The following is a 461,373-nucleotide window of genomic DNA, read 5'->3' as shown; positions in this document are numbered from 1 at the left end:
GAGCCCTATGCCGCGGTACGGTACGGAATAATTACTACGGAAGGAAAGATACTGACGCCTGCTGTATATGACGAGATTTGGGACTTTACAGATGGCCTGGCTAAAGTCATGGTCTACAAATCGACAGCAGATTTAAGAGAGGCATATCCGGCGTATGGCTATATCAATACCCTAGGGAAGGAAGTCATCAAGCCGCAGTTTGCTACCGCAGAACAGTTCCGCTATGGCATGGCGGTCGTATCAGAAATTGATGATACGGATGACGGCTGGTCGCGCTATGGGCTGATCAACACCAAAGGAACTTTTGTATTGGATTTCAATTGGAAGTACTTGAGGCTGATTGACGGCAGCCAGCTTTGGGCAGTCCCCTTAGACAATTCCCAGATGAGAAGAATCACGACTAAAGGAAAAACGCTGGGATCTTTTACGGATGCCCATCTTTTGGATTTAGGCAACGGCTTGTTTGTTGAGACGAATGGATACGGAGAGCCTGTAGCTTTTGCGGGCTCGACGGCCAAAATAACAATCGACCTTGCCAAGCTTCAGGATACCAAGTTTTTGGCGTACCAATTCGGATTGGTCCGATTTGGCGAGCCGTGCAGCAGTTGCGAAGGCTATGACGCGCAGCAGCAGGGGCTGATGGATTTGAAAGGCAATGTGGTTACCAAGACCAAGTATTCTGAAATCTCCGACTTTGAGCCTACCGATACTAAATGATCGCTTGATACAGCATAGAAACGTGCTACACATCTACAGTATATGAATCGATACCAACTAACACTAACGCCTTCCCAGCTCAGCATAAAGCCTTATTTTGGCTATAGGGGCAAGATACGGCTGTTCGGCCTTTTGGCTTTGCTGCTGTTTGGCAGCCTGCCTTTTCTAAGAGAGCTAATCGGCTATGACTTGCAATGCGTAGGCTATTTGCTTGGCGGTTGCATGGTGGTGTATGCCTTATATGATTTTCTGTTCCACCTAAACGTAACGTTCTTGTTTGATAAGGAGACGGCCAGCATCTATAAGATCAATGCGCCATTTTATAAGAAACGGCTGATGGGATTTGAGGAAATGCTTATCATCAATTCTTGGGAATGTGGTGCCATGCACTATGTCATCGGCAGGAAAGGGAAACAGTTCTTAAAGAACTATAGCATCAGCGATACTTTTACCGACAGCAAAAAGAGCCGCGAGAGGGAAGTAGCTTATATAGAGGAGGTATTGGGACCTATCTTGGATTTTGTCAGAAATGCATAATTCGGTACTACTGATGACGCAAAACAACTACTAAAACGCAATAGAAATGAGACGAGGTTTTGGATTATTTTGGATGCTGTTCATGCTGTTCTACGCTATTCCTTTCCCGATGCTCTTGTATTACAACATCAAGAGTGAAGACCCGCCTGAGCTGGGCAGTACAAGTCCGTGGCTGGCATTGGGCCTTTTGACCGTATCTGCCGTGTTGTGGGCATTGCTGCTGGCCGGCTATTTTAAGAAATGGGTGCTGTCTAATTTTATTGCAAAACGGAATATCGAACGCTTGAAAGCGCATGGAATACGGCGGCTGGCAGAAATCAGGTCGGCCGTAAAGATTTCTAAAGACGGCAGCCGGTACGATACCTACGAGCTTCGTCTGGCATTCAAGAACCTGGCAGATTCTGAAATCATACAAAAGACGGTTGTAAACGATGCAAGGCCATCGGAGCGCCGTTTTGAAGCAGGCAAAAAGGTAGAGGTGCTCATTGATAGGGAGATAAAGCACGTTCCGTATTTTACATTTGCCAGTTCAGAGGCCACGATACGTCCGCTGGGCATTCTGCTTGTGTTTTTGGGCTGGATCGCAGTAGTCGTCTTGGTGGTTGGGTATTACGTCTATTCGTATCAGACAGAAAATATAGGGATGGGCTGGCGCTTTATGGCGTTCTGGCATCCCCTGATTATCTGTCCGGCCGTGCTTTTGTTTTACAGGGGCTTGCTTCGGCTGATTTTTAACCGCATCGGCGGCAAAAGGCTAGACGAGGCGGTGCTGATCAAGTACAAGGGCATACGCACTACCGCAAGGCTTATCAGTGCAAGCCAGACCGGAACGTACATCAACGAACAGCCGATGGTACGCTTCCAGCTAGAATTTACCGACCATCTGAAACGGACCCGGAGGGCAGAAATCAAAAAAATAGTCGACCTGCTCGACCTAAACAGTGTCAAGCAGGAAACGGCAGTCATTTTTTATCTCAAGGAGCATCCAGACCGTATTGTGTTTGAGGCGGATCTGGAAGAAATAAGCTAGACAGTATGAAAAAAGCATTAACCTTACTCTTGTGCGGCTCCTTTTGTATGGGCTGCCAACAGTTTTCAAAAAGCATCGAAGATACTTTCCATCCTGCTGTAAAAGAAACGGTTGTGGTGCCAGCTGCTGTGCCGCCAAATCCAAGTCCGTATGAGGTGGCTGTTGAAGAGCAGATAAAGCAGATCGAGCAGCAGGTCACTACTATGGTAGAAACGCATACGACGACTCATACAGTGCATCATAAAGAGGGCAGGGATATTAATTTCCTGACGGATGAAGGCAAGTTAAATGAGGCGGAAGCGGCATTAAAGAAGCTGCCGCAGTATGCAGGAAAAGATATCTTTATTTATGCCACGATTCATTTTTATAACGACGGCAGCATCCATGTGATGCTCCAGCATCCTGAAAACCCGAAGTATGTAGACAACTATGAATATAAAAAAGGGCAATGGTCTGAGCCAAGTCCGAAGCTGTTATCGGTAAGGGACAATATACAGAGCAGGATGGTCCCGCTAAGCAGCGTGCGCTTTGCTACTGTGGCCGCTATTGCCAAGACGTATAATGAAAAGGCGGCGCAGGTGGAAGGGGCAAAGCCGACGACAAGCGTGTATGTTTCGGTTTGGGACAACCGCATGCGCTGGTTTCCGTCGAGCATCAACGGCAGCCGCGAGCGTTATGCTATTGAGTTTGGCACCGATGGGACGTTGAAAAAGTTTGAGCAGGAATAAGACAATGCTAGTGTATTGCCTTATTCCTGCTCAAAAGTTCTTGATTCTATTTCGGGCTCTATTGCTTGAAAATCCGCCTTATATTTTTTCGAGCACGATAGCCGATGCGCCGCCGCCGCCGTTGCAGATGGCTGCTACGCCAAATTTTCCGTTTTCTTGGTGCAGTACAGAAATAAGGGTAGCAATAATTCTCGCACCAGAGGCTCCGATAGGATGCCCCATGGCAACGCCGCCGCCATATACATTGACTTTTTCAGGGGCAATGCCTAAGATTTTCTGGTTGGCTAAAATAACTGCTGAATAAGCTTCGTTGATCTCAAAATAATCAATAGCTTCCAGCGCAAGACCTGCTTGTTTCAGGGCTTTTGGGATGGCAATAGAAGGGGAGGTGGTAAACCATTCTGGAGCCTGTGCCGCATCTGCATAGCCGATAATCTTGGCCAGCGGAGTAAGGCCGTATTTTTCTAAAGCTTCTTCAGAAACAAGCAGCAGCGCTGTAGCGCCATCATTCAGGTTGCTGGCATTAGCCGCAGTGATGGTGCCGCCTTCTTCAAACGACGGTTTTAGGGTTGGTACTTTTTCGGGGATGATCTTAAAAATATCCTCGTCTTCAGAAATTAGGGTCGTGCCGCTCTTTTGGGCTATGGAAATCGGAATGATCTCGTTTTTGAACTTGCCGTTTTTGGTCGCCTTTGCGGCCTTTTCATAAGAAGCTACTGCAAAGGCATCTTGCGCTTCGCGGGTCAGGCCGTATTCGCGGGCACAGATTTCTGCCGCATTTCCCATATGGAAATTATTATAGACATCGGTCAGGCCGTCTTTCAGCAGTCCGTCAACCAACAGTCCGTGTCCCATCTTGTTGCCTTTGCGCTGTTGTATGTAATGGGGCGTATTGCTCATGCTTTCCATGCCGCCCGCAACTACGACAGTATCGATGCCAAGCTGTATCTGCTGGGCTCCGAGCATGACGGCTTTCATGCCAGAGGCGCATACTTTATTAATGGTGGTAGCATCGGTTTCATCCGCAATTCCGGCAAATTTAGAGGCCTGTCGGGCTGGAGATTGTCCGAGATTGGCGCTCAATACATTGCCCATATAGACAGAGTCGACCGCATCGGCTGGGATGTTGGATTCTTGCAGTACGTTTTCAATGGCAAGCGTTCCCAATTCTATGGCAGACAGATGGGAAAGCGTGCCGAGAAAGCCTCCGATGGGCGTTCTCTTAGCTAGTGCGATATATACATTTTTCATATTCTTGAAACTATAAATGAGCCGCAAAAATATACCAATCGGTATAATTAAGCAACTCATTTAACTTTTATTTTTAGGAAAGCCTTTTGCTTGAAAGGCTGAGGTTCTGAGGCTTAGTTCTTTTGGATCCAGTTAAGCGCGTAGTCTGCTTCTTCTTTCCAGGTAGGGAGTCCGAGCACAAAGTGGTTCTTCCCTTCAAATTCCTTATAGTTCGTAACCGAGCCGTTGTTCTTGTATTTCTTATAGTTCTTGTAGTTTAGCGATGCGGGCATGATGTGGTCTTTGTTGCCAGAAATAAAAAGAAGCGGGGCATGAGGCTTGCTGAAATCGATTCTGGAAACGCTGGTCAGGGTATCTCTCAATACGGTTCTGGATTCTGGAATCGTATTCTTTTCGTAGGCATCTTTCTGTACGGCATAGGATAGTCCGTTCGTAAAGGCATATTGCCATTCCTTAAAGCTCATCAGGTGTGTTTTTTTGGTAGAGCTGAACGGCCCTAGCGGTTTCCACAATGATTTTAAGAAAGAGAATTCAAAAGAGAGTACGCCTTGCGGTGGTGCGGAGTGGATGGCTACTGCAGCCGCTGCGATACCACGCTGCAATAATAACTGGGCTGTCAATCCGCCTAGCGAATGTCCGATCAGTATAGGCTTTTCTGGCAGTTCTTGGATGATCTTGGCATAATGGTCAAGCACTTCGGAATACCTTAGGTTGGCCAATCCGGTATCGTTAGGCTGCCTGTCTCTCAAGGTTGAGGCTGGGGCATCTTTTTGCGGCCAGGCTGGTGCTAGGGTGGTATAGCCTTTGCTTTCAAAATAGGCTCTCCATTGGTCCCATCCGGTATGGCTAACGAAGGCACCGGTAATAAATACGACTGTTTTTGATTTGATATTTTCCATTGTAATATGATTTTAATTTAATATTTCTTGTTTTGGATAAGCATGGCATCGGGGTTCGATGCCATGCCATTGTTTGGATTATTTTAGGTGTTTTTGGAGTTCGGCTCCGGCATGAACGAATAGTGATTTTGTGGTTGGGAGTTCTGCCAAGGCATTTAGGAGTCCGAAGTCGTGAATCATGCCGTCATAGCGTACGGTGGTTACTTGCACTCCGGCTTCGTCTAGTTTTCTTCCGTAGGCTTCTCCTTCGTCACGCAGGATATCGTTTTCTGCTACTTGGATCAGTGTTGGAGGAAGTCCCTTAAAGTGTTTCGCGTCTGCACTTGCCGGAGAGATATAGATGCTCTTGCGGGCTTCGGCATCTGTAGTGTATTGGTCAAACATCCATTGCATTACAGAAGAGGTTAGGAAGCGGTCTTTCCCAAATTTTTTATACGATGTTGTCTCAAAATTAGTGTCTGCCACGGGCCAGAAGAGTACTTGCGATTTGATTTCAGGTCCGTTTTTCTCTTTTGCCATCAGGGTCACGGCTGCTGCCATGTTGCCGCCAGCACTGTTTCCGACCATGGCAAGTCTTTTTCCGTCTACGTTGATTTCATCTCCGTGCTCGGCTACCCATTTGGTAGCGGCATATATTTCATTGATGGCGGTAGGGTATTTAGCTTCTGGCGATGGGGTGTAGTTTACAAAAACGGCCGTATATCCTGAAGCTACTACTAGATCTCTTACGAATCGTTTGTGCGTTGGGTAATCTCCGAGTATCCATCCGCCGCCGTGGATGAACATAAAGGCAGGTAGCTTTCCGGTCTTACCTTGCGGACGGACGATGTTTAGTTTTACGGTAAGGCCGTCGCTCGTAATCGTTTTTTCTGATTCTTCAATTCCCGAAAGGTCTACCTTGACGCCTGCTTGGGCATTTACTAAAACGTTTCTGGCGTCTTCTTTAGATAGTTTTTCTAGGGGTGTTCCGCCAGAGTTCAATACTTTTAAGAATTCTTTGGTGCCCCTGTCGATGTTCGGGTCGGTGGCATAGTCTTGGATTTCTACGTCTTCTGAAGCTGTTTCTTGTGCTTCGTCTCCTGTTCTTACGCTAATTTTTGGGTTGTCTGAGCAGGATGCTGTAAGGATAGTCAAGAATAACAATCCGGTAGCTGGTCTTAAAAAAGTTGTTGTTTTCATAATAAAGGTGGTTTTAAATTGATTAATTATTATTTATTGAGTGTTATAAAATTGTGTATGTAGTTTGCGGTGAGTTCTGGGTATTGGTGCTGTGGTGCGTGTCCGGTGTGCGGGAAGACAATCATTTGCGTAGTCGGCAATTCCCTGAGCAATGCGAACCAGTTTTCTACGGCAAAGCTGATATCGTGGTCGCCTGAGATGACCAGAATTGGGGTCTGCGTGGTTTGCAATTGCTCCCTAAAGTTTTGCTTGTCTTCTCTAAATCCGGCGCCTCCTTTGAAATAGCGTTCGAAGACCTCTTGTGTGGCTGGAATTTTAGAAACGTCGATTCTTTTATAGATCCTGTCGTGCGACAGCTGGGCGGCTTTTTTGCTGCTTTCGGATTTGGGCTCGAAGAACAGGACGATTTCGTCATCAAAGCTGTTGATCGGTTTAAGTGCCCGGTCAAAGAAGACTTGTTCTAGGGGGATTTCGTTTTTTCCGGGAGGGTTTGTGCCGACTAAGATAGAATGCGTAACCAGTTCGGGATATTGGAACGTGGCTGCCTGAGCTACCAATCCGCCATACGACCAGCCTAGGACTATGATTTTTTTAAGCTTCAAGGCATCGGACAGGTCTTTGATGTCTTTTGCTACGGTCGGGATATCCGTAGGAAGCGTTCCTGTTGAAGAACCGATTCCGGTATAGTCAAACGTAATGACGTTGTAATTTTCTGCCAGCTTGTCTAAGAATAAAGGATCCCAAGTGTCTAATGTTCCTCTGAAACGGTTTACGAGAATGATCGGTGTTCCTTTCCCGATAGAGCGGTAGGCAATTTTTCTGTCGCCAGTGGCAGCATACTGTGTTTTTGAGTTGGCTGCGTTTTGGGCTTCGGCTTGTCCTCCTGTGGCAAGGAGCAGTACTAAGCTGATGAGTGTAGTCTTGATTTTCATGTTGTAGTATTTTATGGTTATTGTTTATTTAATATCCTTTTGTCTGTACCTTTTTGGCTGCTGTAACAAATTGATAGTACAAATGTATAGCGCATCTGAACGTCAAAGAGTTATCTGGTGTTGCATACTGTTATTTAGTGTTAAGTGGAAACGATATCTTTATTATTTATCTATTTTTGTTTTATGAGAAAACCAAGAGTTAACATAAGCAATAGGGTCATACGGCTGTATGCGGGCATTGCGATTGCCTTGATAGCGACCTTTCAGGTGTATTGGCTGTACTCTGTGTATGCAGAACAAAAAATCTTAGTTGTCAAGGAAGCCGAAAATATCCTTCAGGCTCGGGTATTAAAGAAAGACCTGAATGCGCTTGCAGGTACTGGAGCAGCTTCTGGCTTGTCGGATAATGTCAGCAGTAAATTGGCAGATGTCTTGAAATCATTAAAAGGAGAAGATATAAAAGTGAAGATTTCGTATGAAGGAGATGAGCTTCTTGACAACCAGGCTACCGATGCCTTGAACCAAATGATGGAAAAGAACGATGCGGCTCAGATGGATATCAAGCCGTATTATCTGGATATCAAAAAAGAGATGAATGCTTCTTATCCCGGATTGGAGTTTTCATTGTTGGTTGAAAAAGGAAAAAACAAGCTGGTCTTTCCGCAGCATAAATGGAAAAACACGAACAATAATTCTCAAAAGATAGTCTCTCAAATTGATTCGGGGAGAACCTACCAGCTGTATTTTAGGAACCTTATGGAGGTTATCTTGTACAAGATGTTTGGGTCGATACTGCTGTCGCTCCTCTATCTTTTGATTTGCGTGAGCGCCGTAATTTCCTTGCTGAAGAATATCGACAAGCGAAGAAGGCTTATGGAGATGAAGGATAATTTCACGCACAATATGACGCACGAGTTCAAGACTCCGCTGGCCACGCTGTATGCGGCTACCGAGGCGCTGACTACGTATAATATTCTGGATGACAAGGAAACGGCAAGGGAATACATTGGCTTGATGCGGAATGACCTGAAAAGGCTTTCTGCTATGACCGAATCGATCTTGAACGATGCAAAATTGAGCAAGGGCAAGATGGTGATGGATTTCCAGATGGTAAAGCTTCGTGATTTTGTTGAGGGTATCGTATCGGACTTAAAACCGCAATTGGCCATAAAAAAAGCAGTGGTGGCGTATGAAACCATCCCTGATACTATTTTTGTTACGGTAGACAAGGAGCATTTTACGAATGTCTTTACGAACCTGATCGACAATTCGCTGAAATATTCTGCTGAGGATGCCCGAATCTTGATTGAGGCGGCAGAAGATGGCAAGTTTACAACAATTCGTTTTTCGGATAATGGAATCGGAATTGACCTGAAGTACAAGAATCAGATATTTTCTTCTTATTTTCGAGTTCCGAATGGCGACCAGTATAAAGTAAAAGGCTATGGGCTTGGCTTGAGCTATGTGAAGGATGTGGTTGCGCTTCATGGCGGTACGATCGAATTGGTCGATTCAAAAGACAATCTGGGAACTACATTTGAAATCATCTTACCTGTATAATATGGACACTATAAAAGTACTTTATCTAGAAGATGAGGAGTCATTAGGCAAAATAACGAATGACATGCTGGTCAAGAATGGCTTTTCGGTTCAATGGATTTTGGACGGAAGAAAAGGTTTGGAAGTGTTTAAAGCTAAGATCTTTGATATTTGTATTGTGGATATCATGATGCCCGGACTGGACGGCTACTCGTTTGTGAAAGAGATCCGAAAGACCGACCCGAACATTCCGGTGATTTTTCTAACGGCCCGTTCCTTGACAGAAGATGTGGTAAAAGGGTTTGAGATAGGGGGCAATGATTATCTAAAAAAGCCTTTTAGCATTGAAGAATTGATCATACGGATGAAGGCGCTGCTGAATCGGGTGACGGTTTCAAAGAGCGAGCCTCAGGCTCAGACTACGTTCCAGATCGGCAAGTATGTTTTTGACCATTCGAGCATGGAACTGAGCAGCGGCGAAAAAAAAACGGTGCTGACTCATCTGGAAAACGAATTGATCCTGCAATTGACCTTAAATAAGAACAATGTGCTGCAAAGGCAGCGCGTGCTTCAAGACTTGTGGGGCGACGATACTTTCTTTAATGCGAGGAGCATGGATGTCTTTATTACGAAGATACGAAAACATTTTGCGGACGATGATGCTATTTCTATCGTGAACATTAGGGGAATAGGGTATAAGATGATTGTCAAAGAAGGCTTGTAAGATAAGATTGTGCATAAAGCGCTTATAAGTAATTTTCTTACTCTTTGCCTTTCAACGAAATAATTGTATTTTTGACAGGTAAACTGACCGATCCCCATGGTAACCGAATTGAAAAAAATACTACTAGCTGACGACCACAGCGTTGTCAGGCATGGAATTTCCTTGATACTGAAGGAATCCTTTCAAGGGATTTCAGTAGACCATGCAGAAAGCTTTCCTTCTGTATTGTCACAGCTGAAAGAAAATGCCCCTGACTTATTGTTTTTAGATATCAACCTTCCGGGTGGCAACAGCACCAAGATGATTGAAAAGATCAGGGAATCGCACCCTGACCTGACCATCTTGATGTTTTCGGCTTATGACGAAGAGCAGTATGCGCTGCGTTATATCCATGCCGGAGCCAACGGCTTCTTGAACAAGCACAGTTCAGAAAGCGAGATCGTGAACGCCGTGCAGGTGGTCATGGAAACCGGAAAATACATCAGCGCTGCCGTCAAAGAGAAGATCTTGGAGAATGTCTTACACAAGACTCCTATCAATCCTCTAGAAAGCCTGTCGGATCGAGAAATCGAGGTAGCCGGACTTTTGGCTCGCGGGGAAGGGAACTTGGAAATAGCCAACCTGCTGAACATCCAGATGACAACGGTAAGCACCTATAAGAATAGGATTTTCGAAAAGCTGCGCATCAATAATGTAGTCAGCCTGGTCGAGATGCTGAAGATTTACGATAACTAGCTGCTTTTTTCTTCTTGCAGCCAGATAGTGATTTCGGTTCCTTTGCCGAGCGTGCTTTCAATATCGATACTGCCGTTTAGGATAATCAGCAGTTCGGTAATCATGGGCAGTCCCATTCCTGTTTTTCTGGCATTTTCTGATGCTTTGGTACTTTTGGTATTCGCATAGAATGCTACTACATCGGGAGGTATTCCCTTTCCGGTATCTTTGATTTTTATAAAGATGTTTTCTCCTTTTCTTCCCGAAGTAAAGCTAATCTTCCCATTTAAGGTATTCTTGACAGCATTATCCAGCAGGTTGTGGATGATAATAGAAAGCAAGAGCTTGTTGGTCGTCAGTATGCTGCTGCGGTCAATCCTGTTGGTTATTTCTGTTTTTTGGGACGCCGCAATGTTTAAGAATATTTTTATCTTTTCTTCTACAAGGCCGTATAGGTTGTAGGGATCCGACGAGTTTTCTTGTTTGCTCACCTTTGTGTATTCCAGAAGATTGTCTACAAAATTAAAGAGATGGAACGATGAGGTGTAGATCGATTTCAGGTCTTCGGCTATCGCAGCAGTGTCGTTAATGTTTTGGTAGGCATGCTTTCCGGTCAGTGCCAAGAAACGGAGCGGGCTTTTGATGTCGTGCGTTATGGTTCCGATAAGCTTTTTGTGGTTGATGATCTCTTCGCTGAGGTTTTCCTTGGTCTTTCTGAGCGTGCTGATGGTGTTCCTGAGCTGGGAAGTCTGCTCCGCAATTTTTTTCTCCAGAAGGATATTCTTTCTTCTGATGTATCGGATTCTCATCTTTATGGTATAGAATACCAGCAGCAGTCCGATGATTACAAGGAGGATGTTAAACCAGATTGTTTCATAGAAGGCTGGCGGCACGAGTATGGTGAGCGTCTTGTATTTGTAGCCGGAGTTAAACCCGGTAAGCTTTCGGGCCGTAAGGTAATAGGTACCGTGCGGCAGCGACGTATAGGAAATCTCGTTGTCTTTAAGCGGAATCCAATTTTGGGAGATCGGCCCCTGCAGCCTGATTTCGATATTCTGGTTGTTCGGATTTCCGTAATACGGGCTGTTGATAAACAGCCTGAGCCTTCCGAAATCATTTTTTAGCTGCAGCGTATCGTTGCCAATTTCTTGGTAGCGGCTGTCGACTTCGGCTTCCTGGAAATAGATATCATTATCCGGCAGCAGTAGTTTTATCTTTTCGGGAGAAAAGAGGACAATACCCCGCATGGAAGGAAACGAAATGGAATTATTTTCCAGCCGCAGGCCACAAGGCTGGCAGCCGCCGTTAAATTCGTTGGTATAAAATCCGTCCGACTTGTCATAATACTGGTAGTAGACGTGTTTTGTCTTTTGCTCTGAATATTCAAAAAGGTTCTTTTTGGATACCTGAAAGAGCCCCTTGTTGGTCGTTATCCACAAGTAGCCGTTCTGGTCTTCGATCATGCAGTGCGATGAGAGCAGGTAGCGGTTCTTGTCGATAGGGAAGTGGGTGGTCTTTTTGGTAAACTGGTTGTAAAGAAAGAATCCCTTTTCGTAAGTAGCTACCCATATTTCGTCGGGCTTGCCGATATAGATGCTTCGGACATAGGTATTCGAAATCTCTTTGATGTTCTCTATCTTTTTCTCCTTTAGAAAAATCCGGTGGAATCCCAGATGCGATCCTGTCCAGATAATATTGCTTTCGATTTCTGCCATATAGGTAGGGTTGAAAGGCAGGTCCATATAGAGCCTAAAGCTGGGCTTTTTTTTCGGGTCGGATGTGTCTAGCATAAAGAGCTTGCCATCAGGCGAGCCCACAATGGCGGTTCCGGCCAGCATTTCTCCTTTTTTGGTTTCAAATAGCTGGATGACGCGGTCTTCGAAAAACCATTTGTCGATAGTCGAAAAATGAGTCTTCTTATTTAGCCGGTAGACCGTATTATTGTCTTTGGTCCATATATTGCCCTGCTTGTCGGTGAGAAGCGTATAATTATCGGTCTCTATGTTGAATACGAGTTTTTTCTGGGCTCCCTGCTCGCTGAATATTTCTCCTGACGCAGTCAGGAAGCTGTTCTTGCCATAGTGAATCTGGGCATAGTAAACGCCATTCTTGTTGTTGCCCAAGATGCTCTTGAATTTTTTCTTCTTGACGATAAGCAATCCGTTGGTACTGCTCCCGAGATAAAGAGTCTCATTTTGGAAGTCGTAATAATAGGAAATGATATTGTTCTTGGCGATGTCAAAATGGGTAAGCAGTGGCTTCAGCTGCAGCTTTCCTTGATGGCTCTCGAGCAGGTAGACTGTATTGTTGAAAGTAAAGAAAGTCTGCTGCGCGACCTGGTTGGGAATCAGCTCAAAGCCTGAGGACGGGAGTCCTTCTATAGTAGTAAAATAGGCCCGCCCGTTTTCAAAACGCACGAAATTTTTAGCCGTATAAGAGTAGAGTACGTTGTCGCAAATAAAGAACGTGGCATCGAGATCGTGCGCGATTTCCCAAAGGCGCTTGCTGTCTCTGGTAAAAGCGGTAATGGTTCCATCAGCAAGCTTAAAGTAGCTGTTGTCGGTTTTGTAGATTTTGTGGATAAAATATCTTTTTCCCTTCAGCAGTTGGTTTTGGATGCGAAAAGACTCTGGGATTTTGCTATCGGGAATTATAGCTGGCTTGTTCTTTCGGATGAGGATCAAGTCGGCAAAATCGCTGAGCACATAAATACTGTCGGTAGCTACGGTGCCTCTGAAATAGCTGATCCGGTTTGTGGTCAGTCCCTTGAGGTTCTCGATGTTAAAGACCTTGAATTTGTTTCCGTCATACCGCACGAGTCCGTTTTCGGTCGAAAGCCACAAGAACCCATAACGGTCTTTGATAATCGATTTTACGCTGTTTTGAGGCAGGCTGTTGTCGTCGGCAGAATGCCATATAAGGTCGTAATCTCTATTTTCTTGCTGTGAAAATAAAGGAGAAGAGCTAAGGAGCGAGATAAGATATATGTATAAAAAGTGCTTGGGAAAACGCATCGTTACCAGATATTAATCTGTGGCATAATAATATCTTAATCTGAACGGGGCAGTTCAGTGTCCAATATTACGAAGATAAGGATGAGAAACGCCGGCTTTCTTTGTAGAATTAATTCTACAAAGAATAGTGATATGAGCCACAATTTTTTCGACAGCCAATGTGGAATTTAGTAAAAGATTTGGCCCTATTAATTTTATTGGTTTTGATTACTTCATGCAAGGGAGAGGGTTTCTTTCCCTTGCATATTATTTTTAGAGTATATGCGTTTGACTGCTTTTGCCGATAGGCATAAAAATACGATCCATACGATACAGCTCAGGAGCCTTTTGGCAGAATTTACAGGAACTTTTCTGCTGACATTTTTTGCTGTTGCGGCTTCGGCTGTAGTAGGGTTTCAGGATGCTTTTTTGAACCAGATTCTGGCCTGCCTTTCTATCGGAGGCATTACCTTTTTGACTACTTTTTTTCTGTATTCCGTGTCGGGATCACATTTTAATCCTGCCGTTTCGGTCGGGTTTTTTATTGCGAATCGAATCGGTTTTAGCAAGCTGGTTGCCTATATATGCACCCATATCATAAGCGGTCTCTTGGCTACGCTGCTTGTTTTTTTCTTGTTTTCGGATAATAGGAATGATTCTATCTTGTTGTTTTCTAAACCTGTTGTCCCGTATCATCCCGAAAGCCTGATGCTTTCGTCGGTATGCCAGAGCGTAATGATGTTTATTGTATTGCTGTTTTTTTTAGGCCTGACGTATTTGCAGAAAGGCAGGCTCTATATGGCAACTTTCATGGCAATAGCCATAGGTATTGCCACCTTTGTCAACCTGTCGATTACCAGCTATCCATTGAATCCGGCCATGACGGCAGGAGAGCTGCTGCTTTTTAGAAAGCACGAAATACTGGATGCAGTAATCGTCTGGCTCTCTCCATTTGCAGGTGCCTGCATGGCAGGGATTATTTACTTCATCACTTTTATCAGGCCTGTCCATTAGAGACTAGCCTAAAACGATATCAAGGCTTGTAGAATTTATTCTACAAATGCTGTATTTATTATCTACAACGCCTACGGTTCATACTAAGGAAATTTGCACGGTCATGGTTGCTCTAGCAATCTGGCTTGCCTTTGAACCTATTTATTAACCAAATCCATTCGTGTATGCGTAAAAATTATGCTCTTCTAAGCTGATTGCTTATAAAACGATACCACCATTAAACCGTTTTCCCCTCATTTTCAAATAAATAATTAAAATTATAACGATGAACAAAAACTACAGTTGTCAAGGCAGATTCTTGCCCTACCGACAGGTGAGCGTCATATTTAGGGATACTGCCGTAAGAATCAAAAAAGTTTTTTTACTGAGTTTCCTTCTGACTATTGCCGGCTTTTCGTCCCTATATGCAGACGGGAGTAAAGATCTTTATCCTTCGGGAGTTACTGGGAACCGTGCTTTTCTGTACAGCAATAGCTATACGGCAGGAGGAACTACAATCAACTCTTGGCCGTTCAAGACCTTGGGGACGCACTATGTGTATGCCAATGTTGGAGAGACTATTGCTGCTGCATCGAGTGCCCAGAATATAGGGAATGGCCGAATCAGGCTGATTGCTCCGAATGGATCAGAGTATCTTACTACCGCAACCGCAACAGGACAGATACCGAACCGTAATGGCGAGCTGGCCGGACCTCAATATCCGGGACAGGGAGCAGGAGGTAACCGATACCTTCCGTATACTGTTACCGTAGGTGCGGGACAGGCCGGAATCTGGAAAGTAGAATTTTTGCCTTCGGGCTCTGAAACCAGCAGCTCTACGCCTGGGGTTACCGATACGGCTGCAGATGCTGCCTGGACGCAAGGAAACAATACGGAACTGATAGCGGCTTGGGACGTATCGGTAAGGAATGCGGCTAACTCGGCTTGGATTTCCGGAAGAGTATATTCTAATGTTTTCAACTTGCATATACAAGGAACAACGTTTACATCAGCAAAAGCCTTTTATGGCAAATTTGTCGTTTTAACACGAGATGGGGTTGCCTACAGGGTAACCAATAATGGCTCTAACGGAGTAGGTTTTACTTTTTTTGTAAACAACAAAGGATTTTTAGATACCACAGGAGGACCATCTTATAAGAGTTTGAATATTTCAAGCCCTTCAAGCGCTGATTTTAGGGTTCACGATCCTAGAAGCCAAGATGATGCCAATAATGTGACCCATAAGATATTTTATACAGATCCTGCAGCGGACTTGCCTGCTAACGCGATACAAGCAGTAAGTACGTCTTCAAGTACTACAACATGGCTTAAGAATGCGGTGATAACGCCTACAGCCACTAACCTGACCTATACAGGTGTAGAAGGAACACCTAACCTTTCGGGGAACAAAGGAGCCTATATCGGTTTTGATTCCAACCTGGCAGGAACGTTCAGGATTGAAATAATCGGAAATTTCCCGACCAGAACTATTACAGGGAACTGTTCTCCGGGAACAAATACTATTTTATGGGATGGAAAAGACGGAGCAGGCAATGTACTGGCGCCGAATACCAATATCGGAGAGATCAGGGTACAGCTTTTTGGTGCCGAGGTGCATTTCCCTTTTATCGACATGGAAATCAATCCGGGAGGTATCATAATCGAGCAGCTGAATGAAAGCTATGCTTTATTTACTCCGAACAGAGACTTGGTGTATTGGGACGATTCGAATGTTACTGGAGGAAATGTAAATACGGTATCAAACCCGACAGCTTCAGGAAATGCTGGTATTTCAAGTAACAGCAACGGACACAGATGGGGAAGAAATAGCTCAGGAAGTTCAGGCTCTGGAAATACAGGAGATGGAGGTTCGAGCTTTGGAAACGAAAAATCATTGGATACATGGAGTTTTGTTCCCGGCGAAGTCATCATAAAGACATTAGATATCATTGTTGCTTCTGCCGACTTGGAAGTAGAAAGCATCACGCCATCAACGACAACTATCAGCATCGGACAAACGATGAACTATCAAGTTGTCGTAAAAAATAACGGACCTAGCGACGTAACTGGAGCCGGCTTTGCATTTATTGTTCCAGCCGGATTCACGATAACGGGCGTTACTTACGTAAACAGCCAAGGAACTGTAGTAGTTGTTACCGGAACAGTTGATCCGGTTACGGGCAATTATATTGCAGACCTTAATATGACAAACGGTTCTGAAATCGTATTCACGATTACAGGAACAGTAGGATCCTCTTTGGCAGGATTGCCTTTAAATGTAGAAGCTTCGATTATCCGTCCGGCTGACGTGACTGATATCGATGCGACGAATCCAGGTACTACGCCTCCGACAGACCCCCATTTAGAGTGTCTAAACGGAACAGCTGTTGAGAATTGTAATAACATCGCTTATAATAATTTGAATGTTGCAGCTATAGCGGATCTTAGGGTTGTGAAGACAGCAAACGCTACGGTTCCGGCAGTAGGGCAGCAAGTAACCTTTACGGTAGCTGTTACGAATAACGGACCGAATGCTGCCACTGGAGTTACAGTAGCAGATTTGATGCCGACTGGTTTTGCATTTGTTTCTGCAACAGTTACGGCAGGTGCTTACAATTCCAGTACGGGAATCTGGAATGTGGGTACTATTGCTAATGGTACCACCCAGACTATGACTGTTACAGCAACTGTAAATGCTACAGGAAATTATACGAACGTAGCAACAGCAACGGGAACAGAAACAGATCCGGTGCCAGGAGACAATACAGACGAGATAACTGTAGCACCAGATCCTGATGCTAACTTGCAGATCAGCAAGACTGTAAATGATAGCACGCCAAGTGTAGGAGATCAAGTAGAGTTCACCTTGCTTGTTACAAATAACGGAACAGCGAACGCGACAAATGTTATTGTAACAGACCAGCTTCCTACAGGATATACCTATGTTTCTCATACGGCAGGAGCTAACTATGTTCCGGCTACAGGAATCTGGACAATTGGCAGCTTGACCAACGGTGCCAACCAGACATTGGTGATCATGGCAACGGTAAACGCAACAGGAAACTATACGAATACAGCTTCGGTTGACGGAGACGAAAACGATCCTGATACGACTGATAATACAGATTCTGTAACGACAACACCTAATAATGTAATCGTAGCAGACAATGATACTACTGTAACACCAGTCAACGGACTTGCAGGAGGCACCGCTATAGCAAATGTGCTTGGCAATGACACGCTGAACGGTGCAGCAATCGCTGCAGGCGCAGTAAACATTTCAGTACTTCCGGGAGCAGTTCCGGCAGGGCTTGCCTTTAATACGGCAACGGGTGCGGTTACGGTCAATGCAGGAACTCCTGCAGGAACCTATACTTTCGATTATACGATCTGCGAGACCATCAACCCGACCAACTGCGATACGGCAACGGTTACGGTAAACGTGGCAGCGGCTCCTATTGTAGCCAATAATGACACTACTGCAACGCCAGTCAATGGATTTGCAGGAGGAACGGCTATACCAAACGTACTTACAAATGATACGCTGAACGGCGTGGCAGTTGTTCCAGGTGCGGTAAACATTTCGGTACTTCCGGGAGCAGTTCCGGCAGGGCTTGCCTTTAATACGGCAACGGGTGCGGTTACGGTCAATGGAGGAACTCCGTCAGGAACCTACACTTTCGACTATACGATTTGTGAGGTTATCAACCCAACGAACTGCGATACGGCAACGGTTACGGTAAACGTGGCAGCGGCTCCTATTGTAGCGAATAACGATACTACGGCAACGCCAGTCAACGGACTTGCAGGAGGAACAGCTATACCAAACGTGCTTACTAATGATACGCTGAACGGCGTGGCAGTTGTTCCAGGTGCGGTAAACATTTCGGTACTTCCGGGAGCAGTTCCGGCAGGGCTTGCCTTTAATACGGCAACGGGTGCGGTTACGGTCAATGGAGGAACTCCGTCAGGAACCTACACTTTCGACTATACGATTTGTGAGGTTATCAACCCAACGAACTGCGATACGGCAACGGTTACGGTAAACGTGGCAGCGGCTCCTATTGTAGCGAATAACGATACTACGGCAACGCCAGTCAACGGACTTGCAGGAGGAACAGCTATACCAAACGTGCTTACTAATGATACGCTGAACGGCGTGGCAGTTGTTCCAGGTGCGGTAAACATTTCAGTACTTCCGGGAGCAGTTCCGGCAGGGCTTGCTTTCAATACGGCAACAGGCGCGGTTACGGTCAATGCAGGAACTCCGGCAGGAACCTACACATTCGATTATACTATCTGTGAAATATTAAACCCTACGAATTGCGACACGGCAACGGTTACAGTAAACGTGGCAGCAGCGCCAATTGTAGCTAATAATGACACGACCGCAACGCCAGTAAACGGTTATGCAGGAGGAACAGCAATACCAAACGTACTTACAAATGATACGCTTAACGGCGTGGCAGTTGTTCCAGGTGCGGTAACTATTTCAGTGCTTCCGGGAGCAGTTCCGGCAGGGCTTGCCTTTAATACGGCAACAGGCGCGGTTACGGTAGATGCAGAAACTCCGGCAGGAACCTACACATTTGATTATACTATTTGTGAAATATTAAATCCTACAAACTGCGATACGGCAACGGTTACGGTAAACGTAGCTGCAGCACCAATCAATGCAGTAAATGACAATCCTACTCCTGTAAACGGCTACACAGGCGATACAGATGTAGTAAACGTACTGACTAATGACACGTTGAATGGAGTTCCGGTAATTCCGTCTGAAGTAGCGGTTACGGTAACGACACCAGCTTCAAACCCAGGCGTTGAATTGGACCCAGCAACGGGAACAGTAAGCGTAGACCCTCAGACACCTGCGGGCACTTATACGATCATCTATCAGTTATGCGAGGTACTGAACCCTACGAACTGTGATACGGCAACGGTTACGGTTGTAGTAGAAGGGGCGCCGATTAATGCGGTGAACGATACTCCAGCTCCAGTAAACGGCTACACGGGCGATGCAGATGTAGTCAACGTGTTAGACAACGATACGTTGAACGGCGTTCCGGTAATTCCGTCTGAAGTAGTAGTTACGGTAACAACACCAGCTTCGAATCCAGGTGTTGAATTAGACCCAGCAACGGGAACGGTAAGCGTAGACCCACAGACTCCTGCGGGCAGTTATACGATTATCTACCAACTATGTGAGGTGCTGAACCCGACAAATTGTGATTCGGCAACGGTTACAGTTGTAGTGGAAGCAGCAGAAATAGAAGCTTTTAATGATACCAATGCAACTCCAGTAAATGGTTATGCAGGAGGTAATGCCATTCCAAATGTACTGACAAATGACCTGTTGAATGGAGTAGCAGTACTACCTAGCCAAGTAACTATTAGCGTAGTACCTGGAAGTGTTCCGGCAGGAATAACATTCAATACGACTACGGGAGCAGTAAATGTGCTGGCTGGCACAGCAGCAGGAAGTTATACTTTTGATTATACGATCTGTGAAATACTAAACCCGACCAATTGTGATACAGCAACCATAACTGTTGTAGTGGGAGCAGCTCCGATTGATGCGGTAAATGATACTCCAGCAACACCAGTGAATGGGTATGCTGGCGATACGGATGTAGTCAATGTATTAGACAACGATACCTTGAATGGCGTTCCGGTAATTCCTTCTGAAGTAGTGGTTACGGTAACGACACCAGCTTCTAACCCAGGCGTTGAATTGGACCCAGCAACAGGAACGGTAAGCGTAGACCCACAGACACCTGCGGGAACCTACACTATCGTATACCAATTGTGCGAAATATTGAACCCTACGAACTGCGACTCGGCAACCGTAACGGTTGTAGTAGGAGCGGCTCCGATTGATGCAGTGAATGATACTCCTGCTCCGGTAAACGGCTACACAGGCGATACAGACGTAGTCAACGTGTTAGACAACGATACCTTGAACGGCGTTCCGGTTATTCCGTCTGAAGTAGTGGTTACGGTAACGACACCAGCTTCTAACCCAGGCGTTGAATTGGACCCAGTAACGGGAACGGTGAGCGTAGACCCACAGACACCTGCGGGAACCTACACTATCGTCTACCAATTGTGCGAGATATTGAACCCGACGAACTGCGACTCGGCAACCGTAACAGTTGTGGTTGGAGCAGCGCCAATCGATGCGGTGAACGATACTACAGCTCCGGTAAACGGCTACACGGGCGATACAGACGTAGTCAATGTGTTAGACAACGATACGTTGAATGGCGTTCCGGTAATCCCTTCTGAAGTAGTGGTTACGGTAACGACACCTGCTTCGAACCCAGGCGTTGAATTGGACCCAGCAACAGGAACGGTAAGCGTAGACCCACAGACTCCTGCGGGAACTTACACTATCGTCTACCAATTGTGCGAGATATTGAATCCTACGAACTGCGACTCGGCAACCGTAACGGTTGTGGTGGAAGCAGCTCCGATTGATGCGGTAAATGACAACCCAGCTCCTGTAAACGGATATACGGGCGACCCAGACGTTGTAAATGTATTGGACAACGATACGTTGAACGGCGTTCCGGTAATCCCTTCTGATGTAGTGATTACGGTAACGACACCGTCTTCTAACCCAGGCGTAGAATTAGACCCTGCAACAGGAACGGTAAGTGTAGATCCTCAGACTCCTGCAGGTACTTACACTATCGTGTACCAATTGTGCGAGATATTGAACCCTACCAACTGCGAGACTGCAACGGTAACTATAGTGGTTAACCCAGCACCAATCGATGCAGTGAACGATAACCCAACTCCGGTAAACGGCTACACGGGTGACCCAGATGTAGTGAATGTCTTAGACAACGATACGTTGAACGGCGTTCCAGTAATCCCGTCTGAAGTAGTGATTACGGTAACGACACCGTCTTCGAACCCAGGAGTAGAACTAGATCCTGCGACAGGAACCGTAAGCGTAGATCCACAGACACCTGCGGGCACCTACACTATCGTGTACCAATTGTGCGAAATATTAAACCCAACAAATTGTGAGACTGCAACGGTAACTATAGTTGTTGAAGAAGCACCAATTGATGCAGTAAACGACACACCTGATCCGGTAAATGGATACACTGGCGACCCAGACGTTGTAAACGTATTGGACAACGATACCTTGAACGGAGTTCCAGTAATCCCGTCTGAAGTGGTGGTTACGGTAACGACACCGTCTTCAAACCCAGGTGTTGAGCTAGACCCTGCAACAGGAACGGTAAGCGTAGACCCACAGACACCTGCGGGAACTTACACTATCATATACCAGTTGTGCGAAATATTAAACCCAACAAATTGTGAGACTGCAACAGTAACCATAGTAGTTAATCCGGCTCCGATTGATGCCGTAAACGACGACTTAAGTGCTGCAGTTGTAAATGGTACCGAAGGACAAGTAAACGCTGGAAATGTCTTTTCAAATGACACTTTAAACGGGGTTGCAGTGATTCCTTCGGAAGTAACTTTGACTACTATAACTGCAGATGCGCCATTGACATTGAATGCTGATGGAACAATCTCTGTAGCAGCAGGAACACCGGCAGGAACTTACACTTTGCAATATAGCATCTGTGAAGTCTTAAATCCGACGAATTGCGATACGGCTACAGTAACAATTGTGGTGCAAGTGCCATCGATTGAAATTACCAAGACTGGAACTTTCAATGATGCCAACGGCGATGGTTTTGCGCAAGTAGGAGAGACAATCACCTATAATTTCTCTGTCGTAAATACAGGAAGCATGCAATTGACGAACATTACGGTAACGGATCCATTAGTTACAGTAACCGGCGGTCCTCTTGCAGTGCTAAATGCAGGAGCAACAGACAACACTACATTTACTGCTATCTATACCTTTACGCAAGCCGATGTAGATGCTGGATTTGTAAACAACCAGGCTTTGGTTAGCGCTACTCCGATTGTCGGACAGCCAATTACTGATTTGTCTGACAGCAACGATCCTACATTGCCAGGCAATGATGATCCAACGGTAACGACCTTGCCTCAGAATCCAAGTTTCCAATTGTGGAAAGAAGGAACGTATCAAGATGCTAATAATGACGGTATCGTGAATGCGGGAGATGTTATCGAATACGACTTTACAGTAACCAATACAGGAAACGTTACCATCACCAATATTATGGTAACCGACCCAATCGTTACAGTTTCAGGCGGACCATTGGTTTCTTTAGCGCCACAAGCTTCGGATAGTACTACCTTCACAGCAACGTACACGATAACTCAGGCGGATATTGAATTAGGGGCTGTGTATAATTTAGCTTTGGCTGAAGGAACAGATCCGAACGGAAACCCGATAGACGATGAATCGCAAGATCCTTCGCCAGTAGGTACGGATGATCCATTGTATGAGCCGACTTGTCCAGATTGTACTGTTACGATTCTAGAACAGAATCCAGGTATTGCCTTGATCAAGACTGCGATATTTAATGATGAGAACAATAACGGAATTGCAGAAGCTGGAGAAACGATCACGTATAACTTCACAGTGACCAATACAGGAAATGTGAGCTTGAGCGATGTGACTATCAACGATCCGCTTCCTGGAGTTGTGGTAAGCGGAGGCCCTATTACTTTAGCAGTAGGACAAAGCGACAGCACTACATTTACGGCAACGTATGCTATTACGCAGGCGGATATCAATGCAGGAAGTGTTTCGAATCAAGCTATTGCAACCGGTAGAAGTTCTCTTGGAGAAGAAGCTACCGATGCTTCAGATAACACCGACAATACAGGAAATAACCCGACGGTTATCGAAATTGACGGCTGTACGATCAATGTATTTAATGCGGTTTCGCCAAACAATGACGGAGACAACGAGATTTTATACATCGGTGGCTTAGAATGCTATCCAGATAACAAAGTAGAGATTTTCAACCGCTGGGGAGTTCTAGTCTATGAAGCAAACGGCTATAACAACAACGACAAGGCTTTCAGAGGTTATTCTGAAGGAAGAGTTACAGTGAACAAATCTGAAGGATTGCCAGACGGTACGTATTTCTATTTCTTGAAATATAAAAAACCAGACGGTTCTGTTAGTGAGAAAAGCGGCTATTTATATTTAAGCAGATAAAGTTAAATTTCTGGGAACCTCAATGGTTCCCAGAATAAACAAAATAAATCAATGAAAAAAATAATCATACTTTTCGTCTGGATTCTTGCAACCGCAACCACCTTTGCTCAGCAGGATGCGCAATACACGCAATACATGTACAATACCATCAATATTAACCCGGCCTATGCAGGTTCAAGAGGCGTTTTTAGCATCTTTGGACTTCACAGAACGCAATGGGTTGGTTTGGATGGAGCACCCGTGACTAACGCTGTTTCGATCAACTCGCCGATTAACGGTACCAATATAGGAATGGGACTTTCTTTTGTCAACGACAGGATAGGACCGACAGATGAGAATGCAATTTCTGCAGACATCTCCTATACGGTAAAGACATCAGAAACATTCAAGCTGTCTTTTGGAATCAAGGCTACTGCGAATCTTTTTAATCTGGATATCAATAAATTGAATCCTGCCGACCAAGGAGATCCTCGCTTTCAGGACCTGAATAATAACTTCACGCCAAACATAGGGGCGGGAGCGTATCTTCATTCCGATAAGATGTATTTGGGACTTTCGGTACCGAACTTTTTCGAAACGCACCGATACGATGATAATTCTGTTTCCGTAAACCAAGAAAGAATGAACTTCTACTTGATTGGAGGTTATGTTTTTGACTTGAGCGCAAGCATCAAATTCAAGCCTGCCTTTTTGGTGAAAGCCGTAAACGGAGCGCCGCTTCAGACCGATCTTTCAGGAAATTTCCTTTTCAACGACAAGCTGACGCTTGGCGTGGCTTGGAGATGGGATGCCGCCGTAAGTGCGATGGCTGGTTTTCAAGTAACCGACGGACTTTTTATCGGCTATGGATATGATTTGGAAACGACTAAGCTTTCCAACTACAATTCAGGCTCGCATGAGGTATTCCTACGTTTCGAGCTGTTCAACAAATTCAATAAAGTAACATCTCCAAGATTCTTCTAAAAGCAGTAATTATGAAAAAACATTTATATACAGCCTTGGCGGTTTTTGCTTTAATGACGGCCCAGGCACAAGAAGCCAAACTTGCATCTGCAGATAAAAAATACGAAGAATTTGCCTATGTAGATGCGATCAAGACCTATGAGCGAGTTGCTGAAAAAGGATACAAGTCGGTTGATTTGTTCCAGAAGCTTGGAAATGCGTACTATTTCAACGCCGAATTAGACAAGGCCAATAAATGGTATGCCGAGCTTTTTGCAATGAACCAGCCTGTCGATGCAGAATACTATTACCGTTATTCGCAGACTTTGAAATCGGTTGGCGATTATACGAAAGCCAATGAGATGCTGTCGCAGTTCAACCAAAAGAACGCTGACGATTTAAGAGCGCAATTGTATACGAAGCATAAGGATTATCTCGAAGATATCAAGGCGAATTCTGGACGATATAAGGTAGAAAACATCGGAATCAATTCAGAATATTCCGATTACGGAACTGCTTTTTACGACAACAAATTGGTTTTTGCTTCGGCAAGAGACACGGGAGGCATCTTTAACAGAAAGCACCAATGGACCAATCAGTCGTTTACAAAGCTGTATGCCGCTGAGATCAGTTCGGATGGAAATATGCTGGAACCTGAAAAATTCAATACGTCCCTAAATTCGAAATTCAACGAAGCGACGCCGGTTTTTACAAAAGATGGAAAGACCGTTTATTTTACCAGAAACAATTACAACAAAGGTAAAAGAGGCAAGAACAGCGACAAGGCAACGCTTTTGAAAATCTACAAAGGCGTTCTTGAAAACGGAAAATGGACCAATATTACCGAACTTCCGTTTACAAGCGACAATTACAGCACGGCGCATCCTGCTTTAAGTATTGATGAAAAGACGTTGTATTTTGCGTCAGATATGCCAGGAACATTAGGCCAGTCGGATTTGTTTAAGGTAGCGATTAATGCTGATGGAACTTTTGGCACGCCAGAAAACCTAGGAAACAAGATCAATACCGAAGGCCGGGAAACCTTCCCATACATTACAGAAGAAGGCGAATTGTATTTTGCTTCGGACGGACAATTGGGATTAGGCGGATTGGATGTTTTTGTTACTCAAATCAACAAAGACGGAAGTTATGGCGAAATCAAAAACGTAGGTGCCCCGGTTAACGGACCGAAAGACGACTTTGCCTTTATCATTGATACCAAGACCCGTTTCGGATTTTTCTCTTCCAACAGAGATGGCGGAAAAGGCTATGATGATATCTATAAATTCCAAGAAACAAGACAGCTGAAATGCGAGCAATTGCTTTCGGGAGTAATTACAGACAAAGAATCTGGACTTCCGATTGCCAATGCCCGTGTGACATTGTCTGATGCTTCTTTCAAGGTCATCAAGACGGTTTATGCCGACCACGAAGGAAAGTATAGTTTTGATGTAGAATGCGGCAATGCGTATTACGTAAAAGCAGAAAGCAAAGATTATACGCCAACGGAATTGAAAGCAATTATCCCGAAAGAATCTGGAGAAACCGATCTTTCTATCGAATTGGACAAGCCGGTAAAACAAATTACGGTTGGAACCGATTTGGCAAAGACGTTCGGAATCAAGATTATCTATTTCGACTTGGATAAATCAGACATCCGTCCAGACGCAGCCATCGATTTGGCTAAAATCGTTGATGTCATGAAGCAATATCCAAACATGAAAGTAGATGTCCGTTCACATACTGACAGCCGCCAGACGCACAAATACAACGAAAAGCTTTCTGATAGAAGAGCAAAATCTACTATCGCTTGGATGATTCAAGACGGCATTGCCAAAGAAAGAGTAACTGGAAAAGGCTATGGCGAAACGCAATTGGTTAACAAATGCGCCGACGGCGTGGAATGTTCTGAACAAGAACACCAGCTAAACCGCAGAAGTGAGTTCATTATTACAGCCATGTAATGTTCTAAAATAGTTTTAAAATTAAAAAACCGTGCTGTTAAGGCACGGTTTTTTTGTTTAGAAAAATAACTTTTTGATTATGCCAGCGTAGCTGTCAAGGTGATTTCGGCATTTAATACTTTTGATACCGGACAGATTTGTTTGGCTTTTAAGGCTGTGTTTTGGAATTCTTCGTTGGTGATTCCAGGAACATCACCTTTTAGCTCCAAATGGATTTTGGTAATTGTTCCGTCTTCAAAAGTAAGTACGGCTTCTGTGCTTAAGTCAGTCGGTACATAGTTTAGTTCGCTTAACAAGAAGCTCAATTGCATAGTGAAGCAACCAGAATGTGCTGCTGCGATTAATTCTTCAGGGTTGGTTCCAACACCTTCTGCGAATCGCGTTTTAAAAGATAATTGTGCCTTGTCTAAAGTGGTGCTTTGTGTACTGATAGTTCCTTTTCCTTCCATTCCTGTACCTTGCCATTGTGCGTTTGCTTTTCTTGTAAATTTCATAATGTTTGATTTTAAATTGTTTATTTATTAGTTGTTGATTTTTGATAGGACAAATTTATTGCGGGTTTAGTTATAAATCAAATTGATAATTTTTTACCTTTATAAAATAAAATTATAATGTATGACAATTCAGCAATTAAAATACATCGTAGCCTTAGACGAGGAGCGCCATTTTGCTAGGGCAGCAGAAGTCTGTATGGTAACCCAGCCAGGACTTACAATACAATTAAAAAATCTGGAAGAAGAAATAGGAATCAAGATTTTTGACCGTACAAAAGTTCCGTTGACGCCGACCGTTTTAGGCGCCAAGATTATTTCGAGAGCGAAAAAAATACTTAGAGAAGTAAATGAAATCAGAGATTTTGTTGTCAATGAAAAAAACATACTTGAAGGAGAAATCAAATTAGGAGTCATTTCTACGCTTTCGCCTTATCTAATTCCGCTATTCATAAAGTCCATGAAAGAAGCGGCGCCAAAGATGCAATTTGTCATCAAGGAAGCCTCTACAGGCCATCTCATGCACGATATCGAAACAGGCGCTCTAGATGTTGCATTAATGGCCAGTCCGACTGGAAATCCAAATTTAAAAGAACACCATGTCTTCAACGAACCGTTTGTAGCTTATCTGAATGAAAACCATCCTATGGCTAATGAGGATTTTTACGAACTGCAAGCCAGCGACAAGCCAGAATTGTTGTTGTTGCAAAATGAATACTGCTATAATGCACAGCTTCTCGATATCTGTGGTCTTAAAGAAGACAGGAAGATCAGCGAACAATTTTCGTATGATATTAGTTCTATTGAAACGCTAAAAAACCTAGTAAGGGCACAGTTAGGCTTTGCCATCATACCCGAACTTTCCATATTGAATGAAAAAGAAAAGCAACTATTCAAGCCATTCAAAGAACCAAAGCCCATACGCGAAATCAGCTTGGTCGTTTCGGATACCTTTTCTAAAAAACTGCTGCTCGAAAAAATGAGTAAGAGCATTTGGGACTGCCTTCCAGAAACCTTGAAGAAAGACTTCAGCTATCGTAAGATCCAATGGAACGATTCGCCTTATTTCATTAACGCGACAAAAGGTTTTCTCTAAAATAAAAATAGCTTACAAGATTTCTCCTGTAAGCTATCTTTTGCGAAATAAAAATAACTAAACTAAATCAACTAATTAAAAACTATCGGTTCTAAAAGGGGGCGTTGCCAGTCCTTCTTTATTATAAAGCATGATTTTTCCAGGAGCGTCTTCCCACAAATAGCGGATATCTTTTGGAGACGAAACCTTATCGCTGCTAAGCTTTATGGTTTTCATGTCGCTTTGTAAATAAGCATTTGCAGGATAGAATTTTTTGTCGCTTCCCGCAACCATAAAGCCATTGATGCTGGCCTTTGCCGTTTCAGGCGCAAAAGTTCCGTTTTTGAAAGTGACGGTAACTGAATTTCCGTCAATCTTAAAACTGTCAAAAACAGGAGCCGATGCCGGAACATCCTTCTCGCCATACGCTACGTTTGAAGCAATCAGCGCCATGCGTTTGCCAACAACCTGCTTGTGGATAGGGTGGATGTTATCATCTTCGCCTACATCAATCAATACGGCCATTCCGGTATTCTTCAATTCCAGCGCCTTGCTTTGTGATTCACGCAATGTAATCCAGCGGTTGTTTTGGTTGGCATAATTAGGAAGCTGTGCATATATAAAAGGATAGTCTGCATTCCATTTCTTTCTCCAGTCCGTAATCATATCCTTAAACATTCCGGCGTATTCTTTCGCGTTCTTAGAATTCGCTTCAGCTTGATACCAGATGATTCCCTTGATTTTTAGGCCAAAAAAAGGAGCGACCATTCCATTATACAAAGACGTCGGATATTTTGTCGGATGCTGTCTTACGGGAACTTCTTCGATATCTTTTGTGCCAGCCTCATATTTCCATTCCCCAGCCAAAGAAAGTCGCTGTGATGCCGTTTCAAGGTATAACGATTGTGCATCGCCACGGAAACCGCCAATATCGCCTGTGTTTTTTACGCGGATAGTAATCACGTTTTTCCCTGCAACCAGCACGCTTTTCGGAACTTTATAAAAACGATCCAAATCCTTCTGTGTGCTTTCGCCCACTTTTATGCCGTTGATATACGTAATGTCTTCATTATCGACGCGTCCGATAGCTAAGGTCAGCTCGTCTTTGGCCAAGTCTTTTGCCGTCAGCTCGAAATTTCGTGTTACCCAGATGATGCCATCGTTAGGCGTAACTTTCGCTTTGCTCCAATACACAGGCAAGGTTATCGTTTTCCAGGACGACGTATTGTAATCTTTATTTTGCCATTTTTCTTTTGTGCCCAAATCCAGTTCGTCTGCTTTTTTCTCCCAAGCCGTGAATTCCTTTTTATAACTCTTCATGACCTCTTGAAAGTTGATGCCTTTCATCTCGGCAATTACTTTTTGGGCAGCCGTATGCTTTCCCATCAAGTCTTCGCTCATCCAAGCCTCAATATTGGTACCGCCCCAAGACGAATTGATCAGGCCGATCGGCACATTGTATTTTTGGAACAATTCCCTTCCGAAAAAATAAGCCACGGCAGAAAAACCTTCGGCACTTTCTGGAGAGCTCGTTTCCCATTGTCCCTTTTCAATATCTTTTTGCGGTATTCCGGCCATCGTTCTCGACACTTGTAGCAATTTAATCTTTTCATGCGATGCATTAGAAAGCTCTTCTTTCCCGTTTAGGGCATCTTCCAGTTTCCAACCCATGTTAGACTGTCCGGAGCAGAACCACACATCACCTATATATACATCCTTAAAAGTTAATTTATTGTCTTCAGAAACTACCATTTCAAAAGGTCCGCCTGCGGCTTGCGCCGGAAAAGTAAGACTCCATTCACCATTAGCATTGGTTTTGCTTTCAAGATTTTGGTTCTTGAAACTGACCTTTACAGTTTTACCAGGAGCTGCCCAGCCATAAATCGTTATAGGAGCATCCCGCTGCAGCACCATATGGTCAGAAAAGAATTTCGGCAGTGTAGCTTTAGCAGAAAGAGTAGTACTGATAGCTATAAATAGGAGGGAAAGTATGCGTTTCATATACGAAAGGAATAAATAAGTGTGGCTAAAGTATAGAATTAAAATTGGTTGACCAAAAAATAATTTGCGATTTGTTTAAATTTAACGAATAATAATTGCCATCTCTATAATTAAATAAGTAAATAATTGTAGATAGTTCTTCTTAAATTTAAATGAAGAATAATTAAAGAAAGGCAAGGCAAATAAAAAAGGAGCACTATCAGACGACAGACTCCTTGTTTTTGGTATATTTTACATCCATTGCGTAAAGTTGCATCGCTTGTGGGAAGTGAAAAATGGTTTTACTCTTCTGAATGCAGTATAAATAGTACCTTTATGACTACAAAAATAATCATTTTAATGATTTGTAGTGTGAACGTCTCGTTAATAATTCGTCAGCGTCTCGAAATTTATGAGGTAAAATACGCTAGTGTTTTGTCGAAAACGTTTTAGTTTGCAGTGTTAAAAGCTGATAGAATTCAAATTTAAACGATTTGTTTTAACTTTTTCATTGAATTATTATTATTAAAATAAACTTAAAATTTTATTATACATAAAAAATACCTGCTTATTTGGTAATTTAAAAAAATGCGTATATTTGGTCAACCAATTTATTATTCTAAAATGCAAGAGTTTGGTTTAAATGGATTTAAATCTTCCGAAGAAGAAGAAATCATTAAAAAATTAAAGGATTTGATTACCTCACAGAAGCTAAAGCCCGGCGACAGGCTGCCGTCAGAGAGAAAACTATCCGAAGAATTTGGCGTTAGCAGAGGAAACGTTAGAGAGGTTATCCAAAAGCTAGAGTTTTACGGATTGCTCAAGACCCTTCCACAAAGCGGAACCTTTGTAGCAAACCTTGGCGTTCCTGCCCTAAGCGGCATGATAACCGATATCCTGCAGCTCAAAAAGCCCGATTTCAAATCGCTTGTAGAAAGCAGGATCATGCTCGAAATGCAGGTAGTAGCCCTTGCAGCAGAAAGAAGGACAGAACAACATCTCGAAAATATAGAAGAAGCATTGTTGGCCTACAAAGCAAAAGTAGAAAGCAATGAAGATGCCGTAGAAGAAGACCTGATGTTCCACCTTAAAATTTCCGAAGCCAGCGGCAACCCAGTACTAAATACCCTGATGCTGATCATCACGCCAGAAATCATTGCCAACTTTGAAAAATACCATGTCTGTACCAAATCCATGACGGGAGACAATATTATCGAACACCAGCAAATATATGAAGCCATAAAAGAAAAAAATCCTGAAAAGGCCAAACGCGAACTGCAGTTTCATTTCAAGACGTTGTATGAATACTGCAACAAGACAGATACTTTGATGAATTTGAACGAAAGTATCTTTTAAATTTCCGGTAAGGAAAAAAAGACGGTTATGACATTGTGTAAAGTTGCATCGCTTGGGGAAGTGGATTATTACTGCACATTTAAGTCAAGATTCAGCATCTGATTTTCAGATTTTACGAACTAAAAAGCATTATCGGCAAATAGCCGGTCAGGATGCGCTATATCTTAATGTTACAGAATTGTAAGCTATAAATTTTTATGAAATTAAAAACATTTTTCTTATTCTCGGCCTTGATGCTGACAGGCCTGATTACGGCACAGGAAACCTATATGTTGACTGGACAAGTCGTTGCGGCCAAAGATAATACCACGCTACCGGGTGCTTCTATCACCATTTTAGGCACAAAAAACACCGTAATTGCCGACAACGAAGGCGAGTTTTCAATCGAAGTAAAAGAAAACAGCTCGCTACAAATTTCCTTTATCGGAATGACCACAAGAGTGGTGCTCGTAAACGGCCAGAAAGACATTACTGTTTCGCTAGAAGATGAAAGCAAAAGCCTAGACGAAGTAGTCGTAGTCGGTTACGGTACCCAGAAAAAATCTTCAATCACCGGTTCCGTATCAAAATTAGAAAACACAAATCTAGACGAAAATACAGTTTCCAGAGTCGATAAGGCATTGCAAGGACGAATCGCAGGTCTTCAGATTCAGAACATCACCTCCGAAGTCGGTGAAGCGCCGCAAATCAGGATTCGCGGTATGGGCTCTATCAGCGCCAGCAGCGACCCATTAGTAGTTGTTGACGGATTTCCAGTACAAAACGGACTAGAGTTCATCAATCCAAGTACCATCGAATCCATTGAAGTCTTGAAAGATGCCAGTTCTACAGCCATCTACGGTTCCCGTGGAGCCAACGGTGTTATCATCGTTACCACCAAATCAGGCTCAGAATCCAAAACACTATACGAATTCAAGTCCTTTTTCGGCGTAAAATCAGTATACGACAAAATCGACATGTACGATACCTATAGCTATACCGACATGCTGCGTAACGAGCGCCAGCTTCACGAAAACTACCTGGCCGGAATCGAAAACAGAGTACCAAGCACCATTGCCTATACAGCCCGCGAAAAAGGAATGCGCCAAGTCGCAAACAACTCCAACGGCGGAACCGATTGGCAAGACGAAGGAACCCGAAATTTTGCCACAATCAAGAATTACCAATTGAACGTTTCGGGCGGCGGAAAGACCGCAAACTATTATGTTTCCGGACAATATATAGAAGACGAAGGCTTGATGAAAGACAACTTCCTAAAACGTATCAATTTCCAAAGCCGTGTAAGAACAAAACTAAGCGACAAGCTTTCTTTAGATTTCAACCTTCGACCATCCTACAGCAAAAGAAGAAGATCAACAATTTCATATTCAGACTTGACACGTTCGCTTGGCTTTATGCCCGTGCGTCACAACGATTATACCTCCGCTCTTACTGGCTATCCAGTTGGCGATTACGCACAAGGAAGACATTTCAACAATGTAAATTTCGATTATATAGACGAAAACGGACAGCCTCAAAACTTCACCACGTCACTTTGGGGAACCAACAACAATAGCCCGATTTCAAGGATGGAAAACGAAACAAGATTCATCCACGATTACAGAATGCTGGCCAATTTTGCCTTAGAATATAAAATCACAAAACGCTTGACATTTAAGACTTCTGGCGGTGTTAATACAGAATATTCCAACTACGAGCGCTTCCGAAACTCATTGGCAGACCAAACCGGACAAGCCATAGGCGAAGACGACAGTACCCTAAAAACAGACATCCTTACAGAAAATACGCTGAACTACAAATGGAAAGGCGACAACCACAGCGTTGACGCGCTAGGAGGGATGACCTACCAAAAAACAAACATCAAAGGAACCGGAATCTACGGAACCCAATTCCCTTCCGACTATATCGAAACCCTAAACGGAGCAAACATTATCGATGCCAACGAAACCTTTACCAGAAAAGAACAAATTGGATTGCTGTCGTTCCTAGCCAGAGTAAATTACGCCTACAAAGACAAATACCTGATCTCGCTTGCTGCGCGTGCCGACGGTTCCTCATTATTCGGACCAGAAAACAAATACGGAATTTTCCCTTCTGCCTCAATCGGGTGGAACGTAAGCGAAGAAAACTTCTGGAAAGAAAACATCCAGTTCATCAACAAATTTAAGCTGCGTACCAGCGTTGGTGTGACCGGAAACAACAACATCGCAAACTACTCGTTCACCAACCTGCTATACCCGTCCAACTATTCCTTAGGCGAAGGCGGAGGAAGCGTTACCTCTGGATTAGGAGAAACGGGCGACGTATTAGGAAACCCTGGAATCGGCTGGGAGCAGACCTTAGAATACGATTCAGGAACCGATATCAGCTTTTTCGATAACCGATTAAACCTGTCATTAGATTACTATTACTCTATTACAGACAAACTACTATTGCAGCAAAATGTCTCTTACATCACCGGACATTCCCAATATTTCAACAACATCGGAAAAATCCAGAACAAAGGAATCGAACTCGAAGTTTCCGGAAACATCCGAGGCAAAGACTTTAGCTGGAAACCAGCTTTCAATATTGCGGCCAATCAAAACAAACTCATTTCCCTAGGTGGCGAAGCACAATTCATCAGCCAAGGCGAAAGAAACGAAGAATACATTGCCAAAGTAGGACAAGAAGCCGTACAATTTTACGGATACAAAATGATTGGCGTTTGGCAAAATGCCGAAGAATTAGCGAACAATCCACACTCGGCCGATGACGCTGTTGGAGGAATCAGAGTAGCCGATATCAACGGCGACGGAATCATCAACGCCAGCGACAGGACTACGCTCGGAAGCCCTTTCCCAGATTTCACTTGGGGCTTTTACAACGCCTTTACCTATAAAAATTTCGACCTGAATTTCTTAGTACAAGGCTCTGTTGGAGGCGAAGTGTTCTTCGGCGACGGATACTATAACGAAATGCGCTACCTCTACAAAGATTTCGTAGAAGGCAGATGGTTTAGCGAAGGCGTTCCAGCCACAAAACCACGCGAAAACAACGGTAGAGCTTGGCAAAATACAGACTACCTGATCCAAGACGCTTCCTATATGTCATTAAGAACCGTGACCATAGGCTTTTCGGCTCCCGATGCCTTCATCAGCAAACTAGGATTGAAAAAAGCAAGATTCTACCTCTCAGGAGAAAACCTGCTGTACATAAGAGCATCCGATTTCTGGGGATTAAACCCAGAAGGAATCACGACCAGCGGCATCTACAGCTCGCCGTTGATTTCAGGCTATCAGCGAGGCGCTTTCCCTGTACAAAGAACAATCTCTTTTGGTATCGACATTAATTTCTAAAAAATAACAGCTATGAAACTATATAAATTTTCACTCAAAAATTTAAAAATCGCGCTCCTCGGCACGGCTTTTATCTTCGCAAGCTGTGACGAAACACTTGACCTGCAGCCCATTTCAGAAATAGGAGTAGACGAGTTTTACAGCACGCCGCAAGAAGTGAATCTGGCAGTAATCTCCATCTACAACAGCCTATACGGCATGCAGAACAGAGAATGGCTGCTGACAGAAATCCGTTCCGACAATACCTACATGAATCCGAACTCTACCGAAACCAAAGACTTGGCCATTCGAGAAGTAGACCGTTTCGTGCAAGGCTCGCAGAACATTTACGTACAAGAATACTGGAAAGCCTGCTACAGGACCATCAACTTGGCCAATATCGTGATGCAGAATCTTGACGTAGTAACAAACCCTGTAACACGTGACCAATACGAAGGCGAAGCCAGATTCCTAAGAGCACACGCCTATTTTAATCTTGTCCGTCTTTGGGGAGGCGTCTTTATTATCGAAAAACCAGTTTCAGGCAGCGAAGCCAAAAAAATGGACAGAAGTCCGCAAAGCGAAGTCTACCAATTCATCCTAAACGACCTTCGCCTTGCTTCCGAAAAACTCCCAGTTTCCCAAGGAGGAGCCAATCTAGGCAGAGTAGCAGCAGATGCCGCTAAAACACTTTTAGGAAAAGCATTGATTACAGCCGGAGGCGATGCCAACCTTACCGAAGCCAGGATCGTACTAGCCGAAGTAATTGCAGGCAATTTCAACCTGCAGCCTACCTATGCATCCGTGTTCGATATCGCTAACGAATACAACAGCGAAATCCTTTTTGCCGTACGTTACCAATCCGGAAGTGTCGGATTAGGCTCGCCGCACCCTAACTTTTTCGCACCCCTGCAAAGCGACAACTACGTAGTATTCGGAAACGGAGACGGATTAAACGTCCCTACAGAAAACATGTCAACCTCCTATGCCGTAGGAGATCCCAGAAAAGCAGCATCTATGGCTGATACCTGGATTGGCTTCAACAACTCAGTAAGAAGCGACAGGCACGTCACCAAATACAATTCCACCTTTACAAGAGTTGACGATGGCGGAAGCGACTGGGTCATCTTGCGCTATGCCGATGCCCTATTGCTGATGGCCGAAGCCATTAACGAACAAAGCGGCCCGAATGCCGAAGCCCTTGGATACCTAAACGAAGTAAGAACACGCTCATTAGGAAGCAGCGCTGCCCTTTCGCTAGCCAATGTTTCCACCTATTTCAATTTCAAATTAGCCCTAGAAAACGAAAGAAGATTCGAATTCGCTTTCGAAAACCACCGCTGGTTTGACTTAGTAAGAACCGGAAGAGCAGAAATCGTAATGTCGCAGCACTTCGCTACAGAATTCCAATACAACGATCCAGCACACCCATCCCTGAATACAGGCCCGCTGCAGCACTATCAGATCCTATTGCCGATTCCACAATACGAAATCGACCTGAATCCGACGATCGCACAAAACACAGGCTACTAATTCGTTAAGACAATGAAGAACATAAAATATTCCATAACAGCACTCTGTACCTTTCTGCTAGCCGCAGCAAGCGCAAACGCTGTCGAAATAAAAGTAGGCACCATTGCCGAGCTGAACGAAGCCATTTCCAAAGTAAAGCCAGGCGACCGTATCATCATGTCGAACGGAACCTGGAAAGATACCGCTATCGATTTCAACGCAAAAGGAGCCTCAAAAGACTCCATCTTTTTAGAAGCCGAAACAGCAGGAAAAGTAATCCTTTCCGGCAATTCCTCCCTAAAAGTTTCCGGAGACTATCTAGTAGCAAAAGGACTCTGGTTCAAAGACGGCTATAGCAAATTCGTAATCTCTTTTATGAGCAAAGACAAAGTCGCGACCAATTCAAGAGTGACCAATTGCGCCATTACCGATTACAACCCAGAAACCAAAGCCGAATCCAACCACTGGGTCGAATTATGGGGCAAAAACAACCGCTTTGACAACAACTACGTAGCCGGAAAAAACAACGACGGCTGTACGCTCGTAGTCTGGCTCAAAGGCGAAGAAAACCACCAGAACCAACACAGGATCGACCATAACTATTTTGGAGAGCGCCCGCCATTAGGAGCCAACGGAGGAGAAACCATCCGAATCGGAACCAGCCACAACTCCATGTTTCAATCCAATACAATCGTTGAATGGAACAAGTTTGAAAAATGCAATGGAGAAGTAGAAATCATATCCAACAAATCCTGCAACAATACCTTTAGGAACAACCTGTTTTTAGAATCCCAAGGCTCGATGGTCTTCCGTCACGGAAACAACTGCCTCGTAGAAAACAATGTCTTTTTAGGCAACAACCAACCCTATACAGGCGGCGTTCGCGTCATCAATGAAGGACATACCGTAAAAAACAACTATTTCTACGGATTGACAGGACAAGATTTCAGAGGCTCCCTAGTCATCATGAACGGCGTGCCGAACAGTCCGCTCAACCGCTACAACCAAGTAAAAAATGCTACCGTTACCAACAACATCTTTTACAACTGCAGTCCGTTCCAGCTAGGAGCAGGGAAAGACGAAGAACGTTCCCTAGCACCCATAACCTCCGTGATTTCAGACAATATCATCTACAACGACACCGACGCAGAAACCGTTGCTTTCTTTGACGATATGAAAGGCATCACCTTCAAAAACAATACGCTCGATAGCAAAAACACCAAAAAGCTAGAAGGCTTCACGCCAAAAAAACTAACGTGGAAAAAAGAAGGAGCCATTTTTGTACCAAGCGAAAAAAACAATATCGATTGCTCCATTTTCCAAAAAGTAATCGCCAACAAGACCGGAACCTCTTGGAACCCGAAAGCACCTAAAGTAGCCATACAAGAAGAAACCATCAACGTAGAGCCCGGAATAGGCACGCTCGAAAAAGCAGTAAAAAAAGCCAAAGGAAAAACCAAATTCATCTTGGCCGCCGGAACCTACCTCTTAGACCGCTCGATCATCATCACAGACAATATCACCATCCAGGGCGAAGACGCTGCCAAGACCACCATCAGCTTTAACCCCAATGCCGAAAAAATGTCCAACTACCTGTTCAGGGTAGAATCAGGAGCCAGATTATCCATCGAAAAAGCAACCCTTACCGCCAAAGAAACACAAGCCGTAAAATACGCCATTGTTTCGCCAAAAGACGACACGCCGGGTTCGTACAGCGTTTTCATCAATAAATCTGTGATATCAGATTTCACCAATGCCGAAGGCGGTTCCGTTTTTAAAGCCTCAAAAGGAACCTTTGCCGATACAATCAAAATCAGCAACTCGATACTCAGAAACAATTTCCGCGGCATCAACCTTTCCTCAGAAAAAGACGATACCGGAAAATACAATGCCGAAAACGTAATCCTTGAAAATACAGTCTTCTCCGACTTCTCCCAATGGACATTGCACTACTACAGAGGCGGCAACGACGAATCCACGATTGGAGGCAACCTAGTCATCGACCATTGCGTATTCTCAAGAATCGGTACCACAGAAAAAGACCTAGTAGTCCAAAACAAAGGAATCGTAAACGTAAAAATCCAAAACAGCGTGTTCTACGACAATTCAAAAATAACCAACTCGCTGCGCCTTAACGGAAAAAACAACACCATCAAGAACTCCCTAATCTACAATTCAGGAGAAATCAAGCTCTCCGGAAATGCAGTATCAGAAAACATAATCAGCAAAAATCCAGGCTATCAAGACATGAAGCAATTCCTGCCAAAAGACAAATCGCCCCTAAAAGCAGCCGGAACAGACAAAAAAGACATAGGAATTCTAGTAGTCAACTAACTTAAAAAGAAACACATGAAAAGCATACTACAAGAAAAAATATACAGATTCGCCTGCATGATGCTTGCAGTCGTGATCCTATCCTGCGATGCAGACACCGAAGTAGACAAGACATTCGAAGAAATCCTTGCGGCACAGCCAACAGTCGAATCATTTTCCCCAGCCTCGGCACCCATCCAAAGCCTGGTGACCATTACCGGAACCAACCTGAACTTCGTCACAAAAGCCTACATCGGCGATGTCGAAGCCCAGATCTATTCCCGTGAAAACTCAAGAATACTGATCATCAAAGTGCCCGCTTCAGCCGTAGACGGAATCATCCGCCTAACGACCGATTCCGATAAAGTAGCCTCATCAGCAGAAAGCCTGACGATTACCTATCCCGTTCCAACAATTACCTCAGAACTCCCAACAATGTCTGTCGTAAACGAAAACATTACCATCAGCGGAAACAACCTCCAAGTAGTCACAAAAGTCACTTTCGGTACTGTTAACGGAACAATCGAATTCCAAGACGACAGAACCATTATCGTCAAGACCCCAAACACAGGGCCAAGCCCGCTAGCACTGACCTATAGCTACAATACCGTTTCCGGAGAAGTAGCCGTACCACTAGTCGAAAACTATACCATCGACGTGCCGACGCCTGCCGTAACCGGTTTCCCAAAAGCCATCATCAAAAACAATCCCGTGCAGATTGGCGGAACAGACATGAACCTAGTAACAGGCATTATTTTGGGAACCACGCCTATCACCACCTTCGAAGTAACGCCGACAAGCATCACCTTTAACGCTCCGACCGAATTGCCGACCGGCTTCTACGCCATCAAGCTAGTATACGGCGACGGGATGGAAGTAACCAGCGACCCGATTGCCTACATCAACCGAAACGTTGAAACCTATTTCAATTTCGAAGCACAAGGCATGGAAGTAATCACCGCCGGACAAGCCGCACAGATTACCGCAAACCAATTAAACGGAACCGTAGCACAGCCGCCATTCCCAAGCAGCACTAACTACCACCACCTAAAAATGCTTTCCCCAACAGACAACGGAAGCAGTATCGCCTACATGAGATTCTCATTCGCCACCAATGCCACCTGGAAAACCGCTTTCGATGCCGGAGCCTTCAACAACAACCCCGTGCTGCATTTCTGGCTCAACACCAACAATACAACGCCTACGCTAAGACTATACGCCACCTCCGCCATCAGCAAAAAACTAGTCCATTACAACACAGGAGGCGAGTGGAAGCTAGTCGCTGTCCGCCTGAGAGACCTGTTCCCGACCGTTACAGCTTCCGACTTTGTAAGCGGAAACTACCTAAGAATGAACTACCTCACAGACAACCAAGCCAACGTGCCATTAGAAGTAAACGCAGACTGGTTTATCATTACCGACGAAGTCCTGACAGGAGTAGGAGCAGTCGATTTGACCAGCACATTTAATTAATACAACACAAGAATGAAATACAAAACCATAAAAGCAATCAGTCTGACAGTACTCTTTACAGTACTGTCGGGCAATGCTTTTGCCCAAGACTACGCGCCCCTTTTGCTTCTTTCAAAAGCCGAAGCAAAGAATATCAGCCAGCATTTAGGCGATTACAAAGCCCTAGAAAAATCCTTTTCCAAAGTAAAAAAAGGTGCCGACAAAGCCCTAGAAAAACCAATCGAAGTACCAATCCCTGTCGATAATGGAGGCGGCTATTCACACGAAAAGCACAAGAAAAACTACAGAGAAATGTACTATTCCGGACTCGCTTTCCAAGTCACCGGCGACAAAAAATATGCAAAATTCGTAGAAGACATGCTGCTCGAATACGCCAAAATATACCCAGGCCTGCCGCTGCATCCCAAAAGAAAAGCCGAACAAAACTCCGGCAAGCTCTTCTGGCAAGGACTCAACGACTGCGTATGGCTCGTACACGGAATCCAAGCCTATGACCTCGTAAAAGAAAACATCAGCGCCCAAAACAGAGAAACCATCGAAAGAGACGTCTTCAAGAGCATGGCAGCATTCCTGAGCGAAAGCGAAAGCGGCAAAGACACCTTCAACAAAATCCACAACCACGGTACCTGGGCCGTAGCCGCAGTCGGAATGACAGGCTATGTCCTAAACGACAAAGACATGGTCGAAAGAGCCCTATACGGTTCCGCCAAAGACAAAAAAACAGGCTTTATCAAACAAATCGACCTGCTCTTTTCGCCAGACGGCTACTATTCTGAAGGACCCTATTACCAAAGATACGCCCTGCAGCCCTTCATGGTCTTTGCAGAAGCCATCAACAGAAACCAGCCAGAGCTCAAGATTTTCGACTACAGAAACCAGATCCTAAGAAAAGCAACCAATACCGTACTGCAGCTCACAGACGCCAACGGCTATTTCTTTCCGATAAACGATGCCCTCAAAGAAAAAAACTTCATGACAGAAGAACTCGTCTTTGCCACCAACATCGTTTACGAAAACTATAACGAAACCGCCATCCTGCCAGTAATCCAGCAACAAGGCGAAATCTCCATCTCTGGAGCCGGACTCAAATCAGCCGAAGCCATCCAGAACATGAAAAAACAAGAATTCGTCAAGAACCCGATGATTATTGCCGACGGACCCGAAGGCAAATCCGGAGGACTCGCGCTGTTCCGCATGCACACCAAGAAAAAAGACGAACAGCTCACCGCCGTATTCAAATTCGCCTCACAAGGCATGGGACACGGACACTTTGACCGCCTGGGCATCCTGCTCTACAACAACGACAAAGAAATCCTGCAAGACTACGGTGCCGCACGTTTCCTCAATGTCGAATCAAAAAGCGGCGGACGCTACCTAGAAGAAAACAAGACATGGGCACAAGCCTCTGTCGCACACAATACCGTAATCGTTGATGAAAAATCACATTACGATGGCGATTGGAAAGAAGCCGAAAAGCAGGCTCCTCACACCATCTTTTCGGATATCTCCAATCCCGCCATCCAAATTGCCAGCGCAGTAGAAAGCAATGCCTATGCCGGAGTCGAAATGCAGCGCACGGTCGCCCTTATCGAAGCAGAGACCCCGTTCATGCTAGACATCCTTTCCCTAAAATCAAAAGAAAGCCACCAATACGACCTGAACTTTATGTACAGCGGGCAGATTATGGAAACCGATTTCAAATACGAACCAGCAGTAACCGCCCTTTCCCCGTTAGGAAAAGCAAACGGCTACCAGCACCTATGGAAACTAGCCGAAGCAAAAGCAAACCCAAGCCTCTCAAAATTCACATGGCTTAATGACAGCAGGTTCTATACCATCTCAACGCTCACAGACGACACCAATAAGATCGTAATGACCCGCCTCGGAGCCAACGACCCAAATTTCAACCTAAGAAACGAATCCGGCTATATGGTAAGAGCCAGCGACAAGAAAAATTACACCTTCGTAAGCATCATCGAGCCGCACGGAAGCTTCGACCCAAAACTAGAATCCGTACAAGACCCACATTCCAAAGTAGAAGCCATCCAAATCCTAAAACAAGACGACAACTACACCGCAGTCCTCGTCACGTTCAAGAACAAAAAATCATACACGCTACTATTCGCAAACAAAAAAACAACGCCAGCCACAAAACACAAGATGACCATCAACGGAAAAAACACAGAGTGGAAAGGCAGCTATACACTAATCACAAACTAAGAACCATGAATATCAAGACAGAAGCATTCTATGTAGAAAACGAAAACCCTTGGGAAACCGTTTCCGAAGGCGTAAAAAGACAAATCACAGGCTATGACGTCAGCATCATGATGGTCAAGGTCGCCTTCGAGACCGGAGGAATAGGCCCGATCCACCAACACTACCACTCGCAGACCTCCTACGTCGTATCCGGAAAATTTGAAGTAACCATCAATAACGAAAAGAAAATCCTCCAAGCCGGAGACGCCTTCTATATCGAGCCCAACATCCTGCACGGAGCCATCTGCCTCGAAGCCGGAATGCTCATCGACGTGTTTAGCCCAATCAGAGAAGACTTTTTAAAATAACCCCCGCCTGCTGCAAGACGTTGGAGTAGGTCATAAATCAATACTTAATCAACAAGACACTTAATTCTTAAACTTATTATTTATGAAAAAAATTACCCTATTCGCTGCATTTTTAGTAGCATTCGCATTCCAAGGAAATGCGCAGACAACAATGACCCTCGTAAGCCCGACAGGAGACGGAGGCTTTGAAACAGCAGACACCTTTGAAGGAAACGGCTGGACGCTCCTAAACCACACCTACGGCTCAAGAAAATGGCAGATAGGCACCGGGCAAGCAGGATTCTCAGGAATAAGAGGAGCCTTCATAGGAAGCAGCGCCACAACCGTAGGAACCACGGCAGGAAGCAGAACCGTACACATCTACCGTCCCGTGACCATTCCCGCAGGAGCAACAAACGTTCAAGTAAAATTCAAATACAAACAAGAAGTAGTCGTAATTGACCCAGCAACCGGACCAAACGACTACGTATACCTGTCACTAATGACCGAAGCGCCAACAAACGGAACAGCAGCAGTACGATTTTCAGACAAATTTCCATCGACCGCTGCCGCCTATCCAACCTACACGCAGATAACAGCACCAGTGCCAGAATCAGCAATTGTAGCAGGAACAACCCAATACCTAGTAGTAACATTCAGGTCAACCAACCTAAACGACCCTGCTACTATAGGCTGGGGAGCTATCGACGACATAGAAATGACCTATGAAGCAGCCCTTGGGACAGAAGAATTCAATACCAATAAAATAGCAGCCTATCCAAACCCAGTAAAAGACAAGCTTACCATTACAGCAGCAGAAAACATCGACTCCGTAAGCATCTTTAACCTGTTCGGACAAAAACTGCTAAACCAAGAAATCAATGCCACAGAAGCAGCCATAGACATGTCGGCCCTAGCAACAGGTACCTATATCGTAAATGTACAATCAGACAAGAACACAAAGACTATCAAGATAGTCAAATAATAACCGGCTTGCACGAGCCCCTTAAAGTAAATTATGAAAATTAAAGGATTACGATGGTGGATCATTACCCTGATCGGTTTTGCAACCATCATCAATTACATCGACCGCTCCGCCTTATCGCTGATGTGGCCGGCCATGGGAAAAGACTTAGGAATGAGCGATGCCGATTACGCATTGATACTCAACCTCTTCATGATTTCCTATGCCATCGGACAGTCCGTCTCCGGAAAACTATTTGACAAAATAGGAACCCGGCTCGGCTTTGTCATTGCCATATTCGTCTGGTCGCTATCCTCACTATTTCATTTTGCCGTAAAAGGGCTCCTGTCGCTAGCCTTCGTCAGGATCACGCTCGGAATCTCCGAAGCAGGAAACTGGCCCGGAGCCGTAAAAAGCAATTCCGAATGGTTCCCCCTACAAGAAAGAGCCATCGCGCAAGGAATTTTCAACGCCGGAGCCTCCATCGGTTCCATAATTGCCCCCCTTTTCATATCCGCCATGTTCGTAGCCTACGGATGGAAGACCACCTTCATCATCATAGGAGCAATGGGACTCCTCTGGATTATTCCGTGGCTTATCGTCTTTAAAAAACTCCCAAAAGACCACCCCTGGATTACCGAAGAAGAAAAAAGACACATACTCGACGGAAAAGCCGAAGCCACGCCAGAAGAAGAAGCCAAAAAAGGAATGTCTATCACCCAGATCCTTTCCCACAAAGAAAGCTGGGGCGTCATCATCTGCCGTTTCTTCATGGAACCCATCTGGTGGCTATTCGTAGGCTGGATGCCCCTGTACCTCCAAAAAACCTACGGCTTTGATGTCAAGCAAATCGGGCTCTTCGCCTGGGTTCCCTATGTAGGAGCCGCGCTCGGAAGCCTTGCCGGAGGCTGGTACTCCGGAATGATTATCGCCAAGACCAAATCCGTAGACAAAGGAAGAAAACAAGCCATCGTCATTGCAGGAATCATCATGTTCCTAGGACTCATGGCCACCATCTTCTTCGGAGACACCCCGACCAAGTTCGTCATCATCGTCTCCTTCGTCCTGTTCGGTTTTCAGTTCGCCATCGGCAACATCCAGACGCTGCCGAGCGACCTTATGGACAAAAAATCAGTAGGCACGCTCGCAGGATTAGGAGGCTCTATCGGAGTCATCTCGGTCATCACCATGAACTTCCTCATCCCCGTCATCACCAAAACATCCTATACGCCAGCCTTTATCATCATAGCCGCCTTCGTGCCGCTGGGCGTACTCTCGATATTCGCACTGATAAAAAAAATAAGACCAGTAAACACATAGAATTAAAACCAAATATTAAATAGAATTACAATGAAATTAAAAGGAAAAACAGCCGTAGTAACAGGAGGAGCAAGAGACATTGGAAGAGAAGTAGCTATTAAGTTGGCAAAAGAAGGAGCCAATGTAGTGGTGAACTATTATATGAGCCAAGAAGACGGCGATACCACCTTAAAGCTGATTGAAGAAGTAGGAGGCAAGGCCATCATCGTACAAGGCGATATGACCCAGCAAGCCGATATCGATCTGCTCGTAAGCGAGACAAAAAAAGCATTCGGAGAAGAAGTTCACGTATTGGTGAACGTAGCCGGAGGACTTATTGCCCGCAAGACCATTGAAGAAATGGATGTCGATTTCTTTGACACCATGATCAACGTAAATTTCAAATCAGTTTTCCTAGTTACAAAAGCCTTCAAGCCTTTGATGAAAGCAGGAGCATCCATCATTAACTTCGCCTCTCAAGCCGGACGCGATGGAGGAGGGCCAGGAGCATCCCTTTACGCCTCAGCAAAAGGAGCCGTGATGACCTATACCAGAGGACTCGCAAAAGAATTCGGACCACAAGGCATCCGCGTTAACGCACTCTGCCCAGGAATGATCGCCACGGCCTTCCACGACACCTTTACAAAACCAGAAGTACGCGTTAACGTAGCCAACGGAACCCCGTTGAGAAGAGAAGGAAAAGCCTCAGAAGTAGCCGATTTAGTAGCCTACCTCGCATCAGACGAATCCTCATTCCTGACAGGAAACAATATTGATATTAACGGAGGCCTCGCATTCAGCTAATACACGACAATGAAAAAAGTAGTCACATTTGGTGAAATACTCGCAAGGCTGACGCCGCCAGGATTCAAGAAAATGGCACAAACCAATCAGCTGGAAATCTACTATGGAGGAACCGAAACCAACGTTTCGGTCTCCCTCTCCATACTAGGCTGCCAGACGATGCACGTTAGCCGTGTCTCCGACGATTTCCTCGGAAACGCCGCCCTTTCCAACCTAAAAAGCAACGGTGTCGACACCTCCTATGTACAAAAAGGAGAAGAACCACTCGGGCTCTATTTTGTAGAACCCGGAGCAGTCGTGCGTTCAGGAGTCATCTCCTACAACCGAAACCATTCCGCCTTTCGCGCCCTAGAACCCAATTCCATTCCATGGGCCGCTATTTTCAAAAATGCCGACTGGTTTCACTGGACAGGAATCACGCCAGCACACTCCGAAAACAATTTCCTGGCCCTAAAAGAAGCCCTGATGATTGCCAAAGAAATGAAGGTTACCGTTTCCTGCGACCCAGCCTATAGAACCGGACTCTGGAAATACGGAAGAAAAGCAGAAGATGCCCTCAAAGGACTCGTAGCCCTTTCCGACGTTTTTATCGGAGGAGCCGAACAATTCAACGAGCTCTTAGGAACCGATCTCTCCCTTTCCGACGAAGATTTCAAAAAAGGAAGCATTGCCCTCAAAGCAGAATTTCCAAAAATAAAGACCATTTACGACAAGACCCGAACCGGAAAAAACGCCTCATGGCACCAAATCGAAGCCCGTATGTGGAACGGAAAAAACCTGTTCTCCTGCGAGCCCATCGAAATTACCCACATCGTAGACCGTATCGGGACAGGCGATGCCTTTGCAGCAGGAGTCATTTTTGGAGAGCTGAACAACTATTCCGAAAAAGAAACCCTCGCCTTTGCCAATGCCGCCTGCGCTATAAAACACACCATCGAAGGCGATGCCAACCTGGCCGACTTCAATGAGATTAACCAAATTGCCCGAGGCAACACCTCAGGAAGACTAATACGATAAACCATGGCAAGATTTTCAAAACTGCAAGTGCTCAACACCATCAGCCAAAACGGCATCGTGCCCGTCTTTTACCACCAAGACGCCGCCACCTGCAAAAAAATCCTAAAAGCCGTATACGACGGCGGCGTCCGCATTTTCGAATTCACCAACCGAGGCGACGGAGCCCACAAAGTCTTCGAAGAATTGCTCGCCTATGCCCAAGCCAGCCTGCCCGAAATGATCCTCGGCATCGGCTCCGTAGTCGACGCCGGCACCACCTCGCTATACATCCAGCTCGGCGCCAATTTCGTAGTATCGCCAATCGTCAATGCAGAAATGGCAGCCACCTGCAACCGCAGAAAAATACCATGGATGCCCGGATGCGGGTCGCTCACCGAAATCAGCTATTCCGAAACCCTCGGCGCCGATATCGTAAAGATTTTTCCAGCACAGCAAGTAGGAGGTCCCGAATTCATAAAAGCCGTAAAAGCACCCTGCCCATGGTCAAGCATCATGCCCACAGGAGGCGTACAGCCCACAGCAGAAAACCTCAAGCAATGGTTGGATGCCGGAGCCCATTGCGTCGGACTCGGCTCGCAGCTCTTCGTAAAAAACAACGACGGCAGCTTCGATTACGATGCCATCCAAAAAGCCGCACAGCTATCCGTAGAAACCTTTAAGAATCATAAAAAATAAAAAAGAGGCTAACAGCCTTTAGAAGTTCTTTTCATAGGTTTAGAAACTCTTTTCACGTCTTTAGAAACTATTTTCACGCCTTTAGAAATTCATTTCATGCTTTTAGAAGCTCTTTTCAGGTCTTTAGAAACTATTTTCACGCCTTTAGAAATTCATTTCACGCCTTTAGAAACTAGTTTCACGTCTTTAGAAATTCATTTCATGCCTTTAGAAACTATTTTTACAGTTTAAGAAGTTCTTTTTATAGCTTTAGAAATTCATTTTATACTTTCAGAAGAAGCTTTTACAGTTTTAGAAACTGATTTTACACCTTTAGAGATGAAATAAGTAATAAAACATATTTTCCCCTAAAAAACAAAAAACAAAAAACCGAATACGTAATTTGCATCCAGTATGAAACTAATAAAATACACACTGCTGCTGCTAAGTCAGGTTTCCTTGGCACAAGTCACGCTGTCTGCAGACGGTCCCGGCAACACCTATGAGCTCATCAATAGCGTATTGGCACCCGGCTACGACGTAGTAGAAGCCCCAGACTGTGCCCATTCCAGCTTTGGCCGGCACATAGAAGAAGTCTGGGATGCCCAGCTCAACAAATACGTCTTTAAGTTCCACATCCACGTCTCGCACGACAACGACCGCTGCATTAAGTTCGACAGGCAGCGCAACGAAATCAAGACCTACAACCAATCGCCAGACAACCTTATCGGCACTTTGGGCGAGACAGTCGTTTACAAATGGAAATTCAAGCTCGATGCCGCCTTTCAAGCCTCCAATAAATTCACGCACATCCACCAGATAAAAGCCTATGGCGGTCCGCACGAAGATATCCCTGTAGTTTCACTCATTACCCGCGGCGGAAGCTCCCCAAAGCTCCAAGTCATGCATTCCGACAGCATTACCTCCGTACAGATGGCGTCTGCCAATCTCTCGCTGTTCAAAGGAGTGTGGGTAGAAGCCACAGAAACCATTACCTATGCCGAAAACGGCAAATACGCCATCACGCTAAAAAAAATAAGCGATAACTCCGTATTGCTCAACTATTCCAACAACAACATCAGGATGTGGAGAGACAATGCCAACGGCATCCGTCCCAAATGGGGCATCTACCGAAGCCTTCTCAGTCCCGAACAATTAAGAGATGAAGAAGTCCTCTTTGCCGATTTTTCCATTCAAGAACTCAGTACCACCTTGTCCAGCAAGACAGCCGCAAAAGAAGAAGCTCCTTTTCCCAATCCCGTAAAAGATACGCTCCACCTAAAAGAAGCCAAGTTCTGGAGCCACATTATCATTCTAGACGAACAAGGAAAAAAAGTCTACGAAAAGAAAAACACTACCACTGGAGAAATCGACGTATCCCAGCTCGAAAAAGGAACCTACATTCTAAGGCTTAAAGGAGAAAAAGAAAATACCTCGGCAAAATTTATAAAACAATAATACACCGCAACAAAAACAAAAAAGCTCCCTTTAGGAGCTTTTTTTATAATAAGAAATAATACCTACAACTATCGAGAAATAAAATCCTCCATGTCCGTAAACTGCGACTTAAAAGCCGTGACCCTATCCCTGATGACATCAGGATTGCAGTTCAGCTTGAAAGCATAAAAACTAATCTGTCCCTGATTAGGAAACTCTTTTTCCAATTCCGCTTCCACATTAAGGATATAATTTAAAGCCTGTTTTTTCACGAATCCCCAAAGCTCTTTGATCTTTGCTTTCGTAAATGATTCGTTATGGTTCGCGCCAAAAGCATCGCTGATGCACTTTTCCGCAATTTCTTTAAAAAAAGGTTCTTCAGGAAAGGGGTATTTATAATAGCGCTCTGCATAAACCTTAAATTTACGCATGATTTTCTTTACCACTGAGACTTCATCGCTCAGGGTATTTGTTTTATTGTATTCCATAACGTTCACCCTCGTGGTAGAAGGGATTTTTTGTAATTTTAAGTAATAGATTAGGGCTATACAAACTTACTTTAAAATTTGCTCTTTTTCAAATTACCGAGCTAAAAATCGTTACAAAATAGCAGTATTTAGACTGATTTTGTACAAGTTGAGGAAACTTACTTCGAACTTTCAGAAGTTTTTTTAGATTCTGTAAGATTTTTCTTTTTATATTTTGTATCGAATAATTTCTTGATTTTATTGCTCACTAACGACGACTTCACGCTCACAACCCTTCCGTTATTAAAATGAAACTCATACTCGTCAATAAGCTTCTCGATTTTATACACGTGGTCTAAATTGTAAACTACATCCTCGTACCTTTTAGGTTTGATGAAATTCATGATTGTGGTATTTTGTTGAAATAATAAGCAAACACTATCGCTTCAAGGCAAAATGCGCCTTGAACTCCTTAGCTACACCATCTCTGCTTTTGTACAATAGCTTAAACCAATAATCCGTAGCAGGTAGCGCATGGCCGTTATACGTTCCGTCCCATCCCGCCGATGAAGGGAAAATCTGCTTGATGAGTTTTCCGTAGCGGTCAAAAATATAAATCATAGCCTCTGGCTGGTTGGCGAGGCCATCAACATTCCAAGTATCATTATAACCATCCGCGTTAGGCGTAAAATAATACGGATAATTCAAAGCATAGACCGTTAATGTAATTTCACCACATCCCTGCGTATCTTTTACCGTAATTTCATATTCCCCCTCATAGATATTCGTAAACTGGTTGCTTTGTTGCGGAGTGCCGCCATTCAACTGGAATTCATACTGGCCAGAGCCTCCTGTAACATTTACCGTAATGATTTGGTTTTTGTCAAAATCCCTGCCTACGGTAGCAGTAGCTATCGCAAGAGAAGAAGTACCCACGGTAGCCGAAGCCGAAGCCGTACAGCCCGTATTTAAATTAGTAACAACCACCTGATAATTTCCAGGCTCGGTAGCAATATGCGTATTCGTTGTCGTTGGCAATACCACATTATTTCGTGTCCACACAAACGTATGATTACCATTAGGAATGTGGCTGTACAACGTTACCGTTGAAAGAACAGCTCCCGTTTGGTTATCCAAACAAATAAAATCATCCTTAAGTACCGGACTAGGTGGCAGATACACAATAATCGTTTTTCTGACGATAGAAGTACAATTGCCGTTGCCTACAGAATAGGTTATTACCGCTGTTCCGGCATTCACTCCCGTAACATTTCCGGCAGCATCTACCGTAGCCGCATTCGTATTGTTGCTTGACCAAGTGCCGCCCGGAGTCGTATGTGTCAGTTGTATCGTATTCGTAATACATACCGAAATAGGACCATTTATAGCTGGCAAAGCCACGCTATTATTAATCGTAACATTCAATGTAGTACTCGTGGCACACTGTCCCGCATTCGGCGTAAATACGTAGCTTCCGCTAGCCGTATTGCTGATTGTGGCAGGACTCCAAGTACCGCTTATTCCGTTAGGAGAAGTCGCCTGAAGTGCCGGTACCGTTTCACCACTGCAAAAAGCCAATGCCGTTGCAAAATCAGGAACGATAGTAGGATTGATAGTCACATTCAATGTTGCGTTTGTAGCACACTGGCCTGTATTTGGCGTAAAGACATACGTTCCGTTAGCCGTATTGCTTATCGTGGCAGGAGTCCAAGTTCCTGTGATTCCGTTAGGCGAAGTCGTATTTAAGGCAGGTACTGTACCTCCGTTACAAAAAGTCATTACCGTTGCAAAATTAGGAACAACTCTACTGTTAATAGTTACCCTTAAAGTAATGCTTGTAGCACACTGTCCCGCATTTGGCGTAAAGACATAATTGCCGCTTGCCGTATTGCTTATCGTAGCAGGACTCCAAGTTCCCGTAATTCCGTTTGGCGAAGTTGCCAAAAGTGCTGGCACCGTTTCGCCATTACAGAAAGCAAGAGAAGTAGGGAAGTCAGGCACCGTGTTTCCGTTAATGGTGACATTCAAAGTAGCATTTACAGCACACTGTCCTGCGTTTGGCGTGAAGACATAATTTCCGTTTACAGTATTGCTGATTGTAGCAGGGCTCCAAGTTCCCGTGATTCCGTTTGGAGAAGTTGTGCTCAATACAGGTGCTATCGCTCCAGAACATAAGTTTAAGGCCGTTGCAAAATTCGGCGTGATGCTGTTCGTTACAGTTACGTTTAAGGTCGCACCTGTAGCACACTGTCCCGCATTTGGCGTAAATACATAGCTTCCGCTTGCAGTGTTGCTGATCACAGCAGGACTCCAAGTTCCTGTAATTCCGTTTGGAGAAGTTGCAACCAAAGCAGGTGCCATACTTCCGTTACAAAGTGTCATTGTTGTAGCAAAGTCAGGTACGGTTTGGTTGTTTATAGTTACATTCAATGTAATAGCTGTAGCACATTGCCCGGCGCTTGGCGTAAAGACATAACTTCCGCTGGCCGTATTGCTGATTGTGGCAGGATTCCACGAACCCGTGATTCCATTCGGAGAAGTCGTATTTAATATCGGAATTCCGTCTCCACTGCAAAAAGTCATTGCCGTAGCAAAATCGGGTACTATGTTGTTATTTATGGTCACATTTAGCGTCATAGCTGTAGCACATTGTCCTGCATTTGGCGTAAATACGTAGCTTCCGCTAGCCGTGTTGCTTATCGTAGCAGGACTCCAAGTTCCCGTAATTCCGTTTGGAGAAGTGGCTTGAAGCGCAGGGACTGTTCCGCCGTTACAGAAAGCCAATATTGTAGGGAAATCCGGAGTGATGTTATTGTTGATCGTGACGTTCAATGTCATTGCTGTAGCGCATTGTCCCGTATTCGGAGTAAATACATAGCTTCCGCTGGCTGCGTTGCTGATCGTGGCAGGGCTCCAAGTTCCCGTAATTCCATTTGGAGAAGTAGCTTGAAGTGTCGGTACCGTTGCTCCGTTACAGAAAGATAATACTGTAGGGAAATCCGGCGTGATGTTATTGCTTATCGTCACGTTCAGCGTGATGGCTGTAGCACATTGTCCTGCAGTTGGCGTAAATACGTAGCTTCCGCTAGCCGTGTTGCTTATCGAAGCAGGACTCCAAGTTCCCGTGATTCCGTTTGGAGAAGTAGCTTGGAGTGTCGGTACCGTTCCACCATTACAGAAAGCCAACGTTGTAGGGAAGTCCGGCGTGATATTATTGTTAATCGTGACGTTCAGCGTCATGGCTGTAGCACATTGTCCCGTATTCGGCGTAAATAGGTAGCTTCCGCTTGCGGTGTTGCTGATCGTGGCAGGACTCCAAGTTCCTGTGATTCCGTTTGGAGAAGTAGCCTGAAGTGTCGGTACTGTAGCTCCGTTGCAGAAGGATAATGTTGTAGGGAAGTCCGGCGTGATATTATTGTTTATCGTTACGTTCAATGTCATTGGTGTGGCACACTGTCCAGCATTCGGCGTAAATACATAGCTTCCGCTTCCTGTGTTGCTGATCGTGGCAGGACTCCAAGTTCCCGTGATTCCGTTTGGAGAAGTTGCTTGAAGGGAAGGAACTGTTCCACCATTACAAAAAGCCAATGCTGTAGGGAAGTCCGGCGTGATATTGTTATTTATGGTTACGTTTAACGTCATGGCTGTAGCACATTGTCCCGTATTCGGCGTAAATACGTAGCTTCCGCTTGCGGTATTGCTGATCGTGGCTGGACTCCAAGTTCCCGTAATTCCGTTTGGAGAGGTAGCCTGTAGTGTCGGTACGGTTGCTCCGTTGCAGAAAGCCAGTGTTATAGGGAAATCTGGCGTGATATTGTTGTTTATAGTCACGTTCAGCGTCATGGCTGTAGCACACTGTCCCGTATTCGGCGTAAAGATGTAGCTTCCGCTAGCCGTGTTGCTGATCGTGGCAGGACTCCAAATTCCGGTAATTCCGTTTGGAGAAGTGGCTTGGAGTGTCGGTACTGTTGCTCCGTTGCAGAAGGATAATGCTGTAGGGAAGTCTGGCGTGATGTTATTGGTAATCGTGACGTTCAATGTCATTAGCGTGGCGCATTGTCCGGTATTCGGCGTAAATACGTAGCTTCCGCTGGCTGTGTTGCTGATCGCGGCTGGACTCCAAGTTCCAGTGATTCCGTTTGGAGAAGTAGCTTGGAGTGTCGGTACGGTTGCTCCATTACAGAAAACCAATGTTGTAGGGAAATCTGGCGTAATAGGGCTGTTAATCGTTACATTCAGCGTCATATTTGTAGCACATTGTCCAGCGTTTGGCGTAAAGACATAGCTTCCGCTAGCGGTATTATTTATAGCTGCTGGTGCCCATGTTCCTGTGATTCCATTAGGAGAAGTCGTGTTTAGTGTAGGAACCGTACCTCCGTTGCATAACGCTAGTGTCGTTGGAAAATCAGGTAGGATATTGTTGTTTATCGTTACGTTCAGCGTCATAGGTGTGGCGCATTGTCCCGCATTTGGCGTGAATACGTAGCTTCCGCTGGCCGTGTTGCTGATCGTGGCAGGGCTCCATGTTCCAGTGATTCCGTTTGGAGAAGTGGTTTGGAGTGCAGGCACTGTTTCTCCATTACAGAAGGTCAGCGTTGTCGCGAAATCGGGCACGATGCTGTTGCTTATTGTTACGTTTAATGTGACGCTTGGGGAACATAATCCTGCAGTTGGCGTAAAGACGTAGCTTCCGCTTGCAGTATTGCTTATCGTAGCAGGACTCCAGGTTCCTGTAACACCATTAGGAGAGGTAGTACTTAATGCAGGAACGGTTCCTCCATTACAGAAAGAAAGTGCTGTGGCAAAGTCAGGAACTGTGGATGGATTTACTTCCAATTGTGCTGCATGACTGATCAAGGTATGTTGCGTAGAGGTAACCTGGCAATAATACTGATTGTCGTCAAAAGTTAAAGGTGTCGGATTGATGGTAAGCGTGTTCGTAGTAGCTCCCGAATAAGGCGCTCCATTGGTAATATTGACCCAGTTTCCTGATGCGTCAAGCCTTTTCCATTGAAAAGTAAAGCCTGTACTGTTGGCAAGAGTAGCGGTATAAGTAACAGAATTATTTTCGCAAATAACCCTGCTTGTCGGATTTGTCAATGTTGGCGGCGTAGGGTTGCTTACATTGTGGATTCCGATATTAGCACAGCTTTCAGAAGTTTGAGTATTCCAATCGCTACCATTAAAAACAACTTTGGGAGCGACAGCATTTGGATTTCTAATAACGGAATAGCCCACATTATTTGGAGCATGTACGTTGTCGATAACCACACCGTTTTTAATCAATTCGAATTCATCATTTGCATTAAATCCTGTTGGATAAGTCTGGTTGGAAGTAATGCTACACGGAATTACGCCTGTTCCAATTCCGATTAAAAAAATTCCTCCTGGAGGAATAGAACCACTAAGTACAATTGTATAAAAAGTCGCACCGCCAATATCGCCATACCTTCGTATGGTATACCCAGTTAGATTGACCGTGGATGCGGTTCCATTATATATTTCTATGACACCGCCATCTCCAGCTTGTGCATCATGCAGTTCGGAGATATAGATATCGCTTGAATAATTCCCGATACTGCTCGTTTCCAGCTTAGTAAAACCGGTCGATGAAAACCCTTCGCACCCGTTGGTCGTAATGCTGATGTTACCTGTAGCATTTCCTGCAGGAACATAGGCCTTGATGACCGTATTGGAAACAACAGTAAAACTTGTCGCGTCAATACCGTTAAATTTTACCGCGGAAGTTCCTGTACCTGCTAAAAATCCATTTCCGTTTATCGTAACTATGGTATTCTGCGGACCTGATGTAGGCGAAAAAGAAGTTATCGTAGGAGCGGCGCAATTGGAAGTCACGCTTCCGTTTAAGGTAAAATCATCCAAACGGAACGTACCGTTTCCGGTAGCTCCGCTAAGCGAAATAACTACAGTCACGGTTCCTGTCAGTCCCGAAATTGTATTGGCAACATTGGTAGTTCCGAGTGCAGCGCCTGTAGTTCCGATGGTACCGTTTCCGGCATTGATTCCATTGATGGTCATCGACCAGTTTTGCGGACCGAAATTACTTCTCACCCTCCAAAAATCAAAAGAAGTGATTTCTGCCTGAAAGTTGGCGGCCACATTAAACGTAAGCGTAATTGTTGCGGCAGTAGCGGTAGTAAGGCGGATTGCTTCTCCTGTAGCTCCAGTTGTACTTGTCCATGTATTTAAGCTGTTGCTCCACGAAGAACCCGATAAACGCGTATTTAAAGTCGTTGGAGCTACCGTATAAGGATGTGCCGTGATAGCGGTCGTGCCAAAATTATGGTAATAGATTTGAGCCGAGGCTTTCGATCCGGCCATCAAAAAAAATAGAGTAAGGAACAAAAATGTATTTTTTTTGACAGAAGTACTAAGGTTTTTTGACATAGTTGTGGGAGATTAGCATTATTTCAAAACCTACGAAAAGTAATGTTTATTCTACTTTGAAGGGATTAGGTTTTCTTTATTAAATGTTTAATAAACAGTTACTTATGTTTTTATCTATTGATGTAAACCCATCCGGTTAAGGTTTGTCCGTCGCTCTTGCTGATTACATAGTAATACGTAGCATCTGGCAATTCATTTCCTTGGTCAGATTGTCCTTTCCATTGGTTGGTATAATTCTTATAGCCGTATACTTTCACGCCGTATCGGTTAAAAATGGTAAGTTCTTTGACTCCCAATCCGCTAAGGTCGAATTCGTCATTTCTAGAATCATTATTAGGGGATATGCCTTTCGGAATCGAACAGAAAGTGCCGTACACGATTCTTTCTTGTGTTAACGTGCAGCCTTGTGGTGTAGTGACGCGTACGTAATAGGTTATCGGAAATTCTTCTTCAACTGGAGTAGCATTCAACAGATCGGTAATATTTAAATACGAATCGGTTCCTACTATACCGCCTTGGCTGTTAGTCCATTGGTAATCTGCTTCGTTGCTATCGAATGAACCTGCGACAGTAACTACCGTGATGACATAATCTCCATCTTGGCATTCGTTGTTGATTTCAAAATTTACATTGCCAACGGTTACGCTTAAAGTGATGCTCGGAGCACATTGTCCAGCGTTCGGCGTAAAGACATAACTTCCGCTGGTCGTATTGCTAATCACGGCTGGATTCCAAGTACCAGTAACTCCATTTGGAGAAGTTGTATTCAGGGTCGGTGCCGCATCTCCATTGCACAAAGCCAATGCAGTTGCAAAATCAGGAATGATGCTATTTGTGATTGTTACATTCAATGTCATGCTTATTGCGCATTGTCCCGCATTCGGCGTAAATACATAGCTTCCGCCAGCAGTAGTACTTATTACGGCAGGATTCCATGTTCCTGTGATTCCGTTTGGAGATGTAGCATTCAAAATAGGAGCAGTACTGCCTGAACACAAAGAAAGTGTCGTTGCAAAATTTGGAGTAATACTATTGGTAACTGTTACATTGAGTGTCAAGCTTGTTGCGCATTGTCCTGCATTTGGTGTAAAGACGTAGCTTCCGCTTGCGGTATTGCTTACTACGGCTGGATTCCAAGTTCCTGTGATTCCGTTCGGAGAAGTAGTATTCAATATCGGAGCGGTACTTCCCGTACAAACCGTCAAGCTTGTTGGGAAATTTGGCGTAATGCTGCTGGCTACAGTTACGATTAATGTTACGCTTGCGGCGCACTGCCCTGCATTCGGCGTAAATACATAGCTTCCGCTGGTCGTATTGTTAATTACGGCCGGATTCCACATTCCTGTTATTCCGTTCGGAGAAGTCGTATTTAAAGTCGGTGCTGTATTTCCCGTACATAAAGAAAGCGTCGTCGGAAAGTTTGGCGTAATGCTGTTACTTACCGTTACGTTTAGCGTCACGCTTGTGGCACACTGTCCTGCATTCGGCGTAAAGACATAACTTCCGTTAGCCGTATTGCTGATTACGGCCGGACTCCATGTTCCTGTAATTCCGTTTGGAGAAGTCGTGTTTAATGTCGGAACAGTTCCTCCTGAACATAGTGAAAGCGTAGTCGGAAAGTTGGGCGTGATGCTGTTGCTTACCGTCACGTTTAGCGTTACGCTTGTGGCGCACTGTCCTGCATTTGGCGTAAAGACATAGCTTCCGTTAGCCGTATTGCTGATTACGGTCGGACTCCAAGTTCCTGTGATTCCGTTCGGGGAAGTCGTGTTTAATAAAGGTGCGGTGCTTCCGTTACATAAAGATAGGGTAGTCGGAAAGTTGGGCGTGATGCTGTTGCTTACCGTCACGTTTAATGTTATGCTTGTAGCGCACTGTCCTGCATTTGGTGTAAAGACATAGCTTCCGTTAGCGGTATTGCTGATTACGGTCGGATTCCATGTTCCTGTAATTCCGTTGGGAGACGTTGTGTTTAATAGTGGTGCCGTACTTCCTGAACATAAAGAAAGCGTTGTCGGAAAGTTGGGCGTGATGCTGTTAGATACCGTGACATTTAATGTTACGTTGGTAGCACATTGTCCCGGATTTGGCGTAAAGACATAGCTTCCATTGGCTGTATTGTTGATTACGGCTGGATTCCATGTTCCTGTAATTCCATTAGGAGAAGTTGTATTTAAAGTCGGTGCTGTATTTCCCGTACATAAAGAAAGTGTCGTAGGGAAGTTGGGCGTGATGCTGTTGGTTACCGTCACATTTAAAGTTACGCCAGCTGCGCACTGTCCGTTGTTTGGCGTAAAGACATAGCTTCCGTTGGCTGTATTGTTGATTACGGCCGGATTCCATGTTCCCGTGATTCCATTAGGAGAAGTAGTATTCAAGACAGGGGCCGTATTTCCTCTGCAAAGAGAAAGCGTGGTAGGAAAGTTCGGCGTGACACTGTTCGTCAATGTTAAGTTGATGGTATCGGTTATTTCTAATCCGCAACTGTTTATGGCTGTCAGGGTAATTGTGACAACGTTTCCGGCTTGTGAAGCGCTTGAAGTATAGGTTGTGGCCAGATTGTTCGGTGTCGAAAAATTACCGCTTGGCGCAGACCATCTTACAGATTGGTGTCCTTGTGCAATTCCATTTAAGGAGATAGTAGTCCCGGCACAAGCAGTTAGGGTAGCGGGTCCGGCATTGACAGTAAAGGGCTGGACAGGAGCAGAACACCCATTGTTGATGTATGTAGGCGTTCCTGCCGGATTGTATTGCACGATAGCTCCGTCTGCTGCAACAGTGGCTCCATTGGTATCAATAAGCAGTGCACGATCGTAAGATACGGTATCAGAACAAGATCCAAACGAGATAGTCAAGGTTCGTATTCCAGTTCCTGAATTGGCAAAATGCCCAGAGGCTGTCGACGGATTGTTCTGAAAGATGATATAAATATTGTCGGTCAAAGCCCCAAAAGAGTTGAGATCGGTATCGAAAGTATGGCTTGTAACCAAAATGACGTTCGCATTAGCAGGTAATACGCCTCCAGTCGGTTCGATTAATTGGCCGCAACCTCCAGCATCTAGGATATCGGCATTAAGGGTTGCTACTTTTGAAGCTGTCGTTGCATTTCTAATAAGACCTTGCCAGGGATTGTTTGGCCAAGACACGGTTAGGTTGCTAGTGTTTATGTCGGCGTTGCCTACTTTAAATCGTACCATTTCATTCAGTCCTTCCTGCACGCCGCAAGCATCTACCAAGATACTCTCGATTTGAAAACATTGGGAAAAGGCATCTTGATAAGATAAAAGGGCCAATGTAGCTATGGCAAGAAAGCGTTTGAACTTTTTTAATTTCATTGTAGTCAATTTAAAACCGGCGCAATGTAGGCTCGTTAGATTAATTAGAGCCTTTGTTAGATTTATCAAAATGTTATCTTACGTCGTGCTGTTGCCGGCCAATGTTAGGATTTTGTTACTTTTCTGTTATTCCGCACCAAAAGCCTGCTAGGTATTTTAGCAGGCTTTTGACGGAATTATGAGGTCTTATTTCTTGAGGACTCTAATGGTTTTTGATGCTTGTCCAGAGGATAATTTTACGAGATAAGCTCCGGCTTCAAGGCTTGACATGTCAAGCTTGATGTTGCTGTCGTTTGCTTTCTTGTCGATTACTTTTTGTCCTAGCAAGTTGAAAACAGTAACAGATTCGATAGTTTTAGAATAAGAAATGTTCAGTACGTCAGTAGTAGGATTAGGGTAGGCTTTTAGATTTTCCATATCAAAACTTGGAGTCCCTAAGACCTCAGAAACGGTAACTGCTAATGGGCTGCTGCTGCATTCGTTAAGGGTCTGCACCGCATAATAAGTCGTGCCATCTACAAGCAATTCGGTCGGACTTAGAGGTGATGTTCCTGCTTCGGCAGCTTCGGCAGAAGAAAACCATTCTAAATTAGTTCCTGTTACTTCTAAAGCGGCTAAAGTTTCGCCTTCTGTAAATTCTTGGCTTGTTGCACCACTAGGAATAGCAGTAGTGTTTACAGTAACAGAAGTCACGGTTCTTGTGCTTTCGCATCCGTCTACTGTCATAGTTGCATAATAATTTCCTGTTGCTAAAGCTTCTGTCGGCAATAGCGGTGTTGTCGCATCTGCATCAGCATACCATTTGATGCCAGCTGTATTTGGCAATAAGTCAGCAACGGTTGCTTCTGCTAGGCTGCAGAACGTCTGTGCTGTTGTGGTAGGAGCCGTGATGGTAGTCAGGGTAACAGAAGTCAGCGCTCTTGTACTTTCGCACCCGTCTACTGTCATAGTCGCATAATAATTTCCTGTTGCCAAAGCTTCCGTCGGCAATAATGGTGTTGTGGCATCTGCATCAGCATACCATTTGATTCCAGCCGTATTCGGTAATAAGTCGGCTACGGTTGCTTCAGCTAGGCTGCAGAACGTCTGTGCTGTTGTGGTAGGAGCCGTAACTGTAGTTAAGATAACAGAAGTCAGGGTTCTTGTACTTTCGCACCCGTCTACCGTTATAGCCGCATAATAATTTCCTGTTGCCAAAGCTTCTGTCGGCAATAATGGTGTTGTCGCATCTGCATCAGCATACCATTTGATGCCAGCTGTATTCGGCAATAAATCGGCTACGGTTGCTTCGGCTAGGCTGCAGAACGTCTGTGCTGTTGTGGTAGGAGCGGTGATGGTAGTCAGGGTAACAGAAGTCAATGTTCTTGTACTTTCGCACCCGTCTACTGTCATAGTCGCATAATAGTTTCCTGTTGCTAAAGCTTCTGTCGGCAATAGTGGTGTTGTCGCATCTGCATCAGCATACCATTTGATGCCAGCCGTATTCGGTAATAAGTCGGCTACGGCTGCTTCGGCTAGGCTGCAGAAAGTCTGTGCGGCTGTTGTAGGTGCTGGAGTTTGTGTGACTGTAATTGTTGCGATAGCTGAATTTACTTCTGGGCAAGGTATGTTAGATACTACGGCACGATAATAAGTCGTTTCTAAAAGATTCGTATATTCTAGGGTTGAAGAAGTATTGGCAATATCTGAAATCGTACCGCTAAAGTCAGCAGTAGTCGAAGACTGCCATTTGATAATACTTCCTACATGGTTTTCTAATGTAAGCGTCCCGTTATTTGCACCTGAACATACTGTAGTGCTTCCAGTTAGGTTTCCTCCATTGCTCACGGCAACGACAGTAACAGTAGCGCTTCCGCTTAAGTCAGAAGCTTGAGCCGTACAGCTTGCATCTTCTACGGCAGTTATCGTATAGGTTTTCGTTTCTGGAATGGTAACGGTAAAAATATAAGGCGATGCTGTAATATTGGTTACTGGAAAAGTCGTAGTTCCATCCGTATAGGTTATCGACCAAGGTGCTGTTCCTGTCAAGGCAATGCTCAAGTCGGAAGAAACCGAACCTAAGCAGATCGATTGGTCGCCGCTCAATACCGCAGTCGGTCTTGGGTTAATCACCAACGGCGTACTAATGCCTGTAAGCGTACTGTTGCAATTTGGAAGAACATCAGTGCGAGTAATAGAAGTAATTTCTAATGTCTGTTCGTTATTTGCAGCTGTCAAAGGCAAGTCAAAACGGGCTTCTCCCGAAGCATCTGCAGTAATGCCTGTTAGTGTTACGGCTGTTCCGCCAGCTATAGCATAAACAAGGTCAGAAGTACTGCTTGGTATCAAGCCGGTCAGGGTAATTGTGGCGCTTCCGCTTTCTCCGCATACAGAAGTAGCGCTTATGGCAGTAACTGTTGGCGTAGGATGTACTGTCAAGACAATAGAATTAGCTGTCGTCAATGTGTTAGGGCAGGAAGGAATGTCTGTTCTTTCGATGGTGCCAATAACCAAAGACTGGCCATTGTTGCTGGCAGTTAAGGTGATATTGAAACTAGCATTACCGCTAGAGTCTGCTATAATTCCGGTGCTGTTTTGAGCAGTGCCACCATTAATAGCAAAGCTGATTGTTGAAGTTGAGCTTGGGATCAAGCCGGTCAGATTAATTGTAGCTGTTCCTCCATCGCAAACTACGGTTGATTGTGTAATTCCTGAAAGCGTTGCCGCTTCGGTAACTACAATATTATGTCCGTTATCATTATTACTGAAAGTCAGAGGGTCATCATTATAAACTCGGACTCTATAAAGAGAGCTAGGCGCAATATCAGCAGGAATGGTCACGCTGACAGGGCTAACTGCCGATACACCGACTATATTGGTTGGTGTCGTTGGGAAAGTTCCATCAGGATTAGAAAGCTGTGCATAAAAATTAGTACTGTTGAAGCTTCCCGCTGGCGTAAAGTCTAAATCAAAAGTATTGGCAATTCCGTTGCAATAAGCTCCATAAGGCTCATCGTCTACGACAATATAACTTACTGCAGGAATACCGTTTCCAGTAACCGAAACGAATTTGTTTGTCGCTCCTGCAGAGGACAAAACGATATCTCCAGAAGCATTTCCAACCGCGGTAGGGCTAAAACGCACCCAGATTTGTTCATCGTTTAATGTTCCTGCATTCGGAGTGATGTCTGTTCCAGGATACCAGTTGCTATTGTCTGTACTGATTTCAAATCCTGCTGGAGCAGCGATGCTTACATCTTCTGTCATGCCAACGGCGTCAAAAGTAAAACTAGTCGATGCCGAACTGCTGCCTACCATAACATCTCCAAAAGAAGCCAAGGAAGTCGTAGAAGGAGTGATCAATGGATTGACAGCAGCAACAACGCTTCCGTCAATTTTTAATGAATTTGTACCGCCAGTTAGGTAGTAGTTACCTGTCGAGCCTTGCGGAATGATTCTGAATTTCACGACAACTCCAGGACCGATATTCTGCAAAGCGCTGATTCCTGCTAAGGATACAGAGTTAGCAGTACCGGTGGTTCCGCTTGTCGAAGAGGTAGTCCAGCTGGCAACGCTGGCAAAAGGAGCGCCTCCTACAGAATAATATACAATACAGCCTGTCGGACCAGAATTTGATCTTCGGGTTGCTGTCGAGATAGAGCTTAAGCTTACTTTATAGCCAGCCGTTGCCTGAAAAGTAAAATAGAAGCTGTTGGCATCGGATTGGCCAGTTGACCAGCCTCCAGAGCCTCCCCAGCAATTTCCTGCCGGAGTTCCGCTTGTGGCAATGCTTGATCCTCTTATAAGTCCAGAGGTCTGTAGGTTAGTGTTTAACGTTGAGGGTGTCCACGGACTGGTACCGAATCCGCCACCGGTGCTGTTAGCGTTCCAGCCAATAATTTGGGCAAAATTAGCTGTAGGGGAAAGTAAAATAAGTGCAAAAACAAAAAATGAACCGAAAAGTTTTTTGTGTAAAGTTGAATCCATAAGTCTGTAATTTTTGAGTGTATCTGAATTTTATTCATTCATTTACAGATACATACAAAGATTAGGAATATATTTTCCTTGTAGTTTATGTAGATATTTTATTACTGTAAAATCAAAATTATGATTGTGTTACGTACATTAAATAAACAAAAAAACGGCTGTACATCGTACAGCCGTTCTCTATAGCAAATAAAGCAGTTTAGGCTTCTTTAGTCTTGCTTCTCATCAATTTATAGCCTAAGAATACTCCAGCCAAAAGCATCGGAATGATATAATCATTGATCGGTGCTGATGGGACATCTTGCGTATCATCGTCGAAATCTTCTTGCGCGCTGGCATTTTGAAAGCCGGCTGTCAGCATAAGGATTAAGAATAGTGTCTTGATTTTTATTTTCATCTTGATAGGATTTATTTTACTGCAATTTTTTGTTTTACCGACGTTTTGCCATTGGATATTTCTACTATGTAGATTCCTTTGCTTAATTGCAATGATGGGTTTACGGTTATGATGCTTGAGCTTTCGCTGCTGGTTTTGTAGATTTCTTGTCCTACAAGGTTGTACAGCTTGATATCCACTTTCCCGCTTGTACTGCTTGGCAAAGCAATATTGAATTGGTTGTTATGGATCGGATTTGGATAAATCTTTACAGAATTAGTATTCCATTCTTCATTTCCTAAAGCCGCAGCACGGAAAACAATACTGAAACGATCGATTCCATACGAAGCAGCATCAGAAGTAGTTGCGAAATTGACCAAACCAGTTCCCGATAAGCTGATTGCAGTTTCTGTAGTCAAATAATGATCAAGAAGATACGCTTCTACATTTTCAGGGAAATTAGCCGTATTGATTTTGAAAGTATACGATTTGCCTGCTGAAAACTGAAGTGTTTTTACGTGCAATTCATCTTCTGTTGTAACAGGAGCCAATGCTTCGATAGCTAAGATTTTATTGCTTCTTCCTAAGCCTAAATGCTCACCTGAACCGTAAAGTTTTTCTACATCGCCAAGTCCAATTGCATTGTCGAAAGCAGTCCCAAAAACAGCAAGAGTTCCATCAATTGGATAACCAGCTGCTGCTTGGTTGGCATCGTATACTGAGATATTAAATACTGCTTTTTCTGCAGTATTGTTTCTGAAAACATCTGTAAACTGTGATGCTTTGTTGCTTTCCTCAAAAGTTAGAGTTCCAGCTGTACCCAAGACCGTGTTTTTTACGAAGAATGCCTGTCCTGGCTGAATGTATTGGCTTACTTCTGAACCCGCTAGGTTATTGCTTCCGATAGTCTGGCTATAGGCTACATAACGGCCTCTTTGCGCTTCTGTACCCATATTTGGATCCCAAGCATAATATACATCTTCGATTCCTGCTTTGGTTACCGAATGCCAGTCTACTGGACTTACATATGGATTTCCAATTAAGCTGAATCCGTTGGTTGAAGCATTTTCTGTTGCATTGATCGCAGGAGTACTTGAAGCGTCAAAAATAACCTGTCCTGTTTTTAGTGTTCCTTTTACAGTCAATGTTACGGCTGCATTCATATCGGCTGCAGAAGACTGGTTTAAGTCAACGTTTCTGTCTCCTCTGACCAAGATTCTATATCCGTTTCCAGCTGTTAGGGTAGTAGCATCTGTATTTGCAATAGCGCTCCATCCTGAACCCGAAGCGATGCTGTTGTTGTATACATACATCGATGGATTTCCTGTCAATGTCGTGTCAAATCCATTTTCGCCTGCTGTAGAACCTGTAATATGTGTTCCAGCCTGCCAGTTGTTGCTTATGAAATTTGTAGTCGTAACAGCAGGAGTCAGGAAACGGAAAGCACGTTTTCCTTGCGGAATATAGCGCTCAACAGTTGCCTCTCCGGAAATAGAACCCGTAACAGCAGCAATTCTAGCAGAACCTGTTGCACTTGATTTTAATACTAGGTTTCCGTTTGTCGTTAAAGTCCCGGCTGTTACGTCAAGGACTCCTGTTACATTCGTAATACCGTTTAAGGTAAGTCCAGCCGTATTGCTCAAAGTCAGCTTTGAGATTGTATTGTTTGTGAAGAAATTAGCAGGGATTGCCTGTGCGGTAGTTCCTGAAAAAGTAACATCGCCAGCAGAAGCATCGACAGTTCCGCCACTTTTTGCAAGTGTCTGTTTTACGTCTAATCCGCCTACGCCAATGATTACGGCTCCTGAAGTAACCGATACGCTTTTGGCTGTTATCGGTCCTTGTGGTGCGGCCGCATTTGTATCATAATTTCCACTGATGATAGCATCGAGCGTTGCTGTCGGATTTCCGTTGCTCCAAGCAGAACCATTCCATGTAGTAGAAGTAATGACTCCGGTTCCTGAAACTGCAATATTTTGTGTGGTAGCTCCAGAAGTAGCAATAGCAACATTCCCTGTCTTAAGTCCGGCTGTCTGTGGCGAAAAGCGGATGTATAGCGGTCGGCTGGTTACTGTACCTCCTGATTGTGCAAAGCTTACTGAATTGGACCAAGTGGAGTTGTTCGTGCTTACCTGAAAATTAGTTGATGGCGCGGTTGCTGTGATATTCCCAGAAAGATTAGTGCCCGCAATCGTCACAGAAGTACTGGTTGAAAAAGCACCTACACTGATGTTCCCGAATCCTGAGATAGAAGTAGGGTTAACAGTGAACTCAGCTGCTGCCGGCGCTGCAGTAACAATAACGTCGTCCATGTCGCAATTTCCGCTAGCTTTTGTATAGGTCCATCGGATATAACGTGTCGTAGAAAGTAGCGGTATGTCAAAATCGACACATTGTGCATTGGTAATTGCTGTTGCGCCTGTCGCTGTTCCATACTTTCCAATTTCCGTATAGTCAGTTCCGTTTGCAGACTGTTCTACCAATAGAGACGATTGCCCGCTCATGGATTGGTTTTTTAAAGTCATCGACAAAGTTCCAGGTGCGGCATTAAAAACAAGTAGCCTGCTGTCGCCGTTCGTGTCAAAACTTGTCGCGCTGCTATTCGTACAGGCGGAACTTGTAGTTCGTTGCGAACACCCTGAATTGGTCCAGCCTGTCGGTTCAGTTCCCCATGATGTTCTGTTTACTGGCAATGTAGCCTGCCCCCAAGCAGTACTGAAAAATAACCCAAATACTACTAGTCCTAGTACGTTGGCGTAATTTGTTCGTAAGATTGTTTTCATTAATAAAAGTTAAAAGTTTGAGGTTCAAAGTTATAGGTTTGACCCCCAAGCCTCTTGAGGTTTAGATTACCATTTCGTTAAAGAACTTTTACTTTTACCGACACTGTTTTAAGAAAGCATAACCTAAAAGTTATGAAGTTTATTTAATGTTTAAGTTTTATAAATGCATTTGAAAGCTTAAGCCCTACCTTTTCAAGAGGAACAATGACATAAGACACATATTTGTATGAAATGTCTTAAAAAAAAGCAAAGTTATTTTATGAGATTACGGATTTCCGTAAGGCTATTCCCGAATTCAATAGTAGTATTGTACCGAAATCTGTTCTGTATGTTTTTTTATGGCGTCCATAGCATTTTTACAATCAAAATTAACCCACAATCCCCTAAACTATGAGAAAAGTAATACCACTTATTTTTTTCCTGATGTGTTTGGCAGCAAATGGCCAGGTTCCTAAAATTCATTTTGAATATGATGTAGCCGGCAACCAAATCGTCAGGGAATTATGTCCCTTTTGTGCTTCAAGGACGAGCAGCCAGCCCCCAAAAGAAATTTCTGATTTAAAAGAAGAAGACTACCAAAAGTTTTTTCCCGAAGACGTGATTTCGTATTATCCGAATCCGGTACGAGAAGAATTGTACCTAAAATGGGAACTGGTCGATGAAGTCAAAGTCTCTTCTATAGAAGTGTATTCTATGAGTGGACAGTTGATCAAATCCTATAAAAATATGGAAAAGGAGCAAACCTATGCGGTACCATTCCAAAACTGCCCTACAGGCGTTTATTCCGTAAATTTATTCTATAACAATGGCGATCGCAAATCGATAACAATAATCAAAAAATAAGCATGAGAAAAGTAATTTATACCCTAGCGCTTATTTTTTGTTGCCTATTCTCTTTTGCTCAAGAACAAATGGGTACCCCGATTCCTGGAGTAGTCCCTATCAAAAGGACCAGCTCAAGTACTGCTTCTGAAACTAATAGAAGAGTTGAAGACGATGCTTTGGTAAGAACTATGACCTCGGCAACAGGCGCATCGACAGAAGTCGGTATTACCGAAGGACAACTTTCTGTTTCATTAACGGGAGCAGCAACATATAATGTTCCTATTGCTGTACCGCCGGGAATCAATGGCGTGATTCCGCAATTGAGTCTTGCTTATAATAGCCAGTCTGGTAACGGATTGGCAGGTTATGGATGGAATGTTTCGGGGATCTCGGCAATTACAAGAATCCCTTCTACAAAATACCATGACAATATTATCGACGGTGTCGATCTTGATGTTTACGATCGATTTGCGCTCGACGGGCAAAGACTTGTCGTAAAGACCACTAGTGCCAACCAGACGTATGGAGGGCATACAACAGTTTATGAAACGGAAAATTTCTCGAACCTCAAGATAACGGCCTACAATCAGACTGCCAGTCCGGTTAGTACGGCTACTTTCAAGATTGAGTATCCCGATGGCTCTATTGCAGTTTATGGAAATGATAACAATTCACGTTCCATCTCTACTTGGGCTATTTCTTATTGGCAGAATCCTCAAGGCGTTAGAATCAATTATGTCTATACCAATACGAACAATTATTTGAGAATTAGCGAAATAAATTATGTAGGTGTAGGCAGTCCTAATCAATTTCCCACCAATTGGATAAGCTTTGCTTATAAAAACAGACAAAGACCAGAACAAGGCTACATAGGCGGCGTAAATATTATTGATGACAAAATATTAAGCACAATCTATGTTCATGGATTCGGTACTGGCTTTAGAAGATATGAACTCGCACATAGCATTTCTACCTTAGGTTATGAAAGATTGACAAGCATAATCGAAAAAACAGGTGACGGTACGAAAAGCTATAATCCTACAGTTTTTAGCTATGATACAACGGCCGAAACAATTTCCTATTCCCCTACAACGGCGAGCTTAAGTGTTGGTAATATTTCCGTGCAAAATGCGGCGACCGTGTCGGGAGATTTTGATGGCGACAGCAAGCTGGATTTTTTACTGTATCCTACGTATGGGCCAGACTATAAAAGAAAATTTTGGCTGTTCAACGACATCCAAGGCCAATCCCTTAACTTCGGTTGGGAAGTGCCTATAGGCTTTTTTGAAGAACTTTTACCGACTACGTGGCTCAATCACAATGACAAGTTAATGCCGATGCAAGGAGTCACCGTAGTCCAGCATGTGCTTAATAATCCTAATCCCTATTTGAATACGAATAACTCAGACGTCAATTTTAAAGTCTTGAGCCAGACTTCCTACGGCGTTTTCCTTCAATATCAAAAAAATGTACTGTTTCCTACTAACGGATTGAAGAAATACCTTAGCGGAGACTTCAATGGCGATGGATTAACTGATATCATGGCATTGGAATGGAACAGTGTTGGTGCTACTAATCTTTCGAAAAAGACCTATTTCGTTGATCTTGATAGGAGAAAGACAGAAGGTTTTATGAATTATGCCGGAGACTTGGTCGATCCGATTGCTCTGGGTAATGATTTTGATAACACGATCCGATCCAAGACAGAGACAGCAGATGTTAATGGCGATGGAAAGACTGATATCTTGCAGTTTACCAACGGAAAAGTGCATGTATATACTTTGAATAATTCCAATCAGTTGGTTTTGTTATGGACTTATACAGATCCAAATATTATTGTTGATGAAACAAAAACACTTTTGCTCGGTGACTATAATGGGGATGGCAAGACTGACTTTATCATCCCGAAAGGATCCGGATATTTTGATTGGTATAAATATACTTCTACAGGAACTGGATTCGTAAAGCAGATGCAGACTTATAATGGCTTCAATTATTCTGATGGAAGTTTAGGGCTGACAATTTCGCACTGGATACCAACCGATTTTAATAATGATGGCAAGACGGATATTATCCGCGTGGGCTGTAACCGAAACCAAGATAATACTTGGGGATTTGTATCAGTTACTTGTGTCGTCAATAAAAACGGAACCTTTGCGCAAACGTCAGGGAATTATTATTATGCTACTTCAGGAAATCAGGCTGATATTACCAAATATGCTCTCCCGATTTTTTATACTTCGAGTCAGCCTAACAGGAAGATGGAAATGGCTTTTATCAACGGTAACAAGATCCATTATTTCCAGTCGCAGAAAGATTTTAATAAAGATAGGCTCGTAAGGTCGATAACTACAGGAAACGGTGTCAAAGAGACCATAACGTATAAGACGCTCGAAAGAGAAAGCTGCCCTTATAATTGCAATTCAGCTTATACGCCTTCCAGCTATACCGAAAATTACCCAAATCTGGATATCGAGATAGCGCCTACTTTCCAAGTAGTTTCTAAAATCGAAAAACAGAGTGCATCGGTTTATAAAAGACAGCTGTTTTCGTATTATGGTGCAGTCAGCAATATGGAGGGCTTAGGGTTTTTAGGATTCCGGGCTACATTAAAGACCAACTGGCATGATGATACCACTCAAGTCATTTCGACCATCACAAAGAATGATGTCAGCAAGAGAGGTGTAAGCGTAGAAAGTTTTAATGTATTGGGATTGAGTTATCCTAGCTATACGGTACCTGCCTCGGGACCATTCATCAGCAGGAGCCTTAATACGTATAATACTTACGATAATGTGACATTTGAGCCTATAGTGCAGTCGAATAAAGTCTTTAAGCTTAAAAATACGATAAACCAGAATTTTAATGGATTAGAAGGAACGAGTACAGAGACGACCATTCAGTACGATACTTATAACAATCCGACTCAGTCCACTACTGTATTGAAAAATGGTACCGCTATAGAGCAACGATCTGTCAACGTAATGACATATCAAAACCAGCCTACGGCAACGCCTTATATTATAGGAAGGCCGCAGAGCAAGACCCAAACTATCACGATTTATCCGGGACAGCCAAATCAAGATGTTACCACTACCGAAGAATTGTTTGCTTATAATAACAATTTAGTCTCTCAAATCAAGAAGAAAGGCAATGGAACAGTGTATATTACTGAAGATAACATTTATGATACGTACGGAAACATAACTAAAAAAACAATCTCAGCTCCCGGACTTTCGCCAAGGATTCAGGAATTTGAGTACGATGATTCAAAAAGATTCCTGAAAAAAATTACCAGCCAAGGATTGTCTACCCAGTTTGCGTATGACGATTTCACAGGCTTACTGATTAAAGAAACGAATCCTTTTGGTTTGGTCACTACCAATGCTTATGATGCGTGGGGTAAAAAAATCAAGGTTACAGACTATTTAGGAAAAAATGTTACTTACGCTTATACTCCCGTTTCAGGAAACACTCAGGTTCTTGTAACTGGAGACGACGGAAGTAGCAACGATGAATTATTTGATGACCTAGGACGAAAAATAAGAACCGGGATCAAAGATCTTACAGGGAATTGGTCATACACTTCGTATGAATACGATATCTATGACCGAAATATAAAAACAAGCGAACCGTATTTTGGAACCAGTCCGCTACAATGGAGCCAGACCAAATATGATAACTACGGAAGGATAAGTCAGAAACTATCTTTTACGGGCAAGACCATTAACACGGGTTACAATGGCCTTACTACGACCGTAAATGATGGCGTAAAAACGAAAACTTCTGTCAAGAATGCAATCGGAAATGTCATTACGCTGACAGATTCGCCAGGCGGGACGATTAATTACCAGTATTATGCCAATGGAAACGTAAAGCAGACAAATTATGGCGGAGTAGTTATTAGCATGGAGCAAGATGGCTGGGGAAGAAAGACAAAGCTGGTCGATCCTTCGGCAGGAACCTACCTCTATGAATACAATCATTTTGGGGAAATGACGAAAGAAACAACCCCAAAAAGCGAGACTCTATTTAATATTGGCGACTATGGTGTGGTTAATTATAAGACAATAACTGGACTAAATGGTGATGCGACCAATTCAAAAACAACATTTACCTATGATCCGACGACAAAATTATTGACCAATACAAGGTTCGATGATTTTACGGCAGGATATTATACGCTATACAATTACCAATACGATGATTTCAAGAGATTGTCTTTCTATGATGAAAGCGGTTTCAAAGCTTATTTCCAAAGAGCGACATTCTATGATGCTTTCGGAAGACCCGAAAAAGAACTCTATACCGCTGTCAATACGGCAACAAACAAGCGTTCTGACAAGTGGATAAGAAACACGTATAAAAACGGATTTCCATACCAAGTAATTGACGATGGCACAAATAAAGTACTGTGGCAGATCAATACGACTAACGCTAGAGGACAGGTTACTGGTGCTCGATTTGGAAACCTTAGGAATGCTGTAAGCGTCAACAAAACCTATGACGAGTACGGATTTATTAGCAGTATCAAGCATACTAAAAGCGAATTGGTGATTATCGGTGAACCCGTTCCTCCGCCAACAGATTATATGACGGTAGGATATACTTTTAATCCGCAGACAGGCAATCTCGAGAATCGTACCAACAGTACCTTCAACTGGAACGAGACATTCCAATACGACAGCCTTGACCGTTTGAAAGAATATACAAATGCAAGAGGACAGCAAGAAACCCAAGTCTATGACGACAGAGGAAGAATTACTCAAAATAATCTAGGGCAGTACAGTTATACCAACACGGCAAAAGCATACCAAAATACGTCGGTACAGTTAACGCCAGAAGGAGAGGCCTACTATAAATTGAGAGAAGGTATCTTCTTTGATACGATGGAAAGCAAAAAAGGTTGGACTATCTACGAACCGTCGATAATTACCTATGATGATACCTTTGCGACAAATAGTGCAGGAACAGTTTCCCTAAAAATAAACAATCCTGACACTACAGAAAAAGTGGTCCATTCTGATGTTTGGGTACCGATAAATAATGCCACGGCTACGCAGTATACCTATTCCGCATGGGTGTATAGCAATGGTCCTCAGGCAGAACTCTTCCTCTTTATGAAAGAAGAAGGAGAAACCGAGTACTTCACGGCTGTTGATCAAGTAGTAACAAACGTAACAGGACAATGGGTTTTCGTCCAAAAGACTTTTTCGGTACCGGCAAATATCAAGAGGCTCAATATCCGACTAGATAATAATGGGCAAGGAATCGTTTGGTTTGATGATGTGAAAATCAGAAAGACAAGCAATCCGGTTATCACATCAGATACCCAGAGAAAATTAGATATTACCTATAACGCTTTCAAGAGTCCTGTTGAAATTATTGAAATGGGAAGCGACAGGATCAGTTTTGAATACAACATGAACAACAGTCGCTCGACGATGTACTATGGAGGCGTGCAGGTTGATAAAAATCAGCGTCCGCTTCGTAAATCCTATTCAGCCGATGGCAGTATGGAAATAAAACACAATATCCAGACAGGAGAAGTAGAGTTTATTACCTATGTTGGCGGCGACGGATATACTGCTCCAGTAGTATTCAGAAGTCAGGTTGATGCAAGTGGCACACAGACGGAAGCCTTCCTTAATCTGCATAGAGACTATCAAGGAACTATACTAGGCGTTTCTACTTCGGGAGGAACCATACTTGAAAAGCGCCTCTTTGATGCTTGGGGTAATCTCATAAAAGTAGTCGACGGACAAGGAAATGTCCTCAACCAAATGGTGATTTTAGACAGAGGTTATACAGGGCATGAACATCTACAGAGTGTTGGACTAATTAATATGAACGGCAGGCTTTATGATGCCAAACTGCACCGTTTCTTACAGCCCGATAATTTTATACAGTCGCCATTTAGCACCCAGAGTTATAACCGATATGGTTATGTCGCCAATAATCCTTTTAAATATACTGACCCTTCGGGAGAATGGTTTGGGTTGGACGACTTAATCGTAGCCGGGGCAAGTTTTATTATCGGCTATGTATCTAGCGGATTGACAACCGGAGAATGGGGCTGGAAATCAGTACAAGCGGGATTGATATCCGCAGCTATGGGCTGGATCGGCTACAATACCATGGGGGCATCGACCTTTACGGATAGTTGCGTCGCAGGAAATACCGGAATGTGGAATTATATAGCCACCTCCGCCGTCAGCGCTGCTATCAACTTTGCGATACCGCCAATGGGCGTGCAGCTTACCAATAATTTTGGATTTAGTATTTCACCTAGTATTGCCTTTGGAAATACGATGGCAATAGGAATGAACCTTTCGGTAACCTATACTAATGGAGAGTTTAGCTTCTCTGCAGGTGTCGGCATCATGTCGAATAGCAATTATCAAGGACTGGGAAGAAGTGGAATGGAAACCCGCGTATCTTTTCTAGCAGCTTATGATAATGGAAGCACAGGATTCAGCCTGGGTACCAATTTCTGGGGCGGTTATGATGACATGGCCGAATTCAAGCAGCAGACCGGTGTACTCGGAATAAGGAGCGGCGATTTTAAATTCTCTTATGAAAATGACGGATTGCCATTTTCGGGCTTTGCAGGCGATGGGAACGACAGTTACAGGACTGCCGCAGCATCAGTAGCCATTGGTGAGTTTTCTGCTGGATTCAACCTGTTTACTGGAAGAAGAACTGATTATACAGGAGATGAAGCCAAGGTTGGAACAGGAAAAGGAAATCCAGGAAAATTCGATGAAAGAATGCCTAACAGTTATGTTATTGAAGATACAAATTATCCAAGATATAGATTTGGAGGATTGTCTTTACGATACGGAAATTACAGAATTGGAATCAACTCTGACAGGCATGTAAGGCATCCAATTCAAGATCATTTTGCACACAATACATTGATTAAGATTTTTGGAATCAAGATATTTAGTACACAACAGCCAGGATTTGAAACATTAAGCAATTCAATTCAGCCTTATCTGCAGTATCAGACGACAAATCCTTTTACATCGTGGTAAAAATAACAGTATCCATTTTTTTAATGTTAGGATTGTTTTCCTGTAATGTAAAGACAAGATACTTGGATAATAATAAGACAAGGGTGCCGACAGACAATCAAGTCTTCGGCAACCGAGGTCTTTTTAATTCCGACATATTAAAAGGAATCGAAACCGATGTTATTTATGAAGAAATCTATGGTTATCTGTCTCAGAAAGACAATTTCATTCCTTTAGGAAAGCAGAAAAACTACAATACTCAGATGCAAGTAGGCTACTATAGATTTTATGAAAATGGTTGCGTGAATTTTTTTATACTGGAAAAAGATTTCAATGCTGCTCAGCAGGAAAGAAATATCAATCCAGAATACGATGGGAGTAGGGGAGTTTTGTATCAAAAAGAAGGTACGCGTAAAGTAGACTTGTTTGCGATCAAAAGCTATGGACTAAAACCAAATTACGACATCATTACTCGTATTATTGAAATAAAAGGCGATAGTCTGTTTGAAAAATCGATGAAAGATCCTAATTCGGTCAGAGTCTATGCAAAAAGAAAACTATCTCCAATGGCCTCAGCTTATACGGCTGATTGGTAATAATATCTAGTTTTTATAAAAAAAAGCCTCTATCTATTTAGAGGCTTTTTTGCTTTTAAGTATCAGGATCTAAATTAATCCGCTTTCAAAAATTTTCCTTCTTTAGTAAATTCCAAGTCAATACCATTCGTCAGATCCACATCCAAATCCTTATGGCCGTAATCGATATGCGTAATCTTTTCGTTTGGATAGTTTTTCGACACATAGTCTTTTATTGAATCTGGAATAAATGCAGTAGGAATCGGATTTTTCCCTCCATCGACTTCGCGATACGAACCGTCTTTCCAGAATTCTACTTCTGTACCGTCTTTAAGCTTGACTTCATAGCCCTTTTCACCGTGTTCTGCATCTTTCTTGGCGACTTCAATCGATGTATGGCTGAAATGTTTTTGCAAGAATTCCTGTGCTGCTTTTGGCAGTTCTGTCGTTTCTATTTTTTTCTGGGCATTAGCCGATACTGCCAAACCTAGCAATAATGCGGCAAAAGCAATTTTCGTTTTCATGGTTGTGTGTTTTAAGGTTATGTCCTCACTAATTTAGCACAACAAAAACGACAATCCAATCACTTTAGCAAATCTTTAATCTTTTGTATTTTAGTTGTATAGCGGATTATTTTTATAAAATACTGCTACTTTAACGTTGCCATCAGCTCTTTGCATCGTTCTTCAAAATAATGCTGTCCCGAAGGAACTACAATCGATTGGAACAATTCCATCAGCTTTTCAGAATGCTTCATCGAAGACTGCGTACGGATATCTACGTGGATAAACTTAGACCAAGACACTGCTTTTAATTTGGCCGCAGATTCATCCCACATCGTCATTTCGACCAAAAGCGATTTCTCCGAAAACTGAATCAGCTGCGATTTGATAGTTACTGTTTCCATCGTAAAAGCAGGCTGCAGATACGCAATCTGGTTGGTCGCCACAACCCAGCCGATCTTTTCGGTCTTGATCATCTCAAATATGTCAAGATTATAGTTTTCCTTGACTTGGTCTTCGCGGGCATTGATAAAATAGTCAAGGTATTTTGAATTGTTCAGGTGGTTGAACGGATCGCAGTCCTGAAAGCGTATTTTTGCCTTTGAGGCTAGTATTTTTTCCATATAATTGAAGGGTTGAGATTGTAGGATTTATAATCCCGAAATAAAGAATTGCTGGCTTATGATTTTACTGTTTTCTACTTTGTAGACGCACAATTCTGAAATCGTCTTGTCTTGTCCCGCAACGCTGAAATTCATCGAGAGGGAAACGCTGAAATAATTCCCAGCAAGTATAGGTTCAGACAGACGGATCTTTTTAATTTCGGCTCTTGACAAAAATAGCTTTTCTCTTTCGATCAAACCAGAAAGCCCTTTCAGGTCCAGCTGGTACATAGGGTCGATGCTTACGGCATTCTCGTCAAATAGTTCTTCGTAAGCTTCCACAAATTGTTGCTGTTGCAGGAGTGCGGTCAATCGTGCCGCTAGGGTTGCAGTTGTTTTTTCCATACTCTATAGCCTGATGCTTTTTATACCAAGCGATTACAAATCTAGCCATCGCAAGAACCAAAAAAAATGACCTATGTCAGTTTCGCAGCTACCTGTTTTCGGATGCGGCTCAAGCTTTCGGGATGGATACCCAGATACGACGACAAGTGCTTGACAGATATGGCGCTTACGAGCGCAGGATTTTGTTTCAAAAGCAAAGCATAACGCTCTTCGGCGGTCATCGACAGGATCTCGATTTCCCTTTCAAGTCGTTTCATATATTGGATTTCGGCCATCAGTCGGCCGAGCTTTTCTCCGTTCTTGTGCTTTTTGTAGAATAAGTATAAGGAACTGTGCGGAATGCAGCAGGCTTCAATATCAGTTATGGCCTCAATCCGAATAGGCGAAGGTTTTCGGGAAAGAAAGGAATAATAAGCGGCGACAAATGTTCCTTCCAGTCTAAAATCGACGGTCAGTTCTTTTCCGTCCTTGATAAAAAAATTGCGTGTTGCGCCGGAGTTAAGAAAATAGATATAATTCTCCACCTGTCCCACGTCGCACAATACGTCGCCTTTTTTGAAATGTTTTATCTCGATCCTGTGCGTATAGGCTTCCCATTCTTCAGCTGTAAACCGCAGTACGGAATCTACAGCTTCTTTTAATTTTTCTAGCATAGTATGCTTATTTCTGATAAAAATAGGCAATTTATCAAGAAAAAAAGAATAGTGATTCACTACACCTTCGAAGGCGATACCCCATACTTTTTCTTAAACGCAAACGAAAAATGCGACAAGTCTTCAAAGCCGACATCAATATAAACTTCCGACGGCGTCTTGGCTTTATTACTGATCAAATAATATGCTTCCTGCAATCGTCGCTGTTGTAGCCAATGGCTCGGCGTATCTTGGAATATTTTCTGGAAATCCCTTTTGAATGTGGCCAAGCTGCGTCCCGTGAGGTAAGCAAACCGTTTGAGATGCACGTTAAAGTGAAAGTTCTTGTTCATAAAAGCCTCCAAGTCGATCTTTCCAGGCTCGCTGAAATCAAACAAGATGTCTTTCAGTTCTGGATTGATCTTGATAAGCAGATAAACCGCCTCTTTTATTTTCAGCCTTAAGAGTTCCTGATTGTTTTCCTGCGGCAATTGCAAGTAGGCGAGGAGCGATTCCATAAAACTTAAATACAGCGGATTCGAAGCAATAGGAATTGCCGTTATATCTAGGGTCGTCTTTTTTGCCGTATAGTTGATTTCTCGGCTGATTTCCTGTAACGTCTCTTGATCCAGAAACAAGGAAATAACCTTAAACTCTCCGTTTTCTGGCGGCTGTTTCGCGAATTTGGCCAATCGGTTGCGTACGCTCAAACGGAAATCGCCTTCTTTAGAATGATACGTATTCTTCGCATCCCATGCCGTCATCGTTCCCGATATCTGGTAGCTGAAAACGTGCTCGGGAATAAAATGTTCTCCTTCTCTTGTACGCTGGTAGTAACAAGAATACAATACCTGCGGAGTTTTATCGTCTTTTGATGCTGTCATGATGGTAAAGTTAAAAAAATAGCTTCAGAAATACCGCTGTTTTTTAACCGTATTTCCGAAGCTGTTGTTGTGCAGTTTATCCGATCAAGGCTTTTGGTTCCAGATAGGCTTCCAGTCCGTAGATGCCGAATTCTCGTCCGATACCCGATTGCTTGAAGCCTCCAAAGGGCGCTTCAGGATCATGGTTCAAGCCGTTGACCAATACACGTCCGGCATTGATCTGTGAGGCAACGCCTCGCGCTCTTTCTGTATCGACAGAACTCACATACGCCTGCAATCCGTAGATGGTGTCATTAGCAATCTCGACAGCTTCCGCTTCGTCTTTGTAGGTGATGATAGAAAGTACCGGACCGAAGATTTCTTCCTGAGCAATACGCATCTTGTTGTCTACATTATAAAAAACCGTTGGCTTTACAAAGTTTCCGTTTTCAAGGCCTTCCGGATGTCCGAGCCCGCCGGTAAGGACAGAAGCACCTTCTTCAATCCCTAATTTGATATAGCCCTGCACTCTCTCGTACTGCTTTTGGCTAACCATCGGCCCTATAGCTGTTGTTTCTTCTTTCGGATCGCCTACAGGAAACAGCGGAAGCATCGTTTGTATCAATTCTTTGGCCTCTTCGAGTCGGCTTTCCGGAACCAAAAGGCGCGTTGCGGCAACACAAGCCTGTCCGCTGTTCATAAAGGCAGCTGCGATGGCGGTTGGAATCGCTTTAGAAAAATCAGCATCCTCTAGAAGAATGTTTGGCGACTTGCCTCCGAGTTCCAAAGTATAGCGTTTCAGGGTAGCCGAAGCCTCGCGGGCAATAATCTTTCCTACGGTGCTCGATCCGGTAAACGAGATTTTGGCAACGTCAGGATGCGTGCTGATTTCGGCACCTACGGTTTCACCCAGTCCGTTTACGATATTAAAGACGCCCGCAGGCAATCCGGCTTCGTGCAGGCATTCGGCCATAATCTGCGTCTGCATGGCGCTCATTTCGCTAGGTTTGATGACAGCGGTACAGCCTGCTGCCACAGCAGTAGCCAGCTTTCCGGCAATAAAGCCATTGCTGGCATTCCACGGAATGATGATGCCAACGACGCCTAGCGGTGTCAATTGTACTTCCGAAAAGCCCATCTTCTTTGTAAAGTCGAATTTTTCTAAAGTAGCTATAGCAGCAGTAAATCCGCTGAGCGTAAATTCCATGCTCATCCTGCAGAACTGCAAAGTCCCGCCATATTCTTCTACCATCACGTCAACAAGCTCGTCTTTTCGTCTGGATACCGCTTTGTGCATTCGTTTCAAGTATTCGATACGTTCTGCCTTTGTTGTTTGAGAAAAAGTCTTGAAGGCTTCCTTGGCTGCAGCAATGGCAGTTCGGGCATCGTGCTCGTTTCCTAAAACGACCTGTCCGATCTGTTTATTCGTTGTCGGACTGATAAGGTCAAAGACTTGGTTTCCTTGCGGTTTCACAAACTCGCCGTTGATGTAGATGCTGTCAATTGTTTTCATAGTATTAAAATTATGTGTCTGATTATTGATACCGCAAAGTTCAGCTATAGCCATACGCCCTGTTTTGCTGTACGGCTCAATATCGCTTTGCTGTACGGCTCACCGTTAGCTCTATGACAAAATGTATATGCTTTACCGCTTTTTGTATAAATCCTCCCAGTATTGCTGTCCTAACTTTGTCCTGTTATTAATCTAATACATTTACTGATGTCAAAAGTCATATTTATTACAGGTGCTTCCCGCGGATTTGGGAAGATATGGGCAGAAGCCTTTCTAAAACGCGGCGACAAAGTTGCTGCAACAGCGAGAAACACAGACTCGCTCAACGATTTAAAAGCACAATACGGCGAAGCGATCCTGCCGATACAATTGGACGTAACCAATCGCGAGCAGAGCTTTGCCGCAATCAACCAAGCCAAAGAATATTTCGGAAAGCTGGATGTCATTATCAACAATGCGGGTTACGGGCTGTTCGGAACCATTGAAGAAAACTCTGAAAAAGAAGTCAGAGACCAAATCGAAACGAACGTATTTGGATTGTTATGGATTACCCAAGCGGCGCTTCCAATCTTGAGAGCACAAGGCCACGGGCATATCATCCAACTGTCTAGCGTATTGGGCGTTGCTACCCTGCCGACTTTAGGCATCTACAATGCTTCCAAATTTGCCGTTGAGGCGATAAGCGAAACGCTTGCTACAGAGGTGAAAGAGTTCGGCATTAAAGTTACTTTAGTAGAGCCAAACGGATTCTCTACCGACTGGGCTGGGCCTTCTGCTATCCAATCAGAAACCATAACGGCTTATGACAATGTGAGGGCTGCCTTCCATGCAGGACTGGCCGATACGGATTCCTTCGGTAATCCAGAAGCCACTGCCGAAGCCATCCTAAAACTGGTCGATGCCGCCAATCCGCCATTGCGCTTGTTCCTTGGTAAGGTAGCCTTGCCTTGGGTAAAAGAAGTATATGCACAGCGCCTTTCAGAATGGGAAGAATGGAAAGACGTGTCTGCAAAAGCACATGGAAAATAAACTGCTTTTTTAGTATATTTACGTACCTAATTTTTAAAAAGAACTGCGCCTTCAAAAGCGTGGTTCTTCTCCTTTTTTATGAAACATTACAAAACCATAAGCGAACTGCACCGCGCCGTTGGCTATCCGCCTCCAGAAAATCCTCTGGTGAGCTTGGTCGTGTGCGAAAAACTAGCGGAATGCTCGATAGGGCAGAGCGAATTTACTACCGATTTTTACATGATTGCCTTCAAGAAGATCAAGTCGGGTTATGTGCTCTATGGCAGGACGAAATACGACCATGACGACGGCTCGATGATGTTCGTAAAGCCGCGACAGGTAATAGAAATCAACAATGTAGAACTCGAAGAAAAAGGCTTTATCATCTGGATCCACGAAGATTACCTGAACGGCTTCCATCTTCATTCCGAAATAAAGAAATACGGCTATTTTGATTACGAGGCCAACGAGGCGTTGCATCTTTCGGCCCGCGAAGAGCAGATTATCTGGGATCTTTACAGCAAGATCGATCAGGAATACTATAACAACCAAGACGAATACAGCCGCGAGATTATCATTGCGCATATCGATTCTATCCTAAAATACTCGCAGCGTTTCTACAAAAGACAGTTCATTAACAGGACAGAGCTGTCTGGCAAGACCGTATCTAAGTTTAATGACTTCCTGTCTTCGTATCTGGAAAACGGAAAGCTTCTTGAAAAAGGACTGCCGACCGTAAAGTCGCTCGCTGCCTTATTTAACCTTTCGCCGCGCTACCTCAGCGATTTGCTGAAACAGGAAACCGGCAAGACAGCCATGGAACTGATTCATATCTTCCTGATTTCCGAAGCCAAGAACCTGCTGCAAGGCTCTGAAAACTCGGTTTCTGAAACGGCCTATGCGCTTGGTTTTGACAACCCACCGTATTTTTCGAGGCTTTTCAAGAAAGAAGTCGGCATGAGTCCGAATGAATACCGGAAGAACTTTCTGAATTAAGATATCCAATTCAGAACCATGCTGTTAAAATTAACGAACATGACAATTATCATTCTTTAAAAATGGTAAGGGAAGTAGCTTTGGCATAAAATTACCGATCATGCCAAGCCATTCCCTTGTCCAAAAATACAATGTTCCTGGTCCTAGGTACACAAGCTATCCGACCGTGCCCTATTGGGACAGTAGCAATTTCAGTTATGAATCGTGGATGCAATCCTTTAAGAAATCCTTTCGCGAAAGCAATGCTTCCGAAGGCATCAGCATCTATATCCACTTGCCGTTCTGCGAGAGCCTCTGCACATTCTGCGGCTGTACCAAACGCATTACCAAGAACCATACTGTCGAACAGCCGTATCTCGAAGCCGTCCTAAAAGAATGGCAGCTCTATTGCCATGAAATGGAGGAGAAGCCTGTGATCAAAGAGATACACCTCGGCGGCGGCACGCCTACCTTTTTTGCCGTAAAGCATCTGGAAGACCTCATCAATGGCATACTCAAGACCGCCACTAAGGCGAAGGATTTCGAATTCAGCTTTGAAGGACATCCCAACAATACCACCAAAGAGCACCTCCAGAAGCTCTACGACCTCGGATTCCGCAGGGTAAGCTTTGGCGTTCAGGATTATTCCGAAACCGTGCAGAAAGCCATCCACCGCATCCAGCCGTTCCAGAATGTAGCCAAGGTAACGCTTTGGGCGAAAGAAATAGGCTATACCTCTGTAGGACATGACTTGGTCTTCGGATTGCCGTTCCAGACGATTGAAGATGTGGTCGATACTATCGAAAAGACCCGTTCCCTCAAGCCCGACCGATTGGCCTTTTACAGCTATGCTCATACGCCTTGGATCAAAGGCAACGGACAGCGCGGCTATAAAGACGAAGACATTCCGAAAGACGACGAAAAACGCAAGCTCTACGAAATCGGCAAGGCGCTACTGCATTCCAACGGCTACCACGAAATTGGCATGGACCATTTCGCTCTTGCGACCGATTCGCTGTATAAAGCTTCTGCAGCAGGAAAGCTCCACCGCAATTTTATGGGCTACAGCCATTCCAAGACGCAGCTCATGATCGGATTGGGCGTATCATCCATCAGCGACAGCTGGTACGGCTTTGCCCAGAACGTAAAAGACCTGGATGATTATTACCAGTTGCTGGAATGGAACCAGGTACCCGTCAACCGCGGGCATATCCTTACCAAAGAAGACTTGATTATCCGACAGCACATACTGAATTTGATGTGCCGTTTTGAAACAACGTGGAGCCGTCCGGAAGAATCTTTTCCAGAACTGCCAGCAGTACTTGAAAAACTATCCGAAATGCAAGACGATGGCCTGCTCCTGATTGAAGAAGGCAAACTTACCATTACCGAAATTGGCAAGCCTTTCCTAAGAAACACCTGCATGGCATTTGATGTTCGATTGCAGCGCAGCGTACCAGAAACGCAGTTGTTTTCGATGGTTATTTGAGAAAAGGGCTAAGAGGCTAAGGTACTGAGGTTCTAAGGTTTTGGCAGTTGTAGGCGATTAGCATTTGTGGAAATAAGAAATAAACAAAACTAACTATAGTAGTCTCTCATTATTGCAAGAACAAAACAAACCTCAGCGCCTTAGTGCCTTAGAACCTCAGTACCTTCCTAAAAACCTTAGTACCTCAGCACCTTAGCACCTCAGTACCTCTACCCACAATCCGGCATCCCCTTCACAAACAAACTCATATTTCCCGGAGACACATACATAATATCCAAACCCATACCGCGGAGGATAAACAACGTTCCGATAAGGATTGTGGTGATCGGAATGACCTTCTGTAGTTTTGTCCTGAAGCTGGTGCTTAAAAAACGGCCGGCATACGCCGCCGCGCTCAGCATAGGAATGGTTCCCAAGCCATACAAAGCCATATAGGCAATGCCCAAAGGAGCATGCTGCATGGCCAGCGCGCCGAACAAGGCCGCATAGACCAGTCCGCAGGGCAGGAACCCATTAAGCAGGCCGATCAAAAACAAGGCGCTGCTGCTTTTTTTCTTGAACTGCCTTCCCAGTCGCGATTTTACTTTAGAAATGACGCTATAGACGGGCCGTGAAAAGTTATACCGCATAAAAACCTTTTCTGGAATGACAGCAATCAGTATCATAAAAACACCAACAATTACCGACAGCTGCTGCTGCATTCCAGCCAAGTAAAAGCCTTTTCCCAGCAGCCCAAAAACCAACCCGAGGCTGCTGTAGGCCGTGAGCCTTCCCGAATGATAGAGCAGGAGCTGGGCCGTCTTTTTAGCCTGGCTGCTGCGGTCAAGCGGCAGCATCATGGCAATAGGACCGCACATTCCCACGCAGTGGAGGCTGGAAATAAGCCCGAAGAAAAAAGCAGAGTATATCATTTGAGTCTAGTCTAGCGTAAGCTGTTCTTTGTTGAGGTAGCCGGTGCCCTCATACTTCCAGTCGATAATAATGTCCCAGCGGCCGCCAGCCAAATCACTTTTAGGTATGAGCAAATTAGAAGAAGACAGTGCGATCGGAATGGCAAAGTCTAATTTCTGGCTGGACGGCCTGTAGAGGGACACTTTTCCTGTAATATTTTTATAATCGAAGCCTTGAGGGAAACGTATGGTAATGCCATTTTCTCCCGCTTCCAAGGCTACCTTGTGCTGTAATCTTGCGGCATTGTCTTCTTTGTCGAGCTGTGCCTGCAGTCCGGTTTCGTATTTGTAATAGTCTTCGATGACCAGCTCGTTGTCGTATTTGTGGTCTGACTGTACGAGAAAGACAAAGAACAGTATGAACGACATAAACAGTGCAAAAGCGATAAAGATTCCGGTTCCCCAGTTTAATTTCTTCATGATTCCTATTTTTATGCGCCGGCCTGCTTTAGGACAGGCGGCAGCGGTTGTATTAATTAAAGCTTCTTGGGCCTAGAAAATTAGTTCGTTCGGTCTCGATCAGCTGGTTTCCTTTATACACGCCAATCTCGATAGGCGTCTTGTCGCCTTCCAGAAAAGCCGGACTGATTTCTACAAACAGCGTTCCCTGAGCCATGCCTTCCTTGGCAATCCTAAACCGCGGCTTGCCTACGGTGGTAATGGTTCCTTTCGGACGCAGCAGCTCAAAATGGATATCGTCAAAATCGTTTACGGTCTTGTTCACGACCTTGTAGGTATAGACATTGCTGATGTTTTCGCCTTTATGCTCGAACAATTGCCCGGGCAGCCGCAATATGGTGGCCTCGACGTCATTTCTCAAGAACAGCAGTCCGATAAAGATGCCTGTTAAGATGAACAGTACCGCCGTATAGCCTTTCATGCGTGCCGTAAACTCAAACGTTTTGTTTTTGGTAATCTCGTCTTCCGAGGCATAGCGGATGAGTCCTTTCGGAAGGCTGACCTTTTCCATAATGGCATCGCATTCGTCGATACAGGCCGTGCAGTTGATGCATTCCAGCTGCGTTCCGTTGCGGATGTCGATACCCGTAGGGCAGACGTTTACGCACTGCCTGCAATCGATACAGTCGCCCTTGCCGCTAAGCGTTCGGTCTTCTCTTTTGTCCATCTTGGCCCTGCCTTTTTCCTTTTCGCCTCGCACGTGGTCATAGGCCACGATAATCGACTTGTTGTCCAACAGCACGCCCTGCAGCCTCCCATAAGGACAGGCGATAATGCAGACCTGCTCGCGGAACCAGGCATAGACAAAATAAAAGACGCCTGTAAAAATCAATAAGGCAATAAAAGTGCTGAGGTGGTTGGCCAAGGGCTCTTTTACCAGCCTGAACAGCTCGTCGCTGCCGATAAGGTAGGCGAGGAACACGTTGGCGATGCCGAAAGAAATGACGAAAAAGACCGTCCATTTCAAAACCCGCTTGCGGATTTTTTCGCTATCCCAGCGCTGCTTGTCCAATCGCAGCTGCGCCCCGCGGTCGCCGTCAATCCAGAACTCGATCCTGCGGAAGACCATTTCCATAAAGATGGTCTGCGGGCAGATCCAGCCACAGAATATCCTTCCGAAGGCCACTGTAAACAGTGCCACGAATACGACGCCCACCAGCATCGAAATCACGAACAGGTAGAAATCCTGCGGCCAGAACGGAAACCCGAAGATGTTGAACTTGCGTTCTGTCACGTTGAACAGCAGGAACTGGTTGCCGTTTACCTTCACGAAAGGAGCCGCAAACAAGAACAGCAATAGAAAATAGCTGACGATCTTGCGCCTGTCGTACAGTTTTCCTGAAGGAATTTTTGGAAATACCCAGATTCTCTTTCCTTTGTCATCTACGGTTCCTATCGCATCGCGAAAGGACTCATCCGGCATTTTTGGCATAACTTTTTATTTTTTCGGCACCCTAGTTTTGGGCTACCGTTTTAGCTTCTTCCGTTTTAGCGCCTGCTTCTTTAGGTGTCTTTTCGTCTACCCATACCTCGCCCTCGGCAGGCTTAGGGTCTTTGGGATTAGAGCCTTGCAACGACAATACATAGCTTGCTACCTGCTGTATTTCAGACGGTTTTAGCGTGCCTTTCCAAGCCACCATTCCTTTGCCGTCGCGACCTCCTTCAGTAATCGTATGGAAGACGTTCTTGATGCCGCCGCCTAGAATCCAATGGTCGTCTGTCAGGTTAGGGCCTATGGCACCTCCGGCATCCGGTCGGTGGCAGGCAATGCAGTTGGTTTGGAATACTGTCTTGCCTGCGGCAATATCGCCCGCATCCGTCAGCAGCGTTACCGTTTCGGCATCGATGAGGTCTTTGGCGGTCTTTTTATATTCTTCTACGGCCAGCTTGGCTTCGGCCATTTCGGTCTCGAATTCTTTGGTCTGGTCGTCGTGCCCGAAGATGTGGTACTTGGCCAGATAGATAAACGCAAAGACGATACAGGCATAGAACAATTTGGTCCACCATGGTGGCAAGTCGTTGTCAAGCTCCTTGATGCCGTCATAATCATGGCTCAGCAGCAGCTCGCCCTCTTCTTCAATCGGCCTGTCTTTTACCAGCCATTTTTTTATTTTTTTATACAGCTTGCTATCCGTAATCTTTACTTCTTTGGCGTCTTCGAGCTGCCTGCGCTGTTCTTCGGTGAGCAGGTGGTAGGTCACGTTGTCTACCGCGGCCACGACCATTTCGATGGCAATCAGCAGGAACAGGAAGACGGCCAGAAATACAGAAATCATCGGATATTTTAAGAAAGCAGGCTGGTCGCCAGAGTCAATAAAATATTCCATCGCCAAGAATACGGCAAAGAAGATGATCGGCACCCTCAGGTATACCGGAAATATTTTTTTCATGGCGTGTCGTTTTTGAGGTTATCGATTTCGTTCTCGCTCTCGAAAGGAATATGGCTTAATTCTGCAATCTTTTCTTTCTTGTAGGTGTAGGTCCAAGCATATAGGACAACGAAGAACAAGAAGAAGATGAGCAGCGAAATGATCGGATAGATCTCGATGCCCGAGATCGTTTCCATATTGTGCTTGATAAACTTTAGCATGGCGTTAGTTTTTGGTTGTTGCTTCTTTGACTTTGATATCGGTTCCCATGCGCTGCAGGTAGGCAATCATTGGCACGATTTCTCTCTGGTACATCGGGATAAACGGATCGCCCTTGGCAGCAGCAGCCTTGCGGCTTTCCTCGTAGCTCTTCCTGAAATCGGGATCGGTATACAAGTTCTTTTCGATAGCCTGCGCCTGCTTGTTGATGGCGGCCTGCGCGTTGGCAATTTCTTCTTTGGTATACGGAACGCCCAATTGCACCATCACTTCCATCTTTTTCTGGATGTCAGAATAGTCCATCGGCTTGTTGTCGAACAGCCATTTGTACGACGGCATGATCGATCCGGCCGAAGTGCTCCTTGGGTCCCACATGTGGTTAAAGTGCCAGTTGTCGGAATATTTGCCTCCGATACGCATCAGGTCGGGTCCCGTTCTCTTAGAGCCCCACAGGAACGGATGGTCGTAGACGTATTCGCCCGACTTAGAGTACTCGCCATAACGCTCGACTTCGGAACGGAACGGACGGATCATCTGCGAGTGGCAGCCCACGCAGCCTTCGCGAATGTAAAGGTCGCGGCCTTCCAATTCTAAAGGCGTGTACGGCTTGACCGCAGCAATGGTCGGGATGTTCGACTTGACCATGAGGGTCGGCACGATCTGTATGATACCGCCTATCAAGATAGCAATGGTCGCCAAGATGGTCAGCTGTATCGGCCTTCTTTCGAGCCATGGGTGGAACTTTTCGCCTTTCATCCTTTTGCTCGTAATTTTCTGCAAGGCTGGCGCTTCGGCCAATTCGTCTTCAATCGCTTTTCCTTGTCTTACGGTCTTTACGATGTTGTAGATCATCACAAAGAGTCCGATGATAAATAGCGTACCGCCTATGGCTCTCATCCAGTACATCGGCATGATCTGTTTTACGGTTTCCAAGAAGTTGCCGTAGACCAAAGAACCGTCTGGATTGAACTGTTTCCACATCGAAGCCTGTACAAAGCCTGCCACATACATCGGCAGGGTATAGAGGATGATGCCCAGCGTACCGATCCAGAAGTGGACGTTGGCCAGTTTTTTAGAATATAAGGACGTTTTTGCCATGCGCGGAATCAGCCAGTAGATCATCCCGAAAGTCAGGAATCCGTTCCAAGCCAAGGCGCCAACGTGTACGTGGGCCACGATCCAGTCCGTAAAATGCGCAATAGCGTTGACATTTTTAAGCGACAGCATCGGTCCTTCAAACGTGGCCATACCATAACCTGTGATGGCTACGACAAAGAATTTTAGTACCGGTTCTGTACGCACCTTGTCCCATACGCCTCTCAAGGTCAGCAGTCCGTTGATCATACCGCCCCATGACGGAGCAATCAGCATGATAGAGAATACGACGCCCAGGTTCTGTGCCCAGTCGGGTAGGGCAGAATAGAGCAGGTGATGGGGACCCGCCCAGATATAGATAAAGATCAATGACCAGAAGTGGATGATAGAGAGCCTATACGAATAGACCGGACGGTTGGCGGCCTTGGGCACAAAATAATACATGAGTCCCAAGAACGGCGTGGTCAGGAAGAAAGCTACGGCATTGTGGCCGTACCACCACTGTACGAGCGCATCCTGTACTCCGGCATAGACCGAGTAGCTTTTTAGCGCGCCTACGGGCAGGGCAAGGCTGTTAAAGATGTGCAGCACGGCTACGGTCACAAAAGTGGCCAGATAGAACCAGATGGCTACATAGAGATGGCGTTCTCTTCTCTTGATAATTGTCCCGATCATGTTGATCCCGAATACCACCCATACTACGGCAATAGCAATATCTATCGGCCATTCCAGTTCGGCGTATTCTTTAGAAGAGGTATAGCCCAACGGCAGCGTAATAGCGGCGGCTACAATGATAAACTGCCAGGCCCAAAAGTTGATGCTGCTCAGCAGGTCGCTGAACATCCTAGCCTTGAGCAGGCGCTGCAGCGAATAGTAGATACCCGCAAACGTGGCGTTCCCTACAAAAGCAAAGATAACGGCATTGGTATGCAGCGGTCGGAGCCTTCCGTAGCTCAGCCACGAAACGCCTTCTGTCAGGTTCGGGAAGAGGTACATGGAGGCAATCAAAAGCCCCACGAGCATCCCTACCGCACCCCAGATGATGGTCGCGTAAAGAAACTTCTTTACGATCTTGTTGTCATAATAAAACTGTTGTACTTCCATGCGTGATTTAAGATGTATTAGAGTATTAGAGGGTTAGTTATTTGTTGTGCTGCTATTTTGTGTTGTAGGGTATAGGCGTGTCGGTGAGGGGATTTTCCGTGTCCTTTTTCTTTTCTTTTTCTTCCTGCTTTTTCTTGACAATCTCATCGTCAAAAAGCATCCGGACTGACGGCGTATAGTCGTCGTCATACTGCCCGTTCCGTACCGCTTTTACAAAGGCGATAAAGAAGCACACGGCTACGACGATGCTGATGGAGATTAATAAATAGATGACGCTCATACCTTGAGTTTATAGTGACAAAATTACTTTGGCGGGTGTTCTAAAAACATGATATTTATCATGCCCGTCCTTTTTTAGGGTTTAATTTTCGGGCGTAATAATTGCTTGCCAGCGTGACAAAGCTGATGATGGTCACGGTGCTCAGCGGCATGATGATGGCCGCTACCAGAGGCGACAGCCTGCCGCTCACCGCAAAGCCCAGTCCTACGACGTTATAGAGCAGCGACAGCACAAAGCTCATCTTGATGGTCGCCAAGGCTTTTTTAGAGAGTTTCAGGAAATAGGCGAGCTGCGTGAACTCGGTCGCATCAAGTATGCCGTCGCAGGCTGGAGAGAACACATTGACGTTTTCGGAGATGGAAATCCCTACGCTGCTCTGTGCCAAGGCACCTGCATCATTAAGCCCGTCGCCCACCATCATTACGTTATGGCCCTGTTCCTGCCAGTTCTTGATGGCTTCCAGCTTCTGTTCGGGCTTCTGGTTAAAGAGCAGTTCGGTGCCTGGCGGCAGCATCTTTTCGAGCTGTGCCCGTTCGCCGTCGTTATCGCCCGATAGGATTTTTAGGTCGTAGCGCTGGCTCAGGCTGTCGAACAGCTGTTCGAGGCCCTTGCGGTATTGGTTGTCGAAAGTATAGCTTCCCTTGTAATCGTTGTTGATGGCAATGTGCACTGCCGTCTGTGCCGTGTTTGCAGCTTCGGTACATCCTACATACGAAGCCGCTCCCAGCTTGATGCAGTTTCCGTCAATAATACCCTCGATACCCTTTCCTGTACTTTCCTCAAAACCGTGCACGGTACGCAATGCTGCGGCTGGCAGAAACTCATACAGCCTGCGGCTTAGCGGATGGTTGGAACCTCTGAGAAGGTTTTTTATATACGACAGTTCGGTCGCCGACGGCAACGTTCCCATAAAGGCAATATCCGATGCCTTGCTGGTCGTTATCGTTCCCGTCTTGTCAAAGACAATCATGTCGGTCTTGGCGAGCTGCTCGATGACGCCCGCGTTTTTCAAGTAGAGCTTCTGCCTTCCCATGATACGCAGGATATTGCCCATCGTAAAAGGGGCCGTCAGTGCCAAGGCACACGGACAGGCGACAATCAGCACCGCAGTGAATACATTAAAGGCCGTGTTGGCATCCCTAAAAATCCAGTAGCCAAATCCCGCAACGGCAATAAACAGCAGGGCAGGCGTGAAGTAGCGGCTGATGGCATCGGTGATGCTCCTGCGGTGTAGGGTATTTTTCTTTTCAAAGACAGCGTTGCTCCACAGCTGGGTCAGGTAGCTTTGAGAGACGGAACTGAGCACTTCCATTTCTATAGGCTGCCCGAGCAGTCGGCCTCCTGCATAGATCTTGTCGCCTGATTCCTTGCGGATCGGGTCGGCCTCTCCGGTCACAAAACTATAGTCGATCTGGCAGCCGCTGCTGATCAATATGCCGTCTACGGGAATGAGCTCCTGATTGCGAATCAGCAGTCGGTCGCCTTTCTGGATGTCGTAGACAGGAACGGAAACTTCTTGCTGCTGCGCATTCACCTGCGTGACGGCTATCGGGAAATACGACTTAAAATCCCTTTCAAAGGAAAGGAAGCTATAGGTCTTCTGCTGGAACAGCCTGCCCACGAGCATAAAAAATACCAAGGCAGTAAGGCTGTCGAAAAAACCCTGCCCATAGCCGAAGACGATGTCTACGGTACTCCTTACGAACATGACGATGATGCCCAGCGCAATCGGAATGTCGATATTGAACATGCCGTTGCGGATGCTCTTATAGGCCGAGACGTAATAGCCGCTGGCCGAATAGAGAAAAGAAGGCAGCGCGAGCGCAAAGATGAGCCAGCGGAAAAAACCACGGTACTGGTCGAGCCAGAACTCTTCGGTCTCAAAGTATTCGGGAAACGAAAGCAGCATGATGTTGCCGAAGCAGAAAAAGGCGACGCCCAGCTTGTAGATAAGACTGCGGTCGGTACCCTGCTTGCCGCTTTCGTAATTTTCGAGCGATATGTAAGGCTCGTAGCCGATGGAGCAGAGCATCAGCACGATGTCCTTGAGATTCGTTTCCTGCGGATTGAAAATAATGCGTACTTTTTTCTCTGAAAAATTGACCTGCGAAGTACCGATGCCTTTGTGGAGGCGATGCAAGTTCTCGAGAATCCAGATGCAGGAACTGCAGTGGATGTGGGGGATATAGAGGGAGACGATGCTCGTTCCTTCTTCTTGAAATTCCAGCAGCCTTTCGGCTATCTTTTCATTGTCTAAAAAATCATACCTTCCGTTTACGGTCTGCGGCGTAGCGCCGGGCGTCCTTTCAAAGTCATAGTACGAAGAAAGTCCGTTGTCGGCGAAAATCTCATAGACCGTCTTGCAGCCCCTGCAGCAGAACGACTTGCCGTCAAAAACGATTTCTTCTTTTTGTATGACCTCCAGACCGCAGTGGAAACAACTTTGCGTGTCCATAATTTGCTCATTTACCTGATGCAAAGGTTGCAAATGCCTGAGGCGCAAACTATGATAATTATCATGCTTTTGCCTATCTTTGCAAAACTAATTTCCATTCCGCCATGAGCAAGTGTGAGCAATGCATCGTTCGAGAATTCAGTTCGCTGAAAGCCCTCAACAAAGAGGAGCTGCTAAAGATAGCGGACTGCAAATCGTCGTATATCATCAAAAAAGGGGAGCCTATTTTTGAGGAAGGCGAGAACGTAAACGGCATCTTCTGCATCAAGGACGGAGTGTGCAAGCTGTCTAAGCTGAGCGCGAACGGAAAGGACCAGATCATCAAGCTGGTGTCTAAAGGAGAATTGCTCGGACAGCGTTCTATGATCAGCGACGAGCCGGCCAACCTAAGCGCCGTGGCGCTAGAAGACATGGAAGTCTGCTTTATACCCAAAAGCGATATCATGCCGCTCTTTAACCAGAACAATGCTTTTTCGATGAACGTGATGCGCGCTATCTGCGGCGACCTCAAAGAGGCCGACGATCATGTGGTAGACATGGCGCAGAAGACGGTACGCGAACGCCTGGCCGAAACGCTACTGCACCTGCAAGATACGTTTGGTACGCAGGAAGACGGCAGCCTCAAGACCCAGCTGACGCGTGAAGAAATCGGCAGCCTTATCGGCACCGCTACGGAAAGCTGTATCCGCCTGCTGTCTGACTTTAACAAGAGCGGGCTTATCGAGCTCAAAGGCAAGAAGATCTTTTTAAGAGATATCAAAGGCTTAAAGCGGGAAGCAGAATAATACCTATCTATACGCTACATCACCTACGCTACTGTTTCGCAGCGATTGCATTTTTATTTTGGGCTTCTGACCTTTGTAACAAAAACCAGAAACCACCAACTAATAGCCCAATATCAGGCGCTGCCTGAAATGTATCGTATGGAAACTCAAGAAAAAACAAGCCTTATCAAAAAGAGCAGACTCAAGAGCCTGCTGCTGATCGCTTTTACGTTTGTTGTTTCGTATGTGACCGTCTTTATCATCTTTCCCACTTCGTATTGGAATCGTTTGTTCGCCATGCCCACTTCCAAGCTGGTCGAAGACGTGCTGGTCAACCTGCTGTTTTGCGTGGGTATCGTGGAACTGAGCCTCTTTATAGACCGAAAGCTAAACAAAAGAATGTCGTGGATGGCGCATCCGTTTAGGCGCCTGCTGGTGCAGATGCTGTTCCAGATTCTTGGGGCCCTGTTTGCGATCGTCTGCCTGTCGTCTCTGTATCTGATATTTGGCAATGTTGCTAATCCGCAGCCTTCGCCCGTCGGCTTGCGTGAAGGACTCTATGTCGTTATCTCTATTATACTGTGGGCCCTGATGGTAAGCACCCTCAATACGGGCTACTTTTTATTGTACAATTGGAAGACCGCTACCCTAAAGGCCGCAGAATATGAGATCAAGGCGGCACAGCACAAGCAGCTGGCCTCTGAAATCGAACTGCAGGCACTGAAGCTGCAGCTCGATCCGCACTTTGTCTTTAACAACCTGAGCGTGCTTTCGGAACTGTTGCTGAAAGACCCGCAATTGGGCTATGAGTATACGGAGAACTTTACGAAAGTCTACCGCTACCTGCTTGTCAACTCCAAAAAGAAGCTGATTTCTTTGGCTGACGAGCTGAAATTTCTGGATGCCTACCTGTTCCTGATCCGCCATAGGATGGGAGGCGGGTGTGTCTTTACGATTGCTATCGATGACTCCAAGCTCGGCATGATGCTGCCGCCTGTAACGCTGCAGCTGTTTATCGAAAATGCCGTGAAATACAACCGTACGGAAGAAGAAAATCCGCTAGAAATTCATATCTATTCTACGGACGACGATGAGCTGGTCGTGTCGAACACCCTGCTGCCGCTGGTCAAAAAGATGGAGTCTACAGGCATCGGCCTGCAGAACATTATCGACCGCTATGCGTTGCTGGGCGACCGAAAGCCTTCTGTAGTGCAGACGGATGACACCTTTACCGTAAAAGTACCTCTTATCACATGAAGCTAGTACAAAAAATACTGATCCTGGAAGATGAAAAGCTCAATGCGGAGCGTATCAAAAGGCTGCTGCTCGAAATCAGGCCCGATGTCGAGATCGTTGGCGTACTCGGCAGCGTGACCAAGGCGGCGGACTGGCTTTCTGCAAACGAATGTCCCGACCTGATCTTGATGGACGTGCAGCTGGCCGACGGCCTGAGCTTTGAAGTCTTTAATCTAGTTGATGTCCAATGTCCGGTGCTCTTTACGACGGCCTATGATGAATATGCGGTCAAGGCTTTCAAATACAACAGCGTAGACTACCTGCTCAAGCCGATAGACCAAGACGAGCTGGAAGCGGCACTGGTCAAATTTGAAAACTCCCTACAACCGCCATCGTCGTTGTCTCCTTCTATCGAAGATCTGCTGGCCATGATGCAGCCGAAGGAATACCGCACGCGCTTCTTGCTGCCGTACCGCGATGCCTACCGCAAGATCAATGTAGAAGATATTGCCTTTTTTTATTCGCACCTCAATATCAGCTATGCCATCTTCTTTAATGGCGAAAAAGCCGTAGTGCCGCAGACGTTGGAAACGCTGGAACAAGAACTGGAGCCCAAGAACTTCTTTAGGGTGAACCGCCAGTATATCGTGCAGGTCAATGCCGTGGAGCAGGTGCATAATTTTTTTAATGGCAAGCTGAAACTCAAGATCAAGAATGCTGGCGAGGATGTGATCGTAAGCCGCACAAAGGCGCCTTTGTTTAAGCTCTGGATGGATTATTAAGTGCTTCTTTTAAAGATAGATATACAAGCAGGCCAATGCCTGCTTTTTTGTTTCGGTAAGCTGGGCAAGTTTATGCCAATCTTGTTGCAGGCCAAAAAAGCGATCCTTGAAACCCAAGGACAAAAAGAATTACTGCCTATTGTGCTGCCTATTGTGTTCTTAATGAAAACCTTAGTATCTTTAGCATTAAATTCAACCCTATGCTAAACGAGACGCATTACATAAATCGGAGCGGCTGGCTCAGAGCAGCCGTACTGGGAGCCAACGACGGAATTCTTTCTACCACCAGCCTCGCCATCGGTATAGCCGCTGCATCCGATACGAGATCTCCTATAGTGCTGGCCGCCTTGGCCGGATTAGTTGCAGGGGCGCTTTCTATGGCCGCCGGAGAATATGTATCCGTAAGTTCCCAAAGCGATATTGAAAAATCAGATCTTCAGCGGGAAATAGAAGAATTGAAAGAAATGCCCGAATCGGAACTTGAAGAACTGACACAGATTTATATCCTAAGAGGGCTTTCTCCAGAACTCGCCAGAGAAGTGGCTTTGCAGCTAACAGCACACAATGCGCTCGAAAGCCATGCAAGGGATGAATTGGGAATCAATGAAATGACGCAGGCCAAGCCTATGCAGGCTGCCCTTGCTTCTGCCTTGGCATTTCTCTGCGGAGGCATCCTGCCGCTACTGGTGGCTCTCTTCGGCGCCATGCGCTATATGGTACCGCTGCAGTATGGTTTTGCGATTCTCTTTCTTGCCATTTCTGGCACATTGGCCGCAAAGGCTGGCGGGTCAAATAAGATCAAATCGGTAGTCCGTATCTGCATTTGGGGCACCGTTGCCATGGCTGCCTCAGCCTTGGTAGGATATGTTTTCGGCGTGCAGGCTCCATGACCCTGTCAATCTTAAGCAAATCTTAAGAATGCGATAATACTTTTCTTCTTCGGCACTGCGTTACTTAGCTATAACAATAAACGTACTGTGATGAAGCTCTTGACCTGCTGCCTGCTATTGGCACTTATCCCCCTGAAATGGGGCACTGATTTTGAATCTGCTAAAAAAGACGCTAAGGAAAAAAAACAGATGATTCTGCTCAACTTCTCAGGATCGGACTGGTGCGCTCCCTGTGTGGCGACTAAAAGAGATTTCTTTGAAAACGACTCCTTTATCGCCATGGCCAAAGACAACCTCGTGCTTGTTAATGCTGACTTTCCGAGAAAAAAGAAGAACCAGCTTTCTCCAGAGCAGACCCAGAAAAATGAGGCACTTGCCGAAAAATACAACAAGGAGGGCAATTTTCCGCTTACGCTGCTGCTGGACTCCAACGGGAAAGTCATAAAGTCATGGGCAGGAAGACCTGAAGTTCCTGTCGATAAATGGGTAAAAGAAATCAAGTCCCTCTGCGAATCTCATAAATAAGCAAATCCCAATGCTAGAATTTTCACAAACGCTCAGGCTGATGGGAAATAGTTTTACCATTACGGTGGCAAGCGACTCAAAGGCAGCGGCAGCAATCCATATCGATACCGCTATAGAAGAAATACGGCGTATCGAAAGGCTGCTTACCACCTTCGACGAGAGCAGCCAGACCTGCCTTATTAATAGCAATGCCGGCATAGCACCCGTAAAAGTCGATGCAGAAGTATTTGATCTGGTACAGCGAAGCTTAAGTATTTCACAGATTACCCAAGGCGCCTTTGACATAAGCTACGGGAGCATCGACAAGACGCTATGGAATTTTGACAGGAGCATGACCCGGCTGCCTTCTCGGGAGCAGGCCCTAAAGATGGTACACCTCATAGATTACAGAAATATCATCCTCGATACGGAGAACGGTACCGTATTTCTTAAGAACGAGGGCATGCGGATAGGGTTTGGGGGTATCGGGAAAGGGTATGCCGCAGAAATGGCAAAGAGGCTGCTCATGAGCAAAGGCGTGCTGAGCGGCATCATAAATGCCAGCGGAGATCTTACGGCGTGGGGGCAGCAGCCCTCGGGCAAGCCCTGGAGGATAGGAATATCAAATCCTGACCGCCCCGAAGATATCTTCTCTTATCTGGACATCAGCGGAAAAGCGGTTGCGACGTCTGGCAACTATGAAAAATACGTAATGATAGGCGGAAAGAAATACTCGCATACCATAGACCCAAAGACTGGGCTGCCCGTATCCGGCATCAAAAGCGTAACGGTAATCAGCGGCAATGCCGAATTTGCAGATGCCATGGCGACACCGATAGCAGTAATGGGAATAAAGGCAGGACTGTATCTTGTCGACCAGATACCCGACCTACACTGCATCATAATCGATGATAATAACAAGCTGTACACTTCAAAAAACATAAATCTCACATCAACATGAAACATCTTCCCCTATGGATAGCGGCAGGCTTTATGGCCATGGCTTCTGGGTGCTCGCCTGTAAAGGAGTATCAAAAAAACAAGATCAACGATTCTGATATGGTATTGTCTAACCGAAAGGTAGAGAAGACAGAACTGAGCTTTCAGTCCTATAGAGAAGGCTCGTCGGGTGCCAATGCAGGAAAAAGCGGCGGCGGATGCGGATGCAATTAACCCCTAACCTTAGGATAAAATGAAAAGAATATTTATAACGGGCTTTGCCCTATTGGGGTTATTCAAGGCCTATGCCCAAAATGACCCTGCAGATTCAACTTCTTATAAGCCTAAAAAGCTTAAGATCGAGGAAATCAATCTTGTATCCAGCTATTATAGGCAGGACGGAAATAATTCGGCTGTGACAGGCGGAGAAGGGACAGAGAAGCTGACCGATATTTCTAACGCTATAGACCTGAGGGTGGTAAAATATGGCGAAAACAATATCAAGCATACCTTTGACTTCGAGGTAGGCGTAGACCATTATTCGTCTGCTTCTTCCGACAAGATAGACCTTAGTGCCAATTCTTCTGCATCGTCTTCTGATATGAGGGTCTATCCTTCTCTAAACTATATCAGGGAAAACGAAGAGAAAGGACGCGCTATGGGCATCGGCATTTCGTCTTCTTCGGAATACGACTACCAGTCTTTTGGAGGAAACATAAGCTTTTCACAAAAGACTAAAGATCGAAACGGAGAATTTGGGGCAAAATTCCAGGCTTATCTTGATCAGGTCAAGATGCTTGCCCCGATAGAGCTGAGAGGCCTGCCCAATGTTGATGATTCCGGCAATGCCTCCAGAAATACGTTTGTGGGATCCCTGACGTATTCGCAGATAGTAAGCAAAAACTTCCAAGTAATGTTCCAAGCCGATCTGGTATCGCAGCAGGGCTATCTTTCCCTGCCCTTCCATAGGGTCTATTTTACGGACGGATCCGTACACCAAGAAAAGCTTCCGGACAGCCGACTCAAGATACCTCTGGCAGCAAGGGCAAGCTACTTTTTAGGAGATAATATTGTCCTACGCGGCTATTACCGTTTCTATACAGATGACTGGGGCATCCAGTCGCATACGGCAGATATCGAGATTCCTGTAAAAATCTCGTCATTTGTTTCGGTATCTCCCTTCTACAGGTATTATACCCAGACGGCAGCAAAGTATTTCAAAGGCTATGAGATGCATGGTCCGCAAAGCGATTTTTACACCAGCAATTACGATCTTTCAAAATTTGACAGCAGTTTCTTCGGCCTTGGACTGCGGCTGACGCCTGTCAATGGAGTTTTTGGCATCAAACGCCTAAACATGGTCGAAATACGCTATGGACATTATGTCCGATCTAACAATCTCGATTCTGATATTATCAGCATCAATCTGAGGTTTAAGTAACAGGATTTACTTACGACAAAGGAGGCAGTATTGCCTCCTTTTTTGTTTTACGCAAAAAGTAGCCACTCCTGCCGAGGCGAAAGCACTACGCTATACGGAATGGCTTTGTCCTTTGCGAGTACTGCCTTTGCAGCGAAACCTTACTGGAAAAAAACATCTGTATCGCTTCACTCTCCCTGATTGACAGTTCACTCGGCAGTTTTGCCGTTTCGCTCAATAAAGCGCCCAAAGGCCCGACTGCTGCCTGTAATTTTGCCCCATCGAAATACTAAACAATAGAAGAATTATGAAAAAAAGAAATGTGATGGCAGGGGGAGCTGCTGCTCAAGGAAAAGCAATAGTAAGAGTACAAGAGAATAGAATGAAGCTGCTACTGGTGGTGCTTCTGCTGGCCCTATCTACGGTGACGGCGTTCGCCCAAAAATCGGCAGTGCTGGATGCTTTTTCCAGACATGGAATTGATGCTGCACTATTGAATCCCGAGAGCCTGCAGATGCCCAAAGACCATTCGTATGAGCTGACGCAGACGACCATAACGGCAGGCAGCGAAAAGGTTACCGTGGCACAGTTTGACCCGTCTAAGCCAAAAGAAGAGCAGTGGACGGTGGTTTCTATAGACGGCAAGTCGCCGTATAAATCGGATATCAATTCGTTCCGAAAAAACCAGAACAAGCAGGCGGGCACGGCCCAGACCGACGATGCTACGTATAAGATCGAAAAGGAGACGCCGGCCCAATTGGTTATCAGCTACAAGCAGAATCCTGCTGCCGGCGACAAAGACGGGGCTTTTATGAAAGACTGCCGCATGTATATGACAATAAATCTCAAGACGAAAAGACTAGAGCAGGTACAAGTGCTCAATGAAAAGCCGTTGAAGATCAAGATCGTCAATGCCGAAAAGTTTGATATGGTGATACGATACGCTTGGAACGAGCAGGCAAAACGCTACTTCTCTGTACGCGAAAACCTGAACATGCTCGTGAAATTCCTAGGACAGGGAACGGAGGTGCAGACCATTTCGGAATACTCGAATTATAGCAGGAGATAACCGCCATTTAGGATCAGATCGTAAGTTTAATAGTTGATTTTTACCGCCCGCCGGGCTCCTGACTGGGAGCCTGGCGGGCCCTTTTTTGTTTGGGAGTGCTGTGATGGCCCTTATCTTCCAGTTTTGTTCGGGTTTCGTTCGGGTTTTGCTTGTTTTTTGAGGTATAGGGGCGATTAAAAGTGAAGGGTTTCCGCAAGGGGATTGGGAGGAGACTGGGAGATAACTGGGAGAACATACGGTATGGGTTACCGTATAGGCCCGGTATGGCTTGCTGTAAAAAAGCTTGTTTTTTGGATTTTTCTTGTGCTTTTAGGACAAAAGCAGCGGTGTTGTATATTTGATGCTAATATACTAATTTTAGGGTACTTATCGTTTATATCGTAACTAAAATTCGACACCATGGCAAAAAATATAGGCCCTATCCAGTTTACGGGAAAATTGGGCGGCATCTCTGGCCGCAGTACTTCATTTGGCAATATCCTCCAGACGCCCGGAGGCTTTAAGGGGGAACGCATCAAGACCGAAGACCGCTACATCAAGACACGCCAGCTGAACAGCGAGTTCAGCCGCTGCGCGAAGATTTCGTCGGTGCTGTATAAGAGCCTGAGCTGGCATTTAAAGACGATTCCGGATACGTATGTGTATGGGCTATCCAAGGGCGTATCTGTGCCATCAAAGAATGCGACGAGCAGTCGCCTAAAGGCGAAAAGACGGTAGCCCGAGGGCTGGCGACGCAAAAAGGGCAGTTGCTGTTAAGGGATTTTTCGTTTAACCCTAAAAGGGATATGACTCCTGCCTTGATGATTTCTGCTCGGTTTTCTCTTGACGAAGGCAGGCTGTCTCTGCCACAGTTTGACGTGTCGCGGGCGGTTTCGCCAAGAGGGGCAAAACATCTTGGATTGCAATTAGTGCTCTTGCGCTTGGATACGGAAACGCCTGCCGTGGCGGTAGCGTTGAGTGAGATGGTTTTTATGCCGTTGGATTCGGAACGTAAGGATATTGTATTGCAGTCGGCTTTGCCGGAAGGTGAAGGTATCTTGATTGGGTTATTGTATGCGGGGTTTTGTGGTGAAGACCATGGGGAGTTGTTTTGGAGAAGGGATTGGAGGAATAGTTTGGGGGTTGTGGGAATGGAAGTTTGATTTTTTTTTGGCGGAATGAGGAAAACCGTAAAGATGTTGTTTTAGGAGGTTGTAGGTTTGGAGAATAGTATGTATTTATTATGAACCTTTAGTTTCATTGTAGGATAATTTTTAAGATTTTGTAATAGCGCTAATTTAAACGTAATGGCTAATTAATATTTAATTAAAATTGTTTTTACATTATTAAATATGATACGATGTTTAGGTAGATTTTCTCAAATGAACTTATTAAATTTTTTAAATGAATGATTTTTTAAATGAGAATATTTTTGATGTCGATTGTGATTTATTAATTATCCCTATTTCAATAGATGGAACTGTTTCGAATTCTTTTCGAAAAGGTTTAGATAAACTAAATGTTACAGAAGACTTTTGGGCATATAAAAAATATAAATTAGGAGACATTTTAATTCTTCCAAAGCGAAAAGGAAATAAATATATATATATAGTTTTTGCTTGTACAGTAGATCAATATAATAGCGCTTATTATGCAATTAGATTAATAGGTAAAAGATTAGCTGATAAGGTAATAGAATTAAAATTAAATGGCATCAGAGAAATAGCAACTCCAATATTAGGAACAGGAGCTGGAAAACTTTCCTCACATCTGAGCCTTAACATTATGCGAACGGCATTTTACGAAAACAAGGAGGTAAAAAATATTCGATTAACTTTTTGCACCCCAGACTTAAGCGTTTATTATTCGGTTAGCAACCAAATTCTAGACATAGATACTCCAAGTGGGCAATTGGTAATTGAAGCTGAATTATTTAGAATTCGCGGTCATGAACTTATTCAGAAAATTATATATAATAAAGAGTTTTATTTTGAACTGGCTACGGAAAAATTTTATAAATATATTGAATATGAAGGATCTGACCAGTTCTATGAACAATTATTTAATAAGTTTAAATTATATAGATTAACATTTAAAGAATTTATTAATATTGAGTTATCCAAAAAAGAGTTTGAATTCACAACTCTTTGTGGCGAATTAATAGCCTATATGGATTATAATGCTTATCATAAAAATATATGGAATAAATATCCTGACAAACGGGTATTGGCCAGGGCATCTGTTCGTCAAAATGATTGGTTTTTAAACCTAATTAAATTCAAACAAACTCTTGATCTTAATTCTGTAAGTTTTAGTATTAAGAATGCTCTTAAATATTTAGAATTTCCTGATTATAATTTTACAATGCTTTCTGAAAGCCATAGAAGAAAAGTGTTTGAAAATATTTTTCCTAATACTCCTTATAATAAAAATTATTTTGAAGAGGTTCTTTTTAAATTTTTCGGAACATTGGGAATACATCCTTCTAATCCAAAAAATTTAGGATTACTCTATAGTCGAATTCTTTACTTACCTTTTATAAAATCCATTTGGGACGAAGCTATTTCAAAAGACAACTCGTTTGAAGAAGATATAGAAGATGCAGATTTGTCAACAGCGGTTTTACTTATAGAAGATTGTTTAAAAACTAAGTCAAAGAGGTTAGATCTAGGAAATTGTGGATTAAGAAGTTTAGAAACAATGCCTGAAATCTTCGAGTGTATTCATATTGAAGAATTAATTTTAAGTAATGAGTGGAGTGAATATAAGGATGGTAAATGGAGAAAACTTACAAGTAAAAATAAAGGAAAGAAAAATAATATTCAATTTTTACCATCTTTAATTAGCGAATTATCTGATCTGAAAATTTTAATTTGTGGTGGTGATTGGAATGAATATGATAACGAGGAATGGAATAGATGGGGTATTATTTCTTTAGCGTCAGTTACTAAACTTAAAAAGCTTGAATATTTAAATTTAAGTAACAATATGCTAACAAGTATAGTAGGATTGAACAAATTAACTAATTTAAAAATAGCTCATTTAAATAATAATAAAATATCAAAGGTAGAAAATTTAAATAATTTGAATAACCTTAAAGAACTATACCTTAGTAATAATAAGATTAAAACAGTTGACTTTGTTAATAGTTTAGATAGTATTGAAACATTAGACTTACATAATAATCTTATTAGAGACCTTAGACCAATCAAAACAATTATTGGTAATATTGGAATCAGTAATGATAAGTGGGGAATAAATACATTGAATATAGCAAAGAATCCTTTAGAGCAACCACCGATAGAGATTGTAAATCTTGGTAAAGAAGCTGTATTAGGGGTATTTGATGATATAGAAAAAAGTGGACGGTATGTCAATAAAGACATTAAAGTTATTCTGGTAGGTAATAGTGAAGTAGGAAAATCTACTTTAGTAAAATATTTGGATAAGGAATATAATCTTGAAAATGAGCATCTTCCTACTCTTTGGATGGAAGAGAAAATAATAAAAAGTAAGTACTCAATTAATACTATTGGAGAGGAATGTTTTTTACATGTATTTGATTTTGGAGGGCATGATTATTATCATGATACACACCATTTATTTTACAGTACAAATACTATTTACCTTCTATTATGGGATAAAGAAACTAATAATTTAAAATCAAGAAAAACTCTTCAAAGGACAAAAGAAGATTTCGAGATAGAAATTGAAACACAAGATTATCCAATAAGATATTGGCTTGATTCTATAAAATATTATACAAAAGATGTAGAAGCGGATAATTTCGAGTTTGAAATAAAAAGGGAAATTGTATATGATAGTTCACTTCTTTTGATACAAAATAAGGTTGATGATTCTTCCAAAATTGTATTTCAGGATAATAAGAACCTTAAGAATGATTATTCCTTTATCTATGACATTATTAATATTTCTATAAAGCCTAAGAGAAATATAGACCATTTTGATAGTTTATTTTTAGAATTGCTCAATAATATGAATATTATCGGAGCTGTTCTTCCAAAGTTCTACGAACCGATAAAAAGAAGTTTAAATTCTTATGTGGGAAAACCAGTGTTAACTTTTGTTGAGTTTGTGAGTTATTGCAACGAAATATTAAGAGATTCTATTGATGTTCCTCAAGCAAAAAGACTACTCAAATATTTAGAACAAGTGGGACTTGTTTTATGTACTAATAAAGATTCTGAAGAAAGAATATATGTAGACAAAAAATGGATAATTGAGAATATCCATAAAGTTCTTGAAAAACTCATAGATAAAAAAGGAGAATTTGAAATAGACTATGTTATAAAAATTCTTGATAATGATAATAGTAAAGTTGATGATCTATTATTAATGATGGAGGAATTCAAAATTATTTTCAAGCATCCTTATTCAGATATATACATTGCACCGCTTTATTTACCTAAAATTCCTGATGGAAAAGTAAAACTGTTTCTTAACGAAAATCAGAAACCTTATAGAAGATTTGAGTTTACTGGATTTATACATAAAAATGTTATTTTAAGCATATTCCAAAAATTCGGAACCCTTTTCTCATTAGATAAGAATAGAGATATATTCTATTATTGGAAGGATGGACTTATTATAAAGGATCCTAATACAAGTGAAATTATAATGATAAAATTTCATCTTGGCAATCAGGACGGGAATGCATGTATTGATATTTATGATTTAACTCAAAAAAAAGTACCTGTATTTAGAGAAGAAGTACTTAAATTTATCCGAGAGGTTAATCAAGGTTATGAGCTGGAAGAAATGGTTACATTAAATGGTGTAGATTATATCTCAAAAGGACTGCTTGAAGAAAATGCAAAATTAGGTAAACATATCTTTTCAGAGAAGAAATTGTCAGAACCACAGAAATCAAGAAAACAACAAACACTTTTTAAATTAAAAGATTATATGGAATTTATAGACACCCCTATTAAAAGAAAAAAAGTAGTAATATCATATTCTAAAAAAGATCTTGCTCATATTCATAATCTTAGAAGATATTTACAACCATTGATAGATGCAGAACTTATAGAACAACCGTGGTACTGTACTAGTTTAAACCCAGGTGATGATTGGGATACAAAGATTAAGAATAAATTTCAGGAGGCTGATATTGTGTTTTTCATGATTAGTGAATATTTTTATAGTACCAAATATATTATTGAGCATGAAATAAAAACCGCAATAGATAGGTATGACAATGGAGAAAATATAAAAATTATACCAGTAATTTTAGAATTCTATGATTGGGGTAGAAAAGAACCATATAATCTTCAACGTTTCTCGGCTTTACCGTATCAGGCTAAACCAATTAGTGACTTTGGTAATCCTAAAATAGCTTGGAATACAATCACCGCATCAGTAAGAATGATGATTGAAAAAGACTTAGACCCTGGAAAAATAGATATTATAGGAAGGGATCTTGAAGAAATATATGAAAGGCAGGTCAAAGGAAAATTGGATAACAACTCATAGAGTAAATTAATGTAAGAGAGATTTAATAAATACAATAAGTAAATTTCAATTAATTATATGAATTCTCTCGAAATTATGGAGCTATAAATTATCTGAAAAAAGATAATGCGTATTGATTACGGCTTCAAAAATAGGAAATCAGTTAAAATTTAAAACTTTTTTTTATGTTTTATGGAAACCCGTAAGAAAACACAATTCATTATCAATAAGTTTGACTTTTCAGACCAACCAGTTCTAAAAAGATTAGCCTCTAACGGCTCCTAACCAACCAATCAACCAAAGAAAAGCAGGGAACTCCCTGCTTTTTTTATTTGGAAAAGCCCTTCTATAAAGCCCTTCTTATTTTTAATAAAAAGCATCGTACAAAACATGTAACAAAAAATAAGTGTGCATGACAAATGTGTAGTTGCAATAGTCTCTTAAGTAGGCTGTTGCTAATCTAGTAAGCTTAAAACTAAAACCAAATGACAAACAAATTATTTAAAATCATTGCCGCTGTCGGGTTCTATGGGGCGGTCTGCCTGATGGCTTCGGAAAGCGCCACGGCGCAGAACCTAAGCGAGAAGCTGACCACCGATCCAAAAACGACTACAGGCGTATTAAAGAACGGAATGAAGTATTATATCCGTCCGAACAGCAAGCCAGAGAATAAGGTAGAACTCCGCTTGGTCATCAATACCGGGTCGCTTATGGAGGACGATGACCAGCAGGGACTTGCCCACTTTACGGAGCATATGCTGTTTAACGGAACGAAGAATTTTCCAAAGAATAAACTGGTCGACAACCTGCAGTCTATGGGCGTGCAGTTTGGGGCCGACCTGAATGCGCAGACCGGGTTTGACGAGACGGTTTATATGCTGCCTATTCCTACCGATAATCCTAAAAATCTAGAGACCGGTTTCCAGATCCTGCAAGACTGGGCACAAGGCGCTTTGATGACCGATAAGGACATTAACGAGGAACGAAACGTGGTGCTGGAAGAAGCAAGAGCCGATTTGGGTGCTAGCGACAGGCTCCAAAAAAAGTTTCTGCCTCGACTGTTGAATTCGAGATATAGCGAAAGGCTTCCGATAGGGAAAGATGACCTGCTGCGAAGCTTTAAGCCCGATGTGTTACGACGATTCTATAAAGACTGGTACCGTCCGGATCTAATGGCCGTGGTGGTGGTTGGCGATATTACGGCTGAAAAGGGAGAAGCCTTGGTGAAAAAATACTTCAGCACGCTTGTCAATCCGACTCAATCGAGAGCACGTATTGCGTATGGCGCGAATCCATATACCAAACAAGAAGTGATGTTCCTGACGGATCCTGAGCAGCCGTCGACACGATTGTCAATCAACTTCTCGCCGCGAAAAACAGAAGCCGACAAAACGGTTGGCGATTACAGGAATACCTTGGTAGAGCAGTTAGCCTTTAGCGCTATCAACCGCCGTTATCGCGACCTTGCGTCTGCGGCCGTACCGCCATTTACAGCGGCACAGACCAGCAATTCGAGCTACATCAGAAACTACCAAGCGCTTAGCGTTACGGTACTGCCCGTAAGCGACTTGACTACGGCTTTGAATGCTGCCGTTGGAGAATTGGTCAGCATCCAAGAGTATGGATTTGGCAAAGAAGAACTGGAATTGGTGAAAAAGAACGTCCTTAGCTATATTGAAAAACAATATAACGAACGTACTACGACCAATTCAGCCGCGTATCTCGAAGAATACGAGCAAAACTTTTTAGTCGGAGAGGCTTTTCCTGGTATCGAAAAAGAAGTAGAATTATACAGAACATTGCTGCCAGGCATTACGGCAGAAGAAGTGACGGCCGCTTTTAACAAGCTGTTTTCAAAAGAAGACAAGGAGAAATTCTTTGCTTTTGTGCTGAGCCCAGAAACAAAAGACGCTGCCATACATAATGAGGCTACCTTGCTGGCTGCGATACAAAAATCATTCGCGCAAAAAGTAGAGAAAAAAGCAGAAGTTGTGGTAAGCACGACGCTTTTAGATAAGATGCCTGCAAAAGGCACTATTGCTAAAGTAGAAAAGAATGCCAAGCTGCAGACCACTACGTATACGTTGGGCAACGGTATCAAAGTCACCGTAAAGCCAACGACATTCAAGAGCGATGAAATTCTTTTCAAAGGAGTCAAAAAAGGAGGGACGAATAGCTATGGCGTGGCAGACAAAATCACGGCATCGATGCTGGGCAGCCTAATCGAAACGATGGGATATGGCAAATTTACGCCTACCGATCTAAGCAAAGCACTAGCCGGAAAGAATATCGCCCTGCAGCATGCCATGGACGAGACTACGAATGAAGTGGAAGGCCGCTCTGATATCAAAAATATCGAGAGCCTTTTACAGTTGAACTATCTGGAACTGACAGCGCCTCGTCTTGACCAGAACTTATTCAACGGTTTTGTCAGCAAGATGCAGATGCAGCTTAAGTTTATCAAATCGAATCCTCAAGCAGCCTTTGTAGATAGCTTGGTAACCGTAATGTACAACAACAGCCCGCTACGACCTGTAGTAATTCCTTCGGAAGCAGAAATGAAATCGTTAAACGCACAGCGTGCTATCGACATTTACAAAAAAGAGTTTGCATCGGCAGACGGCTATCATTTCTTTTTGGTCGGCAATGTAGACGAAGCTACGCTGAAACCGCTATTGGAGCAGTATCTGGCTTCGCTGCCTGCCACTGGCACAGCACCTAAGTTTGTAGACAACGGACTGCGACTAAAATCAGGAAACAACAAGTTTGTATTCAAAAAAGGAACAGAGCCTCAAAGTCTTGTCGTAGCGCAATACTTTGGAGAAGTGCCTTATAGCGAAGACATGGCATTAAAAGCCAATATGATAGGCGACATCCTAACGATACGTGTTATCGAAAAACTGCGCGAGGAGATGGGATCGATTTACAGCGGCGGCTTTAGCGGCTCGCTAGAAAAAGAGCCGTATTCGCATTACAGTATTGAGACACAACTTCCGACAGGTCCGGAGAACGTGGATCCGATCCTGAAGCAGACCGAGGCTGAAATCGCCAAGCTTAAAAAAGATGGTCCAGAGCAGAAAGACCTTGACAAAGTACGAATTGCCATTATCGAAAAAAGAAAAGAAGAGATAAAGACAAACCAATATTGGCTTTCTAAATTACAGCAATTGGAATTTTCAGGATATAGCACCGACAGGTTCCTGGCTTTTGAGAACGAAATTAACAAGATTTCGGTTCAAGACATTAAGAAAGCAGCCAATACGTTTTTTGACGGAAAAAATAGCTTTATCGGAGTTCTTAATCCAGAAAAATAAGCCTATCGTTTTGATAGATAGAAAGGCCGCACATTGTGCGGCCTTTTTTCTTTTAAGCAAGCTTGTGCCTAAACAAAAAAGCGCAGGATTAAATCCTGCGCTCTCCAATATAAACAAAAATCTAACTTTCTATTGTTCTAGCTTTTTGGACAGGGTAAAGCCGATATACAAGCTTAATCCGGCCATGATAAAGATAATAGCCGTATTTGCCGCATCGCTGTCAAGCGCGGTATACGCCTGCAATATCGAGATAATCAGCAGGCCGATACCGATGCCCATCAGCAGGAGCGACAGGTTGAGCAACAGCAGCTTCCAGACAGGAATATTGCTGGGCGCGCTTTTAAACAGGCTGGCGTCGACACCCTTTTCGATCAGGGCGAGGCGCTCGCGGTTGCGGGTGGATAAGTGCAGGTAGACGATTCCGAAGATCATTGCAAACAAGCTTACCGGGATTATGATTTTTTCCATGATTGATGATTTTAAAGTTTTACTAATTTGTATCTGCACCTTATGACGACAACTTTTGGTGGCAGGTTACACCTTTTGCAAAAAAAATATTTTTTACTTTAGCTGTAACCCATCGTCCACTAACATCGTCTTATGTTGATATGGCACAACCCGACGACCGACATTTTATTGACCGAGCTCTTGCAGGCGACACCCAGGCTTTTGCCTTGCTGGTGGACCGCTACAAGAACCTTGTCTATACGCTGGCCTTGCGACTGATCAAAAATACGGAAGAAGCAGAAGAAGCCGCGCAAGATACTTTTATAAAAGTATTCCGGTCATTGGACAAGTTTAAGGGCGAGTCTAAGTTTTCGACCTGGATGTATAAGATTACGTATAATACCTGCCTGGACCGGCTGAAAAAACAAAAGGCAGCGCCCTATGCGGTACCTATAGACGATTATGGTACGCGACAACTGGCGGTGACCGAAAATATACTGGATAGGCTCGACGAACAGCAGCGGCACCGTGCCATACAGGAATGCCTGAAACTGCTGCCCGGCGACGAGGCTTTTTTGCTGACCTTGTATTATTTTGAAGAACAGTCGCTGGAAGAAATCGCTCAAGTGCTTGGCATCAAGGCGAACAACGTAAAGGTAAAACTCTTCCGCTGCCGCAAAAGGCTGGGAGACATAATAAGAATGAAGCTCGAACCCGAAATGATTAGCGTTTATGAAAGAGAACGAAAATAACGAATTGGAAAGGCTGGCGGACAAGGCCATGCAAGGCCTGCCGCTGGAAACGCCTTCTTTTGATTTTACGGCCCGCGTAATGGCCCAGACTGCCGCGATTCCGAAAAAGGCAGCGCCTGTGTATGTTCCGCTGCTGCCAGGCTATTTTTGGCTGCTGCTGGCCGTGGCGTTAGCAGGACTGCTAGGGTATGCTTATTTTGCAGAAGGCGCCGCAACACCCGTATCTGAAGGTACCGGCTTGAAAGCGCTGTATGGCTCTGCCTTGGATGATATGGCTTCGACCTTGCAATTCTCCAAAACGACCATGTATGCAGCCGTGGCCCTATTGCTGTCTGTATTGGCACAGATTCCTATCGTGAGGAGCCGTTTCAACGCTGCTGCACGCTAGGGGAGAATACGAATACGGCAGGCGATAAACACTATTGTTTATGCCTGCCGTATACTGCTGCCCTTGCTGATCGTGCGATGAGCAGAAAGGAAATACTTATTCTATAATCTTGATGAGGAGTTTGTTGTTGGGGTCTAGCTGCGCTTGCTTGGCGCCTCCGAACTTGGCACCCGACAGCTTGAAGCGGTGCTGCTTGTCTTTGATTGGGAAGGAACCGAGCGTCTTGGTACCGTCGCCCAGCGTAAATTCTACTTCGAGCAGGAATGGCAATACGTCGCCTTCTTGGCTGATGATCAGCGCTCCGTCTTTTAGGGCATATTTTACATGGGGAACTTGCTTGCTCTTCAGCCAAGGTTCTAGAAAAGGCTGTACTTTTTTGCCAGTCGTCTTGGTCAGCTTGTCCATAAAATGCTGTATGGTCATGGGCTCGTCGGATTGCATGAAAGATTTCAGTCCTTTTTCAAAATCTTCTTTACCAATCAGCTGCTCGAGCATATAGAATACCCAGGTACCCTTGCAATAAGAGACGCCGCTGTTGGCAGTATCTTCCCAAAGCGAGGACTTGGTATCATAGTCGCCAGAAAAATACTGGTTTTTATAGCTTGTTAAGTAGGCAGCAAAGATGGCATCGCCGTATTGTTTTTCAAGGAAATAGCGTTCGGCATAGGATGCCCAGCCTTCGGAAAGGAAATTAGTGGCAGGGCCTATGGGCGTCGTCCAGGCATGGGCTACTTCATGAGCAAAAGGAGCGCGCGGAGAAGGCTTGTCTTTGATAAGGTCGCTGCCTTGCTTGGCGGCCACGATCATGTCGTTGCTTCGGTTGAGCCAGCCATTGGAAGCGTTGGAACGGTCTTGTACTATAGACAGGTAGCGGCCTCTCGGACTTCCGAATTTTTCAGACAGCAGGTCGTAGACTTCTAGGAAATTCTTGTGCAGGTTGTCCGGCAATGGCTTGAAATCGGCATCGCAGAAGATCTCCATCTGGTAGTCGTTCTTTTTGTAGCGGTAGGCTTTCCATTTCTTGTCGTAATAAAGCGACAGCGCAAATGTAGGGCTGGCCGTCTTGGCCGTAATGATTTTGTGGTCGCCTGTTATGGTTTCCTGCTGTGGCAGGCTAGAACCCAGCTGATAGGCCGATGGAATCTGCAGGCGTATTGAGAAACTGGCTTGGTCGTTCGGGCTAGAGAAGCTAAAGAAAGGATGCCAGTAGAATTGGTTCCTCACATGGCCATAAGTGTCGTCGAAATAGCCAGATTCCTTGTCTTTTTCAAGCTTGTCTACGGTAAGAGAATAAGTGAGCGTAAGCCGCTGTTCGGCACTGCTTTTAGTGTTGATCCACAGAATACCGCCGCCAAACAGATAGTCGGCGTCTTTGCCATCAAGCTGTAGTGCCGTTATCTTGGCTTTATGGTTTAGGGCCACCAGAAAACCGAAGGATTCTTGGGTAAGGATACGCAGCGTATCGCTTACGGTAAGGTTGCTGGATGCTGGATCGATGGAAGCGCCCAGTACATGAGAATACAGCCGATTCTTGCGGTCTATCGGCAGCTTTTCGGCTATTGTCCATTTGCCTTCGCTGTATTTGAAGCGGTAGACGCCGGAGTAGAGTCCGGAGTAATAGGTATCGTCTCCAGAATTACCCATGATCAGGGTACCGGTCATCAATACGAGCGCACTTTTTTTGTCGCTTTCAATAATCTTTGTGGGGCCGGACTTACGGATTACCTTCGTCTTGCTCTTGCTTATATCTAAAAGGAGTTCTTGCTGTTCGGACAGCGGGAAACAGGCCTTGATTTCGTCTTCGGTTCCGGCTTCAAAAGCCTTGGTACAGCGGAGTATGGCAAAATCGAGATCGGTTACGGGAACTTGTGCGAGCACGCGGCTGCTGGAAATAACCAATAATAAAAGGGCCAATCGGAATGCTTTCATGGATCGTATCTGTTATGTGTTTGGACGTGCTATTGGCAACGCCTTGGTTTTTATCGGGCAAGGGGGGACAGCGCTTCTGCGCCGCATGCATAAGACAAAAATGCAAATTTTATCTCAAATCTCTTACAGAAAGAGGTTAAAAATTAGCAGTTTTTTTGATGCTCCTAGGATTATTTTTGTTTTGTCGGTAATTTGTATATTCGGCAAATAATAAATTCATTCATGGATGCAGATTCAATCCTAACTCTTTTTTCCCTATTTTTTGGTTTTTCATATGTGTTCTTTATGCTTTATGGGAGAAATCGAAATCCGCTGACATACAGGTATAATGAATTGCTTACGAAAGACAAAAGGAATAAGCACTTTATTATCGCTGTACTATTTTCAGTTTTAGGAGCTTTTCGTTTAGATAGCTTAACTTTGGAAACCTATTATTTTTCGCCGATTCTTTTTATACTATCATTCTATTTTTTCAATACTATTATTTTTAGTCTTTATAAGCGCCCTATTCTGATTGAAGTTGGAGGCACTTCTCCATTAGTAAATAAAAAAGCAAGATTCTTGGATAGGTTTTTCGGGTTTTTGATTTTATGCATTTCCCTTGTCACTCCATTAGCAATGAAATACACTAAATTTGACGAAATAAACAGCCATAGAAAAAGAATAAAAATGACAGCTACAATTCTCGAAAAACAAGAGAAGATGCGTTTTTGTTGAATATTATCAAAAATCATTTGTCCTGATATCTAAAATAAAAAGAGCGGCTATAACCAATAGCCGCTCTTTCCGTCATGAACCTAAACAAAAAGCAAATTTATTTTTTCACGAGTCTTTCGATAGTGATTTCATTGTTAGATGTCTCGATTTCCACAAAATACAGTCCAGACTGCAATGAGGAAATGTCAAGCATTTCTTTGCGGTTTGAGAAACGTGCCGCTAGTTTTCCGGTAGCATCATAAATCACGACCGACTTGATATCGTCTTCTGTTCGGATGGAGAACTGGCTTGAGGAAGGATTCGGATAGATCGCTATTTTTTTAGCAGCTTCTACTTCACCGACACCCAAAGCAGGGCTCAACGGCACATCTGTCTGGTAGCCTCTGTTGCCTGCGCCATGGTAGGCCAGCGAAAAGCTAGCAGTTCCCATTTTGGCAAAAGCAAAGTCGATAGACGAATTGGCATATACAAAAGCATAGTCGCTTGAACTTGCCGTGTCGAAAGCTCTTGTAGCTACGATCGTGCGTGTTCCGGTAGCAACCGTGTTAGACGTTACCGTCCAGTTGTTTGTGTCTGCCGATGGAGCAGTACCTACGCCATTGTGGACAGCATCTACAAGCGTTGTTCCGTTGTAATACACTACATCCTGTCCGGATTCCATTCCTTGTCCTTCAGCAAAAGAACCGAATTGCAATGCAAACCAGCGATCCGATGGGCCAGTCAGCGTTAAGGTTGCTGTAGAGTTCGTGCTGTTCAGGTCGAGCTTGGCCGTCATTCCCGAAAGCAGGTTGACCGTTCCCGTTGTTTTTGTCTGGGCCTGCGCGGCGAAGGCGAAAAGTCCCAGCGATAATAAGAGTAATCTTTTTTTCATAGTTTCTTAGTTTTTGAAAAGGTTAATAATGTCTTGGTTCCTTGTGTCTACGGCATATTCGAAGGGTGCCTTTCCCTGTTTGTCTTTCTGGTTTTTGTCGGCCTTATGGCGCAGCAGCAGCTCGATGAGTTCCTTGTTTTTGAATTGTATCGCATAGAGCAGGGGCGTCATTCCGCCTGCATCGGCAATGTTCGGGTCGGCGTTCTTTTTTAACAGCGCTTCGGCCAGCTTGATGTTTCCTTTTACGGCTACCGCCGCTAAGGCCGTACCGCTGGAGCTGCTGTAGTTGATGTTCTTGGCATTTTCGACCAAGTATTCAGCTACGGGCAAATTGCCTCTGTAGCAGGCCAATATCAGCGGCGTAAAGCCCATAGTATTGTTTTTGTTGATGGTGTCTGGGTTTTTGGATACCAGGGCTTTCATTTCTTCAACGGTGCCGTAACGGGCCGTATCAAAAACGTCTTTCGGGCCTTTGTTCTGTGCGATAGCTGCTGTGGCTACGAACAGCAAGAGTAGGAGTGTCTTTTTCATGTCTTATTGCTTGTTGAGTACGAAATTATAGTCTACGGCAATGTCATTTGCCACTTTCTTGCTGACGATTTTGGGTATCTCGATCGCAAAATCTTCGGGTTTTACCATGAAGCTGCCTGTAATCTTGTAACCAGCTCCAGATTTCGAAATCTTGGCCGTGCTCGATACTTTTTTGGTCTTGCCATGTAATGTGAGCTCTCCTGTGATGGTGAAAGCTTTTTCTGCTGTCGTAACCTTGGAAGTGTCAAAGCCTTCTATTTTTCCTTTAAACGAAGCTTTCGGGTATTTATCGGACTCGACATAGTTTTCATTAAAATGCTCTTCCATCAAGGCCAGCTTGAAGCGGAAGCCTTTCATGAGCGTAAGCGCGGCAAAGTCTCCTGTGGCCGTTTCTAATACGGCCGAGGTACTTTTGTTTTCTGCGGCTACTTCTTCAAATGAAGGAACTGAAGCTTCGAATTTTACGCTTCCGGTCTTGGTAATGTATTTCTGCGCGTTTGCAGACAGGGCTCCTAAAAGAAGCGGTATCCATAACAGCAGTCTTGTTTTTTGCAGTATCATAATTTTCTTTTTTATCGATTAGTTTTCTAACAGTCCGTCGGCTCTCCATTGCAGGAGCAGGTTGATGTTGTCTTGCGGCATCCTTCCGGTCTGCGGCATCTGGCCAGATTCTCCGTTCTGCCGCTGTATCCTGTCGAGCAGGTTGGTGTTCTGTACGGCATCCTTGACTTCCAAATAGGTCGTAAGCGGTCGGAAAGAGGCCGCTCCTCCAGCGGAATGGCAGCGGATGCAGTTGGCGTCGACGATGGCTTTTGCAGTGTTGGCATAGGTGACAGGCCCGTCGATTACGGTCGGTTCTTCCAGTTCTTCATAGGTGCCGGAGTCACAGCTGCTGCATATCAGGGCAAAAAAGGATAGTGCTAGTATTTTTTTCATGAGTGGCATATTAAAAAACGCGGTATAAGTTAAATCCGAAGAAAAAATCGCCCTTTCCCCAATCGCCAGCGGCACCTGTTAGATAGCCGCTTTCGGTCATCGACTGCGAGTTCGTGAACAGCAGTTGGAAGATATGGCCGCCTGTTTCAACATCGAGCCCTACCGACAGCGGATTGTTGTAAAAGCTCGGCTTGTCGAAATTATAGGCATATTCGAGATTGACAGAAAGTCTTTTGGTGAGCTTCATCCTGCCGCCGTAGCCCATCGCAAACTGGTTGTCGTTTTCTATGGCAGGATTGTAGAGGTTCTTGTGGATGAAAGAAGGCACGAGTTCCAGCGAAAGCCTTTCAGACAGCTTTCGGGAAACAATCAGCTGGGAAACATAGGTCAGCCTGTCTGAAAACTCAATCTTAGGATAGTCGTCTTTTTTGAGCTGGCTGTTGATGTCGAGCGTATTGTAGCCTACGATTTCAAACGGAAACGCATCGCTCTGCCTGGCCAGCCTGTATTTTACCGAAGCTTCGTATATTTTGGAAAGCGTATGTCTTGAGCCGCTGACGGAAAGCCAGTCGGTCAAGCCGTAAATACCGCCAATTTTAGTGGTGGCATCGTCAAATCCGAAAAACTCAGAAATACCGCCTTTTACGGTACCAAATCGGTGCGATACGACAAAGTAGAATTCTTTCTTGGCGGGCATCTTGGTAGACTGCATGGTAATGACCTGCAATCCTTTAAAGGCGGCCGTTGCATAGGTATCTTGCACTTGTGTGGAATCGAGTTGAGACAGCAGGTCTTCTTGTGCGCTTGCAGAAGCGGCAAATAGGAAGAAACAGGCCAACTGCAATAGGATCTTTTTCATGGGTGGTATTATTGTATTAGAGTGCATTGGTCTAGTTTTACTTCTTCCATCAGCTCGTCAAAGCCGATGCATCTTCCTTTAAGGGTCACTTTTGCGCCTACGATATTTTCGCTCAGCATCTTGCCGAAAGTGCAGGTTATGCCAGAGTCGAGGGTGAGGAGCGAGTCGGAAACCTGCGTGACTTTGCCGCTGACCTCGATGGTCTTGTTCAGATAGCTTTGGTCGGAAGCCGAAAGGTCACGTTTGTAGGCATCAAGAAGCTGTGAGGCGGCAAGGCGGTGCGCCGCTTCTTCTTTTTCGATGTTTCGGGCTTCCTTATATAGGACGCCGTTGTAGAGATAGGCAGCTCCGCAGAAAAGCAATAAAGCTATTGCGGCTGTCCATTGTACTTTTTTTCTGTTCATGATTTTATGTGCGCTTTTGGGTAATTCCGGAATTTATCTGGAAGTCCAAAATTTCATACTCAAAATTAGCAGATACGAGCATAAGCCCCGAAAAAAGCAGGTAGACAAAAGGTAGACAAGCAGTGATAATGCAGTAGATAGATGGTAGACAAGCGCCTTGTTTTATACTGAAAGTATAAAGCTGGTCAGGTTTTCGTCGGCCGCAAGCTGTAATTTTTTACGCAGTCGGTAGCGAGCGGTCTTGACACTGTCGGGTGAAATGTTGAGTATGGAAGCCATCTCTTTGATGGACAGATTGAGCTTGATAAGCGCACATACTTTTAGGTCGTTGGCACTGATTTCTGGATACAGCTGCTTGAGCCTCGTATAGAAATTTTTGTTGATGCTTTCGAAATAGAGATTGAAGTCATCCCAGCTGTTGTTCTGCTCAAAATGGCGGTTGACCATCTTGACAAGCTGCTGTTCCGACAGTGGCTGCTGTTTTTCTATGGCAGTCTTGATGTCGCTGAGGAGCTCGTTTTTCTGCAGCATCTGCAGGGTGACGGCGCTGAGCTGGCTTTCTTTATGGTCGATGTCGTTCTGAAAGCGTATTTCTTCGAGTTCTCTTTGTTTTTCGAGGGCTTCCAGCAGTGCTTCTTTGGTCTTGAGCAGGTTCCTGTCGCGCTTGTTTCTGTTCTTGAGGTAGAAGTATCCGGTCACCAGTGCCGTGAGGAGCACAATGATGCATACGGCCAGCAGGTAGTTGGTGAGTCGGGCGACTTCCTTTTCTTTGGAGACGAGGGCCAGCTTTCTGTTTTTCTCGGCTACTTCAAATTGTACTTCTAGGCTCTTGACAATCTTTTCTCTTTCGAGCGAATGCAATTGGTCTTTAAGGAAAATCAGTCGGGTCTGCAGGCGGGACGTCTCAAAGTAGTTTTTTTCTTTTTCATAATAGCTGATAAGCGTCTCGACAGTCATGATTTCAAACAGCTTGTCCGACAGCGCGGCGGCTATCTGGTTGGCCTTTTGGAACTGCTGGAGGGCTTGATTCTTGCTCTTGTGGGCGAGGTGCCATTTTCCTATAGCGAGCAGGGCTGAGACTTGCGCTTGCTTGTTTTCGGTTGTGTTGGCAATGGCGAGTGCCTTCTGGAAGTAATCGAATCCGTTTTGGTCGTTGTGTCTTTCGAGCTCGCTCCTGCCGATGTTGATATAGGCGTTAGGCAAATAGGCTTGGTTGCCTGATTTCTCAAAGTCTTTTAGCGCCAGCGCATAAAAATAGGTAGCGGAATCCTGTAGCTGCTGCTGTTCATATAAGGAGCCGAGGCTGGAATAGGCAAGGCCGAGGGTTCCGCTCTTGTCTTCGTGGCTTTCTAGTATGCTGATTACTTCGCGGCTGATAGGCTTGGCTTGTGCGTATTTTTTCTGCCGGCTGTAGATGGTACTGATGAGCTGCAGGCATTTGCTGCGTCCGATCTGGCCCAAGTCGGGATTGCTTTTTTCTAAGCGGGTATAAACCTTAAGCGACTGAAAGGCATAGTCGAGTCCTTTTTCATAGCTGGAACCGAAAGAGCAGATGCCGAGATAGAGCAGCGATTCGGCCGTATCAATCTCGTTTTTGTCTTTTTTGGCTTTTTCGTAAGAAAGGAAGAAATACCGAAAAGCTTCGTCGTCATGGTCTTTTACGAGCGCTTCCCAGCCCTTCTGCATCAGAGTGTTCTGCGAAGAGGGCTGTGCCCTGCTGCCTATCGAAAGGAGCAGTAAAAGCAGGACCAAGAACTGCCGACTGTACTTCATGGGTGTTTTTTAGGTATTGAAATGGAATCCAAAGATATAAATATTTTGATGCGGTAAAAAGGGCAGGGCGAATAAGGGCTTTTGCGGTATGCTTTGGGGCTAATTGTTGCTGTTTCTCCTGCGGTATTCTGAGGGAGAAAGTCCCGTATTTTTCTTAAAGGACTTCCCGAATGCGGACTGGTCGCTGAACTGCAGTTCTTCGGCAATCTGGGCAATCGTCAGGGCAGGGTCGGCGAGCAGCACACGGGCTTCTATGATGACGGATTCTTCGATAAGCTCGCCTGCAGTCTTGCCCGATACTTCTTTTAATATCTTGGTCAGGTGGCCGCTGGTTACGCAGAGCGACTCGGCATAAAACTGTACGCTGCGCTGCTGCTTAAAATGGACATCGAGCAGTTTCAGGAAGTTGAGCGTGAGTTCTTGCTGTCTTGAGATATCGGGATTCAATCCTGTGTTTTCTTTTTTATAGCGCACGGCTACTAGGTACATGAGCAGGCTGAAGGTATGCTGTATGATTTCGCTGGTGAAGGGCTCTCGTCCTCTTTCCTTGTTTTTTTGCTGCAGCAGTCGGGACAGAAAGACAAAATTGTCGCGCTCTTCGGCATCCAGCGAAAGCTTGGGAATGGCTTTGGAAGCAAAAAACTCAAAGGCTTCGATCTCGTTTTTGCTGCGGTTGGACTGGAGGGCAAAGTCTAGTGTAAAGCTTATGGCGATAAGCTCGACGTTGCCGTCGATTTCGAGGGTATGGTTAATGGTTCTTGGCGAGATGATAAGCAGGTCGCCAGAAACTGCTACATACGGAATCAGGTCGAGCTGCATTTTCACCGTTCCCGAAAGGATGAGCAGTATCGAATAGTTGTCGGACCGATAAGGATAGGGAAAGGGAATTTCTGTTATCGCGCTGCCCATATAGACATGCAGTCCTTCGGATTGGGGCACGTCGCCCAATATTTCAAGGATATCGCTGATCGAGAGCTTTCTGATGCCTGTCTTTTCCAACCGGATTGTTTTTAGATTCGTAAAGTTAGCTATTTTCTGCCAATCAACGATAGGGCAGGCAAATCAAAAAGGCGGGTTTCAGACCAATTTTGGACGGAATGGCACGAAGGGCTATCGTTGGTTAAGGCGTACATTTAATACAGCTTAAAACTCAAGTATCATGAAATATATACCCTTAATCGGCAGGTTTCTTTTTAGCATCATCTTTATGTATTCTTCTATTGCCAAATTTTCTGACACCTTTGTCTATGAGGCGGCGGCCAAGGGCATTCCGCTGTCTTATATACTGATTCCGCTGGTCGGTATTTTTGAAATGGCGGCAGGGCTCAGCATCTTGTTTGGCTTTATGGCGAAATGGGGCGCTTGGCTTATTATCATCTTCCTGCTTCCGGTCACGTTTATCATGCATGATTTTTGGACTGTGGAAGACCCGATGCTCCACGAGCTGGTACTGCTCACGTTTATGAAAAATATCTCTATTATAGGCGCTGCGCTGATGCTGGCGTATTTTGGAGCAGGCCCGTATAGTGTTGATTCGATGCGGGATGAGAGTAAAAAAGGGGCATGAATACGCTAGCGTAGTACTATTTATCAGGACTTTCTTATATTAGCTTCCTAAAAAAATCATTAGGAATGAAAAAATATGTCCTTATTCTTTTAGTGCTTTCGTATGCTACTATGAACAGCCAAACCATACAACAAGTAGATTCTTTGGCTTCAAAAATGTGCGAGTCATTTAAAGAACTAAAGGAGGTCAAAGATGAAACCAAGATCATGATGGTGTTCGAGAAACATCTGCCCACTTTTTATGAAAAGGCAAAAGTAACTTCTCAGGCGCAAGCGGATTCTTTAGTAAATCGGGTTTATTTCAGGCTTCAGCGGAATTGCCAAGCTTTCCTTGATATCTTGGCTGGCATGGAGGAGAATAAAAGCGACTGGGGCAAGCTGGCGGAAAAACCGAAGTCTAAACTTTCAAAAAAAGAAAGTGATGCTTTCTTTTCGGGGAAAAGCTTTTACTATAAAGAATACGATGGAAGCATCGTGAACGTAGCACTGTCTTCTAGCCATTGGATTGAAACTTTTGAGGATGGTACGACTTCAAACTTATTGATTCGTCCCAAAGGTAGCGGTGAATTCGAATTGGAATTTCTGGAGAGCAATAATAACAAGCGGAAAAACTTTAGCGTCAAAGGCGACGTATATCGTTATGGGATTTATTCTGTAGCAGAAGGAATTTATAGCGCGTGGGTAGCTACAAAAGACAACGAGTATCATTCTTTCCGTATTTATACTCGAAAATAACTAAACTGTCAGTAACGTAATTAATTCGGATGCCCGTTCGAGGTCTGTCGTGCCGTCTTCCTTAATTTCCAAGAAATAAAGCACTTGCCATTGCTGTGTCTTCTCGGCCTGTCTGCTCGTGGGTTTGTCCCACGGCGGATAGACACGGATGCCGCGTTTTCCTTCTCTAGTGGCGGAAGAGACAATCCCTTTTTCTAAGAGTATTGATTTTGGAAAGATAAACTGTCCGAAATTGCTGCCGCTTCTCGCTGATATGATAATGAAATCAAAAGGGTCTGAACTGCTAAAGGGCTCGGTTATTCCTTTTGGATTTCTTTTCCATAGCGTAACAAACTGCCCGATTTTCTTGGGCGTAATCTTGGAGCTTCTGTACAGGACAGGCTTTCCGCCTAACGTAAAAGTACAGGCTGCATATTCGGCACTTTCAGCATCGGCTTTTAGGGCAGCGAGGGCTAATCCGATGTTGTCATACACGAGTTCGCTAGCTACAGCCAGGTCTTTAAAAGTATTGTCTAAAGAGGGTGAAGTGACTTTCGCCATAGCGTTCTGTCTTATTGTTTTTGCACCGCCAATTTTTCGATAAGCTTTTCCGTCGGCGTGTTTATCTGATTGATAATAAAGAGCTGTGTCTTGTCGTCTAACAGGATGTTGTAGGTAAACTCTTTGTCTTTTTTGTACTTCCAGTTTTTGAGTTCCGGAAATTTGCGCTTTATGAGTTCCAGCTTGGCGGCGTGGTCTTTTGAGACGATGATTATTTTGGTCATCGGCACGGCTTTCATCTTTTCGATGCTGTTTTCTGTCACCTGATCTTCTTCTTCGGTCATAGAGCGGCGCTTGTATTGCTGTCGGATGGTCCTAAAGTCTTCCTTGTTATCGGAAATCATATACCTAAAGCACATGATGTTGTCCATCTCATTGCTCCAGTTCGGGAAATTATCGTCATAGAGCTGGATATAGGCATCTACAAACTCCTTATCCATTGCCTTTTTCTCGGTTATATACTTTAAGACCAGCGGATAGCTCTTTTTGGCCATTTCGTTGATATATTTCCAGTTGTACCATTTTTCTTCGTCCAGCGTACCGTTTAGTTTTTCCATTACATAGCCATTGCCTAAAGCTGTTGCCAGTACCTCATTCAACAGCATATAAGCATAGGCGCTGTTTTTGGAAGGGTTCTGCTTGAAAGAGGCATACAGTTGTTTTTTAAGCGCTAGCGGCTGCTCGTCATAAACGATATGGTAGATTTCGTGCAGCATCACGCTGAATAGCGACACATGGTCGGTGAGGTCGGTCTGCACGGCACTGACAAAATTGTTATAAAAAGCCTGCGCGGTAAAGCCTTCTGAATTCGGCAGCGGATAAAAAGCCACCTCAAAAGGAATAGAACTGTCCCAGCTCGAACCGTAAAAGGCAAGTCCCGTCTCAAAATAACCGCTGATGTTGTGGGCACGGCTGTATTCTTGTATGTCGGCCAGCTGCTTCTCGAATTCCTTCTTATTGGGTTCGTAGATCAGCTCTCGATAGATAGGCGTAAATTCTGAAATGATGTCTGCCAGCCGAATCAACGGCTTGTTGGTGACGAGTCCGGCAGAGCGATTTTTGAATTCTTTTAGATTGTCTGTCGCAATCAGGTTCTTTTTCAGGAATTCCGTTGTCATGCCTGGTATTTTTGAACCGTATGGATATTCCGAAAAATGGTAGGTATAATCGATGGCTAGCGTGTCCATCTCAGCAATCAGCTTTTGGTATTTTTCGGTATTGTACTTGGATTTCGAGAATTCGGTCTTAAACGGGTTGTCGCGACGGTCGGGATTAATCTCCTGTACAAACACAAAAACAGCCAATTGTTCTGAGAATCGGATGTTGAACACAGGCTTTTGAGCAAATGCTGCGGCTGTAAAAAAACAAAGCCATAAAAAGAGGAATCGATATGCCATATTTTGTAGTTTATTTCTATCATAAAACGATGCCAAGATACGTATTTCGTAATAGAAAATGTAGCGAAAAGAGGTTGTTTTGTGTTTATGGAACTTTTCAAGAATCACTTATTTCAGCAAATTAGGTTTAAAAAGAATTTTATTGCTGAAAGAATCTACTTCTTAATTAAATTTGGAGTAGTTAAAGATAAAGAATGAAAAAAATAGGGTTTATTGTGACGGTTTTATTTTGCCTGTTTATGATTAGCTGCATGGATTATACAGACAAAGAAGGATTAATTGTTTATAATGGTACTGATAGCGAAATTTATAGCATCCTATCTAATTCTGATAATATATCAGATTCTGATTATTTTGCTAGTTATAGATATGATAAAACAGTTTCGGCTTTTAATATAATGGAAATAGCACCAGATAAAGAGCAAGAAAATAAAGACAGGCCTGTGTATTGGGACAGTTTCTTTGCTTCTTCCAAGGATAAAAAGGCAAGGTTATTTATTATTTCAAAAGATAGCGTAGATAAGTATGGGTGGGCAAGAATAGTAAAACTAAAGAATAGGGTTTATGATAAAAAATATCTTTTGACTAAACAAGATTTGGAAAAAGCTGAGTGGAAGATTGTATACAAAAAATGATATTCTAAGATGACAATAAAGAAACTACTACGATTTTATCCTGTGATAGTAATATTTGGGATATTTATTTACTTCCATTTGGTTGGTAAAAAGAATAATGAGAAATTTTATAAGTCAAAAGTCAATTCCTTAATAGTAGAACGAAATAATTGGCAAGTGAGGGCTACAGCATTTTATTTGTCAAATGGTTTAAAAATTGATTCTAGCAGTTTAGCAGAATTTGATTTGAAACTAGGCGATTCTATTGTAAAACAAAAAAACACGCATTTATTTAAGGTATATAGAAGAGAAAACTCTAGAGAAGGATATTATTTTTTATCGGAATATGATAATAATAGATATTGATTTAAAAAAGATTGATTCATAACTTACTATTGCTGCTTAAAGTTTCCTTCAAACACTCACAAATGACGTTCTATCATCCGCCGATGGCGTTCCGAACCCCGTCCGTGACGTTCGCAACGCCATGAACGGGGTCCCGAATGCCAAATTTGGCGTTCCAAACGTGAAAAATGGCGTCTACCAACGTGAAAATTGGCGTTCCGAACGCCAATTTTGACGTCCAGAATGCCATCGGCGGGTGATAGAACGTCACGCGCGCCTGTTGGACACCCGTTAATTTGTGAATCAGCCTCGCCAATGGTGTCTTGATAGGAAATAATGGGGCCTATGCTCGCAATGCCGCAGTCTAATGCGCCGATGTCTTAGAAAAAACATTGATGACAACCACGCCGGCTATGATGAGCAGCAGTCCGATTATAGCAGGTAGGTCCGGAACCTGCTTGAACATAACAATACCCACCAGTGTTACGAGAACAATACCAATGCCCGACCAGATCGCATAAGCAATGCCTACCGGAATCGACCTCAGCGTAAGGCTCAAGAGATAAAATGCGGCAATATAGCCGATAATCGTGATAAGGCTCGGAACCAGTTTTGTGAATTGTTCCGAAGCTTTGAGGGAAGAAGTGGCTATCGTTTCAAAGACAATAGCGAGCAACAAAAAAAGATAGTTTTTCATGTGATACGATAAGTAATAAGGCTGTTCTGCTAAAATACGACTTCAAATAGCAGGTTTGTTTTTTGAGAAGTTAAATCTGACCAAATAAATAGCAACTTTTTTGATTCTTCATTTGCTCTTCATTTTCAGATTGTAACTTCGTTCTGTATTTATTAAAAAGCAAAACCATGAAAAAAATAATCCTGTCAGCGCTATTGCTTGCCTCAATCAGCTTTTATGGGCAAGCCGATACCAAAAGCCAAAAATATGTTCCTCCAATCGAGGCGAGGATTGCTTTTGAAAAAGAATTTCCCAAAAGCATTCCAGAATGGAGAAACGAATATGGAGACGGAGACGATGATGAAGAACTTTTTGTAGCCGAGTTTACGATGCAGGGCGCTAAAGTATCGGCCTATTATAACTTAAGAGGAGAAATGCAGGTGCTCAAGCATGGTATAGCGCCCAACCAATTGCCGCTTGCTACTATAAGCTACCTGAAAAAGAATTATCCAGCTTATAAGATTGCTGAAGCCGTGAAAGTGCGAAACGATAAAAACGAATATACTTATGAAGTGGGACTTGAAAACAGTTCCCGATTTTATGATGCTGTTTTTGATGGCGCTGGCGACTTCCTGCAGCTGGTGGAAAAAGATCGTTGATTGGCTATGTTTTTTTTGATTGCAGCTTCTCCTAAACACAAAACACTATAGTTTAGGAGAAGTTTTTCTTTTTTGATAGCCTCAGAAACACTATTTTTAAACTGTCAAACACTTTCCTATGAATATCCTGATTGTTGAAGATACGAAAGAACTAGCCGTTGAGCTGATCGATTATCTTTCCAAGAGCGGCTATATCTGTAAATGGGCCGCTACCTGCGAAAGCGCTCTGGAAGAAGCAGAAGTCAACCAATACGATGCCATGCTGCTGGACTTGGGCTTGCCCGACGGAAGCGGATTCGACGTATTGAAAAGCGTGCGGAAAGCAAAATCTAAGATGGCCGTGATTGTCATTACGGCACGGGGCGAACTCGACGATAAAATCAACGGGTTGGAACTGGGTGCCGATGACTATCTTACCAAGCCTTTTGCGCTGACCGAGCTGGGCGCGCGTTTGTATGCCGTTATCCGTCGTATTCATGGGTTTGCCGTGAATGAGTTGGACGTGCACGGATTCAAGATTCAATTGCAGGATTACAAGGTAAGCTTTAAGGAAAATCCGATTGCACTGACCAAAAAAGAGTTTGACATCTTTCAATACTTAGTTCTCAACAAAAACAGGGTCATTACGCGCTTGCAGCTTACGGAACATGTCTGGGGCGATGTGCTGGAAGTCAGTTCCGATTCTAATTTTATAGACGTGCATGTGCGCAACCTCCGCAAGAAGCTCGACAAGCATGCTTCGATAGAGTGGTTTGAAACGGTGCGGAATGTGGGCTATCGAATTATAAGCTAGAACATGAAGCTAAAACATAAAATATCAATCTTTAGCGCTGTCATCCGCCTGCTCTTGCTGGCGATCATGTGGTTCACCTTGTCTTTTGTGATCAAGAAAGTAGCCTACAAGAACATCGAAAGCTCGATGATCGAAAAACGTGACAAGTTTGTCAAGAACCTGAATACTTCCGAAATCAATGCTTTTATAGAACGCAACGACAGTACGGAGCTGTATGTAAGCTTTTCGAACCTGCACAGCGAGTTTCTGCAATTGTACCGTTCTAAAGCTAAAGCCGCCAGCCAAAAAGACTATTTTGTGGATGAGCCTCGAGTCGTAGAAAAAGAACAGAATGAGTATCGCGTACTGTACCATCATTTTACGTATAAGAATACCGATTATGTCCTTGAAATAGGAGAGCGGCTGAGCGAGGTCAACGAACTGCTAGAAAAGTTCCATCTGGTAATCTTGCTACTGCTTACGGTAACGCTTATCCTGTCGCATTTTGCCCAGTCGTTCTTTATCGATTACCTGTTGCGTCCTTTCCAGAAGATTATCGACAAGAAGATCAATCTGATTAATGAGCCCGAATTGTTCGACCATTCTAAAGTGCATACGACTACTTCGGATTTTATATTGCTGGATAGCGGACTGAATGAAATGATGAACCGCATCCAGGAACAGTTTAAAAAAGAAAAACAGTTTATAGCAAACGTTTCCCACGAACTGCTCACGCCGATCTCGATCCTCCAGAACCGATTGGAAAACCTGCTCAATAACGAATCCATCAATGACGAAGGCATTGACAAGATTGCTGTCTCGCTTCGCAACCTTGATACCCTAAAACGCATCATCAATAACCTCTTGCTTATTTCGCGCATAGAAAACAACCAGTACTCTAATTTTGAAGCGATAGATTTCCCTGTACTGATTTCAGACCTGCTTAGGGATCTAGAAGATCGGATTGAAATAAAACAGCTTCAGGTGTCTAGCACTATCCAGCACCATTTTCTGTTTGAAGGCAACAAGACCTTGCTGCACATCTTGTTTTATAACATCCTATTCAATGCCATCAAGTTTACGCCAGACGGCGGAAGCGTATCCATTTCAGATTCTTTCCAGAATGACCGCTATGCCATAGCTATTTCGGATACTGGAAAAGGAATGACGGAAGTACAGCTGTCTCAGATTTTTAACCGATTCATGAAAATTAATCTGGAAGATGAGGGACAAGGATTAGGACTCGCCATCGTGTCAAGCATTGCCACCCTCCACAAAATAGAAATCAAGGTAGCTTCCGAGGTTGGTATCGGAACAACTTTTACGCTTTATTTCCCGAAAAGTTAATTAAAAGTTAAACAAATTAACAGCAGCCTATCTTCATTTGTTCTTCATCTAGCGGTCCTAACTTTGACCTATAATTAAGAAACAAACAATCTTGTTTAATTTAAAAAAATAGAAATCATGAAAAAATTAATGATGTTAGCCGTTTTTGTTTTAGGAACTAGTGCTATGATGAATGCACAACAAAAAGAATCAAAAGCAGAAGTCAAAAAAGAAGTAAAACATGCTAAAAAAGCAGAAAACAAGGAAATGAAAAAAACCGAAGCAAAGGCTAAAAAAGAAGAAGCGGCTAAAACGAAAGCTTAATCGAGGACTGTCCGTCCATTCATTGCAACTGATTTCATAAGTAGAAAGCTCCTAAATCTAGGAGCTTTTTTTATGCGTTTTAGTTTGGGTCTGAAAGTCTCTTAACGATGTAACTATCTGGTTAACACAATCGTAATTTTTATTTGTTCATTTTGAAATCTTAGGGTAATACAAGAGGTATATGTTTGTTGCCGTTTGAAACAAGCGTAGACAAGAATAAACAAACCTTAAAATAACAATGTATTTATGAACAAAAAATTACAAGAAAAAGTAAGGCATTTTGCCGTGCTTTTGGTACTGCTAGTTGCAGCAGACTCAGTATGGGCGCAAGCCGTTCCAGATGCCAATGGTATACTCTATGTTAAAAAAGGAGCGACAGGAAACGGCAGCAGCTGGACCAATGCCTTGGGCGAAGCCGCCGATGCCGTAAAGGCCGCAAGAGAACTGACAGCAGGAGCCGTAACCCAGATTTGGGTAGCGGGCGGGACGTACTATCCATTATACCGTGTTGATAACCTTAGCGGGATCAATCCGACCGATAGAAACAATGCTTTCGTTTTGGTCAATAATGTCAAGATGTATGGCGGCTTTGCGGGCACAGAAACACAATTGACGCAAAGAGACTTGGCTTTGACAGCAAATGCTTCTATTTTGAGCGGAGATTACAGCAATAATGATATAATATTGGGTATCGGAAGTACGCTTACGATAACAAACAATGACGAAAATGCCTACCACGTAGTTATGGGGGTTGGAGTAAGTGCCGCCAACGCAATAACAAATACAACTGTCTTAGACGGATTTACAATCCGTGGAGGCAACGCTAATATGGCAGGAACAATAAAAATTATTGGATCGAACAAATTTGTACCCAATAATGTTGCTGGAGGAATGTATAATTACTTTTCGTCGCCTATCGTTTCTAATATTGTGATTGTTGGAAATGTAGCCGGCATAAGAGGCGGTGGAATGTATAACGACACATCTTCCCCAACGATTACCAATTTTACTATAAGCAAGAATATTTCAGAACAAGGAGCTGGAATGCAAAATGACAAGAGCCAATCCAAGCCCTATCTGTCTAACGGAATCGTCAATGGGAACTCGGCTAGAGGAGGAACATCTGAAGGCGGTGGTGGTATTAATAATTTTGCAGCAACGCCAACGCTTATTGATGTAGAAATCAGCGACAACCATACGACGAAATTAGGAGGAGGAATAAAGAACAATACCGGCACGACTATACTGACTAACGTGGTTATCAAAGGCAATTTTGCTAAAGATGGCGGCGGGTTTTATAGCACCGATACCGATGATGTTGTTACCAATTGCGTTATCAGCGATAATACGGCAGAAGGCCTAGGCGGCGGATTTTATATAGAACGTTATGGCATTGCTAAGTCACCCATCTTGACAAATGTTACTGTCGCAAGAAATAGTGCCGTTGTGAATGGAGGTGCTATATACAACACAAGTTCCTCTCTAAAAATTCGCAATAGTATTGTTTATGATAACCTTACTGGAGTTTATTATACAAATGCGCAAGCATTACCACAATATACACATAGCCTTGTCCAAGAGGCTACTACAAATGATGCCAACGGAAATATAGACGGTACTACTGATCCGTTGTTTACTGATGCTGCGAATGGCAATTATAAACTCCAACAAGGGAGTCCTGCCGTAGATGCAGGAAGCAACAACTATTATGCACCAGGAAGTACGCCTAATATAGCTGCTATTGTTACTGATATCCTCGGAAACGATCGATTTTATGATGGTACTCCAGACATGGGAGCGTATGAGCTGAACTGTGCCGTACCGAATCCTCCAACAGCCTTGCCGCAGACTTTTTGTGCCTCGGCAACTGTTGCAGAACTAACGGCTACTACAATTGCCGAAGCTACTGCACATTGGTATGCTACCACCGATGCTACTGAAGCTTTGGCGGATACCGCTGCACTGCAAACACAGATCTATTATGTATCACAAGCTATTGGCATCTGCGAAAGTACAAGGATACCTGTAGTTGTAACCATTACCGAATTGCCAGCGGCTCCTACAGCGGCTGCACAGACGTTTTGCGGTACTACGACTGCAGCTTCTCTGGTTCCAGCACCGTCGGCATCAATTATCTGGTATGCAAGCGCCACAGCAACAGAAGCATTAGAAAGCACTTCAAGCCTAGCGACTCAGTCTTATTTTGTATCTCAGAAAAATGGCGACTGCGAAGGACCAAGAACCGAAGTTGCCGTAGTCATCAATACGCCAGATCCAGTAGTTACTCCGCAGACTTTTTGCGAAGGAGCTACGGTAGAAGATTTGCGTGCCACGACAATCCAAGACGCCTTGATACAATGGTATGCCGGAGGTACTTTTGGAGAAGTTTTAGCCAATACCTATCCGCTGACAACAGGCTCTTATTATGTATCGCAAACCGTTGACGGCTGCGAGAGCAGGAGAGTACAAGTTTTAGTAACGATAACGCCGCAAGCGATTCCAAATTTTGAAACCCTGGCACCGATCTGCAAAGATGCTACTGCTCCAACTTTGGCACTGGTAGCTCCAAACGGAATCGCAGGAACCTGGAGTCCGGCTGAAATTTCGACAGCACAGACAGGTACGTTTGACTATGTATTTACGCCAACAGAAGTAACGGGAGTGCTTTGCTTGGTACCGCAGACACTATCGGTTGTCATAATTCCAAAAGCCACGCCTGATTTTGCACCTGTTGCCGATGTATGCCAAGGAACGACGGCTCCTGCTTTGGCCTTGGTTTCTCCAAACGGCGTTGCAGGAACGTGGTCGCCAGCAACAATCGATACGGCACAGCCGGGTACAGCGGATTATGTGTTTACTCCAGAAGTAGGAGCCTGTGCGATAGCGCAGACTTTATCGATAACCGTAAAAAACCAGACTCCGGCTCCAACGGGGCAAGAAACGCAAGATTTTGTTACAGGCGAAACGCTGGCTGATTTCGACGTAACGGGCGAAAATATACTATGGTATGATGCACTGACAGGAGGAAATTTGCTGTCTCCAATAGACCTCATTGTTGCCGGAGGGATCTATTATGCTTCGCAGACCGTAGCTTCTAGCTGTGGAGAGAGCATCGTACGATTGAAGGTTATTGCCGGAACGGAATTAGGAACTCCTATTTTTGAAAGTGATAACTTTAAGTATTATCCAAATCCGGTTCAAGATCTGCTGACTATCGAGTATACAGAAACTATTGATGCTGCTACAGTATTTAACATGCTAGGACAACAGGTAATCGCAAAAAAAACCAATGGAACTAGCTGCCAGTTGAATTTTTCTGACCTGCCTTCCGGAACGTATATCGTGAAGGTTGTTGCTGGAGAATTCTCTAAAGTGTTTAGGGCTGTTAAGAAATAAGCACACATTATATCAATTGCTAAAATCGCCTGAAGTAATCTTCAGGCGATTTTTTTATAGTCTTTACAGAAGTATGATTTGGAAGCGAATACCTTACGGTTTCTTAGAATAAGCCTTGACCATTTCTTCCAGCGGTATTTTTTCGTATTCGCCATCTTCGCCAGGATAACGCAGCGTTGCCGCAATAGCTTCTATTCTTTTGGCGCACTGCCAGATAATGCTTTCGCCGCAAGGCACAATTTGAGGTGCTTCCTCAAAAACAGAATCTTTGAAAGCAGTTTTGGCATCAATTAATTTCCAGCCGCTTTTTTTAAGGGCAATCAGGAGATCGTCGAGGAACAAGGAATTCAGCAAAGAATGATGTATCAGCAACGTATGCTTGACGGGCCTGTGGAATACCGAAACAGCCAGCGAATCGTAATAGGAAGCTCGGTCTAAGATATGCTGGATGTAATAGTTTTTATAGGGCGTAAGGTCGGTATTGATATCCTGCTTTAAGGCTTTTGCTATTTCAGCATCAATGTACCAGTCGGAAGCGTCTATCGTAACCGCGCCATTTTTATAGCCGTTCTGGGATAAAAATACGCGCATCGAATCTCTTTTTTCGGCGGTGTTGCCTTCTTTCAAATACGGAAATCTAAAATACTTTGTATAATGCTTGTAAGTAGTGATGATGCTGTCGCCTTTCAGAAAATCATTGCTGAATTTTTTAAAGGTGGTCGATTTACCATTAAAGTACAGATGCGAGTACGAATGATTGCAGATCAGATGGCCTTGGTCGTCCCATTGTTTCAACAGTGTCTTTCCGTTTGAATCGGCTACTCTCATGCCGCAGACAAACAAAGCCGCTTTGATGCGGTGCTTTTTGAGTGTTTTTAAGAGGGCATCGTTTCTTTCCTGCCATTCGAGTTTTGGAGTCAGAATTGTATTGGGATCGTCAATCGTAATCGAGATTTCTTTTTGGGCATAGGCGCTTGCATTTAGAAGCAGCAGGAGTAGAAGGAAGGCGTATTTTTTAGAACTTGTCATTGTTTAGTTTTGAGGATAGGAGCAGTGCCCATAATTGTTTTAGATTCTTTATAGAGGATGTGAAAATTTATACTTTATCACAAGATTATTCAAATACTGTTTGAAAGAGTCACTCATACCATCTAAGAGATAATAGGCTTCATCACCATTGCCAGTTTTTCCTTGTTTTTGCGCGGGAATAGCAATGTTGGCTATATACTGCTGTTGATAGTAAGAATAATAAAATAATTTGAAGCTTTTTCATGCAATGATAAACTGGTTTTCTCTTTATAATTAATCAAATATATAACAAATCTTCTTGTTTAAGGACTAGATTGTTTACTGTATTTTACAGGATATCTCAATCATTCTAGTAATGGCATCTGCTTCAAAGTTCTTTGTTTGCAAAGATGAATTTACGCTATACGATTCCTATAAAATTTTCAAGCTTACGAATGTCCGTTTCACTCTTCACTTCGTCCGTTTAGGCTATTTCTTGATTGTGTAGCGCTTGCTATCGAAATACTTTTGACCAAGAAATTAAAACAATAATCACATAATTTAATAATCAAAAGCAAAATGAAAACAATCAAAACAAACAACCGTAGTCTTGCCAGCAGATTTTTGGCAGGGACTCTTATCCTGATCGGGACAGCTGGTTTCGCACAGAAAGATCCAGCAAAAAGCACAAAAGATTCAGAAGCGGTTCGCCCGTATCACATCAGCGTTTCACAAGAAGCACTGACCGAGCTTCGCCAACGCATCAATGCGACCAGATGGCCAGACAAAGAAACGGTAGGCGACCAATCACAAGGCGTAAAATTGGAGCAGATCCAAAAACTTGCTGCCTATTGGGGAACTGATTACGACTGGCGCAAAGCAGAATCAAAACTAAATTCGCTGCCTCAATTTGTTACCAACATCGATGGGCTGGATATCCAATTCATACACATCCGTTCAAAGCATAAAAATGCCATGCCGCTAATTATCACTCACGGCTGGCCAGGATCTGTCTTTGAACTTTTGAAAGTAGTTGGCCCGCTTACCGATCCAACGGCTTATGGAGGTCGTGCTGAAGATGCTTTCGATCTTGTATTGCCTTCGATGCCGGGTTATGGGTTTTCTGAAAAACCTAAAGGCACAGGCTGGGGACCAGACCGTATCGGAAAGGCTTGGGATGTGCTGATGAAACGTTTGGGCTACAAAAAATATGTATCGCAAGGTGGCGATTGGGGTTCGGTAATTGCAGATGCAATGGCACGCCAAGCACCACAAGGATTGTTAGGTATTCACGTAAATATGCCAGCAACAGTTCCAGCAGAAATCGCACAAGCATTAAAAAATGGAGAACCAGCGCCAGCAGGATTAACAGCCAAAGAAAAAGCGGCGTATGCATCACTTAATAAATTATATACAAAAGGCGGCGGTTATGCAGGAATGATGGTTACCCGTCCGCAGACTCTAGGGTATGGACTTACCGACTCGCCTGTAGCGCTTGCTTCTTTTTTCTTGGACAAGTTTAATGAATGGACCTATAGCGGCGGCAATGCAGAAAAGTCGCTTACAAAAGACGAGATGCTTGACGATATTTCATTGTACTGGCTGACCAATACGGCGGCTTCATCGGCACAATTGTACTGGGAAAACAATACAAACAATTTTAATGCTGGCGAACAAAGGACAGCAGAAATCAAGATTCCAGTGGCCGTGACCGTATTCCCTGGAGAAATCTACCAAGCGCCTAAAAGCTGGACAGAGCGCAGCTATAAAAACCTGATTTATTTCAACGAAGTAAAAAAAGGCGGACACTTTGCTTCTTGGGAAGAACCGCAACTTTTTGCTGAAGAACTTCGCGCAGCATTCAGATCGCTTCGCTAATTAGTAAAAGAAGCCATAAACCTTAACAACTGAAATCATGTTTGAGATACTAAAATATAAGTTTAGCAATGCGATAGCCGTATTTGCCTTGGTCATTTTCAGCAGTATATCCGCCAATGCCCAAACGAAAAAGACAAGTGCCCAAAATGCCAATTCTGTCAAAACAGCAAATTCGCTGGGGACTTTAAAACAAATCAATGCGGGCGTATTGAATATCGGTTACACAGAAGCAGGTCCTGCAAACGGCACTCCAGTAATCCTGCTTCATGGCTGGCCTTATGACATCCACAGTTTTGAAGAGGTGGTTCCGATGCTGGTTTCTAAAGGCTACAGAGTTATTGCTCCTTATCTAAGAGGCTCTGGGACTACTTATTTTCTTTCAGAAGCTACTCCTAGAAACGGACAGCAATCGGCCATCGCATCAGATATCATTGCTTTTATGGATGCGCTAAAAATAGATAAGGCTATCGTTGGAGGCTTTGACTGGGGCGCAAGAACAGCCGTTATCATGGCGGCGCTTTGGCCAGAACGCGTAAAAGGACTTGTTTCTGTGAGCGGCTACCTGATTGTGAATCTCGAAACAAACAAACAGCCTCTGCCGCCTGCAGCCGAATTGGGATGGTGGTACCAATACTATTTTTCGACAGAACGCGGCGAGCTAGGCTATGCTAAAAATACCTATGATTTCAACAAACAGATTTGGAAGCTGGCTTCTCCAAAATGGGACTTCGACACGGCTACTTTCGACAGGACAGCGCAGTCTTTCAACAATCCAGACCATGTTGCGATCGTCATCCACAATTACCGCTGGAGATTGTCTCTTGCCAAAGGCGAATCAAAATATGATGATTTAGAAAAACGCTTAGCAGCACGTCCGTCAATTACAGTACCGGCCATAACTATCGGCAGTGATTTTGACGGGGCAGCGGCAGACGGGAAATCCTATGCGAACAAATTCACAGGAAAGCATTCGCATAAGATGTTAAACGGGATCGGACATAATGTACCGCAGGAAGATCCACGAGCTTTTGCCGATGCTATCATTGAAGTTGATGGCTATACAAAATAATCAGGCTCAGCAATGTCCGATTCACAATCTACTTTGTCCACTTGAGCCATTTAGCCATTGGATGAGGTACTAGACCGGCCTACTTTTGGCCTATAATTCAAACAAAATAAAAACAACATTTTAAAAATTTACGACAATGGAAAACAACATCCTTCAACCAGAAAAAGTATTGTATACAGGAAAAACGCACACGACCGGAGGCCGCGAAGGTGCATCACAAAGTTCTGACAACCGTCTTGATATCAAGCTTTCGTCTCCAGGTTCTGCTGGCAGCGGAACGAATCCAGAGCAACTTTTCGCAGCAGGCTGGTCGGCTTGCTTTATCGGAGCCATGGGAATTGCGGCAGCGCAGATGAAAATCAAGCTTCCGGCAGAAACAGCTGTCGATGCAGAAGTAGATTTAGGCATGACCGACGGAGCTTATTTTTTACAAGCCCGCCTGAATGTAAGCCTTCCTGGCTTGGATACGGAAACAGCCCGTGCGATTACCGATGCCGCACACCAGACTTGTCCGTATTCTAAAGCGACGAGAGGCAATATCGGAGTGACGATTAATCTAATATAAGCAAAGCCTAAAATAGAATAGCCCGCAAATAGGGCTTTTCTATTTAAGTCAGAAACCCAAATCAAAAATCCTAAATCAAAAATCCTAATTACTATCAAACTATGAAAAAAATAAAACTATTGCCTGTTTTGATTCTTGCACTTGTAGCAGGAACGAATGTTTTTGGACAGAACAAGGCCACTAAAAAAGGTTTTGCTGTATTGGAATTGTTTACTTCCGAAGGCTGTTCCAGCTGTCCGCCGGCAGATGAGCTTATGGGCAAAATCCAAAAAGAATATATGGACAGTGAAGTCTATGTACTTTCCTACCATGTGGATTATTGGGACAAACAGGGCTGGAAGGATGTCTTTAGCGATGCAGACTATACCAAAAGGCAGTATGAGTATTCAAAATGGCTTGGCAGTTCGGTTTATACGCCGCAGCTTATCATCAATGGAAAGGTCGGGCTTATAGGTTCTGAGGAAACCGCAGTGAGAAATGCTACTAAGAAAGCCCTGTCGATGGCCGCTACCGCTGACGTGACTTTGAAAGCAGTACAGTCTGGCAACAAGATTACGGTAAGTCATTCTGTAAATGACGCTTCTAAAAACAGCCGACTGCTTTTGGCCATCGTGAAAAAGACGGCCCAGAGCAGCGTAAAGCGAGGCGAGAATGCAAACCGCATCCTATCGCATTTCCAGATTGTGCATCATTTGCATAGTACAGCTTTGGCTGGAAACGAAAAAGGAACTACAACCTTGACGCTGCCTAAAGGTTTTACTACAAAGGGTTTTGAAATCATCGGTTTTGTGCAAGACAGCAGCAGCGGTGCCATTCTAGGAGCCACAAAAGCGACTTTTTAAAATAGCAATACTCACTTATATAATGATTTAAGCTGGAAGTTTCTTCCGGCTTTTTCAATATTTAAAAATCCTATCTTTGACAGGCAGGGATTCAATTACTACTACAGCATATGGAAAAAGAAAAAAAACGGTTTCAGGTTTCCCGAAAGGTGATATGGGGAAGTTCCATAGCACTGGCCATCCTTGCATCAATCCCTAAATTATTTGACCACGATTCGATGCTGGGCGATATCATTATCAACTTATCGATTACGTTTTTGTTTTCGCTTTTTATCTGGTATTATAATATCTACAGCCTTCCAAAATTTACGTCACGTCGCACTGCCAAGAGCCTGATAAATGGGAAGCTGCTGTTGAGCGTTGTCATGGGTATCGTGATGATGGTGGTTTTGGTTATCGCACATCAGGAGCTTTTTCAGGTCACGAAGATGGATGCGCCCATCATGTTTGAGCTACGAGGCGTCTTGATCAACCTGATTGTTTATATGTTCCTGCACTTGCTTTTCCAAAATTACCAGACACAGCAGATAGGACTGGAACTGGAAAAGACGAAATCGGGACATCTTGGAGCGCAATATGAATTGTTAAAGCAGCAGGTGAATCCACACTTTTTGTTCAACAGCTTGAATACGCTCAAATCTATGGTGGACATGCAGGATCCGCAAAGTTCTGATTTTATCCTGAAGCTTTCGGACTTCTATCGTTTTACGCTCGAAAGCAGGAAGCTAGACTTGATTCCGCTGCGGGAAGAACTCCAGATCCTAGAGGCGTATACGTATTTGTTGAAAGCTCGTTTTGAAGATGGATTTGTCTTGGTAGACGACATCGATGCCAGGCATTATGATTCGTCAATTCCGCCGTTTACCTTGCAGCTGCTGATCGAGAATTGTATCAAGCACAACGTGGTATCGCTAGACAGGCCTCTGCAAATTCGATTATATGTTGAAAATGATTTTCTGGTAATCGAAAATCCGATACAGCTAAAAAAAGGTGCCTTGTCAACAGGTGTAGGACTCGACAATATTAACCAGCGCTTTATGCATCTTATCCATAAAGAGATCGTAATTGACAAAGATGAAACTACGTTTAAAGTAAAAATACCCCTGATTTATGACCATCATAGTAATTGAAGACGAAGTTAAAACAGCCAAAGCTCTAGGACAGCTTATCATGAGCATCAGGCCTGATGTACAGATACTCTCGTATATCCAAAGTGTAGATGGTGCGGTGAGCTACCTTACAGAAAATGACCAGCCGGATCTTATTTTTATGGACATACAGCTGGCAGACGGACTGTGCTTTGAAATTTTCAAGAGCGTTGAAGTAGTGTCTCCCGTGATTTTCTGTACTGCTTTTGACAATTATGCCATTGAGGCTTTCAAGGCAAATGGTATCGATTATGTATTGAAGCCTTTTTCGAGAGAAAGTATTGCTGCCGCTATCAAAAAGGCCGCTGAGCTTAAAAACTTTTTCCAGAGGAATAAAAAGAACCTTCCTGATTTTGAGTATTTGCTGACTAGAAGCGGAGAGAATGCCGGGAAGAGCAGTTTTTTGGTGTTTAAAAATAATAAATACCTCACCGTCCAGACGGAAAACATCGCTTATTTTTTTATAAAGAATGAAACACCTACGATTATGACGTTTGACAAAGGCGAATATCCGATAACGCAGTCTTTGGATGAGGTGCATAAGTTATTATCTCCGAGCCAGTTTTTTAGGGTCAACAGGCAATATCTGGTGAATTTTTCTGCAATCAGAGAGGCAGAGCACTATTTTTCGCGCAAGCTGCTCCTCAAGCTGACGGTTCCTACAGAAGAAAAGCTGTTGGTAGGAAAGGAAAAAGCGACCGCCTTTTTAGGCTGGCTGGAAAACAGATAATAAGAAAGCCTTGCTATAGTTAACAAGGCTTTTTTATTACGGCAAGATCTCAAAACTAGGATCGGCAAGCCAAAAATATGCACTAGCTTGAGATCGTATTTTGGAAGTGTCTTGCTTGTTAGCAGTGCTATTAACTTTAAGTCTGGGCCTTGTTTTTTCTAAAGTACAAGTAAGGACTATGACCGCAGCCATGAATGTAAGGAGCATGTTTTTCATAAAAAAAGTTTTAGATTAATTAAAAGTTGCTTTTGTGGCCGCATTGATGGCACCAGTGGTATCGTCTTGCAGGAACCCGATGATTTCCCAGTCCGTAGTGTTGAAGTTTTCAGGCTTGGGCACCACCAGTCTGCCTTGTTTTTCTTCAAGAGATAGCGTATGGGTCTGTCTTACGATCTGTACATGATGCAAGAGACGGCCTTCATTTTCGCCGCGTTTCACCTCGGTAGTTGCTTGCTTTTGCACTAAGGCAACAAATAGGCTGGTATTTTTCTCAATAATATTAGTCTCATAATTCAGTTCGAGCTGTTGCTTATTGGCATGTGCTTCGAGGATTAGGGCTGCGGCAGGTTTGGTTTCTAAAGCATCGGCCACCAGACTGTATAATTTTCGCGCATCGTCGCCACCGAATTCGGAAATGCCATTCACGATAAATTGCGGGGTATAGATGAGAGTTCGGTTCATCCAACTAGAATACTGCTGCTGTCTGCTGGTTGATTGTTCAGAACTGAAGCTGTCTTTCCAGTTAAGATGGTCCCAGTAATCGACATGGAAAGCGAGAAAATAGATTTTCTTTCCATTCGATTCCTTCTGGATTTTTTCCAAAAGCTTGTCAGCAGGAGGACAGCTAGAGCATCCTTCGGAAGTAAAGAGTTCTACTACGGCAAATCCGTCATTTTGTGCGGTTTCCAGATAAGGTTTTCCGAGCCAATTTCTGTTCGGGATAAGGAAGTAATATAAAATTAGGGTAATCAGGAAACTGACTACTACAGCGGCTATTTTATCATTTCTTGTCATAATAGTTGTATTTATCACGGTTAATTTCTTTCAAAAGTAGCGTGATAAACAGGGCATCGGAAGTGAAAAATAGCCAAGCGGACACAATGGCTGCCGAAGGAGGCATTTTAAGTGATTAAAAGAAAAGCTTGCTTATTCTAATAGCGACAAGATTTCTTTAATAGAAAAATGAGCACCGCAGACAAACTCATCGGCAGCGCCATAATAGATGGTAAGCTGGTCGCCATCAACAACATGTCCGTTCGTAAAAACGACACCGCCAAAGAAACCGCTGGTTTCATAAGATTCTGTGGGTATCATAATGGGTTTTACGGTACGCGAAATTACTTTAGTAGGATGATCCAAGTCCATCAAAAAAGCACCGAGGCAATAGAAGTTTTCGGCATTGGCGCCGTGATAGATTTCGAGCCATCCGAATTCGGTTTTGATAGGAGCGGCTCCGGCACCGACTCTGGCGCTGTCCCAATGATGTTCTCTGGTCTTGATGATGCATTGGTGGTTTCCCCAATGCAGGCCGTCGGGCGATTCGGCAATCCAGATATAGTTGCCGCCGATCTCTTTGCTGCTGGGACGGTGCAAGGCGTAATACTTGCCGTTTATGCGCTCTTCAAAGATGGCACAGTCTTTATTGTGCGGCGGAAAAATCATTCCTTTCTGCTCAAAGGTTTTCCAGTCTGTAGTGGTTCTCAAGCCGACGCCCACGCCGCTGTTGGAAACGGCCGTATAGGTCAGATAATAGGTGTTGTCAATTTTGCTGACACGACAGTCTTCAATGCCGAATTGTTCCAGATATCCGATTCCTGACAATAACGGATAATCATTCGGTTCATAAAAACGAACGCCGTCGTCACTGCACAACAGGCGAAGGTGCGAAAGCGTGGTCAGGTAATCCTGTCCTTTATAAGTAATGACACGGGCATCATCGGCAATAAGGTCAGGGTCGTCTAGAGAGATTTCGATAATCTCTATCTGGCCCAACGCATTGGCGATAGGGAAGAAGATGACGCCTTCTTTCTGAGGAATGTTTTCAGCGACTCTTACCAACAGCCAGGTTTTATCTTCAAATACAAAGGCACCCGGATTGAGCAGGCAGATGACTTGTAGTCCTATGCTGCTGGGCAGCAAGTCGCTGGGCTTGAGCAACGGATTTTCGGGAAAACGGCGGGCAATGTCTTTCATGGTCGCTTTTTCATAAGTTAGTTGAATGTACAAAAAAGTTTTTTTGGATACGCCTAAGAGAATCTTAAAAGAGGTGAGTGTCTTAAAAATAAAAAAGCCTCCCATTGCAGGAGGCTTTCTAGCTATTAGATGCGGTCTACTTAATTTACGACTACCTTGACAGTGTAAACTTTATTAGAGTGGATTTTAAGAATATAAGTGCCGGTTGGCAAGCTTTGGTTGATAATCGAAAAGTTGTAATCGTCGATGTTTTTTGAAGAGTAGAATAAGTTTCCGGTCATGTCAAACATATCGATCTGGTCAATAGGGTATTTGGACTTGATATACGTTCTTTCGCCTGCTTTTATCGGGTTCGGATACACTTTTACGCCGTTTTGAGACGAAAACTCGCCTGTTCCTAAAGCTTCTTCTACAACAAAAGAGATTCGGTTCGATACTTCGTTATACGAATCGTTCGTAAACATCACGATAAAATAATCACCTGCTTCGGTCGGAAGCTTGTCGTCTTGGATCACTTTCGTGCCTTCCGGAAGTCCGTCAAAATACGTAAAGCTTACTAATTCGTCTACGTTCGGATCGTCGCCAGCATGGTAGATTCCAAGCCAGTCTTTCACGATGCCCGGAGCGTTAGTCCAAGTAGCGATGATGTTTTCGTTCAGGTTATAAATCGTCTTGTTGATATTCAACTGCGTAATCTGGTTTCCAACTTGGAAAAATACCTTATTCCCGATGCTGTTGTAGCCGTCTTGAAGAAAATATTCAGCAAAATAGTAGCCGTCGGCTAGGTTATTAAATGTAAAGCTTCCCGAAGCCGTAGTCACATAGCGCCATTGCGTTGAAGCAGGTCCGCCTGGAGTCTGTCCGACTTTGTAAATTCCAATCCAGTCGTTTGCCAATTGCGGTCCGTTGGCAAAAGTCAAGGTAACAGGGCTTCCCGAAGTATACGTCTGCGCGTTAGCCGCAAGAGTAACCAATGGTCCTACATAAAATTCTTTTCGGTCGGCTAATTCTGTATAGCCGTCGTTTTCCATAAATGTAGCATAATACCTTCCTGGCTGGGTCAAGCCGCTAAACGTTGCCGTTCCGCTTCTTTGTCCGTTTACATACGCCCAAGCTTGCGATGGACTGCTGGCACCCGGAGTCTGGCTAATTTTATACAAAGCAATCCAGTCTCTTTGGTTCCCCGGTCCGTCTGTATACGAAACGTTTATCGGCGTGTTTGGTCGGTACGCAATAGTATCCAATTGAATCTGCGTATTGGCAAAGCCGCTATTCGTCACGTTAAACGATTTCACGGCGCTCCATGGCGACCAGTTTAAGTTTCTGTCTCTGTGGCGTACTTTTACAAAGTATTCGCCATTCGGAATTTCGTTGGCTGCAATGGTTACCTTCGTGATATCCACTCCGGCATTTACGTCTCTCGATACATCGACCTGTCCGTTTAAGGCTCCGTATAAATCTTCATAGTCTCTGTAGATGTCTTTTTCAATGATTTCGAAATCAGCCGTTTTTCCGATCAAGAATTCCGTAGAATTCAGCAATTGGTTGGAAGTAGTAGCATAGTCCGAGCTTGAAATAAGAAGAGGAAGCTCAACGTCTCCGTCATTCGCTGTAAAGTCATTAAGAATCGTTGGCTGTGTAGGCACGTCTAATCCTTTATAATGGTGGAAAGTGTCCATCAGCTCATTGTCTTTCCAAGTGTAAGCGCTTCCGATAGAGTACGACTCTACTTCAAAAGTATCGTTGTTGACGTCTACATCAATAATCTGGTACATCCAGTTAGAAATGGTCTTTTGCACGTCGTCAAAATCTTGTTCGGCCGCCATTCCCCAATACTGGTCCCAAGCTACGCCTCCAGAAATAATCTGGTACGTTGGCGTATTCTTTAATTGTCCCCTGTGGTATAAATGGTGGTGGGCACCGATGTGCAAGATGTGTTTTTGAGAAGTCACCAGAATCGGCATGGCAGAGTTGCGAATCCAAGTAGAAATATCGCCTACATATTGCTCCGCTTGATACGGCCTGTGGCCTAAAGAAACAATCCAGTCTACTGTAGGATCAGCATCAGCAGCTTGCACTACTTGTGTCAGCCAGTTCAACTGTGGTATGCCGGTATGTTCTGTATCCATGGCAATAAAAAGCACGTTTCCGACTTGGTTGGCATAATAGTTTTCAGTTCCAGAAGAGATGCCTCTGTACGACATTTCGTCAAGCACATAATGGTCATAATACGCCTGCATGGCTAACGTTCCGTAAGTTTCGTGGTTACCGACCAACGTCTGTATCGGCAGGTAGCCAGAAAGCGCTTTGTTCTTTTTGAAATGCACGTTTTCGTAGTGGTCTAGGGTTCCGACATCTACTTGGTCACCCACCATTACGGTCAGCGCAATATTGTCTGCCGGATCAGCAGCGATGCCCCATTTTTGAGCAATCTTTCTCTTAGCTTGGGCAACTAAGGTGTCGAAACGCGGCACATTGCGCATCTGGTTGTCTCCTAAAACCAAAAAGCGAAGATGTCCGTCGGCCGTTGCAGCCTGTCCTGGCAATGGAAGCGTCTTGAAAGACATTACCTGCGACGTGTTGGTTCCGGTCTTAACGCGGTAGTAGTACTTGGTGTTTGGAGTCAGTCCCGTGAGTTTCACGTTGTGGTAAAAATAGTTGCTAGGATATCCGGTATCGGTAAAAATCCTGTTGGTACCCGTAATCGAGTTGGTCAGCGCATCAGGAGTGCTGCCGTATTCCACGATAGACTCAGGGTTGCTGTCTGTTTTCCAGTTGACATAGATAGAACTGGCGGTAGGCGCCTGCAAATAGGGCGATAGAGTCTGGCTTTTCGCCATCCAGCCCGCGAGCAGGAATAATACGATGTAAAACTTTTTCATAATTGTGTTGGTATTTGTTTTTAGACACCGTAAAATTAGGACGGCCATGCTTTTAAAAAATTAGATAAAGATTAAGTTAGGGTTAAAGAATGATGGCTTTTTACCGGCAGAGTTTAAGCTAAGTTTAATGAGAAGTGCCGATATGTTAACGAGGAGCACGTATAAGTTAAAAGGGAGTGCCAATATGTTAATGAGGAGAGCCTATAAGTTAAAAAGGAATGCCGATATGTTAATGAGGAATGCGTATAAGTTAATGAGGAGAGCCTATAAGTTAAAAAGGAATGCCGATATGTTAATGAGGAATGCGTATAAGTTAATGAGGAGAGCGTATAAGTTAAAAAGGGATGCAGATATGTTAATGAGGAGTGCCTATAAGTTAAAAATTACAAATATTTCTGCCTCATTTTGAGACCAAAAAAAACAGTTACACCCAATTTCTTACCACTTACGCCCGTATATGACCAGTTATTACTTTTCGCTTTTAGAATTGTGATAAAAACCTTACTTTTCAATCAATTTAAAAACTATTCTATTTGAGATAGTTGGCCTAAGAAATTACTATCAGAGTATCGGTGGTGATGGACAATGAGTTTTGGTGTAAATAGCAATGAATGCATCTCAATCTCATAAATAAAGTATCAATTTGATACGCAGTGATTTTTAAACATTTAACTTAATCCATATATTATGAATGCAAAAATCAGTTTAGCAGCGCTGTTGTTATTTTCAGGCGCATTTTGTGCACAGGCACAAAACACAGTAGTAGGAACAGGAGTTTCTGGAACCGGAAATGTGAATCCCCCTTCTACACAGAACACCGTAGTCGGGTCTCTTATTGGAGGGGCAGCAAACACGGGAGGCTCCAATTCTTTTTTTGGCTATCAGGCCGGAATGTCCAATGCAGGTGGTGGAAAGAACACTTTCTTGGGCGCGCTAGGGGGAGCAAGTAATATTTCAGGTGGTGAAAATGTCTTTACAGGCTATTCGTCGGGGAATAAAAATTCGTCAGGAAACTATAATGTATTTACAGGTGCCTACACAGGTTTTAATTCTTCCAAAGCAAGCAATAATGTTTTTACGGGCTGGTCTGCTGGATATTCTAATGTCAAGGGAGAGCATAATGTGTTTAGTGGCTATAGGTCGGGTTATTTTAACCTAGCCGACGGAAATACTTTTTATGGAGCCTATTCCGGATTGAATAATACGACAGGTACTGGAAATGTTTTTTCTGGAATGAATGCGGGATATAGTAATACTACAGGAGTGTTTAACACTTTTACGGGGAGTAACTCGGGATATAGTAATACTGCTTCAAATAATACCTTTTACGGATATGAGTCAGGTCGTTCAAACACAACGGGAGACCTTAATACCTTTACCGGAACAAATTCAGGATATTCAAATAGAGATGGTTATGCAAATAGCTATTATGGATATGATTCAGGCCGATTAACCACAACCGGATGGCAAAATAGTTTCCTAGGCTATAATGCTGGCTATAGTAATACTACGGGTAATCAAAATGTATCTGTCGGTGCCAGTTCCGGGTATAAGAATACTATAGGAATTAACAACGTTTTTGTCGGTTTTGTAGCAGGGTTTTATACAACTGCCTCATCCAATGCTTTTGTTGGTTCTGGAACTGGATTTTGGAATTCTACAGGTGAAGGAAATGCTTATTTCGGCTCAAATGCAGGATTTAATAACAAGACTGGTTCTCGTAATGTGTTTCTCGGTGATTCTGCTGGATATAATGAATTAGGAAGCAATAAGCTCTATATCGCAAATAATTCTGCGACAACCCTTATCTATGGCGACTTTTCAACCGGCAAAGTAGGTATTGGAGGTATCAATACCTATGCGACAGCAGATACATTTCCTACAACGGCAGGAGCTGTAAGCTTGGCTAATTACAAGCTTTTTGTTAAAGGAGGCATCCTGACAGAAGAAGTACGTGTCAACCTTATGTCGGCTTGGGCAGATTATGTCTTTGCGCCAGACTATCAATTAAAGCCATTGGCTGAGGTGGAAACTTTTATTAAAGAAAACGGCCATTTACCAAATGTTCCTTCTGCAGCAAAAGTAGCAGAAGAAGGTCTTGAATTAGGCGAAATAGCTAAAGTACAACAAGAAAAAATCGAAGAGCTGACGCTGTATTTGATCGAACAGAACAAAAAAATAGAAGAGCTTACGAAACAGGTGAAAATTTTATCGGAGAGAAATTAACTATACGTTTAACATCAAAAATAGACAATATGAAAAACGTATATTTAACTTACTTGTGCTTGCTGCTGTTTGCCTTTAAAGGCTATTCGCAAGGAAGCGACGTGATATTCTGGGTAGACAATAGTGGTTCTATCGATCCCGATGAATACAATCAGATGGCTGGATCTATCCAAGCCATAATGGAAAAAGTAATAGCCTGTAATCCTGACAACAGAATTGCCGTAGTGCAATACGGATCAACCGGAGGAGCTGCAGGTGCCAAAATCTGGATTGAGACTCCTTTTACCAATGTGGCTACTGCTTTTGCAAATAGGGGAGGTACTGGTGGTGTTCTCGGAAATAGTGATTTTGCTCATGAATCGCTTGGATTGATTGGAAATGCGCTTGACGGTATACCGAACGCAGGCATAATAAGCCCTACAACCGTGTTGAACCGAACGCCAGGTAACTCTCTAGTAATTTATTTTTTTACGGATGCTGCTAGAGATGCTCCAGGGTCGTATTTGGTTAATGCTGCTGCTTCAGGTGTTGGAACAAATGCCGCTTTCCAGAATTACACTACTTTTAAGACGACAAGAAATGCCACTTTTATCTTGACGATGGTCGCTACAGGTTCAGGTACTTGGGATCTAGCAGCAAAATATGCTGGCGCAGCGATAGCGAGCGGAGGAGGCTCTTATACAGGAATAGTAGAATCATATCCTGCTGACCCCGATGGACCAGGCATAACCCCGAGATTCTTGCTTTATAAGACAACTTTTAGCTTGACAGCAGCTGAAATTGATAACACAACAGAAGATATCTGCTCTGTTGCAGTTGAAAATTGCGTGCCCAATCTCGTTCTTGTGTCTCCGACCCATGACGTAAATATCGGGATTCAAGATAATCGCCAGGCATCGAACTCAATAACTGCATCAAATATCATTTTTGGCACCGTTAGTAGTCCGGGTGTCGGGGTCTATCATGCTGGGAATACGATTGTGCTCGAACCAGGATTCCATAGTATGAATGGTTCCCGATTCAGAGCCTATATACAAGAATGCCCGAGTGATTTTGTGGGCAGGGAAGCTAATTCTGTGCTGACTAAAGATATCAATGAAGAAGAGAAAATCAGCCTGTTTCCAAATCCTTCCAGTACTAACGTAACCATTGCATTAGCGCAGTCATTGATACAGCGCATTTCTATTGTCTCTATGGACGGAAGGACGATGCTTGACAAGGAAGTCAGAGGAACTGAAAGTTATGAGGTTGTCGTTAACGATTATAAAGAAGGCATCTATCTTGTTACGGTTATAGCTATGGATGGAAAGATTTTTAAATCAAAACTGGTTAAAAAATAATCCATAAGCAGACAGCTAAAACCAAGAATACTACAACATTTTTTAATTGCGACGGCGGGCTATGATATATACCCGCCGTTTTGCATTGTAAGTTTTATTAGTTGCCGGCTTGAAGCTATCTTCATTAAAAATGCATTTGGTATATTTGCGATACCCGTAACCAAAGCTGTTGCCTAATTGAGAGCCTTTCTTTTTATACTTGTGTTTTGTATCGCCCAGCATGCGGCTTTTGGTGCTGCGAAAGACTCCCTGTTTGCACAGCTCAGCCATGCCGTAAAGAACAAGCGAGCCTATACACAAGAAAAAGACAAGCGCATTTCGGTCTATAAGAAATTGCTGGCTGGCGAAAATTCTCCAGAAGAACAGTATAAGATAAACGAAAGCCTGTATAAGGAATACCGAAAGTTTAAGATTGATTCGGCTATTTACTATGTCAGCCAAAATACAGAACTGGCAGCACAGCTACAGAATAACGATTTAAAGATAGCTTCGCAAATCCAATTGGCAAACCTTTATTCGTCGTCGGGAAAATACAGAGAATCCGAAGCGATACTCAAAAGCATCGACAGCAAGAAACTGGCAAAGCCGATTCAGGTACTGTATTATGAATTCTACAGCCAGTTTTTCGAACATTATGCGACCAACAATTACAGCAAGTTCTATATCGAACAAATTGAGGTGTATCGCGATTCGCTGTTGCATGTTCTAGATCCGAACTCGATCAAATATAAGATCAACCTGGCGCAGCAGAACATCTATAAAAACAGACTGGACGTTGCCAAAAAAGACCTGCTGTATTTGATGCGCACGTCAAAAGCAAAGGACGAGAATTACGCCATGTTTGTCTATTTATTAGGAGATATTTCTGGACTCCAGAAACAGTGGGACGACCAGCGCATGTACTACAGCAGCGCCGCGATAACCGATATCGAAAACGCCATTAAAGACAATGCGGCCATACAAAACTTGGCGGTTATTTATTATGATTTGGGCAATATCGATAGGGCGTATAGCTGTGCCCAATCCGCTATCGAAGATGCCATATTCTGCAATGTGAAATTCCGCACCCTGCGCATGTCCGAGCTGTATTCGATTATCAATACGGCCTATCTCGACAAGGAAGCGAAAAACAAAAGCGAGCTTAAAAACTACCTGATTCTTATCAGCGTGCTGACCGTATTCCTGGTGCTGGCCATCGTGTATGTCTACCGACAGATGAAAAAAGTGTCGCGCGTCAAGGAAGAACTTTCAAAAACCAGCCAGAAACTGGCCGAACTGAACAAAGAAATACTGTCGGCCAACGAAAACCTAAAAGATACCAACGGGCAGCTGTACGAATCCAACCGTATCAAGGAAGAATATATCGCCTATTTTTTCGATATCTGTTCTGCCTATATCAACAAGATGGAGGACTATCGGAAAATGCTGAACCGCAAAGCCCTTAACAAACAGCACGATGAATTGTTCAAGTTGCTGAAATCAACCGATATTGTCGATAACGAGCTGGAAGAACTGTACAAAAGCTTCGATACGATATTTATCAGCCTCTATCCTTCGTTTGTCAAAGAATTCAATGCCCTGCTGTTGCCAGAAGAACAGGTCACGCCAAAAGCCAACGAAATACTGAATACCGAATTAAGAATTTTCGCCCTGATACGCTTGGGCATTACCGACAGTGTCAAGATAGCTGCCTTCTTGCGCTATTCCTTAAGCACGATTTATAATTACCGCACGAAAGCCAGAAACAAGGCCGCCGTTTCCCGTGAAGAGTTTGAAGTCATGGTCTCTAAAATAGGCGTCATTCAAGCAAAACAATAATCTGCTGCCTCGCAGGAAATTCAATACTGCTGCACAGTAGAAAAGCAATAGTTGTACAACTGTATAGCTAATGTAGGGGTGTCAAAATCCATTTTAAACTTTCTATTAATACTACTTTTTGAAGACCTCTTTTTGATGTAATTCCCTGTGTTATCAAGGTGTTACCTTTTTGAATCACTACTTTTTTACTCGCGTCTTCCCAAACGCAACTATAACGTTATAGTTTTACATTCGAATCTGGATTTTAAGCCAAGATTCAGATGTAAAACCTCCATAAAACCACACTTAGTTTTATTTGTTATGAAAAAAAGTATAATCACATTTTTGACCTGCTGCTTGGGAATCGTATCACAGGCACAGCAATCAAAAGACCCTAAAATGAATGCCTTCATCAACGACCTGATGAAAAAAATGACGGTAGAAGAAAAGCTGGGACAGCTAAACCTTCCGAGCCAAGGCGACATCATTACCGGACTGGGCACTAACGACAACATTGGCGCCAAGATCAGAAAAGGCCAAGTAGGAGGCCTGTTTAATATAAAAGGCGTTGACAAGATTAGAGAAATCCAGCGCATTGCAGTAGAAGAAAGCCGCTTGAAAATCCCGATGCTTTTTGGGATGGATGTAGTGCACGGTTATGAAACTGTATTTCCGATTCCGTTAGGATTGGCGTGTTCTTGGGACATGAATGCTATCGAAGAATCAGCCCGAATTGGCGCAACCGAAGCCAGTGCCGACGGTATCAACTGGACCTTTGCGCCTATGGTGGATATTGCTCGCGACCCGCGTTGGGGACGTGCCTCTGAAGGAAGCGGTGAAGACCCTTTTCTGGGCGGACAGATTGCCAAAGCGATGGTACGAGGATTTCAAGGAAAAGACAACAGCTTTTCGTCGAAAACCAACATCATGGCCTGCGTGAAGCACTTTGCCCTGTACGGAGCAGGCGAAGCGGGAAGAGACTACAATACCGTAGACATGAGCCATGTTCGAATGTACAACGACTATTTCTATCCGTATAAAGCAGCAGTAGAACAAGGTGTCGGCAGCGTGATGGCTTCCTTCAATGTTGTTGACGCCGTGCCTGCGCATGCCAACAAATGGCTGCTGACCGATGTATTGCGCAAGCAGTGGAACTTTGACGGCTTTACGGTTGCCGATTATGGCGGCGTGAGCGAAGTTGTTGCTCATGGATTGGGCGATTTGCAGACCGCATCTTCGTTAGCGCTTGCCGCTGGCTTGGATATGGATATGGTAAGCGAAGGCTTTCTTACAACACTTAAAAAATCATTAGACGAAGGTAAAATCACCGAAGCACAGATCGATACTGCCTGCCGTCGCATATTGGAAGCCAAGTACAAGCTAGGATTATTTAAAGACCCGTATAAATTCTGCGATGCCTCTCGTGCCAAAAAACAGATTTTTACTAAAGAACATAGAAGCATAGCCCGCAGGATTGCTTCAGAAAGCTTCGTATTGCTCAAGAACGATAAAAATATCCTTCCGCTGGCGAAAAACAAGACAATAGCGGTAATCGGTCCGTTGGCCGACAGCCGATCAAATATGGTCGGAACCTGGAGCGTTGCCGCCAAGCTAGACAAGCCGTCTTCATTAATCGAAGGATTAAAAGAAGTAGGAGGCAGCCGTACGACCATCCTCTATGCTAAAGGCTCGAACCTGCTTAGCGACCCTAAGATGCAGCAAGATGCCACGATGTTCGGACGCGACATACCGCGCGATAACCGAACAGAAGAAGAACTGACGAAAGAAGCGTTGGCCATTGCCGCAAAAGCAGATGTTATTATTGCGGCTATGGGAGAAGCTTCTGAAATGAGCGGCGAATCCAGCAGCCGTACCGACATCGGTATTCCTGATGTACAGAAAAGATTGCTCGCCAAATTATTGGAAACAGGCAAGCCGGTTGTATTGGTACTTTTTGCCGGACGTCCGATGACTTTGGTCTGGGAACAGGAAAACGTTCCTGCCATCCTCAACGTATGGTTTGGCGGAACGGAAGCAGCACAAGCTATTGGCGATGTTGTATTTGGAAATACCAATCCGAGCGGCAAATTGGTTTCTACTTTCCCAAGAAGCGTGGCGCAGATTCCATTGTACTACAACCATCTGAATACAGGAAGGCCGGCCTCTGACAAAGGTTTTGAGAAGTTCCGAAGCAATTATATGGACGAGAAAAATGGGCCGCTGTATCCGTTCGGATTCGGATTAAGCTATACGCAATTTGAATACGGCGACATCAAGCTCAACAAAACAGACCTAGACGCGAATGGGGCAATAACTGCAACCGTTACGGTAAAGAATACAGGAAAGACAGAAGGTGCCGAAGTCGTGCAGCTGTATATAAGAGATCTGGTCGGCAGTATTTCAAGACCCCTAAAAGAATTAAAAGGATTTGAAAAGATCAAGCTGAAAGCAGGCGAGTCAAAAACTGTCAGCTTTACCATAAACGCCGAATTATTAAAATTCTACAATTCCAATATCGAATATGTAGCAGAGCCGGGAGAATTTGAAGTCATGATTGGCACCAACAGCCAAGACGTCAAAACGGCCCGATTCAATCTAAAATAACCGTTTTCATTATAGTTATTTTTTTGTGATGGAAATAGCCTGTAAGCAATTACAGGCTATTTTGTTGTATGCTATAAGCACGGCCTAGCTAAAGTGCGTGGGTACTCGGGCAGGTGATACGCCATATTTCTTTTTAAAAGCGAAAGAAAAATGCGATAAGTCTTCAAAACCGACTTCGAGATAGACTTCGGTCGGTTTTTTCTTTTTCTCGACCAGCTGATAATAGGCCAGCTCGAGCCTTTTTTCCGTCAGCCACTTTTGAGGCGTTGCCTTGAAATGCTTTTTAAAATCCCTGTTGAAAGTAGACAAGCTCCGTCCGGTCAGGTAGCCTAGTTTCTCCATAGGCATGTTGAACATGAAATGGCGCTGCATAAAATCGACCAAGTCAATTTTGCCAGGCTCGTCAAAATTAGCGAGTACGCTGTCTACGTCGCTATCAATCGCTCTTAAGATACTGATGGCTTCCGTAATTTTTAGGGATGCAATGTTTTCAGGAAACGCTCCTTCCATATCAAAATAAGGAATCACAGAAGCAAGACAACTTTCCAGCAGCGGATGGTTCTTAAAACTATATATTTTCTGCGAAGGTTTTATCTTGCTGTCGATCTCGATCTTTTCATAGAACTTCTTTAATCGTTCTGTCGAAAGGTGCATGACCACTGTCTTGTGCGGCTGTCCGTTTTTTGGATAATTGATGACCGTAGCCAATACGTTTCTCGGAATCAGGAAAATGTCGCCTTCCTTAAAGTGGAAAACCGCATCCGCCTGTATGATTTTAGTTTCTCCCGAAATAAACCAGATGAGCATGTGGTCCTCAAAAATCAGGTCCGATTTAAAAAGCTTGTCCTCATAGCTGGAGAGCTTGATATCGCGCGTCAGGTATTTAGATATAGGATCCATAAATAAGCAAGTTCAGGAATTTCGCCAATCCAAAGATACTAAACCCAAAAAATAATCCGATGGATTGGCGATAAGAATACATTCCTGTATTAGTCAATTTTAAAAGATACTCCCGTCATTTCCTCACTTGCTTCCCACAATCTTGCAGCGTTGCTTTTATCGAGCGAATACAAACGTACGCCATTTGAAGCTCCTGCAGTGGCACTGTCGTCAAGCAATTCGGCAACTTCCACATCTTCGCAATAAACGCCTCCGATAGACTCAAGTAACGGACTTGTCGCGCACCAGACAGTCGTAGCCGCGCCCTGCGGAATAGTTTTCAGGCTTGCCGCTACTTCTGGAAAAATATTGCCGTCGGCATCGCAGAAGCCCATCTTTTGGAATAGCTCTAAAGGCGCTTCTCTTCCTAATTCCGTTCCACCTATGGAGCCGGGGTGTAATGAATAGGCTCGTATGCCGAATTTTTGCACTCGGCTGTCTAATTCAAGAGAAAACAAGTTGGTCGCTGTTTTTGACTGTCCGTACGCCTGCAATGTTTCGTATTCCCTATGAAGGAAATTAGGGTCGTCAAAATCAAAAGGCGCTATGTGATGTCCCAAAGACGATACATTGACTACTCTTGCTCCGTTTGCTTTTTTTAGGGCTGGGAACAGTCTTGCCGTAAGGTGGAAGGTACCTAGATAATTAGTAGCCAATTGCGACTCGAAGCCGCGGCTGTCCCTGCGAAGCGGCACCCACATGATGCCCGCATTGTTGATCAGCAGATGCAAGGGCCTGCCCGACGCCAAGAATTTTGCAGCAAAGGCATCGATAGAAGTAGGGTCTATGACATCGAGCGCTTCGACTTCTATATTATCAATACCTAGCAAGTTTCTTTTGGCTTTTTCGATATCTCTTGCCGCAACGATTACCGTGGCTCCGGCAGCAGCCAGCGTTTTTGTGGTTTCCAGGCCAATGCCTGTGTTTCCTCCTGTCACAATTGCGATTTTTCCTGTAAGGTCGATGCCTTTAATAACATCGGTTGTCGTCGATGCTGCATTGTAGCCGGAACCAGTCGGCTGCTGCAATGCTCCTTGATAATTGTCGTGTCCCATTTTTAATTGTATTACTGTTATGAGGCAAAATTAGATACACGACAGCCTCATGACTTTGTTTTAAAAGTCAATTTAGTTTGTTTACAATGTCATCTGGATGGAGGATTATGGTGTTATATCTACTTGTCTTGGGAAATTTTTGATTTTAGATTTTTGATTTTGGGGTGTTTGCGTAAAGTTTTTAAATTTTAAACCAAATACATTGTATAGCAATGTATTTGGTTGTATGTTTGTCTCATGGAAGAAAACTTTACAACCAAATGGATATCGCAGCTCAAGAAAGGCACTCTGTCCTTCTTGGTGCTTAGTATTTTGAAAGACGAGAAGGAATACTACGGATACGACCTCATCAATGAGATAAAGAAGAAAACGAGCATCGACATTGCCGAAGGCACGCTTTATCCCTTGATGAACCGACTAAAAAAGGAAGATCTGGTAGCCTCGCAATGGGTCGAGCAGGAATCTGGCATTCCCCGGAAATATTATAAGATTACTCCGCTGGGACTGGCTACCGTTACCGAAATGAAAAATTATTGGGACAACCTCAATGCAACAATCAATCTGATATGAAATTCAAAGAAATAGAATTTAAGGACCAAAGCGCAAAAAGAATCTACCTCGATTATGTGTCAAGAGTCCAGCACGCCACAAAAGTGCTGAACAAAGAAAACCAGCAGGAAGTACTGTTGGAAATCAACAGCCATATTTATGAAAGCCTTAGCGATTATCCTGAAAACGGAAAAGGGGAGGTCGAAAGATTGCTGGACAGTCTTGACAAGCTTGGGCAGCCAGAGGTTTTCCTAAAGCCTTTGGTGGCAGAGAAGAAATTAGATGAAGCCACAAAAACCTTTAATCCCGTCAAGATTGTCAAAGCGCTGGCGTTGAATATCGGAAATGGTATTTCGTATGCCGTCTTTGCGGTGCTCTATCTGTTACTGTTTGGCTTTCTTTTCCTGATTATAGCTAAGATTGCCGATCCGCAAAACGTAGGACTGTTTTACCGTCCGAACCAAGTTTTTATTCTCGGCTATTATAGCAAAAACGGAATCAGCTATACTGCCTACGAACAGCTGGGCAATTGGTTTATACCCTTGATGCTAGCGCTCGCTGTCTTCTTTTACCTGCTTATCACGCTACTACTACGATTAAAAAGAACCTTGAAATAATATACAATGACTAAAAAAAACATAGCAGGACTATTGTGCTGCTTTATCTCATGCCTTGCATCTGCGCAAAAGATAGACACGCAGCAACTCGACCGTTATTTTAACGCGTTGGAAGAAAACAACAAATTTATGGGCAGCGTTGCCGTTTCGCAAGATGGCAAGATCATCTATGCCAAGGCCATCGGTTTTTCTGATTTTGAAAACAATACGAAAGCCAATACGGCTACCAAATACAGGATCGGTTCTATCTCGAAGACCTTTACGTCGGTTTTGGTCTTGAAGGCCTTTGAAGATAAAAAGCTGGACTTGGATACCACGATAGAAACGTTTTTTCCGACCATCAAAAACGCCAACAAGATTACGATACGGCAGCTGCTTAGGCACCGAAGCGGTATCTATAATTTTACGGATGACGAAGAATTTAAGGCATGGAAAACCCAAGCCAAGACCGAAAAGGAAATGGTAGCGATTATCGCAAAAGGAGGAAGCGATTTTGAGCCCGATACCCAAGCGGCCTACAGCAATTCGAATTATGTATTGCTGACGTATCTTTTGGAGAAGACCTACAAAAAGCCGTATTCTGAATTGCTGAAAACCTATATTGCAAAGCCAGCCGGACTGAAAAATACCTATTTTGGCGGGAAGATCAATACGAAGAACAATGAAGCTGCATCGTATGCGTTTGCCGATGGCTGGAAGCTGGAATCGGAAACGGATAGCTCGATACCTTTAGGTTCTGGAGGAATCGTTTCTACACCCAGCGATCTTGTACACTTCAGCGATGCGCTTTTTACTGGGAAATTGCTAAAAAAGGAAACCTTGGAACTGATGAAGACCATCAAGGATACTTACGGCATGGGACTTTTGCAGCTTCCGTTTTATGAAGACATTGCCTATGGACATCGTGGAGGGATTGATAAATTTACTTCTGTCTTTTCATATTCTTCCGATAAAAAGCTCTCCTTTGCCCTGATCTCGAACGGATCCAACTACAACGGTAATGAAATTCCTGTTGTCGTGCTGAGCGCAGTCTATGGAAAGCCTTTTGATATTCCGGAATTCAAGACCTTCCAAAACAATCCGGAAGACCTTGGAAAGTATGTAGGAACCTATGCGTCGAGTCAGCTCCCGTTCAAATTAACTGTATCAAAAGAAGGCAAGACGCTTGTAGCACAGGCTACTGGACAAGCTCCGTTACAGCTAGAAGGCATTGAAAAGGACAAGTTTGCTTTTGAAAAAGCAGGAATCATTTTGGAATTCAAACCAGGAGAAAAGGCCATGGTGCTAAAACAAGGCGGCGGAGAATTTGCATTTGTGAGGGAATAAAGGCATTCGCATCGAGCTGTTTTTTTTCGTATTTTTAAGAGGAATAAGCCTTAATTATTAATAATTTTTATAACTGTAAAATATTATTAATTTGACTTATGAGCAGATAGCAGGTAATTTTGCCCTGTATTTCAAATACAAACAAATAAATGTATCTATCTTAAATCTTTAAAAAAATGAAAACAAGACTTTCCTTCCAAAAAATCAAAGCTGTATTTTTTACGGCTGTCATGATGAGCTTGTTCGGCTATGCTCCAAAAGCAATGGCACAGACAGGACAAACGGTTAAAAATGTCGTATTGGTCCATGGGGCTTTTGCAGACGGTTCAGGCTATAATGCGCTGTATGATATTCTTACGAAAAGAGGATATAACGTTACGATCGTGCAAAATCCGCTAAGCTCGCTGGCTGCCGATGTTGAGGCTACGCTTGCCGCAATAGACAGACAAGACGGACCAACGATCTTGGCAGGGCACTCTTATGGTGGCTCGGTCATCACGCAAGCGGGTTCTCATAAAAATGTAGCCGCATTGGTTTATATCGCCGCCTTTCAGCCGGATAATGGAGAGTCTGCGTTAGATTGGGCACAAAAACTGCCGCCTGCGCCAGAAAACGGAATCTTGCCTCCAGATGAAAAAGGCGTGCTTTATTATGACAAGGCAAAATACCATGCTGGCTTTTGTGCCGACATTCCTAAAGAGAAAGCCGATTTTATGTATGCTTCACAAGGAAGGTTCTTTGCCCAAGCGATTGCTGCCAAGATAACCGACGCCGCATGGAAAACAAAACCTTCTTACGGAATAGTAGCTACTCAAGATAAAAGCATATTGCCAGAAATACAGCGCACTATGTATAAAAGATCGAATGCCAAAATCACCGAAATAAAAGGAAGCCACGTGGTGTTTATGTCGCAGCCGCAGGCCGTTGCTGATGTCATCATCAAGGCATCAAAAGAAGTAAAAAAATAAGAAAGCTAACGCAAGGCTTCGGGAGTCTTGCCTTATAAATCCAAAAAAGAAGAACGGGTCTATACAGGCCCGTTCTTCTTTTTTTAGGCAGCCCATAAGACCGCCATTGAAAGCCATATTTGCTCATTAAATAGGCGGAAGGTTCTTGCCCAGATACGACTCGACAAAATCCTTTTTGTAGACTTCGCCAATCGGTATTTCGATAGTATTGATATAGATGGTATGCGTATCAAAAGAAGTGATGTGCTCGGTATTGACCACAAACGATTTGCTGACCCTCATAAAATGGTCGGAAGCAATCAGCTCGTGCACGGTCTTGAGGTTCATTCCGGCAATAATCTTGTTGTTTTCGAGATGGATCACGGCAAAATCTTTGAGTCCCTCGAGGTACAGTATATTCTTATAGGTAATCTTATGGTAGCGCCGGTCTGCCTTGATAATCATAAATTCTTTTTCCATCTTTTCGGGGGCCGGCTGGCTGCCGTTGAGAAATTGATGGTAGGCGGTCGCTTTCTGCAACGCTTTTTCCAGGCGTTCTTGAGATATCGGCTTCAGCAGGTAATCGATGGCATCTACAGAATAGCTGTCGAAAGCATACTGCGGAAAGGCCGTCGTGAAAATAATCAATGTCTCTTTTGGAACTTTTGCGGCAAACTCCAAGCCCGTCAGTCCCGGCATTTCGATGTCAAGGAAAATAAGATCAGTGTGGTTGCCTGTCAAGTATTCCAAAGCCTTGTCGGCGCTATTGAATACTTCGCTTATCTCGATGCCTCCAATGGCTTGCAAGTGGAGCAGGAGGCCCCGGCGTGCCAAAGGCTCATCATCTACTATAATGCATTTCATAACGGTATGGTTAAAGTGACTTTATACAATTCTTCAGTTTCATATAATTCCAGATCATGCCTGCCTTCGTACAAAAGATCGAGCCTTCTTCGGATGTTGGCTAATCCCAGCCCGCCTGCTTCCGGCCGAGGCGAGATGACTTTGGATTTGGTATTCTGGCACGTAAAGACCAGCTTGTCCTTGCTCGATTTAAACGATAGGCTGACATTCGAAGGGGCATTCGCTGTCTTGCTGTGCTTGGCCGCATTTTCTACAAAAATAAGGAAGAGGTTAGGCGGAATCGACAGCAAGGCGGTTTCTTCGGGAGAATGGTTTTCAATCCAAAAGCTGAAATCGTCTCTTCGGATGTTTTCCAGTTCCAAGAAATTCGTAAGGAACTTGATCTCCGATTGCAAGGATACCGTGTTCTTATTGTTGTCATAGAGCAGATAACGCAGGAATCCGGATAGCTTCATGATGATTACCGAAGCAATTTTAGGCTCCGTAAAAACAAGCGTATTTACGTTATTGAGCATGTTGAATAGGAAGTGCGGATTGAGCTGGTTTTTTAGCTCGCCCAGTTCTGCCTCTAGCGAGCTTTTTTTCAAGTCGCTCATGCGCACGGCATCCCTGCGGCCACGCTGGAACAGCTTTATGCTGGTGGAAGCTAGCATGACAATAATCCACAGGTTTGTATGGTCTATGATAGCCATAAACAGGCTTGAATTTTCCTGTTCTTTGAAACTTCTGTATCCTTCGAACTTGTACTGCAAGGTGCCTTCGATGCCTACATAAAACAGTATAATCATAAAAATGAGTACCAGCAGGTACTGCAGGTATTTTTCTTTAAAGAGGAGCCTGGGTACCAGTACGTACATGTTCAGGTAGACCAGCAGTGCAAACGACAATGTATTTGCTACCCTGAGATAAAAGGCATAATTGCCCGTAAGCTCTATAGGTCCCATGGGCTGGCTGAATTCGGTCAGGATAAGATACAGCCATATCACCAGGTGTCTGTAGATGCGGTAGCGCTTTTCTATTAAAAAATTAACCATCGGGCTCGGCTGGGAGGATAGTTCTTTTGCCATCAGTCTATTTTTTTGTAAAGGAACTAAAAAAGCAGGCTTGTTTGTAGTTTCTATACCAACCTTATAATTTTCTCTACCAACCCGCCCTGTTTTTGGGATGAAAGCCGAGTAGTATATGTCCTAGCGTTTTAGTAAGTAGTAGCTATGTAGCAGTTTCGTTGCACTCTTGTTCGGGTTTTGCCCTGTTTTTGGCATACAAACCAAAAGAGGATCGGAAGGAGACTGGGAGAAAACTGGGAGAAAACTGCCAGAACATACGGTATGGATACGGTATAGCTACGGTATGGCTACGGTATGGCTACGCTTTAGCTACGGAATAGCCGAGGTATATGACGGGGTAATACAGGAGCTGGAATTGGCCTCAAGTAGGAAGGCAATTGTATAGGAAAGAAGCATAAAGATAGGTATTTTTGTTGTTTTGAAGCTAACTTGTTGATATTATTTTGTATAGCGTTTTTTGATGATGTTGTTTTAACATAATTAAGTAAGATTTTTATGTAAAAAATGTTACATTTGGTATACCAAATCTAAACAACATACACTATGGGCATTATTATATCGAAACTGGCCTTGAGCCAAACGAATACGGTTCCTTTTGAAATTGACCTTAGAGATTCTGACTATCCTATCGCGCCGTTGGTATTTGCCGAAAATACGGCAGAGCAAGACACTTTCCGATTGCGGATTATTGCTTGTATTCCTTCTGATATCACGTTGCCCCCTACTTTTTTGGTAGAGGAAGACGGCAATCCGGTCAAGGTGAGCATTGCCGGAGGGCAGACGGTCTCGGCTCGCAGCTTTATTATAGAGTATGATGATTCTACGAGCACGCCCGAACAGCAATTTACATTGTGGAGTATTGTTGTAGAATACAGCCTGAGGGGTATGGCTTCTGTAGATTATATCCTTACCCGTCTTAGAAACATTGACCCAAAAACATCAAGGGGTACTGTGACGACCGTGCAGGAAGCCTAAGGTTTTTGAAAAAAACAACCTACCCATGCTAAAACCTACTATTTTTTACTGCTTCTTTTTTATGCTGTTCTGTTCTTCTATGCTGTCCCAAGAAGAATCGGAAATGAAGACGTTTGTCGGAGAGATGAAAAAGAAATCGCAAGCCTATAAGGACGCGATTAATTTTAGAAAAGCGCAATCTTTTTTTCTTACGAAAGAATGGGACTCGACCTTGTTTTATTCTATGAAACAGCTGGATGCTGCACCTGTGGCCGAATTGGATGATTATTGCCATTTCTTCAGGGGCGTGAGTTTTAAAAAAAAAAGCTTTTTGACGGAGCCAAGAAAGAGTTCTATCTGATTTCGAAATCTTTTCCGTTTTACTACAAAGTCAAGACGCATCTGGGAGAAATATTTCTGGAACAGGAAAACTATTCTAAGGCGATTGACTATTTCAAGGAAGTAGAGGAATTGCCTAACAAGGAGCGTTATGATTTCAAAGCAAGCGCGCTGTATCATAACTTGGGAATTTCTTATTTCCATATCGAGCAGTATGCCGAAGCAGAGAAATACCTCTTCCGCAGCTTGGAACAGCAGGAAAAGGATAAGGACACTGTTAGGATGGTCAGTTCGTATATGGACATTGCGAATTTGTATTATGCGCAGTATAAGGACAATGAGGCAATACCGTATTTTGAGAAGGCCTACCAGCTGTCTAAAAAAACCAAAGACTTTGAGCTAAAACAGAACTCGGCCCTGAATATGGCAGTGATGGAGGAGAACCGGAAGCAGTTTTCTAGGTCATTGGAATATCGCAAGGAGTATGAGAGCTGGAGGGATTCGCTAAACAACCAGAACAAAATATGGGCGCTGGCGGAACTGGAAAAGGAGTATGCGGTAACCGAAAAGGAAAAGGAAATCAAGGTGCTGAGAACGGAGAACAAACTGAAGATTGCCGAGCGCAATGCCTTGCTGCTTTCGTCTGTTTTCTTGATGGTGCTGTTTGGTGCGGGAACTTATTTCTTTAGGCAAAAGATAAAAAGCAACCGAATCATACTATCGCAAAAGAAGGATCTCGACCAGCTGAATCTGACGAAGGATAAGTTATTTTCGATCGTGAGCCACGACTTGAGGTCGTCTGTAAATGCCCTGAAAACGAGCAATAAGCAGTTGTTTGAGCAATTGGAAGCAAAGAGCTGGGCCCAACTGGATAAACTGCTGCAAAGCAACAGCTCGATTACCAATAGCATCTATAATTTGCTGGATAACTTGCTGAACTGGTCGATGCTGCAGACCAAGCAGCTGTATTTTAATATAGAGGCTATACACCTGCCATCGGTCGTACAGCAGGTAGCTTATAATTATAAGCCGTTGATGGCCTATAAAAACATTGCGTTTGAATATGCTATTCCGAAGGGTATGTATGTGCAGGCTGATCTGGATTCGGTCAAGATTATCTTGAGGAATTTGTTAGACAATGCTATCAAGTTTTCTAAAGAAAAGGGCATAATAAAAGTATATTGCGAGGCTGGGGCAGCAGATTCTTGTCATCTGGTCGTAGAAGATTTGGGAGTAGGCATGCCGGAAGAAACCCGAGAAGAACTGCTACGGGAGTCAATACTGCTCAACAAGAAAAAAGGGCAAAACGAGATTGTAGGCACGGGATTAGGGCTGCAGCTGTGCAAGGAAATGGTGAAGAAAAATAACGGGCTGTTGTTGATAGAAAGCCAAGAGAATATAGGAACCAAAATTATAATTCAATTACCCAAAACAGCAAAATGATGGAAGGCATCTATTGAAAGTATTTTGGCAGAAGACAATCATTTTGTAAAAGCGCCTGCTATTCATGCTGTGTTTGGCAGGCCTTATAGCAAGGAATAGGCATTTTGTTACATTCTATTCTTCTTGCTTTATTTTTGAGAGTAGTATTGCGTTACAGAATAGGATCCAGCATGCCCAAATATCTTTTCTTCAAAACAGAAAAATTGAAAACGGAACAGAACAAACAATCATACAACTATTTTTTAATCCGTAAAATATAATCACATGGACAGAATTAGATTAAACTTTATCAACAGATCAAATGATACCAATAATAGCAGTGTCGTGATTTTTCAAAAAAATGTGGCAGAAGATTTCGGAGAACTTGCCATAGCGTGGAAAGTAATCGAAAATTGCGGACGGCTTGACAACCATCCTTTTGTCTTCCCGTTACTTTTCAGCGTATCGGCAAGCGATTCTTATGGAAATTATACGCCGCTGCTTACGGCTTATGATGGACAGGCTTTTGATATGATAAAAAGCACTTCAGGAGATATCCTCCAACTGTCTTCGACTCCTGCGACAAGTCCGACAGAAGTTGAAGTAAGAAACCAGTTGATACAAGGCGCTATTAATGCCAACTGCTACAAAGACGGCAAATTGCTGGCTACCAAAACAAGTTTGGCGCCAGGACAAAAAGCAGTGTTTGAATTCCAACCTAGGATTTATATAGGAGTTGTTTCTCAGATTCGAGAAGGTGAGGTGATGAATTCGGCTATTATTTCCCAAATCAATTCGGAAATCAACTTGTTCGGCATCACGAGTGCGGATATCGTAATGACAGGAGGCGGTCCTGGCAAATCGTCTCCGGCATTTAGCTTTACATTGGAAAATATCAACAAATAATTTCGATACAATCATAACCGATACACAATTACTAAGGAACTTAAAAATACATACAATGGAAAATATAGAAGAAAGCACTTGGTATACGGGCGACTGGCGACCTGATGGCAACAATCCCCAAGCCCCTTATAATGGACTGAAAATTGTGGCAACAGCAAATTATAGCGAAAAGACGAATCCGCCGACTGCAAGAAAATTAGTTTCTGTAGACTTGGAGGTAGTAGACTATACTTATAATCCAAATGGGGTATCAAGTCCCTTGCAACTGACCCAATCGGCTGTATGGTATCCTATTCCGATACCAACAGATACTACAGTATCACCGCCAGAACCCAATATGCAGTTTACGGTGGTCGGTATAGGCGGCAATCCGCTAGGCCATATAAGGTTAGACGTCACGCCAGGAGGTAGTTTCGTCAACATCCAATTTAGTTATGGGCCAACGAGTAGGAAAAGAGAAGAAATCGGATATATCATGAGGTTTCCGAATCAGGACGACACTATTCAAATAGAAGGATAACCTTTCTGTTTTCCGCAAGCCAAAAAGCCCATTATAGATGGGCTTTTTTAGTATAAGGGTTTGTATAAAGCTAAGAGTACAGCGCTTGTTTAAAGAACTTTGTTCGGCTTGCTCACATATTTATTGCCTATCACAAAAAACCGCCAAGGCAAAAGCGCGTGCTCTTGTGCATAGGCAACGCCTACACGAGGTACTGCTGCAATTTTATCGGCCGTATAGCGAATACCATGGTCTTCAATCCAGATTTCTTCTCCAGTTAATTCTTTTTTATTAAAGGAATGATCAATACCCAAAGCTTTAGCGGCAGAGCCCGGGCCGGAGGAAATAGCGGCTTTTGTCGCGGGCATCGTCCGTCTGAGTTCCATGGTTTCTATGCCGATGAGTGGTTCTATAGCTCTTATCAGTACCGCATGGGGCTCTCCCAGACCAGAACTCACGACATTGAAGAGATGGTGTATGCCGTAACACAGATAGACAGAAACGCCGCCTTCGCTATAGAGTGTCTCTGTTCGATTGGTACGCCGGCCACCATAGGCATGCGATGCCTTGTCCTGTACGCCAAAATAGGCTTCGGTTTCTACGATTATCCCTGCCGTTACCTTTCCATCAATTTGGGTAAAAAGCACTTTTCCCAAAAGGTCTTTGGCTAAAAAGATTACATCTTGATTGAGATAATAGGAGAGCTGTAGTTTCATTAGGTAAGGTTTCTTGTTATGATAAGAGGAAGCCTATAATATATTAAAATTATGACATGGTATAAATAAGACATTATTGTTCGATTTGTGCAATGTTCAGTTTTTCGTTTCACAAAAAAAAATATCTTTAATATAAAATATTCGTTTCTGAAATCGCAATTACACAAAGTTGCGAAACGTTAGCGACAATAATCACGAAAATCATTATAAATGACAACAAAACCAAAAGTTTTTATCGTCGAAAGCCTAACTTTCAAAGATGAAAAAGATGACCTTTTTGAAGGACAAGTACTTTCTAAAATCTTAAAGTTTGCGATGATTGAAAGTCAATATTATTATGTGAGGACTAAAAGAGAATTTGAGCATGTTATTGATTTATTCAAAAAATCAAACTACAGATATCTACATATTTCATGCCATGGAAATCGAAATGGAATTAGTACAACATTAGATAGAATAAGTTTCGAGGAATTGGGATGGATTTTAGAAAATGTTATCGATAATAAACGACTATTCATTTCAGCTTGTTCAGTCATGAACAAAAATCTTGCAAATCAAATTTTAGCAAACACCGATTGCTATTCAATTGTTGGTCCTTCAAAAGACATTTATATGGACGATGCTGTAATTTTTTGGGCTGCTTTCTATCAACTTATGTTTAAAAAAAATCCAAGTAAGATGAATAGGATTAGTTTGGAAAACACAATAAAAAAATTAGTTGAAACATTTGAAATTCCAATCAAATATTATGCGGCCTCAGATGATTCAACAGGTTGGAACGAAATCAATTTAAGGTAAGAGAGACTAGTGTGGCTAAGAGACTGTAACCGCAATCGCGGAGATTTCTGTAGGCAGAAATTGTTGTTTCAGGTAAAAATTTTATCTTGGCAGAGAGAACATGGTTTGCTTTGATTCGCGACTGACAATTATAACACGTTAATTCTAATTTTTATTACTACTAATATTTATGACGACATATTTAAAATTAAGGAAATTTAAAAAAATTACCGAAGAAATTGTTTTGACCGATTTTGCGCCAATCAATTATATAGTAGGAGAAAATGGTAGTGGAAAAACAAGTATTCTAAACGCATTATCATTTTTAAATGATGGTAGTAATTCTAGGCATTTTTTTGGACCGCATAGTATTGTTGAGTTTTCCGTTGATGAAAAATCCGCGCAATTAAAATGGAATAAAGAAAATCCAAACAAAACGGAAAATCATAGCACTTTACTTATAAATATTTATATATTACTTTCAAATTTAGAGCAAGAAAAAGGAGCAAATAATTTAAAAGGTAAAGCAAAAATTGATTCTTTAATTGGTATAGGTGATTCAGCAGGTTTATCGAAATTAAACGAGTTTTTTATCGAAACAGGAAATCATCCTTTAGTTGCTAAGAAATATGTTGATCAAGATGACCCATTTAATCAAGATAATGGTCGATTAATATTCGAAAGTGAAGTTGGAGAAGTAAATCCAATTTTTATTGCAGATGGTTTACGAGCTAAGCATAATTTTACAAAAAATATTAAAGATTGGGTAGAAGCAATTAATGAAACTCATTCTACAAACATTTTTATTATTGAAGAGCCTGAAAATAATTTACACCCAAATTTTCAAAAAGAAATTCCATCAATCCTTGAATCTATACTTAAAAAAATAAACCCTGAAATTGTTGAAAAAATATTTTTCTTTATTTCGACACATAGTCCATTCATAATAAGTGCTTGTGCAAAATATCCTAATCAGAAAGTCTATCCAATTCAAAATGGAATGCCTTTATTTATTGATTCTAAACATCAATCGTGGAACATCACTAATGAAAGTAGTGGATATAATGGCTCAGATTGTGCTTACATTGTTAGCAAAATGCTTGGAGCAGAAATAACGGACATAGGTTATCCTGAAAATTTTGGAGTTCTAGAAGAATATTCTTTACAATTAATATTAGACAATGCTAGAGATAAGGGTATTATCAAAAATATTCAATTTGTTTCGGCTTCAGGAATTAGTAAAGCAGTTGATCTATCTACAACCATTTATGAACTAGAAAAATTGAATACTTTAGTAAAATGCAATCCTTACTATTTTGATAAGTATTTCATGGTGGTAGACAACATATCAAATATAAAAGATGATAAACTAAAAGAGCGAATCAGCAAAATTGAGAAAAGATTAAATGAAAGATTTATTCAGCTTATGCTTGATTCTCTTGAAAATTACTATCAAAATATTGACAAGGAAATATCGGAGAAAGCACTACATGAACTATCAGAAAGTGATAATAAAAGCAAAGGTGAAATTAAGTTTCGATATGCTAAACAAATTTCAGATATAATAGTTAGTCGTGAGGATTTTTCTAAATTATTCAATTCAGAACTTGATTTTTTACTTGTATAAAAACCACAGTAAAAGCGGTTACACCCACAATGGCTGGGTTGGTTAGTTACTTTGACGTTTTTCTTTACGAAAAATCTTAATTAATCTTACTTGGCACTATCACTGTGCAAATTCGTAGCAGTTTTTAGGCGAAACGTTATCAGACATTATAAAACCCCGCATATATGAAAATAAATGAGTTAAAGGAATATTTAGTTTCGAAAAATTTAGTCGTAGAACAATGGGAGTTGACTATCATTTCTTTAATTAAAGAACAAGAAAAATTATTTGAGACATCTTCTGAAAAAATTAATGGAAATGCTAAATCCAGAAAAATATTTGAGAAACGATTGTCTAAAAAAGCGAAAGCATTTGGGAATTCTGTGGAGGAATTAACGCAATATACCAATGATATTCGAGACATGGAAAATATGTCTATGGAGGAACTCGAAAGACGAGGAGAACAATTAATTGCAAGTTTCGAGAACTCAAAAAACTTTTGGACGTTAAAAGATAAAAACAATTTTAATACTATTTATTCCGAATTCATAGAAATCAAAAAAAATATTACTATTACAAATAGAATTTCAAACTTTTTCTTAAAGTATGAATTCACCAAGACATTAGTGCAGTTACTGATATTTACCGTCTCATTTATCTTTTCTTATTTCGGTGGTCAAGCTCTAGAACCATATTTTACACATTTTAATGATATTACAATACAGTTTTTCATTGCTCTCATATTGTTTTTGACTTTAGAAAAAGTGCTGGACAAGTTTGAAGACTACCTTGTTTATTGGAGAGTAAATCGATTATTTAAATATTTTAGAATAATTATGCCGCTTACCCAGAGATTGAAAAATAATAATAACTAATAATAGCCTGTAACTGCAATCGCTGAGATTTTGGTAGCATGGTGTTAATTAATTAGAAGATGATAAGAGTCATTAATAAATTCGCACACTAATCAAGCAATTGAATTCCCAATACTGATGCTAGTTGAAATATGAAGAAGACAAACAACTAAAAATTTTTAAATCTCACTTTTTTTAATTAAGATAAAATTTAAAAAAGCCACTCTTTTGAGTGGCTTTTTCAACTATAGTAAGCAAACAGTCCTAAAACGGATTATACGAAAAACCAATATTGAAATAGCCGTTCATATCTTGCTTTACCTCAAGATTGTCTTTGTCGCGCCTTTCGCCTCGTTCAGATAACTGACCTCCAAAGATGTTGGCAACGCCGCCTCTAAAGGTTGCGATCAGGCTCTTGTTGAGGTGGTATTCATAGATAAAGCCTGTCTTGACTTCGTTTCGGCTAAAGCTGTTTACGTTGGCAAAACCGGATTGGCTGGTGTAGGTGTAAAAACCTTCGCTTTCGAAAGCACTTCCTAACGACAGCCTGCCGTTTTCAAGCAGCGACCTTCTCATGTAGATATATCGTGGAACGATGAGGTCAAGCGTCCAAGCGGATCCTGCAAACTTGTGTTCGTAGGTGAAAACAGGCAGGGCCGGAAATTGAGAAGCGGGATCGACAAAGGCGACAAAACCTGCCCCGATGGTAGTTCTTTCGTTTTTCTTTAGGATGAGAGTGGTGAGAATCATACCTGTAATTCGTTCATAGCCTTCGTCTGATCCGTCTGCAGTGACCGTGGCATTGAACATCACGGGCTTCTTAAAAAGCATCGAGAACTTGGTATAGCTGAGCGAGGTAGAGAAAAAGTGGTAGTCTTCACTTTTGGTCAGCGGAAAGTCTTGGAAGTCTTCTGATACATTCCTTACTTTTTCTATGTCGAATGATTCCAGCTTGTATCTTGCCGATGCGGTTATCGACCAGGTTGGTTTTTTAATCAGCTGTACGTTCATTGCGGCCTTGAATCTTCTTTGGCTTTTGATGGTGCCTTCTTCGAGGTCTTTTCTTTTGTATTCAGAATCATAGTCGGTTTCTGAAAACTGCTCGTACTGGAGGTCGAGGAACCGCGTGGTCGGAAACTTGTTGGTAATTGCCTTGCCGGCTCTTTTCTTGATAGAATCGGATTGGGTTTGCGCCGAAACAGTCATGACGGGCAAGAGGAGAAGCACAAAAACATTTTTCATAGTTTATAATTTTAGGGGTTAATAATACGCGTTGTTTATTTTGCAGGAGGGTGGTTTGTGACCGGCACTGTTTCTTCTGATGATTTTACGGCAATGCTTGGCGCTATCAGCTTGTAGACTACAGGGGTCACCAGCCTTGTCAAGACGGTGGAACTTATGAGTCCGCCAATGATTACCCATGCCAATGGTGAATAGAATGGGGAGTTTTCGAGCACTAACGGCACCAATCCCAGAATTGCGGTCATCGAAGTGAGGATGATGGGCAAGAAACGGGTTTCTCCGGCCACTTCAATGGCTTGGTCAATATCCATTCCTTCTTCGCGGAGCTGATTGGTGAAATCGACCAGAAGGATGGAATTCTTGACTTCTATTCCTGCCAGGGCAATGATACCGATGCTTGCCATAAAGGATAGCGTGTTTCCTGTCAAAAATAGGATGACCACGGCACCCACAATTCCCAATGGAATAACCGACAGGACAATCAGCGAGCTCTTGAATGTCCTGAACTCTAACAACAGGATGGCCATAAATCCGAAAACGGTGATGAGGATAATGGTTCCGAGCCCGCCGAAGCTTTCCTGGCTGCTTTCGAGTTCTCCAGCGGCTACATAGGAATAGCCTTCTGGGAACTGAATCTTATTTATTTTTTCTAGAATCTTCTGGGTGGTTTCTTGGGTATTGTATCCGTTTTTTACATCGCTTGTAATCAGAGCGTATCTGTTTTTGTCATAGTGCTTGATGAGCGGTACCGAGGTTTCATATTTCAGGTCGGCGACTTGCTGTATCGGAATTAGATTGCCGTTTTGCGACGTGATGTATAGCTTTTGGAATATTTCGGGCTTTGGGTGCTTGTCTCGACTAACGGATACGTTTATTTTATAATTGTCTCCCTTTTCGTCTTTATAATCGGCAACATTCAGGCCGCTGATGCCCATGCGGATGGTCTGGTCGATAGTGCTTGAGGGCAATCCGATTAATGCAGCCCTGTCTTTGTTGATATTTACTTTTATGTCTGTTTTGTAAGTCTGCAACAGGTTGTTAGGATAGATAACGCCCTCGGTGTTTTTAATTTCGGTTTCTACTTTTGCGGCCAAAGAGCGCAGGGTATCGAGGTTGTCTCCAAAGACTCTTATAGCGATGGGTGCTTCGATAGGCGGTCCTTGCTCGAACTGTTTTACTTCGATTTTTGCTCCGGAATAGTTCTCAAACTTGGCACGGAATTTTTCTATGATCCCTTCTAATTCTTCGATATCCATTTCATGCAGCCTTATGAAGATCTGTGCGTAATTCGCGGCATCTTTGTGCGGATTGACATTGTAGTAGATACGTGGATTTCCTTGTCCGACATTCGTATAGACAGCTTTGGCTCTTTTGTCTTGCATGATTGTCTTTTCGACATATCGGGCAATTTCGTTGGTCTTGTAAAGGTTGGTTCCTAAAGGGGTTTCGATATTGACTAAAAACATCGGCTTTTCGGACCTAGGGAAAAGGCTGAAACCTACGACGTTTGTCAGGGCAATACTGCCAATGAACAGGGCAACGGCAATTCCGATCGTAAGATAGGGTCTTGCCAAGGCTTGGTGCAATACGGGTTTGTAGACTTTGTTGATTCCTTTTTGTAATTTTCGCAGTACGATATTTCCTTCTTCGTGGCTGTGTCTTTTTAGGATAAGGCTCGCTAAAAACGGAACAACGGTCAGAGAAACCAATAAGGAAGCCAATACAGTCGTGATTACGGCCATCGGCATGCTTCGGATAAAATCTCCTGACACTTCGGGCAGAAATACTATCGGCAGGAAGGACACAATCAGGATGGCGGTACAGCCGATAATAGCGACACCTATCTGGTGCGTGGCATCGATGGCGGCTCGATAGGGAGAATGTCCGTTTCGGAGGTAACGCTCAATGTTTTCGATGACTACGATACTGTCATCTACTAAAAGCCCTAATGCTACTACGAGTCCGACAATGGTAAGCTGGTTGATGGTATAGCCCATAGAATCTAAGAGGAACAATCCTATGGCGATGGAAAGCGGAATGGAAATCATCACGACGGTTGCCGCACGAAGTCCGAGCGGGGTGAGGGTGAAGATAACGAGCAGTATGGCGATGCCGAAATCCCTGAAGAAATGGTTAAGCCTATGGCCGACGTCTTCTGCTTGGATAAAAGTGTTTTCTAGTTTAATGTTGGCAGGAAGCTTGTGCGAGAATTTTTCAATTATTGGGGCGATGTTTTCATTGTTCTTGATAATGTTGGTTTCTTTTTTCTCGCTCACGGCTATGAAAATAGCACGTTTTCCGTTGTAGCGGGCTATGTAGGTTTCGTCTTCGTAGCTCATGGTAACATCGGCAACATCTTTGAGGTAAACGATACTTTCTCCTGAGGTCTTGATGACTGTATTTTTTATTTCTTCGAGGTCTTTGTAATCGCCGCTGGTTTTGACATTGTATTTTTTGTCGCCTGCATCTACGCTTCCGGCCGGAATGTTTTCGGCTTCTCCCTGGATGGTGTTCATTATAGCATCGAGAGCGATGTGGTTGTTGGCGATTTTTTCGAGGTCTACATTGACCTTAATCTGCTGTGCAGGATAGGCGAGGATTTCTACTTTTTTGACAGCGCCTACTTTTTCGATTTGTTTTTTTAGTTCGTCGGCACTATCATAAAGTTGTTTGTACGTTGCAGTGTTGCTCAACAGGGCAATCTGGTAGGTGTTTACGTCGGAAGGATCGATCTGCTCGACTTCAAGGCTTTGGAGGTTGCTGGGCAATATGCCTCTCAGGCTGTTGATTTCGCGTACGACCTCATTGTGTTTGTCGTCTACGTTGACGCCATAGTCAAATTCTACGGTAGTGACAGAAACGCCGTCGTTGATTTCGGTTTTTATTCTTTTGACATCATTGAGTTCGTTGATCTTGTCTTCTATCGGCTTAACGATAAGTTTTTCCATGTCTTCAGGGCTGGTTCCGGGATAGACGGCCACAATCGGGAAATTCGGCGCATGAACGACCGGGTCTTCGCCCCTCGGCATGTTCAAAAAGGAATTGAGCCCAAGCGCAAGCGCGAGCAGAAACACCACTATTGTAAATTGGTAATTCTTGACTGAAAAGTTTACTATTTTCATTGTATCGGGTTTAGGGGTGTCGTATTATTTGGTTCCTGAGAGCTTGATTTTGGAGTCGGGTAGGAGATAGGCAGAACCGTCGGTAATGACAGTGGTTGTGTTTTCTAATCCGGAGCTTACGGCTACGCGGTCGTTTTCTGTGAAGGCAATTTTTATCTTGTGCTGTTTTATGGTCTTGCCGTCGGGCTCAAGGGAGTAGACCGTTCCTGAATTTTCGTTCGCTTCAACTATGGCCGCACTTGGAATGAATTGCAGGAGTTCTTTATTTGAGGGATGAATCTTGACCTTAGCCGCTAATCCGTTAGCGAATTTGGCATCTTGAGGATTAATTTTCAGCTTGACAGAGAAGGTTCCGGTTTCTGGATTGGCACCTACGCCTATTTCTGAAACTACGGCTTCAAATTCCTTTTCGCCATAAGCATCGGCAGTGATTGTGGCTTTATCTCCTTTTTTTAGCTTTACCCAGTCTTTGTCAGACAATCCTAGTCGGATTACCCAATCGTTGTTGTTGGTGGAATTGATAGTATAGACAGCTGTTCCTGCGTTGGCAATTTCGTCTTCGTTCATCAGTTTTTTGATGACGCTTCCGGATTGGTTGGCATAGATGGCGGCATGCTGCTTGTTGAATTTTGCTATCTGGTACGCTTGCAGGGCGGTGCTAAGCGCGGTACTGCTGTTTTCGAATTCTTCGGTAGTGGCGGCATTGTCTTTGTAGAGATTCTCCATTCTTTTGTAGTTTCGCTGTGCTTTTTCGTAGTCGTTTTTGGACTGCTGCAGCTGTGCGGCAATTTCGGTCGTGTTGAGGATGGCGATTAATTGTCCTTTTGCGACTCTGTCTCCTTCTTGCACATATAGCTTTTCTATAATGCCGCCTACTTTGAAGGAAAGGTTGGCTTCGACATCGGACGTGATGATGCCGCTTGAAATAATGGGACGTGCGTATTCTTCTGTAATGATTTTTGCCGTCTTGATTGTGATGGCATCGTCTTGAACGACTGCTGTTTCTTTTTTGCCACAGGCAACAATTAGGGCGAATGCCATGAACGGGATAAGTTTGTATCGTTTCATATTTTTATTTTTTGAGTTTTAAAATTGATAAGAGGCAGCGGTGCGTTCTACTTCTGCCAGTTTGATGAGTACGTTGGTGTTGGACTGCTCAAAGGCCAGTTGTCCGTTGATGAGCTGCGTGAAGGCATCGTTCAGTTCGACCAACAGTACAAGTCCTTGGTCGTATCTTGCCTTGGTTTCGCGGTAGTATTCTTCGAGGGATTGTAGGTTTTCTTTCGCGCTTTTGAATTGTACTTCGGCGGTATCGAGTTCGTTTGTGGCGGTAGTGAGCTGGAGCTGGAATTGTTTCTCGGTTTCATCGAGCTGGGTGTTTAGCGATGTGGCTTCTGTTTTGGCAATTTTCACTCTGTTACGGGTCTGGAAGCCTGTGAAAAGGTCCCATTTGAGCGAAACAATTCCCGTCAGGTAGCGGTCGTCTGGGTCGAACTTGAGGTAGTTGTTTTGATATCCTAGATTTAGGGACGTATTTATAGTTGGGAAATAAGAGGCTTTTTCTAGACTGATGTTGTATTCTGCTTGCGTAAGGGCGCTTTTTAAGGCAGTTATTTCTTCCCTGCCTGATGTTTCAAAAGATGGCGTTTTCATTTGTGTTTTAGAGAAATGGAAGCCTGTAGTGTCTATGGCTACTTTGTCGCTAAGGGCGGTATTTGTCAAAAAATTAAGATAGGCATTGGCTGTCTTCAGGTTGTTTTCAGCTTCGGCTAATTTTGCCTGATTGTCGTTGATATCGGAAAGAATTCTCAACGCATTGCCTTTTAAAGCTTTTCCGTTTTTGACTCTTGATTCGGTCAGCTTATAGTTTTCCTGCAACAGCTTTGCCGCGTTTTTAAATATTTCGATCTGGTTGGTTGCCATAATGCTGTTGTAATAGGCAGTCTTGATGTCTTTTACAAGACTTCTTTTATAAACCATGACTTCAGCTTGTTTTTGGTTGATGGCTTCTTTCCTGATTTTGTTGCTGATGTAGATTTCGGCATTGACCAAAGGAAGAGTTACCGATAACCTATGGTCATAAAAATCATTCGCATTGAGGTTGAATTTTTGGTTGGCAATGTTTTGGAAATTGTTGGTTCCGGTCAGCTGATTTAAAGTGCTGTAAACAGGATTCATTAAATCTCCAAGAGGCAAGTCAACGGTACGCCCTCCGCTGGAATAGAAGTAGTCGCTCCTGAAAGAGAGCGTAGGATAGAAGAGTCCGCGGGCTTCTTTTAGCGCATAGGAGGCTTTTTGCAGGTCGAAATTTTGCTGCTTGAGGGCGAGGTTTTCTTTCAGCCCTTTTTGGATGTAGCTGTCAACGGTATTGTTTTGGGCATAGGTAGGGCTTATGGCCAAAATTGCTACTGCTAGGATGGTGGTAGTTGCTTTCATTGAAATGGTTTTATTTTATGAGCGTTGTTTAGTTTGTGTCTAAATTTTTTTAGACAACGAGCGACTATGATAACTATTAGTATACTCATGTCATTAAATGAACAGTGTTTATTGATGATGTCAAAAAAATACCGTTGGTACGGCATGATTTTAACGCAGAAAATTATTGCATATTGTGGCTGTTTAAAAATTATGTTGCAATACTGTCTACGAAGGTGTCGAAAGATCGTATAAAAAAGTCTTTCATGTTGACTTCTTCAAACATTTTGCAACGGTCTCTAATATGCAAGGCTATTATTCCGTGCAGGTAGCCCCATATAGCGAGTGAAGCGAGTTCTGGGTCTTCGTATCGTATTCTTTTTTGTTCGACGCATCTTTTCATTACAGATAGCAGGAAATCATAAGCAATCAATCCGCTTCCCCATTGTTCTTTTTTTCTGTTGATAAGCTCTAATGGCTTCTTGATAATGAACATCAGGTCATAATACTCTTGATTGTCAAAAGCAAATTCGATGTAGATGTGTCCAAGCCTTTTTAGATAGACGATAATATCGTCATTGGTATCCAGCTTTTCAAAATCCTTGTTCATCTGGGCAAAACCTTGCTGCATGATATAGTGCAGTATCTCGGTCTTGTCTTGAAAATAAAGGTATATGGTTCCTACGCTGTATTCTATTTTGCTGGCAATGGCTCGGATGGATGTCTTTTCATAGCCTTGCGTCAGAAACATTTCAGTGGCGGCTTTCAAGATAATCTCCTTCATTTCAAGCTTTTCTCTTTCTTTTCTCTCTTTGATTCCCATGATCTGTTTTTATGATTGCAAATATAATGAACGGTGTTCAATAAAAAAACTTTTTTGAAGATAATTTGTATTTATAAGGGTTTCTTGCCGTAAAGAAGGATTCGCTTGAAGGCATAAAGAGCCGGCAGTTTTTGAAAATGCGATGCAATCTTCTTTTTAAAGGTTTCGATAAAAAGTTCTTGGTCGGCGCCTTCGAGACGTTCTAGGTACGGAACCAGAGCGGAACCTGAAATAAAATCATAGAGCGTATCATGATCTTCTGTAATGATCGGATATACTTTTTGCATAATGTTGATATTTGTCAGGCCGCCTTTAAAGAATAGTTGTGCGTAATCGTCTATGCTTACTAGAGGCGATATCCTTTTCCATCCGCCGAGTGCTGTCCTAAAAGGTTCTTGGTCGACGAGATCAAGCAGTATCTGATTGAGTACGTTTTCTTTTTGTACGGGCATTTGGATTGCAATCTGCCCGCCTGGATTGAGCATTGCAATTAGTTTCGGGAATAGCTGGTGATGGTTGTCTGACCATTGCAGGGCAGCATTGCTGAAGAGCAGGTCCCATCTTTTATCTAGCTCTGCGGTTTCTTCTATGGTAGCAAGGCAGAAATGAAGCCGATCAGTCTTATATTGACTTGATTTTGAAAGCATTTCGGCTGATGAATCTACTCCAAGAAAATTAGAATTTTTAAATCGTTCTGCGAGCAAAGAAGTCTGTTCGCCTGTGCCGCAGCCGATATCAATCGCGTTCATTGCTTCAAGGGGTTCTATGAGGTCAGCAAGGTCAAAGAAAGGTCGGTAGCGTATGTCTTTGAATTTATTGTATGTTTCCGGATTCCAAGGCATGATAGTGTATTTTGATAGGCCTGAGGGAGGCAGACGAAAGATACAAAATTTTGCAATGCGGAGGTACAATCACTTGACTAAGCAACTTGCTATTGGTTGGCTTTTTCTACAATTTCGCGTATGCTTTTGTCGAGCTGGTTGCCGCAGGTTATGAAATGCTCGAGCAGCTGCGTCCCTTCTGGAGACTTCATGTCGATATCTTTGGCGAGATGCAGTATGCCCATCATATTGGCAAGCGGCGCCCTGACAATATGCGACTGGGTGAAGGCAATGTCTTGCAGCTTTTTGTTTTTTTCTTCGATGTCTTGGATATAGCGGACGCGCTCTGTAATATCATTAGCGGCTACAAGCACATGTTTTTCATGGCTTATATAGATGATGTTGCTGACTAATTCGACGTAGATGATTTCTCCATCTTTTTTCTGATGGCGGTAGAGGCCGCTTGAAAATAGCTTGTCGTGGTTTCTTAAAAAATCGATGGCTTCATCGAGTTTTTGTACGTCTTCTGCCGGCCGAATGTCTTTTAACGTCATCTCTTCGAATTCTTCTTTAGAATAGCCATATTTCCGTATTGCTGCATTATTGACGGTACGAAATTTTAGTGTCTCTACATTATAAATCCACATGGGCATAGGACTGAGCTGAAAGAGGTCGGTATATCGTTTCCGCGATTCTTTTAAGGTGAGGAGTATTTTGTTTTTTTCTATGGCATGCACGATACTTTTGTAGACGAGCCATGAATTCATCTCTCCTTTTATGATGTAGTCGGAGATATTCAGCGACAAGAGTTCATGGGCATAATCTCTATATTTTTCATCTAAAAGGACGATGACTTTGCAGAGGTCGATAACCTTTCCTATTTCTGAGATTAGGTCTTGCTCTTTGTTTTCTTGTAGGTCTAAGTCGAGAAATGTGATATCGAAAGAGGAATGGGCTAATTCGTTTTTGGCCTGCTCAAAATCTGTTGCATGGACAATTATCGGGGAAGAGATTCGCTTATGCAGCATTTTTTGCATGATTTGAAAATCTTCGGCGTTATCCTGAATGAGTAGGATCTTATAGGGGGATTGATCTTTTGCCATACATTAGTATTTAAAAGTTGAAACGGTAGCCTGGGGAGACTGGCGGGTAGCCTTGTTACTAATTTACGTCAGAAGTACAGGGCGTATGTTATAGAATAAAAGTGTTTTATTATATATTCATGGACAAAATGCGAATATTTAGCTATTTATAGTATGTTTCTTAGAATTGCCTTCATAATTGTATACTATTTCTCTTTTTTAAGAGAAAGGCAAATCCACAATAAAGGTAGTACCGCGGGCTTCGTTATTTTCAAACCAAATTCTACCTTTGTGGGCTTCAACGATCTGCTTTGAAATCGCGAGTCCCATACCAAAAGGCTGCTCGCCTGCAGTGCCGGGTCTTTTGGCTTCGGTAAAAAGATCAAATATCTTTTCGCTCATCTCGGGCGGTATGCCAATGCCTTCGTCTTTTACTACTATGCGGATGTCGTGTTCTTTCTGCATCATTTTGACGTTGATTCTGGTGCCGCTAGGGCTAAACTTGATGGCATTTGCAATGAGATTGCTGATCACCCGCCAGAGCTTTTCGCGGCTTGCCGCAACTACTGCGGGAATAACTTCTAAACTAAGCTGCTGTTCTTTGGCCGCTGCCTTGCTATTTAAGAGCGACACGCAGTATCGTAGCATTTCGGCTATATCTACCGGTTCTTTGTTTAATTCTTCGCTGCTAAACTGCAATTGCAGAAGATTATCCACCAGCTCAAGCGAGTGCTGGCTCGATGTCTTGATCAAGTCGAGCATGATTTGGTCTTCCTCGGGCCTGTCGGTTTCTTCTAGCATCATAGAAGTGACCGAATAGATGCCTCCCATGGGATTGCGGAGGTCGTGTGCTACAATGCGCAACATGCGCGTATTGTCGGCCTGGCTTTGCTCGAGTGCAGATAACGCTTCCTTCATCTGGTTGTTTTGCTGTTTGCTGCGGCGTAAATGCTTGCGGATGGAAATAATCATAAAAACAGCCAGCAAAAAAGCAATGCAGGATAATATAGTCAACGCTACTTGATACATATAGCGGCCTTCTAAAGCCTTCACCTGTTCGTCTTTGAGCGCATAGTCGATATAATCGATACCCGATTGGTTGTTTAGTTTTGCCTCTTTGTCGTGGATGTCGATGAGCTTTTTGCTGTAGTTTCCTGCCATGGCATGATCTCCGCGGGTGTCGTAGAACTCAAACAGCTTGCGGGTCAAGATCTCGCTATAGAATAAGTAATCGTTGTGCTCGGCAATGGCTAAGGCTTGACTGTAATAGGCTACGCTTTTTTCTGGATCGGTCTTTTCTAACTGCTGTGCTATATCTATGTGCATGTCCATAGACACATAGTATAACTTTTGATCGATGGCTGTCGCAATGGTTTGCTCTAGCAACGCCAAGCCTTCGGCGCGCTTGCCATGGCTGATAAGGTCATCGGCTATGAGCTGATCTATAGCTACCAACGTTCGCTTGTCTTTGTACTTTGCAGCAATTTGTTTGGCAACATTGATATAATATCGGGTCGAATCTCTACTGAAACGGGCAGGATACGACAGCAAATAGTTATAAATAACCAAAGATCGGATGGAGTCTGTACGGAGCTGTCTTGCCTGCCTAAACGCCTGATCGTAGCGTTGGATCGCCTTATCGTCTTTGCCCATTTCTTGATAGACCATGGCAATGTTCATTAAGGCTTGAACCGAATTGACGGAATCTACCATTTTCTTATAGCCCGTATATCCTTCGTTATAATACTTTAAAGCCAGCTGAAAGTTACCCTTGATATCAAAAAAGATACCCAGGTTGTTCATCGCATCGGCCTTACCGCGTTCGTAATGGTGGCGCTCGGCAATGTCGCGAGCCATTCGGGTATAATAAAAAGTACTGTCTGCATTCTTTTCATACAGCAGCGTGGCCATTCGGTTGAGCGCATCTACATAACGCAGGCTGTCCTTGATTTTAGGAAGAGAGGCCTGGATGTTTTTTAGCTCAGAGGATTGTCCCCAGCCTAAATAGCACGATAGTAGCAACAGACAGAAAAACAGTAGTCTTTTTTCCATAGCCTAAAAGTTTATTCTAGATTGATGTTTGGTAGATGGGAATGCCCGAAGCACCTGCTAATTTAAGCATTTATATGATATGTAGTTTATAGTGGATAGTTTATAGTTTATAGTTGAAAGTCATAAAGTTGTAAAGTTGTAAAGTCGTAAAGTTGAAAGTAGGGGTAGTAGGGCTGCAACCTACAAGCAAAGGCAAGCATTCCTATAAAACCAAAAACATTTCCAAACCCAACTATCCACTATCCACTATAAACTATCCACTACCAACTGTCAACTATAAACTATCCACTATCCTAAATATTTCTTCTTGAATCCCTCATAATCAATTTTCGATTCCTATTTTTGTGTAAACTCACTTTTAAGATGATGAAACGATTAGCATTATTTCTGTTTACCACAATTGCTTTTGCCCAATCCAAGCAAGAAATTAAAGAAGGAAAGATAAGACGCGACAAATACCTTTTTACAGTCGAAGCCAATCCGAAAAAATTCAATGCTACTGTCAAGTTTGATTACGTGTATGACGAATTGTTGATTCCAGTTACGATAAACGGAAAGACGTACAACTTTCTTTTCGATACCGGTGCCGTAACCATTCTGTCTCCCGAGCTTGTCGCAGAGTTGGGATTAAAGCCGGTCACCTCAAATAAGTTAATTGATGCTGCTGGAGTGCAAACAGAAGCACCGATTTTTATGCTTGACAATCTAAGCGTATCGGGCGTTACGTTTTCAAAGGTGGGGTGTGCCTCAATGAGCCTTGATTCCTTTTCTACCGTATTTTGCAGCAAGATACATGGCGTTTTTGGCACCAACATGATGAGGCTTGGCAACTGGAAGATTAACTACGACAGCCATACCATCGATTTTTCTACCGATAAGATAAAGCCAGGCTTTGAGTATAATACAGTAGACTTCGAGCCCAATTTTTCCGGCAGCCCTATAGTACATCTTATTACAGGAGGCATCCGGTTTCCTGCCTTGATTGACACCGGAAATAATAAGTATATCGATCTTCCAGATACCGTATACAAGCAGTCAAGATTGCCAAAAACCGCTATTTCAAGAAAGAGCCATGGCAGAGCCTCTTTTTCACTGAGTGGCAATAACAACCAAGAAGAAATAGCTGTCTTGGCAGATTCGCTTTACTTTGGGGAAATAGCGCTGACAAACCAGCGGCTAGGTGTCAGCCCAAGTTCCCAGATTCTTATAGGAAACAAATTCCTGAAGCAATTTAAAGAAATCATCATTTCTTGGGACAAATCGAAAATCTACGTTCCAAAACAGACGCTGCCGCTTGAAAAAGAATTTGCGTTTGGATTTACGCCATTCATAGAAGACGGCAAATTGGTTGTGGTAGAAATTTGGGAAGGTTCTGAAGCTAAAAATAAAGGAATGGCAATAAACGACGTCATTCTAAAAGTCAATGAGGTAAACATGACGGCAATGACCCCAGAACTTTGGTGCGAATTTCTAGGCATGACCAAAGACAAAGAGTCTGTAACCGTAGAATTCCAGAAAGCAGATGGCAGCACAAACTCCTTGCAGCTCAACCGTTTTGAACTGCTGAAACTTTAGCCCTATTTATCATCTACTTTTAAAGCCTTGTGAATACCCTTTATTTTTTTGTCTGAAATCCAAGACAGGAAGAGGATAATCATGCTTAGCAGAGATGATATGGCATTGGCAATAATCAATGGCCAGTCCGATTGCAGTATTCCATAAATCACCCATAAAGAAGTACCTGTCAGCAATACGAGATACGTATTTGCCGACACGCCCTTGCTTGTTTTCTCCTTAATAATTTTATAAGCTTGCGGGAAATTCGCGATTGTGGTAAAGAAGGCCGCCAATATCCCGATGATTGATGTTGTTTCCATAGTGTTGTGCATTAGGCGCAAGCTAATTTCTGCCTAAAAAAACGATTGGGCTTATACTTATCCTTCAAAATGTTTCATGATTGCCGTTTCTTGTCCACCTCATACAACATACAAACAAATGATATAATCATATAAGAGTATATTGTGGGAAGGGGCTTACTTTTAAGTAGCGTACGTCATTAAAGCAATACCGAAGAAATAATGCCAGAAGGTCCAAGCATAGTCATACTAAAAGAAGAAGTCCAGCAGTTTGAGGGGAAAGAGATCATTGCTGTTTTTGGAAACAGCAAAATCGACCAATCCCGGCTGCTGCACCAAAAAGTAATCTCTTTTCGGAGCTGGGGAAAACATTTTCTGGTCTGCTTCGAAGACTTTACGCTCCGCATCCATTTCCTGCTATTCGGAACCTACCGAATCAACGAAGCCAAAGAGTCGCCCGTACGATTGAATCTTACCTTCCCGAACGGCGAGATCAATTTGTATTCTTGTTCGATAAAGTTTCTGGAGGGCGACATCAATTCACATTACGATTGGAGCGCCGATGTGATGAATGAAAGCTGGAATCCGAAAAAAGCGAAAGAAAAACTGAAAGAAATTCCCAATAAGCTAATCTGCGATGCCCTGCTGGAACAAGACATTTTTGCGGGCGTGGGAAACATAATCAAGAATGAGGTCTTATATAGAGTCCGCATCCATCCCGAATCGCTGGTGGGAAAGATTCCCAAGAAAAAAATCAATGAGATTGTTGAGGAAGCCCGCAACTATAGCTTTCAATTCCTAGACTGGAAAAAAAACTATGAGCTCAAGAAGCACTGGCTGGCACATACCAAAAGCCAATGCCTCCGGTGCGACCTTCCGATACTGAAGAAACATACAGGAGTCAAAAAGCGCAGGAGCTTTTTCTGCGAGAACTGTCAGATACTGCACCAATGAAAAAAGAAACGATACTGATCGGCTGTTCAAGCTATAACACGGCAGAATGGAAAGGCATTTTCTATCCCGAAGACCTGCCCAAAAGCAAATGGTTTCAATTCTACTGCCAGCATTTCGCTACCTATGAGCTCAATGCTACATTTTATAGGTTTCCGACCGTCAAGAGCCTTCAATCGTGGTACGAAAAGAGTCCAGAAGAATTCACATTCTCCGTAAAGGCTCCCAAACAGATTACCCACATCCAAAAGTTTGCCGACTGCGAAGCGCTCATTGAAGATTTCTATGCCGTCTGCAGTGCTGGATTAAAAGACAAATTGGGATGCGTGTTGTTCCAACTGCCGCCAAGTTTCACCTATACCCAAGAAAGACTAGAACTGATTTTAGGATACCTAAAGCCCGAATTCAGGAACGTAATAGAGTTTCGCAACGAAAGCTGGTGGAACAGCCAAGTCTTTGATGCCTTTTCAAAAAGCAAGGCCGTCTTTTGCAACGTACGCTATCCGAAACTGCCAGAAGGCATTATTGAGACTTCGAGTGTCGGATACCTGCGATTCCACGGTAGCCAGAAATTGTTTTATTCCAGCTACAGCCCAAAAGAACTCGAGAAAGTGCTTGATGAAATCAAGAAGACCGATGTCGAGACCTTCTTTGTTTATTTTAATAATACGGCGAGTTCGGCCGGAATACTAAATGCATTAGAAATGAAGCGATTGCAATAGCTACCAAATCCTGCAATTTTTGTCGAGAATGCTATAAAGAAAGAGACAGTTAAAAACCCCAACTTTATAGTAAGAGCAAACAAAACTAAATAAACCAGGATTATGAAAAAAAATGACGCCAATTCGGACGGTGCCGAAAATAAGAAACAGCACGATTTAGCCAGAAATAAATCAGATGGCACCGATCAATTCATGACCACAGATCAGGGAGTCAAGATCAACGATGACAACAACAGCCTTAAAGCAGGGGAGCGCGGACCTTCGCTCTTGGAAGACTTTATCCTTAGGGAAAAAATCACGCATTTTGACCATGAGCGCATACCAGAACGTATCGTTCACGCCAGGGGTTCTGCCGCACACGGCTACTTTCAGCCCAATGCAGATGCCAGTACCTATTCTAAAGCAGGATTCCTGCAAGACCCCAATGCCATCACGCCTGTTTTTGTGCGCTTTTCGACAGTAGCCGGCTTTCGCGGCTCTACAGATTTGGCAAGAGACGTAAGAGGCTTTGCCGTCAAGTTTTATACCGAAGAAGGCAATTTCGATTTGGTCGGAAACAACATACCCGTCTTTTTTATTCAAGACGCCTCGAAGTTTCCAGACCTTATCCATGCCGTAAAGCCAGAACCTCATAACGAAATTCCGCAGGCCGCCTCTGCACACGACACCTTTTGGGATTTTATATCGCTTATGCCAGAGTCAATGCACATGGTCATGTGGGCGATGTCAGACAGGGCGATTCCGAGAAGCTATCGAATGATGGAAGGCTTCGGCGTCCATACCTTCCGATTGATTGATAAGAACAACAAATCGAATTTCGTCAAGTTCCATTGGAAGCCGAAATTAGGGACGCATGCCGTTGTTTGGGACGAGGCCGTAAAGATTTCAGGTAATGATCCTGACTTTCACCGCCGCGACCTATGGGAAGCTATCGAAAACGGAAGCTTTCCGGAATGGGAGCTGGGAGTGCAGGTAATACCTGAAGCCGACGAGCACAAGTATGATTTTGATCTGTTAGACCCTACCAAGCTAGTTCCAGAAGAACTGGTTCCGGTTACTATTATCGGAAAAATGGTGCTCAATAGGAACCCTGATAATTTCTTTGCAGAAACCGAACAGGTGGCTTTCCATCCAGGACACGTCGTTCCCGGAATCGATTTCACTAACGATCCTTTGCTTCAAGGCAGGCTGTTTTCGTATACCGATACGCAGCTGTCCAGACTAGGAAGCCCTAACTTCCACGAGATCCCTATCAACAGGACGATCGCTCCGATGCACAACAACCAGCGCGACGGACACATGCGACAAGAAATCAACACAGGCAGGGTAAGTTATTTTCCAAACTCGCTAGGAGGAGGCTGTCCCTATCAAGCCAAGATTGCCGAAGGCGGCTTTGCAAGCTTTAACGAAAGGATCGATGCCCGCAAGGTAAGAGAGAGGAGCGAGAGCTTTTCGGACCATTTCAGCCAGGCGAAGCTGTTTTTTGAGAGCCAGACCGAGGTAGAGCAGCAGCATATCATCAATGCCTTCCGCTTTGAACTGAGCAAGGTAGAAACCCCAGAAATTCGTACCCGAATGCTCGGGCTGCTTTCGCAGGTAGATAAGGGGCTGGCGCAAAAAGTGGCGGCAAACCTAGGGATTGCCGTTCCGGACAAGCCAGAGAAACCAATGAACAAAGGTATCGGCGCCGATGCCGACCAAAACAAGCACGAGCCTAAAGCCGTAAAGGCAGCTGTCCAAAAGTCTGATGCCCTGAGCATGATTAACAACAAGACCAACTCAAAAACAATCGAGTCGCGCGTGGTAGCCTTTTTATGTTCCGACGGTGTCGATTCGCAATCGGTAAACGCCATGAAAGCCGCTTTAGAAAAAGAAAAAGCAGTCGTTAAAATCATAGGCACCAATGCCACGGCCATTACAGGCAGCGATACTAAAAAGATAAAAGTAGACCATAACCTGCTCACCGTCTCATCCGTATTGTTTGATGCCGTATTCATTCCGGCCGGAAAAGCAAGCGCAGAGGCATTGGGCAAAGAAGAAAAAGCCATCGAATTCTTAAACGACGCCTACAAGCACTGCAAGGCCATAGCTGCCGATAAGGAAGGGATAACGCTTCTAAACCATACCAATTTTATACTAAAGCTGTCCGACGAAAACAGCAAAGAAAATGGCGTATTCACGAACGAAGTGCCAAAAAGCAACCTGCCGCAGGATTTTATTGAAGCGATGGGTAATCATCGTGTTTGGAAGAGGGAAAATAGTTTATAGGGGATAGTTTTTAGTTGATAGTTTTTAGTTGATAGTTTTTAGTGGAAAATGGATAGTTGTATTTGGGATTTTTGATTTTAGATTTTTGTTTGGTGGTTGAAAGTTAGGAAGTGGAAAAGTGTAAAGCTATGAAGAATAAACAAATTTATTTATTAAGCAATCGCACAAGCCCTAAATCTAAAATCAAAAATCCTAAATATCAAATCCCAAATCCAACTATCCACTAAAAACCATCCACTATCAACTAAAAACTATCCACTATCAACTAATTACAGTACATAGCTGCTTATCACATCACTATAAACCCGCTGCATTGCAGCGCCTATAGCGGCTATCCTAAATTCGTACTGCTGGCCGCTTTCGAGGTTTGTAAGGAGGAGCGTGGTTTTGGTATGTACCCAGATTTGCCAGATTGTTTCTCCTTTTTTGCGGTATTCGTATTGGTAGCTTTTGGCACCGCGAATGGTCTTGATGCTCAGTTTTATAGAACCGGCGTTTTCGGCACGCACCATAAAGTTTTGCGGCTTCGATAAGATGCCTATCGCTTCGGGTATCTTGCTAAGCGTAAAGCCCGAGCTTGCCAAAGCCGAGTTGTCTCCGTCGGCTTTCATGTGCACATACAGCGCCAGCTTGTCGAGCAGAACGATCAATTCTTTTCGTTTGTCGTCTCGCCTGAGCTGTTCTCTCTTTCCGCCTTCTTTTGCCTTGATAATGGCTTCATCAAAAGCAATAGTCGCTTCCTTAAGGTCGGCAATAGCCGGCACCGGATCTTCAAAATGAGGATTGTTGGTCATGCTGTCTGCAATAAGCTCTGCTTTTTGCTCCAGGTTGGCATCATTATACCTGCCGAACGAGGTAATAATCTTGATTCTTGACATAAAGATTAAATTTAAAATTAGACATTATTGAGATAGGCATAAAAAGCCTGAAACTCCATAAAAAATCCACAGAAATGCTTTATTGCAGCCGCCCCGAGTGCTATAGCACCCCTAAAGATGCTGTCTGCATTTGCCAGAAACCTATCCTGCATCTGCTCGGTGCGCTATCCTATCTGCCCGGTGCTGTACAGCCTTCTGGCAGATGCTGTCTGATAGTAGCTCGATGCGGTATGAAACCGGTTCGATGCTGTACAGCATTCCGTCAGATACCGTTTGGAACGGGCGGGATATAGTATAGCACCTGACCGATGTTGTACCACAAGCGCCTGATGCGTTCCTGCATCCGACCGATGCAGCGCTAAACCGACGGGCTATAGGGCCGAACCTCCTGCTCATTATACCGAACCCTTTCTATACGGTCTTTCGACAGCAAAGCAGCAGCTAGAAGCTTCTGTTTTCTGGATACAATACTAAAAGTTCGATGGTAAAAACGCAACCGAAAAGTAATAAGTGGTCAAATACGGGCGTAACTGGTCAGTTTTACGGTGTAACTGTTTTTTTGCCTTGGCTCAAAAGGGCAAAAAAAGGATGGAAAAGGGAATATAAAGACGTATTTTTTTGATTTTTAGGCAGGATTGCTACGACACCAATAAAAAAAGGATAGCAAGACGCTATCCTTTTTTAACTTTAAAACAATTCTCCCTCATCCCCGGACCCCCATCCGGTGAAACAAAATTAGGGGATTCGGTACGGGTTGTCTTTATATTTTAGGCAATATAGTTTACATCATTTCTACATCACCATGAAGCAAAGCCGTTTTTGCAATCGATAGGGCAGTGCTTTTTGGGTCTGGCAGAAGATTATTTTTTCAACGGCCCCAGATGCTTGTAGGTATTGATAAGCAAGCCCGTAGGGGTCGCTTTTGAGTCTACAAAAGCAAGTTCTTGGGCATTAATGCTGTCGGACAGCAAGCGTTTGCCGTTGCCAAGCAAGACAGGGTAGGTAATAAGCACCACCTCGTCTGCCAGTCCGTTGTCAAGCAGCATCGACGTAAGCGTCGAGCTTCCTACGACAATAAAGTCGGGACCGCTCGTTGCCTTGAGGTCGCGAATCGCTCCTACAAGGTTTTCGCCTAGACTCTTTACAGGGCCCCATTCTAAACCGTCGGGCCTATGCGTGGCGACGTACTTGGTTGCCGCGTTTATGGCATTTGCCATAGGAAAATCTCCAGCATTTGGCCAAAAGCCGCTAAATATATCGTAAGTATGGCGTCCAAGCAGCAGGTCAAAATTTGGGCCGTAGGCTTCAAAGAGCATTGCCGCTCCGGCAGGACTCCGATACGGCGTCGTCCAGGCACCATACGCATAATCTCCATCATGTTCTATGACCCCATCTAGCGAGATGTGTTCAAAAATTCGGATCTTTCTCATCGTTGTCTGTATTAGTTGATTACAATCCAAAGGTAGCGAGATAGTTACTCCTGCGGGAGGTGCAATCGGGACATTATTAGGGTGCTTTTAGACCAACTGCTGTGGCATACGATGAAGTTCTTTCGCAATCTACGAACCAGCGATGCTATACCGTTTTGGGCGAAGTATCTTTTAGGTACTGAAGCGTCGCTTCTTTGTTGGATAAGTCAATCGCCCGTTTCTCATACCAATCTACCAAAACAAGCGCGTACTTTTCGCCCAGATGATGCAATAGCCCAGCCATAGCCAACCTGTTGCTTTCTACGGAATGCCCTTCATCATAATCAAACCAGATGCGTTTTACTATGTTGTTTTCTGAACTAAAGAAAATAGCATAGGATGCATTGCTGAAACAGCTGGCCTCTTGAATCTGGTGCCGGTAGTTATCCATCTGCTGGTCTTTTACAAATACAATTTCTCCTTCAGGAGCTAGGTCATGGCTTGACAGGATGGCTTGCAAGTCGGTAGCTAAAAGAGTGGCATCCAAAATAGGAAAAGGCCTGTCGCCGCCGATTGGGCGCTGCTGAAAATAGTAGTCGCTTGTTTCAGCGTGTTTCCATGTATTGACCTCATTCTCTTCGAGATATTCTAAATGTTCAAAAACCGCTGTAATAAATTCAAGGTTTTTATTTGACGTTAGTTCCCAAGTCAGGTAAGAAGATTCATAATAGTTATTCATAGTTAGACAGTATTAAGAGAGTGCCGTTTACCAGGCAGTGTTATACTTCTTTATTTCAAAGATAAGAAAATGTCTTTTAGGTCATTAAAAAAAAATTTGGGGAAAAGAGCGGTTCGTAGCGGCATAAAAAAACCTGCCACTAGTAACAGTTGCAGGTTTTTGCGGAGCTAGAAGAACTCATTATAGGGCAGGCAAGCCTTATGATGCTTCTGTATACGTAGTTCCAGAACGTGTTTTAGGCAAATCAGCATTAATTGCATTTACGATGTTGGCCTTTGAAGAGCCGTCAATCTTAACCTTGATAGGACCTACTTGCTGCACATTTTCGGCATCATAGCCTAAGTCATCAATACAAAAATTATAGGTTTTAGATGCCGTAGGAGCATTGCCCGTATAATCAAATTCAATTGTATAAAAAGCCATATTGTTTTATTTTAAGTTGTTAGTCCCTACTATTGAGGCATTTCGGGTTGTACCTCGCATTATTTCCTGAATGCGAACAGATTCGCTGTGTCGACAACAACTTTGCGCTATATAAAGCTACGTTTTGATTGAATGGAAAATAAAAAAGATGTTTTCAATAGGGGATTTAGTGCTATAGGCGCGTATTTTTCTGTCGGGAAGGAGAAAAGGGGCTTCCATGCGATAGGAAATCACTAATTTTGTAAAAGACTTGTTTATAAGCATTACGATACTAAGCACAGCACTATGGTTACCGCCAAGCAAGAAGAAAAAATAAGAAAGAGAAAGAAAGAACGCATCGCCACGCATCTGCTGCCTTGGGTAACGGCTGTGGCTATGTTTATACAGTCGCTCGACGGTACCATCTTAAACACGTCGCTGCCTGTCATAGCGCGCGACATGCAGTACTCTCCGACACAAATGCATTCGGTTATCGTAACCTATGCCTTGACGCTGGCGTTGTTTATTCCGCTTTCGGGCTGGCTGGCCGATAAGTTTGGCACGAGAACCATGTTCAGGATCGCCGTCGGGTTGTTTGTTGCCGGATCGTTGTGCTGCGCACTCTCGGTTAACCTGCTTACGTTTAACCTTTCCAGGGTGCTTCAGGCTATCGGTGCCTCGATGATGGTGCCTGTAGCGCGTCTTGCCATACTCTACCAATATCCCAAGAGCAGGCTTCTAAAAACCATGAACTTTATTACCGTATTCGGCCTTTTAGGCATGGTAGTTGGTCCGAGCCTTGGGGGATTCATTTCGGATAACTTCAGCTGGCATTGGATTTTCCTTGTCAATGTCCCGATAGGGATTCTTGGTATTTTTATGGCCAAACGTACGATGCCGAATTTTAAAAAGGCGGTAGGACGATTTGACTTCAGGGGGCTGATGTATTTTAGCCTGGCGCTTATCGCAATCACGATGGTACTGGAAATCATAAGTACGGGACTGACCCACTGGATGTATATCTTGGGCGGCTTGCTGCTATTCAACCTGCTGGCGGTGTTCTACTACATTCATTACAAAAGGACCGAAAAGCCGATTATCGACCTCCGGCTTTTAAATATAAAGACGTTACGGGTAGGGCTTATGGGAAGCTTGATAACCCGACTCGGCATCGGCGGACTTCCGCTGCTCTTGCCGCTCATGCTCCAGACAGGCTTTGGCTATTCTGCTTCAACGGCGGGACTGCTTTTGCTGCCTTCGGCATTGGCCAACGTAGCCATAAAGCCTTTTATGGTGCGTATCATCAAGGCGCTGGGGTATCGAACCGTGCTTATAAGCAATACGATCTTATTGGGGGTAGTGCTGGTGATTTTGGGGTTTGTAGAACGAGACACTCCGTTAGGGTATTACATACTGCTGATGGTGTTTTACGGCTTCTTTACCTCGATACAGATGTCGGCCATGAATACCATCACGCTTGTCGATCTAGATGAGAATACCAAAAGCGGAGGCAATACCATGCTGGTCATCATGCAGCAGCTGTCGGTAAGCTTCGGAGTCTCGGTAGCGAGTCTGGTACTTTCCTTTTTCCAGTCGGATGCTTTTGATATGAACCGTACGCAGCCTTTCCATTATACATTTATAGTGCTTTCTATATTTACGATCCTTTCCAGCCTTACCTTTTCAAGACTGAGCAAGACGGATGGGAGCGGGTATGTATGATGCAATCAAATAGTATGGAAGAGGTACGAATTGTCTCAATTTGCCCTCTAGTCTGTCTTATATACACGCATGTTTGGTAGATTACCTTGCTATCTTTGTGTTTGCAACTAAAAAACAATCATGAAAATGGAAAAGATAGAACACATCAATTATATCAAGGCACCAATCGCAAAGGTATACGAAGTATTAACTACCCAAGAAGGTCTTGCTGCTGTTTGGACAGAAGAGCTGATCGTTAAGCCAGAAGTGGGCTTTGTCAACGAATTTGGTTTTGGAGACAACTACGGTACAAAAATGAAAATAACGGAATTGTCTGCGGATAAACGCATAGTATGGGAATGCATTGCTTCTGACCCAGAATGGGTCGGCACGGGCGTTTCTTTTGAACTGACAGAGAAAGATGGTGTTACGGCAGTTGTCCTTAAGCATTATGATTGGCGCAAGCTTACCGAATTTTACCAATGGTGCAATTATAACTGGGCCATGCTTCTCTTAAGCCTCAAAAGCTATTGTGAAGAGGGGCAAGGAACGCCTTATCAGAAGCGGAAATTTTAATCACTAGGTAGTACGATTAATGAGGATTGGAGTTGTAAAAGCTCCGATCCTAACGCAATAAAAAAACAGGAAGTGCTTTTGGAACGAAATAGCTACGATTAGCAGAAGAACCTAGAGGCTACTTAAATCTTTAAGCCTCATCTTTTGTGTTTTTTACCAAGCTTATGCCAGAAAAGAAAAAGATCAGTCCGATAACGCCTATAACAATCATAGTGGTATAGGCTGTACTTTTATTGATTAGCTGATATCCTGTATAAATTAAACTCACGATACCTAGTATTGTGAGTACTGCGCCGAATACACGTTTGACATTCATAGTCTTTATTTTTATAAATTATAGCAATGCAATGTCCTGGATTTTATACGATCTTAAGAATAAAAGATGACGGGATATTGAAAGGAATAGGCTAAAATTTTGTGCGACCACGCACTAGCCTGTAACAAAAAGGAAACATCATAATACACGATTATTGTATTCCCTTTTGTTTCCTTTACTAAAGTAGCGATAAAATTCGACCCACACGGCAAAAAAACGATAAAGTTGGCTATCGCTTGAATAGAAGCACTACCGATAATGTATCGTTGCTACTTCTGATGCATTATCCTGCCTGCTTTTTTACTCATTTGCCCAACTAGAATTAAAAACGTAATGCTTTTTTTGCTTAAGTAGCTTCGTAAAGCAGTGCGAATATTTAAAGCCCGATTCAAAGGCCACTTCACTGATTGACTACCTTTTGTAAAAAAATGTTCCTTGGCTATACTAATTACCTTTAGTGACTAGTTTTAGAATAATCTGCAGTTCAAATAGAGTTTTTAGTACTATTTTTGTTATCTGCTAATTTTAGTTTTTCACGATTATGTTGCAACGAATTTTTTTGATAAGCTGTTTACCGAATAGAATTAGCTTCAGGCCGAACATCTTTTTTACTATTGTGACAACCTTATTCTTGCTATTTTTCGCCGTATGCTGCAGAGGGCAGTCGGCCAATGATTTCAGCTATCAAAACATCGGTAAAGAACTTCATTATCTGGAGGATAAAACTGCGACGATGTCGCTGGACGATGTGAAAAATCTTTCTGATGCCTCATTTACACGAGGCAGCCATGATATCCTGAATTTCGGCAATACTGCTTCAGCTTGGTGGATAAAGATAAGCTATACTGCCCAACAGGACCTGCCCCTATATCTCATCATTGATGCGCCCAATATCGAATACATTGACGCATATGCAACCGACAACAAAGGTCGTGCGGTCGTTTTCAAAACGGGATGCCTCAGGACTACGCAGCCCGATGTATTTGTCCGAAACAACTTTATGATAGATCTTCCGGTCGACTCAAAAATTGAGAAGAAAACTATCTATTTAAGGTTAAAGACCAACAATATCTTGCTGGCACCGATAAAGCTTGCCACCGCAGAAAGCGTTATAAACGGCCAGGAGTTCAAGCACGGCATCGAATATATCTATATCGGCCTGCTGATAGGGCTCCTGCTATTCAACCTTTTCCTTTTTGTCAGCGTTAGGGACATCACCTATCTTTATTACGTATTATATGTGCTGACGCTATCGAGCTACCTGCTGATCTACATCAGAGGCTATGGATTTATCTTCGGTGATGAACTGAGGATCTTTTTAAACCAGTATCCACATGTGCTCTTGAGCTTTTCGGTAATAACCTCCTTGGTGTTCTGCAACAGGTTCCTCCACCTGAAGCGGAGGGCACCTAAGATGCTCGGAATCTTTTATGTAATCGGCGGTGCGGGAATAATTCTTTTCTTTGTCAGTGCCTTGGGATTCAAGCATACAGCAACGGTAATTGCTCAGCTGCTGACCGTTACGGTTGCAGTAGTGGCATGGATTGCAGGGGTAATAGCCTATAGGAATGGACACCGTCCTGCAAAATATTATATCCTAGCTTGGTTCTTTATCTGGGTGACCGTAGCTATCGTAACACTAAGCTTGGGCGGGGTGATCCCGTCGAATGAGTTCACGATCCAACTGGTGCCCATTGGCTCAACACTAGAACTGCTATTGCTCTCCTTCGCACTGGGCGATCGTTACAAGACGATCATCAGGGCTGAACAGAAGGTAAGGGACGAGAACCTGTTTTTGGTAAGAACGCAGAACCAGCGGTTGGAAGAAAAGGTGGACGAACGTACATTGCAGCTGAACAGTACCATCAAGCAGCTGGAGAGTTCCAATGCCGTCAAGAACAGGTTGTTTTCAATCATTGCGCATGATCTCAGAAGCCCATTGAACAGTCTGCTAGGTATCTTGTCGCTGAGCGACATGCAGCTATTGACTCCCCAAGAGTTGCAGGAGCTGCTCGAAGAGAATAAAAAAACAATCAAATCAGTCAACAATACCCTAGATAACCTTCTGTATTGGGCGCAAAGCCAGATGGACGGCCTGGTAACTAGAAAGGACAGTTTTGAGTTAAAGCCTGTATTTGATGAACTGTTGCTGCTCTATCTTCCGCTGATTAAACAGAAAGGCATTCACCTTGAACAGCTTGTCACGGACAATGGCGTAATTACTGCCGATCGCAATCAGATAAGCCTTGTGCTGCGAAATTTAATTGATAATGCCATCAAGTTCACCCCATCGGATGGAAGGATTTGGTTTACCCTGCAAGCTATCTCCGAAGGGGTGCGCTTTTCCGTGGAAAATGAGGCTGAGGGCCATCTTGATATAGACATGGATAGGATGAATGGGAATGAAATGGCGATTGCTACCCCTGGCACAAGAAACGAACAGGGCGTGGGACTTGGCCTTCTATTGTGCAAAGAATACATCAAAAACAATGGCGGTACGTTTCTCATCGATCGAAAAGAAAACAGGGTCAGGTTTTCTTTTCTACTGCCAAGTAAACACTAAAGTATATTTTGTCGCTCACCATTATTCTTGGCACCTGGTTTCATATCTGTTTAATTGAATGACTTTCTGAATTCCAAGGGGGAGAGCTTCGTCTTGCTCTTAAAAAACTTGCTGAAGGACTGCGAATGCTCAAACCCAAGGCCGAACGCTATCTCGCTTACGGTAAGCCCAGATGTTGAAAGCTTTTCTTTAGCCTGTTCAAGTATCTTCATCTGTATGTGCTGCTGGGCAGTAAGCCCAGTGAGCTGCTTGAGCATGCTGCTGAGGTATTTTGGAGATATCGCAAGATTTCGGGCAAGGAAATCAACAGACGGAATGCCGTGCAGTACTTGGTCGTTCCTGCCAAAATAATTTTCCAGAAGATTTTCAACATCTTCCAGCAGTTTATGGTTTGTGACCTTACGCGTAATGAACTGCCGTTCGTAAAAACGCTCCGAATAATTCAGCAGCGTTTCAAGGTTGGAAATAATGATGTCCTGGCTGAATTTGTCGATGTTGGAATAGTATTCATCCCTGATATTCTTTATGATATCATTTATAACCGTCTCTTCTTTATCGGAGAGGAACAGGGCTTCGCTGGTCGAATACCCGAAGTATTCATACTTCTTTATCTTTTTGGCGAGCGAGGTATTCCATAGGAAATCAGGATGTACAAAAAGCATCCAGCCCTCAAGATTGGGGGGCACGCCGCTGTCCTCACCCCGCAAGATCTGCCCTGGTGATAAAAAAGCCATAAGCCCTTCGTCAAAATCATACTTCTGCTGCCCATAGTGCAGGCCGTCGCAGCCCCTTTTCATAGAGATTACGTAGAGATCGAAGACAACGGCGTCAATACCGGTATCATTTCTAAGGCCTTTAAGGTCGACAATACTGATAAGCGGATGATGAGGGCTTGGAAGCCCCATCAAACGGTGTATTTCCGATACTGATTGTATCCTGTAGGGTGTGGAATTTGCCATAACGCAAGTTAAGTTATTTCTTGAAAGGGTACCCCAGCCAGATCATAATTAATGGCATTGCCAGAAACGGGATCTCAAACAGTGCCATCTTGTAGTTGCCCGTCCGTAATGCCAACGCCATTATAAGGACAATTGCAAGAGCATTGAGCAGGTTTCCCAGGAAAAATGTCTGTGGAATCAATAAGAGCGCCATAATCAGGATCGCAAGTAACCCAAGGAAAGGCATGGCAGATTCGCCGATCCCAAGATCGGCCATTGCTTTGGCAGACTCAGGATTGCTCCTGTAATTGAACGTATCCCAGGCATGCCTCGCATTAAGTGCTGCCGATATAACGAGCAGCAGCAATGAGATAATATTTTTAGCCATATTGTATTATTTAAGGATGTAGGCATTCATTATGTAGCCCATCGCGATTGCGATCGGCACTCCGATTACGGCGCTTGTCAATGCCCTGCGTGCCTTGTTCGGATAGCGGTTCCTGTACCTGAAAAACAGAAAAAAGCCTATCGGGGGAACTGCGTTTGAAGCTATATGCCAGAACCTTGAAAGCGTGTCGTTACCTTTTGTTTCCATCTTGCTTATTTTATTCGTTTCCATCTAAAAGTTTTGCCAAGCATTGGCACGCCCTTATAGCCCCGGGTCTCAAGCTCGTCCGCGGCCTTGAGCCTGCCTTTGAGGCTATAAGTATTGCCATCCTGCACGCTGTAGAGCTTTCCGTCTACGTATCCGCCATCTTCATATACCAATCCCGTAATATGGGTGAGGCCCTGCACCGGACGGGTTTTCAGTTTTACGTCAGGGTTTTTACTGTCTTTCTTGGGCGTCTTGCCATCGGTCTCGAACATGTCCTTGGACCACAAGAGCTTTGCCGAGTAGGTATTGCCCGATTTGAATACTTCTATTTTATAATCTTCGCACTGCCAGACGCCTACGATTTTATCAGCAGGCAATGTCTGGGCAAAAGACCCGATCGATAGAAGTAGTAGTATCACTGCAAAAGCATTTTTTTTCATTTTTATGTTTTTTTTAGTTGATTATTAAGCTGTCTGAATCTTTGAAATTCCCTATGGCCGAAGTTCATCAATGCTTTAGGGATGATGTGCCCCAGAAACTTGATGATCTTTACCAGAGCAGGCATTATTTCAGGCGTATCATTTTGTAGTCCTTTGATCGCCACCTGTACTACTTTGTCCGCGTCCATCATCTGGCGTGGATTCGGTTGCAGTATCCATTCATTTTGCAGATTGGTATTGACTCCCGGGGGGATAAATTCAAGCACTTTTACATTCGTTCCCTTCAATTGCAGGCGCAAAGCCATGGTGAAGGCGTGGACTCCGGCCTTTGATGCGCTATAGACAGGTGCCGAAGAGTAGGCCATAAATGCAATGGCAGAGGAGACATTGACAATGGCAGCAGATTGCTTTTTGACCAGATGGGGCAGGAACTGGTGTACCATCCGGATTGTCCCTGAAAGATTGATGTCAATTTCACGCATCAGGTTTTCTAGGCTTTTCGAAGAGTCCAGCATATCGATCAGCCGCATTTCGCCAGCATTATTGATAATGATGTTAAGGTCTGGAAATTGTCGGGTAACTTCTTCAAAAAGCCGTCTTGTATCTTCCGGACTGCCCGCATCGCTCTGAAAAGTGTGGATGTCTCTAAATTGCTTCTTCGTTTCATTCAGCGCCTCAAGCCTGCGCCCCGTGACTATTATTTTAGCTCCCTTTTCGGTCAGCTGCCTTACAAGTTCCAGGCCTATGCCGCTGGTTCCTCCTGTAATGAGGATGGTACTGTTCTTTAAATCCATAGTAATAACATTTTGATGGTACAAAGTTCTGTTATTGCATATGGAGCACTGTAGCTGAAAGTCGCAATGTTGTAGCCATAGTTCGCTAGGCAGTGAAATAATAGGGACATGATCTGGCTTAGCTGCCGCTGACCGAGCAAATGCGTTTGCTGTGGTTTATCAACAGGGACATAAGCGTCCCAGCGAGCTTCAGCGTAAAATTCCTGATGCCTCAAGAAGGATATGGAGAATTCAGCTGAAAGAACTGGAAGACCATGAATTGGTTTCAAAGGTGATCTATCCTGGAGTACTTCCCAAAGTAGAATGTAGCCTGACGGATTTCGGAAAGACGCTGATTCCCTTAATTGCAGCAATTGGAGGCTGGGGAGATGAGCATGAGAAGCGTTTAAGAGCCCTTATCTTGAAACGGTTAAATATTGCCTATTTTACCAAGGAATTTCTCCAGTTTCCGGATTCATGTCTTCGGAAAAAAACTTGCCTGTCGGACCATCACTGCCTATCGTAGCATATTTTATAATTCTTCTGGCAGCATCTTCTACGGAACCCTGTCCGAGCTGATGGTTGAAATCTGTCTTTGTCGAACCCGGACTTACCGCATTGACCTTGAACGGGAGATCCCTTAGCTCATATGCCAACACAACCGTATACATGTTCAGTGCTGCTTTTGATGATTGATAGACGGCTCCCTTATGCCTATAATGTATGAAATCAGGGTCGCTGTGAAGGGTAAGAGAACCTTGGCTGGAGCTTACGTTTACTATCCTGGGATCTTTCGATTTCTTGAGCAGATCCAGTAATGCCTGTGTTACCCTGATAGCACCAAATACATTTACCTCAAAAACTTCCTTGAATTTGTTTATGTCCGTATTCGTTGCAGTATGCATGATAGGCGTATCTCCATCGAACTCGATACCATTGATTCCCGAATTATTTATCAGCACATCCAATGCATCTATTTTCTCACCTAATGCTATGCGGGCCCTTTCTACTGATTCGGTATCAGTTACATCGATCTGAATAAATTCTACATTTGCAAATCCGAGGGAGACCAGCTTGCCGACTGCTTCGATACCCTTTGCTTTATTGCGGCTGCCTATTAATACCTTGTAGCCTTTCTGTAAAAATTGTCTCGCAGTCTCAAGGCCGATTCCTTTGTTAGCTCCCGTAATGAACGCTGTTTTCATTTTTTCTATTATTAATTATAATTATTACTATTGCAAAGCTATCTGTTTTTAGTATACATTTGTAACCGATATACTAAAGGATACCGATATGACCGAAGAAGTCGCATTACAGATAAAGGAACTCATCTTGCATGTACAGGATACGCTCTATGTAATAGGGGGGAAGTGGAGGCTGCCGATAATCATCGCCATCAAGCACGGAAACCATCGCTTTAAGGACATTAAGGATTTTGTGCCAAAGATTACAAACAGGGTGCTTTCTGCAGAATTAAAAACGCTCGAGGCTAATAAACTGATCACGCGGAAGGTCCATGACTCGTCTCCTATACTTGTAGAGTACAGAATCACGGAATATGCGCTAAGCGTGAAGGAGGTAGCCAATGCTATGGGCGACTGGGGACTGAATCATCGAAAAAAGTTGCGAGAGAAGGGCTGCTAACCATCTCGTAAGAACATGAGACTGCGACGTCCTGCAGTTTCTGATACCTATTATTCTGCAGATTCCATAGAACGCCAAGGCCAAAAGCTCAACAACATAAATGATGAAAGAACTTATCGAAGAAATAAAAGAAATTGAACACGGATTCAAGCATATCGTCAAATGTGGTGATATTATATTGGCTGACAAGGAAGAAAAGCATTTTGATCTTGCGATAAAATTTCTATCTGACGAGAGCTATCAGGTAAGGATGCTGGCAACTTATCTCTTGGGAAAGCTTTCAACCGACAATTCCCAAGCTCTCGCGCTTCTTGAAACAAAAGTTGCAGACGACAAAAACTGGCGCGTGCAAGAAATGCTGGCCAAAGCTTTTGACTACTATTGCAATTCGATTGGCTACGAAAAGTGTCTGGCCACAATAAAGAGGTGGATCGCAGACGAAAATCCAAATGTAAGGAGAGCTGTTACGGAAGGGCTTCGTATTTGGACAAGCCGACCTTATTTTAAGGAAAATCCAGTAGCCGCCATTCAGCTTATAAGTAAAAATAAATCAGACGAGAGCGAATACCTTCGTAAATCGGTGGGCAACGCCCTACGGGATATCGGCAAAAAGCATAAAGATGAAGTGCTTGACGAAATTTCAAGGTGGGACCTAGCGGATAAAAAGACAGCATTCACACATAAGCTGGCAAAAGGAAAATGAATAATTAGTGAGTGTACGATCCTGAGTACCCTGACCAATTCGACTATTTAACTCAACTTCAGTGTCTTTAAATATTGTTACAACAGTGATTTTTTCTTTCTCTTATAAAGAGAGAAACTTCTCAAGCTAGGGAGGATAAGAATTGCTTTGAACTCTTAATTCAATTTTTACAGGTTTAAATCAGATTTTGAAATAAAAATGTAGGTAATGCCAATCAGACAATTCTGCAGCTTTTTGCCTTTATGGAGAGGGGAGCTAATACCTTAACTTTTTGTAGCAAATATGGTAGCAACTCCATTTTATTAAAAAGTTGTTTCTTCAGATATTGTTCCGTCTTCTTTATACCAAACAAAACGCCCTTTTTTACTTCCGTTTACAAAAGTTCCTTCCTTTTCAATTTTTCCATTTTGATAATAGAAGATCTCTTTACCATTTTTTTTATCATCAGCATATTCGCAAGTATATCTTAATCGTCCGTCTTCGTACCATTCCGATAACAAGTCCACTTTTTTATCATTTACATACTTTGCTTCATATTTCTTTTTGCCATTTTCATAGTATTCAAGTCTATCACCATGTTCTTTTCCGTTTTTATAGTTTTCAACGCTTTTTATTTTTCCTCCGCTATAAAACCAAGTCCATGTGCTATCACGAACACCATGATTGTAAAATTGAATTGTTGTTGGTTCTTCTACTGAAAAACCTTCATAGTGAACTATTTTTCTGTGAAGTTCTCCTTTTTCGTCATAGAAACACTCTTTCTTTTTATGATTTGGTCGCCAATATTCTGTATAGTCTCCAAATAGCTTGTCGTTTTTGTAGGTGCCTTTTGTTTTAATGTATTCCGTTTCGCCTCTTTTGGTCCACTCAATAAAATCACCATTTAAAAGTCCTTTCAAATAATTTCGTTCGCTCAATAACTCATCATCCCAACCCTTTTCTATAAATTTACCCGTAAAAGGAGTCTTTTCATCGTCAATATATGCGAGCGAAACTTTGTCATTAGGTCCTTTGTATCCATGAATACTATGTCCGTTTTGTGGTGTTTTAATTACTATTCTTACATTGTCTTGTGCGTTTGTAGTAAAAACTACCATTGCAGTCAGAATGACTAAAAATATTTTATTCATAGTTCTTTATTCTTATTAAACTTTTTCTGAATGTAAAATTAAATAAGATATATATACAAATCAACAATATAAAATACGCAGCTATTAAGAATTTAATGATAAATGCGTTAATCATACGTTCAAATCTTTTGTGTTTTGTATTGATTTTAATCAAAAGCTCCTGCGCCATAACAAATCTGTAAATCTGTGCAACTTAGGAATACCTCATCTGTTCATGAACATTAGAACAAAAAGTTAATCTGCATACCTTTTGACTACGACAAATAAGCTAGCCTTCTGCTGAAAAAACCATAACTCTTTGACCCTCATCCGCAAAAAAAAAATGCTTGTCCGCATTATCTTTTGATAACCAAATGCTTATGAAGTACATCGCGATTGGAGGAGAGGGGGCAATCAAATTTGTTTTTCCAGACAGCAAAGATTTTATATTCGGCGGTGTATTTTTTCCTGATCTTTTCCATCTTTTAAAGATTTTAGAAATGTTATTTATTATAGACTTAGGATAGCAGATCATTCTTTTTTATTGTGATGGGGACTTCTGTTAAAAGATTTTTGCCTTAGCTTTTTGTGGCAAATTAGGTAGCAACTCCATTTTTATCTGTGCCATGATTGTGCCACAGAGATTTTGTGTGTTTTTGAAATATTTGTTAGGAGATTGCGGAAACAAAAAAGTCTACAGCTCATCGAAACTGTAGACTTCATGCCATTTAAAGGAAATTTTTATCAAAACCAACAATTTTATTTATTGGTCTTTAAAGTACACTGTGGAGCTAACGGAACTATTATCGAACTTCAATTTTAATGATTTGGATAAGTTATGATAAAAACTTTTTGTTATACCTTTCTACATAATACTTTGATACAACTTAAAATAATGTCTAAAAGCAATAATAAACATCTGTCAATACAATAAATAACAAAAGGCCTCTCCTACATTAGGAGCCTATTAATTTACTTCGTTCACTAGGTTAAAGTTAAGTTAAAGAACTTAATAACGTTAACCGGAATTTTAGCTATCTATTTTTTGAAAAATAAATATTATAAGAAAATTACTTTAATGCGTTAAAATAATTATGTCTTTAGTTTAAGACAATTTATCTTTTTTTAATTGTTTGATTATCATATATTTGATTGTACTGTTTTTAGTTTTTTTCTAAAGAATAAATAGTGAAAAGAAAAAAACCTGCGAAAAAAACCTGCGAAAAATACTCTAGATATTACAAAATGGATGCCTATTTTGTTATTGAACAGTTCCAGAATTGAGAGCCTATTAAAAATTTCATAACATATTTTATATTATTTTTCCATTAAATGAGGAAAGCCGTAAGGAAGCATAAAATGTTATTTGTAACCTTGTTGTAGAAGCTTTTTCTTACGAAATTATTTCTGTGCAGTTTTTATTGAATGCAAAATTTAGAGTGGTAAAATGAATCAAAATGAGATTATATTTTTTAAATATCCTTTTTCTTCTGACTGTTGCGACTTTTGCTCAAAACAAAGAAAAAGCTGCTCTAAAAATATATTTGGAAGATACGAACACGCAGAAAAATATTGCCGATGCCGCAGTAAAGCTTGAAGGATTTGAAATGGCGCCTATAGAAGGGAAATATGATAAAAAAGGGAGCTGCTATTATTTTACAGAAATCCCAATAGGCTACAATACTATAATGGTTTACCATAAAAAGTATAATGAAAAGGGATTTCAGAATAATGAAGGTTTGCCAGCTGAACTAAAATTTAGATTGCAAGACAAACAAAAAGTTAGTTACAGTTTTTTAAAAGTTCCGGATTCTCTTTATGATGAGAAAAAAAAGAAACTGGTAAAGAATATCCTTTTTAAGGACCATTATATAGAAGATCCGTTTAAAATTTCGATAAGTCCTAAAGACCCCCAGGATTATGCTGATTTTAAAGAATTTATAAATAAAAAAATTGAGGAATTAAACCTCGAGATAGTTTTAGTTAACCCGTATTGGGAAAAAAATAAGATCGAGAAATATCCTTTTGACGTTGTGCAGAAAGAAGGATATCCGAACATTACAGCAAGTAATTCAAAAGAGATTGAAGCAAAATATTTGCTTCCTCTTGTGAGCGGGCTAAACAACATAGACAATACCCTTTTTGAAACCCACTATTCAAATAAAATGAAGGATGTCTGTTTTATTTTTAGAAAAAAAGACGGCACAAAATTCAAAAGATTTAATGACCCGATCATAAGAAAATTAAAAGCAGAAAAAGTAAATGTATTTTCTATAATCCTAAATAAGAAAAATGATAACATTTTATCCGTATCAAGCTCTAAAAATGATTTTAGAATAAGGGATAAACTAAACAGAGAATTTAATCGCAAGCATGCTGTAGATTCTTCAAAAATATTTTTCTACGATAACAATTTTAGGAATCATAAGAAGCCATTTTACTTATTCAAAAGGAAAAACGTGCAGAATATCATTTATGAACCAAGCGATGCAAAACAAGTTCCTTCTTTTTTAATGATTAAAAATGATAATAATGAGATTCCAAAATATTTGCCTCACATAACGAACGAGGGCGAAGCACAGCAGAAAATACCTTTACAAGATAAATCTATCGGATTGGGAATATTAGATCAATATGAATATTATTCAACTGTAAATTAAGCATATGAGAAATTGGCATCATAAAGTAATAAAGATGGAACAAGCTAGAAGTCTGCTACCGCCAGCAAACAACATCGGCAGTCCAAATGTTTATGTAGGAGTTATTGAGGGAGAAATTGAATTTGAAGCCATCAATGCTGCAAACCCATTAACCGTTAACAACTACAGGCCAGCCCATCCTAGCTTTTCAGATATTAATGGAACAAGAAAAGTATTTTACAGGCGAAAAGACACTACTAATTTTACGCAAGAAATAAGTACATTAGATCCGAGCATGCATACCACCTGCGTAACAGGAATAATTGCTGCTGGTGTCGATAATGTAAATTTAATTAACGGAATTTCCCCAGGCGTAAGAGTCATCAATGCCGATAATTTTGAAAACGGACTGTTTTTAGCTCTAATTAATAGTTCAACGAATGGAAACATACGTTCAAGTGTCAATCAAGCTGTTTTTGACGTAAATTTTTTAAACAATGGCCCGTCGGATGCTACTGATGCCTATTCCAATAATGCAGTCGGAATCATAAGCTGTAGTTTTAATATTTCGATGGACGCTAAAAAAGTCGATTTCATACTTAAAGAGCTATTTGCATACGGAAGAAACGGAAGAGGCACCTTGGTTATCGTATCAGCAGGGAATGGTGATTCGACAACAGGGAATGGCCTTGAAATTAATGACAGCCAAGGTTCTGCTGGATACAGAGCTACTGTTTTTAGTAACAAAACTTTAATAGTAGGAGCCTCTAAAGTGCTGTTAGATGCCTTTCCTTTGCCGTCTTACTCTGTTCCTAATCCTGTTTTCAGAGAACTGCTGGCAGATTATTCTAATTATGGCAAAAGAGTCGATTTGTGTGCTCCTAGCGGTCCAGATGCATATCCTTCCAAAGAAGACATCAGCATCTATAGCCCGACGATGCTTAATTGCGGAAATGTTGGCACAAGCGAACAAATACTGAGTGCTACTATTCTGGAAGTAACAAGCAATTGGATTTCTTCCGGAAAACTAATATTGCAGAATGTAAAAGGGCTTTTTAAAGGACAGTCGATGGAAATTGGCGATCCTAATAGCTACTTTCATGAATTACGCTACATTACAAAAGTAACAGAGATTGCCAATACCAATAATGTTGAAGTTACGCTCGATGCCAAGTTTAAATATACCAAGAGTTTTAATGACGGTACGGTAAATTATAACATGGTCGGTTCGCAAGCCAGAATGGTCGTGTTAAAAAAAGCAATAACCAGATATACTGATCCAAGCAACAACTTGGTTTCCAATAATAAATTTACTCTCAATAATTTAAGAGGGATTAACCCAACTTTATCAAAACCTCAAAAAGTATATATCTATCCTCAAAACTCACCATTATTAGGAATCTATACTGAAATCAAGTCAATTCTTAATGAGAATACCAAATTAGTAGAAATACAAGGAAGCTTGACCAATCTGCCGGCATATATGCCAGCCAATGATCCTTTGATTTTAATTCCAGACCAAATTAAAGCCTCTCTAGTTTGCACCAATAAGGCGACCATTTTTGTTGCCAATAGCAAAGACGATATTGCAGGCTTTTTTGTCGGGCAGGAAGTTTTGGTATCCGGAGGTGGCCAAGATCGGATTTCTTTCATCACTCAAAAAGTCAACAAAAGTATTGTTATGTCGCATTGCCCGGGAGTTATTGGAGATACCTATACAATTACTTCATTGGCGTATGGTGATTTTACCTCGAGATTCACGGGAACTTCTGCCGCTACGCCAGTAGTTTCGGGCTTGGCAGCGCTCTTACTGTCAACTAACGGCAATTTGAATGCAACCGAAATAAAGCACATCTTAAAAGTTTCGGCGCATCAGATTGGCAATGTCAATTATAATGACGCCCCAACTGATATAACAAAATACAATTACGGCTATACGATTAACAAAAAATACGGAACCGGAAGAGTTGATGCTCAGGCTGCTGTTCAGCTAGCTTTAGACTGGCATACCAATCCTTCGGTTCAAAAACCAAAATTGATGGTAGCGGATATAGACAATAATGGAATATTAGACGGAGTTCCAGTTACGGATCCCGTAAATAGTCCCGATATCTGGATAAGAAATTTAAGCGATCCCAATACAGCGCCACCAGCTGCAGGCCAATTGACAAATACTTTTGATACTTCAAACGACCAAAAAATTTACATAAGGATTAGAAATTTAGGCAACAGAAACAGCTTTAAAGAAACAGATGTTCGAGTATTTGTCGCTTTTACAGATGATGTTAATCCTGCATTTCCATTTCCGGGTAAATGGTTTGACCAAACAGATGTGAAACTCTTGGCGGTAAAAGAAGTACCTATTATAGCACCAACTTCCAATACAGTAGTAGCCGTAGAATGGAAAAACATTCGGACGTTTTGGGATACAAATAATCCTTTGCCATCTGGAGGCAGAAGAAAAAGAGCCTATATTTTGGCCCATGTTTCTCCTTTTGACGGCATGCCAACAGAATTAGATTTGACTAATCTTAGAGGGAATAAGCAGCTCACTTGCAAGGAGATTATTGCTACGCACAATGGCGTCAGCGACGGAACTGCTTTTTTCCCAGGGAATCAATTGGACTTGACTGTTGGAGCTCAGGTGGCATCGAGAAGTTTTTTTCTTTCCGTAGACAATTTGTTGAATGCTGGACTAGCCAATTTTAAAATTCAAATTACAAAAAAGAATAATGACAATACGGTAGAAACGGTTGAATATTTAAAAACAGGAAACCAATGGGGATTCTTGAATCAGCCAAGTTCCGATTGGATTGCTTTTGGATCTCCTGAAGAAACCATAGTCAATTATAACACCAATTACTTGGATCTAAAATTTCCCCATACTATAAAAATAAATCAAGACGAGCAGGAAGTAAAATTAGAAATCATAAACGCTTAGGAACCATGCCAACAACTTCATTTGAATTTTCATATAAGTTCAATTCCGAATCTGCCCAAAACGAAGAGATCAATGCCGTAGCCAAAAGCAGAGTGAAAGAATTTATGCCGAGCTCTTACTTTTTCTCAGAAAGCGGGCTAACGGCTCAAGCTGCCAATTCGGATGCCTATGGCCCGATAAATGCCAGTACTTTCAGAATTACTACGCGTTTTGGTTTGACCAATAAAAAAGCGTTCGCAGTCACGGGTGGCCAAGTACTTGTCTTGCCACAAGCCGGGTCACAAAATGCGTCAAAAGTTAATGTCATTATTAAGCCATTAAAGAATATTGATGTCGGTATTCCGATTAAGTATTTTATTTATAGAGGACTGAAAAAAAATATGTTTGTCAACGGGCTTAATATTCTCGAAAGTAATGATTCGACGAATACGCCCTTTATGAAGAAAGTTTGGACCGATTTAAAAACGTTCAATAATCTAACGAATCCTTTGCCAAACGTTCCTGCAACGCTTTTCGGGTATAACGAAACAGAAGCAGATACAATTACGCTCGACCAGAAGTTTTTTAATCTTCATGACGAAACTACCTCCGATCCAAATAAGAACTATAGTTTGGCAATCATTGAAGCTGGACAATATTTTGGGGATTTTTCAGATAATGGTGGATTTGAGATTGTTTTGGATGAAGGTGCCTATCAGCAAGAAAAATCAGATACAGGTTTTGTGATTAATTTAGGCTACGGAAGATCTGCAGATGTCGTGCTCAATGTAGCCGATATAACGGCAAATCCTGATATTTCTGAAAGAATATATCGCGAGAACGTGCAGCGATTTTTAGATCCTGCCGCTTTTTATGGCGCACATATCACTCAGGAGGAGAAGGGTGAAATAAAAGTAGTCAATGCTCCTGATACGATTAAATATTCGTCTAGGGCAGCGATTTATGAAAATATCGTCAGTAAGTTTTACAATAAAAACAAATTGTACTTATACATCCAAGCCGAACGCGGAAGATCCTTTAATTTTGATGATGTTTTAGGGACGGCCGCACTCAAGATTGGCAGTGGCGGAACGATTTCGACATCACCGTATAAGACGGACAGTTGGCCCATTATCATCAGTGAAATAGAGCAGACTCATCAGGCAGATGAAAGTGACAATAAGAAAGCGGCCAATAATTTGGTTTTTCAATTAAAATATAAAACTGCTGACAAACGGCTTACGGTATACAATAGCCATGGCAATTGCATGAATGCTGAGGTTGAAGGAAGTTTTTTGCCTTTTACAGCATTGCTGGAAGAAGATCCTGCAACACAAGAATATACTAAGAAAATCAATTACAATCTTATCAATACCTATAATCTGCTGTCGAATACTTCGCTTACAGTAAAGAATATAGCTACATTTATTTTTATTACCTCGGAAGAAAAAGAAGTAGAATATTTCAATGATTTTTTTGGGCCCATCAACCTGATGCCAATAATCAATCCTCCAGCGACATTGCCTGTAAACGTGGTAAAAAAGGCAGTCAGTACTAAGAATAAAACACTTTATTTCGATAAAGAGTTTTCTGTAATGAACCAGAATCTTTTTTTCAGTGGTATTTTCAGCACGCCAACACCGCCCGATCCTCCGGTCGATAACCGTATGAGGCTCTATGTTTTGAAACAAGTAGATGCCACCAACAATTCTAAAAATGAATTCAAATTTTTTGGAACTTCTGGATACGGATTTTATGAGAATATTGAGCAGTATAATAAGCTGATCTACGGCAACACCGATTATTATGTATGGAAGGGTAAAGTTACAGATTTAGTTACTTCTGAGGATATTGAGACACTACAGCTGATCAATTTTCAAAAGGAAGGCAATGTGCTTAATTATATGCAACTTGGCCTTACCGAAAAAGAATTCAACAAATTAATTTACGATAGCGAAACTGTAGATCCTAGTGCCAATCATATTCCGTCCTATGCCACCAATATTTTCTTTCATCTTGACAATAGTGGCATTACACAGGGACTGGTTTATACAAAATATAGATTAGGAATCAAATACGATGGGCTGTTTGGAATTCCGGTTACAACCTATCCTTCAGCGGCAAACGAAGTTTTTGTTTATTCTGTAGATGGGCATTATTTTTTTACTAAAGAATTCTCTGATAAACATGAATTTAATGTCGAATTTTCGAGTGATGCCATGGTCAATTTCAGGACCATCCCCGCTAGTTATGGAGGAGAGTTTGGTTTTGACTGGCTGAGACTTGGCGATAATGGTGAAGCAAGTTATAAGGACTCCATCGTATCTGGTTATGAAGATAAAAGCTTTTGGCTGGGTGATACAGAATTTGACACTCCAGATGAAGCATACGAATTCATGAGAAAGGAATATATTAATATTATTACTGCTCCTTTTAATGATGAGATTTATTATGTCCCATACCTCAATATCTATCCTCAAAATGCAATGGGAACGCCGGCACCGCCGTCGACAGTTTCCTTGCTAGCTAAAATTAAGAATCATAGCGCGATTATAAAATACGAACTGGTATATGATCATCAGTATTTTACAATTTCGCCTATAAACTTTCCTTTAGGAATAGGTCCGATTGGCACAGATCCAGCTTATGATATAAATTTCAATATCACCTGCATAAAAGAATTTGAAAGAGACCAGACCATAACTGTTCTTGCTTACACCCAACAGGGACTTGAACTTGAGAAAGGAAGAGTGGCAGGAGTCATCAAAGTCTGCAAAAACAGTAGGTTGGCCAACCGCAAACAAATAAAAATAGCGCTTGTAAAAGTCAGGACAAATGTTACCAACGTTCCTGGACTTGAACAAATAGGAATAGTCAATGATCCTGCCGATTGTCCTAATGAAACGTCAAACCTGAGCAAAGCATTATATCAGTCTTATATCTATGGCGATACTGACAGCCCGATAACGCTCGATTTGCGTACCGATCCAAAATTCCACGTTGGAGTTGCAGGATCTTATATCACGACACCAAATTTCATCCTACCACATGCTAATGGTGGTAATATGCAAAAATACCTTCGACAAGAACTATACAGGCAACATGGTACCAAATACCGAAACTATTTTAAAGTTTTTATTTTCGATGTTAATACAAAACCAAACTCATCAGGGGGATTTGTAATTGGAAATGTTGATGACATTGGCATTCATAGTGTAAATCTTTATAAGGGCAGGAATAATTTTACAATGAGTCACGAAGCTATGCACGGATTTAGTTTACTTCATACTCATAAAGAATTTTTGACAACGACCCCTGTTGTTTTTGAACCAGTTACCGAACCTAATGCAAAATACGTTTACCATCATGCCCATATCGATTTGCCACTGGCTACAGATAACATGATGAGTTATAGCGGTAATATAAGAAAATCAACATGGGCCTGGCAGTGGAAAATAATGATAAACAATATTAAGAAATATGTTACATCAATTGAAAATTAGATGGTGTGTATATTTATGTACGTTAAGCCTGCTAAGTTGCAATGGGCAACAGCAGGGGAAAACGACGAAGAATGACAGCACACAAACCAACAATAAACTAATAAAAAGAAACATGAAAAAGCTAGATATCACCGAATTTGAAAGAAGCAAAACTCAAGCTGCAGATAAAACAGCAGAGTTGGTCAAAAATGATACGCTATTTAAGTTTTCAGAAGACGATCAGACGATTAGAAAGGAATCGGCTAAAACTGGAGAAAATACGAAGATCAATGAAACTTTTGACAAGAAATCACTTTCTATAATTTACGAAGGAAAAACTTTTTTCAATATGCCAATAGGTGTTCACAAAGAATATGATCCGCAAGGCAAAGTGATTAAAGAAACAGACTATGACAAAGAATTTAAATTCTCTCTTGATGAAGTTATCTCGTTGTCGAAAACAAAATTTAAAGTAGACTTAAATCAAAAAATAGCTAGGCTTAATGTATCTCGAGGCATGGATGAGGACACTAAAAAAAATGTTTATTTCCTTTTCCTGCCGGTAAATGACCAATCCTACAGACTAGTAAAAATTGATGCTGAAAACGGCAAAATCATCTCTGATAAGCCAGGTATGTATATCGAATAAAATTTTTTTCATGTTCCTATAATTAGTTAAAAATTAATTTTATGCCAACAACTCAATATTATCCTACGCTTTCTACCGTTGTAAGCTTAGACGATTTTCCAGAATATTTAGGCTTTATAAAAGAAGGCATCCAGAGCATTTTTGATAAAATTTATATCAAAGATTTTCAGGCCAGCATAAGCCCGAGAGGCGAGTCAGGTTTCTATGGGCTCTCTATTGTTTCAAGGAAAAGACTACAATTCGAGATTCCTGGAACTGGAATGTTTTTCATTCTGAATCCTGACAGCGACGACGTGAATATTTCTTCATTTCCAGTAACGGTAGAATATCGTTGGCTCGTTTTGGCATACTTGCGAAGCTTCAATCTTGATAGCTTTTCGTTTTCAGCAAAAGAATTCTATGAACTCGGATTACAGATACTTGACGTTTCGGAAGAAGAAGTCGTAACCCTTGCGCTCAATAACTTTGTTACACCAGTTGATGAATTTACGACCTCTCTGGAACAGCTTATACGAGACCTCAATGACGAATTCGGGCTGACAATCCCAGAGCCGCAAACAGATAATAAAATACAAGAGCTCGTATTGTCAATTAGAGAACAATATGGCGCAGCAGCCTCAGCAGCAATTTTCCTGTTGTATTTTCTTCAAGACGGCAATTTACAGGCTTCGTTAGACAAGGTTAAAGAATTTTTTAAAGCCCTTATCCCTGATGATATAGATGCCTATGTAAAAGATATAATTACGCCAACAGCCCGCGTAACGCTTGCGCTTACCGCTGCTATAGAATTTCCAGAAAACATACTAAAACCAATCAATCCAGATGGTTCTGAGTATCTTCCGGCAACAACAAAAACACAATTTTCCTTCGCCCAAGCCCTACTTTATGCAGATACACAGCTGGGTGTCGGATTTCAATTAGAATTAGGAGGCTCATTAGTACCACCCTATGCCCAAATCGGAAAGACAGGAATCATTCTTCAGATTGATACACTCAAGCTTGATTTAAGCAAAACCTCAAACATTGAAGAAGCCACTGCAGACGGACGTCCTGATGATTTTATTGGAGTCTATGCAAGAGCCATATCCGTTACGCTCCCTTCCAGATGGTTTCATGACGATACAGAACCAGTAGGAAATAGCAGCACAACGCTTCGCCTAGGCGGTTATGATATACTAGCCGGTACAGGTGGTTTGTCCGGCACAATACTGTTAGAATCCGTACCGCTGTTAAATCCAGGTGTAGGCTTCCAGTACTATAATGACAAATTTGAATTTGTATATCCGATCGCAATGTTTCAGAAAAACCCTGTAACAGAAGCAGTCGAAGAAAAAATAATTAACGGATATGCAGAATTGATTGCCTATTTGCAGCAACTCAATGCGGCTGGGTTGCCTTATGCGTTCAAGTTTCCGCTCTCGCTGACTACAATCAGCCCAGTTGTGCTGCATACTTTTGATAAAGTGGAGCAATACCAGCTTTTTTTAGCTACACTGGCTAACGACACACTTTGGAAAAAAATTGGCGGCGATAATGGCTTTAGAGTTGGATTTAAAAAATTTGACATCACTTTCAAACAAAACAAAGTGATTTCATCCAATATAAAAGGTGCGCTTGAAATAAACAAATTTGTATATCCTGCTGGAGCCACCTATCCGGACGGCAGCCCGATACCAGCAAATACGACAGTTCGCATAAATATCGACGGACATCTATCCGACAACGGCGATTTTAACCTGACTGCTTCAGCCGAACCGCCATACCCGATAGAACTTCCAGACGTATTTACCTACCATCTGAAATCGGTTGAATTAGGAAAACAAGACGACGATTTCTACATAGGAACCTCAGGCTCTATAGAATTTCAAGGCTTCCTGAAAGATACGCTCAATCTAGGACCTATCGAAATCGAGCGCCTGCGCATTTATAGCGACGGCTCTATTGAGCTGATTGGAGGTTCTATAAATTTAGTAAAACCAATTGTCCTGTCGCTTGGACCGGTAGAAATTACCGTAAGCGCCATTCATTATGGCTCGCACCAAAAAGAAGTAAACGGGCAGATGCGCAAATTCAACTATTTTGGATTTGACGGTGGCATTAGTGTAGACCCATTAGGGGTTGAAATCAGGGGAGATGGTGTTAAATTTTACTACTGTTCAGACGACCTGCCAAATAAGCCAAGTTCCTATCTTCACATACAGACCTTATATCTCGATTTGACAATACCGTCCAAAACGCCAGTCGCGATTATCAATGGATGGCTTTCAATTCCAGAACCAGGAGTTTCTAAAGAATATGCTGGAGGAATCAAATTACAGCTGCCAAAAGCAAAAATATCGGGTAGGGCAGACATGAAGCTGATGCCTAAATATCCGGCTTTCATTATCGATGCAGAAATAGAATTTCCAGCTCCGATTCCATTGGGAACCTTTGCAATTTATGGATTCCGAGGCTTGATGGGCTACCGTTATGTAGCCGAAAAAGAAGCCATCGGATTAGTTTCAGGAGTCGATACGTGGTATGACTACTATAAAGCACCACCGAGAGGAATTCATGTAAAAAAATTCAACGGTCCAGACAAGACAAAGAAATCAGGCACGCCAATCTCCATTGGAGCTGGAGCGTCGCTAGGAACCTCGTTTGATAACGGTACGGTATTGAATATAAAAGCAATGGTACTGCTTTCTATACCCTCGCTGTTTATGATAGACGGAAGGGCAGCGATTATTTCGGCAAGGCTCGGACTAGAAGATACTAAAGATCCGCCATTCTTTGCATTTGTTGCCTTGGGAGACAACTCTCTTGAGTTTGGTTTTGGAGCCGATTTTAAGATGCCGACAAAAACGGGCAAAATATTGACTCTTTATGCAGAAGTGCAGGCCGGTTTCTTCTTTAACAGTTCTTCAAAATGGTATGTCAATGTTGGGACAAAAACCAACCCGATTACGGCAAGAATACTCACATTAATTACGCTGAAAAGCTATGTAATGCTTTCTGCCAAAGGCATCGAGGCCGGAGCAAGAGGCGATTTTGATTTCAAGAGAAACTATGGCATCATAAGGGTTCATGCTTGGGCCTATATTGAAGTTGGAGGAAAAATAAGCTTCAGAAGGCCGCAATTTGGAGCCTATCTGCAAGCAGGAGTAGGAGCAGATATCGATATCAAGTTCCTTAGTTTCTACCTTGCCGTTGATATTCTATTTGGCGTAGAAGCGCCAAAACCATTCCTTATCTATGGTAAATTCTATTACAAAGTAAGAATCAGGATTTTATGGGTGTTTAAGTTTAGCTTCAGCGGCGACCTTGAAGTCTACTGGGAATTTGACAAACAAGTTGATAGAGAGCCAATCAATCCTTTCATCAATGCAGAAAGTACGATTCCGATAGACGGTTTGGTAAAAGGAGTGAACATGCTCTCTAATGAAACCTTTGAATTAGCATATCTCCAAGATGCGATTCCAACAGATCTTCCGCAAAAAATTAAAGATAAGATCATTCCGCTGGACACGTATATAGATATCAAAACAGAAAAAGCACTGTTGCCTGGAAGCGCCATTTCTGCCAAAATTGGAGGTTATAATAATCCAGCATCAAATTATGTAGATCTTATACCGCCTGATAAAATCGTAAAAGGCAAAGAAATGCGCCAGGTTAAGCATCAATATTCGATTGAAAAAATCGAAGTGAGATCCTGGACAGGAACCCAATGGGTAGATTATAACCCTTACAAAGCATTGTATCCTAATGACCCTAGCGATCCGGGCTATAATGCCATACTAAACAATATGAAAATTGGACAGTTTCAAAAAACGGACGGGCAATACAATACCGTTCGATTATTGGCAACCACTCCTTTTTCTTTTACCGAGCAAGGACAGCCGGGATGGCACATCCCTGAGCAATATGGCGTGACAGCAACAACTCTGTTCTGTGAAGGGCAGGAAATAGAAATGCGATATGCTGATTTCTTGAACAAGCCTTTAGGCCAAAAGTACTATTGCTATACGCCAAACGACATGTTTTATTCCAATCAGGTTGCATTTCTTTTGACAAATCGACTCGATGAAGACTATACATTTATTACCAATCAAAATAATCCATTTGGTTTAGCGCAGTCATTAGCGATTAACAATCATAATAATCTGCAAATCATGCTGCCGCAGCCATCTGTCAAGATTGAATTGAGTCTGACTTGCATGACGCAAGGAGTGCGGATAAAGTTTTATGCGCCGCTTATTAATGACAATCTGAATTATGTTACCTATGGCAATCCGGATCCTAACGCTGCAAATCCAGACCAGCCCTATATCGTGGAATTATTGTCTAGTGAACTGGCTGTAGCTTATTTATATGAACAGAATAATTGGAACGCTGTCACAAAAATTAGCATTGAGCCGTTATATCCAAACCTTCTAAGCCTACAGATTGCTAATCTGACAGAACAGATTGCCATTATCAATCAATTAAATAACGAGATTCTTTTAGGCATTGCCGAAGGAGAACTTCAGTCAACGGAAGTTTTGGAATCAGAGCTGCATAATCTATCTTGTGGTGATGGAGCAATCAAGACTACGCTATACCGTTTTGATTCCCAGGATAATGTTTTTGCTGTTAGGATAAATAATCAATCCCATGATTGGACCATGAGTTGGGATCTTGAAACCAACCATAAAGTACAGGAAAATGAATTTGGTTTTAGGCGGGATGGAAAACTCATTATAGAAAGCAATTACCAAATAATGGAAGTAAAGCTCCATCCGATTGTTTCTGATGGTTATATTATTCCTATTGTTGGATACGATGTCCAGTATTTAGGAAAAAAAGCGCTCGTTTATGTTGAAGAACTTGAAGACTATTTAGATCAAACCGACGTTTTTGATATTGAAATCTCTTATAGATTATCAGGAAGTTCTTCGGCTTCCTTTGTGAATAGGTATAGCAAACCAGATGCTTTTAATTATTATGCAGCTGAAGAATTTGTAGAAAATAATACCTCATTTATATTTTCTATTGGAAAAACAGAAGGTAAAGGACTGCTCAGTAAGATTGCGACGAATGGAGATTTAATCTGGGAAAAAACCTATGAAATAGAAGGCAACAAAGAACCGTTGACTTTTAAATCGATCATACAGCTGGATCTTGAAAAAGCAGACGAAAAAGAAAGAGAACGCGGATTCCAGTATATCGTTTATGCCTCATCCGCAACTAATTATTTCCTCTTGTCTATCGACTCTTCGGGTACGGTTTTATGGACCAAGCATCTTGCATGGGAAGATAGAGATGTCTTTTTCCATCTCGAAGCCTCCAAGACTGACTATAGCTTTTATATAGCAATCTCAGACAGGAACGAGATCGATGTCAACAACTATCCTTATGTTGGAAAATCAGACTCGCTAGGCAATTTTATCAGAGAAAAAATAATTGTCCTTCCAAAAGAAGAGATTATTATCAATGCTTTTTATGCCGACGAAAGAGGAGTTGTATTGGCAGGAAGATATATCGAAAAAGATTCGCGAAGCTTCATAATCAGGCTAAACAAGGACTTGAAGATTTTAGAGTCGATGCATATTGTTGAGCCTTATACGACACTACATAGCGTCAGGACAATCGACAAGAAATACTTGGTTTCCGGTTATGACAATTCTAGCGATGCCCTTTTTGTTTCTATGATAAGCGAATATGGCAACAATTCGACCTATCATTTCCCAGAAACTAAAAACCACGGCTCTTGTATCGAATTGAACAGCAATGGCTTTTATTTGCTGCAGTATACGGAAACCCATGGAATCTTGCACCAGTTGGATTTTGAGTTCAAGATTATATGGACAAAAGAAATCAGGCTAGAGAAAAAACCGAATGGTATTAGGAACTTTACTTACAATAAGACTACGCAAAAAATAACCTTAAATGCGTTCAATCAATCCGAAGGATCATTGGTAGTCCATACAGATAAAGATTTCCAAAGCTGCTTGACATACAAATTAGAGAAGCGCGAGCTGTTCGAGAACAGGTGCAATGTTAAAGAGCTGGGAATTGATGAAAAAGAACAAAGGATAGCCACAAAGGACCTAAGAGCATATTTCAATGCGATTAGTTCCCAAAAAATAGCCTTATGTCCAGATTCAAGCAATGATTGTGGAGAAGAGGATGAAGTGGTATGTACTTTGAGAAGCGACATCCTTTCCATTTTTGTAAGCTGTTTCGAAGATCCTAAGATTGTTGCAGAAACAGGCAAATTTGATCAGGCTGGCTGTGCTAGGGAAATCTTGAATTTGATTAAGATTTTTAGCGCTACCTATCCAGATTATAACTTAGAAGAAGTATTTAATGAACAGCTGCATATACTTCGTGTCTTTATGGAAGTGCAAAATATCGAAACCTATACGGCAGCATGGAATGCCGTGCAGTTTATGATTAGCTATTTGGATACTTTAGGAAATTGCACTTGCGATTGCGGCGACAATTCTAAAAAATTCACGATGCTTCATAAAGTAGGATGGCTTTCTAGAGAAGACTATGTATATAATATCAATATTCCAAGTCAGGCGGCTATTACAGAAGATACGCAGCTTGCGATAGCGGGAATAAATAAATTTATACAGCCAATCTGGAGACCCGATACCAACTATGTTGTCTATTTCGAATTAAAAGATACGGTAGACTCAGGCAGCAGCACGCCAGGAAACTATAAATATGCCTATGGTTTTACGACGGCAGGACCAGTCGGATATTTCCATACCGATGAAAAAGCTACTTATGGTGATATTCCTCTAAAGGCGGGCGACGTATTGACTACTGTTGACGGACATACTTTTACTGCTTCTAACGGACAAATACTGGAAGATGCTAACGGAATTATCAGAAATGCAGACGGTAGTGAGAATCCGGCAAAAATTACGCCGCATCCAGACAAGTATGCCTTGACGTCATTGAAGCAATATATTGATTATAATCGTTCCTATCCAAATGCGGATGGTAATTTGTTGAGTGCAAAACCGTTGTTTTATAACGATGATACCACGCAGATTTATTTGTTTTTCAATAAAGTCTATGCGACTCACTTTTTCCATAAATGGGAAACCTATAACAATAAGCCTGCTGCCGATGGAAGATTAAAAATTGTCATCAAGGATCCGAGAGAAGACGTGTCGATTACAAATCCGCCTTATTTGGATTATGATGAAAATGATGTGGAGCACATCAATATTCCGCAGACTGAACAGCAATGGAATTTGGACAGTAATCCGCAAATTCCTTTCGTAATCAGCCAGTATGCCAATTTGTTCGGCAATGGCGGATGTACGGGAATTATCGAAACGATAAAACCAGCTTCGCAGTACATTAAAATTACGCCAAAACATTTGAAGCCTAATAAGCTGTATACGGCGATAGTAAATAACATGTACGATGTCAATCACAATGGAGTAGTCGAAAATACGCTGGACGAAACACGCGAAGTCCACAAATTTGTTTTCAAGACTTCAAGGTATGCTACCTTCAAAGAACAAGTAGAAAGCTACTATCTTGAACAAAATATCGAAGGACAACTGACGCAAAAAGAGGCGCTGTTCAAGATTGAAAAAGCATTCACGACTGAAGTGATAAATGCGGCATACAACACGATTGTGGGTCAAGCGATTACAGGTTTGCCAGCTGATGTGATTTCCAATCTGAACAACAATTACCAGCATCCGTTTGATAGGGTTCTGGAAGGAGTTTTAGGATTCAGTCCATTAGATGAGGCGATTTCGACAGAAATAAATGTGATAAGAAATTCTGAGGATAACAAAATAATAGCTGTTATGGTAAGAAACCCTGAGCCGTTCAATAATCCTAAATTTCCGCTTTCGGTAATGCAAGATACGATACAGGTTCTAAACGGTTCTGTTCCAAATAACGCCTATAAAGTACTGTTCTCCAAAGACAATTCGCAAGCAATCATTATGAATACGGCCAAGGAGATAACGGAGAATTTTAACCTGCGATTCAAGTATAAGATTTATCAAGATGATGCGGATACTAATCCAGATAATAATTATGTCGTTTCAGGAGATCTTACGCTTTTAAATGTAGCCGTTTTAAATAATTAAATAAAAAAAGAATATGCCATTCGTTAATCAATATAGTAGAGATAGGGTAGTTTATGCGGAAGAATTTATAGAAAGAGAAGAGTCTTTTATTTATTCGATATCCCATATAAGAGGACTTAGATCAGATGATGTTATTCTTACAAAAACCGATGCCGCTGGCGAAGTTGTCTGGAAGAAAAAGATTCAAATAAGAGGAGAAGAACAGCATGCCAATACTTTTAAAATTATTCAGCTACAGGAATATTATGTAATGTTGTGCGATCGTACAGATGATTCGATTAATTCGTGTCACTTTATTGCATTTGGCTATTCAGGCAACCAGATTTGGACGAAAAAATTTGATAAGTATAGAGGTTATCGCCATGCTGATCCCACACTAATTGCTTCAAGGAGAAGGGATAGTTTTTTCTTGATGGCTTCAATTGTTGAGCCTGATGAAAATGTGGAAGAGAGTACTGGAGGAAGAATCGCTTCAGCTTATGTTACAAAATTTGACGCAAATGGCAATTTTATCAAATCAAAACTGTTCTTTCAAGAGAATGAGGCACAGGGAATTGTCTTTAGAACTATTGACCATCTTGGCGAAGGCTTTGTAATAGGGGGAAGCATAATGTCTGACTACGTTAATTTTAATGGATTAGTCGTAAGTATTGATACAGAGTTGGAAGTGCTTTCTACGAATTATCTAGATGCCGTAATAACCCAGATTTTCTACCTTAAAACGAACGACCAAGGACAGATAGCCGCAGTAGGTTCTGGAACAAGAGGCGGTTTCCTGACGCTTTTTACGATAAACAACTCTCTATCCTTTAATTTTCGTATTAATTGGTACGGTTCCTTAGCGCTGTCGAACAATCATATTTATTCTGTTTATTCAAAAGATATTGTCCATAAGTACAATTTAAGCTTAGGTTTTGTATGGTCAAAAAAGATAGACATTCATAGTATTGCTTCGCTGTCTTATAATCCAGGGTCTGATCATTTGACTTTGGTCAATTCTCCTGATGATAAAAAGAATGAGAAATCCATTATTGCCTATACAGATGCTGAGCTGAACAGCTGCAAGACAAGTGTTGTGGAAAACCCCGTCATTCCTACAGATAAGTTTAAATTAAACCGGACAAAAATCCCGACACAAGAGCTGGAAATAAGGGTCGATTCAACCAGGACAACATTGGAAAACTATGTTACCGAGCAAGAAAATCTCTGTGGAAATTTAGGTCCTGTCATTACTGAAAATGCAGCTCTCCAGTCCAGCCATTTTTATCTTCAAGCTGCCGGTTCACGAGGAGCTGACAGTACAAAAGGTATCCATCTGCGATGGTCTTTGAAGGGCAGCATGGCCTATCATTTGCCTAAAGCGAATTATGCTACAAACAATTTCAATTTTAATAAACAAGACGATTTTGTAAAAATATACAGGGCAAAATATGTTCCGATTCGAATTGCTATAGATTTTTATGCGACTCCGAATATTGTAAATGAGAGCACAAATCAGAAAAATTGGATTTATAATATCGATAATAAGGTATTTTATGTCCACTTTAGAAATGCGGCAAAATACAATGCGGCAAGAGCTCTTTTCAACCCAAGTGCGAATCCCTATGAATTTATAAAACAATATGGCAACGGGATTATAGAAATTGAAAACAAGACAGAATTGAGTTTTGCAGTAACGCCAAGTTTTGAAGTTCTGAATAATTCAAGTACCACTAGGTTGGAACTGCTTTCTGTTGAAGAAAATAAGATTACGGCCCCGAAAGGAGCCTCTTTACGCCAAACCTATGCAACAGAATCTCTTACGGGTCTCAAACTAACCAGCGAGAACATAAGAAGTATCAGGTTTTCCGCAGAACAGGCTGTAATCCAAAAGATTGATTTTGAACTGTATTCCGATTTTATTACGAGGACGAGCAGCAGCAGTTGGACTTTTTTAGGCAATCATGCACTAACAAAAGAGACGGAATTGGCATATAAAAGACTGGAACCAGAACCAGATTGCCTTTCAAAATGGTTGCGCTACAATGACGAAGCTTTCGTAAGAGTAGAGAATTATAGAGCCAAATGGGATGGCAGCAACGTCGAAGACGATAATAAGATACGAGAAGTTGTCGGCAAATACATTAGCCTCAGTGACGATCAAGCAAATCCGCTGGCTATCGAAACCTATTTTCCGGAAGAAGGCAGCGAAGACAATGAGTTTGAAATTTCTAATTTGCATTTGTTGCACATGGGAGCATTGGATTTCCACATCGCCCGTATGCTTGGCCTAGGCTTGCTAGATCTGAATGAAACTGTCTTTGATGGAGAGTATATTTATATGGCAGAATATACAACCTATGGAAACCTGCAAGACGGTTTGGGAGCAAGAGAAGTACAGCATATTTACTGCTCTTTGCCTACCGCATTATATAATGAAAGGCTTCCATTGCCAATAGACTTAAAAGAGCCTGTTCCAGGTATCTCGTATGCTTTGGGAACGGAATCGCCTGGCGTTTTGACGGATGCGGAAGGCTATTCTCAAGATGGAAGAACACGATTTTTAAGCCTCTATAATGAAGAGATTCCCGAGGAAATGCTCAATGCTGCTTTTTATTACCATAATGTTGAATTCAGCGCGTCCAATTGTACAATTCCTGTTTTTGCAGGAATAGAATATAAAAAATCAGAGCTTTCGAGGTGGAAGAAACCAGAATTGTCTTTTGATAGAGAATACTATAACATTGATGATACCGTAGATCCAGAACTAACGAACGAAACAAGATCGATAATACTTCCTGAAACTGGATACCCTTTATTTGTCCATAGAGAAAGAGAAAACGGATACCACGATTATAGTTCTTACGGAATAAACTGGTTTAGCAGGGCCACCAGCAGCGAGATTATCCATACGATCAACACCAAGATCAAGCCTACTAACAATCTGCTGCCGCCAACAAACATTAATGCCGTGCTTATCCGTAAAGAAAGTCCTTTGCTGCTCACGTCTTCAACCGAACAAGTCATGTTTAATGGCATAACAGGTGATGATAAGACATTAGTAAGGCTGACATTTGAATACAATCACGGACAGGAATTGATAGATTATCACAAAGAAATTGATGGCCAGCTCGTGAGCGGCTATCAAGAACTTCCAGACAACGAGGAACTTTTTGCTGAAGATATAGAAATACTGTTCAGGAACCATATCCCAAATAGCGTTTCGGGGAAAATTTTGGATATTATCCAAGACCCGACAAACCCATTGATCATTACTATTTTAACGGAGCCCTACCCAATAACTAGTTCAGGCAATGCCAATGATACTCTGATTCCTAGTATCCCTAACGGTTTGGAAAACAATTTCAAAGGAAGTATCATGCTGGTTGATGGTAACGAATATGTTGTTCATCAGGTAGATACCTCTTCGGTATATCCGACATTTACGGTGTTTAAAAGAGATGTAAGCGGTGCCCTGATTGATGAAAGCACGACAATTATTCCTGACGAAGTTCAGATTCCAGATGAAGGAAGCCTTTTTTTGGTCGTAGAAAATATGCAAAATGTTTACGCTTGGGAAACATCAAGCCCTTTCTATGTAAACGTTGACCATACGCAAATACACCATGAAACTATTGCAATTACCAATACGGATGGAACTACGGAAACACACGAACAAAAATTTAGAGGTATTTATCAAAATACCCTGATAGAAAAAGTGTTTGAAAAAGTAGACGATGACAACGATGGATTTTATGACTTGATTAGTCCTAACGCTGATCCAAACGACCCTGCTAGTTATGTGATGAGGCATTTGGGAATGTATAAGATTACGTTTAACGGATTAAATTTGGGACACCATTCACAGTATGCCAATGCCAACTCTGTTGACTGGTATAATGGTGTCGTTAGGATTCATACCTTGTTGCAGCCTAACGGGCCTAGAAAAGAATTTAAGGTGGTCAGGACAGAAAATATAGGACAAAATGCTAATTTGGTACTCTATGCTTGCGATTTAGAATTTCCAAACAATCCTACCAATCTGACGAATTACGAAGGAAAGATTATGAGTCCGTCAGATACGGTCATTTCAATAAATCAATTCGTAAATTATTATCCGGGTTACAAATCCTACCTGTATAAAAATGCAATCAGCGGATTGGATAAAAACAATACGCTGCCTAATCCAAATTCTGAAGAAGACGTTCGTTATACTATTTTTGGCTTGAGAAGCCATGATGCGGACTATCAAAATCAGAACTCAGAAGATTATTTTTCTAAAGTGTCTGTACCAGCAATAATGTTTGCCCAAGCAATTGTAGAACCCAAACAGCCAGAGCTGCCGTCAGGAGGAGATTATGCGACAAGACCGGACTTTTTTGGAAAATCGTCCTATACATTTAAGACCAAGTATGAGCCTGGACACAAGCCGCATTCGGTTCAGTTCAACCGTGCCAGTGATATCCAGATACTGTCTTCAATCTATGATAATATTATAAAAACGGTAAATGATGTTCCTCAACCTACAACCGTCGATTTGATCATTAAAGACATTTTTAAAGACGGAGAAGAAGCTTTTTATGTGGACCGATGGAATAATTTGCTAAGCTTTGATTATAACTATCCAGGTAATCCATCGGCTAATGGACAGTTCAAGACATTTGAAAATAAAAAGCTGCCGATGCCTGATGGGTCTAATTTTATAGGCAGTATGAATGCTTTTATTGATGCACACAATAATTTTTATAACAATTCGCCATCTGCAGTACCGCACGTAACTGTGCCTATCACAAATCTAAATACGATAGTAATACCAGAAGTAATAATCAATGGTGTTGTCAGAAATGGCGCATTGATGATCAAGGATTTCATGAAAGACATCATATACAATTGTTTTGTGCCTTTAACAGAAGTTCCGGTTATCTTTGATTTTATAAAAGGAAACGATTACACGCCGATTCCTAAAAAGCAGGTAGTGAGAGACAGAAATGGAAATCTGCTGACTCCGACGCTTGATCCTAATGCTGAGTTTGATATGGCTCCGATGATGAAAAGGCTGGGAGCAAGTCCGCATGAAACCCAGTTCACGGATTTTGGACTGGATGGTGCTTCCAATGCTAAATATTTTTACACAGTCAGAGAGATAAACGTACAGCTAAAAACTGGCGATTATAGCCCAATCAAAGGACCGATAAGCCTTGTAAATACGGCTCCTCCGACAGCACCTGAAATAATAAAAATAATTCCGGTATTAGAAAACAGGAATTTAGAAATCAGTCCGTCGATTCAATTGCAAATTAACGCTTATCCTGCAGTTCAGAATATCAGGAAAATCAACATCTATAGGGCAACGAACGGAGCCGATGCGCTTTCGATCCGAACCATGAAGCTGGTGAAGGTCATCGATATAGAAGCAGCTGGGCTTACAGATGAAAGCCAATGGATTTTTGAAGATGATTTTAACGACATTCCTCTGATTCCGTATGGCGATCCATTGTATTATAGGCTGACAGTCTCGAGAGTCATAAAATATAATGATACTACTGGTGCTACTTTAATTGATTATGCTCCTTCAGAAGCTTCGAAATTTGTCTTGACTAATATTGTGGAAAACTACAGTCCGGAGTCGCCAACCATAAACTATGCTTCTGAAGCTATTTTGCCTAATGGAGACTTGAACTTTGTGAACCTGTTTTGGGATGAAACTGCATACAAAGGACAATACTATATCTATAAGATGAATGCGCAAGGCAATTGGATTGAAATCGCTCGAGTACTGTCCGATAGAATGACCAATGGGCGCTATTATGCACAACAACAAGATTCCCAAGGCAATTGGGTTCAGGTTGCTGTAATTCCTGCAATTGACGGAAAAATATACCTGCCGTTAGAATTAACAAATTTAAATACCTATAGCCTAGCCACAAAAACACTAGAAGGATCGGAACTTTACCATCATTTTAAAGTGCTTGCAGAAAATACTTCTGGCATGTTGAGTACGAAGGAAAATATCCTGTCGCTCTATAACGAAGAAACATGGAATAATCTCGGCGGAATTGGAGACATGATCATTGAAGGCACATTCATCATAAGATAAATTTAATATTAATAAAAAAATATAAAAATGGCAACTAGTAGAAATGATTTGAAAGTATATTTTGAAACAGGAAAAAAACCAATCCAAACCAATTTTGAAGAATTGATTGACAGCTTGGTACACAAAGACGAAGACCGAGTGTCGTCTGCCCAGCCAGTCGATGTAAGCAATGACCAAAAATTTGTTACGCCAAAAGTAGCTAAGATGGTTGTTGACGCCCATGCAGTAAGGAAAGTCAACGGAGTTGCTCCAGATGGTACTGGAAATGTTGCAATAACCAACGTTGCCGGAACTGCGTCAACAATAACAGGCAATATTACCAAAGCCCAAGTAACTGGATTACAGGCAGACTTGGACAGTAAATTAAATACAAGTAACCTGAGAACGGTCAACGGGAATTCTTTAGTTGGAACGACAGATCTTGTTCTCGGAAGCAGTTCGGTTCTTTCAGGTTTTCTGTCAGCTGTACAGACGGCGACTGGTGCAGGACAGACCGTACTCACGGGCAATGTATTCGTAATTCCTCCGGGTAAATCGGCTGTGGTCACAGCCATGCTTAGTTTTACATGTAACTCGACGACAAGTGGCGCCGTTTATGGCATAAAAATCCAACAGCAAAATGGAGGTTCAGGAAATGCGATAGGCTCTTGGTCTGCTGAAGTAGGAACTGCTGCTTCAGCTGGTTCAGCGGGTATTCGCGGTGGAAATTCATTTACCATAGCACCAAACATCACAGGAGGAGGAGAAATTACGGCAACAATATCAACCGCGCCAGCTTCAGGCAATATTTCTGCCACACTAACAGCAATAATTAAAAATACGTCAGCAACACTTGCAACGACGGTTTCTATTACAATGAGACCATCTACAGCAACTGCCACATTGAGTGCGCAAATAGGCTCGGGTACCCTAGTCGTTATTTCATAGGAAACCCTGATTAGATAAAGCAATCAAACAAGAAATATAATAATTTTCTTGGGCTGTCACGGCAATAGAGGAAAGGCAGTGTAAAAAAGGATACTATCAAAAATTTTGGCGAAATAAATAAATTCCTGCATGATTTTCCGCTACTGAACAGTTAAAGTCCAAGCTAAGATTGTGAATTAGGTCTATCCCTTTTTTCGAAAAATTCTAAATGATGCTCCTTATGTCTTATTTATCTATTCTTCGGCTCTCGTTTGCGTATTCCATCATACTGAGCAACTCTATTTAGCTATGTGCCACGAATGTGCCACAAACTTTCTGTGCATTTTTATAATTCTGTTTGTTACCGATTAAAAACGACGAAGCCTGCAACTGTAATAATTGCAGGCTTCATGGGTATTTAAAGAAGTTTTTTACTAAAACCAAACGACTTCGTCATTTGATTTAAAGTACAAAGTGGAGTCGGGGAGAGTTGAACTATTGCCTCTAAGCCCCTATAAACGTTGATTTCCTACATTTGGAAAAGGTGCTGTGCCACGAATGTGCATTAAAAAACTCCGTTTAGCAAAAATGCTGTCGGTTATGACAGCATTTCCTTTGCAAGATAAAATTTGTTTTCTTGGTGGAGCTGAAGGGCCCAACACTTATGCCGTTTTTGATATCTTCAGCCCTGTTTTATAAGATTTTTTCAACATGTGCCACGAATGTGCCACGTGAAATTTGAATATTTTATCTATGCAAAGGCTCCTGCACGAAGCCATCTGATTTGAAAGAACGATATTATCCTATTAGTTGATTCAAAGATAGTTATAATTCACATGATTAATGTAATGTATTCCAAATAATTTTAAAATATAAATAACCTTTACAATTGTTAGTTTAAATTTTTACTTGTTAGTTTAAAGTGCTGTAAGGATGAATTTTGCCTTACCTTTTTATGGTAAAAATGTTGCAACTCCAATGTGAAAAAAGAGAGAAATTTTTATTTCTTACTTTTATCATTGCTATTTCTCTAAAAGTTGTTGAAGCATGGCAAATTTTTCTATAGAAGTAAACAAATCGGATAAAGGTGTGCCTATTATTCTGCGTAGGCTGCAAGGCATCGAAGGTTTTATAGTTAAGGCATGGGATGAATTATCAGATGACTTCACAGATGCGCTTCATCCTCACAGGCATGACCATTATACCTGTATGCTGATCGAAGATGGTGCGCTTGAAGTGCTTTTAGATTTTGAGCATTTTATAATGCCAGCCAAAACACTTTTCATTTCGCCTCCTTGGCAGGTCCATCAAGTACTTAGTGTTTCAAAAGGCAGCGGGTGGTATATTTCCTTTGAAAATAATCTGATCGAAGCATCTGTACGAGCTACGCTTGACAAATGTTTGGAGGAGATGATATCTGTAGGGCTTACAGATTTAGAATTTGATTGGTTCAAGTCTGTCATACAATCCATTATGGCACTCGAAGAGATCAATAGTACAACATATAAGGATGTTTCCCATCCTTTGCTATCCGCGTTTGTTGCCCAGGCGGGGCTAAGCTACCAAAGCAAACCGATGGGGAGTACGGCGAACTTTGCGTCCCGTTCGGTAATGATTACGAAGAAATTTATGAATCTTGTCAGGCATAATTACCATCACCTTAAAAGGCCTGCAGATTATGCCGAAAAACTTCATATCAGCGTTAGCTACTTAAATGATACCGTAAAAAAAACAACCAACTCATCAGCATCTTTGCTTATTCAAAAGGAGATTTTAAGGGAAGCGCAGCGAATGCTCTATTACACCGATCACAGCGTCAAGGAAATATCTGATCTGCTGGGCTACGAAGATGAAAAGTATTTCATGCGACTTTTTAGAAAGAAAACTGGGTTTTCTCCTACGGAATATAGAAAACACAATGCTCCTCCCAGCGATTTCCTTTTATAATTGTTGCGGATTATTTTCTAAGTTAATGCCATTTGTCCACCTTCTGCTGTGGTTTGTGTGTTTTCTCGTGTATGCAAATGAATCAACTTTGCATTAACGAATTCCATATTAAAATTTTAACTCACATCACACATAAAAAAATGAAAATACTAGTAGTAGGCGGGACAGGATTAATAGGGGCCAATGTTGCTGGCAAATTAAATAACCAAGGGCACGAAGTCGTAATAGGCTCACCTTCACATGGAATTAACATCATCACTGGAGAAGGACTTTCTGAAGCGTTAAGAGGTACCGATATTGTGATTGATCTTTCAAATTCTTCATCCCCTGAAGAAGAAAACGCCCTTAATTTTTTTGAGACGGCTGGAAAGAACCTAGTAGCAGCTGAAAAATTGGCAGGAATTAGGCATCATGTCGTTTTATCGATTGTGGGTATAGACCGCGTACAGTATATTGGATACATGCGTGCGAAAAAAAATCAGGAGGATATTGTCAAGAACGCTGGTATTCCTTATACCATCATTCGCTCGACGCAATTTCATGAGCATGTCTCTACAATTATAGCAGTGCAGGGAAAAGAGGATGTTGTTAATATTTCTACACTTGATTTCCAGCCTATAGCAGCTGAAGATGTCGCCAATTTTGTCTTGAAGTTTGCTTTAGAAACAGCTAAAAACGGAACCATTGAAATTGCTGGTCCTGAGCTTGCCCCTATGGATCAATTTGTTTCAAGGTATATAAAAGTTACTGGGCAGCATAAAACCGTAATTTCGGACAACGAGCATAAATATATGTTTTATGATTTTCCTAAATCAGGTTTGGTACCCGAAGGAGATCACCAAAAGGGTAAGATTCATTTTGATGAATGGACTCAAAATCTAAAATGAATTACAGAATCATTGTTACGTTTGAAATATTTTAGCTTCTAAAGGCCAGAGCTGCTATAGAAAGATGGCTACGAATTATCGGTTAGAAATATTTAATAATTAGTTTCATAAAAAAAAATCCTCATCAATTTGATGAGGATTTTTTTGTGGGCTTAGAGGTAATGAAGTGCAACCCTTATTGCCTTTTTTAAGCCTTCTGAATGATTTTGAATATCAGAATAGTCAAGTTGTGTATTTCGGAAATACTATCCTTCCCTGTACGTTCCAAACTGTTCAGTAGACACTATGGATTTGTAGTCTGACGCTTACCTCTCATAGAACACCAGATTCTTGTTGCCCCTTTATTACCCCTTCATCAGTAACCCTGAAGAAAGGCTCCTTTTGCTTCACAAAAGCACTTAGGAGCTATCAAAAGCACTCTAAGAATAGTACTTGGAAAATAGATAAGCTGTCCAATTTTGATTTTCTTTTAAAGCGGTTTTCCCTCCACCAAGAATCGATTTCGTTCATCAAACAACACACCTATCCAGAACACATCTAGATGAACTAGAGGGGAGGAATATTGCCTTAGCTTTTTGTAGCAAATTAGGTAGCAACTCCACCTTTCCAGTTATTATCGAGATTATCATTACTTGCCACCATTTTCAAATTAATATTATACCTAACAAATATAATACAGATTAACAGAAAGTTCACATGTGCCTTCTCCCTGATTATCTGTACGGCTCTTAACTTTGTATTCGCCGCAAAAATACATTTAAAAACAGAAGAAAATTTCCCGTAAAAAGAGTATACTTGCTATTCATTAATTCAAGTTCCACGGAAAGGGCTTGTCCGGCTTTTCAAGCAGGTAGGAAATGGAATTTATAGACGGCGCACAGACCACGCTTTTAATCTTATAACATTGTTTCGGTTTGGTCGGTACAAAAAATATATCAGATGAAAGTATTACGTACAGGCTTATACTGAAAGCAGTCGGTATGCTTACCATTATTATATGGTTGGCTTTAATTGGCGATCAATTTCGGCTCGATATTTTCTTAGTACATTCATTCGATAAGGTGAAAAACTTTCTATCTCAACCCTGCAGATATTTAAAAGCACGGCTGCTTCTGATGCTTTTAAATTGAAAGTATATCCTTTTTTTACATCTATTTTTCAAGCTTGCTGCGCATAGCAAACCAAAGCCTTATTGAAATATCGAGCGCTATTATTGAATCATAAAAATTTGCACGATTTTGATCTGTTTCTTTTTGCTTAAGCTATCATATCGAACACTTGTTTCCTATTGTGATTTTCCTTTAATCGCTAAAAATATAGCTGGATTACTTATCTATTTAGAAATTTTGATTTGCATATAATTAAAAAAACATAATTGTTTTGTAGATAATCAGCGCGTACAATCTCAACTTATAAAAACGACCTCGGGATGCAAGTTGGCATGAAACAAAATGGACAGCACCACCGCCGTCCTTCCTGACTATAATTTAAACATGGAAAATGTGATAGCCCCCGAGCTATAATCCAAATTTAATTACCCTCTGCCTGAGTACTCTTATATTTTAGCAGCTTTTTCTTATGCCTTCTCCACTTTTTAGGTATCATACTACCTTAGCTGAATACGGTTGCACTTTAGGGTAATTATATAATTTATTTACCAGATGTAATAAATGATCAAAACAAAATTGTGAATAACTTGCTATGCAGCTGCCTACTGGGAATTCATATTTAAAAAGAAATAGCAGACCGCAAATCTAAAAAGATGATAAAAACCGCAACAAGGTAAGCGACTAAAAAAGTAAAGATAATCTATATTAAAATTTAAAAATTATAATTATGCAAGAGACAGTATTGATCACTGGGGCTACCAGCGGAATTGGGATTGAACTAGCCAAATTATTTGCAGCAGATGGTTACCGATTAGTAATTGTTGCACGGGACGTAATGGAACTGGCAGCTACGGCACAGATGCTAAGGGAACACTATACAGCGAATGTTGAGATTTTCGCAAAAGATCTATTTGATCCGGAAAGCGGCTTTGAACTTTACCGAGAATTGGAAGCCCAAGGAATTAAGATAGATGTACTGGTCAATGACGCTGGACAGGGACAGTATGGCCTTTTTGTAGAAACCGATGTTCGGAGGCAGCTTGACATCATCCAGCTCAATATCTCGAGCCTTGTGGTGCTGACGCACTTCTTCCTAAAGGATATGGTCGCCGCTGGCAGGGGGAAAATCCTTAACCTTTCGTCCATAGCCAGCAAAGTGCCTGGGCCTTGGCAGGCAGTCTATCATGGTACTAAAGCCTTTGTTCAGTCCTTTACCGAGGGAATCAGGAGCGAGGTCAAGGACAAGGGCATTACCGTTACCGCCCTTCTGCCCGGCGTAACAGACACGGATTTCTTCAACAAGGCCGATATGAACAGCTCGAAAGCGGTGCAGGACAAGGACGGGATGGCCGACCCAGCGGATGTGGCAAAGGACGGCTATGAAGCCCTGCTGCGCGGAGATGACAAGGTGGTATCTGGCTTCAAGAACAAAGTACAGGTAGCATTAAACAACCTGACGCCTGACGAGAATGCCGCCGACCAGATGAAAAATTTTCAGGAACCCGTTGACGAAGAAAAAAATAATGGACAGGACTAATATTGAAGAGGAGGCAGGCCGCTAAAGGCAAAAGGTATTACCCTAACCTTTGCAGAAAGCGCCATTGCTGGACGATTGGCGATGGAATTCAGCCTGTGCAAAGATACGGCGATTTTTTTGAAAGGAGGGTTGCTGTTATGCCTGCCTATGTAGATGAAGCTGGACATTCTTGTATGTCAAAAAGTTTCAAATTAAAACCAAGCAGAAATGTTTTGAATTTCTGTTGAAAGTTGCATCTTCTCTGGACTATGTTGAAAAATAATTAAAGAGCTATTATTTGATTACGTAATCGTGCTGTTTCAGGATTTCCATAATCTCAATAATGATTTCTGATCTGGTCTTGCCGTCGGAAATGCTAGGATCGGTCTTGACCCAATAGCGTACGGTCAATTGAACAATGGCTCCTGTAACTCCGGCGACGACGGCAGAGTTGTGATAGTCTTGGTCTACTACCTTGTCATGCCGCTCTAATACTTCTTTTATAAGGCTAATGGCACGTTTATAATCAGAACCATATTCAATGCCAATCATAAAATCCTGCAACAAGAAGCCGCCGCTGTTAAAATTAGTCAGGATGCTTTTGATCAACAACGCATTTGGTATGTAAATATCCTTACTGTCGCTCCGTATCTGCGTATCCCGAAGATTTAGAGTTACAACCTTGCCTTTGACACCATTGCTTTCGATAATGTCGCCTACAGAAAAAGGCCTTTTGAAGGCAAGCAGGATACCCGCCAAAAAATTTTCTCCAATATCTTTAAGCGCAAAACCAATAACAAAGGCTGTAATTCCTGCTCCTGCAAGAACAGTCTGGGCAACGCCCGTAAGTCCCACGATACGGAACATAAAAAGAAGACCAATCGCAATCAGGATGGCTTTTATGAGATTGGATATGAATGTAGCCAAAAGGGAATCCTGCATCTTGCTTTTAAGCCTCCTGCCTGCAAAAACGCTTATCCTAGAGGCAATCAGCCATGAAACCAACAGTATTGCTGTTGCAAGCAGTATTTTTGGAGTAATGGCTACTATACTTTTGTAATATCCTTCGATATGATGCATTACATCGTTAATAAACTCTTCCATACGCATATTTTTTAGTTAACTATTCTTGAGAAGAATGACTATCAGAAACTGCTAATAGTTAGCTATTCCGATTTCTAGATGGCCAGTTTCTTTTCCTGCAAGACAGATTGCAGCTTCTGGTAGTCCTCTTCATTCTGTTTTGCATAAGCGATGGCAAATGAAGCCATGGCTTCTTCAATTTCCTCAGTTCCGCCCATATAGCCAGATAGTATTGCAGGATCTCCGGTTCGTGCGTGCGCCCTGGCTAGCGCCCAGCCACAAGATCGAGCATAGGAAAGAAACGTTTGGTAATCCATATTCTCCAACGCTGGCTTTATCTTGGCATCACGAAGCTGCCGGATATAAAATTGGTTTCCAGCATCATCAGCTGTCCATCCCAAAAAAATATCTGAAGCGGATTGTATTAATTTTTGCCCTTCAACGACTCTCTGGCCGTTATGCGCAAATTTTCCCTTTCCGAGATACCGTTCTAACACGCTTTGCCTTGCCTCCTTAAATTGAAGAAAAAGCGGATCTCCAGTCGCGGACATGAGCAGCATAATTCCGCAACGGGTTCCCACGCTGCCCACACCCACAACTTTCATGGCAACATCTCTAATATTATAGCGCTGCAGTAATGTCCTGCGATCGAGAGACAGCGTTTTTACATATCGGTCATACGCCTTTTCGGCTTGAGAAAAGAATGCATGCTCTTTTTCAGGAGCTACATGAAAAACCAGAGGTGGGGCATCCTTTATCCTAGGATTTCCATTTTTTTCAAAAGTGAATTTTGCCAGTTCCCTTTCATGAGGCTCTGCCTTGACCGCCCTTTTTATTGCTTTCGGATCGAACTGCCTTGCATTTTTTATTTTTCCAGATTTTATAATATCAATAATATTAATCTGCGCGTACCAAATCTGAAGCGCCGACATATCTGCAAATTCTTCCATATGTTTCCTGTAGCTGTTGGCAACCGTCCATGCTGCGTCATGGCCTTCCCGCGTGGAAAACCCCTTGCAGTCTCCGGCTATTGCAAAACTTGCCGCAAGCCGCTTCAGGTCCCATTCCCATGGCGCGACAGCTGTTTCGTCAAAATCATTAATGTCAAAGACTATCTTGCGCTCAGGCGTAGCAAACCCGCCAAAATTGAGAAGGTGGCAGTCTCCGCAGGCCTGAAGATGCAGTTTGGAAGAAGGCATCTGCACCAGATGAGAGGCCATGAGAGCGGCATTTCCTCTGTAAAAAGCAAAAGGAGATTCCATCAAGCGTTCATATCGGATGGGCAGCAGCTTTCGGATCCTATCTTGGGTATTCTGGACATGCAGTTCGGCAACGTCGGTTTCTTCACGCAAGTTAAATCCTGAATGAGATTCGATCGGGCATTCCTTGCGTATCGATTCCCCTAAGGCATATCTTTCTGCTTTTGATATGCTATCCTTGTAATGTTTCGATTTGGTGGCTGATCTCGATTTCATGGGGTATCTTCATTATTGTCCTGCAAGGGTATAGGATATTTATCTTTGTACCCAAGTTCCTTTTTTGACATGAGCTTTCTAAGGACTACAACTTCTGAGCATAGCCATCCGGCAGAATACTCAAGCTTGTCCAGATAGGGCCGTATCGTATCAAATGTCGTATAGGAAATTCTTTTGGCCAGACTGATATGCGGCGTTCGTGATGGAGATTTTAATGCGACCATAAGGTTGACTATAGGTTCAGGGTTTTCGATCTTGAGATAAATCGTTACGCTGTGCTGATGGTCAAAATAGCTCCAGCCGTTGACTTTAATTAGAAATGGCTTGTTTCCGTTTCTTTTTAGTAATTCCTTTATAGTATCAGGAAGGAACTCATCATCTGTAAGTTTATCTCGAAGGGTGATATGCGGTATAGAATGACGGTTTTTGCCGCCGATATCTCCAAGAGCGTCAAGATCCTGTTTCATGCAAACGATACTATTCCTTATTTCCGACGGAGGAGAAAGCACGATGAGATAGGCATATGCAGGGCCAAATAAGGAGGTCTGGTTATAGATACGTTTCTTCATGACGATGCGCAATAAATCCTAGTTTTTTTTCAATTTGATTTTCTGTACAACGGCTAATGATTTAAGCTCGCCTAGCAATTCGAGCAATTCCGCTTGAGATACTAGCAGAATCGCCCTGATCCTATATTTCTTTTTTTTGTATTCTAATGTTGCAGACGAAAATCTGGACCCATAAGAAATTAGCTTCTTGATTATCTCAGCGCCATTTTCCTTTTTTTGAAGTACCGCAATCAGTTCATGATGCTGCGGGCTTGCTGACGCCTTCCTTTGTATTACCTGAACCACATACAATATGGTGACAGCTATGACTGTCGCGCAAGCTGCAGTAAAGTACAAGCCGCCGCCTACAGAAAGCCCGACAGCAGCCGCAGCCCATAGCGCTGAGGCGGTTGTCAGGCCCCGAATGTTGCCTCGTTTTAGCACCAAGATTATTCCTGCCCCGAGATAGCCGATACCTATGATGACAGACGATGCCACACGCGACGGGTCCAGATTGACATTCGGATACCCAAGGATATCCGAAAAGCCAAAGCAGGAAACGATCATGACCAGTGAAGAGCCCATGCAGGCCATCATGTGCGTGCGCGTTCCGGCGGCCCAATCTTTGCGTTCGCGTTCGAATCCGATCACGCCGCCTAATATCGCTGCTGAAACCAGCCGTAGTACTATTTCGTGCCATTCTAACATTTGCTAAATTTTAATCATTAATGCTCGTTTCTATAAATGATACGTCTTTAGCAGTTCCAAAAGCAAGACGCCGACTTTGGCGACCGCCTGATTGATAATTTCTTTTGGGCTGCCTGTAAAAACCTCTCTGTGTGAAACATAGTTCTTGTCCTGCATCTTGATATGGATAAACATGGTGCCTACAGGCTTTTCTGGTGTTTCGCTGCCGCCTGGCGATGTCAATCCGGTAACGGCTACTGAGATATCGCTTTTGAAGAATTTCGGCAGCCTTTCGGCAAGCAGCTGCGTTACTTCTGCCGATTCGGCTGTATACCTATCGATAGTTTCTTTAGGAATGTCAAAAAGCTCTTCTTTTACGCAGACGTCGTAACAAACGATGCCTCCTAAAAAAATTTCCCCCGATTCGGGAACAAAAGAAAATTCCGAAGCAAGCCATCCGGCTGTTGCGCTTTCGGCAAAAGCTATCTTTAGTCTTTTCTCCGCAATAAGCTTGCTGCTTTCAAGAATACTGTTTATTGCCATGATGTTCGAGATTATATATTTTTTGGATTTCGTGTCCTTTTCTTCGTACTAGGCTTACCCTTTTTAGCCTTGCCCTTCAGGCGTATCTTGTATTCATGGCCTTCTTTTGCCTCATCAAGCGAATGCGACTCATGAAGTGCCTTTTCTTTCTTTGCCAGCTCATTAAGCTTGCTATAATACCTGCTGATGACCAGCATCTCCTCTTCGGTCAGGTCCTCAATATCCACGAGCCTGTTGCTGGCCAGCTTGCTGGAAGCCAATAATTCGTTAAGCTTTAGCTGCAGGGCAAGCGAATCCTTGTTTTGGGATTTTTGTATCAGAAAGACCATGAGGAAAGTAATGATTGTCGTGCCGGTATTGATTACAAGCTGCCAGGTTTCGGAATAACCAAAGATCGGACCGCATACCGCCCATGCCCCTACTATGCCAAAAGCGATGAGAAAAGCAGCTGTGGAGCCCGTAATCTGAGTGACTCTTGAAGCAAAGATTTCGAAAAAGCTTTTCTTCTTTGAACTTTCTGTCTTCATATGTTTTAGATTAAGATTCTATTATATATAAAGTTCAGAAATGCGGGCGTAAGGATGTTATATAGTTTTCACAAAGCTTTATATGTTGTTAGTCTACTTCCGATATATAATTTCAACGTTGGCCCTGATATAAGTTTACTATAAAATTATATAATGCAAAATGCATTTTAAATTCAGAATTTTGATAAGAAGATTACTGGACGAATATTTTAAAAATTGAAATCATGAAAAAAGATAACAACGATCCACAGGCAAGGGAAAAGCCTGTGGATACCGAAGCTACAAAAAAAGCTTCTGCGACTAATGAAAGCAGTACCCGTAACCAATATAGCGGTTCAGGGGATTTTGGTGCTGGCGAATCAGAAGCATTCCAAAACAATGCTAATGAAGGGCAGGGGGGCAAAGGAAAAACTGTTGCCGGCAAGCAGACGTTTGAAAATGGAAATAACCAATATAACAACCAAAAGGCCAACAGAACTCATGGCGCGCGTAGCAATACATCGCCAAGAACAGATACTAATGGCAGAGCATAAAGCGCTCTGCAAGTTGCTTGTGAATCAGCAAAATTAAGCCTCAAATCATAAGATTTTGAGGCTTTTTTGATTTTCCGCCAGCCTTCATGAGTTATGGAAGAATTGGAGGGCCTGCTGGTGATTTTTTATTCCTTAAAAAACAGCTGTAATATAGCGGCAAGCCGAATGCCTGCTTTCTGGATTTGCAGCTTGATCGTTTTTGCGCTTTCTTCAACATACTTATCCTTTACCTTAGGATGTCCATAATCATAAACCTGCCCTAGAAGCGCTCTAGATTCTTCGCTCCAGCTGACAATATTCACAATCCGAATTTCCTTTAGTTCTTGAGGAGTATAAATCTTGGAATTGAGGCAATCTGCAAGAGTAATATTCTGGCTTGAGATAATACCGCTGTCCCAAAAGGAATGCAAATTTGTTCCTTGGCTCCTATAGTTCAGCTGTACAGTATTTCCTCCCTTGTCGATGCTATAGCCCACATGCAACGGCTGGTGCAGGTCGCCGATAAGATGGAACAGGAAGAGTATCCTGGTCTTGATTTCTTCTCTGGTCAGCTTGTCCTTGGCTCCCAGTTCTATAATTGTGTTATTCAATACATGCACAATATTGCTGCCTTCCCTGTCAGCAGCTTTGGTTCCCTTAGGAAAATTTGCGTAATGGTAGGCCCTCATATGATCGAGAGTTTTGTCACCCTTTATCTCATCCATCCAGTTGGCAGCTTCCTCGATACTCATCCCATCTAGATAGGCTAGGACATTCTTTTTTGTATTTTCGTCAAGATAGCTGAATGCAACCTGTGCAACCATAGCGTGGCCCTTATTTCCCCAAGAAAAACTCCTGAGAGCAATCAGAAGAAAGATTGCAGATATTATTATTTTTTTCATGAGCAGGGATTTGTTGCAAAGTTAGCGATAATTAAAAGATGTCTATCTTATTATTCAGATATGTTGAGTTGAGTTGCTGCGATGCAGAACAGAATGTCATTTATCAAATTAAAGTACATACTCCAGATACTTCCCAATATCTTCGATTAGTCTTGTTGAAGCATTTCGTATCGGGAGCCATTCGGTGAGCTGAATCAGCTAATATTATTAGGATAATTATTGCGGATTCCAGCTAAAAAGTTTAAATTAGCATAAACGTCTTGCAATAGCTGGCCCATCACAGCGTCCCTCAATATATAAGGCAGCTAAAATTAAAACTTATGGAAAAACTAAAGATTTATCTTGCCGATGACGATAAGGATGACAGGGAGATATTTCAGGAAGCGTTCAACGAGATAAATTCGGGAAACGATCTGAGGATATTCAATAATGGGCTGGAGGTCATCGACTTCCTTAATGCAAATGACGAAATTCCGGATATCATCTTCCTAGACCTTAACATGCCCCTGATGTCCGGCATCGAAACGCTAAGGATAATTCGCGGAAATGAAAGATACGGTTCGCTGTCTGTCGTAATATATTCTACCTCGTCATCCGAGAGGGATATCGAAGACACGCTTTCCGCAGGCGCTAATATCTATATAAATAAGCCGAACAATTACCGCGCGCTGAAGGAAACTATCATGAAAGTCATGAAGATCGACTGGCAGTTCCGTACTTCAGAGCTGGACAGGGAAAATTTTATGTTTGCCCTATGATTGTGCGCATATCACGCTATCATATCAGCTACAAGAGAAATCTCAAATTTTAATATTTCTCTCTCCATGTCTGACAGCTCTCCGCTATACTGCCGTATGTCATTGGCAAGAATCTCTATCGCAATGCCATGCAGTCGGGTATCTTCTATTTCCTGTCTTATCTCATGAAGCGATACGATTATCTGTTCTGCCATGGCCTGCCGCTGGGCAGCAGATTCTACAGATAGAAAGAACTCTATAAGACTGTTAAAATTGTTTTCTAGTGGCACTTTTTTATTTAAAGTTAATGCCGTCTGGTGTTTTATGGATTATAAAATTTTGGCTAAGATTTATATTTTTTCGAAAAAACCCAATAATTAAGTCGGAATGAAGATAAAAAAGAGCTGCCATTAAGGGCAGCTCTTAAATTAGCATAAGATCTATCAGGAAATCTCGATAATGCGGGGTGCTTTCTGCTTGGCCTCTTCCTTCTTCGGAATGGTCAGGCGAAGCAGCCCGTTTTCATAACGCGCATTGATTCCTTCGTCGTCTACCACGTTTTTTGGAAGCTCGAAGCTTCGCTGGAATGACTGGTAGCTGAATTCCCTGCGGGTATAATTATCCTCCTTTGTTTCCTCCTGGCGCTCTTTGGCCGAGGATATCGTAAGGATGTTGTTGTCCAGCCTGATATTGAAATCTGTCTTCTCCATTCCGGGTGCAGCGACCTCGACTTCGAAGTTTTCCGCAGTTTCCCTGATGTTTACAGATGGCACTGTCGTGCGGGTTGAGGAATAGTTATTGTTTCCCCAGTTAAAAAGCTCGCGGCTGAAAGCGTCGTCAAATAGTGCTGGAAATGACGGGTACGGTAACCCGTTTCTTTTTGAACTAGTCATGATTCTTACTTTTTAATAGTTATACAATAAATTGCTTGTTGGTATGCCGGCCGGCATTTAACAGGCTTATTGCAAGATAGATGCCAGAAGTGGAAAATGACATTTTTTCACATCAGCCGCGCAGTCTTTAACATTCTTTAAGAGAAAAAATGTCAGCGGCTGAAATTTTTGCAGGTAAAAGAGTGTCAGCGGAATATGTGAGCCAGCATGCAAACAATATATAAATTTGTAATGAAGAAACTTATGTGGGAATCAGTACTTTTATTTTACGCTAATATCGGATCCGATGAGAATATCTGTGACCTTACCATCTCTCGAAGCAGGGATGAATGAAACCAAGTTTACCATACTTTTAAATCCTGTATTTTAAGTTGATACAGATTATTAATCTTGTGTATAAATTGATTTGGAATGACCATGTCATAAATGGACCAACTAGAAGTTATTTTTTCGCTAGGACTCGTCTTTTGTATTTTTTACTAAGTTTATGCCAGAAAAAAAGAAAATCAATCCTATAATGCCTACAACAATTAAGGTCGTATATGCAGTACTTTTATTTATTAGCTGGTACCCGGTATAGATAAGACCAAAGACCCCTAAAATGGTGAGTGCAGCACCAAAAACACGTTTAACATTCATAGTCTTAAATTTTATAATATTTGGGCAATATGCCTATTGTTGGGAAAACATTAGGGTAATGAAGGACGGCCTTGATTATCCTACGATGCAAAGATGGAGAGTTTTTGCATTTACGTGATGACCGTCTGACACCCCTAATAAAGATAGTACAAAATTTCAACAGTTATAGAGAAAATCTAATAAAGTTGACCATTGCCGAAGTGTAGGAGGATATAATCAATGCTTTTTTAAGGCAACAATACCCTTTTTACGGGATGGTATTTTTTAATTGCTTGCGGCAAATGCAAAGTCTGGAGATTGTTAGGCCCTTTTATCTCGTCTCTTATGGCGATGTTAAGTTTGTAAAACCCCCAAAGAAACTGGCTTTTTCCGAAATTGGGTTTAAACTAGTAAATCCAATAAAGAGCCATTAAACTTTTAAGGCATTAAGATGAAATCATCTAATATAAATATACCAAAAGTCGGCGATAATGATGTTCTGGCAGAAGTCCATGAGGCAAGCATCTATCAGGTGGATTCAAAAATCAATATAGGCTATTTCAAGCTTATCCTTGCCTAAAAGCTGCCGTTCGTCCATGGCGTTTACGAGGCATAGAAAAAAAATATGACTGTGCTTCTTGTTCACTATTGGACTTATTATTATCTTCTTCTTGCAATGAGAAGATAGCCCTATTTCTTTTTTTTGGCTGGCTGTCCTTCTTTTCCGGAATTGATTTTTAAGCTGTCGCTTCCTTCTTCTAAATTTCGTTCCCGCTCTTCTTGAGCCTGTGTAGTAGTCTTTGCCCGATCGGATATCTTTTGATTGTCAGGACTTATACCCTCCGAAATCCCTGATTCCAGATGCTCGATTGCCGGCTCTGCCTGGCTTTTCTTGTCCGGTGCTTCGCCGCTCGAAGCTTTTGGAACCGGAGTCTGGTTTTTGTCTTTCATATTTTATTTTTTACTGTGTCTTCATTGATATTTAATATTCTACTAGCTTTTTTGGCCAAGCCGCCCCGACAGTAACAGAGTCAGATTGCGTATTTTCGACAGAATCTGATACTTCGGTGTCTTCGGGCGCTGTTTCGTTATTAGTATCGGCTTCCGTTTCAGGATACATTTCCCCATCACGATTTTGGGACGGATTTTCCTTGCACGATAGCAGGCAGCTTGCTGCCATCACAAAGAATAGGGTAGGTGATTAACGATATACTTTTTTCATAATCAAAGATTTAATTTCAGTGAGGTTCTGTAAAAAACTATGGCTGTCCCGAACCGCCACTGGCTCCATAGACCTGGCCTGTCGAAAAGCTAGCATCATTTGCGGCAAGCTGAACATAGATAGAAGCCAGTTCTGAAGGCTGGCCTGGCCGTCCTAGAGGAGTCTGGCCGCCAAACTGTTTCAGTTTTTCTTGGCTGGCACCGCCGCTGACTTGCAGGGGTGTCCAGATCGGACCTGGCGCGACTCCGTTCACGCGTATGCCTTTTGGACCCAGCTGCTTGGCCAAAGATTTTATATAACTTGTCGTAGCCGCCTTGGTCTGGGCATAATCATAAAGGTCTTCTGTAGGATCATATGCCTGTTGCGAGCTTGTGCCTATAATCGAAGCTCCTGGCTTTAAATGCGGCAATGCGGCCTTTATAATCCAGAAAGGAGCATAAATATTAGTTTTCATTGTCCAGTCAAATTCTTCTGACGAAATATCAAGAATAGAGTCGTGAGCCTGCTGCCTTGCGGCATTATTGACGACAATATCAAGGCCTCCGAGTGATTTTACGGCTTCTGAGACCAGCCTGCTGCAGAATGCCTCATCGCGCAGATCGCCGGGAATAGCAATTGCCCTGCGTCCGGCTGCCTTGATAAGCTGGATCACTTCGCGGGCATCTTCTTCTTCTGCAGGGAGATAATTTATCGCGACATCCGCTCCTTCTCTGGCATAGGCTATAGCAGCGGCCCTGCCCATACCCGAATCACCTCCCGTAATCAGGGCTTTTCGTCCTTTAAGGCGCCCGGAGCCCTTATAGCTTTTTTCGCCATGATCGGGACGAGGATCCATCTTGCCTGCCAGGCCGGGCCACGGCTGCAATTGTCCTTTAAATGGCGGGCGAGGATATTTTGTTGTGGGATCTTCCGGCCCCTCAAATGTCAGGGCATCCGGTGTCGTTAGCCCCTCTGCCATTACGGGCTGCAATGCTGCAACAGCAAGTGCTGCTCCGATGCCGCTTATAGCTTGGCGGCGGTTCATTGTATTATGTTCGCTCATCTGTAAATTTTTTATTGATTAGAAATGTAGTCCGCTTGGATAAGAAACCCGGCCTAGGCCGGGCTTGTCTTATTGCTTTCCAGTCGGAGTCGGAGTAGTGGTAGTAGTCTTGTGATTTTTCCTGTCCTTGTCTCTTATCGTATCCTGCTGCATGTCTTTTCTGTCGCTTTTTTTCTTTGCTTGGCGATGCTTTTTGTTAACAGTAGACTGGTCTTTGTCTTTCTGCGCATGCGTACGATCTGTTGTCGTCGTGTCTGTCTGTGCTGACGAGATACCAAATGCAAGTACCGCCATCATGGTTAAGATTGCTCTTTTCATACTATTTTAATTTAAAAGTTCCTTACTTATTGGAGAGGTTACTAGCGGCAGATTTCTGCCTGCTTTTTTTGAACGTACTCAAAATTACTATGCTCTTATGAAAAAGGCCTTATATGATTTTCATAGATTATTGCAAAATGTCAGAGCATACGAAGTAAATATAATGGTTTGTGAAACAGTGTTTTACTTCATTGTATAGCTTCTTGAAAACGGCTAGGGGTCTTATAAGTTTATCGCAAAATTGTATAATGCTCGCATGGTTTTTTATTTGGAATTTTAATATCGTACTAACTTAATAACGGCTCTTTGATAGCAAGTTATTGTAAAAACTTTGTCATGGATAATTTCACAAGCGCATCCATCTCTTCTGGAGCAAACGTCCCTTTCTGGCTGGACAGCATGCCCATCCTTTCTTTTCAAAAACCCAGCGAACCGCTTACGACCGATGTGCTTATCATTGGCGGCGGCATCGCAGGACTCACTACGGCCTATCTGCTGTTGAAAGCCGGCAGGAAAGTTACTGTAGTAGAAGACGGGTTTATAGGAAGCGGAGAATCAGGCAGGACTACGGCTCACCTAACCTGCGCTTTAGATGACCGCTATTATTATCTGGAAAATGTCTTTGGCAAAGAAGTAGCGGCCCTCGCTGCAGAGAGCCATGCTTCGGCTATTGACGAGATTGAAAGAATCATTACGGCTGAGCATATAGAATGCTCATTCAAAAGGGTGGAAGGCTATCTGTTCTTGCATCCGTCAGACAAGGATGAAACGCTAGACAGGGAATTTGCTGCGACGCAAAGGGCGGGACTTGCCACATCGCTGCTGGAGGAGATACCGTCTGTTGCTGGCGGCGCTGGCAAAAGGTGCATTGCTTTTCACAAGCAGGCTCAGTTTCATGTAATGCAATATCTCAGCGGGCTTGCACATGCGATAGTAATGCAGGGGGGGTCCATATTTACCGAAGCGCGGGCAGAGAAGATCACTAAAGAAGGCGCTACAGTTAACGGAGTGGAATTTTCAGCAAGGCACATCGTCGTGGCAACCAATACGCCCATAAACGATATCGTAACGATGCACACCAAACAGCATGCGTATAGGACCTACGTTATTGGGGGAAAGATCAAGAAGGGCACGCTGCCGCATGCCTTATGGTGGGACACAGGGGATGTAGATTCCAAATGGGCCTCTCAGCCCTATCACTATGCAAGGATCGAAGCGTATGATTCCGATCATGACCTGCTTATCGTTGGCGGTGAAGACCATAAGACAGGACAGGGCGACGACGAAAATAGTCCTGAACCGGTACGTTATGCAAGACTCGAAGCTTGGGCACGAGAATTCTTTCCGATGCTCGAAGATTTGTCTTATCATTGGTCCGGACAAGTCATGGAACCTGTCGACTCGTTAGGCTTTATGGGGAAAAATCCAGGCGACGACAACATTTATATCATCACCGGAGATTCAGGAAACGGCATGACGCACGCGACATTGGGGGCAATCGTTATCCGTGACCTGATAACGGGCGCAGAGAACAAATGGGAACATCTATATAATCCCTCCAGAATCACCTTAACGACTGCTAGAGATTTCTTGAAAGAAGCGGGCAATATGGCAGCGCAATATATGGATTGGCTGGCCTCGCCAGATTTGCAGAATACGGCCGATTTAGAACCGGGCCGGGGAGGCATCCTTTCGTACGGATTACGGAAAATAGCCGTATATCGAGACTATGATAATAGGTTGAGCGCCTTCAGCGCAGTCTGTCCCCATCTGGGCTGTATCGTGCAGTGGAATAACGATGAAAAGACATTCGACTGTCCTTGCCATGGCTCCCGATTTACGCATGATGGGATCGTTGTCAATGGCCCTGCAAAAACCAATCTGAAAAAGATCCGCTTGGGATAAACCCTTTGATAATCGCATCCATATGGTTCCGTATAAAAATCTTAGCAAAAAGTCAGGAGTGATGGCATATGAAATAATGGCTGATAGCATCAAGGTCAGGTTTGTAAATGGAGATACCTATCTCTATACCTATCAAAGCGCTGGAAGAAGGGCTATTGAAAGAATGAAGAAACTGGCCGTCTCAGGAAGGCATCTTTCGACATATATCTCACAAGCTATTAAGGACAGATTTGCCCAAAAGCTAGAGTAGGGCATCAAAAAGCCAGCATCTTACCCAGTGCAATGCTGCTGCAGGATTCCTTCTGGAGGAATTTCATCCCACGAAGATCTTCGGATAAGGCTTTACCGACACTACGGCAAGAAAAATAACGAATTTAGGCGCGTAAGCCAAAGGCCTGCCATGGCGCAAGGAAAACGTATTCTGATTGTTTTAACGGAATGCGAAATATCTGACTTATAAAATTACCGCCCCCTGATTATAGATGCCTTTACATGATTCCAATTGATTGCAAATGAAGACCGGCATGCAAATAATGCGTAAAATTCTGTAATACATGACCTTCGGGCAATATGTAATTTTATTTTACAATGACATGCAGCTAAATAAAAATTTTAAAAAGAATATATATGAAAGCATTAGTATTCCACAAGCCCAAAGACGTACGCGTCGATACGGTCCAAGATCCCGCTATCGAAGATAGCAGAGATGTCATACTGAAAGTTACTTCTACTGCCATCTGCGGATCAGACCTGCATATTTACAATGGGGTGTTTCCCCAGCCAAGGAACATGGTCCTAGGGCATGAATTTATGGGCATAGTCGAGGAAGCCGGAGCCGGCGTAAGGAACCTGAAAAAAGGTGATCGGGTAGTAGTGCCTTTTCCTATTTCTTGCGGGACCTGCCACTTCTGCAGCAGCAATCTGCCGACCCATTGCGAGAATTCGAACCCCGAACACTACGGGCCTGAGGGAGGGCTCCTGAAAGGAAAGGGGGGCGCCCTGTTCGGATATACCGACCTGTATGGCGGATACAGCGGCGGACAGGCGGAATATGTCCGGGTACCTTATGCGGATTATGGCCCTCGTGCGGTGCCCGATAGCCTGACCGACGAGCAGGTTCTTTTTCTTACTGATATCTTTCCGACGGGATGGTCTGCCATCGACTGGGCGGGACTCAAAGGTGGCGAGACCGTTGCTGTCTTTGGATGCGGGCCGGTGGGAATCATGGCAATGAAGTCCGCTTGGCTTCGGGGAGCAGGAAGAGTGATCGGAATAGATACAAGGCAGTACCGCCTGGACATGGCAGGCGTGACAGCAGGTGCCGAAACCATCAATGCAAAAGAAACCGATGCCGTCGAGATGATCCGCGACATGACCGGCGGATATGGGGCAGACGTATGCGTCGACGCAGTAGGAATGGAAGCCGACCACGGATTTTTGAGCAAGGCCAAAAATTTGATCCAGGGCGAGGTAGGAACAATGAAAGTGCTTGGCTACTGCCTTGATGCGGTAAGGCGGGGCGGTACCGTTACTGTCGTAGGGGTTTATGGTTCGCCATATGATAATTTCCCTCTTCACCAATGGTTCGACAAGGGAATCAAGCTCAGGGGAGGCCAAGCGCCCGTCCATAACTACATTGATCATCTGATCGACCTTGTAGCGGGAGGCAAAGTAGTTCTTGAAGATATAATAACCCATAAGGTACCACTTTCCGAGGCCGCCAAGATGTATGACATCTTTAGCAAGCGCGAAGACAATTGCGTAAAGGTAGTGCTCAGGCCGTAAAATATACATCGACAAGATCAAGATCTAAGAGCGGATGGGATATAAATCTGAAAAGCAGGACTCCTGCCTGATGCATTTACGAGGACATAAAAAAAGCATGATCTTTTGATCATGCTTTTTAAACAAATCTAAATTCGGCAATCCACTTATCATTCTCCTTCTTCCAAGGCCTCTAGATTTATAGAACCATATGCTGCTTCGGTCAGCTTGAAATCGGCATCCTTTTCCTCATCAAGAGTTATTTTTAGCAGTTCCGACACTTCATCTTCGCCCAGCAGTGAAGCAAACGCTACAAGCGTGCCGTAGGAGGCAATCTCATAGTGCTCGATTTTTTGGGAAGCAGAAATAATTGCGGCATCTCGGACAGGGCCTGGTTTTGTCTCTTCCAGAATATTTTCTCCTTCCCTGATGAGCCCTTCCATCGCATCGCATTTTTTGCCGCGATCCGATTCACCCAAAAGCTGGAAGACCTGTACTAGGCGGTCGACCTGTCCTTCTGTAACGGCTACGTGCTCGCCTATAGCTGACTTTAGGTTGGGATCGGTTGCGTTATTGGCCATCTTTGGCAGCGCTTTAACGAGAGCGCGCTCTGCATATATGATATCTTTTAGCTCATCTATGAAAAGCTCGCGAAGGCCTGCTGCTGCAGAAGATTTTGCATCTACGGTCTTGTTGCCGCGGTGCGCCTCTTTTTTTTCAGGTGTAGACATAAGCATTTATTTTTTGGTTAATAACCAAAGCTAGCTTTTTATTTAGGCACGCTTCTTATAGCATTTTATGGAATTTTTACAATTTAAGATATGTATTATCAGTTGCAGTATCCGTCAGTATTATTCGATATAAGTTTATTATAGAATTGTATAATATCCGGATTGCAATTTATTCAGAATTTTAACGGCTCGATTTAAGGTGCTGCTATATAAAAAATGATGAAATAAAGAAATGAGAAATCTGCTAATAAGTCCCAAGACGATTTAAAAAGACAACCTAGAAGTTTGATTGGAAAATGGAAGAATTCAAAAATGCAGTGCTGATCCTGCTTGCGGAGTACAAATCTAAATATTCGGCAGAAAAGATTAGCAGCAGCGATAAGATAGAACACTTTTTATACGTACAGAATTTTCTGCAGGAGTTTGAGGAGAAAACCCGATCTTTTGCAGCCGGCTATTTTAACGAACACCGTTTTTCGGATGCGCAGAAAAAAGATGCACTGCAGTATCTGGAAGGAATGGCAGAAGAACTAGCGTCGGCAGTTTGAATATGTCCCTATTATGCTAATTTTATAAATAATTCTTAAAATTTTATAAAAAGGTTATCCCGCGCGGTTTTAAATTTGCTTTCATGGAACCTAAAAGACTTCAATTTATAAAAAATAAAATTACCGTGCGTGCTGCCGCTCTCGGCTGCCTTGTGTTTTTTTCATGCGAACATTGTGATGACGACAGCAATACTGCTGGCATCAGTGCAGATCTTGTCGGCCTATACGAAATGAGTTCATGGAACAGTCCTTCGGCGGCAGACCTAGATAACGATGGCGACAGTTCTGCGAATATGATGGCGGAAAGTCCCTGCTATGACAATTCGATTATAGTATTGCTGCAAAATGGCACATTTACCCAGACCCATAATTCTATTCACATCAGGGATGGAGCAATTTCTTGTGCCGACAGCCAGAATATGACGGGCATCTGGAAGCGGTCTGGAGACACGGTTACTACAGCTGCAATGGTAAATGGAACAAGAGTCGAACGAGCGTATTCAGTCACGGAGGCAGCTACAGGAAAAAAGCTGAACCTTAGCCTTTCAGATTCACAGTATCCGACGATGAGTTCAGGAAACGCTTCATGGGAGGCAGGAGCCATCAATATAGAATTTACAAAGAGAAATAGTTTGTAAGTGTTTTAGATCGCAGTTTGTTTATCAGGAGGGCCGCTTGTAGCGGTCCTCTTTTTTTGGCTGTATTCCATACTGAACAATAATGTAATATTAGTATGGTATCTTATAAAAACACGCATTGTATTAATCTGTAATTTTAAACTATGGAGAATTACTAACTAAAAAAGAATACGATATGAAAAGCAACCTCTTTATCAAAAAGCTCTTCGGAAGCGCAATCCTGGTGCTGGCTATTGCAACCCTGTCTTGCAAAAATGAAAGCAAGCCGGCAGATGCGAAAGAAGTGGCTGAAGAAGAAAATGAAAGAAAATTTGATGATACCAAAAAAAAGGAAGACGATGCGCAGTACCTGGTTGAAGCGGCAGCGACGGACCTGAAAGAAATTGAGATCGGGAAGCTTGCGCAGCAAAAAAGCAGCGACCCAGATATCAAGGCCTTTGGCAAGATGCTGGAAGAAGACCATATGAAATCTTCTGCGGAGGTAAAAAAGCTGGCGCAGCTGAAAGACATCTCCCTGCCAGCTGCCCTGACAGAAGACGGACAGAAAATGTATAAGGAACTGGATGAAAAGACGGGCTTGGATTTTGACAAGAAATTTGCCGACATGATGGTCGACGGACACCAGAAGGCCATTGACAAGATGACCAAAGCGGCAGAAGAAGCATCCGACGAAGAAATCAGTGCATGGGCATCCAGCAAGATACCGACGCTGGCAGCACATCTCGAACATGCAAAAAGCCTGAAAGAAAAAATAAAAGACAAAAAATAAGCTGCCATGAAAAAGATCGATACCTACATCTTCATAGTGATTTTTGCGGCCTGCATGGCTATGATATTCTCGTGCAGGGACAATAATACCAGCCGCGACGCAGTGAATGCCTCTGATACCGAGCGAACTGCCACCAGCGAGGGAACCGTCAGCAGCGGTACGCGTGACACCATGAACCAGCAGACAAATACTCTAAAACAGGCGGACTCCGATTCTTTAGAGTGAGGATGTCCCGCTTGACACCCAAAGCTTGCGATTTATAATAAATAGATTTTTTATGGAAGAGAAAAGCAAATTTCAAGCAACAATTGCGGACAAGACAATATTGATAACCGGAGGCACTACAGGAATAGGCAGGGCTACCGCCCACCTGCTTGCGGGATTAGGCGCAAAAGTGTTTATCACGGGCCGACACCAAGAACAGCTAGATGAGACGATACGCGATGCCAAGGCCCAGCATCCCGATGCAATGCTTTCGGGCATCACTTCCGACCTTTCTTCGGGGCATGGCATAGAAGAAGTCTTCACGGCACTTGAGTCCGAATTCGGAGATATCGACGTATTGATAAATAATGCCGGCCTGGCAGCAGAAAGCGCCGCAGAAGGGGACTATGGAAAATGGGGCTATATATTAGACACCAACCTCTTGGCCTATATTGCCTGTGCCAATGCGGCCATAAAAAGGATGAAAGCGAAAAAAAATGGGCATATAGTCAATGTCGGCTCGATGAGCGCAGAAATCCGGGAGCCGGGCAGCAGCGTCTACGTAGCGACCAAATCGGGAATACAGGGTTTTACGGCCGCACTGCGAAAAGAACTCAACCCTGACGAGATCAAGGTCACGCTTATAGAACCCGGAGCCGTAAATACGGATATGCAGCCCGGCACCAGCATAGAACGGCAGGAAAAGGTTGATGCAATGGAGATGCTGGATGCGGCAGACATTGCCGAATCGATTCTCTTCTGCCTGACAAGGTCAAAAGGATGCGATGTGGTCAGCATGCAGGTCCGCCCGCTAAAACAGCTTATCTAGTAAATGCAGAATGTCGGGAACATTCCGAGGATGGAGTTTGTTGGTCGTTATTTGCTGGTTCCCGCATTCCCTTTGCCAGATCCTTGTATGACTAAAGTCTCTACTCTAGTTAGATCAACATTCCCTGCTGCCCCAGAGCAGTGCCGTTACTTCTTGGGCATAATGCATCTTGTCGGGCAGGTCTTCATAATAGCCGTTGCCTACCAAAGGATAGCGCACTACCTTGGGGCGCAATTCGACCTCTTGCAGCGGCCATTCCTTATGATGCACATCTATCCGGTGCAGCCGGCCGCTTTTTGACAGATACAGCGCATGCCTTTCCGTAAGCCAGATATCCAGTTCCGTCTTTTCGGTAATCGTTTCCTGCGGAAGGTAGGCAAAATCAAGCTTCAGCATCTTTTCCTTATTATGCGAATGATAGGCCTGCTGTTTTCGGCTGATTTCTGATTTCAAGTAAGGAAGTCCAATAAGCAGGCGGGCAAACAGGACAGGCAGCAGTTTCTGCGCTTCGATCGATAAAAAATAAATGCCAGGGATGCCGTTTCTTCTTACATACGTCCTTACGTTGACTTCATGAAAATCTGAAAGAAAAGGAAGGGAGGCAGGAAACGCGGATGCAGTTTTTTTACGCTAAAGGCAACTATCGAGATCCACGCCTCGCCGTGAATCAGGTCCAGTTCCATGCCCTCGGGCAATAAGCTCGCTAAAGAAGCCGCATCGCTTTTCCAATGCATAAAGATATTGCCGTGCCATTCCTGATACTGCTTCCAGGGCCGTTCGGGCAATGGGTACTGGCGGTGGGAGACGCTATCAAGAATACTTTCGATCTTTTCCATACGGCATGTTAGGAGTTTTTTTGTCATCCGGCCTGTCAAAATATTCCCGTGCAAGCTTGAGTCCTGTAGCAATCGCTATTCCTTCCTCAGTGCCCTGCTTCAGCATTTCATTGGCGATCTCGACGGCTTTCTCGCGGATTTTTTTTTGCTGGTTCTTATATGATGGAGGAAAATCTCCTTTTGGCCAAGGCATAACTTTCGTATTAATAGTTAGACAATCTTTTGGGTTTCCGCTGGGGGCTGTCTGATTTTATCGTACTGCGGATTTCGGGCAAAGCTTTTGGGCATGCGGCTATGCTTGAGCACTATTGCTCTTTCGCATTCGGAGGAGTGACTTCCCCGTCTATAGAATCCTTTCCGTCAGAAAGCTTAGACGCGTCATTATCTGGTACAGCTCCGTTTTCAGTTGACGTTTCGGCCTGTACCGTATCTGCAGAAGTTTTAGGATTTTCAATATCGGACTCGATATGGCGTCCCGTATTGCTATTGCATGATGCCAGCACCATATAGGCAAGGACAAGGCATAAGCTTTTTGTGATTGATAGCGCTTTCATGATTGTATTGTTTAGGTAAGCCTAAGTTAGGCAATCATCCCGCTGGTGTTTTTATAACATTATTAAATTTTGTTATAACTGAGGACAGCCGCGTACATGCAGCGGATAGCTTATTATTGAATTCGGAAGTAATATTTTGACATTACTTTAAATAAAAGCTTTTGAAAATAGCATACTGCTCCACGTATGGTTGCGCCTCTCGCATGCCGACCTTGAAAAAACCAGGCTTCGGAGCAGGGAGACGTATCAGCCAGCGCCAGCGCCTCAGCCGAGTAGCGTTTATCATCGGAGTAGTTTCCTTCTCTATGCTCGTATGGCGCGCGCCAGACAGGCACTTTGGCTTGAAGATTTGAAAAACCTAAAACGCGGCCCATTTTATCCTGACGCGGGCCCTGCCGGAAAGTTCAAAGATGTTGGACGATGCTCCTTTTAGCTGCCGGTATACCGACCTGTCTTTTTGTTCGACCTTGATTTTAGACAGTACAGCCTTGGGCAGCCCCAGCAGAATCATCTTGGCCCTCAGCCGAGGACTGCCTTCGAGGTGGAAGGTGACAGAGGTTTTGCCAAAGCGGAAAGAGCTGGCCGGATAATCTACAAAAACTAGCGCATCAAGCCTTTCTATCCTGAAGTACTGTCGCGGCAGTATCCCAAATGGCAGTCCTGCTCCGTACACTTCTTGGCCGACCTCGCCGCTTTTTTCCCAGCCGTCGTGAATATCTTCCAGCGGAATCCACAAATCCTTCTGTACCTCTCCGGTCTTTATTTCTTCGGCAATCATTTCTTCTGGCAGCAGAGCCGGGTAATAATAGGCCAGCCTGCTCGCAGCATACTTGATAAATTCCGGCACCAGTATTCTTAGTGAGGGCTGTATTTCTATACCTTTTGCCGCTTCCAGATAATGGTGGAGAGCCGCATGGACTTCCAGCTCTTCATAAGCTGCCGTATACGGCGCATCCTTGAGCGGAAAAACGGCAAAGAAATTCGGGAAATTTTTGGCGTGGCCGTAATTGCAGTCCCATATCTGGCAGTTCTTGAATATTCCGGCAAGGCAGCAGTAGCTCAGTTCCAGGTATCTTGACTCGCCTGTTTCCTTGAACAGCTCGAGAAATGCTCCTGCCGCGAATGCAGTGTTGTTTGCCTGGTAGAAGATATCAAATCCCAGCCCGTCCAGGCTCTTGATCGCATTCATTGCTTCTTTCATAAATCGCTTTTCGCCAGTCAGCTTCCATGCCATCAGCATTATATGCGCGTAGGAACCCGGCACATCCTTCTCGCCGCCCTTCCCGGGGGCGGTTTCAGCCTTGATTACTTCCAGCGTAGTCATCTTGTAGAATACCGGCCATTCATAGTTGAAATGGCGGGCGACCTTTATGGCGTAGCCTATAGAGTCCAGAAAAAGCTTTTCAGCAATTTTATTGCCCCCGAGCGCAAGCCTTGCCAGGTTCAGCAGGGGATGATGGAGGTACCAAGAATCCATGACCATTTCGCGCTTCTGCTCTTCTGACTTGTCCAGATCATCTTCTTGCGCCGGATGCCACCGTACGATGCTTCCGATATTTTTGTCATAAAAGGCTCTCAAGCCGCTGGCAAGATCGTCGCTAATCGGATGCCTGTTTCCTGACCAGGCCAGATATTCCTGAAGCGGCATGAGCACTGCAAGCTGTACCATGATTTCTGCAGGAGTACGGTAATCCCCGACATAGGCATTCAGATATGGAGTCCCTTCAGCCTGGGTCCAGCAGCCTTTGTTGGTCTCCAGGTCATGCAGCACCTTTCCAGCGATTGCATTCCAGTCATGGAAAACGGGCTCAGGTTTTGGAATGAGGAGGTAGACTGCGGCAAGACAGTCGAGAAACTGCTCTGCGACCTGGCAGTCTCTTTCGGGAATTTTCTCATCAAGAATGACAAATGCGTCTGAAATCACATATTCTTTGCCAGCAGGCAGCGGCTTTTCGCGGTTGACGGGAAACTGGAACCCAATTTCCGGCCATTGGCCGCCCACCGTTTCAGCGAGCGATGTTTCTGACGCGTCGCAGTAGTCGGACATCGCAGTAAGGTTCTGGAAATAAAAAAGGGAGCCGTTTTTGGGTTTTGTCATGCTTGCGAACAGCTGTCCGGATCTGGCTCCGACCTGGTGGGCATGGACGATTCCAGATGTATTCTCCACCTTGCCTTCTTTTGTAAGAGGGACGATATCCCGCGGCCAGAAAGGAATAAGCATCTGGAAAGCGCCACGGAATGAGACAGTATAGCGAAAGACAGCAGAAGGGCCTTCGGGATATGATAGGTGGATCCGGTAGTCTCCCAGGCGCGTAGAAGCCGTAATCAGCAAGCCTCCAGTGATTTCAGTTACTGCCGTTTTCTCAAAATTGCTGTTCATTCCGAAGGCCAGCCTGAACGCTATCCTAGCGCTGTTGGGCCATGCGGCTGTCAGCCAGATAGAATCGATAGTGTTGAAAAGCTGGAATTTATGGCGCTGCAGCGCAGCATCGAACAGAAGCTTGCCTTTTTCTAGATCGTTATGGACTGTCGCCGTCCAAGGCGTCACCGGATTTATCATAGCATATCTTATTGTAAATTATCAAACATGAGAGTATTGGAATACTACCCAAGTTACGGAGGCAGCGGTTTCAAAGTCTTATGATATAAAACGGAAAATTTACATAATTGCTCCTTGCTGACCCTCCGATAAGACATTTTCCATTTTTAGAATTGCAACGTGGGCCGGATAAAGCGACTGTCATATTCCTTAAAATAGTATACGATTCGTATGGCTATAGAGATTCTGTCTATAAGGGAAATATTGAGAAAAGCTTTTCGGTTAATAGGCAACTTCTATTATCTGTCAGATAGACTTTTTTGGAAGCTTTAGCGGAAGCTCAACAGTAAATTTGGCCCCGTCGATCTTGCTGCCAACAGCAGTTATATCGCCCTGATGGCGTTCCGCTATCCTTTTGCATAGCGCCAGACCCAGACCAGTGCCTTCAAACTCATCTTTTGAGTGGAGCCTCTTAAATACGTCGAAAATCTTCTGCGAATTGGCAGGATCAAATCCTATGCCGTTGTCCTTGATACAAATCCTTATATATTCCGTATCATCAATAATTGCCAGTTCATGCGAGATTGTCACTCTAGGCGGGTCGTGGGGCCTTGAGAATTTCAGGGCATTGTGTATAAGATTGTAGAACAGCTGATGCAGCAGGACAGGTGCTCCTTCAATTTCCGGGAGCCTGTCCAATATCAAAATGGCTTTTTTTTCCTGGATAACCAGCTCAAGGTCTCCCTTTATGTCTTCAATTAGCTGATTGATATTGATTTTCTCCACAGGATGGCCCAATTCATTCAGCGTAGCGTAATTGAGTACCCCATCGATAATGGACGTCATCCTGTTTGCTGCGTCTTCCACCTTGCCGAAATACTTTCGCGCGTCTTCATTTATGTCCTCTCCCAATTTTTGCCGTAGCAGGCTATTAAATGTGCTTATCTTCCTCAGAGGCTCCTTGAGGTCATGGCTTACAATGTTGGCAAAATGCAATAGATCTTCATTAGATCGTTTTAATTCGGAAGTTCTCTGTTCCACCTGCCTTTTAAGCTCTTCGGCAAACTCCCGCGTCTCGGTTATATCCTGTACGACGCCCAGAAGGCTTGCAGGATTTCCTGCATCATCGCAGATTATCCTGCCCTTGACACGTACCCATCGCAACGAAAGCCCTTTTTCCAGCCTCACCTCGTAGTCTACATCTCCGGAAAGCAAGGCCCTTGCATGGGCTTCTTCTCTTATCGGCAGATCTTCCGGGCATATCCGGCCAATAATATCTGCTCGCGCAGGCTGGCCCTTAGTGCCCCATATTTCGTTGAAAAGCTCAGATACGACGACTTGATTACTAGAAAGATCTGTAATATATGTTCCCAGGCCGCCTGCTGAGACTGCAAGGCGTAATTTTTCTTCGGCATTCTCAATATTATATCGTGTATTTACCAGGTCGGTTACATCTGCTCCGGTATTCATAATGGCAAATATATTTCCTTCAGTATCACGCAAGGGTATGTAGCTGTAATCGTAGTAGTGGGTCTTGAGAAGCCCATCTATTTCGATATCTACTCTTGATCCTTTTGCATGGAAAGGAACTCCTGTTACCATAGCGGATCTAGCCTGGGCAAAGAGCTCTTGTCCTTCTAATTCGGGAAGAATTTCGGTATATCGCTTACCGATGATTTCATTTCCCTTGCCCAATGCCTTGATCATTGCATCGTTTGCCAGTACTATTGTCAATTCGCTACCTGCATATACTCCCAATGGCAGGGGGGCATTTTCTACAACGCTCTTCAAAAGAAGCAGCTGTTCCTGTATTGATCTTTCCATTAGTTTTTTATCTAATTTAATGTTTAATAATTAGATAGGCATATTGAACAAATGTTAAAATTATGGCAAATTTTAAGGACCTATAGACAAGATATTGCGTTGTCTCATGCTATTATTTTTTTTGACCAGATAAAAACTACTGAGGCGGGAGTAATTTTTAAGTAATAGGTGACCGAAAACCTAATCTGGTTCTGATAAAAAGAAATCTACCCGTACTAGGAAATGGATAGTTTCAGCATATAGTCCGTTTGGATATGCAAACAAAAACTGGAGTAAAAGTTAAGAGTATTATTTTTTGTAAATATTTTCCAAAATTGAGATAGATTTAACTAGAGCGTATTTGCTGATTTTGAAATTCTTCCATCGTCAGATTTCCAAGGGCAGAATGTCTTCTCACTGTATTGTAGAAATTTTCAATATAGTTATGAATTGATTTTCTGGCTTGTTTTCTGTTTTTATATTGATCCCGGTTTACCAGTTCTGTTTTCAGCGTTTTGAAAAAACTCTCAGCTACTGCATTATCGTAGCAGTTTCCTTTCCGGCTCATGCTTTGCAGGATCTGGCTGTTTTTTGATAATACGTAGACAAATATTTTGCTGGCATACTGAATTCCCCTGTCAGAATGAAAGATTAATTTCTGGTCAGAAAGTAGAGGACGGTTCAGGAGGGCCTTTTTAAAAGCAGCGATGCTGGTGTCCATAGCTTTCATGCCTCTGCTTAATGACCATCCTATGACTTTTCGGTCAAACAGGTCTATAACTGTGGTAAGGTATGCCCAGCCTTTGGTTGTCCTGATGTAAGTGATGTCTGACACCCATGCCTGGTTCTTGGTTTTGGCCTTAAAATTCTGGTTTAATAAATTTTCGGCAGTCGGATATTTAGGGGAGCAAAGTGTGGTCCTTTTAAATTTTAATTTTCTAATCCAACGGAGCTGCTGTTCGGCCATTATCTTTCTGACCAGAGAAGGGCAGGCTTTAATGCCTAGTGTTGCCAGTTCTCTGCTTATTCTCGGGCTTCCATATCTGCCCTCGCTCCAGTGGTAAATCCTTGAAATTTCTGATGTAATAAAAATCCTGCGTTCCGCCCTGCTGGTGGACAGCCCTTTCAGCCATTTGTAATAGCAGCTAGGATTCACCTGAAAAATCCGGCACATCTTCCCAACGGGAAACCTGCCTGTGTTTTCTTTTATAAACAGGTATCTGGCGCGTCTGCCCTGATGCAGGAGACAGGCGCCTTCCTGTAAAATATCCCGCTCCAGTCTGATGTTTTTGAGTTCCTTCTGCAGTATGGCTGTTTCTTTTCTATCCAAATCTGAACCTGCTGTCTGCTGCAGGTTCCCGTCTCGGAATAAGTTTTTCCAGTGCTGTAGGCTGTTTTTGTTGATCCGCAGTTTGTCGGCCGCACGCCGTACGCTTTTATAGTCAAAGCAGGTCTTAACGGCCCAGATTTTAAATTCGGTGCTGTATCTTTTCCTGGTACTTTTCATCTTCTTGAAAGTTAGAGATGTTATGCTTGATGTGCAGTAAAAATAATATATGTATTTTTTTTTTAACTCATTTAAACTTGTTAAGAAAAATTCGCCTTAATTTTTTGTGGCAGAAAAGGTATCAAGTCCACATGACCCTGTGCCACGAATGTGCCACAGATTTTCTGAGCATTTTTGTAAATTTTGTTGGTTGCCAACTAAAAACGACGAAGCCTGCAACTGTCATAATTGCAGGCTCCATGCGGTTTTAAAGAAGTTTTTTATAAAAACCAACAGTTTTATCTATTGGTCTCTAAAGTACATTGTGGAGTCGGGGAGAGTCGAACTCCCGTCCAAACAAGCAACCAAAAGGCTTTCTACACGTTTATTCCCTGATTGGATTTTCGTCATTGAGCAAGGCCAGGAACAGCCACACAATGCTTATCTTCTTAGTTGTCAAAACAGCCCCGAAGCTTGACCATTTCTAGGTTTATTTTTACGGTTCTCCTTTTAAGAACGCCACAAACCAAGGCTTTCAAGGAGAATCTAGCTTTCCTGCCTTGCAGGAACTAGGCAAATCGTACTATAATTCGGATTAAGCAGCTAAAGCGTAATTATTTTCGCCGTGTAAAAGTGTTAGGACCATTTAGTAACGAGAATTGTCCCAGTTCTCGACGTGCTTACTTTTCAATTCGACTTGCTGTCAAAACCAGTCGACCCCAATATGTTTAAGAACTCTGCTATAAAGCAAAAACTATACCGCAAAAGTAGTCCAAATAAATCGAATTTGCAATGGACAGGCTAATTTGCGACGTCGTCTTTGTCAAGCTTGATCGGGTAGGTGCCGAAAAGAGGCGCCAACTTCCAGATTTTGTAGGTCTTTAATGTGTATTTGTTTGAAATAGCAAACATGGCCACGGTATCTTTTTTGAGCTTTACATACGATGAAGTATTTCCGTGCCACCATCCGTTATGGTAAAATAGCTGCTCTCCCGTTTCCCATTCCAGCATGCGAATGCCTAGGCCATAGTTTTTGGTTCCTCTATGCTCATAGCTGTATCCTTTAAACGCCTCGCTGACCAAAACTGAATTAAGAAATTTATCGGAATAAGTTGCCATGTCAAATTTTAGCAGGTCTCTTGGAGTGGAATAAATATTCTTATCGCCATAGACATCATCCAGATGGTTCATCTCATATAAGACTTTATTGCCTTTATAGGAAAGACTTGAGGTTTCTTTGTCTTTAGCATAATCGTAGACATAAGTATTTTTCATACCCAGCGGCTCAAAAATCATTTCCTGCATGGCATTGCGGTAATTTTTGCCTGTTACTTTTTCAATGACCAGCGCCAAGATGGCATAATTGGTATTGCAATAGCCGAACTTTCTGTCCGGCTTAAAGTACAATCCGAATTTATGCTGCGCCAGCAGATCAAGAATGTCTTGATTCTGAAGCATCTTTGAACGATTCCAGATTTTAGTATCGTCTGCAAAATAAGCATAGTTCGGCAAGCCGCTTCTGTGGTTCAAAAGCATCTTGATGGTAATTTCATCATAAGGAAATGTAGGCAATATGCTATTGACTTTGTCTTCAAGATTTAGTTTTTCCCTGTCGATAAGTCTCAAGATGGCAGTTGCCGTGAGTACCTTTGATACAGAAGCAATATGGAGCGGCGTGTTGGCATCAATGTTTTCTCCTTTAGAAAAATTAGACTTGCCTTCGTACTTTTCGAAAATCACCTGTCCGTTTTTAGCAACGAGAAAGCCGCCGTTCATAGAATTATTGGGCCAGTTCTTTTCGTAAAATTTCTCTAAGCTCTCCTGTTTTGAAGATACATAACTAGGCAGGAGTTTTTTAGATTTTATGGTATAAGGTGAAAGTGCATCTGTAGTATTTTCGGTAAGGTCATTAGAAGCAATCTGTTTTTCCTTTTCTTGGCATGACGTTAAAAGTAAAGCCGAAACAAGGAAGGAGTATATATATTTTGAAAAAGTCATTTTAATTCGGTGGTTGAATAGCAAATATAGAAAAAGCGACAAACTATGTTTCTACTTTAACAAAATAAAATAAAAGTTATTGTACGGTATCCCTCCTTTAACATTTTAGGAAGAAAAACTAAAAAAATGCAGCATTATTTCTACGTAAATGTCTTGCATGGCTTTTGAGTTAATGTTATATTTGGAACAAATTATATCGTTGTAGTTATAACAAATTGTTTAATACTATGATTTTGTTAAATTATTGCGATACTTTTAATCATCTCGCGATAAAATTAAAGACCACCCTTTACTTTTTTAAAAACTAATATGAAATTCGGAATTATTAAGGAAAGAAAAAACCCGCCTGACAGGAGGGTTGTATTTACACCAGAAGAAGCATCAAGATTGCTTAAGGAACATCCAGAAGCACAGCTAAAAGTCGAAAGCTCTGATATCAGGGTATTTACGGACGAAGAATACAAATCACTGGGACTAGAGGTTACAGAGGATGTCTCTGATTGCGACGTGCTTTTTGGAGTAAAAGAAGTTCCTGTAGAGTGGCTGATTCCAAACAAAAAATATTTTTTCTTTTCGCATACCATCAAAAAACAGCCTCATAACAGAAAACTTTTGCAGGCAATCCTAGAAAAAAAAATCGATTTATACGATCACGAGACCATAGTAGGTGCCAATTACAAAAGGCTTATTGGTTTTGGAAGATATGCCGGAATCGTAGGGGCTTACAACGGAATAAGAGCGTTCGGAATTAAATTCGAATTGTTTAATCTTCCGAAAGCGGAAACATTATCAAGCAAAGATGACTTGATTGCTCGATTGAGAAGACAGACGTTGCCGCCCATCAAGATTGTACTGACAGGCCATGGAAAAGTAGGTATGGGCGCTAAAGAAATCCTTGACGGGATGAAAATAAAACAGGTTACCCCAGAACATTTCCTGTCTAAAAATTATTCTGGACCGGTCTATACGCAAATAGATGTTTTGGATTATAATAAACGAATAGACGGTAAGCTTCTTGATAAAGAAGATTTTTATGCCAATCCGCAAGACTATACTTCCGATTTCGAACGCTTTTCGCAAGCAGCCGATATCTTCATGGCCGGCCACTTCTATGGCAATGGCGCTCCGGTAATCTTATCGCGAGAAATGCTCAATTCAAAAGACAATAAAATTAAGATTATAGCCGATATTTCTTGTGATGTAGACGGTCCTATTGCGGCAACGATCAAAGCTTCTACAATTGCAGACCCTTTGTTCGGTTATCTTCCGAGCGAACATAAAGAAGTGGATGTCTTCCATCCGGCTGCTATCGTAGTCATGTCGGTTGACAATCTGCCTTGCGAACTGCCTAAAGATGCTAGCGAAGGATTTGGAGAGATGTTCATGGAGCATGTCATTCCTGCTTTTTTCAATGGCGATAAGGACGGAATATTACAGCGTGCCAAAATGACGGAAAACGGAAAGCTCACCGAAAGATTCAAATACCTACAGCCGTTTGTTGACGGAGAATAAAAAATGGCCTCGAAGTATCTGGGCTTTTTTGTGAAAGATTTGTTCGCTTTTTAGTTGTCCTATTTCTATCTTTATAAAAAAATAGAAGTACTATGAAAACTACATTTGTAAAATTGTTTGTGCTTGGAGCGGCTATAGCTGTAGCGGCCTGTAATTCAAATAAAAAAGCTGCTGTAAAGGAAGACGGCACCGAAGTCGTGAAAATCAGAACTCCTGATACTACAGAAGCTGGAAAAGAAGAAGAAAAAGTAGAAACCGTCGCTGTTCAAGGAAAAGTCGGCGAAATAAACAAAGGAAAAGACGGTTATACGGCTATCCTGACCACTGATGACGGCAAAATTTATTATGCCACAATCAGCATCCCGAATCTAAAAGACCCGAAACAATACCGTTCTGTCCAGATTGGCGAAACCATCAAGGTCAAAGGCGATTCTTGGAAAATGGAAGACGATAATTATATTACGGTTCGTGAATTAGAAAAGTAAAATACTTAATTACTATTCCGGGACATTGGTTTATTTTGAGCCTTACAGTCGTTGGAATAGTTATTTTAACTACTCTTTGACCTTTATTATTTGAGTTGATTTCTCAATTCGGACTTTAATTATCTCGTAAATCCATTCTGAATTTACTTTTTGGGCAGCAATATCCATCCTTCCTCTTTTCTTTTTTCCTCTTATCCGCACGGTGGCAAAAACAGATTTGTTGTTATTGGAATATTTGGTGCTTCCTTCTAAAATTGCCAGATTATCTAAAGGCCCGATTTCTCCAAGAATCTCAATAACTTCTTCATTGTCATTTGCCTGGTCTATTGCATTGGTATAAAGCGCCGTATCGTTATAGGCCTGTGCAATATCTTTAAAGTTGCCTTGGGCTATAGCATACGCTAGAATTAGGCTTGCCAAAATAAAAGCGAGCAAGGAAACAAACCATTTCCAATTTCTCTTCCACCAGTTTTCTTGAGTTATTTCGTTATCCATGATTATATGATTTTAAATGTGTTACGTATTGTATTTAAAGGAATATTTAGCATTTTTGAATAGTCTAGACTATGGAATATCAAGGCATTCTTTCCTCTTTGGTATTGGCTTTTGAAGTAGCTGATTTTGGCAGGGTAGAAGAGGGTTCCGGTTACTAGCACCATATACAAATAAAAGCTGCGTTTGCCGTTCCCGTATAAAAAATACTGCATGCCAATTTCTTCCGGAACTGAAACGCCCGTATTGGTCAGTACATGGAATACGTCATGATTTTCTAATTTCGGCTGGATTTCGAAATTGTATTTCAACAGAAAACAGCCAAGATGGAATCCTAGAGATTCTTCAGGCAGTTGCAGCAGTTCCTTTTGGCTGATTGTCCAAGGTTCGCCTTTTTTAAAGAGCTTTTGGTAAGGCTTTTTGCTTATTTCATAAAGCTTTTCGATAAATAAATCTCTCATAGCGCAGTATTTGTATTTTATAAAGTACTTTGTTTTTCAAAGTAAAAAGATAAAAAAAAGCATCAGCTTTTTTGGATCAATTTTTCAAGAGCATCAATATGTTCTTTAAAGGCTTTTTTCCCTTCTTTGGTAGCAATATATCTTGTGTTTGGTTTTTTTCCGATGAATTGTTTTTCTATCGAAATATAATTTTCAGATTCCAATGCTTTGGTATGGCTCGCCAGATTACCATCAGTCACTCCCAAAAGCTCTTTCAGCATATTGAAATCAGCAGATTCGTTTACCATAAGAATAGACATAATTCCGAGTCTGATCCTATGGTCAAAAGCTTTGTTGATATTTTGGATGATGTTTTTCAAGTTATAATTGTGAGCAGTTTAACTATTTCTGTGCTTTTCAGAGGCGGGCCAAAGATACTATTTGTAAAGTTTTAAATATAATTTTAATTTTTTTCGTATTTGAAATACATCATCGATCCGTAAAAAATATGGCAAATACCGAATCCTAAAGCCCAGAAAAACAATCCATAGCCTATAAAATAAGAGGAAGCCAAGCCAATGATAATCAGTGTAATTCCTAAATAGCGGACATCGCCTAAAGTGTATTTGCTGGCATTTACGCAAGCCAGTCCGTAAAAAATCAACGTTAATGGTGCTACATAGCCATAGATTTCTTTTTCAATAAGGAATAATATAAAAAAACCACCAGTCGCCAACGGAATAGCAAAGTTGATGATTAGTCTTTTTGAGGAAGCATCCCAGATCTTTTCGTTTTCTTTTTTTGCTTTCTTGATGCTAAGTATAATTCCGGTAAGTAGGGAGAACAGTATTACGATAAATGCGATGGCAAAAAGCCTTTTCATGGCATCTTCTGTAAGGACTAAATTTTTATAGGAACCTACATTATTCGAATCGGTGTATATCGTTTGATAGGCAAGCCAGGCTCCGATTAAACAATAAACTCCGGCTAAAATTCCTGATAAGCCACTTAACGAAAGAAATCGAGAAGAACGATTCATCATGTTCTTGATTTCTGTAATGTCATTAAGATATTTGTTTGTCTCCATATAAAGTACTTTGAGTAACAAAGTAAAGTAAATAAAATGTAATGGCAAAAAAAATCCCTCGAAATTTTCGAGGGATGTTAAATTATTTTTTCAAAGTGCTTACAGCCTGAAAATACCGCCTACAGTAATGATTCTTTGGAAGAATCCGAAATGTTGCGATGCGCTGTCGGCATTGCTAGAAGTGGTCTTGATGTCTTGCATGTCGATATAGCCTCCTTTTAGCTCGCCTTGTATATAAAAGTGCTTGAAGAATGTCAAGTTAAGTCCTACTTGTGCAGAAAGTCCGTATCCAGAAACATGGAAATCGTCGTGACGTTGCTTGCTCAACAGGGTTGCGTTGGTTTTAGGGTATAAAAATCCGCCGCCGACACCTTCTGTCAAATTAATCTGGAATTTGTCTGTGTTTGGAAGGTGAAAAAACCTTGAGATATCGTCAACACGGTTAATTTGTGCGTGCACGTAGTTTAGTCCGTCTGTATGCTCGAATTTCAAAAAGTCTTCTGACATTACGGTTGGTCTGTTGTCATAGATACCGTTGTGGATTGATCCTGCTTCAGATTCTGGAAGGTTGATTTCTCCATTTACATTGGCAGTCTGGCCTTGTGTCATTACATATTTCATATGGTCAACGCCGATAGAAACGTTGTAATGGTCGCTGATAAAATACCCAATTCTCAAGTTAGTTTGAGGAATGGTCATTCTTGCAGGGTTCAAATAATCAAGATGATACCCTTTTGGCTTGTCGTGTGCTTTCACGTCGTTAACTGTGAAATTGTAGCCATCGCCTTTAAAAGTAATGTCTGATTTTGTGTAAGATTCTCTGTTGCCACCCCAAGAGATAAAGAATTTTCCTTTGTTGTGAGCAGTGTATTTTTCAGGACTTGTTGCCAGTTCTTGGGCAAAGGTGTACTGTGAAAAAGCACAAAAAAAAGTTAGTACACCCATTAGGAATGGATGTTTCAAAATGAGGGATATTAATATTAAAAATTATTTACGGTTTTTCTGATGGCTACTAATTTTGTCATGAGTCCTTCAAAATATTTCAGGTCTAGCATGTTAGCGCCATCGCTTTTTGCGTTTGCTGGATCGAAATGGGTTTCGATAAAGATTCCGTCAACGCCTACGGCAATTCCAGCTTTTGCAACGGTTTCGATCATGTCTGGTCTTCCGCCTGTTACGCCTGCTGATTGGTTTGGCTGCTGTAGCGAATGGGTTACATCCAATACTGTGGTAGCGTATTGCTGCATGGTTGGGATGCCGCGGTAGTCTACAATCATGTCTTGGTAGCCAAACATGGTTCCTCTGTCGGTTACCATTACTTTTTGGTTGTTGCAATCCAATACTTTCTGTACGGCATGTTTCATGCTTTCAGGGCTCATGAATTGTCCTTTTTTAAGGTTTACGGTTTTTCCTGTATTAGCCGCGGCAACGACTAAATCGGTTTGGCGTACTAAAAAGGCAGGAATCTGAAGCACATCTACATATTCTGCTGCCATAGCGGCGTCTTCGTTAGTGTGGATGTCTGTAACTGTCGGAACGTCAAAAGTTTCGGAAACTTTTCTTAGAATTTTTAGGGCTTTTTCATCGCCGATTCCAGAGAAACTGTCTATTCTGGAACGGTTTGCTTTTTTGAAGGAGCCTTTAAATACGTAAGGGATTTCTAATTTGTTTGTGACTTCAACTAATCTTTCGGCAATTCGAAGGGCCATTTCTTCGCCTTCGATGGCACAAGGTCCTGCTAAAAGGAAAAAGTTATTGCTGTCTAGGTGCTTTATTTTTGGGATATCTTGTAGATTCATAAGTGTTGTTTTTGAAAGCGCAAATTTACAAATAATATTAATCGAAAGATAAATTCTGTTAAAAGTTTAAGAAGCAAAAAGATAGGGATTTATAGGTAATTTGTTTTGTTGTTTTCTAAATTGAATTTTTTTAGACTTTCTGTTGTATTATAGGGTTTTGAAATAGAATTTTTGAGGCATAAAAAAACACGAACGTACTTTGAGCAGCGTGTTCGTGTTGGTTTGTTATTGGTTTTTCTTGAGCCCAAATCCTTTTGGGACAAAGAGATAGCCTTTTTCGTAGATGTTGAAGTAGAGGCGGATGGGCTTTGCTAATCCGGGCCACGTGATTTCATAAACGTCTAAGAGTCCGGCGCCCATTTCGTTTCTTTTGGAAGGGAAGGGACAGCAGCTTTCTATTTTTTTATAGCTTATGGTTTCGCCTTTGGGACCTGTGAGGGCATCTAGAAAGCGTTTCGGGTTGATGTCTTCGTCGGCAACGCTTTTGTAGAATACGTTGATCGGATAGTCTTTGTCGTAGCCGTATTTTTTGTCCTTGCTAAGTTCGGTTAAAAGGAACCAGCCGTCTTTGGTCAGGATAGGTTCTGGGGCGTTGTCGTCGATGTTTTTGATTGTCGAGCGGGTACTTACGCAGGAAACTGCAAGGATTCCGACGAATAGTGCTAGTATGAAAGATTTGGTTTTCATTTATTTTGTTTTTTTAGTTTGGACAAAATAGGCTACGATAGCCGAAATTACCATGCCTATAGATAACGCAAAAAAGATGCTTTGTATGATATAGCTTTTCAAATTAAAATAGGTTGCCGCGCTGGCTTTGTCTTTTGAGGCTTTTATCATGTTCTCGAAAAATTCAGGGGCAATTAATTCATGCAATGAAGCTTGTGTCAGCGGCATGAGCAGGGCGATTACAATGGTCATGTAGAGTCCGGTGGCACAGCCTTGTTTCCAGTCCATGCTGCCATTGAAATAGTGGGTCTTTTTTTCTTTTAAGGCCAGGGTATAGATGAGTGCTGCAAAAAGGTAAAATAGTAGGGAAGAGAGCATATAAAAGCTCATGTTCTCTCCATAAATACCTAAAGATTTTTCAAGGATGGCCCATGCCAGATAACAGAAAGTGTATCGGATGCCCCATTTGATTTCGATCGCAAATTTTTTCATTGTATGTAGGGTGTAATTCCGCACCAAAATTAAATGTTTATTTTAATTGGGTTCTATTTTAAGGCGGAATATTACGGAAGAGTGGGAGCGAATTGTTATTTTTGCGTAAATATTTTCAGCTATGTATAGTTTTTATGGCACTTGGCCTTGGTATATTTCGGGATTTTTGATTGGGACTGTGATGCTTCTTTTGATTTATTTCGGGAAGACGTTTGGTATGTCTTCTAATCTTCGTACGCTTTGTTCTATTTCTGGAGCGGGAAAGTTTTCTGATTTTTTTAGGTTTGACTGGAAAGCGCAGCGCTGGAATCTGGTTGTCGTGCTTGGTGCGATGATCGGGGGCTTTATCGCCGTGCATTATTTGAGCGATGGTTCTGGGGTCAACTTGAATCCGGCTACTGTAGCGCAGTTGAATGCGATGAATATTGATGCGCCTCATGGCAATCTGCTTCCGGAGCTTTTTACTTCTAGTGAGACCATCTTTACGCCAAAAATCTTTGGGTTTTTGCTTTTCGGAGGTCTTTTGGTCGGCTTTGGTTCTCGATATGCTGGGGGATGTACTTCTGGTCATGCGATTACGGGGATGAGCAACTTGCAATTGCCTTCTTTGATAGCGGTTATTGGTTTTTTTGTGGGCGGCTTGATAGCGGCGCATTTTTTATTGCCTTTGATTTTTTAATGACCCTGACAGGGTTACAAACCCTGTCAGGGTCAGGGTGGGAGGTGAAGGGGGAAAGAAAATAATACTATTATATTTATACGATGAAATTTATAAAATATTTGCTTGTTGGTATCTTGTTCGGGATTGTCTTGACTAAGTCGGAGGCGGTTTCTTGGTACCGTATTTATGAGATGTTCCAATTCCAGTCGTTCCATATGTTCGGAATTATTATGACGGCTATTGTGGTGGGTGTTATTGGTATCCAGATTTATAAGAGGAATGGTGTTATCGGGCTTGACGGCAAGCCGATACAGATTGCGGATAAGGAAAAGGGCTTTAAGAATTACATCATCGGGGGCACGATCTTCGGATTGGGCTGGGGAATGATCGGTACTTGTCCGGGACCTATTTTTATCTTGATAGGCGCTGGCTTTTACGGAATAGGCATTGTTTTTTTGGGTGCCTTGATCGGAACATTTCTTTATGGCTTGTTAAAAGACAAGCTGCCTCATTAATTTTTACGGCTCTACATCGGTTTTAGCGCCAAAGCGTATTTTCTAAAGCGTGAAAGAAGTTTCTAAAGGCGTGAAATGAATTTCTAAAGAGGTGAAAAGAGTTTCTAAAGGCATGAAATGAATTTCTAAAGAGGTGAAAGAAGTTTCTAAAGGAGTGAAAAGAGTTTCTAAAGGCATGAAATGAATTTCTAAAGGAGTGAAAAGAGTTTCTAAAGACGTGAAATGAATTTCTAAAGAGGTGAAAAGAGTTTCTAAAGGCATGAAATGAATTTCTAAAGAGATGAAAATAGTTTCTAAAGGAGTGAAAAGAATTTCTAAAAGCGTGAAAGAAGTTTCTAAAGAGGTGAAATGAATTTCTAAATTACTTATATAAAAAAGCCCCAAGGTTTCTTGGGGCTTTTTTTATGTGAGCATTGTTTTTTCGGCGTTTTCGAGAGACATGGCTTCTCGGTCGGCTAGGATGACGCGTTCTAGTTCTTCTATCTTTTCGCGGACGGCGCTGATGTATTCGTCTTGGTTGCGTATGCTGGCGAGGTACTTGAGCGTTTTTTCGTCGTGGGTAAAGAAGGTTTTTGCGGAACGGGTGGCTTCATAGCTGCTGTGTCCTAATAGCTTTAGCACGTCGATGCCTACACGCAGGCTGGTATCGAGGGTTTCTCTGTAGATGTGCATGATTCCGGCATTCATCTGGTCGTAGGCGTCGTCGCGGTTTTCGGAGCGCACGAGGATGTAGAGGTTCGGGAAGTGTTTTTTGACCATCTCGATCATCTCCATTCTTTTTTCGCGGTTTCCTATGGCAATGACAATGACTTGGGCTCTTCCGGCTCCGGCAATCTGAAGGAGGTCGTGGCGGGAGGCGTCTCCGTAATAGACCTTGAAGCCTAATTTTCGGAGGAGGTTGACATTGTCGCTGTTGTTGTCGAGTACGGTGGCTTGGATGTTGTTGGCGCGAAGGAAACGTCCGATCGTGTTTCCGAAATGTCCGTAGCCTGCAATGATGACGGGGTTGCTTTCATGGTCTACATCGCTTTCGTCTTCTTCTTCGCTTCCGGTCATGGAGCATTTGGATTTCATCAGTACTTTTTCATTGAACATCATCAGCAGGGGCGTAAAGGCCATGCTAAGGGCTGTTACGGCCATCATGAGGTCTGTTATTTCTTTGCTGAGTATGTTTTCTTGCAGAGAGAAGCTTAACAGCACGAAGGCGAATTCGCCAATCTGGCTGAGTCCGAAACTGAAAATAAAGTTCTGTGAGTATCCGACCTTGAAAAATTTGCCTATGGAATAGAGCACGGTAATCTTGATGGCCATGATACTGGCTACTAATCCTATAATCTGGAGGGGCTTGGACAGAAGGAGTTCAAAGTCGATAGAGCTTCCTACGGATATGAAGAAGAGTCCTAAGAGGAGTCCTTTGAAAGGGTCAATGGCAATTTCGAGCTGGTGGCGGTATTCGCTGTTGGCGAGCATGACACCGGCCAAAAAGGCTCCTAGGGCGGGGCTGAGTCCGACGGAGGTCATGAGTACGGCAATGCCTACTACGACAAGGAGCGCCATTGCGGTAAACATTTCGTGCATTTTTGTCTTTGCCATGGCGTGGAAGATGGGACGAAGCAGGTATTTTCCGGATAGGACCACGAGGGTTACGGAGGAGAGTACCAAAAGGGCTTGTATCCATTTCGGGAAGGAGTCCATTAGTGTGACATGGGCGGCCACGGTATTGTTCTGTAAGGCTTTATTGGCCAAGAGTGGCAATAGGGCAAGCATGGGAATGATGGCGATGTCTTGGAAGAGCAATACGGCAAAAGAGCTTCGTCCGGCTACGGTTTTCATCCAGCCTTTTTCGTCGAGGGTCTGCATTACGATGGCTGTTGATGACATAGAGATAATCATTCCGAGCACGAGGGCTGTTTTCCAGTCGAATCCGAAGGCCAGGGCGATAGCGGTGAGTGTTATCGTGGTTCCTGCGACTTGTATGCCGCCCATTCCTGCTATTTTTTTTCGCATTCTCCAGAGGCGGTCGGGTTCTAGTTCTAGGCCTATGACGAAGAGCATCATGACAACGCCGAATTCGGCAAAGTGCATGATGTCTTGGCCTTCGGTACCGATGAGGCCCAAAAAGGCGGGTCCTATGATCACTCCGGCAAGCAGGTATCCTAAAACGGAACCGAGGCCGAGTCTTTTGGCAATGGGAACCATGATGACGGCTCCTGCCAGATAGATCATTGCTTGAAAGAAGAAAGTGTCCTGCATATAATTGATTTACTTTATAAAATTAAGCTATTTTAAAAAAGGTATTGGTTTTTAGAAATAAAAAAATCAACTGCCTGACGGGTAAATATCAGGCAATTGATTTAGGGAATTATGAATGGGCTGTTATTTCCAGCCGCCGCCTAGGGAGCGGTAAAGTTCAACGTCTGCCTCAAGGCTAGAGCGTTTTATGGATGCGAGGTCTAATTCGCTTTGCAGCAGATTGCCTTGTGCTACAATAACTTCTAGGTAGGTCGCCATACCGTTTTTGAACAGCATGTCGGCGTTTTTCACGGCTTTTTGCAGCGTGGCTACTCGGCCGGCGACTATGGCTTGTTGTTCTTTTAGTTTTTCGACTTTTACGAGCGCGTCTGAGACTTCGCCTACGGCTACGAGTACGGATTGTCTAAAGTTGATTACGGCTTTTTCTCTTTCTATTTTAGAGATTTCGTATTGGGCTTTTAGTCTTTTTCCGTTCAGCAGGGGCTGTGCAAGGCTTCCGGCCACAGTCCCGAAAAGGGAGGCTGGGGTGTTGAACCAGTTGCTGGCTTCGAAAGAGGTGAGTCCTCCGGCGGCGGTAATGTTCAGGGTCGGATAGAGGCTGGCTTTTGCGATTCCTACTTTTGCGTTGGCGGCTTTTAGGGCCAGCTCAGCATTCTTAACGTCGGGTCTTCTGCTTACTAAAGAGGAGGGAATACCTGCGGCTGCATTTTCTTTTAGGGCAATGGCGCCTAGCGTGGTTTTTCTTTCTTTGGCACTCGGGAAGGTTCCGGTGATCGTGCTCAGGGCGTTTTCTTGAATGGCGATGTTTTGCTCTAGTTCAGGAATTAGCTGTGCGGCTACTGATTGTTGTGCTTCTGCTTGTTGTTTTGCCAATGAGGTTACTTGCCCGGATTCGTACTGCAGATTGATGACAAACAGGGTACTGTCGTTCAGGGTGAGGTTCTTTTTGGCAATTTCTAATTGGGCGTCGAGCATCAGAAGGTTGTAAAATCCTTTGGAAACATTGGCTACAATGGTGGTCTGCAGGGCTTTTTTGGCTTCTGCGGATTGTAGGTATTCTGCCAAGGCGCTTCGTTTTTGGTTGCGGATCTTGCCCCAGATGTCGGCTTCCCATGATAGGTTCAACGCGGCATTGTAGTCTTCGACGTGCTTTCTTCTCAGGAAAGTGCTGGTGCTTAATCCGTTCAGGCTGTTGTCAGACAGACGGGTCGATGTTGCAGTGGCTTGGAAGTTTACTTTGGGTACGTTGCCCCATTTGGACTGTGTTAATTGCCATTGCGCGGCTTCGATATTTTTTTGGGCTACCAGCAGGTCGTTGTTCCTCACGATGGCGCTGTCGATCAGTTTTTGCAGGGAGGGTTCTGTGAAGAATTCTTTCCAGCTTTGGTCGGCAATGCTCGTTGTGTCTGTAGAAGTGGTATTTCTAAAGTTTTCTGGCAGGGCGTCTTTTGGAGTCTCGACGTCTTTCGAGACTTTACATGCTGTAAGGGTGGTAAGCAGTACCAAGACAGCGACATATTTATTGATGTACTTTTTCATTTTTTATTTTTCTTCGTTATGGATTACGGCAATTGGTTTTCCACTAACTTTTTCTTGTAAATATTGGAATATTATGAATAATACCGGGATGATAAACAGTCCTAGGATTACTCCTGAAAGCATACCTCCTGCAGCACCAATACTGATGGAGTGGTTACCTTGGGCAGATGGTCCTGTGGCACTCATCATCGGAATCAGTCCTACGACGAAGGCTAGCGAGGTCATGATAATTGGTCGCAGACGTAGCTTGGCTGCGTCGATGGATGCTTTGCCTAGCGCTTGGCCGGATCTTCGTTTTTGTACTGCAAATTCTACGATCAGGATGGCATTCTTGGCGAGCAGTCCGATAAGCATGACGAGCGCTACTTGTACGTAAATGTTATTTTGGATGCCTGTCAAACCGATGGCTGCAAATACTCCAAAGATTCCGGTTGGGATGGAAAGGATTACTGCTAACGGCAGGATATAGCTTTCGTATTGTGCTGCAAGTAGGAAATAGATGAATACCAAGCACAATAGGAAAATCGTTGTTGATTGTCCTCCAGAAGAAATCTCTTCACGGGTTTGTCCTGAAAATTCATAGCTGTATCCGGCTGGCAATTGTTGTGCCGCTACTTCTTCGATTGCTTTGATGGCGTCTCCGGAGCTGAAACCTGGTTTTGGAATGGCGTTGATTGAAATGGAGTTGAACAGGTTGTATCGTGAAGCGGTTTCGGAACCGTAAATACGGGTTAGTTTTACTAGGGTATTTATCGGAACCATTTCGCCATTTTTGTTTTTTACGAATACGCGATCAATGGTTGATGGATCTGCTCTGTCGGCTATATCTGCTTGGACTACTACTCGGTAGTATTTTCCGAATCTGTTGAAATCGGAGGCTTGGGCACTACCAAAATAGGCTTGCATGGTTTGCAATATGTCTTTTACTTTTACGCCTAATTGGTCTGCTTTTTCATCATTGATGTCTAATTGCAATTGTGGGTAATCGGCTTTAAAAGAGGTGAAGGCTACTGCAATTTCTGGGCGTTTCATTAGTTCTCCGATAAAGTTTTGCGAGATGCCGCTAAATTTATCGAGCTTGCCGCCTGTTTTGTCTTGCAATACTACATCTAGGGCTTCTACGTTACTGAATCCGGGTACGGTTGGGAAACTGAATACGAAGAAACTTCCTCCTGAAATGGCGCCTAATTTGCCTTGAACCTGACCCATTATTTCGTCTATATTTTTAACGTCTCCACGTTCTTCATTTGGTTTTAGCAATACGAAAACAACTGCTGAAGAGGGGCTTGTAGAGTTTGTTAATAGGTTGAAACCTGAGATCGCGGTTACAAATCGTGATGATTCTAAGCCTTTTAGCATGTTTTCGGCTTCTGTCATTACTTTTTGGGTTCCGTCAAGGGATGTTCCTGAAGGGGTATTTACTGCAATGGCAATAAATCCTTGGTCTTCTGTTGGGATAAATCCTGTTGGAGTTCTGTTGACCATAATGACTGTTGCAACGGTAATCAATGCTAAACCGCCTAAACTTACCCATTTGTGACGGATTAGGAATTTAAGTCCGCCTACATAACGGTTGGTTAAAGAGTTAAAGCTGGTATTGAATGCGTTGAAGAATTTTTGCTTGAATCCTGGTTTGGCATATGGTTCTTCTCCGTCGTGTGCTGTATGGTTTTCTTTTAAGAATAGGGCAGCAAGGGCAGGGCTTAATGTCAAGGCGTTTACTGCCGAGATTACGATGGCGATTGCCATGGTAAAGGCAAACTGACGGTAGAATACTCCTGTGGAGCCTTCCATGAAACCTACGGGTAGGAATACGGCGGCCATTACTAGGGTAATCGAGATAATAGCGCCTGTAATTTCGTGCATGGCTTCGTGTGTTGCCACTTTTGGAGACAGGTGTTTGTGTTCCATTTTGGCATGCACGGCCTCGACGACGACAATGGCATCATCGACCACGATACCGATCGCTAGGATTAAAGCGAAAAGTGTCAATAGGTTGATGGAGAATCCAAATAGCTGCATGAAAAAGAATGTTCCTAGAATGGCTACTGGTACTGCAATTGCTGGAATCAGGGTTGATCTAAAGTCTTGAAGGAAAAGGAAAACTACAATAAATACGAGTATAAATGCTTCTAATAGGGTATGTTCAACTTGTTCAATTGATTGGTCTAATGATACTTTTGTACTGTAAAATATGTTGTGTTTTATTTCTTTTGGGAAATCTTTGGATGCTTTGACCATCAATTTGTTGATGGCTACCTGAATGTCGTTTGAGTTGGAACCTGCTAATTGGATGATACCGATTACGACTCCTTTGTTTCCGTTCAAACGGGTCAAACTGTTATAGGAATAGGCACCAAGTTCTACTCTGGCCACGTCTTTTAGGCGAAGGATAGAACCGTCGGCATTGGAACGGATGGCAATGTTTTGGTAGTCTTCTGGCTTGGTTAGTTTTCCTTTGTATTTGATAACGTATTCGAAAACTTCCTTACTTCTTTCACCAAATTTACCTGGCGCAGCTTCTAAGCTTTTGTCTTGAATCGCAGCCATTACTTCGGTTGGCGTTACGTTGTAGGTTGCCATTTGTGTCGGGTTTAACCAAACACGCATGGAATAGTCTTTTGTACCTCCAAAGATGGAAGCGGAACCGACTCCAGGAATACGCTTGATTTCTGGAATGATGTTGATTTGCGCATAGTTGGCAACAAAGGTTTGGTCGTATTTGGCTTCGTCTTCGGTATACATACCGATGGCCATGATAAAACTGTTTTGTTGTTTTGCCGTAATAACGCCTTGTTGTACTACTTCTGCTGGCAGCTGGCTCGTGGCTTGTGCTACTCTGTTCTGCACGTTAACGGCTGCTTGGTCGGCATCGGTACCTAGTTTAAAGAAAACGGTAATGGCTAGGGTACCGTCGTTACTGGCAGTCGAGCTCATGTATGTCATGTTTTCGACACCGTTGATGGATTCTTCTAGCGATGGTGCTACCGAACGCAAAACGGTTTCGGCATTGGCTCCAGGATAGACTGCGGTTACCAATACGGATGGGGGCGCAATGTCTGGAAACTGTTGTAGGGGCAATTTTGTAAGTCCTAGTACGCCTAATATCACCAATAAAATGGATATAACTGTGGCTAATACAGGTCTCTGTATGAATATTTTGAACATTTTCGTGAAATTATTTTTTGTTAATTACTTGAGCAATCTTAGTTGATTTTTCAGGTTGGATTGCCTGGCCTTCTTGAAGTTTGTCGATACCGCTTAATACAATTTGATCGCCTGATTTTACGCCGTCTTTGATAAGATAGTTTGTACCGCTTTTGCCTATGATTGTAATTGGTGCTTTGGTTACTTTGTTTTCTTTGTTTACGGTAAACACGAAAACTTTATCCTGCATTTCAATGGTTGCGGACTGTGGGACTAGAATGGCATCGTTGTGTTTGATTCCTAAACGGACTCTTCCTGTGTTTCCAGAACGCAAGGTTCCGTTTGCATTAGGGAAGGTGGCACGAAGCGTGATGGCTCCTGTGTTTTTGTCGAATTGGCCGTCTACCATATCAATTTTTCCGGTTTGAGCATAGGCGTTGTTGTCTGCTAATATTAGGGAAACTGGCGGCAGAGTTTTGATCTTATCATTGATGGTGTTTCCTGAATATTGTGCTTTGAAGTTGATGAAATCTGTTTCTCCAAGTGAGAAATAGGCATAGACTTCGTGTACGTCAGAAAGTTTTGTCAATGGCTCGATATCGGCTGGCGAAACTAGGCTTCCTTGTTTTTTTGGAAGTCTTCCGATGTAACCGCTAACTGGGGCAGTGATTGTAGTATAGCCTAAGTTGATTTTTGCTGAACCTACCATTGCTTTTGCTTGGTCTAAATTGGCTGAAGCGATTCTGTGTGATGCTTTAGCTGTTTTTAATTGGTATTCTGAAACGACTTTGTTTTGAACTAATGGTGTTAGTTTGTCAATTTCTAATTGGGCATTGATCAAAGCGGCTTCGGCTCCGTGAAGACTAGCAAGGGCGTTGTTTAGTTGCTCGCGATACGGCTGCTCGTTTATTTTGAATAGGGGCTGTCCTTTAGAAACGAAAGCGCCTTCGTCTACGAATATCTTTTCTAGGTTACCGCTTACTTGTGGACGGATTTCTACGTCTACGGTTCCTTGGATAGAGGCTGGATATTCTGAATCTGTGGTTGCGTTTTCGCTTTGGATGGCGTATACTGGCAATGTTGGAGCAGGAGCTGCAGCTTGTTGTGCGGCTTTATCGGAGCATCCTATTAGTACAACAGCGAGTACTAGGCTGGTTAGAATTATATTTTTCATTTTTTTTTGACTTTTGAATTTGTTGAACATTTTGATTGATTCTTGGTTTTTGTTGCGATACATTTTTGTAAGTGATTTAAATAGGACCGGCTATTTTAGAAGCTGGTGTTTTTACTTTCTTTTTGTTTTATAAACCATTTTATATCATTTTGTGAAGTGTTTCTTCTGGGAAACAGGATCACGACTACGAACCCGCTACATTGTCATAAGTATTAGTTTGTTCTTAATCATTGTAAAAAATTATAATTAAACCTTATTAAATTATCTAACATCGTTAAGTAATAAGACGAAAAAATGTATAGATTTGCTGGCTTATCTATTTGTTATAGATTAGCATTAAATTATTTATCACTGTTAAGTATCGGGTTAAAAAAAAGGGTGATACTTTATGTTATTGTTATTAAATCATTTATCAGCGTTAAGTAAAAGTCAAAAAAATTAGGCTTCTACTACTTGAATTGATTTAATGATTCCTCCGATTGCATCCTTAAGTATCTGGTTATTGATACTTGATGCCAGCCCATTGCCTACAATATTGATTGAAATCAGTCCGTGGATTACTGAGAAAAAAGTGAAATACTTTTGTTTTATGACATCGTCTGTCGGCTTTTGTCCTTTCATCAATTCGGCAATTGCTTCCGTAAATAATTTGAAAGGGACTTCTGCTTCTGGAACGCGCTGCATACAGCAGGTCATTTCGACACCAAACATTACCTGATAGAGTTCTTTGTCTTCGAAAGCAAAATTCCAATACGCCATCCACATTTCTTCCAGCTGTTCGGCCGGATCTGCTGATATGGTTTTTGCTTTTTCAAGATTTGTTGACAGGCACACGAACCCTTTTTTGGTGAGTTCATGTAGTATGGCTTCTTTGTTTGAAAAGTATTCGTAAATGATTGGGGCGGTATATTCGATGCGGTCTGCGATTTTTCGCATGCTCAAACCTTGCCATCCTTCTTCTTTCACAATATAATAGGCAGCATCCAGGATGTTATGCCTGGTCTCTTCTTTTTGTCTTAAAATTCGATCTTTGCTTGCCATTTTTTGTATAGTATTAAATTGTTTAACACCGTTAAGCAAAATTACAGCTTTTTTATAATACGAACCAAATGCATCATCAAATTTTCTTATGGAACTATAAAGAGTATAGAATTTCTATATAAAAAACAATCGCAGGAAACGAATTCCCTGCGATTGCTACTAACTCAAAACCTGAACAAAAAACTATTTGTTAGAATACACTCGAACATAATCGATGATAAATTCTTGTGGAAAGATGGAATCGTCTACTTCTGGACCGCCAAAGTTTCCTCCAACAGCTACATTTAGGATGAAATAGAAGGGTTGGTTGAACGGCCAAACGTCTTCGGTCTTATCTTTTGGATTGAAAGTAAAGACGAGGATACCGTCTACATAAAAATCCATTTTTTCTTTGGTCCAATCTACGCCGTAGGTATGGAAGCCTTCTTCGATATTCTCGAATTTGGTCTTGTGCGAACTGGCTTTGTCGCCGTGATTGGCTTGGGTATGGAGTGTCGTGAACACCATATCGGGTTCTTTTCCGATGTATTCTAGAATATCAATCTCGCCGCTTTTTGGCCATCCGACTTGTTTGATATTGGAGCCTAACATCCAAAATGCTGGCCAGATTCCTTGTCCCACCGGAAGCTTGGCGCGTGTTTCCATATAGCCGTATTTGAATTCTTTTTTTCCGGCCGTGGTGATGCGGGTAGAGGTGTATTTATTGCCGTCTTTTTTTACGGTAATGACCAGTTTGCCATCGACCAACTTATGGTTTTCAGTGGTATAGATCTGGCGTTCGTTGTTTCCCCAGCCGCAGATGTTCGGGCAGCCGTCGCCGAGCTCATAATTCCACGTTTTTTCGTTTAGTTTATTGCCGTCGAAGCTTTCTTCCCAAAGGAGCTTTCCTTTTTTGACCTGGCCGAAAACGGAACAGCTTGTAAGCAGTAGTAGGATTGCAGTTTTTTTCATACGTCTTTTTTTAGTTGGAATAGTTAAAGTCTGCCTGAAGGGTTGCTGTAGAACTGCCACCGACAAATAGCTGGAAATCTCCGGCTTCTGCTTCCCAGATCTTGTTGGCAGAATAGAATTCGATGGTTTTTTCGTCGATTGTAAAGGAAACGGTTTTTGTCTGCCCGGCTTTTATTTCGGCCAGTTCAAAGCCTTTTAATTCTCTTACCGGGCGCGTTACACTAGCGACCAAATCTCGAATATATAATTGCACGACTTCTTTACCGTCAACATTGCTGGTGTTTTTTATGTCTACAGTGACTTTAATTTTTCCGTTTTTCTGTAATGATTTGGTATCGAGCTTTAGGTTGGAATATTCAAAAGTTGAATAGCTCAGTCCATGTCCGAAAGGGTATAGGGGCGTATTTTCAATATCGGTATAATGCGACCAGAAAACGCTTTCCGGATTGTCTGTCGAAGGTCTTCCTGTATTCTTGTAGTTGTAGTAGATTGGCACTTGTCCTACATTTCTAGGGAAAGTCATCGGCAGCTTGCCGCTCGGGTTGTAATCTCCGTATAAAACCTGTGCGATAGCATGTCCGCTTTGGGTTCCTAAGTGCCAGGCTTCAACAATAGCGGGAATGTTTTTTGCCGCCCATGGAATGGCTAATGGACGTCCGTTTTGCAAGACGAGCACGATATTCGGATTGGCTTTGTATACGGCTTCGAGGAGTTCTTGTTGTACACCAGGGAACGTAATGTCGCTTCGGCTTCTTCCTTCGCCGGTCTGTAGTCCGTGTTCGCCTAGTACCATAATGACTACATCGGCTTGTTTTGCGGCCGCGATGGCTTTGTCAAAACTGCTTTTGTCGGTCGTATTTATTTTTGTTTCTACCATAAATCTAGGTTCTCCTAGAGCTACATCGGCACCTTTTTCATAGGTAATTTGGTTTCCTTTGTACGCTGCCATACCTTCTAAAAAAGAAATAGCGGTATTGTCGTCGGCACCAATCCTCCAGCTTCCTAACGGGCTGGTCTTGTCGTTGGCTAGGGCTCCGATTACGGCGATTTTCTGTCCTGATTTTTTAAGTGGCAGGAGCTTGTTTTCGTTTTTTAGGAGTACGATAGATTTTTTTGCCATATCTAAAACACCGTCTTGAAATTCTTTTTTCCCGATGTTTTGCTTTTCGCGGTTTTCGTCGCAATACTTATAAGGATTGTCAAAAAGGCCTAATTCAAATTTTACTTTTAGGATTCTTCGGACGGCATCGTTGATTTTGTCTTCGGAAACTTTGCCTTCTTTTACTAATGCTACAAGGTGGTTTAGGTAGCCGTAAGATTCCATGTCCATGTCAGAGCCTGCGTTTGCGGCTTTCATGGCGGCATCCTTCATATCTTTGGCATAGCCGTGTGCAATCATTTCGCCCATAGAGCCCCAATCGGAAACGACGAAGCCGTCGAATTTCCATTCGCCTTTGAGCAGGTTTCTTTGGAGGTAGGCGTTTCCGGTAGCAGGAATTCCTTCTAATTCGTTAAAAGAGTTCATGAAAGTGAGCACGCCTGCATCGACAGTCGCTTTAAAAGGAGGAAGGATGATATTGTGCAAGGTGTTGTCGCTGATATCGACTGTGTTGTAATCGCGTCCTGATTCTGCAAAACCGTATCCTGCAAAGTGCTTGGTGCAGGCTGCGATGTGAAATTCATCGAGCTTGTCGCCTTGAAATCCTTTGACTCTTGCGATAGCGATCTGACTTCCTAGGTAGGGATCTTCGCCAGCGCCTTCCATCACGCGTCCCCAGCGGGCATCTCTGGAGATATCTACCATTGGGGCAAATGTCCAGTTTAATCCGGAGACTGCGGCTTCGGCTGCGGCAATTTCTGCTGATTTTTTCATGGCTTCGAGATCCCATGAAGCAGCTTCTGCCAAAGGAATAGGGCTGACTGTCTTATAGCCGTGAACGACATCGAATCCGAAGATAAGCGGAATTCCTAGTCGGGTTTCTTCTACGGCAATCTTTTGCAGCGCTCTTACGTCTTTGACACCGCGGACATTCAGCATGGAGCCTACTAATCCTTTTTTAAGGTTTTCGTATTTTTTTGCAGCTTGTCCGTCTTTAGGAACCGGACCGGTGACATCCCAAAAGCCGTTGTATTGGTTCATCTGGCCCACTTTTTCTTCTAGGGTCATCAGCTTTAATACGGAATCTACTTTTCGGTCTATGGGAAGCTTGTCTTTTCCTGCGAAATTGCTTTGTTTGGAACTGCTGCATCCGATGGCAAAAACCAAGGCGGCGGCAACTCCGTATCGTATCGTAGTATATTTCATTCTTGCTGTTTCGAAATTTTATAAAAAGCCAATAATCAAGAAGGCTAGCCAGGCTAGCCTCCTTAATTAGAAGCGAAAGAGTTGGATTTATTGGTAGACTCTTACGTAATCAATTTCCATTGCGGACTGCGTGAATCCAGGTGCTACTGTTCCTCCGAACGTTCCGCCCATAGCCACATTCAATATCAAGAAGAAATTGCTATTGTATGGTGTGGAAGGCGAGTTTACATAGGAATGGAAAGCAGGCTGGTCGTCTATATAAAACTTGATCGATGTAGGGCTCCAAATGGCTTTGTAGACATGGAATTCTGACGAGACATTGCTGGCTGTCGTGGTTCCGCTGTCTGCATTTCCGCCTGAACGGCCAGGATAATGCAACGTTCCGTGAATGGTATTCGGTTCGTTGCCTTTGTGTTCCATGATATCAATTTCTCCGCAGGCTGGCCAAGGGTTTGTGGCATAGTTTTCTCCTAGTGCCCATATTGCAGGCCATGTTCCACCGCCAGATGGCAGCTTGGCTTTTACTTCAATCTTGCCGTATTTGAATTCGAATTTGTTTTCTGTAACCAATCGGGCAGAAGTATAGTTGGAACCAGAGAAACTTTCTGCTTTTGCGATGATTTTTAATACACCGTTTTGAACAACCGCATTGTCGGCTCTGTCTGTATAATGTTGCAGCTCGCTGTTGCCCCATCCGCCAGCGCCAAGGTTGTACGACCATTTTGTAGGATCTGGAGCGCCGTCTATTTCAAATTCATCATTCCATATCATGTTGGTATAGTCTGGCTCATTGCCTCCCTGAACAGGCGGCTGGTTGCTGAAGGTATGGTACCATGCCAAGGCAGGATTGCCACCCATTACAGCTCTTACCACAAGCTTACTGTCTGTAAGTTCTAGAATTTCATAAGTGCTTTGTCCAATATAGTAGCCCATAAAGCCATTGTCTGAAAAGGTCATAGCGGTACCGCGTTTTTTGTCTGCTGGTACTAAGGATTCGCTAGGGCTCAAGGCTACAGTCTTAACGCCGCTAGTATTGTAGTTCAAGCAAAGGTCTGAGCTTCCTGAACCGCCGCCTACACCTAAGAATGCTGAATTGAAGAATGTTTTTCCTCCGTTGTCTAATTCAAATTTCAATACGCCGTTTTCTACGAAAAACTTTAATTCGTTGTCGTAAAGACAGCTGCTGTCTGGCGATCCTGCTTTTTCGAATGGAGTCGCTGCATAGTAGTTAGGGTAGAAGTTTTTGGTGACGTCGCCGTCGTTTTGTCCTACGCCTAAATGGCCTGGCTGTGCTGCAGCCCAGTACCATGTTTTAGAGCTTCCGTTGGTAAGCAGTGTTATGGCTTCTGGATCGGAGAAGTTACTGAAAACGGTTACTTCAAACGAAGTGTTGCTGGCTGTTCCGCCTTTTCCAAACGCAATGACGGTTACGATATAGGTGTTTACGCCATTTTTGGTAAAGGTTTTTGTATACACGCCTCCTGGTGCATTTTGGGAAGTGGCATCGCTGAACAGGTATTTGAAGTTTACTGCATTTTCGGCAGTTGCTTTTAATATCACTTTTCCTGAACCGTCGCCATCGGGATGTTCTGCATCTTTGCCGACAATTTCGTATTCCAATTGGATGTTCTTTGGGGCATCGAGATTGCCAAAGGTCTTATCGTCTTCTTGGCAGCTGCTGACCATGAATAGGAGCAGGGCTAGTTTTCCGAAGTTTTTTAGTATGTTTTTCATCACTTTTAATTTGAAAGTTTGACGTCATCGAAATAGTAGCTTGCTCCGGTTCCGTTGGTTCCGAAATCAAAGAAGAGGACTACGTTCTGATACGCATTGTTGTTGTTTATTCCTGTAAAGTCATAAGTCAGTTCTTCCCATCCGTTCGCGACGGTAGTGGTTACAGAGATTTCTCTGTTGATGCCTGTATTGGCTGAATTTTCTAGTTTTAGAAGTACTGGTATTCCGGCTTGCGGCGACCATACTTTGATTTTTATCTTATGATACACAGAGAAGTCGATCGGTTCGGTAAGCGTTAGAGCAGTTCCTGCCCAAACTTCTGATCCAGCATTCTTTACGACTCTAGCTACATTGGCTGTCGTATTGATTCCTGTAGCATCAGGATTGGCTACTTTTGAAGCAAATGCGCCTCCAAAGTCACCAAAGCCGTAATTGATGGTTGGGGATTCGAATGTCAGCGGCAAGGTTTTAGGCTCGTCGCCATTAGTCAGGTAGATATCGTCGAAGTAGTACGTAGCACCATTTCCTGGGTTTCCAAAATCGAAGAAAAGAACGACTTTTGAATAGGACTGTGATAAGTTGGCTCCTGAGAAATCATACGTAAGGTATTGCCATGCGTTAGCGACCGTTGTTGTTTGGTCTACTTCGGCATTTATTCCGGCATCGGTAAGGTTTTCAAGTTTTAGCTTTACGACAGTTCCGATTTGCGGCGACCATACCTTGATTCTGATTTTGTTTAAGGTCGAAAAGTCAATCGGACTGTCAAGAACCATGATAGTTCCGCCCCAAGTTTCGGCTCCGTTGTTTTTTACCAATCTTCCCACTTTTGAACTTAGGTTGATTCCAGAAATATCAGGATTATTAACCTTACTTGTGCTTACATTTCCGAAATCGGAAAACGAATAGTTTAATGCTGCATTTTCAAACGTCAGCGGCATTAAGATCGGGTTAGAGATTACGACGTTTTGAGTATAGGTGGTCGTTGCCGCACCTCCGCTATACGCTACAACTGTTACGACATACGTTCCAGTGTTGGCGTAGGTATGCGCGACAGGAGTGCCACCTTGCATAAATGGTATCGGTTCTTGCGCCGGATCTTCTCCAAACGTCACTTCAAAGAATGTTTCGAAGTCTGCCGAAGCGGTCACGTTGATAGAGAAAGAATCTCCAACAACAGGACTGATTGTTACAGCCAAGTTTTCTGGAGCCCTGAAAGCAACAGTCAGCGGAAGCACGACTTCGCTAGTCAATCCGTTGATTGCGGTGGCTACAATTTTTACATCGTATTGGCCTTCGGCGTAGATGTGCTCTACGGTTCTTCCAACGGCTACTTCTGCAGGTTCTGCCGTAGCATCGCCAAAATAAACATCATATTTTACTAGGCCTTCGCCTCTAGGGGCTATTGTTACCCGACCAGAGTTGTCTTGCGTGATGGTAAACAATGCAGACAGGTTGGAAGGAGCAGGGGCATTCGTAACCGAATCAAGGCTTGTATCGTCGCTGGAACATCCTATGAGGAAAGCCAGCAGGAATAAGCTGATTATTGATTGTATTTTTTTCATATATCTTAAATTTTAATATCCAGGGTTTTGTTGCCAATTTCCAGCTGAAAACTGAATTTCTTCAATCGGAATAGGGAATAGTTCGTTTTTATCAGCAGTAAAGCCGTCGATTTCAATAGCAGCTCTTCCAGTTCGTACCAAGTCAAAGAAACGGTGTCCTTCTCCTAAAAGTTCTCTTCTTCTTTCTTCCCAGATCAAAGAGGTAAGCGTAGCTCCAGTTCCGTTGATGTCGTGGTTGGTGTCTCCAAAAGCACGTCTTCTTACTTGGTTTAGGTAGAATCTAGCTTTGGTGTCATCGATACCGCCTCTGTTGAAAGCTTCGGCAGCCATCAATAATACGTCTGCATAGCGGATCGCCCTGTAGTTGTTTGGATTCGTCAAGTTCAAGTCACCTGCAGCGTTCGCGCTTCTTGTTCTTGGAATATATTTTTTGTTGAAAAAGCCAGTATGCTTGTAGCCTACGCCATAGGTAGCGCCAGTTGCTGTAGCCCAAGCCGCGATATCTAGGATGGCAACATCTTTTCTAAGATCGCCTGCTTCGTAGATGTCTACTGCTTCTTGAGTCGGAACGTTAAAGCTGTATCCTGAAGAAAATCTTGGTCCAGAATAGTTTCTAGGTCCGTTGAATCCTACGGCAACGTTTCCTTCGCTGCATTGAAGACATCCGAATCCAGCACCTTCGATATCGGTGTATTGTACTTCAAGTACTGATTCTACGCCGTTTTCTTCAGCAACTTCAAAAAGAGTGTCGTAATTTGTAACTAATGAATAGCCTCCCGTTACGGTAATCAGGTTTTCTAAGGTCTGTGCCGCCAAGTCAAATTTGTCTTGGTATAGGTATACTTTTCCAAGCAATGCTTGCGCTGCACCTTTAGTAACACGTCCTACTTGTGGAGCGTTAGGACTTAAGTCGGCAATAGCTAAGATCAGATCATTTTCGATAGATGCGTATACTTCTGCTTTAGAAGATCTAGGAATCGTTTTTTCGTCGCCTAATTTGAATCGGGCATCTTGTTTCATCGGAATACCGCCGAACCATTTTACTAATTCAAACTGGAAATAGGCTCTCAAGAAACGGGCTTCGGCAATGATTTGTGGTTTGTTAGCGAAATTGGTCTTGTCTTTGAACTCCATGATGTAGCTGGCTCTGTTGACTCCGGCAAACATCCAGTCCCAAACGTTTTTTACGTTGGCGTTTACCGGCGTGTGGATCATTTCGTCTACTTGCTGGAATCCGATAACGTCGTTGGCGCTTTCTCCACCTGATAAGGTATTATCTGAAGCGATTTCGCCTAACAATACGTTGACATAGGTAGATTGCAGGATATCATAGGCAGCGACCAAGGCATTATAGTACTCTTGTTCGTTGTTAAAGTAATTGTCTGCTCCGATCGAATAAGGAACTTCCCTATCGATGAAATCGTCTCCGCAGGAAACGGTTGTCAAGAGCGTCAGTGCCATGAAGGCTGTGATTATATTCTTTTTCATTTTTGTCTTGAATTAAAAATTAACATTTACGCCAAACATATAGGTTCTCGGAATCGGATAGAATCCGTTATCCACACCGCCGCCAATAGGATTTCCATTGGATGCTCCTGGGTCATAGCCTTTATATTTTGTGAAAGTGTAAAGATTGTTTACTCCTGTGTAGATTCTCACTTTGGTAATTCCTGCTTTTTCTGTGAAAGAAGGGTTTAGCGTATAGCCTAATTGTACGTTTTGGATTCTTAGGTACGAAGCATCTTCTACGAAATAATCTGAGAATATGTTGTTTGCCGTAGCTGCTGTCGTAACTCTAGGAACACTGTTGGAAGTACCTTCGCCTGTCCATCTGCCTAACATGTAGTTGGATCTGTTGACGTCGTTTTGAGTTCTTTCATAGGCTCTTACCATGTCGTTTCCGATAGAAGCGAAGGCATAGGCTGTAAAATCAAATCCTTTGTAGTTTAGGTTGATGTTCAATCCCATGGTTACATCTGGAATAGGACTTCCGATGTCAGTTCTGTCGCTAGTATCGATTTTGTTGTCTCCGTTGACATCAACAAAACGCAGGTCGCCTGGTTTTGCTTCAGCGCCTAAAGCGGATTGCGAAGGATGTGCATCGACTTCGGCTTGGTTTTGGAAAATTCCGTTGGTTTTGTATCCGAAGAAATAACCCATTTCATGTCCGACCTGCATTCTAGAAGTAATCGTGCTTGTTCCGAACAAACCGCCTTCGATAAATCCGGTACCGTTATTGACTTCGATCACTTCGTTTTTCAATGTCGTAACGTTATAGTTTACGTTGAATGAAAAGTTGTCAGACAGTTGTTCTTTATAGTTGATTGCAAATTCAAAACCTTTGTTTCTAACACTTCCTGCATTGACTACTGGCGAAGAGCCTCCAGGAGCCGCAATTCCAGTGATGGCACTGATCGGAACGTCTACGATCAAAAGGTCTTTTCGGGTATCGATAAAATAATCGGTAGCGATTTCAACTTTGTCGTTGAACAGTCTGAAATCTAAACCTACGTCGAATTTTTTAGCTTCTTCCCATTTTACATCTGGGTTGGCTAATAATCCGATTGCATTTCCATTGACAAGCTGTCCGTTAAAGATATAGGTAGCTTCACCTCCTAGCAAGGAGATATAGGCATTTGATTTAATTTGGTCGTTTCCAAGGCTTCCGTAGCTTCCTCTTAATTTTAGGAAATTGATGAATTTAGATTCTCCAAAGAAGCTCTCGTCTGATATCACCCATCCTGCTGTGAAAGAAGGGAAGTAGGCCACGCGGTTGGAAGGTCCGAATTTAGTTGACATATCGCGTCTGATCATGGCAGACAACAGGTATCTTCCTTTATAATCGTACTGCAATCTTCCGAAATGTGACAATCTTCTTTCATCATAAGCGTAGGATCCTGCTGCTTTTCGGTCTACATATCCTGTAGTTAATGAAATGTCGGCAAATTCCCATGAGTTATTTGGAACGTCAAAACCAGTTGCATTCAGTCCGTTGCCATATTCTTTGAATACGGTCGTACCTGCTGTTACTGCAAAGTTATGGTCTTCTGCCAGCGTTTTTTTGTAGGTCGCAAACAAGTCGAACGTGTAGCTGTTGTCGTTGATTGCGTTTTGATCTACGCTGCTTCTCGGATTGTTGAATACTTTTCCTTCGCCGTAGTACACCAGCTTGTTAAACGTTTTTCCTTCGCTGTTAGAGGTTTCAAAACCAATACGTCCAGTTACTGTCAAGTCTTTGATGACGTCATATTCTAACGCAAAGGAACCGCTTAATCTCTTAAGGTTATAGGTGTTGAAGGTATTGGCAATCTGCTCTAGCGGGTTGATGATTTCAAAACCGATGTTACTACCTGGAGTATTCACATCACCGCTTGGCAAAACGGTATAGTTTCCGTTTTGGTCATAAGGTTTGAATATAGAAGGTGTGTTGATGGCATTAAACAATACCGATCCTAAAGCATTTTCGTTAAAAGTCCTTGAGCTGGTGTATAAATACATCACGTTTGCTTTGGCTCTTAATTTGTCTGTCAAGTCAGCATTTAAGTTCAAACGGGCAGTATTTCTTAAGAAATTTGATTTGTAGCCGCCAATGATACCGCCTTGGTCTAAATGTGATCCGCTGATGGTATAGGTCACTTTATCCGAACCGCCGCTTGCCGAAAGGTCATGGCTTACGATCGGCACGCCTGTATCGAAAACCTCATCTTGCCAGTCGGTTCCTTTTCCTAATCCGGCTACATTTGGGAATGGAAGCGCATTTCCTGCATTGGCATAGCTTTCGTTCAATAACAGCGCATATTCCGTAGCATTTAGCAACGGTAACTTTCTACTTGTTTCTTGGGAACCGATATACGTATTATAGGAAATTCTTGTTTTTGAGTTTTTCTTTCCTGTTTTTGTCGTAATCAAGATGACACCGTTAGCACCAATGGTTCCGTAGATGGCCGCTTGTGCATCTTTTAATACGGTAAGGCTTTCGATATCATTCGGATTCAGCAATCCTATGTCTTTTATGATATTGCCGTCTACTATAAAGGTAGGCCTGTTTTCACCGTTGGTAGCGATACCTCTGATTCTTACGTCAAGATTACCGCCTGGTCTACCGGACTGAGTCGTTACATTGACTCCAGAAACGGTTCCTTGCAGTGCCTGTTCGATTTTTATAGGACGCAGCTGTTCTAGATTCTTGCTGCTTACGATCCCTACGGCTCCGGTTACTTCTCTTTTGGTCTGGCTTCCGTATCCGATCACTACAACTTCTTCTAGCGATTCGGCATCAGGACTCAATCCTATAGAGATGGTTTCGTTCTTAGTTACCTTAAATTCATAATTAGAGAATCCAACGTAACTAAATACTAAAGTAGCACCCGATGGAACGCCTGAGATCTTAAAATTTCCATCTAGATCTGCTATTGTTTGTAATGTTCCGTTTTTTACGGAAACAGTCGCTCCAGGCAATGGCAGGCCTGTTTGAGCTTCAGTTACTTTACCGCCAATTTCATATTCCTGCGCATAGCAGAAAGAAGAAATCAGGATGAAAGCAATGAGGAAAAAGTTTGACTTCATATAATTTGTTTTTTGTGATATCTAAAATTAGAAGTCTTGTTTGAGAATATGAGAAATACAACCACAACAAAAAATATACAATTCAAAAAAAATTGGCTTAAATTTTATTATTCATAAAAAAAACGAGCATTAACAGTAATTTAAGAGATTTTTAAAGTTTTGCTAACACTCTCTTAGTAAGCTTAAGAAATCCAATTACAACGTTGTTGTTGTGGTATTGTATAGGTAAATTTGTTTAATGTTGTGGTTTGTCATATTGAAAGTATGTACTCGACAAGGCCTTCTTCGTGGGATAAATCCATTTTCTTCCGCAAACGATATCGTTTTATCTCTACACTTCGTACAGAAATGTTAAGCAGGGGAGCAATTTCTTTGGAAGAAAGATTCAATCGCAAATAGGCGCAAAGCCTCAAGTCATTAGGTGTTAACGACGGATGCAGATTCTTCACTTTTTTAAGAAAATCCTTGTCAGCATTGTTAAAAGCGTCCTTGAAGATATTCCACGTGTCTTCTTCGCTGATATTCTTGTTGATGGTGGTGATGACCGACTTGATGTTTCTGTTTCCTTCTTCAGAATTTTTCTTTAAATCTTCCTTAATCATGCTCAAGAGTTCGTTCTTTTTGATAAGACTCATGGTCGATGCCGCCAGCTCGCGGTTCTTGCTTTCAAAATCTTGTTCTAGCTGCTGGTTCTTGATTTTCATCAGTTCCTGTTCTGTTTCCAGTTCCTTGATCTCGAGCAGACGGTTGTTTTCTTCAATCAGTTTTTCTTTTTGCTGATGGTAGTAATTTTTATAAGCCCTATTGATGAAATACGCCATTACCAAGAAAATGATGATGTAGATGATAACCGCGATCGTCGTTCGGTACCAAGGCTTTAGGATGGTGAACGTGTAGGAAATCGTATTCTCAGAAAGCGCATTTCCGATTTTAGCACGAACCTTAAAAGTATAATCGCCTGGCGGAAGGTTCTTGAAGTTTACAGTAGGCTTGTTGCTCCATTCGCTCCAGGTTTCCTGATAGTTTTCAAGAAGAAATTGGTATTCGGCATTGATGTATTTGTTGAATTCCGGTACCGTATACGAAAAAGTAATGTTGTTGTCGGCAAACTTAAAATCAGAATGTCCCGCGATTGCTGCATAACGAAGGCTTTCATTGGATTTGTTGACCGAAATGCTCGACATCGAAATCTTATACTTGTTGAATTTAAGATCGTCGATATTGATGGTATAATAACCGTCTGTTGTCCCAATCAAGTAGATGGAATTGGATATCTGCGTAATGTTTTCATAACCCAGCATCGAATTGGTAAGCGATGACGGAATCGGGATGATATTGTGCTTGAGCTGCGAGCTTAATTTTCCATACGAGAAATAATTGATGTAGTTTTTGGTAAAAAACCACAGCCTGTTCGAATTATCGACCATCAGCTTTCCCGACGTATAGCTGTCTTTTTCAAAAACACGGCTTAAGGTCGTATCCTTTTCAAATTGCTTGGTTTTTGGATCTAGCTTAAAGATGCCGTATTTATAGGAATAATAGATGCTGCCGTTGAATTTTGTAAGTCCGGCGTTTTTTCCTTTTGTCGGATATTTATACGTGATGAACCTGTCTGTTTTTCGCAAGTCGGAATCCAGCTGAAAGCGGAAAACGCCTTTGTATTCATGGCTTACATAGACTTCTAAGTTCTTTGTAATCTCAAAGTATTTCGAAGAATAGTCGAAACCAGAGATTTTATTGCGGAAAGCCCATTGCCCGTTTTTATTTTCTAAAACCGAAACGCCATAATAATTGCCTTGCAATAACAAATCTTGTCGGCCGGGAACCGTTTCAAATTTCCAGGTTCCTGAAATAGTAAAAAGAGAACTGACGGTATTGCCATTGACTATAAAAGTACCCGAATCATGGCCGCAGAACAAGGTTCCTTTGTGCGAATAGAGTGTCCAGACTTGTCCTTTAGTACCATTGATAAACTTGAAGTCTTCAGGCGATTCATACGTTTTGTAAAACAATCCCTGATTGGTGCCCACAAACAATTTGCCGTCATGGAGAATCGATGTATAAACGGTACCTAGAATTCCAGTATCGTCCGAAAAGGAACGTACGGGAGAATTTAGGTTGATACAGTTGATGCCGTTGTCAAGGCCAATCCAAAGGTTTTTGTCATAATCTTCAAAAATCGACAAGGCCGTATTGTTGCTCAAGCCTTTGTTTTGCGTGATGTGGTAAAGTATCTTTCCTTCTTTGGAAATGATAAAGATACCGTTAGAAACGCTACCTAGAGCAAAACTACCGTCAGACAAAATCTGGCTGCTGTAGATACTGCTTGTAGATAAGTCCGCGTCTGCTTCTGTATGCCATTTGACTGGCGTGTTGTTGAAGAAGGTATAAAAGCCGTTGAATTGTGTCTGCAACAACAATCCGCCGTTTCTTGAAAAGATATTTACGATTTTGTTCTTTAGGATGATAGGATCGTTAGAAATCAGCTTGCCTTCGCCGTTTTCAATCTCAAACAGCCCTTCGGTATAAGTTTGGTAATAAATAGCATCATTGGCCTTAAAAGCCCTTGAGATAGCGCCTTTTGGCGTAATGATCTTAAACTTTGAGGTCTTGGTATCGTATAAAAAAATCTGGTTTAGCGATTGAAAGATGACCCATTGATCGTAATCGATGATGTTCCAGATCTGCTCGTCGTCCAACATCTTGTCGATAATAGGCTTGCTCAGCGACGTATATTTTAAAAGACCATCCTTTTGTCTTTTCCAATAGCCAAACTCCATATAACAGCCCGTATAGATCCTGTCATTGATGAATTTTGCCGAACGGATGATGGTCTCGTTTGGCGACGGATAGAGTTTCCAGTCGGCTCCGTTAAATTCTAAAAGCCCTTCATTGTTGGCAAAATAAACAAACTGGCTGTTGTCTTGGGTAATCATCCAGTTTTGGTTGCCGGCTCCATAACTGTTGGAACCGTATTTTAGGATAGGAGGCAGTTCTTGCGAAAATCCTAAAAAACAGCAAAATAGCAATAGTATGAGTATTTTTTTAGACAAGGTCGGGTAGGGATTAGGTTCTTAAGTGCTACGAATATACGATTTGAAATGAAAACTTTGCAAGGCAGATTTCAATGTATTGCGGGTTTATCACAATTTTTACGCTAATTTTTAGTTATAATCCCAAAGAATATACTATGAGAAAGATTAAAATTTTGATGGGTGTGCTGGCTATGGCAAGCTTATCATTGGCTTCTTGCAGTTCTAGCGATGATGAGTTTGAAAGAACCATTGTCGGCAAATGGAACTACAACAAGACTATCGTCACAGCTCAAGGAGGCACTCCGGTAGACCAAAGCTACACGGGCCATGAAAACGGCTGTGAAAAAGACCATGTAGAATTTGTTGAAGGCGGTGTTTTTAGGAATGTGCTGCTAAACAAAGACCAAAACAACAACTGCGTGGAAGATGCCACCCAATCGAATTGGACAAAGAATGGCGCAACGCTTACGATAGGTGCCGATACCTATCAGGTGACCAAGCTGAACGGCTCAGAATTGCGGTATGAAAATACGGTCAATCTCGAAGGCGTTCCTGTTAAGGTAGTTAAAGTCTTTACAAAAAACTAAAAAACTGGATAACGAGCTTGAGATTTGGCCGTTCTAGTTATGCATTAAAAAACCTGAAGTACGACTTCAGGTTTTTTTTGTGCGCTTTTATGCGGTGTAGCTATACTATGAGTAAGCTTGTAAGCGTACCAAGTTGCTAGGCAAGGCTATGCTAGAAGCAAGGCAAAGTATACCTATATGTTGGGCAAAGTCATCCAAGGGGTAGATCAAAGTATGCCTAAATATAGATCAAGGTTATCCATGAGGTAAAGCAAAGTATACTTAGGTAGAGAGCAAGGTCTTGTTAGATACAAGTCAAGGTATTTCAAGAAAATGCTAAAGCAAGTTTCATGATAAGTTGCCATAATTCGATTTTGCTGTCCAAATAAAAAGGCTCCCATTGGGAGCCTTTCTTTTTAAACTATTTCTGCGCTTAATCCAGCTTCTAGAAGCTGGGTGCATTGCGGTTTTAGTTCGTCTAATGAACCCGTTTTCACGGTACACTTTCCTTTATAATGAACAATGATAGAACATTGCTCGGCTTGCTCGGAAGTATGATTGCAGACCCGTATCAAGGTTTCGATAACATGGTCAAAAGTATTCACATCGTCATTATAAAGAATAATTTCATTGTTTAAGGAAGTCAGTTCTTCGACTAAGACTTCTTCTTGAATTTTTTCTTTAGTGCTCATAATCAAAAATTTAATCTAATTTACATATTTCAAGGCCACCCAATTGTTTTTTTGATGTTTTTTAACATAGGTCAGCCCTTTCTCAGTGCAGGAAGCATCGATTACCGGGATGTCTTCTTCATAAAAACCGCTCAAGAATAATGTGCCTCCGGGATTCAGGCAATCTACATATTGCTGCATATCGTCGAGCAATATGTTTCTATTTATATTCGCGATGATTACATCATAGTTTTTGCCCGCCAGCAATGCCGCATCGCCTTCATAAACGGTAATATGGCTGCAGTTGTTGCGTTCAGCGTTTTCAATCGAATTCAGGTAGCACCAGTTGTCGATATCGATAGCATCGATTGGTTGAGCGCCTTTCATTTCAGCCAATATTGCCAAGATAGCGGTACCGCAGCCCATGTCCAACGTTTTCTTTCCTGTTACATCCGTTTCCAAAAGATGCTGGATCATCATGTGCGTCGTTTCGTGGTGGCCGGTTCCGAAAGACATTTTCGGCTCGATCACGATATCGTATTTTGCATCGGTCTTTTCATGAAAAGGAGCTCTTACATGGCAGATTCCGTCAACGTCGATGGCTTCAAAGTTCTTTTCCCATTCCTCATTCCAGTTCACCTGCTCGATTTCTTCTACCGTATAGCTCACCGTAAATTCAGGCGAGGTCAATATAAAAATATCCTCTAAGACATCCTCAGTCCAAAGTACCTTTTGGATATAAGCCGTAACTCCAAATTCAGTTTCGATGAAGCTGTCAAAAGGTTTTTCGCCTAATTCGGCCACAAGAATTTCTGAGCCCAGCTCTTTTGGTTCTACTTTAAAATGATATCCCAGGTAGGTATTTGCCATAACATTAATTTTTTGCAAAGGTAATATTCTCATAACATACGCTAGGTAAAATTAATATTAAGTTTGCATCAAATTAACACAACGCCATTATGAAGAAAATCTTAACGCTGGCATCGCTATTTGTAATTAGCGTTTCTACTGCTCAGGACATTAAGGTTACTACCAAAGATAACGATTTAAAATTATCTGCGCTGCCGTACTACAGCTATGGTAAAGGCTTGGGATTGACATCTCCTGATAGTCTTTTTCAGCTGAACATCCGTTTCAGGATGCAGAATAGGGTCACGTATATTGAGAATGAAGGTGAAGAATCGGCTTATGACGGACAGATTCGAAGACTGCGTCTGCGTTTTGACGGATATGTCGGAGATCCTAGGTTTTTATATGCCATCCAGCTTTCTTTCGCTCCTGGCGATGTGGGCGAAATCGAAGAAGGAGAGAACCTCAACATCATCCGTGATGCGGTGGTGTTTTACCGACCGAATAAAAACTGGAACTTTAGCTTCGGACAGACAAAATTGCCAGGGAACCGCCAGAGGGTCAACTCTTCGGGAGGTCTGCAGCTGACAGACAGGACCATCAATAATGCCAAGTTTACGGTAGACCGTGATTTTGGTTTCCAAGCGCATTACCTCCACGAAAACCTAGAAAAGTTTTCTTATAACATCAAGACGGCAGTTTCGACCGGTGAAGGGCGAAACTGGACAAAGAGCAACGACAATGGCGTGGCCTTGACCGGAAAGCTGGAGCTGTTTCCTTTTGGTTCTTTTAAAAAGGATGGAACTTCTTTTGAGGGCGATATTGCCAGAGAAGCAACGCCAAAATTAATGCTATCGGGTGCTTTTCAACAGAATAATCATGCAAGAAGAACGCAAGGACAGTTGGGAGAAGATTTGTTTGAGCAAAAAACAATGAAATCGGTACTGCTCGATGCCATGCTAAAATACAACGGCTGGGCATTCATGTCGGCCTATATGTCTAGGGCTTGTGACAACCCGATTACGGTAAATCCGGAAGATGCTACGGATATACAGTATGTCTTTACCGGAAGCGGAATGGACTACCAATTGAGCTACCTTTTTCCTTCAAATTATGAAATCATCGGAAGGTTCTCCACACAAAAAGTCAATGAAGACATCCAAGAATTAGCGCCGGATACCAAACAGTACAGCATAGGCGTTACCAAATACATCTGGGAGCATGCCTTCAAGCTTCAGGGAGAGCTTACGCTTGACGATTTGAATTACTTTGACGGAAGCTCTAAGCAGAATTGGTATTTGAGATTTCAAGTAGAAATAGGGATTTAAGAGGTTGTTTGTTGCCCGTTTTAAATTTCCCATAGAAGCCTTATCAAACGATAAGGCTTTTTTATTGCCTTATGTCAACCTCAGCCAATCTGGTGATAGCAAAAAAAAACCAGTTTCAGAACGAAACTGGTTTTTTGTAAAGGGAAGAAAGAAGGGGATTATTTGACCACGAGCTTTTTCGTAATTCCTTCAGCGGTCTTAACCAGGTAGATTCCGGTTGCCATTGAAGAAGTGTCGATGGTCAAGGCTTGTTTGGCTGTATGGATTAGTTTTCCGGTATAGTCGAAAACTTCGATATCGGCTATTCTATTGAAGTATACGATTCCGTCAACCGCAGGGTTCGGGAACAATACGAACGTTTTAGGCTCGTTTTCAAAACCTGGAGTTGAAAGATTTTCTGTGTTTATTTCAAATAAAGTCAATGTACCGCTGATTTCATTGGCTACTACGATATAATCTTTATTTGTTGGGCTGTCTGCCGCTTTGATATAGGTGATTCCTTCTGGACCGTGATCGCCGGCATAAGCAGAAACGCTACGGCTGTTTTTATAGTCTACAAATTTCACGTCGTTCGGGTTGGTCACATCATAGACCATAACACCACCGACTCTTTCTAGGCTGATAAAAGCAAATGTTTTTCCTGCAATTTCAGCAAGCGTAACGCCTTCAGGTTCTGGACCTTTAGCACGGCTTCTTACTTTGATTCCGTTATCCTCGTGATCGGCATTAAAAATCGGATTGATAGATGGTGTCATGGCTGTGTACATTTCAAAATCGTCGCCGCTGTCAAATACCAACTGTTTTGTATCCGTATTGAAAATCGAGAACGAACGTCCGCCAAGCGCGTAAATCTGTTCTTTTTCAGCGTCAGCATCAGTATTTCCTGAGAAAGCAGAAACTCTGAATCTTCCAGCATTGTAGCTTTGTTTTAGCATAGAAGCATTTGGATACGCAACAGCGTCTAATCCGTAGTTGTTATCTCCAATCGTAATTCTTTCTACAAAGCCAGTATATTCTTTTTCATCGCCTTCGTTAGCCGTTACGATAAAATTAGTACCGCCTGCAGTATAATTGGCAATTCCGTCAGGCTGGTAGAATGATTTTATAGGCCAGTTGGCAATCAAGATCTGTCCGTTGTTGTCTGAGATATCCGCTCCGTTACCCACAACGCTCATATCTTTAGTGCCTAAAGCCCAAAGAGCTGTATAGGTATTATTAGTCAGGTTGATTTCTACAATCGCGTTGTTTTCCTGCAAAGCAACCCATGCTTTTTGAGAATCAGCACTGATTGTGATGTATTCTGGCTCAAAATCTTGAGACATGGTGCTTGTCGATTTCAATTTTCTAACGCCGCTGGCAATAAGTGCCGTTTCTTGGGTGTTGTATTGCGTGAACAACATAGTCGTTACGTTAGCTTGCGTAAGAGAAGCAATGCCTCCCGAAATATCAATTACGCTTACAGAACCTTCTGGATCAACAGTATAGTCTGCGTTTGGCTGTCCTTCGTTAGCAGTCAATACTTTAGTGCCGTCTGGCGTAAACGTAATCATGTCTGGAAGAGCACCAACGGTAACTTGCTTTTGGAACACACCGTTAGTAGTGAAGAATACCACAGAACCGTTCAATGCTTCGTTTGCATTTGGAGAAGCTACGGCAACAATTCCGTTTTTAACCGCAACACTTGTCACGCCGCCGTAAGGATTCATGTCAATCGACTGTACTACAGATAGGGCAGCAGGATTCGAGAAGTCTACGATGTCAAGAAAACCAGCAATAGCGCTTGTCGTGAATAAACGTTGTGAAACGGGGTCGTGTACTACAATTTCGCATGTACTGTTGTTTGTTCCCGACGGATCAAAGCTTCCGATATAGTTCAATTGAATATCGTTGTTCGGGACTTTAGCCATCCTATCGTTGTCTTTAATATAGATCGTAGCCATCGGATTTCCTGTGATCGAATAGCCTACAGGATTTTCTAAGCTCAATACGAAATATTCCGCTTGTTGCTCTAAAGCCGTATCGTCGATAATCGGAATCTGTATCGTTTGTGTCAATGCGCTTGCAGAAGTGAAATTCAACGTGCGTGTCGCAAATGTAAAGTCATTCGAGTCAGCAGTATTGAATGCTGCCGGTTTCAAGACCAAGTCTACAGAACCTGTAGCCGCAGCCGCAAGATTGACAACAAAATTCAAAGTACCTGCATCTTCATTAACCGTTACAAAGTTAGAAGCCAAAGACAGGGTCGCATTAAAGCTGAAGTTGTAAGTATAAGGACAAGCCATAGTCGATCCGGCAGCATCTTGAATGTTGCTGATGACCAAAGCATAATTTGTAGCAGGGGCAAAAGGAGCAGAGAAAGTCAAAGTAGCTACATTGTTCGCTACCGTAACAGAAGCTAAGTTGGCTACGCCAGTATAATTAGCAAGATTCGAAGCCGAAGCTGTATTTAAGTTAGCATTGAACGTAATCTGAATTGTAGTGTTGTTCAATACCGAAGCACTTTGTACTTGCAATGAACTTGGGAAGTTCCAAGTCGGCCATGTTTGAGGAGCTGTTCCGCCTGCAACGCCCGTCCAGTTGGCAGGGTTTAGGATAGCCGCTTTTAAGACAGCAGGAGTTCCTGTTTGTACGCCGCTATAAAAAGCATTGACTGTATTTCCAGCATCGTTTCCAGGAGCAGTAGACGTATTTAACGCACTAGTTCCGTCAACCAATCCCGCTGGAAGCATTGAGATGCTGCCGCCGCAAGCCGTGTTTGCAGTTGCCCATCCGTTAGAGCTTAAAGCCGTAATATAGTTTGGAGCGGTATTCGTTCCAGAGTAAACGATTACTTGGTCGCCGCTTGAGCTTAGTCCAAAGCCAGAGCCTGTAACGGTTCCTTTGTTGGCAATCAAGGCAGAAGTCTGGATTCTGACAACAGAACCCGCAGGGATACACTCGTTAGCGCCAACCGTCCATACAATTCCGTTCGGACATTGTGCTGGCGTGTTAGTCGTATATTTTGAATCGGTAAACGTCAAGAAAGTACCCGGAAGGATATCTACAAACGTTACAAAAGCCACTTCGTCTTCTGTTCCAGAAGCGTTCATTCTATAGGCTACAAAAGCCAAATCTCCCGCCTGGAATTGTGTCTGTACCGCAATGGTAGTAAACGTGCTTGAGGTTGCAGCAGTAACCGCATTGCCGCTCAAGTCTTCTACCGTATTTGGAAGCAAGGCTACATAATACGCTTGGTTGTTGGCTAAATTTGAAGTTGGATTGATGGTGATTGTATTTCCTGAAATCGTCGCGTCAAACGGAACCACAGCTCCTGTCGCGTTGTTCAGGCGTAATGTTACCAAAGCATCTACATTCGTATTGTCGATAGCGGCATCGTTAGCCAATCGAATAGCTTCGTTGAAAGTAATAGTAATATCTGCAGCTACCGCAATGTTGGTGCTAGAATTAGCAGGAGCATATACCACAGTCGGTGCAGTAGTGTCGCCACCGCCCGCAGAAGTTCCTTCTATAGTGAAGTTGTCAAAACGATTGTTTCCTACCGTTCCGCCAGCTCCGACTTCGAATTCTACTTTTAATTTAAAATTAGGATTGTTGTCTGTGGCAGCAATGGCACTAAAATCTAAGGCTTCTAATGCAGGGTTGCCATTGTTTGGCGCGATTGTAGCAAAAGGAACAAAAGTAGTTCCGTCTACAGAGTATGACCATTTTTGGTTTCCGGCACCTGAGCCCGAACGACGTGAAGCGAATTTGACAATCACGTTTTCAAAACCAGTCGTAGGCAATGCAAATTGCAAAGCACCACCGATAGGGTCGTTAAAACGCAAGTGCGTTCCAGGACCATCGCCATTTCTGGCATTTAGGTTTTGCAAATCAAAAGCCTGTCCGGTTCCTCCGGCAAAGTCGATAACGCTGATTCCTCCAGCAATAGCAGTTAGCGAAGCTCCAGTGACAAGTGTCGATGTAGGAGTCGTGATAGCCGCTTCGGAAGCATTGTTGTTAAAATTCCAATAATGGATAAGGGTCTGCCCATAAGAAAATTGGGCCACAAAAAAGAGGATGAGCAACAGTAGTGCTTTCTCGATTTTTGAAGCGTAGTTGTGTGACATAAAGTATTTAGGTTGATTAATTCCCGCAAAAGTCACAAAGAGTTATTAACCAGCCATTACTGCCAGATAAACGAAAGTTTAAGAGAAGCTTTCCAAATGTTTTATAAACGTTAAGCCGTAACGATGGCTTAATATAGGCATAATAAAAAAGCCCAGAATACAAGTTCTGGGCTATAGTATAAAGTACAAGAATTGCTTATATCGCTGCCACTATCGCTGCAAAATCGGTCGCTTTTAATGCAGCACCGCCAATCAATCCGCCGTCTACATCCGGTTTAGAGAAAATCTCTTTCGCATTGTCTGGTTTTACGCTGCCTCCGTAAAGGATAGAAACATCTTCAGCCAAAGTTGCATTATATTTAGACGTAATCGTTTCTCTGATGAACTTGTGCATTTCCTGAGCCTGTTCCGGAGAAGCCGTTTCGCCTGTCCCGATAGCCCATACCGGCTCATACGCCAAGACGATGCTTTCCCAGTCTTTGGCTTCCAGGTGGAACAATCCGTCTTTTAATTGGTTTTCTACAATATTGAAATGATTGCCCGACTGTCTGTCTTTTAGCTCTTCGCCAAAACAGAAGATTACCTGCAATTCATGTTTCAAGGCCGTGTTTACTTTTTCTGCCAAGAGAGCATCCGTTTCATGGAAATATGCTCTTCTTTCAGAATGTCCCAAGATAACGATGCCTACGCCGATGCTTTTCAGCATATCCGCAGAAATCTCTCCAGTAAAAGCACCGCTTTCGGCTTGGTGCATATTTTGTGCGGCAACGCCGATGTTGGTAAATTCTAAGTGGTCTACGGCAGAAGCCAGGTTTACGAAAGTAGGCGCTACAATAATATGTGCTTCTACATCGTTCGGCAATTTATCAATAAGGTCGTTTAGTAAATCTTCTGTTTCTTCCGCGTTTTTGTGCATTTTCCAGTTGCCCGCAACAATCTTTTGTCTCATTAGTTAAGTTTTTTTAAAGTAGCATTTATTTTATCAAAATCGGTTTCGATGGCTCTGTAGATAGCAATCTTTCCTTTCTTGTCGATAACAATATAGCGCGGAATCCAGTCCAAGTCGATAGCTTTCCCGAATTTGCCTTTCATTCCGTCAGGCGCCAGATAATGCTCGCCTGTCAAGCTGTGCTTTTCGATTCCAGTTTTCCATTTCTCGGCTGTCTTGTCCATCGAAATAAAGACGTAGTCTGTCTTCGGACTTTTTTCCTGCATGTCTTTTACTTTCGGCATGGCCTTCACGCAGTCGCTGCACCACGAAGCCCAGATGTCGATCACGACAGTCTTTCCTTTATGCTTGTTTAGTATTTCTTTAAAAGAGATTTCTTTTCCGTCTAAAGTCTGCAATTTTTCAGCCAAGGCTTCTGCAGCGAATTCTGTCTTTTGAGCCTGAGAGCAAGATACGGTTCCCAAGACCACCAAAAGAGATAAGAGTATTTTTTTCATTGAGTTGTTCTTTTTTGAGATAAGCAAATATACTATTAAGTTTTTGAATACAACAACCCTGACAGGGTTCCAAACCCTGTCAGGGTTAAAGTTAAATCTATCCTAAACGAATCTTCGGATCCAAATACGCATACACCAGATCCACCAAAATATTAATCACCACAAAAGTAGTAGCAATCACGATAACCGAACCCATAATCACGGGCAGGTCTAAATTATTCAAAGCCTCTACGATTTCTTTCCCGAGACCGTTCCAGCCAAAGATATATTCCACAAAAACAGCACCTGCCAGCATCGAAGCAAACCAGCCCGAAATAGCCGTCACTACGGGATTCAAAGAGTTTTTGACCGCATGCTTCCTGATAATCTGAAACTCCGACAGCCCTTTCGCACGTGCCGTACGGATATAATCCTGCCCGAAAGTCTCCAGCAGCGAATTCCGCATCAACTGTATCACGACGCCTAGCGGACGGATACCCAAAACAATCGCAGGAAGCAGTATATTTCTCCACTGTATGTACTGTCCTTCGCCAAAATCATCCACCTCATACAAACTGCCCGTCATGTTCAGTCCCGTATACTCATGCAGCACAAAGCCAAAAAGCCATGCAAATAAAATAGCACTAAAAAAAGACGGAATGCTCATGCCTAACGTACTCAACAACGCAATCACCCTGTCGATCCAAGTATCCTTATAAAGAGCAGAAATAATCCCAAGCAAGATGCCTATCACGATAGCAATCACAATAGCAAACAATGCCAGCAGAAACGTATTCGGCAAGGTATTACCAATGACATCCGATACTTTCTTGCCGCTTTTCTGAAAGCTTTCGCGCAGGTAAGGCGTTTTTAAAACCACCTCATCATTGCCGATAGCAAAAAGCGGAACCGCATTGTATTTGCCTTCCGATAGAAACGTATAATCCCCCGCATTCTTGCTGTGGACAGAAATAGGCGAGAGGTCGTTCAGATAATACAGATACTGCGTCGAAATCGGCTTGTCAAAACCATACTTTTTCTTGACAATTGCCAGCTGTTCCGAGTTTTCATTCTGGTCGAGCATCATGCGTGCCGGATCGCCCGGCAGCACGTTAAATAAAAAGAATATGACCGTGACCACTCCAAAAAGCGTCAGCAGGGCATATCCTATTTTATGTAAGAGGTATTTGATCAAAGAAGCTTATTTTTTTAGCTCTGAATAATTTTTTTTCAAGACGTTCTGCAGTTCAGAACCCACAAATTTCTTTTCGTTGATGCCGTCCCATTCCTTGATCTTGTTGCCATTCCAAAGATAGATAACGCCCGGAGTATCCTTGCTCGTGCCTAAAAGCTTCCAGAACGGAATCACTTCCAAGACCTTATACGGATAATCCGCTCCCGCAAACTTGAAGAACTCCGGAATCTTTTCAGCCTCCTCATTCATAAACAGCACAGACACTTCAGGGAAGTTTTTATTTTTCGCCCTCATTTCAGTCAGCTCTTTTGCCACGTCGCGGCAATGGTCGCAGCCCGGAACAAAAAGACAGATGATTTTCTTGCCTTGGTCGGCCTTGCTGAAATACTGTGCATAGCCCGATTTTTGCGGAGCCGGCTCGTCGGTTGCCGGTTTAGCAGCCTCAACAGCAGTTGTCTCAGCCGTTTTGGTTTCCGTAGCAGGAACTGCTGAAGAATCGGCAGGCTGGGCAGGGAAGGCCTCTAAAGTTTCTATAGGAAGTACTGTAGCATCATCAGCCGTGTCTTCCACTGCTTTAGGCTGTATCGGTGCCAGCATAAAGATCATCAATATCGAAGCAAAAGTCACGGTCGTCAAGACCCAGAAATTCTTTTTATCGGTATTCTTAGGAAGCAAATATAAAAGATAGACCAAAAGTACTCCAGCGATCACGTTTTTGATAATCGCCTCAATCGGCGTCATAGGAAGCAAGCTCCCGAAACAACCGCAGTTGCCCGAATTGCCGCCGTTTTGTATCGTATCGATTGTCAAATGGGTCGTAAAAACAATCAGCATCAGCAAGGTAGCCGGAATAACGATTCGCTTTAAAAAATGCGGTTGTAATAACAAAAGCCCCAATGCAAACTCAATCCCGATCAAGATTCTAGAAAAGAATACAGCAAAATCTTCCGAAAAGCCCATCGGATACAGCTGTTTTACTTCAAAAGTAGAAATAGCAAAATAAGGAGAAGGATACATTTTTGCGACAGCCGAAATCAAGAACAAAAAAGAAATCAAGATCCGTAAGGCCCAAGGGAGGTATTTTTTTAGGTTTTCCATGATGTAAGTTTTCTCAAAAATAAAGCTTATGATAAATTCAATTTGTTAATGAGTTGTTATTTGGCAAAACCCATCAAGATCAAGGCAAAAACCGAGTAGTTGATCATGTCTTGGTAGTTCGCGTCAATCCCTTCAGAAACAATCGTTTTCCCTTTATTATCCTCTATCTGCTTTACGCGAAGCAATTTCTGCAAGATCAAATCCGTCAACGAACTTACCCTCATATCGCGCCAAGCCTCCCCATAATCATGGTTTTTCGCCTCCATAAGCGCTTTGGTCAAGGCCACCTTTTCATCATAAAGCTCCGTTGCCTTTGCCACGCCCAGATCCGGCTGCTCCACAACGCCCAAATCCAACTGGATCAGCGCCATGATCGAATAATTGATAATGCCTATGAATTCTCCCGTCTCGTCCTCATCCACCTTGCGTACCTCGTTTTCCTGCAAGCTTCTAATGCGCTGCGCCTTGATAAAAATCTGGTCGGTTAGCGAAGGCAGGCGAAGGATGCGCCAAGCGCTGCCATAATCCTGCATCTTGTTGATGAATAAAGTACGGCAAGTGCCGATAACGCTGTCAAATTCCTGAGAGGTAGTATCCATTATTGGTGTATATTTGTATGAAATTTGTCCAAAAATAGTGAAAAAAGAGTTAAGGCGAAAGGTAAATGCGATGGGCATGTACATTAATGCGATATAAAAAATACCGCAACTCCGAAAGCATTGGAAATTAGTAGTTAAAATTAAAATTTAGGAACGTAATGAAAACAATACAGCTACATTTTGTATTCCTCTTCTTAGCCTTAACAAGCAGTTGTATCGCGCAAGCGCAAGGTGCAACCACCACCCATGAAACCGCTGCCTATTCGATTACCTATCCCGCGAAATCCGAATTGAGAACCTATAAGAACGAAGAAAAAGACCCGTTCAAATCCCTCTTTTCCCTTTATGATTTTGGCAACAAGGCCATAGCCGATTTTTCTGGAATCTCATTGTCCAAATTAGACTGCTCCGGCATAGGAATTAAGGAAGTTATAAAAGTGACAGAACGCGGAAAAACAGTAACCAAAAGCTGGAACGAACATTCCCAATCCGCATTTGACGAACTCATCTATGAAGATGAGGGCTATACATTTGTAAAACATCTTTATATAGAAAAAGAGAACCTCTACCAACTTACGGGCTCGATTAAAACTGACATGTTTCCCGCCCATTATAAAGACATGCAAAAAATAATGGCAAGCTTCTTCCTGAAATAAACACAAGCCAAAAAAATACCTATCCAATGAACTGTAACGGAACCCTTATCGACCTGTCAACGCCCAAAGTAATGGGAATCCTCAACATTACGCCAGACTCTTTTTACGACGGCGGAAAAAACGACAGCGACCAAGCCATCATAGACAAAGTAAAACAGATGCTAGACGAAGGCGCCACCTTTATCGATATCGGAGCCTATTCCTCAAAACCCAATGCCGAATTCGTTTCCGAAGCAGAAGAACTCGCAAGGCTGCTTCCCGTAATCGACCTTTTGACAAAAGTCTTCCCAGAAATCATCATTTCCGTAGACACCTTCCGCAGCCAAGTCGCAGAAGTCGCCATCCAGCACGGAGCCGCCATCATCAACGATATAGCCGCAGGCGGACTAGACCCAAAAATGATGGAAACCGTTGCCAAATACAACACGCCCTACATCATGATGCACATGCGCGGCAACCCGCAGACCATGCAAAGCTTAACTGAATACGATGATATCGTCAAAGACATGCTGTTTTATTTCTCTGAAAAAGTAAGCCAAGCCAGAAGCTTAGGAATTAATGATATTATCATCGACCCCGGCTTCGGATTCGCAAAAACAACCCAGCAAAACTTCCAAGTAATGAACAAGCTCGAACTCTTCCAGATCCTCGAGCTCCCGATCCTGTCCGGCATCTCCCGAAAATCCATGATCTACAAAACCCTGGGAATCACGCCCCAAGAATCCCTAAACGGAACTACCGTGCTCAATACCATTTCCCTCCAAAAAGGCGCCAAGATATTAAGAGTGCATGATGTGAAAGAAGCTGTAGAAGCAATTAGATTAGTGGATAGTTTGTAGTGGAAAGTTGATAGTTGGAAAGTCGAAAGTTAGAAAGTCGAAAGTCAAAAGTCATAAAGTGGAAAGGTATAAAGTGGAAAGGCGAAGGATTATTTATGGTTTAAGATTTTAGATTTTGGATTGCTTGATAAATAAATTTGTTTATCCTTTACGACTTCCAACTTTCCAACCATCACAAATCACAAATCATAAATAACTACCAACTATCAACTTTCAACTATCAATTATTGGTGGTGGTACGGCTCCCCCCTCAAAATACTAAATCCCCGATACAACTGCTCAATAAAAAACAACCGCACCATCTGATGCGAAAAAGTCATTAGCGACAGCGAAACCTTCCCTTGAGCTTTCGCATAGACCGTTTCCGAAAAACCATACGGCCCGCCGATGACAAACACCAACGTCTTGATGCCCGAGTTCATCTTCTTCTGTAGCTCCTCCGAAAAACCGACGCTCGAAAACGACTTGCCATTCTCGTCCAACAAGATAAGTTGATCGGTAGGCGATAGCTTAGAAAGAATCAATTCGCCTTCCTTTTCCTTCTGCTGTGCTTCCGAAAGATTCTTCACGTTCTTGATATCCGGAATAATCTCCAAGTCGAACTTGATATAAAACGATAACCGTTTCTGATAATCATCAATCAAAGCCTGAAGCGACTTATTATCCGTTTTGCCGATGGCGATAAGTTTGATATTCATTTTAAAGAAGCTAAGATTATAGGCGCTAAGCCACTACGATCGCGCAACAAAGATAACGCTATCCCATCAAGAATTCAAAAAATAGAAACCCCCAAAACACGAGCAATTAAAAACAACAAACCCTGTACAAGTCTAAAAGAATTTATTATTTTAGCTTCCATTAAAACAATACCATGATTTCAGAAGCCCAGTTTCAGAACGAATTACAACTCATCATACAAAACGGAATCCGTGAAGACGTAGGCGACGGCGACCACAGCTCACTAGCCTGCATTCCCGCAACCGCACAAGGAAAAGCCAAGCTATTGGTCAAAGACCAAGGCATCATAGCCGGAGTCGAATTTGCTAAGATGATCTTCAACTACGTCGACAAAGACCTAAAAGTAGAAACCTTTATCCAAGACGGAACACCCGTTAACTACGGCGATGTCGTCTTTCACGTAGCCGGAAGCTCCCAGTCCATACTCAAATCAGAACGTCTCGTGCTCAACGCCATGCAGCGCATGTCGGCCATTGCCACCAAAACCAAAGCCTTTGCCGACCTTTTAGAAGGCACCAGCGCCAAAGTACTCGATACCCGAAAAACCACGCCCGGTATCCGAGCCATCGAAAAATGGGCCGTAAAGATAGGAGGAGGAGAGAACCACCGATTTGCCCTCTACGATATGGTCATGCTCAAAGACAACCACATCGATTTTGCAGGAGGCATCACCAAAGCCATCCAAAAAACCAACGACTACCTCAAGGCAAACAGCCTCGACCTCAAGATCATCGTCGAAGCCAGAAACCTAGACGAAGTACGCGAAATCCTAGAATCCCAAAACGTACACAGAATCCTGCTCGACAATTTCGACTACGACACCACCCGTACCGCAGTAGCCCTGATCGGCACCCAATGCCAGACCGAATCCTCCGGAAACATCAACGAAAAGACCATCCGCAACTATGCCGAATGCGGCGTGAACTATATCTCCTCAGGAGCCCTTACGCATTCCGTCTATAATATGGACCTTAGCCTGAAAGCCATCTAAAACAAGACCAAGTGACCAAGATAATCGAAGACAAGCTCGAAAAGATTCCCGTAATACGCCCGCTGATGCACCTCACGCAGCGCATCAAGCTCCCGTGGCTCGAAGGACTCTCGTTCTACGACCTCCTAGAGCTCTACTTTATCGGTATTGCCAAAGGCGCCTTTTCCTACCGCGCCAGTGCCATTGCCTTCAGCTTCTTTATGGCCCTTTTTCCGTTTGCGCTTTTTATCCTGAACCTGATTCCGTACATCCCGATTGAAGGCTTCCAAGCCGACTTCCTGAAATTCGTCGAAGAAAGCGTACCGCCCAATACCTACGAAGCCATCTATAAAATAATCAACGACATTCTCAACAACAGCTACAAAGGACTCCTTTCTTCCGGTTTCCTGCTGTCCATCTTTTTGATGGCCAACGGTGTCAATGCCATACTCGGAGGCTTCGAGATATCAAGACACATCACCGTCACCCGAGGCTTTTTCCGCCAATACGCCGTAGCCCTGGGCATTGCGATCATATTGTCGACCCTCTTGATCGTGACCGTTTCCGCCATCGTTATTTTCGAATACATCATACAGCGCATGAAAAGCCAAGGCGTCTTTGACAGCATCAACCTCGTCAGCATCGGACGTTTCGTCTTCGTCGGACTCATGATCCTCACCGCCACTTCCATACTCTTTAAGTTCGGAACCAAGCAGACCCGCCGCAACTCTTTTTTTAGTATCGGCTCCATCTTTACCACCGTACTCATTATCCTGACCTCCTTTATTTTCGGAATTTATGTTGTCCGTTTCGCAAAATATAACGAACTTTATGGCTCTATCGGAACGCTTCTTATTTTGATGATCTATATCTGGCTCAACTGTATGATCCTGTTGCTCGGTTTTGAGCTAAATGGTGCTATTAATAGGCTAAAAAGGAAGAATTTATTTAATTAGCGATTTCGAGCAATACTGCTCTTGCACAATTCGCGAAGCGTGAACCCGATTACCGCCAAATGCCGTTGCTTTTCTCCTAAAAGCGCCCAGCGGCTACCCTAAAAAACAGACATTTTACCTATGGCTATACTACAGCCATACCGTACCCATACCGTATCTATACCGTATTTTCTGGCAGTTATCTCCCAGTTATCTCCCAGTCTCCTTCGGAAAACCTTTTGATAATGTATTAATGTATTTTTCAAAAGAGGGATTGATTGGAAAGGAGAGTGGAACGAAATTGGAATAAAAGCTCTTTTGATTTTGAATCTGAGTAACTTAGTGTTTTTATTGTAACTTTTTGAAAATGAGGAAAACCGCATAAAGGTTTTTAGTCAGTGGTTTACATTTAAGAGATTTTTCCCTACATTTTGTCGAATATTCGCAAAAGGTCAAATAGTATTTAATAAATTATCGTAAAATTGGGAATAATAATGTCTATTAAAACGATAATTTTATAAAAATATAAATTTTAATCTACTTATATCATGGCAACAACAAATGTGGATGATTTTTTTAAACAACAGACTCCATCATCAAGAATTAAAGCTAATATAGTTGCTGATTATTTTCCAAAGTACTGTAAGATAATTAACAAATCTAAACAAAAGGAAATTAGATATGTTGATTTATATGCGGGACCTGGAAAATATGATGATGGAAATTTTTCTACACCTTTATTAATAGGTAAAGCATGTGCTTCTGACGAAGAACTTAAATCATTAGTGTATTTAATGTTTAATGATAATGCTTACAGTGAAAAACTTAAACAAAACTTTTTAGAACATTTCCCAAACGGTACATTTAAGAATAATCCTATTTTTGGAAATAAAACTGTTGGAGATGATGAACAGATTACCAAGTATTTAACGAAAAAATGGGGTAAAACAAATCAGTCGCCTACACTTCTATTCGTTGATCCTTTTGGGTACAAAAGTATAAATACCAATGCTCTAGCTAATTTTATGAATGGTTGGGGAAATGAAATTTTTTTATTTCTTAACATAAAAAGGATACAAGCGGCATTAGACAATAATAAATTTGATGAGTTGATGACTTCCCTTTTTCCCACAACAGTCGAAAAATTAAGAATGGATAGAAAGTATAAATCATCTGTTCATGAAAGGCTAAGCTTAATCGTTGATAATTTGTTTGAAGAATTTCAAAAAGTGACAACTGGTACTCTTTATCATTGCCGTTTTAAATTTAAGGAAGAAGATAGTATTGGAACGAGTCATTATATTATTCATTTTACTAAACACCATAGGGGTTATGACTTAGTAAAACAAATCTATCATGAATTTGATAATATTGGAGCTTCGCTAGAAAAGGATGGTAACTATACTTTTGATGCAAAAAAATTAGATATCCCAGAAAATTGTATATTTGATTTTGGCGATAGTAATGTTGAATCATTAAGTAAAATATTATTAGCTAAATATTCAAGAACTACTATCACTGCAAAAAAACTTTTTGAAGAACACCAAAAGACGTCTCAATTTGCAGGTCCTCATTATTTAAAAACGCTCCGTAAGATGGTTGAAGATAATATGGTCGAAGCAAAATACTTAGATGGTAAACAACACAAAAAGACTGTATTGTTAATTGATAACTGCGAACTAAAATTTAAATAATATGGCAAATTCATCCATAGAATGGACAGAAATGACATGGAATCCTACAACTGGTTGTTCAAAAATTTCTGCAGGTTGTAAATTTTGTTACGCAGAAATAATGACACGCAGATTAAAAGGAATGGGTCAGGAAAAATATAAAGATGGATTTAAGATAGTAAAGCCCCATTATGAATCTCTAAAAACTCCCTATACTTGGAAAAAACCTAAAATTGTTTTTGTGAATTCAATGAGTGATCTGTTTCATCCCGCAATACCACTAGATTATATAAAAGAAGTGTTTAAAGTTATGAATGATAATCCTCAACATGTTTTTCAGGTCCTTACAAAAAGAGCTGAAAGATTAGCAGGAGTACATTATGAACTCAAATGGACTCATAATATTTGGATGGGAGTTTCTGTTGAAGATAATAGGGTTGTTGATAGGATTGATTTTTTAAGAAATACTAATGCAAAAGTCAAATTTTTGTCGCTAGAGCCTTTAATAGGTCCATTACCCTCTTTGGATTTACAAAACATAGATTGGGTAATAGTTGGAGGAGAGAGTGGGTATAAACCAAGGGCAATGGATCCTGACTGGGTTTTGGATATTCATGATCAGTGTAAAAAAGCTAAAGTCGCATTTTTCTTTAAACAGTGGGGAGGAAAAAATAAAAAAGCAAGTGGAAGATTGCTTAACGGTAAATTTTATAATGAAATGCCAGATTATTAATTTAGATAATACGTTGAACAATTTATTTCTAATTATACCATCCTGATAATTGTAAATAACATCTTTCTTCTCCTTTTAAAGGCCACCATTTTGCTAATGATACTCTAATTAAAGTGCCAGAATTAATTATGGATACTGGTTTTTCAATACCTTTATATGGCAACCTTTTATTTAAGAAAGTGAAATTTTGCTTATATATGTAATAGTTATCTTCGTACACTAGATCTTTATCGCATTTCCAAAAACCCACACTATTTAAAGGAGTATTTTTTTTATCATTTAAATATCCACTTTTATTTTCCCATTTAAGAAATGAATCAAACAATACTGTTGGATCACCCTGCCATATTTTACAATGTTTAGTGATGTATTCATTTAAGTTTTGTATGTCTTTTATGAATTTTCCACTTGTTATTTGTACATCTTCAATATGTGGGGGAATTCCTGGGCTGCATATATAATTTAACTCCCAAACCTGTCCAATTTTAAATGGAGTATTTGATGGTTGATATCCGCCATTAGACCGCATAAGTCTGACATATTTATTTGTAGCAATTTCAATAGCTCCAATACAAAAATACTCGCCCCATTTAGTTTTTGCTACAATAATAACTTCCATTCTTATAAGTTTTTTACATTAAAGTCGTATTTACTATTTAATCTTTTTACTATTAAGTGTCTGTGACAAGCAGTATGTTTTTCCTCTACACAAAAGAAAACAATATTTTTTTTATTGTTTTCTTCTAATTTATCTATTAAAATATCAAAATCAAAAATATCTAAAATTAGACTGTTATATTTTTGAATAAATAATTTTCCTAATTCTTCCCTGTTTTTTTTTAGTTCTTGTTTTTGTAAATCTTCATTTTTTTGAAAAAGTCTGATTTCGGTTGTAGGAGCTAGGTTTAATTCATGTATATAATCTATTCCTAATACTTTTAGTTTTTCTTGAAGTTTTGTGCTATTTACAAATCCATATTTTGAACCTCTAACGCCTCTTCTTTGTCTTACGTCGATAAAAGTATCAATTTTGGAAGAAATCAATTTGTCAAAAAAAGAAAATTCATTTGATCCATAAACACCAATTGTGTATATATTCATTTTATTAAAATTTAATAATTTTTTTTAGATGTAAAATTGGTTTCTTCTCCAAATAAATTTGAGGTATTTTTGCCTTTGGTAATTTCTTCAAATACTTTTTCTTGTTTTTTTACTTTATGCGTAGAGATAATATGCTGCACAGATATTTTATATAATAACATTTCTTGCCCTATTAATTTACAACGATGACAATCTTCTGGTTTTGTTTCGCTACATAATAATGCTACTGTTAGATTTTCCTTATTAGCATCAATTAATAAATTAATACCAGCTTGGAAAAAGCTTTTTTCTCTAACTAAATTGTATTGAACTTTTCCGTCTATGTAGCAGGTTATGTCATCTGGTAAGCCTCCTAAATAATTACCTAAAAAGACATAAGTTATTCCTTCGGAAGCTAGGTCTATTTCAAGAGAATTTTTATTATATTGTGGATAAAATTTTGAATATGGTTTTGATCTTACATCAAAAACATATTCAATATTAAATGAATTAAGTTCTTCAATTAATGTTTTTAAGTCTTTGTTACCGTGTCCAATAGAATATATAGATGACTTAATCATAAAAATAAATTGTAATTTTGAATAAGTTTATAAAGATAAAGGTACGATTTTATTATCTCTAAAAATAAATTCAGAAAGCAATTATAATATTTTATTGGTATTATTAACCCTTTATCAGAGTTTTATTTTTAGTGTGGTTGGTTTGTTAGAATGGCTAGCCAAAAGAATTCTTTGATTAACTAAATGTCCAATGTAAAATGATAATAAAAAAAGGTAAGGCATAATATATGACTCTCTTTTTTAAGAGAACTACAAAAAATCAAAATTCAATCCAAAATCCTATCTTTGTATAAACCAAAAAGCCTTTAAATGTATTTTGTAGAAGTCATTCTTCCCCTGTCACTGTCCAAAACTTTTACCTATAAAGTTTCAGAAGCAGAATACAACTACATCAAAAAAGGAATGCGTATTGCAGTGCCTTTCGGCAAAAGCAAGATCTATACGGCGCTGGCAATCGAGCTCCATCAAAACGAGCCCACGCTCTACGAAGCCAAAGAAATCCACCAGATATTAGACGAGTCGCCTCTTGTGACCGAAATCCAGATTGCCCATTGGCAATGGATCGCCTCCTATTATATGTGTGCCATCGGCGATGTATACCGCGGTGCTATGCCGTCGGCCTTTCTGCTCGAAAGCGAAACTATCATTTCGCAAAAGCAAGATGCCGTAGTCGACGAGCTGCAGCTTACCGACGAAGAATTCCTGATTTACGATGCCTTGCAGCACCAAAGCTCGCTCAAAGTACAAGACATCATCGCTATCGTAGGCAAGAAGAACGTTTTTCCCATTATCCAAAAACTGATCGACCGCAATATCTTGGTACTCCAAGAAGAAGTCATAGAACTCTACAGGCCAAAGCTCACGCGCTACATCCGCCTGCACCAAGACTATGCCGCCGAAGAGAATCTGGTAGCGCTTTTAGACAATCTGAAAAACGCCAAGAAGCAAAAAGACATCCTGCTCAGTTATTTTCAGCTCAATGCTTCGCAGAAGAAGCCCATTTCCGTAAAGCAATTGGTCGAAAATTCAAAAGTCTCGTCCACTGTCGTAAAAGCATTGGTAGACAAAAACATTTTTGAAGAATACCACCTGCAAGAAGACCGCGTTTCTTTCGATAAAAACCAAAAAGAAAAGAACCTGCAGCTAAGTACTGCCCAGCAGCAAGCCTTTGACGGAATCGCCGCCGCCTTTACCGAAAAAGACGTATGCCTGCTGCATGGCGTGACCTCCAGCGGCAAGACCGAAATTTACATACAGCTTATCGAAGACTATCTGGCAGCCGGAAAGCAAGTACTTTATCTCCTGCCCGAAATTGCCCTTACGACCCAATTGGTCGGCAGGCTTACGTCTTATTTCGGAAACCAAGTAGCCGTCTTCCATTCCAAATACACCAACAATGAACGCGTAGAAGTCTGGAGGCAAGTGCTAGAAAATTCGCCAAAAGCCAAGATCGTGATAGGAGCGAGGTCGGCACTCTTTCTGCCGTTCCAAGAGTTAGGACTTATTGTTATAGACGAAGAACACGAGCAGACGTTCAAGCAATACGATCCCGCTCCAAGATACCATGCCCGCGATGCGGCTATTGTTTTAGCGAATTCCCACCAATCAAAAGTGCTTTTAGGTTCTGCCACGCCAAGCCTGGAAACCTATTTTAATGCGGCAAGCAACAAATACGGCCTTGTAGAAATTACCGAACGCTTTGGCAACGTCATGATGCCCGAAATCGAGCTGGTAGACCTCAAAGACAAATACTTCCGCAAAAGGATGAAAGGCCATTTTAGCGATACCCTTTTAGAAAACATGGCAGAAGCCTTGGCTTTGGGAGAGCAGATTATCCTATTCCAAAACCGACGCGGCTATTCGCCTGTATTGGAATGCATCACCTGCGGCCACGTGCCCGAATGTCCCCAATGCGACGTCAGCCTGACGTATCATAAAAACAAAAACCAGCTCCGTTGCCATTATTGCGGCTACTCTATGGCCAAGCCGACCAACTGCCACAACTGCTCCAGCGTAGACCTGACAACCAAAGGTTTCGGAACCGAACAGATTGAGATGGAACTCGCTTCGTTGTTTCCGGAAAAGAAAACCGGACGCATGGACCAAGACACCACCCGCGGCAAATACGGCTACGAAAAGATCATCGATAGCTTCAAGAACCGCGAAATAGATATCTTGGTCGGAACCCAGATGTTAGCAAAAGGATTGGACTTCGACAATGTGTCCTTAGTCGGAATCATGAATGCGGACAATATGCTCTACCATCCCGATTTTCGTGCCTTCGAAAGAAGCTACCAGATGATGACACAGGTATCGGGCAGGGCAGGACGCTCCGAAAAAAGAGGCAAGGTCGTCATCCAGACCTACAATCCGAACCACAATACCATCCAGCAGGTTACCAACAACGATTATATCGGCATGTATAAGGAGCAATTGTACGACCGGCACATCTTTAAATACCCTCCTTATTATAGGCTGATCAAGATTACGCTCAAGCACCGTGATTTCGACAAGCTGAAAGAAGGAGCCATGTGGCTGTACCAAGTCATGAGCCAAAATCTGGACATGCCTGTTTTGGGTCCGGAAGAACCCGCCATAAGTCGCATACGAAACGAATACATCCGCACGATCATGATCAAGATTCCGCAAAACCAGCCGTTGGGAGGCATAAAAAAAACTATCCAGAAAATGCTGAATAGTTTTGAAGCGGTACCGCAATACAGGCCGATAAAGACGGCCGTTAATGTCGATTTTTATTAGGCCGAAGCTAAGGCTTTCACCAAGTCTTCTTTTTTGTTTCTGCTCAATGGGATTTTAGTCACGCCGATCTCTGCAAACTTGCTGTTGAATTTGTCTACCTTATCAATATTGATAATAAAGGACTTGTGCACGCGTATAAAACGCTCTTTAGACAAATCGTTCTCAAAAGACTTCATGGTCGACAATACCAGATGGTTCTCGTCTTCGGTAACCACCTTTACATAGTCGCCATACGCCTCGATCCATTTGATTTTTGACGTAAAGATCTTCAGTTTCTTAAGATTGCTCTTGATAAAGATATGCTCGCTGTCTTCGTCGATATTTTCTTTACGCAACAAATATAAGTCCATGGCTCTTTTTACGGCAGCATTAAAGCGCTGTGGCGAAATAGGCTTTTGGAGATAATCAGTAGCATCATAATCGAACGCCTTCACGGCATATTCTGCTTTAGAAGTAATAAAGATAATCTGCGGTTTTACTTTTAAACCGTCAAGCAAATCAAAACCGTTAATGACGGGCATTTCGATATCGAGAAAAATAAGGTCTACCTCTTTATTGGTAAGACAATTCTTTGTTTCTATGGCATTTGAAAAATCGCCCACCAAATTCAGGTTCGGATGATTGGCAACCAGCTTGGTTACCGTCATTCTCTGAATGGCACTGTCATCCACTACGACACAATTCAATTTCATAATAATCGGAATTTATAGATTGGGTACGATAAATGTAGGATAATTTTTTTATAAAAAAACAATCTTTTGCCCGTTTTTTTGTACTTCGTCGAATATAGTCATTTTTCGCTTGCAGATTAAAAATAAATGGTTACTTTTGCACCCAATTTTATAACAAATAAAATATATTATTATGAATCATTATGAGACTGTTTTCATCTTGAATCCCGTTTTATCTGAAGTACAGGTAAAGGAAACAGTAAGCAAATTCGAAGATTTTCTTACTTCCAGAGGAGCAGAGATGGTATCAAAAGAGGATTGGGGCCTAAAAAAAATGGCGTACGAAATCCAACACAAAAAAAGTGGTTTTTACCATTTATTTGAGTTCAAAGTAGCTCCTGAAGTATTAATCGCTTTCGAAACTGAATTCAGACGTGACGAAAGAGTTATGCGTTTCTTGACTGTAAGTCTTGATAAACATGCAATTTCTTGGGCAGAAAGAAGAAGAGCAAAATTAAAAGCAGCTAAAGCGTAATTATTATGTCAACGATCGAACAATCAGCAAAAGGAAAAAAAGACGGAGATATCAGATATCTAACGCCTTTGAACATAGAAACTAACAAAACTAAAAAGTATTGTCGTTTCAAAAAATCTGGAATCAAATATATCGATTATAAAGATGCAGATTTCTTATTGAAATTCGTTAACGAACAAGGGAAGATTCTTCCACGTCGTTTAACTGGAACTTCATTGAAATACCAAAGAAAAGTGTCTGTAGCTGTGAAAAGAGCAAGACATTTAGCTTTAATGCCATACGTGGCCGATTTACTAAAATAATAAAAACAAAGTTGTTGGTTTCTCGTCAAACGGAACCTAACTTCTCTTAATAAGGACAACAACATGGAACTTATATTAAAAAAAGACGTACAAAATTTAGGCTTTAAAGACGATGTAGTAACTGTGAAAAACGGATACGGTCGTAACTTTTTGATCCCACAAGGTTTTGCTCAAATGGCAACTCCTTCTGCTAAAAAAGTATTAGCTGAAAACCTAAAGCAAAAAGCTCATAAAGAAGCTAAAATTGTTGACGATGCTAAGAAATTGGCTGAAGCACTAAAAGCTCTTGAAATCAAAATTGCTGCTAAAGCAGGTGGTGAGAAACTTTTCGGTTCTATCACTAACATCGATATCGCTGAAGCTTTAGAGAAACAAGGTCAATCAATCGACAGAAAATACATCACTTCTGGAATCGTTAAACGTACTGGTAAATATACTGCTAGTGTTAGATTACACAGAGATGTTATCGTTGAGTTGCCTTACGAAATCGTAGCTGAAAAATAATATTTTCAAGTACTGAAATACAAAAGTCCCGATGCAAGTCGGGATTTTTTTTTAAATTAAAATAGCTTTAAGCAGAAAGCTATAAGCATTACGCAGTGAATGCTTAGAGCCTAAAGCCTATTGCTTACAGCTTTAAAGCATACATAATGAAATACAGAAGACTAACAAAAGAGCAATTCGAAGCGCTTCATCAAGAATTTGCCAATTTCTTGGCTACGCAATCAATCGATAAAAAAGAATGGGATACGATCAAGGCAGAAAAGCCTGAGGTAGCCGAACAAGAACTAGATGTGTTTTCAGACCTGATCTGGGAAGGCGTACTGACAGGAGCACACTACTTAGAGCACTTTTCTAAAAATTATATCTTTCTTTTTCACTGCCAAGAAAAAGTGGTGAAGTCTATCGTTTTGAAATCATTGGTACAAGAAGTCGATTTTATGACTAGAGAAGGTTTGCAGTGGCTGAGCGACAATATGTTTACCGAAACCGTAGAAATCAAGCTAGGCCAAAAGGACTATGAAGAAGAAAGAAACAGTTCGATCTTCAACCTGATCCAGCAAGGCGCTATCTTGAGCGACGGCCAATTATACCTGCAAATTAATGGCATAATTCAGGCTTCATAAATACAAATATTTAGTAGAAATTGGTTATTTTAGTGCTCTGTTTTCAGAAAACTAAACTAGCCAATTTCTTTTTTATGGACATTCAGAATACCATCCAATCATTACGCGAAGAGCTCAACCTGCACAATCATAATTACTATGTTTTGGATACGCCCACGATATCCGATTATGATTTCGACCAAAAGCTAAAAGAGTTGCAAGATCTTGAAGGCAAGCATCCTGAGTTTTTTGATGAAAATTCCCCGACGCAGCGAGTGGGCGGGATGATTACCAAGAACTTCGCAACAATTACCCATAAAAACAGGATGTATTCCTTAGACAATTCCTATTCCAAAGAAGATGTATTGGATTGGGAAAAAAGAATCCAGAAGATTTTAGGGGATGTGCCTTTAGAATATACCTGCGAGCTAAAATACGACGGCGCTTCTATTTCCATGACTTACGAACACGGAAAGCTAAAACGTGCGGTAACGCGAGGCGACGGTTTTCAAGGCGATGAAGTAACGAACAACATCAAGACCATCAAATCCGTTCCGTTGCAGCTGAAAGGAGATTTTCCAGACAGTTTTGAAATACGCGGAGAGATTATCCTGCCATTGGAAGGTTTTGCCAAGATGAACCAGGAGTTGATTGAAATAGGCGAAACTCCTTATTCCAATCCTAGAAATACGGCGTCAGGCAGCTTGAAGCTGCAAGACAGTACAGAAGTAGCCAAACGTCCATTGGATTGCTTATTGTATACTTTTATTGGCAATGATGTCAAATTTGCGACACATTTTGAAAGCCTTGAAAAAGCAAGAAGCTTCGGGTTTAAAGTACCCAAAGAAGCCAAATTGGTAAAAAATGTGGATGAGATTTTCGAATTTATCGATCACTGGAATATCCATCGTCATGAACTGCCGTATGAAACAGACGGCGTGGTAGTGAAGGTAAACAATCTCCACTATCAAGATGAATTGGGCTATACTTCAAAAGCGCCGCGTTGGGCGATTGCTTATAAATTCAAAGCAGAACAAGTTTCAACCAAATTAAATTCTATTTCGTATCAGGTAGGACGCACAGGAGCGATTACGCCGGTAGCGAATCTAGAACCGGTACAATTGGCGGGTACGATTGTAAAACGGGCTTCTTTGCATAATGCTGACCAGATTGAAAAACTCGATATTCGCGTTGGCGATGAAGTTTTTGTAGAAAAAGGAGGCGAGATTATCCCAAAGATTATCGGCGTAGACTTTACCAAGCGTTCTTTAGAGCTGCTGCCGACAGTTTACATTACCAATTGTCCAGAATGTCAGACCGAGCTAATCCGAAAGGAAGGCGAAGCCCAGCATTATTGTCCGAACTTTTATGGCTGTCCGCCGCAGATTATCGGACGAATCCAGCACTATATTTCCCGAAAGGCAATGGATATTGAAGGATTGGGAGGAGAGACAGTTGCTTTGCTGTTTAACAATCACCTTGTGCAGAATTATGCCGATTTGTATGACCTTACGGTAGATCAAGTAATTCCGTTAGAAAGAATGGCGCAGAAATCGGCAGAAAACTTGGTCAATGGAATCGAGAAATCCAAAGAAGTTCCGTTTGAAAGAGTCTTATTTGCACTGGGAATCCGTTATGTAGGAGAGACCGTAGCAAAAAAACTTGCCAAGCATTACCAGACAATCGACAATTTAGGCAACGCCAGCTTAATGGACTTGATACTGGTAGATGAAATCGGAGAACGAATTGCGCAAAGCGTTGTGGAATTCTTTGAAAATCCAGAGAACCAGATAATCATCCAGAGATTAAAAGATTACGGCGTACAATTGGAAGCAAAAACAGTCTTTAATCCAGATGCGACTGATAAACTAGCAGGCAAGACCTTCGTGGTTTCGGGAGTATTTGAGAAATTCTCTCGCGATGACCTAAAGAAATCCATAGAAGATAACGGCGGAAAAGTAGGGAGTTCTATTTCTGCCAAGACCGATTATGTAGTCGCAGGCGATAATATGGGACCAGCAAAACTGGAAAAAGCAAATAAACTAAACGTACCGATAATTTCGGAAGATGATTTTATCGCAATGTTGCAGTAATATTGAAAGTAACTAATAAAAAAGGCACGTATATCACGAGCCTTTTTTATTTTGGATATTGTTTGCAGTTAGACTACTATAGTCCTTCCGGAATGCGATTTGTTTTTGTCCGTATCAAAATAAAAATCAATACGTCCAAGGTTGATTCCGTAGCAGCCTACTTGGTTTACTAAAGTATCAATTCCGTCAAGGTTTTTTACGATGGTCGGCTTGTCAAGGAAAGTATGCGTATGCCCGCCGATAATCAAATCGATATCTCTTGTAGCGGCGGCTAATTTTAAATCAGAAACTTTGTTCGGGTCGTTTTTGTAAGCGTATCCGATGTGAGAAAGGCAAATAATCAGGTCGCATTTTTCCTGCGTTTTTAAGATTCGCGTCATTTCTTGCGATACGGAAATTGGGTCGTTATAAACAGTTTCTTTGTAGTTTTTCTTATCCACTAAACCGTCCAATTCAACGCCCAATCCAAAAACGCCAATCTTGATGCCGTCTTTCACAAAAATCTTATAGGGCTTGACGATTCCGTCCAATACCGTATTTTTAAAATCATAATTAGCGCTGACGAAGTCAAATTTGGCATTGTGCAATTGCGAATAAAAACCGTCGATTCCATTGTCGAAATCATGGTTTCCCATAGTGGCCAAGTCATACTTCAGCATGCTCATGAGCTTGAATTCCAATTCGCCTCCATAATAGTTAAAGTAAGGCGTTCCCTGGAAAATATCGCCAGCATCTAAAAGCAAAACGTTTGGATTTTCTTTACGGATGCTTTCAATCAAGCTGGCTCTTCTCGAAACACCGCCCATGTTCGGGTTTTTGGCGTCTGTTGCCGGAAACGGATCGATATGGCTGTGCACGTCATTCGTGTGCAGAATGGTAATGTGTTTTTTATCAATCGGCGCAAAACTGCTCAATGACAATCCGCCAACGGTCAATAATGCGGAACCGGCTACTGTTTTTTGTATAAAATCTCTTCTTTTCATTTTTGTGTCTTTTTGGCTTCTTTAGAATTGGGAACTACTCAACAATAATTCTCTTGTTCGTCAAAACAGGAATGGTGTCGGTTTCTTTGAAATAATCGACCCAGACGTTTCGAAGTTTGTAATCTAAAGAAGTTACGGTTCCTTTTTTAAAGAAATTCATGCTGTCGCCGCCGTTGTACAGATAATCATTCGTAGCTACGTAATAGGTTTTGTTCAGATCTAAAGGTTTTCCTTGTACCGTAATGCTTTTGTAAGCAGAAGCATCTTTGTTCAAGATAATTTCCATTCCCGAAAGCGGATGCGGTTTTTTCTCAGCAATCAGATAATTGACCATTTCTACAATCTGCTCGCCTTTTAGGGCAACCACTACCAATTCGTTTTCAAAAGGCATTAATTCAAAGGCGGTACGTGTCGTTACATTTCCTTTTGAAATCATGCTTCGGATGCCGCCATGGTTCAACAAGCAGATGTCGACAGATTTGTTTTCGCGTTTTTGAAAAATTTTATTGGCTGCGGCAAGCGTTATATCGGCCTGAAGGCTTCCAATACTGGTCTGCCATTCACCTTTGCTCTTGTCTAAAGTTTCTGGTGCATACGCCAAAACCTGATTCATGTCTTTGTCGATATTTTCGCGATAAGGCTTTATAAATTCCTCGATAGCAGGAGTTTCCGGATTCGTATTGGTGACGCCGATTTGCTTTCCTTCGATTTTAGAAACATACGCTTTTTGATTCGAGCAAGAAAGTGCAAGAAATAATGTTAGAATTAAAACAAATTGTCTTGCAGCGGCGTTATAGTTTTTTAGTTTTAGCATCTGAAATACGGCTTATTTAATTAAATTTGTAATCACAAGTAAAAGTACTATGTTTTTAAAATTTTTCAAGAATTTTTCTGCAAAAAGAACATTAAAAAATAGTTCCCTGCATGTAAAGGGAAACCCTTCGACCGAAACGATAAAAACAGTCGGACTGCTCATTGATAAGACCTATTTTGAAGACAAAGTCAATTTGATAGAAGAGCTTTTGGCTAACGGAATCAAGAGAGAAGACATACAAATTTTGCTTTATAAAGACCGTTTCAAGAAAAAAGAAGTTATTAATTATCCGAGTTTCAGCCACAAGGATTTGAGCTGGAAAGGAACGCTGGAAAATAAGAATGTAAGGGACTTTGCCGAGAAGGAATTTGATATGCTCATCAGCTATTACGATACTGAGAAAGCGCCCTTGATGATTACGACTTTCAAGTCGAAAGCGAATTTTAAAGTGGGATTTTCAACCATCGACAAAAGATTGAATCATTTTATGATCAATACCAATGCCGAAAATTATAAGGTTTTTGTTTCTGAATTATTCAAATATCTAAAAATACTAAATAAAATATAATTATGCAGTCACTTATTGGAACAGGCGTTGCGCTTGTCACACCATTCAAAAAAGATTTTTCTGTTGATGTCGAGGCCTTAAAAAGAATCGTAAATTATCAGATCGATAACGGAATCAACTACCTTGTTGTTTTAGGAACGACAGGCGAGCCGGCTACATTAAAGAAAGAAGAAAAAGAATTGGTCATAAAAACCGTAATCGAAACCAACAACGGAAGATTGCCATTGGTTTTGGGTGTTGGCGGCAATAATACTGCAGAAGTTGTAGAAGAATTAAAAACAAGAGATTTTACAGGATTTTCAGCAGTTCTTTCTGTTTCGCCTTACTATAACAAGCCTACGCAAGAAGGTATTTATCAGCATTTTAAAGCGATTGCAGAAGCTTCGCCGCTTCCGGTAATCTTGTACAATGTTCCGGGAAGAACAGCTAGCAATGTCTTGCCGTCGACGGTACTTCGCTTGGCGAATGATTTCAAAAATGTCGTGGGAATTAAAGAAGCTGCGGGAGATATCGTTCAGGCTATGAAATTGATTCAGGACAAGCCAAAAGATTTCTTGGTAATTTCTGGCGATGATATGGTAACACTACCGATGGTTTTGGCCGGTGGAGCAGGAGTGATTTCAGTAATTGCAGAAGGTTTTCCAAAGCAATTTTCAGAAATGGTGCGTTTGGGATTGGAAAGAAAAGTAGACGAGGCTTACCAGTTGCATTACCAACTTGCCGATTCTATCGACATGATTTTTGAGCAAGGAAACCCAGCTGGTGTTAAAGAAATCTTTAAATCTTTGGGATTGTCAGAAAATACAGTACGTTTGCCATTAGTTAATGTTAACGAAGATTTAGCAGGCAGAATTGACCAGTTTGTTAAAAAAACAGTAAATTAGTTTCAAAAAATAAAGATTATGTTGTCACAAACCATACAAGACGCGCTAAACAAACAAATAAAAGTAGAAGGAGATTCTTCTCAGATTTATCTTGCGATGGCTTCTTGGGCTGAAGTTCAAGGTTTTGAAGGAATATCAACTTTTATGTTTGCGCAGTCGGAAGAAGAAAGAATGCACATGCTGAAATTGGTAAAATACATCAACCAAAGAGGCGGCCAGGCTAAAATATCTGCTACTGTTGAGCCTGTACTTGATTTGTCAAGCTATAAAGTGCTTTTCAAGCAATTATTGCAGCATGAAATTAAAGTTTCGGAAAGCATCAATGACTTGGTTGGTATTGCTTTAGACGAAAGAGACTATGCGACTCACAATTTCTTGCAATGGTATGTTGCCGAGCAGATAGAGGAAGAAGCAAACGCTAGATATATCCTAGATAAAATCAATTTGATCGGTGACGACAAAGGAGGTTTGTATCTTTTTGATAACGAAATGAAAAACTTTACGAGTCCGATTGCGACTGGAAAATAAATACAGAATTTAATCGTTAGAAAGGTGTCATTTTATTTGGCATCTTTTTTATTTTTAAGTCTTTTTGGAGCCTTAAAAAAATGTTTTTTTAATCTATAATTAATAACTAAATTTGCGGTTGATTTTTATACAGCCTCAAAAAGCTTGAAATCAGTAAATACAATCTTGAAAATGAACAGAATATTTTACATACTTTTAATCGCAATAGCCCTTGGTTCTTGCAGTCCTTATCAAAAAGCCTTAAAATCAGAGGATATCGCTGTAAAATATGACATCGCTTCAAAAATGTATGACGCTGGAAAATATACAAAAGCAATTCGACTTTTTGAGCAGATTGCGCCTTCTTACAGAGGAAAACCTGCGGCAGAAAAAATGTTCTATATGTTTGCGCAGTCGTATTATAAGACAAAACAGCATTATCTTGCCGGCTATCAGTTTGAAAGCTTTACATCAAGCTACCCAAAAAGCGAAAAGGCCGAAGAAGCTGCTTTCTTGAGTGCTGAAAGCTATTCAAAACTATCTCCGAGATATACTTTAGATCAAACGGATACGGATAAAGCAATTGATAAGTTACAAGCGTTTATCAACCTGTATCCAAATTCTGAATACCTGCCAAGAGCAAACGAGATCGTAAAGACATTAAGAGAGAAGTTAGAGAAAAAAGCTTTTGAAAATGCAAAACAATACCATACGATTGGCGGTTATACACGTGATTATTCTGCAGCTATAAAAGCGTTAGACAATTTTATTGCAGACTATCCAGGAACGCCTTTCAAAGAAGATGCTCTATATTACCGATTTGATTCGGCTTATATTTTGGCCATCAACAGTGTAGAAAGCAAAAAGCAAGAACGATTGAACTTAGCGAAAGCTTCGTATGCCAATCTGATAAAATTTAATGAGTCGACACAATACAAAAAAGAAGTCGATGAAAAGCTTGCAAGAATCGAAAAAGAATTACAACAATTTTCTAATTAAATAAAAGTCATGGATTTAAAAAAGACTAATGCTCCAGTAAACACAATTACTTACAATAAGAGTGTGATTGAGGAACCGACAGGTAATGTGTATGAAGCGATTACGATTATGGCTAAAAGAGCAAATCAAATTAACTCTGAGATCAAAAAAGAATTGACAGAGAAATTAGAAGAGTTTGCTACCTATAATGACAGCTTAGAAGAAATTTTTGAAAACAAAGAGCAAATTGAAGTTTCAAAATTCTACGAAAAATTGCCAAAACCTCACGCTTTAGCGGTACAGGAATGGCTAGAAGATAAAATCTATTACAGAGATACTACTAAATAATTACGATGTCTGTTTTAAGTGGTAAAAAAATAGTGCTGGGAGTTTCCGGTGGGATTGCCGCATATAAAACAGCTTCGCTAGTAAGATTATTCATAAAAGCAGGCGCCGATGTCCAAGTGGTCATGACGCCTGCTTCTAAGGATTTTGTGACACCGCTCACGCTTTCCACGCTTTCTAAAAATCCGGTACATTCTACTTTTTACAACGAAGAGGACGAAAATGCTGTCTGGAACAATCATGTCGAATTAGGTCTTTGGGCCGATTTGATGCTTATTGCTCCCGCTACGGCAAATACGTTATCTAAGATGGCTAATGGTGTCTGTGATAACCTTTTGATTGCGACTTACCTTTCTGCTAAATGCCCGGTTTATTTTGCGCCTGCAATGGACTTGGATATGTATAAGCATCCTTCAACTTTAGCGAGTTTCAGATTATTAGAACAATTTGGGAATACAATTATTCCTGCCGAGTCAGGCGAATTGGCCAGCGGACTTTCAGGCGAAGGAAGAATGGCTGAACCTGAAAATATTATTGCCTTTCTTAAAGCTGATCTCGAAAGCAAATTGCCTTTAAAAGGAAAAAAAATACTAATTACTGCCGGACCTACATACGAAGCCATAGACCCCGTGCGTTTTATTGGCAATCATTCCTCTGGAAAGATGGGATTTGATATTGCAGAACAAGCAGCCAGCTTAGGAGCAGAAGTCATTTTGATTTCAGGACCGACGCACTTGAAGCCTAAAAGTTCCAAGATTCAGCAGATCAGCGTGACTTCGGCACAGCAGATGTATGATGTTTCGCATGATTATTTTGATGCTGTTGATGCCGCCATAGCGGCAGCGGCAGTTGCGGATTATAGGCCTAAATTTCCTGCATCACAAAAAATAAAAAAGACAGAAGATGCTTTTACAATCGAGCTAGAAAAAACACAAGATATTCTCGCTTCTTTAGGAAAGCTGAAGAAAAAACAATTTCTGGTAGGATTTGCTTTAGAAACAGAAAATGAAATTGAAAATGCGAAGCAGAAAATCCAGAAAAAAAACCTAGATTTGATTGTTCTCAATTCATTGCAGGATGAAGGAGCTGGTTTTGGAAAATCGACAAATAAAGTTACCTTTATAGACAAGAATTTCAACATCGAGCCGATGCCTCTTAAATCAAAAGAAGCCGTGGCTGAAGATATTTTAAATAAAGTAATACAACATTTTTATGCGTAAGATATTATTTCTTTTGTTGCTCGTTGCCGGATCTGTTCAGGCTCAAGAATTGAACTGTACCGTAAAAATAAATTTCGACAGGATTACGAATGCCAATACGCAGATTTTTAAAACTCTGGAGCGTTCCTTGACCGAATTTGTAAACAAGACAAGATGGACAAACCAAACTTTTGGAGAAAACGAACGTATCGAATCGACTATGTTTATCAACGTTTCGGCCTATAGTTCAGACCAATTTTCGGCATCTATTCAGGTGCAGTCATCGCGTCCTGCATTTAATTCTACGTATTCTTCTCCGATTTTCAACTTTAACGACAAAGACTTTAATTTCAGATATGTAGAGTTTGAAAATCTTATTTTCAATCCAAACAGCTATGATTCTAACTTAGTGTCGGTTATTGCTTTTTACAGCTATATCATCATGGGGCTGGATGCGGATTCTTTTTCGCCAAAAGGCGGTACTCCGTATTTCGAACTGGCACAAAATGTAGCAATCTTGGCACAACAAGGTGGCTCAAAAGGATGGAACCAATCAGACGGTAATATCTCAAGATACTTTTTGATCAACGACCTGATGTCCAATACATTTGCTCCTTACAGAGAAGCGCTTTACCAATACCATTCAACCGGAATTGACGTGATGAGTGACGACCTAAAAAAAGGAAAAGAAAATATCAAAAATTCTATAAAAACACTAGCTCAAATTTATGAGCTTCGACCAAATGCATTACTGACCCGCGTATTTTTTGATGCAAAATCAGATGAAATTGTTTCGATTTATACAGGTGGGCCTTCCATAGGGATAGCAGATTTAGTTGAAAACCTCAACAGGATTTCTCCTCTAAATTCAAGCAAGTGGGGCGGAATCCGATTTTAATTTTTTGAAGCTTTAACCAGCTATCCGTTCCAATCTTTTTAGCAAAGGTACCTTTTGCTAAAAAGGATTTCCACTTCTATCTGGGCTAGGGCAACGGTGCAAATTTTTAACATCATCTCTAAATTTAAAGGCATTGCTGACATCACTATCCATAAAGAATTTTGCCCTTATCGAAAAGCTTGATATTGACTTTTCTGAGAATTTCTCTATCATTACAGGAGAGACAGGAGCCGGAAAATCGATCTTATTAGGTGCTTTAGGCTTAGTTTTGGGAAAAAGAGCGGACTTGAGCTCCCTAAAAAATAAAGAAGAAAAATGCGTCATCGAAGCGCAATTTGAAATAGCACGCTACAATCTCGAACCCTTTTTTGAAGCCAATGATCTGGATTTTGAAAAGCAAACCATTATCAGGAGAGAAATACTTCCGTCCGGAAAATCAAGAGCCTTTGTCAATGACAGTCCTGTAAACCTTCAAGAACTTCAAGAGTTGGGCGAATTTCTGATCGATATCCATTCGCAACATCAGACACAAGAACTTTCCGAAGAGAACTTCCAGTTCGATATTATTGATTCCATTGCCGGAAATGCAAAAGAAATAGCTGAATATAAAGCGCTATTAAAAAAATACAAAAATCTAAAAAGTAATCTGTCTGCGCTGAAATCTAAGCTGCAAGATGCTTCAAAAGAACAAGATTATAATTCTTTTCTTTTAGAAGAATTGCTTGCTGCTAAATTAAAGTCAGGCGAACAAGAAGAGCTAGAAAGTACTTTTGAACAGTTGAACAATGTCGAATTGATCAAGGAAAATCTAGATCGTTCGCTTTCAATCGCAGAAGAAGAACAGTTCGGCGTACTTCATAACCTGAAAGAAATAAAAGCAGCCCTTCAAAAAATTGCCGCCTTTTCACCAGATTATAACTCGTTGTCTGAAAGAGTAACTAGTGTTTCCATCGAATTTGACGATATTGTTTCCGAATTGAACCAAATTGCTGAATCTTTGATGAATGATCCAGAACAATTAGATTTGGTCAATCAAAAACTGCAGACCATTTACAACCTGCAGCAAAAACACCAAGTCAAGACAATTGACGAATTGCTGGAAATCCAGAACAGCCTTGATGAAAAAGTTATTTCTGTAGATAGCCTGCAAGCAGAAATCGAAACAACAGAAAAAGAAATTACGGAAAGCGAAGCTCAATTGGATGCTATCGCTAAAACTATAAACGAAAAAAGACAAAAAGCAATTCCGGTGCTTACCGAAAAACTGATTGCTATTTTAGAGCTTTTAGGAATGCCCAACGTTCGTTTCCAGATTGAAGCTACTTTATCAGAAAGTTATCATGCCAACGGAAAAGACAATCTACAATTTTTGTTTGCCGCAAATAAAGGTTCTGACTTTGGCTTGTTGAAAAAAACAGCTTCAGGCGGAGAACTGTCTAGAATTATGCTGGCCGTAAAATCAATTTTGGCACAGTATCAGAAACTGCCGACCATTATTTTTGATGAAATTGATACCGGCGTTTCAGGAGAAATAGCCCATAAGATGGGAGAAATCATGAAAGAAATGAGCAAGACGATGCAAGTCTTTGCGATTACGCATTTGCCACAGATTGCCGCCAAAGGCAACTCGCATTTCAAAGTATTCAAGTCGACAGTAGGGGAGCAGACGCAATCCGAACTTAAACTGCTTTCAAGCGAAGAAAGGATTGTCGAGATTGCGCAAATGCTTTCGGGAAAAGACATTTCCGACTCCGCCATAAATCACGCCAAGGCCTTGCTGAACTAAAAAAACAAAGGTATATTTGCCATTGCGGAACGCTAGTTTTATAATTTTTAATCGAATATATAAATACCATTTTATGATCATAGAACCAAGAATGAGAGGATTTATTTGCTTGACTGCACATCCAAAAGGTGCCGAGCAAAATGTTAAAAATCAGATTGAATACGTAAAGTCAAAAGGAAAAATTGAAGGCGCCAAAAAAGTCCTAGTGATTGGTGCTTCTACAGGATTTGGTTTGGCTTCTAGGATTACGAGCGCCTTTGGTTCTGATGCTGCTACTATTGGAATTTTCTTTGAAAAACCGCCATTAGAAGGAAAAACAGCTTCTCCAGGCTGGTACAATTCGGCTGCTTTTGAAGCAGAAGCGCACAAAGCGGGTCTTTATGCAAAAAGCATAAATGGAGACGCTTTTTCGAATGAAGTGAAAGACCAAACTATAGATTTGATAAAAGCAGATTTAGGCCAAGTAGACTTGGTAATCTACAGTCTAGCTTCACCGGTAAGAACTAATCCGGTTACAGGAATCACGCACCGTTCGGTTTTAAAGCCAATAGGGAATACCTTTTCAAATAAGACAGTAGATTTCCATACAGGAAAAGTTTCAGAAATTTCAATAGAGCCAAGCAAAGAAGACGATATTGAAAATACAGTTGCCGTAATGGGTGGCGAAGATTGGTCTATGTGGATTGATGCCTTGAAAAAAGCAAATGTTTTGGCTCCAGGAGCGATGACAGTTGCCTATTCTTATATCGGGCCATCGTTGACAGAAGCCGTATACAGAAAAGGAACCATCGGGCGCGCAAAAGACCATCTAGAAGCGACAGCATTCTCGATTACAGACAGCCTGAAAGATATTGGAGGAAAAGCCTATGTTTCTGTAAACAAAGCTTTGGTTACGCAAGCAAGCTCCGCTATTCCTGTTATTCCGTTATACATTTCGTTGCTTTACAAAGTAATGAAAGAAGAAGGCGTACATGAAGGAACTATCGAGCAAATTCAAAGATTATACCAAGAAAGATTGTACTCAGGAGGAGAAATCCCGACTGATGAAAAAGGAAGAATCCGAATTGACGATTGGGAAATGCGTGATGATATCCAAGAAAAAGTAGCTGCACTATGGACAAAAGCTACAACAGAAAACCTTGCTGAGATTGGAGATTTGGAAGGATATAGAAAAGATTTCTATCACCTTTTCGGCTTCGAAGTACAAGGAGTTGATTATGCAGCAGATGCAAACGAAATGGTAGGTATTGATAGCATAAAATCATAGTTTTATAGCTGTTTATAACTTTCTAATAAGTAAGGAAGAAAATGTTAAGCCCGCGTAGATGCGGGCTTTTTGCATAATATAGGCTTAACGTTATGTTTAAATTCCTGCTTTTTATGTCTAACTTTCCAATTTTAACTTTTTAGTTTATTAAAATTAGTATTTTAGCGGTCTGTTAATCAATTTATACTTTTTTATGAAAAAAATTACGTTATTGCTGATGCTATTTGTCGGCTTTCTGTCCTATGGACAGGTCTGGTCGGTAGCATCATGTCTAGATCTCGGGTCCAATACTTATGGGCCCATGAACAGTACGTCTGCGGTGAATTCCACGAACCGTACTGCCGTAATCTATCCAGCTTCTCAATTGACTGGAATTGCGGGTCAGGTTCTTAACTCTGCCTATTTTGAGAGAGTTACTGGTACTGGAACTATGGCTGGGACTCCGAATTTCAAAATCTATTTGAAAGAAACTTCCAGCACAGACTGGGGAACTGGAGCATTAGATTGGGCGACAGCTATCACCGGAGCTACTTTGGTTTATGATTCTAACCCTGCTACAGCTAGTGGTTCGTCTGCTGGCTGGAAAAGTTTTGTTTTTACCAATAACTTTACATACACAGGGGCGCAAAACCTAGCCGTTTTGATGGAATATACAAATTCAACGGCAAGTACGACAATTACATGGAGTTATGAATTCCAAAGCCCATGTATTAATACGGGTAATTCAAATACCACGAAATATTCTAACAATACTTCGGGTACATTGCCAGCAAGTTTAGGATCTTCTGATTATAGAAGACCGCTTATTGGTTTTGATTACAATGTTTCATGTAATGTGCCGACAGCCTTGAGCTCAACTGCTGTTACAACAAGCGGAGCCACTATAAACTGGACTGCTCCTACGGTAGCTCCTGCAGAAGGTTATGAGTACTATTTGAGTACTTCTGCTACTACGCCGTTACCTTCGGCAACACCAACAGGTTCTGTACTTGCAGGTGTTACTACTAAAAGCTTTACAGGATTGCCTTCAGCTACGCAACATTATGTTTGGGTAAGATCAAACTGCGGAACTGGCGACAAGAGTACATGGGTTGCAACTACATTTACGACAGCATGTGGTACAAATGTTCCTTCGTACCTTCAAGATTTTACGACATTCGTTCCGACATGCTGGACTACAGCTGGCGATGGGGATCCTACAACAGGACCGATTGGTACTGCAGCGGGTATCTGGGTAGCAGACGGATTCTTAAATAATGGAACTACTGGCGCTGCTAGAGTTAACTTATATAGCCTTAACAGAAAAGGATGGTTAATCTCTCCTCCAATTAACATGAGTGCTGGAGGATATAGAGTGAAATTTGATGTTGGTGTAACAGCCTTTACAGGTTCAGGACCAGCAGAAATTGTATCAGATGATAAAGTTGTTTTCTTGGTATCTCAAGATAATGGAACAACTTGGACCATACTGAATACTTGGGATTCTACTAACTCTCCTTCAAATCTAGGAACTTTATATACTGCAAATCTTGCTACTTACGTGAGTCCTACTACTAAGTTTGCTTTTTATGCAACAGATGGGCCTCTTGATGATACTCCTGATTATAATTTTTATGTAGATAACTTCTTGGTTGAAGCTATTCCAAGCTGTGAAGCTCCTGTTAACGTAGTGGCTTCTGGCATAACAAATGCAGCAGCAACTATTACTTGGGATGCTGTTACAGGCTCTACAGGATATGAATATGTTCTTGACCAAGTGGCAACTAGCCCTACAGGTGCAGGGACTACGATTGCTGCAGCGCCATATAATGCTGCTTCTTTAAATGGAAATACTACTTATTATTTCCACGTTAGAAATAATTGCGGTTCAGAGTTCAGTCTTTGGACGACAAAAAGCTTTAAAACACTTCCAAACCCACCAGCCAATGACGATTGTACAAATGCTGTTGTCTTGACTGTAAATCCTAATTTATTGTGTGGTGTTAAAACTTCAGGTACTTTATTGGGAGCTACAGATTCTGGTGAAGGTGATAACGGTGCAGGTGTGCCTAATGATGATGTTTGGTATAAGTTTGTTGCTACAGCAACAGCGCACCAATTTACAATTTCTAATGTTGCAGGAACTCCTACAGATTTAGTACATGAAGTATTGGAAGGAACTTGCGGTGGTGGTTTGTTTAGCCTAAACATTAGCGATCCAAATACAAGTACTGTAACGGGTCTAACACCAGGAAATACTTATTATGTAAGAGTATTTAGTCTTGCAGCTGCAACTGGAGCTACAACAACATTTGACCTTTGTGTTGGAACTTTCCCTCCAGCTCCTGCAAATGATGATTGTTTCGCGGCAGTTACATTGACAGTAAATGCTGATTTAGCTTGTGGCGTAAAAACTTCAGGTACTTTGCAATCCGCTACAAATTCAGGTGAAGGTGACAATGGAGCTGGTGTTCCTGATGATGATGTTTGGTATAAATTTATTGCAACAGCTACATCTCATAGAATTGCTATCTCAAATGTTGCAGGAACACCAACCGATATAGTACATGAAGTATTGGAAGGGAATTGTGGTGGAGGTTTAGGATCTATGATTGTCAGCGATCCTAATACAAGCACAGTAACTGGATTAATTCCTGGAAGTACATATTATATAAGAGTTTTCAGTGTTGCTGCCGCAGCAATGACAAACACTACAACTTTTGACCTTTGCGTTGGTACTTTCCCTGGACCTCCAGCAAATGATAACTGTAGCGGAGCTATTGCTTTGACAGTTAATGCTGATTTGGCTTGCGGCGTAAAAACTTCAGGTACTTTACAGTCTGCTACAGATTCTGGTGTGCCAGATAATGGAGCAGGTCTTCCAAATGATGACGTATGGTACTCTTTCGTAGCGACTACAGGATCACATACTATCGCTTTGTCAAATGTTGGCGGAACTCCGACAGATTTGGTACACGAGCTTATGGTTGGAACTTGCAATGGTTTAGTAAGCTTGAATGTTAGCGACCCTAATAGTTCTACATATACAGGATTAACGCCTGGTACAACTTACTATGTAAGAATCTTTAGTTATGGAACAGCAACTGATGCTTCAACTACTTTCGACGTTTGTATCGGTAGTTCAGCTGCTGCTGCTGCTCCAGCAAATAATGAGCCTACAGGAGCAGTTAACTTGACGGTTAACCCAGCTTTAACATGTACGGCGACACAAGCAGGAACTACGATTTCTGCAACCGCTTCGGCTGTGCCAGCTCCGGCTTGTAATGCTACTGGATTTAATGACGATGTGTGGTATACATTTACTGCAACTGATGTTCGTGCTAGATTTACATTTACTGGAACTGCAACTGGTGCTGTAATGGCAACTGCATTATACACTGGAACTCCAGGAGCTCTTGTTGAAGTAACAGGATCTTGTCAAGAAGGAAATGTTCAAAACTTTGCAAACTTGACAGTTGGTACGCTTTATTATGCTAGAGTTTTTACAAGTTCAGCAAGTCCAATTGCGACTTCTGCTTTCACTTTATGTGTTGGAACTCCGCCTGCGCCACCTGCAAATGATGACTGTGCTAATGCAGTATTGTTAACTCCGGGTGCTACTCTAACTTGTACATCACCAGTTAGTGGAACTACAGTTGGCGCAACACAAAGCCAAAGTGTAGGTACTTGTTTTGGTAACCCAGATGATGATGTTTGGTATAAATTTGTTGCCACTGGAACAGCTCACAGCATCATAACTGCAAATGTAACAGGAAGTGGTACTGCTGATATCGTTACACAAGTATTTGATTCTTGTGGAGGGACTTCAATAATTTGCCAAGATTCTCCAAACTCGCCAGTAAACTTAACAGGTCTGACAGTTGGAAATACCTATTTCTTTAGAATTTATTCTTATGCTTTGACTACAACAACATCGTTTACAGTTTGTGTTGGAACACCAGCTCCGCCACCTGCTAATGATAACTGTGCTAGTGCTGTGGTATTGACTCCAGGTGAATTGTTCGCAACGAATCCAGTTATTGGAACAAACGTATCAGCAACAAATTCAAATCCTCCTGCTCCTGGCTGTGCTAGTTTTTCAGGCGGTGATGTTTGGTACCAAATTACTGTTCCGGCTTCAGGAAGTATAACTATCGAAACAAATAGCAATACTGGAGGCGTGATTGCAGATACTGGTTTAGCTGTGTATAGTGGAACTTGCGCTGCTTTGACTTTAGTTGAATGTGATGATGATGATAGTACTGACGGGAATTTCTCTAAAATTGTTTTAAGCGGAAGAACTCCTGGAGAAGTATTGTATGCAAGTGTTTGGGAATATGGCAACGATACGTTCGGAACCTTTAAAATTTCTGCTTACGATGCTTCATTAAGTGCTCCTTCATTTGATGATACAGACTTCAGAGCTTATCCTAACCCTGTTGTAGATGTATTGAACTTGTCATACACACAAGAAATTTCAAACGTGTCTGTGTTCAATTTATTAGGACAACAAGTACTTACAAAAACAATTGGAGCTACCGATGCTTCTGTTGATATGTCAAACTTAGCTGGCGGAACTTATTTAGTAAAAGTGGCTGTCGATAATCAAGTTAAGACAATTAAGGTGATCAAAAAATAATTGACATAACCTTTTTAAAATAGAAAATCCCGACTGCATTTGTAGTCGGGATTTTTTTTGCTTTATCCGAAATATTTGAACCTATTTTTTGTTATTCGAGCAATCCAGATATGGCAAAGTTTAAAAGGCAAAAATTATATAAAATGCCGTAAATAAAGGGAAGTAGGCACTGCGTAAAAATGTTTTTTATATAAAAAAGCGTCATTTAGAGGCTTTTTGTTTTATTTATTAAATCTTAAAAATATATTAAAATAATTAATTATATTGCAGTGTATTAACTAAACTATTAAACAGTATGAAGAAACTTTACTTATTGCTTGTCATGCTTTGCTGGCAAGTTAATTCGCAAACGCTCAATCAATCGGCAGGCTGGCCAAACCCAGCCTGGACGATTACTGGGAGTTACAATTCGGCTGCTGCCGCTTTTGAATCCGATCCAAGAACAACTGCAAGTTTTGCGTATGACGACGACGATGCCGGAAATCCGCACGATGATAGCATTGCAGCAGAATCTCCGGTTATTGATTTGACACCTGCTTTTACGGCAGGAGAAACCACATTAGAAATAACGGTGCAATACGGCTACTATTATTTGGCTAATGATGTCTTAAGATTTGAATATTGGAATGCAGCGACATCTGCGTGGGTTCCTTGGGGGACAAGCAGTATTCCTGGAAATAATACAATAGTGACAGATAATTTTTGTTCGATTACAAAAACAACTTATCTAACTGAGGGGCTTAATATTTCTACTTTTACGCCAGCACAATTGACAGGGTTTAAATACCGCATATTTTACGATGATGATATTGCAACTAGTGATTGGAATTATGGCTTCTGTTTCAGCTCTCCAACAATACGTTCCATAGCTTGTGGAGCTCCAACCGGACTTGCAGTTTCAGGAGTTGGTGCTGGTGGTGCCACTCTTGCTTGGGATCCTACTTTGGGGGTAACAGGATTTGAATATGTTTTAAATACAACAAGTGGCGATCCAACTGGAGCTGGAACACCGACAACAGCAACTACTTTGTCTCCAACCGGATTGCCTGCAGGTACAACGCATTATTTTCATTTAAGAACTATCTGTGCTACTTCTCAAAGTCCATGGAGAACAGTTTCGTTCACAACTAGCCCTGCTAACGACAGTTGCTCAGGAGCTATAACGTTGACCGTAAATGCAAATTTATTGTGTACTGTAAAAACATCAGGAACTCTTGAATCTGCAACGGATTCGGGTGAGCCAAACGGAGGTACTGGTACGCCAGACGATGACGTATGGTATAAGTTTGTCGCTACAGGAACTACACATAGAATAGAACTTTCTAACGTAACAGGAAATGTAACTGATTTAGTTCATGAAGTACTAGAAGGAACTTGTGGTGGAGGTCTGATAAGCTGGAGTATTAGTGATCCTAATATAAGCACAGTAAGCGGCCTAACAGTTGGGAATACGTATTATGTAAGAGTATTTAGTTATGGCTCTGCAAATAACCCTACGACTGATTTTGATATCTGTATAGGTACATTTCCACCCCCTCCTGCTAACGATGAATGTTCAGGGGCTATTTTACTTACTGCAAATACAGATGCGAATTGTGCTATCGTTACACCTGGAAACTTAACCTCTGCTACAGATTCTAATGAGGGAGATCATGGTGTAGGAACACCTAACGATGATGTCTGGTTTAAATTCGTAGCAGCCCAAACAGAACATAGAATTTCGCTTCTAAATGTGGGAGGAACACCAACAGATCTTGTTCATGAGTTATTAGAAGGAACTTGCGGCGGTGGTTTGACCAGTATGAATGTTAGTGATGCTGACATGAGTACTGTAGGAGGATTGACTGTAGGAAACACGTATTATATAAGAGTCTTTAGTAATTCGTCAAATACAGGAGCTACAACAACATTTAATATTTGTGTTGGAGTGCCTCCAATTGGAGCGGTTTGTGAAAATCCAATTGTTATTGCCGGCTTGCCATACACTACTACTGATAATACCAACCTTTATGGTGATGATTATGATTTCCCTAATGGAGGCGAATCAGGTTGTGCCGGTACATCAAATTATTATTTGAATGGTGATGATGTTGTGTATGCTTATACACCAACAGCAAACCAGTCGATCAATATCAGAATCCCGAATGCTCCAGCTTGGTCTGCAGTTTTCGTTTATACAGATTGTAGCGCAATAGGAACAGGAGCTGTTGCTTGTGCTGCTGGAAGCGGTTCTGGAAATAGAGAAATCAATCAGTTTTCTGTAACAGCTGGTACTACATACTATATTGTTCTTTCAACTTGGCCATCACCGCAAAGTTTTGCCTATACGATGAATATTACAGTAAATACTTGTATTTCTCCAACTGTAGCATTTACTAGAACATCAAATTGTGCTGTTTCGCCAGGATTCTTTGTAAATGCTAATATATCTAGCTTAGGATCTGCAACTTCTGTGACAGTTACTGACAATCAATCTAGTCCATCTCAGCAAGTAACAGCTACAGGAAATGTTCAGTTTGGACCTTATGCTAACGGAACATCTGTTGTCCTTACCGTAACAAATAATCAAGATGCAAGCTGTGTAGTAACAAGTACAGCTCAAACTCAAGCAGCTTGTCCTCCTGTGAATGATAATTGCGCTAATGCTGTAGCAATAACTCCTACTGGATCTTTCGGAAGTGTTACTGACGGAACAAATTTGGGTGCTACTGCGAGTTCTACAGAAACGGTACCTACAACATGTAATGGATATTCTGGTGGCGACGTATGGTTCTCTGTTGTCGTGCCTCCTAGCGGTAACTTGACAATTGAAACAGGAGCTTCTAGTACTAGTGCGCCTCCTTTAGATACTGTAGTTACTGTGTATTCAGGAGCCTGTGGTTCATTAGTCCAAGTAGGTTGTGATGACGACGGAGCAGCAACAGAAGCTTATTCTTTAGTTACTTTGACTGGACAGACACCAGGTTCGACATTGTATTTGAGAGTTTACGAATATTCAAATGATGGTACTGGAACTTTTGGTATTTCAGCATATGATACTTCATTAAGCACTAACTCTTTTGACAATGCAAGCTTTAAAGCCTATCCAAACCCTGTGAGGAATTTACTGAATCTTTCATATACTGAAAACATGTCGGATATTGCCGTATTCAATCTTCTTGGCCAGCAAGTCCTTTCTAAAAAGGTCAATGCTACTGAAAGCCAAATCGATATGTCGACTTTGACTAGCGGTACTTATTTGGTAAAAGTATATGTAGGCAATCAAGTGAAAACACTAAAAGTGGTTAAACAATAATAACCTGATTATCAAAAATATTTTTAAAAGCCACCAATTTTGGTGGCTTTTTTTATACTTTCGTAAAGTATTATCCCCAAATAAGTAACACATGGAAAAACACTACTTTGATTCCATCTATCAAAGAACAAAGACCTTAGGCTTTCTAAAAATTGTATTGTTCTTCATTTCCATAAACTCCTTTTCCCAGACCGTATTGATTAACCCAAATTCTGACGGCGGATTTGAAAATGGAAATACCTTCGCTTCTAACGGATGGACCGCCATCAATGCTTCGACCGACAGCTGGAATATTGGAAACGTTCCCATGGCAGGTGCCGGAACTAACTGCGCTTTTGTTTCCGCTACAGGTGGAGCTACCTGGCAGTATTCACAGACCAGTTCAGTCATTCACTTATATAAAGAAATAACCATTCCTGCTAACGAACCTAAAATTGCGCTTTCTTTCCGATGGAAGGCCGGAGGCGAAGGGACGGGAGCTAATGATTGGGACAATATGAAAGCCTTTTTGGTTCCAGCTTCTTACAATCCTGTCGCAGGAGTTCCGATACCGCCAACGTATCAAGTAGGTACTTTATATAAGCTGAGTTCGACCAATTGGAATACAGCCACTATTACTCTAGCCATTGTGCCTGGCACATCTTATAAGCTGGTATTTAGCTGGAAATCCGATATCCTTGATGTCGTAAATCCGCCGGCTGCTATCGATCAAGTTTCGATGATCTCGAATCCGCCTGGCAATTTTACATCTATAGCTTCAGGAAACTGGAACGTTCCGGCTACGTGGGATGCAAACGCGGTTCCGACTAGTGCAGACAATGCGATTATTGCTACAGGTACTACGGTAACGCTGAACGCGAATAATTTAGCGATAAATGATCTTACGGTTAACGGTACTCTAAATTATGCGGCGGCAGCGGTAACGTTTGCCGTAAAAGGGAACTTGCTGGTGAATACTGGAGGAAATCTAGATGCCTTTGCCGGTACGGTAGGCAAAAGCCTTGTAGTTTCAAGGAATTTTACAAATAATGGAAATATTGACCTTTCAAAAGGAACAGTACTTACAAATATCTTGACGTTCGACGGTATCATTCCGCAGACGGTAGGAGGAACAGGAACATTTACAAATAATGTCATCCGAAATCTTACCTTCAACAATTCATCATCAGGTGTTATTACTTGGAATTTTAACGATATCAGGGTTGGAGGCAATCTTACTTTCACCAAAGGAAAAGTCGCTTTAGGAACTAACACGCTGATTCTTGGCACAGGTGTGACTCAAGGAACAGGGAACAATGGTATCGGAGCACTCGTTTATACTTCTGGCGGATTTGTATCTGGAACCTTTTCTAGATGGTGGGCGAATACGGCTACAGGGACAGCATTGACTGCCGGAACCCAGCCGACGGCTGCTTTAGGCCGATATCCTTTTATTAGTAATTCAGGAATTAATAGGGCAGCCTATGTTCAGCGCGTAACGCCTACTGTGGGCGGACAAATTGCTTGCCGTTATGTAGATGCTCCGGCAACTTCTGCTTCGTCAATCTCAGATGCAGGCTATACTCTTGATTCAAGATATGATGGAAATTGGACGTTCTCAACTCTGGGAACCGTTCCTGTTTCGGCAACCTACAACATTGCGCTCATCGGACAAAATGCTTATCTAGCTTCAAATGGAAACAGTAGAATTGTAAGAGTTGCTTCAGCATTGGAAGGCACACATCTAAACGGTACAAGCCTACCTGTCGGACAGCGTACAGGACTTACGCTTGCTCAACTAACCCAAGCACCTTTGTATTTAGGAGTTTCTTTTGCCGATACTCCCAATTTCTCTATTGCTAGCGGAAACTGGAACAATGCTTCGATCTGGAGCAAAGGAAACGTTCCGAACTGTACAGAAGCTGTCAGTATTGCTTCAGGACACACCATAACTGTAAATTCTGCTGGGAATGTATGTAAAAACCTTACCGTGTCGTTAGGGGGGACTCTATCTGTTTCTGGAGGAGATTTGGTCGTTGGCTGTACAGATAATAATAATTCTTTAAATATTCTGGGCGTTTTCAATGTAACGGCTGGAACTGTGAATGTCAATGGAAACATTGCCACATCATACGGTTCTGTATTTTCGCAAAGCGGAGGCAACATCAACGTTGATGGAAATTCAGGTACGATAGCGACAAGTGTTCCGAATGGTACGCGAATCATCAATATTATCCCAGAAGATTCCGAAAGCTTAAATTGGACAGGAGGAACGTTAACGATTGTGGATCCTCATGCCTCAACAACAGCCAACGATGTCTTAAGGGTCGACGGTACTTTTGAAGGTTCTGTAAACGTTACGGCCGGACATACTATTCGATTTGGAAATGGAGTCTCAACACAGGCTGGTGGTAACGCAACGAATGGTTTTAGGGTGAATGGCTGGGCTACAGTCACAGGATTGCCTTTAGGAAACGTAATTGTTGAAGGCCCTGCAGGAGTAAACCGCCATTTGACGAGTACGTATCAATTTCCTGTGTACGGCAACCTGACGATTAATGATGGTGCCGAATGCCGTATTCCTACAATCTATTTGAACGGTAATGCTGTAATCAATCCTGGAGGGATACTTACTTCTACGACTGGATTCTTCTTTGTAAATACACGATTTATTAATGATTCTACGGTATCTTTCAACCCGAGCCTTAATCCGCAGCAAATCACGAACAACGGAACGATTAGAAACCTGGCAGCAGCTCCGACAGCGAATTTTTCAAATGTCGTAGCGACTAACGGAAATGCATCTGGAGTAACTCTAAATTCGCCTTTGTCTTTAAGCGGTACCTTAAGCTTGAATGAAGGAAAGCTAAATACTTCAAATACAAATCTGCTTACCGTCGGAACAGCTACAGCGGCTGGAGATATTGCAGGAGGTTCTGAAACAGCTTTTATCAATGGTCCGTTAGTAAGAACATTTGCTTCTAATAGAACTTCATTAGGAACATATTCAGGTGCGACGCTATACCCTGTCGGAAAAAATAATAGCTACTTGCCATTTTATGTGGATCCATCAACTTCAAATGGTGCATTGCAAATAAAAGGCGAAGCATTTGCCACTAATTCAGGAACTTTTCCTGCAAATGTTTCGGTACTTTCTAACAATCGTTGGGAAGCATCGGTTGTTTCAGGAAATAGCAATTTTTTAAATGCAAATGTGAGGATTACCGATGCAAGCATTGCTTCGAACAGCAAAATGTTGAAATCTGCTACGGCTACTGGCGAATATGCTGTTTTCTCACCAGTTTCAATACCATCGTCTGGAAGCTTGACAACCTATTCTCCGATTATGGCTGCTGATTTTACAGGCTATTTTTCACATGGGCAAATAATTTGTACAGGAACTGTGTTGGCGCCGACGGGCACTGCAATCCAAGATTTCGTGACTGGGCAGACCTTGGCGGATTTTGTAGTTAACGGAACGGATATCATCTGGTATGATGCTGAGATTGGCGGAAACATTCTTCCGCTGTCTACATTGATTGTCAGCGGTGTCACTTATTATGCTTCTCAAACCATAAATGGCTGTGAAAGCAGTACCAAGCTGGCGGTTACAGGCGGCATCAATTTACAGAGAGAAGATTTCGAATCTATCGCTTTTAAATACTTCCCGAATCCTGTAGAAAATACGTTGAACCTTACATCTTCAGAGAATATTGAGTCGGTAGAAATTTATAACTTTTTAGGACAGAAGGTTTTTTATACAACATTCAATGCGATGGAAGGCGAAGTAGATTTTTCATCGCTATCTAAAGGGACTTATATTTTGAGAGCCAAAATAGGCGAGGTGGTAAAAAATGTAAAAATCGTCAAGAAGTAGATCATGCTAAAATAACAAAAGAGCCATCCTCAATCAAGGATGGTTTTTTTGTTTATAAAAGTTATCTTTGTTACAGTTTAAAAACCGTTATGAAATTTTCTTTTATAATTCCTGTTTACAATCGTCCAGACGAAATTGACGAACTTTTGCAGAGCCTGACTCTGCAAGAATACGATCAAGATTTTGAAGTTGTGGTAATTGAAGACGGATCGACCGTGCCTTGTAAAGAGATTACAGATAACTATCAAGACAAGCTGAATATTTCGTATTACTTTAAAGAAAATTCCGGGCCGGGCGATTCAAGGAATTTCGGAATGAAGAACGCAAAAGGAGATTATTTTTTGATATTAGACTCTGATTGTATCCTTCCGCCTGAATATTTATCCGAAGTACAGAAAGCCCTTGAAATTGATTATGTAGATTGTTTTGGCGGTCCTGATAAGGCATTAGACAGTTTTTCTGATATACAAAAAGCCATAAATTTTTCCATGACGTCTTTTTTGACAACAGGAGGAATTCGTGGCGGTTCAGAGAAAATAGGAAAGTTTCAGCCTAGAAGTTTCAATATGGGATTGTCCAAAATAGCCTTTGAAGCCAGCCAAGGTTTTGGAAATATCCATCCCGGTGAAGACCCTGACCTTTCTATCCGACTTTGGAAAATGGGCTTTGAGACGAGACTATTCCCGAACGCTTATGTCTATCACAAAAGAAGAATCGATTGGTCAAAATTTTACAAGCAGGTTAATAAATTCGGAAAAGCCAGGCCAATCTTAAATAGCTGGTATCCTGAATACAACAAGCTCACTTTTTTCTTCCCAACGCTTTTTTTTCTAGGATTTGTTGTTTCACTTCTCTTCTTGCTTTTCGGGATATCGATCTTCTTGATACTATATGCCCTTTATTTTATAGCCATACTGGTTGTTTCGACATTTGAAAGTAAAAGCTTGAAAATTGGATTCTTTTCACTTTTTGCCGTAGCTACACAATTTTACGGTTACGGAATAGGCTTCCTGAAATCTTTCTGGAACATCATCTTGCTTAAGAAAAAACCGCAGGATGTATTTCCGGAACTGTTCTTTAAAAATTAAAAGATTATGACAAAAATTATTGGCTTGACTGGAGGAATCGGGAGTGGAAAAAGCTCCATCGCCCAGCATATAGAATCGCTGGGAGTTCCAGTTTATATTGCTGATATCGAGGCGAAAAAAATACTCGAGACCGATGCAGTAATTGCCAAAGTTGTTGCCTTATTTGGAGAAGATATACTAGATAAAGAAAAAATAGATAAAAAAAAGATCGCAGCATTGGTTTTTCAAGACCCCGAAAAACTTAGAAAATACAACAACATCATTCATCCCGAAGTCTTTCTGCATTTCCAAAACTGGGTAAAACAGTACGAAAATCTTCCTTTAGTCGTAAAAGAAGCCGCAATACTTTTTGAAAGCGGAAGCTATAAAGATTGCGACAAGATTATTTTAGTCACAGCTCCAAAAGAGACTAGAATCAAGAGAGTTATGAAAAGAGATGGCGTTTCAAGAGAAGCTGTCGAACAGCGAATGGCACATCAATGGGACGATGAAAAGAAAAAAGCCCTTAGCGATTTTGTAATTGAAAACATCGATTTGGCGAAAGCTAAAGAATCTGCAGAAAACATAATTTCCGTATTAAGAAATCAATAATTTATGAATTAGATGTTAATGTTTGGTTAATGTATTTATTGATTAAATGTTAAAATGTTAATTTTGTTTCGATGAATAAGACATTGTTTCGCTTACTGGTTGTGTTGATGAGCCTATCTTTGATAGGAATTATTTTGGTTCAGTTATATTTGATTAATACATCTTTCAAGAATAACGAAGAGCAATTTAAATATCATGTACAACAAGTAATAGGAAATGTTTCAGAGAAATTAAAGCAGCAGGAAACATATACTATTGTTAATCAGTATAATATATTAAGAGATAGCATTGGAAAAGACCCAAATCCAAGCCAATTGCTAGATTTTGTTCTTGTACAGAAAAATAAGGTTACCAACGAGACCATTATTTATTCAAACAACATTATTGCAGAAGATTATAATATTAATCTGACGTTCTTTGATAAGAAAAAAGATTCAGTAAAAGCCCAAAGTTATATTTCTAAGCGTCGGACTGAAATATATTCAGGCAAACCGATTGACAATTCAGGAATCCAAAAAAATACGACTCCCGATATAACAATAGAAAAATCTGGAAATATCGAAATGCTTGAAAGAGCACAATTTGATATGTTTTATAAAGATATTGCTGAAACAAAACCTTTGAAAGACAGGGTTTCCAAAGAAAAACTGCAAAAGATGTTGCAGCAAGAATTAAAGCAATACGAAGTAAAGACACCTTTCGAATTTGGTATTTACAGCGATGGCCTTGCGACAAAAATAAGGTCAGACAATTTTAAATTTGATAAGAATTCAACTTTTCAAACGCCGATTCTGACTGATAATGATGGGAAAAGCAAGTACCAATTGCTGGTAAGCTTTCCGGAGAAAAAGAAATTCTTATTCACAGATTTGGTTGGCATTACCATTTTGTCGATAACATTTACCCTGATTATTATTATTGCTTATGCCAGCGCCTTGAACCAATTGATAAAACAGCGCCAGATTTCTGAAATCAAGACCGATTTTATCAACAACATGACGCACGAATTTAAGACGCCTATCGCAACCATAAATTTGGCTTTGGATGCGATCAAGAATCCTAAGATAATTGAGGACAAAGAAAAAGTCCACCGCTATCTGCAGATGATTCGAGACGAAAATAAACGAATGCACGCCCAAGTCGAAAACGTTCTTAGAATTTCTAAGCTAGAAAAGAAAGAACTTGAAATTAACAAGGACCCAATTGATGTCCAGACCATAGTGGAAGATGCTGTAGAACACGTGAATCTGATCATTGAAGACAGGCAAGGAATCATAAATACGCATTTTAATGCGACAAGAACAACAACATTGGTCAACGATGTTCACTTTACAAACGTAATCGTCAACATTTTAGACAACGCAATAAAATATTCGCCAGAAGCCCCGATTATTGATGTTTATACCGAAAATGTCAAAGATTTTATCCTAATCAAAGTAAAAGACCAAGGACAGGGGATGAGCAAGGTGGCGCAAAAAAGAATCTTCGAGAAGTTCTATAGAGAACATACTGGAGATTTGCACAACGTAAAAGGCCACGGTTTAGGATTGGCCTACGTAAAAAGAATTATAGACGACCACAACGGTCAAATATTTGTTGAAAGCGAAAAAGGGAAGGGCAGTACCTTCATTATAAAATTACCACTAATTAATTAAGCTATGGAAAATGTAAACAAGAAAATCCTCCTAGTCGAAGACGATCCAAACTTCGGTTCTATTTTGAAAGACTATTTGAATCTGAATGATTTCGAGGTTACCTTGGCTAAGAACGGGATGGAAGGTTTCGAGAAATTTAAAAAAGATACTTTCGATTTGTGCATTCTTGACGTAATGATGCCTTACAAAGACGGATATACTTTGGCTAAAGAAATCAGAGAAAAAAATAAAGATATTCCGTTAATCTTCTTGACAGCAAAGTCAATGAAAGAAGATGTATTGAAAGGATACAAAGTTGGAGCTGATGATTATTTGAATAAGCCTTTTGATTCAGAAGTATTGTTGATGAAAATCAAGGCGATTATCCAAAGAAAAGCGTCTGACAGCAAAACAGATAATACTAAATTTGAGTTCCAGATTGGAAACTTCCACCTGAATTCAAAACTACGTTTCTTGACATTCAAAGATGAAGAGCCAATCAAACTTTCCCCAAAAGAGAATGAATTGCTTAAAATGCTTGCTGTTCATGAAAACGACTTAATGCCAAGAGAATTGGCGCTTACAAAAATCTGGAGAGATGACAACTATTTTACTTCAAGAAGTATGGATGTTTATATCGCCAAACTAAGAAAATACTTAAAATCTGACGAAGATGTTGAAATTTTAAACATTCACGGTGAAGGTTTTAGACTTGTAGTCAAAAATAAAGTTTCAGAATAAGAGAGAAAGCTTCAAGAAATTGGAGCTTTTTTTTTGACTTTTTATTTCCAGTTTAATTCTAAAGCAAAGCAAGTTTTGCCTTCTTTTGCTATTGAATAAATAGATTTATTGTCTAATGAGGTCTCTTCGATTGAAACCTCATCACCAAGAACCAGCTCCTTCATGAAGTTCATGTCGAAACTTTTTAAGTCCTGCTTCAATATGGATTTAAAATTGACCAAATCCAAGCACCATTCTAGATATTTTACATTATTGACATGATTGACGATATCCAAATCAGAAAGAACTACTTTTCTTTCGCTGGCATTTTTCATCTCCTTTGGAAGGTCTATCTTTTTTACTCTTTCTTCTGTTGAAAATTTTGTAGCGTATTTTTCGAAATGCTCGTGCGGAAGCGCCAAAGGTTCAGGCCTGCGTAACTTTGTATTGAAAACAGCCCAATACGTTTCGCACCCTATGATTTTCTTTCCACCAACATACATTTCTAAGGCTCTCACCGAGCGGGAGTTTTCTAAAGAAATGATCCAGGTTTTTACGGTTACGACATCTTTCCATTTAGGCAGCGACTCGATTTCAAGCTTCATTCGGCTCAATACCCAAGCTTGATGAAATTCCTGCATGTCAGTAAAACTGATGCCTCCAATTTCAGCATGATCGCCAGCTGTCAATTGCAATATGTTGCACAAGTCAGTATATTTTAAATAACCGTTTGGAGTGCATTGCGTAAAATTGAGTTCCCAGTCTTTGCTGAAAATAGAAGTGAAATTCGAAGCTATTGGCATTTTAATTGGGTATTATTATCAAGAAATAGAATTCTTTATATAGTTTAAGATATCTTCAAAATCTGTTTTGTAATCAAACCATTTTGCGTTTTCTGTTCTTTTGAACCACGTCATCTGGCGTTTTGCAAATCTGCGAGTATTTTTTTTGATTTCTTCGATAGCAAAATCAAGATTAAAATCTCCGTTAAAATAACTGAATAGTTCCCTATAGCCTACTGTCTGTAAGGCATTCAAGTTTTTGTTCGGGTAGAGTTTTTTGGCTTCTTGTACCAAACCAGCCTGTATCATCAAGTCTACGCGAAGGTTGATGCGCTCGTACATTTCGTGCCTTTCTGCTTCCAGTCCGATGATGATTGGAGTGAAATTTCTGTTATTTTTTTTACGATTCAAAAAAGAAGAATACGGTTTTCCAGTTCCGATGCAGACTTCGACAAAACGCATCATCCTTTGTGGATTTTGCAATGTCTGCGGATTTTCATTCGAAATCGTATCGAAATAGGCTTTGTCAAGTCTTTCCAGTTCTTGTTGTAGATAACCGATCCCTAGTTTTTCATAGCTCGAAATAATTTCTTCTCGGACAGTTGGGTCAATTTCAGGGAAACTGTCAAAACCTTTCAGTATAGCATCCACATATAAGCCAGATCCGCCGACCAAAATTGCATAGTCGTTGGTTTTATATAGCTTGTCTAGCTTGTCAATGGCCTCTCGTTCAAAATCGCCTACCGTATAGTTTTCAAAAATCGATTTATTCTGTATGAAATGATGCGGAGCTGAGTCTAGTTCTTCTTTTGAAGGAACGGCGGTACCAATTGTCATTTCTCTGAAAAACTGCCGTGAATCGCACGAAATGATTTCGCAATTGAATTGTTTTGCCAGCTTGATGCTCAAAGCCGTTTTGCCGATTGCTGTGGGTCCGATGATGGTAATTAGATATTTCATAAAGTATGTCCGCAATGATAGCAAAATTTTGCATCGTCCCTATGGTGGTCGGCGCTGCAGTTAGGGCAGACCTGAGTGTTTTCGTGTACTTTTCTGTCCTTGGACATAAATTCTGCGGTAACCAATCCTGTAGGAACGGCAATAATTCCGTAACCCAAAATCATAATAATCATCGAAACAAATTGGCCAAAAGGTGTTGCAGGAGTTATATCGCCAAAACCAACAGTCGTTAGTGTAACGATTGTCCAGTAAATACTCATTGGAATGCTTGTAAATCCATGTTCAGGACCTTCGATCATATACATAATCGTTCCTAAGATGATACACAATACGATTACGCTGAACAGAAAAACGGCAATTTTCAGACGGCTTTTCTTTAGGGCAACAACTAATTGGTTGGATGCGCCAACAAAATGGGCAAGCTTTAGGATTCGGAAGACCCGTAATAGCCTTACTGCTCTAAGTGAGACTAAGAAATGCCATCCAGGGAAAAGCAGGTCAATATAGGCAGGCAAGGTCGCCAAAAGATCTATGATTCCATAGAAACTGAAGATATATTTGAGCGGACGCTTGACTGCAATTATCCTTCCGATGTATTCCAAGGTGAAGAAACCCGTAATAATCCACTCAATGATTGCGAGTTCGGTTCCGTATAAAAATCGTATCGAAGCCACGCTTTCAAGCATTACAGAAATAATACTTACTATAATAAGCAGAAGCAGAATAACATCGAAGAGTTTTCCAAAAGGAGTGTCGGCCTCATAAATAATTTCATGAAGTTTTTTTCTAATTCTTTCTATTCTAGTGATTTCCAAATCAGGTTTTTATCGGATTATATCAAATTTACTAAAAGTCTTAAAAAGATAGTGTTTTAAAGACTTTCTTTTTTCGGAGATAGCTTAAAATTATATTTTTAGAATCGCGATTGCTGTCCATCGGGATGATGATGTTTTTCAAAATTTCGATATTATTCACCTGATAATTCAAATCGAAGAAAGCATAACCCTTGAAAGTACCATTTTCAATCAATACCGCGCTTCTTTCTTGGATATTTCTTCCTCGATCGATGATAATCATATTCTGATTCTGGTATTCGTTATTTTCGAAAAAATCTTCAACACGACGGTTGTATTCTTCAGGAGATTCTTTTCCGATACAGGCACCGTTGCATTGATTAAGCTCGAAAGGAAAGCAATGTGTCTTTACGGCCTCAAGGCTGTTAATCTTTTGGCAGAGTCTATAGTTATCTGTAATCTTAAATAAAGCGCTCTGTGCTTCGGCATGGCTCGCAAACGAAGCCAGCTCTTTCTTTCGGGCATCGGTCTTTTGCATTTTTAAAGAGAGATAGCCTTCTGTGCCTTTTTCAAGATACAACGACCATGGAAAAATGGTTTTTTTTAGCGATCGATTGTATTTTGGTTTATTGACTTTAATTTCTTCGGCTTCTTTTAAAAGTGCAATCAATTCGCTTCCGGTTTCTTCGTAAGTGACGTCAAAAACCTCAAGTTGTATTTTTTTTGATTTTGTGGAGCCGTTCGTAAAATGCTGGTTGACGCGTTTTTTGATATTTCTGCTTTTCCCGATATAAATCAGGTCGCCATTTTCTTTATGGACATAATAAATTCCTGTTGTAGAAGGAAGTCCTGATACTATATCTAGAAGTTTGGGCGCCAGTCCTTTTTCGACTTCTGTTTTGATAAAGCTTTTGACGATTTCTTTTTCAAGATCTTTAGCCAATAGCATTTTGAAAAGCTTTACGGTTGCTAAAGCATCGCCAGAAGCACGATGTCTGTCGGCCATAGGAATCCCGAGCGCACGCACTAATTTTCCTAAGCTGTAGGAAGGCTGTTCAGGAATTAGTTTTTTGGATAATTCTACCGTACATAGATTTTTACGCTGAAAATCATAGCCAAGGCGTGAAAATTCTGTGCGAAGAATTCGGTAGTCAAATTGTGCATTGTGGGCTACAATCACACAGTCTTCTGTTATTTCTATAATTCGTTTGGCAACCTCATAAAACTTTGGAGCGCTGTGAAGCATGGCATTGTTAATACCTGTCAATTTCACTACAAAAGGCTGAATTGTTTTTTCAGGATTGACAAGGCTGATGAATTGGTCTACAATTTCGTGTCCGTCAAATTTATAGATAGCAATTTCGGTAATTCCTTCTTCATTATACTGGCCTCCAGTTGTTTCTATGTCTAATATTGCGTACAAATTCTGATTTAAGTTTATTATGACAGCTCACAATCGTGCAAGCCATTTAAATTAGCGTGTTCCAAAGATACTACTTCCAATCCGAACCATCGTGCTTCCGCAGTCGATTGCCAGCTGATAATCGCCAGACATTCCCATGGAAAGTATTTTTAGATTGCAGTTTTCTGATTTTTGAGTTGGAGCCAGGCTATTAAAAATCGATTTCAAATGCAGAAATTCTTTCTTGATTTGTTCTTGATTGTCTGTGAATGTTGCCATGCCCATCAATCCTGTAATTTTTATATTTTGTAACTTTTTAAAAACTTCCGATTGCAGCAAATCATTTAGTTCTGTTTCGTTTAATCCGAATTTTGTTTCTTCTTCGGCAATATGAATCTGCAATAGGCAATCAATAACTCTATTGTTTTTTAGAGCCTGCTTATTGATTTCCTCTAATAATTTTAAGCTGTCAACGCCATGCACTAACCTCACAAATGATGCCATAAATTTGACTTTGTTCGTTTGAACGTGGCCAATCATGTGCCATTCAATGTCTTTTGGCATCTGTTCAAACTTTTCGGCCATTTCTTGGATCTTGTTTTCTCCAAAAATACGCTGTCCTGCTTCGTAGGCTTCCATGAGGTCGGAAACTGGTTTTGTTTTTGAAACAGCAACGAGCGTTACATTTTCAGGAAGCGAAGATTTTATTTCGAGAAGGTTCTTTTTTATTGACATTTTTTTAATCTTTATATTTCATAAACCACCAATCCGCTTCGAAACTTCGGATCGATATACGTACTTTTCGGAGGCATGATCAAATTGTTATCCGCCAATTCCTTTATTTCTGAAATATCTGTCGGGAAAAGCATAAAGCCTAATTCAAATTCACCTTCATCAATGACTTCTTTTATGGTAACAATAGATTGTTTTCCAGGGATATAATCGATTCGTTCGTCGTTTCTAAGATCTTCAATACCCAATATTGGGTTAAGTACCTTTTCATATAAAATTTGCGCATCGAGACTTTCCAAAATAGAGGTAAAGCTGTGTTCGTCTTTTAAAGTCAAGGAATAAAACTCTCCATCAAGATACATTCCGAATTCAAACTTTTTGGTCGGTTTCCACAATTCCTGTTCTTTATTTTTAATCCAGAAGTCGTTGGATAATTTGGAAAGAAATTCTTCTTTTGAATGTCCGTTTAAGTCACGTATGATTCGATTGTATTCGTATATTTTTACATTGCTTTCGGCTATCAGAAAACTCATGAAATAATTCAGGTTTTCGTTACCAGAAGCTTTATCTTCTTCGTATAATAATTCGGCAGAAGCCGAGCGGTGATGCCCGTCGGCGATATACAAGTCGCCAATTTCTTGAAATTTTTGCTGTAGCCAAACTATTTCGTCTGGGTTGTCTATTTTCCAGAGAATGTGCTTTTCTCTTTTTGTTGTTGAAAACTCATAGAGCGAATCGCTTTGCTTTTTTTCTGCAATCCAATTGGTTAATTCGGAATTATCAGGATACGTAATCAAGACGGGTTCTGTATTAAAGCCCGTCCTGTGAAGATAATCTTTGAATAATTCTACGCGATATTGTAGCGTATCTTCATGTTTTTTGATGACATTATTTTGGTAATCTTCAATACTGGTTCCGGCAATTATTCCTGTGAAAGTCTGTGTTTTTGTTTCGATTTCATAAATGAAAAAGACTGGCTTTTCTTCTTTGATCAGGACAACTTCTTCCTTAAAATCATTGTATTTTTGGGCAACAAGCTTGAACCTTTTTTCAAGTCCGATTTTCTGCTGGTTTACATAAGCCGGATTCAGGACATGGAGAAACGAAAACGGATTAAAATCCAATTGCGAGGCCAGTTCAGCTGGGGAATATTCATCGTAAGAACGTGACGTCACCAGACTCACTTTGTCGCGTGTTGGCCGAACTGCTTTAAAAGGAATAATTTTTGCCATATTGAGTCAAAAAGTCTTAAAGTCGAAAGTCTTAAAGTCTTAAAGTCGAAAGCATCACACTTTTGACTTTAAGACTTTCAAACCTTATACTATTATATAAATTGCTTTGCTACTTTTTCAGCTTTCTTACTTTCTGAATAGTCATAGAAACCTTCTCCTGATTTTACTCCTAATTTTCCAGCGCGAACCATATTTACTAATAACGGACATGGAGCATATTTTGGATTCTTGAAACCGTCATACATTACGTTTAAGATAGCAAGACAAACGTCAAGACCAATAAAATCGGCTAATTGCAAAGGACCCATTGGATGCGCCATTCCCAATTTCATCACGGTGTCGATTTCATAAACGCCGGCAACACCGTTGTATAGAGTTTCGATAGATTCATTAATCATCGGCATCAAGATTCGGTTAGCCACAAAACCTGGGTAGTCGTTAACTTCAACTGGAACCTTTCCTAGTTTCATAGACAAATCCATAATGGTTTTAGTTACCTCATCCGAAGTATTGTAGCCACGGATAATTTCAACCAGTTTCATAATCGGCACAGGATTCATGAAGTGCATTCCGATAACTCTTTTTGGGTGTGAAACTACTGCACCGATTTGCGTAATAGAAATCGAAGACGTGTTTGTTGCTAAAATGGTATTATGTGAGCAAGCATCATTTAATTGCTTGAAAATATTCAGTTTCAATTCTACGTTTTCAGTAGCGGCTTCAACCACTAAATCTACTCCAACGACACCGTCTTTGATATCCGTATAGGTAATGATATTGCCGATGGTTTTCATCTTATCGTCTTCAGTAATGGTTCCTTTCGCAACCATTCGGTCCAAATTTCCGGCGATTGTGGCCATTCCTTTGTCTAAAGATTTTTCAGAAACATCTATCAATTTTACTGTAAATCCGCTTTGTGCAAAAGTGTGAGCGATTCCGTTACCCATGGTTCCGGCTCCGATTACGGCTATGTTTTTCATTTTTATGTAAAGGTTTGAAATTTAGTTGGATATTATTTTTTGAAGCAGTCGATGATTTGATAGGCAACTCTCAAGGCTTCAGTTCCGTCTTCCAAAGTAACAATTGGCGTCGTGTTGTTGTTGATCGCGTCGGCAAAAGTTTCTAATTCGTCGAGAATAGCATTGTTTCCTTCTACATCAGGATTGTCAAAATAGATTTGTTTTTTTACGCCTTCGGCATTTTGTAGGATCATATCGAAATCGCCTGGAATTTCTGGCGCGTCTTTCATCTTTACGACTTCGCATTTCTTTTCAAGAAAATCTACAGAGATGTAGGCGTCTTTTTGGAAGAAGCGCGATTTGCGCATATTTTTCAGGGAAATACGGCTCGAAGTTAAGTTAGCAACACAGCCGTTCTCGAACTCGATTCGGGCATTGGCAATATCTGGAGTATCAGAAATTACGGAAACGCCGCTAGCATTTATGTTTTTGACTTTTGATTTCACGACGCTCAAGATAGCATCGATATCATGGATCATCAAGTCTAAAACAACGGGAACATCGGTACCGCGAGGATTAAATTCCGCTAGACGATGCGTCTCGATAAACATCGGATTTTCGATCATTTCCTTTGTTGCTTTAAACGCGGGATTGAATCTTTCTACGTGCCCGACTTGGCCTTTTACGTTAAATTCTTTGGCTAAAGCGATGATTTCTTCGGCTTCTTCAACCGTATTGGAAATAGGCTTTTCAAGAAAAACGTGCTTGCCTGATTTTATCGCGACCTTGGCACATTTATAATGGGAAAGGGTAGGAGTTACAATGTCGACAACATCTACAGCATGGATGAGTTTTGCAATAGTATCGAATTTTGTATAGCCAAATTCTTTGGCTACTTTTTCGGCATTTTCTTGATTGGGGTCATAAAAGCCTACTAATTCGTATTTTTCAGATTGTTGTAATAAACGCAAATGAATTTTTCCTAGATGGCCAGCACCTAATACTCCAACTTTTAGCATATAAATGTATTTTCCACAAAAATAACATTAATTGTTTAAAGATTAAAGTTTAAGTAGCTACAAACGCATAAAATATTTGAAGTAGTTTAATGTAAATTACAAGCTCATTTTCTCTTTGAAGTTATTGGTTTGTCTCCTAGAGATTTCCACTTTTGTTTCTTTGGGCATGTGCACGAGCAGATTGCCGCTAAACCAAGGGTCGATTTTACCGATATATTCCATGTTGATGATTTGGTTTCTGTTGGCACGGAAGAAGTAATCTTCTGGCAGTTTTTCTTCGATCTGGTTTAAGGGACTTGCTGATTATTGCTTTTTCGTCTTGGAAAAAGATTTTGGTATAATTTCCATCAACTTCAAACAAATAGATATCTGCTATTTTTACGAGCCAACATTTTTCTCCGTCTCTCAAAAAAATCTGGTTGTTTAGCGTAAGCTTCTTGCTGTTCTTTTCTTCTTTTTCGATAAGATTGGCGCTTACTTTTTCGATAGCTCGAGCAAATCTTTTTGGATTGATTGGTTTTAAGAGATAGTCTAAAGCGTTGTATTCAAAGGATTTGATCGCATATTCGTCAAAAGCAGTCGTGAATACGGTGATGGGAACTCTGTCGAGCATTTCTAACAGTTCGAAGCCATCTTTTTCGGGCATGTTGATGTCTAAAAAAAGCAGATCGGGCTGCACGTTATTTATAAGCTGGAAGCCTGAATCAACGTTTTCTGCTTCTCCGATAATTTCAATTTCGGGATGGTTTTTAATCAACTCTTTTAGCTCATTTCTGGCTAAACGGGAATCTTCTACTATGACGGCTTTTATCTTTTTCATGTTTAAAAAATTGGAATCTTGATTTCTGCAACGACTTGATTTTCTATTTCCTGTAATTTAAAATTAGCGTTTTCTCCATAAATCAACTGCAGTCTTTTTTCAATATTTTTTATGCCTAATTGGGTGGATTCTTTTTCGATGGTTAGTGTGCCTGTGTTGGCTACTATAATTGCTAGCGTCTTGTTTTCGTGTTTGATATCTAATACAATTTCTCCGCCCTCTTTTAATTTTGATATTCCGTGTTTTACTGCGTTTTCGACCAGCATTTGTATGATCATGGGCGGAATTTCTAATTTTAGTAATCCGGGATCGATTTTAGAAGTAAACTTTAGGCGGTCTTCGAGTTGTATTCTAGAAATCTCGATGAAATTTTCTACCATTTCGATTTCTTCTTCTAATGCAATCGTATTGATGTCGTTTTTGGTCAGGGAATATCGAAGCATTTCAGATAACCGGGTAATCATTTCCCTAGATTTTATAGGGTTTTCAAGAATCAAGCCGCGAATATTGTTTAAGCTGTTAAACATAAAATGCGGATTAATTTGTCCTTTTAGGGAATTCAACTGTGATTCTTTTAGGGATGATTCTAATTCTATTTTTGTGAATTTCACCTCATTTATATATTCGTACACTTTGATTGCCAGTATGATAGATAGCCATACTAAAAAGGCAACGGTGAACGGAGGAACATTTGTCAATTTCATAAACAATGTCATGAGGCCGTTGTTGTTTGATCCGAAATAATAGGTGGCAGGTATGTCTAATAATGGCCATAATGCTATGTGATAAATGGTCTGTGCTAGCGCAAAAACTAGGAATAAATTCCACCAATCTCTTTTTTTTAGATTAGACAAATTCAATCTAGTTTCTAGAAATACTAGTATGATATAGGATAATACAAATCCTAACATTGCACATATAAAGCCTTCGAGAAACGTGTAGTATATAAGATTTAATTCTTTAGGCTTGAATTTATTCATAAATGAAAAATCCCGATAAGAAATCTTATTAATAGTCAACGTGCTGAAAATATATAATTGCCAGCCTAAAAAGTTTAATAGGTTGTATTTGCCGCTTTTTATTAGTTTCATCAATTAGTTCGTTACATTAAGCATTCTAGTGCCGCACCCGCTAAGTATAATAGTATTGAAATCATCTTTTTTAGGTATTATATACCTTTGGCAAAGCGTTGCTCCGCCAAAGGTACTAGATTAAAAATTATTTTGTTGGTTGGAAATCCGGATGTCCGACTTGCCAGAATGCAAAGCTCAATACATCGGCGATTTCTTCGTATGATTTTAACTTGGAAGCACCTCCAAAGTGTCCTGCCTCATAATCTACTTTCAATAAGGTAGGTTTGTCTGAAGCATTAGCTTCTAATAATCGGGCCGCGAATTTTGCAGGTGACCACACGATGATTCTCGGATCATTAAATCCTGCTGTTGTTAATGTTGCTGGATATTTCACGCCGTCTTTTAATTGCAGATAAGAGTCCATTTCGATAAGTGCTTTTGCTTCTTCTTTAACTTTCATGGTTCCAAATTCTGGCATGTTGGCTGGTCCGTTTGGCGTATTTTCTCCTCGAACCGTGTTCATGCTTCCAACACCAGGAATAGCAACTGCATATAAGTCTGGTCTTTCTGTTATTGCTCTTCCAACGAAAATTCCTCCCGCGCTTCTGCTGTAGATGGCTGTTTTTGTTGGATTAGTATAGCCTTCATTAATCATGTATTCTGTGCAGGCAATAACGTCTTTCCATGTATTTTGTTTGGTCGTTTTTTGCCCGGCCAAATGCCATTTTTCGCCTAATTCACCACCACCTCTAACATGAGCCACTGCCAAGATACCACCGCGTTCTACCCATAAAAGCAATTCTGGATTGAAGGAAGGTGTGATTGACATTCCATACGCTCCATAACCGTAAAATAAAACTGGATTTTTTTTGTCTTTTTTGATACCTTTTTTGTAGATGATAGACAAAGGAACTTCAACACCATCATGAGATTTTACCATAAGCTCTTCAACTTCAAAGTTTTCAAATTCAGGATATTCGATGATCGTAGAAAGCTGTTCTCTTTTGAAAGTATTCGCCTTTAAATCATATCTATATCTTTCTCCTTTGTTTGTCCATCCCGTCGTTGTTACCCAGACATCAGAAAATTTATTTCCTCTGGTGCTTACAAATATTGATGCAGATTTTTTTGGTGTTGTAATTTCTCTATGTTTTTTACCTTCAAAATCAGTAAAATAAAGCTTGCTTTCAATTCCGTTTCGGGTTCTGGTGTAAAAGATGCCATCTTTAGAAAGCACCATAGAGTTTAGGTTCGAATCGTTATTTTCAGGAATTACAAGCGTAGCAGTAGCCAAATTCGGATTAGCGATACTTGTTTTTACAACCTTAAATTTTGGTGCATTTAAAGTCGTATACATGTAAATATCTTTGTCGCTGAAAGCAAAACCTTTGACCTCGTCTTTCCTGTCGGTCAATAATTTCCAGCTTATTTTTGGCTTGTTTAGATCAGCGCCTTGTGCTAGAAATACTTTTTGATTCGTATCTACCGAATAAGGCGAAAAGAAAAGCAGATCGCTATCAACATCGTAGCCTACAAAAGGAATTTCTTCTTCTGCAATATTCAATTCAGGATACATGGCTTTTGAGAAAACAAGTTTGTCTTTTGAAACATCTGTCCCTATACTATGAACTTTTGTTCTTACGTCCATTTGCGCCTTCATATCATGGATATCATCTGTAGGCGATTGAATATAAAGAAACGATTTGTCGTCTTTCAGCCAGTTAGCGCCTCCGAATCTTAATTTGTCAATTTTGTCCGATAAGATTGTGTTATCGGCTGTATTCATAAGGATCATCTCGCTCATTTCGCCTCCATTTTTGGAGATATTTATGGCGATTAATTTTCCGCTTTTGTTAGGAGAAAAAGTGCTGACATTAAAAACATCTTTACCGTTCTTTTGATAGCTTTCTGGGTCAAAAATCAGAGTTTCTTTTCCTTTTAGACCATTTCTTTTATAAAGCTTTGCAACTTGATCTTTTGGAGTTGTTTTGAGGTAGAAATACGTTCCATCGTCCATAATCTGCAAAGTCGAAATACTTTCGGTTGTACGATTATCAATCGAAGCCAGTTCATCAATGATTTTTTGTTTCCCTGGAATAGAATTCAGGATAGAATTCGTATAATTAGCTTGGCTTTTCATCCAAGAAAGTGTCTGCTCATTTTTTAGGTCTTCCAGATTACGATATTTGTCTTCAATTTTAATTCCGAAATAATCCTCCGTTACAGGAACAGAAGGAGCTTTAGCTGGTTTGTTTTGACCAAAAGAATTTGTTGAAAAGGCAAATCCGATTGTCAGGATGGCGATTTTTTTTAAGGTGGTTGTTTTCATGATTGGTTTCTGTTGGTTAAAGTTCGTTTTTGATGATTGATGATTGAAGTTTAGTTTAGTATAAAGTACTTTACAACGGTAAATCCGACTGCAAAACCAAATACTAATGCTCCCAAAATTTTTACTGTACTTTTTGTTTTAGTGTCCATTTTTTTTATTTTTTAGTGATTGATACTTCAAAAGTAATAGTGTTTCGAAGTAAAATATTTAGAAAAATGACGAACGGTTTATAAACCATTTAAGCGGTAATCTATTTCTTTGATTGCTAATTTCAATACAGTTTTTGTTCGGAAAACATTCATGAAGAAGGCTATTAAAATAGATTTTACTTTCTTATTTTTACCAAAAATAATTCCTCCAAATTTTGAAAGATACAGCCAAACATCAAGGACTTCGAAATCAATTAGTAACTGTTCTGCAGCAGAAAGGCATTACAGATAAAAACGTTCTGGAAGCGATTAAAAAAATTCCAAGACATTTGTTTTTGAATTCGAGTTTTGAAGATTATGCGTATCAAGACAAAGCTTTTCCCATTGGTGCCGGGCAGACGATTTCACAGCCGTATACGGTTGCTTTTCAGTCACAATTACTAGAAGTGCAGAAAGATCATAAAATTTTAGAGATCGGAACTGGTTCTGGCTATCAGACAGCGGTTTTATGCACTATGGGTGCTAAAGTATATAGTGTAGAAAGACAAAATGAATTGTTCAAGACGACTTCATTGTTATTGCCGAAATTAGGCATCCGTCCAAAGCATTTGTCTTTTGGAGACGGCTATAAAGGACTTCCGAATTATGCACCGTTTGACAGTATCATAGTAACGGCTGGCGCTCCGATTATTCCAAAGCCACTTATGGCACAATTAAAAATAGGAGGGAAACTTGTCATTCCTTTGGGTGAAGAGCATCAAATTATGACCATGCTAATCCGTAAAAACGAAACTCAATTTGAAAAGCACGAATTCGGAGAATTCCGATTCGTGCCTCTGTTAGAAAATAAAAATTGATAGCTATTGCCCAATAATACTCAAGTATCGTTCTAGGCTTTCTTTTTCGATTTGGGCAATAAAAAGGAGAAAATCTTCTTTGTTAGAAGTTGTCTGCGCCTTTTCAAGAGCTTGGTAATATTGCATTCTGCTATCATAATCTCCTTTGATATTGGCAATTATGTAACCATGCGAAAGCAAGATTAGATTCATAACTAAACGAGAAGTTCTTCCGTTTCTATCTATAAAAGGATGAATGGTAACGAGCCGTTCATGCATTTCTCCTGCTAAAATAACCGGATGAAGCGCATTTTTATTGGTTTCATACCAGATGAAATAGTCTTCCATCTGTTTTGCTACCATATAAGGTTGTGGCGGCATATGCGTGCTGCCTTTTATCATCACTTGAACTTTTCTATAGCGCCCTGCATCTTCTGGATGTATTCCTCTCAAGATTAGGTTGTGAATACTTAAAATTTCCCTTTCGTTTAAAAGGGCATTTTTTTCCATCAATTGTTTTATGTAGGCAATAGCTTCTTGATGGTTGATGGCTTCAAGATGTTCGCGCATGCTTTTTCCTGAAACGGTTAATCCTTCGTTTATAACGAGGTCTGTTTCTCTTAAGGTTAGTGTGTTTCCTTCGATTCTATTGCTCTCAAAAGTGTATTCAAGTTCTAGAGCCTGTGTAATTCTATAACTGTCAAATTCTCGGAAAGTATCTAATTTTGATTTTAAGGCATCTATTTCTGCAAGAATCTTTTGAAGCGAGCTTGAAATCTTTTGTGTTGACTTTACCTGATAACGAATCTCTTCTTCTGCAACTTTCATGGCTTTTAAGGCAAATTCATCATTTCCAATCTCATAAAGGATTTTTTCTTTCAGCCAGGCGACCATTAGTGTTTCTAAATCAATTTCTAAAACATTGGCTAGTTTGAGGATCTGATCTCGCGTGGGTTTTCTGGTTCCTGTTTCAAATTTGCTTATAAGAGCCTGATCAATTCCTGTTTGCTGTGATACTTCCCGGACTTTCAGGTTCTTTGTTTCTCGTGCATTTTTAAGAAGTGTTTTTATTTTGAATTATTTTGTCTTGACAAATTTAGTCATTTATTCTTAAATAAAAAAAATCATTTATCGAAATGATTTTTTTATTCTGTCCAAATCTCTTTTGGTATCTTGTTCTTTGAGAGATTCTCTTTTATCATAGGTTTTTTTTCCTCGTGCTAGTCCAATATCGAGTTTTGCCATCCCTTTTTCGTTTGTAAACAGTTTTAAAGGCACTATGGTCAATCCTTTTGCTTGTACGTTTTTTGCGAGTGTTTTCAGTTCTCTTTTATTGAGAAGTAATTTTCTTTCGCTTCGCGCTTTATGATTAAACTGGTTACCGAACGCATATTCTTCGATATACATATTTATAGCAAAAAGCTCATCATTGTTAAACTCACAGAAGCTTTCGGTAATATTAGCCTTTCCCAAGCGGATAGATTTGATTTCTGTTCCGGTCAAGACGATTCCCGCCGTATATTTTTCAATTATTTCATAATCGAAACGGGCTCTTTTGTTCAGTATATTAATTGTTTTCAACATAGGAATGCAAATGTAGCAACATTTGGAGGAAACCACAATTAAGCTTAAGAAATTGTTATGTAAAATAATCCAAGAAGTTACTAAAGAGGATTCTTATTTTTCCAAAAGAGAATAAATTACAGTATCTTGGAATTCTCCATCATAATAAAAGTTTTCTCGAAAGTGCGCTTCTTTTAAAAAGCCGGTTTTCTGCAATAATTTTTCAGAACCTATATTTCTTGGATCAATTACTGCTTCAATAGAATGTAATTTCATTTTTTCAAAACCGTACTTTATTGCTTCTATAAGCGCTTCTTTCATAATTCCTTTTCCATGTGAATTTGGGTGTAATATATAGCCGACTTCACCTCTGAAGTTTTCAGGTTGCATTCTGAAAAAACCAATCATTCCGATAAGCTTATCGTCTTCTTTCAAAGCAATTGCCCAATTTATGAGCTCTTTATTGCCAATTGCCTGATTGGTTTCGTTTATAAATTTTTCGGCATCCTCAATAGTTTTTGCTAAAGGTCTAGGGATGTATTTCATTGTTTCTGGATTAGATCGTATATCTAAAACCTCAGCCGCATCTTCTAGACGGATTTTTCTTAATATAAGGTTTTCGGTTTCTAAAACTGGAAAAGGAGAGAAGTCAAATTGTAGCATTCGGATTAATTTAAAGGAAATATCAATTCTGAAGTTATTTTAGTGTTATTGGCTTTAATGACATAAAGATTTCCAAAATCTGATTCAGGTATATCGGAATATTTTTGTTCTCCTAGGAGCTTGTTGATATAGTTTGGAATTGTATTGCTGTGCCCCACTATTACAATTGTCTTGCCTTCGTTTTCTGAAATTATCTTTTTTAAATCCATTGCTTCGGGTTTATAAAAAATAATATCTTTTTGTTTTGTTGTGGCAATAGCAGAACATGTTTGCTGTGTTCTTCGATACATAGTCGTATAAAAAACGTCGATAGGTGTTTTTTCAAAGTATTTCGCCCAATTTAGGGCTCGTTCTATTCCGGCTTGAGAAAGTTCAGGATTGCTCGAATTGTCTGCCTTTTCAGCATGCCTGATCAAAAAGACAGTAGTTTCTTTATTTTGAGCTGCAAGCTGTTGCATAATTGTCAGGATTGCTATAAGGCAGAATTTTTTCATCATTTTTCATATAAAATTAAACTAATTTTCCAATTGCTTATTTTTGCAGTATGGAAAATAAACAACAAAACAATCCGCTTCACGGAATTACGCTTCAGAAGATGCTGGAGCAGCTAGTAGCTTTCTATGGATTCGATACTTTAGGCGAATTGATAAAAATCAAATGCTTTACTGAAAATCCGAGCATTAAGTCAAGTCTTACCTTTTTAAGAAAGACCGATTGGGCCAGGACTAAAGTTGAAAATTTGTATATCAAGACCCTTCCAAAATTTCCGAAATAGTTTAAGCTTCTGCAATTCCTTTCCACTTTTTTATCTGAATCGAGATTATAAGTAAAAAGATAAAGACAAAAAGAATATTTAAAGTGATGGCGTCATGAAAATGTTGCTCCATCCATTCTACTTGTGGAAATTGTTTCGCTTTTGAGTTGTATATGTATACATAATCATTGTACCCACTTGTTTCCTTGATAATCTCAAATACAAGAAAATACAACAAGGGTATAAATCCGGGCATGATCCATAAAATTTGATTTAAGGTTATTCCGGATATTCCTTTGCTTTCTTTTATTTTTAGAATAATGACAAAATGGAGCAGCAGCGATAAAAATACTAACATACAAATGATAGGAAAAGTAACAGAACCGCCTATGATTACAGAAAATATACCAGTAATGATTCCGACTACCCCAAGCGAAACAAAAGCAATCAGCCAATTTTTTCCAGAAGTAACCTTAAATGAAAAAACAGCCAAGGACAAGCCGATGGAAAGATAAATGAAGCTCAAGATAAAGTCAAAATCAACATCAGGATTTTCATAAGCATTTGAAATCTTGCCATAAGATTTTGCCAATGCATTATACGGGACATAATATTTTGAATATACAAATTCTTGTCCGTTAACAATTTTTATAGTCTTTGATAAGGTATCAATAGCCGCATTTTCAGGAGAATCCACAGTTTCTACAGCATAATCATAGTTGTTGTCTACACCATCATAATAATTGTAAATCGGATCGTTTTCGGTATGTGCTCTCCCTACAGTAATATACTTTGTAAATTCAGGATAATCATAAATCAATTCGGTCCATTTTTCAGGAGTAATATTTGAAGTAAGGTTATGTTCTTTCGATAATTTGAAAAACTCTCCGAACAGCCATTGTACGGAATCTTTTTTGTTTTCTACAAGCCATCGTTTGGCTTTGAGTTCTATCAATGAATCTTTTAGGCCTGTAAAGTAATTAAAGCTCCTCATCTGCTTATTCAGAAGCGATTTTAGAGAATAATTTCTATTGACATATTTAAAAGAATCTCTCTCTATACGAACGCTTTTGCCATTTATTTCTTCTATTGTAAAGTTACTTTCTTCAAAGGCACCTTCAACAAACAGCGAAGAAAGTGTTATGGTTTCTAAACGTTTGCTGATTTCTTCTTCCGAATAATAATTTCTGGCTCTGAGGTCTTTTGCATAAAAAAACGAAACAGCATATGTTGCATTCAAGGTACAAAACAAAAGTATCAAGAGCCATTCCTTAAATAGCGATAATTTATTTTTAGGATAAAAAGACTTGAACGCATTGTTGCGGGAATAATAGACGAGCCAGATGATAAACATAAGTATGGTTATCAAGACGCTTACGGATATTGTAGTGAAGCTGTCAGTTCCGTAGCTATAATAATCATTAGAATCTGTAAAATCGATTTCTCCTTTTGAAAATCCCAAAAGAAAAAATATGATATGAAAAAATAGCGCCAGTGTAGCGAAAACTATAACCTTGCTGTTCCAAAGTAACGGATGATTGAGCAGCAATTTTTGTTGTATATTTTTAAACATAGTGATGAGTTTAGGAAACGAAAAATCTTCGTGTTGATTTTGAAATATTTCTGAAATACTGGAGCGGAATCTGTTTTTCTGTAATTATTCTTAAGAAGTCATAAGAGCTCATTTCAGAAGAAAATGTTGCTATAAAAGTACCTCCATTAAATTTAAGAGAAATTAATTTTCCAGAAAATGCCTCGTTCAATTGGTTCTGTGACCATTCGCTTTCGAACTCAATGATAAGGTGTTCTTCAGTTTTTTCTTCATTTTCAGCCGAAGATTTAGCGTGAAGGTTTTTCTGTTCCCCATTTTTTAAGAAAATCACCTGGTCGGAAGTTTTTTCTACTTCATACAGCTGCTGAGAGCTCAGTACAATTCCAATTGGACGGAATGGCGATTTTGCAATAGCCCTAAAATCCTCTAAAACGGTTTGCTGGGCAAGTATGTCAAGGTTGGCCAAGGGCTCATCAATCAGCAATATTTTTGGTTTCCTCAAAAGCATTCTTGCCAATTCAAAACGCATTTTATATCCAGAGGATAGGTCTTTCCAGCGATGATTTCTGTATTTCCTTAGATTTAGCCTGGCAATAATTAATTCTACAACAAGCTTGTTTTCTTCAGGTTTATAGCCATAGCTTGATGCCGTAAATTGAAGGTTTTCAAACATCGAACCGTACCAAGTAGCAGTTCTTTGCGGGATATAGACTAGCTGGGTTCTTAGCTCGAATAGATCTTTGAAGTGAAACGTGTAGTTTAATTCCCCATCTGTAGCGAATAATTCACCGCAAAGGAGACGCAAAAGAGTTGTTTTTCCGTTGCCATTTTCACCAACCAAGCCGAGAATTCCTCCTTGGCTTAAATCCAAATTAATAGGACCAAGGGAAAAACTTGCAGTATTATATGACTTTTTGATGTTTTTTGCAGAAACAAGAATTTGTTTTTCAGGTATTGGCTTGCTACTTAAATATCGGTGAAGCTCGTCAAGTAGTAAGCTAAAACGCTGTTTCTTTGCCTCAATATTATTTTCATTCTGATCCAGCCAATCTAATAAATCATTGGTCTTTTGATAAAAGGAAATATTTTCGGTGTCCAGCGTTAGGTCGATTATTCTTTTGGTGAGAAGTGAATAATCTTCAAAATCCAAGAAACTTTTGATTTCCTGAAACTGTTTCTCAAATTCTGTCATGATATATCTGTCTATTGTATATCAAATATAACAGAATAATCTTTCAAATAGTATATTAGTTTATTTTATACGCAATCATAAGGCCGCCTCGATATAAAATCCATTCGCCGCTTTTGTTGTAATCATGAACCCAAGTATCATAACGTTCTCCAGTGGATAGTAAATAACCTTTATAAAATGCCTCTTGATGCCCGCCACCTACAAATAAATCCAGCGCCCATTTATCGCTCACTTTCCATTGATAGCCAATAGTGACTCCCAACATATAGTTTAAACCTTTTTGGTAAAAATCGGTATCCTTATAACCATATTTTTGTAACTCGAATACGCCTCCGCTAATATTACCGCCAACATACAATCCGTTATTTTTTTCATTAAAATGATACCTCACTTCGGGAGTTAGTATGAAGGCTTTGAACGGGGCTCCGTTTACAGATTCCCAAAAAGAAGCAGTAGCATCCACCTGCAGGGTCATTTTTTTGCCAATGCTTGTTTCAACACCAATATTCGGGATTAGCGCTAAAGCTGTAGCTCCATTAAATTTGACGTAAGTCTGGCTGTATGAAAGGGAAACACTTAGCAGGAAGAAGAGGGACAGGTATTTTTTCATTTTACTGTAAATCGGAATTTTTTTGCAAATGTAACGATGATAATGATTTGTACGACTTTGTTAACTAAATTTAATTTGACTGCAAAGCATTAAAAGATTTTGATTCCGAAAGAAGTTTCAAAGGCCTCTTTTTCATTGAGGATGATAATTCCTTCTTTTTTGAATAAGTCACCCGTGCTTGCAATAGTGTCGGAATAACCATACCAAGGCTCGATACATAAAAAAGGAGCTTTGTCCTTTGTCCATAGCCCAAGATTTGGAAATTTTCCTAACTGTATTTCTACTTTTGGAACATTATTTTCAAGGATTTGGATTTTGTCGGAAGCAAGTTTCTTGATAATCAAAGCGTCGTTTGCAAATAAAGAATAGGCAAGCGGAAGCTGATTTTCAGTCAGCTCAAAAGTAGTTGTTTCCTCCGAGAGCAAATCTTCTTTTAATGAGTAGCTTATGATTGATTCGTCATTTTCAAATCGCAAAGAATAGTTTTCAAAGTTATTCGGAAGCGCAAAAGCTGGATGGCCCCCGATAGAAAAAGGCATTTTTGATATTCCTTTATTGAAAACTTCATATTGTAGTATCAACGAATCGTTATCAAGGATATAAATTACTCTCAGTTCAAAATCGAAAGGATAGTTTTCTAATGTTTCTTTCGAAGATGATAAAGAAAATACTGCCTTATTTTTAGTAACCTCGCTCACAAGAAATTCATTATCTCTAGCAAACCCATGTCTGGAAAGATGGTATTGCTTGTCATTATAATTGTAGCTATTGTTCTTAAGAGTCCCAACAATTGGAAAGAGAATAGGAGAGTGCTTTCCCCAAAACTCAGGATTTCCTTCCCAAATAAATTCCTTGCTGTCTTTTTTCAGCGAAATTAATTCAGCTCCTTTGGTATTGATTGTCGCAGTTAGTGTATCGTTTGTAAGGGTAATATTCATTTTTGTATAATTTAAAACAAAAATAAAACAAAAAACACCAGCATAGAGCCGGTGTTTGATAAAGCTTTAATAAAGCGAATTAGGATATAACCACTGTCTGAGTAATAAATTCTGTAGCGCTTTTCTTAAACTTGAATACGTAAGTTCCTGCTTGGTTAACAGTAAACTTGTACGGCTGTGTTTTAGTTGACGGAGTAGTTCCACAGTTATTTCCAGTGTATTTCGCTTCAACCTCAATTGTTTTAGTGTTGCCGCTTGTAGCTACAATAAATTTGTTGAATTCGCCACATGAATTGTTAACCGCGAAAGTTACATTTAAAGTCACTTCTTGATTAACAGTTCCTGTTGTAGGTCCGGTTACGGCCGTAACAAATTCTTTTTCTGTGGTTTGTGAGCTTCCTGAATCGTCATCGCTGCTACATGATGTAAAAGCTGTTGAAACGAATAAAACTAAAGCCATTGTTTTTAATGCAAACTTTTTCATAGATAAAATTTTTTAAATTGTTTTTCTTAAAGATGAATAAAATCGAAAAGGTTGCTTTTAAAGTTTTCTATTTAACATCATTTCTTTTGCAATCTTTTTCTTTCCAATTGAAAACTAGAATACTATCAGAAAATTGGATCGCAATATTTTAACATTTTTCTTGTAGTCAAAGGTTCAAATAATTTTTTACTAAAAAGATCTTTTTTATAAGAATTTTAAAGCCTGATTTTATCACTTTTTTTTCCAAAACTTCCCTTGCCAGAATTGTTAAAAATGGTAATTGTATAAACATAAATTTTATAGTATAAAAAGCAAGGTTTTTTTGATGTTTTTAACACTATTTTAATAATTTATTGCGTAAAATTTAATACTTAGTAATGGTATTTGTAAATTTAAAAAGCCAAATTTGTAAGAAACCAACCAAGAATAATTACTAATCTAACCAAATGTAGCATTATGAAAAATCTAATCACTTTATTAAGCATCAAAGAATTTATCATTGAAAATGAATTAACTGATAGTGTAATGCTTGTATTACATCCTAAAAATTTTGACGAACTGGCGATGGAATATATCGTTAGTAATAATATGCAAATTGAAAGACCTTTCGAGGTTTTGGGTATCTCTATTATAGAGGACACTGACGGTGAAGTAGCCTACAACGAAATTGATATTCTAGAAGTGGCCTATGACCACCACGAAGAATTTGAATATGAGTATTTAAGAGCTGCTGTTTAATTCGAATTAGGATTGCCTCAAACTTAATTTAACCGCATTTAATATGAAACGCATAACCTTTGCCATCTCGACAGTTGGACTTCTAATTTCAGGATACGCACTTCCTGGAAGATTTGCCGATGACTCGACTGATATGGTCAGCCTATCGCTCAAAGGAGGTTTTATATTGCTATTCGTTTGTTCTTTCATTGTAAATGGATACTGTATTATAAGTTATTTCAAAAGAAAAAGAAGTTTTGGAAGAAAAAGACTTTACGGTACCAGAACAATAAGGCAGTATTATCCGCAGAGAAGCATTCGCTAATAACGAAAGTCCTTCTCAGCAAAAAAGCCTAATCAATATTATTGATTAGGCTTTTTCATTTAAACTATTTTAAGATTATTCGTTTACCAATTCGGTTTGGTTTCTGAATACTAGCTTTCCGTCAAAGCTATCCAAAAGAATAATACTGTCTGTTGTGATTCTTCCTGAAAGTATTTCTTTCGAAAGTTCGTTTAAGACTTCTTTTTGGACTACTCTTTTTACAGGCCTTGCGCCAAATTGCGGATCGTATCCTTTTTTAGAAAGATAGTCGATTGCTTCTGGAGTCGCATCAAGCGTGATATTCTGTAGAGCCAGTATTTTAGTAACCGATTTCAACTGAAGTCCTACAATCTCTTTGATATTGTTTTCGTTCAAAGGCGTAAACATCACGATATCGTCAATCCTATTGATGAATTCAGGACGTACCGTTTGTTTTAATAGGCCTAAGACTTCTACTTTTGCGGCTTCAATTGCGCTTTCCACATTTCCTTTGAGATTCTCGAATTTCTCTTGGATAATTGAGCTTCCCATGTTGGAAGTCATGATGATAATCGTGTTTTTGAAATCTGCCAAGCGCCCTTTATTGTCTGTCAATCGTCCTTCATCCAAGACCTGAAGCAAAATATTGAAAGTATCAGGATGCGCTTTTTCAATCTCATCAAGCAATACTACAGAATAGGGTTTTCTTCGAACGGCTTCTGTTAATTGGCCGCCTTCATCATAACCTACATATCCTGGAGGCGCACCGACTAAACGGCTCACGCTATGCCTTTCTTGATACTCGCTCATGTCGATTCGAGTCATGGCATTTTCATCATCGAATAGGTAAGAAGCAAGTGCTTTTGCTAATTCTGTTTTTCCGACACCAGTTGTTCCTAAGAATAAAAACGAACCGATTGGTTTTTTTACATCTTGAAGCCCAGCACGACTTCTTCTAACTGCATCGCTTACGGCTTCAATCGCTTCTTCTTGACCTACGACTCTTTTATGAAGTTCTTCTTCTAGATGAAGTAATTTTTCTCTTTCGCCTTGAAGCATTTTCATTACTGGAATTCCAGTCCATTTGGCTACAACCTCAGCAATATCTTCGCGAGTGACTTCTTCTTTTATTAAAGAATGTCCTTCATTTTCCTGCAATTGTTTTTGGAAAACATCCAATCTTTCCTGTGCTTCTTTTATTTTTCCGTAGCGTAATTCGGCTACTTTTCCATAATCGCCTTCGCGTTCTGCTTTTTCGGCTTCCAGCTTAAAGTTTTCTATTTCTGTTTTTGTAGCTTGAACGTTGTCTACGATATCTTTCTCGCTTTTCCATTTGGCAAAAATCTCGTTGCGTTCTTCTTTTAAATTTGCCAATTCTAAACCGAGACTTTTCAGTTTGTTATCGTCATTTTCACGTTTGATGGCTTCCATTTCGATTTCGAGCTGCATGATTTTTCTGTCCAAGACATCCAATTCTTCTGGTTTCGAGTTGATTTCCATACGAAGTTTCGAAGCCGCTTCATCCATCAAGTCGATGGCTTTATCCGGCAAAAAACGATTGGTAATATAGCGTTGTGATAATTCTACCGCAGCAATAATAGCCTCGTCTTTGATGCGTACCTGATGATGTGTTTCGTATTTTTCTTTGATACCACGTAGGATAGAAATCGCACTTTCAGTATCCGGTTCATCGACCATGACCTTTTGGAAACGTCTTTCTAACGCTTTGTCTTTCTCAAAATATTTTTGATACTCATCTAAAGTCGTGGCTCCAATCGCTCTTAATTCTCCACGAGCCAAAGCAGGTTTCAAAATATTAGCGGCATCCATCGCGCCTTCACCGCCGCCAGCTCCAACCAAAGTATGGATTTCATCTATAAACAAGACGATATCGCCTTCGGCAGATGTGACTTCTTTTACGACTGATTTTAGCCTTTCCTCAAATTCTCCTTTGTATTTTGCTCCGGCAATCAAAGCTCCCATATCTAAGGAATAAACGATTTTATCTTTTAGATTTTCTGGAACATCACCATCTACAATTCGGTGTGCTAAACCTTCTGCAATTGCAGTTTTACCAACACCAGGTTCGCCGACAAGCATTGGGTTGTTTTTTGTTCTTCTCGTTAATATCTGCAAAACACGGCGGATTTCTTCATCTCTTCCAATTACAGGATCGAGTTTTCCGTTACTGGCCAGTTCGTTTAGATTTTTGGCGTATTTATTTAATGAGTTGTAGGTTTCTTCAGCAGACGCAGAAGTCACTCTTTCTCCTTTGCGGAGCTCGTCAATAGCCGCTTTTAATCCTTTTTCAGTAACGCCTTGGTCTTTTAAAATTTGGGCAATTTTACTTTTTGAATTAAAGACGGCAAGAAGAAGATGTTCGATAGAAACGAATTCATCATTCATCTTTTTTGCAATAGTAGTAGCGGCATTTAAAGTATTCGAAGCTTCTCTGGACAACATGATGTCGCCACCTGAGACTTTTGGAAAGGATTGCAACGTACTGTCCAAAATCTGCTGTAGAAGTCCAATATTTACATTCAGCTTTTTAAGCAGAAACGGCGTTACGTTTTCATCAACTTCAAAAATTGCTTTTACGATATGCTCGTTTTCAATCTGCTGATGTACAGAGTTTTGAGCAATTTGTTGTGCTCTTTGGATAGCTTCTTGAGATTTTATGGTAAAATTATTAAAGTTCATAGATTAAATTTTTAAATTTGATAAAGTCATTTCAATTTATATTCCAATAGGGTAAATCTGACAAAATGGCTTAAAAAGATAATTTTTTACAAACTAAATAAGACAAAAAGTCTTAAAACCTGACGATATGAGTTTTTTTACTAACCTTTTTGGTAATTCTGATGAATCGGAATCTAAAGATACGAATCAAAATAGCTTAAACTGGAATGCTTTAACAGAATTAAAACAGTTGGACTCGATCGTGGAAGAATCGGAAGAAAAGCCGATTGTGATTTTTAAGCACAGCACGCGCTGCAGTATCAGCAGGATGGCATTAAAAAACTTTGAAAGAGAATACTCGGATGAAAATAGTGCATCGCTTTATTTCCTAGACTTATTAAGTCATAGAGATGTTTCAAACGAAATTGCACAACGTTTTCACGTAATCCATCAATCGCCGCAGCTGTTGTTGATTAAAAACGGACATTCTGTTTATGATGTTTCCCATAGTGAAATTGATGCTGAGGCTTTGAAAAGCAAGATCTAAAATAAAAAAGCCACAGAGTAAGTTTATTCTGTGGCTTGAATTTAGGCCAATTCGGCCATTTTTGAGACAATCTTGTCCAAACATAAATTGTTGATGCTTCCTTCATGCGTATGCAAAGTTTCTTTTGAAGGTTTGTAGCTTCCGTTTTCAATCTGTTCTGCAATAATTTTATAGCCATCTCTAAACGGAATTCCTTGCTTTACTAATTCGTTCAGGCTGTCAACCGTAAAAAGGTAATCGTATTTTTTATCGTTCAAAATAGTTTCATTGACTTGGATGTCTTTGATCGAAAAACAAGCAATTTCCAAGCATGATTTCAAGCTTTGTATCGCCGGAAAAAGTCCTTCTTTCAACAATTGAAAATCCCTGTGATAACCGCTTGGCAAGTTGTTTGTCAATAGCGTAATTTCATATGGCAATGCTTGAATTTTATTGCATTTTGCTCTGATCAATTCAAAAACATCAGGATTCTTCTTATGCGGCATGATACTGGAACCTGTCGTCAAATGGCTTGGAAGGCTGATAAAATTGAAATTTTGGCTCATATACAAACAAATATCCATGGCTAATTTAGATAAGGTTGAAGCCAAACCAGCCATGGCAAATGCTACTGTTTTTTCTGATTTTCCACGACTCATCTGTGCGGCAACTGAATTGTATTTTAATGTAGCAAATTCTAATTCTTGAGTCGTAAAACTTCTGTCAATAGGAAAAGAACTTCCATAGCCTGCGGCTGAACCCAACGGATTTTGATCCACGATTTTTTGTGCTGCATTCAGCAATATTATATCGTCGATTACTATTTCGGCATAAGCAGAAAGCCACATTCCAAAGGAAGAAGGCATGGCGATTTGCATGTGTGTGTATCCGGGAAGTATGATATTTTCGTATTTTTTGCTTAATGAAATTAGCAGGTCAAAAAGTGCTTTTGCCAATTTTTTGATTTCGGAAATTTCATCTTTCAGATAAAGATGAATATCAACTAAAACCTGATCGTTTCTGGAACGTGCGGTATGGATTTTCTTTCCAGTGTCGCCTAGCTTTTCAGTCAAAAGGTATTCGATTTTTGAATGTACATCTTCGAAAATATCTTCAATCGTAAAGTTTCCTAGTTGGATTTGAGCTAAGATATTTTCTAAAGTCAGTACCAAATCAGTGGCTTCTTTTTCTGTGAGGATGTTTATTTTATGTAGCATTTTAGCGTGAGCGATTGAGCCCAAAACATCATATTTTGCGAGAACCAAGTCCAATTCTCTGTCATTTCCGACTGTGAAAATATCGATTTTCTGGTCTGTCGGTATTCCTTTTTCCCAAAGTTTCATGGTTTACTGTTTAGAGTTAAAAAAATCAGTTAAAATTTTGATGTACAAATCGATGCCTTCTCTAATTTCATCCAGATAAATAAATTCATTTGCGGTATGCGAACGAAGCGAATTGCCAGGTCCTAATTTCATCGATTGGCAACTTAATACCGATTGATCAGAAAGAGTAGGAGAGCCATACGTATTTCGTCCTAAACGGATTCCTGCTTGGACCAGAGCATGATTTTTGTCAATCGAAGAAGCATTCAAGTGCATGGATCGCGGTGTTATTTTAGCAAGAATGTGTTGCTGTACGATTTCCAAAATTTCGGCATTGGAATAGCAATCGTTCACACGAATATCAACTACCAAACTGCATTCAGACGGAACGACATTGTGCTGCTTTCCCGCGTTTATTTGCGTAACCGTCATTTTTACTGGACCTAAAATTTCTGATTTTTTTTCAAATTCATACGTTTTGAACCATTCGATAATAGGCAACGCATTATAAATCGGGTTGTCTAAATTTTGATGCGCAGCATGGCTCGCAGTTCCAGGAACGACAATATCTAGAACCAAGAGACCTTTTTCAGCAATGGCCAAATGCATTTCTGTAGGCTCGCCCACAATGGCGCATTCAATTTCAGGAAGGTTTTTCAAAAGACTGTTCAATCCATTTGGCCCGCTGCTTTCTTCTTCTGCAGTTCCGGCAAAGATGAGATTGTGAGGAAGATTTTCATCAGCATAAAAATATGTGAATGTAGCTAGTAAAGACACCAAACAGCCGCCTGCATCGTTGCTTCCAAGTCCATACAATTTTCCATCTTCTTCGACAGCCTTAAACGGATTCAAAGTATAGCCTTCGTTTGGTTTCACCGTATCGTGATGAGAATTCAGTAATAGGCTAGGTTTTGACGCGTCAAAATGAAGATTGCTTGCCCAGATGTTATTATTTTCTCTCTGAAAAGGGATCTTGTTATTGCTAAACCAATGTTCCAGCAGTAATGCAGTCTGTGCTTCTTCAGAAGAAAAAGACGGCATTTCAATCAATTTCTTTAATAAATCAATTGCTTCGTTGGTTAGTTGTGTTATGGTTTTAAGACTCATAATTATAATTTTATTTTAGTCGCTACTTTGCTTTTCAAGACATTTTGATTTCCGATGATAATACTCTGAACACCATTTGCAAGCGAATTGAAACAATTTTCAAGCTTCGGAAGCATTCCGGAATGAATAACTTTTTCTTCTTTCAAGAGTTGGAATTTTTCAAAATCAAGTATTTCAATTATAGAATTTTCATCTTCTGAATTGAGAAGTACACCTTTTTTCTCAAAACTATATATCAACTCAATATCATACTCTTTAGATAAGGAAATAGCAATTTCTGCGGCAATCGTATCGGCATTGGTATTCAGCAACTGTCCGTTGCAGTCATGCGTAATAGCTGAAAAAACAGGTATGATCTTTTGTGAAAGCAAAGCAGAAAGCAAGTTGTTGTTTATGCTGATCACATCGCCTACAAACCCAAAGTCTATTGCTGTATTTTTTCTTTTTTCAGATAAAATCAGATTACCATCGGCTCCTGAAAACCCCATGCTGTTGGTTTTTAATTGCTGCAATTTGGCCACAATCTGCTTGTTTATTAAACCCGAATAGGTCATTACAGCAACTTCGAGCATTGATTTGTCGGTAATTCTTCTTCCTTCGACAAAAGAAGGTTGTAATCCTAGTTTTTCGGCAATTTCGCTGGCTTTTTTACCGCCGCCATGCACTAGGATTTTATTTCCCTCCAATTCAGAAAAATCTTGAAGAAATGTGTTCAACAATTGCTCGTTGTCAATCACATTACCGCCAATTTTTACGATACTGATTTTAGGCTTATTTTCCATTTTCCAGAATTTTTGTCAATATGGCTTGTACGGCGAAAGTCCTGTTGTTGGCTTGCGGTATTACGATAGAATCTTCGCTATCTAAAACATCATCCGAAACAATCATATTTCTTCTCACGGGAAGGCAATGCATAAATTTTGCATTGTTTGTCAGCGCCATTTTCTCTTTTGTAACTGTCCAATTAGTATCGTTGGAAAGGATTTTTCCATAATCGTTATAAGAGCTCCAATTTTTAGCATAGATAAAATCAGCATTTTTGAAAGCTTCATCTTGATTCTCCGTAATCGTAGTTCCTTCTGTGATTTCTGGATTCAATTCATAACCTTTCGGATGTGCGATGACTAAATCATATTCGGAAAGCTTCATAATTTTGGCAAAAGAATTTGGAACCGCATGTGGCAACGCTTTTGGATGCGGTGCCCATGTCAATACAACTTTTGGCTTTCTTTTAGTCTTATATTCTTGGATAGTCAACGCATCGGCAACAGCCTGAAGCGGATGTTCGGTCGCGCCTTCCAGACTGATAACGGGAATCGATGAATACTTTACAAACGAGTTGATCACCTGTTCTGCTTCGTCTTTTTCTTTATCGGTCAAAGTAGGGAAGCTTCTCACGCCAACAATGTCACAGTACTGCGAGATTACTTGTGCTGCTTCTTTGATATGTTCTGCTTTGTTGCCGTTCATGATAGTGCCGTCTTCAAATTCAAGCGACCAGCCTTCGGTATTGAGATTCATGACAATGCAATCCATTCCTAAATTTAGAGATGCTTTTTGAGTGCTCAATCGAGTTCTTAGGCTTGGATTAAAAAATAGCAGCCCTAACACTTTATTTTTACCCAATTCGGGATTTCCAAAAGGATCTGACTTGATTTTTTTGGCTGTTAAAATCAGTTCGTCCAAATCATTAATATCATCTACAGTAGTGAACTTTTTCATGTTTTTTAATTTAAAGATTGTAATGCATTTTTCAATCCAACCGCAAATTGGTCGATTTCCTTTTCAGAAATAGTAAGCGGCGGAAGGATTCTTAGAAGGTTTTTTTGGGAAGCGTTTCCCGTAAAAATAAACTGGTCGTGGATTAGTTTTTTGCGCAGTTCTGTTACGTCGAAATCAAATTCTAATCCCAACATTAAGCCTTTTCCTTTTATTTTTTTGATTTGGGATAGACCAGAAATAGCTTTGATAAAATAGTCCGATTGTTTTTTTACGTTTTGTAAAATTTCTTCTTCTTCAATAATCTCCAAAACAGATAAAGCCGCAGCGCAGGCCAGATGATTACCGCCGAAAGTAGTTCCGAGAAGTCCGTAAGAAGCCTGAAATTTGTCGCTGATTAGCAATCCGCCGATTGGAAAACCATTGCCCATGCCTTTTGCCATCGTAATAATATCAGGTTTGATGTCGTGATACTGATGGGCAAAAAACTTTCCGGAACGTCCGTATCCGCTTTGTATTTCGTCTAAAATCAAGATGACGTTATTGTCATTGCAGACTTTTTCTAGTTCTTTAAAAAACGCTGTCGTTCCTTCTTCTAAACCGCCAACGCCTTGAATTCCTTCGATGATTACGGCCGTGATTTCATGTTCTGAAATGGCTTTTTTGACGAGTTTGATATCATTCAAAGGCAAAAAGATTACAGAATGATTCGCGTTAATCGGCGCTATGATCGAAGGATTGTCAGTCACAGCAACAGAAGCTGAAGTTCTTCCATGAAAGCTTTTTTGAAAAGCAATTACTGTTGACTTTTTATTATGGAAAGAAGCCAGTTTTAAGGCATTTTCGTTAGCCTCAGCACCTGAATTGCATAAAAACAAGCTGTAATCTGGATAGCCTGAAATTGCAGTTAATTTTTTTGCCAAAGCTTCTTGCAACGGATTTTGGATGGAATTGGAATAAAACCCAATTTTTTCAATCTGTGACTTTATAGCTTCTACATATTTTAGATGGGAATGTCCGACAGAAATTACGCCATGACCACCATAAAAATCAAGATATTCCTGATTCTTGTTATCCCAGACTTTAGCTCCCAAAGCTTTGACGGGAGTGATGTTATATATTGGATATACGTTAAATAAGCTCATTTTTCTTTTTAATTTTTTTGTTTAAAATCCGCTTGGTTTTAGTTGGAGCCCGGTAGTTTCATCAAGCCCAAACATCAAGTTCATATTTTGGACGGCTTGCCCCGAAGCACCTTTCAAAAGATTGTCGATAACGGAAGTAATCAAAAGATAACCGCCCTTTTTCTCCAATCCGATGATGCATTTGTTGGTTTGAACCGCCATTTTCATGCTGATGCTTTGATTCGTAACCAACGTAAAAGGATGATTTTTATAGAAATTCTGATATAAATCGGTTATTTCTTCGATGCTTTTGTCCGTTTTTGTATAAAGCGTCGCAAAAATTCCTCTGGTAAATTCGCCTCGATTTGGAATGAACAATAGTTCGTTTTTAAAATGACCTTGCAATTCGTTCAAACTTTGCTTAATTTCCGCTAAATGCTGATGTTCAAAGGCTTTGTAGTGCGAAATATTGGAATTTCTCCAGCTATGGTGCGATGTTTCTGTCGGCTGCACTCCAGCACCTGTACTTCCAGTCACGGCATTGATATGAACATCCTCTTGCAATACATTTGCTGAAGCCAAAGGCAAAAGCGCCAATTGAATTGCCGTAGCAAAACAGCCTGGATTTGCAATATATTTTGCTGTGGTGATTTTGTCTTTGTTTAATTCCGGCAAGCCATAAATAAAGGACTCCGATTGAAAACCAGCATCATTGCTTAAACGGAAATCATTGCTCAGGTCGATAATTCTTGTATGTGATGCAAACTGGTTATTTTCCAAAAATGCTTTTGATTTGCCATGTCCCAAACAAAGAAATACGATATTTACTTCGGGATTTATTTTATCTGTGAACAGTAAATCGACTTCTCCAATCAAGTCAGGATGTGCAATTGTCAAAGGTTTTCCTGCTTGAGAAGTACTAAAAACAAAATCGATTTCTACATTAGGATGGTTTGCCAAAACTCTCAGCAATTCGCCAGACGTGTAGCCGGCGCCTCCAATAATTCCTGCCTTAATCATAATCAACGGTATTTACTTGTGAATAAATCGACTGCGCATTTCCAAGGACTTTGATAAAACCTTTTGCGTCATCGGCAGTCCAAGCATTGTTCATTTCGCCATATTGTCCAAATTTGGTATTCATCAGATCGTGGTCAGATTCGATTCCGTCCAAAGAAAAATGATAAGGCTTTAAGCTTACGGTTACAATTCCGGTTACATTTTTTTGAGTATCTTCTAGAAAAGCCTCGATGTTTCTCATCACAGGATCTAAAAATTGGCCTTCATGAAAAAGCATTCCGTACCAATTTCCGAGCTGTTCCTTCCAATATTGCTGCCATTTTCCAAGCGTATGTTTTTCTAAAAGATGGTGTGCTTTTAAGATAATCAATGGAGCTGCAGCTTCAAAACCAACTCTTCCTTTAATACCTATGATGGTATCGCCAACATGAATATCTCTTCCAATAGCAAAAGCGCTTGCTAGTTTTTCAAGAGTTATGATATTTGCCGAAGGTCTGTCAAACACGTTATTGATACCCGCGATTTGTCCTTTTTCAAAATGCAAGGTTACTTTTTCTATTTCTGTTTTTTGAAGCTGAGATGGATAAGCGCTGTCTGGTAACGGTAAATTAGATGTCAGCGTTTCTTTACCGCCAATGCTCGTCCCCCAAATTCCTTTATTGATAGAATATTGTGCCTTTTCCCAAGAATAGTCTACGCCGTTTTTTTGCAGGTAATCGACTTCTTCTTGTCTTGACAATTTCAAATCTCTGATTGGCGTAATGATTTCCATTTCTGGAGCAATTGTCTGGAAAATCAAGTCAAAACGAATCTGGTCGTTGCCAGCGCCCGTGCTTCCGTGAGCAATTGCAGAAGCGCCAATTTTTTTGGCATATTTGACGGCTTCAATCGCTTGAAAAACTCTTTCAGCGCTTACAGAAAGCGGATATGTGTTGTTTTTCAATACGTTGCCAAATACCAAAAACTTGATTGCCTTTTCGTAATAGTGGTCGATGATATCTAAATTGATATGCTGCGTGCTTCCTAGTTCATAAGCTCTTTTTTCGATAGCGTCTAATTCTGCTACATCAAAACCGCCTGTGTTTATCAATACAGTATGGACTTCTAACTGCTTTTCATTCTTTAAATATTTCAGGCAGAAGGAAGTGTCTAGACCGCCGCTATATGCTAAAACTACTTTTTTCATGGTATTATTTTTTTAAAAATGTCTGCTTGATTTGTCTCAATCGGGTCAGCACTTTTTTGTTGAATTTGATTTCTTCTGGTTTTTTGTTGTTTGGGTCATAAAGCATTCCCGTGCATAGGCACATCTTGAATTCTTTCCTTTCCAAGATGTCATAGTTGGTACAGCCTTTGCATCCCTCCCAAAACGTAGGATCTGTCGTTAGTTCTGAAAAAGGCACTGGTTTATAGCCCAAATCAGAATTGATTTTCATGACTGCCAGTCCTGTCGTAATTCCAAAAATTTTGGCTCCAGGATATTTTTCTTGAGAATACTCAAAAACCTTTTTCTTGATTTGTTTGGCAAGTCCTAAATGACGGTAGTCAGGATGAACAATGAGTCCAGAATTGGCAACAAATTGGCCATGTTCCCAGCTTTCGATGTAGCAGAATCCGGCAAATTTTCCGTTTTCTAAAGCGATAATGGCATCGTTGTTCTGCATTTTCTTTTGGATGTATTTAGGTGATCTTTTGGCGATTCCTGTACCTCTCAAAAGTGCCGAAGCTTCCATAGTGTCGCATATTTCCTGCGCAAATTTATAATGCTCTTCTTGAGCAATACAGATGGATACATTCATTTTTAAATGTATGATTGGATTAAAAAATAGGATAGAAAAATCGTGGCGGAAGGAAAAAATAGGGCGGACCTATTTCATGAAAATAACAGCAGACCTATGGCCGGAAAAAAGCCAAAGCTGAAAAATCTAAAAATAATACGGTAAAGTCAGGATAGTAAAATCCTAAGGATAAGGTTGAAAGTTTCAAAACTAAGAAAAATGAAAAATGAATAAACTAATTCGGACTCAATGTAGCTTGGCGGTACAAATTATGACCGCACAACCCGTGAAGTTTGGGTTGAGATTGTCCGTGAAGTTGTATGTAACTTGTAATTATTCATCGCTGCAAATGTAGGCAAAAAAAATAAAAAATTATGACTTTGATGTTTTTTAACAAATTGTTTATAAAAGCACATAAAAAATCTGAAGCCGTTTTTACCGACTTCAGATTCTCAATAATAAATGCTAACGCAAAAAATGCGATTGCTAGTTTTTGATAATCTTTTTTGTAAATTCTTGGTTATCAGCTTTTACGTTGATAATATAAGTTCCGGATGGGAATTTAGAAATATCGATTGCTGTTTCAGATTGTCTATCGCTGTCCAAGCTTCTAGTTTCTACTTGTTTTCCTGTGATGTCATATATCGAATAGCTGATCTCGCCTATAGAGGCTTTGTCGACTGCAATAACAAAATGCCCATCATTTGGATTTGGGTAGATTTTCACATCTAATTCAGATTTTCCGATAGAATTTCCTTCTCTGCCAGAGGTACAGCTGATGGCTGTTCTTGAAAGCGTTCCGTTAGAATTGTTGACCGAGCCGTTAGCGTTTTTGGCTTTTACATAATACGAATAGCTTGTTCCAGCTACAATCAGGTAGGTATTTAAGAAGGAATTTCCAGTTACATCTGGAGCATAAAGATTTCCGTTTCTGTAAATATCATACGAAGTTGCATTGCTGGATGTTGTCCATGTTACATTAATCGCGCTTTGTGTCCCGCTGCAAGTCGCAGTTGCAGTAATGGTAAAGCTTCCAGGTGTTGCGTTGCACACTAGGGTTGCAGCAGAAAGCGTTCCGTTAGAATTGGTTCTTGTTCCAGAACTGTTTTTTGCAATAACATAGTACGTGTATGTAGTTCCTCCGGTTACAAGCGTATTGATGTATTGTGTTCCAGAAATATTGCTGGCATACAGCGCGCCGTTTCTATAAATATCATAGCTAGTAGCATTGCTGGAGGCGGTCCAATTTAATCGGTTTTGAGTTGCTGTGCCGCTACATTCCGGAGTAAGAGTCAGAGAAAAAGTTCCAGGAGCAGCAACAGCGCTGCAAGTAAGGTTTAGGTTCGATTTCAATGCATTGAAATAGGCCAAAGCAAAGCTGTCTCTCCACGTATTGCTGTTTAGTTTTGTAGCATCAGAAGTAAAATCGACAAAACCGATTTCATTCAAGCAAGCCGTTGCAGAAGAATAACGCAATACGCCCAAATGGTACGCTAAAAAGCTATTGTCTTCTACACAACGTCTGTTAGTCCATGAACCGTGCGTCACCATATCGGCTTGAATTTTTTGGGCAAAAGCAATATCAGGAGCCGTGCTAGTATCGTCGGCTGTACAATAAAACGTTTCGGTTCCAGTTCCGCCACCCGCGTTGCAATGGATGCTCAAAAGACGGTCGGCATTCCAGTTGTTCGACATCAAGGCTCTTTGGTTGACAGAAATCCAGCCGTTGACATTGGTCGTTCTTGTAAGATGTGCTGTCCAAGTACAGCTGTTGTCAATCAAAGCTTTTGTTTTTTGTCCGACAGCCAAAGCGGTTTCAATTTCGGTAGCTGTTCTACCATCTGGATTGTCACTTGTGCTAGTTCCATAACCATGCCCAGGATCAAGGACAATTATCTGTGCGTTTACTCCTAAAGACAATAGCAATAAACTGAGTATAAAAGTTATTTTTTTCATCTTAATTCATTTTTAGAGTTGCGATAAAGAGTCTTCCGGTCTTGTCATCTGAAAAAATGACTTTGTCCTTGTGGATTGTTGGAAACATTTCAGAAATCACTTCTGTATTGGTAATCTTTTTGGTCTTTGCATTTTTGACATCAAAAAGATACAATTCAGAATTGCTTACAGTATGTCCGTTTTCGCTTTCGTCTAAAAATCCGATAAGATAACTGTCGTCGTCAGACCATGCTGTTGCTATTCCAGTACCTATTTTTCGGCCTTTGGAATTTCCATCCAAGTCATAAATATAAATGTCAGCTCCATTATGAACGGCCACTTTTTTACCATCGTTAGAAAGCAGGGCGTTGTAAAATTGCCCTTCGTCTTTGGTCACGGTCCATTGTTTCGATGTAGCCAAATCTTTAGCTTCAATCTTTAAGCTGGCCAGATTGGTATAGATAACTACTTGCTGGTCGCCTTTTTTAGAAGGTGCTCCTTTATAGGAAGGCAGGTAATTATGGTCGATGTTTTCAACCTTTTTAGAATACTGGTCGCGGATGTTGTAGTTAATTACCTTGGCATTGGAAAAATATTCTTTTTCGGATTTTTCCTTGTAATAAAAAGAATTCCCCGATTTGTCCCAAACATACGAATAACCGCTGCCAGGCTTGTCAGAAATAGGCTTGACACTATTTGTTTTTAGGTCCAGGAGATAGACACCTTTTAAATGCTCTCCAGTAAGCAAGACAAATTCTCCTGTGGGAGAAAATAGGGGATTGGTGTAAAAGCCATCCACTTCGATACGTTCGAAACTATCGATTTTTTGTGCATAAATCGATAAGCTCATGAGGAATGAGCATAGCATAGTAGTTTTATTCATAATTGATAAATTTAGGTTGTCATAAAATTAACCTATAAAATCTTATAAATAAATACTAATTATGTTAATTTATTGTAATGTAATTCGTTATCGAAGCGAAAGTTTTATTTTTACGGCTGTTTTTTAAGGATTATCTCCTGATTCTGTTTCTAGAAATAATATCCTTTAATTTTACTTTCAAGTCTTCACCCGTATCGTAAATCATCTGTTCGTTTGAAGGGAAAGGCACTGCTTTTTGATTAAAATAGGTATAATAGGATTCATCAGCAGCTCTTCTATCGCCTCTATAATTCGAGTAAATATTCTCAAAAACAAATTCGCTGGATAGCGGGAAAGTCTGCAACAATTGGCTTGTTTTATAATCTACATAATCAACTTTGGCAGTAACCTGAGCCGCTTTGAATTGCGTAAATTCATAAATATCAATCTTGATGGTTTTGAATTTATCAACTTTGATCGGATTTCCAAGACTGTCTTTCACGACATTTCCGCGAGAATCTGTCAGGTTTTTAACGCCGTCTTTTATCTGCTTCTCTTTGATAAATTGTTTTTCTTTTATTTGTTCTGGAGAAATAGTGATCTGGCGGAAGTTTACCACGACTCCAAAATCATAATCGATTCCCTTTTGCTTGCTGCTGTGGTATACGGTCCATTTGTCGTTCATGCCATTGGTGCTAAAGTCCAAAAGATCATTTTGCAAGCGTGTAGGAATGACCATGTTGGTTTCATTTTTCATATAAACGTTCACATAATCGGTACCTTTAGACAAGGCATCGTCCATCAGCTTTCGCACATCTTTAAAATTAGGATTGATCTGGTCAAGATAAGCCAAATCATCATAGGCACGGCGGACAGTCATCTTGTCTTTTGTCAACAACAACGCTTTTGCATTGTCATAAAGATATTTCGAAAGCGCATTCTTGCTGCTAACAATCTGGTCCGAATAATCATCAAAAGGAAAAATAGCATTTCTGTTTTCCTTTATGAGTCGCAAAGGCAACAGCGGACGTATTTTTTCCTGGCGGTTGTTTAATTGCACGTAAGTCGTATAAATGCGTTCCAGATTTCGCGGATTGGCATCTTTTGCCAAGAATTGGATATCACGCAGGTCGCGTTCTTTTGCTTTGGCAAAAGCTTCTTCTAATAAGTAAACATAATCCTGTTTTCCTTTTTTGTCCTTGTTAGAGCGAAGGCTGCCAATAGCATTATCGATTGCTCCATCATAATCGCCGCTGGTGAGCATGTTTGTGGTCTGCTTGACGCCGCAAGAAGCTACAACTAGAATCAAAAACAGGGTAGTAATTTTCTTCATAAAAGGTAAAATTTTAAGCAAATATATATCTTTTTTTGAAGCTGTTTTAGCTTTTATGTCCAAAACAAAAAAGCCCCGAATTACCGGAGCTTTTAAGAAGTATGTAGTTGCTATTATTTTCTAAAGAATGGAGGCAGAAGCTTACTTGAAACCTCACCAAAACCGATCCTTACGTTTTCTTTTGTACAAAAGCCTTTCATGATTACGGTATCGCCGTCATTGATGAATTTGCGTTCTGTGCCGTCGCTCAAGGTAATAGGATTTTTTCCGCCCCAAGTAAGTTCCAGCATCGAACCGAAACTGTCAGGAGTAGGCCCCGAAATAGTTCCAGAACCCATCATGTCGCCAGAATTCACGCGGCAGCCGTTTGAAGTATGATGTGCCAATTGCTGGCTCATGCTCCAATACATATATTTAAAATTCGACTTGGAAATAACCGTAGGCTCAGCGTTTTCAGGCTGTAAAGAAACTTCTAGATTGATATCGAATGTTTTTTTGCCTTTCTCTTGTAGATAAGGCAACGGCATTGGCTCTTGTTGAGGGCCTTTGGTTCTGAAAGGCTCTAGAGCATCCATAGTCACAATCCAAGGTGAGATTGATGAAGCAAAGTTTTTTGCTAAGAAAGGTCCTAGCGGCACATATTCCCACTTTTGGATATCTCTAGCGCTCCAATCGTTTAAAAGCACCATTCCGAAAATATAATCCTCAGCCTCATGTACTGGAATATTTTCGCCCATGATATTAGCATCCGTCGTGATAAAAGCAGTTTCCAATTCAAAATCAACTAATCTCGATGGACCAAAAACAGGAGTCGTTTCGCCGTTAGGCAGGGTCTGTCCCATTGGTCGGTGCACTGGAATTCCCGAAGGAACAATCGTCGAGCTTCTGCCATGGTAACCTACTGGAATATGAAGCCAGTTCGGCAATAAGGCATTTTCTGGATCACGGAACATTTTCCCAACATTGGTAGCATGTTCTCTACTCGAATAAAAATCGGTATAATCTCCGATCAAGACAGGAAGCTGCATTTCGACCTCTTCAATTTTAAAAATCACGGTTTCCCTGTGTTTTTCATTGTCTCTTAACTCGGCATTAGTTGCATCAAAAATATCAGCAATTCGGTTTCGTACCAATCGCCATGTCTTTTTTCCGTCGGATATAAAATCATTTAAAGTGTCCTGCATGAACATATCGTCCGTCAGGTCAATTCCTTCAAAATAGTTTAATTGCTGCAAGGCACCCAAATCAATGGCGAAATCGCCAATCCTAGTTCCGATTGTGACAACATCATCTTTGGTTAGAAAAACTCCAAAAGGTATATTCTGTATCGGAAAATCGCTGTCTGTTGGGACTTCTAGCCAAGATTTTCTGGTTGGGTCGTTAGCTGTTATAGGCATTATTGTTGTTAGTTTATTTGTTTATAAATCAAGTATCAAATATATCGTTATATGGCATTTTAACAAACGCTTTTCGTATTTTTGTCCTCAAATTAACAAAAAATTATCAAATGCAACGCGACGAACAAATTTTTGACTTAATATTAGAAGAACAAGACAGACAAATTCACGGTTTGGAACTGATTGCTTCAGAGAACTTTGTAAGCGACCAAGTACTTGAAGCGGCAGGATCTATCCTGACAAATAAATATGCCGAAGGCTATCCTGGCAAAAGATATTATGGAGGCTGCGAAGTAGTTGACGTAATCGAGCAGATAGCAATCGACAGAGCAAAAGCATTGTTCGGTGCTGAATATGCAAACGTACAGCCGCACTCTGGTTCTCAAGCGAACACAGCTGTTTACCATGCTTGCCTAAAGCCTGGCGATAAAATTCTTGGTTTTGATTTGTCTCATGGAGGACATTTGACACACGGATCGCCAGTAAACTTTTCTGGAAGATTATACAATCCTGTATTTTACGGAGTAGAGCAGGAGACAGGCCGTTTGAACTACGACAAAATCCAAGAAATTGCTACAAAAGAACAGCCAAAATTGATTATCGCAGGAGCTTCTGCTTATTCACGTGATATGGATTTTGCTCGTTTCAGAGAAATTGCTGACAGCGTTGGCGCTATCTTGATGGCTGATATTTCGCATCCGGCTGGGCTTATTGCTAAAGGTTTGATGAATGATCCGATTCCACATTGCCATATCGTAACGACTACGACACACAAGACATTAAGAGGGCCTCGCGGTGGGATGATATTGATCGGGAAGGACTTTGAAAATCCATTCGGAATCAAGACGCCAAAAGGAGAAATCAGAATGATGTCGTCTTTAATTGATGGTGCTGTTTTTCCTGGAAACCAAGGCGGTCCGTTAGAGCACATCATTGCGGCTAAAGCGGTTGCTTTTGGAGAAGCTTTGTCTGACGAATTCTTTACCTATGCAAGACAATTGCAGAAGAATGCCAATGCTATGGCAGAAGCTTTCGTAAAAAGAGGCTACAATATTATTTCTGGCGGAACTGACAATCACATGATGCTGATTGATTTGAGAAACAAAAACATTTCAGGCAAAGAAGCTGAAAATGCTTTAGTAAAAGCCGAAATTACCGTAAATAAAAATATGGTACCGTTTGACGACAAGTCGCCATTCGTTACTTCAGGTATCCGTGTAGGAACTGCTGCGATCACGACTCGTGGTTTGGTTGAAGCGGATATGGAAACAATCGTTGACTTGATTGACCGAGTAATCCAAGACCATACCAACGAAGAGCTTTTAGAACAGATAGCTGACGAAGTAAACGAAATGATGAGCGAAAGACCGATTTTCGTATACTAAATCATGTAGAATAGTCTTTTAAAAACCCATACAAATCGTATGGGTTTTTTATTGCCTGAAATTTTTTTCAAAAAAAACTTACCTAATAATTTGTTCGTACGAAAAATTTCCTACCTTTGGTTTGTTCAAGAATAATTTATGTTCTAAAGGGAACCATCAATCAAATCAATCAATCAAAAAACAAATGATAAAATTAGTTACACTTTCCGCTTTATTTTTAGTCCAAGCGGCCATCGCGCAGACAAAAACCGAAAAATTGGACAGCCTTTTCATGGCGGTTGAAAAAGATAGCTCTTTTAACGGGAATGTCTTGATTGCAGAAAAAGGCAAAGTCATCTATGAAAGATCAGTGGGATATGCCGATTTCAAGACCAAAGAAAAGCTAAAAAGCAATTCCGTTTTTGAATTAGCTTCTGTCACGAAACAATTTACTGCCATGGGAATCGTTCTTTTACAAAAACAAGGAAAGCTTTCTTATGACGACCCAATCAGCAAATACCTGCCAGAATTATCGATGTATAATGATATTACGATAAAAAACCTGCTAATACATACAGGAGGGCTTCCTGATTATATGGAACTGATGAGCCAAGAAGAAAATAACGACGATTTCGCTACCAACCAGACTATTATCGATTTATTTGTCAAGCTGAAACCAGCAGTCTTATTCAAGCCAGACGAAAAACACGAGTACAGCAATACCGGTTATGCGTTACTGGCTACGATTATTGAAAGAGCATCTAAGCAAAGTTTTGGCGACTACCTGCAAGAAAATATCTTCAAGCCATTAAAGATGAAAGACACGAGAGTCTACAGAAGATGGTATAAGCCGGAGAAAATACAGAATATCACCCACGGACACATTTATTCCGACAGCCTTAAGCAATTCATTTTTCCAGATGATATGGGCAAAAAGTATTATACCGTTTATCTTGACGGAATTGTAGGCGATGGTATGGTCAATTCTACAGCATCTGACTTGTTGTTATGGGACAGAGCTTTATATACAAACAAGCTGGTCAATGAAAAAGACAAAGAATTGATATTCAGTTCCTACATTACCCAAGACAAGCTACCTACCAATTATGGTTTCGGATGGGGTATATCATCCAGCGAAATTTACGGAAAGGTCGCATCACACAGCGGAGGCTGGTCTGGATATGTAACGTACATTGCCCGCTATCTCGATCGCGACTATACGATAATTTTGTTGCAGAATGTATCGTCAAGAAAAACAAAAATTCCGCAGAAGCAAGTCAAAAACATCCTGTTCGGAACTCTTTACAAAGCAGACCGTAAGAAAGTAGAAAAAGTGGCCGGCACCTATAAAAACGAAAAAGGAGACGAAAGAGAATTGTTTTTAGACCAAGGCAAGCTCTATGTAAGGCTGAATCCCGAATCTAAAATAGAGCTTATTCCGATTGCCGAAAACAAGTTCTTGGCAGACAGCTACCAGCCCGAAGTTTTCTACGAATTTGTCGCAGACAACAATAAGATCGCCAAATACATCGTCACACAGCCACAGCTGTCGGTACGAAAAGAAGCAATAAAAATTAAATAGAAAAGGATATGCAGTCAGAACCCACAAAATCAGAATTAGAAATCTTGCAAGTATTATGGCAATCAGGGCCAGCAACAGTACGATTTGTAAACGACCAGCTCAACGAGCAGAAACGATCTGTACAATACACCTCAACCCTGAAATTGATGCAGATCATGACTGAAAAAGGAATGCTTGTTAGCGATAAGACCCAGATGAAACACGTCTACAGTCCGGCAATAGAAGAGAAAAAAACAAAAGGCTTTCTTCTCGAAAAATTTGTAGACGCGATGTACAATGGTTCCAGCAGCAGCCTGATGATGCAGCTGTTAGGAAACAAAAAAACTTCAAAAGAAGAAATCGAAGAAATTCGAAACTTATTAGACAAATTAGAAAACGAGTAGCAACTTAAAATTTTCGACTATGATAATGCCAAATGAAAATTTATTGAAAGCGATTTCTTGGACACTGGTACATTCTGTGTGGCAAGGATTGGTTCTGGCAGTTTTTGCCGGATTGGTGATAGTATTTACGAAAAAATCCAAAGCAACCTTACGCTATAACTGGCTATCAGGACTATTCCTTGCCTTTATGATTAGCGTTGGATTTACGTTTAGTTACGAATATCAGCAAGAAACAGCCGTTTCTGGCGGTGCTATAATTACTGCCGGAGCCTTAGATGCAGAAACCTTGGCTGTGGCAAACACACCAAATTATTTTCAGGCAGTAGTCGGTTATCTTAATGAATATGCCGCTACAATCGTGGTCGTTTGGTTTTTGATTTTTGCTGTAAAATGCTTTGGTATTTTCAGAAGCCTGAGCAATATCTACAGAATAAGAAACTACAGAACTCAAGATGCTCCAGACTATTGGAACAGAAGAGTAGCAGAATTAAGCGAAAAGCTGAATATCAAGAAACACATCGTTCTTTTAGAATCCCAACTCGTTAAGGTTCCCTCTGTTACCGGTTTCTTCAAGCCGATTATTCTCATCCCTGTAGGACTGCTTTCCAATCTGCCGCAAGACCAGATTGAGGCGATATTGTTGCACGAATTGGCACACATCCGCCGCAAAGACTATTTTATTAACCTGCTACAGAGCTTTGCTGAGATCTTGTTCTTTTTCAACCCTGGACTTCTATGGATATCCTCGTTGATAAAAGAAGAAAGAGAAAACTGCTGCGATGATATCGCTGTCGGAATCACCAAAAGCAAATCCAATTTCATTCATGCCTTGGTTTCTTTTCAGGAATACAATATGAAACAAAACCAATTGGCACTTGGCTTCGGAAAAAATAAAAACCAGCTTTTAGAAAGAGCCAAACGTATCGTTCAAGACAATAACAAGTCGTTAAACACGATAGAAAAAACGTTTCTTTCCGTCTGCATTATCGTCATTATAACCTTCTCTTTTGCCTGTTCAAATACAAAGGCTACAGCGGTAAAAACAGCCGAAAAGGAAAACAATACGGAGATAGCCTATTTGAAAAACCTGACGAAAGATAACCTGCTGACGGAAGAAGAAATCCAACAAATAAAAATGGAAGCACAGGCAGCACAAAAAGAAGCAACCATTGCAAAAGTAGAAGCCGAGGCCACTAGAATAGAAGCAATAGCTATTGCAGATGAAGCTCAAGCTTTAAAAGAAGGAGCAATTTCTGAAGAAGAAGTCAAGCAATACCACGCAGAAGCAATACAAGCACAACTTGATGCTGAAAAAGCCCGAAAAGAACACGAGCTGGCCCGAAAAGAAAATGAAAAGGCCAGGAGAGAACACGAAGTAGCAAGAAAAGAACATGAAAAAGCTAGAAAAGAAAGCGAAATAGCAAGGAAAGAATCTGAGAAAGCAAGGAAAGAATCTGAAAAAGCCCGAAAAGAAGCCGAAAAAGCAAGAGTAGAAGCGGATAAATACAGAACAACTACAGGAGCTACTTTTCAGCCCATAAGGCCGATGACTTTTGAGCAAGCAAAAGCATCTGGTGTGTGTGTTATGCCAAGCACACCCGCTGCTCCTGCAGCAAAACCAGAACCTGCTGCCGTAGCACAGAATTATGTGATAAGCAGACAAGATGCAATAAATAGTAGGATTCAAGCTAAGGACGAACGTGCCGAGCGCAAAATAAAAGCAAGCGAAAAACGTATAGCAGCCATTCAGTCTAAAAAAGACGAAATGTCGAACAGTAAGAAAGAAATGTGGCTGGTAAACCAAAGAGCCAATCTTCAATTGGAAAGAGCTAAAATGTTTGAAATCAAGCGTGCTACACAGGAAAAATACAACTTGCAGAAAATAAAATACAACCAAGACAGCCTTTACAGAAACTATAATAGAGAAGCCAAAGATAAAAGGACAGGCAACATCGTCATTCCAAACGATACAGACAATCTGAGCAGACAGATTATCCAAGTCTTGGCCAAAGAAAAAGCCATCGCGAGCACAGACAACCTATCCTATAAACTTTCGCACGATAGTATCATCGTAAACGGAAAAGCCATTACAGGAACAGTTCACAACCAATTAAAAAAATACCTAAAGCCAAACATTAGTGCTGTTTATTATAATTATGACGTAACCGCACAAGACCTTGTAGTAAAATGTAAAGCTTAGAAAAACTAAAATGCCCTAATCAAGCAGAGTTTCAATCATCATCAAATCAATCAATCAAAATGCTAAAAAAACTGGCCAGCCTCTTGCTGCTCTATTCCGGAATTGCCGGAGCCCAATCGTCTGGGAAAATCATTGGAAAAATTATAGGAACGGGCCATGGCCCACTTGAAGCGACAGTAGTGTCGCTTCTTTTGGCAGAAGACAACTCGCTGGTCAAGACACAATTCTCTGGCCAAGACGGAAGCTTTGAATTTTCCAGCCTCAAGCAAAACAACTATAAGATTTCCATTGAATATCTTGGCTATACCAAATACGAAAGCCAGTCAATTGCAGTCGCCCAAGAATCCGTTTCTCTAGGAGAAATCAACCTGCAGCCTTCAGAAGCCAATACGCTTAACGAAGTCGTCATCCAAAAACAAAAAAACTTTGTCGAAAGAAAGATAGACCGTACGGTAGTTAATGTCGATGCCATGATCTCAAATGCAGGAGCAGATGCGATGGAAGTCCTTGAAAAATCTCCCGGAATTATCGTGGAAGAAAACGGAACCATCAAGCTTAAAGGAAAATCCGGCGTCATGGTTTTTATAGACGACAAGCCGACCTATTTATCTGGAGCCGATTTGGAAGTCTACCTAAAATCACTGCCTGCCAGCACGCTAGATCAGATCGAAATCATGACCAATCCTCCCGCACAGTATGATGCTGCCGGAAGCGCTGGCGTAATCAATATCAAGACCAAAAAAAGCAAGGCCAGAGGTTTTAACGGAAGCGTGACCTCTCGAATTTCCCAAGGAAAAAGAACCCATTATCGAGATGGACTGAATCTTAATTACACCGACAATAAGATCCGTCTTTTCGGGAATGTAAACTATGCCAATCAAAAATTTGTCAACGATCTCGATATTTTTAGGAGATATAAAAACGAAGATGGAAGCACCAAAAGCCTTTTCGACCAGAATACTATTATGAGAAATAAGGTCACTACGGGCAATGCTAAGATTGGGATGGACTATTATGTCTCTGAAAAATCGACTTTCGGAATGAGCCTCATCGGGTTGCTCAAATCCGGCAAAGAAAAAAAATCTGGCAAAAGCAGCCTTACGAATGCCTCTAGTGTTTTAGATTCTACTATTATAGCCGACAATAGAGAAGACAACAAATTCAAGAATGCAGGAGTCAACCTAAATTTCCGTCATGAATTTGATACCATCGGAAGGAAAATCACGATGGATGCCGATTATATAAAATATGAAAACGAGATCGACCAGAATTTTAAGAATTACATCTATCAGCCCGATAATACGCTTTCAGAACAAGACGAGTTGAGAGGCCATTTGCCGTCGAATATTAGCATCTATACCTTTAAGTCCGATTATACGCATCCTTTTAAAAATCAAGGTAAGCTTGAAGCGGGCTACAAGATCAGCTATTCAAAAACCGACAATATCGCCGACTACGCCGATGTCATGGATAATATTCCTGTTCCTAATTACGACAGCAGTAACCATTTCAAATACGACGAAACAATCAATGCCCTCTATATTAATTACAGTCAAAACTTCAAGCGCTTTTCGTTCCAGACAGGATGGAGGCTCGAGACTACAATCTCAAAAGGAAATCAGCTGGGCAATATCGTCAAGCCTGCATCACGATTCAAGAAAGACTATACCAATCTTTTTCCGACGCTCTTTCTGTCGTATAAGCTAGATTCTGTGGGCAACAACCAGATGGTGGTTTCCTACGGCAAAAGAATCAATCGTCCCTATTTTCAAGATCTGAATCCGTTCCTGAGTCCGTTGGATAAGTTTACCTACTATTCTGGAAACCCATATCTGAATCCTTCGTTTTCGCACAATGTCGAGCTCTCGTATAATTATAAAAGCCTGTTTTCGACCACGCTTGCTTACATGAATTCTAAAGACGAAATCAACGAGACGATCGAAATCAACGACGGAATCTATTACAGCCGTCCCGGAAATATCGGCAAGAGCGAAGCGCTCAGCATCAACTTCAATTCAGACCTGACTATAAACGACTGGCTGTCTACAAACGTCTATTCAGAATTAGTATATACTAATTATAAAAGCCAGCTGTATACAGAAAATCTCGATACGCAAGGAGTTTTCTGGTTTGTTTCTGTACTAAACCGCCTGAAGTTTAAAGACGGCTGGTCGGGAGAAATAAGCGGCAGGTACACCTCAAAAATCGAATCCGCACAATTCACAGTAGGAGCACGAGGAGCCGTAAACTTAGGCGTCCAAAAAAAGATACTGCAAGGAAAGGGCAGCCTAAAGTTCGCTGTCAATGATATCTTTTATACCAATATCAACACAGGAACCATCAACAACCTCAAGCTCACCGATGCCAATTATAAAAACAAAGGAGATACCCGTTTTGCGGCCCTGACCTTCACCTATAGCTTTGGGAAATCTTTCAAGACCAGAGAAGAACACGAAAGCACAGGCTCAGAAAGCGAGCAGAACAGAGTCAAGAATTAGCAATTTGAGTTCAGTAGTTAAAAGGAGCAAGGCCAAGCCGAAGCTCCTTTTAGCGTTTATAATCAAAAGTAACCTTAACACCTCAACACCTTAGTACCTCAGAACCTTAAGACAATTCAAAACAAATCCCTAAATTTGCAACCTAAAACAGTTACTATGTCTATGCTGCGCCTAAAATTGCCGACCGACCCAAGATGGGTAAATATTGTTGAGAAAAACATTGAAGAAATCCTGACAGACCACGCGTGGTGCGAACAGAAAGCCGCTTCCAATGCAATCACGATTATTACCATCAATTCAGAATATCCAGACTTGGTAACTGACATGCTGGCGTTGGCAAAAGAAGAAATCGAGCATTTTGAGATGGTACATAACATCATCAAAAAAAGAGGACTCACGTTAGGCCGGGAGCGCAAAGACGAATACGTAGGAGAGCTGGCACAATACATGAAACGCAGCAATACAGGAAGCCGTGTCTCAGGATTCGTAGAAAGAATGCTCTTCTCTGCCATGATCGAAGCCAGAAGCTGTGAACGTTTTAAAGTCCTTTCAGAAAACATCAAAGACGAAGAACTATCCAAATTCTATTGGGAGCTGATGGAAAGCGAAGCCGGACACTACACCACATTTATTACCTATGCCCGAAAATACGGCCACGGAATCGATGTCGAGAAACGCTGGAGAGAATGGCTAGAGTTTGAAGCCTCCATCATTGAAAATTACGGAAAAAGCGAAACCATACACGGATAATCAGCCGCGAATGACCAATTCGTGCTTATCCAGCAAACCTTTCAAGCCAGCTAATGAAAAGCTGGCTTTTTTGATTTTGTTTTTCTCCGGATCGATAGAGAAATTATAACTCGTCGTAAAATTAGCCTTGATAGCCGTTGTATTATTAAAAACCGACTTGTGCAGGTTGCAGTTGTCAAACAGCACATTCGTCAGGTCTGTATTCATAAAGTCAAGCGCAATCATGCTGCAGTTCGTGAACGTAGTGCCTTTCATCTTGAGGTCATAAAACTTGGCAAAATCAAGAGTGCAATCTTTGAAATGAATCTCAAAAATCAGCTTGTCGCACATCGAAAAATTCACGTCCAATACCTGACAGTCGATAAAACTCACGCCTCGAAAAGCCACATGGTTGATTCGGGCACCACTAAAATCGCAGTTGATAAAAGTACAATCCGTAAACGCCACGCCGATAAAGTTGCAGCGCGTAAAATCACAACCCGTAAAAGTACACGCCTCAAATTCTCTCAAGTTAAAAGCATCTTCCGTATAGACCTCATCAGAATAGGCTTGGTCGTGAAAATAATCTGTCATACGCTATAAAATTTGCCACAAAGCTATTCCAAATCCTACTGGAATAAAAATTTACGCAAAATACTTCTCAACATTCTCAAATAGCAACGCTTTAAAAAGCCAAGACCGATTTCAATAGTTTGAATTATGCAACTGACAATACAAACTGGGTAGCTAACTTTACAAACCAATACACAAACAATAAGAGTAATTCAATTAACAATAAGCACAATCAAATTAGCTTTAAAAGAAATCTAATTCACAATAAGAGTAACTCAATTCACAATAAGCATAATCAAATTCGCTTTAAAGGAAATCCAATTCACAATAAGAGTAATTCAATTAACAATAAACCTAATCAAATTAGCTTTAAAGGAAGTCAAATAAACAATAATCCAAATCAAATACTGTTTAATGAATATACAATAACCAATAAGAAATTTGAAATTTGAAATTCAAAATTCCCCACAATTTCATTTTAACTAAAAATTAATACCTGTTTCAAGCCAACACATTCCATTAAGCATTAATTTTATCCTCTATGGAAACTAACAAAAGAAAAGGCTTTCTATTCAAGCAATACGAAGCTCCAAATTTGTCTCCGTTTGATAAGCTCTTCGAGATTTTCAAAGAATTGATTACGCACACTTCAGGCGATTTGGACGAGGCCATAGACTGGCTTCGCGAACTAGACAAAGAATACAAACTGACCGATTCAAACTACACTATCGATGATTTCATCGAAGACCTAAAAAAGAAAGGATTTATACGAGAAGAAATTAAAGACGACGGTTCTGGCGGACTTGCCATCACGGCAAAAACAGAAAGAGCCATACGCCAGCAAGCCCTAGACCAGATTTTCGGCAACCTTAAGCGAAGCGGTTCGGGCAACCATAAGACCAAATATTCCGGCAGCGGGGACGAACATACAGGAGAATTCCGAGAATTCCACTTTGGCGACAGCCTCGAACGCATTTCGCTGACCGAAAGTCTTAAAAATGCCCAGATTAATAACGGTATCGACAGCTTTAAGCTGACCGAAGACGATTTGGTGGTCGAAGATTCCCAATTCAAAGCACAGATGAGCACGGTACTGATGATCGACATCAGCCATAGCATGGTGCTGTATGGCGAAGACCGTATTACGCCCGCCAAAAAAGTAGCCATGGCATTAGCAGAGCTTATCACGACACGCTATCCAAAAGACACATTGGATATTCTCGTTTTTGGCAATGATGCCTGGCCGATTGCCATCAAAGACTTGCCTTATCTCAAGGTCGGACCGTACCATACCAACACGGTAGCCGGATTAGAGCTGGCCATGGACTTATTACGCCGGAAGCGCAATACCAACAAGCAGATCTTTATGATTACCGACGGAAAGCCGAGCTGTGTTCGCGAACGCGACGGCTCGTATTACATGAACAGCAACGGACTCGACGAATACATCGTAGACAAATGCTATACGATGGCGCAGCAGGCCCGAAAACTCCACATTCCGATTACCACGTTTATGATTGCGAACGATCCCTATCTGCAGCAGTTTGTCAACCAGTTTACCGAAGCGAACCAAGGAAAAGCGTTTTATACCGGACTGAAAGGATTAGGAGAAATGATTTTTGAAGATTACGAAACCAACAGAAAAAAAAGAATAAAATAAGCAGGCCAAAGGAGGCCCGCTTTTAAGCAAACAATACAGGATACAATGAAAGCAGCAACTATAAAAACCCTCGGAGAATTAAAAAAATCCGGCTATGAATCCAAAAGCATCAAAGACGAACTGCGCGACAACCTTCGCCAGAAAATGAGCAAAGGAGAAACCGTTTTCCATGGCGTACACGGTTACGAAGATTCCGTAATACCCGAACTCGAAAGAGCCATACTTTCACGACACAACATCAACCTTTTGGGATTGCGCGGTCAAGCCAAGACCCGACTGGCGCGCCTTATGATTACCCTGCTCGACGAATGGATGCCTATTGTGGCAGGCTCAGAAATCAACGACGATCCGCTGAAGCCTATCTCGCGATTTGCCAAAGACCTGATTGCAGCAGAAGGAGATAATACTCCGATTGCATGGATCCACAGAGACGAACGCTTTTTTGAAAAGCTGGCCACGCCAGACGTTACCGTTGCCGACCTGATTGGCGATGTAGACCCGATCAAAGCCGCCAACCTAAAGCTTTCGTATGCCGATGACCGAGTAATCCATTTCGGAATGATACCAAGAGCCAATCGCTGCATCTTTGTCATCAACGAATTGCCCGATTTGCAAGCCCGAATCCAAGTAGCACTGTTCAATATCCTGCAAGAAGGCGATATCCAGATTCGCGGATTCAAATTACGTCTTGCCCTCGACATGCAGTTTGTGTTTACGGCCAACCCAGAAGACTATACCAACAGAGGCAGCATCGTGACGCCTTTGAAAGATAGGATCGGCTCGCAGATACTTACGCACTATCCAGAAACCATCGAGATTGCGAGAACGATTACCGAACAAGAATCCAATCTTGACAGCCGCCAGAGCGATCTCATCCACGTTCCGTCAATAGCCAAAGACTTGCTAGAGCAGATCAGCTTTGAAGCACGTGAAAGCGAATTTATTGATAACAAAAGCGGTGTCAGTGCCCGTTTGAGCATTACTGCCTTTGAAAACCTGTTAAGTACTGCCGAACGACGCGCTCTTAAAGCAGGAGCAGAAAAAACAACGCTGCGCTTGGCCGACTTTATGGGCATCATACCTGCAATTACCGGAAAAGTAGAATTGGTCTACGAAGGCGAGCAAGAAGGAGCAGGAGTAGTAGCACAACATCTGATAGGCGATGCCATCAAGACGTTTTTCCCGCTTTATTTCCCTAAGATAGAAAAGCTAGAAAGACAAGAAGACAAAAGCCCTTACAAAGAAATAATAGACTGGTTCTTCAACGAAAGCGGCTTTGAGCTGCTAGACGATGCGCCCGATGCCGAATACAAACAGCAATTGGATTCCATCATCCCACTTAGAGCCTTGATTGCCAAATACCAGCCCGATGTGGCGCCCGAAGATACCTATTTCATGAAAGAATTCGTGCTCTGGGGCTTGGTCGAATACAACAAGCTCAGCAAGGACCGAATCATCAAAGGCTACCAGTTCAACGACCTGTACGGAAGCTACATCAAGAAATTATAAAAAAACAATGCCTCTCCATCGAGAGGCATTGCTGCTTAAAGCTTGGGGGAAAAAAGAGGCTGTTAATCAATTATACAACCCCGGAAGCAATAAAGATGGATGTCGGTTTTTATTAAACAGTCGAAGATAAAAGTAACCCGTTCCAGCGATTCCCATCATCAGTCCCGGTGTATACTGTCCCGTATTCAAGCCAGTAGGCCATGAAATCCTATTGTTTTGGTATTTCTGGATGCCCGCAGTTCCTACTGCTTCCGCAAGCTGGTGGTATTCCGTACCGCCGCAATCCAGCAAAATTTCCGCATTGCCCGCGATTCCGTGGCATAAAGAATAATTCGTATTGTTCAAGTTGTCGGTAAGCACACGGTAGACGCTAGACGTAGTGGTTGTCAAGGCGGCCTCCATTTCTTGCGTAAAGACAGCATCCGCTTTTACCTGATTCGCCTTTAGCCTAGAAAGAGCAATGCCAGGCGCTCCGTGGCACCAAGCCAAGCCGCAGACCTTTGCTGTAGGTGTCGATACCCCGTCCCTGAAATCAGGCCAGTTCTGCTGCGAAGCATCAAAAGAGTGCCTTTCGTAAGTAAAGCCTCCTTCGGCACCTGCCAAAAACCGTTTCTCTTTTGTAGCTTCGTACAGCTGTAGCAAGGCCAGCGCTATGCCCGACGATCCGTGCGAGAAGCCCGTCAGGTTTTTTTGTGACGGAACCGTGGCCCAAGACCAGGCCTCGCCATTTTGTATGGCAGCATCGCACAATAGATGCCCTAATGCCACCGCCTTGTCTAGAAATTCTTTCTTTTGGAATTCTTCATGCGCTTCTAAAAGCACTGGTATCGTTCCTGCTGCGCCGCTTATGACATCAATTTCATACGATTGGAGCGAAGAAGAAGATACGGTCTGCAAAAGAGCGATGCCGTCCTCGATCCAATCCTTGCGGTCCAGTTCTGTGCCGATTTTAATCAATGCTGCGGCTATGCCCGGTTTTCCGGCATAGAAGCCATGCTCAGGCGCTTGGTACATGGTCGACTTCATCTGCTCGACAGCGCCTCCGATGATCTTGAGCAAGATAACATCCTTTTTTTCTTTATATAAAGCGGTCAAGAAAAGTGCGATGCCGGCCGTTCCGGAATAAATGTCGGAGCCAAAAGCTTTCCAGACGCCTTGGTATTGTCCGTTTAAAGCCTCGATGGAATAGCCTTGCCAGTTGCAAGAGTCGCCATGCCATATGCTGGTCTTGATAAGCTGGCAGCCGATGTTCCAGGCAGTATCAAGAAAAGTATTTTTATCGATTGGGTTCATGTGTGCTGTCTTTTAGTTAAATGTGATTCTCGATCCTTTGTTTAAGAAAGTCGCCTTAGGGCTGATTCCTTTTTGGAGAAAGGCCGCGGCAATTTCTTGAACGGTTTCTTCCGGAGTCAGGTTTTTCGGAAACACCTGCAGCAGTACCTCCGCCACGATAGCTATCCGGTTCATGCCAAAGCTTTCCTGCGTATTTGGACTTTCGGCTATGCCGACTCCTTTTCGATAAGCATACGAGAAAAGAGGTACGTCTTCTTCCAGATACGGCGCCATCGTCTCGCAGATGTCGGGCAACAGCAGCTGGAGCAACGGCATCAGTATATCTTCCACATACAACACCGCGGCATCGCGGCGGAAATAGAGGGTGGCATGGTTAAGGCATTTGAAAAGAAACGGAATGCCGTAGTAATTCAGCTTTTTCGTAATTGCATCAATCAATACCGGAGCGCCTTCGCTGGTACAGTTCCAATAAATACGGGTCAGGTTTTGGGAAATGTCCATTCCTGTATTGCTAAAGATGTAATAAAAGGTAGGCTGACGGTTCCGGTCTTCTTTCGGAAAAAATACCGTTACGGTCTGCCCGATGCTTGCCGAAGTTCCGGAAGGCAAATCTCTCAAAGCACTATAAGGAACAATATGGCTTTCGGTATGCCTTGTAACCTCGACATGTCCATTTGAATAATTGTTTTTGATGGTCCAGCCTGGTTCTATCCTGTCTTTGCTATGGTTGTTCTGTGAAAGCAGATTGATAAAATGCGTCGTATCCTCAGCAAAATGTTGCGGCATGGCAGCCATTCCTATCTGATAGCGCTCTTTTAAGGCATAACATTCAGAATACAATAAGCTGGTGAGCAGCGGCGCAGCAGCCTGAGGTGCCGTTTCATAGCGCTTCCCTTTGAATACAAGATGCGTAGCATAGATTTCTAATTGGCTGGCAAGCCTGACGAGTTCTTTAAGAACAGCCTTATCCTCAAACATAGTGGTACAGTTTTATGTTAAACAATTCGTCCAACGCTGCCAACGGATCTTTCATGATATTAAAGGCAAGCTGTATGCAGCGCATGTTATTGGCTTCGACCTTGCTGTTGAAAGTAATGCCTTCTACGCTGGTCTGTATGATTCGGGCAGCGGTAAACTGCATCAGCCTTGTAAAAAAAGCAGCATGCTCTGATTCGGGATAGCCCTTCGATTCTAGGTATTGATAGATAAAAGCGCGGGCAGAAGGTTGCATGTTCTTGATTTCATAAAGCTTCATGTATTCTGGCAATTCCGTGCTGTGCGGATTGCCATTGTCAAATCCCAGAAGCCAAGCCGTGACATACGATTGCACAAGACCGGCAACGTCCCACATCGGGTCGCCGATATCGGCCAGTTCCCAATCGATCAGCCTTTGGCTCAATCCGTTTTCGCCTTCTACCGCAAGGAAATTAATCCATTTGATATCGCCATGGATGAGGTGCGTACACTGCCATGAAGAAGCCAGTTCTTTCAAAGCATTTAACAGCAGGGTGTTGTCTTTGATGAGCTGTATGACGGATGCGCTGGCCTCGCTGTTTGCAAAAAAAGCATCGGCATTGTGGCGGTCGAGCTGCAGTACCCACGGCAGCAGTTTCGGAAAAGCAGATACGTCGGTTCCGGCATTGGGCATGATATGGCAGTCGGCCAATATAATAGCTTGCCCTTGGGCAAGAGATACGTCGAAGTTTTGAGTGAGCATATAGTGCTCAGAAAGGTTTCTTGCATTGTATAGCAGTTCAGAAACCATGATGTTGTTCTCATCATCATAATCTAGGAGCGGTGCGGCAATAGCAGCTACAGGCGCAAATTCTTTGGCATTCTTAAACAATTGGTAGGCACTCACTTCTCTCAAGAAGAGGCTCTTGGCAACAGTATCATTCCCTGTCTGTTTGACAAAAAGCGAATTATGAGGTTCTACGATTACCTTCAAGATGGTATTTCGGGTCGCTACAGGATGTATCATAAAATGACCTTTGACAGCGGCGGCTTCATCAATGAGCTGCCGTTTGCGCAGGTAATGGTATACGTTTTCTGGAACTAATTGCATGGTAGGCATTTTTTAAGGGTTGATAAGAATAACCCGCAAGATTTACGCTTGCGGGCTATAAAAAAGAACATTCTTAACAGATAAATGGTATTCCTGTACAAGAAACAGTTGGAATACAAGATATAGTAGGAATACATGATACCGTAGGTACACATTGGTCTACAGGCAAGGTCGGAACCGCTGCTGCATTTACGCCTTCAGAACCGCCTTGGTTTGTATAACGACAGATCACTGGGCTTGTGTTGCACGGACCTGTAGCTGTCGGAGGACATAGAACAGGTTGGGTAGGACGTGGGAAACAAGTTGGTGTCAATGTCGGAAAACAAGATGTCGGCAACGTTGGAGCACATGATACTGGCAATGTTGGAGGACATAGGAATGGTGTTTCCGTAGGGATGATACCAGCTCCTAAGTTGTTTCCTCCTTGCTGTGCGCTACAGATAGGCGATATTCCTGTGATGCAAGATGTAACGGTTGGGATACATTTTACAGTAGGAATAGGAAAACACTGTGTTACCGGAATTGTCGGAAATCCAGCGCCTACATTATTACCTCCTTGTTGCGCAAGACAGATAGGCGATATTCCTGTTACGCAAGATGTAATGGTTGGAATACATTTTACAGTAGGAATCGGAAGACACTGCGTGATCGGAATTGTCGGAAATCCAGCGCCTGCGTTTCCTTCTTGCTGCGCAAGACAGATAGGAGATATCCCTGTTACGCAAGATGTAACGGTTGGGATACATTTTACAGTAGGAATCGGAAGACACTGTGTAATCGGAATTGTCGGAAATCCAGCGCCTGCGTTAGCATCTTGCTGCGCAAGACAGATAGGCGATACTCCTGTCACGCAAGATGTAACGGTTGGGATACATTTTACAGTAGGAATAGGAAAACACTGCGTAATCGGAATTGTCGGAAATCCAGCACCAACGTTAGCCTCTTGCTGAGCGCTGCAGATTGGCGAAATCCCTGTTACGCAAGAGGTAACGGTTGGGATACACTGAACAGTAGGAATCGGCAGACATTGCGTGATCGGAATTGTCGGGAATCCGGCTCCTAAGTTGCTAGCATCTTGCTGAGCGCTGCAGATTGGCGAAATTCCTGTTACGCAAGAGGTAACCGTAGGAATACACTGCACTGTAGGAATCGGCAGACACTGTGTGATCGGAATAGTAGGGAAACCTGCTGCTCCTTGGCTTCTTAAGAAGTTGTTGTAGATGTCGCCTTGCAATAAAGAAGACCCTTTATCATCACAACCGCAAGAAGAATCGAACGCATTTCCAGCATGCAATGCTATGATGCTTGCAAACTGCGTATCGTCGATATTGTTCTCGATACCATTAAGCGCCAACGGCACGCTAAAGTGATGGCTGTAGTTGAAACATTTCCATCCTACAAAAGGAATATCGACACATGGATTTAGCCCTAGGTCAAAACTAAAAACACCACCAGCTTCGTTAAAGTTAGTGATGCTCACGGTAATTTTGAATCTGCTAAAAGGCTGCCACGTATAGCTTACGTTTGTGTTGAAGCTGAAGCTTTTGCTTACATTTCCAAAAGGAGTCTTTAATCCGATAGTCAGTGTTACCTGACCTTTAACGGCGCTGGCCGCTACACATACGCTACACCCTAAAAAGGATGGCGTACACCATTCTGATGCGAATAAGTTGTCGTATCCTTCGTATACGGCACCTTCTTCTACGTTTGCTAATTTTGCCATGTTATAGTTTATTGGTTGCCTACTCATTTTTAGGGTTTTTCGGCTTCCGCCCTGTGCAATGATGGCTTACCTAAATAAAGTCCTATATCGGTGGAGTAAATCATGTAAACACATGTAGGTTGATAGGAAGGGGGATCTTTAAATAAGCCCAGAAACAAATGATGCTAGCTTTCTTTTGTATTCTGAACTAAAATTACTGGGCTAGGCAGGCCTTTTGGGAAGAAATGACACGAGTCCGAAAAAAATTGACATGGGCAAACAAAAAACCATGCATGAAAATAGCAGGAATAAAAAAACTCTTTCATGGTAATGAAAGAGTCAGGAGAGAAGAAGGCAGCGCCTTATTTTAATATGTTCAATTTCTTGATAAAATCTTTGTGCTTTTCGCCCAGGGTGACCTTGTGGTTGCCTTTTAAGATGACGAGATTGTCGTGCAGCACGATTTCTTCGATCTTGCTCGCGTTCACGATATAATTCCGGTGGGTCTTGACAAATTTGTTCTTTTCCAAAAGCTCGCTGATCTTAGTCAGCGAAATCATGATGACGAACTTTTCATGCTCTGTGATGATATTGCAGTACCGTTCTTCCACCTCAATATAAACGATATCGTCAATCAGCACTTTCTTGAGGGAATTCTTCTTTTTGATGAACAGCGAATCGACGCTCAGCACCGTATCCTGGTCTTCGCTAAGGAATACATTGGTCTGCTCATAAAACTTTTCGACTGCCATTTCAACCGCATACAAGATTTCCAGCTCGTTGAAAGGCTTGAGCAAGAAGCTGAACGGACGGGTAAGCTTGGCTCTCTCAAAAACCTGTCGGTCGTTAGAACTCGTCAAGAAAACAAAAGGCCGGGAGATATCTGGAGTAATGCTGATGGTTTCCGCAAAAGTAATCCCGTCGGGCGAGCCGTTCAAGAAGACGTCAATAATCACGATGTCGACCGTTTCCTTATAAAACAATGCCAAGGCTTCGCTAAACGTAGTCGCAACGCCGGCAATAGCATAGTTGTTTTCCGTAAGCACTTTTACGAGCGCCTCGCTTTCTGCCGGAGTATCCTCAATAATCAGCACGCTTACCTTATTCATTTCTTTGGGTCTTTAACAATTCGATACTTATTTTGGTTCCTTGATTTTCGATGCTTTCAATCCGCAGTTTCCCGCCGTTTTTCTGTACCATCGATTTGCACAATTGCATTCCGAGTCCGGTACCGATTTTTTCCGTGTGGCCCTTTTTAGCAACCAGGCTGCTGTCGTCAAGCAATTCCTGCTGTATTTCTGGGCTCATTCCCAAACCAAAATCTTCTACGGTCAAGATACAATAGGCTTCCGAAGCATTGCCATGAATAACAATCTGTCCGTTTTCATTCGAGAACTTGATCGCGTTATCCATCAAGTTCCTCAGGATTATTTTTAGCGAATTCAGATCGGCTTGCGCATACAGTCCTTTCGGAACCAGATTCTCAAATCGGATGCCTTTGTCCTGCATCAGCGGCCTGTAATTCAATTCCATCTGCTGCACGATCGAAAACAAATGTACCGATTCCGTATGGAAATACAATTGTTTGGTCTGCAACAGTGCCCAATGCAGCAGATTGTCCAGCAGGTTATACGAGCCGTTGGCAATGGCGCTGTTGTTTTGCAGCAGGGTGTCGAGTTCTGAGAAGTTTTTGTTTTCAAGGCTTTCCAGCAGCTTTGCATTGCTGGTCTTCAATGCGTTTACCGACGAGCGCAGGTCATGGCTGACAATAGAGAAAAGCTGGTCTTTTGCCGCATTCAGCTCGTCCAGCTTCATTTTCTGCGAAAGGATGATCTTGCTGCTTTTGATCTTCTGCCTGTAGAAATAGATTCCCGTGCCAAACAGCACAAGCAGCAGTACCGACGAATAGAAAAATCCGTTTCTTTCCGCAATCTTCAGCTTGTTCTCGGCTTCCAATATGTTGATTTCCTTTTCCTTTTGCCTCACGGTAAATTTCTTTTCCAATTCGGCTATCGCCCATACTTTGTTCTGGTCGTTCAGCGAATCCCGCCAGCTTTCGTACTCTTTCCGGTAGACCAAGGCCTGCGGAAAGTTTTTGCTGTTTTCTGCTACCACGGCCATATTGAGGGCCGTATTCTGCTTTAGTTCCACGTCCTTTATCTTCTTGGACAAGTGATACGCCTTTTCAAAATACGGAATAGCCAGGTCGTCTTTATACTGCTCATAATACAAGTTGGCAATGTTCATATACGACCCGATAAGCGATACCGTATCTTTTTCGGCCTGCAATACCTTAAAGCCTTTTGACAGGTACGCATCGGCTTCTTCAAACTTTTTCAGGTGCAGGTAGCAGAGCCCGAGGTTATGATAGACCACGCCCCGTTTGAAATCATACGTTCCTGTTTCGGGAAGCTTTTCGATTTCCTTAAAATAGCGTACGGCGCCTTCATAGTCATTTTCTTCCAGAGCAATCTCGCCCAGATAGAGCCTGACCTTATAATAAAATTGAAAGTTTTTGGAAATTTGGGCGAATTCTTTGCGTGCTTCTTGCAGCAGCCGCTTGCTTTTAAAGCTGAAAGCCCTGAAATAATGGCAATAATCGATAATCTCTGGATTCTTTTCTGCAGCCAGCTGTTTCATGGAATACACCAAAGTAGAATCCCAGTTTTTCTCTAAGAAAAAAGCCTGCGCCTTATAAAAAGCAGTCTTGTTCTTATGGTCAAGCGCCTTTTTCTTAATGGCCGAATCTAGGGCGCTGTTGGGCGCTTCTTGCGCGAAAAGAGGAAAAGCAAGAAAAAAGAAGAGCGAAAAAGCGGCAAATTTAATTCTGGATACCATTGGGGTGTTGCTGTTGGCGACAAAAACATCTGCAGACGTTTTATCTGTGTTCTTTAGCTTTGCAATACGTGAGTTACAGTACCTCTGGACGTTTTTGGATTGGCATCTTTAAAATGGAGATTCTCGACAACAGTCCGGATCTGTTTTATTGCTTCTTCGCCTTCCTTGATGTCATGGGTATAGCTGACATACCATGCATGGTATTCTTTCGGTTCTTCTTCGGCGCTGTCGTATTTTACGACCAGCTTGAGTTCGTTCGGTTCCTCCGTATTTGAATCTTGGTACAGCTCGATAGGCGCTTTTCCCAATAGCGTTTTAGGGATGAAAATCGCAATACGGATAGTAAGGCGTACCGCACGGCTGTTATTAAATTCAGTCTCAGAAGATACCAAGGGAGTCAGAAGCTCAGAAGGCTTAGTGATGCCTATTATAGCAAGGCTTTCAAAATTGATTTGAGAAATCTGTAAGGGTTCTAGGGGAGTTTGTTTTCTAGAATTTCCTGAAGTTGAAGCATTCATGATCGTTAAGTTTTAATGGTGGTGTAATAGGTCAAGACGGTTGTCTAGGAGTGCTAAAGGTAAATTTTTTTATCCAACAATTTTGTTTTTAGTAAGAAATATTTGATTCAACAGGAAGAAGGAGACAAAAGAAAAGAGGCACTCGGCCTCTTTATTTTTTGCTGTACGGAACTGCTTATTTCTTCTTTTTGCTGCTAAGCACGATCTGATAGACGTACAGAGGTACCGACCATCCCATCCAAAAAAATGAAGGCGAAATGTCTGCAAAGCTGCCCAGGTTCTGCACATACGGTATTTTTATCGCCAATCCGGAAATGATAAAGGCAAGGGTCACGATATAGCTCCTGACCATCCATTCTTTGTGAAGGTTGACGTTTCTTTTGATGATCGCATAATAGGCGATGGCCGTAGCGCTTATCCAGACGGTTACCCAAACCTGCAGCGAAAAAGCATACGCCCAGTTTATTTCATAAGCGGTCGTAAACGCCAAGATGACCGCACAGCTGCTGCTCAAGAGAATCGCCAGCAGGTATAAAAACCCGATGATACGGTGCAGTTTCCAGCTAAAATTCCGGAGCTTGGGCCAAAATTGAACGAATCCCAATACAAGCGCACCGCCACCCGCCGTGATGTGGGCGATAAGCACCCATTTCAGCTTAAAGTACTTTCCGAGCGCTTCGGGTGTCAGCAAAAGAAAGTGATCGGCGCCGTGCATAAAGAGCCAGGTCAAGAAGATAATAAGGACCCATATAAATAAGGGTCCGAGATCTGTTTTTTCTAATTTTAAAAGCTTGGTAGTTGCCATGTTCTATCGTATGTCGTAAGGGTTACACTAAATGCTGTTTTACAGTACAAAATTCCTGACAATCTAGCTCCTGTGCAATAACCGAAAAAAGATTCGGTAGGCAGGACGTCGCGGATTTTTAATTTATTTGGCGTATTTTGCAGTAAAAAAAGAACGATGTATATCAATAAGATTGAAGAAGATTTAGACTGCGGCATCCGTGTTGCCTTTAAGATATTCGGCGGCAAGTGGAAGCTCTGTATTCTCGATGCCATCAACCGAGGCATCACCCGACCGACCGACATCCAAAAAGACATTCGGATTGCGTCACGACGCGTCATTGAAATGCAGCTGGCAGAACTGCTATCCTACGGCGTAGTCGAAAAATGTGCGGAAGAAGTGTATCCCAAAAAATCAGAATACGAGGTCACGTCATTCGGAAAAACTATTATTCCGCTGCTGACCCAGATAGATGCGTGGGGAACCGCCAATGCTGCTTTTGTAAAAACCAGACAGCTAGAACTGGAAAAGATTGCTATAGGGTAGCACGTGTGAAATGCGTGTCTGCTTCTGTCCCGTTCTGACCTGCATCCGTAGCGGTCTGTATCACATACTAGAGGTGCTGTATTGCATAAGGTTTTTTCTGATAAGAATTTTATAATTGCTGTATAGAAAACATTTTTTTATGGCAGAATATGACAGACGCTATGCAGAACACTATTGATGTAATGCAGAATGCAACTGAAGTAATGCAGAACAGGGGGTGATATAATACAGAAGTCTTTTTTTTCTATACAGACTCCTAACCGATGTTATACAGAACCTGCCTAATGCTGTGCAGAACGCAACTGATGTTATGTAGGGTTGCAGTAAGTGCTATCCAGAAAGATCTATTTTCTATAGAGAACCGGTAGTTTGTTGTCGTATTTACTGCCTTTTCTAGCAGTATGGCTGCTTTTCTTGACTGCTTTTTATTTACCGATAATTACTTTTCGGTGTTCCAATCCCCACTCAGCAAGATGGTCGATGATAGTCTGCAAGGTCTTGCCGTATTCGGTTAGTTGGTACTGAACGGTTATCGGCTGCGTATCTAAAACCTCGCGTGTTAGGAGCTTATTCATCTCCAGTTCCTTTAATTCTTTGCTTAGCATTCTGTTGGATATCCCTTTTACGTCGTTTAAGATGTCAGAGAATCTTCTTTTGTTGTAATAGCAGACGGAAGAGATGATGGATATCTTCCATTTTCCATGAAGCACGTCCATTGCATCGTGAACCGCCATGATTTCTTTTTTATGTTCTATAGAGCAAACGTTTTCCGGCATAAGTTACTTGGTTACTTTAATGTTACTGTTACTTTTCGTTACAAAGTTACGGAAATACATTTAGCCGCGCTACCTTTGTACTTTAATATTTAATTTTTTTTACAATGGATTTTACAAATAAAAACGTCGTCATTACAGGCGGCAGCACAGGCATAGGATTAGCAACAGCAAAAGCATTTATCAAGGCAGGAGCCAACGTTTGGATTACAAGCAGGAATGCAGAGAACCTGCAAAAATCTGCCGAAGAAATCAACAGTCCGAACTTGAAGACTGTAGTTTCTGATACTTCTAATTTGGAAGGTATTGCCGCCTTAGAGAAAGTGGTTGCCGCAACCGGAAACAAGCTAGATGTTCTTTTCTTAAACGCAGGCATTGCCGTATTTGCACCCATCGAGCAAGTTACCGAGGCTGATTTTGATGCCCAATTCAATACCAACGTGAAAGGGCATTTCTTCACGCTGCAAAAATTGCTTCCGCATTTGGCAGAAGGAGCTTCTGTACTGTTTACTTCTTCCACCGTAGCAACGGCGGCCGGATTAGGAACCAGCGCGTATTCGGCTACGAAAGGAGCGATCAACAAAATTGCGCAAATTGCCGCAAACGAATTGGCAGAACGAAAAATACGCGTGAATATGGTAAGCCCCGGACCGATCGCAACGCCTGGACTAGACAAGGCCGTGCCTGAAGAAGCAAAAGGACATCTGGCATCAGCTACAGCATTGCAGCGATTAGGACATCCTGATGAGGTGGCCAGCACCGTGCTGTTCTTGGCTTCGGATGGGGCAAGCTTTATTACAGGAGCGGAGTTGTTGGTTGATGGAGGTTTTATCAACTATGCGCTGAAATAATAAAAACGGGCAGCTGCAAGAGGCTGCCTTTTGTCGTTTCCACTTGCAGTAAAACGCTGGAAACTAAAAACTGCCTAAGTGATTTTAGGCGGTTTTTTATTTTTTTAGGATTAAGGTAGGAGGAATTCCGCTCGGATCCGAAAAGATTTTTACCATAGAATTATGTCTTTATCACAAAAGCTTTTAATGCTGCCATCTTGCCGTTTTCAAATCTCCACACATCGCAGTAATCGTACGCGGCTATTTTCCCGTTTTCATCCTTGCTGTTGATTTTTCCGATGGCAATAACGAAATCGCCTTCAGCAATCAGGCTTTCGACCATAAACTGCGGCGGTTCGAGATACTCCACAGCCATATACTGACGGACGGCTTCTTTGCCGCGCAGGACACGATCGCCTACAAATGTCCATTCGGTATCTTCTGTGCAGAATGATAAAAATCCTTCATTATCGCCTTTGGAGACTGCTTCATTTGCTTGTTCGAGTATGGCTTTGTTGCTTAAGTTCATGGGTGTTGTATACTTTAAAGGTTGCTATCTATTCGATTTGTTCTCCTAAAGTTACGTTTTATTGCTAGAAGCTTATGTTAAGTTCAATATAAGATTCTAGCTATTCTTCTCGATGCACCTGCCGGAACGTTAGGTTGATTCTCGGCAGTACTTTTCTAGCCGTCTTCGGTACTTGGTGTTCCCAAAAGCTATTTGTGGTTCCTGCCATCAGCAAAAAGGAGCCGTGATACAGCGGAATTTCGACTTGCTGCAGCTCTTTCCTGAATTTATGGCGCAGGCGGAACATACGCGTCTCGCCAAAGGTGACGGAAGCAATAATCATGTTCTTGTTGACCGTAGCCGTTTTGTCGCTGTGCCAAGATACGCCGTCATTGCCATCGCGATACAAGTTTAATAAGACCGCATTGAATTTAATCTGGGTTTCAGTTTCTACCCGCTGGCGGATCGCGCATAAGTCTGGAGTCAAGGAAATTGTCGGCGCTTTATCCTTTTTTTTGACGCTATCCTCAAACCAAGAGACCAGTCGGGGAGCGGCTACGACTTTTTCATACATCGGCATTTCGTAAGTATGCCAGCGCGTCTGTTCGAGCAGCGTTGTATAGTAGTAATCGGACTCTTCTTTGGTGAAAAAAGTATCGATCAGCATGACATCGGCATCGGGCAGGTCAAATGTTTTGGTTCCGCGGTTTCCGGACATAAAGAGCTCGGTATCTTCAAATAAGGTCATCATGAAATTTGTTTTTGAGGAATACCTGCAACGTCAGTTCGTCCTGAAATCCGTTGAAATACTTTTCGATGACCTTTTCAAATACCGGAGGCGCGTCTGGCACATTCGCAAAAAGGGTCATGCTGGAACGCAGCTTTAGGTCGTCTGGATTGCCGAGAATCTCTTGCGCCGTCTTTCCGTCGATTTCCAAGAAGGCCGTGGCTATCTGTACCAGATGCTGGCCTAGAATCGGGTGGGCTAGATAGGCTGCGGCTTCATCTATATCGTTGATGCCGTAGAATTTTGAAGTTTCGCTGCGACCGAGGCTTTTTAGCTGCGGAAAGATGAACCACATCCAATGCGATTCTTTCTGTCCGTTCTTGATTTCTGAAAGCGCTTTCAGGTATACTTGATTTTGCGCGTCGAGGAAACGCGTTAGGTTATAATTGTCCATTTGTTATGTACGATTTGATCATTCATGAACGCCATCCAAGTGGTGTTCTTCTAAAACTTTTTCAGCCCACTTTTGTTTGGGAAAGACTTTGCCCGGATACTTTTCGGCATAGGCATAAATCAGATGCATGCTGTATTGGTTGCTCCGGTAATGGGTCACATAATCTTTTATTTCAGAAGGTTGGGCAAGCGTGATATCCGAAGCCATATATCCCATGCCGTAAAAATGTCCATTTTCGACCCATATACAGCTATGTTCTTCCGGAGTCCTTCCTTTATCGATGATTCCAAAGCTTCGCCTGCTGTCTAAGAAAAAGGCGACGGCCTTTTCGATCTGGCTGTTGTGGCTCATGGCATCGGGCAGGTTCGTAAGGTCTGCTTTTCTGATGCCGTCGGCTTCCACGCCGTATTTACAGAATCGGGCATCGATGCCAAATTGCTCAGCAAGGCTGCGGAGCAATTGTATGCCGTCGTGGAGCGTATTGAATGACTCAATGCAGGCTTGGAATCGGCTCAGCTTTCCGATGGCCAGATACGTAAAGCCGTTGCGGGCCTCGTATTGATACAGTCCGTATTTAGGCTCGAATCGTTTTAAGGCTCTGTTGTAGGCAGGCCATTGCGTCTTGATTTCGTTGCACTCTAAAAGCAGGGCCATCAGTTCGGTACCGCAAACCTCAAAGGAAATGCTATGGATATCCCGCAAGAAATGCTGGCGCTGCGGCGTAATCTTATGGCCGCTAAAATGGGAAGCGACGCGTTTTTTTAAGTTGACCGCCTTTCCTATATAGATTACTTTTTTGGCTTGGTTGTAAAAATAATAGACGCCTGGCTTTTCGGGCAATTGCTCAAAGTCTGCAGGAGGCAAATTAGGAGGCAGGCGCTGGTCTTGCGCGGTTTTCTTTACCATCTTTGTTATATCGCCTTCGCTGTCCCATTCCAGCAGTCGGGAAAACAAGATTGCGGTAGCATCTGCATCGCCGCCGGCACGGTGCCTGTTTTCTACAGGGATGTCTAACGACTGGCAGAGGTTTCCGAGACTGTAAGAAGCCAATCCGGGCCGGATCTTTCTTGCGGCACGCACGGTGCAAAGCTTTCGGGCTGTCCATTTGATACCTCCTTCTTCCAGCTGGTGCCTTACGAAGGAATAATCGAAGTTGACGTTGTGGGCTACAAAGATGCGGTCGGTAAGCAGTTCGGCTACTCTTTCGGCAATGTCATCGAAAATAGGAGCGCCGGAGACCATCTCGTTTGTAATTCCGGTCAGGGCAAAGATCGGAAGCGGTATCTCCTTTTGCGGATTGACGAGCGTTTCAAAGCGGTCAATGACGCTCGTACCGTCATGGATTATGATAGCGATTTCGGTGATACGGCTACCGCCAGCGTTGCCGCCAGTGGTTTCGATATCGACTATGGCGTACTGGGTGTTTTTCATATAGCGTCTAGCATTGATCATGGTGTTTTCGTTTTTGGGATTGCTTTCTTTTTGTGGCAACTTCCAGCATTTTAAAAACTTTGTCGAATGGCGCGTATATTGTTGTTATATTCTACAAAATTATATATTTTTGCTGTTGTAACTTACAACATTAACAATGTCGCTATTTTCAGATAATCTTAGATTCTTACGAGAAAGCCGGAAAGAAAGCCAGAGAGAAACGGCCGAAAGCCTTGATATCAAGCGCGGAAGGTACGAACCGTATGAAAGCGGGAAGGTGGAGCCGCCGTATGAGATACTAAAAAAAATTGCAAGGTATTTTGGCGTCAGTATCGACCTTATGCTGTCGGTTGACGTACGGAAGTACCGTATCGACGACTTACTTAAGCTGGATGATAACCGTATCATACTACCTATTATGGTCGATGCTAATGGCGAAGACCTGATTGAAATAGTACCGTATAAAGCCCGCGCCGGGTATCTGACGGGTTATGCCGATCCTGAATTTATTGAAGCCTTGCCGCAGATAACGATGCCTTTTTTAGGGCCGGGCAAGCACCGCGCGTTTCCGGTAGGCGGCGATTCGATGCCTCCGCACGATGATAAGAGTTTTATTATCGGGAAGTATGTGGAGAATCTTGGCGAGATAAAGAAAAACAAGACCTATATTCTGATTACGCGCAGCGAGGGCATGACGTACAAAAGGCTCAACAGCAAAAATGAGGATTCGCTTACGGTAGAGCCGGATAATGTGATTTATAATCCGTATGAGGTCAAGCTGTCTGATATTATAGAGATCTGGGAATATGTGGCGCATATCGGACGCAATGACGCCAAGCTGATGAACGAGGGCGGCGAACCGCTGGAAGCTGTCGTAAGGAAGCTACAAAAAGACATGGCCGAGATCCGAACGAAGATTACGTAGGCGCAGAACCGCAAAGAGTTTTTATTTTATAGGCTTTAATTATTTTGTTGGGTGTCTTTTTTCTTTAGGCACCGTCCTCTTGGCTCATCGCCTTCATGAAGCACAATTTCGGAATGTAGGAACTGTGCGGCATCTGCCGAATCTTTTACTTTGACAGCGCTGCGTTCTAGCATTTCGGATTCAAATTCTGTCAATACGCTTTTTCTTATTCCTGCTTTTCTCCATTGCGATAAGGGCTTGCATCCTTTTGCGATTCCCCGTGCTAAGGTAAGCGCGTCCAGCAGGGCTTGGTTGGCTCCTTGTCCTTTGAACGGACTCATCGGGTGTGCTGCATCTCCAATCAGGGTCACGGCACCTTTTTTCTCTAGTAATTCGGACTCTAGTAATTCACGGTCGTATACGGGATAGCCAGAAATCTGGGCTTCCAGTGTTGCCGCTACAATTTGCGGGATGGGATCGTGCCATTGCGTTCTGCGACAAGCTTCTTCTTTAAGGGCTTGAGGTCCGTGTGCGCTTAATGCCTTGGCTTCTTCTTCGGACATTGGGAAGCTTAACTGCCACATTACGGAGTCTGAGGTATACGGCATGATGTAGATGCGCTCGTTGCCATTGGCGGTTTGAAATACCGTGGCCGAGTCGAGCAGGGAACTCGTCGGGTCTTCGAGAGCTTCTAAAGGACAGATACCCAATATCACAATACAGTCCAGATAACGCAAAGGGGCGATATCTTCGCCCAGCAGCAGCCTCCGCACCGAACTGCGGATACCATCGGCTCCGACTAAAAGGTCTGCCTTGGAGCTTTTTATTTCTCCATCGACTTGGAAGTTTAGCGTAACGCCTTGATCTTCATCTTGCTTAAAATCGATTAATTGATGTCCCCATTGTACGGCATCTTGTCCGCCGAGCTGCTCTAATAGTGCCAGACGCAAGGATTGCCTTGCGATATGGATGTTGGTGCGTTTTTGGGAAGTCTTTGCTTCGGAGGACAGCCATTTTCTGATTCCCCATTCGCCGATGACTTTTCCTTCTGTAGTATGAACCAGATGCCTTGTAGAGATTACGCCTTCTTCTAGCGAGAAAATACCGAATCCTTCAATGGCTTTGCTGGCTTGCTGCAATGTGAGTCCGTAGCCTTGAGAACGGGCCGCAAAGTTGTTGTCGCGTTCGAAAAGCGTAAAAGGAATTCCGCGGTGCAGGCAGGCTACTGCTAATGCCACGCCTCCAATGCCGGCACCAATAATGGCGATGTGTGGGTAGTTTTCTTTATCTGCTATAGGAGGAAAGGCAGCCGGAATCAATCCCGATCCGGAACAATTCAAGCAAGAATATAGGGGAGCTTTAGGGCGGACAGGAGCTGTTCCTTCGCCATTGGTTTTTTCAAATAGATCGGAGGCTATTTGGTATTGCAGCCGGACTTTCTTGCTCAGCCTTCGGCTTTTTTTGCCGCGTCCTTGGCATTCCTGGCAGATGGTCCAGTTGGTTGGTTTATTTTCTACTTGTTTCACTTCCAATAACAGGCTTTTATAAAGAGTACATGCAACTATTGTTCGATAATTTTTTTACGGTGTTCTATTCCCCATTCTGTCAGATAATTAATTATCGTTCTTAGGGTTAGGCCATGATCCGTAAGTTCGTACTGTACTGTTATGGGCTGCGTGTCTAAAACAGTTCGCTTGATAAGTTTGTTTATTTCTAATTCTTTCAGCTCTTTGCTTAGCATTTTGTTGGAAATGCCTACGACATCATTGAGTATATCCGAAAATCTTCTTTTGTTGTAGTAGCAAATAGAGGAGAGGATGGAGATCTTCCACTTGCCACTCAATACATCCATTGAATCCTGGACAGCCATCATTTCCTTTTTGTGCTGTTGTTCTACACGAGGTTTACATTCCAATTCCATACGGTGTTACTTTGTTACCTGTTTGTTACTATTACTTTTGGTAACAAAGTTACTTAAATAAATGTAATGTCTATAGCTTTGCATCTCACTTTAAATAAAATAAAAATGAACAGATTAAAAGATAAGGTAGCCATAGTTACAGGGGCATCAAAAGGAATAGGGGCTTCGATTGCAAAATATTTTGCCGCAGAAGGGGCAAAGGTTGTAGTGAATTATGCTTCGAGCAAAGAAGACGCCGAAAAAGTAGTCAGCGCAATAACCGATCAGGGAGGAACAGCCATTGCAGTGCAGGGCGATGTATCAAAAGAAGCTGATGTGGCTAGATTACATGAAGAGACCAAAAAGGCTTTCGGCACATTAGATATTTTGGTAAACAATGCAGGTATTTATCTGTATGAGCCTATTGAACAAGTATCGGCAGAAACGTTCCATCGTTCTTTTAATATCAATGTCTTGGGATCCATACTTGCCATACAGGAGTCTTTGAAGCTTTTTGGCGATAAGGGAGGTAACATTATTAATATCAGTTCGGGGGCGAGCAACTCGCCTTTGCCTACCGGTTCGGTTTATTCAGCGACAAAAACAGCGCTAGATGCTATTACTATTTCTTTATCTAAAGAATTTGCAGGAAGAAATATCCGTATCAATTCTATTCTGCCAGGTATTGTAGAGACTGAGGGTTCTCATAGCGCAGGGTTTATCGGCAGCGAGGCGGAAGCAAATTTTGTTTCTAAAACACCGCTGGGTCGTACGGGTCAGCCAGATGATATTGCAAAAGTTGCCGTATTTCTTGCTTCTGATGATGCGGCATGGATTACCGGAGAGAAAATCACCGTTGGCGGAGGCGTCTATGGTTTTTAAGACAGAAGATTAATGAAAGTAAAAAGGCGACCATTGGTCGCCTTTTTAAGTTTTGTAAAATAAAATTCTACCACGGAATTTCTCCTGTTTCAGGATTGGTTTCTTCGCAGAAAAATTTTCCTGTTACGCCATCGTTGCCTATCAGGGCGTATTTTACTATTCGTTTTCCAGCATCTTCAACCGTGCCTGTGCCTCTGTTATAGTTTAGATCGGTTTTGGTAAAACCGGGACTTACGGCATTGATCTTGAAATTGGTATCGCCCAATTCGTAAGCCAAGTTTACAGTGTACATATTTAGGGCGGATTTAGAGGATAGATAGACCGCTCCCTTATGGTTGTAATATTTGTAGGATGGATCGCTGTGCAATGTAATAGAACCTTGGCTGGAGCTTACCATTACAATTCTCGGCTCGTCTGATTTTTTTAGCAGATCCAGAAAAGCCTGCGTCACTCTTATTACGCCATAGACGTTGGTTTCGTATACTTCCTTAAAGATGTCAACGCTAGTATCGGTTGCAGTCTGCGGGATAAAGTTTCCGTCTTCTTGTAGTTTTACTCCTGTAATTCCGGCATTGTTGATGAGAACATCCAAAACGTCTGTCTTGCTACCGATTGCCAAACGGGCTTCTTTTACGGATTCGTCACTGGCGACATCCATCTGGATGGCTTCTGCATTAGACAATCCTTCCGATTTTAATTTGTCGACTGCTTGCAGTCCGCTTTCCAAATTTCTACTTCCCAGATAGACATAAAAGCCTTTTTGCAATAATTGTCTCGCGGCCTCAAAGCCAATACCTTTATTAGCTCCTGTAATAAGTGCTTTTTTCATTTTTGCTGATTTAAGATTAACAATGCAAAGTTGGCCCTGAAAAGAATAAAACCATTTACCATTTGGTAAAAAGCGATTTTCAGTCCAATCTGACTCTGTGCATGCAAATCAGGGTCAACGGATGTTCTTCCTGATTCGGCTCAGCGACTGCTGCGTGACGCCCAAATAAGAAGCGATATAAGAAAGTGGGACGCGATTGGCGATAGAGGGAAATTTTTCTAAGAATGTCAGGTATCGTGTCGTGGCATCTTCTGAAACTAGCGGACTTCTTCGGTCTAGTTTTTCTATGAGTGCCTTTTGGATAATTTTATTGACAATAGCGTCCCATCCGATAATAGTATTGGACAGTTCTTCCCAGTCTTTTCGGGAAAATACGAGCAGTTTACATTCGGTAACAGCTTGGACGTATTCTGAAGCAGGAATTTTTGCCTCGAAATGATGCCAGTCAACAATGAGGTGATTTTCGTCGCCGAAATATTTGGTGACTTCTTCGCCCTTGTTGTCGTAATAGCAGACCCGCAGAATCCCTTCCAAAACAAAGCCGACCTGGTTTGGAATTTTTCCTGCTTCTGAGAAATATGCCTCTTTCTTAAGTAACAGTTCCTCAGTCTTGCTGCCGATGAGGTCAATCTGCTGAGTGTTCAGGTTTCCGAATTGTAATAAGAAGTCTGTAAGTTCTTTCATAACGGAAAATTAGTAAATAGGATCTTTATAGGATTTATCAAATGGTAAAAAGTTTGTACAGACATAGGAACATTGCAAATTATGTCTTTGTTTTCTAGTAGCTGGGTCAAATAAAAAGGGACAAAAGATAAATTATCTTTTGTCCCTTTAGTGACCTCGACTGGATTCAAACCAGTAACCTTCTGAGCCGTAATCAGATGCGCTATTCAGTTGCGCCACGAGGCCTTAATGCGGGTGCAAATATAGGAAATTATGTTTATCTTGCAAATCAATTTTGAAATTAAATGTAATAAAAATGTCAATAGAAAAGTACATCCGTGATATTCAGGATTTTCCGAAACCAGGAATTGTTTTTAAAGATATAACGCCTCTTTTGGCTGATGCAGAGGCTTCAAAAGCGTGTTTAGAACTGCTAATCAATAGCTTAAAAGATAAAAAGATTGATAAAGTAGTAGGAGCAGAGAGCCGCGGCTTCTTTTTTGCTACGCTTTTGGCGTATCGATTGGGAGCGGGGTTTGTTCCTGTGAGAAAGCCGAAGAAGCTTCCGTTTACGACCATTGCAGCGACGTATGAACTGGAATATGGCACCGATACCTTAGAAATGCATACCGATGCTATAAAAAAAGGCGACAGAGTATTAATCCATGATGATGTTTTGGCTACTGGCGGAACGGCAAAAGCGATGTGCGAATTGGTTGAAAGGCTAGGCGGGGAAATCGTACAGTGTAATTTCTTGATGGAGCTTACTTTTCTCAACGGCAGGGAAAAAATCAAACAGTATGATATCTTTTCTCCCTTGAAATATTAATCTAACGCATGGGTCGTGACATAATATTTCCAGGCAATGATTGCTTTTTGCCATTTGGTTGCCTTGGCTAAGTCTAAGCCTTTCTTGGTGTAGTTGGGCAGCAGCCATTTGTTTAGTTTTGCTAATAGTTTGAACATGACTTTTCTTTTTATTTAAAGATACAAAAAAAGGCTGTCTTTTTAGGACAGCCTTTTGCTTTCTTGTTTTGTCTTATCTTAAGTTTTTTTCCATTTGTTCTTCCATCTGTTTTGCATAGGCTTCCATCTGCTCTTCAAAGATTTCCATTTTCTTTTCAAACTCTTCCATTTGTTTTTCGAAGTCTTTTGAGAAGGCAGCTTCCATTTCTTCACCATATTTTTCCATGGCTTTTTCGAATTTTGCCATTTCGCCGTCTTTAGCTTCCATCTTAGTTTCAAATTCCTTCATCTTTTTCTCAAATTCTTTCCATTCTTTGCTGTCTTCGTTATAAGCAACAGTTGGAGGCATTGGAGGTGTTGGGAATTGTGGAACCGGTGGCGTATTTGGCATTGCTGGCATTGCAGGCATTACTGGCGGTGTTGGCGGAGTAGGAGGTGTTGGCATTTCAAGCTTGTCGGCTGATACTACTACAGAAGATCCGTTTGTAGTTCTGCCGTAGAATGTGTTCTTAGGGCTAGAAATAACGACTTTATCATCTTCTTTTTTCAATACAAAAGGCTGGATCGGTTCGTCGCTTTTTAGGTATGAATTTCCTGAATTGCCATCCTTGTCTTTATAAGTTGTCTTGATGGCCACGATTTCCTTGTCGGCATTTCTTTTGACTTTTGAAAACTTCACGTCGATTCCATTATTCTTCTTAAAAATCTCTGATTGCAGTTTTAAGTAGTCATCCGTAGAATTTTTATCGATCTTGAATTCATAAGGATTTGTTTCCTGGATTGCTTTTTTTGAAGATTTCTCCTGCGCTACGGTTTCTACTTGAAACTGAAGCATGAAAACTGTCAGTAATGGCAATACGATTGCGTATTTCCAAGAATTTCGCTTTTTTGATTGATCTGTGTTTAACATAACGATTCGCTTTTTGATTAATGATTGAAAAAAATGATTAGTAATTGGAATGCAGTGATGAGGTGCACTTACTTTTAATAATGTTTTTTGGTATATGATTCGGTCCGAAACCATTTTTAAGGCTGTCGAATCGGCAATAAATTCTAAGTTTTGGACAATAGCTTTTTTATGTAACCAGGCAAAAGGATTAAACCAAAAGGCAATGCAGAATAATTGGCTTATGATCATGTCGGCCGAATGCATCTGCGAGCTATGTACTTTCTCATGTTCTAAAATGTTATCTAATTCTTCTTGCCTGAAACGGTTTGAATTGTAAACGATATAATTAAAAAATGAAAAAGGCGACTGTATTCTATCCGTATCCACAAGCTTAAAACTGCCGCAAGTTTCTATCGTCTGGTTTTTAAATATTTTTTTCAGTGCCCAAAAGTCTCGAATAAATTTTCCTAAGAAGAAAAGCATCCCGATAAGGTAGATTCCGGCCACAACATACAGCCAGTTAATCTCCAACGAAGGCTCTTGAATTATTGGTGGTATTTCGGTTTTTGGAAAATCACTAACGTAAGTCATAGGATATGCCCCTGTTTCTACGGGTACATAGTGCCTTACGACAGGTTCTGTCCACACTATTTTTTTGAAAATAACAAGTGGCAAAGCCAATGAGGTTAGTATCCCAGCCAAGAGGAACCATCTGTTAGACGTAAAGAATGTCTCTTTTCGCAACAGGAAATAGTAGGCTAGAAAGAACACGGCCAATAGGGCAGATGCTTTTGCAAAATAGAGGATGAAGTTTTCCATGCTTATTTCTTTTTTTCGATCATGTCTAAAATCTCACGTAATTCGTCGGCAGAAATCTTTTCTTCTTCAGCAAAAAAGGAGACTAGGTTTTTATAAGAGCTGTCAAAATAATTGTCAATTGCTGTAGTCATAAAACGTTTTCTATAGTCTTCAATGGCTACGATAGGATAATACTGGTGCGAGTTTCCGAAAGCTGTATGCGATACGAAACCTTTTTCTTCCAATATTCTCACAATGGTTGAGAGTGTGTTGTAATGTGGCTGGTCTTCTTTGATTTCGGCCATTATCTCTTTTACGAAAGCTTTTTCAAGTCTCCATAAAATGTGCATTACTTCTTCCTCTTTGTTTGTTAATTTTTGCATCTTTCTTTTTTATTTTTTTGGAAGTCTCCCGAACGTTCCAAGATAGAACGTTCAAGAGAAATACCAATCTAACCCTTTAACGAGACAAACTTACAACTAAATTTTTAGTTTGCAAACTATTTTTTTAGTTATTAAACTATTTTTTTAGTTTTTATGTCTTTTTTATTTGTAAATAGTTGATATTTAAAGGTGTAATAAAAATGAAATTGTAAGCTAAATTAATCAAAAATGTAATGCCGAAAGCAAAGGAGTTTAGAAAAACGCCTTTGTTATTTAAAATAAGCTATTTGTTTTTTAAGACCATTCGTTTCAAGTAAATGATGCTGGCGCAAGAGAGAAGGCCCAAAGTTCCCATTACTATCCAATTTGCATTGTAGCCGAAGCGGGAAATAATTTCCATACCTAATTTAGCGCTGGTGACATGCGCAAGGCTGAAGCTCATCGTAAACAAAGCCATATAGCGGCCTTCGTGTCCTTTTGGAGCTCGGCTCATCGCAAAGCTATTTGAAAACGGAAAGTTCAGCATTTCTCCTATAGTAATAAAGACCATGCTAATGACCAAGATGCCCACCCAGTTGTCAAAAAGCAATACAAAAAAGCTTAAGCTAACGAAAAAGGTACCCCAAAGAATAATTTTTAGACGGTTTACCTTTTTTCTTTCAAGGAAGGTGACCGTTGGCATTTCTAAGAAGAATATGAGCAGTCCGTTGAAAGACATCAATAATCCGGTCTGGAACTCGGTAATATGATACCATTCTGCATGATACAAGGGAAGCGTTGTAAACAATTGGAAAAAAATAAGCGCCGTAACATAGCTTCCAAAAAGGAAAACCCAAAAAGGAGCATCGCGGAATACCGATTTTACGATTTTTTCTTCAAAATTCTTGTGGTCTTCATAAGGCGATTTTTTCTTCTCTTTTACTAGTAATGCAAAAATCAGTATAGAAATGATACACGAAGCGCCGTCAATCCAAAATAATCCTTTGTAGCCTATTCCCATGATAATCAATCCTCCCAAAGCCGGTCCGGCAGCGAAGCCTAAATTCACGGCCAAGCGTACCAGCGTAAAAGCACGCGTTCTGTTTTCGGGTTTGGCATACGCTCCGAGGGAAACATACATGGCGGGACGGAACATATCCGCAATGATCATGATACCGAACATGGCAATGCACAAGCCTTCAAAAGAGGTCACAAACTGTACAGAAATCAATAATAATCCGCTGGTCAGAAGGCTGAAAATCATTATTTTGTAAAACCCTATTTTGTCCGAAAGCTTTCCGCCAAGCCAAGAACCAATCATCGAACCCGAACCGAAGCAGACCATGACCCATCCGACTTGGCTATAGGTGAAATGAAGGTCTTCTTTCAAGTATTTTGAAAGAAAAGGCAGTACCATTGTTCCGGCCCTGTTGATAAAAGTAATCAGTGTAAGTATCCAGATTTCTTTTGTAAAGCCTCTAAAAGAATCGATGTAGCGTTTGAAAGCTTTTTGGAGCATTGAATTGTGAATTTGACACAAAGTTACAAAGTTTGGATTCCTTTTTTTAGAATCTGTAATCGATTATTTTGCTTATTTTTGCCTAAAATTAAAAACTGTGAAAAGCTTTCTAAACCTCTTGTTTTTGCTGGCAGCTGTGGTCTCATCCGCACAAAAAAGTTTTGTAAAAGATTCTGTTATTGCTTTTCAAAAAGAAATCAATACAGAATATGCTGATTCTGTAAAAAGTCCGTTGCTCAAAAAAGATTGGAAAGAATTCAAGTCGTTGGATTTTTATCCGATCAGCGAAAAGTTTTTTGTAAACGCAAAATTTGTAAGGACTCCCGATGAAAAACCTTTTGAAATGCCGACGACAACATCTCGAAAGCCAATCTACGTAAAATATGGAGAAGCGCATTTTTCGATCAACGGCAAGCATTTCAAGCTGAATATCTACCAAAGCCAAGATTTGAAGAAAATTGACAAATACAAAGACGCACTTTTCTTGCCTTTCACAGATTTGACTTCGGGCGTGGAAAGCTATGGCGGTGGAAGATATGTCGATCTGAAAATTCCTGAAGGCGATACGATTGCGATTGATTTTAATACAGCATACAACCCGTATTGCGCTTACAATCACAAATATTCTTGTCCGATTCCGCCACAAGAAAATGACCTTAAAATTGAAATCAAGGCCGGCGTGAAAAAATTTAAAAAATAAGTTTTGCTATACAATCTCCATACGCACAAATTCTCAAACCATTCCGATTGCCTTGAATTGGTGAATCAGTATCCGCAGGAATTTAAGGAATCCATTCCGTTTTATTCGATAGGAATCCATCCTTGGTATATTGTAGAAGATAGGATAGGAGAAGATTTGAGGATTATTGAAGAAAAACTGCAATCTGCAAATTGCTTGGCAATAGGAGAATGCGGCTTGGACAAAAGGATTGAAGTTCCGTTTGATTTGCAAGAAGAAGTATTCAGGAAACAATTGCTTTTGGCAGAAAAATACCAAAAGCCAGTTGTAATTCATTGCGTGGCTTCTTTTCAGGAATTAATTGCAATTAAAAATGATTTGGGAATAACGGTTCCGATGATTATCCACGGATTTTCAAAAAACGAGCAGCTGGCAAAACAGCTACTAAGCAACGGATTTTATCTTTCTTTCGGAAAGTATTTGTTGAGAAATCCGGAACTGGAATCGGTCTTTAAAAATATTCCTGACAACCAGTTTTTTTTGGAAACCGATACCCTAGATGAAACCATTGAAGAGGTGTATGCGATAGCTTCGCGATATAAAAGCAAAAGTTCTGGTGAATTGCAGGAAATCATCCGATTAAATTTTGAAAAAGTTTTTAAAATACAGTTATAATAAATTTAGAAAAAATGGCGCAGTGGACAGAAAGGGCTGAATTGCTATTCAAAAAAGAAGGTCTTGAAAAATTAAAGAATTCAAATGTATTGATTGTCGGAGTAGGAGGCGTAGGCTCTTTTGCGGCCGAATTTATCGCAAGGGCAGGCGTTGGAAAAATGACCATAGTTGATGGCGATGTCGTAGATATTACAAACATCAACCGACAATTACCAGCATTGCATTCTACAGTTGGCGTATCAAAAATAGATGTAGTTGGCGATCGTTTGATGGATATAAATCCAGAATTACAGCTTACGAAAATAAAAGAATTCCTTTCCCCAGAGAGAGCATTTGAAATCGTGACCAATGATTTTGATTATGTCATGGATTGCATCGACAGCGTGACGCCAAAACTGAATCTTATCATTGCTTCTAAAAGAAAAAAAATAAAAATTATCAGCAGTATGGGCGCAGGCGGGAAAATGGAAGCTGCTAAAGTAAAAGTTTCGGATATCAGCAAGACCAAAAACTGCTATCTGGCCAAAGCCATAAAAAGAAGATTGAAAGAAGTAAAGATTGATAAAGGCGTAAAAGCCGTATATTCTTCTGAAATTCAAGATACTTCCAGCTTGAGAATGACCGATGGCAAGAACTTCAAAAAGTCATTTTACGGAACGAACAGCTATATGCCTGGGCTTTTCGGACTTCATGCGGCAGAAACGGTAATCCGCTATTTATTGAAAAAAGAAGAACACAATTAAAATTTTCTACCAAAAACACACAACACAACACAACAATGATAAAAACAGTAATTTTTGACATGGACGGCGTTATCGTTGATACGGAACCGGTTCATAGATATGCCTATTTCCAGCATTTTGACGAACTAGAAATTTCCGTAACAGACGATATGTTTGCGACTTTCACAGGAAATTCTACTCGCAATGTTTTCCAGAAATTAAAGCACGCTTTCGGTTTGGACCATGACGTAGAAGATTTGATACAGCGAAAAAGAAACATTTTCAACGATGCTTTTGATACCAAAAAAGACCTGCACCTTTTAGAAGGAGTTGAAGATTTAATTAAAGACCTTTACCAAAACGGCATCCAGCTTATCGTGGCATCGTCGGCTTCAAAGGTTACGATTGAGCGCGTTTTTAACCGATTTCATCTGCATCAGTATTTTTCCGATATCGTTAGTGGAGAAGATTTTCCGAAATCAAAACCGCATCCGGCCATTTTCGAACATGCCGCTTCGTTATCCATAGCTAAAAAGGAAGAATGCATTGTTATTGAAGACAGTTCCAACGGTATTGAAGCTTCAAAAGCAGCTGGAATTTTTTGCGTAGGTTATAACAGCGAACATACCAAACTTCAGGATTTGTCAAAAGCAGATCTGATTATCAATCACTTTAACGAGCTGAACGCCGAAAAAATTAAGAATTTAAAGTAAAACAAAATGGTTAAAACCGTGATTTTTGATATGGACGGTGTCTTAGTCGACACTGAGCCAGTTCACTATGATGTAAGCCTATTACAATTCAAAGATTTAGATATAGAAGTTCCCGATGAAATGTACCATACGTTCACAGGGAATTCAAACAAGATGATTTATCAGAAGATAAAAGACAGATTCCAGCTAACACACGAGGTCGAAGACCTGATTGTAGCTAAAAATAAGCTGTTTCTAGAAGCGTTTGACAATAAAGAAGACTTGCACCTGATGCCCGGCGTCAAAGACCTCATCATTGACTTATACGAAAATGGAGTGCAGCTGATTGTAGCTTCTTCTTCGGAAATGGCGATTATCAACAAGGTTTTCGAGCGTTTTGGACTGAATCCGTACTTTACGCACAAAGTCAGTGGTGAAGATTTTCCAGAATCCAAGCCAAATCCCGCGATATTTTTAAAGGCGGCTTCGTATTCGAAAGCGCCCATAAACGAATGTATTGTTATTGAAGACAGTACCAATGGCATTACAGCAGCAAAAGCGGCAGGTATTTTTTGTATTGCCTATAAAGGCAAAACTGCAGTAGGACAGGACCAATCGAAAGCCGATATGATCGTGACTGATTTTAGCGACCTGAGTTTTGAAAAAATAAAAAATATAAATTCGTAATGATAAGGAAGCTATCCGACAGCTTCCTTATAAACTTTCAGGCATCTTTCTCTGGCTTCTTTGTGGTCAACAATCGGTACGTAGCTTAGTTCTTGGAATTCAGGTACCCACTTTTTGATGTACTTGAAATCCTTGTCAAATTTTTTGACTTGCTCGCTCGGATTAAAAATCCTGAAATAAGGCGCCGCATCAACGCCAGAGCCAGCAGCCCATTGCCAATTCCCGATATTGCTAGATTGTTCATAGTCTAACAGTTTTTCTGCAAAATAGGCTTCGCCCCAGCGCCAGTCAATCAACAGATGCTTGCATAAAAAGCTGGCGACAATCATCCTTACGCGGTTGTGCATATTTCCGGTAGCATTCAATTGGCGCATTCCAGCATCAACAATAGGATAGCCGGTGTTTCCTTCGCACCATTTTTGGAACTCATTTTCGTTGTTACGCCACTTAATATGGTCGTATTTCGGACGGAAGCTTTCGGTAACTGTATTAGGAAAATGCCAAAGTATCTGCATGAAAAATTCTCTCCAAATCAGTTCATTCAAAAAAGTATCTTTTTTATGCTGTAGTGCCCTTTTTACAATTTTTCGGATACTCACAGCACCAAATCGTAAGTGCGGACTTAAATGTGAAGTGCCGTCGATACTTGGGAAATCACGAGTTTCTTTATAATTTTCAATAACCGTATCAGAAATATCAAAATCTTCAACTGGAATAGTAGATTTTAGAAATCCGATATCTTTCAACGTCAGAAAAGGATAAGAATGGTGAACTATTTGTCCCATTTTTTTCTCTGAAGGAAAAGAGTCTATTGGTTTATCTCGAAGATTTTCTTTCCACTTTTTAGAATACGGAGTATAAACGACATACGGCGTTCCATCTTCCTTCGCGACTTCGCTTTTTTCAAAAATAACCTGATCCTTAAAAGTATGAAATGCAATGTTTTTAGATTTCAAAAGGTTTTTGATTTCGGAATCTCTAGTTCTTGCATACGGTTCGTAATCATGATTGGTATATACCGCTTTTATAGGGTTTTCAGAAATTAATTTTGTAAAAACATTTTCAGGTTTATCATAAAAAACGGCCAGTGATTTTCCTGTTTTTTCGAGTTGATTTTGGATTTTTTCCAGCAATTGCGAAATAAAAGTTACCCGAGCATCATCTTCTGGAAGTTCGGACAGGATGTTCTTGTCGAATATAAAAATAGGAAGAGTCTCGTCGACGGACAAAGCTTCCCATAATCCTCGATTGTCTTCCAATCTCAAGTCACGCCTAAACCAAAATATATTCATAGCTTATTGCTTAAATTCACCAAAAAGTTCTACAAGTTTGTTTCGTCTGAAGGCAAAAATTTCGTCAAGTTTTGGCTTTACTAGAAAAGGATGCGCTAGCTGGCCTAAGATTCCCATGGGTACTTTATAATGGACAATATCCTCCATCTCTACGCCGCCAGCAATAGGAGTCAGGAAATGTTTATGATGCCAAAAGGCATAAGGCCCGAATCGTTGTTCGTCGACAAAGAATTTTCCATCATGGACATGCGTAATTTCGGTAACCCATTGCATCGGAATACCAAAGAGCGGCGTAATCGTATAATGGATGATCTGGCCTGCAAACATTGCTTTTTCATCGCCAGAAATCGTCTTGAACCCCATCGATTTTGGAGTGATTACTTCTAGGTTTTTTGGATCGGCAATAAATTTCCAAGCTTCGTCGACAGTGATCGGCAGCTTTTGTTTTGTATGCAGCGTATATAATTTCATACTACAAAAATATCATATTGTTTAATTAAAAGCTAATATAGTTAAACAATATAATACTTTTTTCTTGGTTTTATTTAACAAATAAGTAATTTGGAATTATTAAATTCGCAGACATTAAATCAAAAACTATAATTTATATGAAAAAGATAATTATTGCTGCAGGATTGCTTCTAATTACTTTAACTGCTGAGGCACAAGTAAAAACGCCACAGCCAAGTCCAAAATCTGATGTAACGCAAGTAGTCGGATTAACTGAGGTGCATATTGAATATTCTCGTCCGAGCAGCAAAGGGAGAACTATTTTCGGAGACTTGGTTCCTTTTGGAAAAACTTGGAGAACTGGAGCTAACGGTAATACGGTAGTCACTTTCAGCGAAGATGTAAAAATTGGCGGAAAAGACTTACCTAAAGGAAGCTACAGCCTGTTTACAGTTCCTAAAGCAGATTCTTGGGATGTTATCTTTTATAAAGACACCAACAACTGGGGCTTGCCAGCAGAATGGAACGAAAATAAAGTAGTTCTTAGAACAACTGCAAAACCAGAAAACCTAAACAGAAATGTGGAAACTTTGACGATTGCAGTTAACAATATCAGTAATGATTCAGGAAGCTTGGAAATTTCTTGGGAAAAAACTCTTATAGCGGTTAAGTTTGATGTTCCTACGCAAAAGACAGCGATGGCAAGCATCGAATCTACATTATCAGGACCTTCTGGGGATGATTATTTTGCTTCTGCACAATATTACTACCAATCTAACGGCGACATGAATAAAGCCTTGACTTGGGTAAATGCTGCGATTGAAAAATCAAAAGGTGATGCGCCGTTCTGGTATTTAAGACAAAAATCGTTGATCCAGTCGAAATTGGGAGATAAAAAAGGTGCTATCGAAACGGCTAAATTGTCTCTGGCTGCTGCTGAAAAAGCAAATAATGCTGATTATGTAAAAATGAACAAAGACAGTATTGCTGAATGGAGCAAGAAATAATAACCATTCTGTTATAATTTTATATAAAGCTGATTGCATTGCAATCAGCTTTTTTTATTGTTGCTTAGTATTAGAATTTCTGAAATATTGCACCGTTACCGAAACAATAATCGTGATGATAACTCCGATAAAGTTCAGCCATAAGTAGCTCAATTTTTCTTTTCCAGGAGGGAAGATGTAGATGGCCAGATAATAAATTATAAATATCGCAATCTGGCTGAAAACTGCGGCCCAGAAAATGGCTTGTGCTTTTACATATTTTATATAGAAAGCTACCAAGAAAATCCCTAAAATAGTACCATAAAATATAGAACCGATGATATTTACGAACTGGATCAAGTTTTCAAACAATGTACCAAAACAAGCAAATAGGATAGCAATCATACCCCAAAGCAACGTAAATCCTTTGGAAGCTTTCACAAAATGCGCTTCGGACTTTTCTGTTTTGATATTTCTTTTGTAGATATCGATTACAGTTGTAGATGCCAAAGAATTGATTCCTGCGGCAGTAGACGACATGGCCGCGCAGATAATTACGGCGAGCAGAAGTCCGATAAATCCTTTTGGAAGGTAATGGATAATAAAATGTATAAATACGTAATCGCTATCTGTAGTCTTGTTTTTCTTGTTGGCTTTGCTGATTAAGACTTTAGCATTCTCGCGAAGCGTTTTTTCTTTTTCTCCTAACGCGATGATTCTGTTTTTTAAGACTTTATTGTCGGTTTCAATATTTAGCTGATTGACATACGCCAGCGTTACTTCCTTTTTCTCTGAAGCGATATCCACCAATTCGCCTTCTAGCTTTTTATAGTCGGTGGCATAGACAGACTTTTCAATACTCGCCTTGCTATTTGGATTGAAATTGATTGGCACGGACTGGAACTGGAAAAAAACATAGACCATAATTCCGACCAAAAGAATGAAGAACTGCATCGGCACTTTTAAAAGCGCATTAAAGACAAGCCCCATTTGGCTTTCTCTGACCGATTTCCCTGATAAATAACGTTGTGCTTGAGATTGGTCAGTCCCGAAATAGGAGAGGGCCAAGAATAGGCCTCCTGTCAATCCGGTCCAAACGGTATATCTTTTTTCTTTATCTAAAGAAAAATCAAGAATATTCATCTTGTCGTTTACGCCGGCAATCTGCAAGGCATTATTGAAAGAAACCTCTTTTGGCAATAAGCTTAATATTATAAAAAAGGCGATGAACATTCCCGACATGATGATAAACATCTGCTGTTTCTGGGTAACGTTAACCGCTTTTGTGCCGCCGGTCATCGTGTAGATGATGATTAAAATACCGATAACGATATTCATCAGATTCAAGTTCCATCCCAATATAGAAGACAATACAATTGCTGGCGCATAAATTGTAATTCCAGTAGAAAAGCCTCTTTGTATCAGGAATAATATGGCTGCAAGCGAACGAGTCTTAAGGTCAAAACGTTGTTCTAAAAACTCATAAACGGTATATACTTTGAGCCTATGATAAATGGGAATAAAGGTGATGCAGATGATAATCATCGCCAACGGAAGTCCGAAGTAAAATTGCACGAAGCCCATTCCGTCATTAAAAGCCTGTCCTGGAGTAGAAAGGAAGGTAATAGCGCTGGCCTGGGTTGCCATTACAGAAATTCCCACGGTATACCAAGGAGTCTCATTGTTCCCCAAGATATAATCCTGCACGTTTTTACTGCCTCGAGTTTTCCAGGCACCATAAAAGACGATGAAAAAAAGCGTAATGATTAAAACTACCCAGTCGATTACCTGCATTTATGAAAAATATTGCATTATAAAGTAAAAAATCAGAATGTACAGGGCGTTCATTACAAGCACCAAGGTGTAATTTCTTTTCCAGCTTCTTAATTTCTTTTCTTCCATTATTTTTATGATTTTTCCTTTTTTCCTACGGAAATAAGATTGGTAAAAAGCTTAAATGCACCTGGAACGCCGGCTGGCAATTCCCTAAAAAAGCTTAATCCTGTGTAAATATAATATCCTTTTCCGTAATTCGCGATTAAAAGGCTGCCTTGTTTTTCAGATTCGCCTAAATCTTTCATGCCAAGGATAGGCGTGAACTCAGGCGCCCATTTATCAGGGAAATATAATCCTCTTTCTTGAACCCAGCCTTGGAAATCGGTTTCTGTTATCTTATTAGGATGATTTAAAACGGAATGCGTTGCGTTCAGAAACGAAACTTTTGCATTTTCATCGGTAACCCTGTCACTCGAAAGATTCAGTTCGTAAGGAGAAAAATCTGGTACATTGAATCCACGTCTTCCAGAAGTATTGTATTGCACGATCAAATTACCTCCATTTTTTACATATTCCAAAAGATAGCGCTGTTTGAATTGCAGGTCAGAAATTACGTTATACGCACGAATTCCCATTACGATGGCGTCAAATCCAGCCAAAGAAGTTTCTGTAATTTCATTCGGCTTTATGATTCGTACATCATAACCGATTTGTTTCAGACTCTGCGGAATTTCATCTCCAGCACCTTCAATATAACCGATAGTCTGTCCCTCTCTTTTAATGTCCAATCGTACGACAGAAGCTTCGGAAGGCATCAAAACAGATTGTTTTGGAATATGATCGTACTGAATGGTTGTCAATTTCTGTCCATATTTTTTCCCTTCAGAAGTGATTACAGGCGAAATGATTCCTTTGTTTTCTGAAGCAGGCGGCGTGACGTTGAAAATAACAATCTTTTCGTCATTTTTCATGGCGATTTCAAAATCGATAGTTTCAGGAGAAACTTTCCAGCCTTGTGGCACTTGAAGGCTAATGCCGCCTTTTAAGTTTGCTTTCCCCGCTTTTATCTTTACAGAAATTGGCTTTTGTCTAGAATCTGGGAAAATAGTCACATCATCCAAAACGAGCGCTGTTGCTTCGGGCAGGACTTCAAAAGGCTGATATACTTCGCCTTTTTCAGGATCTGAATATTTGTAGATAATTTCTCTGTAGACATCAAAAGGCTGTCCTGCAATTTTCAGGATCCATTTTAATTTGAGCTTTTCAGTATCCGGTTTTCCTATCAAGGCCATGTCTTTTACGGAATACATTCCTAAAGTTCCTTTTTCATTTAGCCAATAAGGCGAGGTGTAAGGTGTTCCAAGCGCGGTACGTAATTTCTTTTCGGCTTTGAAGAGACTGTTTTTATCAAGCTTTTTGCCTGAAATTTTCCCGTTTTCAGGATTATTTAGAAAGCTGACTTCGATCAATTCGATATCTTGGCTGCTTCGATTTACGGCCTCGAGCCTCAATGTAAATTCATTATTTGGATTGGTGCTTTGTTCTGAAGAAGTACCTTCTAAGAACAATCCTGCAGAAGCTAGGATAATAGTTTCAAGCTCTTGTTTTTTGATGGTTCTCCAATGCTCGTCTTCTAACTTGCTGATGAGATTGTACGCTTCAATCAATTTTGGAAGATGTACGGAAGGATCATTAAAGTTGAAATTAGCTTGGACTTCATTTAGTATCTTTCCGATGGCTTCGCCACCTTTGACTCTTGTCCAAGTGGTGTTTATGCCATCAAATAAATTGTTTTTGTCTTTTGGAAAATCGCCTTTTAGAAATTCGATATATTCCATTTCGTCGCCGCGAGTTCCTAAAGTACCGAAGCCTTGGCATTTGTGCTGGCTTCTGCTTAAGGCGGCAATTTCGCCATTGCTTTTACCTTTTATTCCAAAATAGACGCCTGCGTTGATTGCAATCATCTTGCTTTTGTCTGCCTGTTCAAATTTTTCTTCTGAGCCATAAAACCACCACGAAGTATTAAAAAATATTCGTTTTGGTTGCCAGGTTTCCCATGAAGAGAGCTGTTCTGGATAGCTTTTCTTGTTTGCGGCCAAATCAAAAGCTTCCATGCTGAGCATAGCAGAAGCGGTATGATGTCCGTGCGTGGTTCCCGGACTTCTATGGTCAAAGCGATTGATAATAATATCGGGCCTGAATTTTCGGATAGCCAAAACGACATCGCTTAAGACCTGATTTTTGTCCCAGATCGAAAAAGTTTCATTTGGTTCTTTAGAAAAGCCGAAATCGTTGGCACGAGAAAATAGTTGTTCCCCGCCATCGATTCTTCTGGCGGCCAATAGCTCTTGGGTTCTCAAGACGCCAAGTAGTTCTCGGAGTTCTGCACCTATTAAGTTCTGTCCGCCATCGCCTCGAGTCAAAGAAAGATAGGCCGTTCTGGCTTTAATTTCATTAGAAAAATAAGAAATAAGCTTAGTATTTTCATCATCTGGATGTGCGGCTACGTATAAAACCGAACCTAGAAAATTTAGTTTTTGTACTTGTTCGTAGATTTCGCCAGAATTTAATTTCTGCGGCTGTTGGGCATTCAGAATACCGAATGAAAATAGGAAGAAAAATAGGGTGTGGTAAGCAGTTTTATGTATCATTTTAATTTTATGGAACTCAGTAGCTTCAAATATAATAATTAATTTTCCTGTGTGTTTTTCTAGTTACGACTTTAACAAAAAAGAGAGCCTTTGGCTCTCAATTTATCTAGTCATCGTGATGATGTCTGTGATGTTTTTTTGCTTTGTGTTTTTTGTAGTGCTTGTGATTGTCGTGATAATGGTGGACATCTCTTACTACTACCGTATGTGGCCTGTTGCCTCTGTAATATTTTACTCTATGCGTATTAAAATGTGCATAAGGCCTTGAACCATGATAGTCTGTTAATACAACTTTATAGCCGTTGTAAAGATCATAATTTCTGTATCTGGCTGGTAAGTATCTGCCTCTAATCCAGTTTCCATTGCTGATGTAGATAAAATTAGAAGCTCTTACATCATAATAGGCTTCAATGTCTGGAAGATAATAGTAATTCGCTTCGGTATATCCGACAGGCCCCCAGTCTGGACGGCTTCCGATACTTACATTTACTGATACTTGGGCTTGTAGAGAACTCGCCACAAATAAGCCAAATCCTGCGATTAATAATTTTAGAGTTTTCATAGCTGCATTTTTTTAGGTTCTTATATTGATCGAAATCCAACAACTATGCCACTCAGATTTTATTAAGAAATATTTAACTATTCATACGGAACGGTTTCGGGCTTTCCAAACTCGAAATTCTGCATTCCGAAATCGGTTGTCTTAAGAGAGTTGGTCTGCATATTGCCGCTCCCGTCTTCTGGTACCGAAGGATAATAAGAGAAAGAAAATTGGAAAGTGTTAAATACCAAGAAGTCGTTGCTGATGAGCACTCCGATTCCTATTTGTGAATATGCTTTTCCCTTGTACAAGTTATTATTTTCATTGCTCAAGATTCCTACTGTATAGGTCAGGAAAGGATTAAAACGAAATCCTCCAAGATTCCAAGGCGAATAGGATTGTGTTTGTAACATAAGGGAAGCTTTTTTTGTACCACGCAACTTGTAGCTGTTAAATCCTGGAATACCATTTTCTTCATTAAGATTTACCCTATCTGCAATGGTTGGAAAACGATTATTCCCTATCACGAGTTTTGGTTTTACGAACTGCCTCAATCTCCAATCGCCTAATTCGATAAGGTTGGTGAAATAATTCGCTTCTACCGAAAAAACAGTCTGTTGGGTAATCGGACCTCTGAAAAAAGTGCCATACTCGACATTGGTGCTGAAATAGCCCCATCTGAAATATTGCCCGAATGAAAAACGACCGCCAAGATACAAACGATTAATATGGTTTTTGTTTTGATACCCTACCGTCAGCGCATAAACTTTTCCGATGGCGACGTCTTCTGTAATGCCATAATTGAAGAGGTATTTGTCTTGGATAAATTTTCTCGAAGTCACACCAAAACCCGCAAGATAGAAGTTCTCATCAGAAAAAAACTTAAGACTATCATAAGCAGGAGTAGGGAATTCACTGTAATTTCTTCTCAAGAATCGAAAAGAGGTGATAAAATTAGTGGTCCTGTCTTCTTCGGAATTTCCTTTGAAAATTTGAAGTGATTTTCCGACCCAAGCATCTTGTGTACCGACTTTAAAATTCTGCGGTCCATATCGGCCTGTTGCATCAGGCAGCGAATCAACTTTGAAATCTTGGGCGATATAAATTCCAGCTCCCCATTTTGCAAAAGCAGAGAAAAAAGGCCGGTCGACCGTAATGCTTTTTGAGTAATTATTATGTTCGTCGACGCTATAAGCAAGCGATGTTCGGATATAAGTATTTAATATGTTGGGAACAGTATATCGCGTACTGATGGCGCTTCTCCCGTTATCAAATCGTTGCCTGTACGTATTGTCTAGTTCGTGTCCGGTTCCTAAGAAATTGCGCTCCGTCAGCTCAAAAGTAGTCTTGGATGTCGAACCTGAAGCATTCGGAATCAAACTCCAAGAATCGAGCGCCCTGATATAAACATCGACAGAATCCGAGCCTGCTCCTGCAAATTTTGTAGTGATGTCCACGGCTCGAATATACCTCTGACTTCTGATCAAACGTTCTGATTCTTTCACCAAAAGCGAATCCAATGGACGATTTTTTTTGATAAGCAGCAGGTTTTTTATGGTAAGCCTGCTGGATCTTATATGAATTCTGTTTCCGAATCGTTCAAAACCATTTCGTGCTTTTTTGGTCGAGTCTTTTTCTGAAAAACCAAACGGATCGAGCGTAGTGATGTGTATGTTTCGGATGATTTTTCCTTCGTATTCGCTATAATTTTTAAGCACGACCTTGTCTTTCGGCTTATTTTTAGGTTTTTTAGAATCTACTGGCTTAAAGATAAGTTTGTGGAGAAACTTGGTAAATCCTCTTTTTTTAGAATAGCGCTCAATGTTGCGGTAGCCTCGCAAAGAATCCTTTTTGGCCGGCTTTTCTTGCGCATGCGACATTTGACAGCAGCTGATTGTCAATAGCAATAAAAAGAATTTTAATTTTCTGAGCATTGGCAATTTTACAATTTGGGATTACCTTGATTTGTGAAGTTACAAAATAGGAATCAATTTTTAAGCCAATTCCAGCTAATCTGTGAATTCTTTTTCCTCTCGCGTCGTATTTACAATAGAAACGCCTTTTTGCAGCAGCAGATTATTCGGATAAGTGACGAGCTCGCCTTCTTTGGTTCTCAAATAAGTGTGGAAAGCCTTGATGTCGTCGATTTCTGCCTCAAAAGGAAAATCTTTATCGTGTATCCTGATCGTATCGCCGATCTTAAAAGGAAAGGAGAAGAAAAGGATGATTCCGGCAGTTATATTGCTCAGTATAGACCATTGCGCAAAAAAAGCAACGCCAATAATGGTAATAACCGAAGTAAACGCCAAGTAGATGTCGCTCGTACGGACGCCCCAAATGATAAAAATTCCAGCCAGAGTCAACGCCATGATTACGATGCTAATGTACTTGCTGACCAGTATCGCGCGGTGTTCGTTGATTTCTGCATGCTTGGCGTAACGCTTTATCAAAGTAGTAATGATAAAACGGATGACCATTACGCAGACCAGTAAGATGATGGTGCTTATGATTTTAGGCGTGTTTTCTTCAAAAAAGGACATTCTCTAGCGGTTTTTCCCAAAGTTAGTAAAATATTCATAAACTTTATGGACAGGAAGACCGACAACATTCGAGTAAGAACCTTCTATTTTACTAATTCCGACAATGCCGATCCATTCTTGGATGCCATAAGCTCCTGCTTTATCGTAAGGCTTAAAATTCTCCAGATAATAAGCAATCGCCTCATCGGAAAGAGTACCAAAAGTGACTTTGGTAACTTCGTTAATAACTTCTACTGTGCCATTGTGCTTGAAGCAGACCGAAGTGTATACCTCATGGGTTGAATCCGACAAAGCTCTTAGTATATTAAATGCATCGTCGTAATCTTTTGGTTTTCCCAATGCTTTTCCATTATGCCAGACAATGGTATCGCTGGTGACCAAAATATCTTTAGGCCCTAATTCGTCTTGGAAAGCTTCGGCTTTTAGGATTGCTAAAAAATCCGTGATTTCAGAAGCTTTAAGATGGTCGGGATAGATTTCTTCCACCTCTTTCAGGCGCACTTCAAAATCGAGGTGCATATCCTTGAAAAACTGCTGTCTTCTTGGCGAGCCCGATGCTAAAAGGATGGTATATTCTTTTAAGTGAGAATTAAGCATATTTGATGTTGAAATTGATAACGGCAATAGAAAGAATTCCGAAGAAAATCACAAGCTTTAATACTTTGCTCAGATGATGAAAGTCCTTTTGGCTTTTTGCCCCAAACATTTTTACTGTGAAATAGATCAGCGGGGCCAGAATGAACACAAAACCATATCCAGAAGCGTAATATAAATTATTCGAGAATAAATGTTCGTTGATATAATAGATGATCAATCCTAAAGGAATAAAGCTCAATCCCAGCACTACTTTTGCCGTTCTAGCAACGCCAAGCACAATCGGAAGCGTATTCATTCCTTGATTATAATCGCCATTCACGTCTTCTAAATCTTTGACAATTTCCCGAATGAAATTGATGATAAAGGCGAAAACAGCATAATCAATCAATATTCCAAAAATAACGCCCATGTTTGCTTGATTTTCAGGAACAATCATCGGTAGCAGATCGAAAATTCCGATAATCAGAATACTTAGAGAAAGCAATAACGCAATGATGATATTACCAATCAGCAAAGTTTGCTTCAAGCCATTAGCATACACATAAAGCGTAGCCGCTATGATAATAAACACGGCTGCGAAATTTGATTTGTGGATGGCATTGGCAAGATAAAAGCCAATTCCTACACCTACAACATTTAATGCAATATAGATGTTATATCCCATAGATTCTGAAATCTGTTTTCCTATTACGATATCTTGTGGTTTATTGATTTCGTCTGTTCCTCTGTCAAAAATATTATTAATCAGGTAACCGCCAGCAGCGATACATACTGTTGAAAGCACCAAAAGCGCAAACTGCCAGTCATTTAAAGCCAAAGGAATAGATTGCGACTCCAAAAAGCCATATCTGAAAACCAGCTGCATCAGCGCAAGCAGGATAAGATTTTGATAACGTATCAGTTTTAAAAAAGACATGGTTTCTTTATTTAGAATGTGTTCTTGTTTTTATTAATCGTGTTTTCCGTTAAAATATTGCATCCACTTTCCTTGAACGCGCATCACTTGCTCAATAACGTCGCGAACCGCACCACGGCCGCCATTTTTATGAGAAATATAGCTACAGATTTCTTTAATTTCTGGGCTCGAATCCAGCGGACAGGTAGGCAATCCCACAAGCTTCATGACATGATAATCAGGAATGTCGTCGCCCATATAAAGAACCTGCTCCGGCTTTATGTTGTATAATTCGATATATTCCTTAAAAGTTTCCACTTTGTCAGGACAAGCTAGATGGATGTCTGTAATTCCAAGATTTCGCAATCGGATTCGGACGCCTTCGTTGCTGCCGCCAGAAATAATGCAGACGTGGTAGCCGCTTTCTACTGCTGCTTTCATAGCATAGCCATCGCGGATATTCATTACACGTAGCATTTCGCCTGTTGGGGTGATATGGACAGAACTGTCGGTCAGAACGCCATCGACATCAAAAATAAAAGTCGTGATGTCGTTCATGATTTCCTTATAGCTTTTTGACATTGGATTGTTGAATGGATTGGGTTAGTATTTTGTAAATTTCTTTTTGCATGTTGTTGGTCAGTAACGCCAAATGTGCCTGTATCGTATTTTGATCGTTTCTTTTTGCCGGTCCCGTCTGCGCTTCAAGAGGAGAGAGATGTTGAACCTTTTCGGCCGTTTCTGCAATCAAAGGCTTTAATATTTCAAACGGAAGCTGATGTTCCGCACAAATTTCTTTGCCAATTTGATACAGATGGTTCGTAAAATTATTCACAAAAACAGCGGCCACATGAAGCGATTTCCTTTGATCAGAACTGATGAGATAATGCTTGGCACCAATCGCTTCGGCAAGATCTTCTAATGTAGTATAGTCGTCATCGACTTCACTTTCAAGGCAAATTGGTATTTTAGAAAAATCCACCTCTTTGTCTTTTGTAAAAGTCTGCAGCGGATAAAAAACACCTCTACGGTTCTTGGAATCCAATTCTTCTAAAGGAACACCTCCAGAAGTATGTACGACGAATCGGTTTTTAAACGGAAGATTCGACGATACCTCAGCAATAGCGCTATCGGAAACAGCAATAATATAAATGTCCGATTCTAAAAGTTGTTGCCAGTTAGTAGCGATTTTGGAATCGTCAACCAAATGCAATACGCTTTCTTTCTGTCTCGAAAAAACCTGCTGCAGCGCAATCGCATCGCTTTTCAAAAAAGCCTGGATAAGATGCTGTGCCACATTCCCGGAACCGATTACAGTTGCTTTAATCATGGCGCTAATTTAGGGATTAGTTATGAAATATATTGCAGTGTTTTTATTTGAAAGTTTTCGAAAAAGGTTTAACAGACTCTTACGAAAGGCTTTGCGTTTAAATCGCTACATTTATGACAGCCAATTAATGAAGAAGAGTATGAAGAAGTTTAAATTAGCTGTCGAAGTCTGCCTGGCTTGTTTTGGTGCCTGCGAACTCTGTGCCGCGCTCTGCATCGAAATGAACGACAAGAACCATCAGCGGTGTATTTCCTTATGCCGTGATTGCGCAGAGATATGCATATTGTGCGTTAAGTTTTGTTCGAGAAATTCTACCTTTTCCAGCGGTTTGATGAAGTTGTGCGCCAAGATTTGTACGGCCTGTGCGTTGGAATGTGAAAAATTCAGCCATCATCCTCATTGTAAAGAATGCGCTGAAGCTTGTAGAAAATGTGCCGCTGTTTGTAGTTTTAAATGGTAAGTGATATTACAGCAAGATAATTAAGTCGCAAATTTCATGCAAACGCATAAACTCAATTCTATTTAGAAAAAATTAACAAGGAATTACGAAAACGCAGGAGCAGGAACAATGGTTGTATCAAACATTTTTCCTTACTTTTGTGGCACTTTTTAAACTACGTAATTCCACTCTCATGGATAAGATTTTTTCCTTCCTATTTTCCACCCGTTTAATGGCTGTCCTATTTATTGTTTTTGCTGTCGCAATGGGAATCGGAACCTTTGTTGAAGATGCTTACAATACTGATGTTGCCCGACTTTGGATTTACAACACTTGGTGGTTTGAGGCGATTATGCTTCTTTTTATGATTAATTTCCTTGGAAACATCAAGCGTTATCAGCTTTACAAAAAAGAGAAATGGACAACTTTATTGCTTCACTTGTCTTTTATTTTTATTTTAATAGGCGCTTTTTGGACGCGTTATATCAGTTTTGAAGGTATGATGTCAATCGCAGAAGGGCAGTCTGAGAACCAAGTTTTCTCAGATAAAACGTTCTTGAATGTGTTTGTTGACGGAGAATATAAAGGCGAAATGAAACGCAAAGCTGAAGAGAAAGAATTATTGCTTTCACCACAAGCGAATAACGATTTTTCTATTGACGGAAAGTTTGCTGAAACACCTTATGAGATTGTGTATAAAGACTTTGTGATGAATGCCTCAGAAACAATTAAGGAAGATGCAAACGGAGATACGTACATCAAATTAGTAGAATCTGGAGATGGAACGCGTCATGAACATTTTTTAAAGGAAGGTGAAGTTCAAAATATCCACAACTTGCTTTTTGCATTCAATAAACCGACTGATGGCGCTATAAATATTTCAAAATCAGGTGATAAATATACTTTTCAGGCTCCGTTTGGCGGAAGTTTCATGAGGATGGCTGATAAATTGCAAGGTTCTGTTGCTAAAGATACCGTTCAAGATTTGATGTTTCGTTCGTTATATAATGTAGGAGGCGCGCAATTTGTGTTTCCAGATCCTGCAATTAAAGGAAAAGTGGCTTTTGAATCTAACAATGATTACAAAGATAAAAAGAGCGATGATGCCTTGATTGTTACAATAAAATCAGGCGGAAAATCGCAAGATGTGACTTTAATTGGTTCAAAAGGAAGAATGGGCGAACCACAATCATTTAAATTGGGCAACCTTGACTTCACATTATTCTTCGGAAGTAAGGTCTATACATTACCTTTTAAAATTAAGCTGAATGACTTTATCGCTGATAAATATCCTGGAACTTTAAAGAGTTTTTCTGCTTTTAAAAGCAAGATTACTGTGGAAGACGAAAAGCCTTATGACTATGAAATTTTCATGAATAATGTCTTGGATCATGGCGGTTATCGATTTTTCCAAGCTTCGTATGATTATACAGACAATCACTTGAGAGATGCTTACGAGCCAAATATCACGGTACTTTCTGTCAATCACGATTTCTGGGGAACTTGGATTACCTACATAGGATATTTCCTTTTATATATAGGGTTGATGGCAATTATGTTTGATAAAAATTCAAGATTTGGCGAAGTGAAGAAAAAATTAGATAAAATTAAAGCGAAAAAAGCGAAATTGATGACGATTTTATTATTGTTTTTAAGCGTTGGAACTTTCGCACAGCACAACCACGACCATGCAGCTCCAGGTCATCAGCATACAACTTCTGCTAAAAAGGCAGCACCAATAAAAATGCCGACGGAAGCTGAAATTGATACTTTTTTGACCAAAATAAAAGTGAAGCCAGAACACGCGGCTAAATTTGGTCGTTTGGTAATTCAAGATGACGGCGGAAGGATGAAGCCAATCAATACTTTTTCGTCTGAATTGCTTCGAAAAGTGAGCCACAGCGATACATATAGAGGATTAAATTCTGATCAAGTTTTCTTGTCAATGTCACAATATCCTGAGTTTTGGGTAAATATTCCTTTTATTTTTGTGGAGAAACACAATGACAGCTTGCATAAAATTTTGGGAGTGGAAAGCAAGGCGAAATATGTCTCGTTCATCAACTTTTTTGACGAACAAGGAAATTATAAATTGTCTCCTTATTTAGATGAAGCGCAAAAAGCGGCAGTTCCGAATAAATTCCAGACTGATTTTATTGAAGTGGATAAAAAAGTAGTGCTTTTGAGCGCGGCTTTGAGCAGAAGAATTTTGAAAATTTTTCCGGTTCCGTTTGATAAAGGAAATAAATGGATTTCTCCTTTAGAATTAAATGAGTCTGGACTTACTGGCGTGGATTCAACTTACACAAGAAACGTGCTTCCGGCTTACATCGGATTTTTAGATGAAGCAAGAACTACTGGTGGTTACAAACAAGCTGATGAAATTTTAAGTGGCATTGAGCTTTTCCAGAAAAAATATGGAAAAAATGTGCGTCCGAGTGATGAAAAAATCAATTCAGAAATTATGTATAACAAGTATGATATCTTCAAGAAATTGTACTATTTATATATGATGGCCGGAATTTTCATGTTGCTTTTTACTATTATAAAGATTTTCAAAAACAACAAATTCATTAATTACACGGTAAAATTCTTCCACATTTTAATTGCATTTTTCTTCGTCTTGCACACTGCAGGATTGATTGTACGTTGGTACATTTCTGGGCACGCGCCTTGGAGTGATGCTTATGAATCAATTATTTATGTGGGCTGGGCAACAATGTTCTTCGGATTGGCTTTTGGGCGACAGTCACAATTGACAGTGGCTTCCACGGCTTTTGTGGCATCGATGATTTTGATGATCGCACATTGGAACTGGATGGATCCAGCAATCGCTAACTTGCAACCGGTTTTAAATTCATATTGGCTGATGATTCACGTGGCGGTTATCGTGGGAAGTTACGGACCCTTAACATTAGGAATGATTTTAGGATTAGTTTCATTGTTATTGATGATTTTTGCCAATAAAAATAACAGCAAAAAATTAGAATTAAGCATAAAAGAAATCACTTACATAACTGAATTAACCTTAACTGTTGGTTTGGTAATGTTGACTATCGGAAACTTCTTGGGTGGTCAATGGGCAAACGAAAGTTGGGGACGTTATTGGGGCTGGGATCCAAAAGAAACTTGGGCTTTGATCAGTATTATGGTTTACGCATTTGTAATTCACGCAAGATTGGTTCCTGGATTAAGAGGAACTTGGATTTTCAATGTATTTAGTGTGTATGCTTATTATTCGATTATGATGACTTATTTTGGAGTAAACTTTTACTTGACAGGTTTGCACTCGTATGCGAGCGGAGATAAAGTAGTTACGCCTAATTTTGTTTTTGTGTCTTTTGGCATTATAACCTTGATTTCGATTTTGGCATACATCAAGCAGAAAAAATATTTAAGAAGTTAAATACTTGCTATAGAAAAACCCATAATTTGATTATGGGCTTTTTATTTAACAAAAGTTTAGACGGAAGGAATTTCCTAATTATCTAATTTTATAAAAAATAAAACAATGAGAAAAATAGCCTTCGCCTTTGCACTCATAAGCTGTTTTGCCTGCCAGCAGAACCAGGCACAAGAGAAAAAAGCAAAAGCACCAACGCAAAAAAATAAAACAATGGCCAAAGAAAATATCTACCAGTTTAAGGTAAAAGACCTAGAAGGAAAGGATTTCGATTTCGCTTCTTTGAAGGGAAAGAAAATACTGATTGTCAATACCGCTTCAAAATGCGGATTAACGCCGCAATACAAAGATTTGCAGGCGATTTATGATCAGTATAAAGACAAAAACTTTATAATTGTAGGTTTTCCAGCTAACAATTTTGCGTCTCAAGAACCAGGAACGAATGAAGAAATTGGCGCTTTCTGTCAAAGAAATTATGGCGTGACCTTTCCGATGATGGAGAAAATCTCCGTGAAAGGCGATGACATGAACGAAGTTTACAAATTCCTGACGCAGAAATCTAAAAATGGATTGCAAGATTCAGAAGTAGAGTGGAACTTCCAAAAATACCTCATCAATGAAAAAGGGGAATTGGTAAAAGTGATTTCTCCAAAAACATTGCCGACAGATCCAGAAATTGTAAACTGGGTTAAAGCATAAAGACTTTCAAAATTTTATATACTAAGGCTTTCAGAATTCAAAACTCTGGAAGTTTTTTTATTTTAAGATCAGCTGCATCAGTTGTACGTCCAGCCATTTTTCAAATTTATATCCGGCTTCTCGCAAAACACCTGATTTTTCAAAGCCGAATTTTTCATGAAAAGCAATACTTCCGACGTTTTCTGCATCAATCAGTCCGATCATTGTATGCAATTTTTGCTTTTTGGCTGTATCAATCAGTTCAGATAAAATTTGTTTTCCTATTCCTTTGCCAGAGAGTCCATCTTTTACATAAACAGAATGCTCAACCGTGAATTTATAGCCGATTTTCACACGGAAATCGCCATATGTCCCAAACCCTAGAACGTTCGCTTTTTCATCAACAGCAACCAGAATTGGAAAACCGTGAGCCTGTTTTTCTTCAAACCAAATCAGCTGTTCGTTCAAAGTCCGGACGTCATAATCATAGATGGCAGTTGTGTTTAGGATAGCATCATTTACAATTTCTAAAATGCCTTCTATATCTTCAATTTTTGCAGGTCTGATACGGCTTTCCATGTCTTGATTTTTTTCACTTCCAAAGATAGAAAAACTTGCCAAGAATGTACGGAAAGCCTTTGTAATTTGTACCTTTGATGTATTGAAATACTACAGAATGATTTATCCAAAAATACCTCTGGCGCAAAGCATACTCGAAATCTGCAAGGCCAAAGGACTTACCGATATCGTAATCTCTCCAGGTTCCAGAAATGCCCCGTTAACTATTGGTTTTGCTAACAATCCCGACTTCAAATGCTACAGCATAGCTGATGAAAGATGTGCTGCTTTTTTTGCTTTGGGAATGGCACAACAGACCAAAAAGCCGGTGGCAATCGTTTGTACTTCAGGTTCTGCGTTACTGAATTATTATCCTGCAATCGCCGAAGCTTTTTACAGTCAGATTCCTTTGGTGGTGATTTCAGCCGACAGGCCTCATGATAAAATCGATATTGGAGACGGACAAACCATTCGCCAAGAAAATGTATACGCGAATCATATCCTTTACAATGCCAATTTAACTGAAGAAGCGTCGCAGGAAAACGACCTTAAAATTGCAGACGCCATAACTTTGGCAACTGTCAAAAAAGGCCCAGTTCATATCAATGCTCCCTTTGAAGAACCTTTGTACGAAACGGTTTCTGAGCTTTCGATAAATCCGGTTATTTCAGAAACTACTTTTGAAGGCCCAAGTTCTGAGGAAGATATAAGCTCATTTATTTCACAATGGAATACTTCTAAAAAGAAATTAGTTTTGGTTGGAGTCAATGATCCTAATGCTATTGACAAAGAAATCATACACCATCTGGCCAATGATCCGTCGGTAGTCGTTATGACCGAAACGACTTCTAATTTGCACCATCCGAATTTTATAAACAATATCGACACTATAATTACGCCTTTCACAGATGATGATTTTAAAGAGTTCCAGCCAGAAATTTTACTGACTTTTGGTGGAATGGTCGTATCGAAAAGAATAAAAGCATTTTTAAGAAAATACAGGCCTAAAGCACATTGGCACATCGATACGCTGAGAGCGTATGATACTTTTGGTACGTTGAGTAAACATTTTGTAGCAGAACCTAACGAATTTCTGAAACAATTTCTATCAAATTCTACCGTAATTTCCGACTATAACCAAAAAGCACAGGATTTAAAGAAGTTTAGGAAAGAAAAGCATGATTTATACCTTTCTAAAATTCCATTTTCAGATTTTACTGTTTTTGAAAAAGTAATTCCGAGCCTTCCAAAAAACAGCCAGCTACAGATCAGCAATAGTTCTGCAATTCGATACGCCCAATTGATTGATATCGATCCGACAATTGCTGTATTTTGCAATCGAGGGACAAGCGGCATCGACGGAAGTACCTCAACAGCAATAGGAGCAGCGCTGGCAAGCGGACAAGAAACCATTTTGATTACTGGAGACGTAAGCTTTTTGTATGACAGCAATGCATTGTGGAATACTTATATTCCGAAAAACTTTAAGATAATCTTGCTTAATAATGGAGGTGGAGGCATTTTCAGAATTCTTCCAGGACATCAAGAAACGCCGGTTTTCAATACCTATTTTGAAACTTCTCATTGCCTGACTGGAGAACATTTGGCTAAAATGTATCAATTTGATTATTTTACGGCAAGTGAAGAAACGGGCTTAGGAAATAGCCTAAAAGAATTTTACGCAAGTAATAAACCTTCAATTCTAGAGGTTTTTACGCCTACGCTAGAAAATGATAAGATTTTATTGCAGTATTTTAAGGAATTGGTCTAGTTTTCAGTTTCAAAAGGACTCAATAGTCTTAATTTGATTGATATAACACTATTTACATTTAACATTTGTACCTTTGCCCTCTGCAACTTAGAAACTTTGCAACTTTAAAAAATGATTGAAATAGGAAAATATAATACGTTGACAATTGACCGAGATACACAAGTCGGTTTGTTTTTGACGGATGGAAAAGAAGACGTTTTACTGCCTAATAAATACGTGCCAAAAATATTCGAAATAGGCGAAGAGATTACTGTTTTTGTATATCTTGACCACGAAGAAAGACCTGTGGCTACAACTCTAGAGCCTTATATACTGCTGAATGAATTTGGACTTTTAAGAGTGAATTACACCAACCAAATCGGTGCTTTTATGGACTGGGGAATGGAAAAAGACATTCTGGTTCCGTTTAAAGAACAAGCCCGTCCGATGGAGAAAGGAAAACGCTATCTCGTCTATCTTTATATGGATGAGAAAACGAATCGTTTGGTCGCTTCGAGCAAGACAAACCAATTCTTGAATAACGATAATCTTACTGTTGAAGTAGGCGAGGAAGTCGATCTGATCGTTTCTCACATTACAGAATTGGGAATCAACGTTATTATCAACGAGCAGCACAAAGGCTTGATTTATAAAGATGAAGTTTACGATGATGCTATCCGTACAGGCGATAGGCTTCGCGGATATATCAAGGCAATCCGTCCAGATAATAAGATTGATGTTGCTTTGCAAAAACAAGGTTTTGAAGCCGTTGAGCCCAATGCAGAAAAGATTTTAGATGAGCTTCGTGCCAATAGAGGTTTTCTTCGCTTGAACGATGCCAGCCATCCTGAAGATATCAAGTCTGTCTTAAGAATGAGCAAGAAAACCTTCAAGAAGGCTATTGGCGTGCTGTATAAACAGAAACAGATTGAGATTAAAGAAGATGGAATCTACTTGGTAAAAGAGTAATTAAAGCATCAATATAAACTATACGAACGCTTTCTTTTCTAAGAGAGCGTTTTTTTATTTTTCGTTTCAAAAGCTATTAACTTCAAATTAAGGTTTATTAAAAACTATTTTATACATTTGTATATACAAATATTATACGATTTGAAACGTTCGGATTTTATTAAAACAGTAACAGGAGGAATAGCTATGGCATCATTACAGCCTTTTTATAATTGGACACAAGAGTTAAGCGAAGAAGATATTAAACATCCCGTATTGTTCATCGGTCACGGATCGCCAATGAACGGGATCGAAGACAATGAGTTTTCACAGAATTGGGCGAAGATGGGGAAGGAGATTCCAAAACCAAAAGCCGTTCTGGTAATTTCGGCACATTGGCTGACGCGAGGAACGCACATTACTGCAATGAATAATCCGAAAACCATCCATGATTTTGGAGGATTTCCGCAAGCTCTTTTTGACGTACAATATCCAGCAAAAGGAAATCCAGAATTGGCCGAAGCAACGACAAAGTTGATCCATTCTACCGATGTTGGATTAGACCATGACTGGGGATTAGATCATGGAACTTGGACCGTCGTACGACATATGTATCCCGAGGCTGATATTCCGGTACTCCAATTGAGCATTGATTATGGAAAACCGGCACAATACCATTACGATTTGGCAAAACAGATTGCCTCATTGCGAAAAAAAGGCGTGCTCATCATAGGAAGCGGTAATATGGTACACAACCTTCGTATGGTGGCTTGGAATAAATTACAGGAACCCGAATATGGTTTTGATTGGGCTATAGAAATGAATCAGGTTTTTAAAGAGAGAATAGAAAACCGCGACCATAAGGCATTGATAGACTATGAAAACCTCAATAAAGCGTCGAAATTAGCAATTCCGACGCCAGATCATTACTATCCGCTGCTGTATTCGCTTGCTTTGCAGGACAATCAAGAAAATACGACTTTTTTTAACGATAAGCTGGTTGGAGGCTCATTAAACATGACTTCCGTGAAAATAGGCTGATTATCTTTCGGCTGTTTCTAACTGAAGGACTAGATTTTGATATTTTCGACTTAAAGAGAACATCTTTTCTGCAGCAACCATAATAATCACTGGAATTAGGAAATACTCAGCAAGATTCTCTACATACAACAAATAAGTTGTAAGGATGAACAATCTTGAATATTCAAGATAATAAATCCATTTTCGCTGTTCTAGCAGAGCGCCGCAGTTGATCAGCGTAATCATGATAAAGGAAAGCCCAAATATTTTGTCATAAAAGCTCAGATTTCCAAAGTAATACGTAAAGCCAGTCAGGACGATAGTGCTGATAGCCAATTGTATGTAAAGGTAATTCCTGAATTTTAGGCGATGGCTCCTGTCGGTTTTGTCTTGAAGGAATTTTTTCTCTAACATCGGCCGGATATCTTGGTCCATTGCAGCTGGACTTCCAAATACCGCATTCCAACGTGCTTGAAATCCTTTGGAGCGTTTCCAAAGCTCATAAATTTCAAAATAATAGTGAAAATGCTGCCATAAGAAACTGTAGCTTTTCAGCGGATGCGTCAGTCCGTACTTAGGCTTTTCTTCTTCCTCCTGAAATGTGCCGAAGATCCTGTCCCAAAAAGTAAACATGTCTCCATAATTTTTGTCCAAGTATTTTTCATCAGAAGCATGGTGGACGCCGTGTACAGAAGGCGTCACGAAAACATATTCGAGCCATTTGATGCGGCCGATGACTTGCGTGTGCGTAAAAAAAGAATAGGCTCCATGAACGATCAGCATCGTGATGACCATTTTTGGATGGAATCCTAAGAAAGGAAGAATGCACCAAAATCCGGTTCTGATAATTGCTTGAAAAGTGGTAATCCTTGCGGCGGCCGTAAAGTTAAATTCTTCGCTATGATGATGGACAATGTGTGCGGCCCAAAAAAAGTTTACTTCATGCCCAAGCCTATGATACCAATACCAAACAAAATCTGTGGCGAGGATTAATCCTACCCAAATCAAAAAAGTGCTCGGGATATCAAAGATTCTGTAATGTTCGTAAATATGATAAAAAAGCTGGTAGAAGCTTGCCGCGATAAAAAGATTGATGAGCCGTTCTGCCAATCCGATGCTGATATTGGAAACCGAGCTTTCATAATTGAATATTTCAGGACGTTTTCTACGTTGCGCCAATTTGTATTCTAAATATACGAAGAGGAAAAAGGCCGGCATCGCAAATGCCAGAAAATTAATGTTTTCCATAATTCTTTTTTGAAAATTAATATTCTAAATAGCTCATTTTTAAAACTTTTCTAGAGTAAAGTTATCAAAAAAAGTTCCAAATCTTGCAGTACGACTTATCAACCGCTGTTGATAAATAGCCTAAATTTTGGGCTGATTTACGGAAAGAAGAAAAATTAAAAACATTTGCTGAACATTAAGCAAAAGATGCTTTTCAAAATTAGGGATTGCTCAATTTCTGGAAGGCAAAATTTAACAGTTTTTCTATTTTATTTCAATATGGGAATTGATTTCTAGTAACGCATCGATGAAGGCTTGTTTCTTTTTTGGAGAAATGTATATGTCATCATATTTGTTGTATTTTATGATGAGTCCTTTCGAACCCAAACCCGGTTTTAGGTTCGACTGAATCATCCAGCCTTTTTGGTGTTCAATGGTATGGATTCTGTAAATATCAATCTTTCCTCTGATTGGACCAGATTTGTATTTTAAATAAGAACCTTCTAGGCGATAATTAGTATCTACTAAAATCCAGATAAGCAATGCAGCACAAACAGCACAAATGATAATCGGAATAAAAACAGTTCCTTCAATGTCGTTAGGCGTCATAAAAGGAAGAGCAATTAGGAAGGCTACCACAAGCCATAAAAGTAAAACAGTAGGGAGATGATAGTCGGTATTAAATTTTTTCATGTCTTAAATTTAGGAAAATATATAAAACAAAAAAATTCGGGATTGAAAAATCCCGAATCCTTCTTTTAAGATAGAAGTATTAAACTCCTAAATCTTTTTTAGTTTTTTTCTGAAGGGCATCTTTGTGCAATAAGACAGAAATTGCTTTTAATCTCAAATAAGGAACGCTCATGTAAACGTAACCGTCATTTCCTAGGTTTTTCGTTCCCCATGAATTTTTTACTTTGTAATAAATGTTTCCGTTTTGGTCTTTTACTTTCCCGACGATGTGCATCAAGTGATCATCAGTTGTATTGTAATTTTCAAATTCTTGCTGGCGGAATTCTGGCGTGATTTTTTTCTCCGGCTTGATTTCGGTCAAAATTGTTTTTTCATCGGCATCGTTTTCAGGAACTACGGCAATTCCGTTTCTTCCAGAAAAAGTCTTTTCGCTCACATCAGCATCCAAAGCCAAGGTATACCCTTTGTCTAAAGCATTGTCTATATTCTGTACAAATTCATCCAGCGGCATATTATAAAAGCTTCCGTTAGAGAAATTATCTGGAATATCCAGGATAAATGTCTTATAATACGGCTCGTTTGTGAACGAAGTAATCGTAATGTAATCTTTCAAATTCAGCTTGGTCATTTCCAAAAAGCTCTTTGGCGTATATTTTTTTCCGTCATAGGTAAATTCAGTTACATTCGCACCCATGTATTTGTCAAGGATTGCCTCAACATCCGTTTTCCATTTTGGATCTAGCTTTTTAGAAGGATCCGCATATTTCTTCAACAGATCTTCTAATTCTTTCGCCATTTTTGAATGGTCATGCTTTGTAGCGCTTCCTACCAATCCGGAATAAGCCGTCAAAGGAACGATACCAAATTCCATAGCACTGTTGATTACGTCATGATTCAATCCTCCTTCGCCAAATTGCGCTTTTCCTTGACGCATGACATAGTTCCAAGCCTTTTTTGGATACGTATTACGTACATTATACATCTCAGAAAGATCGATTTTTTTTCCTAAAACACGTATGATTTCGGCCTCTAAAAAAGAAGTAGAAGAGAAACTCCAGCAGGTTCCTGTAATGTCCTGAGAAATTACGGGAGTCGCTTCAATGTCTTTAATGGTTTGGAATTCATACTTTTGTGAGTAAGCCGAAAAGGCGAATGCTAGTAAGGCAATAGGTAAGAAAATCTGTCTCATTTATATTTTAATTTTTGTTTATTCGTAGTCTGTGAAAAATGATTTATTTTTACGCTAAAATAATATAAAAATGAGTTCAATAAACTGGGAAACTGTTAAAGATTTCGAAGATATAACCTATAAAAAATCAAATGGCGTTGCACGAATCGCATTCAACCGTCCAGATGTGAGAAATGCTTTTCGTCCAAAAACCACTAGCGAGCTGTATCAGGCTTTTTATGATGCGCAAGAAGATACGTCTATTGGTGTTGTTTTGCTTTCTGCTGAAGGACCGTCCTCAAAAGACGGCGTTTATTCGTTTTGTAGCGGCGGCGACCAGAAGGCGAGAGGCCATCAAGGCTATGTTGGCGAAGATGGCATGCACCGTTTGAACATCTTAGAAGTACAACGACTGATTCGTTTTATGCCGAAAGTCGTGATTGCTGTTGTTCCAGGATGGGCAGTTGGCGGAGGCCATAGCCTTCATGTAGTTTGCGATTTGACTTTGGCAAGCAAGGAACACGCGATTTTCAAACAGACCGATGCTGATGTGACCAGTTTTGACGGTGGTTACGGTTCTGCTTACCTTGCTAAAATGGTCGGACAGAAAAAAGCCAGAGAGATCTTCTTCCTTGGCAGAAATTATTCGGCACAAGATGCTTTTGATATGGGAATGGTGAATGCCGTGATTCCGCACGATGAGTTGGAAGATACAGCCTACCAATGGGCCCAAGAAATTTTAGAAAAATCGCCTACCTCTATAAAAATGCTGAAATTTGCCATGAACTTGACTGATGACGGAATGGTCGGACAGCAGGTTTTTGCTGGCGAAGCAACGCGTTTGGCGTATATGACCGACGAGGCAAAAGAAGGAAGAAATGCTTTCTTAGAAAAAAGAAAGCCTAATTTCGAAAAGAAATACCTTCCATAACAAACTTTTGCTGAACAAACCCCTCAATCTGAAACCGAATGGAATTTACCAACGAAACGATAGACTTAGACTTGCTTCCCAAATTTGAGGAAGTGCATTTTTCTTCATTGCATAAAGATTATATCAAGGTCGTTTATATCAATATTGCTATTATTTTGCTGATTATAGCAATTGGAATTGGCGCTCTGATTTACTTTAATGAAGAAATGCAACAAAGTTTGGCCTATTCGATTTTTGGTGTTTCTTATGTGGCTTTTGCTTTAGTTTTGTTTTTCAGTTCTGTAGCATCTGTAAAAAGACGTGCCTATGCCGTACGAGAAAAAGATATTTTGTATAAAAGAGGATTGCTTTCGACCACTACGACCATGATGCCCTTCAATCGGATTCAGCATGTAGCTATGCATGAAGGCGCTTTTTCTCGAATATACAACTTGGCACAAATACAGATTTATACGGCAGGAGGAAGCACGAGCGATGTCAAGATTTCGGGAATAGAAAAAGAAAAAGCGGAAAGCATTAAAGAACTTCTGATGCAGAAAATCCAAAATCAAATCTAATGGAGCTTGATTTTAAGACGCCACAGCGCCAATCCGTAACAGGAATCATCATTATGTTTGCCGATACGTTTCAAGGCCTTATACGTGCCTTATGGGCGCCGATTTTGGTGGTTCTTTTCAGGATGAAGTCCGAAAATTATCTTCTTATAGCTCTTGGATTCCTAGCTTTGGTTGTCTTAACCTTGGTGATTGGCTATTTAAAATACAGAAACTTTACTTTTTTTCTGGACGAAGAAAAGCAGGAATTTGTTCTAAGTAAAGGTATAATCAATAAAAGTAAGATTAATATCCAGCTTTCAAAAATCCAGCAGGTTAACATCAATCAGTCCATTATTCAGAAAATAATAGGTGTCTATAGCTTGGATATCGATACGGCTGGAAGCGATAAAAAAGAAATCAGCATACGCGCTATCGACCAAAGTTTGGCGCTAATTTTAAAAGAAAGATTGTTGGATTATGGCGATAAGGAAGAAGCTGTTTCTGAAGAAAAATCAGAAATAATTTCCAATACTAGTTTCAATACAAAACCCTTTATTAAAATAAGTTACGCTACTTTATTTAAAGTAGGGATTACATCCAATTACGGACGAACGATTGCACTTCTAATTACTTTCGCGATTACGCTTTACCAAAGTTTCAAAGATGCTATCAGTACTTTTGAAATCGACGAAACAACAGTTGATTCAGCTTTCGAAAAAAGCGCAGGCTATTTTTCGGCAGGAATTTTAGTGGTCGGACTTTTGTTCTTGGTGTTGCTGATCAATATCATCCGTACATTTATAAAACACTTCGATTTTGAGATGATCAAGCAGAAACAATCTTTGGCGATAACCTCCGGTTTGTTTGCAAAGAAAAATACGCTGTTAAATCCAGATAAAGTACAGATTACGTCCTACAGCCAAAATTATTTTCAGAAGAAGCTCAAGATTTTGGACATGAACATGAAGCAAGCCTCCAGCAACGAAGCCAAAGAAGAACAGAAAAAAAGCAACGTGATAGAAGTCCCAGGTTGTAATAGCTACGAAAGAGATGAAATTCTAAAGCTGATTCTTGGCAAAATTCCAGAAAAAAGAACTCCGATACAGCCTAATTTCCGCTATTTGATTTCCAGGATTTTTTCTGTGGCCGTATTTTTAGGTATAATTTTTACGGTTTTAAACTTTTCGGAAGTTGAAAATATCACATTTTATATCCCTTTGATTTTTGTATATTTAGGTCTCGTTAGCAGCGTGATTTATTTCGGATTCAAAAATAACAGGCTCTATTCCAATGAAAACTTTGTGATACTCAAGCATGGAGCGTGGGATGTAGAGCATGAGATTATTGAGCCTTATAAAATACAGGCAATTACGACAAGGCAATATTTCTGGCATAAGAGAGCCGACGTTGGCCATCTTACATTGCATACTGCAGCAGGAGACGTACATTTTAAATTCGGAGATTTTACAAAAATAAAGCAATTAGTCAACTATTGGCTGTATCAGGTTGAAACATCTAAGCAAAATTGGATGTAACTTTGCCTTTGAAAAAGAAAACACTATTTACGAATAAATACTAAAAATGAAACATTGGGTAGAAGCAGCACGTCTGCGAACATTGCCGCTTTCGGTATCAGGAATAATTGTAGGAAGCATGTATGCTTTGGCATATCCAACAGAAAATGTGCTAACGCCGACCGAAGTTTTTAACTGGCAGTTATTTGGCTTTGCCATACTGACAACACTCGGACTTCAGGTGCTTTCCAATTTTGCCAATGATTACGGCGACGGTATCAAAGGAACCGATAATGAAGATAGAGTTGGCCCAAAACGCGCCATACAGAGCGGCGTAATTTCTCCTGAAGCCATGAAACGAGCCATTATCATTACGTCTGTCCTGACTTTTATCTCGGCCGTTTTATTGATTTATTTTGCGTTTGGAGAGAACAATATCGGCTATTCCATTTTCTTTTTGATTTTAGGCATTTTGGCTATTGCTTCCGCAATCCGCTATACGGTAGGAAATACAGCTTATGGCTATCGCGGTTATGGCGACCTTTTTGTATTCGTGTTTTTTGGATTAGTAAGCACGCTGGGCGTCAATTTTTTATATTCTAAAGAATTAGATTATAAGCTTTTCCTTCCGGCAATCGCTATTGGTTTTTTAAGTGTGGGAGTGCTGAACCTCAACAATATGAGGGATGAAGAATCCGATAGAAAATCAGGAAAGAATACCATCGTAGTAAAAATTGGCGGTGCAAAAGCCAAGAAATATCATTATTTTCTAGTCATTTCAGCTATGATTCTGGTGCTTGTTTTTGCAATTCTGAATAACTTTCAGTTTGACCAATACATTTTTATCGTAGCCTATTTCCCGCTGACAAGCCATTTGATCACGGTCTACAAAAATAAAGATCCAAGAATGCTCGATCCAGAATTGAAAAAACTGGCTATCAGTACGTTTCTTTTATCTGTGCTTTTATCGCTTTGTCTTATTTTCTTCCTATCGGATATTATTGTAAATAATTAAAAATCAGAATTATGAAAATTACTTTCTACGGACACGCAAGCCTCGGGATTGAAGTTGGAGGCAAAAATATCATAGTTGACCCTTATATCACGGCAAACGAACTGGCTAGCCACATCAATATCGATGAGCTAAAAGCCGATTATATCTTAGTAACCCATGCCCACGGCGATCATACGCTGGATGTTGAGGCTATTGCAAAACGCACGGGAGCGACTATTGTTTCCAATGCAGAAATTGCAGGTTATTTCGAAAAAAAGGGATTGAAAAGCCATCCAATGAACCATGGCGGAAGCTGGAAGTTTGATTTCGGAACCGTAAAATATGTAAATGCCATCCATTCGAGTTCTTTTAATGACGGTACTTATGGCGGTAATCCTGGCGGTTTTATTATAGAAGGAGAGCACAAAAACATTTATATTGCTGGAGATACAGCTCTGACGTTTGACATGAAGCTGATTCCGTTGCGAACCAAACTAGACTTGGCTATTTTTCCTATAGGAAATAATTTTACCATGGATATAGAAGACGCGATTATTGCTTCTGATTTTGTCGAATGCGACAAGATTTTAGGCTGTCATTACGATACGTTCGGATACATAAAAATCAACCACGAAGAAGCCAAAAAGAAGTTTTTTGACAAAGGAAAAGACTTGATGCTTCTGGAAATAGGCGATTCTATCGATATCTAGCAAAATCGATTCGCAATCGACCTTTCAGCTTTGTTGTACAATAAAGCTATTAATGAACCATTTACAAATGCATACATCAAAAATTGCACTTTTTCTGCTGTTACTTATGGCCCAGTTTGCTTTTTCCCAGCAAGATGGCTATTGGGACAAAGATCGTGCGACTACAAAAGAAATTATTGTTTCAGCAGGAGACAGAATTACTGTAAGGACCGAAGACCTTCCGACTGGTACGACCGAAATCGTCTACAGGATCACGCTTCTTGACGAAAACCAGCAGATGGCGAACAGCCTGACTTCTTTGCTAAAAGCAATTCCAGATCCCACAGGAATCAGCCAAGGTGCTGCAGGAGCAGTGTTTTTGACGTCTAAAATTTCTGGCGATGATAAATGCACATATGGTATCTTTTCAAGCAATGCTCTTGCGAAGGAATACAAAGAAAAAGGAAAAACAGAGAACGCCTGCCTTTTTCAGAGTACTCCTGTAAATAAAGATGCAAGGCGTCTTTCGATGGATAAATCTTCCTGCCTGAAAGCGGGAATGGAGTATTTATGGTTTGGTTTTGAAAGTAAAAACTGGATCATGAAGCAGAAGATTATCCTAGAAGTCGTGCCTTGGGTAGATAATAAATTAAGCCGTGGCTGGACGACAGAAAATCGCCAGACAATTATCAAGCAGGTCAAAACATCGGAGTTGGCTAAAAAAATGCTCAACTCTGACGACTTTTCGCTTTGTATCCTTGAAAAAATGCAAAAAAAATACAAATTTCAAGAGTTCCAAAACCTTATGGCGATTGAAAAAGCAAAAGCCTTCAAGGATTTTGGAAATGCGTGCCTCTCTGAAAAACCAGCAAACAAATCAATCTTGACGTCAATCCGTTTGGATGCGTTGCACTATTTCAAAAATCGAAAATACGAACAAGCTATCGATTTATTGCAGACCGGAATTATTGAAAACGGCAATGCGACTGTTTTGGATTACAATGCTTTAGGTCAATATTATCTGTATTCAAAACAATACGATAAAGCGTTGAAAGTATTGAAAGAAGGCGAGGAGCTAGACGGTTCTGAATTGCTGATTCAATTGAATATGGCGCATGTTTATCTGCTAAAAGGCGATTACAAAAAAGCAAAGCAAATCCATAAAAAATATAATGGGCAAAACGTAACGACAGCCCTATCTTGGAAAAATAAAACACAATCCGACTTTGAAGACTTAAAAAAAGCAGGATTCAAAAACGACGATTTCGACAGGATTATAAGACTTCTCGAAGATTAAAAGTATAAATAATGCTCAAAGCCTCCTATAAAAAGCATATTCTTGATTTTAAGCGACCATCAGGTACATCGCGAGGTGTTATGACCCAAAAGGAGACTTGGTTTCTTATTTTGGAGGAAAATGGCAAAATCGGGATAGGCGAGTGCGGCATTCTCAGAACACTAAGCGCAGACGACAGGCCTAACTATGAAGAAAAGCTGCAATGGACCTGTGAAAATATCCATCTCGGAAAAGAGACGCTTTGGGAATCGCTGCTAGAATTTCCTTCCATACAGTTTGGAGTAGAGATGGCGTTCCAATCTTTAGAAAGCGAAACGCCTTTTTTACTGTTTTCTTCTGACTTTACAAAGGGCAAAAAAAGCATTCCAATCAATGGCTTGGTTTGGATGGGAGAACCTGCTTTTATGAAGGCACAAATTGAGGAAAAATTGGCGCAAGGTTTTAATTGTATAAAACTTAAAATTGGAGCCATAGATTTTGAAAAAGAACTCGAATTATTACGTTTTATTCGTCAAAATTATGATGCTTCAACCATCGAAATCAGGGTAGATGCTAACGGCGGATTTTCTTCAAATAAAGCTTTATATAAATTAAACCAATTATCTGAATTTAAATTACATAGCATAGAGCAACCTATACAAAAAAATCAGCATGACAGTATGTCAGAGCTATGTAAAACGACTCCTCTTCCGATTGCTTTGGACGAAGAACTAATTGGTGTTTTTGGATATGCCGAAAAAGAAGCATTGTTGCAAAAAATACGGCCAAAATATATCATTTTAAAGCCAAGTTTGATAGGTGGTTTTAGAGGTTCAAAAGAGTGGATTTCGCTTGCTGAAAAATACAATATCGGCTGGTGGGTTACTTCCGCTTTAGAAAGCAATATTGGCTTAAATGCTATTGCACAATGGACATTTTTGCAACAGAATCCAATGCCCCAAGGTTTGGGCACTGGCGGTCTGTATACTAATAATTTTGATTGTCCTTTAGAAGTAAGTAACGGAGAATTAGTTTATAATCCTGCCTTGGACTGGAATATAGGTTTGCTTCTAGATAAATAACTACTGTTTCGTTATAATCGGTGCGCTCAAGCAGCTTTCAGGAATCGCGAAAGCATTAACTAAAGGCACAGCATTCTGCCTGATTTCCCAACATAACTGATTTACGACTTTTCGAATGGCTTTTGTTTTTACACCTTCCATGTAGCCTTGCTCCAGATACCAGCTTGCGTTTTTTTCGAGAGTTGACAAGGCATAGAGTTGGCAGAGTTTCTTCAGGATTGCTTTTGCGCCTTCGTCTTTCGTTTTTTCAACTTGAAGCTGAAACTGTTCCAAGACAATTCGTTCCAAATAAGCCTGACTCACATTAATCAAATGATGCTGGGCGATGTTAAAAGCATCAAATGAATCCAAGCCACTATCCAGCAGCTTTTTGATACGTTTTGCCGCAGAAGCCTGTATTTCCCTTTCACGGAACTGAAAAGCATGAATGTGGAATTCGCTATCAGCCAGATGGTTTTCGTCCGTATTTCGAGTCGCAAAAGGATTCTTATAGGTAATTGAGGTCTTGGCTTGGTCTACGACATAATTAAAAAGGCTCAAGGCGTTCATTTCGCCAAACTGATTTTTGAATTCTGAAAGTCGATTTTTGGCAACGAGATTCATCAAGACAGTATTATCGCCTTCAAAAGTGGTATAGACTTCCGTATCATTCTTCAAAGCAGCAAATCGATTTTCAGCCAAATAGCCTTTTCCGCCACAGGCTTCCCTGCATTCCTGTATGGTATCGCGCGTGTTCCAAGTAGAATAGGCTTTCATGCCGGCTGCCAAAGCTTCGATTTCCTGCATTTCCGATTCTTTTCGGTTTAGGAATCGTTGCGTAACATATTGCAAGGCAAAATGTATGGCGTAGGATTTAGCCAGATAGGGCATTAGCCTGCGCTGGTGCATTCTGTAGTTTAAAATTGGGACTTCTGAGCCGCCTTGAGGGCCGAACTGACGTCTTTGGTCGCCATAGCGGATGGCAATTGTCAAGGCTGATTTGGCTGCCGCTAGTGCCGAACGCGGAATTCCAATCCTGCCGCCGACTAAAGTGCCGAGCATGGTAAAAAAACGTCGGTTATCACTGGCAATCGGGCTTTCAAATTGTCCTTTGCTGTTTATAGAAGCAAAACGGTCGAGCATATTTTCTTTCGGAATCACGACATTGTCAAAATAAATAATTCCGTTGTCTACACCGTTCAGTCCCATCTTTAGACCGCAATCTTCAATAGTGACACCTTCGTGCACCTTGTTTTTTGAGTCGCGGATCGGTACTATAAAGGCATTGACGCCATGATCTGTTCCGTCAATAATCAATTTGGCGAAAACAGTGGCCATCTGTCCGTCGCGAGCCGCATTCCCGATGTATTCTTTTCGCGCTAATTTATGCGGTGTATTGATCGTAAAGGTTTTTGTCTTGTGGTCATACGTCGCTGTGGTTTCAAGCGATTTTACGTTAGAACCGTGATTCGTTTCGGTCATGGCAAAACAGCCCGGAAGACTGAGCGTTCCGACTTTTTTCAAATATTTTGCATAATGTTTTTCGGTTCCAAGCGATTGGATGCTCATGCCCCAAAGTCCAAACTGCACGCCAAACTTGATGACAAGGCTCAAATCGTGATAGCTTAAAGTTTCCATGATAGAAAAATAAGCTTCTACATCGTCTTGGCCGCCATGAGCTTTAGGATAGGCAGTAGATCCCAAGCCTTCTTTTGCCAAAATTTTGCACCATTTCAAAACTTTTTCGCGATAGACCTCAATATCGGTCGATTCCTCATATTTAAAAGTGGGGCGACTGATAATTTTTTTGACCTTATTGATCGTTTCGGCCTGATTTCCATCAAGTATTTCTGTGAGTTTTTCTATAGAGAAAGTTGCTTCGGTAGCGTATTTTGAAGTAATGGTGTCATGTCTTTCTTTGAAGACATATACGGCTTCGTTGCTGATGATTCCTAATGATTTTTCTAAATTTTGAAGATAGAAGTAGAGCGGCTTTAGCTTTTCATTGCTGATTTTAGGATTGTCGAGCAGGGCTAATTTTATGGAGATATCTGTCAGCAATTCTTCTTCGCTGTCTTGATTTACGGCTCTTTTAATACTTTCTTTCCAATCCTGCAGTTCGGTTCTTGACGGAGGATTATCGATATTTATTTTAGAAAGAAGTTCTTTTTTGTCGGCTTTTGTCAGCCAGTCTTGGGTGTTGATGGATTCCTTAAGCAGGTTTGTTTCTTTTTCTGTCAACACATCATCAGACCAAGCGATATAAAATATAGGAAGGAAGGAATTTAAAATTGGATTTGTCATAATGGAATAATTTCTAAAAAAGCTGTGTAATTTCTAGCCCTTTAAAATTAAGCAATTATGATCGGATAAGGTTTAAATGTATGTTAATTAAGAATTTTTCTGTTGGTATTTTCTCAAAGATTCCAAAGCCTGATGCTGTACTTTTTTATGAAGGAAGGAAGACCATCCTAATAGCAAGCCGGTTGTTCCTAAAGCTTGTTTTGCCCAATTCCAGAAATCAAACGAATCGGTATGTTTGATAATCAGGCCGTCCTTAAATTCAAAGGAAGCCTTTATTTTGTTGATTACTTTTCGGTTGGTTTTTGTGAAAAGGTAGATTGCTGTCCATTGTGCCGTTCCTTTTTGAGCATCTGCCTTGATGTCGGAAAATTCTACTTTCAGATTTCCTTTAGCCCTTTCAATCAACATATACCACATATCTGAGGCGTCTTTTCCTTCGAGTTTTCCGAAAGCAGGATCTTCAAAAACGATATCTGGATGATAGCAGCTTGCCATTGTTTCTGCGTTTTGGGCTGCAAATGCCGCATAGAATTCTTCAATAATCTGTTCGTTGGTGTTCATGCTTGGGATTTTGAATCATTAAAAGTAGGCAAAAAAATACAATCGTTTACGGAGTATATGCATCTGACCAATCAGTCGAGCGGATAGCTGAGACTTTATTTTCGTTATTTAGCGTTACCTGAAGTTCTTTTTGTGCAAATTTTCTCTGGTAATCTGCCTTATATCTGAAAATAAGCGTGTTGTCAGAATTGTTTTTGATGACCTCAACCAATCTAATATCTTCAAACTGCCCATATTTTATCGAAAATTTTCTACAGGTGCTAGACAGTTTTTCTAAAGTCGTATTTTGGATTACCTTGTCGGTAGCTTCTTCTTTTGTAAAAGGCTTGAACTTAGAAGTGTTGCATGCATTCAATATCCTTTTTCCTAAATCATACGCCCTGCTTTTTTGGGACGGGCTTACTTGCGAAAGTTCTAGTTTGGCTATTTTAGGTGCCGATGGCTTCGATTTGCAGGCTGCAAGAACAGCAATGCAGAGCAGCAGCAGGAATAATTTTTTCATAGTGTGTTTCTTTTTCATTTTTTTTTATTTGGTAAAAAGCCAGCCTGAAGAAGCTGGCCTTAAACAAATAAAATTTAATTCTTTGGCTTTTTGATTTCGACAGACGCATCATTTTTAGAAACGTTCACGTCTGTTTTGCTCTCGCCATCTTTTGTGTTTACCTGAACACCGTCTTTTCCGACAGAAACGGTAGTTCCGTCATTATCTTGCTTTTCAGCTTCTGTCTTAGGCGACGGAGTCGGAGTTGGGTTTTCTACAGGCGGCGTCTCCGGAACTGGATCAGGAGTTTTTTTGTCTTCTTTACAGGAAGCGAACGCTAGCAACGCTATGGTTCCCAATGCGATAAACGATTTTTTCATTTTAGTCTAGAATTTTAGGTTATTATTGTTTTCAATGTACTCATTTTAACTTAAAATCGCTAGAATATATTGTTTTATTTCTAAAATTTAAGAAGATGTTAGGAATTGCCCTGCAAGCAATTCATACGATTTCTTGCGGTCTTCAAAATTTTCTGCTATGGTGGCAATCATGATTTCATCGGTTTCATACTCGTCGGCAATTTTTTCGATAGCGGCCTTGAGCTTTTCCGGAGTTCCTGCAATATAACGCCCTTTGTTATAAGCAATCCGTGCTTTCTGCTGCAACGTATAGCCCATATTTTTTATTTCTTCAAAAGAAGGAAGTTCTCCGGCAGCACCCGCTTCAATATGCAGCATTCGATAATCGAATTCTGTAATCCAATCGGCAATCTTTTGTTCGTCTTCAGAGCAGAAGGCAAAGATTCCGACATTTACTTTCGGTTGTTTCAGCTCGGCAGAAGGCTTAAAATTCTGGCGGTAGAAAGCCGCGACCTCTGGACCGCCATCAGGATTTATAAATTGAGCAAACGACAATGCCATTCCGAAATGGGCCGCAAATTGAGCACTGCCGCCACTGGATGTCAAAATCCATAAATCTGGAATTTCTTCCGGACACGGATACGATTTTACTTTTTCATGTACCGTATCGGCTAAGGTTTCATTCCTAAGAAAGGCTTGGACATCGATCAATTGCTGGAAAAATTCTTTTTCACTAAAGGTATTAGAAGGATTGAGCAGGTGAGACGACAGCCTGTCGCCGCCAGGAGCACGTCCAATTCCTAAATCAATTCTTTTTGGGAAAAGCGTTTCCAACAGTCCGAAGTTTTCGGCCACCTTGAAGGCGCTGTGGTTGGGAAGCATGATACCGCCCGAGCCAATCTTTATGGTTTGTGTCTTTGAAGCCAAAAACGGAATCAATACTTCGGGAGCCGTGCCGGCAACCATCTTAAAGTTATGGTGTTCTGAAACCCAGTAGCGGGTGTATCCTAGTTTTTCTGCTAATTGTACTAATTCGCCGGATTCTTGCAACGCTTGTTTTGCTGTTCCGTTTCTCCTGACCTGAGATTGGTCAAGAATGCTTAATCTGATATTTTTCATACTTGTAAAGGTAAGAAACTAATCACTTTTGACGGTTTCTGCCAAAGGCTGCAAGGTGTTATTTTTTTCCTAAAAATTTCCAATGTTAAGTTTTTGCCTGAAGTGAAAACTTAACATTGGCGCATCTATTAATGGCTTAAATTTGTTAACGTTAAATTTACAATATCGTAATTTTAACGAAACATGAACACTATTTCCAGAATCTCAAAATCATTGTATAATACTAATCGATAACCCTATGAGTCAAATAGCCGAAAACAATCCAGAAAACGCCCCTGAGAAAAGCCAAGATACTCCAAAAGCCACAGCTACTCCAGTTGCGAAGCAAGAGAGTCCAAAGCCTGCTTCAGCTCCGAGAGCTAGAGCGCCAAGGCCAGCCGCTGGTACGACAGCGAAAGCTCCTGCAGCTAAAACTGCGCCTGCAGCCAAACCGGCACCCGCAAGAATAACAGCTATAGCGGCTAAAACGGCTGCCGCTAACCCAGCCGCTGCAAAGCCTGCTGCTACGACAACAGTAAAAAAAGCAACTCCAGCGGCTACCAAAGCAGCGCCAAAGGAAAATACAGAGGCTAGTGCAAAAGAAGTTGAAAACGCATTAACGCCTATCCAAGATACTCAAGCGAATACCGAAGAAGCAGTACAGGAGGATAAAAAGAAAAACAAGAAAAAATCTAAAAAGATGAAAGAAAAGGAAAAAGCCAAGGCTAAAAAAGACAAGGAGAAAGCAAAAGCTAAAAAAGCAAAACTAAAAGAGAAGGAAAAAGCCAAGGCTAAAAAGAAAAAAGATAAGGAAAAGAAAGAAAAAGCTAGAAAAAAAGCAAAGGCTAAAAAAGTAGCGAAAGCTAAGGCAAAAGCAAAATCCAAAAAGAAATCGAAGAAGAAAAAATAAAGGAAATAAAAAACCGATGATTACTAGTCATCGGTTTTTTTGTGTATATCTACACCGTAAGTCTTATTTTTTTAGGCAAGGCCGCTCTTGCCGTATAAAGCCAGATTTTATAAGCCCTGTAATAAAAGTTTTTAATCAAGGTAATTGCATAAAACTGGCCCCAATAACTTTCAATGTGCCGTCAAAGCGTTTCCAAACTCTAAAATATCTAAATTTTCCTTCTAAAGGCGTTCCCATCATTTTTCCTTTCGCTGTCATTGTAACGATTGAAAGCGCAGTGTCGCCCATTATTCTAATGTCGTCAATTTCTGTTGAAGCATCTTCAATAATCATTGTTTTTGCTTTATGCGAGTTCAAGTCCATTTCTTTAGTTAGAATTTGTCCTGTCGGTGCAACTGCAACCAAATCATCGTGCAATAGTTGGTCAAGTAGGTCTACATTGCTTACAAGTTGAGCCGAAAAAAGTTTGTTTTCCGCTTCAAGGATATTTTCTCTGGTGATTTTTGTTTTGTCCATATTCTGATTTGTTTGTTGTAGTTTCGTCAATCGTTACAATCGTGTTATTGATTGTTTGTCCGTGATAATTTCTAATAGTCAGCCAAGGACTGTCCGCCTGACAAATTATAAGTTATAAATATAATTATTTTAATGCCTTACTTTTTCAAGATTATTTTTGATGTTTCACCAGCAGTAGCAATTTTTACAATATAACTGCCAGAAGGCAATGCACCAACATTAATAGACTTGTCTTTGACTTCTTTTGTGTAATCTTTAATAAATCGTCCACTCAAATCATAAACCAGAATAGAATTGATACTGAAATTTCCAGTTTCTATTTTAAGAATGTTGTCTGTAGGATTCGGGTAAACTTTTAGATTATCCTCTAAATCAATACTCTCTTTGGCCGGTTTATTTGTCTCATTGTCTTCCATACATTCTGATTCGTCTGGTTCGATTATGATATATTTAAGCTCCTTGTCAGAATTTAGCGGATTCAACAACATCCAATAATCTGAAGTAGAATTGATGTCGATTGATGGACTGGCTATATAGGTATTGTAATTATTGTAATTTGAATCGCTGGTATTATTACAAACATAGCTTCCAAATCCGGCCCAAGCATCCACATCATCTTCGCCATCTTTTTTTATGGTAACATAATAATCATTATTGCTTGTTGCTGATGCTCCAGAACCTATATTCCTGGTAATTAGTTTGATTTTGAATCTTTTTGGAAGACCATTTAATTCGCCAGTCTCACCACTCAGCTTCTGGCTTATCTGTATCTTGATGTATTGATCCTTTGCCAATTGAATGCTTTTTGGATTGAAAGTTGCTTTATGGCCGTCGGGGTCATGAGCTAAGTCTGAAATGTTAGAAGGGTTGATGATCATAGCGCCATTCAAGTCATTTTGCAAAATATTGGTATTGTTAAACCCTCGCCATTCTCTAAACGAAAAAACATTTGCGATATTTATAGAACGTGGCCTATCTTCATAACTTATAGGGATATTTCTTTTCAATATTTTGGTAGGAGAGTTTTTGCAGAAACTTGATGGAGGTATTTGATTCAAAGGAATTGCTAACGGAGCGTCGTTGAGATTCAAACTTTTAAAATCCTCGCAGATTAAATATAGAAAATCAGCACCCGTGCTTAATCGGTTTCCGGTAATATCAATATTATAAGGCACAAATTCTGTTTCTTCAAGCCCGATATTGGAACAATCAATATACGCAAGTGGATAAACTTCTGGAAATTGTTCACTGTGTGCATTCTCTAAAAAATTGTCTCTTATAATGACATATTGATTGGTCGTTTTTATAAAAGCACCTGTATGAGCTGTTCCTTGGTAAGATAATAGGTCATTATGCGCTATTAGTGTTTGCGAGCCAGTGGTGTCATTATCCTTGTCTTTTAAGTCTAGAATAGCATACTGTTTAAATATTTGAACCCTATTGTCATGTATATAGTTAATATCGCAGCCTTTTAATTTAATTCCAATATCGAAAGATTCTATTAAATTTTCAGAAACCGTAGAATCAAAAACTTCATAAAGATTAATAGCAATATCTGGAAAAGTTCCCGATCCTCTATCATGGCTGAAAATACAACGGGTGATCTTAATATTCAAGATTTGATTATTTTTTATTACAGGTGTTGTTTCATTATTAAACTTAATTCCTTTTTTGCAATGAAAATAAAGATCTTCAAAACTAGAATGGGTGGGGAAAGAGTTGTTACTGATCATAGAAAATACATATTGATCAGCATCAGAAATTATATTTGTGCTTCGACCATTTCCATAAATAATATGATTAAAATCCATGGAAAGATTTATAGTTCCATTTATTATATAATCACCTTTTTGAAAAAATACCCTTGGGCAAAAGTCTACTGCTTTCTGTATGGCATCTGTCCAATACGTATCAGCAGGTTTTTTCCACCATTCAGGTAGTGCTTGATCAATTTTTGGACTTCCCTTTACGATACCTGTACCGATACAATTGAATAGCTGAAAAGCACCAGCGTCCAACGGACCTTTAAGGGTTAGTATCACGCCGCTATTTATGGTAATAACAGCCCCTTTATAAAATTTTAAAGAAATATTAGAAGGCACGGTAAGATTTGCCGATACTGTTATGTTGCTGTTGATATGAAGGGTAGCATCATTAGTACCTATGCCTGTGACAGCTGCAGATAAGCTCGAAAATGATGATGGTGAAGGTGCTGTGGCTGTAATCTGGTAAGTTCCTGTTTGCGCAAAGCAGCCAAATGATGAGATTGCAAAAAGTAAGAAATAATATTGCTTCTTGAAAGAGGGCATTTTCCTAAAATTAAAATTTGTTTTGTCCATTGTTAAAAGTTATAAGTTGTTGAAAAACAGTGAAATATTGGATAATAAAATCCAAGCTTTATCAAATATAAAGATTTATTTAACACAAAAAACCTACAAAACTACAACCCTAAACAATTTTATATCAAAAACTACCTTAGTTGAAAGCTGTCTAAAGCGGGCGATTTTGAGGAGTTTTCAGGACTAGCAGTTGCTGGAACTGTCGCGGTTATTGGCACAGTAGGATTTGACGGGGCCATAGTCGTCACTTTCCGCAACACCGGCACTGCATCGCTTACTTTTTCTTTGAGCAGGACATTGGAATTGGAAGGAAACTTGGTTGACCTCGCAGGAGGAGCGGCTATTTCCAGATCGTTTTCAGAACTTGCAGACCGGAGGCGCCAATCTTTTGGTCAAAAACAACGATACGACCCAGCCGGGCAGCTATCACGTCGAAGTGAACTACTAGCTTCGATAAAAGAAAGAACCCTATTACCCTGGGGTTTCTTATTATTTTCTGTGCGTTTTGGCACTTTTTTCTTCTTCTTTCTTTTGATTTATTTAAATAGGCTTTCTTCTGTTTATATTTCATTTGATTGAAAATAATCTAAGTTATTTCCCTTTGTAAGAGCTATGATTATTAATGCGTCTGTGCATTTTAAATGTGCTATTCTGATTTATATTACTGATTTAAAGCTGATTGATAATTTCTTTTTTAAGCAACTGACGAATTGCTGGCTGTAAGATAATAATATACAGTATTTTGAAAAATAAATGAAAATAATCTAATTTAATATTTGTTTGATAGATTTATTTCTTATATATTTGCACTGTAATCATTCGATAATAGCCATTCAAAAGCCTTGTTGTCCGGAAAACAATCCAGAGAATCATATTAGCCACGAATATTACAAGAAATAAATCTTATAATTAAAAAAAGTAAAAATGAGTACAGAAATTAAAAACACACTCTTCCGATTCGTTACCATGAGATCGCCAGAGCTATCTGAAGAAAAAAACAAAGACAAACGTTTTGTGTATCGAAGCGCAAATGGAGTAACATTTGACAACGCTGTCGCCAACAGGCCGAGCAACAAGACCAAGTGGCAATCTATGGCAGATGCTTCTCCTTCTTTCGGAGCCATAAGCGAAGAAAATCTAAAATCTATCAATGCAGAACTATATGTGCTGGCTGTATGGATGGCAAAGAACAAATATTCGTATACTGAAGCAGACCTGAAAAAAGAGGTTTTGAAAGTTACAACAGGCTTGACACCATCGCAGCTGACTCTTTTATGGGACAATCTTTTTTACCAAGTAGTTACGCAGAAAAGCTTTTATGCTAAAGAAATCATCATGCAGTTGCTTGTCGCGAATCATCTATTTAGAAACTATGATGAATCGAATAAGCCATTGTCTAAACAATTGATGAATGCAAAAGTTGTCTTGCCTAAGCAGCTATTCGTAGAAAACACGTCTTCTGCTCCGATTGTTGCAAGAATGGCTGCAAGAGGTGAGTCTGAAGAAGAAGCACAAATGTCGCTGCCTAACGATGAGATGCGTCAATTTCAAGCAATTTCCTTGTCGAACATAAATATAGAAAGACAGAATAAGCTCAAGAAAGAATTGCAAAAAGTAGAAAAGGCCTATAAAAAGGAATATCAGGTTTCCTTTGAAAATGAACAGCTAAAATACCAGGCAGAAATACAGCCTATTATTGATGATTATCATAAGAATGTGGAAGATGCCAAAACCAAATGGTGTTCTGTGAGAAATCCTGATGTCCCGTTT

The 461,373-nt window shown here is 41.4% G+C and carries 386 protein-coding genes, 1 tRNA gene, 1 other RNA gene and 2 pseudogenes (2 of these 390 cut by a window edge); 183 read left to right on the top strand and 207 right to left on the bottom strand.

Translation table 11 applies throughout. The features are described 5' to 3' along the window. The 4 genes in view from GGR22_RS12625 to GGR22_RS12610 are tightly spaced (at most 46 nt apart) and all read left to right on the top strand, a layout consistent with a single transcriptional unit that may run on beyond the window. Positions 1–717, top strand: partial view of a WG repeat-containing protein gene (locus tag GGR22_RS12625; RefSeq protein ID WP_182493960.1) — the 3' end only. Its footprint begins 804 nt before the window's first position; 717 of the gene's 1,521 nt are visible here — the last part of the coding sequence; its start codon lies off the left edge, out of view; it ends in the stop codon at positions 715–717. A 42-nt stretch (positions 718–759) separates the two neighbouring features. After that, the gene (locus GGR22_RS12620) at positions 760–1,254 is read left to right on the top strand and encodes a hypothetical protein (protein WP_182493959.1); all 495 of its coding nucleotides are present in this window, start codon (positions 760–762) and stop codon (positions 1,252–1,254) included. 46 nt (positions 1,255–1,300) lie between these two features. After that, a complete protein-coding gene (locus GGR22_RS12615) occupies positions 1,301–2,284 on the top strand; it encodes a hypothetical protein (protein WP_182493958.1) in 984 nt (327 codons plus the stop codon). 5 nt (positions 2,285–2,289) lie between these two features. Next, complete coding sequence (locus GGR22_RS12610) at positions 2,290–3,012, top strand: hypothetical protein (RefSeq protein WP_182493957.1); 723 nt, start codon at positions 2,290–2,292, stop codon at positions 3,010–3,012. Positions 3,013–3,090: 78 nt separating this feature from the next. Here the strand turns inward: GGR22_RS12610 and GGR22_RS12605 are convergent, their stop codons facing one another. From GGR22_RS12605 to GGR22_RS12590, 4 genes are all read right to left on the bottom strand, one after another. Continuing rightward, positions 3,091–4,263, bottom strand: coding sequence for an acetyl-CoA C-acyltransferase (locus tag GGR22_RS12605; RefSeq protein ID WP_182493956.1), 1,173 nt, complete (start codon positions 4,261–4,263; stop codon positions 3,091–3,093). A 113-nt stretch (positions 4,264–4,376) separates the two neighbouring features. Further along, positions 4,377–5,162 carry an alpha/beta hydrolase gene (locus GGR22_RS12600; RefSeq protein ID WP_121377399.1) on the bottom strand — a complete coding sequence of 262 codons (786 nt, stop codon included), beginning with the start codon at positions 5,160–5,162 and terminating at the stop codon, positions 4,377–4,379. 78 nt (positions 5,163–5,240) lie between these two features. Next, positions 5,241–6,341 carry an alpha/beta hydrolase gene (locus GGR22_RS12595; protein WP_182493955.1) on the bottom strand — a complete coding sequence of 367 codons (1,101 nt, stop codon included), beginning with the start codon at positions 6,339–6,341 and terminating at the stop codon, positions 5,241–5,243. A gap of 29 nt (positions 6,342–6,370) precedes the next feature. Further along, positions 6,371–7,273, bottom strand: coding sequence for an alpha/beta fold hydrolase (locus tag GGR22_RS12590; RefSeq protein WP_182493954.1), 903 nt, complete (start codon positions 7,271–7,273; stop codon positions 6,371–6,373). Between the two features lie 183 nt (positions 7,274–7,456). Between GGR22_RS12590 and GGR22_RS12585 the strand changes: the two genes are divergently transcribed. The 3 genes from GGR22_RS12585 to GGR22_RS12575 all read left to right on the top strand — a co-directional run bounded on the left by GGR22_RS12585 (position 7,457) and on the right by GGR22_RS12575 (position 10,271). Then, on the top strand, positions 7,457–8,833 hold the full coding sequence (locus GGR22_RS12585; protein ID WP_182493953.1) for a sensor histidine kinase: 1,377 nt from the start codon (positions 7,457–7,459) through the stop codon (positions 8,831–8,833). 1 nt (position 8,834) lies between these two features. Continuing rightward, a complete protein-coding gene (locus tag GGR22_RS12580; RefSeq protein WP_182493952.1) occupies positions 8,835–9,536 on the top strand; it encodes a response regulator transcription factor in 702 nt (233 codons plus the stop codon). A gap of 108 nt (positions 9,537–9,644) precedes the next feature. Continuing rightward, positions 9,645–10,271, top strand: coding sequence for a response regulator (locus GGR22_RS12575; RefSeq protein WP_170148816.1), 627 nt, complete (start codon positions 9,645–9,647; stop codon positions 10,269–10,271). Here the strand turns inward: GGR22_RS12575 and GGR22_RS12570 are convergent. Beyond that, entirely contained in the window at positions 10,268–13,264 is a 2,997-nt protein-coding gene (locus GGR22_RS12570) for a ligand-binding sensor domain-containing protein (RefSeq protein ID WP_182493951.1), read from the bottom strand. The two genes, GGR22_RS12575 and GGR22_RS12570, sit on opposite strands and share 4 nt — an antisense overlap. 261 nt (positions 13,265–13,525) lie before the next feature. On the opposite strand from GGR22_RS12570, the gene GGR22_RS12565 reads away from it, so the two are divergent. The 4 genes from GGR22_RS12565 (at position 13,526) to GGR22_RS12550 (ending at position 26,269) form a co-directional block, all read left to right on the top strand. Further along, a complete protein-coding gene (locus tag GGR22_RS12565) occupies positions 13,526–14,257 on the top strand; it encodes an aquaporin (RefSeq protein WP_182493950.1) in 732 nt (243 codons plus the stop codon). Between the two features lie 265 nt (positions 14,258–14,522). Next, positions 14,523–23,363 (top strand): DUF7507 domain-containing protein, encoded by an 8,841-nt coding sequence (locus GGR22_RS12560; RefSeq protein ID WP_182493949.1) that lies wholly within the window; start codon positions 14,523–14,525, stop codon positions 23,361–23,363. 51 nt (positions 23,364–23,414) lie between these two features. Then, positions 23,415–24,326: a PorP/SprF family type IX secretion system membrane protein gene (locus GGR22_RS12555; protein ID WP_121377390.1), complete on the top strand. Its 912-nt coding sequence runs from the start codon at positions 23,415–23,417 to the stop codon at positions 24,324–24,326. An 11-nt stretch (positions 24,327–24,337) separates the two neighbouring features. Beyond that, positions 24,338–26,269, top strand: coding sequence for an OmpA family protein (locus GGR22_RS12550; protein WP_182493948.1), 1,932 nt, complete (start codon positions 24,338–24,340; stop codon positions 26,267–26,269). 77 nt (positions 26,270–26,346) lie between these two features. On the opposite strand, the gene GGR22_RS12545 is transcribed toward GGR22_RS12550, so the two are convergent. Next, positions 26,347–26,763 carry an OsmC family protein gene (locus tag GGR22_RS12545; protein ID WP_182493947.1) on the bottom strand — a complete coding sequence of 139 codons (417 nt, stop codon included), beginning with the start codon at positions 26,761–26,763 and terminating at the stop codon, positions 26,347–26,349. 121 nt (positions 26,764–26,884) lie between these two features. Between GGR22_RS12545 and GGR22_RS12540 the strand changes: the two genes are divergently transcribed. After that, positions 26,885–27,856 (top strand): hydrogen peroxide-inducible genes activator, encoded by a 972-nt coding sequence (locus tag GGR22_RS12540; protein WP_182493946.1) that lies wholly within the window; start codon positions 26,885–26,887, stop codon positions 27,854–27,856. A 75-nt stretch (positions 27,857–27,931) separates the two neighbouring features. Here the strand turns inward: GGR22_RS12540 and GGR22_RS12535 are convergent, their stop codons facing one another. After that, a complete protein-coding gene (locus GGR22_RS12535) occupies positions 27,932–29,836 on the bottom strand; it encodes a sialate O-acetylesterase (RefSeq protein ID WP_182493945.1) in 1,905 nt (634 codons plus the stop codon). A 603-nt stretch (positions 29,837–30,439) separates the two neighbouring features. On the opposite strand from GGR22_RS12535, the gene GGR22_RS12530 reads away from it, so the two are divergent. The 14 genes from GGR22_RS12530 to GGR22_RS12470 all read left to right on the top strand — a co-directional run bounded on the left by GGR22_RS12530 (position 30,440) and on the right by GGR22_RS12470 (position 48,528). Next, positions 30,440–31,171, top strand: coding sequence for a FadR/GntR family transcriptional regulator (locus tag GGR22_RS12530; protein WP_121377385.1), 732 nt, complete (start codon positions 30,440–30,442; stop codon positions 31,169–31,171). A 197-nt stretch (positions 31,172–31,368) separates the two neighbouring features. Then, positions 31,369–34,509, top strand: coding sequence for a SusC/RagA family TonB-linked outer membrane protein (locus tag GGR22_RS12525; RefSeq protein ID WP_182493944.1), 3,141 nt, complete (start codon positions 31,369–31,371; stop codon positions 34,507–34,509). A gap of 12 nt (positions 34,510–34,521) precedes the next feature. After that, complete coding sequence (locus tag GGR22_RS12520) at positions 34,522–36,021, top strand: RagB/SusD family nutrient uptake outer membrane protein (protein ID WP_182493943.1); 1,500 nt, start codon at positions 34,522–34,524, stop codon at positions 36,019–36,021. 12 nt (positions 36,022–36,033) lie between these two features. Next, positions 36,034–38,334: a polysaccharide lyase 6 family protein gene (locus GGR22_RS12515; protein WP_182493942.1), complete on the top strand. Its 2,301-nt coding sequence runs from the start codon at positions 36,034–36,036 to the stop codon at positions 38,332–38,334. A 15-nt stretch (positions 38,335–38,349) separates the two neighbouring features. Continuing rightward, on the top strand, positions 38,350–39,786 hold the full coding sequence (locus GGR22_RS12510) for an IPT/TIG domain-containing protein (RefSeq protein ID WP_182493941.1): 1,437 nt from the start codon (positions 38,350–38,352) through the stop codon (positions 39,784–39,786). Positions 39,787–39,798: 12 nt separating this feature from the next. Beyond that, a complete protein-coding gene (locus tag GGR22_RS12505; protein WP_182493940.1) occupies positions 39,799–42,006 on the top strand; it encodes an alginate lyase family protein in 2,208 nt (735 codons plus the stop codon). A 5-nt stretch (positions 42,007–42,011) separates the two neighbouring features. Further along, a complete protein-coding gene (locus tag GGR22_RS12500) occupies positions 42,012–42,353 on the top strand; it encodes a cupin domain-containing protein (RefSeq protein WP_121377379.1) in 342 nt (113 codons plus the stop codon). Positions 42,354–42,435: 82 nt separating this feature from the next. Further along, the gene (locus GGR22_RS12495) at positions 42,436–43,317 is read left to right on the top strand and encodes a T9SS type A sorting domain-containing protein (protein WP_182493939.1); all 882 of its coding nucleotides are present in this window, start codon (positions 42,436–42,438) and stop codon (positions 43,315–43,317) included. Positions 43,318–43,350: 33 nt separating this feature from the next. Then, positions 43,351–44,616 (top strand): MFS transporter, encoded by a 1,266-nt coding sequence (locus GGR22_RS12490; protein ID WP_121377377.1) that lies wholly within the window; start codon positions 43,351–43,353, stop codon positions 44,614–44,616. A 30-nt stretch (positions 44,617–44,646) separates the two neighbouring features. Beyond that, positions 44,647–45,399: an SDR family NAD(P)-dependent oxidoreductase gene (locus GGR22_RS12485; RefSeq protein WP_121377376.1), complete on the top strand. Its 753-nt coding sequence runs from the start codon at positions 44,647–44,649 to the stop codon at positions 45,397–45,399. A gap of 9 nt (positions 45,400–45,408) precedes the next feature. Next, positions 45,409–46,416: a sugar kinase gene (locus tag GGR22_RS12480; protein WP_182493938.1), complete on the top strand. Its 1,008-nt coding sequence runs from the start codon at positions 45,409–45,411 to the stop codon at positions 46,414–46,416. A gap of 3 nt (positions 46,417–46,419) precedes the next feature. Next, on the top strand, positions 46,420–47,091 hold the full coding sequence (locus GGR22_RS12475; protein ID WP_182493937.1) for a bifunctional 4-hydroxy-2-oxoglutarate aldolase/2-dehydro-3-deoxy-phosphogluconate aldolase: 672 nt from the start codon (positions 46,420–46,422) through the stop codon (positions 47,089–47,091). A 96-nt stretch (positions 47,092–47,187) separates the two neighbouring features. Further along, complete coding sequence (locus GGR22_RS17195) at positions 47,188–47,322, top strand: hypothetical protein (RefSeq protein WP_262888882.1); 135 nt, start codon at positions 47,188–47,190, stop codon at positions 47,320–47,322. A gap of 162 nt (positions 47,323–47,484) precedes the next feature. Continuing rightward, the gene (locus GGR22_RS12470; protein ID WP_182493936.1) at positions 47,485–48,528 is read left to right on the top strand and encodes a T9SS type A sorting domain-containing protein; all 1,044 of its coding nucleotides are present in this window, start codon (positions 47,485–47,487) and stop codon (positions 48,526–48,528) included. Positions 48,529–48,596: 68 nt separating this feature from the next. Here GGR22_RS12470 and GGR22_RS12465 read toward each other — a convergent pair whose 3' ends face one another. The 7 genes from GGR22_RS12465 to GGR22_RS12435 form a co-directional block, all read right to left on the bottom strand. Further along, positions 48,597–48,995, bottom strand: a complete 399-nt coding sequence (locus tag GGR22_RS12465; RefSeq protein ID WP_121377372.1) for a hypothetical protein — start codon at positions 48,993–48,995, stop codon at positions 48,597–48,599. A 158-nt stretch (positions 48,996–49,153) separates the two neighbouring features. Continuing rightward, the gene (locus GGR22_RS12460; RefSeq protein WP_182493935.1) at positions 49,154–49,378 is read right to left on the bottom strand and encodes a hypothetical protein; all 225 of its coding nucleotides are present in this window, start codon (positions 49,376–49,378) and stop codon (positions 49,154–49,156) included. Between the two features lie 34 nt (positions 49,379–49,412). Further along, positions 49,413–55,382 (bottom strand): T9SS type B sorting domain-containing protein, encoded by a 5,970-nt coding sequence (locus GGR22_RS12455; protein WP_182493934.1) that lies wholly within the window; start codon positions 55,380–55,382, stop codon positions 49,413–49,415. 110 nt (positions 55,383–55,492) lie between these two features. Beyond that, the gene (locus GGR22_RS12450; protein WP_182493933.1) at positions 55,493–58,717 is read right to left on the bottom strand and encodes a T9SS type B sorting domain-containing protein; all 3,225 of its coding nucleotides are present in this window, start codon (positions 58,715–58,717) and stop codon (positions 55,493–55,495) included. Between the two features lie 186 nt (positions 58,718–58,903). After that, a complete protein-coding gene (locus GGR22_RS12445) occupies positions 58,904–62,683 on the bottom strand; it encodes a T9SS type A sorting domain-containing protein (RefSeq protein ID WP_182493932.1) in 3,780 nt (1,259 codons plus the stop codon). A 199-nt stretch (positions 62,684–62,882) separates the two neighbouring features. Next, a complete protein-coding gene (locus GGR22_RS12440; protein ID WP_121377367.1) occupies positions 62,883–63,080 on the bottom strand; it encodes a hypothetical protein in 198 nt (65 codons plus the stop codon). 11 nt (positions 63,081–63,091) lie between these two features. Next, positions 63,092–65,842 (bottom strand): T9SS type A sorting domain-containing protein, encoded by a 2,751-nt coding sequence (locus tag GGR22_RS12435; RefSeq protein WP_182493931.1) that lies wholly within the window; start codon positions 65,840–65,842, stop codon positions 63,092–63,094. 390 nt (positions 65,843–66,232) lie between these two features. On the opposite strand from GGR22_RS12435, the gene GGR22_RS12430 reads away from it, so the two are divergent. The 3 genes from GGR22_RS12430 (at position 66,233) to GGR22_RS12420 (ending at position 74,279) form a co-directional block, all read left to right on the top strand. After that, a complete protein-coding gene (locus GGR22_RS12430) occupies positions 66,233–66,685 on the top strand; it encodes a T9SS type A sorting domain-containing protein (protein WP_121377365.1) in 453 nt (150 codons plus the stop codon). A gap of 2 nt (positions 66,686–66,687) precedes the next feature. Further along, on the top strand, positions 66,688–73,704 hold the full coding sequence (locus GGR22_RS12425) for a polymorphic toxin type 23 domain-containing protein (RefSeq protein ID WP_182493930.1): 7,017 nt from the start codon (positions 66,688–66,690) through the stop codon (positions 73,702–73,704). A 62-nt stretch (positions 73,705–73,766) separates the two neighbouring features. Next, complete coding sequence (locus GGR22_RS12420) at positions 73,767–74,279, top strand: hypothetical protein (RefSeq protein ID WP_182493929.1); 513 nt, start codon at positions 73,767–73,769, stop codon at positions 74,277–74,279. Positions 74,280–74,353: 74 nt separating this feature from the next. On the opposite strand, the gene GGR22_RS12415 is transcribed toward GGR22_RS12420, so the two are convergent. From GGR22_RS12415 to GGR22_RS12390, 6 genes are all read right to left on the bottom strand, one after another. After that, the gene (locus GGR22_RS12415; protein ID WP_182493928.1) at positions 74,354–74,782 is read right to left on the bottom strand and encodes a PepSY-like domain-containing protein; all 429 of its coding nucleotides are present in this window, start codon (positions 74,780–74,782) and stop codon (positions 74,354–74,356) included. Between the two features lie 125 nt (positions 74,783–74,907). Further along, complete coding sequence (locus GGR22_RS12410) at positions 74,908–75,384, bottom strand: acyl-CoA thioesterase (protein WP_182493927.1); 477 nt, start codon at positions 75,382–75,384, stop codon at positions 74,908–74,910. A 27-nt stretch (positions 75,385–75,411) separates the two neighbouring features. Beyond that, complete coding sequence (locus tag GGR22_RS12405; protein WP_182493926.1) at positions 75,412–75,768, bottom strand: SnoaL-like domain-containing protein; 357 nt, start codon at positions 75,766–75,768, stop codon at positions 75,412–75,414. Between the two features lie 71 nt (positions 75,769–75,839). Further along, positions 75,840–76,421, bottom strand: coding sequence for a Crp/Fnr family transcriptional regulator (locus tag GGR22_RS12400; RefSeq protein ID WP_182493925.1), 582 nt, complete (start codon positions 76,419–76,421; stop codon positions 75,840–75,842). A gap of 59 nt (positions 76,422–76,480) precedes the next feature. Next, positions 76,481–77,284, bottom strand: a complete 804-nt coding sequence (locus GGR22_RS12395) for a helix-turn-helix domain-containing protein (protein WP_182493924.1) — start codon at positions 77,282–77,284, stop codon at positions 76,481–76,483. Between the two features lie 76 nt (positions 77,285–77,360). After that, positions 77,361–78,776 (bottom strand): aldehyde dehydrogenase family protein, encoded by a 1,416-nt coding sequence (locus GGR22_RS12390; RefSeq protein ID WP_182493923.1) that lies wholly within the window; start codon positions 78,774–78,776, stop codon positions 77,361–77,363. 207 nt (positions 78,777–78,983) lie between these two features. Between GGR22_RS12390 and GGR22_RS12385 the strand changes: the two genes are divergently transcribed. The 3 genes from GGR22_RS12385 (at position 78,984) to hemN (ending at position 82,248) form a co-directional block, all read left to right on the top strand. After that, positions 78,984–79,805 carry an SDR family NAD(P)-dependent oxidoreductase gene (locus GGR22_RS12385; protein WP_182493922.1) on the top strand — a complete coding sequence of 274 codons (822 nt, stop codon included), beginning with the start codon at positions 78,984–78,986 and terminating at the stop codon, positions 79,803–79,805. 78 nt (positions 79,806–79,883) lie between these two features. Continuing rightward, complete coding sequence (locus GGR22_RS12380) at positions 79,884–80,780, top strand: helix-turn-helix domain-containing protein (protein WP_182493921.1); 897 nt, start codon at positions 79,884–79,886, stop codon at positions 80,778–80,780. Positions 80,781–80,880: 100 nt separating this feature from the next. Further along, positions 80,881–82,248: an oxygen-independent coproporphyrinogen III oxidase gene (gene hemN, locus GGR22_RS12375; protein WP_182493920.1), complete on the top strand. Its 1,368-nt coding sequence runs from the start codon at positions 80,881–80,883 to the stop codon at positions 82,246–82,248. 209 nt (positions 82,249–82,457) lie between these two features. Here the strand turns inward: hemN and GGR22_RS12370 are convergent, their stop codons facing one another. From GGR22_RS12370 to GGR22_RS12335, 8 genes are read right to left on the bottom strand one after another with little or no spacing between them, the layout of a single operon-like run. Then, positions 82,458–83,159: a sulfite exporter TauE/SafE family protein gene (locus tag GGR22_RS12370; RefSeq protein ID WP_182493919.1), complete on the bottom strand. Its 702-nt coding sequence runs from the start codon at positions 83,157–83,159 to the stop codon at positions 82,458–82,460. 6 nt (positions 83,160–83,165) lie between these two features. Continuing rightward, positions 83,166–83,618 (bottom strand): FixH family protein, encoded by a 453-nt coding sequence (locus tag GGR22_RS12365; protein ID WP_182493918.1) that lies wholly within the window; start codon positions 83,616–83,618, stop codon positions 83,166–83,168. A 52-nt stretch (positions 83,619–83,670) separates the two neighbouring features. Beyond that, positions 83,671–85,089: a cytochrome c oxidase accessory protein CcoG gene (gene ccoG / locus GGR22_RS12360; RefSeq protein WP_182493917.1), complete on the bottom strand. Its 1,419-nt coding sequence runs from the start codon at positions 85,087–85,089 to the stop codon at positions 83,671–83,673. A 22-nt stretch (positions 85,090–85,111) separates the two neighbouring features. After that, a complete protein-coding gene (locus GGR22_RS12355; RefSeq protein ID WP_182493916.1) occupies positions 85,112–86,047 on the bottom strand; it encodes a cbb3-type cytochrome c oxidase N-terminal domain-containing protein in 936 nt (311 codons plus the stop codon). Beyond that, positions 86,044–86,247: a CcoQ/FixQ family Cbb3-type cytochrome c oxidase assembly chaperone gene (locus tag GGR22_RS12350; protein ID WP_182493915.1), complete on the bottom strand. Its 204-nt coding sequence runs from the start codon at positions 86,245–86,247 to the stop codon at positions 86,044–86,046. The genes GGR22_RS12355 and GGR22_RS12350 overlap by 4 nt, the downstream gene beginning before the upstream one ends. Positions 86,248–86,251: 4 nt before the next feature. Further along, a complete protein-coding gene (gene ccoN, locus GGR22_RS12345; protein WP_182493914.1) occupies positions 86,252–88,444 on the bottom strand; it encodes a cytochrome-c oxidase, cbb3-type subunit I in 2,193 nt (730 codons plus the stop codon). Positions 88,445–88,496: 52 nt separating this feature from the next. Continuing rightward, the gene (ccoS, locus tag GGR22_RS12340) at positions 88,497–88,724 is read right to left on the bottom strand and encodes a cbb3-type cytochrome oxidase assembly protein CcoS (protein WP_182493913.1); all 228 of its coding nucleotides are present in this window, start codon (positions 88,722–88,724) and stop codon (positions 88,497–88,499) included. A gap of 58 nt (positions 88,725–88,782) precedes the next feature. Continuing rightward, positions 88,783–91,179 (bottom strand): heavy metal translocating P-type ATPase, encoded by a 2,397-nt coding sequence (locus tag GGR22_RS12335; protein WP_182493912.1) that lies wholly within the window; start codon positions 91,177–91,179, stop codon positions 88,783–88,785. 104 nt (positions 91,180–91,283) lie between these two features. Here GGR22_RS12335 and GGR22_RS12330 point away from each other — a divergent pair, with 104 nt between their 5' ends. From GGR22_RS12330 to GGR22_RS12270, 13 genes are all read left to right on the top strand, one after another. Next, entirely contained in the window at positions 91,284–91,964 is a 681-nt protein-coding gene (locus GGR22_RS12330) for a Crp/Fnr family transcriptional regulator (protein WP_182493911.1), read from the top strand. 138 nt (positions 91,965–92,102) lie between these two features. Further along, the gene (locus GGR22_RS12325; protein ID WP_182493910.1) at positions 92,103–93,200 is read left to right on the top strand and encodes a sensor histidine kinase; all 1,098 of its coding nucleotides are present in this window, start codon (positions 92,103–92,105) and stop codon (positions 93,198–93,200) included. Beyond that, a complete protein-coding gene (locus GGR22_RS12320; protein WP_182493909.1) occupies positions 93,197–93,961 on the top strand; it encodes a LytR/AlgR family response regulator transcription factor in 765 nt (254 codons plus the stop codon). Before GGR22_RS12325 ends, GGR22_RS12320 begins: the two co-directional genes overlap by 4 nt. A 200-nt stretch (positions 93,962–94,161) precedes the next feature. After that, positions 94,162–94,851 carry a VIT1/CCC1 transporter family protein gene (locus GGR22_RS12315; RefSeq protein ID WP_121377342.1) on the top strand — a complete coding sequence of 230 codons (690 nt, stop codon included), beginning with the start codon at positions 94,162–94,164 and terminating at the stop codon, positions 94,849–94,851. Between the two features lie 90 nt (positions 94,852–94,941). Then, complete coding sequence (locus tag GGR22_RS12310; RefSeq protein WP_182493908.1) at positions 94,942–95,376, top strand: thioredoxin family protein; 435 nt, start codon at positions 94,942–94,944, stop codon at positions 95,374–95,376. Positions 95,377–95,386: 10 nt separating this feature from the next. Next, positions 95,387–96,316: an FAD:protein FMN transferase gene (locus tag GGR22_RS12305; RefSeq protein WP_182493907.1), complete on the top strand. Its 930-nt coding sequence runs from the start codon at positions 95,387–95,389 to the stop codon at positions 96,314–96,316. Beyond that, entirely contained in the window at positions 96,313–96,528 is a 216-nt protein-coding gene (locus tag GGR22_RS12300; RefSeq protein WP_121377339.1) for a DUF4266 domain-containing protein, read from the top strand. The genes GGR22_RS12305 and GGR22_RS12300 overlap by 4 nt, the downstream gene beginning before the upstream one ends. 19 nt (positions 96,529–96,547) lie before the next feature. Continuing rightward, positions 96,548–97,735, top strand: a complete 1,188-nt coding sequence (locus tag GGR22_RS12295; RefSeq protein ID WP_182493906.1) for a DUF3570 domain-containing protein — start codon at positions 96,548–96,550, stop codon at positions 97,733–97,735. A gap of 286 nt (positions 97,736–98,021) precedes the next feature. Then, entirely contained in the window at positions 98,022–98,783 is a 762-nt protein-coding gene (locus GGR22_RS12290; RefSeq protein WP_182493905.1) for a hypothetical protein, read from the top strand. 399 nt (positions 98,784–99,182) lie between these two features. Further along, positions 99,183–99,500 carry a hypothetical protein gene (locus GGR22_RS12285; protein WP_182493904.1) on the top strand — a complete coding sequence of 106 codons (318 nt, stop codon included), beginning with the start codon at positions 99,183–99,185 and terminating at the stop codon, positions 99,498–99,500. A gap of 140 nt (positions 99,501–99,640) precedes the next feature. Beyond that, a complete protein-coding gene (locus GGR22_RS12280; RefSeq protein ID WP_182493903.1) occupies positions 99,641–99,925 on the top strand; it encodes a hypothetical protein in 285 nt (94 codons plus the stop codon). A 241-nt stretch (positions 99,926–100,166) separates the two neighbouring features. Continuing rightward, positions 100,167–104,255 (top strand): leucine-rich repeat domain-containing protein, encoded by a 4,089-nt coding sequence (locus tag GGR22_RS12275; RefSeq protein WP_182493902.1) that lies wholly within the window; start codon positions 100,167–100,169, stop codon positions 104,253–104,255. Between the two features lie 464 nt (positions 104,256–104,719). Continuing rightward, complete coding sequence (locus GGR22_RS12270; protein WP_182493901.1) at positions 104,720–107,548, top strand: M16 family metallopeptidase; 2,829 nt, start codon at positions 104,720–104,722, stop codon at positions 107,546–107,548. 129 nt (positions 107,549–107,677) lie between these two features. On the opposite strand, the gene GGR22_RS12265 is transcribed toward GGR22_RS12270, so the two are convergent. Continuing rightward, on the bottom strand, positions 107,678–108,016 hold the full coding sequence (locus tag GGR22_RS12265; protein WP_121377331.1) for a DUF6249 domain-containing protein: 339 nt from the start codon (positions 108,014–108,016) through the stop codon (positions 107,678–107,680). A 140-nt stretch (positions 108,017–108,156) separates the two neighbouring features. On the opposite strand from GGR22_RS12265, the gene GGR22_RS12260 reads away from it, so the two are divergent. Beyond that, positions 108,157–108,747, top strand: coding sequence for an RNA polymerase sigma factor (locus GGR22_RS12260; protein WP_182493900.1), 591 nt, complete (start codon positions 108,157–108,159; stop codon positions 108,745–108,747). Next, entirely contained in the window at positions 108,728–109,135 is a 408-nt protein-coding gene (locus GGR22_RS12255) for a hypothetical protein (RefSeq protein ID WP_182493899.1), read from the top strand. The genes GGR22_RS12260 and GGR22_RS12255 overlap by 20 nt, the downstream gene beginning before the upstream one ends. 96 nt (positions 109,136–109,231) lie before the next feature. Here GGR22_RS12255 and GGR22_RS12250 read toward each other — a convergent pair whose 3' ends face one another. The 9 genes from GGR22_RS12250 to GGR22_RS12210 all read right to left on the bottom strand — a co-directional run bounded on the left by GGR22_RS12250 (position 109,232) and on the right by GGR22_RS12210 (position 118,154). Beyond that, a complete protein-coding gene (locus GGR22_RS12250) occupies positions 109,232–111,064 on the bottom strand; it encodes a M1 family aminopeptidase (RefSeq protein ID WP_182493898.1) in 1,833 nt (610 codons plus the stop codon). A gap of 814 nt (positions 111,065–111,878) precedes the next feature. Further along, a complete protein-coding gene (locus GGR22_RS12245; protein ID WP_182493897.1) occupies positions 111,879–112,652 on the bottom strand; it encodes a T9SS type A sorting domain-containing protein in 774 nt (257 codons plus the stop codon). A gap of 6 nt (positions 112,653–112,658) precedes the next feature. After that, a complete protein-coding gene (locus GGR22_RS12240) occupies positions 112,659–113,183 on the bottom strand; it encodes an ankyrin repeat domain-containing protein (protein ID WP_182493896.1) in 525 nt (174 codons plus the stop codon). Positions 113,184–113,186: 3 nt separating this feature from the next. After that, the gene (locus tag GGR22_RS12235; RefSeq protein WP_182493895.1) at positions 113,187–113,744 is read right to left on the bottom strand and encodes a YceI family protein; all 558 of its coding nucleotides are present in this window, start codon (positions 113,742–113,744) and stop codon (positions 113,187–113,189) included. 18 nt (positions 113,745–113,762) lie between these two features. After that, positions 113,763–114,119 carry a cytochrome c gene (locus GGR22_RS12230; protein WP_182493894.1) on the bottom strand — a complete coding sequence of 119 codons (357 nt, stop codon included), beginning with the start codon at positions 114,117–114,119 and terminating at the stop codon, positions 113,763–113,765. 10 nt (positions 114,120–114,129) lie between these two features. Next, positions 114,130–114,978: a DUF5777 family beta-barrel protein gene (locus tag GGR22_RS12225; protein WP_182493893.1), complete on the bottom strand. Its 849-nt coding sequence runs from the start codon at positions 114,976–114,978 to the stop codon at positions 114,130–114,132. Between the two features lie 8 nt (positions 114,979–114,986). Continuing rightward, positions 114,987–115,382 carry an OB-fold protein gene (locus GGR22_RS12220; RefSeq protein WP_121377323.1) on the bottom strand — a complete coding sequence of 132 codons (396 nt, stop codon included), beginning with the start codon at positions 115,380–115,382 and terminating at the stop codon, positions 114,987–114,989. Between the two features lie 162 nt (positions 115,383–115,544). Next, a complete protein-coding gene (locus GGR22_RS12215) occupies positions 115,545–117,155 on the bottom strand; it encodes a tetratricopeptide repeat protein (RefSeq protein ID WP_182493892.1) in 1,611 nt (536 codons plus the stop codon). Between the two features lie 99 nt (positions 117,156–117,254). Beyond that, entirely contained in the window at positions 117,255–118,154 is a 900-nt protein-coding gene (locus GGR22_RS12210; protein WP_182493891.1) for a helix-turn-helix domain-containing protein, read from the bottom strand. Between the two features lie 160 nt (positions 118,155–118,314). On the opposite strand from GGR22_RS12210, the gene GGR22_RS12205 reads away from it, so the two are divergent. After that, positions 118,315–118,722 carry a DoxX family protein gene (locus GGR22_RS12205; protein WP_121377320.1) on the top strand — a complete coding sequence of 136 codons (408 nt, stop codon included), beginning with the start codon at positions 118,315–118,317 and terminating at the stop codon, positions 118,720–118,722. A gap of 65 nt (positions 118,723–118,787) precedes the next feature. Continuing rightward, positions 118,788–119,456: a hypothetical protein gene (locus tag GGR22_RS12200; protein WP_182493890.1), complete on the top strand. Its 669-nt coding sequence runs from the start codon at positions 118,788–118,790 to the stop codon at positions 119,454–119,456. Here the strand turns inward: GGR22_RS12200 and GGR22_RS12195 are convergent, their stop codons facing one another. Together GGR22_RS12195 and GGR22_RS12190 are read right to left on the bottom strand one after the other, a co-directional pair. Next, positions 119,457–119,996 (bottom strand): MepB family protein, encoded by a 540-nt coding sequence (locus GGR22_RS12195; RefSeq protein ID WP_182493889.1) that lies wholly within the window; start codon positions 119,994–119,996, stop codon positions 119,457–119,459. It lies immediately after the preceding gene. 11 nt (positions 119,997–120,007) lie between these two features. Then, the gene (locus GGR22_RS12190; protein WP_182493888.1) at positions 120,008–121,393 is read right to left on the bottom strand and encodes a hypothetical protein; all 1,386 of its coding nucleotides are present in this window, start codon (positions 121,391–121,393) and stop codon (positions 120,008–120,010) included. Positions 121,394–121,587: 194 nt separating this feature from the next. Here GGR22_RS12190 and GGR22_RS12185 point away from each other — a divergent pair, with 194 nt between their 5' ends. Both GGR22_RS12185 and GGR22_RS12180 read left to right on the top strand, forming a co-directional pair. Continuing rightward, positions 121,588–122,028 carry a hypothetical protein gene (locus GGR22_RS12185; protein ID WP_182493887.1) on the top strand — a complete coding sequence of 147 codons (441 nt, stop codon included), beginning with the start codon at positions 121,588–121,590 and terminating at the stop codon, positions 122,026–122,028. Positions 122,029–122,037: 9 nt separating this feature from the next. Beyond that, complete coding sequence (locus tag GGR22_RS12180) at positions 122,038–122,373, top strand: hypothetical protein (protein WP_121377315.1); 336 nt, start codon at positions 122,038–122,040, stop codon at positions 122,371–122,373. Between the two features lie 343 nt (positions 122,374–122,716). Here the strand turns inward: GGR22_RS12180 and GGR22_RS12175 are convergent, their stop codons facing one another. Continuing rightward, a complete protein-coding gene (locus GGR22_RS12175; protein ID WP_121377314.1) occupies positions 122,717–123,049 on the bottom strand; it encodes a DMT family transporter in 333 nt (110 codons plus the stop codon). Between the two features lie 167 nt (positions 123,050–123,216). Between GGR22_RS12175 and GGR22_RS12170 the strand changes: the two genes are divergently transcribed. The 5 genes from GGR22_RS12170 to GGR22_RS12150 all read left to right on the top strand — a co-directional run bounded on the left by GGR22_RS12170 (position 123,217) and on the right by GGR22_RS12150 (position 129,505). Then, entirely contained in the window at positions 123,217–123,687 is a 471-nt protein-coding gene (locus tag GGR22_RS12170; protein WP_182493886.1) for a hypothetical protein, read from the top strand. Between the two features lie 118 nt (positions 123,688–123,805). Then, positions 123,806–124,480: a response regulator transcription factor gene (locus GGR22_RS12165; RefSeq protein ID WP_121377312.1), complete on the top strand. Its 675-nt coding sequence runs from the start codon at positions 123,806–123,808 to the stop codon at positions 124,478–124,480. Between the two features lie 3 nt (positions 124,481–124,483). Beyond that, entirely contained in the window at positions 124,484–125,806 is a 1,323-nt protein-coding gene (locus GGR22_RS12160) for a sensor histidine kinase (RefSeq protein WP_246336957.1), read from the top strand. 117 nt (positions 125,807–125,923) lie between these two features. After that, positions 125,924–126,109, top strand: a complete 186-nt coding sequence (locus tag GGR22_RS12155; RefSeq protein ID WP_121377311.1) for a hypothetical protein — start codon at positions 125,924–125,926, stop codon at positions 126,107–126,109. Positions 126,110–126,355: 246 nt separating this feature from the next. Next, on the top strand, positions 126,356–129,505 hold the full coding sequence (locus GGR22_RS12150) for a T9SS type A sorting domain-containing protein (protein ID WP_182493885.1): 3,150 nt from the start codon (positions 126,356–126,358) through the stop codon (positions 129,503–129,505). A 93-nt stretch (positions 129,506–129,598) separates the two neighbouring features. On the opposite strand, the gene GGR22_RS12145 is transcribed toward GGR22_RS12150, so the two are convergent. Continuing rightward, complete coding sequence (locus tag GGR22_RS12145; protein WP_182493884.1) at positions 129,599–130,534, bottom strand: polysaccharide deacetylase family protein; 936 nt, start codon at positions 130,532–130,534, stop codon at positions 129,599–129,601. Positions 130,535–131,092: 558 nt separating this feature from the next. On the opposite strand from GGR22_RS12145, the gene GGR22_RS12140 reads away from it, so the two are divergent. The 6 genes from GGR22_RS12140 (at position 131,093) to GGR22_RS12115 (ending at position 136,745) form a co-directional block, all read left to right on the top strand. Further along, a complete protein-coding gene (locus GGR22_RS12140; RefSeq protein WP_182493883.1) occupies positions 131,093–132,391 on the top strand; it encodes an epoxide hydrolase family protein in 1,299 nt (432 codons plus the stop codon). Between the two features lie 37 nt (positions 132,392–132,428). Next, positions 132,429–133,460, top strand: a complete 1,032-nt coding sequence (locus tag GGR22_RS12135) for an alpha/beta fold hydrolase (RefSeq protein WP_182493882.1) — start codon at positions 132,429–132,431, stop codon at positions 133,458–133,460. A gap of 136 nt (positions 133,461–133,596) precedes the next feature. Next, entirely contained in the window at positions 133,597–134,025 is a 429-nt protein-coding gene (locus tag GGR22_RS12130) for an organic hydroperoxide resistance protein (protein WP_220477655.1), read from the top strand. Positions 134,026–134,126: 101 nt separating this feature from the next. Then, a complete protein-coding gene (locus GGR22_RS12125; protein WP_182493881.1) occupies positions 134,127–134,867 on the top strand; it encodes a DUF1223 domain-containing protein in 741 nt (246 codons plus the stop codon). A 110-nt stretch (positions 134,868–134,977) separates the two neighbouring features. Then, positions 134,978–135,997: a sensor histidine kinase gene (locus tag GGR22_RS12120; protein WP_182493880.1), complete on the top strand. Its 1,020-nt coding sequence runs from the start codon at positions 134,978–134,980 to the stop codon at positions 135,995–135,997. Further along, entirely contained in the window at positions 135,978–136,745 is a 768-nt protein-coding gene (locus GGR22_RS12115) for a LytR/AlgR family response regulator transcription factor (RefSeq protein ID WP_182493879.1), read from the top strand. The genes GGR22_RS12120 and GGR22_RS12115 overlap by 20 nt, the downstream gene beginning before the upstream one ends. Before the next feature lie 231 nt (positions 136,746–136,976). Here GGR22_RS12115 and GGR22_RS12110 read toward each other — a convergent pair whose 3' ends face one another. From GGR22_RS12110 to GGR22_RS12100, 3 genes are all read right to left on the bottom strand, one after another. Continuing rightward, complete coding sequence (locus tag GGR22_RS12110; protein ID WP_182493878.1) at positions 136,977–137,759, bottom strand: DUF1223 domain-containing protein; 783 nt, start codon at positions 137,757–137,759, stop codon at positions 136,977–136,979. A gap of 132 nt (positions 137,760–137,891) precedes the next feature. Further along, positions 137,892–138,971, bottom strand: a complete 1,080-nt coding sequence (locus tag GGR22_RS12105; protein ID WP_246336956.1) for a glycoside hydrolase family 130 protein — start codon at positions 138,969–138,971, stop codon at positions 137,892–137,894. Positions 138,972–139,078: 107 nt separating this feature from the next. Continuing rightward, on the bottom strand, positions 139,079–141,820 hold the full coding sequence (locus GGR22_RS12100) for a fibronectin type III domain-containing protein (RefSeq protein WP_182493877.1): 2,742 nt from the start codon (positions 141,818–141,820) through the stop codon (positions 139,079–139,081). A 687-nt stretch (positions 141,821–142,507) separates the two neighbouring features. On the opposite strand from GGR22_RS12100, the gene GGR22_RS12095 reads away from it, so the two are divergent. The 4 genes from GGR22_RS12095 (at position 142,508) to bglX (GGR22_RS12080) (ending at position 149,787) form a co-directional block, all read left to right on the top strand. Continuing rightward, positions 142,508–144,046, top strand: coding sequence for an autotransporter outer membrane beta-barrel domain-containing protein (locus GGR22_RS12095; protein WP_182493876.1), 1,539 nt, complete (start codon positions 142,508–142,510; stop codon positions 144,044–144,046). Between the two features lie 29 nt (positions 144,047–144,075). Further along, positions 144,076–145,386 carry a 3-coathanger stack domain-containing protein gene (locus GGR22_RS12090; RefSeq protein WP_182493875.1) on the top strand — a complete coding sequence of 437 codons (1,311 nt, stop codon included), beginning with the start codon at positions 144,076–144,078 and terminating at the stop codon, positions 145,384–145,386. Positions 145,387–145,563: 177 nt separating this feature from the next. Further along, complete coding sequence (locus tag GGR22_RS12085; RefSeq protein ID WP_182493874.1) at positions 145,564–147,204, top strand: DUF6377 domain-containing protein; 1,641 nt, start codon at positions 145,564–145,566, stop codon at positions 147,202–147,204. Positions 147,205–147,504: 300 nt separating this feature from the next. After that, complete coding sequence (gene bglX / locus GGR22_RS12080) at positions 147,505–149,787, top strand: beta-glucosidase BglX (RefSeq protein WP_182493873.1); 2,283 nt, start codon at positions 147,505–147,507, stop codon at positions 149,785–149,787. Positions 149,788–149,871: 84 nt separating this feature from the next. On the opposite strand, the gene GGR22_RS12075 is transcribed toward bglX (GGR22_RS12080), so the two are convergent. Next, positions 149,872–150,687, bottom strand: a complete 816-nt coding sequence (locus GGR22_RS12075) for a helix-turn-helix domain-containing protein (protein ID WP_182493872.1) — start codon at positions 150,685–150,687, stop codon at positions 149,872–149,874. Between the two features lie 89 nt (positions 150,688–150,776). Next, positions 150,777–151,781: an SDR family NAD(P)-dependent oxidoreductase gene (locus GGR22_RS12070; RefSeq protein WP_182493871.1), complete on the bottom strand. Its 1,005-nt coding sequence runs from the start codon at positions 151,779–151,781 to the stop codon at positions 150,777–150,779. Between the two features lie 237 nt (positions 151,782–152,018). On the opposite strand from GGR22_RS12070, the gene GGR22_RS12065 reads away from it, so the two are divergent. The 4 genes from GGR22_RS12065 to GGR22_RS12050 all read left to right on the top strand — a co-directional run bounded on the left by GGR22_RS12065 (position 152,019) and on the right by GGR22_RS12050 (position 155,241). Continuing rightward, positions 152,019–152,351: a PadR family transcriptional regulator gene (locus GGR22_RS12065; RefSeq protein ID WP_121377294.1), complete on the top strand. Its 333-nt coding sequence runs from the start codon at positions 152,019–152,021 to the stop codon at positions 152,349–152,351. Then, positions 152,348–152,947 (top strand): hypothetical protein, encoded by a 600-nt coding sequence (locus GGR22_RS12060; RefSeq protein ID WP_121377293.1) that lies wholly within the window; start codon positions 152,348–152,350, stop codon positions 152,945–152,947. The genes GGR22_RS12065 and GGR22_RS12060 overlap by 4 nt, the downstream gene beginning before the upstream one ends. Positions 152,948–152,953: 6 nt before the next feature. Continuing rightward, the gene (locus GGR22_RS12055; protein ID WP_182493870.1) at positions 152,954–154,273 is read left to right on the top strand and encodes a serine hydrolase domain-containing protein; all 1,320 of its coding nucleotides are present in this window, start codon (positions 152,954–152,956) and stop codon (positions 154,271–154,273) included. A 176-nt stretch (positions 154,274–154,449) separates the two neighbouring features. Beyond that, complete coding sequence (locus GGR22_RS12050; RefSeq protein ID WP_182493869.1) at positions 154,450–155,241, top strand: alpha/beta hydrolase; 792 nt, start codon at positions 154,450–154,452, stop codon at positions 155,239–155,241. Between the two features lie 126 nt (positions 155,242–155,367). On the opposite strand, the gene GGR22_RS12045 is transcribed toward GGR22_RS12050, so the two are convergent. Further along, positions 155,368–156,084, bottom strand: a complete 717-nt coding sequence (locus GGR22_RS12045; RefSeq protein WP_182493868.1) for a LytR/AlgR family response regulator transcription factor — start codon at positions 156,082–156,084, stop codon at positions 155,368–155,370. Continuing rightward, positions 156,081–157,151, bottom strand: a complete 1,071-nt coding sequence (locus tag GGR22_RS12040) for a sensor histidine kinase (RefSeq protein WP_182493867.1) — start codon at positions 157,149–157,151, stop codon at positions 156,081–156,083. Before GGR22_RS12040 ends, GGR22_RS12045 begins: the two co-directional genes overlap by 4 nt. A 543-nt stretch (positions 157,152–157,694) precedes the next feature. Here GGR22_RS12040 and GGR22_RS12035 point away from each other — a divergent pair. The 5 genes from GGR22_RS12035 to GGR22_RS12020 all read left to right on the top strand — a co-directional run bounded on the left by GGR22_RS12035 (position 157,695) and on the right by GGR22_RS12020 (position 161,292). Next, positions 157,695–158,126 (top strand): hypothetical protein, encoded by a 432-nt coding sequence (locus GGR22_RS12035; protein WP_121377287.1) that lies wholly within the window; start codon positions 157,695–157,697, stop codon positions 158,124–158,126. 25 nt (positions 158,127–158,151) lie between these two features. Next, positions 158,152–158,466 carry a hypothetical protein gene (locus tag GGR22_RS17155; protein WP_246336955.1) on the top strand — a complete coding sequence of 105 codons (315 nt, stop codon included), beginning with the start codon at positions 158,152–158,154 and terminating at the stop codon, positions 158,464–158,466. Between the two features lie 110 nt (positions 158,467–158,576). Beyond that, the gene (locus GGR22_RS12030) at positions 158,577–159,887 is read left to right on the top strand and encodes a tetratricopeptide repeat-containing sensor histidine kinase (protein ID WP_246336954.1); all 1,311 of its coding nucleotides are present in this window, start codon (positions 158,577–158,579) and stop codon (positions 159,885–159,887) included. A gap of 264 nt (positions 159,888–160,151) precedes the next feature. Then, a complete protein-coding gene (locus GGR22_RS12025) occupies positions 160,152–160,772 on the top strand; it encodes a hypothetical protein (RefSeq protein ID WP_182493866.1) in 621 nt (206 codons plus the stop codon). A gap of 55 nt (positions 160,773–160,827) precedes the next feature. Then, positions 160,828–161,292, top strand: coding sequence for a hypothetical protein (locus tag GGR22_RS12020; protein ID WP_182493865.1), 465 nt, complete (start codon positions 160,828–160,830; stop codon positions 161,290–161,292). A gap of 89 nt (positions 161,293–161,381) precedes the next feature. On the opposite strand, the gene GGR22_RS12015 is transcribed toward GGR22_RS12020, so the two are convergent. Then, positions 161,382–161,987, bottom strand: coding sequence for a DNA-3-methyladenine glycosylase (locus GGR22_RS12015; protein WP_182493864.1), 606 nt, complete (start codon positions 161,985–161,987; stop codon positions 161,382–161,384). A gap of 210 nt (positions 161,988–162,197) precedes the next feature. Between GGR22_RS12015 and GGR22_RS12010 the strand changes: the two genes are divergently transcribed. From GGR22_RS12010 to GGR22_RS12000, 3 genes are all read left to right on the top strand, one after another. After that, complete coding sequence (locus GGR22_RS12010; protein ID WP_182493863.1) at positions 162,198–162,785, top strand: hypothetical protein; 588 nt, start codon at positions 162,198–162,200, stop codon at positions 162,783–162,785. 169 nt (positions 162,786–162,954) lie between these two features. Beyond that, positions 162,955–164,391 carry an AAA family ATPase gene (locus GGR22_RS12005; protein ID WP_182493862.1) on the top strand — a complete coding sequence of 479 codons (1,437 nt, stop codon included), beginning with the start codon at positions 162,955–162,957 and terminating at the stop codon, positions 164,389–164,391. Between the two features lie 164 nt (positions 164,392–164,555). Continuing rightward, on the top strand, positions 164,556–165,245 hold the full coding sequence (locus GGR22_RS12000; RefSeq protein WP_182493861.1) for a hypothetical protein: 690 nt from the start codon (positions 164,556–164,558) through the stop codon (positions 165,243–165,245). A 243-nt stretch (positions 165,246–165,488) separates the two neighbouring features. On the opposite strand, the gene GGR22_RS11995 is transcribed toward GGR22_RS12000, so the two are convergent. From GGR22_RS11995 to GGR22_RS11960, 8 genes are all read right to left on the bottom strand, one after another. Next, positions 165,489–166,466 (bottom strand): DUF6268 family outer membrane beta-barrel protein, encoded by a 978-nt coding sequence (locus GGR22_RS11995; RefSeq protein WP_182493860.1) that lies wholly within the window; start codon positions 166,464–166,466, stop codon positions 165,489–165,491. Positions 166,467–166,501: 35 nt separating this feature from the next. Then, the gene (locus GGR22_RS11990; RefSeq protein WP_182493859.1) at positions 166,502–169,588 is read right to left on the bottom strand and encodes an efflux RND transporter permease subunit; all 3,087 of its coding nucleotides are present in this window, start codon (positions 169,586–169,588) and stop codon (positions 166,502–166,504) included. Between the two features lie 24 nt (positions 169,589–169,612). After that, positions 169,613–170,656: an efflux RND transporter periplasmic adaptor subunit gene (locus GGR22_RS11985; RefSeq protein WP_182493858.1), complete on the bottom strand. Its 1,044-nt coding sequence runs from the start codon at positions 170,654–170,656 to the stop codon at positions 169,613–169,615. Between the two features lie 18 nt (positions 170,657–170,674). Further along, positions 170,675–172,024, bottom strand: a complete 1,350-nt coding sequence (locus GGR22_RS11980; protein ID WP_182493857.1) for a TolC family protein — start codon at positions 172,022–172,024, stop codon at positions 170,675–170,677. 190 nt (positions 172,025–172,214) lie between these two features. Further along, positions 172,215–172,826, bottom strand: a complete 612-nt coding sequence (locus tag GGR22_RS11975) for a TetR/AcrR family transcriptional regulator (RefSeq protein ID WP_182493856.1) — start codon at positions 172,824–172,826, stop codon at positions 172,215–172,217. A gap of 71 nt (positions 172,827–172,897) precedes the next feature. After that, on the bottom strand, positions 172,898–173,668 hold the full coding sequence (locus tag GGR22_RS11970) for a methyltransferase domain-containing protein (RefSeq protein ID WP_182493855.1): 771 nt from the start codon (positions 173,666–173,668) through the stop codon (positions 172,898–172,900). Between the two features lie 89 nt (positions 173,669–173,757). Beyond that, positions 173,758–174,750, bottom strand: coding sequence for a PAS domain S-box protein (locus GGR22_RS11965; protein WP_121377277.1), 993 nt, complete (start codon positions 174,748–174,750; stop codon positions 173,758–173,760). Positions 174,751–174,948: 198 nt separating this feature from the next. Beyond that, entirely contained in the window at positions 174,949–176,781 is a 1,833-nt protein-coding gene (locus GGR22_RS11960; RefSeq protein WP_182493854.1) for an ATP-binding protein, read from the bottom strand. 363 nt (positions 176,782–177,144) lie between these two features. On the opposite strand from GGR22_RS11960, the gene GGR22_RS11955 reads away from it, so the two are divergent. Beyond that, complete coding sequence (locus tag GGR22_RS11955) at positions 177,145–178,356, top strand: aspartyl protease family protein (RefSeq protein WP_182493853.1); 1,212 nt, start codon at positions 177,145–177,147, stop codon at positions 178,354–178,356. Positions 178,357–178,358: 2 nt separating this feature from the next. On the opposite strand, the gene GGR22_RS11950 is transcribed toward GGR22_RS11955, so the two are convergent. Beyond that, on the bottom strand, positions 178,359–178,658 hold the full coding sequence (locus GGR22_RS11950; protein ID WP_182493852.1) for a SemiSWEET family sugar transporter: 300 nt from the start codon (positions 178,656–178,658) through the stop codon (positions 178,359–178,361). A 201-nt stretch (positions 178,659–178,859) separates the two neighbouring features. Between GGR22_RS11950 and GGR22_RS11945 the strand changes: the two genes are divergently transcribed. From GGR22_RS11945 to GGR22_RS11935, 3 genes are all read left to right on the top strand, one after another. Beyond that, the gene (locus GGR22_RS11945) at positions 178,860–179,591 is read left to right on the top strand and encodes an endonuclease (RefSeq protein WP_182493851.1); all 732 of its coding nucleotides are present in this window, start codon (positions 178,860–178,862) and stop codon (positions 179,589–179,591) included. Continuing rightward, on the top strand, positions 179,588–180,310 hold the full coding sequence (locus tag GGR22_RS11940) for a DUF72 domain-containing protein (protein WP_182493850.1): 723 nt from the start codon (positions 179,588–179,590) through the stop codon (positions 180,308–180,310). The genes GGR22_RS11945 and GGR22_RS11940 overlap by 4 nt, the downstream gene beginning before the upstream one ends. A gap of 102 nt (positions 180,311–180,412) precedes the next feature. Further along, positions 180,413–182,578, top strand: a complete 2,166-nt coding sequence (locus GGR22_RS11935; protein ID WP_182493849.1) for a catalase — start codon at positions 180,413–180,415, stop codon at positions 182,576–182,578. Between the two features lie 269 nt (positions 182,579–182,847). Here GGR22_RS11935 and GGR22_RS11930 read toward each other — a convergent pair whose 3' ends face one another. The 4 genes from GGR22_RS11930 to GGR22_RS11915 form a co-directional block, all read right to left on the bottom strand. Further along, positions 182,848–183,456: a fibronectin type III domain-containing protein gene (locus GGR22_RS11930; protein WP_182493848.1), complete on the bottom strand. Its 609-nt coding sequence runs from the start codon at positions 183,454–183,456 to the stop codon at positions 182,848–182,850. An 860-nt stretch (positions 183,457–184,316) separates the two neighbouring features. Next, entirely contained in the window at positions 184,317–184,886 is a 570-nt protein-coding gene (locus tag GGR22_RS11925) for a dihydrofolate reductase family protein (RefSeq protein ID WP_182493847.1), read from the bottom strand. A 145-nt stretch (positions 184,887–185,031) separates the two neighbouring features. Next, positions 185,032–185,604 carry a hypothetical protein gene (locus GGR22_RS11920; RefSeq protein WP_182493846.1) on the bottom strand — a complete coding sequence of 191 codons (573 nt, stop codon included), beginning with the start codon at positions 185,602–185,604 and terminating at the stop codon, positions 185,032–185,034. Between the two features lie 198 nt (positions 185,605–185,802). Beyond that, entirely contained in the window at positions 185,803–186,027 is a 225-nt protein-coding gene (locus GGR22_RS11915) for a hypothetical protein (protein ID WP_121377266.1), read from the bottom strand. A gap of 285 nt (positions 186,028–186,312) precedes the next feature. On the opposite strand from GGR22_RS11915, the gene GGR22_RS11910 reads away from it, so the two are divergent. Together GGR22_RS11910 and GGR22_RS11905 are read left to right on the top strand one after the other, a co-directional pair. Then, a complete protein-coding gene (locus GGR22_RS11910; RefSeq protein ID WP_182493845.1) occupies positions 186,313–187,728 on the top strand; it encodes an MFS transporter in 1,416 nt (471 codons plus the stop codon). A gap of 126 nt (positions 187,729–187,854) precedes the next feature. Further along, positions 187,855–188,283, top strand: coding sequence for an SRPBCC family protein (locus tag GGR22_RS11905; protein WP_182493844.1), 429 nt, complete (start codon positions 187,855–187,857; stop codon positions 188,281–188,283). 130 nt (positions 188,284–188,413) lie between these two features. Here the strand turns inward: GGR22_RS11905 and GGR22_RS11900 are convergent, their stop codons facing one another. Beyond that, a complete protein-coding gene (locus GGR22_RS11900; protein WP_182493843.1) occupies positions 188,414–188,599 on the bottom strand; it encodes a hypothetical protein in 186 nt (61 codons plus the stop codon). A gap of 616 nt (positions 188,600–189,215) precedes the next feature. Here GGR22_RS11900 and GGR22_RS11895 point away from each other — a divergent pair. Beyond that, a complete protein-coding gene (locus GGR22_RS11895) occupies positions 189,216–191,162 on the top strand; it encodes a sensor histidine kinase (RefSeq protein WP_182493842.1) in 1,947 nt (648 codons plus the stop codon). 50 nt (positions 191,163–191,212) lie between these two features. Here the strand turns inward: GGR22_RS11895 and GGR22_RS11890 are convergent, their stop codons facing one another. The 5 genes from GGR22_RS11890 to GGR22_RS11870 form a co-directional block, all read right to left on the bottom strand. Next, the gene (locus tag GGR22_RS11890) at positions 191,213–191,959 is read right to left on the bottom strand and encodes a helix-turn-helix domain-containing protein (RefSeq protein ID WP_317169791.1); all 747 of its coding nucleotides are present in this window, start codon (positions 191,957–191,959) and stop codon (positions 191,213–191,215) included. Between the two features lie 175 nt (positions 191,960–192,134). After that, complete coding sequence (locus GGR22_RS11885) at positions 192,135–192,488, bottom strand: hypothetical protein (protein WP_182493840.1); 354 nt, start codon at positions 192,486–192,488, stop codon at positions 192,135–192,137. A 6-nt stretch (positions 192,489–192,494) separates the two neighbouring features. Then, on the bottom strand, positions 192,495–192,695 hold the full coding sequence (locus tag GGR22_RS11880) for a hypothetical protein (protein ID WP_121377254.1): 201 nt from the start codon (positions 192,693–192,695) through the stop codon (positions 192,495–192,497). A 5-nt stretch (positions 192,696–192,700) separates the two neighbouring features. Then, complete coding sequence (locus GGR22_RS11875; RefSeq protein WP_170148811.1) at positions 192,701–193,114, bottom strand: DUF2147 domain-containing protein; 414 nt, start codon at positions 193,112–193,114, stop codon at positions 192,701–192,703. Between the two features lie 23 nt (positions 193,115–193,137). Further along, entirely contained in the window at positions 193,138–193,929 is a 792-nt protein-coding gene (locus tag GGR22_RS11870) for an SDR family oxidoreductase (RefSeq protein ID WP_182493839.1), read from the bottom strand. Positions 193,930–194,080: 151 nt separating this feature from the next. Between GGR22_RS11870 and GGR22_RS11865 the strand changes: the two genes are divergently transcribed. Continuing rightward, the gene (locus GGR22_RS11865; RefSeq protein WP_182493838.1) at positions 194,081–194,434 is read left to right on the top strand and encodes a winged helix-turn-helix transcriptional regulator; all 354 of its coding nucleotides are present in this window, start codon (positions 194,081–194,083) and stop codon (positions 194,432–194,434) included. On the opposite strand, the gene GGR22_RS11860 is transcribed toward GGR22_RS11865, so the two are convergent. Continuing rightward, entirely contained in the window at positions 194,355–195,113 is a 759-nt protein-coding gene (locus tag GGR22_RS11860; protein WP_182493837.1) for an SDR family oxidoreductase, read from the bottom strand. The genes GGR22_RS11865 and GGR22_RS11860 overlap by 80 nt on opposite strands. 88 nt (positions 195,114–195,201) lie before the next feature. Here GGR22_RS11860 and GGR22_RS11855 point away from each other — a divergent pair, with 88 nt between their 5' ends. Together GGR22_RS11855 and GGR22_RS11850 are read left to right on the top strand one after the other, a co-directional pair. After that, complete coding sequence (locus tag GGR22_RS11855; protein ID WP_182493836.1) at positions 195,202–195,552, top strand: winged helix-turn-helix transcriptional regulator; 351 nt, start codon at positions 195,202–195,204, stop codon at positions 195,550–195,552. A gap of 100 nt (positions 195,553–195,652) precedes the next feature. Further along, entirely contained in the window at positions 195,653–196,255 is a 603-nt protein-coding gene (locus GGR22_RS11850; protein ID WP_246336953.1) for a DNA alkylation repair protein, read from the top strand. A gap of 302 nt (positions 196,256–196,557) precedes the next feature. On the opposite strand, the gene GGR22_RS11845 is transcribed toward GGR22_RS11850, so the two are convergent. Then, positions 196,558–197,385: a toxin-antitoxin system YwqK family antitoxin gene (locus GGR22_RS11845; RefSeq protein WP_182493835.1), complete on the bottom strand. Its 828-nt coding sequence runs from the start codon at positions 197,383–197,385 to the stop codon at positions 196,558–196,560. Between the two features lie 1,586 nt (positions 197,386–198,971). Between GGR22_RS11845 and GGR22_RS11840 the strand changes: the two genes are divergently transcribed. From GGR22_RS11840 to GGR22_RS11795, 10 genes are all read left to right on the top strand, one after another. Beyond that, a complete protein-coding gene (locus tag GGR22_RS11840) occupies positions 198,972–200,024 on the top strand; it encodes a hypothetical protein (RefSeq protein ID WP_182493834.1) in 1,053 nt (350 codons plus the stop codon). A gap of 34 nt (positions 200,025–200,058) precedes the next feature. Then, entirely contained in the window at positions 200,059–202,944 is a 2,886-nt protein-coding gene (locus GGR22_RS11835) for a S8 family serine peptidase (protein ID WP_182493833.1), read from the top strand. A 5-nt stretch (positions 202,945–202,949) separates the two neighbouring features. Next, positions 202,950–206,426 (top strand): hypothetical protein, encoded by a 3,477-nt coding sequence (locus GGR22_RS11830; protein ID WP_182493832.1) that lies wholly within the window; start codon positions 202,950–202,952, stop codon positions 206,424–206,426. Between the two features lie 112 nt (positions 206,427–206,538). Continuing rightward, positions 206,539–207,054, top strand: coding sequence for a hypothetical protein (locus GGR22_RS11825; protein WP_182493831.1), 516 nt, complete (start codon positions 206,539–206,541; stop codon positions 207,052–207,054). A 41-nt stretch (positions 207,055–207,095) separates the two neighbouring features. Then, positions 207,096–215,144 (top strand): hypothetical protein, encoded by an 8,049-nt coding sequence (locus GGR22_RS11820; protein ID WP_182493830.1) that lies wholly within the window; start codon positions 207,096–207,098, stop codon positions 215,142–215,144. 13 nt (positions 215,145–215,157) lie between these two features. After that, positions 215,158–221,220, top strand: coding sequence for a hypothetical protein (locus GGR22_RS11815; RefSeq protein WP_182493829.1), 6,063 nt, complete (start codon positions 215,158–215,160; stop codon positions 221,218–221,220). 27 nt (positions 221,221–221,247) lie between these two features. Next, the gene (locus GGR22_RS11810) at positions 221,248–222,147 is read left to right on the top strand and encodes a hypothetical protein (protein ID WP_182493828.1); all 900 of its coding nucleotides are present in this window, start codon (positions 221,248–221,250) and stop codon (positions 222,145–222,147) included. Positions 222,148–223,173: 1,026 nt separating this feature from the next. Continuing rightward, on the top strand, positions 223,174–224,073 hold the full coding sequence (locus GGR22_RS11805) for an AraC family transcriptional regulator (RefSeq protein WP_182493827.1): 900 nt from the start codon (positions 223,174–223,176) through the stop codon (positions 224,071–224,073). 140 nt (positions 224,074–224,213) lie between these two features. Further along, the gene (locus tag GGR22_RS11800; RefSeq protein ID WP_182493826.1) at positions 224,214–224,960 is read left to right on the top strand and encodes an SDR family oxidoreductase; all 747 of its coding nucleotides are present in this window, start codon (positions 224,214–224,216) and stop codon (positions 224,958–224,960) included. Positions 224,961–226,796: 1,836 nt separating this feature from the next. Then, positions 226,797–227,606, top strand: a complete 810-nt coding sequence (locus GGR22_RS11795; RefSeq protein WP_182493825.1) for an SDR family NAD(P)-dependent oxidoreductase — start codon at positions 226,797–226,799, stop codon at positions 227,604–227,606. A gap of 273 nt (positions 227,607–227,879) precedes the next feature. Here GGR22_RS11795 and GGR22_RS11790 read toward each other — a convergent pair whose 3' ends face one another. The 6 genes from GGR22_RS11790 to GGR22_RS11765 form a co-directional block, all read right to left on the bottom strand. Next, positions 227,880–228,689: a mechanosensitive ion channel family protein gene (locus GGR22_RS11790; protein WP_182493824.1), complete on the bottom strand. Its 810-nt coding sequence runs from the start codon at positions 228,687–228,689 to the stop codon at positions 227,880–227,882. Positions 228,690–228,763: 74 nt separating this feature from the next. Beyond that, positions 228,764–230,143, bottom strand: coding sequence for a DUF2252 domain-containing protein (locus tag GGR22_RS11785; RefSeq protein WP_182493823.1), 1,380 nt, complete (start codon positions 230,141–230,143; stop codon positions 228,764–228,766). After that, positions 230,140–230,712: a 2'-5' RNA ligase family protein gene (locus GGR22_RS11780; protein ID WP_182493822.1), complete on the bottom strand. Its 573-nt coding sequence runs from the start codon at positions 230,710–230,712 to the stop codon at positions 230,140–230,142. Before GGR22_RS11780 ends, GGR22_RS11785 begins: the two co-directional genes overlap by 4 nt. A gap of 18 nt (positions 230,713–230,730) precedes the next feature. Beyond that, the gene (locus GGR22_RS11775) at positions 230,731–231,399 is read right to left on the bottom strand and encodes an MgtC/SapB family protein (protein ID WP_182493821.1); all 669 of its coding nucleotides are present in this window, start codon (positions 231,397–231,399) and stop codon (positions 230,731–230,733) included. A gap of 30 nt (positions 231,400–231,429) precedes the next feature. Further along, entirely contained in the window at positions 231,430–231,921 is a 492-nt protein-coding gene (locus tag GGR22_RS11770) for a CinA family protein (protein ID WP_182493820.1), read from the bottom strand. An 11-nt stretch (positions 231,922–231,932) separates the two neighbouring features. Then, the gene (locus GGR22_RS11765; protein ID WP_182493819.1) at positions 231,933–232,448 is read right to left on the bottom strand and encodes a low affinity iron permease family protein; all 516 of its coding nucleotides are present in this window, start codon (positions 232,446–232,448) and stop codon (positions 231,933–231,935) included. A gap of 224 nt (positions 232,449–232,672) precedes the next feature. On the opposite strand from GGR22_RS11765, the gene GGR22_RS11760 reads away from it, so the two are divergent. Continuing rightward, the gene (locus GGR22_RS11760; RefSeq protein ID WP_182493818.1) at positions 232,673–232,981 is read left to right on the top strand and encodes a hypothetical protein; all 309 of its coding nucleotides are present in this window, start codon (positions 232,673–232,675) and stop codon (positions 232,979–232,981) included. 125 nt (positions 232,982–233,106) lie between these two features. Here GGR22_RS11760 and GGR22_RS11755 read toward each other — a convergent pair whose 3' ends face one another. Continuing rightward, the gene (locus GGR22_RS11755) at positions 233,107–233,862 is read right to left on the bottom strand and encodes a S1/P1 nuclease (RefSeq protein WP_182493817.1); all 756 of its coding nucleotides are present in this window, start codon (positions 233,860–233,862) and stop codon (positions 233,107–233,109) included. Positions 233,863–234,182: 320 nt separating this feature from the next. Between GGR22_RS11755 and GGR22_RS11750 the strand changes: the two genes are divergently transcribed. After that, positions 234,183–234,620, top strand: coding sequence for a response regulator (locus tag GGR22_RS11750; RefSeq protein ID WP_182493816.1), 438 nt, complete (start codon positions 234,183–234,185; stop codon positions 234,618–234,620). A gap of 11 nt (positions 234,621–234,631) precedes the next feature. Here GGR22_RS11750 and GGR22_RS11745 read toward each other — a convergent pair whose 3' ends face one another. Then, positions 234,632–234,889, bottom strand: a complete 258-nt coding sequence (locus tag GGR22_RS11745) for a hypothetical protein (protein WP_182493815.1) — start codon at positions 234,887–234,889, stop codon at positions 234,632–234,634. Positions 234,890–235,042: 153 nt separating this feature from the next. Continuing rightward, positions 235,043–235,372 carry an Hsp20/alpha crystallin family protein gene (locus GGR22_RS11740; protein ID WP_379730257.1) on the bottom strand — a complete coding sequence of 110 codons (330 nt, stop codon included), beginning with the start codon at positions 235,370–235,372 and terminating at the stop codon, positions 235,043–235,045. 1,189 nt (positions 235,373–236,561) lie between these two features. On the opposite strand from GGR22_RS11740, the gene GGR22_RS17190 reads away from it, so the two are divergent. Continuing rightward, entirely contained in the window at positions 236,562–236,690 is a 129-nt protein-coding gene (locus GGR22_RS17190) for a hypothetical protein (protein WP_262888879.1), read from the top strand. Between the two features lie 110 nt (positions 236,691–236,800). Here GGR22_RS17190 and GGR22_RS11735 read toward each other — a convergent pair whose 3' ends face one another. From GGR22_RS11735 to GGR22_RS11720, 4 genes are all read right to left on the bottom strand, one after another. Next, complete coding sequence (locus GGR22_RS11735) at positions 236,801–237,061, bottom strand: hypothetical protein (protein WP_182493813.1); 261 nt, start codon at positions 237,059–237,061, stop codon at positions 236,801–236,803. 31 nt (positions 237,062–237,092) lie between these two features. Beyond that, entirely contained in the window at positions 237,093–237,290 is a 198-nt protein-coding gene (locus GGR22_RS11730) for a hypothetical protein (RefSeq protein ID WP_182493812.1), read from the bottom strand. A gap of 79 nt (positions 237,291–237,369) precedes the next feature. Continuing rightward, positions 237,370–238,290: an SDR family oxidoreductase gene (locus GGR22_RS11725; RefSeq protein ID WP_246336962.1), complete on the bottom strand. Its 921-nt coding sequence runs from the start codon at positions 238,288–238,290 to the stop codon at positions 237,370–237,372. Positions 238,291–238,443: 153 nt separating this feature from the next. Further along, positions 238,444–238,692, bottom strand: a complete 249-nt coding sequence (locus tag GGR22_RS11720) for a hypothetical protein (protein ID WP_182493810.1) — start codon at positions 238,690–238,692, stop codon at positions 238,444–238,446. Between the two features lie 336 nt (positions 238,693–239,028). On the opposite strand from GGR22_RS11720, the gene GGR22_RS11715 reads away from it, so the two are divergent. From GGR22_RS11715 to GGR22_RS11705, 3 genes are all read left to right on the top strand, one after another. Further along, positions 239,029–240,597 carry an FAD-dependent oxidoreductase gene (locus GGR22_RS11715; RefSeq protein ID WP_182493809.1) on the top strand — a complete coding sequence of 523 codons (1,569 nt, stop codon included), beginning with the start codon at positions 239,029–239,031 and terminating at the stop codon, positions 240,595–240,597. Positions 240,598–240,658: 61 nt separating this feature from the next. After that, complete coding sequence (locus tag GGR22_RS11710; protein ID WP_220477654.1) at positions 240,659–240,847, top strand: hypothetical protein; 189 nt, start codon at positions 240,659–240,661, stop codon at positions 240,845–240,847. 377 nt (positions 240,848–241,224) lie between these two features. After that, entirely contained in the window at positions 241,225–242,382 is a 1,158-nt protein-coding gene (locus tag GGR22_RS11705) for a zinc-dependent alcohol dehydrogenase (RefSeq protein ID WP_182493807.1), read from the top strand. Positions 242,383–242,531: 149 nt separating this feature from the next. Here GGR22_RS11705 and GGR22_RS11700 read toward each other — a convergent pair whose 3' ends face one another. Continuing rightward, on the bottom strand, positions 242,532–243,092 hold the full coding sequence (locus GGR22_RS11700) for a YciE/YciF ferroxidase family protein (protein ID WP_182493806.1): 561 nt from the start codon (positions 243,090–243,092) through the stop codon (positions 242,532–242,534). A gap of 296 nt (positions 243,093–243,388) precedes the next feature. Between GGR22_RS11700 and GGR22_RS11695 the strand changes: the two genes are divergently transcribed. The 5 genes from GGR22_RS11695 (at position 243,389) to GGR22_RS11675 (ending at position 246,080) form a co-directional block, all read left to right on the top strand. Then, positions 243,389–243,640, top strand: a complete 252-nt coding sequence (locus GGR22_RS11695) for a hypothetical protein (RefSeq protein ID WP_182493805.1) — start codon at positions 243,389–243,391, stop codon at positions 243,638–243,640. A gap of 83 nt (positions 243,641–243,723) precedes the next feature. Continuing rightward, complete coding sequence (locus tag GGR22_RS11690; protein WP_182493804.1) at positions 243,724–244,278, top strand: lipocalin family protein; 555 nt, start codon at positions 243,724–243,726, stop codon at positions 244,276–244,278. A 175-nt stretch (positions 244,279–244,453) separates the two neighbouring features. Then, positions 244,454–245,047, top strand: a complete 594-nt coding sequence (locus tag GGR22_RS11685) for a DUF4142 domain-containing protein (RefSeq protein ID WP_182493803.1) — start codon at positions 244,454–244,456, stop codon at positions 245,045–245,047. Positions 245,048–245,053: 6 nt separating this feature from the next. Further along, complete coding sequence (locus tag GGR22_RS11680) at positions 245,054–245,272, top strand: hypothetical protein (RefSeq protein WP_182493802.1); 219 nt, start codon at positions 245,054–245,056, stop codon at positions 245,270–245,272. Positions 245,273–245,324: 52 nt separating this feature from the next. After that, on the top strand, positions 245,325–246,080 hold the full coding sequence (locus tag GGR22_RS11675) for an SDR family oxidoreductase (RefSeq protein ID WP_182493801.1): 756 nt from the start codon (positions 245,325–245,327) through the stop codon (positions 246,078–246,080). A gap of 114 nt (positions 246,081–246,194) precedes the next feature. Here GGR22_RS11675 and GGR22_RS11670 read toward each other — a convergent pair. The 8 genes and pseudogenes from GGR22_RS11670 to GGR22_RS11630 form a co-directional block, all read right to left on the bottom strand. Beyond that, positions 246,195–246,814: pseudogene (locus tag GGR22_RS11670) on the bottom strand (YqjF family protein). 76 nt (positions 246,815–246,890) lie between these two features. Continuing rightward, on the bottom strand, positions 246,891–247,109 hold the full coding sequence (locus tag GGR22_RS11660; RefSeq protein ID WP_182493799.1) for a DUF2188 domain-containing protein: 219 nt from the start codon (positions 247,107–247,109) through the stop codon (positions 246,891–246,893). Between the two features lie 112 nt (positions 247,110–247,221). Further along, on the bottom strand, positions 247,222–247,470 hold the full coding sequence (locus GGR22_RS11655) for a hypothetical protein (protein WP_182493798.1): 249 nt from the start codon (positions 247,468–247,470) through the stop codon (positions 247,222–247,224). A gap of 358 nt (positions 247,471–247,828) precedes the next feature. Continuing rightward, positions 247,829–250,030, bottom strand: coding sequence for a hypothetical protein (locus GGR22_RS11650; protein WP_182493797.1), 2,202 nt, complete (start codon positions 250,028–250,030; stop codon positions 247,829–247,831). A gap of 285 nt (positions 250,031–250,315) precedes the next feature. Continuing rightward, positions 250,316–251,833, bottom strand: a complete 1,518-nt coding sequence (locus GGR22_RS11645) for a sensor histidine kinase (protein WP_182493796.1) — start codon at positions 251,831–251,833, stop codon at positions 250,316–250,318. Between the two features lie 325 nt (positions 251,834–252,158). Beyond that, on the bottom strand, positions 252,159–253,319 hold the full coding sequence (locus GGR22_RS11640) for an IS3 family transposase (protein WP_182493795.1): 1,161 nt from the start codon (positions 253,317–253,319) through the stop codon (positions 252,159–252,161). Positions 253,320–253,621: 302 nt separating this feature from the next. After that, positions 253,622–254,019: a transfer-messenger RNA gene (gene ssrA, locus GGR22_RS11635) on the bottom strand. Positions 254,020–254,099: 80 nt separating this feature from the next. Further along, positions 254,100–255,296, bottom strand: coding sequence for a serine hydrolase domain-containing protein (locus GGR22_RS11630; RefSeq protein WP_182493794.1), 1,197 nt, complete (start codon positions 255,294–255,296; stop codon positions 254,100–254,102). 309 nt (positions 255,297–255,605) lie between these two features. Here GGR22_RS11630 and GGR22_RS11625 point away from each other — a divergent pair, with 309 nt between their 5' ends. Then, positions 255,606–256,808: an NAD(P)-dependent oxidoreductase gene (locus GGR22_RS11625; protein ID WP_182493793.1), complete on the top strand. Its 1,203-nt coding sequence runs from the start codon at positions 255,606–255,608 to the stop codon at positions 256,806–256,808. 92 nt (positions 256,809–256,900) lie between these two features. Then, the gene (locus tag GGR22_RS11620) at positions 256,901–257,293 is read left to right on the top strand and encodes a hypothetical protein (RefSeq protein ID WP_182493792.1); all 393 of its coding nucleotides are present in this window, start codon (positions 256,901–256,903) and stop codon (positions 257,291–257,293) included. A gap of 69 nt (positions 257,294–257,362) precedes the next feature. Here the strand turns inward: GGR22_RS11620 and GGR22_RS11615 are convergent, their stop codons facing one another. The 8 genes from GGR22_RS11615 to GGR22_RS11580 form a co-directional block, all read right to left on the bottom strand. Further along, entirely contained in the window at positions 257,363–257,788 is a 426-nt protein-coding gene (locus tag GGR22_RS11615) for a cytochrome c oxidase assembly factor Coa1 family protein (protein ID WP_182493791.1), read from the bottom strand. Between the two features lie 2 nt (positions 257,789–257,790). Continuing rightward, positions 257,791–258,246, bottom strand: coding sequence for a hypothetical protein (locus GGR22_RS11610; protein WP_182493790.1), 456 nt, complete (start codon positions 258,244–258,246; stop codon positions 257,791–257,793). Positions 258,247–258,308: 62 nt separating this feature from the next. After that, positions 258,309–258,605, bottom strand: coding sequence for a winged helix-turn-helix domain-containing protein (locus GGR22_RS11605; RefSeq protein ID WP_121376599.1), 297 nt, complete (start codon positions 258,603–258,605; stop codon positions 258,309–258,311). A gap of 83 nt (positions 258,606–258,688) precedes the next feature. After that, complete coding sequence (locus tag GGR22_RS11600; protein ID WP_182493789.1) at positions 258,689–259,312, bottom strand: hypothetical protein; 624 nt, start codon at positions 259,310–259,312, stop codon at positions 258,689–258,691. Between the two features lie 99 nt (positions 259,313–259,411). After that, a complete protein-coding gene (locus GGR22_RS11595; protein WP_121376597.1) occupies positions 259,412–260,257 on the bottom strand; it encodes a hypothetical protein in 846 nt (281 codons plus the stop codon). A 35-nt stretch (positions 260,258–260,292) separates the two neighbouring features. Then, positions 260,293–261,111 (bottom strand): 3-deoxy-8-phosphooctulonate synthase, encoded by an 819-nt coding sequence (kdsA, locus tag GGR22_RS11590; RefSeq protein ID WP_121376596.1) that lies wholly within the window; start codon positions 261,109–261,111, stop codon positions 260,293–260,295. 225 nt (positions 261,112–261,336) lie between these two features. Beyond that, positions 261,337–261,798 (bottom strand): 2-dehydro-3-deoxyphosphooctonate aldolase, encoded by a 462-nt coding sequence (locus GGR22_RS11585; RefSeq protein ID WP_182493788.1) that lies wholly within the window; start codon positions 261,796–261,798, stop codon positions 261,337–261,339. Next, positions 261,799–262,269, bottom strand: coding sequence for a DUF4199 domain-containing protein (locus tag GGR22_RS11580; RefSeq protein ID WP_182493787.1), 471 nt, complete (start codon positions 262,267–262,269; stop codon positions 261,799–261,801). Between the two features lie 121 nt (positions 262,270–262,390). Between GGR22_RS11580 and GGR22_RS11575 the strand changes: the two genes are divergently transcribed. After that, a complete protein-coding gene (locus GGR22_RS11575) occupies positions 262,391–262,948 on the top strand; it encodes a YeeE/YedE family protein (protein WP_182493786.1) in 558 nt (185 codons plus the stop codon). 83 nt (positions 262,949–263,031) lie between these two features. After that, positions 263,032–263,445 carry a DUF6691 family protein gene (locus GGR22_RS11570; RefSeq protein ID WP_182493785.1) on the top strand — a complete coding sequence of 138 codons (414 nt, stop codon included), beginning with the start codon at positions 263,032–263,034 and terminating at the stop codon, positions 263,443–263,445. Between the two features lie 42 nt (positions 263,446–263,487). On the opposite strand, the gene GGR22_RS11565 is transcribed toward GGR22_RS11570, so the two are convergent. The 13 genes from GGR22_RS11565 to GGR22_RS11505 form a co-directional block, all read right to left on the bottom strand. Continuing rightward, complete coding sequence (locus GGR22_RS11565) at positions 263,488–263,829, bottom strand: hypothetical protein (RefSeq protein ID WP_182493784.1); 342 nt, start codon at positions 263,827–263,829, stop codon at positions 263,488–263,490. An 18-nt stretch (positions 263,830–263,847) separates the two neighbouring features. Beyond that, positions 263,848–265,698 carry a monovalent cation:proton antiporter-2 (CPA2) family protein gene (locus GGR22_RS11560; protein ID WP_182493783.1) on the bottom strand — a complete coding sequence of 617 codons (1,851 nt, stop codon included), beginning with the start codon at positions 265,696–265,698 and terminating at the stop codon, positions 263,848–263,850. 123 nt (positions 265,699–265,821) lie between these two features. Further along, positions 265,822–267,237 (bottom strand): efflux transporter outer membrane subunit, encoded by a 1,416-nt coding sequence (locus tag GGR22_RS11555; RefSeq protein ID WP_121376589.1) that lies wholly within the window; start codon positions 267,235–267,237, stop codon positions 265,822–265,824. A 3-nt stretch (positions 267,238–267,240) separates the two neighbouring features. After that, complete coding sequence (locus GGR22_RS11550; protein WP_182493782.1) at positions 267,241–270,405, bottom strand: efflux RND transporter permease subunit; 3,165 nt, start codon at positions 270,403–270,405, stop codon at positions 267,241–267,243. Between the two features lie 10 nt (positions 270,406–270,415). Next, on the bottom strand, positions 270,416–271,558 hold the full coding sequence (locus GGR22_RS11545; RefSeq protein WP_182493781.1) for an efflux RND transporter periplasmic adaptor subunit: 1,143 nt from the start codon (positions 271,556–271,558) through the stop codon (positions 270,416–270,418). Positions 271,559–271,996: 438 nt separating this feature from the next. Beyond that, positions 271,997–272,599 (bottom strand): TetR/AcrR family transcriptional regulator, encoded by a 603-nt coding sequence (locus tag GGR22_RS11540; RefSeq protein WP_121376587.1) that lies wholly within the window; start codon positions 272,597–272,599, stop codon positions 271,997–271,999. Positions 272,600–272,782: 183 nt separating this feature from the next. After that, entirely contained in the window at positions 272,783–273,550 is a 768-nt protein-coding gene (locus GGR22_RS11535) for a glycoside hydrolase family 16 protein (RefSeq protein WP_182493780.1), read from the bottom strand. A gap of 10 nt (positions 273,551–273,560) precedes the next feature. Next, positions 273,561–275,855 (bottom strand): beta-glucosidase BglX, encoded by a 2,295-nt coding sequence (bglX, locus tag GGR22_RS11530; protein WP_182493779.1) that lies wholly within the window; start codon positions 275,853–275,855, stop codon positions 273,561–273,563. An 87-nt stretch (positions 275,856–275,942) separates the two neighbouring features. Further along, positions 275,943–277,589, bottom strand: coding sequence for a glycoside hydrolase family 16 protein (locus GGR22_RS11525; RefSeq protein WP_182493778.1), 1,647 nt, complete (start codon positions 277,587–277,589; stop codon positions 275,943–275,945). Between the two features lie 5 nt (positions 277,590–277,594). Further along, positions 277,595–279,151 carry a hypothetical protein gene (locus GGR22_RS11520; protein ID WP_182493777.1) on the bottom strand — a complete coding sequence of 519 codons (1,557 nt, stop codon included), beginning with the start codon at positions 279,149–279,151 and terminating at the stop codon, positions 277,595–277,597. A 12-nt stretch (positions 279,152–279,163) separates the two neighbouring features. Further along, entirely contained in the window at positions 279,164–280,639 is a 1,476-nt protein-coding gene (locus GGR22_RS11515; protein ID WP_121376582.1) for a RagB/SusD family nutrient uptake outer membrane protein, read from the bottom strand. 12 nt (positions 280,640–280,651) lie between these two features. Further along, positions 280,652–283,717, bottom strand: a complete 3,066-nt coding sequence (locus GGR22_RS11510; protein ID WP_182493776.1) for a SusC/RagA family TonB-linked outer membrane protein — start codon at positions 283,715–283,717, stop codon at positions 280,652–280,654. A 251-nt stretch (positions 283,718–283,968) separates the two neighbouring features. Next, positions 283,969–286,770 carry a helix-turn-helix and ligand-binding sensor domain-containing protein gene (locus GGR22_RS11505; protein ID WP_317169790.1) on the bottom strand — a complete coding sequence of 934 codons (2,802 nt, stop codon included), beginning with the start codon at positions 286,768–286,770 and terminating at the stop codon, positions 283,969–283,971. A gap of 137 nt (positions 286,771–286,907) precedes the next feature. Between GGR22_RS11505 and GGR22_RS11500 the strand changes: the two genes are divergently transcribed. After that, on the top strand, positions 286,908–287,339 hold the full coding sequence (locus tag GGR22_RS11500; protein WP_147406621.1) for a hypothetical protein: 432 nt from the start codon (positions 286,908–286,910) through the stop codon (positions 287,337–287,339). 395 nt (positions 287,340–287,734) lie between these two features. On the opposite strand, the gene GGR22_RS11495 is transcribed toward GGR22_RS11500, so the two are convergent. After that, the gene (locus GGR22_RS11495; protein WP_121376579.1) at positions 287,735–288,010 is read right to left on the bottom strand and encodes an ATP-dependent Clp protease adaptor ClpS; all 276 of its coding nucleotides are present in this window, start codon (positions 288,008–288,010) and stop codon (positions 287,735–287,737) included. Between the two features lie 15 nt (positions 288,011–288,025). Next, positions 288,026–288,859, bottom strand: coding sequence for a 50S ribosomal protein L11 methyltransferase (gene prmA, locus GGR22_RS11490; protein ID WP_182493775.1), 834 nt, complete (start codon positions 288,857–288,859; stop codon positions 288,026–288,028). A gap of 89 nt (positions 288,860–288,948) precedes the next feature. Here prmA and GGR22_RS11485 point away from each other — a divergent pair, with 89 nt between their 5' ends. Continuing rightward, entirely contained in the window at positions 288,949–290,166 is a 1,218-nt protein-coding gene (locus tag GGR22_RS11485; RefSeq protein WP_121376577.1) for a porin, read from the top strand. Between the two features lie 158 nt (positions 290,167–290,324). Here the strand turns inward: GGR22_RS11485 and GGR22_RS11480 are convergent, their stop codons facing one another. The 6 genes from GGR22_RS11480 to GGR22_RS11455 form a co-directional block, all read right to left on the bottom strand. Next, positions 290,325–294,272, bottom strand: a complete 3,948-nt coding sequence (locus tag GGR22_RS11480) for a choice-of-anchor I family protein (RefSeq protein ID WP_182493774.1) — start codon at positions 294,270–294,272, stop codon at positions 290,325–290,327. A gap of 196 nt (positions 294,273–294,468) precedes the next feature. After that, complete coding sequence (gene tpiA / locus GGR22_RS11475; protein WP_121376575.1) at positions 294,469–295,221, bottom strand: triose-phosphate isomerase; 753 nt, start codon at positions 295,219–295,221, stop codon at positions 294,469–294,471. Then, positions 295,221–295,718, bottom strand: a complete 498-nt coding sequence (locus GGR22_RS11470; protein WP_182493773.1) for a TlpA family protein disulfide reductase — start codon at positions 295,716–295,718, stop codon at positions 295,221–295,223. Before GGR22_RS11470 ends, tpiA begins: the two co-directional genes overlap by 1 nt. A gap of 97 nt (positions 295,719–295,815) precedes the next feature. Continuing rightward, complete coding sequence (locus GGR22_RS11465) at positions 295,816–296,892, bottom strand: ABC transporter permease (RefSeq protein WP_182493772.1); 1,077 nt, start codon at positions 296,890–296,892, stop codon at positions 295,816–295,818. A gap of 6 nt (positions 296,893–296,898) precedes the next feature. Further along, positions 296,899–297,990: a MauE/DoxX family redox-associated membrane protein gene (locus GGR22_RS11460; RefSeq protein WP_182493771.1), complete on the bottom strand. Its 1,092-nt coding sequence runs from the start codon at positions 297,988–297,990 to the stop codon at positions 296,899–296,901. Positions 297,991–298,046: 56 nt separating this feature from the next. Further along, positions 298,047–298,589, bottom strand: a complete 543-nt coding sequence (locus tag GGR22_RS11455; protein ID WP_121376571.1) for a DUF1599 domain-containing protein — start codon at positions 298,587–298,589, stop codon at positions 298,047–298,049. A 158-nt stretch (positions 298,590–298,747) separates the two neighbouring features. Between GGR22_RS11455 and GGR22_RS11450 the strand changes: the two genes are divergently transcribed. Further along, positions 298,748–299,245: a hypothetical protein gene (locus tag GGR22_RS11450; protein ID WP_182493770.1), complete on the top strand. Its 498-nt coding sequence runs from the start codon at positions 298,748–298,750 to the stop codon at positions 299,243–299,245. Positions 299,246–299,271: 26 nt separating this feature from the next. Further along, entirely contained in the window at positions 299,272–300,084 is an 813-nt protein-coding gene (gene folP / locus GGR22_RS11445) for a dihydropteroate synthase (protein WP_182493769.1), read from the top strand. A gap of 224 nt (positions 300,085–300,308) precedes the next feature. On the opposite strand, the gene rlmH is transcribed toward folP, so the two are convergent. Beyond that, complete coding sequence (rlmH, locus tag GGR22_RS11440; protein ID WP_182493768.1) at positions 300,309–300,782, bottom strand: 23S rRNA (pseudouridine(1915)-N(3))-methyltransferase RlmH; 474 nt, start codon at positions 300,780–300,782, stop codon at positions 300,309–300,311. Positions 300,783–300,955: 173 nt separating this feature from the next. Here rlmH and nadC point away from each other — a divergent pair, with 173 nt between their 5' ends. From nadC to GGR22_RS11420, 4 genes are all read left to right on the top strand, one after another. Continuing rightward, positions 300,956–301,813: a carboxylating nicotinate-nucleotide diphosphorylase gene (gene nadC / locus GGR22_RS11435; RefSeq protein ID WP_182493767.1), complete on the top strand. Its 858-nt coding sequence runs from the start codon at positions 300,956–300,958 to the stop codon at positions 301,811–301,813. Between the two features lie 11 nt (positions 301,814–301,824). Beyond that, entirely contained in the window at positions 301,825–302,748 is a 924-nt protein-coding gene (locus tag GGR22_RS11430) for a YihY/virulence factor BrkB family protein (RefSeq protein ID WP_121376564.1), read from the top strand. 527 nt (positions 302,749–303,275) lie between these two features. Beyond that, entirely contained in the window at positions 303,276–304,421 is a 1,146-nt protein-coding gene (tcmP, locus tag GGR22_RS11425) for a three-Cys-motif partner protein TcmP (protein ID WP_182493766.1), read from the top strand. Position 304,422: 1 nt separating this feature from the next. Then, the gene (locus tag GGR22_RS11420) at positions 304,423–305,133 is read left to right on the top strand and encodes a DUF5131 family protein (RefSeq protein WP_182493765.1); all 711 of its coding nucleotides are present in this window, start codon (positions 304,423–304,425) and stop codon (positions 305,131–305,133) included. Between the two features lie 28 nt (positions 305,134–305,161). Here the strand turns inward: GGR22_RS11420 and GGR22_RS11415 are convergent, their stop codons facing one another. The 3 genes from GGR22_RS11415 to GGR22_RS11405 are packed head-to-tail and all read right to left on the bottom strand — an operon-like array spanning position 305,162 to position 306,794. After that, positions 305,162–305,752: a dual OB domain-containing protein gene (locus tag GGR22_RS11415; RefSeq protein ID WP_182493764.1), complete on the bottom strand. Its 591-nt coding sequence runs from the start codon at positions 305,750–305,752 to the stop codon at positions 305,162–305,164. Between the two features lie 2 nt (positions 305,753–305,754). Then, positions 305,755–306,234 carry a DUF488 domain-containing protein gene (locus GGR22_RS11410; protein WP_182493763.1) on the bottom strand — a complete coding sequence of 160 codons (480 nt, stop codon included), beginning with the start codon at positions 306,232–306,234 and terminating at the stop codon, positions 305,755–305,757. A gap of 11 nt (positions 306,235–306,245) precedes the next feature. After that, positions 306,246–306,794, bottom strand: a complete 549-nt coding sequence (locus GGR22_RS11405) for a DUF488 domain-containing protein (RefSeq protein WP_182493762.1) — start codon at positions 306,792–306,794, stop codon at positions 306,246–306,248. A gap of 309 nt (positions 306,795–307,103) precedes the next feature. Between GGR22_RS11405 and priA the strand changes: the two genes are divergently transcribed. Continuing rightward, positions 307,104–309,554, top strand: a complete 2,451-nt coding sequence (priA, locus tag GGR22_RS11400) for a replication restart helicase PriA (RefSeq protein WP_182493761.1) — start codon at positions 307,104–307,106, stop codon at positions 309,552–309,554. Here priA and GGR22_RS11395 read toward each other — a convergent pair. Continuing rightward, positions 309,551–310,246, bottom strand: a complete 696-nt coding sequence (locus GGR22_RS11395; RefSeq protein ID WP_056065783.1) for a LytR/AlgR family response regulator transcription factor — start codon at positions 310,244–310,246, stop codon at positions 309,551–309,553. The two genes, priA and GGR22_RS11395, sit on opposite strands and share 4 nt — an antisense overlap. A gap of 172 nt (positions 310,247–310,418) precedes the next feature. Here GGR22_RS11395 and rpsF point away from each other — a divergent pair, with 172 nt between their 5' ends. The 5 genes from rpsF (at position 310,419) to ligA (ending at position 314,261) form a co-directional block, all read left to right on the top strand. Next, complete coding sequence (rpsF, locus tag GGR22_RS11390) at positions 310,419–310,760, top strand: 30S ribosomal protein S6 (protein ID WP_121376558.1); 342 nt, start codon at positions 310,419–310,421, stop codon at positions 310,758–310,760. Between the two features lie 5 nt (positions 310,761–310,765). Beyond that, on the top strand, positions 310,766–311,062 hold the full coding sequence (gene rpsR, locus GGR22_RS11385) for a 30S ribosomal protein S18 (protein ID WP_002987043.1): 297 nt from the start codon (positions 310,766–310,768) through the stop codon (positions 311,060–311,062). A 63-nt stretch (positions 311,063–311,125) separates the two neighbouring features. Beyond that, complete coding sequence (gene rplI / locus GGR22_RS11380; protein ID WP_121376557.1) at positions 311,126–311,566, top strand: 50S ribosomal protein L9; 441 nt, start codon at positions 311,126–311,128, stop codon at positions 311,564–311,566. Between the two features lie 146 nt (positions 311,567–311,712). Further along, a complete protein-coding gene (locus GGR22_RS11375; RefSeq protein ID WP_121376635.1) occupies positions 311,713–312,189 on the top strand; it encodes a DUF6495 family protein in 477 nt (158 codons plus the stop codon). Between the two features lie 74 nt (positions 312,190–312,263). Continuing rightward, positions 312,264–314,261, top strand: coding sequence for an NAD-dependent DNA ligase LigA (ligA, locus tag GGR22_RS11370; protein ID WP_182493760.1), 1,998 nt, complete (start codon positions 312,264–312,266; stop codon positions 314,259–314,261). A gap of 68 nt (positions 314,262–314,329) precedes the next feature. Here ligA and GGR22_RS11365 read toward each other — a convergent pair whose 3' ends face one another. Next, positions 314,330–315,244, bottom strand: a complete 915-nt coding sequence (locus GGR22_RS11365) for a bifunctional metallophosphatase/5'-nucleotidase (protein ID WP_182493759.1) — start codon at positions 315,242–315,244, stop codon at positions 314,330–314,332. Between the two features lie 34 nt (positions 315,245–315,278). Continuing rightward, positions 315,279–316,058, bottom strand: a complete 780-nt coding sequence (locus GGR22_RS11360; protein ID WP_182493758.1) for a 5'-nucleotidase C-terminal domain-containing protein — start codon at positions 316,056–316,058, stop codon at positions 315,279–315,281. Positions 316,059–316,107: 49 nt separating this feature from the next. Between GGR22_RS11360 and GGR22_RS11355 the strand changes: the two genes are divergently transcribed. The 16 genes from GGR22_RS11355 to GGR22_RS11280 all read left to right on the top strand — a co-directional run bounded on the left by GGR22_RS11355 (position 316,108) and on the right by GGR22_RS11280 (position 340,313). Then, entirely contained in the window at positions 316,108–316,626 is a 519-nt protein-coding gene (locus GGR22_RS11355; RefSeq protein WP_121376553.1) for a DUF6913 domain-containing protein, read from the top strand. A gap of 2 nt (positions 316,627–316,628) precedes the next feature. Further along, complete coding sequence (gene dapA / locus GGR22_RS11350) at positions 316,629–317,510, top strand: 4-hydroxy-tetrahydrodipicolinate synthase (protein WP_121376552.1); 882 nt, start codon at positions 316,629–316,631, stop codon at positions 317,508–317,510. Positions 317,511–317,528: 18 nt separating this feature from the next. Continuing rightward, positions 317,529–318,038 (top strand): ferritin, encoded by a 510-nt coding sequence (locus GGR22_RS11345; RefSeq protein ID WP_121376551.1) that lies wholly within the window; start codon positions 317,529–317,531, stop codon positions 318,036–318,038. 171 nt (positions 318,039–318,209) lie between these two features. Next, on the top strand, positions 318,210–319,016 hold the full coding sequence (locus tag GGR22_RS11340) for an outer membrane protein assembly factor BamD (RefSeq protein ID WP_121376634.1): 807 nt from the start codon (positions 318,210–318,212) through the stop codon (positions 319,014–319,016). A gap of 9 nt (positions 319,017–319,025) precedes the next feature. Further along, on the top strand, positions 319,026–319,343 hold the full coding sequence (locus GGR22_RS11335) for a DNA-directed RNA polymerase subunit omega (RefSeq protein ID WP_121376550.1): 318 nt from the start codon (positions 319,026–319,028) through the stop codon (positions 319,341–319,343). Between the two features lie 5 nt (positions 319,344–319,348). After that, positions 319,349–320,560, top strand: a complete 1,212-nt coding sequence (coaBC, locus tag GGR22_RS11330; RefSeq protein ID WP_182493757.1) for a bifunctional phosphopantothenoylcysteine decarboxylase/phosphopantothenate--cysteine ligase CoaBC — start codon at positions 319,349–319,351, stop codon at positions 320,558–320,560. Beyond that, positions 320,553–321,437, top strand: a complete 885-nt coding sequence (gene porD / locus GGR22_RS11325) for a type IX secretion system protein PorD (protein ID WP_121376548.1) — start codon at positions 320,553–320,555, stop codon at positions 321,435–321,437. The genes coaBC and porD overlap by 8 nt, the downstream gene beginning before the upstream one ends. A gap of 133 nt (positions 321,438–321,570) precedes the next feature. After that, a complete protein-coding gene (gene recN, locus GGR22_RS11320) occupies positions 321,571–323,223 on the top strand; it encodes a DNA repair protein RecN (protein ID WP_182493756.1) in 1,653 nt (550 codons plus the stop codon). Positions 323,224–323,296: 73 nt separating this feature from the next. Continuing rightward, on the top strand, positions 323,297–324,490 hold the full coding sequence (gene fabV, locus GGR22_RS11315) for an enoyl-ACP reductase FabV (protein WP_182493755.1): 1,194 nt from the start codon (positions 323,297–323,299) through the stop codon (positions 324,488–324,490). 193 nt (positions 324,491–324,683) lie between these two features. After that, positions 324,684–329,108 carry a T9SS type A sorting domain-containing protein gene (locus tag GGR22_RS11310; RefSeq protein ID WP_182493754.1) on the top strand — a complete coding sequence of 1,475 codons (4,425 nt, stop codon included), beginning with the start codon at positions 324,684–324,686 and terminating at the stop codon, positions 329,106–329,108. A 295-nt stretch (positions 329,109–329,403) separates the two neighbouring features. Beyond that, positions 329,404–332,403: a T9SS type A sorting domain-containing protein gene (locus tag GGR22_RS11305; RefSeq protein WP_182493753.1), complete on the top strand. Its 3,000-nt coding sequence runs from the start codon at positions 329,404–329,406 to the stop codon at positions 332,401–332,403. Positions 332,404–332,494: 91 nt separating this feature from the next. Further along, positions 332,495–336,259, top strand: a complete 3,765-nt coding sequence (locus GGR22_RS11300) for a T9SS type A sorting domain-containing protein (RefSeq protein ID WP_182493752.1) — start codon at positions 332,495–332,497, stop codon at positions 336,257–336,259. 89 nt (positions 336,260–336,348) lie between these two features. After that, the gene (locus GGR22_RS11295) at positions 336,349–337,347 is read left to right on the top strand and encodes a glycosyltransferase (RefSeq protein ID WP_182493751.1); all 999 of its coding nucleotides are present in this window, start codon (positions 336,349–336,351) and stop codon (positions 337,345–337,347) included. Positions 337,348–337,353: 6 nt separating this feature from the next. After that, a complete protein-coding gene (gene coaE / locus GGR22_RS11290; protein WP_121376541.1) occupies positions 337,354–337,938 on the top strand; it encodes a dephospho-CoA kinase in 585 nt (194 codons plus the stop codon). A gap of 71 nt (positions 337,939–338,009) precedes the next feature. Next, positions 338,010–339,593, top strand: coding sequence for a sensor histidine kinase (locus GGR22_RS11285; protein WP_182493750.1), 1,584 nt, complete (start codon positions 338,010–338,012; stop codon positions 339,591–339,593). 3 nt (positions 339,594–339,596) lie between these two features. Beyond that, on the top strand, positions 339,597–340,313 hold the full coding sequence (locus GGR22_RS11280; protein WP_121376539.1) for a response regulator transcription factor: 717 nt from the start codon (positions 339,597–339,599) through the stop codon (positions 340,311–340,313). 41 nt (positions 340,314–340,354) lie between these two features. Here the strand turns inward: GGR22_RS11280 and GGR22_RS11275 are convergent, their stop codons facing one another. The 11 genes and pseudogenes from GGR22_RS11275 to GGR22_RS11225 form a co-directional block, all read right to left on the bottom strand. Continuing rightward, positions 340,355–341,095, bottom strand: coding sequence for an acyl-[acyl-carrier-protein] thioesterase (locus GGR22_RS11275; protein ID WP_182493749.1), 741 nt, complete (start codon positions 341,093–341,095; stop codon positions 340,355–340,357). An 18-nt stretch (positions 341,096–341,113) separates the two neighbouring features. Continuing rightward, entirely contained in the window at positions 341,114–342,034 is a 921-nt protein-coding gene (gene miaA, locus GGR22_RS11270) for a tRNA (adenosine(37)-N6)-dimethylallyltransferase MiaA (protein WP_182493748.1), read from the bottom strand. Next, positions 342,031–342,849, bottom strand: coding sequence for an ion transporter (locus GGR22_RS11265; protein WP_220477653.1), 819 nt, complete (start codon positions 342,847–342,849; stop codon positions 342,031–342,033). Before GGR22_RS11265 ends, miaA begins: the two co-directional genes overlap by 4 nt. Before the next feature lie 40 nt (positions 342,850–342,889). After that, positions 342,890–344,251, bottom strand: a complete 1,362-nt coding sequence (locus GGR22_RS11260; RefSeq protein WP_182493747.1) for an exonuclease domain-containing protein — start codon at positions 344,249–344,251, stop codon at positions 342,890–342,892. 51 nt (positions 344,252–344,302) lie between these two features. Continuing rightward, a complete protein-coding gene (locus GGR22_RS11255; protein ID WP_182493746.1) occupies positions 344,303–344,965 on the bottom strand; it encodes a YggS family pyridoxal phosphate-dependent enzyme in 663 nt (220 codons plus the stop codon). 11 nt (positions 344,966–344,976) lie between these two features. Further along, positions 344,977–346,194 carry a DUF1015 domain-containing protein gene (locus tag GGR22_RS11250; protein WP_182493745.1) on the bottom strand — a complete coding sequence of 406 codons (1,218 nt, stop codon included), beginning with the start codon at positions 346,192–346,194 and terminating at the stop codon, positions 344,977–344,979. Between the two features lie 92 nt (positions 346,195–346,286). Further along, complete coding sequence (locus tag GGR22_RS11245) at positions 346,287–347,174, bottom strand: 3-hydroxybutyryl-CoA dehydrogenase (RefSeq protein ID WP_182493744.1); 888 nt, start codon at positions 347,172–347,174, stop codon at positions 346,287–346,289. Positions 347,175–347,206: 32 nt separating this feature from the next. Beyond that, the gene (locus GGR22_RS11240; protein WP_182493743.1) at positions 347,207–348,172 is read right to left on the bottom strand and encodes a Gfo/Idh/MocA family protein; all 966 of its coding nucleotides are present in this window, start codon (positions 348,170–348,172) and stop codon (positions 347,207–347,209) included. A gap of 96 nt (positions 348,173–348,268) precedes the next feature. Beyond that, positions 348,269–348,992 (bottom strand): annotated as a pseudogene (locus GGR22_RS11235) (LytR/AlgR family response regulator transcription factor). A 2-nt stretch (positions 348,993–348,994) separates the two neighbouring features. Further along, on the bottom strand, positions 348,995–350,083 hold the full coding sequence (locus tag GGR22_RS11230; RefSeq protein WP_182493742.1) for a sensor histidine kinase: 1,089 nt from the start codon (positions 350,081–350,083) through the stop codon (positions 348,995–348,997). 127 nt (positions 350,084–350,210) lie between these two features. Continuing rightward, positions 350,211–352,394, bottom strand: coding sequence for a prolyl oligopeptidase family serine peptidase (locus GGR22_RS11225; RefSeq protein ID WP_182493741.1), 2,184 nt, complete (start codon positions 352,392–352,394; stop codon positions 350,211–350,213). 364 nt (positions 352,395–352,758) lie between these two features. On the opposite strand from GGR22_RS11225, the gene GGR22_RS11220 reads away from it, so the two are divergent. Beyond that, the gene (locus GGR22_RS11220) at positions 352,759–353,400 is read left to right on the top strand and encodes a protein-L-isoaspartate(D-aspartate) O-methyltransferase (protein WP_182493740.1); all 642 of its coding nucleotides are present in this window, start codon (positions 352,759–352,761) and stop codon (positions 353,398–353,400) included. Between the two features lie 3 nt (positions 353,401–353,403). On the opposite strand, the gene GGR22_RS11215 is transcribed toward GGR22_RS11220, so the two are convergent. The 4 genes from GGR22_RS11215 to GGR22_RS11200 form a co-directional block, all read right to left on the bottom strand. Then, the gene (locus tag GGR22_RS11215; RefSeq protein WP_182494018.1) at positions 353,404–354,450 is read right to left on the bottom strand and encodes a Fic family protein; all 1,047 of its coding nucleotides are present in this window, start codon (positions 354,448–354,450) and stop codon (positions 353,404–353,406) included. A 57-nt stretch (positions 354,451–354,507) separates the two neighbouring features. Next, the gene (gene smpB / locus GGR22_RS11210) at positions 354,508–354,963 is read right to left on the bottom strand and encodes an SsrA-binding protein SmpB (protein WP_182493739.1); all 456 of its coding nucleotides are present in this window, start codon (positions 354,961–354,963) and stop codon (positions 354,508–354,510) included. A gap of 93 nt (positions 354,964–355,056) precedes the next feature. Next, positions 355,057–355,605, bottom strand: coding sequence for a GNAT family N-acetyltransferase (locus GGR22_RS11205; protein WP_182493738.1), 549 nt, complete (start codon positions 355,603–355,605; stop codon positions 355,057–355,059). Between the two features lie 5 nt (positions 355,606–355,610). Beyond that, a complete protein-coding gene (locus tag GGR22_RS11200) occupies positions 355,611–356,102 on the bottom strand; it encodes a phosphoglycerate mutase family protein (RefSeq protein ID WP_182493737.1) in 492 nt (163 codons plus the stop codon). 47 nt (positions 356,103–356,149) lie between these two features. Between GGR22_RS11200 and GGR22_RS11195 the strand changes: the two genes are divergently transcribed. Continuing rightward, complete coding sequence (locus tag GGR22_RS11195) at positions 356,150–356,380, top strand: VF530 family protein (protein WP_182493736.1); 231 nt, start codon at positions 356,150–356,152, stop codon at positions 356,378–356,380. Position 356,381: 1 nt separating this feature from the next. On the opposite strand, the gene GGR22_RS11190 is transcribed toward GGR22_RS11195, so the two are convergent. The 5 genes from GGR22_RS11190 to GGR22_RS11170 form a co-directional block, all read right to left on the bottom strand. Continuing rightward, positions 356,382–357,932: a hypothetical protein gene (locus GGR22_RS11190; RefSeq protein ID WP_182493735.1), complete on the bottom strand. Its 1,551-nt coding sequence runs from the start codon at positions 357,930–357,932 to the stop codon at positions 356,382–356,384. A 10-nt stretch (positions 357,933–357,942) separates the two neighbouring features. Next, positions 357,943–359,103 carry an ABC transporter ATP-binding protein gene (locus tag GGR22_RS11185; protein ID WP_182493734.1) on the bottom strand — a complete coding sequence of 387 codons (1,161 nt, stop codon included), beginning with the start codon at positions 359,101–359,103 and terminating at the stop codon, positions 357,943–357,945. A gap of 55 nt (positions 359,104–359,158) precedes the next feature. Continuing rightward, a complete protein-coding gene (locus GGR22_RS11180; RefSeq protein WP_182493733.1) occupies positions 359,159–359,713 on the bottom strand; it encodes a DUF3575 domain-containing protein in 555 nt (184 codons plus the stop codon). A gap of 89 nt (positions 359,714–359,802) precedes the next feature. Beyond that, the gene (locus GGR22_RS11175; RefSeq protein WP_182493732.1) at positions 359,803–360,651 is read right to left on the bottom strand and encodes an aldose 1-epimerase family protein; all 849 of its coding nucleotides are present in this window, start codon (positions 360,649–360,651) and stop codon (positions 359,803–359,805) included. A 79-nt stretch (positions 360,652–360,730) separates the two neighbouring features. Further along, complete coding sequence (locus GGR22_RS11170; RefSeq protein WP_182493731.1) at positions 360,731–361,135, bottom strand: hypothetical protein; 405 nt, start codon at positions 361,133–361,135, stop codon at positions 360,731–360,733. Positions 361,136–361,591: 456 nt separating this feature from the next. On the opposite strand from GGR22_RS11170, the gene GGR22_RS11165 reads away from it, so the two are divergent. Then, a complete protein-coding gene (locus GGR22_RS11165) occupies positions 361,592–361,873 on the top strand; it encodes a hypothetical protein (protein WP_121376520.1) in 282 nt (93 codons plus the stop codon). A gap of 43 nt (positions 361,874–361,916) precedes the next feature. After that, positions 361,917–362,177: a hypothetical protein gene (locus GGR22_RS11160; protein WP_182493730.1), complete on the top strand. Its 261-nt coding sequence runs from the start codon at positions 361,917–361,919 to the stop codon at positions 362,175–362,177. 75 nt (positions 362,178–362,252) lie between these two features. Here the strand turns inward: GGR22_RS11160 and clpB are convergent, their stop codons facing one another. Beyond that, on the bottom strand, positions 362,253–364,856 hold the full coding sequence (gene clpB, locus GGR22_RS11155) for an ATP-dependent chaperone ClpB (RefSeq protein WP_182493729.1): 2,604 nt from the start codon (positions 364,854–364,856) through the stop codon (positions 362,253–362,255). Positions 364,857–364,983: 127 nt separating this feature from the next. On the opposite strand from clpB, the gene ytxJ reads away from it, so the two are divergent. Further along, positions 364,984–365,382: a bacillithiol system redox-active protein YtxJ gene (gene ytxJ / locus GGR22_RS11150; RefSeq protein ID WP_182493728.1), complete on the top strand. Its 399-nt coding sequence runs from the start codon at positions 364,984–364,986 to the stop codon at positions 365,380–365,382. A 41-nt stretch (positions 365,383–365,423) separates the two neighbouring features. Here ytxJ and argH read toward each other — a convergent pair whose 3' ends face one another. From argH to fahA, 12 genes are all read right to left on the bottom strand, one after another. Next, complete coding sequence (argH, locus tag GGR22_RS11145) at positions 365,424–366,704, bottom strand: argininosuccinate lyase (protein WP_182493727.1); 1,281 nt, start codon at positions 366,702–366,704, stop codon at positions 365,424–365,426. A gap of 3 nt (positions 366,705–366,707) precedes the next feature. Continuing rightward, complete coding sequence (locus GGR22_RS11140) at positions 366,708–367,790, bottom strand: M20 family metallo-hydrolase (protein ID WP_182493726.1); 1,083 nt, start codon at positions 367,788–367,790, stop codon at positions 366,708–366,710. Between the two features lie 2 nt (positions 367,791–367,792). Beyond that, positions 367,793–368,572: an acetylglutamate kinase gene (argB, locus tag GGR22_RS11135; RefSeq protein WP_182493725.1), complete on the bottom strand. Its 780-nt coding sequence runs from the start codon at positions 368,570–368,572 to the stop codon at positions 367,793–367,795. Further along, complete coding sequence (locus GGR22_RS11130; RefSeq protein WP_182493724.1) at positions 368,562–369,512, bottom strand: N-acetylornithine carbamoyltransferase; 951 nt, start codon at positions 369,510–369,512, stop codon at positions 368,562–368,564. Before GGR22_RS11130 ends, argB begins: the two co-directional genes overlap by 11 nt. Positions 369,513–369,517: 5 nt before the next feature. After that, positions 369,518–370,654 (bottom strand): aspartate aminotransferase family protein, encoded by a 1,137-nt coding sequence (locus tag GGR22_RS11125; RefSeq protein WP_182493723.1) that lies wholly within the window; start codon positions 370,652–370,654, stop codon positions 369,518–369,520. Positions 370,655–370,675: 21 nt separating this feature from the next. Beyond that, the gene (gene argC / locus GGR22_RS11120) at positions 370,676–371,653 is read right to left on the bottom strand and encodes an N-acetyl-gamma-glutamyl-phosphate reductase (protein WP_182493722.1); all 978 of its coding nucleotides are present in this window, start codon (positions 371,651–371,653) and stop codon (positions 370,676–370,678) included. After that, positions 371,646–372,839 carry an argininosuccinate synthase gene (locus tag GGR22_RS11115; RefSeq protein WP_182493721.1) on the bottom strand — a complete coding sequence of 398 codons (1,194 nt, stop codon included), beginning with the start codon at positions 372,837–372,839 and terminating at the stop codon, positions 371,646–371,648. The genes argC and GGR22_RS11115 overlap by 8 nt, the downstream gene beginning before the upstream one ends. Before the next feature lie 4 nt (positions 372,840–372,843). Further along, on the bottom strand, positions 372,844–373,452 hold the full coding sequence (locus tag GGR22_RS11110; RefSeq protein ID WP_182493720.1) for a GNAT family N-acetyltransferase: 609 nt from the start codon (positions 373,450–373,452) through the stop codon (positions 372,844–372,846). Positions 373,453–373,917: 465 nt separating this feature from the next. Then, positions 373,918–375,387 (bottom strand): N-acetylmuramoyl-L-alanine amidase, encoded by a 1,470-nt coding sequence (locus GGR22_RS11105; protein ID WP_182493719.1) that lies wholly within the window; start codon positions 375,385–375,387, stop codon positions 373,918–373,920. Between the two features lies 1 nt (position 375,388). Then, a complete protein-coding gene (locus tag GGR22_RS11100) occupies positions 375,389–376,249 on the bottom strand; it encodes a TolB family protein (protein ID WP_182493718.1) in 861 nt (286 codons plus the stop codon). Between the two features lie 130 nt (positions 376,250–376,379). After that, positions 376,380–377,561, bottom strand: a complete 1,182-nt coding sequence (locus GGR22_RS11095) for a hypothetical protein (protein ID WP_182493717.1) — start codon at positions 377,559–377,561, stop codon at positions 376,380–376,382. A 113-nt stretch (positions 377,562–377,674) separates the two neighbouring features. Continuing rightward, complete coding sequence (gene fahA / locus GGR22_RS11090; RefSeq protein ID WP_121376505.1) at positions 377,675–378,958, bottom strand: fumarylacetoacetase; 1,284 nt, start codon at positions 378,956–378,958, stop codon at positions 377,675–377,677. 110 nt (positions 378,959–379,068) lie between these two features. Between fahA and glyA the strand changes: the two genes are divergently transcribed. The 6 genes from glyA to miaE all read left to right on the top strand — a co-directional run bounded on the left by glyA (position 379,069) and on the right by miaE (position 387,735). Continuing rightward, positions 379,069–380,343 carry a serine hydroxymethyltransferase gene (gene glyA, locus GGR22_RS11085; RefSeq protein ID WP_121376504.1) on the top strand — a complete coding sequence of 425 codons (1,275 nt, stop codon included), beginning with the start codon at positions 379,069–379,071 and terminating at the stop codon, positions 380,341–380,343. 184 nt (positions 380,344–380,527) lie between these two features. Beyond that, positions 380,528–381,904: a serine hydrolase domain-containing protein gene (locus tag GGR22_RS11080; RefSeq protein ID WP_182493716.1), complete on the top strand. Its 1,377-nt coding sequence runs from the start codon at positions 380,528–380,530 to the stop codon at positions 381,902–381,904. Positions 381,905–381,912: 8 nt separating this feature from the next. Continuing rightward, positions 381,913–382,287, top strand: coding sequence for a BlaI/MecI/CopY family transcriptional regulator (locus tag GGR22_RS11075; RefSeq protein ID WP_121376502.1), 375 nt, complete (start codon positions 381,913–381,915; stop codon positions 382,285–382,287). A gap of 19 nt (positions 382,288–382,306) precedes the next feature. After that, positions 382,307–384,487 (top strand): M56 family metallopeptidase, encoded by a 2,181-nt coding sequence (locus tag GGR22_RS11070; protein ID WP_182493715.1) that lies wholly within the window; start codon positions 382,307–382,309, stop codon positions 384,485–384,487. Positions 384,488–384,546: 59 nt separating this feature from the next. After that, positions 384,547–386,985 (top strand): TonB-dependent receptor, encoded by a 2,439-nt coding sequence (locus GGR22_RS11065; protein WP_182493714.1) that lies wholly within the window; start codon positions 384,547–384,549, stop codon positions 386,983–386,985. A gap of 162 nt (positions 386,986–387,147) precedes the next feature. Beyond that, positions 387,148–387,735, top strand: coding sequence for a tRNA-(ms[2]io[6]A)-hydroxylase (gene miaE, locus GGR22_RS11060; RefSeq protein WP_170148787.1), 588 nt, complete (start codon positions 387,148–387,150; stop codon positions 387,733–387,735). Here miaE and GGR22_RS11055 read toward each other — a convergent pair whose 3' ends face one another. Next, the gene (locus tag GGR22_RS11055) at positions 387,736–388,308 is read right to left on the bottom strand and encodes a pentapeptide repeat-containing protein (protein ID WP_182493713.1); all 573 of its coding nucleotides are present in this window, start codon (positions 388,306–388,308) and stop codon (positions 387,736–387,738) included. Positions 388,309–388,828: 520 nt separating this feature from the next. Between GGR22_RS11055 and GGR22_RS11050 the strand changes: the two genes are divergently transcribed. Together GGR22_RS11050 and GGR22_RS11045 are read left to right on the top strand one after the other, a co-directional pair. Then, on the top strand, positions 388,829–389,947 hold the full coding sequence (locus GGR22_RS11050) for a vWA domain-containing protein (RefSeq protein WP_182493712.1): 1,119 nt from the start codon (positions 388,829–388,831) through the stop codon (positions 389,945–389,947). Between the two features lie 45 nt (positions 389,948–389,992). Next, positions 389,993–391,456 (top strand): AAA family ATPase, encoded by a 1,464-nt coding sequence (locus GGR22_RS11045; RefSeq protein ID WP_182493711.1) that lies wholly within the window; start codon positions 389,993–389,995, stop codon positions 391,454–391,456. Positions 391,457–391,522: 66 nt separating this feature from the next. On the opposite strand, the gene GGR22_RS11040 is transcribed toward GGR22_RS11045, so the two are convergent. The 8 genes from GGR22_RS11040 to GGR22_RS11005 form a co-directional block, all read right to left on the bottom strand. Further along, the gene (locus tag GGR22_RS11040) at positions 391,523–392,749 is read right to left on the bottom strand and encodes a lanthionine synthetase LanC family protein (RefSeq protein WP_182493710.1); all 1,227 of its coding nucleotides are present in this window, start codon (positions 392,747–392,749) and stop codon (positions 391,523–391,525) included. Between the two features lie 12 nt (positions 392,750–392,761). After that, on the bottom strand, positions 392,762–393,727 hold the full coding sequence (locus tag GGR22_RS11035) for a T3SS effector HopA1 family protein (protein ID WP_182493709.1): 966 nt from the start codon (positions 393,725–393,727) through the stop codon (positions 392,762–392,764). Next, the gene (locus GGR22_RS11030) at positions 393,720–394,814 is read right to left on the bottom strand and encodes a phosphotransferase family protein (protein ID WP_182493708.1); all 1,095 of its coding nucleotides are present in this window, start codon (positions 394,812–394,814) and stop codon (positions 393,720–393,722) included. The genes GGR22_RS11035 and GGR22_RS11030 overlap by 8 nt, the downstream gene beginning before the upstream one ends. Before the next feature lie 73 nt (positions 394,815–394,887). Further along, on the bottom strand, positions 394,888–396,537 hold the full coding sequence (locus tag GGR22_RS11025; protein ID WP_182493707.1) for a hypothetical protein: 1,650 nt from the start codon (positions 396,535–396,537) through the stop codon (positions 394,888–394,890). A gap of 341 nt (positions 396,538–396,878) precedes the next feature. Continuing rightward, positions 396,879–397,625, bottom strand: a complete 747-nt coding sequence (locus tag GGR22_RS11020) for a LytR/AlgR family response regulator transcription factor (RefSeq protein ID WP_121376491.1) — start codon at positions 397,623–397,625, stop codon at positions 396,879–396,881. Continuing rightward, a complete protein-coding gene (locus GGR22_RS11015) occupies positions 397,618–399,354 on the bottom strand; it encodes a tetratricopeptide repeat-containing sensor histidine kinase (RefSeq protein ID WP_182493706.1) in 1,737 nt (578 codons plus the stop codon). The genes GGR22_RS11020 and GGR22_RS11015 overlap by 8 nt, the downstream gene beginning before the upstream one ends. Before the next feature lie 53 nt (positions 399,355–399,407). Then, entirely contained in the window at positions 399,408–399,872 is a 465-nt protein-coding gene (locus tag GGR22_RS11010) for a hypothetical protein (RefSeq protein WP_182493705.1), read from the bottom strand. A gap of 175 nt (positions 399,873–400,047) precedes the next feature. Further along, positions 400,048–400,677, bottom strand: a complete 630-nt coding sequence (locus tag GGR22_RS11005) for a DUF2306 domain-containing protein (RefSeq protein ID WP_182493704.1) — start codon at positions 400,675–400,677, stop codon at positions 400,048–400,050. Between the two features lie 156 nt (positions 400,678–400,833). Here GGR22_RS11005 and GGR22_RS11000 point away from each other — a divergent pair, with 156 nt between their 5' ends. Continuing rightward, positions 400,834–401,202 (top strand): winged helix-turn-helix transcriptional regulator, encoded by a 369-nt coding sequence (locus GGR22_RS11000; RefSeq protein ID WP_182493703.1) that lies wholly within the window; start codon positions 400,834–400,836, stop codon positions 401,200–401,202. A 425-nt stretch (positions 401,203–401,627) separates the two neighbouring features. Here the strand turns inward: GGR22_RS11000 and GGR22_RS10995 are convergent, their stop codons facing one another. Then, positions 401,628–401,978 (bottom strand): winged helix-turn-helix transcriptional regulator, encoded by a 351-nt coding sequence (locus GGR22_RS10995; protein WP_182493702.1) that lies wholly within the window; start codon positions 401,976–401,978, stop codon positions 401,628–401,630. A gap of 104 nt (positions 401,979–402,082) precedes the next feature. Between GGR22_RS10995 and GGR22_RS10990 the strand changes: the two genes are divergently transcribed. Then, the gene (locus tag GGR22_RS10990; protein WP_182493701.1) at positions 402,083–402,826 is read left to right on the top strand and encodes an SDR family NAD(P)-dependent oxidoreductase; all 744 of its coding nucleotides are present in this window, start codon (positions 402,083–402,085) and stop codon (positions 402,824–402,826) included. Between the two features lie 160 nt (positions 402,827–402,986). Here GGR22_RS10990 and GGR22_RS10985 read toward each other — a convergent pair whose 3' ends face one another. The 4 genes from GGR22_RS10985 to GGR22_RS10970 form a co-directional block, all read right to left on the bottom strand. After that, the gene (locus tag GGR22_RS10985; RefSeq protein ID WP_182493700.1) at positions 402,987–403,334 is read right to left on the bottom strand and encodes a nuclear transport factor 2 family protein; all 348 of its coding nucleotides are present in this window, start codon (positions 403,332–403,334) and stop codon (positions 402,987–402,989) included. Positions 403,335–403,434: 100 nt separating this feature from the next. Beyond that, positions 403,435–404,064: an alpha-ketoglutarate-dependent dioxygenase AlkB family protein gene (locus GGR22_RS10980; protein ID WP_317169789.1), complete on the bottom strand. Its 630-nt coding sequence runs from the start codon at positions 404,062–404,064 to the stop codon at positions 403,435–403,437. After that, positions 404,048–404,494 (bottom strand): DUF1810 domain-containing protein, encoded by a 447-nt coding sequence (locus tag GGR22_RS10975; protein WP_182493699.1) that lies wholly within the window; start codon positions 404,492–404,494, stop codon positions 404,048–404,050. Before GGR22_RS10975 ends, GGR22_RS10980 begins: the two co-directional genes overlap by 17 nt. Positions 404,495–404,512: 18 nt before the next feature. Further along, complete coding sequence (locus GGR22_RS10970; RefSeq protein ID WP_182494016.1) at positions 404,513–405,925, bottom strand: exonuclease domain-containing protein; 1,413 nt, start codon at positions 405,923–405,925, stop codon at positions 404,513–404,515. A gap of 157 nt (positions 405,926–406,082) precedes the next feature. Here GGR22_RS10970 and GGR22_RS10965 point away from each other — a divergent pair, with 157 nt between their 5' ends. Further along, entirely contained in the window at positions 406,083–406,850 is a 768-nt protein-coding gene (locus tag GGR22_RS10965; protein ID WP_121376481.1) for an XRE family transcriptional regulator, read from the top strand. Between the two features lie 35 nt (positions 406,851–406,885). Here GGR22_RS10965 and GGR22_RS10960 read toward each other — a convergent pair whose 3' ends face one another. Together GGR22_RS10960 and GGR22_RS10955 are read right to left on the bottom strand one after the other, a co-directional pair. Further along, complete coding sequence (locus GGR22_RS10960) at positions 406,886–408,355, bottom strand: FAD-dependent oxidoreductase (protein ID WP_182493698.1); 1,470 nt, start codon at positions 408,353–408,355, stop codon at positions 406,886–406,888. 35 nt (positions 408,356–408,390) lie between these two features. Next, the gene (locus tag GGR22_RS10955; protein ID WP_220477652.1) at positions 408,391–408,750 is read right to left on the bottom strand and encodes a winged helix-turn-helix transcriptional regulator; all 360 of its coding nucleotides are present in this window, start codon (positions 408,748–408,750) and stop codon (positions 408,391–408,393) included. A 105-nt stretch (positions 408,751–408,855) separates the two neighbouring features. Between GGR22_RS10955 and GGR22_RS10950 the strand changes: the two genes are divergently transcribed. Then, positions 408,856–409,611, top strand: a complete 756-nt coding sequence (locus GGR22_RS10950) for an SDR family NAD(P)-dependent oxidoreductase (RefSeq protein WP_182493697.1) — start codon at positions 408,856–408,858, stop codon at positions 409,609–409,611. A gap of 67 nt (positions 409,612–409,678) precedes the next feature. On the opposite strand, the gene GGR22_RS10945 is transcribed toward GGR22_RS10950, so the two are convergent. The 3 genes from GGR22_RS10945 to GGR22_RS10935 all read right to left on the bottom strand — a co-directional run bounded on the left by GGR22_RS10945 (position 409,679) and on the right by GGR22_RS10935 (position 411,349). Further along, entirely contained in the window at positions 409,679–410,440 is a 762-nt protein-coding gene (locus GGR22_RS10945) for an SDR family oxidoreductase (RefSeq protein ID WP_182493696.1), read from the bottom strand. 114 nt (positions 410,441–410,554) lie between these two features. Continuing rightward, positions 410,555–411,124: a Crp/Fnr family transcriptional regulator gene (locus GGR22_RS10940; RefSeq protein ID WP_182493695.1), complete on the bottom strand. Its 570-nt coding sequence runs from the start codon at positions 411,122–411,124 to the stop codon at positions 410,555–410,557. 151 nt (positions 411,125–411,275) lie between these two features. Then, positions 411,276–411,349: transfer RNA gene (locus GGR22_RS10935), tRNA-Arg, on the bottom strand. A 70-nt stretch (positions 411,350–411,419) separates the two neighbouring features. Between GGR22_RS10935 and GGR22_RS10930 the strand changes: the two genes are divergently transcribed. Then, entirely contained in the window at positions 411,420–411,932 is a 513-nt protein-coding gene (locus tag GGR22_RS10930; RefSeq protein ID WP_182493694.1) for an adenine phosphoribosyltransferase, read from the top strand. On the opposite strand, the gene GGR22_RS10925 is transcribed toward GGR22_RS10930, so the two are convergent. The 4 genes from GGR22_RS10925 to GGR22_RS10910 all read right to left on the bottom strand — a co-directional run bounded on the left by GGR22_RS10925 (position 411,929) and on the right by GGR22_RS10910 (position 415,637). After that, positions 411,929–412,069, bottom strand: coding sequence for an SsrA-binding protein (locus tag GGR22_RS10925; protein WP_182493693.1), 141 nt, complete (start codon positions 412,067–412,069; stop codon positions 411,929–411,931). The genes GGR22_RS10930 and GGR22_RS10925 overlap by 4 nt on opposite strands. A 73-nt stretch (positions 412,070–412,142) precedes the next feature. Then, positions 412,143–413,777, bottom strand: a complete 1,635-nt coding sequence (locus tag GGR22_RS10920; protein ID WP_182493692.1) for a M56 family metallopeptidase — start codon at positions 413,775–413,777, stop codon at positions 412,143–412,145. A gap of 2 nt (positions 413,778–413,779) precedes the next feature. Beyond that, complete coding sequence (locus GGR22_RS10915; RefSeq protein ID WP_121376474.1) at positions 413,780–414,139, bottom strand: BlaI/MecI/CopY family transcriptional regulator; 360 nt, start codon at positions 414,137–414,139, stop codon at positions 413,780–413,782. A gap of 283 nt (positions 414,140–414,422) precedes the next feature. Next, on the bottom strand, positions 414,423–415,637 hold the full coding sequence (locus GGR22_RS10910; RefSeq protein WP_182493691.1) for an MDR family MFS transporter: 1,215 nt from the start codon (positions 415,635–415,637) through the stop codon (positions 414,423–414,425). Positions 415,638–415,734: 97 nt separating this feature from the next. Between GGR22_RS10910 and GGR22_RS10905 the strand changes: the two genes are divergently transcribed. The 5 genes from GGR22_RS10905 to GGR22_RS10885 are packed head-to-tail and all read left to right on the top strand — an operon-like array spanning position 415,735 to position 419,092. Next, positions 415,735–416,337 carry a DUF1684 domain-containing protein gene (locus GGR22_RS10905; protein WP_182493690.1) on the top strand — a complete coding sequence of 201 codons (603 nt, stop codon included), beginning with the start codon at positions 415,735–415,737 and terminating at the stop codon, positions 416,335–416,337. A gap of 3 nt (positions 416,338–416,340) precedes the next feature. Continuing rightward, the gene (locus tag GGR22_RS10900; protein WP_182493689.1) at positions 416,341–416,991 is read left to right on the top strand and encodes a TatD family hydrolase; all 651 of its coding nucleotides are present in this window, start codon (positions 416,341–416,343) and stop codon (positions 416,989–416,991) included. A 14-nt stretch (positions 416,992–417,005) separates the two neighbouring features. After that, the gene (locus tag GGR22_RS10895) at positions 417,006–417,734 is read left to right on the top strand and encodes a tRNA threonylcarbamoyladenosine dehydratase (protein WP_182493688.1); all 729 of its coding nucleotides are present in this window, start codon (positions 417,006–417,008) and stop codon (positions 417,732–417,734) included. Positions 417,735–417,769: 35 nt separating this feature from the next. Further along, entirely contained in the window at positions 417,770–418,426 is a 657-nt protein-coding gene (locus GGR22_RS10890) for an HAD family hydrolase (RefSeq protein ID WP_121376469.1), read from the top strand. A 6-nt stretch (positions 418,427–418,432) separates the two neighbouring features. Beyond that, complete coding sequence (locus GGR22_RS10885; RefSeq protein WP_182493687.1) at positions 418,433–419,092, top strand: HAD family hydrolase; 660 nt, start codon at positions 418,433–418,435, stop codon at positions 419,090–419,092. Positions 419,093–419,103: 11 nt separating this feature from the next. On the opposite strand, the gene GGR22_RS10880 is transcribed toward GGR22_RS10885, so the two are convergent. Further along, entirely contained in the window at positions 419,104–420,384 is a 1,281-nt protein-coding gene (locus GGR22_RS10880; protein WP_182493686.1) for a cryptochrome/photolyase family protein, read from the bottom strand. A gap of 3 nt (positions 420,385–420,387) precedes the next feature. Beyond that, complete coding sequence (locus tag GGR22_RS10875) at positions 420,388–420,855, bottom strand: SRPBCC family protein (protein WP_182493685.1); 468 nt, start codon at positions 420,853–420,855, stop codon at positions 420,388–420,390. Positions 420,856–420,992: 137 nt separating this feature from the next. Between GGR22_RS10875 and GGR22_RS10870 the strand changes: the two genes are divergently transcribed. Then, positions 420,993–421,841 (top strand): DUF2911 domain-containing protein, encoded by an 849-nt coding sequence (locus GGR22_RS10870; protein ID WP_182493684.1) that lies wholly within the window; start codon positions 420,993–420,995, stop codon positions 421,839–421,841. A gap of 54 nt (positions 421,842–421,895) precedes the next feature. Here GGR22_RS10870 and GGR22_RS10865 read toward each other — a convergent pair whose 3' ends face one another. The 9 genes from GGR22_RS10865 to GGR22_RS10825 form a co-directional block, all read right to left on the bottom strand. Continuing rightward, positions 421,896–423,614 carry a sodium:solute symporter gene (locus GGR22_RS10865; RefSeq protein WP_182493683.1) on the bottom strand — a complete coding sequence of 573 codons (1,719 nt, stop codon included), beginning with the start codon at positions 423,612–423,614 and terminating at the stop codon, positions 421,896–421,898. Between the two features lie 113 nt (positions 423,615–423,727). Then, positions 423,728–426,247, bottom strand: a complete 2,520-nt coding sequence (locus tag GGR22_RS10860) for a PIG-L family deacetylase (protein ID WP_182493682.1) — start codon at positions 426,245–426,247, stop codon at positions 423,728–423,730. A 106-nt stretch (positions 426,248–426,353) separates the two neighbouring features. Then, a complete protein-coding gene (locus tag GGR22_RS10855; RefSeq protein ID WP_182493681.1) occupies positions 426,354–426,809 on the bottom strand; it encodes a hypothetical protein in 456 nt (151 codons plus the stop codon). Positions 426,810–426,886: 77 nt separating this feature from the next. Then, complete coding sequence (locus tag GGR22_RS10850) at positions 426,887–428,722, bottom strand: BamA/TamA family outer membrane protein (protein ID WP_182493680.1); 1,836 nt, start codon at positions 428,720–428,722, stop codon at positions 426,887–426,889. A gap of 75 nt (positions 428,723–428,797) precedes the next feature. Further along, complete coding sequence (locus tag GGR22_RS10845; protein ID WP_121376461.1) at positions 428,798–429,328, bottom strand: mechanosensitive ion channel domain-containing protein; 531 nt, start codon at positions 429,326–429,328, stop codon at positions 428,798–428,800. A 3-nt stretch (positions 429,329–429,331) separates the two neighbouring features. Next, positions 429,332–429,925, bottom strand: coding sequence for a Maf-like protein (locus GGR22_RS10840; RefSeq protein WP_182493679.1), 594 nt, complete (start codon positions 429,923–429,925; stop codon positions 429,332–429,334). Further along, positions 429,918–430,841, bottom strand: a complete 924-nt coding sequence (locus GGR22_RS10835) for a geranylgeranylglycerol-phosphate geranylgeranyltransferase (RefSeq protein WP_182493678.1) — start codon at positions 430,839–430,841, stop codon at positions 429,918–429,920. Before GGR22_RS10835 ends, GGR22_RS10840 begins: the two co-directional genes overlap by 8 nt. Before the next feature lie 33 nt (positions 430,842–430,874). Beyond that, entirely contained in the window at positions 430,875–431,402 is a 528-nt protein-coding gene (locus tag GGR22_RS10830; protein WP_182493677.1) for a KdsC family phosphatase, read from the bottom strand. Continuing rightward, positions 431,386–432,150 (bottom strand): Rossmann-like and DUF2520 domain-containing protein, encoded by a 765-nt coding sequence (locus GGR22_RS10825; RefSeq protein ID WP_182493676.1) that lies wholly within the window; start codon positions 432,148–432,150, stop codon positions 431,386–431,388. Before GGR22_RS10825 ends, GGR22_RS10830 begins: the two co-directional genes overlap by 17 nt. A gap of 22 nt (positions 432,151–432,172) precedes the next feature. Here GGR22_RS10825 and GGR22_RS17230 point away from each other — a divergent pair, with 22 nt between their 5' ends. From GGR22_RS17230 to GGR22_RS10810, 3 genes are all read left to right on the top strand, one after another. Further along, a complete protein-coding gene (locus tag GGR22_RS17230) occupies positions 432,173–432,610 on the top strand; it encodes a four-helix bundle copper-binding protein (RefSeq protein ID WP_394367920.1) in 438 nt (145 codons plus the stop codon). Positions 432,611–432,821: 211 nt separating this feature from the next. Continuing rightward, positions 432,822–435,995 carry a cytochrome c biogenesis protein CcsA gene (gene ccsA, locus GGR22_RS10815; protein ID WP_379730253.1) on the top strand — a complete coding sequence of 1,058 codons (3,174 nt, stop codon included), beginning with the start codon at positions 432,822–432,824 and terminating at the stop codon, positions 435,993–435,995. 105 nt (positions 435,996–436,100) lie between these two features. Next, positions 436,101–436,691 carry a glutathione peroxidase gene (locus GGR22_RS10810; protein ID WP_182493673.1) on the top strand — a complete coding sequence of 197 codons (591 nt, stop codon included), beginning with the start codon at positions 436,101–436,103 and terminating at the stop codon, positions 436,689–436,691. A 57-nt stretch (positions 436,692–436,748) separates the two neighbouring features. Here GGR22_RS10810 and GGR22_RS10805 read toward each other — a convergent pair whose 3' ends face one another. After that, positions 436,749–437,249 carry a GNAT family N-acetyltransferase gene (locus GGR22_RS10805; RefSeq protein ID WP_182493672.1) on the bottom strand — a complete coding sequence of 167 codons (501 nt, stop codon included), beginning with the start codon at positions 437,247–437,249 and terminating at the stop codon, positions 436,749–436,751. A 97-nt stretch (positions 437,250–437,346) separates the two neighbouring features. On the opposite strand from GGR22_RS10805, the gene menD reads away from it, so the two are divergent. The 3 genes from menD (at position 437,347) to ygiD (ending at position 440,967) form a co-directional block, all read left to right on the top strand. Beyond that, a complete protein-coding gene (menD, locus tag GGR22_RS10800) occupies positions 437,347–438,999 on the top strand; it encodes a 2-succinyl-5-enolpyruvyl-6-hydroxy-3-cyclohexene-1-carboxylic-acid synthase (RefSeq protein ID WP_182493671.1) in 1,653 nt (550 codons plus the stop codon). Between the two features lie 111 nt (positions 439,000–439,110). Next, on the top strand, positions 439,111–439,947 hold the full coding sequence (locus GGR22_RS10795; protein WP_182493670.1) for a CvfB family protein: 837 nt from the start codon (positions 439,111–439,113) through the stop codon (positions 439,945–439,947). A gap of 186 nt (positions 439,948–440,133) precedes the next feature. Then, positions 440,134–440,967 (top strand): 4,5-DOPA-extradiol-dioxygenase, encoded by an 834-nt coding sequence (gene ygiD, locus GGR22_RS10790; RefSeq protein WP_182494014.1) that lies wholly within the window; start codon positions 440,134–440,136, stop codon positions 440,965–440,967. Here the strand turns inward: ygiD and GGR22_RS10785 are convergent, their stop codons facing one another. The 3 genes from GGR22_RS10785 to GGR22_RS10775 form a co-directional block, all read right to left on the bottom strand. Further along, the gene (locus tag GGR22_RS10785; RefSeq protein WP_182493669.1) at positions 440,968–442,194 is read right to left on the bottom strand and encodes a sterol desaturase family protein; all 1,227 of its coding nucleotides are present in this window, start codon (positions 442,192–442,194) and stop codon (positions 440,968–440,970) included. 243 nt (positions 442,195–442,437) lie between these two features. After that, positions 442,438–442,866, bottom strand: a complete 429-nt coding sequence (locus GGR22_RS10780) for a PH domain-containing protein (protein WP_182493668.1) — start codon at positions 442,864–442,866, stop codon at positions 442,438–442,440. A gap of 79 nt (positions 442,867–442,945) precedes the next feature. Then, entirely contained in the window at positions 442,946–444,055 is a 1,110-nt protein-coding gene (locus tag GGR22_RS10775) for a C1 family peptidase (protein ID WP_121376450.1), read from the bottom strand. 70 nt (positions 444,056–444,125) lie between these two features. Between GGR22_RS10775 and GGR22_RS10770 the strand changes: the two genes are divergently transcribed. From GGR22_RS10770 to GGR22_RS10740, 7 genes are all read left to right on the top strand, one after another. Then, the gene (locus tag GGR22_RS10770; protein WP_121376449.1) at positions 444,126–444,965 is read left to right on the top strand and encodes a 1,4-dihydroxy-2-naphthoyl-CoA synthase; all 840 of its coding nucleotides are present in this window, start codon (positions 444,126–444,128) and stop codon (positions 444,963–444,965) included. 38 nt (positions 444,966–445,003) lie between these two features. Further along, positions 445,004–445,522: a PH domain-containing protein gene (locus tag GGR22_RS10765; RefSeq protein WP_182493667.1), complete on the top strand. Its 519-nt coding sequence runs from the start codon at positions 445,004–445,006 to the stop codon at positions 445,520–445,522. Next, positions 445,522–447,036 carry a PH domain-containing protein gene (locus tag GGR22_RS10760; protein ID WP_182493666.1) on the top strand — a complete coding sequence of 505 codons (1,515 nt, stop codon included), beginning with the start codon at positions 445,522–445,524 and terminating at the stop codon, positions 447,034–447,036. The genes GGR22_RS10765 and GGR22_RS10760 overlap by 1 nt, the downstream gene beginning before the upstream one ends. 46 nt (positions 447,037–447,082) lie before the next feature. Then, positions 447,083–448,030 (top strand): 1,4-dihydroxy-2-naphthoate octaprenyltransferase, encoded by a 948-nt coding sequence (menA, locus tag GGR22_RS10755; protein WP_182493665.1) that lies wholly within the window; start codon positions 447,083–447,085, stop codon positions 448,028–448,030. Positions 448,031–448,041: 11 nt separating this feature from the next. Further along, positions 448,042–448,719 carry a metal-dependent hydrolase gene (locus GGR22_RS10750; protein ID WP_121376445.1) on the top strand — a complete coding sequence of 226 codons (678 nt, stop codon included), beginning with the start codon at positions 448,042–448,044 and terminating at the stop codon, positions 448,717–448,719. A gap of 67 nt (positions 448,720–448,786) precedes the next feature. Beyond that, positions 448,787–449,995: a tetratricopeptide repeat protein gene (locus GGR22_RS10745; RefSeq protein ID WP_182493664.1), complete on the top strand. Its 1,209-nt coding sequence runs from the start codon at positions 448,787–448,789 to the stop codon at positions 449,993–449,995. An 11-nt stretch (positions 449,996–450,006) separates the two neighbouring features. After that, positions 450,007–451,056, top strand: coding sequence for an o-succinylbenzoate synthase (locus tag GGR22_RS10740; RefSeq protein WP_182493663.1), 1,050 nt, complete (start codon positions 450,007–450,009; stop codon positions 451,054–451,056). Here the strand turns inward: GGR22_RS10740 and GGR22_RS10735 are convergent, their stop codons facing one another. The 5 genes from GGR22_RS10735 to GGR22_RS10715 all read right to left on the bottom strand — a co-directional run bounded on the left by GGR22_RS10735 (position 451,057) and on the right by GGR22_RS10715 (position 455,859). After that, the gene (locus GGR22_RS10735; RefSeq protein WP_182493662.1) at positions 451,057–453,339 is read right to left on the bottom strand and encodes an acyl-CoA dehydrogenase family protein; all 2,283 of its coding nucleotides are present in this window, start codon (positions 453,337–453,339) and stop codon (positions 451,057–451,059) included. An 87-nt stretch (positions 453,340–453,426) separates the two neighbouring features. Then, positions 453,427–453,900, bottom strand: coding sequence for a nuclear transport factor 2 family protein (locus GGR22_RS10730; RefSeq protein WP_182493661.1), 474 nt, complete (start codon positions 453,898–453,900; stop codon positions 453,427–453,429). Positions 453,901–453,946: 46 nt separating this feature from the next. Further along, on the bottom strand, positions 453,947–454,420 hold the full coding sequence (locus GGR22_RS10725) for a hypothetical protein (protein WP_246336951.1): 474 nt from the start codon (positions 454,418–454,420) through the stop codon (positions 453,947–453,949). A gap of 56 nt (positions 454,421–454,476) precedes the next feature. Next, the gene (locus tag GGR22_RS10720) at positions 454,477–454,761 is read right to left on the bottom strand and encodes a hypothetical protein (RefSeq protein WP_182493660.1); all 285 of its coding nucleotides are present in this window, start codon (positions 454,759–454,761) and stop codon (positions 454,477–454,479) included. An 87-nt stretch (positions 454,762–454,848) separates the two neighbouring features. Beyond that, a complete protein-coding gene (locus GGR22_RS10715) occupies positions 454,849–455,859 on the bottom strand; it encodes an LLM class flavin-dependent oxidoreductase (protein ID WP_121376439.1) in 1,011 nt (336 codons plus the stop codon). Between the two features lie 238 nt (positions 455,860–456,097). Between GGR22_RS10715 and GGR22_RS10710 the strand changes: the two genes are divergently transcribed. Continuing rightward, positions 456,098–456,748: a hypothetical protein gene (locus tag GGR22_RS10710; RefSeq protein WP_182493659.1), complete on the top strand. Its 651-nt coding sequence runs from the start codon at positions 456,098–456,100 to the stop codon at positions 456,746–456,748. A gap of 135 nt (positions 456,749–456,883) precedes the next feature. Here GGR22_RS10710 and GGR22_RS10705 read toward each other — a convergent pair whose 3' ends face one another. Both GGR22_RS10705 and GGR22_RS10700 read right to left on the bottom strand, forming a co-directional pair. Beyond that, on the bottom strand, positions 456,884–457,264 hold the full coding sequence (locus GGR22_RS10705; protein WP_182493658.1) for a nuclear transport factor 2 family protein: 381 nt from the start codon (positions 457,262–457,264) through the stop codon (positions 456,884–456,886). A 137-nt stretch (positions 457,265–457,401) separates the two neighbouring features. Further along, entirely contained in the window at positions 457,402–459,603 is a 2,202-nt protein-coding gene (locus tag GGR22_RS10700) for a T9SS type A sorting domain-containing protein (RefSeq protein ID WP_182493657.1), read from the bottom strand. Between the two features lie 319 nt (positions 459,604–459,922). Here GGR22_RS10700 and GGR22_RS17185 point away from each other — a divergent pair, with 319 nt between their 5' ends. Beyond that, a complete protein-coding gene (locus GGR22_RS17185) occupies positions 459,923–460,051 on the top strand; it encodes a hypothetical protein (protein WP_262888878.1) in 129 nt (42 codons plus the stop codon). Between the two features lie 476 nt (positions 460,052–460,527). After that, a protein-coding gene (locus tag GGR22_RS10695) for a hypothetical protein (protein WP_182493656.1) crosses the window boundary here: on the top strand, positions 460,528–461,373 show its 5' end (the start). It continues 3,273 nt past the right edge of the window; the window shows 846 of its 4,119 coding nt (coding positions 1–846); it begins with the start codon at positions 460,528–460,530; the stop codon falls past the right edge of the window.

This window comes from Flavobacterium gossypii, assembly GCF_014138495.1.
Lineage (GTDB): Bacteria > Bacteroidota > Bacteroidia > Flavobacteriales > Flavobacteriaceae > Flavobacterium > Flavobacterium endophyticum.
The sequence above is the reverse complement of the archived record's forward strand: the minus strand, read 5'-3'. Positions and strand labels throughout refer to the sequence as shown.

Coding starts and splice junctions, on each gene's coding strand:
- GGR22_RS12620 (WP_182493959.1), top strand. CDS start 760: ATGAATCGATACCAACTAACACTAACGCCTTCCCAGCTCAGCATAAAG.
- GGR22_RS12615 (WP_182493958.1), top strand. CDS start 1,301: ATGAGACGAGGTTTTGGATTATTTTGGATGCTGTTCATGCTGTTCTAC.
- GGR22_RS12610 (WP_182493957.1), top strand. CDS start 2,290: ATGAAAAAAGCATTAACCTTACTCTTGTGCGGCTCCTTTTGTATGGGC.
- GGR22_RS12605 (WP_182493956.1), bottom strand. CDS start 4,263: ATGAAAAATGTATATATCGCACTAGCTAAGAGAACGCCCATCGGAGGC.
- GGR22_RS12600 (WP_121377399.1), bottom strand. CDS start 5,162: ATGGAAAATATCAAATCAAAAACAGTCGTATTTATTACCGGTGCCTTC.
- GGR22_RS12595 (WP_182493955.1), bottom strand. CDS start 6,341: ATGAAAACAACAACTTTTTTAAGACCAGCTACCGGATTGTTATTCTTG.
- GGR22_RS12590 (WP_182493954.1), bottom strand. CDS start 7,273: ATGAAAATCAAGACTACACTCATCAGCTTAGTACTGCTCCTTGCCACA.
- GGR22_RS12585 (WP_182493953.1), top strand. CDS start 7,457: ATGAGAAAACCAAGAGTTAACATAAGCAATAGGGTCATACGGCTGTAT.
- GGR22_RS12580 (WP_182493952.1), top strand. CDS start 8,835: ATGGACACTATAAAAGTACTTTATCTAGAAGATGAGGAGTCATTAGGC.
- GGR22_RS12570 (WP_182493951.1), bottom strand. CDS start 13,264: ATGCGTTTTCCCAAGCACTTTTTATACATATATCTTATCTCGCTCCTT.
- GGR22_RS12565 (WP_182493950.1), top strand. CDS start 13,526: ATGCGTTTGACTGCTTTTGCCGATAGGCATAAAAATACGATCCATACG.
- GGR22_RS12560 (WP_182493949.1), top strand. CDS start 14,523: ATGAACAAAAACTACAGTTGTCAAGGCAGATTCTTGCCCTACCGACAG.
- GGR22_RS12555 (WP_121377390.1), top strand. CDS start 23,415: ATGAAAAAAATAATCATACTTTTCGTCTGGATTCTTGCAACCGCAACC.
- GGR22_RS12550 (WP_182493948.1), top strand. CDS start 24,338: ATGAAAAAACATTTATATACAGCCTTGGCGGTTTTTGCTTTAATGACG.
- GGR22_RS12545 (WP_182493947.1), bottom strand. CDS start 26,763: ATGAAATTTACAAGAAAAGCAAACGCACAATGGCAAGGTACAGGAATG.
- GGR22_RS12540 (WP_182493946.1), top strand. CDS start 26,885: ATGACAATTCAGCAATTAAAATACATCGTAGCCTTAGACGAGGAGCGC.
- GGR22_RS12535 (WP_182493945.1), bottom strand. CDS start 29,836: ATGAAACGCATACTTTCCCTCCTATTTATAGCTATCAGTACTACTCTT.
- GGR22_RS12530 (WP_121377385.1), top strand. CDS start 30,440: ATGCAAGAGTTTGGTTTAAATGGATTTAAATCTTCCGAAGAAGAAGAA.
- GGR22_RS12525 (WP_182493944.1), top strand. CDS start 31,369: ATGAAATTAAAAACATTTTTCTTATTCTCGGCCTTGATGCTGACAGGC.
- GGR22_RS12520 (WP_182493943.1), top strand. CDS start 34,522: ATGAAACTATATAAATTTTCACTCAAAAATTTAAAAATCGCGCTCCTC.
- GGR22_RS12515 (WP_182493942.1), top strand. CDS start 36,034: ATGAAGAACATAAAATATTCCATAACAGCACTCTGTACCTTTCTGCTA.
- GGR22_RS12510 (WP_182493941.1), top strand. CDS start 38,350: ATGAAAAGCATACTACAAGAAAAAATATACAGATTCGCCTGCATGATG.
- GGR22_RS12505 (WP_182493940.1), top strand. CDS start 39,799: ATGAAATACAAAACCATAAAAGCAATCAGTCTGACAGTACTCTTTACA.
- GGR22_RS12500 (WP_121377379.1), top strand. CDS start 42,012: ATGAATATCAAGACAGAAGCATTCTATGTAGAAAACGAAAACCCTTGG.
- GGR22_RS12495 (WP_182493939.1), top strand. CDS start 42,436: ATGAAAAAAATTACCCTATTCGCTGCATTTTTAGTAGCATTCGCATTC.
- GGR22_RS12490 (WP_121377377.1), top strand. CDS start 43,351: ATGAAAATTAAAGGATTACGATGGTGGATCATTACCCTGATCGGTTTT.
- GGR22_RS12485 (WP_121377376.1), top strand. CDS start 44,647: ATGAAATTAAAAGGAAAAACAGCCGTAGTAACAGGAGGAGCAAGAGAC.
- GGR22_RS12480 (WP_182493938.1), top strand. CDS start 45,409: ATGAAAAAAGTAGTCACATTTGGTGAAATACTCGCAAGGCTGACGCCG.
- GGR22_RS12475 (WP_182493937.1), top strand. CDS start 46,420: ATGGCAAGATTTTCAAAACTGCAAGTGCTCAACACCATCAGCCAAAAC.
- GGR22_RS17195 (WP_262888882.1), top strand. CDS start 47,188: ATGCTTTTAGAAGCTCTTTTCAGGTCTTTAGAAACTATTTTCACGCCT.
- GGR22_RS12470 (WP_182493936.1), top strand. CDS start 47,485: ATGAAACTAATAAAATACACACTGCTGCTGCTAAGTCAGGTTTCCTTG.
- GGR22_RS12465 (WP_121377372.1), bottom strand. CDS start 48,995: ATGGAATACAATAAAACAAATACCCTGAGCGATGAAGTCTCAGTGGTA.
- GGR22_RS12460 (WP_182493935.1), bottom strand. CDS start 49,378: ATGAATTTCATCAAACCTAAAAGGTACGAGGATGTAGTTTACAATTTA.
- GGR22_RS12455 (WP_182493934.1), bottom strand. CDS start 55,382: ATGTCAAAAAACCTTAGTACTTCTGTCAAAAAAAATACATTTTTGTTC.
- GGR22_RS12450 (WP_182493933.1), bottom strand. CDS start 58,717: ATGAAATTAAAAAAGTTCAAACGCTTTCTTGCCATAGCTACATTGGCC.
- GGR22_RS12445 (WP_182493932.1), bottom strand. CDS start 62,683: ATGGATTCAACTTTACACAAAAAACTTTTCGGTTCATTTTTTGTTTTT.
- GGR22_RS12440 (WP_121377367.1), bottom strand. CDS start 63,080: ATGAAAATAAAAATCAAGACACTATTCTTAATCCTTATGCTGACAGCC.
- GGR22_RS12435 (WP_182493931.1), bottom strand. CDS start 65,842: ATGAAAACAATCTTACGAACAAATTACGCCAACGTACTAGGACTAGTA.
- GGR22_RS12430 (WP_121377365.1), top strand. CDS start 66,233: ATGAGAAAAGTAATACCACTTATTTTTTTCCTGATGTGTTTGGCAGCA.
- GGR22_RS12425 (WP_182493930.1), top strand. CDS start 66,688: ATGAGAAAAGTAATTTATACCCTAGCGCTTATTTTTTGTTGCCTATTC.
- GGR22_RS12415 (WP_182493928.1), bottom strand. CDS start 74,782: ATGAAAACGAAAATTGCTTTTGCCGCATTATTGCTAGGTTTGGCAGTA.
- GGR22_RS12410 (WP_182493927.1), bottom strand. CDS start 75,384: ATGGAAAAAATACTAGCCTCAAAGGCAAAAATACGCTTTCAGGACTGC.
- GGR22_RS12405 (WP_182493926.1), bottom strand. CDS start 75,768: ATGGAAAAAACAACTGCAACCCTAGCGGCACGATTGACCGCACTCCTG.
- GGR22_RS12400 (WP_182493925.1), bottom strand. CDS start 76,421: ATGCTAGAAAAATTAAAAGAAGCTGTAGATTCCGTACTGCGGTTTACA.
- GGR22_RS12395 (WP_182493924.1), bottom strand. CDS start 77,284: ATGACAGCATCAAAAGACGATAAAACTCCGCAGGTATTGTATTCTTGT.
- GGR22_RS12390 (WP_182493923.1), bottom strand. CDS start 78,776: ATGAAAACAATTGACAGCATCTACATCAACGGCGAGTTTGTGAAACCG.
- GGR22_RS12385 (WP_182493922.1), top strand. CDS start 78,984: ATGTCAAAAGTCATATTTATTACAGGTGCTTCCCGCGGATTTGGGAAG.
- GGR22_RS12380 (WP_182493921.1), top strand. CDS start 79,884: ATGAAACATTACAAAACCATAAGCGAACTGCACCGCGCCGTTGGCTAT.
- hemN (WP_182493920.1), top strand. CDS start 80,881: ATGCCAAGCCATTCCCTTGTCCAAAAATACAATGTTCCTGGTCCTAGG.
- GGR22_RS12370 (WP_182493919.1), bottom strand. CDS start 83,159: ATGATATACTCTGCTTTTTTCTTCGGGCTTATTTCCAGCCTCCACTGC.
- GGR22_RS12365 (WP_182493918.1), bottom strand. CDS start 83,618: ATGAAGAAATTAAACTGGGGAACCGGAATCTTTATCGCTTTTGCACTG.
- ccoG (WP_182493917.1), bottom strand. CDS start 85,089: ATGCCAAAAATGCCGGATGAGTCCTTTCGCGATGCGATAGGAACCGTA.
- GGR22_RS12355 (WP_182493916.1), bottom strand. CDS start 86,047: ATGAAAAAAATATTTCCGGTATACCTGAGGGTGCCGATCATCTTCTTT.
- GGR22_RS12350 (WP_182493915.1), bottom strand. CDS start 86,247: ATGCTAAAGTTTATCAAGCACAATATGGAAACGATCTCGGGCATCGAG.
- ccoN (WP_182493914.1), bottom strand. CDS start 88,444: ATGGAAGTACAACAGTTTTATTATGACAACAAGATCGTAAAGAAGTTT.
- ccoS (WP_182493913.1), bottom strand. CDS start 88,724: ATGAGCGTCATCTATTTATTAATCTCCATCAGCATCGTCGTAGCCGTG.
- GGR22_RS12335 (WP_182493912.1), bottom strand. CDS start 91,179: ATGGACACGCAAAGTTGTTTCCACTGCGGTCTGGAGGTCATACAAAAA.
- GGR22_RS12330 (WP_182493911.1), top strand. CDS start 91,284: ATGAGCAAGTGTGAGCAATGCATCGTTCGAGAATTCAGTTCGCTGAAA.
- GGR22_RS12325 (WP_182493910.1), top strand. CDS start 92,103: ATGGAAACTCAAGAAAAAACAAGCCTTATCAAAAAGAGCAGACTCAAG.
- GGR22_RS12320 (WP_182493909.1), top strand. CDS start 93,197: ATGAAGCTAGTACAAAAAATACTGATCCTGGAAGATGAAAAGCTCAAT.
- GGR22_RS12315 (WP_121377342.1), top strand. CDS start 94,162: ATGCTAAACGAGACGCATTACATAAATCGGAGCGGCTGGCTCAGAGCA.
- GGR22_RS12310 (WP_182493908.1), top strand. CDS start 94,942: ATGAAGCTCTTGACCTGCTGCCTGCTATTGGCACTTATCCCCCTGAAA.
- GGR22_RS12305 (WP_182493907.1), top strand. CDS start 95,387: ATGCTAGAATTTTCACAAACGCTCAGGCTGATGGGAAATAGTTTTACC.
- GGR22_RS12300 (WP_121377339.1), top strand. CDS start 96,313: ATGAAACATCTTCCCCTATGGATAGCGGCAGGCTTTATGGCCATGGCT.
- GGR22_RS12295 (WP_182493906.1), top strand. CDS start 96,548: ATGAAAAGAATATTTATAACGGGCTTTGCCCTATTGGGGTTATTCAAG.
- GGR22_RS12290 (WP_182493905.1), top strand. CDS start 98,022: ATGAAAAAAAGAAATGTGATGGCAGGGGGAGCTGCTGCTCAAGGAAAA.
- GGR22_RS12285 (WP_182493904.1), top strand. CDS start 99,183: ATGGCAAAAAATATAGGCCCTATCCAGTTTACGGGAAAATTGGGCGGC.
- GGR22_RS12275 (WP_182493902.1), top strand. CDS start 100,167: ATGAATGATTTTTTAAATGAGAATATTTTTGATGTCGATTGTGATTTA.
- GGR22_RS12270 (WP_182493901.1), top strand. CDS start 104,720: ATGACAAACAAATTATTTAAAATCATTGCCGCTGTCGGGTTCTATGGG.
- GGR22_RS12265 (WP_121377331.1), bottom strand. CDS start 108,016: ATGGAAAAAATCATAATCCCGGTAAGCTTGTTTGCAATGATCTTCGGA.
- GGR22_RS12260 (WP_182493900.1), top strand. CDS start 108,157: ATGGCACAACCCGACGACCGACATTTTATTGACCGAGCTCTTGCAGGC.
- GGR22_RS12255 (WP_182493899.1), top strand. CDS start 108,728: ATGAAAGAGAACGAAAATAACGAATTGGAAAGGCTGGCGGACAAGGCC.
- GGR22_RS12250 (WP_182493898.1), bottom strand. CDS start 111,064: ATGAAAGCATTCCGATTGGCCCTTTTATTATTGGTTATTTCCAGCAGC.
- GGR22_RS12245 (WP_182493897.1), bottom strand. CDS start 112,652: ATGAAAAAAAGATTACTCTTATTATCGCTGGGACTTTTCGCCTTCGCC.
- GGR22_RS12240 (WP_182493896.1), bottom strand. CDS start 113,183: ATGAAAAAGACACTCCTACTCTTGCTGTTCGTAGCCACAGCAGCTATC.
- GGR22_RS12235 (WP_182493895.1), bottom strand. CDS start 113,744: ATGATACTGCAAAAAACAAGACTGCTGTTATGGATACCGCTTCTTTTA.
- GGR22_RS12230 (WP_182493894.1), bottom strand. CDS start 114,119: ATGAAAAAAATACTAGCACTATCCTTTTTTGCCCTGATATGCAGCAGC.
- GGR22_RS12225 (WP_182493893.1), bottom strand. CDS start 114,978: ATGAAAAAGATCCTATTGCAGTTGGCCTGTTTCTTCCTATTTGCCGCT.
- GGR22_RS12220 (WP_121377323.1), bottom strand. CDS start 115,382: ATGAACAGAAAAAAAGTACAATGGACAGCCGCAATAGCTTTATTGCTT.
- GGR22_RS12215 (WP_182493892.1), bottom strand. CDS start 117,155: ATGAAGTACAGTCGGCAGTTCTTGGTCCTGCTTTTACTGCTCCTTTCG.
- GGR22_RS12205 (WP_121377320.1), top strand. CDS start 118,315: ATGAAATATATACCCTTAATCGGCAGGTTTCTTTTTAGCATCATCTTT.
- GGR22_RS12200 (WP_182493890.1), top strand. CDS start 118,788: ATGAAAAAATATGTCCTTATTCTTTTAGTGCTTTCGTATGCTACTATG.
- GGR22_RS12195 (WP_182493889.1), bottom strand. CDS start 119,996: ATGGCGAAAGTCACTTCACCCTCTTTAGACAATACTTTTAAAGACCTG.
- GGR22_RS12190 (WP_182493888.1), bottom strand. CDS start 121,393: ATGGCATATCGATTCCTCTTTTTATGGCTTTGTTTTTTTACAGCCGCA.
- GGR22_RS12185 (WP_182493887.1), top strand. CDS start 121,588: ATGAAAAAAATAGGGTTTATTGTGACGGTTTTATTTTGCCTGTTTATG.
- GGR22_RS12180 (WP_121377315.1), top strand. CDS start 122,038: ATGACAATAAAGAAACTACTACGATTTTATCCTGTGATAGTAATATTT.
- GGR22_RS12175 (WP_121377314.1), bottom strand. CDS start 123,049: ATGAAAAACTATCTTTTTTTGTTGCTCGCTATTGTCTTTGAAACGATA.
- GGR22_RS12170 (WP_182493886.1), top strand. CDS start 123,217: ATGAAAAAAATAATCCTGTCAGCGCTATTGCTTGCCTCAATCAGCTTT.
- GGR22_RS12165 (WP_121377312.1), top strand. CDS start 123,806: ATGAATATCCTGATTGTTGAAGATACGAAAGAACTAGCCGTTGAGCTG.
- GGR22_RS12160 (WP_246336957.1), top strand. CDS start 124,484: ATGAAGCTAAAACATAAAATATCAATCTTTAGCGCTGTCATCCGCCTG.
- GGR22_RS12155 (WP_121377311.1), top strand. CDS start 125,924: ATGAAAAAATTAATGATGTTAGCCGTTTTTGTTTTAGGAACTAGTGCT.
- GGR22_RS12150 (WP_182493885.1), top strand. CDS start 126,356: ATGAACAAAAAATTACAAGAAAAAGTAAGGCATTTTGCCGTGCTTTTG.
- GGR22_RS12145 (WP_182493884.1), bottom strand. CDS start 130,534: ATGACAAGTTCTAAAAAATACGCCTTCCTTCTACTCCTGCTGCTTCTA.
- GGR22_RS12140 (WP_182493883.1), top strand. CDS start 131,093: ATGAAAACAATCAAAACAAACAACCGTAGTCTTGCCAGCAGATTTTTG.
- GGR22_RS12135 (WP_182493882.1), top strand. CDS start 132,429: ATGTTTGAGATACTAAAATATAAGTTTAGCAATGCGATAGCCGTATTT.
- GGR22_RS12130 (WP_220477655.1), top strand. CDS start 133,597: ATGGAAAACAACATCCTTCAACCAGAAAAAGTATTGTATACAGGAAAA.
- GGR22_RS12125 (WP_182493881.1), top strand. CDS start 134,127: ATGAAAAAAATAAAACTATTGCCTGTTTTGATTCTTGCACTTGTAGCA.
- GGR22_RS12120 (WP_182493880.1), top strand. CDS start 134,978: ATGGAAAAAGAAAAAAAACGGTTTCAGGTTTCCCGAAAGGTGATATGG.
- GGR22_RS12115 (WP_182493879.1), top strand. CDS start 135,978: ATGACCATCATAGTAATTGAAGACGAAGTTAAAACAGCCAAAGCTCTA.
- GGR22_RS12110 (WP_182493878.1), bottom strand. CDS start 137,759: ATGACAAGAAATGATAAAATAGCCGCTGTAGTAGTCAGTTTCCTGATT.
- GGR22_RS12100 (WP_182493877.1), bottom strand. CDS start 141,820: ATGAAAAAGTTTTACATCGTATTATTCCTGCTCGCGGGCTGGATGGCG.
- GGR22_RS12095 (WP_182493876.1), top strand. CDS start 142,508: ATGAATGCAAAAATCAGTTTAGCAGCGCTGTTGTTATTTTCAGGCGCA.
- GGR22_RS12090 (WP_182493875.1), top strand. CDS start 144,076: ATGAAAAACGTATATTTAACTTACTTGTGCTTGCTGCTGTTTGCCTTT.
- bglX (WP_182493873.1), top strand. CDS start 147,505: ATGAAAAAAAGTATAATCACATTTTTGACCTGCTGCTTGGGAATCGTA.
- GGR22_RS12075 (WP_182493872.1), bottom strand. CDS start 150,687: ATGGATCCTATATCTAAATACCTGACGCGCGATATCAAGCTCTCCAGC.
- GGR22_RS12070 (WP_182493871.1), bottom strand. CDS start 151,781: ATGGGACACGACAATTATCAAGGAGCATTGCAGCAGCCGACTGGTTCC.
- GGR22_RS12065 (WP_121377294.1), top strand. CDS start 152,019: ATGGAAGAAAACTTTACAACCAAATGGATATCGCAGCTCAAGAAAGGC.
- GGR22_RS12060 (WP_121377293.1), top strand. CDS start 152,348: ATGAAATTCAAAGAAATAGAATTTAAGGACCAAAGCGCAAAAAGAATC.
- GGR22_RS12055 (WP_182493870.1), top strand. CDS start 152,954: ATGACTAAAAAAAACATAGCAGGACTATTGTGCTGCTTTATCTCATGC.
- GGR22_RS12050 (WP_182493869.1), top strand. CDS start 154,450: ATGAAAACAAGACTTTCCTTCCAAAAAATCAAAGCTGTATTTTTTACG.
- GGR22_RS12045 (WP_182493868.1), bottom strand. CDS start 156,084: ATGAAATGCATTATAGTAGATGATGAGCCTTTGGCACGCCGGGGCCTC.
- GGR22_RS12040 (WP_182493867.1), bottom strand. CDS start 157,151: ATGGCAAAAGAACTATCCTCCCAGCCGAGCCCGATGGTTAATTTTTTA.
- GGR22_RS12035 (WP_121377287.1), top strand. CDS start 157,695: ATGGGCATTATTATATCGAAACTGGCCTTGAGCCAAACGAATACGGTT.
- GGR22_RS17155 (WP_246336955.1), top strand. CDS start 158,152: ATGCTAAAACCTACTATTTTTTACTGCTTCTTTTTTATGCTGTTCTGT.
- GGR22_RS12025 (WP_182493866.1), top strand. CDS start 160,152: ATGGACAGAATTAGATTAAACTTTATCAACAGATCAAATGATACCAAT.
- GGR22_RS12020 (WP_182493865.1), top strand. CDS start 160,828: ATGGAAAATATAGAAGAAAGCACTTGGTATACGGGCGACTGGCGACCT.
- GGR22_RS12015 (WP_182493864.1), bottom strand. CDS start 161,987: ATGAAACTACAGCTCTCCTATTATCTCAATCAAGATGTAATCTTTTTA.
- GGR22_RS12010 (WP_182493863.1), top strand. CDS start 162,198: ATGACAACAAAACCAAAAGTTTTTATCGTCGAAAGCCTAACTTTCAAA.
- GGR22_RS12005 (WP_182493862.1), top strand. CDS start 162,955: ATGACGACATATTTAAAATTAAGGAAATTTAAAAAAATTACCGAAGAA.
- GGR22_RS12000 (WP_182493861.1), top strand. CDS start 164,556: ATGAAAATAAATGAGTTAAAGGAATATTTAGTTTCGAAAAATTTAGTC.
- GGR22_RS11995 (WP_182493860.1), bottom strand. CDS start 166,466: ATGAAAAATGTTTTTGTGCTTCTCCTCTTGCCCGTCATGACTGTTTCG.
- GGR22_RS11990 (WP_182493859.1), bottom strand. CDS start 169,588: ATGAAAATAGTAAACTTTTCAGTCAAGAATTACCAATTTACAATAGTG.
- GGR22_RS11985 (WP_182493858.1), bottom strand. CDS start 170,656: ATGAAACGATACAAACTTATCCCGTTCATGGCATTCGCCCTAATTGTT.
- GGR22_RS11980 (WP_182493857.1), bottom strand. CDS start 172,024: ATGAAAGCAACTACCACCATCCTAGCAGTAGCAATTTTGGCCATAAGC.
- GGR22_RS11975 (WP_182493856.1), bottom strand. CDS start 172,826: ATGGGAATCAAAGAGAGAAAAGAAAGAGAAAAGCTTGAAATGAAGGAG.
- GGR22_RS11970 (WP_182493855.1), bottom strand. CDS start 173,668: ATGCCTTGGAATCCGGAAACATACAATAAATTCAAAGACATACGCTAC.
- GGR22_RS11965 (WP_121377277.1), bottom strand. CDS start 174,750: ATGGCAAAAGATCAATCCCCCTATAAGATCCTACTCATTCAGGATAAC.
- GGR22_RS11960 (WP_182493854.1), bottom strand. CDS start 176,781: ATGGAAAAAAGACTACTGTTTTTCTGTCTGTTGCTACTATCGTGCTAT.
- GGR22_RS11955 (WP_182493853.1), top strand. CDS start 177,145: ATGATGAAACGATTAGCATTATTTCTGTTTACCACAATTGCTTTTGCC.
- GGR22_RS11950 (WP_182493852.1), bottom strand. CDS start 178,658: ATGGAAACAACATCAATCATCGGGATATTGGCGGCCTTCTTTACCACA.
- GGR22_RS11945 (WP_182493851.1), top strand. CDS start 178,860: ATGCCAGAAGGTCCAAGCATAGTCATACTAAAAGAAGAAGTCCAGCAG.
- GGR22_RS11940 (WP_182493850.1), top strand. CDS start 179,588: ATGAAAAAAGAAACGATACTGATCGGCTGTTCAAGCTATAACACGGCA.
- GGR22_RS11935 (WP_182493849.1), top strand. CDS start 180,413: ATGAAAAAAAATGACGCCAATTCGGACGGTGCCGAAAATAAGAAACAG.
- GGR22_RS11930 (WP_182493848.1), bottom strand. CDS start 183,456: ATGTCAAGAATCAAGATTATTACCTCGTTCGGCAGGTATAATGATGCC.
- GGR22_RS11925 (WP_182493847.1), bottom strand. CDS start 184,886: ATGAGAAAGATCCGAATTTTTGAACACATCTCGCTAGATGGGGTCATA.
- GGR22_RS11920 (WP_182493846.1), bottom strand. CDS start 185,604: ATGAATAACTATTATGAATCTTCTTACCTGACTTGGGAACTAACGTCA.
- GGR22_RS11915 (WP_121377266.1), bottom strand. CDS start 186,027: ATGGCTTTTTATACAATTGAATTTGATTATACGGGCAATGCTCCTACG.
- GGR22_RS11910 (WP_182493845.1), top strand. CDS start 186,313: ATGGTTACCGCCAAGCAAGAAGAAAAAATAAGAAAGAGAAAGAAAGAA.
- GGR22_RS11905 (WP_182493844.1), top strand. CDS start 187,855: ATGGAAAAGATAGAACACATCAATTATATCAAGGCACCAATCGCAAAG.
- GGR22_RS11900 (WP_182493843.1), bottom strand. CDS start 188,599: ATGAATGTCAAACGTGTATTCGGCGCAGTACTCACAATACTAGGTATC.
- GGR22_RS11890 (WP_317169791.1), bottom strand. CDS start 191,959: ATGAAAAGGGGCTGCGACGGCCTGCACTATGGGCAGCAGAAGTATGAT.
- GGR22_RS11885 (WP_182493840.1), bottom strand. CDS start 192,488: ATGGCTAAAAATATTATCTCATTGCTGCTGCTCGTTATATCGGCAGCA.
- GGR22_RS11880 (WP_121377254.1), bottom strand. CDS start 192,695: ATGGAAACAAAAGGTAACGACACGCTTTCAAGGTTCTGGCATATAGCT.
- GGR22_RS11870 (WP_182493839.1), bottom strand. CDS start 193,929: ATGGATTTAAAGAACAGTACCATCCTCATTACAGGAGGAACCAGCGGC.
- GGR22_RS11860 (WP_182493837.1), bottom strand. CDS start 195,113: ATGAAAACAGCGTTCATTACGGGAGCTAACAAAGGAATCGGCCTTGAG.
- GGR22_RS11855 (WP_182493836.1), top strand. CDS start 195,202: ATGACCGAAGAAGTCGCATTACAGATAAAGGAACTCATCTTGCATGTA.
- GGR22_RS11850 (WP_246336953.1), top strand. CDS start 195,653: ATGATGAAAGAACTTATCGAAGAAATAAAAGAAATTGAACACGGATTC.
- GGR22_RS11845 (WP_182493835.1), bottom strand. CDS start 197,385: ATGAATAAAATATTTTTAGTCATTCTGACTGCAATGGTAGTTTTTACT.
- GGR22_RS11840 (WP_182493834.1), top strand. CDS start 198,972: ATGGCGCCTATAGAAGGGAAATATGATAAAAAAGGGAGCTGCTATTAT.
- GGR22_RS11835 (WP_182493833.1), top strand. CDS start 200,059: ATGGAACAAGCTAGAAGTCTGCTACCGCCAGCAAACAACATCGGCAGT.
- GGR22_RS11830 (WP_182493832.1), top strand. CDS start 202,950: ATGCCAACAACTTCATTTGAATTTTCATATAAGTTCAATTCCGAATCT.
- GGR22_RS11825 (WP_182493831.1), top strand. CDS start 206,539: ATGAAAAAGCTAGATATCACCGAATTTGAAAGAAGCAAAACTCAAGCT.
- GGR22_RS11820 (WP_182493830.1), top strand. CDS start 207,096: ATGCCAACAACTCAATATTATCCTACGCTTTCTACCGTTGTAAGCTTA.
- GGR22_RS11815 (WP_182493829.1), top strand. CDS start 215,158: ATGCCATTCGTTAATCAATATAGTAGAGATAGGGTAGTTTATGCGGAA.
- GGR22_RS11810 (WP_182493828.1), top strand. CDS start 221,248: ATGGCAACTAGTAGAAATGATTTGAAAGTATATTTTGAAACAGGAAAA.
- GGR22_RS11805 (WP_182493827.1), top strand. CDS start 223,174: ATGGCAAATTTTTCTATAGAAGTAAACAAATCGGATAAAGGTGTGCCT.
- GGR22_RS11800 (WP_182493826.1), top strand. CDS start 224,214: ATGAAAATACTAGTAGTAGGCGGGACAGGATTAATAGGGGCCAATGTT.
- GGR22_RS11795 (WP_182493825.1), top strand. CDS start 226,797: ATGCAAGAGACAGTATTGATCACTGGGGCTACCAGCGGAATTGGGATT.
- GGR22_RS11790 (WP_182493824.1), bottom strand. CDS start 228,689: ATGGAAGAGTTTATTAACGATGTAATGCATCATATCGAAGGATATTAC.
- GGR22_RS11785 (WP_182493823.1), bottom strand. CDS start 230,143: ATGAAATCGAGATCAGCCACCAAATCGAAACATTACAAGGATAGCATA.
- GGR22_RS11780 (WP_182493822.1), bottom strand. CDS start 230,712: ATGAAGAAACGTATCTATAACCAGACCTCCTTATTTGGCCCTGCATAT.
- GGR22_RS11775 (WP_182493821.1), bottom strand. CDS start 231,399: ATGTTAGAATGGCACGAAATAGTACTACGGCTGGTTTCAGCAGCGATA.
- GGR22_RS11770 (WP_182493820.1), bottom strand. CDS start 231,921: ATGGCAATAAACAGTATTCTTGAAAGCAGCAAGCTTATTGCGGAGAAA.
- GGR22_RS11765 (WP_182493819.1), bottom strand. CDS start 232,448: ATGAAGACAGAAAGTTCAAAGAAGAAAAGCTTTTTCGAAATCTTTGCT.
- GGR22_RS11760 (WP_182493818.1), top strand. CDS start 232,673: ATGAAAAAAGATAACAACGATCCACAGGCAAGGGAAAAGCCTGTGGAT.
- GGR22_RS11755 (WP_182493817.1), bottom strand. CDS start 233,862: ATGAAAAAAATAATAATATCTGCAATCTTTCTTCTGATTGCTCTCAGG.
- GGR22_RS11750 (WP_182493816.1), top strand. CDS start 234,183: ATGGAAAAACTAAAGATTTATCTTGCCGATGACGATAAGGATGACAGG.
- GGR22_RS17190 (WP_262888879.1), top strand. CDS start 236,562: ATGAAATCATCTAATATAAATATACCAAAAGTCGGCGATAATGATGTT.
- GGR22_RS11735 (WP_182493813.1), bottom strand. CDS start 237,061: ATGAAAGACAAAAACCAGACTCCGGTTCCAAAAGCTTCGAGCGGCGAA.
- GGR22_RS11730 (WP_182493812.1), bottom strand. CDS start 237,290: ATGGCAGCAAGCTGCCTGCTATCGTGCAAGGAAAATCCGTCCCAAAAT.
- GGR22_RS11725 (WP_246336962.1), bottom strand. CDS start 238,290: ATGGCAGAGGGGCTAACGACACCGGATGCCCTGACATTTGAGGGGCCG.
- GGR22_RS11720 (WP_182493810.1), bottom strand. CDS start 238,692: ATGAAAAGAGCAATCTTAACCATGATGGCGGTACTTGCATTTGGTATC.
- GGR22_RS11715 (WP_182493809.1), top strand. CDS start 239,029: ATGGATAATTTCACAAGCGCATCCATCTCTTCTGGAGCAAACGTCCCT.
- GGR22_RS11710 (WP_220477654.1), top strand. CDS start 240,659: ATGGCATATGAAATAATGGCTGATAGCATCAAGGTCAGGTTTGTAAAT.
- GGR22_RS11705 (WP_182493807.1), top strand. CDS start 241,225: ATGAAAGCATTAGTATTCCACAAGCCCAAAGACGTACGCGTCGATACG.
- GGR22_RS11700 (WP_182493806.1), bottom strand. CDS start 243,092: ATGTCTACACCTGAAAAAAAAGAGGCGCACCGCGGCAACAAGACCGTA.
- GGR22_RS11695 (WP_182493805.1), top strand. CDS start 243,389: ATGGAAGAATTCAAAAATGCAGTGCTGATCCTGCTTGCGGAGTACAAA.
- GGR22_RS11690 (WP_182493804.1), top strand. CDS start 243,724: ATGGAACCTAAAAGACTTCAATTTATAAAAAATAAAATTACCGTGCGT.
- GGR22_RS11685 (WP_182493803.1), top strand. CDS start 244,454: ATGAAAAGCAACCTCTTTATCAAAAAGCTCTTCGGAAGCGCAATCCTG.
- GGR22_RS11680 (WP_182493802.1), top strand. CDS start 245,054: ATGAAAAAGATCGATACCTACATCTTCATAGTGATTTTTGCGGCCTGC.
- GGR22_RS11675 (WP_182493801.1), top strand. CDS start 245,325: ATGGAAGAGAAAAGCAAATTTCAAGCAACAATTGCGGACAAGACAATA.
- GGR22_RS11660 (WP_182493799.1), bottom strand. CDS start 247,109: ATGCCTTGGCCAAAAGGAGATTTTCCTCCATCATATAAGAACCAGCAA.
- GGR22_RS11655 (WP_182493798.1), bottom strand. CDS start 247,470: ATGAAAGCGCTATCAATCACAAAAAGCTTATGCCTTGTCCTTGCCTAT.
- GGR22_RS11650 (WP_182493797.1), bottom strand. CDS start 250,030: ATGATAAATCCGGTGACGCCTTGGACGGCGACAGTCCATAACGATCTA.
- GGR22_RS11645 (WP_182493796.1), bottom strand. CDS start 251,833: ATGGAAAGATCAATACAGGAACAGCTGCTTCTTTTGAAGAGCGTTGTA.
- GGR22_RS11640 (WP_182493795.1), bottom strand. CDS start 253,319: ATGAAAAGTACCAGGAAAAGATACAGCACCGAATTTAAAATCTGGGCC.
- GGR22_RS11630 (WP_182493794.1), bottom strand. CDS start 255,296: ATGACTTTTTCAAAATATATATACTCCTTCCTTGTTTCGGCTTTACTT.
- GGR22_RS11625 (WP_182493793.1), top strand. CDS start 255,606: ATGAAATTCGGAATTATTAAGGAAAGAAAAAACCCGCCTGACAGGAGG.
- GGR22_RS11620 (WP_182493792.1), top strand. CDS start 256,901: ATGAAAACTACATTTGTAAAATTGTTTGTGCTTGGAGCGGCTATAGCT.
- GGR22_RS11615 (WP_182493791.1), bottom strand. CDS start 257,788: ATGGATAACGAAATAACTCAAGAAAACTGGTGGAAGAGAAATTGGAAA.
- GGR22_RS11610 (WP_182493790.1), bottom strand. CDS start 258,246: ATGAGAGATTTATTTATCGAAAAGCTTTATGAAATAAGCAAAAAGCCT.
- GGR22_RS11600 (WP_182493789.1), bottom strand. CDS start 259,312: ATGGAGACAAACAAATATCTTAATGACATTACAGAAATCAAGAACATG.
- GGR22_RS11595 (WP_121376597.1), bottom strand. CDS start 260,257: ATGGGTGTACTAACTTTTTTTTGTGCTTTTTCACAGTACACCTTTGCC.
- kdsA (WP_121376596.1), bottom strand. CDS start 261,111: ATGAATCTACAAGATATCCCAAAAATAAAGCACCTAGACAGCAATAAC.
- GGR22_RS11585 (WP_182493788.1), bottom strand. CDS start 261,798: ATGAAAACCAAATCTTTCATACTAGCACTATTCGTCGGAATCCTTGCA.
- GGR22_RS11580 (WP_182493787.1), bottom strand. CDS start 262,269: ATGAAAAAATTTGCGATCGAAATCAAATGGGGCATCCGATACACTTTC.
- GGR22_RS11575 (WP_182493786.1), top strand. CDS start 262,391: ATGTATAGTTTTTATGGCACTTGGCCTTGGTATATTTCGGGATTTTTG.
- GGR22_RS11570 (WP_182493785.1), top strand. CDS start 263,032: ATGAAATTTATAAAATATTTGCTTGTTGGTATCTTGTTCGGGATTGTC.
- GGR22_RS11560 (WP_182493783.1), bottom strand. CDS start 265,698: ATGCAGGACACTTTCTTCTTTCAAGCAATGATCTATCTGGCAGGAGCC.
- GGR22_RS11555 (WP_121376589.1), bottom strand. CDS start 267,237: ATGAAAAAGTACATCAATAAATATGTCGCTGTCTTGGTACTGCTTACC.
- GGR22_RS11550 (WP_182493782.1), bottom strand. CDS start 270,405: ATGTTCAAAATATTCATACAGAGACCTGTATTAGCCACAGTTATATCC.
- GGR22_RS11545 (WP_182493781.1), bottom strand. CDS start 271,558: ATGAAAAATATAATTCTAACCAGCCTAGTACTCGCTGTTGTACTAATA.
- GGR22_RS11540 (WP_121376587.1), bottom strand. CDS start 272,599: ATGGCAAGCAAAGATCGAATTTTAAGACAAAAAGAAGAGACCAGGCAT.
- GGR22_RS11535 (WP_182493780.1), bottom strand. CDS start 273,550: ATGAAAAAAACTGCAATCCTACTACTGCTTACAAGCTGTTCCGTTTTC.
- bglX (WP_182493779.1), bottom strand. CDS start 275,855: ATGAAATATACTACGATACGATACGGAGTTGCCGCCGCCTTGGTTTTT.
- GGR22_RS11525 (WP_182493778.1), bottom strand. CDS start 277,589: ATGAAAAACATACTAAAAAACTTCGGAAAACTAGCCCTGCTCCTATTC.
- GGR22_RS11520 (WP_182493777.1), bottom strand. CDS start 279,151: ATGAAAAAAATACAATCAATAATCAGCTTATTCCTGCTGGCTTTCCTC.
- GGR22_RS11515 (WP_121376582.1), bottom strand. CDS start 280,639: ATGAAAAAGAATATAATCACAGCCTTCATGGCACTGACGCTCTTGACA.
- GGR22_RS11510 (WP_182493776.1), bottom strand. CDS start 283,717: ATGAAGTCAAACTTTTTCCTCATTGCTTTCATCCTGATTTCTTCTTTC.
- GGR22_RS11500 (WP_147406621.1), top strand. CDS start 286,908: ATGAGAAAGATTAAAATTTTGATGGGTGTGCTGGCTATGGCAAGCTTA.
- GGR22_RS11495 (WP_121376579.1), bottom strand. CDS start 288,010: ATGAGCACTAAAGAAAAAATTCAAGAAGAAGTCTTAGTCGAAGAACTG.
- prmA (WP_182493775.1), bottom strand. CDS start 288,859: ATGGCAAATACCTACCTGGGATATCATTTTAAAGTAGAACCAAAAGAG.
- GGR22_RS11485 (WP_121376577.1), top strand. CDS start 288,949: ATGAAGAAAATCTTAACGCTGGCATCGCTATTTGTAATTAGCGTTTCT.
- GGR22_RS11480 (WP_182493774.1), bottom strand. CDS start 294,272: ATGTCACACAACTACGCTTCAAAAATCGAGAAAGCACTACTGTTGCTC.
- tpiA (WP_121376575.1), bottom strand. CDS start 295,221: ATGAGACAAAAGATTGTTGCGGGCAACTGGAAAATGCACAAAAACGCG.
- GGR22_RS11470 (WP_182493773.1), bottom strand. CDS start 295,718: ATGAAAAAAATACTCTTATCTCTTTTGGTGGTCTTGGGAACCGTATCT.
- GGR22_RS11460 (WP_182493771.1), bottom strand. CDS start 297,990: ATGGAAAACCTAAAAAAATACCTCCCTTGGGCCTTACGGATCTTGATT.
- GGR22_RS11455 (WP_121376571.1), bottom strand. CDS start 298,589: ATGGATACTACCTCTCAGGAATTTGACAGCGTTATCGGCACTTGCCGT.
- GGR22_RS11450 (WP_182493770.1), top strand. CDS start 298,748: ATGAAAACAATACAGCTACATTTTGTATTCCTCTTCTTAGCCTTAACA.
- folP (WP_182493769.1), top strand. CDS start 299,272: ATGAACTGTAACGGAACCCTTATCGACCTGTCAACGCCCAAAGTAATG.
- rlmH (WP_182493768.1), bottom strand. CDS start 300,782: ATGAATATCAAACTTATCGCCATCGGCAAAACGGATAATAAGTCGCTT.
- nadC (WP_182493767.1), top strand. CDS start 300,956: ATGATTTCAGAAGCCCAGTTTCAGAACGAATTACAACTCATCATACAA.
- tcmP (WP_182493766.1), top strand. CDS start 303,276: ATGGCAACAACAAATGTGGATGATTTTTTTAAACAACAGACTCCATCA.
- GGR22_RS11420 (WP_182493765.1), top strand. CDS start 304,423: ATGGCAAATTCATCCATAGAATGGACAGAAATGACATGGAATCCTACA.
- GGR22_RS11415 (WP_182493764.1), bottom strand. CDS start 305,752: ATGGAAGTTATTATTGTAGCAAAAACTAAATGGGGCGAGTATTTTTGT.
- GGR22_RS11410 (WP_182493763.1), bottom strand. CDS start 306,234: ATGAATATATACACAATTGGTGTTTATGGATCAAATGAATTTTCTTTT.
- GGR22_RS11405 (WP_182493762.1), bottom strand. CDS start 306,794: ATGATTAAGTCATCTATATATTCTATTGGACACGGTAACAAAGACTTA.
- priA (WP_182493761.1), top strand. CDS start 307,104: ATGTATTTTGTAGAAGTCATTCTTCCCCTGTCACTGTCCAAAACTTTT.
- GGR22_RS11395 (WP_056065783.1), bottom strand. CDS start 310,246: ATGAAATTGAATTGTGTCGTAGTGGATGACAGTGCCATTCAGAGAATG.
- rpsF (WP_121376558.1), top strand. CDS start 310,419: ATGAATCATTATGAGACTGTTTTCATCTTGAATCCCGTTTTATCTGAA.
- rpsR (WP_002987043.1), top strand. CDS start 310,766: ATGTCAACGATCGAACAATCAGCAAAAGGAAAAAAAGACGGAGATATC.
- rplI (WP_121376557.1), top strand. CDS start 311,126: ATGGAACTTATATTAAAAAAAGACGTACAAAATTTAGGCTTTAAAGAC.
- GGR22_RS11375 (WP_121376635.1), top strand. CDS start 311,713: ATGAAATACAGAAGACTAACAAAAGAGCAATTCGAAGCGCTTCATCAA.
- ligA (WP_182493760.1), top strand. CDS start 312,264: ATGGACATTCAGAATACCATCCAATCATTACGCGAAGAGCTCAACCTG.
- GGR22_RS11365 (WP_182493759.1), bottom strand. CDS start 315,244: ATGAAAAGAAGAGATTTTATACAAAAAACAGTAGCCGGTTCCGCATTA.
- GGR22_RS11360 (WP_182493758.1), bottom strand. CDS start 316,058: ATGCTAAAACTAAAAAACTATAACGCCGCTGCAAGACAATTTGTTTTA.
- GGR22_RS11355 (WP_121376553.1), top strand. CDS start 316,108: ATGTTTTTAAAATTTTTCAAGAATTTTTCTGCAAAAAGAACATTAAAA.
- dapA (WP_121376552.1), top strand. CDS start 316,629: ATGCAGTCACTTATTGGAACAGGCGTTGCGCTTGTCACACCATTCAAA.
- GGR22_RS11345 (WP_121376551.1), top strand. CDS start 317,529: ATGTTGTCACAAACCATACAAGACGCGCTAAACAAACAAATAAAAGTA.
- GGR22_RS11340 (WP_121376634.1), top strand. CDS start 318,210: ATGAACAGAATATTTTACATACTTTTAATCGCAATAGCCCTTGGTTCT.
- GGR22_RS11335 (WP_121376550.1), top strand. CDS start 319,026: ATGGATTTAAAAAAGACTAATGCTCCAGTAAACACAATTACTTACAAT.
- coaBC (WP_182493757.1), top strand. CDS start 319,349: ATGTCTGTTTTAAGTGGTAAAAAAATAGTGCTGGGAGTTTCCGGTGGG.
- porD (WP_121376548.1), top strand. CDS start 320,553: ATGCGTAAGATATTATTTCTTTTGTTGCTCGTTGCCGGATCTGTTCAG.
- fabV (WP_182493755.1), top strand. CDS start 323,297: ATGATCATAGAACCAAGAATGAGAGGATTTATTTGCTTGACTGCACAT.
- GGR22_RS11310 (WP_182493754.1), top strand. CDS start 324,684: ATGAAAAAAATTACGTTATTGCTGATGCTATTTGTCGGCTTTCTGTCC.
- GGR22_RS11305 (WP_182493753.1), top strand. CDS start 329,404: ATGAAGAAACTTTACTTATTGCTTGTCATGCTTTGCTGGCAAGTTAAT.
- GGR22_RS11300 (WP_182493752.1), top strand. CDS start 332,495: ATGGAAAAACACTACTTTGATTCCATCTATCAAAGAACAAAGACCTTA.
- GGR22_RS11295 (WP_182493751.1), top strand. CDS start 336,349: ATGAAATTTTCTTTTATAATTCCTGTTTACAATCGTCCAGACGAAATT.
- coaE (WP_121376541.1), top strand. CDS start 337,354: ATGACAAAAATTATTGGCTTGACTGGAGGAATCGGGAGTGGAAAAAGC.
- GGR22_RS11285 (WP_182493750.1), top strand. CDS start 338,010: ATGAATAAGACATTGTTTCGCTTACTGGTTGTGTTGATGAGCCTATCT.
- GGR22_RS11280 (WP_121376539.1), top strand. CDS start 339,597: ATGGAAAATGTAAACAAGAAAATCCTCCTAGTCGAAGACGATCCAAAC.
- GGR22_RS11275 (WP_182493749.1), bottom strand. CDS start 341,095: ATGCCAATAGCTTCGAATTTCACTTCTATTTTCAGCAAAGACTGGGAA.
- miaA (WP_182493748.1), bottom strand. CDS start 342,034: ATGAAATATCTAATTACCATCATCGGACCCACAGCAATCGGCAAAACG.
- GGR22_RS11255 (WP_182493746.1), bottom strand. CDS start 344,965: ATGTCAATAAAAAAGAACCTTCTCGAAATAAAATCTTCGCTTCCTGAA.
- GGR22_RS11250 (WP_182493745.1), bottom strand. CDS start 346,194: ATGGCAAAAATTATTCCTTTTAAAGCAGTTCGGCCAACACGCGACAAA.
- GGR22_RS11245 (WP_182493744.1), bottom strand. CDS start 347,174: ATGAAAAACATAGCCGTAATCGGAGCCGGAACCATGGGTAACGGAATC.
- GGR22_RS11240 (WP_182493743.1), bottom strand. CDS start 348,172: ATGCTAAAAGTTGGAGTATTAGGTGCTGGCCATCTAGGAAAAATTCAT.
- GGR22_RS11230 (WP_182493742.1), bottom strand. CDS start 350,083: ATGAAACTAATAAAAAGCGGCAAATACAACCTATTAAACTTTTTAGGC.
- GGR22_RS11225 (WP_182493741.1), bottom strand. CDS start 352,394: ATGAAAACAACCACCTTAAAAAAAATCGCCATCCTGACAATCGGATTT.
- smpB (WP_182493739.1), bottom strand. CDS start 354,963: ATGTTGAAAACAATTAATATACTGAACAAAAGAGCCCGTTTCGATTAT.
- GGR22_RS11205 (WP_182493738.1), bottom strand. CDS start 355,605: ATGCTACAATTTGACTTCTCTCCTTTTCCAGTTTTAGAAACCGAAAAC.
- GGR22_RS11200 (WP_182493737.1), bottom strand. CDS start 356,102: ATGATGAAAAAATTCTGCCTTATAGCAATCCTGACAATTATGCAACAG.
- GGR22_RS11195 (WP_182493736.1), top strand. CDS start 356,150: ATGGAAAATAAACAACAAAACAATCCGCTTCACGGAATTACGCTTCAG.
- GGR22_RS11190 (WP_182493735.1), bottom strand. CDS start 357,932: ATGTTTAAAAATATACAACAAAAATTGCTGCTCAATCATCCGTTACTT.
- GGR22_RS11185 (WP_182493734.1), bottom strand. CDS start 359,103: ATGACAGAATTTGAGAAACAGTTTCAGGAAATCAAAAGTTTCTTGGAT.
- GGR22_RS11180 (WP_182493733.1), bottom strand. CDS start 359,713: ATGAAAAAATACCTGTCCCTCTTCTTCCTGCTAAGTGTTTCCCTTTCA.
- GGR22_RS11175 (WP_182493732.1), bottom strand. CDS start 360,651: ATGAATATTACCCTTACAAACGATACACTAACTGCGACAATCAATACC.
- GGR22_RS11170 (WP_182493731.1), bottom strand. CDS start 361,135: ATGAAAAAGTTTGCATTAAAAACAATGGCTTTAGTTTTATTCGTTTCA.
- GGR22_RS11165 (WP_121376520.1), top strand. CDS start 361,592: ATGAAAAATCTAATCACTTTATTAAGCATCAAAGAATTTATCATTGAA.
- GGR22_RS11160 (WP_182493730.1), top strand. CDS start 361,917: ATGAAACGCATAACCTTTGCCATCTCGACAGTTGGACTTCTAATTTCA.
- clpB (WP_182493729.1), bottom strand. CDS start 364,856: ATGAACTTTAATAATTTTACCATAAAATCTCAAGAAGCTATCCAAAGA.
- ytxJ (WP_182493728.1), top strand. CDS start 364,984: ATGAGTTTTTTTACTAACCTTTTTGGTAATTCTGATGAATCGGAATCT.
- argH (WP_182493727.1), bottom strand. CDS start 366,704: ATGAAACTTTGGGAAAAAGGAATACCGACAGACCAGAAAATCGATATT.
- GGR22_RS11140 (WP_182493726.1), bottom strand. CDS start 367,790: ATGAGTCTTAAAACCATAACACAACTAACCAACGAAGCAATTGATTTA.
- argB (WP_182493725.1), bottom strand. CDS start 368,572: ATGGAAAATAAGCCTAAAATCAGTATCGTAAAAATTGGCGGTAATGTG.
- GGR22_RS11130 (WP_182493724.1), bottom strand. CDS start 369,512: ATGAAAAAGTTCACTACTGTAGATGATATTAATGATTTGGACGAACTG.
- GGR22_RS11125 (WP_182493723.1), bottom strand. CDS start 370,654: ATGAGCTTATTTAACGTATATCCAATATATAACATCACTCCCGTCAAA.
- argC (WP_182493722.1), bottom strand. CDS start 371,653: ATGATTAAGGCAGGAATTATTGGAGGCGCCGGCTACACGTCTGGCGAA.
- GGR22_RS11115 (WP_182493721.1), bottom strand. CDS start 372,839: ATGAAAAAAGTAGTTTTAGCATATAGCGGCGGTCTAGACACTTCCTTC.
- GGR22_RS11110 (WP_182493720.1), bottom strand. CDS start 373,452: ATGAATGTATCCATCTGTATTGCTCAAGAAGAGCATTATAAATTTGCG.
- GGR22_RS11105 (WP_182493719.1), bottom strand. CDS start 375,387: ATGAAAAAAATAACTTTTATACTCAGTTTATTGCTATTGTCTTTAGGA.
- GGR22_RS11100 (WP_182493718.1), bottom strand. CDS start 376,249: ATGAATAAAACTACTATGCTATGCTCATTCCTCATGAGCTTATCGATT.
- GGR22_RS11095 (WP_182493717.1), bottom strand. CDS start 377,561: ATGAAGAAAATTACTACCCTGTTTTTGATTCTAGTTGTAGCTTCTTGC.
- fahA (WP_121376505.1), bottom strand. CDS start 378,958: ATGCCTATAACAGCTAACGACCCAACCAGAAAATCTTGGCTAGAAGTC.
- glyA (WP_121376504.1), top strand. CDS start 379,069: ATGCAACGCGACGAACAAATTTTTGACTTAATATTAGAAGAACAAGAC.
- GGR22_RS11080 (WP_182493716.1), top strand. CDS start 380,528: ATGATAAAATTAGTTACACTTTCCGCTTTATTTTTAGTCCAAGCGGCC.
- GGR22_RS11075 (WP_121376502.1), top strand. CDS start 381,913: ATGCAGTCAGAACCCACAAAATCAGAATTAGAAATCTTGCAAGTATTA.
- GGR22_RS11070 (WP_182493715.1), top strand. CDS start 382,307: ATGATAATGCCAAATGAAAATTTATTGAAAGCGATTTCTTGGACACTG.
- GGR22_RS11065 (WP_182493714.1), top strand. CDS start 384,547: ATGCTAAAAAAACTGGCCAGCCTCTTGCTGCTCTATTCCGGAATTGCC.
- miaE (WP_170148787.1), top strand. CDS start 387,148: ATGCTGCGCCTAAAATTGCCGACCGACCCAAGATGGGTAAATATTGTT.
- GGR22_RS11055 (WP_182493713.1), bottom strand. CDS start 388,308: ATGACAGATTATTTTCACGACCAAGCCTATTCTGATGAGGTCTATACG.
- GGR22_RS11050 (WP_182493712.1), top strand. CDS start 388,829: ATGGAAACTAACAAAAGAAAAGGCTTTCTATTCAAGCAATACGAAGCT.
- GGR22_RS11045 (WP_182493711.1), top strand. CDS start 389,993: ATGAAAGCAGCAACTATAAAAACCCTCGGAGAATTAAAAAAATCCGGC.
- GGR22_RS11040 (WP_182493710.1), bottom strand. CDS start 392,749: ATGAACCCAATCGATAAAAATACTTTTCTTGATACTGCCTGGAACATC.
- GGR22_RS11035 (WP_182493709.1), bottom strand. CDS start 393,727: ATGTTTGAGGATAAGGCTGTTCTTAAAGAACTCGTCAGGCTTGCCAGC.
- GGR22_RS11030 (WP_182493708.1), bottom strand. CDS start 394,814: ATGCAATTAGTTCCAGAAAACGTATACCATTACCTGCGCAAACGGCAG.
- GGR22_RS11025 (WP_182493707.1), bottom strand. CDS start 396,537: ATGGCAAAATTAGCAAACGTAGAAGAAGGTGCCGTATACGAAGGATAC.
- GGR22_RS11020 (WP_121376491.1), bottom strand. CDS start 397,625: ATGAATAAGGTAAGCGTGCTGATTATTGAGGATACTCCGGCAGAAAGC.
- GGR22_RS11015 (WP_182493706.1), bottom strand. CDS start 399,354: ATGGTATCCAGAATTAAATTTGCCGCTTTTTCGCTCTTCTTTTTTCTT.
- GGR22_RS11010 (WP_182493705.1), bottom strand. CDS start 399,872: ATGAATGCTTCAACTTCAGGAAATTCTAGAAAACAAACTCCCCTAGAA.
- GGR22_RS11005 (WP_182493704.1), bottom strand. CDS start 400,677: ATGGCAACTACCAAGCTTTTAAAATTAGAAAAAACAGATCTCGGACCC.
- GGR22_RS11000 (WP_182493703.1), top strand. CDS start 400,834: ATGTATATCAATAAGATTGAAGAAGATTTAGACTGCGGCATCCGTGTT.
- GGR22_RS10995 (WP_182493702.1), bottom strand. CDS start 401,978: ATGCCGGAAAACGTTTGCTCTATAGAACATAAAAAAGAAATCATGGCG.
- GGR22_RS10990 (WP_182493701.1), top strand. CDS start 402,083: ATGGATTTTACAAATAAAAACGTCGTCATTACAGGCGGCAGCACAGGC.
- GGR22_RS10985 (WP_182493700.1), bottom strand. CDS start 403,334: ATGAACTTAAGCAACAAAGCCATACTCGAACAAGCAAATGAAGCAGTC.
- GGR22_RS10980 (WP_317169789.1), bottom strand. CDS start 404,064: ATGATGACCTTATTTGAAGATACCGAGCTCTTTATGTCCGGAAACCGC.
- GGR22_RS10975 (WP_182493699.1), bottom strand. CDS start 404,494: ATGGACAATTATAACCTAACGCGTTTCCTCGACGCGCAAAATCAAGTA.
- GGR22_RS10970 (WP_182494016.1), bottom strand. CDS start 405,925: ATGAAAAACACCCAGTACGCCATAGTCGATATCGAAACCACTGGCGGC.
- GGR22_RS10965 (WP_121376481.1), top strand. CDS start 406,083: ATGTCGCTATTTTCAGATAATCTTAGATTCTTACGAGAAAGCCGGAAA.
- GGR22_RS10955 (WP_220477652.1), bottom strand. CDS start 408,750: ATGGAATTGGAATGTAAACCTCGTGTAGAACAACAGCACAAAAAGGAA.
- GGR22_RS10950 (WP_182493697.1), top strand. CDS start 408,856: ATGAACAGATTAAAAGATAAGGTAGCCATAGTTACAGGGGCATCAAAA.
- GGR22_RS10945 (WP_182493696.1), bottom strand. CDS start 410,440: ATGAAAAAAGCACTTATTACAGGAGCTAATAAAGGTATTGGCTTTGAG.
- GGR22_RS10940 (WP_182493695.1), bottom strand. CDS start 411,124: ATGAAAGAACTTACAGACTTCTTATTACAATTCGGAAACCTGAACACT.
- GGR22_RS10930 (WP_182493694.1), top strand. CDS start 411,420: ATGTCAATAGAAAAGTACATCCGTGATATTCAGGATTTTCCGAAACCA.
- GGR22_RS10925 (WP_182493693.1), bottom strand. CDS start 412,069: ATGTTCAAACTATTAGCAAAACTAAACAAATGGCTGCTGCCCAACTAC.
- GGR22_RS10920 (WP_182493692.1), bottom strand. CDS start 413,777: ATGGAAAACTTCATCCTCTATTTTGCAAAAGCATCTGCCCTATTGGCC.
- GGR22_RS10915 (WP_121376474.1), bottom strand. CDS start 414,139: ATGCAAAAATTAACAAACAAAGAGGAAGAAGTAATGCACATTTTATGG.
- GGR22_RS10910 (WP_182493691.1), bottom strand. CDS start 415,637: ATGCTCCAAAAAGCTTTCAAACGCTACATCGATTCTTTTAGAGGCTTT.
- GGR22_RS10895 (WP_182493688.1), top strand. CDS start 417,006: ATGGCGCAGTGGACAGAAAGGGCTGAATTGCTATTCAAAAAAGAAGGT.
- GGR22_RS10890 (WP_121376469.1), top strand. CDS start 417,770: ATGATAAAAACAGTAATTTTTGACATGGACGGCGTTATCGTTGATACG.
- GGR22_RS10885 (WP_182493687.1), top strand. CDS start 418,433: ATGGTTAAAACCGTGATTTTTGATATGGACGGTGTCTTAGTCGACACT.
- GGR22_RS10880 (WP_182493686.1), bottom strand. CDS start 420,384: ATGAATATATTTTGGTTTAGGCGTGACTTGAGATTGGAAGACAATCGA.
- GGR22_RS10875 (WP_182493685.1), bottom strand. CDS start 420,855: ATGAAATTATATACGCTGCATACAAAACAAAAGCTGCCGATCACTGTC.
- GGR22_RS10870 (WP_182493684.1), top strand. CDS start 420,993: ATGAAAAAGATAATTATTGCTGCAGGATTGCTTCTAATTACTTTAACT.
- GGR22_RS10865 (WP_182493683.1), bottom strand. CDS start 423,614: ATGCAGGTAATCGACTGGGTAGTTTTAATCATTACGCTTTTTTTCATC.
- GGR22_RS10860 (WP_182493682.1), bottom strand. CDS start 426,247: ATGATACATAAAACTGCTTACCACACCCTATTTTTCTTCCTATTTTCA.
- GGR22_RS10855 (WP_182493681.1), bottom strand. CDS start 426,809: ATGAAAACTCTAAAATTATTAATCGCAGGATTTGGCTTATTTGTGGCG.
- GGR22_RS10850 (WP_182493680.1), bottom strand. CDS start 428,722: ATGCTCAGAAAATTAAAATTCTTTTTATTGCTATTGACAATCAGCTGC.
- GGR22_RS10845 (WP_121376461.1), bottom strand. CDS start 429,328: ATGTCCTTTTTTGAAGAAAACACGCCTAAAATCATAAGCACCATCATC.
- GGR22_RS10840 (WP_182493679.1), bottom strand. CDS start 429,925: ATGCTTAATTCTCACTTAAAAGAATATACCATCCTTTTAGCATCGGGC.
- GGR22_RS10835 (WP_182493678.1), bottom strand. CDS start 430,841: ATGTCTTTTTTAAAACTGATACGTTATCAAAATCTTATCCTGCTTGCG.
- GGR22_RS10830 (WP_182493677.1), bottom strand. CDS start 431,402: ATGTCAAAAAGCTATAAGGAAATCATGAACGACATCACGACTTTTATT.
- GGR22_RS10825 (WP_182493676.1), bottom strand. CDS start 432,150: ATGATTAAAGCAACTGTAATCGGTTCCGGGAATGTGGCACAGCATCTT.
- GGR22_RS17230 (WP_394367920.1), top strand. CDS start 432,173: ATGAAATATATTGCAGTGTTTTTATTTGAAAGTTTTCGAAAAAGGTTT.
- ccsA (WP_379730253.1), top strand. CDS start 432,822: ATGGCTGTCCTATTTATTGTTTTTGCTGTCGCAATGGGAATCGGAACC.
- GGR22_RS10810 (WP_182493673.1), top strand. CDS start 436,101: ATGAGAAAAATAGCCTTCGCCTTTGCACTCATAAGCTGTTTTGCCTGC.
- GGR22_RS10805 (WP_182493672.1), bottom strand. CDS start 437,249: ATGGAAAGCCGTATCAGACCTGCAAAAATTGAAGATATAGAAGGCATT.
- menD (WP_182493671.1), top strand. CDS start 437,347: ATGATTTATCCAAAAATACCTCTGGCGCAAAGCATACTCGAAATCTGC.
- GGR22_RS10795 (WP_182493670.1), top strand. CDS start 439,111: ATGATTGAAATAGGAAAATATAATACGTTGACAATTGACCGAGATACA.
- ygiD (WP_182494014.1), top strand. CDS start 440,134: ATGGCATCATTACAGCCTTTTTATAATTGGACACAAGAGTTAAGCGAA.
- GGR22_RS10785 (WP_182493669.1), bottom strand. CDS start 442,194: ATGGAAAACATTAATTTTCTGGCATTTGCGATGCCGGCCTTTTTCCTC.
- GGR22_RS10780 (WP_182493668.1), bottom strand. CDS start 442,866: ATGAAAAAATTTAATACCGACTATCATCTCCCTACTGTTTTACTTTTA.
- GGR22_RS10775 (WP_121376450.1), bottom strand. CDS start 444,055: ATGAGACAGATTTTCTTACCTATTGCCTTACTAGCATTCGCCTTTTCG.
- GGR22_RS10770 (WP_121376449.1), top strand. CDS start 444,126: ATGAGTTCAATAAACTGGGAAACTGTTAAAGATTTCGAAGATATAACC.
- GGR22_RS10765 (WP_182493667.1), top strand. CDS start 445,004: ATGGAATTTACCAACGAAACGATAGACTTAGACTTGCTTCCCAAATTT.
- GGR22_RS10760 (WP_182493666.1), top strand. CDS start 445,522: ATGGAGCTTGATTTTAAGACGCCACAGCGCCAATCCGTAACAGGAATC.
- menA (WP_182493665.1), top strand. CDS start 447,083: ATGAAACATTGGGTAGAAGCAGCACGTCTGCGAACATTGCCGCTTTCG.
- GGR22_RS10750 (WP_121376445.1), top strand. CDS start 448,042: ATGAAAATTACTTTCTACGGACACGCAAGCCTCGGGATTGAAGTTGGA.
- GGR22_RS10745 (WP_182493664.1), top strand. CDS start 448,787: ATGCATACATCAAAAATTGCACTTTTTCTGCTGTTACTTATGGCCCAG.
- GGR22_RS10740 (WP_182493663.1), top strand. CDS start 450,007: ATGCTCAAAGCCTCCTATAAAAAGCATATTCTTGATTTTAAGCGACCA.
- GGR22_RS10735 (WP_182493662.1), bottom strand. CDS start 453,339: ATGACAAATCCAATTTTAAATTCCTTCCTTCCTATATTTTATATCGCT.
- GGR22_RS10730 (WP_182493661.1), bottom strand. CDS start 453,900: ATGAACACCAACGAACAGATTATTGAAGAATTCTATGCGGCATTTGCA.
- GGR22_RS10725 (WP_246336951.1), bottom strand. CDS start 454,420: ATGAAAAAGAAACACACTATGAAAAAATTATTCCTGCTGCTGCTCTGC.
- GGR22_RS10720 (WP_182493660.1), bottom strand. CDS start 454,761: ATGAAAAAATCGTTTATCGCATTGGGAACCATAGCGTTGCTAGCGTTC.
- GGR22_RS10715 (WP_121376439.1), bottom strand. CDS start 455,859: ATGAAAAATATCAGATTAAGCATTCTTGACCAATCTCAGGTCAGGAGA.
- GGR22_RS10710 (WP_182493659.1), top strand. CDS start 456,098: ATGAGTCAAATAGCCGAAAACAATCCAGAAAACGCCCCTGAGAAAAGC.
- GGR22_RS10705 (WP_182493658.1), bottom strand. CDS start 457,264: ATGGACAAAACAAAAATCACCAGAGAAAATATCCTTGAAGCGGAAAAC.
- GGR22_RS10700 (WP_182493657.1), bottom strand. CDS start 459,603: ATGGACAAAACAAATTTTAATTTTAGGAAAATGCCCTCTTTCAAGAAG.